The organism is Janthinobacterium sp. GW821-FHT03C08, assembly GCF_059420905.1.
Window position 1 is genome coordinate 56279 of sequence record NZ_JBWKUP010000002.1, and the last position, 395613, is coordinate 451891.

The window sequence follows — 395613 nt, forward strand, 5'->3', positions numbered from 1 at the left end:
TGAAGCTGTGCACGGGGCCGGGGTTGTAGCTGACCAGCGGATACGAGCGGGGGCCGCCGAACAGGGCGGGCGGCATGCGCACGTCCGGCAGCGACAGGCCCGGCCCGGCCGCCTCAACGTCGCCGGTGACGGTCCAGATGATGCTGCACATGGGCACGGCGGGAAAGCGGTTCAGGCGCTGCGCCGGCGGCAGCGGCGCGCACTGCGTCGTGTCGCGCACGAGGAAGGCGCGCACGCAGGAAGCGAGCGCGGTGCGCGGCGCGATCAGGCGGGTCAAGGGTGTAGGGGCGGCAGGCATGGCGACGATTGTACCGGCATTTTTTGATGCTGCGCGATGTCGTATTCGTTCAAGACGCGCGCCCGCCAGCGCGCTACAGTGATGTCATTGTCGCCATCCACCAGGAGTCCGCCATGCCCCCGCTCGACCACGCCGCCGCACCCGCCGCCACCCCGTCCCTGCGCCAGATCCGCCAGTTGCCGGGGCCGTTTGCCCTGCCCATCATCGGCAACGCGCTGCAGGTGCGGCTGCCGCGCATCCACCGCGACGTGGAAGGCTGGGTGCGCCGCTATGGCCCTTTCATGCGCGCCTGGTTCGGCCGCACCCTGGTGCTGGTGGTGGCCGACAGCGAAGCGGTGGCCGCCGTGCTGCGCGACCGCCCGGACGGCTTCCGCCGCCCCCTCAGCAGCTACATTGTCTCGGAGGAAATGGGCGGCAACCCCGGCGTCTTCCTGGCCGAAGGCAGCGAGTGGCGCAACCAGCGCCGCATGGTGATGGCCGGCATGGCGCCGGGCGCCATCAAGGCATATTTCCCCGCGCTGGTGACGGTGGCGCAGCGCCTGCAGCGGCGCTGGCGGCATGCCGCCACGCAAGGCCAGGCCATCGGCCTCGATGGCGACCTGAAGCGCTACACGGTCGACATCATCGCCGGCCTGGCCTTCGGCAGCGAAGTCAACACGCTCGAATCGGGCGAGGACGTGATCCAGCGCCACCTGGACGCCATCCTGCCGGCCGTGGCGCGGCGCAGCCTGTCGATGCTGCCCTACTGGCGCTACGTCAAGCTGCCCGTCGACCGGCGCCTGGACCGCGACGTGGCGGCGCTGGACGTGGCCATTGCCGACCTGGTGCGGCAGGCACGCGCACGCATGCAGCAAGACCCCGCGCGGCGCGTGCGGCCGCCCAACCTGCTCGAAGCCATGATCGCCGCCGCCGACGAAGCCGGCAGTGGCGTGAACGACCGCGCCGTCGCCGGCAATGTGCTGACCATGCTGCTGGCCGGCGAAGATACGACGGCCAACACGATTTCCTGGATCATCTACCTGCTGCAGCGCCATCCGCACAGCCTGGCCAAGGCGCAGGAGGAAGTGCGGCGCCTGGCGCCCGACACGGCGCACTTCACCATCGAGCAGATGGACAGCCTCGACTATCTGGGCGCCTGCGCCAGCGAGGCCATGCGCCTGAAGCCGGTGGCGCCCTACATTCCGCTCGAAGCGCTGCGCGACACGGTGGTGGGCGACGTAGCCGTGCCCGCCGGCAGCATGCTGTGGTGCGTGATGCGCCATGACAGCGTCTCCGATGCGCACTTTCCTGACGCGCAAGCGTTCCACCCCGAGCGCTGGCTGGCCGGCAGCGCAGAGGCCAACGACAAGCGCGCCGCCATGCCGTTTGGCGCCGGCCTGCGCACGTGTCCGGGCCGCTACCTGGCCTTGTTGGAAATCAAGATCGCCATGGCCATGCTGCTGGGCAGCTTCGACATCGCCGGCGTCGACACGCCCGATGGCGGCGAGGCGCAGGAACTGATGGGCTTTGTGATGTCGCCCATCGGCCTGAGCATGCGCCTGGCGCGGCCGCAGTGATACCATGGGGGAATCTCAGTCAACGTGCTTTCCCCCATGACCATCCGCCTGGAATCGCCGCAGCAAGCCGACGTGCAGACCCTGATCGCCGAACTTGATGCATATCAACAGACCCTGTATCCGGCCGAGTGCGTCTACTCGCTGGACCTGGCATCCCTGCCGCCGGACAGCCTGCTGTTTGCCGTCGCCCGCGATGCCGGTGGCCGGGCGCGGGCCTGCGGCGCCATCGTCGTCACGCCCGCATTCGGCGAGGTCAAGCGCATGTACGTGCACCCGGACAGCCGCGGCCTGGGCCTGGCAAAACGCTTGCTGGCCTTGCTGGAAGAACAGGCGCTGGCGCGCGGCTGCCGCTTGCTGACCCTGGAGACGGGCATCCACCAGCCCGAGGCCATCGCCCTGTATGCGCGCCACGGCTACCAGCGGCGGGGACCGTACGGCGACTATCCCGATGACCCGTTCAGTGTCTTCATGGAAAAAACGCTGCCGGTGGCCGCATGAACGCGCCCGCCGACAGCCTGCTCGACATCCGCGCGCGCCTGCGCGCCTTTGCCGACGAACGCGACTGGGACCAGTTCCACACGCCGAAGAACCTGGCCATGGCCCTGTCCGTGGAAGTGGCGGAGCTGGTGGAACATTACCAGTGGCTGCCCACGGGCGCGGACGCCGAACTGGACGAGGCGAAGCGCACGGGCATCCGCCACGAACTGGCCGACGTGCTGATGTACCTGGTGCGCCTGGCCGACAAGAGCGGCGTCGACCTGCATGGGGCCGTGCTGGAAAAGATGGAACTGAACGCACAGAAATATCCGGCGCAGCAGGTGCGCGGCGATGCGCGCAAATATAGCGAGTACTGATCCCCATCCGTGCGTGGCTGCCGCGCGAAAAGGCGTAGCATTCAGGCATGCGCATTCATCTCTCACTGCTGCTCGCTTGCCTGCTCCACGCCCCAGTTGCGCTGGCGCAAACCGCGCCCGTGCCGCAAGTAAAAGTGGACGCCACGCGCGACCCCGTGGATAAATCCTACCGCAAGATGCTGCAGGGCGTGGACCGTTTCGAGCGCGACCATGCGCTGGCGCCGCAGGCGACCCTGCGCTTCCGTTTGCTGCCGCGCCAGCCCGGCGTGGACATGACGGGCGTGCAGCTGCGCATCGCCGGCGATACCGTCAGCATCCCCCTGCCCCTGGCGGAGGACAACAGCTTTGCCCCCGTGCGCAATGCGCAGGCCGCGCGCGAGGACGCCGTGCTGCTCGCCAACCGCAAGGCCACGACCATGAGCTGGCGCGCGCAGGTCATCACGCCCGGCTTGCCGCCCGGCACGCGGCGCCTGGGCGACCTGCGCCTGGAATGCCGCGCCGGCATGGATTCCGGCCTGATCTCGAACGACCCGCAAATCATCGCCTGGCTGTCCAGCATGCTGTACAGCACCGACAAGGTGTGCTCGCAGCCGGACGGCAACTACCTGTTCTTCACGGAGCGGCCCCTGTTCGGCGTCACCCTCGTGCATGGCGAGCGCCGGCTGGCGCTGCCGTTTCGCATGCTGTACGCGGGCGGCGAGCAGACGCCCGCCTCGCTGCCCTACTGCGATTGCCAGGTCTTGCTCGACCGCACCTACTACGCGCCCCTGTGGGATACGAGCTGGCCCGACGATACCCTGCTGGAATTTAGCTACATGGACGAGGTGGCGCCATGAAGCGGCTGTCGCTGATCGTGCTGGTGCTGCTGGCCGGGTGCTCGGGCACGCGCGCCTTGCAAGCGAGCAAGAATGTGCCCTACGCTACCCTGGAACAGATGGTGCAGGTGGGCAACAGCACGCGCGAACAGGTGCGCGCCGCGCTGGGCGAGAGCACGTCCATCCGCTTCGACAGCGGCACGGAAGTGTGGATGTACACCTACCCCACGGCCTCGGGCGCGCAGGGCGAGTATGTCATTCTGTTTGGCGGGGATGGGGTGGTGCGCAAGGTGCGCAGCGGGGAAGTGTACCGGCTTGAAAAATAGGCTTTAGCCCAACGGCAAGGGCTGGGGGGAATGCTCCCCCATGGGTAGCATTCCCGTCACGCGGTGACTGACCCCGGACTTTCCAGGGTTTATCAGCGTGCCTTTAACAGCGCCCTAGCCGCCATGCCCGCACCCACGCTGCGGCCCACGCCCGTGGCCTTGCGCTTGGGCGAGGCCTTCAGCTTGAAGATGCCGATCGACTGGGCCACGCTGTCGGTGCGCTGTGCCAGGTTGGCGGCGGCCGCCGCCGCTTCTTCCACCAGCGCCGCATTCTGCTGCGTGATGCCATCCATGTGGATGACGGCCTGGTTGACCTGGCCGATGCCCTGGTTCTGCTCGCGCGTGGTGGAGGAAATCTCGTCCATCACTTCCGTCACCCTGGCCACGGAGGCGATCACTTCCGTCATGGTGGCGCCCGCGTTGCTGGTCAGCACGCTGCCCGCATTCACGGTGGCGATCGAATGGTCGATCAGGTTTTTCACCTCTTTCGCCGCCGTGGCCGAGCGCTGCGCCAGGCTGCGCACTTCGCCCGCCACGACGGCAAAGCCGCGGCCATGCTCGCCCGCGCGGGCCGCTTCCACGGCAGCGTTCAAGGCGAGGATATTCGTCTGGAAGGCGATGCCGTCGATGAGGCCGATGATGTCGAGGATCTTGCGCGACGAGGTGCTGATCTCATCCATCGTCGTCACCACTTCGCTGACGATGGTGCCGCCCTTGGCGGCGACTTTGGACGCCTGCGCCGCCAGGTCGTTGGCCGTGGCCACGTGGTCGGCGCTGTTCTGCACGGTGGACGTCAGTTGCTCCATGCTGGCGGCCGTCTGCTCCAGGCTGGACGCCTGCGATTCCGTGCGGCCGGACAGGTCCATATTGCCCGTGGCGATCTCCGCCGTGGTGATGCGGATATCCTCGAAGTTGGCGCGCACGTCGCCGATAATGCTGTGCAAGTTGATATTTGTCTGGCGCAAGGCCGCCATCAACTGGCCCATGTCATCATCGCGCACCTTGTCGATGACGCCCGTCAAGTCGCCGCCAGCCATCTTGCGCGCCACGGTGATGGCCTCGCCCAGGGGCGCGACGAGGGAATGGTGCAAATGGGCCCAGAAATACAGCATCAGCACGATGGACGCCGCGGCAGCGCCGCTGAGCCAGCTGCGAGTGGCCGTGCTCGTGTCGCCATCGATATTCCACACGGCGCAGCCGAGCACGGCCAGCACGACGCCAAAGACGATGCAATGCAGGGCCAGGTCCTGCGACAGGGTCAGCTTGCGCCACTCGGCCAGCTTGGCGGCCCAGCCCTGGCGCACGACGCGGCCATTGCGGATGGCCAGGTTGGCGGCATTGCCGTCCTTGAAACTTTTATACAGGGTGGCCGCTTCGTTGATCTGCTCGCGCGTGGGCTTGGTGCGCACGGACATATAGCCGATCGGGCGGCCGTTTTCGATGACGGGCGTGATATTGGCGAAGACCCAGTAGAAATCGCCATTCTTGCAGCGGTTCTTGACCATGCCCGTCCACGGCATGCCGCTCTTGATCGTCGCCCACAGGTCGGCAAACGCTTCGGCAGGCATATCGGGATGGCGCAGGATATTCTGTGGTGCACCCAGCAGTTCCATTTCTGAAAAGCCGCTGACTTCAATGAAATACTGATTGGCGTAATTGATGTTTCCCTGTAAATCCGTGGTGGAAACAATCGTCATGCCTTCATTTAATACGTATTCATTTTGCGTGATAGGCGTGTTGACCCGCATCGTCGCTCCTCTATTTTTTTCAACTAGCATAACAAAAACATAAAAACAATATACCACATCAAGCACGGGCGAGATATCGCCCCGGCGACAGTGACGCTCGTCAAACAATATAATAAAAAGCAATTGTTTTATGTTTTAGAATTTACTTTGACTCAACTTCATTGATTTAATTGAAATTTCAAATGTTAATCCGCAGCACGCGGAATAATTAATTAAATATTATTTATTGTTGTTATGCGCGATAAACACGGCACATGGGGCGGGTAAACGGCAGCGCTGTCGCCAATACCATGGCAAGCACCCGGGGATTACCATTGCATTAATAATGCAGCGATAAGCTTCGTTTCTTCAGGGAAAATAAAAACTGGCGCGAGCGCGCCAGTGGGGAATATGTCTCCAATCCGCGACACAGGCACCGGGGAGGCGCCTGCGCAGGAATGGCTTACTTGAACGTCTTGCGCGGCGACTTCGGACGCGGTGGCGCAGGCTTGCGCTCCGTCGTGCCGTCATCGAGGCTGATGCGCAGCTTCTGGCCCGAGACCACGACCGATTTCAGGTGGTCGAGGATTTCCGGCGGCATGCCTTCCGGCAGGTCCAGCACGCTGTAGTTGTCAAAGATATCGATGCGGCCGATATGCTTGGCTTCCAGGTTCGCTTCGTTGGCGATGGCGCCGACGATGTTGCTTGGCGTTACGGCGTGCTCACGGCCCACTTCGATGCGGTAGGCCGTCACGCCCGGGCGTGGACGTTCCTTCTTCGGCGCGCGCGGGGCAACTTCGCCAGCGTCCGCTGGCGCGGACTTGGCGGCGAACGGCTTGCGCGGCGCGGCTGGCGGCGCCAGGTCCGGCGCGTCGCCGTCGCGGCTGATGCGCAGCTGCTGGCCCGCCACCCACACGGTTTTCAGCTGGTCCAGCAATTCTTTCGGCATGCTGTCTGGCAAGTCCAGGACGCTGTAGTCGTCATAGATTTCGATGCGGCCGATATTTTTCGAATCGATGCCCGCTTCGTTGGCGATGGCGCCCACGATATTGCCCGGCTTCACGCCATGCTGATGACCTACCTCAATACGGAAGGTCTGCATGCCGGCGTCGGCAGGACGGGAGATGCGCTCCTTTTTCGGGAAGGCCGGGCGTTCGCTGCGTTCGAAGCGGTCGCCGCGCTCGAAACGCTCGTTGCGTTCCGGACGGTCGAAGCGCTCCTGGCGCGCCGGACGGTCATCCTGCCACGTGGCTTGCTCGCGCGCCTTGTTCTTGTCCAGCAGCAGCGGCACATTGCCACGCGCCATCTTCGCCAGGGCGGCGGCGATTTCGATGGCGGGAATGTTCTGTTCGCGCTCGAAATCCTCGATCAGCGACTGGAACTGTTCCAGTTCGCCCAGGGCCAGGGTTTCGCTGATCTGTTCCTTGAACTTGGCGATGCGCACGTCGTTGACAGCCTGGATCGTCGGCAGTTCCAGCATGCCGATCGGCTGGCGGGTCGAACGTTCGATGGCTTTGAGCAAATTCTTTTCACGCGGGGTGATGAACAGGATCGCTTCGCCGCTGCGGCCGGCGCGGCCCGTGCGGCCGATGCGGTGGGTATAGCTTTCCGGATCGTGCGGCACGTCGTAGTTGACGACGTGGCTGATGCGCTCGACATCCAGGCCGCGGGCGGCCACGTCGGTCGCCACGAGGATGTCGATCTTGCCGTCTTTCAATTGCTGGATGGTGCGCTCGCGCTGCGCCTGCTGGATGTCGCCATTGATGGCGGCCGCCGAGAAGCCGCGGGCTTGTAGCTTGCTGGCCAGCTCTTCCGTACCCAGCTTGGTGCGGGCGAAGATGATCATGCCGTCGAACGCTTCCGCTTCCAGGATGCGGGTCAGCGCGTCGAGCTTGTGCATGCCCGACACGAGCCAGTAGCGCTGGCGGATGTTGTCGGCCGTGCCCGTCTTGGCGGCGACCGTCACTTCGGCCGGATTCACCAGGTAGGTGGTGGCGATGCGCTTGATGACGGAAGGCATGGTGGCCGAGAACAGGGCCGTTTGATGGCCGTCCGGGGTTTCTTGCAAGATGCGTTCGACGTCGTCGATAAAGCCCATGCGCAGCATTTCATCGGCTTCGTCGAGCACCAGGGTCTTCAGCTTGGACAGGTCGAGCGAACCCTTGTCCAGGTGGTCGATGACGCGGCCAGGGGTGCCGACGACGACGTGCACGCCACGGCGCAGGGCCGACAGCTGCGGGCCATAGCTTTGGCCGCCGTAGATCGGCAGCACATGGAAGCCGGGAATGTGGGCGGCATACACCTGGAACGCTTCGGCGACCTGGATGGCCAGTTCGCGCGTCGGTGCCAGGACCAGGGCTTGGGGTGAGCTTTGTTTCAGATCAATGCGCGACAGGATAGGCAAGGCGAAGGCGGCGGTCTTGCCCGTGCCCGTTTGCGCCTGGCCCAGCACGTCGCGGTTCGCGAGCAATAATGGAATCGTGGCCGCCTGGATAGGCGACGGTGTTTCGTAACCGACATCCTTGAGCGCGCGAACCAGCGGCTCGCTCAGGTTAAGGTCGGAAAATAAGGAAATTGGTGTATCAGACATGAAATCACTCACAAGTTCGCTCGAATCGCCCAATGCGAAAGAGTGTAGCCGCTAGTTTACTCTTTACTGGACCTTACCGGGTGGAACGCGGCCGCAGAACGCCGTTTTTTGCGGCATATCGGCCGAAAAAATCCAGAAACATCGGCGATCCGCACGCAATGGGCGCGTGCTTTCGGCAATATTGAACGATACACAACGATGTCCGCGCTGCTCAAATTCCGAGCAGCAACGGTGATGACGGACGCGGCGGCAATGCCACGCCCGCCCTGCCCGGCGCCGGCCTCAGGTGCGTAAAAACTCCAGCAAGTCCTCGTTCAGGCGGTCCTTGTGCGTCGTCGCCAGGCCGTGCGGCGCGCCCGCGTACACGAGCAGCTTGCTGCCGATGATGAGCTCGGCCGTGCGCCGCGCCGAGGCGGCAATCGGCACGATCTGGTCATCGTCGCCGTGGATCACCAGGGTGGGCACGTCGAATTTGCCCAGGTCAGCCGTGAAATCCGTCTCGGAAAACTGCTTGATGCACAGGTAGGCGGCCGGCATGCCCGCCTGCATGCCTTGCAGCCAGAAGTGGTCGCGCACGCCCTGCGACGGCGTGGCGCCGGGCCGGTTGTAGCCATAGAAGGCCTCGCTCAAGTCGCGGAAGAAGGCGCTGCGGTCGGCCTGCACGCCGGCGCGGATGCCGTCAAACACGGCCAGCGGCAGGCCCGGCGGATTGTCCGCCGTCTGCAGCATCAGCGGCGGCACGGCGCCCACGAGCACGGCGCCGGCCAGGCGGTCCGTGCCGTGGCGGCCGATGTAGCGCGCCACTTCGCCGCCGCCCGTCGAATGGCCCACCAGGGTGGCGCCCGTCAAGTCCAGCGCCGTGATCAGCGCGGCCAGGTCGTCGGCATAGGTGTCCATGTCGTTGCCCTGGAAAGGCTGGCTGGAGCGGCCGTGGCCGCGCCGGTCGTGGGCGATGACGCGGTAGCCATGCGAGGCCAGGTAAAACATCTGGTCTTCCCAGGCGTCGGACGACAATGGCCAGCCGTGGCTGAAGACGACGGGCGGGCCGCTGCCCCAGTCCTTGTAGTAGATCAAGGTACCGTCGGCGGTACGCAGGGTATTGCTCGATTGCACGGTGTTATCGCTGCTGCTCATGGAACGCTCCTGGTCGGTGGGCCAGCAGCCATTGTGGCCGCAATCGGCTTGCCCGCGCCGCGCGCTACGCCCAGGCCTTTGCGGTAGAGTAAGATTGCCACTGCTTTGCTTTCCCGTATTCACTTTTGGAGTTGCCATGCGTTCTACCTTCGTTCTCGCCGCCAGCCTGCTCAGCACGGCCGCCCTCGCCCAGCCCACCGTCGCCGAAGCGCCGCTGCGCGCCCATTTGTCCTTCCTGGCCGACGACTTGCTCGAAGGGCGCGGCACGGGCCAGCGCGGCGGCGACCTGGCCGTGCGCTACCTGGAAACGCAGGCGGCCGTGGCCGGCCTGCAGCCATTGAAGGATGGCACCTACCGCCAGGCGCTGACCATCGTCGGCAGCAAGGCCTTGCCATCGAGCAAAGTCACCTTCAGCGCGGGCGGCAAGACCTTGTCTCCCGTCTTCGGCCAGGACATCGTCTTCGGCGCATCCAACGGCAAGGAACACGTGGCGTTCGACGCGCCCGTCGTGTTTGCCGGCTACGGCATCCGCGCGCCCGAGGAACGCTGGGACGATTTCAAGGGCATCGACTTGAAGGGCAAGCTCGTCATCATGATGGTCAACGATCCGCAGCCCACCGCCGCCGAGCCGAACCGTTTTGCCGGCAAGTCGCTCACCTACTACGGCCGCTGGGTCTACAAGTACGAGGAAGCGCTGCGCCAGGGCGCCGCCGGCGTGCTGCTGATCCACACGACGGAGTCCGCCTCGTATCCGTGGTCGGTGCCGGCCAACGGCTTCGGCCACGAGCGCTTCAGCCTGGCCGGCGCGGGCAATGCCATGGAAGGCTGGCTGCAGGAAGACACGGCGCGCGCCCTGTTCCAGGCGGGCGGGCAAGACCTGGACGCCCTGCGCGCCCAGGCGGAAACGCGCGAATTCCGCCCCGTGGCCCTGAATGCGACGGTCAAGGTACAGCTCGACAGCCAGGTGCGCAGCATCGAGCAATTCAACGTGGCCGGCATCGTGCCCGGCACGGACCCGCAGCTGAAGGACGAGGCCGTGATTTACTCTGCCCACTGGGACCACCTGGGTAAGGATGACGAAGGCAGTGCGCGCGCGGGCCAGAGCGACCATATCTACAACGGCGCCATCGACAACGCCTCGGGCGCGGCAGCCCTGCTGGCCATGGCGCAGGTGGCCGTGAAACAGCCGGCGCGCCGCACGCAGATCTTCCTGTGGCCGGCCGGCGAAGAAACGGGCATGCTGGGCAGCACCGCCTACACGCGCGCGCCCCTGTGGCCACTGGCCAAGACGGCCGCCGACCTGAACCTCGACAGCATGAATTTCGTGGGCAAGACGCACGACATCGGCGTGGCCGGCGCCGAGCGCAGCAGCCTGTACGCGAGCGCCGCCAAGGTGGCCAAGCGCATGGGCCTGCGCCTGGCGCCCACCATCCCCGACCTGTCCGGCGCCTTTTACCGGGCCGACCACTTCGCCTTTGCCAAGGCGGGCGTGCCTGCCTTCAACGTGGGCTCGGCCGTGTTCTCGGGCGACGGCTCCTTCGACTTCGTCAAGGAGCCGAAAGCGTCCAGCGAGCGCCTGGTGGCGTTCAAGAAGGATTACCACCAGGTCACCGATGAGTACCACCCGTCGTGGGACCTGTCGGGCATGGTGCAGCAGGCGCAATTCACCCTGAACCTCGGCTACGAAGTGGCAAACGACAAGAACTTGCCTGTGTGGAACAAGGGCGAGGCGTTTGGCAAGGTGAAACGCTAAAACTTTCCACACATAAAAAAACACCGGCCTCGGCCGGTGTTTTTTATGCGCGCTGGACAAAATGTTCAGGGCTAGGCGTGTTGCCGAAGACAGTACGCATGTACGGCTAGGCAACGCAACAACGCCATGGACTTTTTGGCAGGCGCGCTAAATCGCCATGATGCGTTTCAGATCGACGAATGCCGTTTCGTACAGGTGCTGGAAGGCGCCCACCATGACCTCTTCCACGCCTTCGGCCGCGTCGAACTCGCTCGACCATTCCGCCACGCATGAAGCGGCGCCCGGCTCGCCCGTGACGCGCAGGGTGGAGCGATAGTTCTTGACGGGAATCGGCCCCGAGACGATGGTGTAGCTGTAGCTCTTGTCCGCTTCGCTGTAGCTTTGCAGGCGTTCGGCAATGACGGCGCCGTCCGTGGTTTTCAGGCGGCGCACGCGGCCGCCATGTTCGGACAAGCTGGTCTTGATTGAGCTCGACCATTCAGCCAGCGACTGAAAGCCGCCGATAAAATCCCACACGCGTTCGGCGCTTGCCGCCAATGTTACAGAAACAATTACTTGGGCCATCTTTAATTCGGTTCCTTATCCAGGTTTGCCGGGCGCGGCGCCCGGCCGGCCGGAGTTGCCCGGCACAGCCGCTATTTTAGCGCCCATGCGGCTTTGCTGCTGGGCGCATACCGGCTGGCACGTGGCCGGCTGGCCCGCCTGGCGAGGACGTCCTACAGATTTTCCGCCAGGAAAATCAGCGAATTGCCGTGCGCCAGGGCGGCGGCGCGCTGCTGGTAGCTGTCGCGGTGGGTGCAGTTGAAACCGTGTTCGGCGCCCGGATACAGGTGGATTTCCACGTCCTGCCGGTCTTCGAAGCGCACGGCGATCTGTTGCACGGCTTCCGGCGGAATATGGCTGTCCTGGCCGCCGAAATGCATCAGCAGCGGCACCTTGATCTGGTCGGCCAGGTCCAGCTTGTTCTGGATGCCGCCGCCGTAGTAGGCGATGGCCACGTCGACCAGGCCGGCCGCGGCCGTCTGGAACGACAAACGGCCGCCAAAGCAGTAGCCGACCGAAGCGAGCTTGCCCGTCACTTCGGGACGCGCGCGCAGGGCAGCGATGGTGGCCTTGATATCGCTCAAGGCGTGCTCGTTGTCGGTTGCCTGCATCAGTTCCACGGCCCGCTTCCAGCCGGCCGCATCGTAGCCCAGCTCGATGTGCGCGCCGGCGCGCCAGAACAGGTCCGGCACCAGCACCACGTAGCCGTCGGCCGCGTACTGGTCGGCCACGGCGCGGATGTGCTCGTTGACGCCGAAAATTTCCTGCAACAGGATGATGGCGGGGCCCTTGCCCACGTGCGGCACGGCCAGGTAAGCCTGGAAAGTGCCGTCCGGGCCGGCAATATCGATCCACTGCGAAGTTGTGCTCATAGAAACTCCAGTCTGAGGTTGGGGGGAATGCCACAGCCAGGCATGTTACTGGTTTTTTCCCCCGCCTGCGCCGGCACGGCCACATTGACAAAGATTTAATACAGTTCGCGCAGATAAATCACGGGGCCGGACTTGAACACGCCGAACACGGCGCGTCCCACAGTGCTGGGCAGGTAAGGCAGGCTGCCCACGGAAACATCGACGCTGCCCGCCACGCCTGGCGCCAGCAGCACCAGCTGGCCGTTGGGCGATGGCAATACCCCGCCGGCAAAGATGTAGGTGCCGTTCTGCACTTTCGTCGCGCCATTGCATGTGCCCGCACCGAGTCCCTGGCGGCAATTGGCCAGGATCACGCCGGCCTGGGTAAACTGGCTGGCGCTGTCCGATACATTGCCCAGCCAGCTGCCATTCCAGTATTGCACCTGCACGGGCAGGCGGATCGGCAGGCGCTCGGAACCATAGCTGTTGGGCACCATGATGCGGCCCGTGAGCACGGTCAGGCGCGCTTCCGTGCCGGCGTCGGACGGCGCCGACGTCACGGTGGCGCCCGCATAGGGGGTGGTGGCGCGGAAGAGCACGTCGGTCGGCGGCGCCAGCGCGACCGTACCGGCCGGCACGGCATACGCGCCGGGAAAACGGTAGGCGATCTGGCTGCTGGCCACGCCCGTCGTGAAGCTGGCGGGCGCGATGCCCGTCACGGTCGTTTGCGCCGCCGTCCCGTCGCTCAGCCGGCTGCCCGACGGCGTCGCCGGCGGAAAGGCCGTCAGGCCCGTGGCGGCATCGTAGGCGCGCAAGGCCACCTGGGCCGTCAAGGCCGTGTCGCGCCCGTCGAAGTTGAGCGTCGTCCCGTTCGCGGCATTCTGCGCCGTGACGCGCAGCTTGAACGGCTGCTGCGCATAGATGAAACTGCCCGCCGCGCAGGACAATGGCGCCTTGCAAGGCATGGGTTCGCTGCCGGGCACCTCCGTGACGAAGTGGTGCGGGATGAATTGCACATTGATGCTATTACCCGTGGCAAAGGGCGGGATGACGCCGTTGACGGCTGGCGGCGCGGCCCCCAGGTAGGTGGCCATCGTCGCCGTAAACTGGATGGTGCCCGCTTCCGCCCAGCTCAGGTTGCTGGCGGTGCCGATGCCGTTGCCATTATTGAAAGCCAGGCTGCCCGCGACTGCGGGGTTGGCGGCGCCGGAAAAGGTAGGCGCGACAAATATACGATCCAGCAACACCGTCTGCGCCGTCGTTTCCCGGCCAAAATTGGGCGTCACGGCGCCGGCCACATTCACGGCCGACACGCTGATGCGGGTGGCGGGCGCCACGGGCAACGCCGCCAGGCCGGCGCGCTGCGGCGTGGCGATGGCGCTGAACACGAAGGACTTGGGACCGACGATGACGTTGCCGCTGCCCGTCATGGTCAGGCCGCTGTCGCTGCCGCTGGTCGAGGCATACGTGGCCGTCAGGCCCAGCGCGCCGGCATCGGCGTACTGCATGTTCGGCGTGGCCAGGCCGTTGGCATCGAAGGCCAGCTGCACGGCGGCACCGGCCGCGCTGCAGGCGCTGCTCGTGTTGGCGGCCAGGGGGATGTAGCTGCCATCCTTGTTCTGTATGCGCGCCGGCAAGGTGCCCGTGCCGGGATTGGCATAGGTGCAGCGCAGCTGCAAGGTCTTGTTCTGGTTGGCAAACAGGGGCACGCAGGCGCGCGGATTCGATGCCGACGCCTGCAGAGCGCTGATGGCGATGGGCCCCTCGGCCTCGGCGTAACGGGGGACGCCGCTGACCTGCAGCGCGCTGCTGACAAATGCCATCTGACAATTGGTCACGCTGCCGTCGACGCTGCTCTTGCAGACCAGCGCCCCCGTCGTCGCCGGCGTGCTGCTCAGGCCCAGGGGGACGTTGCTGGCCGGCGTGGTCTGCGCCACGCTGGACGTGGCCGTGCCCGTCGCCGGCTGGGTGGCGTTGATTTGCGCCGTCGCGCCGCCCGGCGTCAGCGTGACCTGGGCCGCGCCCGTGTAGACGGTGCTGCAGGCCGCGTCGGCGCAGGCCGTCACGGTCACGGGCGCGGGCGCGCAGCTGAGCGCCGAGGGCGGATGCGTGATCTGGAAGTGATGCGGCCCGGCCTGGGTGCTGGGGCCGCATTTCGGTCCCAGCGGATCGGTGTAGGGCCAGCCGCTGTTGTTCGTCACGCAGCTGCACGGATTCGATGGCGTGTACGCCTTGCAAGTGATGGTCTGCTGCACGCGGCCCTGCCAGCCCAGGGTGATGTGGTCGACGAGGGCGTTGCCGGTGATGTAGGCATTCGAAGAATCGAGGGTGACGTTGCCGCCCTCCACATTGCCCTTGACGCCGTTGCCGGAGGCAATCGACAAGGAATTGAGGGCCTTTACGTCGCCCGTGACGAGCAGGCCGGATGCCTTCAGGTCGATGGTGGGCGAGGTCAGGTTGCCCTTCACCTGACTGCCCGAGCCGACGGAAAGCGAGGTGCTGGCCGTGATGTCGCCCTGCACCTTGCTGTTGGACGCATCGATGCTGACGACGGGCGCCGTCGTGTTGCCCGTCAGGCTGCTGCCCGAACCGAGGCTGAAGGAATTGCTGGCCGTCACGTCACCCGTGATCGTCACGCTGGAACTGGTGGTGACGGTGGCGCCGCTGATGGGGCCGGAAATAGTCGAACTGGAACCGATGCTCACGGCGCCCGTGGCCTTGACGCTGCCGCTGATGGTGACATTGGAATTGCTGCTGATCGAGCCGCCGCTGATGGCGCCGTTCAATATCGAGCCGGAGGAAATGTCGATATTGCCCGTGGCCGTGATATTGCCCGTCACCTTCACGGCCGTGCCGCCCAGCGAGACGGACGCGGCCGTGATATCGGCCACGATGTTGTTGTTGCTCTGGCCGCCCACCTTGAAGATGCCGCCCTTGGCCGTCAGGCTGCCGCCCGTGATTCTCAGGTTCGGCGTATTGGTGTTGCTGAAATCAAGATTCTTGTTGGCCGTCAGCGCGGCCGTGCCGCTCATGCTCAAGCCCTGGTTATAGCCGATGGTCACGTCGCTGTTGACCGTGACGCCATAGCCGCTGGCAATGACGACGGCATCCGTGTCGGCCATCTGCAGGCTGGCGCAGGTGTATTGCGTGCCGGCCAGGCTGCAGCCGTTGACGGCGCCGCCATTGAAGTTGAGGGTGGCCGCCTGGGCAAGGGATGAGCCCAGCAGCAATGTCAGGGCAGCAAAAAAGTGGAGTAAGCGCACGATATCCAGGAATCCGATGGGTGGGAGGCCAGCGGGCGCGCGGATTGTTCCATGCTAATCTACGCCATCGCTGTAGTTGCATTATGGCAGTATTTATCCTCCTCGCGCATATCGCATGATCAAGCAAAACCCCACAGAATTCCCCCTGCGGACCGTCGACATCATCGTCTATCCCGGCTTCAAGGCGCTCGAAGCCATCGGCGCCATGAAGGTGTTTGACTACGCCAACACACATTTGCGCCTGCGCAAGCTGCCCGGCGGCTACGACGTGCACATCGCCTCGACGGCCGTCGGCCCCGTCGCGTCCGACACCCTGATGTCGCTGCACGCGAGCAAGGCGCTCGATGCGCACCGCCTGCCCGACCTGGCCGTCATCGTCGGCTGCCACCACGTCGAGCAAGTCTTGCAGGACATCCCCGCCCTGGCCGCCTGGGTAGCGGAGGCGGCGCCGCGCATCGACACGCTGGCGGCCCTGTGCACGGGCTGCTTCTTCCTGGCCGAGGCGGGCGTGCTCGATGGCAAGAGCGCCGCCACGCACTGGAGCGCCGTGGACAGCCTGCGCCAGCGCTATCCCTTGATCCAGGTCAATGCCGATGCGATTTTCGTACGGGAAGGGAAATTCTGGACGTCGGCGGGCGTAACGGCCGGCATCGACCTGGCGCTGGCCCTGGTGGAAGACGATTTCAGCCGCGATATCGCCCTGGAAGTGGCGCGCGACCTGGTGGTGTATCTGAAGCGGCCCGGCGGCCAGTCGCAGTTTTCCGTGCACCTGTCGAGCCAGATGACGACGCATCCCACCATCCGCCAGTTGCAGGGCTGGATCATGGAGCATCTGGCCGACGAACTCACGGTGCCCGTGCTGGCGGCCCGGCTGGCCATGAGCGAGCGCAATTTCACGCGCGTGTTCCAGCGCGAAACGGGCACCAGCCCCACGGAATTCATCGAAACGGCCCGCTTCGAAGTGGCGCGCCGCTTGCTGGAAGACAATGTGTCGTCATTGAAACAGGTGGCCGCGCAGGCGGGCTTGCACAGCGAGGAAAGGCTGCGCCGCCTGTTTCAGAAGAAACTCGCCATCACCCCGCGCGACTACCGCGAGCGCTTTTCCAGCACGGCGCGCTAGCGGCAGGGCGAGCAGGACGAATCAGCGCGACTTGTTGCTGCGCACGTGGCGCGTGGCCAGCTGCCGGCGGTGCCAGGCCAGCGGCGTAAACATCAGCGCGCACAGCAGATACGTGGCCAGCAGCGCCAGCCAGATGGCGGGCGTGGCCAGGATGGCGGCATTGCTCCACCACAAGGCCAGCAGCGAGGCCAGGGCTGCGCCGAGGAAGACGGGCAGCATGCGCCGCAGGGTCAGCAGATAGGCAGTGGCAAACATGAACGGCTCCCAAGGCAAGGCGGTATGCCTTCACACTAGCAGGGGACCCTGCCGAAGTACAGCCTGCCGCCCTGCCCCGTCCGTCAAGTGTTGCGCAATGAGTACATCCGATAAAATTAGTACAACACGACGGAGCGGATCGATTCGCCGCTCTTCATCAGGTCGAAGCCTTCGTTGATGCGTTCCAGCGGCAGGCGGTGGGTGATCAGGTCGTCGATATTGAGCTTGCCTTCCATGTACCAGTCGACGATCTTCGGCACGTCCGTGCGCCCGCGCGCGCCGCCGAAGGCCGAACCGCGCCATTCGCGTCCCGTCACCAGTTGGAATGGTCGCGTGGAAATTTCCTGCCCCGCCGCCGCCACGCCGATGATGAAGGACTTGCCCCAGCCCTTGTGCGTGCACTCGAGCGCCTGGCGCATCAAGGTCGTGTTGCCGACGCATTCAAACGAATAATCGGCGCCGCCGTCCGTCAGCTGCACGATGGCGTCGACGACATTGTCCACCTCGTTCGGGTTGATGAAATGCGTCATGCCGAACTTGCGCGCGATGGCCTGGCGCGCCGGGTTGATGTCGATGCCGATGATCTTGTCGGCGCCGACCATCTTCGCCGCCTGGATCACGTTCAGGCCGATGCCGCCCAGGCCGAACACGGCCACGTTGGCGCCCGCCTCGACCTTGGCCGAGAACAGCACGGCGCCCACGCCCGTCGTCACGCCGCAGCCGATGTAGCAGACCTTGTCGAAGGGCGCGTCTTCGCGGATCTTCGCCAGGGCGATTTCCGGCACGACGATGTAGTTCGAGAACGTGGACGTGCCCATGTAGTGGAACAGCGGCTGGCCATTCAGGGAAAAACGGCTGGTGGCGTCCGGCATCAGGCCGCGGCCCTGGGTGGAGCGGATGGCCTGGCACAGATTCGTCTTTTGCGACAGGCAGAACTTGCATTGGCGGCATTCCGGCGTGTACAGGGGGATGACGTGGTCATCCTTCTTCAGGGTCGTCACGCCCGGCCCCACGTCGACGACGACGCCGGCGCCTTCATGGCCGAGGATAGCGGGGAAGATCCCCTCCGGGTCGGCGCCCGACAGGGTGTAGTAATCCGTGTGGCAAATCCCGGTGGCTTTCAGCTCGACGAGCACTTCGCCGGCGCGCGGGCCGGCCAGGTCGACTTCTTCGATGGTCAGCGGGGCGCCCGCTTTCCAGGCAATCGCGGCTTTGGTTTTCATGTGAGGTATTCCTGCTCGGTTTCGGATGGGCCATTATCGGGCGCCCGCGGGCAAGGTGGGGCGGCAGGCGCCGCGCTTGTCTGAAAACGCGGCGCATTTGTCCGATGCCACCGCAGCGTGCAGCAGCGCAGGGAAACGCGGCCGGCGCCGGGCGTATGCTGGCGCCAGTACGATGTCCGTTTGCGCCAGCTCAATCGTCCCATTATTAACACGCGCATTCTTGACAGCAGTCCCCCTCTGTGCAGCCGTGGCCTCGTTCCCGCAGGAGACTGACATGCGCCCTTTGCGCCCTTTGCCTTTCCGCTCCCTCCCGTCCTGGACGGCCCTGCTGCTGGCATGCTGCCTGGCCCTGTTGTCCGCCTGCGGCGGCGGCCACGATCGCCCTCCGCCCGGCGCCACCGGCGGCAGCCTGACGATCGCCATCGGCGGCTTGCCGGCCGGCGTGGCGGGCGCCGTCACGGTCAGCGGCCCCGCGTCCTACAGCAAGCTGCTGACGGCGACGGCCACGCTGACGGACCTGGCGCCGGGCGCCTACACGGTCAGCGCCGCCAGCGTGATGCAAGGCACGGGCACGCTGGCGCCCACGCCCGTGACGCAGCAGGTGCAGGTGACGGCCGGCGCCACGGCCAGCGCGGCCGTCAGCTACGCGGCCACGGCGCCGCTGGCCCTGGCCCTGCAGGAAGTGGCGTCCAGCCTGGACACGCCCACCTTCCTCACGGCGCCGCCCGGCGACAGCCGTTTGTTCATCGTCGAGCGCCCCGGGCGCATCCGCGTGATGCAGAACGGCAGCCTGCTGGCCACGCCCTTCCTCGACATCAGCAGCCTGACCACCGTCACCGGCGAACGGGGCCTGCTGTCGATGGCCTTCCATCCACAATACGCCAGCAATGGCTATTTCTTCCTGTATTACACCAACCTGGCGGGCGACATCGTCATCGAGCGGCGGCAGGTGTCGGCCGGCAACGCCAACGTGGCCGATCCCCTGTCCGCGCTGACCATCCTTACCATTCCCCACCCCACGTTCAGCAACCACAATGGCGGCCTGCTCAGCTTTGGCCCGGATGGCTACCTGTATGCGGGCACGGGCGATGGCGGCAGCGGCGGCGATCCGTCCGGCAATGCGCAAAACACGAACGTGCTGCTGGGCAAGTTGCTGCGCCTGGACGTCAATGCCGCCACGGTGGCCCAGCCGTATGCCATTCCGCCGGGCAACCCGTTTGCCATGGCGGGCGGCCGGCCTGAAATCTGGGCCTATGGCTTGCGCAATCCGTGGCGCTACGCCTTCGACGTGCCGACGCAGCTGCTGTACATCGCCGACGTGGGCCAGAGCAGCCGGGAAGAAGTCGACGTGCGTCCCGCGGGCCAGGCCGGCAACAACTATGGCTGGAACATCATGGAAGGCGCGCAGTGCTACAACAGCGCCAGCTGCAACCAGGCGGGCCTGGTGCTGCCCGTCATCGACTATGGCCACGACAGCGCGGGCGGCTGTTCCATCACGGGCGGCTATGTCTACCGGGGCGCGGCCTTGCCGGAACTGACGGGGCAATACCTGTATTCCGACTATTGCAGCGGCTGGCTGAAAAGTTTCAGCTACAGCAATGGCGCGGCCTCGGCCATAACGGACTGGGGCATTGCGAACGTGGGCAATATCATTTCGTTCGGACAAGATGCACAAAACGAGCTGTACATGCTGAGCGGCGCGGGAAAGGTCTACAGGATTGTACGCAAGTAAACGTGCGCACATCAGCGTGGACGGGCAGGCCTGGCCGCGCACGGCTGATGGGGCATTTTTCGACGGGGCGCGGGGAAGCGGCTAGAATTGACTTTTTTCCGCCGCGCCCTGCGCCCCAGCCCAAGAGAACACCATGGCCCGTTTGAAACTCGAATTTCCTGAAGACCAGTACTGTTATTCCTCGCACCTGACGGTACGCACGACGGACATCAATGCCGGCAACCACCTTGGCAACGATTCCATGATTTCCATGATTTCCGAAGCCCGCGCGCGCTTCCTGTTCGAGTTCGGCGTGCGCGACATCGAAGCGGACGGCACCGGCATCATCGTCACCGACCTGGCCACCACCTACCGTGCCGAAGCCCATGCGCGCGACCAGCTGCTGTTCGAAGTGGGCGTCATGGATTTCAACAAGTATGGCGGCGACATCACCTTCCGCATCACGCGTCCGCGCGACCACACCCTGATCGCGATGGCCAAGTCCGGCTTTGTCTTCTTCAACTACAAGCGCAGCCAGGTCGTGCCCATGCCGGAAGAGTTCGGCAGCAAGTTCCCCCAGGTGAACTGGATCGATTGACGGGCCGACCAGGCCGCCATGCTGTATGCTTGCCAGGAAGACATTAAAAATGGAGCGGCATGCAATCAGCAATCACGGCAAGACTATGCCTCGCCCTGGCGCTGCTGGGCGCGTTGCCGACTGCCCTGGCGGCGCCGCAAACCGTCATCCTGTACGGCGACGACGACTACGCGCCCTACAGCTATGTGGAAAACGGCGTCTTCAAGGGCATGTACATCGATATCCTGCGCGCGGCGGCGGACAAGATGCCCGCCTATCGCCTCGTCCTGCAGCCGCGCCCCTGGAAACGGGGCCTCGATGCCTTGGAGAAAGGCCTCGTCTTCGGCCTGTTTCCCCCCGGACGCAAGGCGGAGCGCTCCTACGTGCAGCCCTATTCCGCCATGCTGTACCGCGAATCGGTGGTGCTGTTCTGCCATGATGCCGTCATGCAGACTGCGCGCGCGCATTTCCCGGACGACTTTGCCGGCCTGACCATCGGCGTCAACACGGGTTTTCTGCTGTCGGAAAAATTGATGGCGCCGGCCCGCCACGGCGTGCTGCGGCTCGAGGCGGCCAAGGGCAATGAAGCCAACCTGAAGAAACTGGCCTTGCGGCGCATCGATTGCTACGCCAGCGACCGCGGCGCGGCACGCCACACGGCGCGCCAGCTGCAAGGCGAACTGGAACGCCATGGCTTTCACTTGCGCGAAGTGCTGGAACTGTCGTCCGAAGCCACGTATATAGCCTACAGCGCGCGCAACACGCCGGCCTACAAGGCGGACTTCATCGGACAGATGAATGCCGCCCTGCTGGCGCTGCGGCACGACGGCCAGCTGGCGCGCATCGAACAGGCGTATTTGCGCTGACGGATCTGCCTGGCTTGACGGGCGCCGGCTAGCGGCGCCGGACCGGCTGCTGCAAGGTCATGACGGGCTTGCTGCGGCCCGTGGCCTTGATGCCGAAGGTATGTTCAAACCAGTCGTCGATCATCTTTTTTTCATAGCGCAGCGCGTCGCTGGTGGAATAGCGGTTGATGCGCTGCAAGTACGACATATCGGACAGGGCCGCGTTGCCGCTGGCAATCACCTTGCCATGCTGTTCCAGCTGGTAGCGCAGGCGCATGCGCGGCCAGTCCGTGCGTCCATCCATGATGCGCACGTCCATGGCGCCACGGCGCATGGGATCTTCGCGGCCGGCCAGGTCGATATCCGTGATCTCGATCTTCAAGTCCTGCCCGGGCCGCAAGCCCTTGCCCAGCAACTGGAAATGCTCCACCAGGCCCGCCAGGATCTGCTCGCGGTCGCGCGTGCTGAACGGCATGTCCGAATAATCGTCGGGGTGGCTGAAATTGACCTGCACCCCGGCCCAGGCGCCGCTGCTGGCGGCCAGCGCCAGCACCGCTACCCAGGTTTTCATTGCCTTGGAAATCAACATATGCATCCCTTTCAGAAAATTGCACCGGCAGGCAACTGCCGCAATGCCGTTCACTGCGGCGCCCGGAATGAATATAGCCTGAAGAGAAAATTTCTGGAGCGCAATACAACGCCTGCGGCTGGCCGCAGGCGTGCCGCGAGCCTGCCGGCGTCCACGGCCTCCCTGCGGCGGGGCAAGCTCGCCGTCCTTATTTGCGCGCCTGGCCTTTTGCCGGCACGCCGAAGGTCTTCGCAAACCAGTCGTCGATCATCTGTTTCTCATAGCGCAGGCGCGCGTCGCTGGCATAGCGGTTGATGCGGCTCATGTACGACATATCGGACAACTGGGCGTCGCCCTGGCTGAGCACCTTGCCGTCCTGCTCCAGCACATAGTGCAGGCTGATGCGTGGCCAGTCGGCGCGGCCGTTGAGCACGCGCAAATCATTCATCCCGCGCATGCGCGGCTCTTCGCGTCCCGCCAGGTCCACATCGGTGATGTCGATTTTCAGGGTTTGCCCGGGCTTGAGCGACTGCCCCAGTTTTTCGAAATGCGCCTTCAAGTCCTTCAGCACGTCCTCGCGCTGGCGCTGGTCCAGCGGCACATCCGTAAATTGCTCCGGTTTATCGAAACGCACCTCGGCTCCCGCCCAGGCGGCAGTGCTGGCCAGCAAGGCAAGCGCGCCGAGCAGGGCCCGCGTCGATTTCTTCTTTTGCATGATGTTCTTCCTTTCATGAACAGGACAGGCGCACGAGCCTCCCTTCTATCCATTCAATATAACGGCAAGTGGCGGCCAGGGAAGCGAAATTCATACCTTGTTACTTTCTTTCGCTGCTGGCCGCCACGGGCCGGCGCCTGCAGTTTTTTACAGATTCATTGGCAATATTAATTAAAACAAAGTATTGTCTTGAAAATATAGTTGCCTAAGCGATAAAGTATACGTGGTGACGCCTTCCGTCCATTTAAAGTGCTTTTTTACCATGCATGTTGCATGAATTGCGTCAATTATTCTTGCTTATTGTTAATACTTAGCCGTCAGTCTACAATCGACAAAATGCGCCTGAAAAACGCGCAACGCCGGTAGTGGCGCACAGGACTTCCTGGCGCGGGCGTCTCAGCATTGCGTCAGTTATGCCTTTTAGCGGAACTCGCCCCTATGTCATTTTTGTCTTCAGCGTCGCCCAAGTTACCCCCATGGAAAGTCCTGCTCGTCGATGATGAACCCGACATCCATGACATCACCAAGCTGACACTCAGCCGTTTCCGCCTGGAAGGCCGCGCCCTGAGCTTCGTGCATGCCTACAGCGGCGCGGAAGCGAAGCAGGTGCTGGCGCGCGAGGCCGGCATCGCCCTGGTCTTCCTCGACGTGGTGATGGAGCGCGAGGACAGCGGCCTGGAAGTGGCGCGCTGGATGCGCGAAGACCTGGGCAACCAGTTTACGCGCATCGTGCTGCGCACGGGCCAGCCCGGGCAGGCGCCGGAGGAACGCGTGATCGTCAACTACGACATCAACGACTACAAGGAAAAGACGGAACTCGACCGCACCAAGCTGTTCACCACCACCTTTGCCGCCCTGCGCGCCTACCGCGACATCATGAAGGTGGAAGAGGCGCGCCTGGCCCAGCTGCATTACCGCGAAGGCCTCGAGCGCGTCATCGCCGCCTCGGCCCACATCTTCAAGCAGCGCAACCTGCGCGACTTCGCCAGCGGCCTGCTGCAACAGGTGGTCGCCCTGCTGCGCCTGGAAACGAGCATGCTGCTGCGCCTGCGCGGCGCCTGCGCCATTTCCGGCGAGCAAGACTATGAAATCCTCGCGCAGATCGGCGACACGGACGACGGCATCCTCAGCCCTTCCCTGCTGTCCCAGCTGGACGATGCGAAGAGCAACAAGATTTCGCGCCTGCACGGCGATACCTACGTCGGCTACTTTCCCAACAGCAGCGGCAAGGCGTCCTTGCTGGTGCTCAAGGGCGTGGAAGAGATTTCCGACCTCGATGCGCAGCTGCTGGAAGTATTCTGCTCCGGCGTGGCCATCGCCTTCGACAACATCCTGCTGACGCAGGAAATCACCGATACCCAGGCCGAACTGATCCTGCGCCTGGGCGACGTCGTCGAATCGCGCTCGCATGAAGGCGGCAACCACGTGCGCCGCATGGCCGAAGTCTGCCAGCTGCTGGCGCAGGCGTCCGGCATGTCCGAGGAAGAAACCATGGTGCTGCGCCACGCGGCGCCCATGCACGACATCGGCAAGATTTCCACGCCCGACGCCGTGCTGCTGAAACCGGGCAAGCTCGACGCGGCCGAGTGGGAAATCATGAAGCAGCACCCGACGGTGGGCATGTCCATCCTCGACGGCTCGCAGCGCCCGCTCTTGAAGGCGGCGGCCGTGATCGCCCACCAGCACCATGAAAAATACGATGGCAGCGGCTACCCGCAAGGGCTGGTCGGCGAGAACATCCACAAATACGCGCGCATCGCCGCCGTGGCCGACGTCTTCGACGCCCTCATGCACAAGCGCTGCTACAAGGACGCCTGGCCCCTGGAGCGCGTGGTCAGCTACCTGCGCGAAGTGAGCGGCAGCCATTTGGACCCGCAGTATGTGGAGTTGCTGATTGCGAACCTCGATGAAGCGCTGGCGCTGAATCAACGGTTCCCGGATTAAAAGCTAGCCGATGTTGTCGGATTACGCGGCTGCGCCGCTAATCCGACCTACGCGATACGCACACCGGCAAACCACGCTGCGGCCCAAGACCCCAACTTGGGCGTTCCGGGCCAAGCGGGCCTGAAAAATGTCGAGGGCAAGGCGCGGCGACGCAGACAGTACGCATGTACGGCAAGGAGCCGCAACGCCGCCATCGGCATTTTCTCAGGCCCGCGTCTCCGGCCCGCCGTTTTCAAGCTTCAAATTTCAAGCACTCTTCGGTTCAAGCGGAAAGCGTATCTTGTAGTGCAGCCCCATCCCCGGCGCACTGACCACCTTCACCGTGCCACCCAGCGGCCCCGTCACCAGGTTGTACAGGATATGCGCCCCCAGGCCGCTGCCGCCGGAACCCCGCTTGGTCGTGAAGAAGGGATCGAACAGCTGGCCCAGGGTGGCACTGTCCATGCCCATGCCATCGTCGCTGTAATCGAGTTCCAGCATCTCGCCCTCCGTCCGGACGGACAGCTTGATCCTGCCCGGCTCCCCTTCGGCAAAGCCGTGCACGAGTGAATTGACCACCATGTTGGTGACGATCTGCGAGACGGCACCGGGATAGCTGCGCAGCTGCACGTCCGGCGCGCAGTCGATCTCCACCTTGATGGGCTTGCCCTTCAGCTTGGGCTGCAGGGACAGCAGGATTTCATCGAGGTATTTGCGCAGGTTAAAGCTGCGCAGCTCGTCCGACGACTGGTCCACGGCCACCTGCTTGAAGCTGCGCACCAGCGCCGCGGCGCGCTGCGTGTTCGTCGTCATGATGCGCAGGGTCTGGTCGATGATGTCGAAAAATTGCCGCAGCCCCTCCTCGTCGAGCTGGCCGCCTTCCAGGTCTTCGCGCGTCAGTTTCAGTTCCTGCACCAGGTGGCTGGTGGCCGTGACGCAAATGCCCAGCGGCGTGTTGATTTCATGCGCCACGCCCGCCACCAGGCGTCCCAGCGACGCGAGCTTTTCCTGGCGCACCAGTTCCGACTGCGCTTCCTGCAAGGCGTTCAGGGCGCTGTTCAGGGCCGCATTCTGCTCTTCCAGCGCTTCCTTGGCCTGGCGCATGGCGCTGTCGGCCTGGATGCGGGCCATGGCCACGGCCACATGGCTGGCCATGAAGGCCAGCACGTCCAGTTCCGCCTGGCCATACACGACGGATGTGTCGTAGCTTTGCACGATGATCACGCCATATTTGCGCTCACCCAGCAGCATGGGCGCGCCCATCCAGCTGGCGATGCTGGTATTGCCCAGCGGCTCTTCCATCTCGCCGCTGGCCACCAGCGCCGCATAGCTGTCCGCATCGAGCAGGCACGCCTGGCGACGCGCCAGCACGTAGGAACTCATGCCGATGCCGTAATGAAAACGTTTCACGGGCGCTTGCGCATCCTTCTCGTCGATAAAATACGGGATCGTGATGTCCTTGTTGTCCGGATGGTACAGGGCGATGAGGAAATTCTTCGCCGTCACCAGTTCGCTGATGATGGCGTGCAGGCGCGCGTACAGGGTCGTCGCGTCGGCCGCCTGCGCCGACAGGTTGGCGATTTCATACAGGGCATGCTGCAGGTTTTCCGCGCGGCGCCGCTCGGCCACCTCGTGCGCCAGCAGGGCCGTGCGCTCCTGCACCGCCTTTTCCAGCCGGTCCATGCTTTGCATGCCCTGCAGGGCGCTCGACACGTGCGTGGCGATCAGCGCGAACAGAGCCTGGTCTTCCAGACTGAAACGGTGTTCGGCGTCATAGCTCTGGATGACGATGGCGCCCAGTACCTGGTGCTGCGGGTCCAGCAGCGGACAGCCGATCCAGTGCTCGGCCGCCGTGCCGCCGCCCCAGGCGCCGCCGCCGATGGCGCGCATGGCGTCGTCGTCGGCCGTCATCACCAGCTGCTTGCGGTTGACGATGACCCAGGCCGTGGGCGACTGCGCGGCGCTGGCCAGGCGCACGCCCACGTCCGGGTCGGGCGAGGCGTCGAATTCGTCGACAAAATAGGGAAAACGCACGAGGCCGTCATCGCGGTCGCTGAGCGCGACATAAAAGTTGGCCGCATACATGATGCGCCCCAGCGCCGCGTGGACGGCTTGCAGGAAGGCACTGATATCGCTGCAGGTGCTGGCGCGCTGGCCGATTTCCAGCAACACGGTCTGGACGGCTTCCAGACGGCTGAGACGGCTTTCCATGGATAGACAAGTGCCTTCTGTAAATATGTTCTGAAAATCAATATTATCAGTTCAGTCCCGCCTTGGCACGGCATAAAATGCACAATCTTGCCTTGAGGCATGACAACCCGCGCCACGCACACATTTGCCACCTTGGCGATACAGTGGCAGACTAGGCCCCTCCCCATAGATCAGACCGTCCTCATGACCGCCACGCTCCGCGCCGCCCTTCGTCCCTACACCCTCGCCGCCCTGCTGGCCTTTGCCGCGCTGGGCATGCCGCCGCTGTGCGCCGCGCCGGCCAAGGCGCCAGCGGCGGAGACGGCCGACGGCGGGCGCTACTTCGGCCCCCTGGTCGACGGCAAGATGCAGGGCCAGGGCCGCCTCGAATACGCGAGCGGCGCGTTCTACGAAGGGGGCTTCGCGCGCGGCGTGTTTTCCGGCCAGGGCAAGCTGCGCCAGGCCTCGGGCGTCGAATACGTGGGCGCCTTCCGCCAGGGCGCCTTCGACGGCATCGGCCGCTACACCTCGCCCAAGGGCGAAATCTATGCTGGCAGCTTCGTCAAGGGCAGCTTCGAGGGCCAAGGGCGCTTCCAGGGCGCCGACGGCGCCACCTTCGAAGGCCATTTCCAGCACTGGCGCCCGCACGGCACGGGCAAGCTGACCGACACGGACGGCACCGTCTTCGAAGGCGAATTCGTCCAGGGGCAAGTGCTGGGCAAGGCAAAAGTCACCACCAGTGACGGCATCCATTACGAAGGTGCATTGAAAGACTGGAAGTTCGAGGGCGAAGGCGTGCTGCGCACGGCCGACGGCGATGAATACCGGGGCAGCTTCAAGAATGGCCAGTTCGACGGCAAGGGCGTGCTGCGCTATGCCGTGGCGCAAGCGGACGGCCGGCGCGAAGACAGCGGCAACTGGACGGAAGGCCAGCTGGACGATCCGGCTGCCGACAAGCTCACGCGCGACAACATCGAGCTGGCCCTGTACAACCAGCGCGCCCTGCTCGACGGCGCCCTGGCGCGCATCGCGCCGCGCGATGCGGCGAAAAAAATCAATCTGTACCTGCTGGGCGTGGCCGGCGATGGCGCGCAGGAAGTGTTTCACCGCGAAACGGCCTTCGTGCAGCGCCAGTTCGACCGCGACTACGGCACCGTGGGGCGCTCCTTGATGCTCGTCAATAGCCGCAACACGGTGGCGCAGCAGCCGATGGCCACGCGCACCAGCATCGCCGCCAGCCTCGACGCGCTGGGTGCGAAGATGGACAAGAGCAGCGACATCCTGTTCCTGTTCCTCACCAGCCACGGCTCGCCCGAGCACGAACTGGCACTGGCGCAAAACGGCATGGACCTGCACAGCCTGCCCGCGCAGGAACTGGCGTCCATGCTCAAGCACAGCGGCATCCGCTGGAAAGTCATCGTCATTTCGGCCTGCTATGCGGGCGGCTTCATCGATGCCTTGAAGGATGAGCACACGCTGGTCATCACGGCCGCGCGGCGCGACCGCACCTCGTTCGGCTGCGACGACCAGAACGACTTTACCTACTTCAGCGAAGCGTATTTCAAGGAAGCCTTGCCGCAGAGCGCAGGCTTTGCCGAAGCGTTCGACAAGGCCAAGGTGCTGGTGCAGGCGCGCGAGGCGGCCGATTTCCGCGAGGGCGGCATGGAAGCGGAGGAGCATTCCGAGCCGCAACTATTCCAGGGCAAGGCCATCGCGGCACAGCTGAAGGCGTGGCGCGCCCAGCCACGCTAAGCACGGCACGGCCGCCCGCCTTTCTGTACAATAGCCGTCATCATGCGCCGATTCTTCCTCATTTTGCTGCTGTTCGTGCTTCCGCTCCAGATGTCCTGGGCCGCGGCGAGCGCGTATTGCCTGCACGAGGAAGGCAAGGCGGCGCAGCACCTGGGCCACCACAATCACCAGCACAAGGCCGGGGCGGACAAGCCGCCCGCCGCGGATAAAAAAGTGGCGGACCAGCAAAAGAAAGGTCAGCCCCACAGCGACTGCAACGTCTGCCATGGCATCGGCCATGCATGGCTGCCGGCCGGCTCCAGCCTGCCCGCCGTCGACACGGCGTCCGTCAACGCGGACACGTCCCCCTTCTTTTACGCTTCCCACATCCCGGACGCGCCCAAGCGTCCCGACTGGTCGTCGGCCATCTAGGCCGACGGGACGTTTCTTTCACTGAACGCAATGAGCCAGGCGCAAGCCTGCGCGTCCCGTCGAATTCTTTTTCCATTCCCTGGAGAATTCGATGTACCGAATAATCTTGTTACTTTCCGCTGGCCTGCTGGCCGGCAACTTTGCGCATGCGCAAACACCTGAAGAACCCGCCGCACCCCTGACCCTGCCCGCCGCGCTGGCCCTGGCCGAAGGCGGCAACGCCACCCTGTCGGCCGCCCGCCACGAACTGGCGGCCCAGGGCGGCGCCCTGCAGCAGGCGCGCGCCCTGCCCAACCCGGAACTGCAAACCGTGCTGGAAGACACGCGGCGCGCCACGCGCAGCACCACCGTGCAGCTGAACCAGCTCATCGAACTGGGCGGCAAGCGTGGCGCCCGCGCCGCCGTCGCCCAGCGCGGCGAAGACCTGGCGCAGGCAGGCCTTTCCCTGCAGCAAGCCGAGACGCGCGCCGCCGTGACGTCCGCCTTCGTCGACGTGCTGGCGGCGCAGGAAGGCTTGCGCCTGGCCGACAGCGCGCAAGCGCTGGCCGCCCGCGCCAGCGACATCACGGCACGCCGCGTGACAGCCGGCAAGGCCTCGCCCGTCGAGGAAACCCGCGCCAGGGTCGCCGAAGCGAGCGTCAAGCTGGAGCTGAACCTGGCCCGCAGCGCCCTGGCCAGCGCCCGCCAGCGCCTCGCCGCCCTGTGGGGCAATGCCGCGCCACGCTTCACCGTCGCCGAGGGACGCCTGGAAACCTTGCCGGCGCTGCCGCCCGCCAGCGAACTGGCGGCGCGCCTGCCGCACGCGCCGGCCGTGCGCCAGGCGCGCAGCGCGCTGGCCCAGCGGCAAGCCATGCTGGACGTGGAACAGCGTCGCGCCACGCCCGACGTGACGGTCAGCATCGGCATGAAGCGCTCGGAAGAGCTGGGCCGCAACCAGGCCATCGTCGGCCTGGCCCTGCCGCTGCCCCTGTTCGACCGCAATGCGGGCAACAAGCTCGATGCCCTGCGCCGCAGCGACAAGGCCAGCGACGAGCTGGCCGCCGCCCGCATCGACGTGCAGACGAAGGTCGCCGCCGCCAGCGAACGCCTGGCCACGGCCCGGCTCGACGTGGAAAGCTTGCGCCAGGAGATTTTGCCCGGCGCCCAGAGCGCCTATGACGCGGCCAGCAAGGGCTTCGAGTTCGGCAAGTTCGCCTTCCTCGACGTCCTCGATGCCCAGCGCACCTTGCTGCAAGCCAAAAACCAATACTTGCGCGCGCTGACGGAGGCGCAGCACGCCGCCGCCGACATCGAGCGCCTGCTGGGCGCGCCCGCCTCCCTGTAAGGAATTCCCTGATGAATATCAAACTCGATAAGAAACAAGCCCTCGCCATCGCCGCCATCGCGGCCGCCGGCCTCGTGCTGGCAAGCCTGATCCTCGGCACGGGCAAGTCCGCCAGCGCCCCGCCGCCCGCCGCCAAGGCGGAAGCGCATGCTGAAAAGAAAGACGCACACGGCCACGAAGCGGTGGAAGGCCGGCTGGAATTGACGGCCGCGCAAAGCCGCGCGGCCGGCGTCGTCATCGCCACGGCCGCGCCCGGCCGCATCAAGACGACGGTGGCCCTGCCCGGCGAAATCCGCTTCAACGAAGACCGCACGGCCCACGTCGTGCCCCGTCTGGCCGGCGTGGTGGAAGCCGTGCAGGCCGACCTGGGCCAGCTGGTCAAAAAGGGGCAGGTGCTGGCCGTCATTGCCAGCACCGACCTGTCGGAACAGCGCAGCGAACTGCTGTCGGCGCAGCGGCGCTTGTCGCTGGCCCGCTCCACGTATGAGCGCGAAGAAAAACTGTGGCGCGAAAAAATCTCGGCCGAACAGGATTACCTGCAGGCGCAGCAGGCGTGGCGCGAGGCGGAGATCGCCGTGCAGAATGCGCAGCAAAAACTCAGCGCGCTGGGCGCCACGGGCGCGGCCAAGGGTCCCCTGAACCGCTACGAGATCCGCGCGCCCTTCGACGGCATGGTGCTGGAAAAACACATCACCTTGGGCGAGGCCGTCAAGGAAGACGCGAACATCTTCGTCATTTCCGACCTGTCGACCGTGTGGGCGGAAATCGCCGTGCCCGCAAAAGACTTGGCCACCGTGCGCATGGGAGGCAAGGCGGAAGTCAAGGCCAGCGCGTTTGATGCCAGCGCGCAAGGCACGATCACCTACGTGGGTGCGCTGCTGGGCGAGCAGACGCGCACGGCCAAGGCGCGCATCAGCCTGGCCAACCCGGACATGGCGTGGCGCCCGGGCCTGTTCGTCACGGTGGAAGTGGTGTCCGGCGAAGCGGACGCGCCCGTCACCGTGCAGAGCACGGCCCTCCAGACGGTGGAAGACAAGCCCGTCGTCTTCGTACAGGTCAAGGACGGCTACCAGGCCACGCCCGTCGTGCCGGGCCGCAGCGATGGCACGTTGACGCACATCAAACAGGGCCTGGCCGCCGGCACCCCGTACGCGGCGCAAGGCAGTTTTGTCCTGAAGTCCGAGCTGGGCAAGGATACCGCCGGCCATGAACATTGATCACGTGAAACAAAGGACACCATCATGTTTGAACGCTTGATCCGCTTTGCCATCGAACAGCGCTGGCTGGTGCTGCTGGCCGTGGCCGCGATGGCCGGCCTGGGCATCTACAGCTACCAGAAGCTGCCCATCGACGCCGTGCCCGACATCACCAATGTGCAGGTGCAAATCAATACCCAGTCCGCCGGCTATTCGCCGCTGGAAACCGAGCAAATGGTCACCTTCCCCATCGAGACGGCCATGGCCGGCTTGCCCAACCTGGAGCAGACGCGCTCGCTGTCGCGCTATGGCCTGTCGCAGGTGACGGTGATCTTCAAGGATGGCACGGACATCTATTTTGCCCGCCAGATGATCAACGAGCGCTTGCAGGAAGCCAAGGAAAGTTTGCCAGCCGGCATCACGCCGAAGATGGGACCCGTCTCGACGGGCCTCGGTGAAATCTACCTGTGGACGGTGGAAACGCGGGAGGGCGCGAAAAAGCCGGACGGCACGCCGTACACGCCGACGGACTTGCGCGAGATTCAGGACTGGATCATCAAGCCGCAGTTGCGCAATGTCACGGGCGTCACGGAAATCAATGCCATCGGCGGCTACGCCAAGCAATACCAGGTGGCGCCCTACCCGGAAAAACTGGCCGCCTACGGCATCAGCCTGCAGGACGTGGTGACGGCGCTCGAACGCAACAACAGCAACGTGGGCGCCGGCTACATCGAAAGACAGGGCGAGCAGTTGCTGATACGCGCGCCGGGCCAGGTGGCGTCCAAGAATGACATCGGCAACATCGTCGTCGCCAATGTGCAGGACGTGGCCATCCGCATCCGCGACGTGGCCGACGTGGTGCTGGGGCGCGAGCTGCGCACGGGCGCGGCCACGGAAAACGGCCGCGAAGTGGTGCTCGGCACCGTCTTCATGCTGATCGGGCAGAACAGCCGCGCCGTCTCGCAAGCCGTCGACAAGAAGATGATCGAGATCAACCGCAGCCTGCCGAAAGGCGTGCACGCCGTCACCGTGTATGACCGCACGGTCCTCGTCGACAAGGCGATCAATACGGTGAAGAAAAACCTGCTGGAAGGCGCGGTATTGGTGATCGCCATTTTGTTTTTGTTCCTCGGCAATATCCGCGCGGCCGTCATCACGGCCATGGTGATACCGCTGGCCATGCTGTTCACGTTTACGGGCATGGTGCAATACCATGTGAGCGCCAACCTGATGAGCCTGGGAGCGCTGGACTTCGGCATCATCATCGATGGCGCCGTCGTCATCGTGGAAAACTGCGTGCGCCGCCTGGCCCATGCGCAGCAAAAACTGGGACGGCCGCTGACCTTGCAGGAGCGTTTTCATGAAGTGTTTGCGGCATCGCAAGAGGCGCGCCGCCCCTTGCTGTATGGTCAGCTGATCATCATGGTCGTGTACCTGCCCATCTTTGCGCTCACCGGCGTGGAAGGCCGCATGTTTACGCCGATGGCCCTGACGGTGGTGATTGCCCTGCTGGGTGCCATGCTGCTGTCGATCACCTTCATTCCGGCCGCCGTGGCGCTGTTCATCGGCGACAAGGTGGCGGAAAAGGAAAACGCCATCATGCGCGCGGCCAAGCGCTGGTATGCGCCGCTGCTGGGCAAGGTGATGCGCAACACGCCCGTCGTGTTGACGGGTGCGGCGGTAGCCGTCGTGCTGTCGGGCTTGCTGGCCACGCGCATGGGCAGCGAATTCGTGCCCAGCCTGAACGAGGGCGACATCGCCATCCAGGCCCTGCGCATTCCCGGCACCAGCCTCACGCAATCGCTGGCCATGCAGCAGCAGTTGGAGCGCAAGCTGATGGACAGCCACAAGGAGATCGCCCGCGTGTTCGCCCGCACGGGCACGGCCGAGATCGCGTCCGACCCCATGCCGCCGAATATTTCCGACGGCTACATCATGCTGAAACCCCGCGACCAGTGGCCGGAGCCGACAAAATCGCGCGAGCAATTGCTGGCGGAAATCGAAGCGACGGCCAGCAGCTTGCCGGGCAACAACTACGAGTTCTCGCAGCCCATCCAGCTGCGCTTCAATGAACTGATTTCCGGCGTGCGCAGCGACGTGGCCGTCAAACTGTTCGGCGACGATATGAACGTGCTCGACGGCACGGCGGCGAAGATCGCGGGCGTGCTGGGCAAGATACCGGGCGCAACAGAGGTAAAAGTCGAGCAGACCACGGGGCTGCCCATGCTGACGGTGCAGATCGACCGCGAGCAGACGGCCCGCTATGGCCTCAATATTGCCGACGTGCAATCGGCGATCGCCACGGCCATCGGCGGGCAAGAGGCAGGCACCCTGTTCCAGGGCGACCGCCGTTTCGACATCGTCGTGCGCCTGCCCGACAGCCTGCGCAGCGACCTGGAGCAACTCAAACGCCTGCCCATCGCCCTGCCCCTGGGCGCGGCGGCGGAAGGCCGCGCCCGCTTCATCCCGCTCGGTGAAGTAGCCAGCCTGCAAGTGGCCCCGGGGCCGAACCAGATCAGCCGCGAAGACGGCAAGCGCCGCATCGTCATCAGCGCCAACGTGCGCGGGCGCGACATCGGCTCGTTTGTTGCCGACGCCACGCAGCAGCTGCAAGCGCAGGTGGCCATTCCGGCCGGCTACTGGACCAGCTGGGGCGGCCAGTTCGAGCAGCTGCAGTCGGCGACAAAACGCCTGGAGCTGGTGGTGCCCGTGGCGCTGGCCCTCGTGTTTGTGCTCTTGTTCGCCATGTTCGGCAACGTGAAGGATGGGCTATTGGTCTTCAGCGGCATCCCGTTCGCCTTGACGGGCGGCATCGTCGCCCTGTGGCTGCGCGACATACCCATGTCGATCTCGGCGGCGGTCGGTTTCATCGCCCTGTCCGGCGTGGCCGTGCTGAACGGCCTGGTGATGATTGCCTACATCCGCCAGTTGCGCGAACAGGGCATGTCCCTGCAGGACGCCATACGCGAAGGCGCCATCACGCGTCTGCGGCCCGTCTTGATGACGGCGCTGGTGGCCTCGCTGGGTTTCGTGCCGATGGCCATTGCCACGGGCACGGGCGCCGAAGTGCAGCGTCCGCTGGCCACCGTGGTGATCGGCGGCATTTTATCGTCGACGGCCCTGACCCTGCTGGTGCTGCCGCTGCTGTACCGGCTGGCGTACCGCAAGGAAGACGAGGTGGAAATGCACGCCGCGCCCGCAGGCGCGGCGGTACAGCTGAGTAAATAGGGAGAGGCTAGGGAGAGGCGCGCTACCGCAATCGGCTTAACCCGGCCGGCGGTAGCCGCCTTCGATCCAGTTCGCCGCCGCCGTGGCGTTGAACTTGAAGGCGGCCGAGGTGCGCACCTTGGCGATCTGTTCGCCGTCGGCGTCGTAGGCGCTCAGTTCCGCGTACGGGTGGTCTTCGTCGGGCACGATGTCGAACATCACCTTGATCTGCCCCTCGTCGGTGGCGACGAACACATTCTTGTGCAATTGCGCATGCAGCTGCTGCTCGTGGCGGCGCAGCACTTCGGACGCCGTCTTGACGAGCGTATTGAAAGCGTTGACGTCGAGCGGCTTGGGGTTTTTCTTGTCGCGGCCCATGGTCCACGGCCCCACGAGGGCCGGCTCCGGTTCGCCATCCTTGATCATGGCCACGGCCCAGCCTTCATCTTCCTCGTTCTTGATCACGCGTGCCGTCCAGCCATTGCCCACCCACAGGCGCGGCTCCTGGATGGGCGCGTCATTGTCCTGCTCGGCAGCTTCGTCGGAAAAATCGGGGAAATCGGTACTCATGGCGGTGCTCGTGATGGTAGGTCGGGGCTAGCATGATAGTCGAAAACGCCCGTCCGTGCCGCCCTGGCGCACGCGAAAGCGGCCACTGCCATAGTCGATCCGGGCAAGAAGGCAAGGACGCAAATTAGTGGCTTTATTCTAGCGATCGGGCTTTGATATTGCTCAACTACGACTATTATTATTTTGCAATCTGAATTGCATTTTTTATATTCAAAAGTTGCATTTAGTAATGCTTGGCCACAAGAAATTTTTCCCTCCGCGACGCCCCTCATCCCCGCACGCCGCCTTGCATCGCCACGCCAAGCACTTCTGCCTGTCCTGACCAACACAGCTGCGTACACCTATATATCTTTGAGGGAATAAACATGAAAATCTTGTCCACACTGGCTTGCGCGACGCTCGCTGCCGCCGCCGGCAGCGCCAGCGCCATCCCCACGTTTACGGCGGGCGGCACGGCCCTGGCCGGCGAAGGGCTGGTGACATCCGTTGCAGGCGCCACCACGATCGATTTCAACAGCGGCGTGCTGCCCGCCAACTACATCGATGGCGCGCTGTTCACCGGCACGGACGGCAACCATGCCGCGCCTCCTGGCGATACGAGCAAGTATTTGTCGGCAGGCATTTCTTCCGACCAGCACTCGCCCGTGACCGCCAATTTCAGTAGCGGCTTGAGCTATTTCGGCTTCTACATGGGTTCGCCGGACACGTACAACAGCGTGACCTACACCTTTGCCGACCACAGCTCGACCACGCTGACGGGCACGCAGCTGGCGGCGCTGGCCGGCGATGCCGCCAACGGCAATCAGTCCGTGGGCCTGTACGTGAATGCCTTCGCCGGCGCCGGCAGCAAGATCACCTCGGTTGCCTTCAGCTCCACACAGAACGCCTTCGAGACGGATAACCACGCCTTCATCGCCGCCGTGCCGGAGCCGGAAACCTATGCCATGCTGCTGGCCGGCCTGGGCCTGCTGGGTTTCATGCTGCGCCGCAAATCCTCCTGACGCGGGCAGGCACTGGCAAAAGCCCGCGTTGCGGGCTTTTTCACGGCCAGGCCAGGCAGTTGCCGTCTGCCGGTGCCGTCAACACATGGACATGGCGGGCCGGTTGGGCCAGGTCAGCGGCGGACCGGGCGGTACCCAGCGCGGGTCGATGGCGGGCAGTGGCGCATGGTAGTTGAAGGGATTGATGATGATCGGTGGAATCGCCGATGGCGCGCCGACGGGCTCGGCGCAAGACTGCGGGGCGCTACGCTGGCGCGTGGTTCGATGGTGGAAAAGGGATAGCGATTGATCCCCGGTATCTGCAAACAAAAGCATGTTGCCCTCCTTGCGAGACTGAGGTGTTCAGTATAGGTCGGCCTGCGCGTATTACAAGAAAAGAAATCTTGTTCCAGATCAGCATTCGCTGCCCGCATTGACCTTCCATACCGTGAAAATGACAGCCTGTCGCACGCCGCTGGCGACGGGCCTGGCACGCCGCTACAGTGTGACCATGCCACATCCAGTCACCCATCCACAGAGGCTTACCATGAAAAAATTACTCACCTTCGCCCTCATTCTCATGCTGGCCTGCCTGTTCCTCGACAAGATCGGCGCCACGGACATGCACATGCACTTCCATGGCGATGACGTCGACGGTCCGCTGGAGTGGCTGTTCGGCCTGGTGTTTGCCGGCGGCGGCCTGCTGATCGCCGCCATCGCCCTCGTGTGCGCTGCCGTCTTCACGAGCGTCGTGCTGGCCGGCGTGGGCGTGGTGCTGCTCGCCGTCGTGGCCTTGTGCGTGGTGCTGGCGCTGGCGCTGAGCACGCCCGTGCTGCTGCCGCTGTTGATTCCCGTCGCCATCGTCTGGTGGTTCGTCAGCCGCAACCGCAAGCAGGCGCAAGCCCGCCAGCAGAGCCTGTAATCACTGGGCCATGAACTTGCTGAGCACGCCGTCGCTGCCGCCGTCATTCTGCTCGATGCGGTTGCGCCCGCCCCGCTTGGCGCGGTACAGCGCTTCATCGGCCCGCGCCAGCACGGCGTCGCAATCGGCATCCGTGCCGGCCATGGCGGCCATGCCGATGCTCACCGTGATGGTGATCAGGATGCCGCCATCGGTGGTCAGCGCACTTTCCGCCACGCGCCGGCGCAGGCGCTCGGCAAACACGGCGGCCGCGCCCAGGTCCGTGCCTGGCAGCAAGATGGCGAATTCCTCGCCTCCCACGCGGCCCGGCACGTCGACCTTGCGCAGCGCCTGGCACATCAGCGCGCCCAGGTGGCGCAGCACGGCATCGCCCACGGCATGGCCATGGTCGTCGTTGACGCGCTTGAAGTGATCGATATCGAGCATCAGTACGCTGGCGCAGCTGGCCAGCTCGCGCTGCAGCCTTGCATGCTCGTTTTCCAGCGCCGCCATGAACTGGCGCCGGTTCGGCAGTCCCGTCAGGAAATCCGTGGTGGCCAGCTGCAGCAGTTCCGCATTCATGCGCTTGCGCTCGGTGATGTCGAACGAGGACACCATGATGAAATCCAGGCTGTCCGCATGACCGGGCATGACCAGCAGGCTCAGCTCATTTTGCCGCGCCGCGCCATCGAGGCGCACGAAGCTGCTTTCGCATTCGTACAGGTGGGCGCCGCGGGCCAGCGCCAGCAGGGCGTCGCCAAAGCGGGGCAAGGCAGGATCGTCGAAATTCTGCGCCAGGCTCAGGGCGCCACGGCGCTGGTCCTCGTCGGTGGCGCGCACCTGCGCCAGCGCCGCGCCATTCGCGTCGATGATGCGCACCTTGCCCGCCAGCGCCTTCAATTCCTCCGGATGGGCTTGCAGCCAGGCGGCCAGGTCGCCCACGTCTTTCTGCTCCAGGATATCGAGGGCGGCGCGCACGGCCGACCAGTCCTGTTCCCACAGGGCCACCGGCGCGTGGTCGTACAAGCTGCGGAAACGCGCTTCGCCGGCACGCAGCGCCAGCGCCACCTGCGCCTGCTCGATGGCCATGCCGGCCAGGTGCGCCGCCTCGCCCAGGCGCGCCAGGTGCGCCGCGCTGGGCAGCGCGGGCTGGCGGTGGTACGCCATCAGCACGCCGAGCAGCTTGCCCGAGCCGCCCCGCACGGGTTCGGCCCAGCACGACTGCAGCTGGGCCCGCCACGCCAGTTCCATCGTGCCCTGCGCCTGCGCATCGGCATGCAGGTCGGCAACGATGACGCGCTGGCCGCCGCGCAGGGCTTGCGCCGCGATACCGTGCACGCCCTGCAGGGCGTCGAGGTCGTGGCCATGGCTGGACAGGTTGAAAAACGCGGGCAGGCCCGGCGCGGCGCCCAGCACCAGGCGGTGGCGCTGTTCGTCGAGCAGCAGGATGCTGCACAGCATGGCAGGATGATCAGCCTGCACGCTGAGCACCACGCTTTCCAGCACGCGCTCGAGCGGCGCGCCCGTGGCCAGCATTTCCAGCACCTGCCGCCGCGTGTGCTCGCGCCGCTCCATCTGGCTGCGCTCGCTGATGTCGCGGAAGGTCCACAGCCGCGCCTGCTCATTGCCCAGTTGCATGCTGCGCACGTACTGCTCGATCACCCGGCCATCGCGCAGGTGCAGCACGTCGCGCCGCTCGCGGTGGCCGTGGGGCGCGTGGGCGCGGGCCACGAGGAAAGGCGCCGCCTGCTCCAGCTGGCTTGCCACGTGGCGCACGAGCGCCTCGCCGTCGGCTTGCCAGTCGAGCGCATCGGGCACCTGCCACAGGTCGCGGAAGCGCCGGTTCGACGTGAAGATGCGCCCTTCGATGTTGTCGACCAGGATGCCGTCGATGGTGGAATCGAGGATGTTGCGCAGCATGGCCTGGCTGCGCTGGGCCGCCGTGGCCATCGCCAGCACGCTGGCCTGCCCCTGCTCCAGCTGGCCCGCCAGTTCGCTCGCGCGCGCCAGCGCCGCTTGGGCGCGGGCACGGCTGGCCGCCAGCAGCCATGCCGCCAGGGCCAGCGCCAGGCTCACCAGCACGCCCGTCCAGGCCACCGCCAGCGGCCGCGCCAGCAGCTCGCCATCGAAGCCGGGCATGGCGCGCACGCGCAAGGTCCAGGCGTGGCCGGCGATGCTGATGCTCTGCTGCGACGCCAAGGTGGCCGAGGCCCCCGCCGACTGGCTGCCCGGCAAGCTGTCGTACATCAGGGCCGCCTCGGCCACCTGGGCGCCGTCGTAGATTTCCAGGTCCAGCTGGCGCGATGCCTCGCCACCCACGCCCGCCATCAGGTCGCCCATGCGAAAGGGCGCAAAGACCCAGGCGCGCAAGGCGGCGCGGCGCTGCTCCACGCTGGCATGCGGCAAGCCATTGTCATACACGGGCAGCACGACGAGGAAACCATAGGCGTCGCCGCTGCCGGCATCCTGCACCAGGCGGATCTTGCCCGTCATGGCGGCCTGGCCCGTGTCGCGCGCCCGCTCCAGCGCCGCGCGGCGCACGGCTTCGGACCAGAGGTCGTAGCCAAACGCCAGCAGGTTGCTGTCGCTCAGCGGTTCCAGGTAGGTGATGGGCGCATGCCAGGCGCGCTGGCCGGGCGGGCGGATGGCATAGCCGGGATAGCCTTGCGCGCGCACCTGCGCCTCGTGCCGCGCGCGCTCGGTGCCGGGCAGCAGCGGCAGGTAGCCGATGCCGTGGATGCCGGGGAAATGCCGGTCCACCTGCTGCACCGCCAGATAGGCATGGAATTCGCTGCGCGTGACATCGTGCGAACTGGCATACAGGCCCTGCACGCCGTGCAGCACCTGGATATACGTCTGCATGCGCCCCACGATGCTGCCCACCAGCTCGCGCACGCGGAAATCGAAATCGGCCTGCACCTGCTGCTCGCTGGCATCGTCCGCATTGCGCCAGGCGCCATACGTCAGTCCCAGGCACAGGGCCAGCACCAGCGCCGTAAACAGGCGCGGCCCCACCCAGTCCGATACGGGCCGGGAAAACCACGACGAGGACGCGCGTGTATGCATGACGGGCTCATCAAACTACTTCGGGACCGCAGGCTGGCAGCGGGCTTGCATGACTACCATCGGTAGCCGATGAGAATGATAGTACGTTACAGCGGGCAGGCATGCAATGGCGGATTTTGTGTTAAAAAGACCACATATTTCATGAATGCAATTATCTGTGCTGCGGGAAAATTCGATGCCTTGGCAACCACCGCGCATGCCCTGATAGGATCGCCGCGCGACCATCATGAAGGAGTGCCGCATGTCCGCCTTCGCACGCTGTGGTGCACGGCATGCAGTTTCCACAGAAAATAATAACGGTGGCTCAGGTAATGCACGAGGGTGATGCCGCAGCCGGCAATAAGGATGGCCAGCAGCAGCTGGCCCCAGAACGGCAGCTGCGCGGGCCAGAATGGCCCCAGCGCAAGGTGCCTGGCCGGGAGGGGACGGATGGCCAGGCCCGGCAGGTACAGCGCCGCGTTGACGAGCGCGTGCAGGACGTCGCGCGCGCCGTCGCCGTGGCCCGCGTTCCCGTCGCCGTCATACGGCAGGTAGCGCTCGGCCAGCAAGGGCGGCAAGCCCCACAGGAACAGCTGGCACGCCGCCACCAGCGTTGCTGGCGGTGCCAAGGAAGCCGGCCCGGAAGACGGGGCCGTACAGCGCGGCAAAGAGGGATGTCATGGCAAGGCTCTCCTGTGACAAAAACCACAGCATGGCCCGGCCCCCTGCCGCGCCGCTTGAAGAAACGGCGCAACCTACTGCGACTTGCTTATTTTGCGGCCTTCCTCGCCGCGTACTGCTGGTAGCCGTTGGCGCGCAGGGCGCAGGCGGGGCAGGTGCCGCAGCCATAGCCCCAGTCGTGCAGTTCGCCCCGCTCGCCCAGGTAGCACGTATGCGTGCCGCTGCGGATCAGGTCGACCAGAGGCTGGCCGCCCAGGTCTTCCGCCAGGTCCCAGCTTTGCGCCTTGTCCAGCCACATCAGCGGCGTTTCCAGCTTCAAGCGCGTGTTCATGCCCAGGTTCAGGGCCACTTGCAGGGCCTTCATCGTGTCGTCGCGGCAATCGGGGTAGCCGGAGAAATCCGTCTCGCACATGCCGCCGACGAGCACCGTCAGGCCGCGGCGGTAGGCCACGCTGGCCGCCACCGTCATGAACAGCAAGTTGCGTCCAGGAACAAACGTGTTCGGCAAGCCATTTTCCTGCATGACGATCTCGACGTTCTGCGTCATGGCCGTATCGGAAATGGCGGAAATCAGGGACAGGTCTATCATGTGGTCAGGACCGAGGCGGCTGTCCCACTCGGGCGACTGCTGGCGCATCTGCTCGAGCACGCCGGGACGCACGGTCAGCTCGATCGCATGGCGCTGGCCATAGTCGAAGCCAATCGTTTCCACGCGGCTATAGTGCTTCAGGGCCCAGGCCAGGCAGGTGGTGGAATCTTGCCCACCGCTAAAGAGCACCAGTGCGGAGTCAGTTGCTAGCATAATTTCTTTCTTTTCAATTTTATTCTGTTGTTGAGTGCGCGGGGAAACGAGATTCTGTACGCTAATAATACTTATTCGTCCGCCATCAATTTACCTATTCCGGTAACATGCAGTCAGCATTTACTCATCTGGAGCACCATGTTTTCTGCACGACCTATACGGCACACAGCCGCCGGCAAGGCGCTACGACCACGAATTTTGGCACAAGTGGTGGTAAAAGTAATGGGTCAACTGACACTGGCGGCCGCCGGCAGCGTCATCCTGGTCTTCCCCATCGCCCACGCCCATGCCCAGGAGGGCACGCAAGACGCCGCGGCCGACAGCAGCGCCGCCACGGAAGCGGCACCGGCCCCGCTGCAATACGAGGTGAAAGTCAACGCGCCGGGCGACCTCGATGAGTTACTGGAAAAAAACCTCGACCTGGAACGCTTCCGCGGCAATCCCCGCATGGACCGCGAGCAATTGCAGCGCCTCGTGCGCGATGCTCCTGAGCAAGTCAAAAACCTCGTCGCCACGGCCGGCTACTACACGCCCACCGTCACCGTGCGCCTCGATGCGACGGGCGCCAAACCCGTCGTCATCGTCGACGTCGACCCGGGCGAACCCGTGACGGTCGGCCAGGTCGAGCTGGAACTGCGCGGCTTCGACCCCACGCCGCCGCTGGCGGCAAGCGAACCGTATGACACGGAAGCGCTCAAGCGCAACTGGTCCTTGAAGACGGGCAGCGTGTTTCGCCAGGCGGAATGGGAATCCGCCAAGCGCGCCCTGCTGCGCGAAGTGGTGCAGACGCGCTATCCGCGCGCCCAGCTGGTCGACACGCAAGCCGTGGTCGACCCCGAAACGCACAAGGTTTCCCTGATGGTGGTGCTCGACAGCGGTCCCGAGCTGCGCTTTGGCGAGCTGCGCATCGAAGGCTTGCAACGCTATCCTGAAAGCATCATCCGCAATCTGGACAAGATCCGCCCCGGCGACTACTACAGCGAATCGGCGCTGCAATCGTTCCAGGCGCGCCTGCAGGACACGGGCTACTTTGCCAGCGTGGAAGTGAGCGCCGACATGAGCAGCATCCTCAGCGAACAGATCGAGGCGGGCCAGGAAACCCAGGCGGCCGAGGCCGAGGGCGCGGCCCCCGTGGCCAAGCCCGTCAACCGGGGTCCCGCGCCGCTGCTGCCGCTGGTCGTGCGCGTGACGGAAAACAAGCAGCAGAACGTCAGCGCCGGTCTCGGTTTCAGTACGAATACGGGGAATCGTGCCCAGCTCAACTATGACAACCTGAACGTGTGGGGCACGCGCTTCAAGAGCGCCATCACCATGGAAACGAAGAAACAGGCGGCACACGCCAACTTCTATTTCCCCACCACCGAGCGCGGCTACAACGACAGCGCGGGCGCCTCGTTCGAGCGCAGCGACATTTCCAACGAAATCACGGCCGTCTCCAGCGTCTCCGTGAAGCGCAACTGGGGCGGCACCAACCTGGAACGCAGCCTGACGTTCGAATTCCTCAGCGAGGACAAGACCGTCGTGGGCCTGGAACAGACGCGCAGCAAGAGCTTGCCGCTGACCTATGCCATCACCAAGCGCGACCTCGACAGCCTGCTCTTCCCCACCAGGGGCTATGTCATCAACGCCCAGGTGGGCGGCGCCCTGCTGCCCGTGCTGACGGACGAGCGCTTCGTGCGCGTGGCCGGCAAGGTCGTCTGGTATCACCCGCTGGGCGAAAAAGGCGAAGTGATCCTGCGCGGCGAAATGGGCGCGCTGGGCTCGAAAGAGAAAAAAGGCGTGCCCGCCGTCTACCTGTTCCGCGCGGGCGGCGACCAGTCGGTGCGCGGCTATGGCTACCAGGAACTGGGCGTGAAGGAAGGCGACGCCACCGTCGGCGGACGCTACATGCTCACCGGCAGCGCCGAATACCAGTACTGGTTCAAGCCGAAATGGGCGATCGCCGCCTTCTATGACGCCGGCAACTCGGCCGACACGGTGAAGGCGGCCATGACGCCGAAATCGGGCTACGGCCTGGGCGGACGCTACAAGAGCCCCGTCGGCCCCATCAACGTCGACGTGGCATATGGCCACGCCGTCCACAAATTCCGTCTGCACTTTTCCCTGGGATTCACTTTCTGATGTCCGATATTACTACCGAGTCCCCCACCGCCGCGCCGCCACCGGCGCCGCCGGCGAAACCACCGCGCCGCTGGGTGCGCTACGTGCTGATCGCCGTCGCCAGCCTGGCCGTGCTGCTGGGCGCCGCCTTCTGGTTCCTGGGCCGCGAATCGACCTTGCAGATGCTGGTGCAGAAAGTGGCCAGCGCCAGCGGCGGCGACATCGCGGTGTCGGGCGTGTCCGGCTCGCTCTACAACCGCATGCACCTGGGCCACGTCAGCTACCGCAGCAAGACGCAGCACATCACGGCCGACAACATCGACATCAACTGGTCGCCATTCCAGTTCTTCTCGGAAGGCATTGCCATCAGCGAACTGCACGTGGCCAGCCTGGCCGTGGAAAGCCTAGCGCCGTCCGAGGAACCGTCGACCATGCCCGCCAGCCTGGCTTCGCCGTTCAAGGTGGGCATCAGCGATGCGCGCCTGGACAAGGTGACGCTCGTCAGCGCGGGCGGCAACACGGTATTTGAGAAAATCCACTTCACCCTGTCCGGCGACAAGACGCAATGGCAGCTGGAAAACGCCTCCGCCCTGACGCCCTTCGGCCAGGCCACGGCCAGCGCGACGATTGCCGCCACGCAGCCGTTCAAACTGTCAGGCAAGGCGGGCTTGACGCAGATCAACCCGGCGGCCGGCGAAAAACCCGCCGCCTTGAATCTGCAGCTCGGTGGCGACCTGAAGGTGCTCAACGTCACGGCCAAGGGCAGCGCGGGCGCGGCCACGGCCGACGCCCAGCTGGCGCTGGCGCCGTTCGACCCCGTCATCATCCTGCACTCGGCCAGCATCCGCGGCCGCAACATCAATCCGGGCAAGTTCGATGCAACCCTGCCGCAGGCGGACCTGAGCCTGGAACTGGACGCCGCCATCGACACGCGGCCCAACGCGCAGACCGTGTCGGGCAAGCTGGCCATCCTCAACCGCGCCACGCCTGGCCCCATCGACCAGCAAAAGCTGCCCCTGCGCCAGTTCGAGGCGCGCCTGGGCGGCACCCTGACGGCGACGACCTTGGAATCGGCCCTTATCGATTTCGGCAATGCGGGCAAGTTCACGGGCAGCGGCAAGCTCAACCGCGACGCGGCCGACGCAGCCATCGGCAATGCGCAATTGACCTTGCACACGGACAAGATCGACCTGCAGCACATCTACAGCAGCATCAACAGCACCAAGATCGTCGGCGATATCGTGCTCGACAGCGACGGCAAGACACAGACCCTGCGCGCCAAGCTGGGCGAAGCCAAGCTGCGCCTGGACGTGGAAGCCACCCTCGCCGATTCCCTCGTGCAACTGCGCAAGGCCACCTTGCAAGCAGGCAAGAGCAACGTCAGCGCGACGGGCCAGATCAGCCTCAAGGACGCGCAGGAATTCAAGGCCGTGGCCAATGCCAGCCGCCTCAATCCCGCCGACTTCGGCGCCTTCCCCGTGGCCGACCTGAATCTCGACGTGCGCGCCAACGGCCACGTGGCGCCGGCCTGGCTGGCGAATGCGGACTTCACCGTGCGCCCCAGCAAACTGCTCGACCAGCCCTTGTCCGGCAAGGGTAAGCTGACGGCCGATGCGGCCCACTTCAGCGGCATCGACGTGCAGCTGGCGCTGGGCAAGAACAACGCTACGGCCAAGGGCAACTTTGGCGGCGCCGGCGAAAAACTCAACTGGAACGTCGATGCGCGGCAACTGTCCGCCGTACAGGCCGACCTGCTGGGCAGCGTGCTGGCCAGCGGCGTCGTGCAGGGCACGATGCAGCAGCCGCGCACGACCTTCGTTGCCGATGCGAAAGGACTAGGTTTGACCAGCGGCAAGCGTCCCGCACCGGACAGCGCCATCCACGCCAGCGGCGAAGTGGGTTTGACGGGACCGAAGAAGGAAGCGGAATTGAAACTGGCGGGTTCCTTGCAAAAGATCAACCCGGCCGCCTTCGGCGCTTCCCTGCCAAGCGGTAACGTGAATGCGGATTTCACCGGCAGCGGCCGCCTGACGAGCGACTGGCAAGTGGCCCTGAACCTGGGCTTGCGCGAATCGACCCTGCAAAACGCGCCGCTGGCCGGCTACGCCAAGCTGTCGGCCAACGCAAAACGCATCGACAGCGTGGATACGGAACTGCGCCTGGGGCCGAACAGCCTGCAAGCGAAGGGCGCGCTGGGCGGCGCCACGGACAAGCTGACGTGGAAACTCGATGCGCCGCAAATGTCGACCCTCGGTCCCAAGTTTGCCGGCGTGCTGCAGGCGTCGGGTAGCGTCAGCGGCAAGATGGACGCGCCCGCCGCACAGCTGAGCCTTGATGGCCGCGACCTGACCTTCTTTGGCGACCAGCAATTGAAGTCGATCAAGGGCAGCGCGAGCGTGGGCGCCGGCCAGGGCGCGCTCGACCCCATGGTCAGCAGCCTGGAGATCGCGGGCTACAGCACGCCCACCTTCAAGCTGGCCAGCGCCCGCCTGAGTACCTCCGGCACGCGCGGCAGCCACACGGTCAACCTGGCGGCGCGCAATGACGATTTCGATGCCAGCGTGCAAGTCAAGGGCAGCCAGAGCGGCGCCGCCTGGACGGGCAGCATCGACAGCCTGCAAAACAAGGGCCGCTATGCGCTCGTGCTGCAGGCGCCCGTGCCCGTCAAGGTGGCCGGGCCCGCCGGCAGCGGCGTGGCGGGCCTGGGCCAGCCCGAGCAGATCAGCGTGGGTAACACCGTCATCAAATTGCCAGCGGGCAGTATCACCATGCAAAGCCTCGTCAAGAACGGTCCCCGCTGGACCAGTTCCGGCCAGGCGGCCGGCGTGGCGCTGACCTACCTGGCGCAAGTGATCCCGTCGCTGCAGGCCAATGCGCGCAGCGACCTGACCCTGGGCGCGCAATGGTCGCTCGACATGCAGGTGCCGACGGCGAAACAGAAAGACCCGGCCCTGGCCGGCATGCTGCACGTCTACCGCGAAAAAGGCGACGTGACGGTGGGCGTGGAGCAGCCGCTGGCGCTGGGCTTGCGCACCCTCGATGCGCGCATCGACGTGGCCAACCAGCAATTGCGCCTGGCCGTGAAACTCGATGGCGCGCGCGCGGGCCAGAGCGATATCAACGCCACGGTGCAAATGCTGGGCGGGCGCATCAGCAATGACAGCGCCCTCTCCCTGACGGGCACGACCAACGTCGATTCGCTGGCATGGCTGGCGCCGCTGACGGGCCAGCCTGGCCTGGAGCTGGGCGGTGCCCTGAAGGTGGCCCTGTCCGGCAGCGGCACCATCGGCGCGCCGCAATTGAATGGCGACATCAACGGCAGCAAGCTGCTGGTGAACTGGGCCGACCAGGGCTTGAAATTGCGCAATGGCGTGCTGCAAGCCAAGCTGGCCGGCGACCAGCTGCAACTGCAGCGCCTGAGCTTTGACGGTGGCGACGGCAAGGTGCAGGCCGATGGCTGGGTACGCTTTGCGAATGGCGAAGCGAGCCTGGAGCTGAAGCTGATGGCCGACCGCCTGCAGGCGCTGTCGCGCCCCGACCGCACCTTGGTGCTGTCAGGCAACAGCACCCTGGTGCGCAACGACAAGCGCTTCAGCTTCGAGGGCAAATTCAAGGCCAACCGCGCCCTGATCGAACTGGCGCCGCAGGATACGCCCACGCAAAGCAACGACGTGGTGGTGCTGGGCAAGGAGGTCAAGGGCAGCAAGGAAGCGCCGTCGCTGCCCCTGAATATCGACCTGGAATTTGACCTGGGCAACGCCTTCCACCTGCGCGGCATGGGGCTCGATGCCGACCTGGCGGGCAATGTGCGCGCCAGGGTCATCAACCGCGCCGCGCCGCGCGTGACGGGCAGCATCAAAGTGAGCAACGGCCAGTATGCGGCCTACGGGCAGAAGCTGTCGATCGAACGGGGCCTGATCGCCTTCACGGGCGCCTACGACAATCCATCGCTGAACATCCTGGCCGTGCGCAAGCGTCCGGAAGGCGAAGCGCTGTCGGAAACAAACGTGGAAGCGGGCGTGGAAGTGCGCGGCACGGCGCAGGCGCCGACGGCCAAGCTGGTGTCCACGCCGAGCGTGTCGGACAGCGACAAGCTGGCCTGGCTGATCCTCGGCCATGGCGCGGAATCGGCGGCCGGCGATGAAATGGCCTTGCTCACCACGGCGGCGGGCGCCCTCTTCGGCGGCTCCGGCGGCGGCTTGCAGGGCAAGCTGGCCAATTCGCTGGGCCTGGACGAAGTGGGCCTGTCGCAGGCGCAGGGACTGGAAAGCACGGTCGTCACCGTCGGCAAGCGCCTGTCCTCGCGCGCCTACCTGACGTTCGAGCAGGGCACGAGCACGGCGACGAGCCTGGTCAAGCTGCGCTACAAGCTGAACCGCCGCATCACCCTGCAGTTCCAGACCGGCACGAACAATGCCCTGGACGTCCTTTACACCTGGGCGTTTGATTGATGCATTGATTGATGCATTGATTGATGCATTGATTGATGCATTGATTGATCAAAGCAAGCGAAAAACACAAAGGGCGCCACGGCGCCCTTTTCTTTGTCCTACCGCAAACAGCTTATTCGGCCACGTCGAGGCCCCGCTCGATCATGCCTTCGACGTAGGCGCGCAAATACTGTTCCAGCGCGGGGCCGGACAGCACGTTGGCCGTCAGCGCGCCGTGCGGCGAGCCCTTCAGCACGCCATCGTGGTACACGCGCGCGATCCAGGCGACGTCCGCGCCTTGTGTATAGTCGAGCTCATAGTCGAACGTTTCTCCGCTGACTTTGCGTGTGTAGACTTCCTTGACAATTGTCATCTAAAACAGCCTTTCTTGACGAGATTAACTGGGGTGCGGGTGCGGCACGGGATCGTCCTGCGGCACCGGGTGCACGGGTCCCGGATGGTGGCCCGGCGCCTGCTGCGGTTCCGGTGCCGGCATGGGTTCATCGACAGGCGCCGGATCGGGCGCGCGGTGGGCATCAACGGCAAACATGGTCATGGCTGGCCTCCCTGCGGACAAAGGAAGACCATACCACGAGATGCGCGCCGGCGGTCCTGGCGCCCGCCCTTATTTGGCCGCCGGCTTGACGTCCGGCGCCACTGGCGGGGCATTCTTCACGTATTTTTCCAGCCAGTTGTTGCTTTCATACAGCATCTGCATGATCGATTCGCGCGCGCGGTAGGCGTGGCTTTCGTTCGGCAGCATCACCAGGCGCGCCGTGCCGCCCAGGCCCTTGACGGCCTGGAACATGCGTTCGCTCTGGATGGGGAAGGTGCCCGAGTTGTTGTCCTGCTCGCCATGGATCATCAACAGCGCATCCTTGATCTTGTCCGCATAGTTAAACGGCGACATGGCCTGGTAGACGGCGGGCGCCTGCCAGAACGAGCGCTCTTCCGCCTGGAAGCCGAACGGCGTCAGGGTGCGGTTGTAGGCGCCGCTGCGGGCGATGCCGGCGCGGAACAGGCGCGTGTGCGCCAGCAGGTTGCCCGTCATGAAGGCGCCATACGAGTGGCCGCCGATGGCGATGCGGTTGCGGTCGGCCACGCCCCGCTTGACCACTTCGTCGACGGCCGCCTCGGCATCGGCCACCAGCTGCGGCAGGTAGGTGTCGTTCGGCTCCTGCTCGCCATTGCCGACGATGGGGAACGATGGGTTGTCGAGCACGGCGTAGCCCATGGACAGGAAGGCAGCCGGCCCCCAGTAGCTGACGGCATTGAATTTGTACGGCGAGCCCTTGGTCTGGCTGGCGGCGCTGGCCGTCTTGAATTCCTGCGGATACGCCCACATCAGGGTCGGCAGCGGACCGTCGCGTTTGACGTCATAGTTCGGCGGCAGCATCAGGGTCGCCGTCAGGTCCACGCCATCGGCGCGCTTGTAGCGGATCAGCTCTTTCTGCACGTCCTTCAGTTGCGGCAGCGGATGGGGGAAATGCGTGAGGGCCGTCAGCTGCGCCGCGCCCTGCTGTTTCAGGTTGCGCACATAGTAGTTCGGCTGCTCGGTCGGCGATTCGCGCGTGGACAGCAAACGGCTACCCTCCTCGTCCAGCACGGCGACCGCGTTTTCATAATACGGCGCGGCGCTCTGGAACAGGCGCTCCTTCTGCTTGGTGGCCAGGTTCAGGCGGTCGATGAAGGGGCGGTCGCCCTCTTTCGAGGCGCCCTGGCCGTCGAGCAGGATGGAGCCGTCCGCGGCGATCAGCAAGCGCGGCAGGCCGGCCGCGTCCGCGCGCATGACGGGCTGGCCCGGATCGTTGTAGCGGTCCTCGAACGATCCCGCGTACACGAGGTCGGCCGGTGTGGCGGGTTGATCTGGCGCAATCTTCCACTGCTTGACGGCGCGCGTCTTGTACCACGCTTCGCCCAGCAGGGCCAGGTCGCCGCGGCCCCAAGCCACGCCCGCGTAGCGCGAAGCCAGCCTGGCCAGCACGGCCGGCTTGGCCGTGAACGGTGCCGACTGCATGTAGACGATGTCGCGGATCTCCGCCGCCCTGGCCGGGTCGCCGCCATCCTGCGCTTCGGCCCATACCAGGGTCGCTGGCGCATCGACGCGCCAGCTGACGGAGCGCACGCCGGCCGACACGGCATCATTACCCGGAGGCAAGCCTTCCTCCAGCGGCAGGGTCGCCACCGTGTGTTCCACCTTGCCGCTCAGGTCGCGCACATCGATCTTGTGGCCGAAGTCGTGCGCCGGCACGATATAGGAATACGGACGCACGATGCTCGTCGTCAGCAGGTGCTTGCCATCGGGCGAGGCCGACGCGCGCGAGAACTGGCCGGGCTGGCCCACGAGGCGCTGCTTGCCCGTCACGTCCAGCAGGGCCAGCTGCACCGTGATGTAGTGTTCGAACAACTGGGCGTCCTGCGCGTTTTTCAGCAGGTCGGGATAGGTGCGCAATTGCTTGACGCCGCCGCCGGGCACGCTGTCCTGGATGGACGGGCCCGTCGGGATGCCGCTGGCCACGGGTGCCGCGCCCAGCTTGGCCGGCTTCAGCTGCACCAGCAGGGTCTTGCTATCCGGCATCCAGGAAAAGCCGCGGCCATACACGGTCGACAGGGGCGAGCTGGCCAGCTTGCGCGCCGCCTTCGTCTGCACGTCGAGCAGCCACAGTTCCACGCCCGATTCCTTCACGCCCCTGGCCGGGTCGGCAAAGGCGATGTGCGTAAAGGCCAGGTAGCGCTGGTCGGGCGACCAGGCCAGGTCGGCGATGCGGGGCGCGGCCGGCAAGCCGCTGACCTTGATTTCCTTCTGCGTATCGATGTCGAGCAAGCCCAGTCCCGTGTGGAAGCTGAAGCGGCTGGCCGAATACGTGCGCGGATTGATGCGCAGGCCCGCCAGCTTCAGTTCCGGCTGCGCCACTTCGCTGATGCTGGGCAAGGAAGGCGTCGGCAGCACGGCGGCCAGGTTACGCTTCGGGCTCAGGCTCAGGGTCGGCGCGCGCGGCGCATCGACGACGGCTTGCAGGGGCGCGGGCGGCATCTGATAGCCGCCATCTTGCGCCATGGCCAGGGACGACGACGCCAGCAAGCCGACAGTGATGGGCAACAGGGGGAAACGTGTAGACATGGCACTCCAGAAAGGTGGATGAAAAACAGTGGCGAAGCGCACCGTGCCGCTCGTGGCGGGACTTTGTGACAGGGCATAGTGCTTTCATGCCATGTAAATGTCAATAAGCAACTTTCGCCATCGCCCCCTACGCCCTCGCTCCCCATCTGGCTTACAATCGCTGTTTTCCCCGTCCCCGAATGCCTACATGGAAACCACCACCCTCGCCCTGCTGTTCCTGGTCCCGCTGCTGGTCTGGCGCATCTATTCGCGCCTGAAGAAACTGGTGGCGCGCCAGAAATCGCAGCCGTGGCGCCACTGGACGGTCGCCATCGGCTTTCCCGTGCTGCTGCTGTTCCTGGCGACGACGACGAAGTTCGAGCTGCTGCCCCTGTCCAGCCTGGGCGCGGCGGCGCTGGCGGGCGGCTGGCTGGGCGTGCTGGGCCTGAAGCTGACGCGCTTCGAGCAGGTCGGCAAGGATTTCTTCTTTACCCAGCACCGCTACCTGGGCCTGGCCATCACCATGCTGTTCATCGCCCGCCTGCTGTACCGCGGCATGGAAATCTACCTGAACACGCGCCTGGACGTGCCCGTGCCGCCGCCGCCATTCGGCCAGAGCGCGCTGACCATGGCCGCCTACGGCCTCGTCATCGGCTACTACAGCGTGTACGCCTGGGGCCTGCTACGCTGGCGACAGCGCAACAAACCCTTGCAGGCGCCCGAGTAATCCGCCTCAGTAGTACTGGCACAGGCCCGTGCACGCCGTCACGGCCAGCGCCGCCCGTATCGTCGCCAGCGCCGGCGCCAGGGCAGGATCGAGATCCTGGTCCGCGCCGGCAAGACTGGCCAGCAGGCGTTCGCGCTGGGGCGGCGCCATCAGGCCCGCATGCGCCGTGGCGTGCTGCGCCGCCGCCTCCAGCATGACTTTCTTTTGCGCCACGCTCCAGAACGGCACCTGCACGAACTGCACCACGCCGGCGTAAGCGACGCCCGTATTCTTGCTGAACGCCCGCGCGCGCAGTCGCTCGGTCCCGCTCACCGCGTCCACCGGCTGGGCGCTGAATTCCTGCTCCATCAAGCCGATCAGGTGCGCATGGCAATGCATGCTGAAAGCAAACAAGGTACTCATCTCATCGCCATAATTGGCCAGGTTCTGCATCACCTGCGCCGTGCGCGCCTGCTGCAGCTCGGCGCCGGACAGCGGCAACGGCCATTCCATGCCAAACGCATAGTATGTTTTTCCCAAACGCATGGCCTTTTCGCACACGGCCACGCTCTGGTTCACGTCCTGCAGCGCGGCGACAGGCGCCTGGAACAGGCGCGGGCCATCGGCGATGTGGGCAAACAGCGCTGCCACGCCCGGGTCGCCCAGGCGCGGCAGGCCGCCCTGCGGCGTCGCCTGGGCTTGCAGCGCTTCCAGGCGCGCACTGGCTTGCTGGAAATCGTCATAGCTGTCGGCCCAGGCGGCGGGCGCGGCAAGCAGCGCGCCCAGGAGCAGGCTACGCAGACGGCGGGGGAGAATCGGAGTGGGCATGGCGCGGTCTTTCTATTTCTTCAGCAGGAAATGGGGGCGCAACGCCGGCGCTTCGCCCGTATTCTCGCTGCCACCCTCGACATTGCCGAAATACACGTTCAGATCCTGCTGTGGGCGGAAGTTGCGCAGCTTGACTTGCAAGGTGGTGGGATTGATCTTGGTAAACGTTCCGGGGAAGCACAGGCTGATCAGCTCGTCCGGCTTGCCCTTGACCAGGTTCAAGGTAAAGTCTTCGATGCCATTCTTCCAGGTGTTGCCCGTCTTCAGAATGTACGAGACCCACTTGGCATTGACGAAGCCACCCTCGCCCTGTTGTGCCGCCAGGCGGTTCCACGTCTTGTAGAAAGCCTTGTCGCCGCAATATTTTTGTTCAAATTCCTTGCCTTCGCCCAGGTAGGAGGCGCCGGGGCCGGCGGCCACGAAGGGGGCATATTGATGGCGCACGCGCACCGTCTTACCGGCAGGGAATGCCTGCCGCCACTGGTAGACCACCGTCACGGACCAGGCCGGCACCCATTCCTCGTCGTCGGACAGCTTGGCCAGCAAGCCTTCGGCGATCATGGCTTTTTTCTGCGCGGCGTTCAAGGCCGCCACCTTTTTTTCGAACGGGCTGAACGACGGGAAATAGGCCACTTGCGCATCCGATAGACCCAGCTGCGCCAGGCGCGCCGTCACGTCACGGCCGTCGAGTTTGGCGACCAGCACGGTCTGGTAATCCTTGCGCTTGCCGTCGACCTCGATCGAGAACTGCCGCGGCTGGCCGTAGTACGTGGGCGACTGGTGGTAGCCGGCCTGGTAGGCAGGCAAGGGGAAGATGATGGTCTCTTCCACATCGTTTTTCGATTCGTTGAGAAACTCGTACTCGACCTTGATCAAGTCCGTACTGACAGTCAGCACTTCCTTCTTCATGGCCACGGCATCGGTCTTGCCGACGATAATGCCGCCGGCGCTGACGGAGCCGATGCCGTCATTGGCCATGGCCGCGCCGGCCATGGCCAGCGACAGGGCCGCGACCATCGCGCACTGGCGCCCTGTCATCACGCCGCCTTGCCCGGCACGGGTTCGATGCGCCGCTGCAGCACGAAGATCGGTTGCGCCCATTGGGTATCCTTCTTTTTCTTGCTCGTGATCAAAGTGAGCTCCGATGGATCGTAGACATCCGTGTTGTGCGTCAACGGCGTCGTCATCAGGTACTGCGCTTCCGTGTTTTTCAGGAATTCACCCACCAGCTGGATGTTGCGGATGTCGAGGTGGGCAAACGGTTCGTCGATGAAGACGAAGCCGCCGGAACCGTCTTCCGACTTCAGCAGGCCGATCAAGAGCACCAGCGACTTCATCACCTGCTGGCCGCCCGACGCTTCGCCATCGTTCATGCCGATCACGCCCTTGCCATCGAACTTGAAGCGCACGTGCAAGCCCGCCTGCGACAGCTGCACGTCGTCGTTTTCCAGGCGCACGGGGTCGGCATGCACTTCGATGCCGGCCAGCTCGCCCAGTTCCTTGATGTTCTTGCTGTAGGTCTTGATGGTGTAGCGCAAGCGCTCCATGTAGGCGCCGCGGGCATTGCCCGTCGCTTCGATGGCGCGGTTGTTCTGGTAGCGGCGCTCGTCCGTTTCCGACTGGCGGCCGTGCAATTGATCCGACAGGCGGTGGTGCTGGTCGATGACGGTGGCATCGAGTTCCCAATCGTCGCGCGCCAGGCTGTTTTGCAGGCTGGCCACGCGCAGGTCGACCTGGTGCGCATTCTGGTGTTCGGCCACGAGGGCGGCGCGGCGGCTGGGGCGCTTCCAGCTTTTCGGCAAGTGGCGCCAGGCGCGGCGCAGGGCCAGCAAGGCGCGCGCATGCTCGGCGCGCTGCTCAATCTGCTTCTTATAGCCCAGGCGCGCCCCCGCTTCCGCCTCGGACAGGGCCAGGCGCGCGTTTTGCCACACGGTATCGGCGCGCGTGCGCGCCACGGTGGCGTTCTTCGTCAGGTTTTGCAGCTCGCCCAGGCGGCCGCCCACTTCCAGGCGCTCTTCCTTGAGCGGCTTCGAATTGCGCAGCGCTTCGGCGAATTCTTCCTGGCGCGCACTGAGTTCCTTGGCCGCGTCGACGCCGGCGATGCGCGCCTTCAAGGCACCCACTTCCGCCGCCAGTTTCGAAATGGCCAGGGTCAAGGTGTCTTCCTGGCCTTCCAGGCCCGGCAGGGAACGCAGCAGCGCTTCCAGGCGGCCGCTGCGGCCAGCCTGGCCGAAGCGGTAGCGCGACGCTTCCACGAACAGCGAGCGCCCGCCGCGGCGTTCGCGGTGATACGCCTCGGGCGTGATCCACTCTTCGTGGTTGCCCAGCTTGAAACCGGCCTCGACGGAATCGACGCGGGCAATGCGCGACAATTGCTCGATCAGCCAGCTCGGGACGGGCGCGGAAAATTTCACCACCGCCAGCAAACTCTCGTCTTTCGCCACCGGCGCCGTGACCAGGTCGGGCACGATGAAGTGGCGGTAGCGCTCCTTCTCGGCCAAACGGTAGGCGGCGGCCGCATCCTTGGCCTTGTCCAGCAGCACCACCGAAGCGTAACCGCCCAGCACGCCTTCGACGGCGCCCTGCCAGCGGCTGTCCGTCACTTCGACGATATCGGACAGCATCGCGTGCGAAATGCCCGCGTCGCGCAGCACGCGGCGCATGCCGCGCACATTGTCCGGCTCCGGCATGGCCGTCTTGCCTTGCAGCGCGGCAATCGTTGCCTGTTCGCCCGCGATGCGCGCCGACAAGGCGTCGCGCTGCTGGCGCTGGCGCAGCAGTTCCGCTTCCTTCTGTTCCAGCTGGGCCGCCACTTCGGCGATATCGCTGCCCGAGTCGGCCGCCAGCTTGTGCAAGCGGTCCTTCTGTTCCAGCAGGCTGTCCAGCGGTTTCAGCTTGGCATTGATCAGGGAAAGGCGACTCTGCAGGCCAATGGACTCCTGCTCCAGCAGGGTCTCGTTCATCTGCGCATCGGACAGGGCCTTCGCCTGCGCCGCCAGCGCATTGCGTTTATCGGTCAGCTGCTGGTCGGCCTGCGCCATTGGTTTGCGCGCATCGCGCAATTGCCTGCTGGCAATGGCGGCCTTTTCGCGCGCCTCGTGATATTGCAGGCTGGGCAGCACTTCTTCCAGCAGGTTGCGGCGTTCCTTATGTAAACCTTCCCACTGGTGGTAATTGGCCACGCGCAGGCGCAAGCCTTCCAGATTGGTCTTCGACGCTTCCAGTTCCGTTTCGAAGCGCTTCAGCTCCACTTCCGTGTCGCGCTGGTGGCGCTTGGCTTCGTCATAGGCGTCCAGCACTTCCTTGTCGCCGAACACCTGGAATACCAGGTCGAGCAGCTGGCGCGGCGCGTATTCGCACAGTTTGTCCGTCTCGCCCTGCTCCAGCGCCAGCACTTTCGACATGGCCGGCGACAGGCCAGCATTGGCCAGGCGCTTGCGGTAGTTTTCCACGCCCAGCCAGTCGTTGGCATCCGTGATGTCCTCGATCTGCACATTGCCTGGACGCATCAGATACTGGCGCTTCCAGTCGCCGCCGTTCTTCTGGATCTGGCAAAACAGCGTCACTTCATCGTCGCTGAAGAAGCCGGAACTGCGGAACGGGCGGTTCGACAGCTGCTTGCCCACGTTCTTGTTGTCGACCACGGCGCGCAGCCAGGCCGTCTGCTGGCCCGAGTGGCGCGCATAATGCTTGTACGTGCGCCCCATCGAGCAATCGAGGCCGAACAGCGTGCGCAAGGCGTCGAGCAAGGTGGTCTTGCCCGAGCCGTTCTGCCCCGCGATGGTGATGATCTTCGCGTCGAGCGGGATGTTCTTGATGCGCTGCCAGTAATCCCAGTGCACCAGTTCAAGTGATTTGATATGAAACATGGGCGCTTTCAGTGAGGAAGGTCGGACGCAGGCTCGTCGCCCGCGTCAGGTACATCGGCGGACAGGTCGGCTTCCACTTCCGCGTCGAGCAGCGGGTCGCCGCCGACGACGACCAGGCGTGCCGGCGCGCGCTTGAAGACATCGGCCAGGGCGCCGTTGATGATGCGCTCCTTGAGCACGTCGGTATCCATCATCAGGTCGAGCAGCGGGCCTTCCAGCAGCACGTCGCCGCGCCGCTCGATGAAGCCCAGCTTGGCCAGGGTGCCCAGGTTCATGTCCATGCGCGTCTTCTTGCCCAGCTTGTCGCCGAAGTCCGACAGCAGCGCCTTGTAGGAAATGCCCATGGACGCGTCTTCCGCGCGCGGCAGCGGTTTTTCCGTGCCAAACATATCATTTTGATCATCATCGGCGTGCTGGTGCGTTTCCTGGCGTTCGCGCTTGGGCAGGATGATCTGCGCCCACAGCACCACCAGCAGGGCCACGCCATCGCGGGCCAGGCCGAAGTTGTTGTTTTGCCACACATCGCGCGCGCCGAAGATCTTCGGCTCGATGGTGCGCGTCAGGGCCAGGGTGACATGGTCGGCGTACACGTTGTCGAGCAGTTTCAAGCCGCAGGCCAGCAGGCGCGCATCGATCTCGGCGCGGAACAGCTCGTCGGACAGCACGCGCTTGACGAGCTTGTCGTCGCGGCGCAGGGTTTGATGCGTGAGCAGGCGCGCAATCAGGATTTGGGAATCGTCATTCATCGGCGGTGCCGCTATCTAAATCAAGTGAAACATTCAGTGAAAGCGAGGCGATCGACATGGCCGCCACATGGGGGTCGGTCAGCTGGACCATCTCGTCGGTCGGTGTAAAGGTAATCGGCAAACGGGCCAGTTCGGCCGTCGAGCCTTGCAAGCTCGCTTCGGACACGTCGCCCAGCAGCGGCAGCATGGACGCCCGGTACGAGGCCACGGCAAAGCTGGCCGGCAGCAGCGAATCCTGCACCGGCACGGATTTCGGTCCTTCTTCGCCTATGCTGGGGAAATTGCCCAGGCTGGCAAAGTTCGACAGGCGTTCGAGCAAATCGTCGAGTTCAAGCTGCATGGCGGGTCCGTCGCTGATGGTGGTGGGCGCATCCTCTCCGCTGGGCAGGCCCGTGTTGATGACGCCGGCCGCCCGTTCGGACAGCAGCTCCGTTTCCGCCACGTCGATCATCTCGGCCGGCGTGGAGAACAGGGGTACGACGGGCTGGTCGATGGCGCCTTCGGCCAGGCTGGCCAGGTCGTCGTGCAACAGGAGCCAGCGCTTGATGTCGGTGGTCGACAGACCCGACTGGCCCAGGTGCACCCGCTGGCGCTCGATCTGGTTCAGGGCGCGCGAAAACATGCCTTGCATGTTCAACAATTTACTCTGCGCGCGGCCGATCGCCTGCGCCGCCTTGTGCGTGGCGCTATCCGCGTTTTCATCGGAGGTGATGGCCACGAGGATCTCGGAGCCCTTCTCCACCCAGTCGCAAGCCATGTTCCACTTCGCCTGCGCCGTGCGCAGCCGGAATTCGGAGCCGGAGGCGATGGCGTCGGAAAACTCCTCCGTCAAGTCCACCAGGCGCCCCAGCAAATGTTGCAATTGCTCGACCGATACGCCACCGACGGCTTGCGCCCCCGCCACCTGCGACAGCAAAAAGCCCATTTCGGCCTCGTCTTCCGTCTGGCCCAGGCCCAGCAGGCTGTCGATGGCCGACAGCACGTTGCGCGCCATGGGCGTGACGCGGTACACGCCCTGCTGCGCATCCCAAGCCAGCAGCTGGTTCGATCGCAGGCGCAGCAAGACCGTTTCCAGGCTTTCCGGCAACAAATAAGCGAGCTTGGTGTTGATGTCGGCGCGCGTGTAGGCGGACGTGGCCGCATCGGACGCCAGTTCGCGCAACACCAGCAGGCGCACCAGCACGCCATCGAAACCGCCGTGGAACAGGGCCGTAAACACTTGCAGCAAGGGCTGCGCCCGCTTCAAATGGAACACCTGCTCGATCTCGTCGGCCGAAATATTCGGCTGGAAATGCGCCTGCAAGGAATCGTGATGCTCTTGCTCTGTCTGATTTGCATCCGCAGCCACGGCTGCACTTGCCATTATATCAATCATTCTATTCCGGATGAGTGTTCAGCGGGCGGCGCAGCGGCCAAAGCGGCGCTGCGGGACGGGGGCGTCAGTATATCAGTTCTGACATGCAATTTAGCGCGTGGGAGGGGGCGGTGCGGACACGGCGCAACACGACCGGCGCACGGTAGCGGACCAGGATGATGAAATGGGGGGCCAAACATGGCATGCCTGGCCCCGGACCATTAGTGAGCACTTACTTCTTGACGATCTTCTGCAAGGTTTGCTCGACGTAATCGCCACCGTCCGCATCGGCGAATGTCACCTTGACGGGATACCATTCCAGCGACGGCGCCAGCCACAAGTCCACTTGCTGGCCCTTCTTGTCCGGCGGCGGCGCCTTGACCAGGTGGATGGCGGCCACGTCGCCCAGGCCCGTCGTCACGGTCTCTTCCTTGACGACCTTGAAGGTCCACGCTTCGGCATCATGCGCGCCGGCAACAAAGAAGGCCCATTCCGAGCCGGGGACGAATTTCCCGGGCGCGGCGCGCGCCACGCTGGCCAGTTGCCAGACGGCACTGTTGCGGTCCTGTTCGCCGCCCTTCAGCGGGTACGTTTCATCGCCTTCGCCAAACACGATGGTCTTGCTGTCGCGCTGGAAGGTGGTCGTGACGGCATCCTTGCGGAAGCGCTTTTCCACGAATCGGGCGGGCGCCAGGCCGTAATCGTCGACCGTGCCTTCGCTGCGCTGCTCGAGGATCTTGCCGAACAGGGCCGCCTTGGTTTCGGCCAGCAGCGAATACTTGCCGTCGCCCACGCGCCAGTTGCTGACGGATTCGCCGGACAGGCCGATGCCGCGCTGCTTGGCCTTGATCGAGTAAACGAGGTCGGCCGATGGCGCCAGCTTGTACGGGCGCTTGATGACGGGGTGGTCGACGGGCGCGTCGGCCATGGCAGGAGTCAGGGTGGCGGCCAGCACGCCGGCGGCCAGCAAGTGTTTCAAGGTAGTCAGAGTCATCATTTATTTTCCTGTAGCGTCATTGACGGAGATCTTGGTGACGGTTTGCGTGGTCAAAGCCCCGCTCGCCTCGGTATTGCGTATTTGTACCGGATACCACTGCATGGACGGCGCCAGCCAGATATCGAGCTGCGACGAATACGTGCCCGGCTTGGGCGGCCGGCGCAGATGCCACGTCACCAGCCGGCCCATCTGCGTGTCCAGCTCTTCCTCGCCCACGAGCTGGAAGCGGAACACGGTCGCTTCCTTTTCCTCGCCGACGAGGATATCGATATTGCCCGCCAGCTGGTTGACATCGGCACGGCCGATGGCGGCCAGCTGGAACGGCACGCTGGCCTTGTCCTGCGCCCCTTCCTGCCATGGCACGGTGGCCGTCGTGGCGGAAAAGGTGATGACCTTGCCGTCGCGGTTGAAATGCGTGGCCGTTTGCGCCCGGCCCTTGCGCTTTTCCGTGGCCGTGACGGGCACGATGCCGCTCGCATCGATCACCCCTTCGCTGGTCAGCACCAGCAGGTTGATGCGCGTGATCAGCATGCTCAAGCCCACTTCCAGTTTCAGCTGGTACGTAGTGCCCTGGTTATCCCAAGCCATGGCGGCCACGCCCTGCCACTTGGTGCCGTCCGCATCGCGCCGGTCCACGTGCAGGTCGAAGCGGGCCGACGCGGGCGCGTTCGTCTTGTAATGCCGCGCCTGTTCGACGGCCGGTGGCGGTGGCGGCGCTGGCGCCGGCGGCGCCAATTCGGCGGGCGGCGGCGCCGTGATGGCGGGCGCGCCCGCCGCCGGTGCCGCGGGCGTCACCGGGCCTTCCGGCGCATCGCTGGCCGGCGCCGTCAGCACGGGCGTGTCGCTCGACGGCAATGCCGTCGGCGGCGGCGGTGGCGGCAGCCTGGGCTCGGGCACGGGCGGCGGCGGTGGCGGCGGGACCACCGGCAGCGGCTTGGGCGCGTCGGCAATCAGCGCCATGCTGACGACCTGTGTATTGTCCGGCCGCAACGGCACCATGCCCGCATGCGAAGTCAGCCATTCCAGCGCCACGTAATGCAGCACCCCGATGACCGCGACAAAGACAACGGTTCGGCGGCGCGGTGGCGAGAAAAAGGAAGCGGGCATCATGAGCGCTAGTGTAACGCTTTCACCCGCATTCCTGCTTCTTGCCCGTGCTCAACTCTTGAGGTTTTATGTAAGAAAATGTTGGCCACTTTGCGTCAGTTGCAAGCTGATATCTGCTACGCTAGGCACATCCACCTACCAGGAGATTTCGCATGGCAAACCCGCAAATGCCCCAGATGCCGGGCGCAGCAGTTGTGACCGACACCCTCGACTTCGTCAAGAACCTGTGGGGCAGCATGAGCGTGCCCGGCATGGGCGTGCCTGGCATCACGGCGCCCACCATGTCGGTGGAAGAGCTGGACAAGAAAATCAATGACCTGAAGGCCGTCGAAGCCTGGCTGAACCTCAATACCAGCATGCTGCGCGGCAGTATCCAGGCGCTGGAAGTGCAGCGCGGCACGATTGCCACCCTGAAATCGATGGGCGCATCGCTGGCGGCCGCCATCACCCAGCCCGGTGCCAGCGAGAAATCCGTGTTTGAATCCGTGCCCTACGCTTCCGCGTTTTTCCAGCAGCCGGCAGCGCCCGCCCCGGAAGCCAAGCCTGCACCCGCGCCGGAACCGGCCGCGGCGGCGCCCAGCGACGCCGGCAGCCATGCGGCGGCCCAGCTGGCCAATCCAAGTGCCTGGTGGAATTTGTTACAAGATCAGTTCAAGCAGGCCGTGTCGACGGCGATGTCACCCGATGCGGCCAGTGCGGCGGCAGCCAGCTTCGGCGCCGGCAGCCAGGCCAGGCCAGCGGCAGGCAAATCCGCCAAGCCGGCAGAAGCCGCCACGGCAGCCAAGGCCCCGCTGCGCAAGGCGCCGGCAAAGCGCGCGGCGCCCAAGGCTAAGGCGCCAGGCAAGGCCTAGCCCCACAAGTCGGCAATATGATCAGGCGATACGATGAATGCGGATCGCCTCGATCTGATTGTCGGCCTGGCGTTTAACGTCACCGATCGTGATCAGGCCTTCGTCGGCCAGCGCCTTGGCGTGCTCGTACGAAGACTGGAATGTTTCCAGCGTGTCTCCCTTGGCGGCCACCGGGCGTACCCAGGCAACGGCGCCGACTTTCATCTTTTTGTATACTTCATTGACCACATCACGCATAGTTTCTTCCTTATTGTTGTAAAGCAACTCAAGCGCAGGCGAACCCACGCTGGCCCCTAGTTTATCATCCGGGACGCTGGCGCACGACTTTTCCCCCTTTTTCCGGCGCCGGCGGGGCTTTTTCCAGCACCACGGCCACCTCCTGCGTCTCGGGCGGGGGCGTCATGTGCACCAGCTGCTCCATCAATTGGGCGAAGCGCTGCTGCCCTGGTGCAATTTTGTCTACATACAACAACACTTCCATGGCTTCGGCCGCCAAGTCCGCCTGGTAGCCGCGCTGTTCCAGGAAGGAGACGATGATTTGCGCGGAATTGAACAGGATGCGCAGGTTGTTGGGCAGTTTTTCGCGCGCCGCGCGCATCCAGGCGACCGCTTCGTTGAGCTTGTCCGTCTTCCACAGCAGCACGCCCTTGTTCATCAGGTCCGACGCTTCCTTGCGCGAGGCGATGATCAGGCTGGTGCCCTCGTCGCCCATCTTCGCCTTGTCGAAGATCTTTTGCACCTCGTCCTGCACCACCTGGTTGTCGTGGTTGTTCTTCACCACGTAGCACAGCAGGCCGGCCGGCGCATCTTTCACGCCGACGGCGAACAGCAGGGTCGCCAGTTCCATGCAGATGCTTTTCTCGGGCCGCGCCGGGTCGTCAAGCAGCATGGCTTCCAGTTCGTCGCCGCACTTGCGCGCGCGCCGGTAATCGCCCGTTTCGTGATGCACCATGCCTTCCGTGATCTTCGCCCGCAAGCCAATCTGCTCGGGCGAGAATTCGCGCTGCGCCAGCAGCAGCCACTGCAGCGCTTCCTTGGCATCCTTTTTGAGGCCGCACACGCGCGCCAGGCCCAGGTAGGCGTCCGGCGTCTTCATGACGGAAAATTCGCCGATGGAGATACATTTGCGGAAAGCCTTTTCCGCCATGCTGACATTGCCTATTTTTAAGGCAGCCTGGCCCAGGTTGCGCTGGCGCGGCACGGAATTGGGCGACAGGCGCGCCGCCTTTTCCAGCACGCCGCACGCTTCCTCGTGCTGACCCATCAGCTGGTAGGCGACGGCCATCTGGTCGTAGGCATCGATGTAATACTTGTTTTCGACGATGACGCCCTGGAAGATCTGCCGCGCCGCCTCATGCTCGCCGTTATTCATGCGGATCTTGCCCAGCCCCGCCCTGGCCCAGCTGTAATCGCGCTCGGCCAGCACTTTTTCGTACACGGCGCGGGCCTTTTCCGGCTCGCCGCTCTTCAGCAGCAAACTGGCCTTCATGCGCAGCAATTCCAGCTCGTGCAGCTTGTTGACTTCGATCTGCGCATCGCACAATTTGGCCGCGCGCAGATAATCCTTTTCCATGCAGGCCTGGTCGATTTCGCGGAACACCTGCTTCTTGTGCCACACGCGGTTCAGGCGCGTCAGCAGCACGCCTTCCGTGATGGGCTTGATCAGGTAGGCGTCGGGCTGGTGCTCGGCCGCGCCCATCACGGATTCCACGCTTTTCTCGGCCGACACCATCAGCCATACGCTGGACGGCGCCGTCAGGTTGCGCACGCGCGTCTCTTCCAGCACCTGCTGGCCGTTCTTGCCTTCGCCCAGGTTGTAGTCGCACAGCACCACGTCGTAGCGCGTCTTGGCCAGCAGCTTCATGGCTTCGCCGCCGCTGGCCGCCTGGTCGATATGGCGCGCGCCCAGGTTGCGCAAGGATTCGCGCAGCAGGATGCGGATGCCGATGAAGTCGTCGACCAGCAGGTAATGCTTGTCGGCCCAGTCGGTGCTGCCCGCTTCGGCGGCGGTGGCGTGGCTGTCGGTTGCCATGGTGTCCTCGTTCAGGGCAGGCGCAGGATGAAACAGCCGCCGCCCAGGGCGCCGCCATTTTCCAGCGCGATGCTGCCGCCCTGCCCCCGGTGCTTGTGCATCTTCGCCACTTCGCTGGAAAAATACAGGCCCAGGCCCGTGCTGTTGGTGGAAAAATTCACGCCGGCGGCCATGCCGTCCATGGCCGCGCTGCCCGCGTCGAGCAAGGCTTGCGTATAGCCTTCGCCATTGTCTTCCACGCGCAGCTCCAGCAGGCCGCTGGCCTCGCGCACGGACAGGCGGATCGTGTCGCGCGTATAGCGGATGGCGTTGTTGATGGCATGCGCCAGCACGCCGATGACGAGGTCTTCGTCCAGGGTCCAGATCAGCTCCGGCGGGCAGGCCGTCTCCAGACGGATGCCTTTCGAGGCCAGCAGGATCTTTTCCTGGTCCACCACCTGGTCGATCACCTGGCCCACCAGCTGCGGCTGCACGTCGAAGGGGTAGCCGGGCTTGCCCACTTCCTTGTACAGGGCCAGCAGCTGGATCAGGTTATCGTTGAGGCGCTTGGTCTGGTACAGCATCTGCGCCATCTGCAGGTAGGCGGGGTCCGCCTGTGGCGCGGCCTTGGCCTGCTCGGCCGCCAGCAGCGATTCCAGCGTGCCACTGACAACGCTGATCGAATTTTTCATGTCGTGCACGGTCGACGCCAGGAACAGGAAAAGCTCGGGCGAGCTGTGTTGATCTTCCACCGGATATCTCCTCGGGCGCCGGCGGCACGGCGCCGCGGCTCAAATATTGCCAAGGATAAATTATACCGCCCGCCTGCGGGCGCCAGCCAGCCGCGCGCAAAGTCCGTGACATAACGCAACAATGCCGCCCCCGCTGGCGCAGGGGCGGCATCGGGCGGCAAAACATCCCGATCAGCGGCGCGCGCCCGCCAGGCGGCGCACCACGGCGATCATGCGGTCGATCTCCTCGTACGTGTTGTAGAAGGCGAACGAGGGCCGCACGGTCGCTTCCACGCCGAAGCGGCGCAGGATAGGCTGGGCGCAGTGGTGGCCCGAACGCACGGCGATGCCCTCCTCGTTCAGGGCCTGCCCCACTTCCGCCGGCGCGTAGCCGGCCAGCACGAAGGAAGCCACGCTCGCCTTTTCAAACGCCGTGCCGATCAGGCGCACGCCGGGTATGGCTTGCAGCTGGTGCGTGGCGTAGTCCAGCAGCGCATGCTCGTAGGCGGCGATGTTCTCCAGGCCGATGCGTGCTACGTAATCGATGGCCGCGCCCAGGCCCACGGCGTCGGCGATATTGCCCGTGCCCGCCTCGAAACGGTTCGGCACGCCCTGGTAGACGGTGCGCTCGAACGTCACGTCGGCGATCATGTTGCCGCCGCCCTGCCAGGGCGGCAGCTGCTCCAGCAAATCCGCCTTGCCGTACACGGCGCCGATGCCCGTCGGGCCGAACACTTTATGCCCCGAGAACACGTAAAAGTCCGCACCGAGCGCCTGCACGTCCACGCGCAGGTGCGACACGGCCTGCGCGCCGTCGACCAGCACGCGCACGCCGGCCGCATGCGCCAGCGCGATGATCTGCGCCACGGGCGTGACCGTGCCCAATGCATTCGACACCTGCGTCACCGATACCAGTTTCGTGCGTCCGTTGAGCAGCTTGCGGAATTCATCGAGGAGTATCTGCCCGCTGTCATCGACGGGAATCACGCGCAGAATCGCGCCCTTTTCCGCCGCCAGCTGCTGCCACGGCACGATGTTGGCGTGATGCTCCAGCTGCGAGACGATGATTTCGTCGCCGCTGGCGATGTACTTGCGGCCGAAGGTATTGGCGATCAGATTGATGCCTTCCGTGGCGCCGCGCACGAAGATGATTTCATTGGCCGAGGCGGCGCCCAGGAAGCTGGCCACCTTGGCGCGTGCGGCCTCGTACGCGTCGCTGGCGCGCGCCGCCAGCGCATGCGCGGCGCGGTGGATGTTCGAATTCTCGTGCGCGTAGAAATACGACACGCGGTCGATCACCGACTGCGGCTTGTGCGTGGTGGCCGCATTGTCGAACCAGGCCAGCGGCTTGCCGTTGACCCGTTCGGCCAGCACGGGAAAGTCACGCCGCACGGCATGCACGTCGAATGGCGCCGGTGCTTTCTGCAGGCCGGGCTGCGTCGCCGCAGGCAGCTCGGTCTGGAAATAGAACGCGGGCTGGCTGTTTGACGGCGTCACGGACAGCTGGCGCGCGGGGGCGCGTGGCGGCGTGGCAAACAGGCCCCTTAAATCATCGGGCGCGGCCTGTCCCAGCCCCTGCTGCGCCAGGCTATCGAGCTTGCCGTTCGACGCGGGATAACCATGCGCGCCACCCAGAAAATAATACGGCGATGGCGCCGCGGGCGCATTGATCGCCGACAAGCGCGGCGTCGGCACGGACGCGGGCGCCGGTGCAATGGGCGCCTCCCTTGGCGCCGTTACGGGCGGTACCTGCGCCGTCGCCACGCCGGGGGCGATGGCGGCGAGCGAAGGGCCGGGCTGCGGCGGCGGACGGTTTACATAGCGGGGCGCCGCATCGAGCACGCTGCCGGAACCACCGAGGCTGGGCGACTTGTCCAAGCCCGGCAAACGGGCAAAGAATTCACCGGCCAGGCGGTTCAGGGTCGCTTCGTCGGGTAAAAACGGAACGGTAGGCAAGCCCGCCGCGCCATCACTTGTAGGTATCTGGGTAGTCATGGTATTTACCGATCTCCACGTCTTCCAGTACGGCCAGCGCATCGTCGGTCAGCACGGCCAGCGAGCAATACAGCGAAATCAGGTAGGACGAAATCGCGTGGCGGTTGATGCCCATGAAGCGCACGGACAGGCCCGGGCTTTGCTCGCCCGCCAGGCCAGGCTGGAACAGGCCGATCACGCCCTGGCGCTGCTCGCCAGCGCGCAGCAGGATGATCTTCGTCTTGCCGTCTTCGATCGGCAGTTTGTCGGACGGCACCAGCGGCACGCCGCGCCAGGTGAGGAACTGGGAACCGAACAGGCTGACGGTCGGTGGCGGCACGCCGCGGCGCGTGCATTCGCGGCCAAAGGCGGCAATCGCCAGCGGGTGCGCGAGGAAAAAGCCCGGTTCCTTCCACACTTTCGTCAGCAGTTCGTCGAGGTCGTCCGGCGTGGGCGCGCCCGTCAGCGTAAAAATGCGCTGGTCGTCGTGCACGCTGGCCAGCAGGCCGTAATCGGGATTGTTGATCAATTCGCTTTCCTGGCGCTCCTTGATCGTCTCGATGGTCAGGCGCAGCTGCTCCTTGATCTGGTCGTGCGGGCTGCTGTACAGGTCCGACACGCGCGTGTGCACGTCGAGCACCGTGCTGACGGCATTGAGGAAATACTCGCGCGGCTGCTCCTCGTAGTCGACGAAGGTTTGCGGCAGTTCCGACTCGTCGCGCTGCGAGCAGGCCACGCGCACGTCCTTGGGATTTTTTACGCGGTTGAGGCGGTAGATGCCCGCTTCCACGGGCAGCCATTGCAGCAGGTGCACCAGCCAGCGCGGCGTGATGGTGGACAGCTGGGGAACGCTCTTGCTGGCATTGGCCAGCTGGCGCGCGGCGTTATCGCCCAGCGCAAACTGGCTATCGGGGGTTGCTTCGGCCATCGACGACTCCTAATGAGAAAAGTGAATATGCTTATCTGGAAAACAAATAAAGTATCGGGCGCCCCTCTCGTTTGCTCAACATGCTATCGCCACCAGGCCGGCATTAATCCACCAGTTCCGGTTCGCAGCGCGCCATCAGGCCCGCCAGGCCGATGCCCAGCGCGCCGGCCAGCTTTTCCACCGTCAGCAGCGACGGCGTGGCGGCGCCCCGTTCGATTTCGCCGATGAAGGAGCGGTTCAAGTCGGCCGCTTCGGCCAGCCGCTCCTGCGACCAGCCATGCCCTTCGCGCAACTGGCGCACGGCCAGTCCAAACTGTTTGATCAACATGCTGTCCTCATGGGTGGTGGGCAAAAGCGGGGTGCAATGGCGGCTGCAATTCTGGCGCCTCCTGCTGATTGTGGGCTTGCGTGATGTTGCTGCCGGGGGCCACGTTACGGGTCAGCCAGACATTGCCGCCGATGACGGAACCCTGGCCGATGGTCACCCTGCCCAGTATCGTGGCGCCCGCGTAGATGACCACGTCGTCCTGCACGATGGGGTGGCGCGCCAGTCCCTTTTTCAGCACGCCGTCGTCGCCGGCGGGAAAGCGCTTGGCGCCCAGGGTGACTGCCTGGTAGATGCGCACCCTTTCGCCGATGATGGCCGTCTCGCCTATCACCACACCCGTGCCGTGATCGATGAAGAAACTGCTGCCGATGACGGCGCCCGGGTGGATGTCGATGCCCGTCTGCGAATGGGCCACTTCGGCGATGATGCGCGCCACCAGCGGCGCGCCCAGCGCATACAGGGCGTGCGCCAGGCGGTAATGGATGATGGCCAGGATGCCCGGATAGCACAGCAGCACCTCATCGACGCTGTGCGCGGCCGGGTCGCCATGGAAGGCGGCCGCCACATCCGTGTCGAGCTGGGCGCGGATGCGCGGCAGCGCGCGGGCGAAGCGCTGCACGATGGCCAGCGCCTGCTGCTCGATGGACACCGTCTGCTGCAAGCCGTGCTGGCGCGCGTGGTAGCTGAGTTCGCGCCGCACCTGCTCGTGCAAGCTTGTCAAGGTCGTGTCGAGCGTGTGGCCGACAAAGAAATCCTCGCTCTCCTGCTGCAGGTCCAGCGGCCCCAGACGCATGGGGAACAGGGCCGCGCACAGGGCGGTGACGATGTCGCGCAGGTGCTGGCGCGAGGGGAACTCGCGCGCGCCACACTCCTGATGGCGCAATAAGCCGTCGCGCCAGCGTTCGCGCACGACGCGCAATTCATCGACGATCTGGTGTAGCTCCCATTGCGGCTGCGCGGCGAGGGAGGCGGGAGGCAAGGCACGCTGGTTCATGGTGGTCCTGAGGGGTAGATTAGTCTTGCAGCCAGGGCAGTGCGTGCCAGCGCCAGCCACCGCTGTGGCCACGCTGCTGATGTGCGTCAAGGTCGCCCTCGAAGCCCTGTGCGATATTGAAGACGCTGGAAAAACCTGCCTTGGCCGCCGCTTCGGCCGCCAGCGCCGAGCGCTTGCCGCTGCGGCACAGCAGCAGCACCACGGCCTCCTTGCCGCCCGCCTTCGCTTCCAGCTCGCGCGTGAAGCGGGGATTGCGGTTCATGGACGTGCCCGTGGCCCACGCCACGTGCAGCGAGGCAGGCACGTAGCCGACGAAGGTGCGCTCCTCGTTGGTGCGCACGTCGACCAGCACGGCTTTGCCGGCCTGCACCAGCTGCCACGCATCCTGCGCGCTGACGACGCCCGCATACGGCAAACCCTGCGCCTGCGCCTGGATGCGCGCGAGATGGAGCACTTCGTCAAACGCCGCCTCGCCGTGCGCGGCGCGGGGATCAAAAATCAGTTCTGCAGCAGCCATCTGTCCACCTCTTTATTCCGTCATCAAGAACCAGCACGCGTCCACTGTAGCGAACTTATGTTGTTCGGAAAACAAATTAAAAAGAGTTTGGAAAGCTGAAAAACGTATATGGGGATGACGCGCGCAGTGTCCGTATAGGGGGCAGACCCTCATGTGCGTTGGCGCCAAGCTTTGCGTCAGCGCTGTTGGGGGTCTGACCCCGAGGATATTGCCACGTGGAGCGTCTGAAAATGCCCAGGGCCAGGCGGAGTGCCGAACGTACGGCGAGGCAGGACAACGACGCCATGGGCTTTTTCAGGCGCTCCTGCGGCGTTCGCGCAGTAAAAAACGGGCAGGATCAAGCGCCTCGGCCAGCTGACGTTCCAGCGGCAGCGGCTCGCCCTCCAGCTGGCAGGCCAGCAGCTCGGCCGCCAGCGGCGCCCAGATCAGGCCGCGCGAGGCGTAGCCGAGCAAGCCATGCAGGCCGGGCCAGCGGGGCACGTCGCGCAGGCGCTCGCAGCGCCCCGGCACGCCGGGGTCGGGCAAGGCGCCCGCCAGTGGCAGGCGGTCCGGCGCCACGCAGCGAAAGCCCGTGCGCCCGGCCAGCGGCGCCTCGAACGGGGGCACGCCGAGGATGGCGGCGACCTTGCCGATATTGTCGTGCTGGCTCGCTACGCGCACGCTGGCATCCGCGTCCGCGTCATAGCTGGCGCCCACGCAGACGACGCCCCCGTGCGCCGGCGTCATGTAGGCTTCGCGGCAGACGACGAACGGCAGCGATGGCAGGCTGCCTTCGGCCAGGTGCGTGACCTGTCCCCGTACGGCGTCGAGCGGCAGGCCGGCCGCCTGTCCGAACTGCACGGCGCCCGTGCCGGCGGCCAGAATCACCGTGGGCGCGGCCGCAATCAGGCCGCCCTGCGCATCGCGCACCAGCCATTCGTCCTCCACGCGTTCGAGGCGCAGCGCGCTGCTGGAAAAGCACCGCGTCAGCAGGGCGCCACAGGCGTCCAGCATGGCCGCGCAAACGGAGGAGGGGCGCGCCCAGCCGCCCTGTTCGAACCACCATGCGCCGTCGGGTGCCGGCGCGCCCAGCATGGCGGACGCTTCGGGCGCCTCCAGCCAGCGGGCGAATTCAGGGGGATACATGCCGCTGGCGGAGATCTGCCGCTGCACCTGCGCATGCGCGCCATCGCGCGCCAGCTGCAGCACGCCGCACTGCGCGCCCTCGAAGGCGGCGCCGATGCCGCCCAGGTCCGCCCAGTAGCGCAGCGAATGCAGATATGCGGCGCGCACCAGGCGCGTGGCGATATTGTCGTCCTTCGACAGCTGCGGCATGAAGATGCCGGCCAGGTTGCCGGACGCCTCGCTGGCCGCCTGCGCGTGGCGTTCGATCAGGGTCACCTTCCAGCCGCGCGCGGCCAGCCGTTCGCAGGCGGCCGCGCCGGCCACGCCCGCGCCGATGACGATGGCGCGCCGCTCGGGCGCCGCCGCGGCCACGTGCTCTCCCCGCCGCGCATAGAACGTGGCGCGCAGGCGGCTCTCGTCGAAGACAAAGCCGTTTCCCTGCAGCGCCGCGCGCTGCGCCTCGTCAAGATGCACGGCCTGCAGCTGGCCGCCGTCCGTCATCAGCCGCGCCAGCACCGCCACCGCTGCTGGCACCCACGCCAGGTGCACGGCGTCGATGCGCGCCGCCAGCTGTGCCAGGCAGGCCTCGGGATCGCCGGCCAGCACATCGAGCGTCACCAGGCCGTCGCGCGAAACCATGCGGTGCTGGCCCGGCACGCAGGGCGGCCATTGCCTGCGCCATTCCTCCGGCAGATGGCTGGCATCGACGGGACGCGGCGCCAGCGCGATGTAATGCAGGCGCCGCCCGCCATGCGCGGCACAGGCAGCATGAAAGCGGGCGCCGTCGAAATCCGTGTCGAGCAGTACCAGCGCGCGGCGCATCAGCGCCCCGCGCGGCAAAAGCAGGCGGGCGCGTGGTCGTTGACCATGCCGATGCCCTGCATGTAGGCGTAGATGATGGTCGAGCCGACGAACTTGAAGCCCCGCTTGAGCAGGTCTTTCGACAATTGGTCGGACAAGGGGGTCTTCGCGGGAAACTCGCCCGCTTGCCAGCTGTTGACGATGGGCTGGCCATCGACGTAGGCCCACAGGAAGCTGTCGAGCGTCCGGCCTTCCGCCCGCAGGCGCAGATAGGCTTGCGCATTCGTGATGGCGGCCGCCACCTTCAGGCGGTTGCGCACGATGCCGGGGTCCGCCAGCAGCTGCGCCACCTTGTCGGGACCGTAGGCGGCGATCTTCTCCGCATCCCAGCCATCAAAGGCGGCGCGGTAGGTGTCGCGCTTGTTGAGGATGGTTTCCCAGCTCAGTCCCGCCTGCGCGCCTTCCAGGTTCAGCATTTCGAACAGGCGGCGCTCGTCGTGGCAGGGCACGCCCCACTCCGTATCGTGGTAATCGAGATAGCGGGGATTGGCCGGATTGGCCCAGGAGCAGCGGGTAAGGGTCGCGGTCTTCGTCATGGTCGAGGTCTTCGTGTGCGGGCAGCTGCCAGTATAGATTATCGGCCGCGCAGGATGCGCCCCAGTTCCTGCACGCCGTGCGCCAGCTCGGCCGGGGGAATGGCGGCGAAGCCCAGCAGCAGCCCCGCCGGCGTGGCACAGGCGGCGCCAGCCTCCGGGTCGGCATAGTGCCCCAGCGGGCGCAGCTCGATGCCCCGTTCCAGGCCTGCCCGCGCGACCGCCTCTTCCTCGTGAGCGCCGCGAAAATACGCGCACAGTTCCAGGCCGCTGTCGGCCGGGCCGCACGCGAGCTGGTCGTCGAGTTCGCGCGCGATGCCGCGCAACAGCAGGTCGCGCCGTTCCGCGTTGCTGTCGCGCGTGCGCCGGATATGCCGGCCAAAGTGGCCCTCGGCGATGAAGTCGGCCAGCGCCATCTGCGGCACGATGGCCGTATGGCGGTCCATCACGGCCTTGGCCTGCACCAGCGCCTCGGCCAGCGCGGGCGGCGCCACCATGTAGCCCAGGCGCAGCCCGGGAAACAGCACTTTCGACAGGGTGCCCACGTACACCACGCAGCCGGCCCGGTCCAGGCTTTGCAGGGACGCCAGCGGCGCGCCCGTGTAGCGGTATTCGCTGTCGTAGTCGTCTTCCACCAGCCACGCCTTGTGCTGCGCGGCCCAGGCCAGCAGGGCCAGGCGGCGGGGCAGACTCATGCTCACGCCCAGCGGCATTTGGTGCGAGGGCGTCACGTAGGCCAGCTTCGCCTGCGGACAGTGCGCCACGCCATACGCCACGTCCAGCCCCTGCGCATCGACGGGAACGGGAAAGACGCGCGCGCCGGCCGCGCGCAGGGGGCCGCTGGCGCCCCGGTAGCCGGGCGACTCCATCCAGGCGCAATCGCCCGGTGCCAGCAGGATGGTCGACAGCAGGAACAGCGCCTGCTGCGAGCCGGACGTGATGACGATCTGCTGCGGCGTGCAGCGGACGCCGCGCGAGGCCTTCAGGTACACGCACAGCAGCTCGCGCAGCGGCAGGAAGCCGGCCGGGTCGCTGTAGCCGAACTGGTGGTCGGGGCGGCGCCAGCGCCGCGCTTCCAGCCGGGTCCACACGTCGAAGGGAAAGTGGTCGATGCGCGGCATGCCGACGCGGAAGGCGCGCAGCGGGCCACGGTGTATCGCCACCTGGCGCATGGCCGTCACCACGCCCTGCCCGCGCGCCGACAGGGGCCGCAGCAGGCCGGGCGTGCCGGGCGCCGGCGCGGCGGACGGGGGCACGGACAACGGCACATCAGGGCTGATGAAGGTGCCGCGCCCCACGCTGCCATCGAGGTAGCCTTCGGCCGCCAGCAGCGCATACGCATTGAGCACCGTCTGGCGCGACACGGCCAGCAAGCGGCAGAACGCCCGCGTGGGCGGCAGCTGCATGCCGGGGCCCATGCGCCCGTCGAGGATGGCGGCCTTGATGGCGCCATACAGCTGGCGAAAGAGCGGCTCGGCGATGCCCCGGTCGAGAGGCAGGGTGGCGATGAGGGAGTTCACATGGGAAGTCGGCATGGCGGCAATCATGAATTGGTAGCTTCAAGATAGCACTTATTGGCTGTTTTAAATAGCCAAGATCGGCGCTAAGATGGCGATCCCCCCCCTTCAACATGGAGTACCCATGCAGCAGTTTTTCGCCACCGTGGCCTGGCAGCGCGACGCCCAGGATTTCGCCGGCCAGCGCTACAGCCGTGGCCATGAATGGCAGTTCGACGGCGGCCTGACGGTCCCCGCCTCGTCGTCGCCCCTGTCCGTGCCGCTGCCGATGTCCGTGGCGGCCAATGTCGACCCGGAAGAGGCCCTGGTGGCTGCCACGTCGAGCTGCCACATGCTGTTCTTCCTGTCGCTGGCGGCGCAGCGCGGCTACGTCATCGACGACTACCGCGACGAGGCCGTCGGCGAGCTGGGCAAGAATGCACAAGGACGCCTGGCCATGACGCGCATCGTGCTGCGTCCGCGCATCGCCTTCGCGGGAACGCCGCCCTCGCCCGAGGCGCTGGCCGCCCTGCACCACGACGCGCACGCGCGCTGCTACATCGCCAATTCGCTGACGGCCGACGTCATCGTGCAAGGAGTCGCCTAGATGTACACGCCAGCCACCTTCCGCGAAGAGCGCCTCGACGTACTGCATGGCCTGATCCGGGCGCATCCCCTGGGCGCGCTCGTGCGCCATGGCGCCGATGGCCTGTGCGCCGACCATCTGCCGTTCGAGATCGCCGCGCCCACGCCTGAAGCGCCCTTCGGCATCCTGCGCGCCCACGTGGCGCGCGCCAATCCCGTGTGGCGCGCCGACGGTGCCGGGACGCTGGTGATCTTCCAGGGACCGCAGGCCTACATCACGCCTGCCTGGTACGAGGAAAAGCAGCGCAGCGGCAAGGAAGTCCCCACCTTCAACTACGCGGTGGTGCATGCCCACGGCCCCCTGCGCGTCATCGACGATACGGCGTGGCTGCTGGCACTGGTGGAGCGGCTGACGGCGCGCCATGAGGCAGATCAAGCCGCACCGTGGAAGGTGGGCGATGCGCCGGCCGACTACATCGGCAAGATGCTGAAGGCCATCGTCGGCATCGAGATTCCCCTCGCGCGCCTGGAAGGCAAATGGAAGCTGGGCCAGAACCGCAGCGTGCAGGACCAGGCCAGCATGGCGCACGGCCTGGCGCTGGCCCATCAGCCCGGCGCGGCGCAAGCCCTGGGCGCGCTGATCGCCGCCAACGTCAAGATAAGCAGCTGACGGCCGCCGAAAACGTCAGGAACGATAGCGCCGTCGACACCAGAATGATGCGGGCGATGCGCGCCGCGCTGTGCTCACGATGCTGCGCAAGGCGCGAGGCGCGGCCTGCGACATTGAACAAGCCCCGTCACGCCAGCCAGCTGACGGCCGCCGAAAACGTCAGGAACGACAGCGCCGTCGAGACCAGAATGATGCGGGAGATGCGCGCCGCGCTGTGCTCACGATGCTGCGCAAGGCGCGAGGCGCGGCACGCGACATTGAACAAGCCCGGTCACGCCGGCCAGCTGACGGCCGCATTGAACAAGCCGTCACGCCAGCCAGCTGACGGCCGCCGAAAACGTCAGGAACGACAGCGCCGTCGACACCAGAATGATGCGGGCGATGCGCGCCGTGTTCGCGCCGAAGCGCTCCGACAGCAAGGTGACGTTGCTGGCGCTGGGCAGGCAAGCCACCAGCACCATCCAGGTCAGGGCAAACGGGTCAAGCGGCGCGCCCAGGGCGATGGCCGCATGGCCCATGCCCCACACGAGCAGCGGGTGCAGCAGCAGTTTTTTCAGCGCCACCGGCACATATTCGCCCAGCGGCGCGGGATCGCCAGTGCTCATCTGCGAGCGGGCCAGCACGGCGCCGATGGTAAACAGGGCCACTGGCGAGGCGGCATCGGCCAGCAGGCCCACCGTCTGCATCAGGGGCCTGGGCAAGGCCAGCTCCAGCCACGAGGACAAGGCGCCCAGCACGATGGCCCACGGCATCGGGTTGCCCGCCATGCCTTTGAGGGCGTTGACTACGGCCGCGCGGCCGCCCTGCGCGCCGCCGCTGCCGATGCGCGACAGGGCGATGCACAGCGAGCTGGTAATGAGCATGTCGACGACGATGGTGACGATGACGGGGCCGGAGGAACGGGGTCCCAGCAGGGTCAATAGCAGGGGCACGCCCATGAAGCCCGTGTTCGGAAAGGCCGCCACCAGCGAGCCGAAGGCCGCGTTGTTCCAGTCGATGCGGTGGCTCAGGGTCATGGCCATGGTGACGCCCACCATGATCAGGGCGCACAGCAGGTAGACGCCGAAGACGCTGCCGTCGAGCAGCTGCGCGATGGGCGTGGCCGCGCCGAAGCGGTACAGCATGCAGGGCAGCGCGAAGTACAGGACAAAACTGTTCAAGCCGCCGATGGCGGCCAGCGGCAGCAAGGCGCGGCGCACGGCCAGGTAGCCGCACAGCACCAGGGCGAAGAAGGGAAAGGTGATGGCAAGGATGGTCAGCATGGCGCGCCATTGTAGCGCGCCCCGCGCACCATCCCGCTGGCGCAAAAAAAGGCCGCTCACGCGGCCCAAGGAGGTTTCGCAGAAAACGCCGGCCGCCGGCTACGGCTTGAGCTGGGCGCGGATCTCGCCGGCCGGGTAGGCGGCGCTGTGCACGTTCACGTACAGGTTGCCCGCCTGGTAGCTCGCATACTGGGGCGGCGTGAGCATGGTGCCAGCCGGCACGGCAAACATGCCGGTGCTGGTCTGCATCAGGGGCACGATGACAGGGCCGTTGGCGCCAGGGGGCGCTTCATGGATATGCGCGACGGTGGCCACCATGCCCGTGTAGCGCACGCCACCGCTGACGCTGCGGTCGTGCCCGACGCGGATATTGCTGCTGCCGCTGGCCGTGCTGGTGTTGGCCGGCACTTCCTGCGCGCCCGTCAAGGTGACGTCATGGCCGTCCGGATGATGCGGACCATGGGAACAGGCGCCCAGCAGGGCAGCCAGCGCCAGCACCGTGGCGACACGGCGCGCGTGTTGTTGCAATGTGCTCATCGCAGTACTCCTTCAACGGACATCGGATCACGGATGGCGCCCTGCCCGTAGCGCCGGGCCTGCGCCGTGTGTCGCGCAAAAAAATCTTGCTGTCATGCGACAGTAACGCCATACCGCCGTGCCCGCTTTGCTTTGCGCCAAACCACGTGCGCGCCTGCCGTCGCGCCCTCAGGCCAGATGCCCTTCCGCCACCCAGCCCCGGTTGGCGGGCGCGGCCTTGGGCTTGGGCGCGATGCCGCTGCTTTTTTCCGCATCGAGGATGATGCTGCGCATGCTGTCGCTGGCAGCCGGCCCCGGCGCGAACGCGTAGTACTCGTCATTGATGGGCAAGCCCGTCATGGCATCGACCAGCACCGGATCGGCGGCCAGGCCCGTGTCGCGGCTGGCGATCACCAGGCTGGCGCCTTCGGGGGCAAAGTTCTCGTTGCCCCAGGCGATAAACGCCAGCAGGACGGGCTTGAAGGCGCGTCCGGACTTGGTCAGCACGTAGTCGTAGCGCGGCGGCTTGGCGCAATACAGGCGGCGCGTCATCAAGCCCCCTTCCACCAGGTCGGCGAGGCGGCGCGTCAGGATGGTGGGGGCGATCTTGAGGCTTTTTTCAAATTCGTCGAAACGCGTCTTGCCATAAAACGCTTCGCGCAGGATGAGGATGCTCCACCATTCGCCCACCTTGCCCAGGCTGCGCGCAATCGGGCAAGGCAAATTATTAAAGTTGGTATGTTTCATGACCATCTCCTCACATTAATTTAAAACAACAATCGAAAAGTATTTCAGTTGCAACACGGAAACTTAGTTACTATCACCTTGCAAGCCTCCCCCCCGCCCCGGCGAGGGATTAAAAATACGCAAAAACTCACACTTTTCTTGCTCTAGTACAATCATGCTCAGTTCAGCTTCTCCAGTCCCGATGTGCGAAACGGCGTCAGAGAATGTTGCTTTCCGCCCGTTTTTCACCCGATACGCTGAGAGGACTCCTTTGAAGCTTGCCGTACTGCCTGCCCTGCTCGCCATGTCCCTTTGCCAGACCACCACCGCCGGTACCGTCTCTTCCGCCACATTCCAGGCCACCTTCGTCGTCCACGAAGCGTGCACCGTCGTCTCGCAGCGCAGCGGCACCCAGGTGCGCTGCCAGCACAACACGCCCTATCTGCTGCTCCAGCAGACAACGCCATCGGGCGCCGGCCTCGTCACCGTCACGTTCTAAAAATAAATCGTTGCCGTCACCGTGTCCTTGTAGTCGCCAGGACGCGGCGACACCTGCGCCGGCACGCGGCCGTAGATCGTCAGCGGCACGCTGGCGCCCGTGCCCGTGCCCGTCACCATGCTCGTGCCTGCTGTCCCATCGCCCCACAGCGGGCCATCGAGCGTGGCGGACAGCAGGTAGCTGACCTTGTCCGTCGTTACAATGTTTTTCATTTGGCGATTCGCCACATTGGCCGCCACGCTGCCGCCGTTGAGGGCGATCTGGTACGCATTGTTATTCACGCAGCGCACCGACAAGGTGCTGGTGCTGCGCAAATTGCCCGTCAGAATGGAGGCATTGGCAAACGCCATCGGCGTGGCCGTGATGGTGCAATCGTTGATGGCCGTGGCATTCACCGTAAAACCGAAGCTGCCGCTGTTGACCGTGCAACCAGACAGGTTGACGAGGCCATACGTGGTGTAGGTATAGGTACCCTGGCCGGCAAAGCTCGAGGTATAGACGGTATTGGCGTTGGCGACCGTCGGCACGGTGGCCAGGGCGCTGCCGGCAGGAATCTTCGCGTACACGGTAAAGGTGGTGGAATACGTGCCGGGCGGCGCCAGCAAGCCGGCCGAGAGGATCATGCCGAAGGTCGACGGCGCGCCCGCCACGCCGGCGCCGCCCCAGATCTTCGCCGTGGCATACGAATTGTCCACGTACACGTTGTACTCCATGCGGTTGCTGCCATTGCCCAGCTTGCGCGGCAGGGCCGAGGTGGAATTCGTGCCCAGCCCCAGCGAGATGCACACTTGCGCGTTGGGCGTGAGCAGCTGCCCCAGGTTCAGCGATGAAAACAGGCAACTGAAGGTGCCCGTGGCCTGCGCCACGTAATCGCTGCCGGCAATCGGGCTGACGTTGCCGAAATCGATATTCGTCATGCTGACCGTGCAGGTATCGGCCGCCTGCGCCACGCTGCCCCAGGCGCAGCCCAGCAGCAAGGTCAGCCATGGCAGCAGGCGGCGCATCAGCGGCCTCCTCCGGTAGCGCAGCGTAGCGGGCCGATCACGGGCAAGCCGCCCGCCGCCGGGCGCGCATAGGCAAAGCGCACCGTGCACGCGCCGTCGCCCTCGCCGACCTGCAACTGATTCTGTTCGAGCAGATCGTCGACGAAAATGATGCCGTCAAATCCCACCACCGTCTGCTTGCCGCTTTGCACATGCAGCACGGGCAAGCCCGTGGCCAGCGGCTTGCCATCGGCGCCTTGCACGATGACGGTGGCGGCGCTGTAGCGTTCGACGGGAAAGGCCGCCAGCACGCCGGCCAGATATTGCGGCACGACATTGATATTGGTCACGGGCACGCGCGCATCGACGTCGAGGTCGTCCGTGGCGATGCTGATCTGGTTATTGCCATAGGGATTCAAATTCGGCACCAGCAGATAGCCGCTCCCGCCCGTCACGCCGATCTGGCGGTTTTCATGCAGCACAGGAATATTGCCCACGCCGCCAGTGGATACCAGCGCAAAACCGTTGCCCACTTGGCGCGCCGCCTCGATATGCCCATCCATCAGCACCAGCGCGCCGGCCGCGCCCAGCGAGGAAGCAGTGCCCAGGCTGCTGCTTTGCGCACGCGCGCTCACGCGGCCATAGTTGCCCAGGTATTCCAGTTGCGCCTGCCGATAGGCATTGCTGCCAGCGGTGCCGGCCTGCAAGCCCCAGCCAAAACCGCCGCCGAAGTCCGCCGCGCGCTGCGCGCTGATGTTGCGGCCGCTTTCGCCATTTTGCCGGCTGCTGCTCGTGCTGATGGCCAGATTGTTGTCAAACGCCATGCTCAGGCCAAAATAAAAGCCCCGCTTTTCGCGTTGCCGCAAATCCTGGAACAGGCTGGCGTTCAGGAACAGGCCGTGAAACAGGGTGGCCGAATAGCCCAGGGTGGCCAGCTTCGATGGCGGCGCGCCAGGCGTGCGATAACTGATATAGCTACTGCTGATGCTGCTTCCTGCCGGCAATGGCAAGCTCACGGTGAGGCGGTCTGCCGCGCGCACCGCGGGACTGCCATCGCGCGTGGCCAGGTCGCCAAAGCCGGCGCTGGCGCGCACGCTTTGCGCATCGACGCTGAAGCGCGGCCCCATGTACTGGTAGCCGGCGCCCAGCTGCGCGCCGCGGTACCGGCCGGCGCTGGCCGATAGCGAGCCGCTGAGCACGCCCGCCTGCCCCAGCCGCACCAGCGCGCCCGCGCCCGCCTGGTACAGGCCGGCAGCCAGTTCCGCATGGCCTTCGATGGTGAAGCTGTCGCTGACGCCATGGCGGCCGGACGCGCTGGCAAGCAGTTGCCGCTCGTAGCCGAACAGGCGGCGGCCATAGTCGTGCCGCACGGCGCCCGCCTCGACCGAGTAATCGCTCAAGCCGGCAGCCAGCATGCGCGTATCGACATACAGGGGCAGCACGGTCGTCACGCTGCGCCCCAGCGCATCGCGCGTGATGATGGTGGCTTGCCCGGCGCCGTTGATGCCGGCCACCTGGTTCAGCACGAATGGACCGCTGGGCACGCTGGCAGCATATTGCTGCACGCCATTAACGTACAGGCTCAGCGACGAAGGCACGAGCGCCGTGCCATCGACGGACGCGACGGGAAACGTCAGCAGGTCGGGACGCAGCTGAAAATTCTTGCGCCACTGCACCCCGCCCACGCGCACGGCGCGGCTCCAGCTGAGCGAAGAGGAAATCAGGTCGCCCACCTGCCACGTTTGTAGCGTCTCGGGGTCGGCATGGCTCCAGAAGGTATCAAAACGCATATACCTGCGCTGGTCCGTCCCCAGGTTCAAGGTACCGGTATTGCTGAACACGCCGCTGTCATTGAAATAGCGCACATCGTTGAAGACGGCGACACGCCGCGTCTGGCCCAGTTCCCCATAGGCTTCGTAATTGAGGACGGCGCCGGGCGTGACGCGCGATGGCGGCGTCTGCGGCGCCGTACGCGCACTGATGCGGTATGGCGCGCGCAAGTCGTCCGCCACCTGCAGCGACACGCTCTGGCGCGCCGCATCATAGTCATAGCTGAGTCCGGGAATCGCGTCGAGCGCCACGTCCGTCTGACCGGGTGCGACCAGGCGCGCGGGGTCCAGCCCCAGCTGCTGCAAGTTCGCCACACTGCTGCGCAAGCCTTTGCCCACCTGGGTAAAGCGCAAGATCAGCCCGGTTGATTCAGCATTCACGGTTACCTCCAGATACAGTTCATTCGGCGCCATCGGATCGCTGGGCAAGCTGGCCGGTCCCGGATCGGCGCCCATCCCGGCGGCCGGTCCATCGGCCCTGGCCACCGGTGCCATGGCCAGCAACAGCAGCAGCAAGGATGCCAGTGCGCGTCTCATGGTTTAACCCGTTTGCGCCCATGCCCACGACGCGCGGCAAGCCCGCCTGTCATGGCGGCCCGTTTCAAGGTGTCGAATTCGTGGCAACGAGCGCCTTCGCGTTCACATTGACCGCTATACTCAACGGTCCGTCCAGTTCAGCCTCCCTGGCGACGGGCAGGCGCCAAACGCGCATGCGTGCCGCCAGGACATAACCAAACAGCCCCTTGCTGATGACAAACTCCTTGCCCGCCTGGTTCGTGAACGTCATCGCCCCGATCTGCGCATGGACATTGCCACTGTTCTTGATACGCAACATCCACTCGCCCTGCTCGCGAAAGACTTGCCAGTCGAGCGCTTCCCGGCCCGGCGCACCGGCCGGCAGCACGAACACGGGCACCGAATAGCGCAGGCGGATATCGACGCCGCTGCGGCCCGAGTCATCGTCGCGGCTGACCTCATCGATGAGCACGCGATACGTCTGCTCCTGCGCGACGACGCCGGCCTGGGCACGCACGAGGCGGATGGTTTGCCGGCTGTTGGCGGCGATTTCGACGATCGGCGGACTGGCCACCAGTTCCTGCGTGGGCGCCAGGACTTCCTCGCCACCGCGCTGATCCCAAGCGAACACGCGCACTTGTCCATAGATGGGCTGGTCGCCCAGGTTTTGCAGGTTGATGCCAGCGGCACTCTGCGCGGCGCGCAGATTGAGCGTCACCGGCGAAATCTGCAGATTGGCGCCGTTCGCGCCTGCGGCACAGCAAGCCAGCAGCGCCAGCACGCTTTTCATCAGGAAAGTCAAACCGGCCTTCACGCAGCGCCTGGCTTAAAAGTAAACGGTGGCCGTGATGGTCGACTTGTAGGTATCGGGCGCCGGCGTCGCCTGCGGCGGAATATTGCCATACACCGTGATCGGCTGCGATGAGCCGTTGCCGGTGCCGCCGACGGTATTCGTGCCTTGCGTATCGCCCCATAAGGTGCTGCCGGCCGTCTGGTACAGATTGAATTGCACCGTCCCCAGGTTGCCGCCGGTACCGCTCAGGTAGCGCGTGGTGCCGGTCGAGCCAGTGCCCGTGCCCGCCGTCAAGCCCACGTTATACGGCGTGGTATTGGTGCAGGTGACACTCACGGTCGTATTGACGTTCACGGCAGTAGCCAGTACGCCCTGACTTTGGCCAAAGTCGAGATTGGCCGCCGCAATGGTGCAATTGGCGATGATTTTCAGGGTGACGTCAAAGGTCGTGGCGTTGCTGCCGTTCAGATACACGGCCGCGTCGGCGACGCCTGGCGTGAATGCCGTGCTGGCAATGGCGACACCGGCGACAGCGATCAAGCGGGGGAAAATCACTCGCAACATGATACCTCCTGATGATGGAACATCATTAATGAGCCCGTCAATATGAAGGGCATCGAGGATAGTCACGGTATTGCCGGCGTTTTCTTGGGCACGCAAACCAGGACAACAAAATATCAGCGCTAAGAGCCAGGAAGCGGTGGGCCTCAGCTTTTTTGCCGCATTTGCAAAACAGATTTTTTAACAAGCGACATTGCTTTAAATCAATGCATGAGTGGATTATTAGCGATCTGGGAAATTGCCGCTTCTTCTTGCGGAGAAAGCTCTTTTGAAACACGAGAAAAGCAGAAAAAAAATAAAAACCGAGGCATAATAAGCCACAACTTGCTTTTTGGTTAAGTCATCCATGCCATGCCATTGACCAGCGAACCCATCAGAAAAAACATCTTGATCGTGGACGATTCCGCGTTCGAGCAGCGCATGCTGATGGAGTTGCTCAGCGAGCAGCCCTACCGTTTCAGCATCGCCTTCAACGGCTACCAGGGCTACCAGTTGGCCCTGGCCACGCATCCGGACCTGATCCTGCTCGACGTGCGCATGCCCGAGATGGATGGCTATACGGCGTGCCGTTTGCTCAAGGCCAATCCCGAGACGGAACAGATTCCCGTGATCTTTCTCAGCGGCGCCGATGCGGCCAAGGAGCGCATCATGGGCTTGCAGGTGGGCGGCGTGGACTACATTTCGAAACCGTTTACACCGGAAGAACTGGCCGCGCGCATCCATATTCATCTGGGATTGATGCGTAGAAGCAACAGTACGCTGCCCGTCGTGGCCGAGGTGAGCGAGCAGCAGAAGCATCCGGACCTGGTCTTCGTCAACGCCGTCAAGCAGCTCATCCTCGACAACCTGGGCAGCCTGCCCAACCTGTCCGAAATCGCCCGCAGCGTGGGCACCTACCGCGAAAAACTGACCCTGATGTTCCGCGAGCAGACGGGCATGACGGTCTTCGCCTTCATCCGCGAAGCGCGCATCGCCCGCGGCGTGGAATTGCTGCAGCAGACGGAAATCGACGTGCAGGATGTCGCCCTGCTGATCGGCTTCCACAACGCGGGCAATTTCGCCACCGCCTTCCGCGAACGCATGGGCGTCACGCCCAGCGCCTACCGCCAGCGCCTGCATGAACAGACAGGGCTGCGGCAGGCGGCCAACGGGCATTAGAACTTGTAGTTCAGCTTGAGCGACGCGAAGCGGCCGCGCGGATCGGCTTGCGTATAGTCAAAGCCCGACGCCGAGTAATCCCACGGCGCGCGCTTGTTGGCCAGGTTCTGCACGATGAAGGTGACGTTCGCCGCCGGCGTGACTTGCCAGCTGGTGGTGACGTCGAAGGTGCTGAAGGCGGCCACCGATTCATCCAGGTGCGTGCTTTGCGCGTAGCTGCCCACGTAGTTCCACGTCAGCGTCGACGACCATTTGCCCTGTTCCCACGTGGCCGAGGTGACGCCGCGCCATTTCGGGATGGAGCCGAAATAATTCGTGCCGGCGCCGTCCGTCAGCGGTGCGCCATCCGACAGCGGTTCCGCAAAGCGCAGCACGCGGCTCAGCTGGCCGGCCAGGGTCAGCTTGCCCCAGTCCTTGTCGGCGAAGCGCTGACGCAGGTCCAGGTCGATGCCCGACACTTCGCGCTGTCCCTGGTTGCGGTACTGGCGGTATAGGGTGGTGATGCGGCCATCGGCATCGCGCGTGATCTTTTGCGGCGCCGACGCTTCATTGGCGATGGTGGTGGTGGCGCTTTCCGTGCCGATCACGCCATCCTGCTTGATGCGGTAGTAGTCGAGGCCGATGCTCGAGCTGCTGGTGGGCGACACCACCACGCCCAGGTTCAGGTTGTTCGAACGCTCGGGACGCAGCGCCGTGTTGGCGATGGTGATGGCCGTCACGCCGCGCGTCTGCGTGGGCGTGACAGGGTCCTTCGGATCGAGCACGCTGACATAGCTGACGGCCGTGCTTTGCGTGATTTCCGGCAGCGACGGCGCGCGGAAGCCCCGCGACACGGTGCCGCGCACCAGCAGCCACGGCGCCGCCTGGTAGCGGGCGCTGGCTTTCGGCGAAAACGCATTGCCGAAATCGCTGTAATGGTCGGCGCGGCCCGCCAGGTTGACGGACAGGTCTTTCACCACCGGGACGTTAAATTCGGCAAACAGGGCCGACACGTCGCGCGAGCCGTTGATGATGTTAATCGCCGGGCGCAGCTCGGTGCCCGACAGCACGGCCGTCGAGGTTTGCGAATCCATCTTTTCGCGACGCCATTGCGCGCCGGCGGCAAAACCCAGCGGACCGGCCGGCAGCTGCCACAGGTCTTTGGCGGCGGAAAAATCGACCGTGTCCAAGGTCGATTCGGCCGGACGCAGGGTCGACAGGCGCAGGCGGTTGCGCACCGCTTCGCTGTTTTGCGATGGATCAAAGAAGTTATAGCTGCCATCGGCCAGCACCTGCTGGAATGCGTAGCGGTTGACGAAGTTCTGCACGGTTTCTTCCAGCTTGCTGCTCGAGTGCCCCACGGCCGCATCCCAGTCCCAGCCCGCCAGCGTGCCTTTCAGCCCCGCCAGGGCGCGGTAGAACGTGACCTTGTCCTGCTTCAGGCGCGGCCCCAGGTCGAACAGCGTGGCCGTGAACGGCAGGGGCGTCGTGCCCGGATTGTTCGGATGGCCCACGGGCAGCACCACGGGGATGGTATCGAGCGCCTGGGTGGCATTGTTCCACACGCGCGTGGCATTGTTGACCGTCAGGGGGGCGCTGAAGGTCTGGTCGGCACGCGAATAGCTGTGCAGCAAATCGACGTACGCTTCCGTGTCCGCATTGAGCTTGAAGGTGGCACGCGCCGCCGTGTGCACGCGCTGGATGCCGGGAATCAGGGTTTTGTAGGGCGAGGGGTTGTACGCCAGCACCTGCCCCGTCTTGCCGGGCGTGATGTCGCCATAGTTGACCAGTTGCAATGGTCCGCGCACGCCGCCCAAGGTCTTCGTCGGGTCCGTGCCCGCATAGTTGGTGATGGCCCAGCCCAGGCTGCCACGCTGCTGGTTGCGGAAATCCGCATCGCGCATCCACGCCACGTCGCTCTGCTGCAGCTTGTCGCGCTGCTGCGCGTCGATCGAGAAGACCAGGCTGTAGCCGTCTTCCTCCAGCTTGCCAAAGCCCGTCTGCAGCGCCGCGCTCTTTTCATGCTGGCCCGTGCCTTCGGTCGAGCCGCCCCACTGTGCCGTGATGTCCGTGCCCGTGAATTCCTTGTACAAGATGATGTTGACCACGCCGGCCACGGCATCGGAACCGTAGACGGACGAGGCGCCATCCTTGAGCACCTCGATGCGCTGCACGGCCGCCATCGGCAGGCTGTTCAGGTCGACGAAGGTTTCCTGCAGGTTTTGCGCCGTCGCATAGCTGGCCACGCGCTTGCCATTGACGAGGATCAAGGTATTTTTCTGGCCGATGCCGCGCAGCGACAGGCCCGAGGTGCCGGCCGAGAAGCTGCCCGTATATTGTTCGTTGTAGCTGTTGCCGCTGTTGGCGGAGATGGCACGCAGCACGTCGGCCACGCTGGTCTTGCCGCTGGCTTTCAATTCCTTGGCGGTGATGACCTGCACGGCGCTGGCGCCCTCTTTTTCGCTGACGCGGATATTCGAGCCGGTGACGTTGACGCGCAGCATTTCCTCCTCGGCGTGCGCGAAGGAGGGAAAGGCGGCGGCGATGGCAAGACTGATGGCGAGTGGTTTGAACATGGTTTCCTCTTATTGGGATTGGGGGCCTTTTTCCGATAAAAAGGCCGAACGGGGGCACGCGGACCGGGCAGGCCAGCGGACACAGACAGGCTTATGAGCGAATTACGGGATGCGTGGACGGCCACGCATCGGCATCCACTGCGCCATGCATTGCATGGTCAGCTGGTGCCGGGCGGCGTAAAAACTGGCAGAAGGGATAAAGCGCAACATAAAAGACACCGGTAAGCGGGGAAAGGCCACTATATCTCGGCGTCTTTATGGCGTGAACGAATTTAAAATTGATTGTATATACGATTTGGATCTAAGGACTTGATACTTAGCAACATCAGGCGTCGGCGACTGCCGCGCCCGGAGTTACGGACTCGGCCACGGCGCGGCGCGCCTGCACGCGCCACCAGTACCACGACAGCAGCGCATTGAACCAATAGGCGGCATACAGCACGGCCGTCAGGTGCAGGCCGCGGCTGTAGTACAAGGGCACGGCCACGGTATTGACCAGCAGCCAGAACGCCCAGGTTTCGATGCGCCGGCTCATCAGCAGGAATTGCGCGATGATGCTAAATACCAACACTGCCGAATCGATGAAAGGCGCGTACGCGTTCGTCCAGCGGTGCAGCAGCAGGCCGTAGATGACGACGGCCGCTATGCCTGCCGGTACCACCCACGCCAGGCTGCGCCAGCCCGTGCGCGTGATCGGCAAGGGCTGGCCGCCCGCGCCGCGCCGCCATTGCAGCCAGCCGATGACGCAGGTGACGATGAAAAACAGCTGCAGCAGCACGTCGGCGTACAGGTTGACCTGGTAAAACAGCACGGCGAACAGCACGCAGCCGACGATGCCGGTCCACCAGGAATGAATATTGTTGCGGCCGGCCAGGATGATGGACACAGTCATCAGCACATTGGCGGCGATCTCGAGCGGGGGAGTCAAGCGGTGGTCCTTTGCGGGGCGGTGGATGGATGCACCGCGCCACTATAGCCGATTTGCTCCCCCGCATCACACGCGCCGTATCAGCCTGCCCGGCGACGGTACGCGATGCCACACAGGCCCAGGCCCGCAAGCAGCATCGCATACGTGGATGGTTCCGGTACGGCCGAGAGCGGGGAATAGGTCAGCGTCAGGACGGGTTTGATAATGCCCAGATTGGCAGTCGATGGTGTCGTCCAGGAATAGTAACCATCATCGCCTTGTCCAGGAAACCATTGCCCGCCACCTGGCGTCACCGAAGCCCAAGCATAGACCTCAAGCCAGACCTTAAACGTTTGCGGCAGCAGCTCTGTGCTATTTTTCAGGGAAAACGGCACAGTTCCATTCAGATCGTTGAAAAAGATCTTTTTTTGCGCATTATTCGACGGATCCGTGTTTTCCCCGTAGGTACCAAAATATGCCTGCGAATTGTTTGTGGCGCTGCCCCCCCAATACGAATAAGGCCAGCTGTCGGGGTAATCCGGTGCCGGTATCAATGCGCCGCTGATCACGCCGCTATACTCGACGCTGATCACGCGATAGCCATCGCGTGCGCTGACATCAAAAAAATCCAGTTTCCCGTCTCCAACCGACGAGGAATACGTCTCCGTTAACGAATAGTTGAGTCCGGCGATATTCGTCAGGTCGAACTTGGCGACATTGTTGCTATCGGAGATCAACTTGAGGCTCCCGCCCCAGTCAGCTCCAATCGTAAAACCTTGCGTTGCTATCGTGGTACCGGCAAATGCGCTCGATGAGAGGGAAAAAACCAGGACGGCAGCCAGGGCGGACAATTGATGGGCCATATATTCCTCGAAGTGGAAGCTGCCAAAATTAGCAACAAGATAATTAAACCACTGTTTTTTAATATTATCAAATATATATTTTTATGAGGAAAATGCCATCGTGCGCTGCCGATGCGTCCTGCGCGCGGCCATCGGGGACAGTCCACGGCATGGGGAAAAATGGATACCATGCTTGACTTCCGCGGCGGTTCTGGCAAATTGAATATCAAGTTGAAACTCTAGGATGCACCGTATGCGCATGCGCGATCTCCTGTTTGCGGCAATGCTCGGCGTAGCTGCCCTGCCCGCCGCCGCGTGCCGCATGACGATGGCGCTCGAGCAGTGGCCGCCGTACGTCTACCGCGATGCCCAGGGGCGCCATACGGGCCTGGATCTGGAATTGCTGCAAGCCATCTTCAAGGAAGCGCGCTGCACCCTGGTCACCTTGCCGGAACTGCCCACGGCGCGGCGCGAACTGCTGTTCCAGCAAGGGAAGCTGGACCTGATGCTGGCCGCCTCCGAGACGCCCGAACGGCTATCGTATGCCCGCTTTTCCGTCGCCTACCGCGACGAGGCCGTGGGTTTGTTCAGCAAACCGGGCAATGCCGCCGGCCTACGCCCCGCCGCCAGCTTCGCGCAGCTGGCGCGCGGCAAGGCGACCCTGCTGGCGCCGAAAGTGGGCTGGTATGGCGCGCAGTATGCGGCGGCGCGGCCGATGCTGGAACAGGGCGGCCGCCTGAATGCCTTCGGCAGCTTCCAGCAGGGCGTGCGCATGCTCGACGCGGGCCGCGCCGACCTGCTGATGGGTGACGTGCTGGCCGTGCGCCACGAAGCGCGCCTGCAGGGCGTCGCCCTGACCGCCCTGCCCTTTTTCGTCCTGCGCGCGCCCGTGCACCTGATGCTCAATGCGCGCAGCACCAGCGCCGCCGACCTGGCGCGCCTGAACACCGCCATCACCCGCCTGGAACAGCACGGCGCGCTGGCGGTAATACGCGCCCGCTACGACGCGCCTTGACGCTTCAGCCCTTGCCGGCCGCCTCGAGGATTTCCAGCTTCGTCTCGCGGCCATGCTGTTGCACGCCCTGCGCCTTGTCGTAGCTTTCGATCAGCGCGCGGTATGGCGGCACGATATGGTCCGTCATGATGGCGGCGAACTCCATCGCGTCGGCGCGGTTCCAGGTGCTCATCACCTCGGCCAGCACGGCATAGGTATCGATCGGCACGGCGCCGGCCTGCGCCACGCGCGCCATGGTGATGTCGGTGGCCATCTTCGACCAGTTGCCAGACGCATCGATGATGGCAAACACCTTGTAGCCGGCCGCCAGCGCGCTGATGGTGGGGAAGGCCATGCACACGCTGGTGAGGGTGCCGGCGATGAGCAAGGTCTTGCGGCCCGTCTTTTCGATGGCCTCGACCCAGGCCGGATTGTCCCAGGCATTGATCTGGCCCGTGCGCGGGATGTAGACGGCGTCCGGGTTGAAATGGTGGATTTCCGGGATCAGGGGGCCGTTCGGGCCGTCCGGCACGGAGGCGGTGGTAAACGTCGGCATATTGGCCAGGCGCGACAGCTTGGCCAGTGCCGTGACATGGCCGCGCAGCACGTGCTGCTCGATGTCGCGCACCAGCTGGAACAGGCCGCTCTGGTGGTCGATCAGCAGCATGACGGCGTCGTCGGGATCGATCATCGGGGGCAAACCGTTGAAATTGGCGGGGGTGCTCATGGTGGTCTCCTGAAATGGCGCCTTCCGGCGGCGCCGTAGGTATGCCCATGCCGCGGGATGCGGCATGGGTTGTTGCTTACTGCCTGCTGCACAAATTACTTCTCGATGCGGGCGAAGCGGCCGCTGTTGAAATCCTCGAACGCCTGCACGATTTCCGCTTCGGTATTCATGACGAAGGGACCATGGCCGACGATGGGTTCCTCGATCGGCTCGCCGCTCAGCAGCAGTACCACGGCGTCGTTGTTCGCCTCGATGGTGATGCTGTCGCCATCGCGCTCGAACAGCGCCATCTGCGCTTCGCGCACCACGCTCTCGCCGTTCACCAGCACCGTGCCGTGCAGGACGACCAGCGCCGTGCTCCAGCCCCTGGTCACGGGCAGCTCCGTGACCTTGCCCTGGGCCAGGCGCATGTCCCACACCTGCATCGGCGAGAAGGTGCGGGCCGGGCCATGCTGGCCGGCGAAATCGCCGGCGATGACGCGCACGGAGCCGGCGCCATCGGGCAGCGCCACCGTGGGAATGGTGTCGCCGGTGATGGCCTGGTAGCCGGGCGCCGTCATCTTGTCTTTTGCCGGCAGGTTCACCCACAGCTGCACCATTTCCAAAGTGCCGCCCGACTGCGTGAAGGCCGGCGAGTGGAACTCTTCATGCAGGATGCCGGCACCGGCCGTCATCCACTGCACGTCGCCGGGGCCGATCACGCCGCCCTGGCCCGTCGAATCGCGGTGCGCCACTTCGCCCTTGTAGACGATGGTCACCGTTTCAAAGCCCCGGTGCGGATGCGAACCGACGCCGGGCGGACGCGTGCCGGGCGCAAACTCGGCGGGGCCGGCATAGTCGAGCAGCAGGAAGGGACTCAGCTGCCTGCCATGGCCGTTATACGAAAACATCGAGCGCACGGGAAAACCGTCGCCAACCCAATGCTGGCGGGGTGCGCTGTAGATACCGGTAATTTTGTTCATCTCGATCTCCTGTTGGGGTGTGCATTACGATGGAGACAGAATACGCTTGCAACGATGAAGGCGATAGATGGTAAAATTCGCCATCAGCGTTCCAAAAATAGAACGGTCAAGGAGGCGGCATGCAGGATTTGAATGACTTGTATTACTTTGTGCAGGTAGTGGACCATGGCGGCTTCGCGCCGGCCGGGCGCGCGCTGGGCATGCCGAAATCCAGACTGAGCCGACGCATCGCCCTGCTGGAAGAGCGCCTGGGCGTGCGCCTGCTGCAGCGCACGACGCGGCACTTTTCCGTCACCGACGTGGGACAGTCGTTTTACGAGCATTGCAAGGCCATGCTGGTGGAAGCGGAGGCGGCACAGGAAGCGATCGAACTGACGCGCGCCGCGCCACGCGGCACGGTGCGCCTGTCCTGTCCCATCGCCCTGCTGCATTCCCTGGTGGCGCCCATGCTGGCCAGCTTCATGTGCGACCATCCCCAGGTGACGGTGCTGCTGGAAGCGACCAACCGCCGCGTCGACCTGGTGGCCGAAGGCATCGACGTGGCCATCCGCGTGCGTCCGCCGCCGCTACCCGACAGCGACCTGGTGCTGCGCGTGCTGGCCGAGCGCAGCCAGTGCATGGTGGGCAGCCCCCGGCTGTTCGCCGGCGCGCCCGTACCGAAGGCGCCGGCCGACCTGGCGGACTGGCCCAGCCTAGCCCTCGGTGCGCCGCAGCAGCACTACCAGTGGGACTTGTATGGCCCCGATGGCGCGCGCGCCCAGCTGCGCCACGTGCCGCGCTTCGTCACGGGCGACATGCTGGCCCTGCGCGACGCGGCCGTGGCCGGCGTGGGCGTGGTGCAGCTGCCGACCATGCTGATCGTCGAGCAGGTGGCCAACGGCAGCCTGCTGCCGCTGATGGAGCAATGGCGGCCGCAGCGCGAAATCATCCACGCCGTCTTCCCCTCGCGGCGCGGCCTGCTGCCGGCCGTGCGCCTGCTGATCGACCACCTGGCGCAGGGCTTTGCCGCGCTGCAGGAAGAGTGAGCCATTTCAGGTAGGATGACGGTCTCTCCCTGCGCCTGGACAACCGCATGCGTTTATTGATCCTGTCGGACCTGCATCACGAGTTATGGCGCGACGAGGCACCGCAAGGCGACCTTGCGCTCAGTTGTCCCGACGCCGTGATCCTGGCCGGCGACATCGACACGGGCAGCCGTGCCGTCGCCTGGGCCGCCACCGCCTTTGCGGGACTGCCCGTGCTGTACGTGCACGGCAACCACGAGGGCTACGGCCACCACCTGGACAAGGTGCGCCAGGAGCTGCGCGCGGCCTGCGCCGCCACGCCCAACGTGCATTTTCTCGATGCGAATGCGCACATCATGAAAGACCCCGGCGGCGGTAAGCTGCGCTTCCTGGGCGCCACCCTGTGGACGGATTTCCGCCTGCTGGGCGACGATACGCGGCAGGCGGCCATGCGCGACGCGGAAGCCGTCATGAACGACTACAAGCGCATCCGCCTGGCCGGCATGGGCTTTCGCAAGCTGCGCGCGGCCGACACGGCCATGTTCCACGCGCAGCAAAAAGCCTGGCTGGCGCGCGAACTGGCGCAGCCCTTCGATGGCCATACAGTCGTCATTAGCCACATGGCGCCGTCGCTGCAATCGGTCGACGATGCCTACGGCAGCGAAGGATGCGCGCCCGCCTACGCTTCGCGCCTGGACGAACTGGCCGCGCAGGCGGACCTGTGGGTGCACGGCCACATCCACGCCTCGCGCGACTACCGCATCGGATCCTGCCGCGTGGTCAGCAATCCGTGCGGCTACAGGACGCGCAGCGGCGCGCCGCAAAATCCCGACTTTGATCCGAACTTCATCGTCGAGCTACCGCCCCGCTAATCGTCAGGCTTGAGCCGTCCCGCCAGCCATTGTTGCAAGCGATGCTTGCCGGCCCGGCGCGCCGCGCGCGGCGACGCTTCCGACTGGTGAGCACCGGCGCCGCCGCGCAGCCTGGCGGCCGCCACCAGCGGGTTGCGCGGCTTGGGCGTGGCTTTCACTTTGATTTTCATGTCCTCTCCTTTCAGCCCTTGATGCAGACGACCTGGCGCAGGGTATGCACCACTTCCACCAGGTCGCCCTGGTGCGCCATGACCGCGTCGATGTTTTTATAGGCGGCAGGGATCTCGTCGACCACGCCGCCATCCTTGCGGCATTCGATGCCGGCCGTCTGCTCGGCCAGGTCGAAGCGGTTGAAGCGGCGCTTCGCCTCGCTGCGGCTCATGCTGCGCCCCGCCCCGTGCGAGCAGGAACAGAACGATTCCGGCTTGCCCTTGCCGCGCACGATGAAGCTGCGCGCGCCCATGCTGCCGGGGATGATGCCCAGCTCCCCCTGCCGTGCCGAGATGGCGCCCTTGCGCGTCACATACAAATCCTCGTTGCCGTGCGTTTCGCGCGCGATGTAGTTGTGGTGGCAGTTGATGGCTTCCCCGTCGAGCCGGAACGGCGGCGCGAACTTCGCCAGCACGTCGAGCACGCGGCGCATCATCTCGCCGCGGTTGAGCAGCGCGTAATCCTGCGCCCAGTCCACCGCCTCCACGTAGTCGTCGAACACCGCGGAGCCTTCGCTCAGATACGCCAGATCGGCATCCGGCAGCTGCAGCTGGTGGCGCCGCATGTCCTTCTGCGCGGCGGCGATGAAATAGCGGCCGATGGCGTTGCCGATGCCGCGCGAGCCCGAATGCAGCATGACCCACACGCGCTGCTCCTCGTCGAGGCAGATTTCAATGAAGTGATTGCCGCCGCCAAGGGTGCCCGCCTGGCAGATCCACGTGCGCTCGAACTGGCGCAGCATCTTGGCGATGCCGCGGTGGCGCTCGACGATGTGCGCCAGGCGCCCGGCAAGGGGCCGCGCGGCGCGCGCATGGCGCGAACCCTGCACGCGGCTCCAGTCGTGCTGCTCGAAGCCGACGGGAATCTCCGCTTCGATGGCGCTGCGCAGGCGCGCCAGGTTGTCAGGCAGCTCGCTTGCCGTCAGGGTCGTGCGCACGGCGTTCATGCCGCAGCCGATGTCGACGCCCACGGCGGCCGGGATGACGGCGCCGCGCGTGGGAATCACGCTGCCGACGGTGGCGCCGATGCCGGCATGCACGTCGGGCATGGCCGCCACGTGCGGATAAACGATGGGCAGGCTGGCGATATGGTGCAGCTGGCGCAGCGCCTGCGCGTCGATATCGTCGGTAAAAATATGCACGGGCACATGGGCGCCGCGCAATGTTTGATGAATGGGCATAACGGTATTCCTTGGTATTGTCGTTATGCCGGGGTCCTGGTAAACCAAAAAACCCCGGCGAGTTTCCTCACCGGGGTTTTGAAGGACACCGGCTCGGGATCGGCAATGCTGCCGATGGCCCCGAGCGTCATGCACGGGGCTAGTGGTAGATTAATTTGCTGCCAGCCTGCTCGAACATGGGTATCCTTTCTTTGTCTGGTTAATCTGAACTGCGGTTGCCGATTCTGCACCGTATGCTGCAGTGCGTCAACCGCTTTTCATGGCGCATGCGCCAATATTGTCATTTTTCCGCAGCCTCGCCGGCCGCAGCTTTTTCCTTGGCAATGCGCGCATCGAGCTTGGCTTCATTTTTGGCCGCATAGTCGCGGCATGCCTGCGCATCGATGAAGGGATTCGGCGTGGCGCCTTCCAGCAGGCGCCTGAGTTTTTCATCGGCGCCGGAATGGTCCGGGTGGGCCGAAATCAGAATGTCGCACGGCAGTCGGGCAAAGTCCTGCATGGTGCGGCGGAAAGCTGGCGTCATGTCACCATGTGCCCCGTCGCCGATGAAGTGAAAATGATCGGCCGCCACCGGCGTGAGGCTGGCGCCGAACACCACGTTCAGGCAATCGCTGCCCTCGGCATCCTCGCACGACATCCAGGTCCAGCTGGTGCTGCCCGGCGTGTGGCCCGGCGTGTAGCGCGCCGTCACCGTGACACCGCCCAGCTGCAGGGTTTCGCCGTCCGCAATCTCGCGCACATTGGCCACGGCCGGCATGGCATCGATTTCGCCCGCTTGCGGGTCCGTGTCGAGCACCCTGCCCGCGCGCAGCGCCTGCGCCCCCAGCGGGCTGGCGATGACTTGCGCGCCGCTGTCGCGCGCCAGCGCGGCGATGCCGCCCGAATGGTCGAAATGCGCTTCCGTATTCAGGATGAACTTGATGTCCTCCACGCGAAAACCCAGTTCGAGGATATGCTCCTCGATGGCGGCCACCGATTGCGGCAGCGCGCCGTCGATCAGGATCAGGCCATCGCGCGTGTGGATCAGCGCCACGCTCAAGCCGCCCACGCCCACGTAATACGTGTCGCCATGGATGCGCGCCGGCTGCTGCGGGCGGTTCCACTGCGCCGCGTACGGCGAGGCGATCGGCTGCGTCAGGGGGTCAAGGGCCGGCGCGGCCGCCAGCGCAAGGGATGGCAGCGATACGATGGCCAGGGCGATACTCAACAAGGTCTTGGGAAGGAAGAATGGCGGCATGCGGCTCCAGAGGTGAGTGGCGGTAAACGATGCTACAGGGTAACGTCGCCAGCCGTGCGCGGTCAAGCAGGCCAGTGCGGCGACATGCGCTACGATAGAGGTCCATCCACTGCCGCGCGCCCAGCCGCCCTATTGCCATGCGTTTGCTGATCCTGTCCGACCTGCACCTGGAAGTCTGGGGTGACGACACCCCCGCCATCGACCTTGCCGCCAGCCGCCCCGACGCGGTGATCCTGGCCGGCGACATCGACACGGGCAGCAACGCCATCGCCTGGGCCGCGCGCACTTTCGGCGCCCTGCCCGTGCTGTACGTGCACGGCAATCACGAGGGCTATGGGCACCAGCTGGAACACATGCAGGACGCCGTGCGCGACGCCTGCGCCAGCGCCAATGCCCATGGCGCCAACATCCGCCTGCTCGATGGCGACGCCGTGGTGCTCGACGGCGTACGTTTCCTCGGCCTTACGCTGTGGACGGATTTTTTGCTCTTCGGTGCCGAGCGCCAGGAAGAAGCCATGCAGGCGGCGCAAACCTACATGCCCGACTACAAGCGCATCAGCACGGGCGGCGCTGCGCCGCGCCTCCTGTGCGCGGCCGACACGGCGCAGCTGCACGCGCGGCACAAGGCCTGGCTGGAGCGGCAGCTGGCGCAGCCCTTCGATGGCAGGACGGTGGTCATCACGCACATGGCGCCGTCGATGCTGTCGGTGGAAGAGCAATACGCAACGAACCTCGGTTCGCCCGCCTTCGCCTCGCAGCTGGACGAGCTGGTAGCCCAGGCCGACCTGTGGGTGCATGGCCACATGCATGCCTCGCTCGACTATCGCATCGAGGCATGCCGCGTCGTCTGCAACCCCTGCGGCTACAGGCGGCCCGATGGCATGCCGGAGAATGAACATTACGACCCGGGCTACATCGTCGAACTGGCCACCATAGCTTGACGTTTTCCGTAACGCAGCTGCACCACGCCGCTGGGCAGCTGGCGCGTGCCTTCCAGGCGCCAGTCGCTGCGCGGCAGGCCGTCCTCGAACAGGCGCACGCCCTTGCCCAGCACCACGGGCAGCACGGACAAGGTGAGGCTGTCGATGACGCCTTCGCGCAAGCCGGCGCGGATGACGGCGCCGCCATCGAGGTAGACGTGGCGGCAGCCCTCGGCCGCCAGCTGCGCCAGCACCGCTGCCACGCTGCCTTCGCGGCGCTCTTCGCCATGGCGCGGCGCGAAGTCGCGGTGGCTCAATACCACCACGCGCTTGCCCGCATACGGCCATGGTTCGAAGTCCAGCACGGCGTCATACGTGGTGCGGCCGATCAGCAAGGTATCGACCTGCGCCATCAAGGCCGTGTAGCCGGTGGCCTCGGGCGAGTCTGGCGCCAGCTCGGCCAGCCAGGACAGGTCGCCGTCTTCTCCCGCGATGCAGCCATCGATGCTGGTGCCGAGAAAAACGCTGACGAACGGTTTTTGCATGATGTGCCTTCCAATTAATTCTACGGTGTAGAATTATGCCCATGAACTCCACAAAACTTCAAGCCATTGCAAATCCCGTGCGGCGCGCCGGGCGTCCACGCCGCGTCGCGCCCGCGCTGGACAGCGCCAGCATCCTGCAGGCGGCCCTGGCCCTGCTGGAAGAGCAAGGCGAAGCATTTTCCATGCGCGCGCTGGCGCAGCGCCTGGGCGTCGACGCCATGGCCCTGTATCACTATTACGCGGGGAAAGAGGAATTGCTGCTGGCCTTGATGGCGCAGCGTTTTGCCGCGCTCGATCCGCGGCAGCCGCCGTTTACGCGGCGCCAAACGCCGCAGCGGCGCCTGCTCGCGCTGTGCGCGCTGTACCTGGAACTGGTCAGCACGACACCGTATTTCGTGCGCCTGATGGCGCGCGGGCTGGTCACGCAGGCCGACGTGGCCGAACGGTTTACGGCGCTGTTCGGGCTGGCCGTCAATGGCCTGGCGCTGGACAGGAAAACCCGCTTGCGCGGGCGCGATGCACTCGTCGATTTCCTGCATGGCTATGCGCTGGCCGGCAGGCCGGTGGGCGAGACGCACTGGCACGCCTCGGTTTCCCTGATCCTGTCCGGCATGCAGGCCAGTATTGAAGCAAGCGCTTAATTGAACTGCTTGAAATCCGGCTTGCGCTTCTGGAAGAAGGCCGTAAACGCTTCCTTCGCCTCGGCGCCGCCCAGCATGGCGCTGAACAGCTTGTTTTCGTCGGCGATGGCCGCCTTCATCGGCTCCATGCGGCTTTGCTTCATCAGGCGCTTGGTGGCGCGGATGGAGGCGGCCGGCAGGGCTACCAGCTTGGCGGCCTGGCCTTGGGCGAACGTCATCAGGTCGTACAGGGGCACGACTTTCGACACGAGGCCCATTTCCAGCGCTTCCTGTGCGGGGAAGGACTCGCCCAGCATCAGCTTTTCCGCCGCGCGCGGGTAGCCGGCCAGTTGCGTGAGCAGCAGGCTGGAACCGAATTCCGGGCACAGGCCCAGCTGCGTGAATGGCATCGAGAAGCTGGCGTTGTCGGCCGCATACACCAGGTCGCAGTGCATGAGCAAGGTGGTGCCGATGCCGATGGCGGGGCCGGAGACGGCCGCCACCACGGGCTTGCTGCTGCCGTACAGGGCGCGCATGAACTGGAACACGGGACGGTCATGGTCGAGCGAGCCATCGGCCGGGCGCGCCGTCTTCATGAAATCATCGAGGTCGTTGCCGGCCGTGAAAATCTCGCGCTTGCCGCAGATCAGGATGGCGCGCACGGCGTCGTCCGTCTCCGCCGCCACCAGCGCATCGGCCAGGGTCTGGTACATGGCGCCCGTGATCGCATTCTTGCGTTCCAGGCGGTTGAATTCCAGGGTCAGGATGCCCTCGCTCTTGCTGCACAAAATATCCATGTCGTCTCCAAAAAGATAAAGGGCGCCGAGGTATCCCCAGCGCCCAAGTTTTGACCAATCCTATCTGACCACTGACGTCACGACGCCTGTGTCATCAGACGCGCTCGAAGATGCCTGCTGCGCCCATGCCGGCGCCCACGCACATCGTGACCATGCCGTACTTCTGCTTGGTGCGCTGCAGCGCGTGGATCACGGTCGCGGCGCGGATGGCGCCGGTGGCGCCCAGCGGGTGGCCCAGGGCGATCGCGCCGCCCATCGGGTTCACTTTTGCCGGGTCCAGGCCCAGGTCGCCGATGACAGCCAAGGCTTGCGCGGCAAACGCTTCGTTCAGCTCGATCCAGTCCAGCTGGTCTTGCGTGATGCCGGCGGCGGCGCACGCGGCCGGAATGGCGAATTTCGGACCGATGCCCATGATTTCCGGCGGCACGCCGCGCACGGCGAACGAGGAGAATTTCGCCAGCGGGGTCAGGTTGTGCTCGCGCAAAATCTTCTCGCTGACGATCAGCAGCGCACCGGCGCCGTCGGACATCTGCGAACTGTTGGCGGCCGTGACGGAACCCTTGGCGGCGAAGACGGGCTTGAGCTTGGCCAGCGACTCCATCGACGAATCGGCGCGCGCGCCTTCGTCGGTGTCGACGGTGCGGCGCGATACGTCCACCTGGCCGGTGGCCAGGTTCGGCGTACGCGTGATGATTTCCACTGGCGTCGTTTCCGCCTTGAAGAAACCGGCTTGCTGCGCGGCGATGGCGCGGCGGTGCGATTCGACCGAGAACGCGTCCTGCTGTTCGCGCGACACTTTCCATTGCTGCGCCACTTTTTCGGCCGTCAGGCCCATGCCGTAGGCCATGCCGATGTTTTCGTCGCTGAACATGTCCAGGTTCATCGATGGGTGATGGCCCATCATCGGTACCATCGACATCGATTCGATACCGCCGGCGATCATGACGTCGGCTTCGCCCACGCGGATGCGGTCGGCCGCCATGGCAATGGCCGTGATGCCAGAAGCGCAGTAGCGGTTGACGGTGACGCCACCCACGGTCTTCGGCAAGCCGGCCAGCAGCACCGAGTTACGCGCGATATTGAAGCCCTGCTCCGCTTCCGGGAACGAGCAGCCGATGATGGCGTCGGTGATCAATGCCGGGTCCAGGCCAGGGGCTTGCGCCAGTGCCGATTGCAGCACGCGCACCAGCAGGTCGTCCGGGCGGGTGTTCTTGAACATGCCGCGCGGCGCCTTGCCGATCGGGGTGCGGGTTGCAGAGACGATGTACGCGTCTTGAAGTTGTTTGCTCATTTTGTTCTTTCAAAGATGTTGAACGAGGTTCGTGTTCTGTCGAATGTCCGGGGTGGCTCAGGTAATCTCTTATCGCTTCTGCGACAGATACCAGTCCACCGTCACCTGTGCCGCCAGCGTGCCTTCGGCATCGAAAATATCGACTGCCACGGGAAACGCCACCTTGCCATCCTGCGCCAGCTGCGCCTTCAAGGCCGCCAGGTCGCCCGGTACCCTGCCTTCGGCGCGCGTCGCGCCTTTGGCCACCTTCTGGTAGGCGATGCGCGACTCCTTGGCCACCGGGCGCAAGCCCAGTATCAACTCGGCGAAGCCGCCCGCCATGGCCGCGCCGGAAGCCGTTTCGGCCAGGGTAAACAAGGCACCCGCATGCTGCGTGCCCAGGTGATTATGCAGTTTCGGATCGTCCGGCATCGACACCTTCGAGGTGCCGGCGCCGATCTCGTCGATGCTGATCCCCAGCAGCCGCACGAAGGGCAAAGTGTCCATCATCTGTTGTTTGATACGGTCATACACCATGCTTGGCCTCACGCGCAGTAATACTTTGAATACGAGGGACAGGATCGTCATCGACGCTGTGCTTAGTTGCGTACCGGCTTACCGGTCTGCATCATGCCCATGATCCGTTCCTGGGTTTTCGGATGGTTCAACAGCTCCAGGAATGCCTTGCGTTCCATATCCAGCAGCCACTGTTCGCTGACGAAACTGCCCTGGTCCACGTCACCGCCCGATACGATCTCGGCAATCATCTCGCCCAGCTTGAAATCGTGCGCCGAAATGAAGCCGCCGTCGCGCATATTGACCAGTTGCGCCTTGATGGTGCCCCAGCCGTAACGACCCGTGACCTGGATCAGCGACGGCAGTTGCGGACGGAAACCCGCGTCGAACATGGCGCGCGCTTCGACCTTGGCCACGTGCAGCAGCTCGTAGGCGTTGAACACGATGACGTCGTCTTCCTTCAGGTAGCCCATTTTCTTCGCTTCCAGCGCCGATTTCGACACGTTGGCGGTGGCCGCGTTGGTGAAGCCCGTTTTCAGGAATTGCAGGATATCGTTGCCCTTGGCTTCCTTGTAGGCGCGCTGCGCCGCTTCCTTCAAGCCGCCGCCGGCAGGAATCAGGCCGACGCCCACTTCCACCAGGCCGATGTAGGACTCGATCGAAGCCACGCGCTTCGAGGAGTGCAGCGCCAGTTCGCAACCGCCGCCCAGCGCCAGGCCCGCCACCGCAGCGATCACCGGCACGTTCGCGTATTTCAGCGACATGAAGGTCTTCTGCAGTTCGGCGATGATCGGATCGACGGCTTTCACGCCGCCTTGCATGAATGCCGGCAGGGCCGATTGCAGGTCGGCGCCGGCCGAGAAGGCACCGCCTTCGGCCGCGTCGGCGTGCCAGATCACCAGACCCTTGAAGTTTTTCTCCGCTTCAGCCAGCGCCAGTTTCAGGCCGTTGATCACGCCTTCGCCGATCACGTGCATCTTGGTCTTGAACGAGATGATCAATACATCGTCGCCCGTATGCCAGACGCGCACGGATTCGTCTTCGAAGACGGTGGTGCCGGCGGTCTTGCCGTCGATGGCGCCGCTGCCCAGCACTGGCGCGCGGAATGGCTGGCGGTCGTACACGGACAGGGTCGAACGGGGCACGAAGCTGTTCGACACGGCGGAATAGGAACCTTCCGGCGTGTGCACGCCGCCTTTTTCAGCGACCGGACCTTCGAATACCCACGCTGGCAAAGGCGCGTTGCACAGCGCATTGCCGGCGTCGATGTCTTCCTTGACCCAGTTCGCCACTTGCAGCCAGTTCGATGCTTGCCACGTTTCAAACGGACCCACGTTCCAGCCGAAGCCCCAGCGCATGGCGAAGTCAATGTCGCGCGCGTTGTCGGCCACGGTGTCGAGGTGGATGGCGATGTAGTGGAAAGCGTCGCGGAAGATCGCCCACAGGAACTGGCCTTGCGGGTTGGTCGATTCGCGCAGCGCCTTCATCTTCTTGACCGGGTCCTTTTCCTTCAGGATGCGGGCGATGATGTCGGCAGCCTTGCCGCCGCCGGTCACGTAGTCGCCGGTGGCGAAGTCCAGGCGCTGGATTTCCTTGCCGACCTTCTTGTAGAAGCCGGCGCCGCTCTTCTGGCCCAGGGTGCCTTTTTCGACCAGCGACGCCAGCACGGCCGGCGTCTTGTACACACTGAAGAACGGGTCGTCCGCCAGGTTGTCCTGCATGGTCTTGATCACATGGCCCATGGTATCCAGGCCGACGACGTCCGCCGTGCGGAAGGTGCCCGACTTGGCGCGGCCCAGCTTGGCGCCCGTCAGGTCATCGACGACGTCCACGGACAGGCCGAATTTTTCCGCTTCATGCATCGTCGCCAGCATGCCGAAGATGCCGACGCGGTTGGCGATGAAGTTCGGCGTGTCCTTGGCGCGCACGACGCCCTTGCCCAGGGTCGTCGTCAGGAAGGCTTCGAGCTGGTCGAGGATTTCCGGCTTCGTCGACGTCGTCGGGATCAGTTCCACCAGGTGCATATAGCGTGGCGGATTGAAGAAGTGCACGCCGCAGAAGTGCGCTTTCAGGGTTTCGTCGAAACCGTCGGCCAGCTTGTTGATCGACAGGCCGGAAGTGTTGGAGGCGAAGATCGCGTTCGGCGCGATATGCGGCGCAACCTTTTGATACAGGTCATGTTTCCAGTCCATGCGCTCGGCGATGGCTTCGATGATCAGGTCGCAACCGGCCAGCAGGTCCAGGTTGTCTTCGTAGTTGGCCACCTGGATCAGCGCGGCGTCATCCTTGTTGCCCAGCGGCGCAGGCGACAGCTTTTTCAGGTTCTCGATGGCGCGCAGCACGATGCCATTCTTTGGCCCTTCCTTCGCTGGCAGGTCGAACAGCACGACCGGCACTTTCGCGTTGATGCAATGGGCGGCGATCTGCGCGCCCATCACGCCGGCGCCGAGGACGGCTACTTTTTTAACGATGAAATTGGTCATATTTTCCTCAAGTCTTAGAACAGGTCTGCGTCGAGTGCCATCAGGTTGGCCGAACCGGAACGCGCCTGACGGATCAGGGTTGCCGTCTCAGGCTGCAAGCGGGCGAAGTAGAAACGTGCGGTAGCCAGTTTGGCGGTGTAGAACTTGTCGCCGCTGGACTCTTTTTCGAGGGCGATCTTGGCCATCTGCGCGAACAAATAGCTGTAGATCATGTGGCCGACGACGCGCAGGTATGGCACGCAGGCCGCGCCCACTTCGTCAGGATTCTGGAATGCCTTCATGCCGATTTCCATGGTCAGCTTGGTGACTTTGTCGCCCAAATCGCCCAGTGGGGTGACGAATTCGCTCATCGCTTCATCGGTGCCGTTGTCTTCGACGAAGGCCTTGATCTTCTCGCCGAACTTGCGCAGCTTGGCGCCGTTGTCGCCCAGGATCTTGCGGCCCAACAGGTCCAGCGACTGGATCGTGTTCGTGCCTTCGTAGATCATGTTGATGCGCGCGTCGCGCACATACTGTTCCATGCCCCATTCCGAGATGTAGCCGTGGCCGCCGAACACTTGCATCGCGTCCGAGGTGGCGATCCAGGCGTTGTCGGTGATGAAAGCCTTGATGACGGGGGTCAGCAGCGCCACTTCGTCGGCCGCTTCCTTGCGCACGTCGGCGTCCGGGTGGTGCAGTTCGCGGTCGATCTGCAGCGCCACGTACGAGGTAAAGGCGCGCGCGCCTTCGGCGTAGGCTTTGCCCGTCAACAGCATGCGGCGCACGTCAGGATGCACGATGATGCGGTCGGCCGGCAGTTCCGGGTTCTTGATGCCGGACAGCGAGCGCATTTGCGTGCGGTCCTTGGCGTAGATCAGTGCGTTCTGGTAGGCGATTTCCGTCAGGCCCAGCGACTGCATGCCCACGCCCAGACGGGCCGCGTTCATGAAGACGAACATGGCATTGAGGCCCTTGTTCGGCTGGCCGATGATCCAGCCTTTCGCGCCGTCCAGGTTCATCTGGCAGGTCGAATTGCCGTGGATACCCATTTTTTCTTCGATGGCGCCGCAGGTGATCGGGTTGCGTTCACCGACCGTGCCATCGGCGTTCGGCAGGAATTTCGGCACCAGGAACAGCGAGATGCCTTTCGAGCCTTCCGGCGCGTCCGGCACGCGGGCCAGCACCAGGTGCAGGATGTTTTCCGCCATGTCGTGCTCGCCGGCCGAAATGAAGATCTTGTTGCCGGTGATGGTCCAGGAGCCGTCCGCCTCAGGCAGCGCTTTCGAGCGCAGCAGGCCCAGGTCGGTGCCGCAATGCGGTTCGGTCAGGCACATGGTGCCCGTCCATTCGCCCGACACCAGCTTCGGCAGGTAGACTTCCTTCTGGTGGTCGGTGCCGTGTTCCTTCAGGCACTCGTAGGCGCCGTGCGACAGGCCAGGGTACATGGACCAGGCCTGGTTCGACGAGTTCAGCATTTCATAGAACGAATTGTTCAGCACGACAGGCAAGCCCTGGCCGCCGTATTGCGGATCGCAGGCCAAGGCCGCCCAGCCGCCTTCGACGTACTGCTTGTAGGCTTCCTTGAAACCTTTCGGCGTGGTCACATTTTTCGTGACGGGGTCGTGGTGGCAGCCTTCGCGGTCGCCGGAGTGGTTCAGCGGGAACAGCACTTCGGAAGTGAATTTGCCGCCCTCTTCCAGCACCTGGTTGATGATGTCGGCGTCGACGTCGGCGTACGACGGCATTTGCTTCAGTTCTTCTTCCACTTGCAGGAACTCATGCAGGACGAATTGCATATCCCGGATTGGCGCGACGTATTGACCCATAATTTTCTCCTGAAGGCGTTTAGCTAAAGTGTTTTACTTGTGAACTGCTTGTTCGTTGCTGCGGATAATTCCTGGACTGCTTATTCCTTGCTGACTGCGGCCGGATTCTGGTACGACGCCAGCAGGCGGACAAAGCCCGCTTGCGCCCGTTCGATGCTGCCCGGCACGCGCAGGAAGCGCGCATCGTGATGCAGGGCCAGGATCAGGCCATACATCTCGTACACCAGCTGCTGGGCGTCCGTGTCCGCTTTCAGGTCGCCCGTGGCGATCGATTGCTCGACACAGCGCAGCAGCGCGCCCTGCCAGGCCCGCACCATGGCCACCAGGGCCTCGCGGATGGGGCCCGGACGGTCGTCGTATTCGACGGCGCCGCTGATATAGATGCAGCCGGAAGCGATTTCCACGCTGACCCGCTTGACCCAGCGCGCAAACATCGATTGCAGGCGGGCGATGCCGCGTGGCTCCTTCATGCTGGGGAAAAAGACTTCTTGCTCAAAACGATAGTGGTAGAGCTTGAGCACTTCCATCTGCAAGTCTTCGCGCGAGCCGAAGTGGGCAAACACGCCCGACTTGCTCATGTTCATTTTGTCCGCAAGCAGCCCAATGGTCAGGCCTTCCAGGCCGTCGCGGCTGGACAGGTCCAGCGCCACGTCGAGGATGGCTGCACGGGTCAGTTCGCCCTTGCGCATGAATTTGACTGAAGTATTCAAGAGGTCCGTTCTCAAAGTGATGTTGCCGATCTGGCGGACTGAAGCGAGGGGTAAAAAAAGCACGCCTCGAAAAAATCCGAACGCTCGTACTATTATCCACTACCACGTAAAAGTCAAACGGGAACTTTAGAGCCGGCGTTCTATTGGTGCGGCGCAGCATTCTTTGGCTGCGTGTTTGTGTCGATTTCTGAAGAGCAAAGGCGTCGTGCGCCCTTGCCTTGCAGCAATAGGCGTACCTCAGTCGAGGCCGCCTGCCTTGCTCAATTGACGGCGGTCGCGCTTGGTCGGCCGCCCCTTGATGGTACTGCCAGGCTCGCGGAACAGCTTGCGTTCTTCCGCCAACTGTTCGCGGCGGGCGATGCTGGCCGGCGTTTCCGCATACAGCAAGCGCGCCACGCTTGCCGCGCCGCGCTTGTCGGACAAGCCCAGTACTGCCACTTCCCACGTCTCGGCACCATTGTCGATGGCCAGCTCGTCGCCCACGCGCACGCTGCGCGCCGGCTTGACCTTTTCACCGCCCACCTTCACTTTGCCCGTGTCGACGGCTTCGCTGGCCAGCGAACGCGTCTTGAAGAAGCGCGCCGCCCACAGCCATTTGTCCAGCCTTACCGTTGTCATCTCGCTCATGCGTACTTGCCTACTGAAAAAATGCGCATCACCAGCCGGTACACGAGGAACGCCGCTTCATAGCCGATGCGGCGGAACCGGCCGATGTGCTTGAAATCATCCTGATGGATGACGATGCCATCCGCCACGCCCTGCTCGATGTGCTGGCGCAGGCTTTGCGCAAACGCAACATCCTTGATCACCACGTTCGCTTCCTGGTTCAGGAACAGGCTCAGCGCGTCAATATTGCTCGAACCCACCGTCGCCCAGTCATCGTCGACGACGGCCACCTTGGCGTGCAGCTGCGTCTTGCGGTACTCGACGATTTTCACGCCGGCGGCCAGCAGCTTCGGATAAAACGAGTGCGCCACGGCATCCTGCATGCGGAACTCGCCCACGCCAATCAGGAGCACCACGTCAACGCCCCGCTGGGCCGCTTGGGCCAGGGCGCGGCGCAGCTTGTGCCCGGGCGCAAAATACGGATTGGCCAGCATCACGCTTTTCCTCGCCTGGCCCAGCGCCTGCAGGTAAGCGCGCTGGATGGTGCGGCGGTTGCGCAGGTTGTCGCGCACGACAAAGCCGGCCACGACCGGGTTCTTCGCCAGCTCCTTGCTGACGACGCGCATCTTGCGGTACAGCTTGATACGCCGCACCAGGTTCATCTTGCCCAGCCGCGCCCACTGCGCCTGCACTTCTTCATGGATGGCGTCCACCAGCGGGCCTTTCACCTGCACGGCGAAATCCCAGCGCGGCGCTTCCAGGCTGATGCTGTGGTCATAGTCGCAAAACATGTCATCGTTGATGTTGATGCCGCCCACGAGGGCGATCTCGCCATCGGCCACGCAAATCTTGCGGTGCGTGCGCGTGATGCCGCGCCGGAACCACGGGTTGAAGATGCGGTGATGCACGCCGGCCGCTTCCAGCTGCGCATGCATGGCATTGACGCGGCGGTTGCCCGTGCCGAACCAGTCCGTGATCATGCACACCAGCACGCCGCGCGCAGCGGCACGCTTCAGGGCATCGAGCACCAGGGTGCCCGTGGCGTCGTCGGCGAAGATATAGGTTTCGAAATAGACTTCCGTGCGCGCGCCGTCGATGGCACGGACCAGCGCTGGAAAGTAATCGGTGCCGCAATACAGCAGCTTGATGTCGTTGTGGGCGATGAAATTGACTGTGCGCATGCCGGCAGTCTACGCGAGTTTCAAGGCAGCAACTATCGGCGCATGGTCCGACAGTTTTGCCCACAAGGTGCCATGCATCACTTGCGCACCTTCCACGTGGAAACCGCGCACATAGATGCGGTCCAGGCGGAACCACGGCAAGGCGGCGGGAAAGGTGCGCGCCGGCACGGGCACGGGGGTTTTCGTCTGGCGCCGCGCCAGGGTGCGCACGAGGTCGCCCAGGGCCGAGTTCGACGCGCGCTGGTCGAATACCTCGACCACCCCGAGCGCATTGCGCAGCTTGTCGCTGAGCGTATTGCGCCAGTCGTTGAAGTCGCCCGCGATGATGACGGGCTCGCCATTTGGCGCCGATTCCATGACGGCATCGATGAGGGCCTGCGTCTGGCGCCCCCGCCCCGACTCGAACAGGCCCAGGTGCACCACGTAGCAATGCACGTCGGCCTGCGGCGTCCTGAGCACGCAATGCAGGATGCCGCGTTGCTCATACGCATGGTCGGAGACGTCGTGGTTGGTTTGCGAGGCGATGGGGAACTTGCTCAGCAGGGCATTGCCATGGTGGCCATGGTCATACACGGCATTCATGCCGTAGGCGGAATGGTGTTCGGCGCCGGCAAAGAATTCATGCTGCGACGCTTCCGGCCAATGCTTGTGGCCGTTTTTCTCGGCACCATAGCGGGCCGCATTGCGGTCATGCTTGCCCTGCACCTCTTGCAGGAAGACGACATCGGCATGGAACAGGGCGATCGCCTGCTTCAATGCGTGGACTCTGGGCAAGCCCCGCACGGAGGAGACGCCCTTGTGTATATTATAAGTTGCTACGCGGATTTTCATGCATTGATTCTACTCCCAGACGGGCCCCGCGCGGCGCCGGCGTAGGTGCGCGTGCGCACCCAAGTCCCACTTTATCTGCCTGCCATCGCCAGCAGCAAACTATCGATGGCGCTGATGCTGCCCACCACCATGCCGATCACCCACAGGCCTTTCACCAGCCTGGGGGCGCTGCTCCAGCTGAAGGCGCCCCGCCCGCCGGCAAAGCAGCGGGGGTGCAGGAGAAATCCCAGCATCAGCAAGGGCAAACCGGCCTGTGGCAGGCGGACATGCGGCTGATCGGAAAAACACACGGCGTACAAGGCGCCAAAAATCCAGGACAGGAAGATGGCGCCCAAGAGACGCTGCTGAAAAGAAAGTTGAGGCCAGTTCAGCATGCAAACCTTTCGTCATCAAGTGAAATTACTATTAAAGCAATAATACCATATGACAATAGTTTATAGAGCCTCAGGCCAGCATGCGTCCCACGCCCGCCGTCACGCTGACGAGCAAGGCCGTAATGCCGGCCGCCCAGACGATCTTGACCAGCAGGGGCGCGCCGCGCCAGGCCACCGTGCGCTTGCCCGGGGCAAAGGCGCCCGGGTGCAGCAGCCAGCCGATCGCCATCAACGGCATGCCGATGGGCGGCGTGCGGCCAGGCACGGTGGAACTAAACAGCAGGAAAATAAGGCACAGGCAGAAAACGATGCCCACGGTACCCAGCAGTTTTTGCTGCGTAGTCAAATGAATCCAGTTCAACATAAAGACTTTCTCGGTGGGTCAGGCAGGCCGCGCCAGGCCCGTCATGGCCGGCAGCTGCAAAATGGCTTCCGCATTGGAAGAGGAAAAACACCGGTCGGCCGCCGCCAGGTACGGCAGCCAGGCGTACTGCAGATGCTCGCGGGGACTCAGGGTAATGGCGACATCGCGCGGCACCTGCACGCTGAAGACGTGCTCCGTGTTGCGCGTCACGCCGGGCGCGTAGCGGTGGCGCCAGATGGGGTAGATCTCGTACTCGTTCGCCAGGTGCCAGTCGCGCAGCACGATGCGTTCGCCATCGGCAACGATACCGGTTTCCTCGCACAGCTCGCGCGCGGCCGTCTGCAACAGCGGCTCGTCGACGGCGTCGACGGAACCGGTCACCGATTGCCAGAAGCCGGGCTGGCCCGCGCGCTCGATCAGCAGGACGTCGAGTTCGGCCGTATGAATGACGACCAGCACGGAAACGGGAATTTTATGGGTCATATCAACAATGAAAAAGGCGCCTCGTCAGCGCCTCTTTTTGCATAGCATGATCAAACAGCGGCCGCCGCAGCGGCCGCCTGATGCATTACGCTACTTTTGGCTCGGCGCCGCGCAAACGGATGTGCAGTTCGCGCAGTTGCTTCTCGTCCACTTCCGACGGCGCCTGGGTCAGCAGGCACTGGGCGCGCTGGGTTTTCGGGAAGGCGATCACGTCGCGGATCGAATCGGAACCCGTCATCATGGTCACGATACGGTCCAGGCCGAATGCCAGGCCGCCATGCGGCGGCGCGCCGTATTGCAGGGCGTCGAGCAGGAAGCCGAACTTCAGCTGCGCTTCTTCCGCGTCGATCTTCAGTGCACGGAAGACCTTGCTTTGCACTTCTTCGCGGTGGATGCGGATAGAGCCGCCACCCAGTTCCCAGCCGTTCAGGACCATGTCGTAGGCCTTGGCGATGCAGGCGCCCGGATTGCTTTCCAGCATGTCTTCATGGCCGTCTTTCGGCGCCGTGAACGGATGGTGGGTTGCCGTCCAGCGGTCCGCTTCTTCGTCATGCTCGAACATCGGGAAGTCGACCACCCACAATGGCTTCCACACGTCCTCGAACAGGCCCGATTTCTTGCCGAAATCGCTGTGGCCGATCTTCACACGCAGCGCGCCGATGGCGTCGTTGACCACCTTGGCCTTGTCGGCGCCGAAGAAGATCAGGTCGCCGTCTTGCGCGTTGGTCAGTTCCACGATCTGTGCCAATGCCGCATCGTGCAGGTTCTTCACGATCGGCGATTGCAGGCCGTCGCGGCCCTTGGCTTTTTCATTGACCTTGATGTAAGCGAGGCCCTTGGCGCCGTAAATGGCGACAAATTGCGTGTAGGCATCGATTTCCGAGCGTGGCATGGCGCCGCCGCCAGGTACCAGCAAGCCGACGACGCGGCCGTTCGGCATGTTGGCCGCGCCCGAGAAGACCTTGAAGTCCACATCTTTCATGACATCGGTCAAGTCCGTGAAGGCCAACTTGACGCGCATGTCAGGCTTGTCGGAACCGTACAGGCCCATGGCCGTGGCGAAATCCATCACCGGGAACGGATTCGGCAGGTCGATGTTCAGGGTGTTCTTGAAGACGACGCGTATCATGTCCTCGAACAGGTCGCGGATTTCCTGTTCCGTCAGGAACGAAGTTTCGCAGTCGATCTGCGTGAATTCCGGCTGGCGGTCAGCGCGCAAGTCTTCGTCGCGGAAGCACTTGGTGATCTGGTAGTAGCGGTCGAAGTTGGCGACCATCAACAGTTGCTTGAACAACTGTGGCGACTGTGGCAAGGCGAAGAAGTTGCCGGCGTTCACACGCGATGGCACCAGATAATCGCGCGCGCCTTCTGGCGTGGACTTGGTCAGCATCGGCGTTTCGATGTCGATGAAACCCAGCGCATCGAGGTACTTGCGCACTTCCATCGTCACCTTGTAGCGCAGGCGCAGGTTGTTCTGCATTTGCGGGCGGCGCAGGTCCAGCACGCGGTGCGTCAGACGCGTCGTTTCCGACAGGTTGTCGTCGTCCAGTTGGAACGGCACGGGCACGGAGGCGTTCAGCACTTCCATCTCGGCGCAGACGACTTCGATCTTGCCCGAATTCAAGTTGGTGTTGATGGTGCCTTCCGTGCGCGCGGTCACGACGCCCGTCACGCGCAGGCAGAATTCGTTGCGCACGGCTTCGGCGACCTTGAACATCTCCGCCTGTTCCGGGTTGCAGACGATTTGCACCAGGCCTTCACGGTCGCGCAAGTCGATGAAAATGAGGCTGCCGTGGTCGCGGCGGCGGTGTACCCAGCCGCACAGGCTGACGGTTTGGCCCAGCATGGCTTCAGTGACGAGGCCGCAATATTGAGTACGCATAGACATAAAATTCTCAGTTCAGGTTAGTGAGTGTTCAATCCGGCCACGTCCCCGCGGGACGCCTGCCTTTATTCTTTGGCTGCCGGTCCCGGGACCGGGGCCGTTACAGCAACAACTTCCGCAGGCGCCACCACGCCCATCGAGACGATATATTTGAGCGCTGCATCGACGCTCATGTCGAGTTCGACCACATCGCTGCGCTTCATCATCAGGAAAAAGCCTGATGTCGGGTTGGGCGTCGTCGGCACGTACACGCTGACATAGTCGCCCACCAGGTGGTTTGCCGCATCGCCGCCGGGCACGCCGGTAAGGAAGGCGATGGTCCAGGAGTTCTGGTGCGGATACGGCACCAGCACTGCCTTGCGGAAAGCATTGCCCGACGAGGAAAACAAGGTATCCGACACTTGCTTGACGCTCGAATACAGGGAATTGACGATGGGTATGCGCTGCAGCAACTTTTCCCACAGCTTCACCACGTAATTGCCGACGAGGTTATTCGTCAACAAGCCCGTCAGGAACACGATGACTATCGTCAGTATCGTCCCCAGGCCAGGAATGTCAAAGCCGAACAGCGAATTCGGACGGAAACGTTCCGGCACCAGCAGCAGCGACTGGTCCAGGGTGCCGATCACCAGATTGAGTACCCAGACGGTAATGGCCAGCGGGACTAGAATCAGCAATCCGGTAATAAAGTATTTACGCATCGGTTTCTCGATAATGGAATGGGTCGGCGCACAGCGCGTTTCAGTCCGCTTTCGGCGCAGCGGCGGCAGGCGCGGGCGCCGGTGCCGCGGCGGCCGGTGCGCTGTCGGCCGGGGCGGCAGGTTTGGCACTATCGGCCGGGCCCGTCGGAATGGCCGTGGTGGGCGCCGTGCCGCCGCGGAAATCAGTCGCGTACCAGCCCGTGCCCTTCAATTGGAAACCGGCTGCCGTCAATTGTTTCTTGAAACTGGGCTTGCCGCACGACAGGCACACCGTCAGTACTGGATCGGAGATCTTTTGCAAGACATCCTTGGCAAAACCACACTCGTCACAACGGTAAGCGTAAATCGGCATCTCTACTCCGAGAAAATCATCAAAAACCCTGAATTATAAAGCTTTTCCATCATCCTTTACGGAAATTGCCCGCTCTCCGGGCCTGCCAGCTTCAGTCCGCCCTGCGACGCCAGCTCATCCAGCGTTCCCTGCCCGCGAAGACGGCAATGGAATCACTAACGGCCTCGTCGGCCAGGCAGTCGAAATGCGGCGCCAGCAATTCCTGCAGTGCCTCCCGCGAAATGCCGAACGGCGGCCCCTTGGCATTGTCGTCAAAGAAAAAGTAGCCGGCCAGCATGGCGCCCGGCGCCAGCAGCTGGGCCCAGCGGGCCGCCACCTGCGGCCACATGGCGCGCGGCATGGCGCACAGGAAGGCCCGCTCATAGATCAGGTCCAGCGGCGCCTCGGGCTGCCAGGCAAAGAAATCGGCCTCCTTCACCTGCACTGCCCGCTCGCCCAGTTGCCCGCGCGCGGCGGCCACGGCGGCCGGCGAAAAATCGATGGCCGTGGCGTCCCAGCCGTGGTCCAGCATGAACACCAGCTCATGGGCGGCGCCGCAGCCGGGAATCAGACAGCGTAGCGGCGCCGGGCTGCCAGCCACGAAGCTGCGCAGGCGCGCCGGCACGCCGCCCTGGTCCCAGGGCGTAAATTGCTTTTCGAAACGCTCGTCCCAGAAGGCGGGCGAGAGCGGATCGCGGGTCTGGAAGTCAGCCATCACTTACGTCCTCAGCGAGTTAAAACGGCAATTGGTGCCAGCGCATGAACACTTGCAAGCCCAGCGCGCCGAGCGCGAAGGCGCCCACGAAGTACACGATGAAGCTCAGCAAACGATTCGTCTGGCGTTGCTCCGCAAGCAATACCTTCATCAGTTCCACGTCGTTTTCGCGCGGTTCGCCATGCACCGTCAAGGCCTGGTGCAGCAAGCGCGGCAGTTGCGGGAAGATGTGCGCATAGCGGGGCGCCTCGGCGCGCAGGCGCTCCATGAAGCCTTGCGGACCCACCTGGTTGCTCATCCACTTTTCCAGGTAGGGCTTGGCCGTCTGCCACAGGTCCAGCTCCGGATCCAGCTGGCGGCCCAGGCCTTCGATATTGAGCAGGGTCTTTTGCAGCAGCACCAGCTGCGGCTGCACTTCCACGTTGAAGCGGCGCGAGGTCTGGAACAGCCGCAGCAGGACTTGCCCAAAAGAAATATCCTTCAGCGGGCGGTCGAAGATGGGTTCGCAGCAGGCGCGCACGGCCGCTTCCAGCTCGTCGACGCGCGTGTCCTTCGGTGCCCAGCCCGATTCGATATGCGCCTCGGCCACGCGCTTGTAGTCGCGGCGGAAGAAGGCGAGGAAGTTCTGCGACAGGTAATCCTTGTCGTAGTCGTTCAACGTTCCCACGATGCCGAAGTCGAGGGCGATGTAGCGGCCGAATGACTCGGGCGCGATGGAGACGAGAATATTCCCCGGATGCATATCCGCGTGGAAAAAGCCGTCACGGAACACTTGCGTGAAGAAAATTTCCACGCCATCGCTGGACAATTTGCGCAAATCCACGCCGGCCGCCACCAGGCGGTCGATCTGCGACACGGGAATACCATACATGCGTTCCATCACGATGACGCTGCTGGAACAGTAATCCCAGTGCATCTCGGGCACCAGCAGCAGGTCCGAATTGGCGAAGTTGCGGCGCAGCTGGCTGGCGTTGGCCGCCTCGCGCATCAGGTCCAGCTCGTCGTGCAGGTATTTGTCGAACTCGCCCACCACCTCTTTCGGCTTCAACCGCTTGCTGTCGGCCCACAGGCGGCTGATCCAGCCGGCCGCGATATGCATCAGGGCCACGTCTTCGTCGATGAGCTTTTTCATGCCTGGACGCAAGACCTTCACGGCCACTTCGCGGCCGTCTTTCAGGGTGGCGAAGTGCACCTGGGCAATCGAGGCAGACGCCACCGGCTCGCGCTCGAAACGGGCAAACAGCTGGTCCGGGTGCGCGCCCAGGGACTTGGTGATCTGTGCGATGGCCAGGTCGGAATCGAAGGGCGGCACGCGGTCTTGCAGGCGCGCCAGTTCTTCGGCGATGTCAGGTGGCATCAGGTCGCGCCGCGTCGACAGCACCTGGCCGAACTTGACGAAGATCGGCCCCAGCTCTTCGAGCGCCAGGCGCAGGCGCAAGCCCCGTGGCGACGACAGGTCGCGCCAGAAAATCAGGGTGTCGATCAGCTTGGCGGTGCGGGGAACTTGCAGACCAGAAATCGCTATCTCATCCAGACCGTACTTGATGGAAACACGGATGATCTTAAACAGGCGCAGGAATTTCAATATCATGTAGACAAATCCGGTAAGGAGGACTGCGGCTGGAGGGCGGCGGCCGCCTTTTCCAGCCGGGCGAGGCGCTTGGCCAGGCGTTCGACGTCATCGCGCACGCGCGTCACGCCGGTGGAATACTCTTGCAAGGTGGTGGGACGGATCAGCATGGGTTGTTCGTCCAGGAAATACTCGGCCACGTTTTCCGCCAGCTTTTGCTGGCCCGTGCGCACGAAGGCGACAGCGTCCTTCGTACCGGCGACGAGGCGCGTGGCAAGGATGGGACCGAGTACCTTTTCCAGGTCATGCTCCGCTTCCCAGCGCAGGCCCTTGCTCAATTGCGAAATCGCATTGGCAAATTCCGCATCGCCTTCGATCTTGACGTAGGAAAACGCCCGCTCGCGGTTTTGCAGGATCAGCGGCAGGTCGGACAATTTCACGCGGATGGTGACGTTGGCCGGCACGTCCGCCGGCGCCCCCTCCAGCATGCCGGCGCTGTCGACGCGCAGGCGCAAGGCCACGGCCCCCGTGTCGATGCAGGCCAGCTTGCCCGCGTGCACGGCCAATTGCTGGCGCGCCCACGGCTCCTGCGCCAGCAGATGGTTGATGGTCGCGATGACGGGCGTCATCAGGGTGAGATCGGAAAGTGGTGCCATCTATATACTGCGCGCCGCGCGCGCCCCCAAAAAGAAAAAACCGCCCGTATGACAACGCGGGCGGTTTCGATCTTACCAGTTCAGCAGGAAAACTCCCTCAAGCACCACGAATTGACTGCGGGCTTAAGCTGCCACTCAGGAAACTATTATCATCAACCCAACTGTTGAATACCGGCCAAGACCCAGCCGCTATTGCCGCTGACGGGTTTCGACATATTCCACACTTCGGCGAACGGTTCCGCTGCCGCGCCCGGCGCCGAACGGATCATGCCCGTAAATTTCACGCTGGCCAAGTAATCGTTGACGCTCGTCTCGATGCCCAGCAGTTCGGCGTCGATGGTGACGACGTCCGTAAAGTCCGGCTGCGCGCCCCGTTCCTGGATCTGCATGCGCAGTTCCGCATACACTTCCGGCGACGTGAATTCGCGGATGTCGTTGATGTCCGCCTTGTCCCAGGCCGCTTGCAGGCGAATGAAATTGCTTTTCGCGTGGCGCAGGAAGGCTTCCTTGTCGAAGTCGGCAGGCACGCCCCATGGCGCGGCAGCCGGTGCCGGGACCGGGACCGGCTTGTCCAGGCCGACGCCGGACGAAACGGGCTGCAGCGGCGGCAGCGGCGGGATGGCCGAACCGATGTCGGGCACGTTACCGGCAGGTGCCGGCTGGTTGCCGCCAAAACCGGCGAACGGCGCATTGCCGCTGGTATTGCTGTCGCGCTTGCCGCGCACCATGCGGTAAATGAAGAAGGCCACGCCCGCCAGCAGGGCCACCATCAGCAGGGTGCTGATCATGCTGGCCAGGGCGCCGCCCAGGCCGAAGTGCGACAGCAGGGCGCCCAGGCCCAGGCCCAGCAAGGCGCCGCCCAGCAAGCCCTTCCAGCGACTCGGTGCCTTGGCGGCCGGTGCCGGTGCGGGGGCAGGAGCCGGTTGCGCCTGGCGCGGCGCGGCAGCCGGCGCCGGGGTTGGTGCCGGTGCAGGCGCCTGGCGGCCCACGTTTTGCGACTGGCGTCCAAACGAACGGCCACCGCCCATGGGACGGGCCAGCGCCTCGCCCAGCATGGATACCGTGGTCGCGGCCAGCATCATGCCGACCAAAAATTTCTTCAATTTCATTTCATCTCCTAGATTCACCGGCAAGGCGACATTACATCTTGATGCCGGTATGCAAAGCGGCAATTCCAGCCGTCAAATTGTAGTACTGCACGCGTTCCAGGCCCGCCGTTTCCATCATGGTTTTCAAGGTTTCCTGGTCCGGATGCATGCGGATCGATTCTGCCAGGTAACGGTAGCTTTCCGCGTCGCCGGCGATTTTCTGTCCGAACCACGGCAAGACCGAGAACGAATACAGGTCGTACGGCTTTTGCAACGGCGCGGCCACCTTGGAAAACTCCAGCACCAGCAGCTTGCCACCCGGTTTCAGCACGCGGCGCATTTCCGCCAGCGCCACATCCTTGTGCGTCATGTTGCGCAGGCCAAAGGCCACGCTGACACGGTCAAAATAGTTGTCGGGGAATGGCAGTTTCTCCGCATCACACAACAAGGTGGGGGTGAGGAGGCCGCGATTCAAGAGGCGGTCGCGGCCCACGCGCAACATCGATTCATTGATATCGGTCAACCAGACTTCGCCCGTAGGACCCGCCTGCTTGGCAAACGCCTTCGACAGGTCGCCCGTGCCGCCGGCGATGTCGAGCACCTTGAAGCCGGGGCGCACGCCCGCGTTGGCAATGGTGAACGTCTTCCACAGACGGTGCAGCCCGCCCGACATCAAGTCGTTCATCACGTCGTATTTGGCAGCGACGGAATGGAACACCTTGGCGACTTCGCGCACTTTGTCGTCTTCTGCAACTGTTTTGTATCCGAAATGGGTCGTATTGGTCATGGTAGGCAGTCTGTTTGAACTTGCATGCATTATACAAGCGGCAGGCGCATTTCCCCCTGACGCCGGAGAAGGTATTGCCTTTCGACCGCATTCGGCGCCAGGGACGCGGCTTGCACGTAGGCCTTGCGCGCCGCCGTCCGGTCGCCCAGGCGGCGCAGCAGGTCGGCCCGGGCCGCATGCAGATAATGCGACCGGGCCAGGCTGGGCACGGCTTCCAGGCGATCCAGCCACGCCAGGCCGTGCCCGGCACCATGCGCCATGGCGCAGGCGATCACGGCATTGAGCAAGATCAAGGGTTCCGGCTTGTGCCGCAGCAAGGCGCCATACAGCACGTGGATCTGGCGCCAGTGCGTCTGGTCCGCCGTGACCGCCCTGGCATGCAAGGCGGCAATAGCGGCCTGCAACTGGTACGGCCCGGGCGCACGCGCGCCCAGCGCCCGTTCCAGCAGGGACAGGCCTTCAGCAATCAGGTCGCCCTGCCACAGGCGGCGGTCCTGCTCTTCCAGGGTCAGCAAGTGACCTTCCGGCGACAGCCGGGCCGCGTCGCGCGACGCCTGCAACAACAGCAAGGCCAGCAAGCCCTGCACTTCCGCCTGGCCCGGCAGCAGGCTGTCCAGCAGCCGCCCCAGGCGCAGCGCTTCCGCGCACAGGTCCGCGCGCAGCAGGCTATCACCGCCGCTGGCGCAATATCCCTCGCTGAACACCAGGTAGATGACATGCAGCACTTGCGCCAGGCGTGGCTGCAATTCTTGCTCCGCTGGCAACTCGAACGGGATGCGCGCTGCGGCGATCTTGCGTTTGGCGCGCAACAAGCGCTGCGACAGGGCCGCTTCCGGCACGCCAAAGGCGCGCGCGACCTCGCCCGTGGACAGGCCACACAGGGTGCGCAAGGCCAGCGCCACCTGCGCCTCGGGCGCCAGCGCGGGATGGCAGCAGATGAACAGCAGGCGCAAGCGGTCATCTTCGATGGCTTGCGTTTCCTCAAGCATGGCCGCCGGCAGGCGCGCCAGCACGGCATCGGCATCGCCGACGCTCCTGCCCGCCCGGCGCACGTGATCGAGGCCCGCATTGCGCGCCACGGCACTGAGCCAGGCGGCGGGATTGTCGGGAATGCCTGTGCGCGGCCAGCATTCCAGTGCCTTGCGGCACGCTTCCTGCAGCACGTCTTCCGCCAGGCCCAGGTCGCCAAAGCGCCGCATCAGGCCCGCCAGCACCCTGCCCTTTTCCTGGCGAAAGACGTGCTCGACAGCCGTAACGGCGTCGCCGGCCATGCTCAAGCCGTGACGGGCCGCACTTCGATGGTGCCCAGGGACGCCGCCGGACAACGCCCGGCCCAGGCCAGCGCCTCGTCCAGGTTCGGGCAATCGAGCAAGTAATAGCCGCCCAGCTGCTCCTTGGTTTCCGCGAACGGCCCGTCCGTGATGACGGGCTTGCCATTGCGCACGCGCACGCAGGTGGCGCTGCCCACGGGCGCCAGCTCGGCGCCGCCGCGCAGCACGCCGGCCGCCTCCAGCGCCTGCGTATAGCTGGCAAAGTCGGCCATCAGGCTGGCCATCTGTCCTTCCGGCATGGTGGCATAGCGGGATTCATCGGCGTAGATCAGGATCAGGTATTCCATGGTCTCTTCTCCAAAAGAAAAATGCCCGCAAGCGCGGGCATTCATACGACGAATGGATATGCGGCAATCCGACAAGCTTACCGCATTATTTTTTCCCCTTAGTGCTTGTGCCCGCAACTGGGGCCGTGAACATGACCGCCGGAAGATTGCCTGACCGTCATGTCGGCCTTGGCGTCGCGGCCGCTGTCGCCCGGGTAGCCGGCCGCCGCCAGCTGGTCCAGATAAGCTTGCCACAGGGTCGCTTGCTCCGCGCCCAGCTTGTACAGATAGGCCCAGGTGTACAGGCCGGAATTGTGGCCATCGCTGAAGGTGGGCTGCACGGCGTAGTTGCCGACGGGCTCGATGCCCGTGATGCCTACCAGGCGCTTTCCTAACTGCAATGTTTCCTGGCCCTTGCCATGGCCCTGCACTTCGGCCGACGGCGAATACACGCGCAGGTATTCGAACGGCAACGCAAATTCACGGCCATCATCGAAAACCACGTCGAGCACGCGCGACTGGTTGTGCACGGTCAAGCCGGTGGGTTGGGGTGTTGCTGCTTTTTCAGTCATGACAATACTTTATGCGGATAAACGTTGAATGATGGCAGTGCGCAAGGCGGGCAACAGGGCGCGGCGCGCGGCCAGCACCTCGGGCGCCGTCTCGCGCTGCACGACTGCCCAGCTGGGGTTCGGGAAATGCGCATCGTCGCGGTAGCGGGGAATCACGTGCCAGTGCACATGCGGCGTCATGTTGCCGAAACTGGCCACGTTGACCTTTTCCGGCTGCATCACTTCGCGCACGGCCAGCTCGACTTGCCATACGACTTCCATGACATAGTTGCGCTCGCCTGGCGTCAAGTCCGTCATTTCCTTCACGTGCTTGTTCCAGATCACGCGGCAAAAGCCGGGGTAGCTTGGGTCGTCGACGGCCACGACGGACAAGCGCTCGCTGCGCCACAGCAAGGTTTCCAGACCCTGCTTGTGGGCGTAGCCGTCCAGCAACTGACACAGATCGCAAGGCATGGACATTACACGAGCACCCGTTCGATGCCGCCGTCATTGGCGCGTTTCACGTAATCCGGCATCCAGTTCTCTCCCAGCAAGTGTTTGGCGATCTCCACGACGATGTAATCGGCCGTCGTGCCCGAATCGTCATTGTAGCGCGACAAGCCTTGCAGGCACGACGGGCAGCTGGTGAGGATTTTCACGTCGCCAGTAAAACCGTCGCCGCGCAGCTTGTCGGCGCCCTTGACCATCTCTTCTTCCTTACGGAAACGCACTTGCGTGGAAATGTCGGGGCGCGTGACGGCCAGCGAGCCCGATTCGCCGCAGCAACGATCATTCTTCTCGATCTTCACGTTGTCCACCGTGCTGATCAGGGAATTGATGGTCTTGCCCGATTCCTGCAGCTTCATCGGATTGTGGCATGGCTCGTGGTACATATAGCGCGTGCCGTTGACGCCTTCCAGCTTCACCTGTTTTTCCAGCAGGTATTCATGGATATCCATGATGCGGCAGCCGGGGAAAATCTTTTCAAACTGATACGTGGCCAGCTGGTCGTAGCAGGTGCCGCACGAGACGAGCACCGTCTTGATGTCCAGGTAATTGAGCGTGTTGGCCATGCGGTGGAACAGGACGCGGTTATCCGTCATCATCTTCTCGGCCTTGTCGAACTCGCCCGCGCCCCGCTGCGGATAGCCGCAGCACAGGTAGCCAGGCGGCAAGACCGTCTGCACGCCCACTTCCCACAGCATCGCCTGCGTCGCCAGGCCCACTTGCGAGAACAAACGCTCCGAACCGCAGCCGGGGAAGTAGAACACGGCTTCCGTATCGGCCGTGGTCGTCTTCGGGTTGCGGATGATCGGGATGACCTTGTCGTCTTCGATGTCGAGCAGCGCGCGCGCCGATTTCTTCGGCAGGTTGCCCGGCATCTTCTTGTTAATGAAGTGGATCACCTGCGCCTTGACGGGCGGCTTGCCCGTCGATGGCGGCGGCGCCTTGGTTTGCTTTTTCGCAAACTTCTTCAGCAAATCATGGCCCAGGCGCTGCGCCTTGTAACCCCAGCCGATCATGACCTTGCGCGTGGCGTTGATGGTCACGGGATCGGTGGCGTTGAGGAACATCATCGTCGCCTTGGTGCCGGGATTAAAGCTCTTCTTGTCCATCTTGCGCAGCAAATTGCGCATGTTCATCGACACGTCGCCGAAGTCGATGTTCACGGGGCAAGGCGTGACGCATTTGTGGCAGACCGTGCAGTGGTCGGCCACGTCCTCGAACTCTTCCCAATGCTTGATGGAAATACCGCGGCGCGTCTGTTCCTCATACAGGAAGGCTTCGATCAGGGACGAGGTCGCCAAGATCTTGTCGCGCGGCGAGTACAGCAAGTTCGCGCGCGGCACGTGGGTCGAGCACACGGGCTTGCACTTGCCGCAACGCAAGCAATCCTTGACGCTGTCGGCGATGGCGCCGATGTCGCTTTGCTGCATGATCAAGGACTCATGCCCCATCAGGCCGAACGATGGCGTGTAGGCATTGCGCAAGTCGGCGCCCATGCCCGGCAGGTTCAGCAGTTTGCCCTTGTTGAAACGGCCTTCGGGATCGATGCGCTGCTTGTAGCTGCGGAAGTCGCCAATCTCTTCTTCCGTCAGGAATTCCAGCTTGGTGATGCCGATACCGTGCTCGCCGGAAATGACGCCATTGAGCGAGCGGGCCAGTATCATGATGCGGCCCACGGCTTCGTGGGCGTCCTGCAGCATTTCGTAATTATCCGAGTTGACGGGCAAGTTGGTGTGCACGTTGCCGTCGCCCGCATGCATGTGCAGGGCGACAAACACGCGGCTGCGCAAGATGCGCGCATGAATCGCCGTCGCTTCGTCGAGGATCAGCTTGAAGGCGGCGCCATTGAAGATCTGACGCAGCTGGGCGCGGATTTCCTGCTTCCAGGTAATACGCACGGTGCGGTCCTGCACCACGTCGAACAGGGTGGCGTTCGGCTGCGTTTCCAGGCGCGCATCGAAGACGGGCAGCAAGCGTTCCATGCCCAGTTCGGCCAGTTCGTGCTTGACGTCCACCAGCGGGCGGTCCAGCTGGCCCAGCAGATAGGTCCAGCGTGCCGTCACTTGCGCCAGCAACTGCTGCGCCTGCTCGGCGCGGTCGCCCAGCATTTCAGCATCGTCCACGCGGTCATCCGACGCATCGTCGCTCTTGCCGATTGGCAAATTCCCCTTGGCAAAGAATTCGCTGAGGGCGTCGGCCAGTTGCAGCTTGTTCTTGATCGACAGCTCGATATTGATGCGTTCAATACCGTCCGTGTATTCGCCCATGCGATTGAGCGGGATCACGACGTCTTCATTGATTTTAAAGGCGTTGGTGTGCTTGGCGATCGCCGCCGTGCGGGCACGGTCGAGCCAGAATTTCTTGCGCGCTTCGGGGCTGACGGCCACAAAACCTTCACCCACACGGGTGTTAGCGATGCGCACCACTTCCGACGCCGCTTGCGCGACGGCATTTTCATCGTCGCCGACGATGTCGCCAAACAGGGCCATCTTCGGCAGCACGCCCCGCTTCGACTTGGTGGCGTAGCCGACGGCGCGCAGGTAGCGCTCGTCCAGGTGTTCCAGGCCCGCCAGGCGGATGCTCGTGTATTGCTCGCCCTTGGCCGGCAAGCCGTCGAGGTAATCCTTGATTTCCACGATCGATGGAATGGCGTCGCGCGCCTGGCCGAAGAATTCCAGGCAGACGGTGCGGGCGAATTTCGGCATCTTGTGCAAGATCCAGCGCGCCGACGTGATCAGGCCGTCGCAGCCTTCTTTCTGGATGCCCGGCAAGCCGGCGAGGAATTTGTCCGTCACGTCCTTGCCCAGGCCTTCCTTGCGGAACTTGCGGCCAGGAATTTCCAGGATTTCCGTCTTGAACGGCGCGTTCGGTTTTGTCGCGTCGCGCGTACTCGGGTGACGCCATTCCAGCTGGAAACGTGCCAGCGCGATATCGTGGATCTTGCCCAGGTTATGGTCGAGGCGCGTGACGTCGAGCCAGTCGCCATTCGGGTCCACCATGCGCCACGACGCCAGGTTGTCCAGCGCCGTGCCCCACAGCACGGCCTTCTTGCCGCCCGCATTCATGGCGACGTTGCCGCCGATGCAGGAAGCATGCGCGGACGTCGGGTCGACGGCAAAGACGAAACCGGCCTTTTCCGCCGCTTCCGACACCTTGTTCGTGATCACGCCCGCGCCCGAATGGATCGTCGCGTATTCGTGCGTGAGGCCTGGCAAGACCGTCATTTCCACGGCGCCCAGGGTAATCAGTTTTTCCGTGTTGATGACGGCCGACATCGGCGTCAATGGAATCGCGCCGCCCGTGTAACCGGTGCCGCCGCCGCGCGGGATGATGGTCAGTCCCAGCTCGATACAGCCCTTGACGAGGCCGGCCATTTCCTCTTCCGTGTCGGGCGTGAGCACGACGAACGGGTATTCCACGCGCCAGTCGGTGGCGTCCGTCACGTGCGACACGCGCGTCATGCCGTCGAAACGCACATTGTGCTTTTCCGTGTAGCGGCCCAGTACCTTGACCGTGCGCTTGCGCAAATCGTAGGTCTTGCGGAATTCGTCGCCAAAGTCAGCCACGGCCTTGCTGGCAGCTTTAAGCAGCAGTTCCACGTTATGGCTGCGCGCCTGCGCCACTTCCGGCGTTTCGCCGGCCGCCAGCGCGTCGCCGCCGGCCGCATCGATGGACAGGCGGCGCTTGTCGACTTCGGCCAGGCGGTGATGCAAGGCGTCGATCAAGCCCTGGCGGCGCTTCGGATTATCGAGCAGGTCATCCTGCAGATACGGATTGCGGCGCACGACCCAGATATCGCCCAGCACCTCGTACAGCATGCGGGCGGAACGGCCCGTCTGGCGGGCGCCGCGCAGCTCGTCGAGCAGGCGCCAGGAGTCCTCTCCCAACAGGCGTATGACGATCTCGCGATCGGAAAACGACGTGTAGTTATACGGGATTTCGCGCAGGCGGCTTGCTGCGGGACCATTCGGCGTTTCTGCCAGTAAAGCTTGGATATGTGCGGGAGCGTTCATGGAGTGTGGTGACGATGTGGACTGGACCCTAAAGGACCATTTTATCTTATTGCGCCGCACCATGCGGGAACAGCCTTATGCCGCCCAAGGTTTAAGCAGGTCCGAGGCAACCATAGCAAATATGGCCAAGCCACATTTTGCATGAATAAAAAATCAGACTATTTGTCTTTTTCGCGTAAAAATGCCAAGAATCGGACTCGGCTGCAAACTATCAGCCTGCCCAAAAATGGGGCAAATGGGCGTTGCAGGGCAGCCCATTCAGGCCAGCATCCTGCCCACCCAGTGCCAGAAACCATCGGGCACGTACAGCAGCAGGGCCGTCATGGTCAGATAGCGCGCGCACTTGCCGACGGCCATGTAGGCCACGCTGGGCCAGAACGGCAGCTTGAGCCAGCCGGCCAGGGTGCACAGGGGGTCGCCCACGACGGGCAGCCAGGCCAGCAGCATGGTCTTGGCGCCATAGCGGGCCAGCCAGCGGAACCAGCGCGTGTCGCGCTCCTTGGCGAACGCCTGCTTGGCGCGGTAGCCCATCCAGTAGTCGACCACGCCACCCAGGGTATTGCCCAGGGTGGCGACCAAGATGACGGACCAGAACAGGGCGGGATTGGCCTTGATGACGGCAAACACGGCCGGCTCCGAGCCCAGCGGCAAGAGAGTGGCGGAAATAAAGCTGATCAGAAAGACCGAGGTCAGCCCGACTTCCGGCGCGGCGATCAGCTGCAGCAGCCAGGCGATTGCGGATTCGATCATGGAACACTTCGCGGTGCGGTAAGGCTCTCCATTATAATGAAGAGCAGCCTGGGCGCCGCACACATCGCGCCGGCCGGCAAAGGCCTACCCGCCCGCAGTTCCACAGAGCACTATTGTCGCCTGGCTATCCGCCGCGGCGCAGCCGAGATCGACCGACACGCTCCAGACCCCTTCTGGCCCAGAATCACTTGCTTGCAGACTATGAACATCGACTACCTCAAGAAAATCCTGATCGCCCGCGTCTATGACGTTGCTTCCGAAACGCCGCTGGAACTGGCCCCTGCCCTGTCGCAGCGCCTGAACAACCAGATTTACTTCAAGCGCGAAGACATGCAAAGCGTGTTCAGCTTCAAGATTCGTGGCGCCTACAACAAGATGTCCAAACTCAGCGAAGCGGACCGCAAGCGCGGCGTAATTTGCGCCTCGGCCGGCAACCATGCCCAGGGCGTGGCCCTGTCGGCCGCCCGCATGGGGTGCCGCGCCGTCATCGTCATGCCGACCACCACGCCGCTGGTGAAAGTCGAGGCCGTCAAGGGACGCGGCGGCGTGAACGTGGAAGTGGTGCTGCACGGCGAGTCCTACACGGATGCCTACAACCATGCGCTGACCCTGGAAAAGGAACAGAAGCTGACCTTCGTGCACCCGTTCGACGACCCGGACGTGATCGCGGGCCAGGGCACGATCGGCATGGAAATCCTGCGCCAGCACGCCGGCCCCATCCACGCCATCTTCGCCCCCATCGGCGGCGGTGGCTTGATCGCCGGCATTGCTGCCTACGTGAAACAGATTCGTCCCGACATCAAGATCATCGGCGTGCAAAGCGTCGATTCGAACGCCATGGCCCGCTCGCTGAAGGCGGGCGAGCGCGTGACCCTGAACGACGTGGGCCTGTTTGCCGACGGCACGGCCGTGCGCCTGGCCGGCGAGGAAACCTTCCGTCTCGTGCAGGCGTATGTCGATGAAATCATCACGGTGGACACGGACGCCATCTGCGCCGCCATCAAGGATGTGTTTACGGACACGCGTTCCATCCTGGAGCCGTCCGGCGCGCTGGCCGTGGCCGGCGCCAAGGCCTACGTGGAGCGGGCCAGCCTGTCGAAGCACCCCGTCAACCATGAAACATTGATCACCATCGCCAGCGGCGCGAACATGAATTTCGACCGCTTGCGCTTTGTCGCGGAGCGGGCCGAGCTGGGCGAATTCCGCGAAGCCGTGTTCGCCGTCACCATGCGCGAACAGCGGGGCAGTTTCAAGCGTTTCTGCTCGCTCATCGGCGCGCGCAACGTGACGGAATTCAATTACCGCATCAGCGACGAGCAGGCGGCGCACGTGTTCGTCGGCATCCAGATTGCCGACCGGCATGAGTCCAGCGTGCTGGCGAAGACGTTTGAAGAACACGAATTCAAGACCCTGGACCTGACGCACGACGAACTGGCCAAGTCGCACATCCGCCACCTGGTGGGCGGCAAGAGCCGGCTGGCGCAGGACGAACTGCTGTACCGCTTCGAATTCCCCGAGCGTCCGGGCGCGCTGATGCGCTTCCTCGACAGCATGGCGCCGAACTGGAATATTTCCTTGTGTCATTACCGCAGCCAGGGCGGCGACGTGGGCCGCATCCTGATCGGCCTGCAGGTGCCGCCCGATGAAATGGGCGAATTCGCCCGCTTCCTCGATACCCTCGGTTACCGTTACTGGGATGAGAGCAGCAATCCCGTGTATAAGCTGTTCTTGGGGTAAATGGAGTACGCCTAACCAAACCTACTGCGCGTCGGTATAGGTAGCTTGCGATGCTCACCGTACTAAAGTACGGTTGCGCTTCTCGGCCACCTCTGCCTTCCGCTCGCTACGGTTTTGTTAGGTGTTGAAATTGCTCGGACCAGACTGATTCCTTTGCGCCAGTGCTTGCCGTCCTAGTAAATAGGCTACCATGCGTCCTTGACTGAATTCACGCCACACGACCATGACCACCACCAACGACCTCGCCGAACTGTCTCCCCTGGGCAAAAGCTCCGCCTACCGCAGCGATTACGCGCCGGAACTGCTGTTTCCCATTCCCCGCCAGGGCAAGCGCGACGAGCTGGAATTGCGCGGCACCCTGCCCTTCTTCGGCCTCGACATCTGGAATGCCTATGAACTGTCATGGCTGAACCAGCGCGGCAAGCCGCAGGTGGCCATCGCCAAGGTCAGCGCGCCGGCCGATTCGCCCAACATCATCGAATCGAAGTCGTTCAAGCTGTACCTGAACTCCTTCAACCAGACCAAACTGGACAGCCCGGAAGCCCTGTTGACCTTGCTCAAGCAGGATTTGTCCAACGGTTTCGGCGCGCCCGTGCAGGTGGAACTGACCTTGCAGGAAGATTTCGGCAAGCTGAAAATGGGCGAGTTCGACGGCGTGCTGCTGGACCGCCTGGACCTGGAAATCACGCAATACACGCCCTCGCCGCAGCTCCTGAAGGCGGCGCTGGACGAAGCGCCCGTGGAAGAAAAACTCGTGTCGCACCTGCTCAAGTCGAACTGCCTGGTGACGGGCCAGCCGGACTGGGGCAGCGTGCAGATCGAGTACGCGGGACCGCAGATCGACCAGGAAAGCCTGTTGCGCTACCTGATCGGTTTCCGCGAGCACAATGAATTCCACGAGCAGTGCGTGGAGCGCATCTTTGTCGATATCTTGCGCCAGTGCAAACCGCAAAAGCTGTCCGTATATGCGCGCTACACGCGCCGCGGCGGTCTCGACATCAACCCGTGGCGCAGCAACTTCAGCACGGGCACGATGCCGGGCAACCTGCGCAACGCGCGTCAGTGACATCTAGCAACAATCAAGCACCATCGCTTGCGACTGGAAAATGATGCAAACAGGAATGTTGGCTGTGTTTTAAAACAACGTTCCACAGGCAGGCGGATGGCACTCAAACACACGAAAAAGTCGGAAAATCGGCATTCAGCGACGCAAAAACCGGCCTACCCTGCGTTTTTAACGCAGAAATAGCTAAAACGCTTCGATGTTATTTTTTTGTTAAAATGAGACGTCATCATGCCGTAGCGCCCACTGCGCCCGCAGCGGGCGTATACTGTTGAGAATTGGCGTTACAGGCCGCGAAAACAGGCCTATAATTCGGCTCGCAAGCCCTCTGCGCATTGCACCATTTCATTGAGTGTCATGACTAATCTTAGCAAAATCTTATCCCTCGAAAACGTCCTCCTGGACCTGGAAGTCTCCAGCAAAAAGCGCGCTTTCGAGCAAGCCGGCCTGATCTTCGAAAACAATTACGGCATCGCCCGCTCCACCGTGTCGGACAATCTGTTTGCCCGCGAACGCCTGGGCTCGACGGGCCTGGGCCATGGCGTGGCCGTGCCGCATGGCCGCGTCAAGGGCAGCAAGACGCTGAAAGCGCCGCTGGGCGCCTTCGTGCGCCTGGCCGAGCCGATTCCATTCGAGTCGCCGGACGGCAAGCCCGTGAACCTGCTGTTTTTCCTGCTGATTCCCGATCATGTCACTCAGCAACATCTGGAAATCCTGTCGGAAATCGCCGAAATGTTTTCCGATGATGCTTTCCGCACGGCACTGGCCACGGATCCGGAGCCGAAATCCGTGCATTCGCGCATCGTCAATTGGCAACCTAGTCTTCAAGCGGCAGGTTAAACTTCAGGTATTCCTCCACTCCTGAAGAAGACTGCCATGTTGCAAACGCCGCTGACGATCCAACGCCTGTACGACGATAATCGTGAAAGTCTGCAACTGGGCTGGTTCGCCGGCTTTCCCGGCGGCGAACGCCTGATCTCCGGCGATGTCTCGTCGGCAGCCGACCAGGTGGGCCACTTGAACCTGATCCATCCGGGCCGCATCCAGGTCTTTGGCCACCAGGAAATCAATTACTACCAGCGCCTGAAGGTCAATACGCGCACCCACGTGATCGGCGAGCTGATCGCCGGCGGTCCGCCCGCCCTGATCATCGCGCAAGGGCTGGAAACGCCGCCCGACATCCTCGCCATCTGCGACGAGCAAAACATCCCCCTGTTCTCCACCCCGCTGCCGGCCGCGCAAGTGATCGACTTCCTGCGCGTCTACCTGTCGAAGAAACTGGCGCAGCGCATCATCATGCATGGCGTCTTCATGGACGTGCTGGGCGTGGGCGTGCTGATCACGGGCGACTCGGGCCTGGGCAAGAGCGAACTGGGGCTGGAGCTGATCTCGCGCAGCCACGGCCTGGTGGCCGACGACGCCGTCGAATTCTCGCGCATCGCGCCCAACATGATCGAGGGCCGCTGCCCGCCCCTGCTGCAAAACCTGCTGGAAGTGCGGGGACTGGGTTTGCTCGATATCAAGGCCATCTTTGGCGAAACGGCCGTGCGCCGCAAGATGCGCTTGAAACTGATCGTCCACCTGGTGCGCCGCAATGCGCTGGAGGAAGAGGTCGAGCGTCTGCCTTTCCTGTTCCCCACGGAAGACGTGCTGGGCTTGCCCGTGCGCAAGGTCGTCATCCCCGTCGCCGCCGGCCGCAACATCGCGGTGCTGCTGGAAGCGGCCGTGCGCAATACCATCTTGCAACTGCGCGGCATCGATACCTTGCAGGAGTTCATGGAGCGGCAACGACTCGCCATGAGTGGCGATTAATGTTGCAAGGAGTTCGCCCTTGCAAGGGCGAACCGTTGCGCAGGCACGCAGCAGTGCTGCGTGAATTCCCTGCTGCACCAACGACTCGCCATGAGTGGCGATTAATGTTGCAAGGAGTTCGCCCTTGCAAGGGCGAACCGTGACGCAGGCACGCAGCAGTGCTGCGTGAATTCCCTGCTGCACCAACGACTCGCCATGAGTGGCGATTAATGTTGCAAGGAGTGCGCCCTCCCAGCTGCGCGACGGTTTCACTTATTCAACAAGATAACCAAGACTAAGGTACGAATTGCAATAATCTGTAAAGATAATTGCTGCGGGAGCACAGGGCCGCTCTTTATTGTATGATCGGCCTATGCATATCGTCCTTATCACCGGAATCTCCGGCTCCGGCAAATCCGTCGCGCTCAATGTGCTGGAAGATACCGGTTATTATTGTGTCGACAACCTGCCGCCCGCATTGTTGCCAAGCCTGGTGCAAACCCTCCTCGATGAGGGCACGCCGAAACTGGCCGTGGCCGTCGATGCGCGCAGCGCCGAATCGCTCGTCAGCCTGCCCCACAATGTGGCGCTGCTGCGCGACCAGGGACACGATGTCAAGGTCATGTTCTTGACGGCCACCACGCATTCGCTGGTGGCGCGCTTCTCGGAAACGCGGCGCAGCCATCCCCTGTCGCACGAACTGCGCCCGAACCAGAATCCCGCCAGCCGCCGCACCCTGATCGAATGCATTTCGGAAGAGCGCGAACGCCTGTCGACCATCGAGCAGCTGGGCCATGTGATCGACACGTCGGAACTGAGCGCCAACAAGCTGCGCGCCTGGATCAAGGAAATGGTGGCGTCCGAACGCGCGCCGCTGACCCTGTTCTTCGAATCGTTCGCCTTCAAGCTGGGCGTGCCGCTGGACGCGGATTTCGTCTTCGACGTGCGCGCGCTGCCCAACCCGTATTACGACGTGGCCCTGCGCCCGCTGGACGGACGCGACGCTCCCGTGATCGCCTTCCTCGACGCGCAGCCAAGCGCGCTGGAGCTGCTGGCCGACATCCGCGCCTTCATCGAAAAATGGTTGCCGTCATTCAAGTCCGACAACCGCAGCTACCTGACCGTGGCCCTCGGCTGCACGGGCGGCCAGCACCGCTCCGTCTACATGGCGGAACGCCTGGCGCAGTACTTCGGCCCCAACGAGCGCGTCGTCCTGCGCCACCGCGAACGCAGCTAGTTAATCGAGGTGGCGCAGCGGATGCGCCAGGGCTGGCCAGACGGGCGCAAAGAAGGCTGCCACCATGGCAGCATCGACCTCGTCCAGGCTGGCAGGCTGCCAGCGCGGCGCATTGTCCTTGTCGACCACCAGCGCGCGCACGCCTTCGAGCACTTCGCCATGCGTGAAATTGTGGCGCACCACCGTGCGTTCCATGCGCAGGCAATCGGCCACGCCCAGGTGTGCGCCCCGCTGCAGCAATTCCAGGGTCACCGACATCATCAGCGGCGAGCGCAGGCGCATGGCCGCCAGCGCCTTGGCGGCAAACGCGCTGTCGTCCTGCGCCAGCGAGGCCATGATGGCCGCCACCGAAGCGGCGCCGAAGTGGCGGTCCAGCGCCGCGCGCGCCGCGGCCAGGGGAGCAGCGCCCGCCTCGGCCTGGAGTGGCGCCGCCAGCGCCTTGATGGCGACCGGCAAGGCCTCGCCCGGCGTCGACTCGAACAGGGCCAGCAATGCCCCCATCTGCGCCTCGGGCAGGTACACGTCGGCCAGGCCCGTGTACAGGGCATCGGCCGCGCCGATGGTCAACCCCGTCAAGCCCAGGTACAGTCCCAGACGGCCCGCCAGGCGGGACAGGAAATAACTGCCGCCCACGTCGGGGAACAGACCAATGTTGACTTCCGGCATGGCCATACGCGTGCGGTCTGTGACGATGCGCAACTGGTTGCCGGGGCCCGCCTGCGCCACGCCCATGCCGCCGCCCATCACCACGCCATTCATCACGGCAATATAGGGTTTCGGATAGAAATGAATGAGGTGGTTGAGGGCATATTCTTCCGTAAAGAAATCTTCCAGCAGCGCGCTGCCCCCTTGCGGCGTGGCCAGGCCCGCATCGTAAAAGAAACGGATGTCGCCCCCGGCGCACAGGGCCTTTTCACTGCTCGAACGGATCACCACGGCTTCCACCTGCGGATCGTCGCGCCAGGCCAGCAAGGTGGCGCTGAGGGCGCGCACCATCTCCAGCGACAGGGAATTCAAGGCTTTCGGACGGTCGAGCACGATGTGGCCCGTGCGGTTGCGGATAGAGGTCTGGACAAAGTCGCTCATGGCAGAATGGAAAGAAGTGAGTGTGGGAGCATTCTAGCGCCTGCGCGGCGAACCATGCGGACAACAGGTCCAGGCGCAAAAAAGGGCGCAATGTGCGCCCTTAGTTGATCACAACCGGTTGAAAGTCGCGGCCCGCTTAAGCGGCGGCGAATTCTTCTTCCGAGCTGTCTGGCAGATGCTTGATCGCCTCTTTACCGTGCCCTTGCACTTTGGTCTTGTACTTCATCACTTGCCGGTCCAGTTTGTCGATCAGGGTATCGATGGCGGCATACAGGTCTTGCGCCAGGCTTTCCACGTAGACGGTCTTGCCGCTCAGACGCAGGTTGACTTCGGCCTTTTGGCGTTTTTCTTTCTCTTTGAGGTTGTCGACGGTCAGAATCACGGCAATATCGATGACTTGATCGAAATGACGTTTTACACGTTCCAGTTTCGTTTGTACGTATTCACGGATGGCTGGTGTCACTTCGAGATGATGTCCGCTGATGGTGAGATTCATACACACTCCTAAAGATGATTCGGGTTCGTGCGGTCCATCGTATCCGGCCCGCAGAGGAACCGAAAAAAACTTACAAACACTTACGCAGGCTCACTGGCGGAATTTTCAATGCTTCCCGGTATTTGGCAACAGTACGTCGCGCAATCACCATGCCTTGTTCCCCCAGCATGTCCGCAATCTTACTGTCGGATAAAGGATTTTTAGGGTCTTCTGCTCCTGTCAGTTGCACGATCAATGCCCGTATCGCCGTCGATGACGCTTCGCCCCCCGCTTCGGTGGCGACGTGGCTACCAAAGAAATATTTCAACTCGAACATGCCGTGCGGGGTCAGCATGTACTTTTGAGTTGTTACCCGCGAGATAGTACTCTCGTGTAAACCCAGTGTATCAGCTATTTCACGGAGCACAAGGGGGCGCATGGCAACGGCCCCATGCGAGAAAAAGTTCTTTTGTCTTTCTACTATCGCCTGCGCCACGCGCAGGATGGTGTCGAAGCGCTGGCGCATGTTCTTGATGAGCCACTTGGCTTCCTGCAGCTGTGCGCCCATGGCGCCTTCGCCCTTGCCCTGCTTCAACAAATTGGCGTACATGGCGTTCACGCGCAGGCGCGGCATGACATCGTTGTTCAGGGTCACTTGCCAGCCATTGCGGGCGCGCTTGACGACGACGTCGGGCACGACGTAATCGGACACGTCCGAGGCAAACACGGCGCCCGGGTGCGGGTTGCACAGGCGGATCACCGTCTGCGCCTCGCGCAAGTCTTCGTCGTCGCAATCGAGGGCTTTTTTCAGCTTGTTGAAATCGCGCTGGGCAAACCAGGCCAGGTGCTTTTCCACGATGACGAGGGCCATGCGCCGCGTCACCAGGGCAACGTGCGGCAAGCGCTTGATCTGCAGCGCCAGGCATTCGGACGCATTGCGCGCACCTACGCCCGGCGGATCGAAACTTTGCAGCAGGGCCAAGGCCGTGCGCAGCTCGTCGGCGTCGATTTCCAGCTCTTCCGGCAAGCGCGCCAGGATGTCGTCGAGCGACTCTTCCAGGTAGCCATTGTCGTCGAGGGCGTCGATGATCAGCTCGACGAGCGCGCGGTCGCGCAATTCCAGCACCGTCACGCGCATCTGCTCCATCAGGTGCTCGCGCAGGGTGCAGTGGTGGGCCTCGAGTTGCGGACGGGAATCTTCGTCGTCGGGGGCCTTGCCGCGGCTCGCTTCGCTCCAGTCGCTGTCGGCGCCGTCCATGGCGGCCGGGCCCTCGCCCGCATCACCGTCAAACGTCTCGCCTTCCGCCGGCGCGGCGGGGGCCTCCTGGCCAGGCGGCTGGGGCGGCGCCTCGGCCGGCGCGGCCGTGGAACTCAGGGCGCCATCGGAGAGCAGGCGCAGCGAACGGTCGAGCGGATCGTCGAGGCGCTCGAGCAGGGGGTTGTCCGTCAGCAGTTGCTCGAGTTCCTGGTGCAATTCCAGGGTAGACAATTGCAACAGGCGTATCGATTGCTGCAACTGCGGCGTCAGTGCCAGGTGCTGCGAAGTGCGCAGCTGCAATGATTGTTTCATTGGCTCACATGCGGAAGTGTTCGCCCAGATAGACCCGGCGTACCGACTCGTTCGCGATGATGTCGTCGGGGCGTCCCGACGCCAGCACCGAGCCCTGGTTGATGATGTAGGCACGGTCGCAGATACCGAGCGTCTCGCGTACATTATGGTCCGTGATCAGCACGCCGATATTGCGCTCCTTCAAGAAACGCACGATGCGCTGGATCTCGATCACGGCGATCGGGTCGACGCCCGCGAACGGTTCGTCGAGCAGCACGAAGCGCGGGTCGGTGGCCAGCGCGCGGGCGATCTCCACGCGGCGGCGCTCGCCGCCGGACAGGGACAGCGCCTGGTTCTCGCGCAGCTTCTCGATCTGCAGGTCGGCCAGCAATTTGTCCAGGCGCTCCTCGATCTCGGCCTTCTTCAGGGGACGGCCTTCGACGGTCTGGATTTCCAGCACGGCGCGGATATTGTCTTCCACCGTCAGCTTGCGGAACACGGACGCCTCCTGCGGCAGGTAGGACAGGCCCATCTGCGCGCGGCGGTGGATCGGCAGGCTGGAGATATCCACGCCGCTGATGTCGATGGTGCCGCCATCGGACGGCACCAGGCCGACAATCATGTAGAACGAGGTGGTCTTGCCGGCGCCATTAGGCCCCAACAGGCCCACCACTTCGCCGCATTCGACTTGCAGCGACACATCGTGCACGACTTGCCGCTTGCCATAGGTTTTTTGCAGTCCGCGAACGATCAGGGTGCTGCCGCAACGTGTATTTTCCATTATTGCTTTCCTGGCGCTGGCGCCGCAGGCGCTTTTTCCGCCGCTGGGGCCTTGGTCTTCGGCTGGATCACCATGCGCACGCTGCCGGCACCGGGAGTGCTGGTGCCGCTGTCGGAATTTTCCATCGTAAACACTTCCTTGCGGCTGTCATACGAGATGAAGGCGCCATTGGCCACGTCCGTCGGCTTCGTACCTTCCAGGCGCGTCAGCTTGGCCTTGGAAAACAGTTTCACCACTTCCGTCTTGTTGTCGTATTCCACGCGCTCCGCCTCGCCCTCGACCCACAGGTCGCCCGCGCCGTCGCGCTTCTGGCGGAAGGTGGCCAGCTTGCCGGGATCGGCCCAGAAGGTGATGAACTGGTAGCCTTGCGGGTCTTCCGTGATCAAGGCGCGGCCCGCCTTCATGGTCAGCGTGCCCTTCACCAGCACGACGTCGCCCGTCAAAGTGCGCGTCTGCTTGACGTCATCGACCTGGCCGCGCTGGGCCGTGATGACGGCTTCCTTCTCGGAATCGGCCTTTTCGGCATGCGCCGTGCCCATCACGGCGAGTGAAAATAGGGTCAGCAGCAAGATGTTTTTCATATTATGGTTTCCTTGTTTCATTCTGTCATTTGGCCGCGGCAGCTGGCCGTGGTTTCGGCGGCAGCACGATGCGCAAGGCATTCTGCACTTCCACCACGCCGGTCGCATTGTTCGCCTTCATGCCCACGCCGTTGATGCGCGAGGAACCCGTCAGGATATCGACAGGCACGTCCGTTTCCATCCGTTCTTCATCCGGGTACACCGTCAGCGCTTCCGTCTTCAGGGTCAGGTTCTGCGCCTTCGGGCTGGCCACGCGGTCGACGACGACCTGGCGGTGCAGTTGCAGCCGGGTATTATTCTGGTCGATATGCGCCAGTTCCGCGTTCATGTTCATCGGCGGCATGCCGGGCGTGAGCTTGCGCACGAAGGGCTGGTCGATATCGGACGAATCGTCGGCCGGGTAATGCGTGAGCTTGGTGCCCGACACGATGTAGCTGGGCTTGCCCGTCAAATCCATGCGCACCAGGCTGAAATTGGTGATGAAATAATCAGGTTCGTCGAGGTGCTTGCTGGCATTGATATCCTGGGCATTCTTGTTCATCACCTCGAGCAGCCAGAAGCTGCCCAGCGCGACGACAACCGCACCCAGCACGGTAAAAATGATGCGCCAGCGATGGGCGCCTCCTGGCTTTTGCATAGTGCTTCACTCTCTCCAATGGCCCTGGCGGCAAGGCGCGGGCCTCACTCCAGGAACGGCGCCATGACGCGCGCATAGTTGTCCTGGGCGCGCAGCAGGAATTCACAGATCTCGCGCACGGCGCCACGGCCGCCGCCGGCCTGCGTCACATGGTGCGCCAGGTCCTGTACTTCCGCGCGGCCGCCCGGCACGCTGACGGCAAAGCCCACGCGGCGCAGGATGGGCGCATCGATGACATCGTCACCGATATAGCCGCATTGTTCTTCCGTCAAGCCCGTCAGCGCCAGCAGTTCACGGAACGGCGTCAGCTTGTCATGGCCACCTTGATGCACATGGGTAATGCCCAGGTCTTGCGCCCGACGCGCCGTGATGGGCGAGCGGCGCGCGCTGATGATGGCCGTCTGCACGCCCGATTCCTGCAGCAGCTTGATGCCCAGGCCATCATACACATTAAACGTTTTCATCATTTCGCCGTCCGGGCCGAAATGCAGGCTGCCGTCGGTGAGCACGCCGTCGACGTCAAAGATCATCAGTTTGACCTTGGCCGCGCGGGCCAGGTTGTCCGCTACGCTGTCCATCAGATCACCTTCGCTTGCGTCAGATCATGGATATGCAGGGCGCCCACCAGCTTGCCGTCGGCGTCCACCACCAGCATCTGGTTGATGCGGAACTGCTCCATCACGGCCACGGCATCGACGGCCAGGCGTTCGGGCGCGATGCTGCGCGGCTGCGCGTGCATGACGTCGCGGATGGCCACTTGCGTGAAATCCTGGACGCGCTCGAACATGCGGCGCAGGTCGCCATCGGTAAACACGCCCACGGGACGGTCGTCCGCATCGACGATGGCCGTCATGCCCATGCCCTTCTTCGTCATTTCTTCCAGCGCCTGCAGCAGCGACGCTTCCACGGGCACCTTCGGCACCCGCTCGCCGCTGCGCATGACGTCATGCACGTGGGTCAGCAGGCGGCGGCCCAGGGCGCCGCCCGGGTGCGAGCGGGCAAAATCTTCTTCCTTGAAGCCGCGCAAGTCGAGCAAGGCCACGGCGATGGCGTCGCCCAAGGCCAGGGTGACGGTGGTGCTGGCCGTCGGCGCCAGATTCAGCGGACAGGCTTCTTTCTCAACAGAAATATCCAGGTGCACGTCGGCCAGCTGGGCCAGGCTCGAATTCGGCTTGCCCGTCATGGAAATGAGCACGCCGCCCATGCGCTTGACGACGGGCATGATGGCCATCAGTTCCGACGATTCGCCCGAGTACGAGATGGCAATAAAGGCATCATCCGAGGTGACCATGCCCAGGTCGCCATGGGCCGCTTCGGCCGGATGCACGAACAGAGCCGGCGTGCCGGTGGACGCGAGGGTGGCGGCGATCTTGCGCGCGATATGGCCGGACTTGCCGATGCCGGAGACGACGACACGTCCCTTGCATTGCAGTAACAGCGCGACGGCGCGGCCGACGCTGTCGTCCGTGGCCAGGCGCGCGTGCAGCGCATTGATGGCGTCGGACTCGATCTGCAAGGTGGTGCGGGCCAGCGCGACGGCGCGCTCGGTGGTCGCTTGCATGTCAATTCGATCAAAAGCTTTCAGCATTGTTTTTTCATGGGTTACACTCATGCCCAAAGTATAAACGAATTAGGAAAGCAAAAAACTTGCCAGTCACAACAAACAACGATTTCCACTGACCGCACCGGGCAACCCATGTTTTCCTCGCTTGAACTGACCCTGATGTTACTCGGCAGCGCCGTGCTGGGCGTGGTCGCTTTCAGAATGTTGCACTTGCCGCCCATGCTGGGCTACCTGGCCGTCGGCATCGTCATCGGCCCCCACGCGCTGGGCCTGGCGGCGGAAAACGAGGCGAGCCACACCCTGGCCGAGTTCGGCGTCGTCTTCCTGATGTTTTCCATCGGCCTTGAATTCTCTCTTCCCAAGTTTCTCGCCATGCGGCGCATCGTCTTCGGGCTCGGCATGGCGCAGGTGGTCACCACCATCGTCGCCACCGTCGTCTTCGGCTGGTTCGTCGGGCGCTACCTGTCCGCCTATATCCACCTGAGCTGGCAGGCCGCCTTCGCCCTGGGCGGCGCGCTGGCCATGTCGTCGACGGCCATCGTCTCGAAGATGCTGACGGAGCGGCTGGAACTGGAAAGCGAGCACGGCCGCAAGATCATCGGCATCCTGCTGTTCCAGGACCTGGCCGTCGTGCCCCTGCTGATCCTCATCCCCGCCCTCACCCGCGATTCGGACAACCTGGCCGAAACCCTGGCCTGGGCCGGCGGCAAGGCCCTGGTCGTCCTCATCTTGCTGTTGTTCCTCGGCCAGAAGATGGTGCGCGGCTGGCTGACCATCGTCGCCAAGCGCCGTTCGCAGGAATTATTCATGCTCAACCTGCTCCTGATCACCCTGGGGGCGGCGTGGATCACGGAACGGGCCGGGCTGTCGCTTGCCCTGGGCGCGTTTGTTGCCGGCATGCTCATTTCCGAGACGGAATTCAAGCACCAGGTGGAAGAGGATATCAAGCCCTTCCGCGACGTGCTGCTGGGCCTGTTCTTCATCACCGTCGGCATGCTGCTCAATATCCGCGTGGTGCTCGACAACTGGTGGCTCGTCCTGCTCCTGCTGTGCGGCCCCGTGCTGCTGAAATTCGCCCTCATCGCGGGGCTGGCCCGGCTGTTCGGCTCCAGCAACGGCGTGGCCCTGCGCACGGGACTGGGACTGGCGCAGGCGGGCGAGTTCGGCTTCGTGCTGCTGAACCTGGCCGGCGGCATCAAGCTGATGGACCCCTTCGTCGTGCAGGTGGTGCTGGCGTCGATGGTGCTGTCGATGCTGGTGGCGCCCTTCCTCATCGCCAAGTCCGACGCCATCGTCATGAAACTGGCCGCCAACGACTGGATGATGCAGTCGCTGGCGCTCACGAAGATCGCCACGCGCACCATGGCCGCGCAAAAACACGTGCTGATCGCCGGCTTTGGCCGCAGCGGGCAAAGCCTGGCCACGCTGCTGGCGGAGGAAAAGATCGAATATCACGCGCTGGACCTGGACCCGGAACGGGTGCAGGAAGCGCAGCTGGCCGGTGCCCACGTGTCGTATGGCGACGCGGGCCGGCGCGAAAGCCTGGTGGCGGCCGGTATCTACCGGGCCAGCGCCGTCGTGATCACGTATGCGAACACGCCGTCGGCCCTGCGCCTGTTGCATTTGCTCAATGACATGGCACCCACCTTGCCCGTCATCGTGCGCAGCCACGACGACAGCGATCTCGACCAGTTGAAGAAGGCGGGCGCGGCCGAAGTGGTGCCGGAACTGATGGAAGGCAGCCTGATGCTGGCCTCGCACGCGCTGATCATGATGGGCGTGCCCCTGCGCCGCGTGGTGCACCGCGTGCAGGCGGCGCGCGAGGAGCGCTACGCCTCGCTGCGCGGCTATTTCCATGGCAGCAGCGACGCGGGCGACGATGCCGAACTGGAACGCCTGCATACGGTCACCGTCAGCGAAGACGCCCATTGCGTGGACCTGCCCTTGAGTGCGATCGACGTGGCCGGCTGCGGCGCGTTTGTCACGGCCATCCGCCGCGGCCGCGGCCGCCTGGAGGTCACGCCCGAGACGCAGCTGGCCAGCGGCGACGTGGTGGTGCTGCGCGGCACGGCCGACGCCGTGGCCAAGGCGGAAACCTTGCTATTGAAATAATCAGCCGGCGGGCGGCTGCCAGCTGACGACCTTGTTGCGGCCATCGGCCTTGGCCTGGTACAGGGCCTGGTCGGCGTGCGCCACCAGCTGCTGCGCCACCGTCTCGATGGGCAGCAGCGCCGCGTCCCCGTCCAGGCTGGCCACGCCGATGGACACGCTGACCCACGTCTGCGTGCTGCCCGGCAAGTCGAACATGGTGCCGGCGATGCTGGCGCGGATGCGTTCGGCCACGAAAGTGGCGCTGTCGAGGTCGGCATCGATCAGCAGCACGACGAATTCCTCGCCGCCGAAGCGGCCCAGCGCGTCCGAGCGGCGCAATTCCTGGCGGATGCGCGCGGCTACTTCGCGCAGCACTTCGTCGCCACCCTGGTGGCCATGCGTGTCATTGACCGATTTGAAATGGTCGATGTCGATATACATGCATGAAATGCAATAATTCTGGCGCCGCGCGCGCGCGATTTCTTCCAGCAGACGCCGGTCGATATAGCGGCGGTTATACACGCCCGTCAGGGAATCGGTGAGGCCGATGTATTTCAGCATTTCATTGCTGATCACGTTTTCCAGGCAGATGGCGATGATGGACGCCATGTGCTTGATGAAATCCGTGCCCAGCACGGGCGTGAAGCGCGTCACGTCGCTGCTAGCCAGGTTCAGGCTGCCGATCAGGCGCTTGTTGCGCAGCAAGGGTACCAGGGCCACGCTGCGCAGGGGCGCGTCGATTTGCGGAAACCGGGGGCCATGCACGGCGGCGTCGAACTGGCCCAGCAAGGGCAAGGGCGGCAAGGCCGCTTCGCCCTCGGCCACGGGCAGCGGCGGCGCAAAGCCCAGCTGCGCCACCTCATGCACGAACAGCAGTTGCGGAAAGGCGCTGAAATCGACGCCCAGCTTTTCCATCACGAGCACGATATCGTCGTCTTCGTCGAGCAGGCTCAGGGTGACGCCATCGAGGTCGGAAATGACGGGCAAGGTGCGGAAGATGGTGCCGATCAGCTCGGGAAACGTGGACGCGCCGACGATTTCCAGGTCGAACGCCTGGTGGCGGCACATGATGTCGTGGTTGCGCTCGACTTGTTCCAGCAAATAGGCCATGCGCGCGCGCAAGGCCTGGTTCTCGGCTTCAAGGCTGGCAATGCGCTGGGCCGGCGCGGCGGCATCGCTCCCCGGCTGGACCGGCTCTGGCGGTATTGCATGATTCATAGAAACCTTAAACCCTTCTGTGCGGGCGCCGCGCTTAAAATGCCAGTTCGAAACCGATTTCCTGTCCCACCACGATACGCTCGTCGCCGCCGGCGGTGACGATGGCATTCATGCCGAAGCAGATGGCGCCGTCGAGCTCGGGCTTGGCGCGGTAGCCTTGCATGACGTCGAGCGGGTCCGGACCCGGCACGCCCGTGGCCTGGTCCACGGATGGGATGGGGCAGCGCGAGCACGGCTTGACGGGTTTTAAGACGGTGGCGCCGAACTGCAGGAAATCGGCGTAGTCTTCCTCGAAGGCGCCGATGCCGCCGATGACCAGGTTCGGGCGGAAACGGTTCATCGGCAGCGCCTCGCGGCCGGCGGCGCGCAGCCTGTCATTGACATCGGCCAGCGAGGCATTGCCGGCGATCAGCACCGGGTAGCCATCGGCAAACATGGTCGAGGCGGCAACGCCATCCGTCCAGGTGGTGCTGGTGGCGCGCACCACGTCCGGGTGAAAGCGCGCCAGGCGGCACGGCACGCCGATGGCCTGGGAAAACCAGGTGGCCGTGACCTCGTCGCAATCGTAGGCGCGCACGGTATCGTCCCACACTTGCACGTCCAGCATCGGTGCCAGCTGCGGATGCGGCAAGCCCAGCTCGATTTCCAGGCGCAGCATGCCCGGCGCGCGCAATTCCAGGGTGGTGGCCTTGATGGACGGCACGATCAGCGCCATGCGCGGGTGTTCGCGCTGGGTCAGGAAGCGGCCCTGCGGGTCCACCACCATCCATTCGCGGTCAAACACGTGCTCGCTCATCAGGCCGGAACGCGTCAGCACCGCCTCGCGCAAGTGGATACCGGCGCAGGATTTGATGGGGTACAGAATGATGTCGGACAGGATGGCCATGGACCAAGGCAGTATCGCAGCTTCTGCCAGGAAGTTATTCAGAAGCGAAGTATGGCAGCAAAGCGGGCAAGCGTAAATCCGCCAGGCTCAGCCCGTGTGGCTGGCCCGGCGTGACGGCGATCAATAGGTATAGAAAATGCGCTGGATTTCTTGCGTGCTGTTGGTTTTGGTCAAGGCCAGCATCAGCAGGATGCGGGCTTTTTGCGGGTTCAGGGTGTCGGAGACGACACTGTCGAGTTCATCGTCATTGGCTTCGCCATTGCGCGCCACGATGCCTTGGCCGACGCGGCTCGAACGCACGATGAGCACGCCCTTCTGGCGCGCTTCCACCAGGGCCGGCTTCATTTGCGCGGCCACGCTGCCATCGCCCACGCCGGCGTGGATGATGCCCTTGGCACCGGCGGCGATGAAGGCGTCCATGCCGACGCGGTTCATGTTGGCGTAGCCATACACGATGTCCACTTGCGGCAGGGCATCGAGCTTGCTGATGTCAAATTCCGATTCCAGCGTGTGCTTGCGCGTCGACTGGCGGTAGAAAAACGCCTTGCTGCCCTGGATGTAGCCCAGCATGCCCAGTTCCGGCGACTTGAAGGTATCCGTGGTGGAGGTATTCGTCTTGGTGACTTCGCGCGCGGCGTTGATCTGGTCGTTCAAGGCCACCAGCACGCCCTTGCCCACGGCTTCCTTGCTGCCCGCCAGCATCACGGCGTTGTACAGGTTGATGGGACCGTCGGCCGAAATGGCCGTCGACGGGCGCATGGCGCCCACGACAACGACGGGTTTGTGGCTTTTCACGGTCAGGTTCAGGAAATACGCCGTCTCCTCGATGGTGTCCGTGCCGTGCGTGACGACCACGCCATCCACGTCAGGCGAAGCCAACAGCACGTTGATGCGCTTGGCCAGGGTCAGCCAGTGTTCATTGCCCATGCTTTCGCTGGCGATCTGGAAGACTTGCTCGCCTTTCACATTTGCCACTTTCTTGAGCTCCGGCACGGCCGCGATCAGGCGCTCCACGCCCACGGTGGCCGAGGTGTAGCCCACGGTGGTGGTGCTGTCGGCGCCGCTGCCGGCGATGGTGCCACCCGTGGCCAGGATCACCACATTCGGCAATTTGACGGCCGCCTGCTGTGCGCGCGCGGGCGCGGCAGCGATAAAGCCCATCAGCAAGGTGGCCAGCATCAACTGTGCACAAGAATGGAATTTGCGTGAAAACATGGTGCTCCTGTTCGGTGATGGGTCAAAGATAACAAAGTCGTGTGCAAATTATATGTCATCCATGCCCGGGAATTCCCCATTTCACCACGCCGGCGCAAACGTGCGCCCCCGTCCGTGCGCTACAGTGGCGTCATGTCCACACTGCCGCCCCCGACCATGCCGCGCCGCGCCATCCTTGCCCTGGTATTGATGGCGCTATGCGCCTGCTCCATGCAGGTGGAACTGCGCATGGCGGCACAGCAGGAGCAGTTCGGGCGCGAGGCGGCCAGCCAGGGCGACTGGGCGCAAGCCCTGCGCAGCTATGCGGCCGCGGCCAAGAATGTCGAACTGGGCCATGGCGACGCGGCGTGGCAAGCCAGGCTGCACTACCAGGCCGGACGCGCCGCCAGCGCCGCGTGCCGCGACGAGGCGGCCAAATGGCATTTCCGCAACGCCATCGCCCTGGCGAGGCAGGACGGACAATCGCCAGCCCCCGGCGAGTTGATGGACCGGTATCAAGGCCAGGGCAAGGCGTGCGGCGCCGGAGACTAGCCGCCACAAAAAGATTGCATCAAAGAAAAAGTTGTAGATAATGGCAAGCTTGGCCCGTGCGGCGCCCGCCGCGCGCCAGCACACCGATTCTATGCCTGCCAGCAAACTCCTACCCATTATCCTGCTCGCCGCGCTGTTGCCAGCCTGCCGCAGCATGCCGCCCTATGCGGGGCCGCACGGTCCCGGCACGCCCGCCGTCATCGAAAGCTTTGTAACGCCGCTGAGTTTTTGCGGCTTGCTCACGCCGGGTATTTGTCATGCCGACATCTTGTTGATCGACAAAAGCAAGCTGACGCAAGAATTGCCTGAAATCGCCCTCGACGCCGGCCCGCACCGGCTGGTGGTGCGTTGCCTGAGCAATATGACCCTGGCCACGGGCGGCAACGAGACGTCGATCCACACGTTCCGCATGGATTTCCGTCCCGGTGCCCGCTACCGCTTCGACGCCAGGGTCGTCGACAACCGCTGCCAGCTGGCCATCGCCGACAAGGCCAGCGGACTACGCAGCGAAGCGGTGGAGACGCATTAAACAGACTGATCAGGTCATGGCACCGGCAGGACACGCAAACGGGCAATAAAAAAACCCTGCAAATCCATGACTTGCAGGGTTCGTTGTCGCCCCATCTGAGGCTGGTGCCTGGAATTAGACGTTGAACAGGAAGTTCAGCACGTCGCCGTCCTTGACGACGTATTCCTTGCCTTCGGCGCGCATCTTGCCCGCTTCCTTGGCGCCCGCTTCGCCCTTGTAGGCGATGAAGTCATCATAGGCGATGGTTTGCGCGCGGATGAAGCCACGTTCGAAGTCGGTGTGGATCACGCCGGCCGCCTGCGGCGCCGTGGCGCCCACGGGGATGGTCCAGGCGCGCACTTCCTTCACGCCTGCCGTGAAGTAGGTTTGCAGGCCCAGCAGCTTGTAGCCGGCGCGGATCAGACGATCCAGGCCTGGCTCTTCCATGCCCATGTCGGCCAGGAAAGCGCCCTTGTCGGCGTCGTCCAGGTCGGCGATTTCCGCTTCCAGCGCGGCGCAGATGGCAACGATAGGGGCGTTCTGCGATTTCGCGTAGGCAGTCAGCTGGTCCAGCAGCGGGTTGTCCGTGAAGCCCGTGTCCGACACGTTGGCCACGAACATGGCCGGCTTGGCCGTGATCAGGCACAAAGGCTTGATCAGTTCCATTTCGTCGGCATCCAGGCCCATGGCGCGCACGGGTTTCGCATCGTTCAGGTACGGCATCATGCGTTCCATGATAGCCAGCAGCTTGGCCGCGTCCTTGTCGCCCGAGCGGGCTTTCTTGTTTTCGCGGTGGATGGCTTTTTCCACGGTGCCCATGTCGGCCAGCGCCAGTTCGGTCTGGATGACTTCGATATCGTCGAGCGGGTTGATCTTGCCGGCCACGTGGATGACGTTGTCATCTTCGAAGCAGCGCACGACGTTGACGATGGCGTCCGTTTCGCGGATGTGCGACAGGAACTGGTTGCCCAGGCCCTCGCCCTTCGATGCACCGGCCACCAGGCCGGCGATGTCGACGAATTCCACGATGGCGTTGACCATGCGTTCCGGCTTGACGATGGCGGCCAGCGCATCCATGCGCGGATCCGGCACTTCGACGACGCCGACGTTCGGCTCGATGGTGCAGAACGGATAGTTTTCAGCCGGAATGCCGGCTTTCGTCAGTGCATTGAACAGGGTGGACTTGCCGACGTTCGGCAAGCCGACGATACCGCATTGGAGACTCATGGAAAACCTTTAAATAATCAATATTGCCGGCAAGCGGCTGGTGCAAAACGGCCGTTGCGGGCGTTTTCTGGATAATCTTGCTGTATTAATGCTTGTAAGGGTCAATTGTACCTCTATGCACCCTACTCTTCAAAAAAACCGCCCCTGATGCGGCTAACTGCCGCCGTCGCCGTCGTCCGGCTGCGACGCATCGAATTCGAGGATGTCGCCGGGCTGGCATTCCAGCATTTCGCAAATTTTCGACAGCGTATCGAAGCGCACGCCGCGCACCTTGCCCGACTTTAAGAGGGACAGGTTCTGCTCCGTGATGCCGATGAAGGCGGCCAGTTCCTTCGATTTCACTTTTTTCCTGGCCAGTACCAGGTCGAGGCGCACGACGATACCCATCAGATGAACCCGCTGTTTTCATCGGCCAGGCGCTGGCCTTCATGGAGGATTTGCGCCAGAGCAAAGAACACTGAACACAGCAGCAAGGTCCACAGGTCGCCGCCCGTGATGTCGACCACCAGGCGCAACTGGCTCGCCCCCTGTTCCAGCAAGCCGAACAGCATGCCCCGCACGGTCGGCTCCAGCAAGGTCAAGAACGTTCCCAGCAGCAAGCCGCCCGCGAAACGGCGAAAGTGCGCCACCACCTCGGGCGTGAAGTACACCCCGTGTTCGAACTGGCGCAAGACCCGGGCCAGCTGGCGCACGGCATCGCCCAGCACCAGCAAGGCCGGCAAGGCCAGCGCCAGGCCCAGTCCCCGCTGCCACAGGGGCATGGCGGCGAGGCGCTCGAATGGCTGGCCCTGCAATTGCAGCAACAGTTCATACATGCCGGCGCCGCCGACCGCGCCCTGCACGGCCGGCGCGGGCGCCAGCCAGCCCAGCACCGTCAGCAGCAGGTACAGCAGAAAGAATCCCGAGACGCCGTAGCGCACGCGCCGGCTCAGCGCCGCCGGCCCCGTCTGATTTTTTTTCATATTTAAAAATTTAAAAGTATACGAAAGCGTCAAGTGTCGCTAGAATAAATTATCGTAAAACAATAATTAAATCATGTTTTGCGACCATTTTAACATGCCCGCCCTACCCTATCGACTGGAGACACCATGAAAACCCTGCTTGCCTCACTCGTTTGCAGCACCGCCATCTTGCTCGGCGGCACCGCCCGCGCCCATGACCTGGATGGCATGCTGCAGCAGGCGCTGGCCGACAAGAGCGTGCCGGCCATGGCCATACTCGTGATCCGCGACGGCAAGATCGAAGCGCAGGCGCAGGCGGGCGTGCGCGCCAATGACGGCCACGACGCCGTGCGCGCCGATGACGTGTGGAATATCGGTTCCGACGGCAAGGCCATGACGGTGACCCTGATCGCGCGGCTGGTGGAACGGGGCGTGCTGGCGTGGGATGCGCCGCTGTCGAGCATGCTGCCCGCGCTGGCCGGCGGCATGCGCGCCGAATACCGCGACGTCAACCTGATGGATCTGCTGTCGCACCGCGCCGGACTGCCGCCCAATCCCGATGAAGCGTGGATCAATGCCACCTACACGGATACGCGTCCCTTGCCCCTGCTGCGCCAGGAATACGCGCAGCGCGCGCTGGCCGATGCGCCCGTGGCCGCGCCGCGCGGCGAATCACACTACTCGAATAGCGGCGCCTTGATCGCCGCCGCCATCGCGGAGCGTGTCACGGGCAAGACGTATGAGGAGTTGATGCAGGCCGAAGTGTTCGGCCCGCTGGGCATGCAAGCCGCCTTCGGCCCCACCGTGCGCGGGCAAAACCTGGGCCACAAGGAAAACAAGCCCATCGCCGGCCTGATGGCCAGCAATCCGCTGATGATGGCGCCCGACGGAGAGATTCACCTGAGCATGGCCGACTGGGCCAAGTTTGCGCTCGATCAACTGCAGGGCGAACAAGGCAAGGGCAAGCTGCTGAAACGGGAAACGTATGTCTTGCTACACACGGCGCAAGGCGACACGAACGCGGCACTCGGCTGGGGCGTGATGCACTTCCCGCCCCAGGCGCCGCAGCGCGTGCTGACACACCAGGGCTCGAACGGCTACTGGCACGCGCTGATCGCGCTGGCGCCCGGCAGCGGCGACGGCTTGCTGATCGCCGCCAACGCGGGCGAAGGCAGCAGCGCCCAGGCCAGCCAGCAGCAGATGGCGAAAACCATCATGGCCGGCTTCGGCAAGGCGGGGAAGTAATCAGGCGGTGTGCAGCTTCATGGTGGCCGCCTCGAACTTGCCTTCGACGATCTGCGGCATGACCTGCAAGGATTTTTCTATCGCTTGCTCGATCAGCTCCTGGTCTTCGCGGCGCGGGCGGTGCAGCACGAAATCGGCCACCTGCTGCTGCAGGCTCAGGGTGCGCGGATGGCCGATGCCCAGGCGCAAGCGCCAGTAATCCTGCGTGCCCAGCGCCGCCGTGATGTCTTTCAAGCCATTGTGGCCGCCGGCCGAGCCGCCCTTCTTCAGGCGGGCGATGCCCGGCATCAGATCGAGTTCATCGTGCACGACCAGCACTTCGTCGGCGGCGATCTTGAAAAAGCGCGCCAGCGCGCCCACGGACTGGCCCGAGCGGTTCATGAACGTCAGCGGTTCGAGCAGCCAGACTTCGTTGCCGCCAATCGACGTTTTCGCCAGCATGGCGTTGTAGCGCGAATCGCGCTGCAGGCGCGTGCCCGGCAGGCTGTTGGCGAGGTTGTCCACCAGCCAGAAGCCGGCATTGTGGCGGGTTTGTTCGTACTCGGGTCCCGGGTTGCCGAGGCCGACGATCAGGCGTATGGGCATGGCTGTGTCTGCAAGGTAAAAGAAAGCATTATCGGTGAAAACAGGCAGAAAAAAACCCGCGCGGCGAACCTGGCGGGTTTTTCCTTGCAACTACCGCATTGCTGCGGCGGCAAAATTACTTCTTGTCAGCAACAACTTCAGCAGCAGCGGCTTCAGCAGCAACGTGGCCAGCCGGTACCGAAGCGGTAGCGATGGTCAGGTTGGCGCCGTGGGTGACAGCGGTCACGCCAGCTGGCAGGACCAGGTCGCCTACGTGCAGCGAGTGACCGACGTCGATGTTCGACAGGTCAACGTTGATGAATTCTGGCAGTTGGCCTGGCAGGCACGAAACTTCGATTTCGTTCGCTACGTGGCTGATGGTCGCGCCGTGCAGTTTGACTGCTGGGGAAACGTCAGCGTTTACGAAGTGCAGTGCCACTTTCACGTGGATAGCTTGCTTAGCGTCAACGCGTTGGAAGTCAGCGTGCAGAACCAGTTGTTTGTATGCGTGGACTTGGAAGTCGCGCAGCAGAACTTGCTGGGAAACGCCGTCGATTTCCAGATCCAGGATCGACGAGTGGAACACTTCTTTTTTCAGCGCGTGGTACAGGGCGTTGTGATCCAGCGAGATCAGCACTGGGGCTTCAGCGCCGCCGTAGACGATACCAGGGGTTTGGCCGGAAATGCGCAGGCGGCGGCTCGCTCCGGAACCTTGCAATTCGCGTTTAAATGCGATAACTTTCATGTGAAACTCCAAGAAGAACAAGGCTTGCGCCTTGTGTTATGAGGACTCCCGCGACCAGGAATCCTCGAAAATGGGCGCATGCGCGCCCCGAAAACTAAAATACTACGGCGCAACAGGCAAAAAGCCGGTCGCGCCGCAGGTGACGTCTGTTGCTGCTCTTGTCGAATTAATCGATAAAGAGGGAAATAACCGAATCGCCCTTGATGATGCGTTTGAACGTCTCGGCCAGCAGCGGCGCGCACGTCAATTGACGGATCTTGCCGCAGGCCAGGGCCGCTTCGGACAGGGGAATCGTGTCGGTCACGACCAGCTCATCGAGTGGCGAGGCCGAAATACGGTCGATCGCCGGGCCGGACAGCACCGCGTGCGTGCAATATGCCACGACTTTTTTCGCGCCGCGCTCCTTGAGCACTTCGGCAGCCTTGGTCAGGGTGCCTGCCGTGTCGACCATGTCATCCATGATCACGCAGTTGCGGCCTTCGACTTCACCGATGATGTTCATCACTTCGGACACGTTCGCTTTTGGACGGCGCTTGTCGATGATGGCCAGGTCGCAGCCCAGGCGTTTGGCCAGGGCGCGCGCACGTACCACACCGCCGACGTCCGGCGACACCACCAGCAAATCCTGGTAGTTTTTCTTTTGCAGGTCGCCCAGCAAAATTGGCGAAGCGTAGATGTTGTCGACTGGGATATCGAAGAAACCTTGAATCTGGTCGGCGTGCAAGTCCATGATCAGGACGCGCTCGACACCGGCTTCTTCCAGCATGTTCGCCACCACCTTGGCCGAAATCGCCACACGCGCGGAGCGGGGACGACGGTCTTGGCGGGCGTAGCCGAAGTAAGGAATCGCGGCGGTGATGCGGCCAGCGGAAGCACGTTTCAAGGCATCAACCATCAGCATGATTTCCATCAAGCTGTCGTTGGTTGGAGCACAGGTGGATTGCAAAACAAAAACATCCTTGCCGCGCACGTTTTCGTTGATCTCGACCATTACTTCGCCGTCGGAGAATTTCGAAACGTTTGCTTTACCGAGAGGGATGCCGAGGTTTTTTGCGACCCCCTCTGCTAACGCTGGATTCGCGTTGCCGGTAAAAACCATCAGGTTTTCGTAAGCCATGGGAGTCCCAAGAGGTGATATAGAAGTCTTGAAAAGCACTAACCGGGCATAGGCCCGGTCAGTCACTGTTTAGAATATGCCGCGTGGCGACACATCTGCTTTTTCCCGCACTGGACACCAACTTCGCATCGACAGACTACGGTGAAATGGGTGGCAGGGGAAGAAGGATTCGAACCTTCGCATGCTGGAATCAAAATCCAGTGCCTTAACCAGCTTGGCGATTCCCCTACGTTACTGACTGCTTGCCGTCATGTTGGCCAGTATTATACCGACTATTTGACGCTAAGCAAAATCTTTTTTTGCTGCTTACTTTTCATCACAACATCGTGAGCATCGGATGGCGATTCAGCGCTTTTGCCTTCCAGGCTACCCAGACAGGTGGCACATTTCTGAGCACCGCATCCGCTTCTTCTGCACTGGAAAACGCACTGAATACACAAGCACCGGAACCAGTCATCCTGGCCTCACCGTAAGCACCCAGCCATTCTACCGCATCTGCTACCGGCTTGAAAAGACTGCATGCCACTTGCTGTAAATCATTTTTACCAAACCCGCCCGCATCGTTTCCTTCTGCGAGGTACCTGGAAAAGTCCGCTATTGTGACGGGTTCAGTATTCCTCGTCAAGCCTTCCGCGCAAAAAATTGCAGCGGTGGGCACCTGCACGCCCGGCTCGATCACCACGTACCAGCAATCGGGCGTGAGGACAGGCTGCAGGGCCTCACCCACGCCCTCGGCAAAGGCATTCTCGCCAAAGATGAAAAACGGGATATCGGCGCCCAGCGGCAGGCCCAGCGCCATCAATTCATCACGCCTCAAACCGGCCTGCCACAGGCGGTTCAGCGCCATCAGGACAGTGGCCGCATCGGACGAGCCGCCCCCCAGGCCGCCGCCCATGGGCAGCACCTTGTCGATGGCGATATCGACGCCGCGCGGCAAGGCGCCCGTGCGACGCAGCACTTCGGCCTGCAGCAGTTTCGCGGCGCGGATGATCAGGTCCTGTTCTTCCGGCACGCCGGCCAGCGCCGTCACGCGGCGGATCGCCGTATCGTCGCGCAAGGCGAAATGCAGGGTGTCGCCATGATCCAGCAGCTGGAACACCGTCTGCAGCAGATGATAGCCATCGGCGCGGCGGCCGTTGACGTGCAAAAATAAGTTCAGCTTGGCGGGAGCCGGGCAATTGTTCAGGGTCGTCAGTGTCATGGTGCGGTTACAGGTGCGGAAGGCGCGGGATCGAGCACGATGCGCAGCGACACGGCATCGGCCTGCGCGCTGGTGGTGCGCTCGGCATCGATACGCCGCGGTTGCGGCAAGGCGCCCGGTGTATTCTCAGGCGCATCTTGCCACGACACATAGCGCAAGCGCCAGCCGTCCTTGGTCGTCACGCTGTCGTTGGCGGGCGAGGCGACGAAGCGCTTGCCGTCGGCGCCCATGGCATAGCCTTGCAGCCAGTCGCGCAAGCCCGACACGGGCAAGGACCAGCCCAGCATCTGCGCGCTCAGGGTATCGACGTCGGGTGCGCGGCGCGGCGCCTTGCCGCTCTGCGTCAGGACGGCTTCCTGCGGCGTGACGGCGATGGTCGCCAGGGTGCTGCCCACGGGCGTAAACAGGGTCACGTCCGTGCGCTGGGCCGTCTGCTGCCAGTTGAAGTTGACGGTGGCCGACTCGGGCTTGTCATCCTTCTGGTACACGACGTTCAGGCGGCCCGTCAGCTCTACCTGCTCGCGGTAGGGCGCGACGGTGTTGGCGGATGGCGCGGCGCCGGACGAAAAGGGGGAAGGCAGGGTCGAGCAGGCCGACAGGGCCAGGCACAGTGCAGCCAGGGGCAGGAGATGTTTAGACATGGGCAAAAGGAAAAACCAGCGCCGCGACGCTGGTTTGGATAGTGGAGTTAATCGCTGCAATCACAGGCTGACATTCAGGCGCGCCAGGGTGCTTTTCAGCGCCTCGTTTTTCGGGTCCTTGCCTTGCGCTTCGCGCCACAGCTTTTGCGCTTCGTCCCTCTCGCCCTTCTGCCACAGCACTTCGCCCAGGTGGACGGCGATTTCCGGATCGCTGCGCACGGCATAGGCGCGGCGCAGCGCCGTTTCCGCGGCGGCCAGGTTGCCCATGCGGAACTGCACCCAGCCCATGCTGTCCATGATGAACGGGTCGCCAGGCGCCATCTGCAGCGCCTTCTCGATCAGCGCATACGCTTCCGGCAGGCGGACGCCGCGCTCGGCCAGCGAGTAGCCCAGGGCGTTGTACGCATGCTGGTTGTCGGGCGCCAGCGCCATCACGCGGCGCAGACTGGCCTCCATCAGATCGAGTTTATCCAGGCGCTCGGCCAGCAAGGCATAGTCGTACAGCAGTTCCGGATTGTCGGGGAAGCGCAGCAAGGCGTTTTCCAGCACCGTGTAGGCGCTTTGCACGTAGCCGGCGTCGCGCAGGAATTGCGCGTCGACCAGCAGCACCTGCGCCTGGTTCGCCGGATCGTCCGTTTCGATTTCCGTCAGCGCCTTGCGCGCCGCATCGAGATTGCCGCCACGGGCGATCAGCTGGGCGCGGCGCAGGCGGCCATCGAAATAGCCGGCCGACTCGCGGTTGTCGATCTTGTCCAGCCAGGCGATGGCGCCGGCCGTGTCGCCGCGCGTCTCGGCGATCTGCGACAGGATCATCAGGGCCTTGAACGGATCGCGCGCATCGCCAGGCGATTTCTCGAGCACGGCCAGGAAACGCTTGAAGTACTGCTCGGCGCCCTTGGTATCTTCCAGCTGCAGCGCCACGATGCCGAGCGCATACAGGGCGCCCACGTTATCGGGCGCGCTTTTCAGCAGCAGCAGGAACTGGTCGCGCGCCGGCTCGAGCTGCTTTTGCTCGACCAGCAGGCGCGCATACGCGCCGCGCACCTCGACGGCATCGGGATTCTTGTCCAGGAAGGCGGCCAGCACCTTGCCTGCCGCCTCGGACTCGCCCGTCACCTGCGCCAGGGTCAGCACGGCCAGTTCGGAATTGGGCTTGATGGCCAGCGCCTTGTTCGCTTCGCCGATGGCGCGGTCTCGTTCGCCGATCGACAGGGCGCCCTGCGCCAGCACCAGGTGCGCCTCGAACATGTCCAGGTAGGGCTGCACCAGGCGCGTCACCATCGAGTAGGCATACAGCTTGTCATTCGCCCGCGCCAGGATCTGCTGCATCTGGAACAGGGCCACGCCGCGCGCGCCCGCCGGCGCATTGGCCAGGCGTTCGGCGAAAATCGGCTCCGCCTCCTCGATCTTGTCCGTCAGGACGACGAAGCCGAGAAAGAACTGCGTCGCCTCGTCCGATTCCGGTGCCAGCTCGCGCCACAGGCGGATGGCCGCCAGCGCCTCGCCACCCTGCTTGGCGGCCAGCGCCATTTCGGAAGCGCGACGCGCCAGACGCGGATCGCGCGTCTGCTGTGCCGCCACCATCATGGTCACGTACGGCCCCTGCCACTGGCCGCTCTTGAATTCCATTTCAGCCTTGGTCAGCTTGTACAGCAGGTCGCTGCTCAATTCGACCTTGGGCAGCTTCTCGTCCCTGGCGTCGTCACCGGACTCGGTGCCCGGCACTGGCTGCGCCGTGGCCGCAGCGGGGCTGGCCGCCCCATCGGCAGGGACGGCAGGCGTCTGCGCCATGGCATGCGTGGCCATCAGGGCGGACAAGGTTACAATGGCGAAAGCGTTTTTCAAAGGCTGATCCTGGCTAAACGGCAAAGTTTGATTCTACGCCCAACCCGCAGATTGCGTACTTCACGTATGTAACGAAATATATACACTGGCGTGACGTATGCTCTCCGGGCCAGCCGTCGGCCGGTCGCCCGCCTGTTTTTTGTCCGCTGTTCATTCGTTCGAGTCCTATGCCAGAATTGCCAGAAGTTGAAGTTACACGGCGCGGTGTCGCGCCCCATCTCGAGGGCCGCGCCGTGCGTTCCGTCGTGCTGCGCCGCGACGGCCTGCGCTGGCCCTTCCCCCCTGCCCTGGGCGAACAGCTGTCTGGACAAACCATCGGCCTGACGGGGCGGCGCGGCAAATACCTGCTGATCCACTTCCGCCACGGCACCCTGATCATCCACCTGGGCATGTCGGGCCACCTGCGCGTGCTGCCGCCGGGGACGGAAGCGCAAAAGCACGACCATTTCGACCTGATCGTGGAAGACGCGGACGGCGCCAGCCAGGTGCTGCGCATGACGGACCCGCGCCGCTTCGGCGCCGTGCTGTGGCACGACGAGGCCGACGGCCCGCTCGACAGCCACGTGCTGCTGCGCGGCCTGGGCACGGAACCGCTGGAAGGCGGCTTCACGGGCCGGCTGCTGTTCGAAAAAACGCGCAACAAGGGCGCCAGCATCAAGCAGGTGCTGATGGCGGGCGACATCGTCGTCGGCGTGGGCAATATCTATTGTTCCGAAAGCCTGTTCCGCGCGGGGATCAACCCGAAGACGCCGGCGCGGCGCATCGGCCTGGCCCGCTACGAGAAACTGGCACAGGCCATCCGCGACGTACTGGCCGAAGCCATCGTCCAGGGCGGCAGCACCCTGCGCGACTTCATCGGCGTGAACGGCCAGTCCGGCTACTTCCAGCAGACGTATTTCACGTACAACCGCACGGGCAAGCCATGCCGCGTCTGCGGCGCGCCGATCCGGCAAATCGTGCAGGGACAGCGTTCCACGTTTTACTGCGTGAATTGCCAGAAATAGCGGTCAACAGTAAGAAGTCATAGGCAAAGGGAGCCAGATGGTCAGGGACTTGGAACAATACAGCGCATGGCGCCAGGACGTGCTGGCCGCCTTGCAGGCATACCGGCAGGCCGCCAGCGCGGCGGGCCTGGTCGACGGCGCCAGTGCGCTGCGCCTGGCGCGCTGCGTCTCCCGCCTGCTCGATGACCGTCTATCGGTCGCCTTCGTGGCGGAATTCTCGCGCGGCAAATCCGAGCTGATCAACGCCATCTTCTTTGCCGGCTACGGCCAGCGCATCCTGCCCTCTGGCGCTGGGCGCACCACCATGTGTCCCACCGAACTGCTGTACGACGCCGCCTGGCAGCCGTCCATCCGCCTGCTGCCCATCGAGACGCGCGCGCAGAACCTGTCGACCAGCGACTACCGCGACCTGCCCGCCGCCTGGACCGTCCTGCCGCTGAACATCGACGCGGGCGGCGACATGCAGGAAGCCCTGCGCCAGGTCAGCCTGACCAAAAAAGTCAGCGCGGAAGAAGCCGCCCGCTATGGCCTGTACGACGCCGACGATGCCGATGCCCCGTCCATGGTCGATGAGCACGGCCAGGTGGAAATCTCCATGTGGCGCCACGCCATCATCAACTTCCCCCATCCGCTGCTGCAGCAGGGTCTCGTCATCCTCGACACGCCCGGCCTGAACGCCATCGGCACGGAACCGGAACTGACCCTGAACCTGATCCCGAATGCGCACGCGGTGCTGTTCATCCTGGCGGCCGACACGGGCGTCACGCGCAGCGACATCGAAGTCTGGCGCAACCATATCGGCGCCGGCGCGGGGCGCCTGGTGGTGCTCAACAAGATCGACAGCATGTGGGACGAATTGCGCGGCGACGCCGAGGTGGCGCAGGCCATCGAACGCCAGCAGGCCAGCGTGGCCCACTTGCTGACGCTGGACGCGGGCCAGGTGTTCCCCGTTTCGGCGCAAAAGGCCCTGGTGGGCAAGATCAACCACGACGCCGCGCTGCTGGACAAGAGCCGCCTGCAGGCGCTGGAAACGGCCCTGTTCGAAGAGCTGATCCCCGCGCGCAAGGACATCATCCGGCACCAGCTGGCATTCGACCTGGATGCGATTCAATCGGCGCAGCAGGTGCAGGCGGCGGCGCGCGCGCGCGGCATCGCCGAGCAGCTGCACGAGCTGCACAGCCTGCGCGGCAAGAACCAGAGCGTCATCGCCCACATGATGCGGCGCGTCGATATCGAGAAGAAGGAATTCGACAGCAGCCTGTTCAAGCTGCAGGCGACGCGCGCCGTATTTACGCGCCTGTCGACGGAGCTGTACACGAGCCTGGGCATGGACATCGTGCGCGACGATATCGACGGCGTGCGCACGGCCATGCAGCGCAGCCGCTTCTTCACGGGCTTGCGCGACGCCATGCGCCAGTATTTCGAGCGCATCGGCCATAACCTCGACCGTTCGGAAGGCAAGACGGCCGAGATCACGGAAATGATGAACGTGATGTACCGCAAATTCGCCGCCGAACACGGCCTGGCGCTGGCCTTGCCGATGCCGTTTTCGCTGGCACGCTACCGCCAGGAGATCGCCGACATCGAAGCCGTCTACCATAAGCAATTCGGCACGGCGACCCTGCTCACCACCAGCCGGGTCGTACTGATGGAAAAATTCTTCGACACCATCGCCTCGCGCGTGCGCCGCAGCTTCAGCAACGCCAACGACGACGCCAGCGCCTGGCTGAAGGTCATCATGGCGCCGCTCGAAGCACAGATCGTCGAATACAAGGAACAGCTGAAACTGCGCTTTGCCTCGATCCAGCGCATCCACGACGCGACGGGCAGCCTGGAACAGAAAATCGCCGGCTTTGAAGCCAGCCTGGCGGCGCTCGAACGCGACAAGGCGCAGCTGGCGCAACTGCTCGCCATCGTGCGCGCCACCAGCGCCACTTAACACACACGCCATAACACGCTACAAGATACTGGAACCCTGCATGAAACGTCTGCTGCATCCGCTCTCGCCCGTCACGGGCGCGGCACCTTTTGAAGACTATATCGACCCCACTTTTTCCGCCACCGTCATCGCTTGGCAACAGCAGCATGGCCGCCACGCGCTGCCGTGGCAAAACACGCGCGACGCTTACCTGATCTGGCTGTCCGAAATCATGCTGCAGCAAACGCAGGTGACGGCCGTGCTGGGCTACTACGCGCGCTTCCTCGAACGCTTTCCCACCCTGCGCGATTTGGCCTCAGCCCCGGTGGAAGACGTGATGGCGCAGTGGAGCGGCCTCGGTTACTACACGCGGGCGCGCAACCTGCACAAGTGCGCGCAGCGCGTGGTGGCCGAATACGACGGCGTCTTCCCCAGCGACCCGCTGCTACTGGCCGACCTGCCCGGCATCGGCCGCTCGACGGCGGCCGCCATCTCCGCATTCTCCAGCGGCACGCGCGCGGCCATCATGGACGGCAACGTCAAGCGCGTCTTCGCCCGCACCTTCGGCATCGATGCCTATCCCGGTGAAAAACGGGTCGAGGAAGCCATGTGGCGCCGCGCCGAGGCGCTGCTGCCGGCAACCGGCATCGAAGCCTACACGCAAGGCCTGATGGACTTCGGCGCCACCCTGTGCACGCGCAGCAGCCCCGATTGCGGCCGCTGCCCGCTGCAGCCCCGCTGCGTGGCCTACGCCACCGGCCGCACCAAGGATCTGCCCGTGCGCAAGCCAAAGAAAGCCAGCCCGGAAAAACATGCCGTCATGCTCGTCATCATCGACGACGGCCAGGTACTGCTGGAGCAGCGCCCCGGCTCGGGAATCTGGGGCGGTCTGCTGTCCTTGCCCGAACTCGATGGCCACGTGCTGGCCGATGAAGACGCACCGCGCGAGATAAGCCAGGAGGCCCTGGCGCGCGCCTTGGCGCCGTTCGGCACCATCGAAACGCAGGAGCAACTGCTGCCCATCGTGCACGTCTTCACGCACTACAAGCTGCACATCGTCCCCTGCCGCATCACCCTGGCGCGGCGCCTGGCGCTGGCCGGAGAGTCCACGCACGTCTGGTACGACGGCGCGAAAATCGCCGACGCACCCCTGCCGGCGCCCATCAAGAAACTGCTGCTGGACCTGTTCGGCGATGCACGCGCGGCACAGCGCAGCATGTTCTAGTGCGGCGTCTTGTACTGCTCGCGCTGGCGGCGCTGTGCCTGCACGGCGCCCACGCGGCGGACGCGCTGCCGGAGGTGAAAATTGGCGTACTCGCCTACAAGGGCGGCGACGCCGTGCAGCAGGACTGGTCGTACGTGACGCGCTCCCTGCAGGCCAGCATCCCCGGCATCCGTTTTACCTTGGCCGACTACGACCAGGCAGGACTGACGCGCGCCGTGCAGGCGCAAGCGATCGCCTTTGCCATCACCAGCAGCGGCCATTACGTGGCACTCGAACACAGCGACGGCGCGAGCCGCATCGCCACCCTGGAATCGCCATGGACGGACTCGCCGCGCCACGCCATCGGCTCGGCCATCGTCGTGCGCAGCACGGCGCCCCTGCATGACCTGGCGGACCTGGCAGGCAAGAACGTGATGGCCGTGGCGCCCGATGCGTTCGGCGGCTACCAGATCGCCGCGCGCGAACTGCGCGAAGCGGGCATCGATCCGGCCCGCGATTTTGCCAGCCTGCGCTACAGCGGTTTTCCGTCGCAGCAGATCATCGAGGCCGTGCGCGCGGGGCGCATGGATGCGGGCATCGTGCGCACCTGTTTGCTCGAACAGATGGTGGCGCGGGGAGAAGTGCAGGCCGATGAACTGCGCGTGATCACCACGCGCCCGATACCGGGTTTTCGCTGCGCCACGTCCTCGCGCCTGTATCCAGACTGGCCTTTCGTCGCCCTGCGCCAGACCTCGCCGGCACTGGCAAAAAAGGTGGCGCAAGCCTTGCTGGCCATGCCGCGCACCAGCGAAGGCTACAGCTGGACGGTGCCCAGCGACTACCAGATTGTCGATGAGCTGTTCCGCGACTTGCGCATCGGCCCCTACGCCTACCTGGATAAGCTGACGTTCGAAACGGCGCTACGCCGCTACTGGGGCTGGATGCTGCTGGTGCTGGCCCTGCTCGTCGCCTGGGCCGTGCACACGGTGCGCGTGGAATACCTGGTCAGCCGCCGCACGGAGCAGCTGCGCGCAGCCCAGCACCAGCAGCGCGCGCTGGAAGAGCAGGCGCGCCAGCGCCAGGCCACGCTCGACCACACGGCGCGCCTGGCGATCCTGGGCGAGATGGCCAGCGCCATCGCGCACGAACTGAACCAGCCGCTGGCGGCCATCGGCAATTTCGCGCGCGGCATGGCGCGCCGCATCGCGGCGGGCCGGCTGGATGCGGCACCCTTGCTCGACGGCGCGCAGGAAATCGCCACGCAAAGCGAGCGCGCGGGCGCCATCATCCGCCACATCCGCGCCATGGCGCAAAAGCGTCCCGCGCACAGCACACCCTTCGCCCTGGCCGACGCCGTGGAGCAAGCCGTGACCCTGTTCCGCGCGGCCCATCCGCAGGCCAATATCAGCTGGCGCCACGAGGCGGCCAGCGCGGCACCGCGCGTGCTGGCCGACCCGCAACAGGTGCAGCAGGTGCTGCTCAATCTGCTGAAAAATGCGCTCGATGCGCAGCTGGAAAACGGCAATCCGCAGCACCCCATCGGCGTGCTGCTGCACCGCGAAAACGGCGCCTGCACGGTGGCCGTGCGCGACGCGGGATGCGGCCTGGAAGCGGCGCAGATGGCGCGCCTGTTCGAACCGTTTTTTACCACCAAGGCCGAAGGCCTGGGCCTGGGCATGTCGCTCAGCAAAAGCATCATCGAGTCGTTCGGCGGCAGCCTGTCGGCCCATGCCAATGCGGATGCGCCAGGCTTGACGGTCTGGTTCCGCCTGCCGGAAGATACTGGCATGCAAGCAAACAAGGACACACCATGAATGAAAGCGATGCGATCATCTTTGTCGTCGACGACGACGCCGCCATGCGCCGCTCGCTGGCCTATCTGTTCGATTCGGCCGGCTGGCAAGTGCAAGCCTTCGAATCGGCGCGCGACTTCCTGCAGCGCTACGATGGCCATGTACCCGGCTGTTTGCTGCTCGACGTGCGCATGCCCCTGATGAGCGGACTGGAATTGCAGCAGGAGCTGTCGCGTCATGCGATTGCGCTACCCGTGATTTTCCTCAGCGGCCACGGCGACCTGGCCATGGCCGTGCAGACGATGAAGGCGGGTGCCTGCGATTTTTTGGAGAAGCCGTGCAAGGATCAGGTCTTGCTGGACGCCGTCAGCCGGGCCGTGGCCCGCAGCGTGGAAGAAAGCCGCAGTGCCGCCAGCGCGAATACGGCGCAATCGGCGCTGGCCCGGCTCACGGCACGCGAGCGCGAAGTGGCGCTGCTGATGGCCGAAGGCAAGGCCTCGAAAGTCATCGCCCGCGAGCTGGGCATCAGCGACAAGACGGTGCAGGTGCACCGCCATAACACGATGGAAAAACTGGGCCTTCATTCAGCAGCCGAGGTGGCCCGGCTGCTGATGGCCGGCGGCGCAATTTAAGCCCGCACGATACGCGCCGGCAGTCCTTGCCGCACCGACGTACCTGACACGGGATCGACAAACACATTCTTGTCGCCGCGGCTCGGGTCCGTCAATCCCAGGTCGTTCAGGTTGATGCCGGCGCCGATGGCCGGTTCGTCGGGCTGGCGCAGCTTGCCGATGCGGTGGGCGCGCGCGCCGTGCTCCTTGTGGCCGAAGCCGTGTTCCACGGCGATCACGCCCCGCTGCACGCCATGGCGCAGCATCACCGTGGCCCTGGCCCTGCCGCCCGGCGTTTCCAGATAAATCTCATCGCCATTTTCCAGCTTCAGGCGGGCCGCATCGTCGGGATGCACGGCGACCGGGTTATCGGGGTGGATGCCGCGCAAGCGCCGCGCACCGATGCTGTACGAGTTCTGCAGCGCCGATTTAAAGCTGATCAACTCGAACGGCCATTCGCTTACCGGATAAGCCTTGCGCACGGGCGTGCCGTCGGCAAACGCCGCCACCCGCCAAGCGGGCGTGCCGGGAAAACGCTTGCCGCTCAAGCTGTTCTTGCTCACGCCCAGGCCCTCGTTGTACAGCATCATGGGCTTCAGATAGCGGTGCGTGGACCAGTCCTGCGGATACGGTATCTCATCGACGGCCAGCACAGGTGCAGCGGGCGCCTTGGGGTTGGCGGGCGGCGGCAGGCGCAAGCCGAACATCTCGCCATAACTCTGGTAGCGCCCTCCCCGCGCCAGCATGAAGGCCACCTTGCGCCACTCTTCCGGCTTCAGGGTGCGCTCCAGTTCGGGGCGGATGCGCGCCACGCCGGACAGCACGATGTCGTCGTCGCTCGCCTCCGGCACGACCGTCTTGCCCTGCCAGGCGATGTTGGCGCCGCCGCGCAGATACCAGTCTTCCGCGCGCTGCAATGGGAAGCGCTGGCCATCCATGTCCTGCAGGGCTTCCGGGCCGAAGCCGGGCAAGGCCATCGTTTTGGCCAACGCGAGGAAGAACGATTCCATGCAGATGGTCTGGCCGTCCGGCGTCTTTTGCACGCGCGGCTCGACCACGGGCCAGCGCGCCGTGCTCATTTTGACGGGCATGCCGCCCCAGGCGCCGGCCCAGCCCCAGCTTTCATACAGCAAGGTGTCGGGCAGCAGGTAATCGGCAAACGCCGAGCTTTCATTGATGAAGGGGTCGATGGCGACGATCAGGGGAATCTTCTTCGGATCGGCCAGCTCCTTGCCGATCTGCGCGCGCAAGCCCGTGATGCCGTACACGGGATTACAGCTCCACAGGATCAGCGCCTTCAGGGTGTAGGGGTAGCCATTCATGGCGCTGGTCAGCCATTCGGTGGCCAGCGCAGGCGCGTTCGGATACCACGGTGCCTTCGCCGGATACGCCTTGCCCGCTTCCTTCTTCAGCTTGAATTCCGAGGTTTTTTCATACGGCACATTGCGCCCGATGGGCATGCCCGTCGCCTTGATCTCGCCGTCGAAACTCTCCAGGTTGTAGCGCGGACCGGGGCCCGCATCCTTGAAGCTGCCGCCGTTGACGAGGGTGCCGCCCTTGCGGTTCAAATTGCCGATCAGGGTGTTGAGCATGACCAGCGCATACGCGTTATAGAAACCGGCGCCCGACATCATGCCGCCGTGCGCATTGACGGCCGCGCGCTTGCCATGGCTGGTGAGTTCATGCGCCAGGCCTTCGATAACGTCGCGAGGGATGCCGCAGGCCGCTGAATACTCATCCATGCTGTGGCGCTGCGCTTCCTCGTTCAGCATCGTCATGGCCGTCTTCAGGTGCAGCGGCGCGCCGGCCACGTCCAGCGGGCCGTCGAAGAACAGGCGCCCTTCGCCCTTGGCCGCGCTGTGCGGCACGATGGCTTGCGTGGCAGCGTAGATCACGCAGAACGGGTCACCATCCTTGTAGCGCTCTTCTTCCCCCAGTTCCACGGCGCCGATGTCGGAGCCGCGCAGGTAGCGGCCGTCGCGCGGATGGCCCTTCTCGCTGATGATCAAATGCGTGGCGTTGCACCAGGCGGCCTCGCCCGCCGCCTCCGCCACCTTCAGGTTCGGCTGTGCGAGGAAGTGGCGGTCATAGCGTTCGTGCTCGATGATCCAGCGTATCATCGCCATGGCAAGCGCACCATCCGTGCCCGGCTTGATGGGCACCCAGCGGCTGCGGTCGCCCGCCGCCAGGCTGTCCGCATTCGTCAGCACGGGGTCGACGACGACGTAGCTGAAATCGCGCTTGCCCGAGCGCGCCTTGGCGATCAGGGTACCCTGGCGCTTGAACGGGTTGCCGGCATTGCCAGGCGCCGTGCCGACGAAAATGCAGAACTCAGTGTTTTCCAGGTCCACTTTCGCATGCGGCATTTTCTTCATGTCGCCGAACATGGCGCCCGAGCCGCTGCGGTAGGCGCCGCCGCAATACGAACCGTGGTTGACCAAGTTCAAACTGCCATACGATTGCTTGAAAAAGCGCGTGCCGAACGCCAGGCGGCCATCGTCGGTGCTGCACATCAGGCCCACCTGGTTCACTTGCGGGCCCAGTTCCGGCTGCGTCGGATCGATGGGCTTTTCCAGCTCGCGCAAGGCGCGCAAACCCTGCACGTGGCCTTCACCAAACAGGTCGCCCCCTTCCGTCACTTCCTTGACCAACTGGTCGAAATCAATAGGCTCCCACTGGCCGCCGCCGCGCGGTCCCACGCGCTTCATGGGCGCCAGCACGCGGAACGGCGACTCCATCTGTTCCAGCACGCCGTTGCCGCGGCCGCAGGCCGTGGAGCGGCCTTTCAAGCCCTGCTCCTGGAAGCGCGACAGCGAGACAAAGCTGTCGCGGATCGACGCCTGGTAAGGCAGCGCCGGGTCGGCCGACATGGGGCTGTACGGATTGCCCGCCACGCGCAGTACCTTGCCGCTTTTTTTATCCAGGCGCACGCGCACGCCGCAAAACGTGGTGCAGCCCATGCACATGGTGTAGCTGACCTGCTGCTCGGGATTGACCGTCAGCTTGCCGGTAGCCGTGTCGACGGAAAACTCGGGCGCCAGCGAATTGCCGTGCAAGCGCTGTACGGGTTTGTCCTTGCCCAGCGCGTGGTCAACCATGCGGCCGGCCGTGGTGGAAAAGCTGGCGGCAAACGCGGCCAGCCCGCCGCCGATGGCGCCGTAGCGCAGCAGCTTGCGGCGTTTTTCTTTTTCGTCTTCAGGGACGTCGTTGTGTGCGTTGTCGTGTATTTGATCGTTCATTGTTGACTCCTCAGTGCGTGGCCATGGCGGGACGGCTGCGTGCAGCGACGACGCGTCCGGCCCATGGCAGAAATTCCAGCATCAGCAACAGCAGCGCGATCCACAGGCCGGCAGTGCCGATAATCCCCATCAAGCCGTCGTTCCCCATCGGCAGGTGGTAGTCGTACAGGCCCGCGCCCGTCTTCGGGATGTTCTGGCCGCCGATGAAGATCGTCCAGCGCATCATCCAGGCGCTGTGCAGCGCGATCAGGCCATTGGCCAGGCCACTCGTGGCCGGGCGCCAGATGGCCAGGGCCATCGGCACGATGGACGACAGCACCGCCCACACTGCCGTGAACTGCCATTGCGGCATGCCGGCCACCTGGGTAAAGGCCATGCTGTGGCTGGTGCTCACGCCGGACAGGCTGACGAACAGCCAGCCGCCGCCCAGCGCCAGCACCAGCGCCAGCGACAGGGCCAGCGCGCGGTTCAAGGACACTTCCAGCGCCTGGTCGCGGCCCGGCAGGAAGCGGTTGAACAGCAGCGCCAGGCCCACCGCCCCGACAAAGGCCGTGGCGGCAAATTGCGCCGGCAGGAAGGGCGTGAACCACAGGGGACGGGCGCGCACCACCATCACTTCCATGCCCGTGTACAGGCCCACGACAAAAGCGGCGAGCAGGGTGAAGGTGGCGGCGGTGACGATGGCCTTGCGCGATGCGGCGCCGCCACGTCCCAGCAGGCGGTAGGCAAAGGCCAGGCGGTCCTGGCCCCGTCCCCGCGCGGCGAAGTCCACGCGCAGCGCCAGCCACGCGTACAGCATCAAGCAGCCCAGATACAGAGGAATGAAAAACGAGCCCCACGACATCCACGACTGCGGCTGGAAGTAAAGATAGAAGTGATAGAAGCGGCCCGGCCCGTGCAGGTCGGCCAGCAGCGCCACGGGCGCCGTCATGCCGCAGACGAGGGCAGCCAGCAGCGCGATGCGCCCCAGGCGCTCATACGCCTTGCGGCCGAAGACGAAGTACGGCAGTGTCAGCATGAAGCTGCCGTAACTGAGGCCGATGAGGAAAAAATACTGCACCGCCCACGGCAGCCATGCCGCTTCGCGCGTGACGTTGAGAATCTCGGTGATGTGGCTGTCCATGGTTTATTTTCCGTGTTTGCTCGGTTGCCAAAGTGTCGCTTCGCCCTCGACGTGGCCGGCGAAGCGCGTGTCCAGTCCCAGGTAAAACACGTGGGGCTGGGTGCCCTGCTCGGGCTTGAGCACCTTCACCTTGTTCTCGGTGAGCAGCTGGTGCACCACGCTTTCCGGGTCATTCAGGTCGCCGAAGATGCGCGCGCCGCCGACGCAAGTTTCCACGCAGGCCGGCAGCAAGCCTTCGTCGACCCTGTGCGCGCAGAACGTGCACTTGTCGGCCTTGCCCGTCTCGTGGTTGATGAAGCGCGCATCGTATGGGCAGGCTTGCACGCAGTAGGCGCAGCCCACGCAGCGGTCGCCATCGACGACGACGACGCCATCCTTGCGCTGGAAGGTGGCGCCCACGGGACAGACGGGGATACAGGGAGGATTGGCACAGTGGTTGCACAGGCGCGGCAACATGTAGGTGCCGCAGCGGTTCTCTTCCTTGACTTCATAGGTCGAGACGACGGTGCGGAAGCTGTTTTCCGGCGCGGCGTTTTCCATGATGCAGGAGACGGTGCAAGCCTGGCAACCGATGCATTTGCGCACATCGACCACCATCGCCCAGCGCTGCCCGCCCTCGCCTTGGGTGGCCGCCATGGCGGCCTTGCCCGGCAGCGGCGCAATGGCCGCCCCGATGGTAACGGCTGGCAAGGCGCGCAAGAAACTGCGGCGCGATTCAATCATGGCACTCTCCTTGACGATGGGCGGCAAGCCCTTGTTGACTTGCTGCCATGATAGAAAAGAAGGTGCGGCTAGGGTATTGGGGTGATCGGGTGGGAGGCTAGATGATCATGCCGATTGACAGAGGGGGAGAATGGGCGTAATGCGCTTACAGCTCGTCGAGCGAATACAGCCGCCGGTGCTCGCGGATCGCGTAGCGGTCCGTCATGCCGGCGATGTAGTCGGCGATCTTGCGCGCCTGCTTGGTGACATCGTCACCGCTGACCTGATAATCGGGCGGCAGCAGGGCCGGTTCGGCCATGAAGCTGTCGTACAGTTCGCGCACGATGCGGCTGGCCTTCACGCGCATGCGGTTGACCTGGTAGTGGCGGTACAGGTTCGCGCGCAGGAAGCGTTTCAAGTCCGTCGCATCCTTGCGCATGGCGTCCGAAAAGCGGATCAGCGGGGGACTGGCGCGAACTTCGCTGACGTCGCGCGGCGCGGCGTCGGCAAGCAGTGCGGTCGAGGTGACGATCAAATCGTCGGCCAGGGCCGTGATCAGGCGGCGCAGGGTTTCATAGATGGCGCGCCGGCCCGACAGGCCGGGGAAGGCCTGCTGCACGTCGCGCCACAGGCGGCCGAAGAATTCCACCTCTTCCAGCTGGGCGATTGTGATCAGGCCGGAACGCAGGCCGTCGTCGATATCGTGGCTGTTGTAGGCGATTTCATCGGCCAGGTTGGTCAGTTGCGCTTCCAGCGTCGGCTGCGTGCGGTCGATGAAGCGCTGTGCCACGGGACCCAGTTCGCGCGCGTGCGCCAGCGAGCAGTGTTTCAATATGCCTTCGCGCGTCTCGAACATCAGGTTCAAGCCGTCGAAGGCGCCGTAATGCTCTTCCAGGGTATCGACCACGCGCAGGCTTTGCAGGTTGTGCTCGAAGCCGCCGTGCTCGCGCATGCACTCATTGAGCACGTCCTGGCCCACGTGGCCGAACGGCGTGTGGCCCAGGTCATGCGCCAGCGCGATGGCTTCCACCAGGTCTTCGTTCAGGCGCAGGTTGCGCGCGATGGAGCGGCCCACCTGCGCCACTTCCAGGCTGTGCGTCAAACGCGTGCGGAACAAATCTCCCTCATGATTGAGGAACACCTGGGTCTTGTACTCGAGGCGGCGGAAGGCCGAGGAGTGGATGATGCGATCGCGGTCGCGCTGGAACTGGCTGCGCGAGGCGTGCGGCGCCTCGGCAAAGCGACGTCCCTGCCCCTGTGCCGAATGGGCCGCATAGGGGGCGAGGAAGTCTTCTGGCAGCATGTTACTGCACTCCGGCGGCCAGGGTGGCCAACACCAGTTCGTGCGGCGCGGACGTGATGTTCGGGCTGCCCAAGGGTTGCAACAGGATGAACTTGATGGCACCGCCCTCGTTCTTCTTGTCCACTTCCATCAGTTCCAGCCAGCGCTCGACACCGAGGTCCGGCGCCTTGGTCGGCAGGCCGGCGGCGGCGACGAGCGCGCGCACGCGCTCCACGGCCGCCTGGTCGATGTAGCCCATACGGCAGGACAGGTCGGCCGCCATCACCATGCCGCAACCGACGGCTTCGCCGTGCAGCCAGTGGCCGTAGCCCAGGCCCGCCTCGATGGCATGGCCAAAGGTGTGGCCGAAATTCAGGATGGCGCGCAAGCCGCCTTCACGCTCGTCCTGGCGCACCACGTCGGCCTTGATTTCGCACGAACGGGCGATGGCGTAAGCCAGCGCGCCCTTGTCGCGCGCCATCAGCTTGGCCATGTTCGCCTCGATCCAGTCGAAAAACGCCGCATCGATGATGGCGCCATGCTTGATCACTTCGGCCAGGCCGGCCGACAGCTCGCGCGCCGGCAGGGTTTCCAGGGTCGAGGTATCGGCGATCACGGCGCGCGGCTGGTAGAACGCGCCGATCATGTTCTTGCCCAGCGGGTGGTTGATGCCCGTCTTGCCGCCGACGGAGGAATCGACCTGCGCCAGCAGGGTGGTGGGCACCTGCACGAAGCCGATGCCGCGCATGTAGCTGGCCGCCGCATAGCCGGTCAGGTCGCCGATCACGCCGCCGCCCAGCGCCACCAGGGTGGTCTTGCGGTCGCATTTATTGGCCAGCAGCGCGTCGAAGATCTGCATCAGGCTGGCCCAGTTTTTGTACTCTTCGCCGTCCGGCAGGACAATGCTGATCACGTCGCGGCCATCGCTGGCCAGCGCCGCCTGCAGGCGGCCCAGATACAGGGGCGCGACGGTGGTATTGGTGACGATGGCCACCTTGTGGCCGCTGATATGGCGCAGCAACGCATCGGCGTCGGCCAGCAGGCCGGGACCGATGGCGATCGGATAACTGCGTTCGTCGAGGTCTACGCTCAACAACATTTTGGATTGCTCGTTCATCGAAGGCTCTGCATGAATGACGCAGTTGGGCGAGGCCTCGCATTCGAGGCTGGCCAGCTGCATCAGGATGGTCTGAACCATCGATTGTACGTTAGGACGGCCCGTGTCGATCACAATGTCGGCCACTTCCATGTAGTGGGGCTCGCGCTGCGCCGTCAATTCCTCGAGCTTCTTGCGCGGGTCGGCCGTCTGCAGCAGGGGGCGGTTCTTGTCATGGCTGGTGCGCGCCAGGATGTTACTGACGCTGGCGCGCAGGTAGACGACCGTGCCCCGTTCCTTCAGGTAGGCGCGGCTGTCGGCATTGAGGATGGCCCCGCCGCCCGTGGCCATGACGATACCTTCCTGGGCGCTCAGGTCGCGGATGACCTCCGCCTCGCGCCGGCGAAAGCTGGCCTCCCCCTCGATTTCAAAGATCCACGGGATGGTCGCTCCCGTGCGTGCCTCGATCTCGTGGTCGGAATCGACAAAGCGCAAGCCCAGCTTGCGGGCCAGGATGCGCCCGATCGTGGTTTTGCCTGCGCCCATGAGGCCGACAAGGAAGATATTACTGTTAGAGATTTCAGACACTTTTTATATCATTCAGAAAATAAACGGACGCCACGAGCGGCCTGCCTCCTGCGCAACACCGCCCGTCCCCCTCGCGTCAAGGACAAGAGAATGCCAGTTTAAACGGATAACTGGTGGTGTTGCCCAGCGGCGTAGTCACCGTCACATTAAACGTGCTGGCCAACGCAACCGTGCAACTGGTCGGCGTCAGGCTGTTAATTGTAACGGCATGCCAGCTTCCCTGGTTACCTTGAATGTTGCCACCCGTCCTGTCATCGACGCCGGCGCCATCATGCGGAAAGATGTTTTGCACGCTGATCGGCGATATCGTGGCGGCACCGTTGACCAGGCTGGTGATCGACACGGTACTCCCGGAAGGCATGGGGTTCTGGTGCAAATCGCTGATACGCAGCGTGAACTGGCGCACGTCCGCAGCCTTCACCGTACCCAGATCGTAGGTACTGCCATCGAGACTGACTCTCTTCGTGCCGTCGGCCAGCGTGACGTTCTCGGCACGGCTGCCGCTCAAAAAGATGCCGATCCTTGCAAACAGGGGCTTGCTGCCGTCTGTCGTGCTGGCGCACACAATGGCCAGGCCCGGCCAGTCGGCGTCGGGTGTGCCGCCATGGGCCACATCGTTGCACGGCGTAGTCGGCGGATTGGTCGCCACGCGCGGATTCTGGCTGCGGAAATCGACCGTGCAGCCGCCATTCGTGGTCGTGCACCCGCCCATGCTGGCCGAACCGACTGCCCCCAGACTGCTCTGGAATGCCACCGGCGTGCCATCGGGGACGGGATTGCCCGCCTGGTCGGCCAGCAAGACCGTGATGGTCGTCGCGGGGTTGCCGACCGCACTGTCATACGACCAGCCTTCCACATTGGGCGTGGCCACGCTGAGGGAAAATGCCGTCTGCACAGGCAGGCCCGTCGTCACGAGGATGGAGTCGGACAGGGTCGAGACGCCGGACGCCAGGCTGGCCTTGACGCGGAAAGTGGTGGGCGTCTTGCCGGAATTGACGGTGGTAATGACTTCGCCGTTGGCATCGGTGCTATCACTGGTTTTGTTAAGCGTAATGTCCGCCCCGTTCACCAGGTCAAATACCACCGGCTGGCCAGCCAGCGGCTTGTTGAAGGTATCGAAAACGCGGAAAGTGAGGGTTGCCGTTTCCGTGCGCGACAAGCCGCCCTGGCCCTGGATCACGATCGATTTGCCCACCGGACTGACTGCGGAGAACTGCACCGATGCCGCCGCTGGCCGGGCAACCGACATGGTGGCGTGCGAACCGAATCCCGTGCCATCGACGGTGGCGTTAATCATGTCGCTGTTGCCACAGCCATTGTCACGGTACACGGCTGTCGCCGTGCCGCCGCTGGTAGGCACGCTGGCAGCCAGCGTAGCCTTGCCTGCAATGATGCAGCTGGAACTGAAACTCACGTTGACCTTCTGAGCCGTATACAGATTGCCGCCGGCCAGCACATCGACGGAAACAACGGACGAACCGTAGGCAGCGATGCTGGCCGGAGCAAGCCGGAGCGTGCCCAGCGTCAGTTCGGTCGCCCCTACCGAGTAATTGACTGCGTTGCTGACGACGGCACCATTGACCGTCGCGGTCGCGCGCAAGCTGGCGGCGCCGCTGGCAGACATGCTCACGGGCCGCAAGGTGACATTGGCCACGCCGGCGGCATCCGTCAGTGCCGTGCCCGTCGATGAGGACATGACGGCCAGGCTGTTGTCCGTCGAGAACACCACGAGCGCGCCAGCGAGCGGTTTTCCGCTCAAGTCGCTGACCAGCGCCCTGGCCGTCAGCGGCGTCGCACTCGACAGCGCATTGCCGGCGCTCGATCCGTTCAGCAGGGACAGCGCCAGCTTGGCACCCGACGCTTGCACCGAGGTAACTGCATAGTTCGCCCCAGCGCTGACGGTGGCACTGCCTGCCGTCACCGTGGCGCTCAGTTTACCGGCACCGGTGACCGACGAATTGAGCGGCGACAAGGTGATGCTGGCGATACCCTTGGCGTCGGTGAGCGCCGCGCCATTGCTTGTTGAAAAGGAAACCAATGTGGTATCCGTGGAAAACGTCACCAGCGCATTACTGACAGGCGTGCCATTCTTGTCGACGACGGAGGCCCTGGCCGTCAGTGGCGTCGTACTGCTCAATGCGTTGCTGGGCTGGCCAGCCGCGTCATACAGCGTGACGCTGACCGCGGCCGGCACGCCACCCGTCGTGCCACCGCTGGTGCCGCCGTCGATGGTCGGATCACCGCCACCGCCGCCGCAGGCGGCCAGCAAGGCGCCCAGCGCCAGCAAGACCAGCCAATTCGATACCCGACTCCAACAAGTGTTGCCCAATGAAAAATTCCGCATAGTCGCCATCAGTCCGCTTTCGTCTGCATTGTTACTTAAACGTAAAGATGTGACATTAACGTGTTGCTGGCTGATCTGCCACTATTTTCGGTGTAATGAACACCATCAGTTCCGTTTTTTCTTGACTGCGGCCCGTGCTGCGAAAAAAAACGCCCAGGACCGGGATGTCGCCCAACAACGGTACCTTGCTGTCCGTGCCCCGTTCGGACTGCTGATAAATGCCGCCCAGCACGACCGTGCCGCCATCCTCCACCATCACCTGCGTGCGCACGTGCTTGGTGTCGATGGCGAAGCCGGAACGCGTCTCCTGGCCCACGCTGTCCTTGTTGACGTCCACTTCCAGCACCACGTTGCCATCCGGCGTGATCTGCGGCGTCACTTCCAGGCGCAGGTTCGCTTTGCGAAACGTGATCGAGGTGGCGCCGCTGCTGGTGGCCACCTGGTAGGGCAATTCGATGCCCTGCTCGATCAGCGCCAGCACCTTGTCGGCCGTCACCACGCGGGGACTGGAAATGATCTTGCCCCTGCCGTCCGCTTCCAGTGCGGACAGTTCCAGGTTCAGGAAACGGTTGGCGGCCGCCGAAAACAGGCTCAGGGCGAAACTGGCCGGCTGCAAGCCATTGATGCTGGCGGCCGGCAAGTTGACAAATTGCGTGTTCGGCACGAAGGCGCCGCTGCCGGCCACCGTCTGCCCCGTCGCCTCGCCCACGCCCTGGTAGCTGCCGCCGACAGCCGCGCGGCGTCCGCTGCCGCCCAGAGAAAAGCCGGGCACCTGGCCCGCCGCCAGGCGCTGGTCGGAAAACCCCAGGCGCGCGCCGAGGTTGCGGCTGAAGCTGTCGTTTGCCTCGACGATGCGCGCCTCGATCATCACCTGCCGGGTGGCAATGTCCGTCCTGGCGATCAGCAGACGGATCTGCTCCAGGCGCGCCGGCACGTCGGTGACGAACAGCTGGTTCGTGCGCGGCTCGATCAGCACGCTCCCGCGGCGCGACAGCAGCCGGCTGCGCCCCTCGCCTGCATCGAGGCCGAATACCGTGCGGAACGCTTCCGCTTTCTGGTAGTTGAGCTGGAAGATGGCCGATTGCAGCGGTTCCAGTTCCGCGATCTGCGCGCGCTGCTCCAGTTCCAGCCTTTCGCGCGCGAGGATTTCTTCGCGCGGCGCGATCCACAGCACGTTGCCATTGCGCCGCATGTCCAGGCCCTTGGCCTGCAGCAGCACGTCGAGCGCCTGGTCCCACGGCAAGTCGCGCAGGCGCAAGGTCACATTGCCCGCCACGCTGTCGCTGGCGACAATATTTTGACCGGAAGCATCGGCCAGGATGTGCAGGGCAGCGCGCACGCCCACGTTCTGGAAATCCACGGAAATTTTCTCGCCCGCATACAGGCGCGGCGCCGACACGTGCACCACGTCATCCTGGGCGATGCAGCCCGCATGCAGGAACAGGGCCCCGGCCACGAGCATGCGGCGCGCGTTCATGGCACGGCCTCGGGCGGGCTTGACGGTGCGACGGCGCCTGCCGCGCCCGCCACCTGCAGGACCAGGCTGCCGCGCCGTTCGCGCCACGGGCCATCCGCCTCGCGCAGCAGTTCACAATACTGCACGGCCTGCTCGCTGATGGCCGTTACCACGCCATGGTCCGGTCCCAGGTGCTGGCCCAGCTCCACCCGGTGCACGCGTGGCCCCGCCTGCAGCAGCGCGCTCAGGCGGCCCGCGAGACGCACGCTGCCGACCATGTGCAAGGCCGCCATGGCCACGCTTTCCAGCGGTTCGCGGGGACGGCGCAAGTCCGGTCCCTCCACGCCGGCCGATGCTGGTGGTGGTCCCGGCAGCCGCGTGCCGAACGGATCGGGCAAGCCGGCGCCTGCATACGGACGCGGCACGAAGGCGGGCGCCGCCGGCCAGGCCACTGGCGCCGGCCGGGCCGGCTGCGGCAGGCGGGCTTGCGCGGCACGCTCTTGCGTATCGGGCAAGCGATACGCGTGCAGCACGGCATCGAGGGTCAGCATGCCATCCTTGCCCGCAGTCAATGCCAACTCGTGCACGGTCACGATGCGCGGCAACCGTGCCAGGTCCGCCATCAGCTCGCCCATGGCGTGATAGCCTCCGCGCAGCTGGACGGCGATGGGCAGCGCCACATAGTGCGCCTGCGCCTGGGGCGCGCCCGGCTTGAACAGGGTAAATTGCAAACCGCGCGACTGTCCTGCCGTATTGATATCGGACAACAGTACCGCCATCTGCTGATGGTTCAGCAATTGCTGTTCCAGCTTGGCGAGTTCGGCGCTCGCCTGGCGCTGCTGTTCACGCCAGGCCGGCAAGCGTCCGGCGCCGGCATGGGCTTGCAGGTAGGCCGTGCGCAGCCGCGCTTCCTCTCCGTGCGCAGCCTGCACGGCGGCATGCAGCCCGTCGAGCCAGGCCAGGTGCAGCAGCGCGGCCACCAGGACGGCGCCCAGGGTGGCGGCGGCGAGGCGTGCCCGCAGCGGCCACAGCGACGCTTGTTTCAGGCTCAGCATGATCAGCCACCTCCCGCTTTACGGTTGCTTGGCAGGCGCTGCCGGTGCAGGCCATGCCAGCCGTATCGTCCATTCCACCGCACCGTCCGTCGCGCCGCGCACTTCCAGCAGTTCCGGCTTCGATGCCGGCACCGCCTCGGCCAGCGCCAGCATGAGCGCCGCCACCTTGTCCTGCGCAACAGCATGCCCTTGCAAGCGCAGCAGCGCCGCTTCCTGGCGCACGCCGCGCAAGGCCACGCCGGCGGGCATGGCGCGCGCCAGCACTTCCAGCATGTGCACCCAGGCATTGCGTTGTTCTTGCAGCCCGGCAATCGCCTGCCGCCGCGCCAGCAATGCCGCCGTCTCGTCCTGTACCCGCCTGCCCGTCTGCAGGACAAGCTCCGCCTGCTGCGTGGCGCGGCGCCAGTCCTCCTGACGATGCACTAGCGCATCGAGCCGCAGATGCAGCCAGCCCGCCGTGCCCAGCGCCAGCAGCAGGCCAGAGAATGCGCCGCCGGCTAGCAGCCACAACAATGCCTGGATGCGCCGCCGCCGCGCCGCTTGCCGATGCGGCAACAAATTGATGCGCGGCACTGGTGCTTGGCCCTTCATCGGGCGTACCGGCGCAAGGCCAGGCCCCAGGCCAGCTGATAGGCGCCGCCATCGGGCAAGGCTTGCCAGCCCCCTTGCGCCAGCGCCGCCTGCACGGCCAGCGCCTCGCTATCCATGACAACGGCCTGCAAGCCTGCCGCCTTCGCTGCGTCGAGGCGGCGCTGCACGCTGGCGCGCCGCGCCGCCACCAGCAGCACGTCGATTTCCGGCCCCGGCTTGCCCGCCAGCGGCGGCGCTGGACCCAGGGTGACAAAATCCAGGCTGGCATCTTCCAGCGCAAACGGCATGTACTGCGCCGCCTCCAGCTCCACGAGGATTTCCAGCTGCTCCTCCGGCAACCCTGCCGGCAGCCGGATCGCATGCGTGATCAGGGCCGTGGCCGGCATGGCCAACGCCACCCGCGTGCAGGTACTGCCACTGTCGCGGCAAGCCTGCTGCAGGGCCGCGGCCAGGGCCGGCACATCCTCGACATTGCCCTCCAGCATGATTCCAGGTGCCAGCGGGGCGGCGCCGCGATGCCGGCAAGACAATGTCCCCCGCCGGCGCACCAGTTCGACGACGCGTATGGCATCTTGCCCCACATCAACGCCGAGCAAGCCCCAGCCAGGTAGACGACGCATGGATATGTTTTTCATGAAGAAATGTCACCGCAGGATGGCCACTGTCGTCAGAAATCCTAGCCCCGGCAGTGACGGCTTGTAAACGGCTTTCCCGCCTGGACTTGCGGCACGCGGCGACTATCTGGGCGTGGTGTGATCTGGCGCAGAATAATTGTTACCAAATCCTGGTTGCCAGCGGGCCAATACGCGCTTATATAGAGTAGCGACAAGTATCGACCAGCCCGCAGGGAGGCGCCATGGCGCGCTGCCGCCCCGGCAAGCTCGCTTATAATTGAGCGGCATAAATTTACTGAAAGACATGATACGCATGACATCTTCATCCTCCGCCGGCAACGCTGGCTCGAAACCGCCCCAGAAGGGCAGCAAACCCAAACGCTTTCTGCTGATGGCCCTGGTATCGTTCCTGGGCCTGGGCATCGTCGGCGTGCTGCTGGTGGTCTTCGGCCTGGCCATGGCGTACCCGAACCTGCCGGCGCTCGATACCCTGACCGACTACAAGCCGAAGATGCCGCTGCGGATTTTCACCTCCGACAGTGTGCTCATCGGCGAGTTCGGCGAAGAGCGCCGCAACATGGTGCACATCAAGGATATTCCCGATGTGATGAAGAAAGCCGTGCTGGCCATCGAGGATGACCGCTTCTATGAACACGGCGGCGTGGATTACCTGGGCATCACCCGCGCGGCCCTGCACAACCTGACGGGCGGCGCCAAGCAAGGCGCGTCGACCATCACGCAGCAGGTGGCGCGCAACTTCTTCCTGTCCAGCGAGCAGACCTTGAAACGCAAGGCCTATGAAGTGTTATTGGCCTGGAAGATCGAGAAAAACCTCAGCAAGGACCAGATCCTGGAAGTGTATATGAACCAGATTTATCTGGGTCAGCGCGCCTACGGCTTCGCCTCGGCCGCGCAAATCTATTTCGGCAAGAATATCCAGGACCTGACCGTGGCCGAAGCGGCCATGCTGGCCGGCTTGCCGAAGGCGCCGTCGGCCTACAATCCCGTCGTCAACCCGAAACGCGCGCGCATGCGCCAGCAATACATCCTGCAGCGCATGGCGCAGCTGGGCTACATCACGCCGGCGCAGTACGAAGAAGCGAAAAATGAAGAGCTGAAAGTGAAAACCGACAGCAGCGCCTTCGGCGTGCATGCGGAATACGTGTCGGAAATGGCACGCCAGCTGGTCTACGAGCAATTCAAGGAAGACACGTACACGCGCGGCCTGAACGTCTACACCACCATCACCAAGGCCGACCAGGATGCCGCCTACATCGCCCTGCGCAAGGGCGTGATGGATTACGAGAAACGCCACGGCTACCGCGGCCCGGAAGCGTATATCGAGATTCCGAAAACCAAGGCCGAAGCCGATGACGCCATCGAAACGGAACTGGCCGACCACCCGGACAGCGACGACATCATCGCCGCCATGGTGCTGCAGGCGTCGCCCAAGTCCATCCAGGCCGTCACGTCGGCCGGTGAGGAAATCACCATCACGGGTTCCGGCCTGACGTTCGGCTCGGCCTGGCTGTCCGAAAAGGCGGCACCGAACCGCCGCATCAAGCGCGGCGCCGTGATCCGCGTCATGCAGGAAGGCGGCAACTGGGTCCTGACGCAGATGCCGGAAGTGCAATCGGCGTTCGTCTCGGCCAGCACCACGGACGGCGCCATCCGCGCGATGGTGGGCGGCTTCGATTACAACCGCAACAAGTTCAACCACGTCACGCAGGCGTGGCGCCAGCCCGGCTCCGCCTTCAAGCCCTTCATCTACTCCGCCTCGCTGGAGCGGGGCCTGTCGCCGGCCACCATCATCAACGACGCGCCCATCTCGTTCGACGCGGGCCAGACGGGCGGCCAGGCGTGGGAACCGAAGAACTACGACAGCAAGTACGACGGTCCGATGACCATGCGCAAGGGCTTGATGAAATCGAAAAACATGATTTCCATCCGCATCCTGCACAAGATCGGCGCCAAGTACGGCCAGGAATACGCCACGCGCTTCGGCTTTGACGCCGACAAGAATCCGCCCTACCTGACCCTGGCCCTGGGCGCCGGCAACGTCACGCCGCTGCAGATGGCGGGCGCCTACGCCGTCTTCGCCAACGGCGGCTACAAGATCAACCCGTATCTGATCGCCAAGGTGACGGACAGCGACGGCAATGTCCTGTCGCAAGCCAAGCCGGACCTGGCGGGCGAGGAAGCCAACCGCGTGATCGACGAGCGCAACGCCTTCCTCATGAACAGCATGCTCAACGACGTCGTGCGCTTCGGCACGGCCAACAAGGCCATGGCCCTGAAACGCCCCGACCTGGCCGGCAAGACGGGCACCACCAACGATTCCATCGATGCGTGGTTCGCCGGCTACCAGGCCAAGCTGGTGGGCATCGCCTGGATCGGCTACGACCAGCCGCGCAACCTGGGCAACCGGGAAACGGGCGGCGGCCTGGCCCTGCCGATCTGGATCAACTACATGGCGAAGGCTCTGAAGAGCATCCCCGTCGAGGAACGCGCCGTGCCGGAAGGCCTGATCCTCGTGGGCGATGAGTATTACTATGCGGAAAATCCACCGGGCACGGGCGTGGGCAGCCTGGAAGGCGCCGCGCGCGGCACGCCGGAGGAAGAGAAAGCCAAGGAAGCCGTCAAGAACGAGCTGTTTTAAGCGCGTTTGATGCAAAAAGGGCAGCCTCACGGGCTGCCCTTTTTTATTGATGCGGCGCAAGAATTACTTCAGGATCACGGGCGCACCCGCCTGCTCGCTGGCCATGGCCGACAGGGCCGCGAACAGTTCCGAGCCGTCGCGCGTGTTGATCCATTCGTCGCCCACGCGCTTGTAATGAAAACCGCCGGAACGGGCCGCTATCCACATCTCGCGCATGGGGGCCTGGCTGTTGACGATGATTTTCGTGCCGTTGTCGATGAACTCGATTTCCAGCACATTGCCGCTGCGGCTGCATTCGACGTCGAGCACGTCCGCATCGTTCAGCCGGTCCAGCGCCGCCTCGATGTCCGTCAGGGTGGCTTCGGCCAGGGCCAGGAATTCCGATTCGCTCATGCTACACTCCAAAGATCTTAATCAAACCGTGATTCTAATCGTGAAGTCATCCTCAGCGTTTTATATCGGCATTGCCATTGTGGTTTCTAGCGTTCTGGCCGGCTGCGGCCAGCCGGGGCCACTGTACCTGCCCAAGCCGCCAGCGGCCAAGGGCGCGCCGGCCAAAGGCCCCGTCGAACCGGCCCCCGTGCCACCGCCGCCCGTGATCGTGCCCGTGACCTAAGCAGAACGCACCGGGGTGGCTGCCGCGGCCGCCCTGGCGCTTTTCGCGCGCTTGCTCCAGACGAAATACACGCGTATTGCCAGCAGTAGCGCGACGATGGTGCCAAACAGGATAGGTTGCGCGAAATTGTGCTTGCCCGCCTTCATCCACCAGAAGTGCAGGATACCCAGCGGCGCGATGATGTAGATCAAGCGGTGCAGCCACTGCCAGCGCTTGCCGCCCAGGCGCTTGACCATGCCGTTCGTGCTCGTCACGGCCAGCGGAATGAGCAGCACGAAGGCGATGAAGCCCACCGTGATGAACGGCCGCTTGAGCACATCCTTCCACATTTCCTGCACATCAAAGAAGTGATCGAACCACAGGAAGGTGGTGAAGTGCAATGCCGCGTAGAAAAACGCGAACAGGCCCAGCATGCGGCGCAGCTTGATCAGCCAGTTCCACTGCGTCAACCGCCGCAAGGGCGTCACGGCCAGGCTGATGCACAGGAAATACAGGGTCCAGTCGCCCGTGCCGCGCGTGATGAATTCCAGCGGCTCCACCAGCTGCCCCGTGTAGGTCAGCCAGACCATGCGCACGAAGGGAATCAGTGCCAGCAGAAAAATCAGGCTTTTGACTAGCGACAACTGTTTCGGCGTGGGGTTGATGGCCATGCTCTTCCCTTAAAAGAATTTCTTCAGATCCATGCCCGCATACAGCGAGGCGACATCGTTATAGCCGTTGTACATCAGGGTCTTGCGCTTGCGCGTAAGAAAGCCGTCTTCGCCGATGCGCCGCTCCGTGGCCTGCGACCAGCGCGGATGGTCCACGTTCGGGTTCACATTGGAATAGAAGCCGTATTCGGATGGCGCCGCCAGGTTCCAGGCCGTACGCGGCTGTTCCTTGACGAAGCGAATCTTGACGATGGACTTGGCCGACTTGAAGCCATATTTCCACGGCAACACCATGCGCACGGGCGCGCCATTCTGGTTCGGCAGGGTTTCGCCATACATGCCCAGGGTCAGCAGCGCCAGCGGGTGGTTCGCCTCGTCGATACGCAAGCCTTCCACGTACGGCCACTGCAGCACGCGGCTGCCCACGCCCGGCATCTGCTTCTTGTCGGCCAGGGTGACGAATTCCACGTACTTGGCGTTGCCCGTCGGTTCGACCTTCTTGATAATTTCCGAGAAGGAATAACCGATCCACGGGATGACCATCGACCAGCCTTCCACGCAGCGCAGGCGGTAGACGCGCTCTTCCAGCGGCGCCAGTTTCAGCAAGGCATCCAGATCGAGGGTCATGGGTTTCTTGACCTCGCCTTCGATGCTGACCGTCCAAGGCCGCGTGCGCAAGGTGCCCGCGTTTTGCGCCGGCTCGCTCTTGTCCGTGCCGAACTCGTAGAAATTGTTATAGGTGGTGGCGTCCTTGTAGGCCGTCTGCTTTTCCAGCGCGGAATAGGCGGGATTCAATTTGGCAGCCAGCTTGGGATTCGTGCCCTGCGCGAAAGCGTCGCGGCTGGCCATTTCCAGCAAGGCCGCGCTGGACACGGAGCCCAGGGCGATTTGCTTGATGAAACTGCGACGCGACTCGAACACGGCGCGCGGCGTGATTTCGGAAGAATACGGCAATTCGATGCCGTTGGGACTGCGCTTGATCAACATGGCGGCTCCGGAAAAAGGTGATGATTTGTACCTTACACCAGTTTTCCCGGGCCGTTCATGACGCTTCTGTCATGAAAAAAACGTTATGAAAGTGTCCGAAAAAAGTTCAGGGCAAGGCGCCTTGCCGCAGGCAGTACGCACAGTACGACCAGGCAGGGCAACGCCGCCATGGGCTGTTTCTCGGGCACTTTTACAATTTACCGTAAGAATGTAATCCAGAAAGGAACATGTTGACGCCCAGGAAGGCAAACGTCGTCACCAGCAAGCCCACCAGCGCCCACCAGGCGGCAACGCGGCCGCGCAAGCCCGTCATCAATCGCATGTGCAGCCAGGCCGCGTAATTGAGCCAGACGATCAGCGCCCACGTTTCCTTCGGGTCCCACGACCAGTAGCCGCCCCACGCTTCGGCCGCCCACAGGGCGCCCAGGATGGTCGCTACCGTGAAGAAAGCGAAACCGACGGAAATGGCCTTGTACATCACGTCATCGAGCACTTCCAGCGACGGCAGGCGGTCGACCAGGTAGCCGCTCGACTTGAGCAGGTAGGCCGAGGCCACCATGGCCGACAGGGCGAACGTGCCGTAACCGATGAAGTTGGCCGGCACGTGGATCTTCATCCACCAGCTTTGCAGGGCCGGCACCAGGGGCTGGATCTCGGCCGCGTCGCGCGTGACCGTGTACCACATCAGGAACACGACGGCGGCCGAAATGACCAGCATGACGAAGGCGCCCAGCTGGCGCGTCGCGTAATGCTGCTCGTAATACAGGTAGAACATGGCCGTGATCAGCGAAAACAGGATGAACACTTCATACAGGTTCGACACGGGAATGTGGCCCACGTCGGCACCGATCAGGTAAGACTCATACCAGCGCACCAGCATGCCCGTCAGGCCCAGCACGACGCCGGCCCAGCACAGCAGGGAGCCGACGGAGGAGCCGAAATCCGAGCGGGCGACGAGGCCGATCCAGTAGAACAGGGTCGACAGCACGAACAGGGTGCCCATCCACAGGATGGCGGACTGGCTGGACAAGATGTACTTCAGGAAAAACTTCTGGTTTGCCATGTCCAAGTGGCCGCCGTACAGCTCGATGGCGAACAGCGACAGCACGGCCGCCACGGGTATCAGCCAGCGCACGGGCTTCCAATGCCAGCCCAGCCACGCAAACGTGGGCGCGGCCGCCAGCAGGATGGCTTTTTCATAGATGTCCATGAAGGCGCCGAAGCGGGCCAGACCGAACAGCGAGGCGGCCAGCAAGCCGGCGCCGTACAGCCAGTCGATCAGGCTCAGGCGCTTAAAGAATCCTGGTTCCTGCGTATATATTTGCTTGTTTGCAATTTCCATCATTTTCTCCATTCCCGGTCACGCTGCAGCGCCCCAGACACAGCGCAGCTTACGCCGATTGCGGCAGCTTTGCCTTCAAGTTCTCAAATTCTTTTTCAAAATCCAGCGTCTTGCGCTGCGTGCTCATGGCCATCAGCGCTTCGCTGCTGCCCTTGGCATCGTCGGCGCCATCCTTGATCCACACCCACAGGCGGCGCTCGCGGATATAGAACATGGAAAACACGCCGATCACGAGGAACAGGCAACCCAGGTACACCACGCTCTTGCCCGGCGAACGCGTCACCTGCAGCACGGAGGCCTTGATTTCCGTGAAGTCGTCGAGCTGCAGGTACACGGGCGCGCCATAGAAGAAGCTGTCGGACAGCGCATTCGTGGCCAGCTGCAGGAAGCGGCCATGCTTGTCATCGGCCTCGATGGCTTTCAAGCCATCCTTGGCGCGCGCCGCCTGCCACAAATCCCACAGGCTGCCGTTGAGGATTTTCATGAAGATATCGGCCGCTTTTTCTTGCTCGGCCGCAGGAATTTTCTCCAGGAAACGTGAAATGGCGAGGAAACCGCCCTCCTGCCCACTGCCGGCAAAGATGCCCAGGCTCTTCGCCGCCGATTCCTGCAGCTGGCCGCGCAAGGCTTCCGCGCCCGGCTGCGGCATGGCCCGCGCCGCATAGCGCGCGGCAGCCTGCTGGCGCAGTTCCGGATCTTGCAGGGCGGCGCGCAGGCGCATCCACTCCGTCACGCTGTAATTGTCGTCGGCAGGAATGCGCAGGTAGCTGAACGGATCGCTGGGGTTGACACGCATGCCGGCCAGGAACACCGTCGCGCCGTCGACCGTCACGGGCTGCATGTAGTTCTGGTACTCGCGCGCCTGGCCCGTCTTGTCGCGCAATTTGTACTGCACCGACGGGCCGACGTTCTTCAAGTCCTTGTTATGCGCATTCTTCGCGGCCGAGCCGAGGCGTTTATCGAGGCCGACGGCAAATTTATCGTTGAAACTTTCCGCCTTGTTGACGGCGCGCACGTCCTGGCCGGCGCTGAGGTTTTCCACGTTGAACGGACGGAAACCCGACCATTCCACCGTGTAGGAATTGCCGTCGCTGCGCTCGAGCGGCGTGCTGCCGCCCACTTCGCCGCCGATGTCGAAACGTTTCGTCGTCTTGCCCGTCATGGGGAAGCCCGTCAGCTTGAGCTTGCTGCCGCCATCCTCAAAGCTGGACTGGTACAGGGCCAGGCCCTTGTACAGCAGCGGTTCGTTGACTTTAATGGTCGCCGGGAAACTTTCTCCCGTGACATGGTCGGTGACGACCACGTCGCTGGCGAACAGCTTGGGCATGCCCGTGCTGTAGAAATCGATGTGGAACTTCTTCAACAGGATGGTGATCGGCAAGTCCTGGATCAGCACGCCGTCGGCCTGGGGAATGATGGCCGTGCTGCTCGACGAGCCTTCCGGGATCATGGTATTGCCGCGGAAAGTAGGATTCGACAGGCTCAGGCGGTGCTGGGCGGGAATGTCGGCGATCACGCCGCTGCCCGCAAACGGCGTCTTGCCGAAGAACCATTGCTGTACGCGGATCGGCATTTCCGAGTCAAGCAAGCCGCCCACGCAGATGATGACGATGGCGCCGTGGGCGAAGATATAGCCCCATTTATTCGCCGCGCCCCGCTTGGCGGCCACCAGGGTGGCATTGTCCTTCTCGACCACCTTGGCCTGGTAGCCGGCGTCCTTCAGGCGCATCACCATCTGCTGGGCCAGCACGGCGCGCGGCAGCGGCGCCTGCCATTCCGCCTTGTGGTGGAAATTGCGCAAGGATTGCTCGCGCACATTGTCGCGCCAGGAACGCATGTCCTTGAGCATCTTCGGCGCATTACGCACGATGCACAGCGACGTCGAGGTGACGAGGAAACCCATGATCACGAGGAACCACCAGGCCGAGTACACGGAATACAGGCTCAGCTTGTCAAACACGGAGAACCAGAACGGCCCGAACTGATTCACATAGTTGGGCATGGGCTCGTTCTGCTTGAGCACGGTGCCGATGATGGAGGCGACGGCGATCAGTGTCAGCAAACTGATGGCAAAGCGCATCGACGAGACCAGCTCGACGAATTCAGCCAGGCTGCGGCGTTGGGTCTTTAACTCGATTCCGGTCGTGCCTGTGCTCATACGTTGTTACTCATACGGGATATGCAATCTTCAAGAAAATGGGGCATGGAGCAAACATAATTTCTCCGCGCAAGGCGGCAGCATACTCCTGTTTGGCCTGTGCCATAAAAAAGGGCAGCCCATCGAGATGGCCGCCCTTGTTCATGTGCGCTGCAGCGCGTGGCAAAGCATTGCCACTATGAAAACTTACTTCAGGCCGGCGATGTAATCGGCAACGGCGGCGATTTCGTCATCCGACAGGCGGGCGGCGATGGTGTGCATGTCCACGCTGTTTTTGCGGGCATCGGCCTTGGTGCTGCGGAACTGGGTCAGCTGGGCCACCGTGTAATCCTGGTGCTGGCCGGCGATGCGCGGGTACTGGACGGGAATGCCATTGCCCGTCGCGCCATGACAGCTGGCGCAGGCGGCAACGTGCTTGGCCGCGATGCCGCCGCGGTAGATTTTCTTGCCCAGGTCGATAGTGTCCTTGTTTTTCGCGGCGCCCGGCTTGGACAGCTGCGCCCCCAGGTAGGCGGCGATATTCTTCTTGTCGGCGTCGCTGAGCATTTTCGCGTACGTCGTCATGACAGGCTGGTTGCGCTGCGGCGTGGTGAAATCGACCAGTTGCTTGTAGATATAGCTTTCATGCTGGCCAGCCAGTTTCGGATTGACCGAGATGGTCGAATTGCCGGCCGCGCCATGGCAGGACACGCAGGCAGGCAGGCCGCGCGCCGCATCGCCATCGGCGTACAGGGTGGCGCCCTTGGCGGCGTCCGCCTTGACGGCGACCGCTGGAGCGGCGGCTGGTTTCGGTTCTTCGACCGCGGAAGCTGTTGCCGATACGGCCAGCAAAGCGAGCAGCATGGAATGGACAAACGGTGAAAACGCACGATTCATTCAGGCACCCTGAGACAGTGAGAAATTAGTGGTGGACATTGCCGCGCCCTGGGGATTTTTGCTTTATTTTCAGGGCCGCAAGCCGCATCGCTGCTACGCCGGCAACAATAAACAACCCCTTATTGTACAATAGCTTCTTGGCGTTATCGCTCCCTTATCGCTCCCTTTTGTTGCTTTACTATTCCCATGTCAAAACTCTGGCAAGCCCGTTTCTTTACGACCGTCAACCAATTGCGTGACCTGCCCGATACCACGGTGCCGGAAATCGCTTTTGCCGGCCGCTCCAATGCCGGTAAGTCGACCGCCATCAACATCTTGTGTAATCAGAAAGGCTTGGCGTTCGCCTCCAAGACACCTGGCCGTACCCAGCACATCAATTACTTCTCCATCGGCGGCGCCCACGTGGCGCAGCACCGCAAGGATGCCACCATCGTCGAAGAGATCGAATGCCTGCTGGTCGACTTGCCGGGCTATGGCTATGCGGAAGTATCGGGTTCGGCGAAACTGCACTGGCAGCGCCTGCTGGGCGACTATGTGCAGCGCCGCGAACAGTTGGCCGGTTTGATCCTGATCATGGATTCGCGCCGCCCGTTCACCGACCTGGACATTCAAATGCTGGAATGGTTCGCCCCGACGGGCAAGCCGATCCACTGCATCCTGACGAAAGTCGATAAGCTCAACCGCAATGAGTCGGTCAACGCGCTGCGCCAGGCAAAAGCCAAGCTCGACAGCTATGTGGATGAGGACGGCATCGGCTTCCCGTTCACCGTGCAGCTGTTCTCGGCCCTGAAGCGCGTCGGCATCGAAGAAGCCAACGACAAGATCATGGAACTGGCCGGCATCAGCGAAGACGGCGCCGCCCAGATGGTCGACCTGATCGAAATGGAAGACGACGTCGAGCCGGAAGCGGATAAACCCGCCTGAGCGAGGCTAGCATGTCCCGGCTGAAACAGCCGGCGTAAAAAAAGCGGCCGCATGGCCGCTTTTTTATTGCGTGGAAGCCTTAGCGCCGTCCCGGCCCCGGCCGCTTCTCGGAAAAGAATTCCTGGCGCAGGAAGGCGCTCAGCTCGGCCGTATCTTCGACGCGGGCGCTGAGGTTGACGTTGCGTCCCAGGCGCCGCGATTCCCAGACGAAATCGCCGGGCTTTTCGGCACGGATCAGCTGGATCATCTTCTTGATGATGGCCGTTTCGATATCGGGCTCGTTGCCCAATTCCACTTTTTCCTGCTTCAGCCAATTGCGCTTGAAGTTGCCATTCCAGCCCTTGAACTTGACTTCGGCACTGAACGAGGTCTGGTTGACGATGGAAAACACGCCGCCCGAATCCTCGCGGTCGCTGCCGGAATTGCGTCCCTGGGCACCGGCGATATTCGCCTTGGCCACGCGCATGGCGCGGTCATTTTCGCTTTCCTCGGCCGGCGGCGCGGGATTTTGCGCCTCGCGCTGCTTGCGGCGCTGCTCGATCATCGAACTCATGTCTTCGGCCGGCGGCGGCGGCAACGGCACTTTCGATACCAGCGGCGGCGTAAACGTTTCCAGTTTCGGCTTGTCGCGCGGCACGTCTTTGGTGACCACACGCTTGCTCGGTGCCGGCGGCGGTTTCACTTTAGCAACTTTTGTATCTTTCGGCTTCGGCGTGGGTTTCGGCTGCGGCTTCGGTTGCGGCTTGTCCTTCAGCGGCGCGATATACACCATCGCGCTTTCCTTCTTCGGCGGCGGAATCTTTTCGATCTTGTCGCTACGCAACAGCACATAGGCGGCCAGCAGCACGTGCAGCAAGACGGACACCCCCAGCGCAACCTTGCGCATGGTGCTGGTCTTGGACCCGTAGGCCGGTGGTGGCTGGATCACTTGCCCGCAGGTGGGACAAATGTCGGAATCGGCAGCCATCAGATGGGTCGTGTCATGCAAAATGAATCATGCTTTCTGTGTAGCGAAGAAATAACATTACAGGGCAGCCATAGTGCCAGAGTCCCTTGCATTTGGGAACACTTCCTCGGCCTTTCCAACCCGAAGCGTACAGGATAGCGACATTCCTTGCAGCGCTACCAGAGTACCCGAGCCGGCCCTTGACGGTTGTTACCGTATGTATCATGGCCCATACAAAACCGGCGCCGCATTCACGATGGAACGGGGCGCCGGCGAGGAGCATGCTGCCTGTCAAGCCTTGCTGTCGAGTACCAGCAATTGCTCGTCCGTCAACGGCCCCGTGCCGCTGTACTTGTCCAGGAACAAATAGATGACGGGGGTGATGAACAGGGTAATCACTTGCGAAAAGATCAAGCCGCCCACCACGGCCAGGCCCAGCGGCTGGCGCAGCTCGGCACCCGCGCCCAGGCCCAGGGCGATGGGCAAGGCGCCCATCAGGGCTGCCGCCGACGTCATCATGATGGGACGGAAGCGCAGGATGCACGCCTGGCGGATGGCTTCCGGCGGGCTCATGCCCTCGTTGCGCTGCGCATGCAGGGCGAAGTCGATCATCATGATGGCGTTTTTCTTGACGATACCGATCAGCATCAAGATGCCGATGATGGCGATCATGGTCAGGTCCATGCCGAACAGGCGCAAGGTCAACAGCGCCCCCACGGCCGCCGACGGCAGGCCGGCCAGGATGGTCAGCGGGTGGATGTAGCTCTCGTACAGCACGCCGAGCAGCACGTAGATCACGGCCAGCGCGGCGATGATGAGGATGATCTGGCTGGACTGCGAATCCTGGAACACGGCCGCATCGCCGCCGTAGCGCGTGATGATGGAGGCCGGCAAGCTCATGTCCTTGCCCATCACGTCGATCTTGCCCGTGGCGATGCCCAGCGGCACGTCCGGCGCCAGGTTGAAGGCAATGGTGACGGCCTGCAGCTGCCCCTGGTGATTGACGGAGGTGGGACCGATCGTGCGTTCCACATAGGCAATACTCGACAATTTGACCAGCTCGCCCGACTTGCTGCGCACGGACACGCGCGTGAGCGCATCGTCATACTGGCGGTCCGGCGTGGCCGCTTCCAGGATTACGTAATAGCTGGCTGCCGAGGAATAGATGGTTGACACTTGCCGCTCGCCAAACGCGCTGTACAGGGCCGTGCGGATATCGGACATCTGCACACCGAGCAGATTGGCCTTGTCGCGGTCGATCCGGAGCGATGCCTGCAAGCCCTTGATCTGCGAATCGCTGGTGACGTCGCGGAAGGCCGGATCGGCACGCATGCCTGCAATAAACTTCTCCGCCCAGTCATTCAAGGCGTCGGGGCTGACGCTTTGCAGCGTGTACTGGTAGCGGCTCTTGCTCTGGCGGCCGCCCAGCTGCAAGTTCTGCACGGGACGGAAATACACGGCCATGCCAGGCACGGCGCTCGTCGCGCGGCGCAGATTTTCCAGCACCACGGGCATCTTCGGCCGCTCACTGCGCGGTTTCAGCACCATGAACATGCGGCCCGTATTGCCGCCGCCGACGAACGACGTCACGTCCTGCACGCTGGGGTCCGCCTTGAGCACGGCCGCCACGCGTGCCTGCAAATCTTGCAATGCCGCCGAGGAAATATCCTCCGACGCTTCCGTATTCACCTGGATCTGGCCCAGGTCTTCCTCGGGGAAGAAGCCTTTCGGGATGGTGGCGTACAGCACCACCGTCAGCGCAAAGGTGCACACGGCGATGAACAGCACCACGCTGCGGTGCGCCAGGGCCAGGTCGAGGATGCGCACGTAGCCGTTGCGCAGTTTCGTGAATGCCGCCTCGAAATGGCGGCCAATGAAGGTTTTTTCGCCGTGCGTGGGATCGCTGTCATTGTGTTCGCGCGTATCGGCCGGCAGGAAGCGGCTGGCCAGCATCGGCACGAGGGTCAGCGACACGATGGCCGAGACGAGGATGGACAGCGAGACGACGACGGCAAACTCATGGAACAGCAGGCCGATCACGCCCGGCATGAAGAAGATGGGGATGAACACGGCCACCAGCGAGACGGAAATCGAGATGATGGTGAAACCCATCTCCTTGGCGCCCACCAGGGCTGCCTGGATCGGCTTCTTGCCCATCTCGATATGGCGCACGATGTTTTCCAGCACCACGATGGCATCGTCGACCACCAGGCCCACGGCCAGGGTAATGCCCAGCAGGGATACGTTGTCGAGGCTGTAGCCGAGCCAGTACAGCAGGGCCAGCGCGCCGAGCAGGGAAATGGGCATGGTGACGGCCGGAATGAAGGTCGCCGCCGCGCGGTGCAGGAACAGGAAGATCACCAGCACCACGAGGATCACGGTCAGGGCCAGGGTCAGGTTGACGTCGTGGATGGCTTCGCGGATCGAAACGGAACGGTCGTTGACCAGGCTGATCTGGATGGAAGCGGGCAATTGCGCCTTAAATCCTGGCAAGAGTTTGCGCACGGCATCGACCACTTGCACCGTGTTCGCATCCGGTTGGCGCTGCACCAGCAAGGTGATCGAGCGTTCGCCATTGAAGCTGCCGGCCGTCTTGGTCGACTGGAAACTGTCTTCCACATCGGCCACTTCCTTCAGGCGCACGGGCTGGCCGTTGCGCGTGGCGACGATGAGTTCGGCAAAATCGGCCGCCTTCATCATCTGCGGATTGCCCTGGATGGTCAAGGTCTGGCTGGGGCCATCGAGGATGCCCAGCGGCGAATTCGTGTTCGAGGCGCGCAGGGCCACGGCCAGCTCGTCCATCGTCAGGTTGCGCGCATTCATCAGGTCGGCACGGGCACGCACGCGCACGGCGAAGCGCTTCTGGCCATTCACGCTGACCTGGGCCACGCCAGGCAAGGTCGACAGGCTGGGCGCGATCAGGTTTTCCGCATAATCATTCAGATCCGACAAGTTCAGCGATGGCGACGTCATCTGGATGAACAGCACGGGCGCGTCGGCCGGATTGACCTTGCGGTAGGACGGCAAGTCCGTCATTTCCGTCGGCAACTGGCGCTGCGCACGCAGCAGGGCCGCCTGCACGTCGACGGCCGCCTCGTTGACATTGATGCTGGCGTCAAACTCCAGGGTCAGCGAGGTATTGCCCAGCGTACTCGTGGAAGTGATCAGGCTCAAGCCCGCGATGGTGGAAAACTGCTTTTCCAGCGGCAAGGCCACGGAGGACGCCATGGTGTCGGGGCTGGCGCCGGCCAGGTCGGCGCTGACGTTGATGACGGGCGTGTTGTAGCTTGGCAAGGCGGCCACGGGGATGTGGCCATACGCCAGCACGCCGGCCAGGATGATGGAGAGGGACAGCAGCACCACCATGACGGGGCGGCGGATGCTCAGTTCGGACAGGTTCATGCTGGCTTGCCCTGCGGTGCGGCGGCGCCATCGGCGGCCTTGTGTTTGTCCGCCAGGCGTACCTTGCCGCCCGGACGCAAGTTTTGCTTGCCATCGACGATGACGTGTTCATCGCCGTTCAAGCCCGTGACGACGGCATTCGCTCCGAACGCATACACACGGGCAATCTTGCGCACCTTGGCCGTGTTATCGGGTTCCATCGAATACACGAAGATGCCCGTGGTATTGGTGATGATGGCGTTTTGCGGGATCACCAGCGCATCCTTGAGGGTGCGCACGGTCAGCTGCGTGTTCACGTACTGCCCAGGCCACAGGTCCGTGCCGCCGTTATTGAAGCGGGCCTTGACCTTGATCACACCGGTCGCCGGATCGACGGCATTGTCGATGAAACTCAGCTTGCCGTCGAGCTGCTTGCCACCCGCATCGGACAGCAAGGCCTTGACGGTCACGTCGCCCGCTTTTTGCGCCGCCAGCAGGCCCGACAGGCTGCTTTCCGGCAAGGTGAACGACACGTCGATGGGGTCGAGCTGGGTGATGCTGGTCAGCGAGGTGGTCGGCTGCACGAGGCTGCCGGCATAGACATTGATGGCGCCCACGCGCCCGCCCTGCGGCGCGCGCAGGACGGTGTAGCTGGAATCGACCTGGGCCGCGCGCAAGGCGGCTTGGTCGGCAGCCAGCAAGGCACGCGCCGCGTCGAGCTGGCTTTGCAGGGTATCGACGACGCCTTGGGCAATGAAGTTCTTGCTCAGCAAATCCTTGTTGCGCTTGAGCTGGCGTTCGAAGTCTTCCACCGAGGCACGGTCGCGCAACACCTGCGCTTGCGCCTTGTCAACATTCGCGTGCTCGGTGCGCGCGTCCAGCGTAAACATCAGCTCGCCCTGCTTGACAAACTGGCCTTCGCGGATATGTACCTTGGTAATCGTGCTCGTCGTTTGCGGGTGCAGGTCGACGCTGCTGATCGGCATCACGCTGCCGTTGGCTTGCAGCACCATCGGCACGTCCTGGCGCAGGGGCAGCACTACGCTGACCGTGGTCGCTGCTTGCGCCCCGCCCTTGCCTCCCTTGCCCCCCTGTCCATCGGCCGATGTGCCGGACTGATGATTGAAATACCAGATGCCGCCACCGATACACAGGGCCGCACCCACCAGGATTGCCAGGCTAGTCTTTTTCATTATTCTGTCACGCTGTTGCAGCGCAAGGCTGCAGGTTGAAAGTGGTTACCAGAGGGCTTAAAGCGCGATATTGTCGCACGGAAATGCTTACTTTCCTGCGTAATACTCTGGCACGATGAGGGTGACTTCCAGTCCACCATCGACGTGATTGGCGAGCAAGACCGTGGCGCCATGCTGCTCAGCAATATTGCGCGCAATGGTCAGGCCCAGGCCCGTGCCGCCCGATTCGCGCGAGCGCGAGGTTTCTATACGGTAAAACGGTTCGAACACCTTGGCCAGTTGATCTGGCGCAATACCGGGTCCGCCATCACGGATACGGATGCGCGCCGCGCCTGCGATGCGCTCGACGGTCACCTGCGCATACTGGCCATATTTGACGGCATTGTCGATCAGGTTCACCAGGCAGCGCCGCATGGCGATGGGGCGCGCCATCAGGGCCATGCCCGCATGGCCGCCGAGGGTCACTTTCTGGCCGGCATCGGCGGCGTCGGAACACACGCTGTCGAGCAGGGAATCGAGGTCGAGCGCCTGCATGGCTTCCGTGCTGTCCATCGAGCGGGCCAGGTCCAGCCCTTCCTTGACCATACTCTGCATGGCAGACAGGTCACCCACCAGGCGGTCATACAATTCCGTATCGGCCACCTTTTCCAGGCGCAGGCGCAAGCGCGTGAGCGGTGTCTGCAAGTCGTGCGTGATGGCCGCCAGCATCTGTGTGCGCTGGGAGATATGCTGGCGGATGCGCGCCTGCATGGCATTGAAGGCGGCGCTGGCCTGGCGGATTTCGCTGGCGCCCGACAGGGTCAGCGGCGGATGGTTGATGTCGTTGCCCAGGTCTTTTGCCGCCTGCGCCAGCTGTTTCAGCGGGCGCATGGTCATGCGCGTGACGAGGTAGGCGAGGATGGCGATACTGATCAGGAATGGCAGCAGGGTGACCCAGTCGCTGTGCTCGCCAAATGGCGGCTGCTGGCGCGGCGGCAAGACCATCAGGCGCAGCACATGGCCATCCTGCATGCGCACATCGAGGTTTTCGCAGGTGCCGCCCCAGGGCTTGGGGCCGAACAGGCCGCTCGACTTGCGCGGCTGCGTGCAGGCGGCCGGACGCTCGGCCAGCGCGCTGACCTTGAAGCCGTCGCCCAGCTTGGCTTGCAGGGCCGTGGAAAATTCCGTCGGCGCGCCTGGCAGGTGCTCGGCGTCGGGACGCAGTTCCAGGCGTACGCTGCCCTTGTTGGCCACTTTCAGATAGGCCGCGCGCGATGCGAGCGGCACGATGTCGGCCGCCATCACCAATTGCTCGGCCCGCTCCACGGCATGGTAGTCGCGGTATTGCTCCAGCGCGCGCTGGCGTTCGCCCACGGCCAGCCACTGCGTCAGCGCCGCCGAAGCAACGATACCGATCAGCAAGAACATGAAGACGCGGCCGGTCATCGACCCCAGGAACGCCCTCACGCGTGCGGCTCCACGTTGACCTGGCCGGCCAGCACATAGCCGCCGTTGCGCACGGTTTTGATGATCTGCGGCAAGCGGGCATCTTCACCGAGCTTTTGTCGCAGGCGGCTGATCTGGATGTCGATCGAGCGGTCGAAGGGATCGGCATCGCGGCCCTGCGTCAGGTTCAGCAGCTGGTCGCGGTTGAGCACGCGGTTCGGATGCTCGAGGAACACGCGCAGCAGGCGGAATTCAGCGCCCGACAGCATGATCACCAGGCCGTTGGGATTGAGCAGGTGGCGCGCCGTCAGGTCCAGGGTCCAGCCGGAAAAGCGGATTTGCTGTGCCTTGTCGGACGGGGCATTCGACGGCATGGCGTGACTGCGGCGCAGCACGCTGCGTATGCGCGCCAGCAACTCACGCGGTTCAAACGGCTTGGGCAGGTAATCGTCGGCCCCCATCTCCAGGCCCAGGATGCGGTCCAGCGGCTCATTGCGCGCCGTCAACATGATCACGGGGACCGTCGACTGGGCGCGCAGCTTGCGGCACAGGGTCAGGCCATCGTCGCCCGGCAGATTCAAATCGAGCACGATCAAGTCGGGCCGCGTTTCATCGAGGATTTTCCACATGGCCGTGCCGTCTGCCGCGCCGAGGGTGCGGTAGGCGTTCGTTTCCAGGTAATCCGCCAGCAGGCTGCGGATATCGCGGTCGTCGTCGACGATGAGAATTGTAGATGAGGGTTCCATATGACGAATTATCCCCACTTCGAACCGCCTTGCACAGCGCATTTGTATCGTCTTGTATATAGGAGACGCGAGGAAACATATAGATACAAACTGCCGGGCAGCGGACACTTCGGGGAAACATGGGGCGCCCACCATAGCTTCCATGTGCAGCAACATGTACATCTCTCATCACTTATAAAGGAATCAAGATGAACGCCTCAATGAAAACCTTACGCAAGAATATGATCATCGCCATGAGCGTGCTCAGCATGGGTGCGGCATCGCTGACCGTCCACGCCCAGGAAGCCGCTGCCAGCGCGCCGGCTGCCAGTACCAAGATGCAGCACGACGGCCAGCGCGGCCAGCACCGCGGTGGCAATCCCGCCGAACGCATGGCCAAATACCAGGCCCGTTTGCATGACAAACTGAAGCTGACGGTCGCACAGGAACCGGCCTGGGCCACTTTCACGGCCGCCAATGCGCCGAAACAGCCCATGGGCGACTGGAAAGCCAAGCGCGAAGCGTTTGCCAAGCTGTCGGCACCGGAGCGCATGGAACAATGGATCGCCATGTCGAAGGAACGCATTGCCAGCCAGGAAAGCCGTCTGGCCTCGCTGAAGACCTTCTACGCCCAGCTGACGCCGGAACAGAAGAAAGTGTTTGACGACAACGTGCCCGGCGGCAAGCATGGCGGTCACCGCGGCGGCCACCACGGCATGCAGCAGCATCCCAAAGCGGGCTAAGTACGCGTAGCGGGAAGCAAAAAGGCCTGCAATGCAGGCCTTTTTCTTATTTATAACGCCAGTGAACGCTTACTGGCCATCGAGCTTGCGCAAGGAAGCGAGGAAGGTGGCGGCATTCTGGAAGCCGATCACGCGCGACTGGGCAATTTCCTGCCCCTGCTGGTTGAACATGATGATGCCGGGCGGCCCGAACAGCTGAAAACGTTTCAACATGGCCTTGTCGTCCGCATCATTGGCCGTCACGTCCACCTGCAGCAGCACGGCTTGCCCCATCTTCTCGCGCACGGCAGGATCGACGAAGGTCAGCTTTTCCATTTCGATGCAGGACACGCACCAGTCCGCATAGAAGTCCAGCAAGGCCGGCTTGCCATTCAGCTGCGCCAGCGCCGCATCGAGCTGCGCCACGGTCTTGACGCGCGTAAAGGCTTGCGCATGCACCTGGCCACCGCCCAGGTGCGCCAGCGGCGCCAGCGGGTCGCGGCCACCGCTGGCCACGCCCACCAGCTGCAGCACGCCCAGCACGGCAAACACGAGGCCGAAGGCCTTGGCCACCCACGCGTTTTTCGCGCCGCTCTTGCCCACCAGCAGATACATGCCGTAACCGACGAACAATACCGTCCAGCCCAGCATCTGCACGGCGCCCGGCAGCACGGGCGACACCAGCCACCAGGCCACGCCCAGCAGCAGCACGCCAAAGAAGCGCTTGACGGCATCCATCCAGGCGCCCGCGCGCGGCAGCAAGGTGCCGGCCGACACGCCTACCAGGATCAAAGGCACGCTCATGCCAACCGCCATGGCGAACAGGGCGCTGCCGCCGATGACGACGTCGCGCGTCTGGCTGATGTACAGCAAGGCGCCGGCCAGCGGCGCGGCCACGCACGGCCCCACGATCAGGGCGGAAATGGCGCCCATGACGAATACGCCCGCCAGGCGACCCGACGATTGCTGGTTCGACACGGAGGTCAGTTTGCCTTGCAGGAATGCCGGCACCTGCAGCTCATAGAAGCCGAACATCGACAGCGACAGCGTCGCCATCAGCAGGGCAAAGAAGCCCAGTACCCATGGATTCTGCAGCTTGGCCGCCAGGCCTTCGCCGGCCAGGCCGGCCGCCACGCCCAGCGCCGTGTAGACGATGGCCATGCCCAGCGCGTACGTCAGCGACAGCAGCAAGCCACGCGAACGGCTCACCTTGGCACCATCGCCAACGATGATCGACGACAGGATCGGCACCATCGGCAGCACGCATGGCGTGAATGCCAGGCCCAGGCCCAGCAGCATGAACAGGGGCACGATGACGAGCAGCTTGCCGCCCTTCAGGGCCGATTCGATCTTGCCCATCTCGCTTTGCGCTGGCGCAGCGGACGCTGCCACGGGCGCCGCCGCGACCGGCTCGGGCGTGCTGGTGATGTCGGCCTGGGGAATGCTCATGACGGACACGCCAGGCGACGCCTGCGCCTGCGGGCCGTTGACGGCCGCCATATCGGCTGCCGGCGCGGCCGGCAAGGCGAACTTCGACGGCAGGCCGGCACCGGGCGCCACGCTCTGGCCGCCGCCGCCCACCAGCTGGGCGGTGGCGTCCTGCGGCGCGTAGCACAGGCCCTTGTCGGAACAGCCCTGTCCCGTCGCCTTCAGGGTGAAGGCGCCGGCCGCTTCCACGGGTATCGTGATCGTCAGCGTCTTGCGGAAGGTTTCCACGTTCTTCTGGAAGGTCTCGTCAAACTTGACCTTGCCAGCCGGATACACGGGCGTGCCCAGCTTGGCACCCACGGCCTCGAACTTGAAGCGCTCGTGGTACATGTAGTAGCCGTCGGCAATCACATAGGTGACGGCGATGGTGGACGGGTCCTGCATGCGCGCGGAAAACTTGAACGCCAGCTCGGGATCGAGGAATTCATCGTCGGCGCGGGCATGACTGGCGCCAAAGACGGCCATGGCCAGCAGCAAACAGGTGGCAAACCAGATCAGCAGCTGACGGAATGGGGCGGCGCGCGCGGTGGCGCTGGAGGGGAAACGGGACATGAACTACCTTTTCAACCATTCGACAGAGGACGCGCGGAGCGTGCAGTGGCTGCAGGGCCGGCGCGAAAGAAGAATAGTACACCGCAGCAAGGATAGCTGCAGCAGAAAACAAAAAAGCCAGGCTAGGCCTGGCTTTCTCAGATGCAATTACTGGGATTACTCGCCAGCAACTTCAACTGCTTCGGTCGTATCTGGACGATCCATCAGTTCAACGAACGCCATAGGAGCGTTATCGCCGACGCGGAAACCCATTTTCAGGATACGCACATAACCACCGTTACGGTTGGCGAAACGTGGACCCAGTTCAGCGAACAGCTTGACGACCATTTCACGGTCGCGCAGGCGGTTGAAGGCCAGACGCTTGTTTGCCAGGGAGTCGGTTTTGCCCAGGGTCAGAATTGGCTCGACAACGCGGCGCAGTTCTTTTGCTTTTGGCAGGGTGGTTTTGATCGCTTCGTGACGCAGCAGCGATACTGTCATGTTGCGCAGCATTGCCAGACGGTGGGACGAGGTACGATTCAGTTTACGGAGGCCGTGACCGTGACGCATGATAAATCCTTTCGGTGAGTGTTTAAATTCCAGCTCTTCGATCAATGAGGCAGAAGCTTCATCGCGGGCCGGTTTGGTACTACAAAATAAAAGCCTGGGACACCTGTCCCAGGCAGTTTGCTACAACTACGAATTACTTTTCCAGGCCGGCAGGCGGCCAGTTTTCCAGCTTCATGCCCAAGGTCAAGCCGCGCGATGCCAGCACTTCCTTGATTTCGTTCAGGGACTTGCGGCCCAGATTTGGCGTTTTCAGCAGTTCGTTTTCCGAACGTTGGATCAGGTCGCCGATGTAGTAGATGTTTTCCGCTTTCAGGCAGTTTGCCGAACGCACGGTCAACTCCAGGTCGTCGACTGGACGCAACAGGATAGGATCGACCAGCGGAGCGCGCGATGGCGCTTCGGCGGCGGCTTCCGTGCCTTCCAGGGCAGCGAACACATTCAACTGGTCCACCAGGACGCGGGCCGACTGGCGGATCGCTTCTTCCGGCGAGATCACGCCGTTGGTTTCGATGTTGATGATCAGCTTGTCCAGGTCGGTACGCTGTTCAACACGGGCCGATTCAACGAAGTACGATACACGGCGCACTGGCGAGAACGACGCATCCAGGATGATGCGGCCGATGGTCTTGTTCGTGTCTTCCGACAGGCGACGCACGTTACCAGGAACGTAGCCGCGGCCTTTTTCAACCTTGATCTGCATGTCCAGCTTGCCACCAGCGGTCAGGTGGGCGATCACGTGGTCAGGGTTGATCAGTTCGACGTCATGCGGCAGGTCGATGTCGGAGGCCAGGATCGCGCCTTCGCCTTCTTTTTTCAGGGTCAGGGTTACCGAATCGCGGTTGTGGACTTTGAAAACCACACCCTTCAAGTTCAGCAACAGGTCGACGACGTCTTCTTGCACGCCATCGAGGGAAGAATATTCGTGGACGACGCCAGCGATCGTCACTTCGGTCGGCGCGTAGCCTACCATCGACGACAGCAGAACGCGGCGCAACGCGTTACCCAATGTGTGGCCATAGCCGCGCTCGAACGGTTCCATCACGACCTTGGCGTGACCTGCACCGAGAGCTTCAACATCGATAATACGTGGCTTCAACAAACTGTTTTGCATGAAATGTCCTTTTCAATACCCTCGGCTCATTACACCGATAAGGCTGATGGCATTAGTAAAACGCCCACTCGATCGAGTGGGCGGAGGTGGTGCTAACTACTATTAACGCGAGTACAGCTCGACGATCAGCGATTCGTTGACGTCGTTAGCGATTTCGTTACGCTCTGGCAGGGACTTGAAGGTACCTTCCATTTTCTTGGCATCAACCGAAACCCAGCTAGGCATACCAACTTGTTCAGCCAGCGACAGTGCTTCAACGATACGCACTTGCTTTTTCGATTTTTCACGAACAGCGATGATGTCACCGACTTTAACTGCGTACGAAGCGATGTTCACAACGATACCGTTCACGGTGAACGCTTTGTGGCTGACCAGTTGACGCGCTTCAGCGCGGGTCGAGCCAAAGCCCATGCGGTAGCAAACGTTGTCCAGACGCGTTTCCAGCAACTTCAACAGCGTTTCGCCGGTGTTGCCTTTACGACGGTCTGCTTCAGCGAAGTAGCGGCGGAATTGACGTTCCAGCACGCCGTACATGCGCTTGACTTTTTGCTTTTCGCGCAGTTGGTTACCGTAGTCCGAGGTGCGGGCGCCGGATTTGACACCGTGCTGGCCTGGCTTGACATCCAGTTTGCACTTGCTGTCCAGCGAGCGACGTGCGCTCTTCAGGAACAGGTCTGTACCTTCACGGCGGGAAAGTTTTGCTTTAGGTCCGATATAACGTGCCACGATACTTCCTTTTTTTAAATGATAACGCCCCAGCCACATGCATGATCAAACACACTGATGCGGTTAGGCGCTAGTCTGATTTGGTTTCAATCAGACGGTGGCTGAAAACGAAAAACCCGTCAAACAGGATTTGACAGGCAAGAACAGCCGGGCAGTATAACCGTTTCCGGCTCCCTGCTCCAGCGTTTTCACACAACTGTACTGAGTTACAACAGACAGCAAAGCAGCTGGCGCCGAAGCGCCCTCTGCAACACTATCTTAGATACGACGACGTTTCGGTGGACGGCAACCGTTGTGCGGTACCGGCGTCACGTCCTGGATCTCGGTGATCTTGATGCCCAGGTTGTTCAGCGCGCGAACGGCGGATTCACGACCAGGACCTGGGCCCTTGATACGTACTTCCAGGTTCTTTACGCCACACTCAACAGCCACTTTACCAGCGGCTTCCGCGGCGACCTGCGCTGCGAATGGGGTCGATTTACGCGAACCCTTGAAGCCTGCACCGCCGGAGGTAGCCCACGACAAAGCATTGCCTTGACGATCGGTGATGGTAATGATGGTGTTATTGAACGATGCGTGGACATGTGCGATGCCTTCGGCGACGTTCTTTTTAACTTTTTTACGCACGCGTGCTGATGCGGCGTTATTTTGCGACTTAGCCATAATTATTCCCTAGCGGATTATTTTTTCAGCGATTGAGCGGCTTTACGCGGTCCCTTGCGGGTACGTGCGTTCGTACGCGTACGCTGGCCACGGCAAGGCAGACCCTTACGATGACGCATGCCGCGGTAGCAACCCAGATCCATCAAACGCTTGATGTTCATGGACAGTTCACGACGCAGATCGCCTTCGACGATGAATTTACCTACTTCATCGCGCAGCTTTTCCAGTTCGCTGTCATCCAGATCTTTGATCTTTTTGTTGGTTGCTACACCGGTCGATGCACAGATTTTCTCTGCGCGTGGACGGCCCACACCGTAGATGGCCGTCAGGCCGATAACGGTATGCTGATGATTTGGGATATTAACCCCTGCAATACGTGCCATTTGTTATTCCTCGATTAACCTTGACGCTGCTTGTGACGTGGTTCCACGCAGATAACGCGGACTACGCCTTTGCGCTTGATGATCTTGCAGTTGCGGCAGATCCGCTTGACTGATGCGAGAACTTTCATTTTTGGGCTCTTTCTTTCGCTTCTTTGGTTTGATTCAGTGTGTTACTTGGTACGGAACACAATGCGGGCTCGGCTCAGGTCGTACGGTGTCAACTCCACCGTCACCTTGTCTCCAGGGAGAATGCGAATATAATTCATCCGCATTTTACCTGAAATATGCCCGAGCACCACGTGTCCGTTCTCCAGCTTCACTCGAAATGTTGCATTTGGGAGATTCTCAAGAATCTCGCCCTGCATCTGTATGACGTCGTCTTTTGCCATTCGGTATGTTTACCGCGCTTAACGCGTCGGAATTCCGCCCTTGAAATTTGCTTTGCGCAGCAGCGAATCATATTGCTGCGACATCACGTAGTTCTGTACTTGCGCCATGAAATCCATGGTGACAACTACAATAATCAATAAAGAAGTACCGCCGAAATAGAATGGTACCTTCCACTGGGCTTGCATAAATTCCGGCAATAAACACACCAGGGTGATGTAGACTGCGCCGGCAAGTGTCAAGCGTGTCAGGATCTTGTCGATGTAACGGGCTGTCTGCTCGCCTGGACGGATCCCGGGAATGAACGCACCGCTTTTCTTCAAGTTATCCGCTGTTTCCTTGCTGTTAAACACCAGCGCTGTATAGAAGAAACAGAAAAACACGATCGCCACTGCGTACAACAGCGCATGGATAGGCTCACCAGGCCCCATCGATGCTGCCAAATCTTTCAAGAACCGCACCGCAGGGTTAGCGTTGTCGGCGCCCTTTGAAAACCAGTCCACGATAGTGGCCGGGAACAAGATGATCGAAGAAGCAAAGATCGGCGGGATCACGCCGGCCATGTTCAGCTTCAACGGCAAATGGCTGGTTTGACCGCCATAAATCTTGTTGCCTACCTGGCGCTTCGCGTAATTGACCAATATTTTGCGCTGACCACGTTCGACGAATACAACGAAGTACGTTACCAGTGCTACCAGGATCACGATGAAAATCGCGCTGAAGCTGCTGATCGAACCATTCGACACCTGAGTGAACAAGCCACCCAACGCCGACGGCAGACCGGCTGCAATCCCGGCAAAAATGATGATCGAGATGCCATTCCCCAAGCCGCGCTCGGTAATTTGCTCACCCAACCACATCAAAAACATTGTTCCGGTCAACAAAGTGACGACCGTCACGAAGCGGAATGCAAGACCAGGCTCCAACACCAGACCAGCTTGCGACTCCAGTGCGACTGCAATGCCTAACGCTTGGAACAGTGCCAGGGCCACCGTGAAATACCGGGTGTACTGGGTGATCTTGCGACGACCTGCTTCGCCTTCTTTTTTCAACGCTTCCATCTGCGGTGACACGATCGACAGCAATTGCATGATGATCGAGGCCGAGATATAAGGCATGATACCCAGCGCAAACACTGTAAAACGAGACAAGGCACCGCCCGAGAACATGTTGAACATGCCCAGGACGCCGCCTTCGTGCTCCTTGAACAGCGAGGCTAATTGTGTCGGGTCAATCCCGGGAACCGGGACGTGAGCACCGATACGATAAACCACCAATGCGCCAAGCAAAAACCAGAGCCGTCCCCAAGGGAAACCGGCCGCTGCACTTTTAGCAAGTTGTGGATTAGTCGCCAATTTTCGCTCCGATCAAGCTGTTAGCGGTCAACTCAGGCTACCGAGCCGCCGGCTGCTTCGATGGCTGCTTTCGCGCCAGCGGACACTTTCAAGCCCTTCAAATTCACCGCTTTGGTGATTTCGCCGGACAAGATCACGCGCACGTCACGGGCCAACACGCCCAGAACGCCAGCTTGCTTCAAGACCAGAATGTCGACATCGCCAACAGCCAGGTTGTTCAGATCGGACAGACGCACTTCAGCTTTGAAGGTGGCGTGCATCGATTTGAAACCGCGCTTAGGCAGACGGCGTTGCAGAGGCATCTGACCGCCTTCGAAACCGACTTTATGAAAGCCGCCCGAACGCGATTTCTGACCTTTGTGACCACGACCCGAGGTTTTACCCAGGCCGGAGCCGATACCGCGACCGACGCGACGCTTGTAGTGCTTAGCGCCTTCGGCTGGTGCAATAGTATTCAATTCCATGATTTGCTCCGTTCGTGTAAGCCCGAAGGCTTACCCGACAACTTTAACGAGATACGATACTTTATTGATCATGCCGCGTACGGATGGGGTGTCTTGCAATTCGGAAACCGAATTTACACGACGCAGACCCAGACCGCGCACGGTAGCGCGATGCGATTCGCGCGTACCGATCAAGCCCTTGACCAATTGCACTTTGACTGTGTTTGTCATTTTGTCCACCTTAAGCCAGAATGTCTTCGACCGACTTGCCGCGCTTGGCAGCGATATCGGAAGCAGTGCTCATTTTCGACAGGCCGTCCAGCGTAGCGCGTACCAGGTTGTATGGGTTGTTCGAACCGGTGGATTTCGCCACCACGTCCGTCACGCCCATCACTTCGAAGATAGCGCGCATTGCGCCACCAGCGATAACGCCAGTACCAGGCTTAGCTGGGTTCATCAGGACCTTGGAGGCGCCGTGACGACCAACAACCGTGTGATGCAAGGTGCCGTTTTTGAGCGGTACTTTGATCAGGTTGCGACGGGCTTCTTCCATTGCCTTCTGCACGCCAACTGGCACTTCTTTCGATTTGCCCTTGCCCATGCCGACGCGGCCATCGCCATCACCAACTACGGTCAGCGCGGCGAAACCCATGATACGACCACCCTTGACCACTTTGGTCACGCGGTTGATCGCGATCATTTTTTCGCGCATGCCATCATCCGGCTTGTCGCTTTGCATTTTTGCTTGCATTTTTGCCATGATTGATCCTTAGAACTTCAGACCGGCTTCGCGTGCGGCTTCTGCCAACGCTTTCACACGGCCGTGGTAACGGAAACCGGAGCGGTCGAACGCAACTTCGGTAATTCCTGCTTTCAACGCTTTTTCAGCGACGCGCTTGCCGATCAAGGCTGCAGCAGCGGCATTGCCGCCTTTGCCGGATTGGCCTGCCAGTTCAGCGCGTACTTCCGCTTCAGCCGTCGAGGCCGAAACCAGGACTTTAGCGTCCGGGCTGATCAGGTTGGCGTAAATGTGCAGGTTGGTGCGGTGCACCGACAAGCGATTTACTTTCAATTCCGCAATCTTGATGCGGGTTTGGCGTCCGCGGCGAAGCCGTGATTCTTTCTTATCCATCGTCAGCCCCTAATTACTTCTTCTTGGTTTCTTTAAGCTTAACCACTTCGTCCGCATAGCGAACGCCCTTGCCTTTATAAGGCTCAGGAGCGCGGTAAGCACGAACTTCAGCGGCTACCTGGCCAACCTGTTGACGGTCGATACCTTTAATCAGGATCTCGGTCGGGGTTGGTGTTGCGCAGGTAACGCCGGCTGGCATGTCATGCACTACAGGGTGCGAGAAACCCAGGGACAGATTCAGCTTGTCGCCTTGAGCTTGCGCCTTGTAACCCACGCCTACCAGGTTCAGCTTTTTCTCGAAACCCTTGGTGACGCCAACAACCATGTTGTTGACCAGTGCGCGCAGCGTGCCGGACATGGCATTGGCTTCGCGGCTGTCGTTCGCCACGTCGAAACTCAGGGTTCCTGCATTGTTTTCTACTTTGACCAGGCCGGTGAGGGCTTGGGAAAGCACGCCCAACGGGCCTTTTACGGTGATCGCTTGTGCGGAGATGGCGACTTCGGCGCCAGCTGGCACTACGATAGGCATTTTAGCTACTCGAGACATGTGTAACTCCTTAAGCCACGTAGCAAATAACTTCGCCGCCGACACCGGTAGCGCGTGCTTTGCGGTCAGTCATGACGCCTTGCGGAGTCGACACAATCGCCACACCCAAGCCATTCATCACAACAGGGATCTCGTCTTTACCCTTGTAGACGCGCAGACCCGGACGGGACACGCGCTCCAAGCGCTCAATAACGGGACGGCCAACATAATACTTCAAACCGATCTTCAGTTCCGCCTTGCCACCAGCTTCGGCAACAGCGAAATCTTCAATGTAACCCTCGTCCTTCAGGACGTTGGCAATCGCAATTTTGACTTTCGACGATGGCATGGCCACGGTCGTTTTTTGCACGCCTTGTGCGTTGCGAATGCGGGTCAGCATATCGGCGATAGGATCGCTCATACTCATTGCATATTCTCCTATTACCAGCTTGCTTTTGTCATACCCGGAATTTCACCACGCATGGCGAATTCACGGAGCTTGATACGACCCAGACCGAATTTACGGAATGTGCCGCGCGGACGACCGGTGATTGCGCAACGGTTACGTTGACGCGTCGGATTCGAGTTACGTGGCAGCGCTTGCAATTTCAAGCGCGCTTCGTAACGCTCTTCTTCCGATTTCGACTGGTCATCAACGATGGCCTTCAGCTCAGCGCGTTTGACGGCGAATTTCGCAGCCAGGTCTACACGCTTTTGCTCACGGTTAATCAGTGCCAATTTTGCCATGATCTCAGTTTCTGAACGGGAATTTAAAGGCGGCGAGGAGCGCTTTGGCTTCATCGTCGGTCTTAGCGGTTGTCGTGATGCTGATATTCATACCGCGCAACGCGTCAATCTTGTCGTACTCGATCTCAGGGAAGATGATCTGTTCCTTGACACCGATGTTGTAGTTACCACGACCATCAAATGCACGGCCGTTCACACCACGGAAATCGCGTACGCGCGGCAGAGCCACGGTAATGAAGCGATCCAGGAACTCGTACATGCGAGCGCCGCGCAGGGTGACCATCGTACCGATCGGATAACCTTCACGGATTTTGAAGCCTGCGATAGCTTTGCGCGACTTGGTGGTCACTGGCTTCTGGCCGGCGATCTTGGTCAAGTCAGCAACAGCGTGCTCGAGAACTTTTTTATCCGCGATGGCCTCACCAACACCCATGTTCAGGGTGATCTTGGTCAGGCGTGGAACTTCCATTACCGACTTGTAACCAAACTTGCTGGTCAGGTCGGCAACGACTTTTTCTTTATAGAATTCTTGGAGACGTGCCATGATTTCTTAAGCCTTCACTACTTCGCCGGAGGATTTAAAGACGCGGACTTTTTTGCCATCCACTTCTTTGAAACCCACGCGATCTGCCTTGCCAGTCGCTGCATTAAACAATGCAACGTTGGACACGTGAATTGGCATGGTCTTATCGACGATACCACCAGTTACGCCAGTCATCGGGTTTGGCTTAGTCGCTTTTTTAGCGATGTTAATGCCGTCAACCACGATATGTTCAGCATCGATACGCTGCTGTACCACACCACGTTTGCCCTTGTCTTTCCCGGTCAGAACGATGACTTCGTCGTTTTTACGAATCTTATCCATTACGACTCCTTACAGGACTTCCGGTGCCAGGGACACGATTTTCATGAACTTCTCAGTGCGCAGTTCGCGCGTGACAGGTCCAAAAATACGGGTACCGATCGGTTCCAGCTTGGCGTTCAACAGAACGGCGGCGTTGCCGTCGAACTTCACCAGGGAACCGTCTTGGCGGCGAACACCTTTAGCGGTGCGCACAACCACGGCGTTATAAATTTCACCTTTTTTGACACGGCCACGTGGCGCAGCAACCTTAACGGTTACCTTGATCACATCGCCAATGCCAGCATAACGGCGCTTGGAGCCGCCCAATACCTTGATGCACATTACTTCTTTGGCACCGGTATTGTCAGCCACTTCGAGCCGGCTTTCAGTTTGAATCATAGTATTCTCTTTCCCAACTTAAGCCGAAGAATCCACACAATGTAGACCCACGGTCAGTCTTGGTCCCGCCAGAGCCGCCCTGCTGGGCTTCACTGTTTGGGTGCATGACCTTCATACATCAACTGACCGCGAATGCTACTGTCTGTGGCCAGACACTTTGCGGCGTTACATGAACGAAGCCCGCAAGTATTACATACAATTTGCGGGCCTGCAAGTACTAATTAAAACCCACCGCCGAAACGGTGGTTTTTATTTAAACGGTTGGTGCGGCTTGAACCACACGTGTCACCGTCCATGCCTTCGTTTTGGAGATCGGGCGACCTTCCTGGATCTCGACCGTGTCACCGGCCTTGACTTGGTTGGTCTCGTCATGCGCGTGATACTTGTTCGAACGCATGATGATCTTGCCATACAAAGGATGTTTTACGTGGCGCTCGATCAGAACGGTAACGGTCTTGTCCATCTTGTCCGAAACCACTTTACCGATCAGCGTGCGCTTGAGCGACTGTTTCACTGGTTCGTTCATTTGGCTTCCTTCAGATTCATTACCGTCTTCACACGCGCGATATCGCGGCGTACCTTCTTGAGCTGCGAAGTGTTGCTCAGCTGTTGCGTAGCGATTTGCATACGCAGGCCGAACTGTGCCTTCAACAGGTCATTCAGCTCTTTTTGCAGAGCCGGCTGGTCCTTGCCGCGGAGTTCAGATGCTTTCATATACAACTCCAATTATTGGCCGACTTGACGTACGACAAACGTCGTAGCCAGTGGCAGTTTAGCGGCGGCAAGACGGAAAGCTTCCCGTGCCAGCGCTTCATCAACGCCATCCATTTCGTACAGTACTTTGCCTGGCTGAATTTCAGCGACGTAGTACTCAGGATTACCTTTACCGTTACCCATACGGACTTCAGCCGGTTTGTTCGAAATCGGTTTGTCCGGGAAAATACGGATCCAGATACGGCCACCGCGCTTGATGTGACGCGTCATTGCACGACGCGCCGCTTCAATTTGACGCGCAGTGATACGACCGCGCGCAACTGCCTTCAGACCGAATTCGCCAAACGACACGGCGGTGCCGCGGCTGTGCGAAATACCGGTGTTACGGCCTTTCTGCTCTTTACGATACTTTCTGCGTGCTGGTTGCAGCATGATTATTCTCCTGCTTTCTCAGCTGGTGCAGCGGCGGCCGGTTTAGCGGCGCGCACACGAGCAGCACCTGGTGCTGTGGATGGTTTCGCACCCGCTGGACGTGGGCGGCCGGCTGGCTTGCCATCGTCACGGCGTGGACCGCGGCTCTTCTTCTCGTCAGCTGGAGTATCGATGACTGGTGCATCGCCGTTAGGCGCGCGGTCACCTTTGTATACCCACACCTTGACGCCGATGATGCCGTAGGTGGTCGACGCTTCGCTGGTACCGTAGTCGATATCGGCGCGCAGGGTATGCAGAGGCACGCGGCCTTCGCGGTACCACTCTTTACGTGCGATTTCGATACCGTTCAGACGGCCGGACGACATGATCTTGATACCGAGAGCACCCAGGCGCATTGCGTTTTGCATTGCGCGCTTCATGGCGCGGCGGAACATGATCCGTTTTTCCAGCTGCTGAGCGATCGAATCGGCGATCAGTTGCGAGTCGATTTCTGGCTTGCGGATTTCTTCGATGTTCACGTGAACAGGCACGCCCATGATCTTGGTCAGCGCGGACTTCAGTACTTCGATGTCTTCGCCTTTTTTACCAATGACCACGCCTGGACGCGAGCTGTAGATCGTGAAGCGCGCGTTCTTGGCTGGGCGCTCGATAACGATGCGGCCAACGGAAGCGTTCTTCAGTTTCTTTTTCAGGTAAGCACGTGCTTTCAAGTCTTCGTTCAGCATGGCAGCGAAATTGCCGTTGCCTGCATACCAGCGCGAAGCCCAGTTACGGGTGACCGCCAGACGGAAACCGGTTGGATGAATTTTCTGACCCATCGTGGCTCCTTAGTTACCGACAGTCACGTAAACGTGACAGGATTGTTTCGAAATACGGTCGCCACGGCCTTTTGCACGCGCGGTGAAGCGCTTCAGGACGGGGCCCTTTTCGACGTAGATCGTTTTCACGAACAATTCGTCGATGTCCGCGCCATCATTGTGCTCGGCATTCGCAATAGCGGATTCCAGAACGCGCTTGATGATCGCAGCACCTTTTTTCGGGCTGAATTGCAAGATGTTGAGTGCAGCGTCAACTTTCTTGCCACGGATCAGGTCAGCAACCAGGCGGCCCTTTTGGTCCGACAGGCGCACACCTTTGAGGATAGCTTTAGTTTCCATTATTTCTTAGCCTTTTTGTCAGCTGCATGGCCCTTGAACGTACGGGTCAGTGCGAATTCGCCGAGCTTGTGACCAACCATGTTTTCGGAAACATAAACCGGCACGTGCAGCTTGCCGTTATGTACCGCGATCGTCAGGCCGATAAAGTCAGGCATGATTGTCGAACGACGCGACCAGGTTTTGATTGGCTTTTTGTCTTTGGCTGCTTGCGCGGCTTCAACTTTTTTCACCAGGTGGGCGTCACAGAACGGCCCTTTTTTCAATGAACGTGTCATGTGCTACCCCTTATTTCTTGCCGCGGCGCGAGACGATCATGGAAGTAGTACGCTTGTTGCTGCGTGTCTTCTTACCCTTAGTCTGTTGGCCCCAAGGCGAAACTGGATGACGACCAGCTGCTGTTTTACCTTCACCACCACCGTGCGGGTGATCGACCGGGTTCATGACCACACCGCGAACGGTAGGACGAACACCGCGCCAGCGCATCGCGCCAGCTTTACCGATTTTACGCAGGCTGTGCTCGGCATTGCCGACTTCACCAACCGTTGCACGGCACTCGATGTGCACGCGACGCACTTCACCCGAGCGCAGACGCACTTGAGCGTAGGTACCTTCACGTGCCATCAGCACAACGCCAGCGCCGGCGGTACGTGCCATTTGAGCACCTTTACCTGGCAGCATTTCAACGCAATGCATCACGGTACCGACTGGGATGTTACGGATTGGCAAGCAGTTACCCGATTTGATCGGTGCTTCCGAACCGTTCATCACGCTGTCGCCAACGGCCATGCCTTTGGTTGCGATGATGTAGTGACGTTCGCCGTCGGCGTAGCACAGCAGAGCGATATTCGCGGTGCGGTTTGGATCGTATTCGATACGTTCCACTTTCGCTGGAATACCATCTTTGGTGCGCTTGAAGTCGATCAGGCGGTAGTGTTGCTTGTGACCACCACCGATATGACGGGTGGTGATGTGACCGTTGTTGTTACGACCAGCGGTCTTGGATTTCTTTTCAACCAGGGCAGCGAACGGACGACCTTTGTACAGGTCGGCATTCACCACCTTCACCATGCCGCGACGGCCTGGCGAGGTTGGTTTCATCTTAACGAGTGCCATTATGCAGCCTCCTCGGAGAAGTTGATTTCCTGGCCAGGCTTCAGGCACACGAAAGCACGCTTGGTATGGTTACGACGACCGTTGAACTTGCCGGTGCGCTTTTGCTTACCTTCGCGGTTTGCAGTTTGCACGGACAGAACTTCAACCTTGAACAGCAGTTCGACCGCTGCCTTGATTTCAGGCTTGGTTGCATCCGGCAGTACGCGGAATACAATTTGCTCGTTCTTTTCCGCGACCATGGTGGCCTTTTCGGAAATCACGGGCGCCAACAGCACCTTCATCAAGCGTTCTTCGCTATGTTTCAAAATCGCGCTCATGCCAGCATCTCCTCAATCTTGGCCAATGCAGCTTTGGTGACCAGGATCTTCTTGTAGAACACCAGGGACATCGGGTCTGCGTGACGTGGCTCAACGACGAGTACGTTAGGCAGGTTGCGCGATGCCAGTTCCAGGTTTTCGTTCAGAACGTCGGTGATGATCAGAACCGAATCAAAGCCCAGGCCGTTCAATTTTTGCGACAGCAGCTTGGTTTTTGGCGCGTCGATCGTCAGATCGTCGATGACGATCAGGCGCTCTTCGCGAGCCAGCTGCGACAGGATCGAGCAGATACCTGCGCGATACATTTTTTTGTTCACTTTGTGGGTGAAGTTTTCGTCAGGCGAGTTCGGGAAAATCCGACCACCGCCGCGCCACAGTGGCGACGACGACATACCAGCACGCGCGCGGCCGGTACCTTTTTGGCGCCATGGCTTTTTCGTCGTGTGGTGAACTTCTTCACGGTCTTTTTGCTTGCGGTTACCACTACGTGCATTCGCTTGATAAGCGATGACGACTTGGTGGATCAGCGCTTCGTTGTAGTCACGGCCGAAAATCGTATCGGCTGCAGCAACGTTCGAGGCGGCTTGACCTTGCGCATTCAGAAGCTTGAGTTCCATCGTTTAAGCTCCCTTCTTGGCTTTGGTTTTGATGGCTGGCGAGACAACTACCTGGCCATTTTTCGCACCTGGAATCGCGCCTTTGACCAGCAACAGCTGACGGTCGGCATCGATACGGGCGATCACGAGGTTCTGGATCGTACGGTTAACGTCACCCAGATGACCGGTCATGCGCTTACCAGGGAAAACGCGACCTGGATCTTGTGCCATACCGATGGAACCTGGAACGTTATGCGAACGCGAGTTACCGTGCGTTTGACGGCCGGAAGCGAAGTGGTAACGTTTGATAACGCCTGCATAGCCTTTACCGATGGTAACGCCTTGCACGTCGATCTTTTGACCGACTTCGAACAGGGAAGCAGCGACAACATCGCCAGCTTTCAGTTCAGCGGCTTTAGCAGCGTCAACGCGGAACTCTTTCAACAGAGTACCGGCTTCAACACCAGCTTTAGCGTGATGACCAGCAACAGCTTTGGTCACGCGGGAAGCGCGACGTTGACCGAATGCGACCTGAACAGCGGAGTAACCATCTGTTTCAGGGGTTTTGATTTGCGCAACACGGTTGTTCGATACGTCCAGCACGGTGACAGGAATCGAATCCCCTTCATCCGTGAAAATGCGCATCATACCAACCTTGCGACCGAGAAGGCCTAGGCTCATTTTTTCTCCATTCCCACCTGCGATTGGGCGGGGCTTGTTTAACTACAAAGTAACGTAGGACTCAAAAAAGACGAATCCATACCGAAGCCGGCTAGTATATAGCACAAAAACCCTTGACGCAACAAGTTAACACGAGGTATGTCAAAGTGTTGCGCGACGCCCCTGCGGGAGTTGTCAACGCGCTTGAAAAATACTGCCGCGCAGCAACGCAATGCCTCCAAAGCACGGCTGCATGCGCCCTGGCGGCCGGCGCCGGCGCCTGCGGAAACAACAAGGGCGCGTACACCACGTACGCGCCCTTCCTGCCACGTCCATCAGGCATGGCGCCCCTGCGGGTCCCCGTCAGCTCAGACCTTGCACTGCTCGATGCAATGCTTGTAGATTATTTCGCAGATGGGACTGGAAGCGCCGCCGGGCATGCCGCCCGAGCATGTGTACGCCCGGGTAGCGCACTCCAGCGTGCAGTCATTGCCGGCCATCGCATACGATGTGCTGCAACCGATGGCAAACAGAAATACGGCGATTTTCTTGTACATGCATGTCTCCAATAGGAAGTAGGTTTTACGGCACAGGCAGCATGGGGACGGTCCCGCGCATCTGGGCAAGGCCGTCACTGCCACGCCTTATTTCTGGCAATTGGCCAGACAGTGGTCGTACAGGTCCGTACAGATGGGGCTACCGCCCAGGTGCGCCTGGCAATTGGCGACCTTTTGCGCACAGTCCATATAGCACTGCGACACGTCGCCCGCGGCGAATGCATAGGAAGCGCTCAGGCCGAGAGCAAACAGGAAAGCCGTGGTTTTCTTGATCATGGTACGTCTCCGCTTGGTTGATATACGAATACGATGGAAGAACCGGCAGGGCCACGGCGCCATCGGCGCCTCGCCCCGGCAAGCCGTGCTGCGCTCGCCATTACCAAAAAAGTAACACCAATAGAATACCGTAAACAATACCAACCAAACACCAATTTATGCAAAAATCAGATATGTTTATGCGCCCGGCATTTTTACGTCGGCGATACCCCAGACCAGCCGTGGGGCACTCCGGGCCAGTCTTCGGCAAGCCGATCATCGGGGCGGCTCGCCCTCCTCTTGCGCAGCGCCTTTACCAATCTGATACCAATCGACCTTGCGCGTCGCCACCATGATGGCCGCCAGCACCGCGAACAGCAGGATGCTGCCCATCACCAGCGCATTGTTTTCCGAACTCAGCAAACCGTACAGGGCGCCATACAGCAGCGTCAGGGCCACGCCGAAGCCGATGCCGCGCCAGGTGTCGCGCAGCGCGTGCACCAGGTAAAAACTGGTCAGCACGATACAGGCGGCGCTGGCGATCAGATAGGCGGCGAGGAAGGCGACATGCTCGGCCAGGCCCACCAGCAGCAGGAAGAAGATCGCCAGCGACAGGCCCACCAGCAGATACTGCACCGGGTGGATCGGCAGGCTCTTCAAGATTTCGAAGATGAAGAAGGCGGCGAAGGTCAGCGCCACGAACAGCAAGCCATACTTGGTGGCGCGGTCCGATTGCGAATACACGTTGATCGGTTCGATGAAGCCCACGTTGAAGCGGTCCACCTGGCCCAGTGGCGCGCTGTCGGGCACCTTGAACTCGCCCTCGATCGTGCTCAACTGCGTTTGCGCATTGGTGGCCAGCGAGGAGATGTCCCACTCGACCTGGAAACCATCGGCGTTGATTTGGCGGTATTTCGGCGACGGCAGGAAGCGCCCGCCAAACTGCGGATGGGGCCAGTTCGACTTGATGGAGATCTGGTTATTCTTTGCCACCGGCACGACATGCAGGCGTTCGATGCCATCCAGGCCCAGGGCAAAGCTGAATTTCACCTGTTGCGCTTGCGCCAGCGGCATTGCGCCCAGCGGCGCGTGCAACCCGCTGCGAAAGGCAAACAGGTCGGTGCCCTGCTCGAATTCGATCTCCCGTCCGCCCCAGTCGATTTTCGGAATATTGCGGATGCCGCGCACGTCCTCAATCGACAGGGCAACAAAAGGCTCGCCCAGGGTCACGCGCGAATCCGGCGACTTGCGCGGCAGCTGCGTGCTGGCCGGTACCGTAAAGTGGCCCTTGAATGCATGCTGGCCACTGTAGACGAGTACCTGGTGGATGCCGCGGTAGCGGCGGTCCGCCTCGATGTTGCCACTGATTAACAGGCTGTTCGGGTAGACGAGCAGACGGCGCTGCATCGTGCGGCGCAGCAGCTCCGTACGCACGGCGGCTTTCACCTCCGGTGCCTTGTCATCGCCCTTGGCCACTTCCACGCGCTCGTCGTACTGCTCCGTGTAGGGCACCACGAGTATGGGTCCGATGACGGTTTGTTCGCGCACCGAATCGGCGGCGATGCTGTTGACGGCTTCCTGGCGGAATTCCATCCGCTCCTTGATCGTTTCCTGGACCATCAGCAGCGGCAGGCCGATCAGCAGCATCAGGCCAAACACGATCAACGCTTTGACGAATAAAGTTTTTTGCATGGCGCATCCTTGAAGTAAGGATGCCAGTGTAAGAAAGGCATGTGCGCTGCATATGCGCTGCGTGTGAAATTCGCAAATAAATGCTGCGCAACTACGCCAGCGGCAGACACAGGCACGCGCAGGCGCCACCCTCCGCATGGTTGATGACCTCGACCGTGCCGCCGTGCAGGGACGCCACCTCACGCACGAAAGGCAGGCCCAGGCCCGTGCTCTTGCCGGCATCCGGGCGCGGCAGGGAATAAAAGCGCTCGAAGACGCGCTCGAGCGCATACGCGGGGATGCCTGCGCCGCGATCGCGCACGCTGATGGCCACCTGGCCGCCTTGGCGCCGCGCGGTCAGATGGATGCAGCTGCCTGGCGGCGCGAAACCGGCCGCATTGTCGAGCAGATTGCCCAAGGCCTGGCGCAGCAGCAGGGCGTCGCCGGCCACGGCCAGCTCCTCGGCATCGAGCGGCAGGCACAGGCTCACCTCGCGCGCCGCCAGAGTGGCGGCCGCATCCTGCGCCACCTGCGCCAGCAGCGGCGCCAGCGCGAGGCGTTCCGGATGGTCGAGACGCTGCTGCTTTTCCACGCGGACCAGGGCCAGCAGCTTGTCGATCAGTTGCCGCTGGCGCACGTTCTGCTCGAGGATATTGGCGAGAAACTGGTGCCGCTCGGCAGGCGGCATGTCTTCCTGCAGCAGTTCGGCCGACGCCTGGATGGCGGCGATCGGGCTTTTCAATTCATGCGCCAGCGTGTGCATCAGCTGCTCCACATATTCCTTGCCTTCGAGGCGGATGCGCATCGCTTCCAGCGCCCGCCCCAGTGTGCCGAACTCATTTTTTCCCAGCGCCGGCAAGGCCACCTTGCGCCCCGCCTCCACCTCGCCGATATAGCGCATCAGCTTGTCCAACGCATGGTGCAGCCACCAGGCAAAGGCCAGGCCGATCAGCAGGGACAGGAGCAGCAGCACGGCGCCCCGCTGCAGGATCTTGCGCTGGCTGCGCTCGACGAAGGCTTGCACGCTGGCATTGGGCTTGGCCACCGTCAGTACGCCGATGACCTCATTGCCGTCGCGAATGGGCGCGGCCACGTGCATCACGGTCGACATCTCGTCGTCGGGCCGGCTGCGCGTGCTGCGCGCGCCATATTTGCCCTGCAAGGTCAGGTACACGTCGTTCCAGCGCGAATAGTCGCGCCCCACGTCGCGCCCGCTGGAATCGAACAGCACGATGCCACGCCGGTCCGTAATATAAATGCGGTAATCGAGGGTTTGCTTGCGCACGCCGTTGATGTTGATGTCCACGCCATGGCGCGCGTAATCCTGCATGCGCGCCACCATGGGCGAAGTCGCCAGCGTGCCGGCGCGCAGGTCGGGCGCCACGAGGCTGGCCAGCAGCTGCGAGGTGTCGACCAGCGTGTCTTCCAGCGTCGAGCGCACGCCCGGCTTGACCTGCTCCATGAACACATTCAGCAGGAACCACGCGGCCAGGCCGACGATCAGGAAATAGCCGAGCAGGATGCGCAGGCCGATTCTCATGCGCGGGCCAGGCTGTAGCCGAGGCCACGGTGGGTGTGAATGGGATCGCTGTGCGCATCGACGGCACGCAACTTGGCGCGCAGCGATTTGACGTGCGCATCGACGGTGCGGTCGAGCGTATCGGGCGCCCCGCTCCACACCTGCGCCATCAGCTGCGCGCGCGACAGCACGTGGCCGGGATGCTCGAGCAAGGTTTTCAGCAGCAAATATTCGTAACGCGTCAATGCCAGGGGCTGGCCGTGGAACAGCACCCGCGCCTCCAGCGCGCGCAGCTCGAAATGCGCCGGCGCAGGCTCGGCGGCGCCAGCGGCTATCGTCATGCCAGTCTCGCGAGGGGCTTGCGCGGCACCCGCGCGGCGCAGGATGACGCGGATGCGCGCCACCAGTTCGCGCGGAGAAAACGGCTTAGTGACGTAATCGTCGGCGCCGATTTCCAGGCCCACGATGCGGTCGATTTCATCGCTGCGGGCGGTCAGGAAGATCACCGGCACGTCGGAAAACTGGCGCAGCCGGCGGCACGTTTCCAGGCCGCTCATGTCCGGCAGTCCGACGTCGAGCACCACCAGAGCGGGCAATGGCGCGGCTTCGCCAGGACCTGGACGCATTGCGGCCAGCGCCTGCTCGCCCAGCATCACGTGAAGCGGCGTGAAGCCGTCCGTGCGCAGGGCATACGCGATGCTGTCGGCAATCGCCCGTTCATCTTCCACAATCAGGATAGTCTTGGACATGGCGGCATCAGGCACGGAAGGAAAGAGCCGGAGTATCCCTGAAGCAGGCGAGCGGCGTCAATCGCGCGCGTGCGGTGAGCGCCAAGGAGGAGTCGGCAAAAGGCCGCCCGGCCTGAAAAACTGGTGGTATATTTATCTTGCATGACTCCACTGATACACCGTGTCCCACACCCGTACGAGGAGACTATGAAGCCCCTTACCATCAAATCCCATGGCATCGCCCTGCTCTGCGCGGTCAGCCTGCTGACCGCCTGCACGACACCGGCCTCGCTCATCGCCACGTCCAACGAACAGCACGATGCCTGCAATGCGGCTGAGCTCAAGGGCCAGCTGGGCGAGGCGGAACTGGCCTGTGTGCAGGCGCTGCGGGCGGCAGAACAGGCCGGCGCCAGCGCGGAAATCCTCTCGCAGCGCCAGTACAACCTGGGACGCATCAAGCGCCTGCAAGGCAAGAATGCGGAAGCGGAGACACTCTACCGGCAAGCGCTGGCCACCGAGGAGGCGGCACAGCCGCGCAGCGATGCGCGCGTCGGACGGCGCCTGGTGGAACTGGCCTCGGCACTGTCGGCGCAGGGCAAGTGGCAAGAGGGCAGCGGCTACCTGGAGCGCGCCCTGCCCCTGCTGCCGAAGCTGTCGCCTGCCGCGCGCGGCTATGCGGCGCAGGTGCTGCAGCAGTACGCCAAACAGGTGCAGGGCGGCCCGCAAGCGGCACTGGGCCAGCGCTTCGCGGCGGTGGCGGCCGGCCTGCAGTAAGCGCGACGCACGTTTCCGGCGCCCCCGGTTCGCCGCGGGGCCGCGCCGGGACCGGGCTTAAGGCTGGGCGACGTGAATGCTGGCCTTGATGTGCTTGAGATGGGCGATGATGGTGAAGGTCATCACCACCAGCAACGACCACGAACTCCATTTGCTGACATGCACCGCCGACCAGGCGCCAAGCTGGTTCGGATAGCGCCACACGCCCCAGAAGGTGCTGATGTTTTCAGCCAGCCAGATAAAGAAGCCGACCAGCACGAAACCCAGCAGCAAGGGCATGCTGCGGTCGCGGTCGAGCGGGCGGAACACCACGGTGGTGCGCGCATACAAGCCCAGCGCGCAGGCAGCCAGATACCAGCGATAGTCACCGATGTAGTGATGCGTGAAGAAGTTGGCATAAATCAGCAGCGCGATCAGCACCGCCATCCAGTACGGCGGATGGTGGCGAATCCGCATGTCGAGCAGGCGCCAGGTCTGGATGATGTAGCTGCCGACGGCCGCATACATGAAGCCGGAGAACAAGGGCACGCCGAACACCTTGGTGTAGGCAAAGTCGGGGTAGCTCCACGACTGGATGCCACCCGACACCTTGAACACTTCCAGTGCGAAGCCGACGACATGGAACAGGCAGATGGCTTTCAGCTCATCCCACGTTTCCAGTCCGCGCCAGACCATGGCGCCCTGAATCGCCAGCGCCGCCAGCAGCAGCACGTCATAGCGCGGCAGGCCGAACAGGCCGGCGCGCGGCACCAGGAAAACGGCAGCGAAAAACAGTCCCACGAACAGGCACGACCTCGCCTCCTTGATGCCGAAGTACAGGAACTCGGTCAGAAAGCGCGGCCAGCCGCGCAAGCGCTGACGTGGCGTCGCATTTAACAGGTGGGCATCGAGGGCATGGAGCATGCAGTAACTGTAGCGACCGGCCGCGGCGCTGTAAAGCACAATTACGCACGTGCGCCTGGCAGCGCCAGTCGAGGGTGGCCAGCGCACATCGGCAATATCGGCGGCGGTGCAACGCAAAGGAAAGCAGGATGGGATGGAGCAGAAAGAACGAGCGGTGCGGGCAGAATGCGCTCACCAATAGCAATGGGGCCGGGCGCGCTCACGGTCGTGAGCAGGCCCGGCCCCATCATCAGGCAGCGGGACACCCCGCCAGCCTTCTTAAAAACGATTATTGCAGTTTGATTTCAACATCAACACCAGCTGGCAGGTCCAGCTTCATCAGCGCGTCAACGGTTTTGTCCGTTGGGTCAACGATGTCCATCAGGCGTTGGTGCGTACGGATCTCGAACTGATCGCGCGAAGTTTTGTTGACGTGCGGGGAACGCAGCACATCGAAACGTTGAATACGGGTAGGCAGTGGTACTGGGCCTTTGACGACAGCGCCGGTACGCTTCGCGGTTTCAACGATTTCCAGAGCGGACTGGTCGATCAGTTTGTAATCGAAAGCCTTCAGGCGGATACGGATTTTTTGGTTTGGTGTCGACATGGTATTTCCTTAAAAGAACGAACCGCGCGGTCTGCACGGCAATGAGGTAACACGGGAATTTCTGACGCAACAACCGTCAGGGTCGACATGATAGCACCAAAATGCTTGCCAACCCCGGCAGTTGAATAAAAAGAAGGGCGCCGGGCGACGACGCGTCTTCTTTTATGCAGGCTTAAGAATTAAGCCAGGATTTTTGCAACAACACCAGCGCCGACGGTACGGCCGCCTTCGCGGATAGCGAAGCGCAGACCTTCTTCCATCGCGATCGGGTTGATCAGCTTGACGGTGATCGACACGTTATCGCCTGGCATAACCATTTCTTTGTCTGCTGGCAACTCGATCGAACCAGTTACGTCCGTCGTGCGGAAGTAGAACTGTGGACGGTAGTTGTTGAAGAATGGCGTATGACGGCCGCCTTCGTCTTTCGACAGAACATAGATCTCGCCGGTGAAGTGGGCGTGTGGCTTGATCGAGCCTGGCTTGGCCAGAACTTGACCACGTTGCACGTCTTCACGCTTGGTGCCGCGCAGCAGCAGACCAACGTTGTCGCCTGCTTGACCTTGATCCAGCAGCTTGCGGAACATTTCCACGCCGGTGCAAGTCGTTTTGACGGTATCGGTGATGCCGACGATTTCGATCTCTTCGCCGACCTTGATGATGCCGCGCTCGATACGACCGGTTACCACGGTACCGCGACCCGAGATCGAGAACACGTCTTCCACTGGCATCAGGAAGGCACCGTCAACAGCGCGCTCTGGCGTTGGGATGTAAGCATCCAGGGCATCGGCCAGACGCAGCACTGCGTCCACGCCCATTTCGCCTTCTTTGCCTTCCAGCGCCATACGTGCCGAACCTTTGATGATTGGCAGGTCGTCGCCTGGGAATTCGTACTTCGACAACAGCTCGCGCACTTCCATTTCAACCAGTTCCAGCAGCTCTGCGTCGTCGACCAGGTCGCACTTGTTCAGGAACACGATGATGTATGGAACGCCAACTTGGCGGGCCAGCAGGATGTGTTCGCGGGTCTGTGGCATTGGGCCGTCAGCTGCGGAGCACACCAGGATCGCGCCGTCCATCTGCGCGGCACCGGTAATCATGTTCTTGATGTAGTCGGCGTGGCCTGGGCAGTCAACGTGAGCGTAGTGACGGGTTTCCGTTTCGTACTCGACGTGGGCGGTGTTGATCGTGATACCGCGCGCTTTTTCTTCTGGAGCCGCATCGATCTGGTCGTATGCTTTGGCTTCGCCGCCGAATTTCTTCGACAGAACCGTTGCGATTGCAGCGGTCAGCGTGGTTTTACCGTGGTCGACGTGGCCGATGGTGCCGACGTTGACGTGCGGCTTGGTCCGTTCGAATTTACCTTTTGCCATTTTATTCTTCCTTAGAACAATGATTTAAATGTAGGGACCGGCATTCTCGTGAAAGCCGGCCCGGAACTTCTATTACTTAGCTTTCGAGCTTACGATTGCTTCAGTCACATGCTTAGGTGCTTCAGCATAGTGCTTGAATTCCATCGTGTAAGTCGCACGACCTTGGGTCGACGAACGCAACGACGTAGCGTAGCCGAACATTTCCGACAGAGGTACTTCGGCCTTGATGATCTTGCCGCCACCGCCAGCAATTTCGTCCATGCCTTGCACCATACCGCGACGCGACGACAGATCGCCCATCACGGTACCGGCGTAGTCTTCCGGCGTTTCCACTTCCACGGCCATCATCGGCTCCAGGATGACTGGCGATGCTTTGCGGCAGCCATCTTTGAATGCCATCGAAGCGGCCATGCGGAATGCATTTTCGTTCGAGTCAACATCATGGTACGAACCGAAGAACAGCGTGACTTTCACGTCAACAACTGGGTAGCCAGCCATCACGCCCGAAGTCAGCGTGTCGCGCACACCTTTTTCAACTGCAGGGATGTATTCGCGAGGAACGGTACCGCCCTTGATCGCGTCAACGAATTCGAAGCCCTTGCCCGGTTCTTGCGGTTCGATCTTCAGAACCACGTGACCGTATTGACCACGACCACCCGATTGCTTGACGAATTTGCCTTCCGACTCTTCGCACACTTTACGGATCGTTTCGCGGTAAGCCACTTGTGGCTTGCCGACGGTGGCTTCAACGTTGAATTCGCGCTTCATGCGGTCAACGATGATGTCCAGATGCAACTCGCCCATACCGGCGATGATGGTCTGGCCCGATTCTTCATCGGTACGCACGCGGAACGATGGATCTTCTGCTGCCAGACGGTTCAGCGCCAGGCCCATTTTTTCCTGGTCGGCCTTGGTTTTTGGCTCAACCGCTTGCGAAATCACTGGCTCAGGGAAGACCATGCGCTCCAGAACCACGCTTGCCTTGTCGTCGCAAAGCGTATCGCCAGTGGTGGTGTCTTTCAGACCCACAACGGCGGCGATGTCGCCAGCGCGCATTTCCTTGATTTCTTCGCGTTCGTTCGCTTGCATCTGCACGATACGGCCGATACGCTCTTTCTTCTGCTTCACGGAGTTCAACACCGAGTCGCCCGAATTCAGGGTACCCGAGTAGCAACGGATGAAGCACAGCTGACCCACGAACGGATCGGTTGCGATCTTGAATGCCAGCGCCGAGAATTTCTCGTTGTCGTCAGCTTTACGCTCGACAGGCTGCTCATCTTCATCCAAACCCGGTACTGGCGGAATGTCGATAGGCGATGGCAGGTACTCGATGACCGCGTCCAACATTGCCTGTACGCCCTTGTTTTTAAAGGCGGTACCGCACAACATTGGAACGATTTCGCTGGCGATGGTACGTTGACGCAGAGCAGCCTTGATCTCGGCTTCCGACAGGTCGCCTTCTTCCAGGTACTTGTTCATCAGGTCTTCCGACGCTTCAGCAGCGGCTTCAACCATGTTCTCGCGCCACTTGGCAGCATCGGCAGCCAGGTGTGCAGGAATGTCTTCGTATTCGAACTTCATGCCTTGCGAAGCGTCGTCCCAAATGACGGCCTTCATCTTGACCAGATCGATAACACCGGTGAAGACGTCTTCAGCGCCGATCGGCATCTGGATAGGCACCGGGTTGGCTTTCAGACGCGAACGCATCTGATCGTAGACCTTGAAGAAGTTGGCGCCGGTACGGTCCATCTTGTTCACGAAGGCCAGACGTGGCACTTTGTATTTGTTAGCCTGACGCCATACCGTTTCCGATTGTGGCTGCACGCCGCCGACTGCACAGTAAACCATGCAGGCGCCATCCAGCACGCGCATCGAGCGTTCAACTTCAATGGTGAAGTCAACGTGGCCCGGGGTGTCGATGATGTTGATGTGATGCGCTGGGAAGTTGTTAGCCATGCCTTTCCAGAAGCACGTAACAGCAGCCGAGGTAATCGTGATGCCGCGCTCTTGCTCCTGCGCCATCCAGTCGGTGGTGGCAGCGCCATCATGGACTTCGCCCAGCTTGTGGTTCACGCCGGTGTAGAACAGGACGCGCTCGGTCGTGGTCGTCTTACCTGCATCGATGTGAGCGGAGATACCGATATTGCGATAGCGCTCAATGGGGGTCTTGCGGGCCATAATTAATCCTAAATGAATGGACAAAACCGAGCAGCATTTTTTTGCAAAAATGAGCCCGGCCTCGAACAACAGATGCTTGACAGCCGCCTTGCGGTAGCTGGCTTTATATTAGAAGCGGAAATGCGAGAACGCTTTGTTCGCTTCAGCCATACGATGGACTTCGTCGCGTTTTTTCATCGCGCCGCCGCGGCTTTCAGCCGCTTCCATCAGCTCACCGCCGAGGCGTTGTGGCATCGATTTTTCGCTGCGCTTGTTAGCAGCTTCACGCAACCAACGCATGGACAGAGCCATACGACGGACTGGGCGAACTTCGACCGGCACCTGGTAGTTTGCACCACCGACGCGACGGGATTTCACCTCAACCAACGGCTTGGCGTTGTTGATTGCGGTAGCAAAAACTTCGAGCGGATCTTTGCCCGATTTTGCTGCGATGTGCTCGAAAGCACCGTAGATGATGTTTTCTGCAACCGATTTCTTACCGGACAGCATCAGCACGTTTACAAATTTAGCGACATCAGTGTTGCCGAATTTTGGATCTGGCAAAATTTCGCGCTTGGGTACTTCACGACGACGTGGCATATCAATTCCTTTCAATCTTCAGTTGAGCGCGCGTTCTTCGCACACTCGCGGACGACCATCATAGTCCTCCACTTACTCGACCAGATGCGGTCGACTACATTCACTTAGCTAGTTGCCACTGAGCGAAACTTGGGTTTGCTGCGTACAACTTATTACTTCTTGCCTGCTTTAGCGCGCTTGGTACCGTACTTCGAACGCGATTGCTTACGGTCTTTAACGCCTTGGGTATCCAGGGCACCGCGAACCATGTGGTAACGCACACCCGGCAAATCCTTGACGCGGCCGCCGCGCAACAGCACAACACTATGCTCTTGCAGGTTATGGCCTTCACCGCCAATGTACGAAATGACTTCGAAACCATTGGTCAGGCGAACTTTAGCGACTTTACGCAGAGCCGAGTTAGGCTTCTTTGGAGTCGTGGTGTAAACACGTGTGCAGACGCCACGCTTTTGCGGGCTGTTTTCCAGCGCCGGCGATTTGCTCTTCACGGTCAAGGCGACGCGTGGATTGCGAATCAATTGATTGATGGTTGGCATCGTTATAAATCCAACAAAAAAATACGATTAATAACCCGGGCAAGATGCCCGGCGACTAAAACCTCGTCCCGCTTTTATCTGCTGCGCACCGGAGGCGCCCGCAGCCACTCGATAAGGAGCGGCCAAGAAATGCCAAGTAACACGTAAACGATGTGCAGAATAAAATCGAGAACTCGCTAGTTTAGACCTTGTGTTACAGGGGGTCAATCAGTTTACGGCTTTTTGCTATAAAAAAAGGCAAAAATCACGCCAATTTGTAGCATTTTGGCTAATTTTTCCTGGCAGTGTGTGGGCGACCCACTTGTTGATTGAGCACTCTTTCCCTGCATGCAAGTCATCACCGGGGGCGCTCTTGTATGACCGCAAGATGACAAAAGGATTGATAATAGCGGACATTATTCGCCGCCTTCCTTTATGCGCCCCTTGCTTCGCCCTGACTATCTGTTCCTGCTCCTGACCTATGCCTTGCTGTCGGCCGTGCCGTTCATCCCGGCGCTGCTGGGACGCCCGCTCGAGCACCCCTGGCAAATGCTCACCTTCGAGCTGCTGGCCTGGCTGGCCGTCTGGAGCGTGTTCAAGCGTCCCGCCTATTTCCACTGGCTGCTGGTGCCCGCCTTCCTGGCCCTGCCGACGGAAATCTACCTGTTCATCTTTTATGGCCAGGGCATTTCCACGCACCACCTGGGCATCATCGTGGAGACCAGCCCCAAGGAGGCGATGGAATTCCTCGGCCAGAAGGTATGGCTGATGGGGGCCGTCATGCTGGGCGTCGTCGCCTGGTGCCTGCTCAGCTGGTATGCGGCCACGCGCACGCGCGACCTCGACTGGCGCGGCAGGACGCGCCCGGCCGCCTTCGCACTGCTGCTGTTGCTGGGCGCCTTCTGGGGCTACGGCTACGAATTCGGTTTCGACGCCAAAGTCCTGCACAGCGCCGCCGCTTCCGCCAAGGCCAGCAAGCCGGCGGCCAGCGTCAAGGCCGGCGCCTCCGGCTTCGGCAATGCCAGTTCCGCGGACGACGAGACGGACGAGGAGGACGACGAGAGCAGCAAGCCCGAGAACGCCAGCATCGCCGGTGCCGACGAAACGGGCCTGGGCTGGCCCAGCCTGCCCCACTGGGCGCGCCTGCCCTACACCTTCGACACCATCAGCAACTCCTGGCCCTTCGGCCTGATGGCGCGCGGCCTCGACTTTTACAAGGAACGCAAGTACCTGGCCGAACTGGGCCAGAAAAGCAGCAGCTTCCGTTTCGGCGCACACCAGCAGCATCCCGACACCCAGCCGGAAGTGGTGGTGATGGTGATCGGCGAATCGTCGCGCTACGACCGCTGGAGCCTGAACGGCTACGAACGCGACACCAATCCCCTGCTGAAGCAGGAAAGCAACCTGGTACCGCTGGCCGACGTCATCACGGCCGTTTCCGCCACGCGCCTGTCGGTGCCCGTCATCATCTCGCGCAAGCCGGCCACGCAAAGCCTGAAGGACGGTTTTTCGGAAAAATCCTTCCTCACGGCCTACAAGGAAGCGGGTTTCAAGACGTACTGGCTGTCGAACCAGATCTCGTTCGGCCAGTTCGACACGCCCGTTTCCGTCTTCGCCAAGGAGGCGGATGTGGTGCAGTTCCTGAACCTGGGCGGCTTTACCAACAACTCGAACTTCGACCAGATCCTGTTCGACCCGCTCAAGAATGCGCTGGCCGATCCGGCGCCGAAAAAACTCATCGTGCTGCATACCCTGGGCAGCCACTGGAACTACAGCCAGCGCTATCCGAAATCGTTCGACAAGTGGCAGCCATCGCTGTTCGGCGTCGACAAGCCCGTCTACACGGACACGGCCATCAAGCCGCAGCTGAACAACAGTTATGACAGCTCCATCCTGTACACGGACTGGTTCCTGTCGAACGTGATCGGCATCCTGAAGGACGATGGCCAGCGCATGGCCCTGCGCAGCTCGCTCGTTTACGTGGCCGACCACGGCCAGACCCTGTACGACGGCAGTTGCCGACTGGCTTTCCACGGGCATAACACGCAGTTCGAGTTCCACGTGCCCGCCTTCGTCTGGTACTCGCCGCAGTTCCAGCAGCACTATCCAGACAAGGTGACGCAACTGCAGCGCCACCGGAAGGCACGCCTGTCGACGGAAAACATGTTCCACACCCTGCTCGACCTGGGTGACATCCGCTTCGCCGGCGAACAGCCCGAATGGAGCATCGCCAGCCCCCGCTTCAAGCAGCACAAGCGCTACGTCGACAGCTACGGCTGGACCAACTACGACAACGCCATCATCCGCGGCGACTGCCGCGAAGTGATCGACAAGAGCACGCCGGAAAAACAGGACAAATAGTCAGTCGCCGGCCAGCACGCCCGCGCAATCGGCCGGCTGCGCCATATGCGTGCTGAGCCAGTCGAAGACCTGCCCCGCCTTCGCCTCGATGGCACTGCCGAAGCCGCGCTGCGCCAGCAGGGCGATGCCGTTCGTGGCCTGCAGCACGCCGGGCGCCAGCAACAGTGCCCCGTGCGCGTCGCGGCGCACGCACCAAGGCGCCAGGCAGTCTTCCAGCAACGGTCCCAGCACCAGGTTGTGCGACGAGACGATCACCAGGTGCTGCGCCGCCAGGGTATGCAGCACGGCCGCGGCTGCGGCCACCGACTCGAGGTGGTTCGTGCCGCGGAAAATCTCGTCGATCAGGAACAGCGCCGGCGCGCCGCCCTCGGCCAGCGCCAGCAGTTCGCGCGCGCGCCGCAATTCGGCGATGTACAGGCTTTCGCCGCCATCGAGCGAATCCTCATTCTGCATGCTCGAATACAGCGGCAGCAGCGGCACGCGTGCCGCATGGGCGTAGCAAAAGCCGAAGGCGCGCGCGCTGACCAGATTGAGTCCCACGCCACGCAGCAAGGTGCTTTTGCCGATGGCATTCTGGCCCGAGATGAAGGCGCCGCGGCCATCGAGCCGCAACGATAGCGGTACGGCGCCATCGAGCAGCGGATGCACCATGGCGTCGAGCGACAATTGCCGCGCGCCGGCTTCCTGCGCCCAGCAGAACTGCACGCGGCCGCGCAGATGGCGTGCCAGGGCCAGGTCCGCCTCCAGGTCGGCCAGCAGCAGGAAACTCTGGCGCAAAAAATCGCGCTCGCGCCGCACGACGCGCAGGCTGTGAAAGTAGCGGCGGATATTGCCCAGCATGAGCCAGTCGTCATACTCACTCAGCAGGGGAATCATCTTGATCCAGCGCAGCGGCGTGATCTGGCGGTTGATCACGCCCGCAGCCCGGGCGCCTTCGCGCAGCGCCGCCGTGAAAGGCGAATCGAGCGCGGCCAGGCGACCATGCACCAGCAGGATACGCTGCAAGGTAAACACGCTGCGCTCCCAGGGCTTGCAGCGCTCATGAAAGCGCATCTGCAAGGCCATCAGCGCCAGCCAGACGGGCACGACGATGGCCCATGCCAGCGGCGCGACCAGCCACGCGGCCAGCAGCGACACCAGCAGCGCCAGCGTGGGCAACAGCAGCCAGCGGCTCCACCACGGCGGTGCCGGCGGCGCTGCGCCACACAACAAGGCCGCCACTTCCATGTCGGCCGTGCGCAGCGGCCGCATGGCTTGCTCGAGCGCCGCCTGCTGTGCCGGCGCGGCCAGCAGGGCCGCGATGCGCGCGCGCGAGGCGGCATCCGCCGTACCGCTCGCCAGGCGCTGATGCAGGCGCTGCTGGCCAAGAATGCTGGCTTGCGTAGCCAGTTGCGCATGGTAGCCATCGAGCAGCATTTCATCCCACGTCTGTTCGTCGAGCTGCGCCGGGCCATCTTCGACCCGCTGCAGCATGGCGATGTCGCTGCGGGCAAACGGATAGTCGAATTCCGCCGGCTCGGGCAGGCTGGCAAACTGGCGCAGCCAGCGGCGCAGGGAGGAAAACAGGGAAGGCGTAGGCGTCATCATGCTCCACAGGAGGGGGGCGAGCATGGCGCCACGCGCCATCACTGCCAGGGCACAGATCAGGTCGATTGCCACTTTATCAAGATCCATTCCTCACATTGTCCCGAGGTGCCCCGCGCGGACACCCGCTGGACAGCGCGGACACCGCGGACACCGCGGACAGCCGGACAGCCGGACAATTTTATTTTTTTCTTTTCAATTCAACGACTTAAAACTGGCATGGAATATGCATAGAGAATTGCATTGTCCACGAAACGTCCACCATGATCCGCGATACTTCCTCCCAAGACGCCGTGCTGTCCGCCCCGGCGGGCCAGCGCCACAAGAAACGCGCCCTGCTGCTGGCGGGCGCCGCCATCGTCATCGGCGGTGCCGTCGCCGTGTTTGCCGGCTGGCGCAACAGCGAACATTCCGTCAATGCCAGCCGCCTGCGCATCGCCGAGGTCACGCGCGGTACGCTGATCCGCGATGCCGCCGTGAATGGCCGCGTGGTGGCGGCCATCAGCCCCACCCTGTACTCGACCACGGTGGCCACCGTGACCTTGAAGGCCAAGGCGGGCGACACGGTCAGAAAGGGCGACATTCTCGCCGTGCTGGAATCGCCCGACCTGTCCGACGCGCTGAAGCGCGAACAATCGAGCGTGCAGCAGCTGGAGGCGGAAGTGGCGCGCCAGCAGATCCTGGCCAAGAAGCAGAAGCTGCTGGCGCGGCGCGAAGCCGATACGGCGGAGATCGATCGCCTGTCCGCGCAGCGCACGCTGGAACGCTATGAAAGCGTGGCGCAGGTGGGCATCATCGCCAAGATCGATTACCAGAAGGCGAAGGATGCCTTGAATTCCGCCGAGATCCGCAGCAAGCACGCGTCGCAGGCGGCGGGCCTGGAAAGCGAGGACGTGACCCTGGCGCTGAAGACCAAGGTCAACGAACTGGAACGCCAGCGCCTCGTCCGCGACAATGCCCAGCGTCGCGTCGACGAGCTGACCGTGCGCGCGCCCGTCAACGGCTTCATCGGCACCCTGTCGGTGGCCAACCGCAGCGTGGTGCAAGCCAATACGGCGCTGATGACGCTGGTCGACCTGTCGCAGCTGGAAGTGGAGCTGGAAGTGCCGGAAACGTACGTGGCCGACATTGGCCTGGGCATGGGCGCGGAAATCGAGACGGGCGCCATCAAGGCAACGGGCAAACTTTCGGCCCTGTCCCCCGAAGTGGTGAAAAACCAGGTGCTGGCGCGCGTGCGCTTCAACGGTGAACAGCCGGCCGGCCTGCGGCAGAACCAGCGCGTCACGGCGCGCCTGCTGATCGATGAAAAGCCGAATGTGCTGATGCTGGCGCGCGGTCCCTTCGTCGAGGCCGAAGGCGGCCGCTTCGCCTACGTCGTGCGCGACGGCGTGGCCATCCGCACGCCCATCAGGATGGGCGCCACCAGCGTCTCGGCCGTGGAAATCCTCGGCGGCCTGAAGCAGGGTGACAAGGTCGTCGTCGCCGGCACGGAAGCCTTCGAGAACGCGGCCCGCGTCTCGCTCAATTAATCCATTCTCATCTACCCGGAGACTCGCCATGCTGCGCATGCAAAACCTGAATAAAGTCTATCGCACCCACATGATCGAAACGCACGCGCTGCGCGGTTTTGAAATCCACGTCAAGCAGGGGGAATTCGTCACCGTCACGGGGCCGTCCGGCTCCGGCAAGACGAGCTTCCTGAACATCGCCGGCCTGCTGGAGGAATTCACCGATGGCGAATACATCCTCGACGGCGTCAACGTGAAAGGCATGAACGACAATGCCCGCTCGCGCCTGCGCAATGAAAAACTGGGCTTCATCTTCCAGGGATTCAACCTGATCCCCGACCTGTCGCTGTTCGACAATGTCGACGTGCCCCTGCGCTACCGGGGCTACAACAGCGCCGAGCGGCGCGAACGCATCGAGGATGCACTGGCCAAGGTGGGTCTGGCCTCGCGCATGAAACACTATCCGGCCGAACTGTCGGGCGGCCAGCAGCAGCGCGTGGCGATCGCGCGCGCGCTGGCCGGCTCGCCCAAGCTGCTGCTGGCCGATGAACCGACGGGTAACCTCGATACGCAGATGGCGCGCGGCGTGATGGAACTGCTGGAAGACATCAACGCGCAAGGCACCACCATCCTGATGGTCACGCATGATCCCGAACTGGCGCTGCGCAGCCAGCGCAACGTGCACATCATCGACGGCCAGGTGTCGGACCTGGTGCACAAGGGACCGACGCTGGCCAGCAGCCCGGCCAAGGCCGGCAGCAACGCCGCCACTGCCTGAGGATAGACGCATGTTCCAGTACTACTTCCTGCTTGGCCTACGCAGCCTGCGCCGCAATCCCGCCCTGACGGCGCTGATGGTGCTGACCCTGGCCATTGGCGTGGCCGCCAGCATTTCCACGCTCACCATCCTGCACGTCATGTCGGGCAATCCCCTGCCGCACAAGAACGGACGCATGTTCGTGCCGCTGGTGGACAATGGCTCCCTCTCCGGCTACACCCCGGGCAACGAATCGGGCGACAAGCAGCTCAGCTACCGCGATGCCGTCAACTTCCAGAACAGCAAAATCGGCGAGCGCCGCAGCGTCATGTACGGCGTGGGCGGCGCCATCGAGCCCGCGCGCAAGGACATCGGCGCCTTCAGCTCGCAGGGACTGGCCGCCTACCGCGATTTCTTCCCCATGTTCGAGACACCGTTCCTGTATGGTCAGCCATGGAGCGCCGCCGACGATGCGGCCGGCGCCGACGTCATCGTCCTGTCGCGCAAGCTGGCGGAAAAACTGTATGGCGACAGCAACCCGGTCGGCCAGCGCATGACATTGATGGGCTTCCAGTTCCAGATCACGGGCGTGCTCGACAAATGGGATCCCGTGCCGCGCATCCACCGCATCATCGGCAGCGGCGCCTTCGGCAGCGAAGACAGCTACTTCATCCCGTTCACCAGCGCGATCCGCCACCAGACGGGACACAACGGCAGCATGAGCTGCAGCGGCAACCGCGAGCCGGGATTCCAAGGCACGCTCGACTCGGAATGCACGTGGATGCAGTTCTGGTTCGAGATGGCCAGCGATGGCCAGCGCGCCGAGCTGCAGAACTACCTCGACAGCTATGCGCAGGAACAGCGCAAGCTGGGCCGCCTGAAACGCGCCGCGCCGAACCGCCTGTTCAGCATTGATGAATGGCTGGTCCACCTGCGCGTGGTCGGCAACGACAACAAGCTGTCGGCCTGGCTGGCGTTCGGCTTCCTGGCCCTGTGCCTGGTCAATACCATCGGCCTGCTGCTGGCGAAGTTTTCCGTGCGCGCTTCCGAAGTGGGCATCCGCCGCGCGCTGGGGGCGTCGCGCAGCGACATCTTCCGCCAGTTCCTCATCGAGACGACCGTCATCGGCCTGGCCGGCGGCGTGCTCGGCCTGCTGCTGTCCTTCGGCGCCCTGGCCCTGATCGGCATGCAGTCCAAGCAGCTGACCGTCGCCGCGCACATGGATTGGGTGATGCTGGCCATGACCTTCGTCCTCTCGGTCGCCGCCGCCATCCTGGCCGGCCTGCTGCCGACCTGGCGCGCTTGCCAGGTGACGCCGGCCATCCAGCTCAAATCCCAATGACCGCCGCCACCGCACACGAATAGGACCACCATGGAAATCCGACCCATCCTGTCTGCGCTGATGCGCAGCAAAACCGGCGCCATCCTGGTCGCCGTGCAGGTAGCCTTGAGCCTGGCCATCCTGGCCAACGCCCTGCATATCGTCAACGTGCGCCAGGAAGTGGCGGCACGCCCCAGCGGCGTGGCGGCCGAGAGCGAAGTGTTCCACCTGCTGGCGCGCAACCTGCGTCCGCTGGGCCACAATGAAGAACTGGCCTTGCAAAAACGCCTGGCCGCCGCCGCGCGCGCCGTACCCGGCGTCGTCTCCGTGGCGCAGGTCAGCCAGGTTCCCCTGTCGCGCAGCGGCAGCAACAGCGGCTTCGCCGCCAGCCGCAAGCAGGAAAACAGCTCCGCCATCGCCGCCGTGTACATCACGCCCGACTCGCTGATCAAGACCTGGGGCCTGCAACTGCGGGAAGGCCGCGACTTCACGCCCGCCGAAATCAACGAAATCGACCAGAACGTGACGGAGGTATTTCCGCCGCAAGTCATCATCACGCGGGCCATGGCTGAAAAAATCCACCCGGGCGGCGGCAGCGCACTGGGCATGCCCCTGTTCCTCGGCACGGGCGAGAATGCCCAGCAATTGCAGGTGGTCGGCGTCATCGACCGGCTGCAGACCCAGGGCGCGGAAGTGGGCGAGCAGGGCGAGTATTCCGTGATCTTTCCCGTGCGCCTGACGGGCGACGGCGATACCCTGCTGACCATCCGCACGGAAGCCGGCCAGCGCGAGCGCGTGATGAAGGAAGCCGAGCAAGCCATCCGCGCAGCCACGCCGGACAAGCTGATCGTGCGCATCCGCAGCCTGGATGACGACCGCGACACGCGCTACCGCGCCGACCGCGCCCTGTCGTGGATGCTGATCACCGTCTCGGCCCTGCTGCTGCTGGTGACGGCCAGCGGCATCGTCGGCATCGCCAGCCTGTGGGTGACGCAGCGGCGCAAGCAGATCGGCGTGCGCCGCGCCCTGGGCGCACGGCGCGTCGATATCCTGCGCTACTTCCTGACGGAGAATTTCATGATCACCAGCGTGGGCGTGGCCGCCGGCGTCGTGCTGGCCCTGGCGCTGAACCACCTGCTGGTGAGCCAACTGGAAATGGCGCGCCTGCCCCTGTACTACCTGCTGGGCGGCGCGCTCGTGTTCTGGTTGCTGGGACTGGTCGCCGTATATGGCCCGGCCTGGCGTGCGGCCAGCATTTCGCCGGCCACCGCCACGCGCAGCACATGAGCATTTGTCCCTGCCCTGGCCGTCATGACAATGTTATGCTGCACGCATGCCTACCGTACTGATTATTGACGACAATGCCGCCGTGGCCATCGCGCTCGACGTGCTGTTCTCGCTCCACGAGATCGATGCGCTGCGCGCCGCCTCGCCCGAGGAGGGCCTGGCGCTGCTGGCGCGCCATCCCATCGACCTGGTGGTGCAGGACATGAACTTCACGGCCGACACCACCTCGGGCGAGGAAGGCAGCGCGCTGTTCCACGCCATCCGCGCGCGCTACCCCGACCTGCCCGTGATCCTGCTGACGGCATGGACCCAGCTCGATGCGGCCGTCGACCTGATCAAGTCCGGCGCGGCCGACTACCTGGCCAAGCCATGGGACGACCGGCGCCTGATCGCCAGCGTGCAAAACCTGCTGGAGCTGGGACAGGCCAGCCAGGCCCTGCGCCAGCGCGTGCTGGCCGAGCAGCGCCAGCGCCACGCGCTCGAACACGACTTCGACTTGCGCGGCATGGTGTGGCAGGATCCCGCCACGGAGCGCGTGGTACACCTGGCCTGCCAGGTGGCGCGTGCCGACGTTCCCGTGCTCATTTCGGGGCCGAACGGCAGTGGCAAGGAGCGCATCGCCGCCATCGTGCAAGCCAATTCCCAGGTCGCCGACGGCCCCTTCGTGGTGCTCAACTGCGGCGCCGTGCCGGTGGACCTGATCGAGGCGGAACTGTTCGGCGCCGAAGCGGGCGCCTACACGGGTTCCACGCGGGCGCGCGACGGCAAGTTCGATGCGGCCGACGGCGGCACCCTGTTTCTCGACGAGATAGGCAACCTGCCGCTGGCCGGCCAGATGAAACTGCTGCGCGTGCTGGAAACGGGCCGCTTCGAACGCCTCGGATCGAACCGCGAACGCCAGGTCAAGGTCAGGGTCATCAGCGCCAGCAATGCCGACCTGCCGGCCATGATACGCGCCGGCACCTTCCGCGAAGACCTGTTCTACCGCCTGAACGTCATCGAGCTGCGCCTGCCGCCGCTGGCCCAGCGTCCGGCCGACATCCTCGTGCTGGCGCGGCATTTCCTCGGGCCGGACAAGAGCCTCGATACGCAGGCGCAGGCCAGCCTGCTGGCGCATGGCTGGCCCGGCAATGTGCGCGAACTGAAAAACGTCATGCAGCGCGCCAGCCTGCTGGCGGCCGGCCCCCTGATCCAGGCGCAGGACCTGGGCTTGCCGCTGGCGGCCGTGCAGCGCGCCGCGCAAGATACCGCAGCCACGGAACCGGACCGCGACAGCGTCGTGGCCGCGCTGGCCCGCGCGCACGGCGTCGTGGCGCAGGCGGCGCAGGAACTGGGGCTGTCGCGCCAGGCGCTGTACCGGCGCATGGAGCGCCTGGGCATCGCGCGCGCCTGATGCCGCCCGTCGAGCACACGCCGATACGCCCGACAGGCCTGCGCCTTTCGTTGCTGACGCGCTGGACGGCGCTCATCGTTACCCTGCTGGTACTGGGCATGGGCATCGCCCTGCTGCTCGCGCACTTCCTGCCCGGCCAGCCGTGGCTGGTGCTGGGGCTGTCGCTGCTGTGCATCCTGCCGATTGCCGTCATCACCATCCGCGCGCAATTGCAGGCGATGCTGTCGCTGTTCCGCGCCTTGAGCGGCACGGTCGCCAGCTACCAGGACGGCGACTTCGCCTTCAGCCTGCGCTGGCCGCAGAACGATGAACTGGCCGACCTGGTGGCGACCCACAATGCCCTCGGCGACGTGCTGCGCAAGCAGCGCCTGGACCTGGTGCAGCGCGAGCTGCTGCTCGACACCATGGTGCAGAACACGCCGGTGGCCATGCTGCTGGTGGCCGAAGGCAGCGCCATCGTCTACGCCAACCTGGCCGCGCGCCAGTTGCTACACCAGGGACGGCGCCTGGAAGGACAGCGCCTGGCCGACATCGTGCAGCAGGCAGCACCGGCCTTGGCGGAAGCGCTGGCGCGTCCCAGCGACGGCCTGTTTACGACCGGCGACGGCGAACAGGAAGAGGTGTACCACCTGGCGCGGCGTAGCTTCAGCCTGAACGGCCGCAAGCATGAATTGCTGCTGCTGCGCCAGCTGACCCTGGAACTGCGGCGCCAGGAAGTGCAGACCTGGAAAAAAGTCATCCGCGTCATCAGCCATGAGCTGAACAACTCGCTCGCGCCGCTGGCCTCGCTGGCCCACTCCGGGGCCGAGCTGGTACGCCGCGGACAAACCGAACGCCTGCCGCAGATCCTCGCCACGATCGAAGAACGCACGCGCCACCTGGAAAGCTTCATTCTCGGTTACGCGCGCTTTGCCAAGCTGCCCGCGCCGCGCCTGGCCGCTTGCGAATGGCAGCCATTCCTCGACAGCCTGGCCTCGCAAGCGACCTTCACGCTCGACGCCCCGCCGCCGGCGCAGGCGGCCGTGTTCGATGCGGCGCAATTGCAGCAAGCGCTACTGAACCTGCTCAAGAATGCGCAGGAGTCCGGCTCCAAACTCCAGCAGATCAGCATGCACGTAAGCCTGGCGCAAGGGCAGCTGCGCATCGAGGTGCGCGACCGCGGACCCGGCATGAACGGTGCGGTGCTGGAAAACGCGCTGGTCCCGTTCTACTCCACCAAGCGCAGCGGAACGGGACTGGGCCTGGCCCTGGCGCGCGAAATTGCCGAAGCGCATGGCGGACGCATCACCCTGGCCAATCGCGAGGGCGGTGGCCTGACAGTGACCCTCATCCTTCCCTTGCCGGACAGAAATGAGATCCCGGAGTAACGATTTTTAGATCACATAATCCGCAACTATTTATTGTGCAATATCAACAATTTGTGTTTTTAATTTTGCAACTTCACGCGGCGTATGCCCGTATGTTAGAAATAAGCTATTTAAGTTTGCATAATGATATAAAAATAGCTCATTGACAATGAATTGTCTTGGCGATAATTTATCTACGCGGTACGGTTTTTTGACACATTAATCGTTTTTTCGCGGGGATAAATATGAAACTGAAATCACTCATCGCAGCAGCGGTACTGGGAGCTGCATCCATCGGCAGCGCGTATGCCGCGTCGTACACCATCAACCTGACCAATACCACGGGCGACCTGTGGACAGGCGGCTTCAACGTCACGCCCAGCCCGCTCGGAGCCTTCACGGATATTTTCCACTTCACTCCGGATGCCACCTTCGGTTCGACAGCGCAAGCCTTCCTGGCCAACCTGTCGGTGACGGGCAGCGATGCATCTGCCATCAACTTCACCAGCGCCAACCTGAACGGTATCGCCCTGACGGGCTTTGGCGGCCCCACCGTGTTCGGTTATGCCCAGGGCCAGGTGCTGGCGCAGACCAGCCTGCTGTTCAACGGCCCGCTAACCCTGACCGTCATCGGCAACAGCCATGGCGGCAGCTATGGCGGCACCTTCAACCTGAACCTGGCACCCGTCCCGGAACCGGAAACCTATGGCATGCTGCTGGCCGGCCTGGGCATCCTGGGCTTCCTGGCCCGGCGCCGCAAGCAATCTTGAGCGCTCCACCCAAAAGACGCTGCGGCGTCTTTTTTCATGCGGCTGCTACACTGGCGCCATGACGACCGATTTTACTTCCACCAGCAACACCGCCTTCAGCCATCCTGGCCATCCGCCGGCCACCATCACCGAACATCGCAGCATCCGCTACCTGCACCTGGGTACCAAGTGGGTGCAGGGTGCCATGCGCCTGGACAAGCCCGATGCCATCGAGCTCGAATACGTGCAGATGATGATGATGTGGATGCTCTTCAAGACACAACCCAAACGCATCGTGCAGCTGGGCCTGGGCAGCGCCGCGCTGACCAAGTTCAGCTACCGCCGCTTCCCCGACGCCCAGGTCACGGCCATCGAGCTCAATCCGAATGTGATCGCCATCTGCGGCGCCCAGTTTGCCCTGCCGCCAAACGACGCGCGCCTCGACGTGCGCGAAATGAATGCACTCGACTTCGTGCTCGACACGGCCAACCACGGCAAGGTCGACGTGCTGCAGGTGGACCTGTACGACGAAGAGGCGCGCGGCCCCGTGCTCGACACGCCCGAGTTCTACCAGGCCTGCTTCGACTGCCTGACGGACGACGGCATCATGTGCACAAACGTCTTCGGCGACTTTCCCAACTACGACAAGAACCTGCAGGCGATGGAGCTGGTCTTCGACGCCGTCGTCTGGGTGCCGGAAATGGAAGACGAAAACATCGTCGTGCTGGCCTTCAAAAAATCGCCATCGCTCGATTTCAGCGAGCTATACGAGCGTGCGGCCGCCATCAAGAAACAGTTCAACCTGCCCGCCAAGAACTGGGTCAACGGCTTGAAGCAGTGGATGCTGGACCAGCAATAAGCCCCCCCCCCCTCACGCCGGCAGCAGCGCGCCCAGGCGGCGCGCCAGTCCATCCATGTTCTCGGCCTTCACCTGCGCGTAGCCGAGCAAGAAACCGTTCCAGCCTGCCCGCTCGTCTGTCCCGTGGGCGGACAACGCCAGCGCCACGATGCCCTCCTGCGCGGCGCGCCGGCTCAGCGCCAGGTCATCCCGGCTGGCATCGTGAAAACGCAGCGCCAGGTGCATGCCGGCCGAGCCGCCATGGATGGACGCGCCGGCACAGGCATGGCGCTGCAATGCTTCGCCCAAGGCATCGCGGCGCTGGCGGTACAGCCGGCGCATGCGCCGCACATGGCGCGCAAACAGGCCGCTGCGCAGGAACTCGGCCAGCGCCAGCTGCTCCGCCACCCGTCCCCGCGCAGCGCCCTGCGCCTGCATCTGCGAGAAGGCCCCGGCCAGCGCTGCCGGCACGACGATGAAGGCGATGCGCAAGGCGGGAAACATGGTCTTGCTGAACGTACCCAGATACACGACGGGTGCGTCGGCCACCAGCCCCTGCATGGCTGCCAGGGGCGGGCCGCCGTGGCGAAATTCGCTGTCGTAATCGTCCTCGATGATCAGCGCACCTGCCGCGCGGGCGCGTTCCAGCAGCGCCATGCGGCGCGCGGGACTGAGCACGCTGCCCGTCGGATACTGGTGCGACGGCGTGGTGTAGATCAGGCGCGGCGGCGTCGCGCTCCAGTCCTCGTCCGTCGGGGCGATGCCATCCATATCGACGGCAATGCCGGCCACCTGCAAGCCGGCGCCACGGCCGGCCGCCAGCGCGCCGCCATAACCGGGATGCTCGATCCACAAGGTCTCGCCCTGGTCGGCAAAGGCGCGCAGGCACACATCAAGGCTGCTCTGCGTGCCATCCGTGATGAACACCTGGGCCGCATCGCACACGACGCCACGCGCGGCGCGCAGATGGTCGGCAATGGCCAAGCGCAGTTGCGGCTCGCCGGCCGGATCGCCGTAATTGAGCTGGCGCGGCGTCAGCGCGCGCCACGCCCGGTCCAGCATGCGCCGCCACAGCGCCAGGGGAAACTCGTCCAGCGCCGGCACGCCAGGCGCGAACGCCCCCATCGCGTCGGCCGGATACACCAGCGCCGCATTCACATCCTGCCCCGCCAGGCCACGCAAATGCCGGGCGCGGCGCGACAAGCCATCCTGGCCGCCGCTCGCCGGCAATGCCACGGGCGTGCCGGTGCTGCCGGCGACGACGGTGCCGCGCCGGTCCGGCAAGACAAAGCCTTCACTGGCCAGCTGCTCGTAGGCGTACAGCACCGTATTGCGCGCCAGCCCCAGTTCGGCGGCCAGCACGCGCGTGGCGGCCAGCCGCGTACCGGGCGCCAGCTGGCCGCTACGGATGGCAGCGCGCAGGCATTCATGCAGTACGCGCTGGCGCGGCCAGCCACGCCCGCGGTGCGTGTGTTCAAAAGCGTTCAGCAACAACGCGTAATCCATGCAATCCTCTCTGGCCCTAAATTATTTATCATTTCTGGATCTTTTTTCAGAACCATGGAGCGATTATAGTGCGGCCTGTTCCTTCCATCCACCGGACTCCCGCCATGCCTGCTACCGCCCTTCCCCCCAGCCCCCGTACCCGCGTGCGCCGTGTCGCCGAACTGGCCAGTTACGATCCCGCCACCGTGTACGCGATCCTCGACGACGCCTACCTGTGCCATATCGCTTTCCAGGATGACAAGGGACGCCATTGCATCCCCACCGCCTGCTGGCGCATCGGCGGCCACCTGTACATCCATGGCTCGAACGGCAGCCGCATGCTCAAGCAACTCCTGCACGACACCGACGTCTGCGTGACGGTCACCCACCTGGACGGCCTGGTGCTGGCGCGCTCCGCCTTCAATCACACCATGAACTACCGCTCGGCGATGATCTACGGACAATTTGAAAAGGTGGCCGACATCGCCCAGCAGCATGCGGCAATGGACGCGCTGATGGAAAAGCTGGCGCCGGGACGCCTGCCGCAGGTGCGCGGCGGCAGCGACAAGGAATACGCCGCCACGACCGTGCTGCGCATCGCCCTCGACGAATGCGCCGTCAAGCAGCGCAAGGGCGGCCCGCTGGACGACGCGGGTGACATGGCACACGTCGTCTGGACGGGCGAGCTGCCGTTCACGCACGCTCGCGGCGCCGCCATCGCCGATGCGTTGAACACCAGCGCGACACCCGCCTACGTCGCTGCATGGGGCGCGGAATCTGCTTGACCGTCCGGCGTGCTTGGCCGATGATCGGCATTGATGGCGATAGCCAGCACCAGACCCACTCAATAACGGAGCACATGATGATCAAGCGAGTATCCCTGGCAGCGGCCCTGACGGTCATGCTGGCCTGCGGCGGCGCGGCGCTGGCCGCCGACACGGGCGACGCGGCCCTGAAGGCGGCCATTGCCGGCAGCGCGCGCACGCCGGCCAACGCGGCGCGCGACGGCGCCCGCCACCCGTATGAAACGCTGACCTTCTTCGGTATCAAGCCGAGCATGACGGTGGTGGAACTGGCGCCCGGCGGCGGCTGGTACACGGAGATCCTGGCGCCCTACCTGCGCGACAATGGCAAACTGATCGCCGCCGGCAACGACCCGCAAGCGGCCAGCGAAGGCGCGCGCCGCGCCGCGGCCCGCTTCCAGCAGAAACTCGACGCCAACCCGGCTGCCTTCGGCAAGGTGGAAATCGGCGCCTTCGCCCCGCCCACCACCTACCGCATCGCGCCGAAAGGCACGGCCGACATGGTGCTCACCTTCCGCAATATCCATAACTGGATACCCATCGGCGAAGCAGGCATGCAGACCCTGTTCAAGGAAGTGTATGACAGCCTGAAGCCGGGCGGCGTGTTCGGCGTCGTCGAGCATCGACTACCAGCCAGCAAGGCACAGGATGCCACGGCCAGCAGCGGCTACATGCACGAAGCGTATGTGATCAAGCTGGCGGAAAACGCGGGCTTCAGGCTGGCGGGCAAATCGGAAATCAACGCCAATCCGAAAGACCATGCAGACCACCAGGGCGGCGTCTGGGCCCTGCCGCCCACCTATGCCAACAAGGATGTGGAGCGCGACAAATACACGGCCATCGGCGAGAGCGACCGCATGACCCTGAAGTTCGTCAAACCCTAGCAAGGCCTATGGCGGCGAGCCGGCCGGGCGCGCCGCCTGATGCTTGTGCGCGCAGCGCGCCTTACAGGTAAATGCCGTACACGCCGCAAGAGCGCGAAACGACCGTGCACTGGCTCATGACGCCATCGTTGCAATCAAACAGGGCCTGCATGCAGGCCTGGCGCGTTGGCTGCGCCGAGGCGCTCCCCAGGACACCGGCGAAACCGACGGCGGCACAGAAGACAAATACGGCTTTTTTTACATTGATCATTTTTATCCCATTCCCAAAGAGTCGAGTCGTTATAAAAAACCACTGGAAGACAAAGACGTCAGCCGCCAAAAACCGTCTATCGATAGACAAATTATGTGGCGCATGGAAATAGTAACACCCTAAAAAATTAGCAAATTAGCAAATACGCAAACAAGAAAACAAGATAACGTTTCTTTTTCCAGCCGTTTCAAGAAATAAAAACCGGCTTGCGTCCATCCTGCCGCGCACTTGCATGGCAAGGGGCGAAAAAAAACCGCAGACGACGCTGCGGTTTTTGTATCTGCACGTTACTTCTTCGCTTCCTTCGGCTTTACCGGCGCCAGGCTCAGATCCTGGAAGTCGTAGCTGAAATCCGTCTCGGCCGACACGGGCGCCATCTTCACGCGGTCGATGCTGCCATCCGGGTTGAGCGAGAACGTCACGTAGGCATCGGCATTGAAATTGCGCTCTTTCCAGCGCACGATGAAGGTGTCGTGCTGCCAGTGTTCCAGCTCGCCCGTCATGTCCGGCGTGCGGGTAAAGCTCAGGATGTGCTTCTTGCCCTCGGGCTTGATCACCACCTTGCCATACCAGGCATCCTCATATTCGCCGTCATACGATGCCAGCGGCAGCGAAGGCTGCGATTTCGCCGCGCGTGCGCCCGACGCCTTGCCCTGTTTTTTCACCTCTTCGGCATGCTGGTCCTGCTCCACCTTGGCTACCAGCGCCAGCCAGTCCGACGGCGCCGCCTGCAGATAGTGGTCGAGGATGCGCCACTGCAGTGCCGTCATCGAACCGCCATTTTCCGCATTGGTCAGGATCGCCACGCCCAGTTTCGCATCCGGCACCATCAGCACGCGCGAATAGAAGCCTTGCAGCGCGCCGCCGTGCATGGCCACTTTCATGCCCTTGTAGTCGCGCAGCTGGAAGCCCAGTCCATAGGCGCTGAAGTTCGGCTTGGTCGCGGCCAGCGCCGGTTTCGGTTCCGGTATCTTGATCGGCGTTTGCGCCGTCCACAGTTCGCGCGCCTGCTTTTCGCTCAGCAAACGGGCTGGCTTGCCATCCTTGTCCTTCACGCCGGCGATCTTGCCCTCGTCGAGCAGCACCATCATCCACTTGGCGATATCTTCCGCATTCGTGTTGATGCCGACGGCGCCCACGGCGTTCGGCACGGGCATCGATTTGACGGCGGCGATCTTGCCATTGATCTTGCTGTGTGCATTGGCGATGTCGGGATTGCCCGCGTTTTCCGCCAGGCTGGTGGTGGTACCCGTCATGCCCAACGGCGCGAGGATGCGCTCGTGCATGGCCTCGCCCCAGCTTTTTCCCGCCTTGTCGGCGATGATCTTGCCGGCGACGATGTACAGCAGATTATCGTAGGCGTAGCTGTTGCGGAAACTCGTGGCCGGGCGGATGTAGCGCAGCTTCTCGATGATCTCGTCGGTGGTAAAGGTGGTGGTCGGCCACCACAGCAAGTCGCCGGCGCCCAGGCCCAGGCCGCTGCGGTGCGTCAGCAAGTCGCGGATGGTCATGGCCCCCGTGACGTAGGAGTCGTGCATCTGGAAGCCCGGCAGGTGCTTGGTGACGGGATCGTCCCAGGCCAGCTTGCCCTCGTCGACCAGCATGCCCAGCGCGGCGGCCGTGAAGCCCTTCGAATTCGATGCCACTTCGAACAGCGTCTTGGCGTCGACAGGTGCCGGTTCGCCGAGTTTACGCACGCCGAAGCCCTTGGCGGTGATGACTTTACCGTCCTTGACGATGGCAATCGCAATACCCGGCACGTCGAAAATCTTCAAGGCGCTGTTGACGTCGCGGTCAAGATCGAAGGCGGGTGCCGGCACCGCCGCGACGGAAACGGCCGGTGCGGCATCGGCGGCCAGCGCCGGTACAGCGACGCTGGAAAACGCCAGCACAACGGCGGCGGCGATACGGTTCATGGTGTACATATTCATGGTTCCCAATCAGGTTCAACGCGCTTGCGCGGCCATCAGCTTGTCGACGCTTTCCTGCGTCACCGGGTGATAGCGTTCGCGCGCTTTCGCATACACGTCCTTGGCCCAGGCATGGCCCTGCGGCGTCTTCATCAGGGCGCTGTACAGGGGCACGACAAACTTCTGGCGCCCCACGCTCATGAGGAATGCCTGCAAGGGCTGCTGCACGTCGTAGCCGGCGTTGACGGACGCCAGATAGAAGCGGTAGGCCACTTCGTTGTTGCCGCTCTTGCCCACGCCGTAGACCTGGTCCAGTTCGCGCAATTGCACCGCGCTGGCCTTGTTGTTGATGTCGTTCAGGAAGTGCATCGATTCGATGGCGACCCACTTGTCCATGCCCAGGTCCTTGGTGGCCAGTTCGCCCTTCAGCCAGGCATCGCGGTGCTGGTCCAGCAGCGCCAGGCGCGGCGAGACGACGCGCTTGGCGCTGGCCGGCACGCCCGTGCCATACAGCCATTCATCGAGTTCCGCTGCCGGCATCACGTCCGGATGCTGCGCCAGCAGGTTCTTGCGCAGGTAGGCGATGAACTGGTCCGTCGTCACGCTCTGGAACGCATGCTGGTCGAACCAGCCACGCAGGAAGGGATCGAATACGGCGCGGCCCGCGCGCTGTTCCATGGTGGCCAGGAACCACGCGCCTTTCGGATAGATGATGCCGTCGTCCGTGTAGGTTTGCGCCGGATTGGCATCCGCATCGCGCGTGACCAGTGCCGTTTTCGCCGCTGGCAGTTCCTTGATCGAGGCGGCCAGTTCTTCCTGGTCGACCTGCACGCCCATCTGCGCCACGTCGCTGCCATACAGCTGCTCGACGATGCGCGTGGTGACGTAGGTGGTAAAACCTTCGTTGAGCCACATGTGCTTCCACGACGCGTTGGTGACCAGATTGCCCGACCACGAGTGGGCCAGTTCATGCGCGATCAGGTCGACCAGGCTGCGGTCGCCCGCGATCATGGTCGGCGTGAGGAAGGTCAGGCGCGGGTTTTCCATGCCGCCGTAAGGGAACGATGGCGGCAGCACGATCATGTCGTAACGTCCCCATCCATACGGGCCATACAGCGCTTCGGCGGCCTGGATCATTTTTTCCGTATCGGCCAGCTCGTATTCGGCCGCCTTGATGCGCGGCGGTTCGGCATACACGGCGGAGCGGGGTCCGAGCTTGCGCACTTCCAGTTCGCCGATGGCGATGGCCAGCAGGTAGGAAGGAATCGGCTGCGGCATCCTGAATTTCCAGCCGCCCTTGCCCGTCGCCTTTTCGTCGTTCTCGGCGCTCATCACCACGCGCATGCCCGCTGGCGCATCGATGCGCGCGCTGTAGGTGAAGCGCACGGCCGGCGTATCCTGCGACGGCACCCACGAACGGGCGTTGATGCTTTGCGACTGGCTGAACATGAAGGGCAGCTTGCCCGACATGGTCTGCTGCGGCGTAAGCCACTGCAGCGCGATGGCGTTGGGTGCCGTGTGATAGTAGACGCGTACTTTTTCAGGCTGGCCGGTGGTGGTGATGCGCAGCGCCTGCCCTTTTTCCGGGTCGACCTTGTCCAGTTCATAAGGCGCCATCTGCCATGCGCCGCGCTTGTCTTGCACCTGCACCTTGGCGATCGCCAGGTCGCGCGTGTCGAGCACCAGGGTACGCGCGGCGGGATCGATCCAGTTCAAGGACAGCTCGGCATAGCCGGACAGGGTCTTTTGCTTGAAGTCCGCCTTCAGGTCCAGCTGCAGGTCGCGCGTGCGCACCTGGTCGTAGCGCGCATAGCTCAAGGGGTCGGCGTGCGCGGCCAGGGTCACCTGGCAAAGTAGCGCACAGCCCAGCGCGCGCAGGTAGGTCATAGTTTGCATGGTCGTCTTTTGAATGATTTGCGAAGGCCCCGGTCCGTGTGCGCCGGGGCGTCGCGCAGAATAGCACTTCCGGCGCGGACCTGGCGGAAAAAGCGCCGGACGGGCCGGCGCTTTTCTGCTACTTCCCCCCTGTTACGGCCGCGCCCTTGGTCTCGGATGCCTTGAGTGGCGTATTAAAATCCTTCATCAGGTTGTTCTTGTCGCGGTCCTGCTTGAACAGTTCCAGGCGCGACGGCGTGATTTTCCGCGGCCAGGCATTGTTGCTGGTATCGATGTCGGCCGTTTCCCAATATGGGTCCTGCACCAGGCCCACCATCGGCTCGTCGGTGATGAGCACCTTGCTGATTTTTTTCGGTGAATAACGCCACACTTCGGCCGGCACGCGCTCGATGATCTTCTTGCCGCTGGCCAGTTCGATTTCCAGGATGAGCGGCATCACCAGTCCGCCGATATTCGAAAAATCGACCAGGTACAGATGCTTGCCCCGGGCACGCTGCTCGAGCATCGCCCGTTCCCACGGCTCCAGCCCTTCCAGCTCTTCCGCATAGCCGTTGCGGTCCTTGTTGGTCACCGTGAAATCGTCGTGCTGGTTGTAGAAATCCTTCAGCGCGGGGTCCAGGTCGACCTTCTTCGGCAGCGCCTTGTTGCGCTGGTCCGAAATCGAGATGGGCTGGGCCGCCTTTTGCGCCTTCTTCCACGCTTTTTCAATTTCCGGATCCTTCGTGCTCACGCCATATTCGCTGATGCCGTCGATGCTGATGTCGACCGCGTCGGTGGTATAAAACCAGCCGCGCCAGAACCAGTCCAGGTCCGTGCCGGAAGCATCTTCCATGGTGCGGAAAAAATCGGCTGGCGTAGGCCGCTTGAATTTCCAGCGCTGCGCATACTGCCTGAAGGCGAAGTCAAACAGTTCCCGGCCGAGGATGGTCTCGCGCAGGATGTTGAGCGCCGTGGCCGGCTTGTCGTAGGCATTCGGCGACAACAGCAGCACCGACTCCGGATTGGTCATGATGGGGACCTGGTTCTGGCTGCGCATGTAGTCGACGATCTTGCGCGGCTCGCCATTCCAGGACGGGAAATGCTCTTCCCACGCCTGCTCGGCCAGGTACTGCAAAAAGGAATTGAGGCCCTCGTCCATCCATGCCCACTGGCGCTCGTCCGAGTTGACGATCATGGGGAAATAATTGTGTCCCACCTCATGAATGATCACGCCGATCAGGTCATATTTGGTGGCTTTCGAATACGTCAGCGCGCCCGTCTTTTTATCCTTCACGGGACGCCCGCCGTTGAAAGAAATCATCGGATACTCCATGCCCGCCACGGCGCCGTTGACGGAAATCGCCACCGGATACGGATAGTCGAAACTATACTTGTTGTACTGTTCGATGGCGTGCGCCACGGCGCGCGTGCTGTACTGCTGCCACAGCGGGTTGCCCTCGTTCGGATAATACGACATGGCCAGCACGCGCCTGCCGCCGCTGTCGAGTCCCTGCGCATCCCATATGAACTTGCGGCTCGACGCCCATGCCACGTCGCGCACATTGGCCGCCTTGAAGTGCCAGGTTTTCGTTCCCGCCGCCTTGCCCTTTTCCGTCGCCAGCGCCTCTTCCGGCGTAATCACCAGCATTGGCGCGGCACTGCTCCTGGCTTTCGCAAGACGCTCGCGCTGCGCCGCGCTCAGAACGGCGGCAGGATTCTGCAGCTCACCCGTGGCAGCCACCACGTGATCAGCCGGCACCGTCAGGTACAGTTCGTAGTCGCCAAACTCCAGGGCAAATTCGCCCGTGCCCAGGTACTGCTTGTTCTGCCAGCCGACGGCATCGTAGTAGGCCGCCATGCGGGGGAACCACTGCGCAATCTGGAATATCGTGTTCTTGTCGTCTGCAAAATACTCGTAGCCGGAGCGTTCTACCAGCACCTTCTGGTCATTGATTTTATAGGACCAGTCGATATGAAAACTGATGCTCTGGCCCGGCGCCAGCGCCACCGGCAAATCGATGCGCAGCATGGTCTGGTTGATCACGTAATGCAGCGGCTTGCCGCCAGCCGACCTGACGCTGGCGAGATTGAAGCCGCCCTCAAAGGTGCGGCCTTCCTGGATGGCGCGCCAGTCCTCGAATTTCAATGCCTCATCCTCGCTGCCACTGAGCCAGGCCTGGCGCGACGGCGCGCTCAATACGCGGCGCTGGTCCGCATCCTTGCGGATGCCATTCTGGTCCAGCTGCAGCCACAGATACGCCAGGCTGTCGGGCGAATGATTGTGATACGTGATCTGTTCGCTGGCCGTGATTGCGCGACGTTCTTCATCGAGCGTGGCGCGGATCACGTAATCGGCGCGCTGCTGCCAGTAGGCGTGGCCCGGCGCGCCGGACGCCGTGCGGTAGGCCGTCGGCGTGGGCAGCAGCTCATCGAGCTGGCGGAACTTATCGTCGAACGGCACGCCGGCGCACAGGCCGGGCAAGGAGGAAAACAGCGTACAGCACAAGGCAAGCAAGCGGACGAAGACCGGCATGGCGCATTCCATCTGGGAGTCGTGGACAGAACTGCATTCTAAGTCGAGTCTGTTTGCAGGCTGATCATTGTTGTCGGCACCCCACACACCAGGCCAGGCAGCCGGCCGGCGCCACTGGCGCGAAAACAGGCATTGGCGTATGATGCGCCTCGAACATTGGGGAGTAGTCGTCCTGCGGTCCTGCCGCGGGAACCTGTATCAACATAATTGGCCCGCAGGCCATGGTGCAGGTGGTTGCAGAACTTGACGAGACCATTGATCCAGGGCGGCCGCATGGGCCGGAGTCGCCCGTGGATCATTGGTTAATTCGTCCGGCCCACGTACCTCTCGCACTCTCATGGAAGCATTCCTCATCTCCACCGGCATCGTCGGTCTCGCTGAAATCGGCGACAAAACCCAACTCCTGGCCTTTTTGCTGGCCGCCAAATTCCGCAAGCCCTTGCCCATCGTGCTGGCGATTTTCGTCGCCACCGTCGCCAACCACGCGTTTGCCGCCGCCGTCGGCGCCTGGATCACCAGCATGCTGGGACCCGACGTGCTGCGCTGGGTACTGGGCGTCTCCTTCCTGGCCATGGCCGCCTGGACCCTGATCCCCGACAAGCTCGATGAAGAGGACACCAAGCTGGCCAAGTATGGCGTCTTCCTGACCACCCTGATCGCCTTCTTCATGGCGGAAATGGGCGACAAGACGCAGGTGGCCACGGTGGCCCTGGCGGCGCGCTACCACGACATTTATTCCGTCGTGCTGGGCACCACCTTCGGCATGATGCTGGCCAACGTGCCGGCCGTGTACCTGGGCGACAAGATCGCCAACCGCGTGCCGCTGCGCCTGGTGCATGGCATCGCGGCACTGGTATTTGCCGTGCTGGGCGTGGCCACCCTGCTGGGTGCGGGCGCGGCCCTGGGCTTCTGACACGCCTCTAAAAATTTCTTATTTACAATGTTCATGTCGATATTTACAATACCGTCGACATGGATATTGGCGCGCCGACGCAGACTGGTCAGCGCGCTTTTTTAAGGAATGTATGCAGTTCAATGGAAAAATGGCGGCGCTGTGCCTGGCCGCTTGCGCCAGCCATCCCCCTGCCGCCACGGCGGCCCCCGCGAACCGCCATGCCTTGCCAGCCGCGCGGCAGGCCGGCCCTGAAGTCCGCACGCGTGACCTGCTGCTGTTCGGTGCGGGCCTGATCCTGCTGGCCGGTCGGCGCCGGCCCGAACACGAAACGTGGCAAGACTCCACGACAACGCTACAGCAGCAGTAGCACCGCATACTCGCGGCCTTCGTCGCGCAGGGCAATGCTGTCGCCAGCCTGCGCCACGCCATCGAGCGACAGTCCCGCCGGCCGCCCCTGCGCCTTCTCCACCGTGATGGCATAGCTGCTGGCACCGAAGCGGTAATGCAGCTTGAAGGTATGCCATTCGGCCGGCATGTTCGGCACCACGCGCAGCACGTTCGCTTCGCGCGTCAAGCCGAGCAGGGATTCGACGATCAGGCGGTACAGCCAGCCCGACGACCCCGTGTACCAGCTCCAGCCACCGCGTCCCACATGGGGCGCCACGGCGTACACGTCGGCCGTCACCACGTAAGGCTCGACCTTGTAGCGCGCCACCGCCTGCGCGTCGCCCCCGTGGCGCACGGGGTTGATCATGCGCAGCAACTCCCACGCCTTGTCACTCTCGCCCAGGCGCGCAAACGCCATCGCCGTCCAGATGGCCGCATGCGTGTACTGGCCGCCGTTCTCGCGCACGCCCGGCACGTAGCCACGGATATAGCCGGGGTTCAGGCTGGATTTGTCAAATGGCGGATCGAGCAGCTGGATCACGCCCGAATCCCGCCGCACCAGGCGGGCATCGACCTGGCGCATGGCGCCCGCGACGCGCTCCTTGTTGGCGGCGCCCGACAGCACGCCCCAGCTTTGCGAAATCGAATCGATCTGGCATTCCTCATTCGTGTGCGAACCTAGCGGCGTACCGTCGTCGAAATACGCGCGCCGGTACCACTCGCCATCCCACGCATGTTCCTCGACATTGGCCGCCAGTTTCACGGCTTCGTCGCGGCAGAACTGGGCGAAGACTGCATCGCCGCGCAGCACGGCGACTTCGGCAAAGCGCTGCAGCACTTCATACAGGAAGAAGGCCAGCCAGACGCTTTCGCCCTTGCCGTGTTCTCCGACCTTGTCCATGCCGTCGTTCCAGTCGCAGGAACCCATCAAGGGCAAGCCGTGCACGCCCAGGCGCAGGCCATGGCGGATGGCGCGCACGCAGTGCTCGTACAGGTCGGCCGATTCGCCCGAACGCACGGGCAGGTCGTAGTAGGAATCCTCTTCCGGCTTGACGGCGCGCCCCTCGATGAAGGGCGCCACCTCCGACAGCACATTGACGTCGCCCGTGGCGATCACGTAGCGGCAGGCGGCCAGCGGCAGCCACAGGTAGTCGTCGGAGCAATGCGTGCGCACGCCCCGGTCCGACGGCGGATGCCACCAGTGCTGTACGTCGCCCTCGACAAACTGGTGCGCCGCGCACAGCAGCAAGTGGCCTCGCAGCAATTGCGGCGCCGTGTGGATCATCGCCATCGCGTCCTGCAGCTGGTCGCGGAAACCGTAGGCGCCGCCCGACTGGTAATAGCCGCTGCGCGCCCACAGGCGGCAGGCGATGGTCTGGTACATCAGCCAGCCATTGGCGATCACGTCCAGCGACGGGTCGGGCGTCTCGATGCGCACGGCCCCCAAGGTGTTTTCCCAGTGCGCGCGCACCGCGTCGAGCGCACTGCGGGCCGCGTCCTTGCCCGCATGGCGCTGTACCATGGTGCTGGCGTCGGCATTGCGGCGCCCGCCCACGCCGAGCAGGAAGACGATCTCGCGTTCCTGCCCCGGCTGCAGCTCGAACGGCACCTGGATCGCGGCGCACGGGTCCAGCCCCGTGCCCGCCTTGCCGGACAGGCGCACGCGGCGCAGGGCCGCCGGCTGCGCCAGGCTGCCGTTGCGGCCGATGAATTCATTGCGGTCGCAGGTGATGGAACGGATGCTGGCATCCGTATTGAAAAAGCCGACCCGGCCGGAAAACTCCGTGTTGTAGTTATTGCGCGCAAACAGGGCGCCGCTGATCGTGTCGACCTCGGTGGCCACGTGCATGCCGGACTTGGCGCGCAGGTCGGCCAGCACCCATTCCACGTAACCCGTGACGGACAGGCGGCGCGGCACGCCGCTGTCGTTACGCACCTTGATGACGGAATATTTGACGGCCGCGTCCAGCGCCACATAGGTGCACAATTCGGTGGCGATGCCCCCTTCGCTATGCTCGAACACGCTGTAGCCGAAGCCGTGGCGCGTCACGTAATCGCCGCTGCCGCGTGCCGGCAACGAGGTGGGAGACCAGAACTGGCCGCTCTGCTCGTCGCGCACGTAGAACGCTTCGCCGGACAGGTCGGACACGGGGTCATTCTGCCATGGCGTGAGGCGGAATTCATGCGCATTCTCGCTCCAGGTATACGCCTGGCCCCCTTCGGACACCACCGTGCCGAATTGCGCATTGGCCAGCACGTTCGACCACGGCGCCGGTGTTTGCGCATCGTCGCCGGTGGTGATCACATATTCGCGGCCATCGGGCGTAAAACCGCCCAGGCCATTTTTCAGGATCAGCTCACGCGCCGGCGCACGGTGCGGCACGCCGCCATGCACGCGCGTGGGGTCCTGCAGCAACGGCGGCATGCGCAGCACGGGGCTGGGCGGGCGCTTGACCTGTTCGGCCAGGGTGCCGCGCAAGTCGCTGATGATGGCGCGCGCCACCGATTGCAGCAAGATGCGGTCTTCATTGGCAATCTGCTCGGCCAGACGCACGAAAATGCCCCCCGGGCGGTCGATCGCCTGCGCATCGATGCCCGAGGCAATCAGGCCCATGATCTGGTCATGCAGCAGCTGGCGGTAACCCGACTGCTCTTCGTACCAGATCACCAGGTCCACCACCAGTCCCTTCAGGCGCCAGTAGGCGTGCGCCTGCACCATCTGGCGCGCCAGCTCGATGTTGGCGGTATCGCGTATCTGCAGCAGCACGATGGGCAAGTCACCCGAGATGGCGTATGCCCACAGGCCGGACTGGCCGCGTTGGTTCTTGATCAGGACACTGGCTTCGGCGCGCAGCGAGGCATTCGGATAGATCACCGCATTGGCCAGGCGCGCATACAGCTGCGCATCGGCCTCGCTGGCGTTGAGCTGGCGCAGCACCACCTGGCTGTGCGTCCAGGCCAGTTCAAACACGCGGTCGGCCAGGTGGCGGTCCTGGTATTTGTCGATCAGGTGCAGTGCCGCCTCGCGCTGCTCCACCATGCCGGTGACGCTGTCGACCGTGACCGCCTGGTCGGGTGCCAGGGTGATGACATAGCGGATCGCCACGATGGGATCGAGCACGGAGCCGTGGCCGCCGCCCAGCGGCCCGTCGTCCTGCAGCGCCTGCGGCAGCTGCGCCGTGTTGCCGCGGCCGATGAAGCGCGCGCGGTCCGTCTCGAACGATACCTCGTAGCGCTCCGCGTCATGCACCGTCATCACGTGCAGCAGCCACGGCATCTGTTCATCCTTGGAGCGGGGACGGCGCGTGCACAGAATCGCATTTTCCTGGGCCAGGATTTCCGTCTGCACGAATAGTTTGCTGAAGGCCGGGTGGGCCGCGTCGGCCGCCGCCGGCGCCATTACCACTTCGGCAAAGCTGGTGATCTCGATGCGCCGCTGGCGGTTCGAATTATTGCTGATACGCGTACGGCGGATTTCGATGTCATCCTCGGGCGAGACGACGATTTCCGTGTACAGATCCAGGCCATGGTCGGCGCGGCGGAACTCCGCCCGCCCCTCGGAAAAGATCACTTCATACTTCTTCGGCTCGGCCAGGGTCGGCTGGTACATGGTGGACCAGACGGCACCGTCGTCGAGGTCGCGCAGGTAGCAGAAATTGCCCCAGTTATCGCGCGTGCTGTCCTCGCGCCAGCGCGTCACGGACAAGTCTTTCCAGCGGCTGTAGCTGCCGCCCGCATTGCTCACCATGACGTGGTAGCGGCCGTTCGACAGCAGTTGCGTTTCCGGCACGGCGCTGTTGGCCTGCGTGAGGATGCGCATCGGCATGGCCTGCTCGGGCGCGCCGCTGCGCAGCACCGCCAATTCGGCCGTGTTCGAGTAAAACGCGCCTGCCTGCGGCGTGCGTTCCTGCAGCACCAGCAAGGCCGATTGCAGCAAGGGATCGGATTCGAAACGGCGCTGCATGGGGCGGTCGTGCAGCAGGTAGCTGAGGGCGAGAAAGCCCATGCCCTGGTGATGCACCATGAAGGAACGGATGACGGCGCTGGTCTGGCCGCGCGGCAGGCGCGCCGTGGTGAAGTCAATCGCTTCGAAAAAGCCGTAGCGTCCCATGTAGCCGGCCGCCTGCATGCGCTGCAGGTTCTGGCATGACGCTTCCGGCTGCACCATCAGGCCCATCATGCTGGCGTACGGCGCTACCACCAGGTCGTCTGCCAGGCCCCGTTTCAAGCCCAGTCCGGGCACGCCAAAGGCCCGGTACTGGTAATTCAGGCTGGCATCGACCGTGTTGTAGCCGGACTCGGAAATCCCCCACGGCACGTCGCGCTGGCGGCCGTAATCAATCTGCGCCTCGATCACGGAGTGATAGGTCTGGTCAAGCAAGGTGTTCGGATAGTTCGGCATCACCAGCAGCGGCATCAGGTACTCGAACATCGAGCCGCTCCACGACAGCAGCACGGGCTGGCCCGCCACCATGCACAGCTGGCGACCCAGGGCAAACCAGTGTTCCTGCGGCAGCTGGCCCTGCGCGATGGCGATGAAGCTGGCCAGGCGCACTTCGGATGCCAGCAAATCGTAGTAGCTGGGGTCCAGGCGCCGCTCGCTGACGTTGTAGCCGATGGCCAGCAGCTTGGTCGACGGGTTGTACAGGAAAGCGTACTCGATCTGCGCAAAGTCGCGCGCCTGGCCCGCCGCGTGGGCGATGTCGCGCATGTAACGCCCCGCCTGTTCGCGGCCTTGTGCCAGCAGCGCGGCCAGTTCGGGCGACGCGCCTTCCGGCGTCTCCAGATTCGCCAGCTCACGCAGCGTCGGCATGCGCATCCATGAAGCGTCAACGCCCGCCTGCGCGGCCCATGGCGCCAGCTGCAGCAGTTCCGCCAGCGCCGCGCGGCATTGGCGCGCCAGTGCGCCGGTCCACATGGCCAGCTCGCCACCTTCGCTCTGCAAGGTCAGCGACAGCAGCGCGTCGGCCGCGCCATTCGCTGCGCCCAGGTAGGTGTGCCATTCGTCCAGGCTGGCCGGCGCCGCCGGCGCCTGCAGCAAGGCCAGGTTGTCGCGCATGGCCTTGCCCTCGCCTTCGGCGGCGATGAACTCCTGCAGCACCTGCGCCGTCGTGCGGATGCCCTGTACGGTCTGCGCGCCGACGATGGGCGCGTCATACAGTTCCACCAGCCCGGGCTGCAAGGTCAGCAGATGGCCGGCCAGGTTGCCGCTGTCGACCGTCGAAATGTACATCGGCTGCAGCGCCTTGAGCGTCTGCGTGTCATACCAGTTATAGAAGTGTCCCTGGAAGCGTTCCAGTTCGCCCATGGTGTGCAAGGTGGCGCGGCTACGTTCGATCAGCTGGCCCATGGTGACATAGCCGAAATCGTAGGCCGTCAGGTTGGCGAGCAGGGCCAGGCCGATATTCGTCGGCGAGGTGCGGTGCGCTACCACCAGCGCGGGATGCTCCTGCATGTTATCGGGCGGCAGCCAGTGGTCATCGGGACCGACGAAGGTGTCGAAGTAGGCCCAGGTCTTGCGCGCCACGCCGTGCAGGAAGCGTCCCTGCTCGGCCGACAGGCGCGCCACGGCCCGTTCGATCGGGCGGCTGATCCACCAGGCGATGGCGGGTGCGGCCAGCCATAGCAGCAGCACCACGGCGGCGGCGGGCAAGGCGTCGGGGCGCCAGGCCAGCAAGGCGCCAAAGGTGGCCAGCGCCAGCGCGGGCGAACACCACATGGCGCGCCAGCTGTCCGCCTGCGAGCCGGAGGAACTGTGCAGGTTCGAGGCGCGCCAGTCGAGCAAATGCTTGTGCGACACGCCCAGGCGCCACAGCGTGCGCGCAATGGCGTCCAGGCTGATCCAGGCCTCGTACGGCAGGAAGACGAGGGTCAGCATGGCATGCGAGAACTGCACGCCGCAGCGCCGCTCAAAGGCGGCCAGATGCTGGCGCCACAGGGTGTCGCGCGGTTTGCGCAGCAGGTCGTACAAGGCCGAGAACACGGGCGGCAGGAAGATGATGGCCAGCACTGCCGCGCTCCAGAAGGCCACGTGCGGCAAAAAGCCCCACACCAGCAGCAGGGACAGGGTGGTGGCCGGCGCCACGACGCTGCGGCGCAGGTTGTCGAACAGCTTCCAGCGCGACAGCATCGAGAGGGGATTGCGTTCGCGCTTGCCGGCGCGGCCCGGCACCCTGCCCAGCAGCCAGCCGATCAGTTGCCAGTCGCCGCGGATCCAGCGCTGGCGGCGGCTCACGTCGGCGTCATAGCGGGCCGGATATTCCTCGTACAGCTCCGAGTCGCTGAGCAGGCCGGCGCGCAGGTAGCAGCCTTCCAGCAGGTCGTGGCTGAGGATTTTATTGTCGGGCAGGCGCTGGCCCAGCACGCGCTCGAACATGTCGAGGTCATAGATGCCCTTGCCGATGAAGGACCCCTCATAAAACACGTCCTGGTACAGGTCCGAGACGGTACGCGTGTATGGGTCGATGCCCGGTTCGCCGCCGCACAGCAGCTCGTAGCGCGAAGCGTTCGCGCTGGGCAGCGCGACGGCCACGCGCGGCTGCAGGATGCCGTAGCCAGCCACCACGCGCGTGCCGGCCGCGTCCAGCACGGGACGGTTCAGCGGGTGCATCATGGTGGCGATGAATTCGCGCGCCGCGTCGCGCGGCAGCAGCGTATCGGTGTCGAGCGTGATCACGTACTTGATGGTGCGCAGGCCGCGCAACTCGCCTTCCACCAGCGAGAATTTGTCGCGCGCGCCACCGCGCAGGAAAGCGTTCAGGTCAGACAACTTGCCGCGCTTGCGCTCCTGCCCCATCCACGCATTCTGCTGCGAATTCCACAGGCGCGGACGGTGCAGCAGCAGGAACGGTCCCACATGGCCCAGCTCTTCGCGATCGGCCGGCTCGCCGTTTTCCTTGAACTCGGCGCCCTCCACGCGGTACTTGTCATTCAGGCCGCGGATGGTCTCCTGCGCCTGGCGCAGCAAGGCGTCGTCGCCGGGCAGGGTTTGCGCGTCCGCATCGACAAAATCCGTCAGCAGGCAAAAACGCAGGTTCGGATCGCGGTTGGCCAGGTAGCGCACTTCCAGCGCTTCGCACAGGGCCGCCACGTTGTCCCGGCTGTAGATCAGGGTCGGCACGACCACGATGCCGCGCGCATCCGACGGAATGCCGGCCTGGTAATCCATGCGCGGCAGCGGATGCGGCGACGTCATCAGGGTCGCCAGCCAGTTCACCACGGCCACGGCCAGCTGGCTGCTGCCCAGCAGCGCCAGCACGCCCAGCGCCACCAATGGCCAGCCCTGCACGCCATGGCGCACGGCGCGTTCGAGCAGCAGCGCGCTCGTGGCCAGGGTGAGGAACGAGATCGCGCCCAGGTAGACGGCCAGCGGCGCGGCACGTGCCGTCTGCTGCAGCGCCTCGACGAAGGGCAGCTTCGCGCCGGCCTGCTTTTCCAGCACCAGCACGCCCCGTCCCACCAGGTAAAAGCCGATGTGGCCGCGGCGTACGTCATTGCCATTGCCGTGCGTGTGCGCCAGCTGCACCACCATCTCGGCCACCTCCACTTCGCTGCGCGCGCTGCGCTTGGCGATGCGTTCGATGGCGTGGCGGTAACTGTCGCGCGTGGCGAAATCCATCAGTCCATACGTGCCGGCCGGATCGAGGCGCAGGGTCTGTTCGACCACGCTCATGGTCTCGACGAATTCCTGCCAGTCCATGGTGCCGAGAAAGCGCAGGCTGCCGATGCTGTTGGCGATCGATACCTGGTCGGCCGCCTGCTGTCCGATCTCGGACTGGATCTGCTGTTCGATGGTGAGGCCCGACTCGGCCAGTTTGTGCGTCAGCCACGACAGGGCCAAGGTGAGCGACGGGCTTTGCCCCTGCAGGCGGCGCGACAGTTCCGCCACGAAAGCGCTGGTAATGGGCGGATTCGAGCGCGCCATGTCGGCCACCAGCAGGATCAGGCCGCTGGGATTGCGTTCGGCGATCTCCGTCATCTGGTCGGCCCAGGTGTTGGCCAGGTCGCGCTGCATGCGGTCGTCGGCCACGCGCACGGCCACGCGGCGCAGGTTTTCGATCAGCGCCAGGCGCAGCATGATGGGCACGGCCCACAGTTCGCCCAAGGTGAGGGTGGCGACGTCCTGGTAGGCTTCGACGAAGTGGCACAGGTTTTCCAGGTCGACGCGGCCATCGCCATGCGAGATGATTTCCAGCGCAATTTTATACACGCGGGGGCAGCCTGCATCGGGACCCGACGTCAGGCGCGGCAGCTCCTTGCTGTAGTTCTTCGGCAGGTGGCGCCGCGTGGTGCGGATCTGCTCTTCGATCAGGTAGAAATTATCCAGCAGCCACTCCGAGGCGGGCGTGACCTGGCGCCCGCTCTTGACGGTGGCCGTCAACTCATTGACGGTGGCCGTGATCAGGGCCGCATTGTCGGCCAGGCGCGCCAGCAGGCGGTCGCGGCCATGATGCCGTCCCACCACATGGCCGGCCGCCACGTGCTTGCCATGGGCAGCCATCTGCATGGCACTGAATAATTCCGAACGCAGGGGCAAGGCGTCGTCGCGCGCGGCGTCGAAGGTATCCTGTGCCAGGGTGGTGTCGCGGAAGATTTCCTTGACTCTGGAAAGCTGTTCCTTGATCTGTTGCGTGACGACTGCTGTGTACTCTTTCAACTTGGGCCTCGCTAGGTGCACGCAGGCAGCCGGCGGCCACTGTCACGCGGGCCCAGTCAGGAGAAACAAGATCGGACACTGGCGAGGACGGAAAGCGAAGCGCCGGAGCGTTGCGACGAATCTCAGGGTAGAGGGAGATTTTCTGAACTTCATCGTAGGGGTGCACTGCGCGCAAGACCGTGCGCTAGCGTACATACCCGGCGTTTTAGGGGCGTGCCGGCAAAGAAATCAGCACGCTGAACGGGAGAAAGATGCTGATAGGAAATGAACAGAGACAGGCAAAGGGCGGCACCGCGCGTGCCAGGACGCGGCGCCAGATTTCAAAAGGACAACTTCAGGCCGCGATGGCCAGCGGATGGTGCGTGGCTTCCGCCATCGCCATGCCGCCGTTGAGCTGCCAGGCGGCGGCATGGCCCAGACGGCGCAGGCAGGCAGCGGCGCGCGCGCTGCGGTTGCCGCTGCGACAGAAAAAGACCAGCGGGCGCTGTGGCTGCCGCAGCCATGCGTCGACCTGCCCTGCCAGGCGGCTCAGCGGCACGCTGCGCACTTCGCAGCCCTCGAACACCTGTCCCGTGCAGGCCGCGTGTTCATACGCCTCGCGCACGTCGACGAGGATGGCCTCCGGATGCTGGCGCAGGAAAGCCGGCAGGCTGGCTGCGTCCAGCTGCAGTTCGGCGCCGGCAAGCACCTCCCCCTGCAACGCGCGCACGGTGCTGCAGATGCTGCTGTCGTCGCCTGACGCGCACAGCACCGTGTCTGCCGTCACGAGTCCGGCAACCCGCAAGGATGCGATGGCCTGCGGCGTCAAGGCACCGATGAAGGCAAAGCGCTGCTCCAGCAGATACACATGCGTGTCCTGGCTGTCGCCGCACTCGATCCGGCGCAGGCGCTGGTGGCCCAGGGCCAGCTCGCCGTCGATATCAAGGTGGCCCACTTGTTCCATATCCAGCGCCTGCAGCAGCGCCAGGCGCGCCACGCCGTGATCAACAGGCGGCGCCGTGTGCACGATGGCGCGCAAGGCCAGCTGCTGGCAACGGATGAAAGCGGCCAGGCGCGGCACCAGTGCGGCGGCGGGATCGATGACGACGCAACTGGCGCTGGCAGCGTCGCTGAGCAGCCAGGTGCACTGGCCATCGACGCTCAGCTGAATTATGCCGTCCTGCGCGCCGTCCTGCGGCGACGGCGCCAGCGCCGACGGCAACAGGCAACTGCTGCGCAGCGCTGCGCCACAGCGCTCGATGCGCGCGCAGGCGGCGGCGACGGTCGCCGCGTCGATCAGGGGGCCGAACGACAGGCGGATGGCGGAACTGGCGCGCCACTGCGGCACGTGCATGGCTTCGAGCACATAGCTGGGCAGGGCCTTGGCGGCGGAGCAGGCGCTGCCCGAGCTGACGCGCACGCGCGCCGCGTCGAACAGGTCCAGCAGCTCTTTCGAAGACAGGCCCGGCACGGAAAAATTGAGCGTCGTCGGCAGCGACAAGTCGCCCGGCATGTTGAAGACGATGCCGGGGAACGCCTGTTCCAGGCTGGCCATCAGGCGCTCGCGGAAAACGCTCAGCTCGGCGTGGCTGCGAAAGGTCGTCCCGTCTTCCAGCGCGGCCAGCACGGCGCCCAGGGCCGCGATGCCTGCCATGTTTTCCGTCCCCGAGCGCAACCCCGCTTCCTGGCCGCCGCCCATCATCAAGGGCGTGAATGGCGCGCCGGCGCGCACGTACAGCATGCCGATACCTTTCGGGGCATACAGCTTGTGACCAGAAAACGGCGCGTAGTCGATGCGCGTGGCGGCCAGGTTCAGTTTCAGCTTGCCCAGCGCCTGCACGCAATCGACCATCCAGTAGGCGTCCGCGCCCCGTTCCTGCAGCAGTTGCGCGATGGCGGACAAATCGCTGACGACGCCCGTTTCATTATTCGCCGCCATCGTGCACAGCATGGCGGCGTCGCCGATCAGCGCAGCGAGCGCCTGCAAGTCATGGCGCCCCTGCGCATCGACGGGCAGCTTGCGCACTTCCAGGTTCAGGCCCAGCAGACGGTTCCAGTGCGCCAGGCTCTCCGGCACGGCCTTGTGTTCGGTCGCGCCGTACAGCAGCAGGCTGCCGATGCGCTGGCCCGCATCGCGCCGTTCGCGCAGCGCGCACAGGGCCGACAAGACGGCCGTCTGGATGCCTTCGGTGGCGCCGCTGTTGAACATCAGCCTTCCCTCGCCCGCTCCCAGCAGGCGGCGTGCCCGCTGGCGCACGCCATCCATCATGGCCTTGGCCTGCAAGCCCGTCGCATGGGTGCTGCTGGGGTTGCCGAAGCCCTGCTCCATCGCCTGCCGGGCGGCGGCAACGGCGGCGGGCAGCACGCAGGTGGTGGCATTGCTGTCGAGGTAGATTTCTTTCATGATGGCAGTCTGGAGATTCTATAAAAGGGGCAGCGATAACGGCTGGAACGTATGGACAGTCTACCGGCACGCCCCCGTGAAGATATGCCAAAAGACACTGCAAAACAGGTAATATGCAGCATATTCATGCTACCCAATTGATAATCATAAAATGAATTCACCTACCGTGACACTCGACAAGTTCGATTGCGCCATCCTGGCCGCCCTGCAGCAGGACGGCACCTTGTCGATCGCCGCCCTGAGCGAAAAAATCGGCTTGTCCAGCACGCCCTGCTGGAAGCGGGTCAAGCGGCTGGAGGAAGAGGGCTATATCGAGAGCCGCGTGGCCATCGTCAACCGGCAAAAGGTGGGCTTGCCCGTGACCGTGTTCGTCAGCGTGCGCACCGGGCAACACGACGAGAAATGGCTGCGCCGCTTTGCCGCCGCCGTCATCGTCCTGCCCGAAGTGCAGGAATTTCACCGCATGAGCGGCGACATCGACTACCTGCTGAAAGTCGTCACCACCGACATCAAGGGCTACGACACCTTCTATAAAAAACTCATCAAGGCGGTGCAGCTGACGGGCGTCTCATCCGCCTTTTCCATGGAACAAATCAAGTGCAGCACGGAATTGCCGCTGGAATTGATCGCCCACGGCTTGCCTGTCTGACGCATTTTCAGGCATCGCCATTCATGCATGAAAAATTCACATGCTTGCCCGTTTTTTACGTTGCTGCAATGCAACATAAATTAACGAAAGGTATCGACGCAAGGGCATGGCAGGAAGCACTGCCGGTATACTGGCGCCTTGTCTGCCCGCCGCGCAGACCTTAGTCCAAGGTTCTCCATGTCATTGCTCCGCCGCCTCTCCATCCAGAAAAAACTGCTGTTCAGCATGGGCCTGTGCCTGCTGCTCTTCATGGCGATTTCCTCGTTCCTCAGCGTGCGCATGAGCAGCGATTACGTGCGCGAGCGCGTCGTCGGCCAGGAATTGCCGGCGCAGGTGGGCGAGATCCGCAACGACGTGCTGCGCCAGATCAGCCAGCCCCTGTCCGTGGTGCAAACCATGGCCAACGATGTCTACCTGCAAGACTGGGAAGACGCGGGCCTGCCCGACAGCGGCATCGCCACCTTCCAGCGCTACGCCACCGTCGTCAAGGACAAGAACAAGGCGGCCTCGATCAACTGGGCTTCCGCCAGCACGGGCAAGTATTTCACCGCCGATGGCTTGCTGCGCACCTTGGACAAGAACCAGGCGGCTGACCAATGGTTTTATCGCTTGCTGGCCAGCGACAAGGCGTACACGCTCGACATCGACAAGGCAGAAAACTCAAGCGACCTCATGCTGTATCTGAATGCGCGCGGCCAGACGGCGGGCGGCAGGCAGATCGCCGCCGGCCTGGGCCTGTCCATCAATGCACTGGCCGACACCATCCGCAGCTACAAGATCGGCCAGACGGGCCATGTCTACCTCGTACGCGCCAACGGCGTCGTGCTGGTGCACCGCGACACGGCCCTGGCCGATGGCAAGCATGCACTGAAGGATCTGCCAGGCTTTAGCGATAGCCTGAGCAAGAGCCTGCTGACGGGCAACAAATATGCGTACGCCATCTACGACGCACCGGCGGGACGCCAGTTCGTCGCCGCCTCCTTCGTGCCGGAACTGAATCTGTATGTGATGGCGGAAGTGCCGGAGACGGAAGTGCTGGGTAATGTCACGCGCTCGGCCCTGATCGCCGCATTGATCGCCGGCCTCGTTGGCGGCGGCATCGCCCTGTGCGTCATTTACGTCATCAGCCGCGCCATCGCCGCGCCCGTCGCGCGGGCGGCCGATATGCTCGGCGAGATCGCCAGCGGCAACGGCGACCTGAGCCGCCGCATGCCCGTCGAGTCGGAAGACGAGGTCGGTGCGCTGGCCGCCGCCTTCAACCGCTTCGTCGCCTCGCTGAACGTGACGATACGCGAAGTTCGCGACAGTACCGGGGCCATTGCGAGTGCATCGAGCCAGATCGCCTCGGGCAACCTGGACCTGTCGGCACGCACGGAAGCCCAGGCATCGAGCCTGGAAGAAACGGCTGCCGCCATGGAAGAGCTGACATCGACCGTGAAACAGAATGCGGATAACGCACGCCAGGCGAATCAGCTGGTGGTATCGGCCTCGAGCCACGCCGTCAAGGGCGGCGAGGTGGTAGGCCAGGTGGTGCAGACGATGGGGGCGATTACGGAAAGTTCGCGCAAGATCGCCGACATTATCGGCGTGATCGACGGCATTGCCTTTCAAACCAATATCCTCGCCCTGAACGCGGCGGTCGAGGCAGCCCGTGCGGGCGAACAGGGCCGCGGTTTTGCCGTGGTGGCCACGGAAGTGCGCAACCTGGCGCAACGCTCAGCGGCGGCAGCCAGGGAAATCAAGGACTTGATCGTCGACTCGGGCAGCAAGGTGGAAGCGGGCAGCAAGCTGGTCGACTCGGCCGGCGCCACCATGCAAGACATCGTCGTCTCCGTGCAGAGGGTGGCCGACCTGATGGGAGAGATCGCTTCGGCCAGCCAGGAGCAAAGCCAGGGCATCGCGCAAGTCAATGCGACCGTCACGCAGATGGATGACGCCACCCAGCAAAACGCGGCCCTCGTGGAAGAAGCGGCGGCGGCAGCCCAGTCCCTGCAGGATCAGGCGGGCCGGCTGGCGCAGGTGGTCAGCGTCTTCAAGCTGGAAGAAACGGGACATGTGGCGCCGCAGCAGCCTCGGCAGCCAGCACACAAGCCCATGCTGCCCACGCCAGCGCGCCCGAAAGCGCCGGCCAGCGATGCGTGGGAAGAGTTTTAAGGAAGTTTGAAAACGCTTAAATCGCCGGCGCTTTCACGCTGGCCGCCTGCTTGAAGAAATCATAGATGCCGCTCTCGCTCATGCGGCGGGCATTCGCCAGTTCGCCGCCCTTGGTGGCGTACAGCACCTGGTTGTTGTCGCTCGAGACCAGCACGGCAGCCGGAATGCCTTTCTTGAGCGGATTGCCATAGGCTTGCGCTACGTCCAGATTATGGTCGAAGTTACCCACGTCGACCTTGACGACCTTGAACTGCTGTTGCATCAGCTCGGCATTCTTGCCTTCCTTCAAGGCCTTGTCGAGCGCGCGGCAATCCTCGCACCAGTTGGCGCCAAAGATCAGCAAGACAGGCACGTGCGCCACCTTGGCCTCGGCCAGCGCGCGGGCCACGTCGGCCTTGGCGTCAGCCGCCGCGTTGTACGGCAGATGCGGCGTGGCGACCGGGTTGGCCGGTGTGGGGGCGGCGGCAATAGCGGTACCGGCAAGCAGCAAGCTGGCAAAGAAAGAGGAGACGAAACGGGAAAGGCGCATGCGGGGCTCCTGAGAGAAATCGTGAAGCCAGCTGAACAGTTGCCAGCGGGCGTGATTGTCTAGAATATGCCTGCTTGTAGGAAATATCCACCATTTAATTGCACTGTGCTTATGCGGAAAACATATAAGCACGTATCAGAGCGCCACCCAGGAGAAGCCGCTTGAGCATGCCAGATACCCTGCCCCCAACGCTGTCCGGCGCCGCGCGCATGTTGCGCAGCGCCTATCCCGGCGGCATGTCCGATACGGCGTATTGCGCCGCGCTGGCCCTGCTATATGAACACTTTTCCGACCGCAACCTGGCCGAGCTGATGGCCGCCGTCACGGGCAAAGATGCGGCGATAGTCCTCAATGACATCTATGCCTGCACCAGCAGCGAGCCGGCGCCGTCCTCCATCGCGGCCGCCAGGGCGCTGCTGGGGCGGCATGGCTTGCAAGCGGTGTGCGCCGAGGATTAATGCCCACAGGCAGCGAAATGGAACGCATGGGATAATATCGGGCTCACACTGACACTGAGCAACGCGACCCGAACGCGCCCTCCCCATGACGACTTCTTTCCTGGCACGCTGGCTGCCACAACCGAACAACGGCAGCCGCCGCGAACAATTGCGCGCCTGCGCGGGCGCCATCTGCGGCCTGCTGCTGACGGGCCTGATCTGCCATTTCCTGCTGGCCCCGGACAGCGCCAGCGTCTACCTGATCGCGCCCATGGGCGCCTCGGCCGTGCTGCTGTTCTGCCTGCCGGCCAGCCCGCTGGCGCAACCGTGGTCCGTGGTGGGCGGCAACGTCGTCTCCGGCCTGGTCGGCATGGCCTGCGTCAAATGGTTCGGATCTGGCGTGGGCGTGGCGGCACTGGCCGCCTGCCTGGCCATCGGCGCCATGTTTGCCCTGCGCTGTTTGCATCCGCCGGGCGGGGCCGTCGCGCTCACCACCGTCGTCGGCGGCGCCAGCGTGCATGCGGCCGGCTTTGAATTCGTCTTCATCACTGTGCTGTTCAATTCGGCCGTGCTGGTCGCCTGCGCCGTGCTGTACAACAACCTGACGGGACGCCGCTACCCGCATACCCAGCAACTGGCCACGCCCCATCCGCACGCCACCAGGGACGCGACTCCTAGCACGCGCCTGGGCTTTTCGCCGGATGACCTCGACGCCGTGCTGCGCCAGCACGGCGAAGTGCTCGACATCAGCCGCGATGATCTGCAAGCCATCTTCCTGCAAACGGAAATGCGCGCTTACCAGCGCCGCTTCGGCGTCATTACCTGCGCCGACATCATGTCGAAAGACGTGCTCAGCATGGAATTCGGCACGCCATTGGATATTGCCTGGCGTACCATGCGCGAGCACGACGTGGGCGCCCTGCCCGTCGTCAACCGGGCGAACAGGGTCATCGGCATCATCACGCAGACGGATTTTTTGCGCCATGGCGGCCTCGACGATTACGAGGGCATGCGCCAGCGCCTGCGCAGCCTGCTGCAGCGCAGCGGCCTGTCCCACAGCGACAAGCCGGAAGTGGTGGGCCAGCTGATGACGCCATCGCCGCACACGGCCCGCCTGGGCACGCCCATCATCGACCTGCTGCCCCTGATGGCCGATGCCGGCTACCACCATATTCCCATCCTTGACGATGACGAACGGCTGGCCGGCATCATCAGCCAGTCCGACCTGATGGCCGCGTTATATGAAAGCCGCTTTGCCGAGGCGGCCGCATGACACCGTTCCCGGCGCTGCTGTCCGGCGCCGATGGCGGGCCGTCCGGCACGCCCGTCAGCGCACACTTCTTCGGCGCCCAGCTGCTCATTGATACGCCCCGTTTCTCCGTCGATGTGGCGCAGCTGGTCGTCAGCGTGGGCGGCGTCGACGGACCGGAACTGTTTCTGAACTGGCTCGACGGGCAAGGCCGGCAAGCGTCACTCAAGCCGCTGGGGATGGACGCCATCGCCATCGTCCTGCGCGAAGCACCGCCCGCGCTGCAACCGCAACTGCAGCGCCTGTGGGGCGAACGCCGGCGCAACCGGCGGCAGGTGTCGGCCTGGCTGGCCGGTTTGACGGGCGCGGCCGTCGCAGCTGCCGCCTTGCTGTGGTGGCAGGGCGGCAACGCCGTCGGCGCGCTGGCGCACCTGATTCCCCTGTCGACGGAACAGCAGCTGGGCGAACTGGCCCTGTCGCAAGTACGCGCGCAGGGCGGCCTCAGCGACAGCGGCGCGGCACAGCAGGCGGTGCAGGACATCGGCCAGAAACTGACGGCCCGTTCGCGCTACACCTACCGCTGGCTGGTCAAGAACGATGACAGCGTCAACGCCTTTGCCATGCCCGGTGGCATCATCGTCGTGCATACGGGCTTGCTGCGCCAGGCGGCCGACCCGGGAGAATTGGCCGGCGTCCTGGCGCATGAAGTCCAGCACGTGGAACAGCGTCATTCGCTACGGCAAATGATCAGCAGCCTGGGCTGGGGCGCGCTGGTGGGCGTGACCATCGGCGACATCAGTGCCGTGGCCGCCATGCTGGCGCACCAGGCGGGCACCCTGTATTTCAGCCGCGACATGGAGGAAGAGGCAGACCGGCTGGGTTTGCTCGCCTTGCAGCGCGCGCGCATCCGTCCCGACGGCATGCTGACTTTCTTCCAGAAACTCGGTGACGAGGACAAGGCCAGCATGCCGGGCTGGATCTCGTCGCACCCGCAAACGGCAGAGCGCGCCCTGCAGATTCGCACGCGGATCGCCGCCACGCCCTGCACCGCCTGCGTCCCGTTGGCCAGCCAGCACTGGCAGGCGATGAAGGCGGCCCTGCCGCCTACGGCAAAATAGCAACATTCCTCTCTCACAATTTATCCAAACGCGCTGGGCAATGGCGTATGCTTACGCCCCGGCTGCTCCTTCGCGACCGGCCATCCCGACCCGCTACGCCTCCGTTCATTCTCCTCCTTACAAAGGACATCGCGCATGAAGCATCGTTTTGCCGCCGGCACCCTCGGCACCCTGGCCGTTTCCCTGTTACTTGCCCATGCACCCATGGCGCAAGCAGTCCAGCCCGCTGCCAAGGCAGCCGTCGCGCCTGCGGTCAGCGCCCCCAAGGCCAAGCAGCAGCTGCAAGTGCTGGCCGACCAGTATTACGATGCATCGGCCCGCTTCGATCCGATCAGTGCCACGGAGAGCGGCGACAACCGTTTTGACGACCAGCTCGGCTCGACCATCGTCCCCGCCGCGCGCGCGAAGCAATTTGCCCTGTACCGTCAGTACCAGAAAACCCTGCGCGCCATCCCGCGCGCGCAGCTGGCCCAGCAAGACCAGATCAATTACGACATCCTCGACTATGAACTGGCCACGGCGCTGAGCTTCGAACGCTTCCCCGAATACCTGCTGCCCCTGAACCAGATGGATAGCATGCCCGTCACCCTGGCCAATTATGCGGGCGGTGAGGCATCGCAGCCGCTGACCACGGTCAAGGAGTATGACGCTTACCTGAGCCGTATCGGCCAGTTGCCGGACTGGATAGATCAAGCCATCGCCAACATGAAGGTCGGCATGCAAAAAGGCATCGTGCTGCCGAAGGCGCTGACGGAATCGGCACTGCCGCAATTCAAGAAGCTCGTCAGTGCCACGCCGCAGGAAAGTGTCTACTACACCCCCATCAAGAACTTGCCGGCCGGCTTTTCGGATACGGACAAGGCCCGCCTGACGCAAACGTACACCGTCATCATCCAGGCCAAGCTGATGCCGGCCCTGCAGCGCCTGGCCACCTTCATGGAGCAGGATTACCTGCCGGCGGGCCGCAGCAGCAGCGGCTGGAGCGCCCTGCCCGATGGTGCCGCCTGGTACCAGGCGCGCGTGGCCAGCAGCACCACGACGGACATGCGGCCGGAACAGATCCACGCCATCGGCTTGCGCGAAGTGGCGCGCATCCAGGAGCAATACGCCATCGTCGGGCCGAAGATGGGCTACAACGGCCCCGCCGCCGGCTTGCCCGTGTGGGTCTCGGAGCAGGCGAAATACCGCCCGTTCAAGACGGAACAGGAAGTGCTGGACGTGTATCGCAAGCTGAACGTGCTGCTCGACAGCAAGTTGCCGGCCCTGTTCACCCTCGTGCCGAAAGCGCCGCTGGACTTGCGCCTGGAACCTGAACTGAGCCGCGACACGGCCGCCGACCACTACACGGCCCCGGCCGCCGACGGTTCGCGTCCGGGCGTGTTCTGGTCCGTCGTCACCGATCCGAAACTGTACGGCGACACGGGCATGACCACCCTGTTCCTGCACGAAGGCAAGCCGGGCCACCATTTCCACCTGGCGCTGGTGCAGGAAATGGACTTGCCGAATTTCCGCCGCTTCGGCGGCAACAATGCCTTCACGGAAGGCTGGGCCCTGTATGCAGAAACGCTGGGCAAGGAAATGGGCCTGTTCGACGATCCGGCCCAGTATTTCGGCCACTTGAACGACGAGATGTTGCGCGCCGTGCGCCTGGTGGTCGACACCGGCCTGCATACCAAGGGCTGGACGCGCGAACAGACGATCAAATACATGCGCGACACCCTCGGCTACGACGCCGTGGCAAAAAGCGAAACGGAGCGCTACATGGCCTGGCCAGGCCAGGCGCTGGGCTACAAGATCGGCGCGCTGAAGATCGTTGAACTGCGCCAGCGGGCGCAACAAGCCTTGGGCGACAAGTTCAGCCTGCCGAAGTTCCACGAAGTGGTACTCAGCGACGGTACCCTGCCCCTGAAACTGCTGGAAGCCAAGGTCGACCGATGGATCGCGCAGCAGAAGTAAAACGCATCGCCTGACGGCAAAACGGCAGCACCTTGACGGGGCTGCCGTTTTTTTTTCGCCTGTCGCCGGCAGCTACACCAGCAGCGCGGCGCTCATCGAGCGCACTTCCTCGGCCGATTCGGCCAAGATGCTTTGCAGGGTTTCGTTGTCGATAATGAAATCGATGACGGAGTCGGAGGGCGTGAGCATTTCCACGAAGGTGGCCTGCAGCGGCGAGGGCACGGGAGAAAGTTGCTTGGCCAATAATAAGGTATCGAGCAGGGAGTCAGGCGGGATCGACAGCAGTCCATCGCGCAAGCCTTCGATGGCGTCGCTGACGGCCAACGGGATCAGCAGCTTCTTCATGACTTCGCGGGAAATGATTTCTTCCGCCGATTCCATCCAGTGATCCGTATCGTCATCGAGCAAGCCGGGAAACTCGTCGGCCCGCGACAGCAGGTAAAAGCCGCCCACCTCATGCACGATGCCGGCAAATAGCGCCGTATCGGGATCGACATGGGTGACGCGGCGCGCAATCACGTGCGCCAGCGCCGCCACGTGCGCCGTGTGCTCCCACAGCTGGGTCGCTTTCTGGCGCAAGGCAGGGTCGATGATCTTGCTGCCGAACTGCCGCACCACCATGGCCGCCACCAGCGCATACAGGTTGCGGTAGCCCATGCGCATAACGGCGGCGCGCACGCTGGTGACGGGCGCCGCTTCGCCGCGGCTGTAGACGGCCGAATTGGCCAACGCCACCGTCCGCGCTGCCAGCAGCGGTTCGGCCAGGACCAGCTTGATGGCATGGTCGATATGACAATCCGACTCAGCCAGGGCCAATTGCAATTGCAAAGCGGAATTCACGCTGGTGGGGAACGTCAATTCTCCCCGCACGGCCTGGGAAACAATCAAACCAAACGCCTGTAATTTATTCATCATACGATCAGTCCGTCTCAGGAATTATTCTGTAAATCAATACTCTGTTTATAGCAGAAATTCATTGCCAGCCCCGGCCTTTATCAAACAGATGGCATGCCATCGGACTGAACCAGATTATCCGGCATTGCCAGCGCCTGCAGCGTCCATTCATCGCCGATGACAAACAGCTTGGGCTGCTGTAATACCTGCAGCAGAAATGGCTGGCCTTCGCGCAGCCGCCGCCGATAATCCGCCAGCGTATATAAGTTGGGATTGATTTTACGCCGCAAGGTTCGTTCAGCCGGGGCAAGTTCCGTCAACAAATCGCCATAATTGGCCTCTGCGGCCACCAGCAGCAGGTCGATGGGGCTGCCCGGCACATCCTGGCCCTTTGCCGTGGCGCCATACACGAATGCCAGCTGCCATTGCGCGCGCAGAGGAGCCAGGGTGCTGCTGAGCACGCCGACAAGACCGAAGGTCTTTTGCACCAGGCCACTCAACTCCGGATAGACCAGGCTCTCCTTGTTGGGCCAGAAACGCCGCACATTGCCGATGCGTTCGGATGTGATCAGCCCGGACTCATGCAGCCGGCGCAGTTCCCGCTGCGCCGAAGCGCTGCCCAGGCCCGTCAGGCGCATGATTTCATTCAAATGAAAGCCTTCATTCACGCGGACAAAGAGCAATCCCAGCAATTTTTGCTGGGCAGGGGTGAACAGGGCTTGGGCAATCATGCGCCAAATCTTAGCATGAATAAACTGGAAACTGGCACAGCATGGACAATAGCGGCGCAGGGTGCAACATCAAGAAATAGTCATCAGCTGTCCATGACGAACAGGCCTCCGCAGGCCGATGGGCATGTCCGGCACCGGGCAGCATGGCGGCAAGCGTCTGCCTCCACGCTCGCCGCACCGGTCGTCCTTCACCACACTGGTGCTGAAGCTGCATGCTGCATTCGCTCTCCTTATTTCAAGCATCCCGATCCGGCAAAAAAATGTTTTCTTTATTGCTTATTCAAATATTTTATTGGCGTCTAGAAAATCAAAAAAGAAAGCCATATAAACCAATAACTCATCCACAATTCCAGCGCTCTGTTCAAACAATGGCATTACGCATCTGGCAGCCCCTTTTATTGGCTGCTCCAAGGGATAAATATAATGTCTTCATTAAAAAGGCGGGCATAAAAAAACGGCACCCGAAGGTGCCGTTCTTGTCAGCTAGCAGCGTAAATTACGCTTCGTCGCCGTGGTGTTGCTGGATCTCGATATCCTGCAGGGCTTCGGCAGCTTCGCCAGCCAGCGAGGCTTTCTCGGCCAGCAGCAGTGCTTGACGCTCTTCCACTTCCCACGCTTCCTTCTCTTTGCGTGCGCGGTGGAAGGCCAGGCCCGTACCGCCAGGAATCAGGCGGCCGACGATGACGTTCTCTTTCAGGCCGCGCAGACCATCGCGCTTGCCCATGATCGCCGCTTCGGTCAGCACGCGGGTGGTTTCCTGGAACGATGCCGCCGAGATGAACGAATCGGTCGACAGCGATGCCTTGGTAATACCCAACAAGACGTTCTCGTAGGTCGCAGGAATCTTGTTCTCCGACGTGACGCGATCGTTCTCGTCCAGCAGTTCCGAACGCTCTACCTGCTCGCCAACGATGTAGTTGGTGTCGCCGGCATTGACGATCTGTACGCGGCGCAGCATCTGACGCACGATCACTTCGATGTGCTTGTCATTGATCTTCACGCCTTGCAGACGGTACACGTCCTGCACTTCGTCGACGATGTAACGTGCCAGCGCTTCGATACCCAGCAGGCGCAGGATGTCTTGCGGATCGGCCGGGCCGTCCACGATCATCTCGCCCTTGTTCACGACCTGGCCGTCATGCACCAGCACTTGTTTGTCCTTGGTAATCAGGAACTCATGCTTGTTGCCGTCCATGTCCGTGATTTCCAGACGCTGCTTGCCCTTGGTTTCTTTACCAAACGCAACCGTACCCGTGACTTCCGCCAGCATACCGGCATCTTTCGGCGAGCGCGCTTCGAACAGTTCCGCAACGCGTGGCAGACCACCGGTAATATCGCGCGTTTTTTGCGATTCGGTCGGGATACGTGCCAGCACTTCACCCACCGATACCTGTTGACCGTCCTTGACCATGATCAGCGCGCCGACCTGGAAGCCGATCGCCACCGAGTGTTCGGTGCCGGCGATCTTGACTTCTTCGTTCGCGTCGTTGATCAGCTTGACTTGCGGACGCAACGTTTTGGTCAAGGAACCACGACGTTTCGCATCGATTGCCACCAGGGTGGACAGACCGGTCACTTCGTCGACCTGACGGGCCACGGTGACGCCTTCTTCGACGTTCTCGAAACGCACTTGACCGGCGTATTCGGTAATGATCGGACGGGTCAGCGGATCCCACGTTGCCAGGGCCGTACCGGCCTTGATGACCATGCCGTCCTTGACGATCAGGGTCGCACCGTACGGTACTTTATGACGCTCACGCTCACGGCCATGGTCGTCGGTGATCAGCACTTCGCCGGAACGGGAAATGACGATTTGCGCGCCCTTGCCGTTCGTCACGTAACGCATGGTTGCCGTGAAGCGGATGGTACCGTTCGACTTGGCTTCCACCGACGATGCCACTGCCGCACGCGATGCCGCACCACCAATGTGGAAGGTACGCATGGTCAGCTGGGTACCAGGTTCACCAATCGACTGCGCTGCCACCACACCGACGGCTTCGCCGGCGTTGACCAGCATGCCGCGGCCCAGGTCGCGGCCATAGCACTTGGCGCACAGGCCGAAGCGCGTGTCGCAAGTCAGTGGCGTACGGACCTTGACTTCATCGATGGACAGACGCTCGATCTCTTCGACCATGTCTTCGTCCATCAGGGTGCCGGCGTCATACAGGGTTTCCTGGGTTTCAGGATTGACGACGTCATGCACCACCACGCGGCCGAGGATACGGTCGCGCAACGGTTCGATGACTTCACCACCTTCGACCAGGGCCTTCATGACGGTACCGTTCATGGTGCCGCAATCGTCCTCGATGACCACCAGATCTTGCGTCACGTCGACCAGACGACGCGTCAGGTAACCGGAGTTAGCCGTTTTCAGCGCCGTATCGGCCAGACCTTTACGAGCGCCGTGGGTCGAAATGAAGTACTGCAACACGTTCAGGCCTTCGCGGAAGTTCGCGGTAATCGGCGTTTCGATAATCGAACCATCCGGTTTCGCCATCAGACCACGCATACCGGCCAACTGGCGAATCTGGGCTGCGGAACCGCGCGCACCGGAGTCGGCCATCATGTAAATGGCGTTGAACGATTCTTGCGTCGACTGGGTGCCGTCGCGGCGGACCACGTCTTCGACTTTCAGCTGGTCCATCATGGCCTTGCCGACTTCATCGGAGGTCTTGCCCCAGATATCGACGACCTTGTTGTAACGCTCGCCGGCGGTCACCAGACCCGAGGCGTATTGCTGTTCGATCTGCTTGACTTCCGATTCGGCCGTCGCGATCAGGGTCACTTTTTGAGGCGGTACCAGCATGTCGTCGACGCAGATCGAGATACCGGCGCGTGTCGCCAGACGGAAACCCGATTGCATCAGTTTGTCTGCGAACACCACGGTGGCGCGCAGGCCGCACTTGCGGAACGACGTGTTGATCAGCTTGGAAATTTCTTTCTTTTTCAGCGCGCGGTTCAGCACCGAGAAAGGCAGGCCTTTCGGCAGAATTTCCGACAGAATCGCACGGCCGATCGTCGTTTCGTAGCGCGTTACCGTCTTCTCGAATTCGCCCGTTTCGGCGTTTTTCGGGTATTCGGTAATACGCACGGTCACGCGGGTCGTCAGTTCGACTTCCTTGTTGTCGTAGGCGCGGATCACTTCCGACACGTCAGGGAACATCATCCCTTCGTTCTTCGCATTGATCGCTTCGCGGGTCGCGTAGTACAGACCCAGCACGATATCCTGGGAAGGCACGATCGACGGCTCGCCGTTCGATGGGAACAGGATGTTGTTCGATGCCAGCATCAGGGTGCGTGCTTCCATCTGCGCTTCGATCGACAGAGGAACGTGGACCGCCATCTGGTCACCGTCAAAGTCGGCGTTGAATGCGGCGCAGACGAGCGGGTGCAGCTGGATGGCCTTGCCTTCGATCAGGACCGGCTCGAACGCCTGGATACCCAGACGGTGCAAGGTAGGTGCGCGGTTCAACATGATCGGATGTTCGCGGATCACGTCTTCCAGGATGTCCCACACGACCGGTTCCTGGATCTCGACCAGCTTTTTCGCCGCCTTGATCGTGGTTGCCAGGCCCATCAGTTCCAGTTTATTGAAAATGAATGGCTTGAACAGTTCCAGCGCCATCAGTTTCGGCAAGCCGCACTGATGCAGTTTCAATTGCGGGCCCACAACGATGACCGAACGACCGGAGTAATCGACGCGTTTGCCCAGCAAGTTTTGACGGAAACGGCCGCCCTTGCCCTTGATCATCTCTGCCAGCGATTTCAGCGGACGCTTGTTGGCGCCGGTCATCGCTTTGCCGCGACGGCCGTTGTCCAGCAGCGAATCGACCGCTTCTTGCAGCATGCGCTTTTCGTTGCGCGTGATGATCTCTGGAGCGCGCAGCTCCATCAGGCGTTTCAGACGGTTGTTACGGTTGATGACGCGGCGATACAGATCGTTCAGATCCGAGGTCGCGAAACGGCCGCCATCCAGCGGTACCAGCGGACGCAGTTCCGGCGGCAGCACTGGCAGCACTTCCATGATCATCCAGTCAGGCTTGATGCCCGAACGTTGGAACGCTTCCAGCACTTTCAGGCGCTTCGCGTATTTCTTGATCTTGGCTTCGGATTTCGATTCCTTCAGTTCCACGCGCAGGGTTTCGGCATCGCGGTGGATGTCGATCGAGCGCAGCAGTTCACGGATACCTTCGGCGCCCATGAAGGCGGTGAAGTCGTCGCCATACTCTTCGTACTTGGCGGCGTAGTCGTCTTCCGACATGATCTGGCACTTCTTCAGCGGGGTCATGCCTGGATCGGTCACGACGTATGCTTCAAAGTACAGCACGCGTTCGATGTCCCGCAGGGTCATGTCCAGGACCATGCCCAGACGCGACGGCAGCGACTTCAGGAACCAGATGTGCGCGGTCGGCGAGGCCAGCTCGATGTGGCCCATGCGCTCGCGGCGCACCTTGGCCAAGGTGACTTCGACGCCGCACTTTTCGCAGATCACGCCGCGGTGTTTCAGGCGCTTGTACTTGCCGCACAGGCATTCGTAATCCTTGATCGGGCCAAAGATCTTGGCGCAGAACAGGCCATCGCGCTCAGGCTTGAAGGTACGGTAGTTGATGGTTTCCGGCTTTTTGACTTCGCCGTAGGACCACGAACGGATTTTCTCAGGCGAAGCGAGACCGATCTTGATTGCATCGAAGGTCTCGTTGGTCTGTACTTGCTTGAATAGATCGAGCAGTGCTTTCATGTATCACTCCAGAGGTGATTAAATTTCTATATTCCTGAGACTACATTGCCCGGCATGGTTTCCCAGCCGGGCTTTGTGTTTCCCAAACCAAATGACAGGGTGCTGTCGTTTAGTTGCGTTCGAGGTCGATATCGATACCCAGCGAACGGATTTCCTTGACCAGCACGTTGAACGATTCCGGCATGCCGGCGTCGATCACGTGGTCGCCCTTGACGAGGTTCTCGTACACTTTGGTACGGCCATTCACGTCATCGGACTTGACGGTCAACATCTCTTGCAAGACATACGACGCGCCATACGCTTCCAGTGCCCAGACTTCCATCTCACCGAAACGCTGACCACCGAACTGGGCTTTACCGCCCAGTGGCTGTTGCGTCACCAGCGAGTAAGGACCGGTCGAACGCGCATGCATCTTGTCATCAACCAAGTGATGCAGTTTCAGCATGTGCATGACGCCGACAGTGACCTTGCGCTCGAAGGCTTCACCGGTGCGACCGTCATACATGGTCACCTGGTTCTTCGATGCGGTCATGCCCAGGTTCTTGGCGATGTCGTCCGGATACGCCAGGTCCAGCATGCGGCGGATCTCTTCTTCATTGGCGCCGTCGAACACTGGCGTGGCGAATGGAACACCTTTTTTCAGGTTTTCCGCCAGCTTCATGATCTCTTCGTCGTCGAAGTCGTTCAACTCTTCGGCACGGCCGTTGTCGTTGTAGATCGTCGTCAGGTACTTGCGCACTTGCTCGACCTTGGTTTGCGCCTTCAGCATTTCGCCGATGCGGATACCCAGACCCTTGGCAGCCCAGCCCAAGTGAGTCTCGAGAATCTGACCAACGTTCATCCGCGAAGGAACGCCCAGCGGGTTCAGCACAACGTCGGCTGGCGTGCCGTCGGCCATGTATGGCATATCTTCCACAGGAACAATACGGGAAACCACACCCTTGTTACCGTGGCGACCTGCCATCTTGTCGCCCGACTGCAGGCGGCGTTTCACGGCCAGGTACACCTTGACCATTTTTTGCACGCCTGGTTGCAGCTCATCGCCTTGCGTCAGTTTCTTGCGCTTCTCTTCGAAGGCCAGATCGAACTGGTGACGCTTCTCGTTGATCGATTCCTTGATCGCTTCCAGCGCGACCGCTGCATCGTCGTCCGCAGGGCGGATGTCGAACCAGTGGTATTTGTCCAGATCGGCCAGATATTCCTTGGTGATCTTGGCGCCTTTCGACAGCTTTTTAGGGCCACCGTTGACAACTTTGCCAATTAGCATTTTTTCCAGACGCTGGAAGGCATCGCCTTCGACGATACGCATCTGGTCGTTCAAGTCCAGACGGAAACGTTTCAGTTCGTCATCGATAATTTGCTGGGCACGCTTGTCGCGCACGATGCCTTCACGGGTGAAGACTTGCACGTCGATCACGGTACCGATCATGCCCGAAGGCACGCGCAGCGACGTATCTTTCACGTCCGAAGCTTTTTCGCCGAAAATCGCGCGCAGCAGCTTCTCTTCCGGGGTCAGCTGGGTTTCGCCTTTTGGCGTCACTTTGCCGACCAGGGTGTCGCCGGCTTGCACTTCCGCGCCGATGTAGACGATACCGGATTCATCCAGACGAGCCAGCTGGTTTTCCGCCAGGTTCGAGATGTCGCGCGTAATTTCTTCCGCGCCCAGTTTCGTGTCACGGGCGACTACCGACAACTCTTCGATGTGAATCGAGGTGTAGCGGTCGTCCTTGACGACGTTTTCCGAGATCAGGATCGAATCTTCGAAGTTCAGACCATTCCATGGCATGAACGCCACGGTCATGTTCTGGCCCAGCGCCAGTTCACCCAGGTCGGTCGATGCGCCGTCGGCGATCACGTCGCGCTTGGCAACACGGTCGCCCACTTGCACGATCGGACGCTGGTTGATGTTGGTGTTCTGGTTCGAACGGGTGTACTTGATCAGGTTGTAGATATCGACGCCCACTTCACCAGCTTGCGCTTCGTCATCGTTGACGCGAATCACCACACGGCCCGCATCGATGTAATCGACGATACCGCCACGCAGCGCTTGCACGGTGGTGCCCGAGTCGACCGCAACGGTGCGCTCGATACCGGTACCGACCAGCGCTTTTTCCGGACGCAAGCAAGGCACGGCCTGGCGTTGCATGTTGGCGCCCATCAATGCACGGTTCGCATCATCGTGTTCGAGGAACGGAATCAGCGAGGCAGCGACGGAAACGATCTGGCCCGGCGCCACGTCCATGTACTGGATGCGCTCTGGGGATACCAGGATGGTTTCGCCGGCTTCACGGGCCGAGACCAGTTCATCGGACAGCATGCCGGCGTCGTTGATGGTCGCATTCGCCTGAGCGATGATGTAGCGGCCTTCTTCGATGGCGGACAGGTAGTCGATCTGATCGGTAATCTTGGAGCCTTCGACCTTGCGGTACGGGGTTTCCAGGAAGCCGTATTCATTCAGGCGGGCATACAGAGCCAGCGAGTTGATCAGACCAATGTTCGGACCTTCCGGTGTCTCGATCGGGCAGACGCGGCCGTAGTGGGTCGGATGCACGTCGCGCACTTCAAAGCCGGCGCGTTCGCGTGTCAGACCGCCGGGTCCCAGAGCCGATACGCGGCGCTTGTGGGTAATTTCCGACAGAGGATTGGTTTGGTCCATAAACTGCGACAACTGGGACGAACCGAAGAACTCGCGAATCGCGGCCGAAATCGGCTTCGAGTTGATCAGGTCGTGCGGCATCAGGTTGTCCGCTTCGGCTTGGCCGAGGCGTTCCTTGACGGCGCGCTCAACACGCACCAGGCCGGCGCGGAATTGATTCTCGGCCAGTTCGCCCACGCAACGTACGCGACGGTTACCCAGGTGATCGATATCGTCGACTTCGCCGCGGCCATTGCGCAGTTCCACCAGGATCTTGATCACGGCCAGCACGTCTTCGTTCGACAGCGTCATGGCGCCCGTCAGTTCATCGCGGCCAATGCGGCGGTTGAACTTCATGCGGCCCACGGCCGACAGGTCGTAGCGGTCCGAGTTGTAGAACAGGCCATTGAACAGCGCTTCAACGGAATCTTCCGTTGGCGGTTCGCCTGGACGCATCATGCGGTAGATCGCCACTTTCGCGGCCATCTGGTCGGCGGTGTCATCGATACGCAGGGTTTGCGAGATGTAGGCGCCCTGGTCCAGGTCGTTGGTGTACAAGGTCTGGATTTCGGACACGTTGGCATCGCGCAGGCGGCCCAGCAGGTCTTCCGTCAGCTCATCGTTCGCGGAAGCGACGACTTCGCCGGTGTCGCCATCGACGATATTCTTCGCCAATACGCGGCCCAGCAGGTAGTCTTCCGGTACGGAAATGTGCTTGATGCCGGCAGCTTCGATATCACGCACGTGCTTGGCGTTGATACGCTTGTCTTTCAGCACCAGGGTCTTGCCCGACTTGTCGACGATGTCGAAACGCGCCACTTCGCCGCGCAGACGCTCGGCGACGAATTCCATCTCCGCGCCTTCGGAGCGCAGGTTGAAATTGTCGAAGACGAAGAAGTTCGCCAGGATTTGCTCATGCGACATGCCGATGGCTTTGAGCAGGATCGTCACTGGCATCTTGCGGCGGCGGTCGACGCGGAAGAACAGGATGTCTTTCGGGTCGAACTCGAAGTCCAGCCACGAACCGCGGTAAGGAATGATACGCGCGGAGAACAGCAGCTTGCCCGACGAGTGGGTCTTGCCGCGGTCGTGCTCGAAGAACACGCCAGGCGAACGGTGCAACTGGGAAACGATAACGCGCTCGGTGCCGTTGATCACGAACGAACCGGTGGTCGTCATGAGCGGCAATTCGCCCATGTAGACTTCCTGTTCCTTCATCTCTTTGACGACGGGCTTGGTTGGCGATTCCTTGTCCAGGATCACCAGACGCACTTTCGCCCGCAGCGGCGACGCGAACGTCAGGCCACGTTGTTGACATTCTTTGACGTCAAAGGCAGGATCGCCCAGAACGTACGACAAGAATTCGAGACGCGCAAAACCATTGTGCGAAACGATGGGGAAAATCGAGGTGAAAGCCGACTGCAGGCCATCATTCTTGCGGCCGGACGGTGCTATGTCCTCTTGCAAGAAGCTATGATAAGACTCGAGCTGGGTCGCCAGCAGGAACGGAACGTGGTGAACGTTGGCGCGCTTCGCGAATGATTTGCGAATGCGTTTCTTCTCAGTAAATGAGTAGTGCATGGACACTCCGTGAGTGACAGAAAGGATAGAAAATTCAGGTTTTGCAAGTGTTCGTTTGCACCGCTGCGTGTGACACAGACGAAACCTCAAGGCTCTGCTTTCCGGCTTGAATCGAACAAAACTGCTGCTACAAATACGATACAGACGACAAAGGAGCCAAAGTCGGATTTCCCCCCTTGCGAGGGGAAACCTCAGACTTTGACTCGGGCGCTAACTGACGCCAGTACAGATATTACTTCATCGAAGCGGTTGCGCCGGCTTCAACCAGTTTCTTAACTGCAGCTTCAGCGTCAGCTTTCGACACTGCTTCTTTCACAGTTTTTGGTGCGCCATCGACCAGGTCTTTAGCTTCTTTCAAGCCCAGGCCGGTGATTTCGCGAACTGCTTTAATGACGCCAACTTTGTTTGCGCCGAAGGTGTCCAGAACAACGTTGAACTCGGTTTGCTCTTCAGCAGCTGCTGCTGGGCCTGCTGCAGGACCGGCCGAAGCCATTGCTGCTGCGGACACGCCGAATTTTTCTTCGAATGCTTTAACCAGGTCGTTCAGGTCCATTACGGACATGGCGCTAACTGCTTCCAGGATATCGTCTTTGCTAATTGCCATTTTGAAACTCCTAAATTTATTACGTTAGTTACATCAGATTGGTACTGAGAGAAAAAAGCGCGCGCAATTAAGCGGCTGCTGGGGCTTCTTCTGCTGCTGCTTCTGCAGGAGCTTCGGCGCCTTCGCCTTTTTTCGCTGCCAGGGCAGCCAGACCACGTGCAAAGCCCGAAACCGGAGCCAGCATAACGCCCAACAACTGCGAAATGAGGACTTCACGGCTAGGAATGCTCGCCAACGCGGTGACAGCAGCTGTATCCAGCGGCTTGCCTGCGTAGTTACCTGCTTTGATGACCAGTTTGTCGTTGGTTTTAGCGAAGTCAGCGATGACTTTAGCTGCTGCAACGGCATCGGCCGAGATCGAGTAGATCAACGGGCCGGTCATGGCATCTGCCAGGCTGGCGAATGCGGTACCTTCAACGGAGCGACGAGCCAGAGTGTTTTTCAACACACGCAGGTACACGCCTTGGGCACGCGCTTTAGCACGCAGTTGCGTCAAGTGACCAACCTGGATGCCACGATATTCGGCCACGACGATCGTTTGCGCATTTGCTACTTGTGCGGAAACTTCGGCGACGACGGCCTTTTTGTCATTCAGATTGAGACTCACGGTCAACCTCCTTAAATGATGTTCGGCAATCACAACCGAGTGGTTGAGCGCCTTGCATCGGTTCGAACACGGCGTCCGAAGTCAAGAAGTACTAAACTGAGCGGATGGATTCACGCAGCATGAGGACTACAAAACTTGTTCGGGTACACCATCTGCGTTGGGCACCCCCCGTTGCCGGGAAGCCTATTAACCTTCTGCATGTGCGATCGCAGTCGGCCCAACGGTCTTTGATTGTCTGCCTGCCTGGTGCGAACACCGGGCAAACAGCCCAAAGATGCGCCCGCAGCGCCCGAAGGCGCGCGGGACTTGATTCTTTACTTAAGCTGCCAGGCTAGCCTGGTCAACACGGACGCCAGCGCCCATGGTCGACGACAGCGAAACTTTGCGCAGGTACACGCCTTTGCTCGATGCTGGCTTGGCTTTGTTCAGGGCGTCGATCAGTGCGACCAGATTCGATTTCAGATCTGCGTCAGCGAACGATTTACGGCCGATGGTAGCGTGGATGATACCGGATTTGTCGGTACGGTACTGAACTTGACCGGCTTTCGCGTTTTTCACGGCGGTAGCGACGTCAGGAGTAACAGTGCCAACTTTCGGGTTAGGCATCATGCCGCGTGGGCCCAGGATCTGACCCAGGGTACCAACGATACGCATGGTATCTGGCGAAGCGATCACGATATCGAAAGGCATGTCGCCGGCTTTGATCTGCTCAGCCAGGTCTTCCATACCAACGATGTCGGCGCCAGCTGCTTTAGCAGCTTCTGCTTTTTCGCCCGACGCGAAAACTGCCACGCGCACGGTTTTGCCGGTACCAGCTGGCAGCACGACGGAGCCGCGCACCACTTGGTCGGATTTCTTAGGATCAACACCCAGTTGTACCGATACGTCGATCGATTCATTGAACTTGGCCGTTGCGCACTCTTTGATCAGAGCGACAGCGTTGTCGAAAGCGTACACTTTGGTACGGTCGACTTTGGCTTTCAAAGCCTTGATACGTTTGGATAACTTAGCCATTATACAACACCTTCCACCGTGATACCGATCGAACGAGCGGAACCAGCGATGGTGCGTACAGCAGCATCCATGTCGGCAGCGGTCAGATCAGGGGTTTTCAATTTAGCGATTTCTTCAGCTTGTGCGCGGGTCAGCGTACCGACTTTGTCGGTATGTGGCTTCGGCGAACCTTTGGTGATCGCAGCAGCTTTTTTGATCAGGTAGGTTGCTGGAGGCGTCTTCATCACGAAGGTGAAGGACTTGTCAGCGAACGCGGTGATCACGACTGGGATCGGCATGCCTGGTTCCATACCTTGGGTCTGCGCGTTGAACGCTTTGCAGAATTCCATGATGTTCAGACCGCGTTGACCCAGAGCTGGACCGATTGGTGGGGATGGGTTTGCTTTACCAGCTGGCACTTGCAGCTTGATAAAACCAATGATTTTCTTTGCCATGATGGCTCCTATCTTGGATTGAGTAGTAGCGCCCCGCCGATCCTACCCTGGCGGGGCTCCTCTGACCGGATTTTGCTGAGACAACTGCAACGCTCCTGGTGGCGCTTGATACAGACTTAAACTTTTTCGACCTGGCCGAATTCGAGTTCCACCGGGGTGGCGCGACCGAAAATGGTGACCGAGACGCGCACTTTGGATTTCTCGTAATTGACCTCTTCGACATTGCCGTTGAAATCGGTGAACGGACCATCCTTGATGCGCACTTGCTCGCCCACTTCGTACAAGGTCTTCGGACGGGGCTTTTCAACACCTTCCTGCATCTGGCGCATGATGGCATCGATTTCGCGCGCGGAGATCGGCGTCGGCTTGTTCGATTTGCCACCGATGAAACCGGTAACCTTGCTGGTGTTCTTGACCAAGTGCCAGCTCTCGTCCGTCATTTCCATTTCCACCAGCACATAGCCAGGATAGAAACGACGTTCGGTGACGGACTTCACGCCATTCTTGACTTCGACAACTTCTTCGATCGGCACGAGGATCTGGCCGAACTGGTCTTGCATGCCCGCGCGCTCGATGCGCTCAGTCAGTGCGCGCATGACGCTTTTTTCCATGCCGGAATAAGCATGCACGACATACCAGCGCTTGCTGCTCACTGGCACGCTCAGCGCTGCACCAGTATCCGCTACCGGAGCGTCGCCCGGAACGGATTCGTCCGCCGCTTCATCATGCACATTTTCGCTCATTATTTTTTCCAACCCAGAATTACGTCATACAACAAAAACTCGAGCAATTTATCCGTACCCCACAGGAAAATCGCCATGACCAACACAAAGGCAAACACGATCGCAGTGATCTGCGTGGCTTCTTTGCGGGTAGGCCAAACGACTTTCTTGGTTTCGCGCACGGCTTCTTTGGCGAAATTGAGAAATTCACGGCCGGTCGTCGAGACATACAAGAGCGCAACAGCAATAACCAAACCAGCCACAAGCGCGCTTGCACGCACCAGAGCTGGTTGGCCTGCCAGGTAATAAAACCCGACTACTCCTGCAATCGCAGCCACTATTGCCAGCGCGACTTTTATCTTGTCACTCGACGTGCTAACGGTTTGCACGGATTGATTTGACATTTTTCTACTTTCGGTGCCCTGCACCTTGACGGTGGCAGGGACGGAGGGCATCGAACCCCCAACCTTCGGTTTTGGAGACCGACGCTCTGCCAATTGAGCTACGTCCCTACGTAAAACTTTCGAGGAGTGCTATTCTACCACCCAGGACGCCCCGGGTGGAAGCATAACATTTCCTTATGCGAGGATTTTTGCAACCACGCCGGCGCCGACGGTACGACCGCCTTCACGGATAGCGAAGCGCAGACCTTCTTCCATCGCGATCGGGTTGATCAGCTTGACGGTGATCGACACGTTATCGCCTGGCATAACCATTTCTTTGTCTGCTGGCAACTCGATCGAACCAGTTACGTCCGTCGTGCGGAAGTAGAACTGTGGACGGTAGTTGTTGAAGAATGGCGTATGACGGCCGCCTTCGTCTTTCGACAGAACATAGATCTCGCCGGTGAAGTGGGCGTGTGGCTTGATCGAGCCTGGCTTGGCCAGAACTTGACCACGTTGCACGTCTTCACGCTTGGTGCCGCGCAGCAGCAGACCAACGTTGTCGCCTGCTTGACCTTGATCCAGCAGCTTGCGGAACATTTCCACGCCGGTGCAAGTCGTTTTGACGGTATCGGTGATGCCGACGATTTCGATCTCTTCGCCGACCTTGATGATGCCGCGCTCGATACGACCGGTTACTACGGTACCGCGACCCGAGATCGAGAACACGTCTTCCACTGGCATCAGGAAGGCACCGTCAACAGCGCGCTCTGGCGTTGGGATGTAAGCATCCAGGGCATCGGCCAGACGCAGCACTGCGTCCACGCCCATTTCGCCTTCTTTGCCTTCCAGCGCCATACGTGCCGAACCTTTGATGATTGGCAGGTCGTCGCCTGGGAATTCGTACTTCGACAACAGCTCGCGCACTTCCATTTCAACCAGTTCCAGCAGCTCTGCGTCGTCGACCAGGTCGCACTTGTTCAGGAACACGATGATGTATGGAACGCCAACTTGGCGGGCCAGCAGGATGTGTTCGCGGGTCTGTGGCATTGGACCGTCAGCTGCGGAGCACACCAGGATCGCGCCGTCCATCTGCGCGGCACCGGTAATCATGTTCTTGATGTAGTCGGCGTGGCCTGGGCAGTCAACGTGAGCGTAGTGACGGGTTTCCGTTTCGTACTCGACGTGGGCGGTGTTGATCGTGATACCGCGCGCTTTTTCTTCTGGAGCCGCATCGATCTGGTCGTATGCTTTGGCTTCGCCGCCGAATTTCTTCGACAGAACCGTTGCGATTGCAGCGGTCAGCGTGGTTTTACCGTGGTCGACGTGGCCGATGGTGCCGACGTTGACGTGCGGCTTGGTCCGTTCGAATTTACCTTTTGCCATTTTGAACTCCTAATGATTTGATTAGATTGCTCAGGCACACGCCCGACGGTCTGGTTTGAATTGCTTCTGTGCTGCCTGCTGCGAATTCTGGTGCCCTTGACGTGGATCGAACACGTGGCCTCTCCCTTACCAAGGGAGTGCTCTACCACTGAGCTACAAGGGCTGTAATTTGTTGCATGCGATGCATCAAGCATCTGAACGGAAACTGGAGCGGGTGAAGGGAATCGAACCCTCGTCGTAAGCTTGGAAGGCTTCTGCTCTACCATTGAGCTACACCCGCGAGGTATCGTTCACATTATCTTCACTTACTTTTGCTACTACCCAGTTTTCCTTGCAAAAACTTGGTGGAGGGGGCTGGATTCGAACCAGCGTACTCATAGAGAACAGATTTACAGTCTGTCGCCTTTAACCACTCGGCCACCCCTCCGCGGGAACCGCAGAGTATGAAGCATCTACTCACAACTGTCAACCTTATTTACTGATGCCCGACTGCTGCATTTGCTTATAAAGAAGAAGTTGGCTGCTTCGGGGCGTGATTATAAGCTCCCGATTTGAGAATGTGCAAGGGTTGGCGCGAAAAAGTCGTCTTTTTTCGTATTTTTTTTATCGCCCCTGCTTGCAAGCCGCATTTTTCCGTCATTTGCCCCGCATTGCTCCCCTTTACCGGGCATCGGGCGGATGCATCCAGGAAGTCCCATGGGGCTTATATTTACGCAACAACTGCTGATGCAGGCCCGACAGTACTGGTAATTTGGGATTACGCGGATCCAGGCGGCGCACGCCGGCAATCAAGGTCAGCGCCTGCTGTCCCATGCGCTCGTCCCAGCCTTCGTGCTCCAGGCATTTCAGCACGGCCACGGCCGCGTTGAACACCACTTGCGGATTGTCGGGCAGGCGCGTGACGGCTTCGCCCATCAGCTCGACGGCGCCGCGGAAGTCGCCCTGCCCCGCCTTTGCGGCGCCGGCCGCCACCATGTCGACCACTTCCTGCCGGCTTTGCCGCGCCAGCGCCTTGGCCAGCTCCTCCTGCCCCGCCCGCTCAAACACGGCCATGGCACGTGTCATGGCGGCGCTGTCGGGTGCATTGCGCATGACCTCGCGCATCACCTCGGCGGCGCCGTCTTCGCGCCCATGCGCCAGGCAGTGGCGCGCCAGCTCCGTCTTGAGCATGTTCGAGCCGCCCACGCTGTGGCGGTTGGCGGCCAGGGCCGCGTCGAGCGACTGCTGCAGCCGCTCCTCGTTGCCCGTCTGCGCATGCAGCATGGCGCTGCACAGGGCGCTGCACAGCTCCGCGTTCTTCTGCCCGCCCATCGACTTGTCGAGGTCGCGGATGATGGCCCCCGCCTGCAGCGGATCGCCCTTGCGCACGAGGGTCTGCACCAGGCGCACATGGTCTTCCGGATCGCGGAATTCGGAATACTTGGCCTTGCTGACCACCAGCTTCAGGGCTTTTTCCGCCGTCTCGATATCGTCGGCCGCCAGGGCCGCCTCGCCCAGGCGGCGCAGACGGCGCACGGCGTGCGGTGACAGGGCCACCGCTTCGCTCAGGGCTGCCTGCGCCAGCGCCGGCTTGCCTTGCGCCAGATGCGTGCGGGCCAGCCAGTCATACGCGTCGAGAAAGCGCTTGTTGTTTTCCAGCAATCCTTCCAGGGTGCCTTGCGCCACGTCGTACTCGCCGAGCAGGAACTGCGTCTTGGCCTGGCCCAGGCGCGCCCAGCCGATAGCCTTGGACGCATACAAGGCCGCATAGATCGGCTCGGCATCGGCCGCCTCGCCCAGCAGCAGATGCAGCTCGGCGCGCAGGCGCAGGAAATCCGTGGCATAGCGGGGATACAGGCTGGCGCCCTCGGCGCAGGCGGCGATGGCCGCGCGCTCGTTGCCCACGTCGATCAAGGCATACACGGGCACGAAGGCGTTGCGCTTGTCCAGCGCGCGGGCTATGCGCTCGAGCATGTTGTCAGCAGTAAACGGTTTCAGGATGTAATCGGTAGGCAACAGCTCGACGGCGCTGACCACCTTGGCGAAACTGCCTTCGCCCGTCACCATGAAGAACATGGTCGACGCATGCATCAGCTTGTGGTGGCGCAAGTCTTCCAGCATCTGCTGGCCATCCTGCCCCCCTTCGAGATCGTACTCGCACAGGATCAGGTCATAGGATTTGCTGCCCAGCATGCGGATCGCCTGGCCCGAACTGGCGGCGTCGTCGATCTTCGCCAGGCCGCACAGGTTGAGCATATTGTGCAGGCTGGCGCGCATGCCCGGATGCGGCTCGATGATCAGCGCGCTGAGACCCTTGAGTTCTTTCATGTCGTGATGTCCGAAAACTCCGCGGCGCACCACACTGGTGCGTGGCGCCAGCCGGCATGAGGCTGCCGAGTATATGCCGGCGCCGCGCGCAAGGGAATGGCGCGGGGCGGAAACTGGCCCGGAAAAGCCGGAAATCAGGCGATGGCGCGCTCCGGATGCCACAGTTGCGGCTCGTGGTCGATCAGGTCAAGCAGTGCGGCCACCACTTCCGGATCGAACTGGCTGCCGCGGCGCTGCTCGATGTACTCGCGCACCTGCGGGTACGGCCACGGTTCCTTGTACGGCCGCTCGTGCAGCAGCGCGTCAAACACGTCGACCACGGCAACGATGCGCGCGGCCACGGGTATGTCGCGCCCTTTCAGGCCATGCGGATAGCCGGCACCATCGAAATGCTCATGGTGGCCGCCCGCGATCTGCGCGCCGTAGGTGAGGTAGCTGACGCCGTCGACCATGTTCGCCGCCCGCTCCAGGATGGTGCGCCCGACGCTGGCGTGCAGCTGCATCTGCGCCCGCTCCTCGTCCGTGTGCTTGCCGGGCTTGAGCAGCACAGCGTCCGGCGTGGCCACCTTGCCCACGTCGTGCAGGATGCTGGCCAGGCCGATCATGTCGAGCAGCTGCGGCGTGAGTTCATCGGCATACACGCCGCGCTGCTGCATGCGGCGGGCGATGGCGTCGGACAATTGCTGCACGCGCCGCACATGGCCGCCCGTGTCGCTGTCGCGGAATTCGGCCAGGTCGGCCAAGGCCACCACGGTCGCTTCCTGCGCCTTGCGCAGCTGGCCGAACATGTACAGATTGTCGAAGGCGGCGGCGATGCGCTGGCAAAACACTTCCAGCAGGTCGCGCTGGATCTGCGCCAGCGGCCACGGCGGCGTGACGGAGATGGCCAGCTCGCGGTTGCCTTCGGTATGGATGAACAGCACGTTGGCCGGATGCTCGAACTGGCTGCGCTTTTCCGCAAACGCCTTGTCGATGGTGGGCGTGAGGGCATGGTCGGCCGGCATGGCTTCCGATTCGGCCAGCACGGCATACGTGCCCGTGGCGGCCACCACCTCGGGCCGCCCCGCGCCGCCCTGCATCAGGCACAGCACGCCGTCGGCGCCCACGTCGAGGATGGCGCTGACCTGGTTCAGCACGCCCGAGGCGAATTCGCGCAGGGAATGGATCTGATACAGATTGGTGGCGCCGGCGAGGATCTTGCCCAGGCCGATGCGGCTGCGTTCGAGCATCATCAGGCTCTCGTAGGCGCGCAGGGCCGAAATCACGGTCGTAAACAGCTTCTGCGTCGTCAGCTCCGTCTTGGCCTTGTAATCGTTGATGTCGTACTCGATGATGACGCGCTGCTCGGGCGCCTGGCCCGGCTGGCCCGTGCGCAGCACGACGCGCACGATGGAGTTGTTCAGGTCGGCGCGGATGCGCTTGGCGAGGATCAGGCCCGCGTCATCCGTTTCCATCACCACGTCGAGCAGCACCAGGGCGATATCGGGCGTGTCGCGCAGGATCTCATACGCTTCGCGGCCGCTGTAGGCGGAAAACAGTTCCAGCTCGCGGCCCTTGAAGCTGACATTGCGCAGCGCCAGCCGCGTGACCGCATGCACATCGACGTCATCATCGACAATCAGGACGCGCCACAGGCGCTGGTCGGGTGCCGCCAGTCCCGCAGGACTCGCCACCGGCTCATCCTCGTCGAGCAGCCAGTTATCATCTGCATCGGCTTTGATGTCGGTCATGAATACTCCTAATGGATAAGGTCGATGTGGACGCTGCTTTGACGCCTGTCAAGCATAATCAGATTAGATGCTGCTTACAACTGGATTCTGCGTGCCACCCTCGCCGCTGGCCGGTGCCGATGCAGGCGCGGGCGCAGCACTCAGCGGCTTGACGCCGCAACTGTCCTGGCCCGGTCCGACGGTCTGGTAGCGCACCTCATACTTGCCCGCGCCAAGATGCTCCACCGTCAATTTGTCATTGGCCAGGATGTACAGGTAGCGCACGTTCGAGCGCCGTTCCAGGTCATACAGCTTGACGAACACGGGCGCCGCATTGGCGCTGTTGTCGAGCGTGACAGCCAGCTCTTCGCCCTTGTTACTGATCGGAAATCCATCCACATACCCCGATTGCGCCGGCCATGGCTCGCCATTCGGCGCCACCAGCGCCGCGGACTCGGCCTGGGCCGCGCCATCGCAGACGGGCCGGGTGGCTTTCAGGCTCAGCTGGGAGACGGCCAGCACGCGGATCTCGGGCGCCTTGGCCTGCGCGGGTTCGGCCGCATACGGCTTGCCCACCGCCCAGCTGTCGATGGCCACGGCCTCCCCCTTGGACGGCGGCAGCAAGGCGCCGGCGCCTGGTGCTGCCGGCTCCGGCTGCGGCTGCGGTTTGGCGCCATCGCGCGCCAGGCCGCTCCAGGCCAATGCCAGCGCGGAAGGCATCGGCCGGGACGTATCGAGCATCAGCAAGGCACCCAGCCAGCCCAGCAGCAAACAAACCACCAGGCTCAGCCACCAGCGCCAGTTGCGCCAGATGGGTGCCTGGCCGCGCCGCTGCTTGCCCGTGGGGGGCGGCACGTCCTGCGCCCAGGCCTGTTCATGCTGCGGGGCATGACCTTTCTGTCGGCCATCCTTGGGCTTGCCTTCTTCGTGATGGGTGCTTTCCAGCCATTCGATTTCCCACTCCTCGGCGGCAATCCACTCGTCATGCTCCTTGCGGCGCTGCGGATCGGACAGGGTGCCATAGGCACTGTTGAGGATAGCCATGATGCGCGCGGCCTTCTCGTCGCCGGGATTCTTGTCGGGATGGTATTTCTGGCTGAGGGCCTTGTACGCGGCACGTATGACTTCCTGCGGCGCCAGGCGCGCCACTTTCAGGTTGTCATAGTGTGTATGTATCTTTCCCATCGTTCTATCTTGAAATCGGTGCGCGGCGACGGGTTCTTGCAGGATGGAACCGTGCTGTATCGGTCATCATATACGATATGACAAGATAATAACCACCGGCCGACAGGAAATTGCAGGGCGTTCATGCCCTGCCTTGATATCAGAGCCGGTGGCTGCGGTCGCCCGACAACAGGGCTTCCGGCAGTTCCACCTGGTGGCCCACCACCAGCACCTTGAACAGCTCGCCCATCTCGGCCGGTGACAGCAGTTTCTGCACGGCGCTGGCCTGCGGCAGGTAGGTCTTGACCTCTTGCGGGTCCGTGCGCAGCAGCAAGTCGCCGATGCCGGCGCCCAGCAGGAAGGTGGCCTGGTTCATATAAGCCAGCACGTCGAGACCCGCCTCCTGCGCCACCACGGCCATGGCCGTGAAGTCGACGTGGGCCGTGATGTCCTGCAAGCCGGGCAGATAAAACGGTTCCGCATGGGCATGGTGGCGGTAATGGCACATCAGGGTGCCCGTGGCGCGCAAGTCCAGGTAATACTCGTGCGCAGGAAAACCGTAGTCGAACAGCACGGCCGCGCCGCCCTTGCCGGCCATCAGCATGCGCGCCAGCGAACGCATGAAGCCGCTGGCGACGCCGTGGATTTCCGTGACGTAGCCGACAGGCAAGGCATCGGCATCGGGGATCTGGGCGGCGATCTGCGCCGCCACGTCTGCACCGGCGGGCCGCTCGACAAAGACGAACTGGCCATCGGCGATGCTGACGTCGAGTTCGCACCAGCCGGCGGGCGTCTTGCTGATCAGATTGACGGGCATGGCATCGAGCACTTCATTGCCGAACACGGCGCCGTCGAAACTGTCAGGGAAACCGTCGAGCCACACCACTTGCGGGAAGGCGGCCAGCGCCAGCTCCTGGCGCGCGCGCAATTCGCCGGACAATTCGACGATCGCATACTGTTCGATATGGATGCCGGCATGCGCCGCTTCCGTCAGGATGTCGCAGGCCAGCTTGCCCGTGCCGGCGCCGAATTCGAGGATGCGCGGGGCCGTTTGCGCCATAATAGCGGCTGCCACGTGGGCCAGGGTGGCGCCGAACAGGGGCGAAATTTCCGGTGCGGTTGTAAAATCGCCATCTTTGCCCAGCTTGGCGGCACCGCCGCTGTAATAGCCGAGGTCAGGCGCATACAGCGCCAACTCCATGAAACGGACAAAGGGAATGGCGCCGTCGTTGCGCGCGATTTCGGCGGCAATCTGGTGCTGCAAGGCATGGGACGCGGCCAGCGCGTCGCTATCGGGTACGGGAAGAGACATACCGTATTGTAGCGAATCGGCGGCGCAGGCCGCCAGTACCGGCCACGGCAAGCCCGCTCACTCCACACCTCGACACAGTAAAGACATGACACCAGCATCGACATCGCCACACAGCACACCCCGCGTCGCCCTCGTCACGGGCGCCGCACGCCGCATCGGCCGCGCCATCGCCCTGGGCCTGGCGCGCGACGGCTGGGATATTGCCGTGCATTACCGCGCGTCGCACGATGAAGCGCTCAGCCTCGTCGCGGAAATTATCGCGCTGGGCCGGCGCGCCCACGCCTTCCCCTGCGACCTGGCCCAGGAAGTGGCCGTGCGCCAGCTGCTGCCGCAGGTGCAGGCGGAACTTGGGGCCGTGACTTGTGTCGTGAACAACGCATCGTTGTTTGCATACGACAATGCCGGCACGTTCTCCGCCGGCGCCCTGGACGCCCACATGCACGCCAACCTGGCCGCGCCCATCCTGCTGGCGCAAGCCCTGTACCATGCCACCCCGGCAGGCGGGCAAGCCGTGGTCATCAACTTGCTGGATCAAAAACTGTACAATCTCAATCCTGATTTTTTGTCGTACACCCTGTCCAAGGCGGCGCTGCTGTCGGCGACCACCATGCTGGCCCAGGCGCTGGCGCCGAAAGTGCGCGTGGTGGGCATTGCCCCCGGCATCACCATGGTCTCCGGCGAGCAGACGGCAGCGAACTTTGCCAAGGCGCATGAAAACACGCCGCTGGGCCGTTCCAGCACGCCCGAGGATGTGGCCGATTGCGTCTGTTACGTGGCCGGCGCCCGCGCGCTGACGGGCACGACCTTGCTCGTGGATGGCGGCCAGCACCTGATCGGCCTGCCCCGCGACGTCATGTTTTTGACCAAATAATCAGCAGCCAGACCAAACAACCAGCATTCCAGCATCCCCTATAAGGTAAAACTATGTCGTCCGCCCTGTTCCACCCCCGCCTGGCCGATTGCCGCCGCCTGTTCCTGCGCAATTACGAAGTGCTCATCAACATCGGTGTCTATGACTTCGAGAAAAAGGGCGAGCAGCGCGTCCTCATCAACGTCGACCTGTACATTCCCCTGGCCCTGTCGACGCCGAAGGATGACCAGCTGGAAGAAGTGGTCGACTATGACTTCATGCGCGAAACCATCGCCAAACGCATGGCGCAAGGCCACGTGCAGCTGCAGGAAAGCCTGGTTGACGACGTGCTGGCGGCCATGCTGTCGCACCCGCGCGTGCGTGCAGCCCGCGTGTCGAGCATGAAACCGGACGTGTATCCCGACTGCGAAGGCGTGGGCGTGGAAGTATTCAAGATCAAGGATGAAGTATGAGCAACATGAACAACACCGCAGTGCTGGAAACAATGACAACGGCCGTGGAGATTCCCGCCAACGTGGACGCGCAGAAACTGGCGCGCAAGAAGGCGGAAAAGATCGCCCTGGAAAACAACAAGCTGCACAAGCGCTTGTGCCGCCTCGTGGGCCAGGCCATCGGCGACTTCAATATGATCGAAGACGGCGACAAGGTGATGGTGTGCCTGTCGGGCGGCAAGGATAGCTACGCCCTGCTGGACATCCTGATGACCCTGCGCGAGCGCGCGCCCATCCACTTCGATATCGTCGCCGTCAACCTGGACCAGAAGCAGCCGAACTTCCCGCCGGAAATCCTGCCCGCCTACTTGACGGAACTGGGCGTGGCGTTCCACATCGAAAACCAGGATACCTACAGCATCGTCAAGCGCCTGATTCCGGAAGGCAAGACGACGTGCTCGCTGTGCTCGCGCCTGCGCCGCGGCATCCTGTACCGCGTGGCCGACGAGCTGGGCGCCAACAAGATCGCCCTGGGCCACCACCGCGATGACATTCTGGAAACTTTCTTCCTGAATATGTTCTTCGGCGGAAAGTTGAAAGGCATGCCCGCCAAGCTGCAATCCGATGACGGCAAGCACATCGTCATCCGCCCGATGGCCTATGTAAAGGAAGAAGACACGCAGCGCTATGCGGAAGTGAAGGGCTTCCCCATCATCCCGTGCGACCTGTGCGGTTCGCAGGAAAACCTGCAGCGCAAGCAGATCAAGGGCTTGATGCGCGAATGGGACAAGAAATTCCCTGGCCGCGTGGAAAGCATCTTCTCGGCCCTGTCGAACGTGGCCCCATCGCACCTGATGGACCCGAAACTGTTCGGCTTCAAGGACTTGAAGGCCGATGGCGTGGCCAATCCGATGGGCGACATCGCCTTCGACGAAGAGCCGTGCTCGACGCCGACCACCTTCGGCACGATCCCCCTGCAACCGTTGTAATCCACTGTTGTAAGCCCGTGTTGTTTCGCCGCCACCATCACGGTGGCGGGCAGTATCTTCCCCCTGCCTCTTTCCCCCTCCCTTCATTTGATGTACCGTAGACAACTCTGCCGGTACGCGGTGTGTCACGCGCGCATCCCTGCCCGGCGGTCAGCACGCATTCTTCCGACAACCTCACTGGAATGAACCATGACGCCATCCGCGCTCAAGCGCCCCCTGCTGTTCTCCCTGCTTGCCCTCAGCCTCGCCACCGCCTTCGCCGCACCGGCCCCCGCGCCCGCCGACAGGCAGGCCGACCGCTGGGATTTGACGGCGCTGTATGCCAGCGACGCCGCCTTCGATGCCGACGCGAAAAAGCTGTCGGCCCAGCTGCAGCAGCTGGCCACCTGCAAAGGGCAGCTGAGCGCTTCGCCGGCCCGCCTGAAAAGCTGCCTGGACCTGTACGCGGATGCGCGCAAGCGCGTCAACATGCTGTACACGTATGCGGGACAGTATTACGACCAGGACACGGGCGACAGCAAGGGCAACCAGCTGAACCAGCGTGCCGCCCTGCTGGGCAATGAATTCAACCAGGCCACCACCTTCCTGCAGCCGGAAATCCTCGCCCTGGGCGCCAGGCGCATCGATGCCATGCTGGCGAAAGACAAGGGCTTGCAGTTATATCGTTTCCAGTTGAGCAACATGCTGCGCAGCGCGCCGCACACGCTGGACGCTGCCGGCGAGCAGCTGGTGGCGCAGTTCGGCCTGGCGACAAGCTCGGCCGCCAGCGTCTACCGCACCCTGGCCAACGCGGAAATCCCGTGGCCAACCATCAAATTGTCGAATGGCACGGAGGTACGCCTCGACCAGGCGGCCTACACCAAGTACCGCGGCGACGACAACCGCGATGACCGCAAGCGGGTGTTCGATGCCTTCTTCGGCAAGTGGAAGGAGTACGAGCGCACCTTTGGCGAAACCCTGTACGGCCAGCTGAAGACGGACGCCGCCTACGCGAAGGTGCGCCACTATGCCGATTCGCAAAGCGCCGCGCTCGACGCCGACAACTTGCCGCCGGCCGTCTACCAGACCCTGATCGCGCAGACCAACGCCAACCTGCCCACCTTGCACCGCTACTTCAAGCTGCGCGCGCGCATGCTGGGCGTCAAGGACCTGGCGTATTACGACATCTATGCGCCGCTGCTGAAAAGCGAGCGCACGTTCCCGCTGGCCGAAGGCAAGCAGATGATGCTCGATTCCGTCGCGCCGCTGGGCCCCGACTATGTGAGCGCGCTGACGTCCGCCGTCAACGCGCGCTGGATGGATGTGTATCCGCGCCCGCGCAAGGTGGCGGGCGCCTACATGAATGGCGACGCGTACGACGTGCACCCGTTCGTGCTGCTGAACTACACGGACAACTACGAAGCCGTCAGCACCCTGACGCACGAATGGGGCCACGCCATGCACTCGGTGCTGGCCAACAAGGCGCAGCCGTCCATCTATGCGCCGTACAGCATCTTTGTCGCGGAAATCGCCTCGACCACCAATGAGGCCCTGCTGCTCGACGCGCGCCTGAAACAGGCCAAGGATGACGACGAGCGCCTGCTGTACCTGGGCGCGGCGCTGGAAAACCTGCGCGGCACCTTCTTCCGCCAGGCCATGTTCGCCGAATTCGAGGCAGCCGTTCACGGCAAGGTGGATAAAGGAGAATCGCTGACGGGCGAAGAGATCACGGCCATCTACGCCGGCATCCTCAAGCGCTACCATGGCGAGGCGCAGGGCGTCATGACCATCGACCCCGCCTACGCGCTGGAATGGGCCTACGTGCCGCATTTTTATCACGGCTTCTATGTGTTCCAGTACGCCACCTCGATCGCCGCCGCGCAGGATTTCGCGCAGCGCATCCTCGACAAGGAACCGGGCACCCTGGCCGCCTACCTGAAGATGCTCGGTTCCGGCGGCTCGGCCTATCCGTATGAACTGGTGAAGGCGGCCGGCGTCGACCTGGCCTCGCCGAAACCGTACCAGGCGCTCGTGGCGCGCATGAACGGCATCATGGACCAGATCGAGGCGATTGAAGCGAAGCGGGGGAAGTAAGCCGCTTGCAAGCCGACGCAACCCCAAGCGAAGGCTGGGGTCAGCCCCCCCCCCCCCCGGTAACGTTAATTCAGCGCTCTGCGTTAACGGTGTTGAGGGTCTGACCCCGGCGTTTCCGCTGCCGCAAACGCCGCCGCATCGCTCTCGAACATGTCTTCCAGCTCCTCGCGCGCCTGGCGCGTGAGCGACATGACTTTTTGCTGGTCCTGGAAGTGCGGCGCCACTTCCAGCAAGGTCTTCAGGTTATGCGCACGGAAGATGCCGGCCGCGCGCTGCGCCCGCTCCTCGCTGAAGCCCACCTGGCGCAAGGTTTGCTCACCCAGCAGCAGGGCCGCGGCGAACGTCTCGCGCTCGATGATGGTCACGCCCCGCTTCATCAGTTCATAGTAATGCGTGACGTTGCGCGCCCGCGCCAGGATCGTCAGTTGGGGCAGGCGCAGGCGCACGGCGTCGACCAGCGCCAGGCTGTCGTCCACATTGTCGATGGCAATCACCAGCGCCCTGGCCTTCTCGATGCCGGCCGCCACCAGCAGGTCCACGCGCGTGGCATCGCCATAAAACACCTTGAAGCCGAACTTGCGCAGCAACTCGATCTGGTCCGGATCGTGGTCGAGCACCGTCACGCCGATCTTGTTGGCCGCCAGCAGGCGGCCGATGATCTGCCCAAAGCGGCCAAAGCCGGCGATGACGATGGGGTTATCCTGCGCCTCGATATGGTCGTCCGGGCGGCGCTTCTTCTCGCCTTGCAGGCGCGGCGCGACAAATTTGTCGTGCGCCAGCAGCAGCAAGGGCGTGGCCACCATCGACACGGTGACGACGACGACCAGCAGGGCGCCCGTCTCCGGCGCAAAGACGTGGGCGGCCACGGCGGCGGCAAACACGACGAAGGCGAACTCGCCGCCCTGCGACAGCAGCAGCGCGAAGAACAGCTGCTGGCCGCGGGGAATGTCGAAAAACTTCGACAACACATACAGCAGGGCGATCTTCACCGCCAGCAGGCCCGCCACGAGGGCCAGGATCAGCAGCGGCTGGGCGCGCAGCACGCCGAAATCGACGGACATGCCGACGGCCATGAAAAACAGGCCCAGCAGCAGGCCCTTGAACGGTTCCAGGTCGGAAATGAGCTCATGGCGGTATTCGGAATCGGCCAGCAGCACGCCGGCGACAAACGTCCCCAGCGCCATCGACAGGCCCACCGATTCCATCAGCACGCAGATGGCGATCACCAGCAGCAGGGCAAAGGCCGTGAAGATCTCACGCAAGTCCGTCCTGGCGATGAAGCGCAGGATGGGGTTCACCAGGAAGCGCCCGCCGATCACGAGGGCGGCCAGCACGGCGGCCAGCTTGGCCACGCGCAGCCAGCCCGGTTCGCCCCCATGCGTGACCAGGCCGCCCAGCAGCGGCACCAGCGCGATCATGGGAATGGCGGCGATATCCTGGAACAGCAGGATGGAAAAGCCGGCGGAACCGGCTGGAGTGCTCATCAGCTTGCGTTCGCCCAGGGTGGCCAGCACGATGGCCGTCGACGACAGCGACAGGCCCAGTCCACCCACCAGCGCCGTGCGCCAGTCCACGCCGAATGCCATGGCCACGGCGCACAGTCCCGCGCTGACGACGGCCACCTGCGCCCCGCCCCAGCCGAAAATCGGGCGGCGCAGCAGCCACAGACGCTTCGGCTCCAGCTCCAGGCCGATCAGGAACAGCAGCAGCACGACGCCGAACTCGGAGAAGCTGAGGATCACCTCGACATTCTTGATCAGGCCCAGGCCCCACGGCCCGATGACGACGCCGGCCACCAGGTAGCCCAGCACGGCGCCCATGCCCAGGCGCTTGGCCAGCGGCACCAGGATGATGGCGGCCACCAGGTAAAACAGTATGTTGATGAGAAAGCTGTGGTGTTCCATGCGGGTTCCGGGCAGAGATGTGGATGAAACGACATCATGCCTGAAATGCCCGGCCCGGGTTTGTCCCGGGCCGGGAAGTGTCGCTTATTGGGCGGATGGCGCGGCGGCGCCGGGCGCCACGTCCGTGCGCAGCACCGGATACAGGTTCAGGCGCTCGTCCCACGAACTGTGGCGGCGGGCAAAGAATTCCAGGCGCGCCTGCGGGCTTTTCGCAAACGCCGGATCATCGGCCAGCTTCTGGTGGAACTGCGCCGCCAGCGCCGGGTCGGCCGCCAGCTGGGCGCGCGCCACGTCCTCGGCCACATAGGCCTCCATGTATTCCTTGCGCTCGAAGGCCGTGTTGAAACTGCCCCAGGCCAGCAGGGAATCGGGCGCGCGCGGCTCCAGCAGGGCCACCACTAGGCGCGCCTTGGCCTGGTTGACGGGCACGTACAGGGCGCCGGCGCCGATCACGCGCGCCTCGTCCCGCCACTCGCCCTGCACGGCCGCCGTCTGCCGGCCCTCGAACGACTGCGCGCCGAATGTCACCTGCGTGGCGCGGAAGGCCTGTACCGGCTGCCGGCCCCAGGCTGTGGCCAGCACCTGGTAAGCGACGCCATGCTGGCGCAGCTTGGCCGCCACCATGCCCGCCTGTGCGGCCGGCACCAGGTAGCCGGCCTTCGGCGCGGCCTGCTGCAGGTCGGGCACGATCTCGTCGCGCAGGGGCACGGTCCACAGCTGCGGCGTGGTCTCGTCATAGCGCGTCATCAGCGCGCCGGAAATGTCGGATGGCGTGCGCGTGTAGGCATAGCCGCGAAACGCGATCAGGTGGCTCTTCTCCGTGGTCTTGTACGTGAGCGGCAAGGTGGCGCCGGCCAGCTGCGCGGCGCGCTGGTCCGCGTCGAGCGCAAGCTGCCGCCACTGCGCGCCATGCCGGGCCACTTGCGACAGCAGCGAGACGATGGTGTTGCGCGTGATGCGCACGCGGGTCGGATAATCCTTCCACGAATGGGTCTCCACCAGCATGCCGAAGCGGTTGCGCAGCAGGAAATAGCCGTGCGAGAAGCGCGGGTTCGGCGCCGAGTCGACAAAGCCCGACTGCGGGTTGTCTTCTTCCGCGAACGAGATATAGAACGGCTTCGGGTCCGAGCCCTGCCGCGCCAGGTCGGCCAGGACGTTGTCGCGCAGGGCCGTGCCGGCCACGCGCAAGGCAGGATCGCCCGCATGCACGGGTTCGACCTGGATCGAGATGTCCGGCTCGAACTGTGCGCCATCGGTGACGTGCAGGTCGACATAGGCCAGCGGGTCCCAGGCGTTCACCAGCGCCAGCATGTGCTGCATCTCCGGGGAATCCGCCTTCACGTAGTCGCGGTTCAAGTTGTAGTTCTGCGCCGTGCTGCGCCAGCCCATTTCCACGGGACCGCGCTGGTTCGGCCGGTTCCACTGGCCGTAGCGCTCGTGGCCATCGACGTTAAACACGGGCACGAACAGCAGCACCTGCTTGTCCAGCGCGCCCGGCGCCGCCTTGCCTTCCAGGACTTCGCGCAGAGCCAGGAAACCGGCGTCCTTGCCGTCGATCTCGCCCGCGTGGATGCCGCCCTGGACCAGCAGCACGGGCAGCTTGCGGCGCGCCGCCTCGGCCGCCGTCAGGGCGCCCGTGTTGCTCACGGCCAGCGCCAGCATGGGCCGGTTTTCCGGCGTGCGGCCAAACTCCACGCAGCGCACCTGCTTCGGATAGCGGGCCTGGAACTGGCGGCACAGCGCTTCCACCTCCGCGTAGCGGCCCGTCTGCAAAAAGCCCGAGCGTTCGGCCACCGTGGTCAACGGCGAAGCGGCGCAGGCAGGCAAAGCATAGGTGGACAACAAGGCGGCGGACAGCAGGGCGTGGCGTAGCATGGGACGGGCTCCATCGAGAGAGGACAAGCGGGCAATTATAGGGCGGTGACGCGCGTAAAACCGCGGCGAAAAATAAAAAAGCCGGCACAGCGTGTGCTGTCCCGGCTTTGCTCTGGCGAGCGTGAGTTATGAACCGAAATGATAATTAAATTCGATCCATCCCTGGCGGCCTTGCGGGCTGTAATTGCCGATCGGGTAGTACGGCCAGCCGCCGCTGTTGTCGCGCTTGACCGTATCGAGGACGTTGTTGATGATCAGCGACAGGGTGGCGCGGTCGCTGATGCGGTACACGGTGCTGATGTTGGCCAGGGCCGTCGGCGTCAGGTAGGCCGTGCCGGCACTGTTCGGGATCTTGCCGTAGCGCGTCACCAGCAAGGTGTTCGACCAGTCGCCTGCGCTCCAGTTGACGCTCAGGTTCAGCTTGTCCGGCCAATCCGTGCTGCTCATGTCCTTCAGCTCGTCGATCTCTTCGTCGCCCACGAACTGCTGCGACTTCTTGCTCAGCACCTTGGCATAGTTGGCCTTGAAGGCGAAGCGGCCATAGTCCGTCGTGCGCAGCAAATACTTCAGGCTGATGTCGACGCCGCTGGTGCTCTGCTTGGCCGCATTGATCGGATTGACGGTGATGGTCTTGATCTCGCCGGCGCGGTTCAAGGCATTCGCGGCAAAGCGTTCCACGCGGTTCAGGGTATCGACGCAGGTCGGCGACGTGATGTCGGTCTTGCCGAGGCGGCAATCGGCTTCGTCGCGCAGGATCTTGTCGGCGCTCAGGTTGGTCACCAGGTCGTCGATCTTGATGTTCCAGTAGTCGACGGAGACGTCGAAGCTGGCACTCGGCGACCAGACGGCACCCACGCCAAACGACTTTCCCTTCTCCGACTGCAGGTCCTTGCTGCCGTTCTGCACATAGTCGGCGCCCGGCGATTTATTCGCGTAGTCGCAGTCCTCGATGGCCTGTCCGGCGGCGCCGCAACGGTAGTAGTCGGTGGTGCTCGAGTAGTAACCCGTGCCGCGCGCCTTGTAAATGTAGTTCATGTCCGGCGCGCGGAAGCTGGTGGCGTAGTTGGCGCGGAACAGCACTTCCTTCGTCGGACGCAGCTCCAGCCCGCCGTTATAGGTGAACTTGCCATCGCTGCGGCCGGCAAAGTTGTAGCGGTCGTAGCGGCCGGCCAGGGTGCCCGTCAGCTTGTCATGCAGCGGCAGGTTGACTTCGGCGCCCAGCGCGTAGCGCGTGCGCGTGCCGGCCGTGATGTCGGACTTGGTGGCGACGTTGAAGTAGCCCTCGTTGAGGCGCGCATCGGGCACGTTGCTGAAACCCTGCTTGCCCGCCTCGGCGATGGTGGCGATCTTCGCCACGCCGGCCGGCAGCTGGAACAGGTCGCCGTTGGTGGCCAGGCTCAGGGTATTCGTCCAGGCCTTGTCGTCGCTGTCGGCATTGCCCGTGATGCTGTCGAACTCGGCAGCGGTCAGGCGGCGCGACAAACGGGCCGGGTCCGGCGCGTAGATGGCCACGCCATTCGCATCCGTGCCCAGTTTCGGTCCCAGGAAGAAGCTGTCGATATTGGCCAGCGCGCGCGGCGTGTGGCTTTCGCTCTTGTACAGCGAAGCGTTGTAGTTGGCTTCATACTGCCACGATGCCGTGCCGGGAATGCGGCCCTTGGCGCCCAGCGAGATGGCGGTGGCCAGGTCGTCCCACTTGCGGTTGTAGCGCGATACGCCGCCCATTTCCTCGGGCGAGATGTAGCGCGTCCACGCCTCGTAATTGCCCGTGTTCTGGTTCTTGAAGTAGCTGTTGCCCGTCGACGCCGAGGTCCAGGTGGGGCCGCGCGTATTGTTTTCCGTCGCGTTCTTGCCGATCAGGAAATCGGCAAACAGCGTCGTTTCCGGCAACAACTCGTAATTGGCGCTGCCGAACACGTTCTGGCTCTGGTTCTTGGTCTGCGTGGTCCAGTAGGTCGGGCCCACTTTCGGGCTGGCGCAATAGCTGCCGTTCTTCGCCTGGTATTTCACGACGCTGCCGCCGAACAGGTCGCCGAACTGCTTGCAGGTGTCGCCCAGGTCCACGTAGGTGCCGGACGTGCCCGACTGCACCACGCGGCGCGAGGCGATGTTCGTCGGCGTGCCCGAGCGGGTGGACATGAAGTCACGCTCCAGGCTGGACAGCGGATCGCGCTGGCTCAGCTCCACGCTGAACAGGGTATGCAGCTTGTCGAAGTTGCCGCCGCCCGTCAGCTGCACGCGCTGGTTGCCGCCGCCGCCGCGCGTGGTGGTACCCGCCTTGAGGTTGATGTCAAAGCCTTCCGTCTGTTTTTTCAGGATCACGTTGATCACGCCGGCGATCGCGTCCGAACCATAGATGGCGGAGGCGCCGCCGTTGAGGATTTCGATGCGGTCGACGATGCTCGACGGGATATTCGCCAGGTTGGTGAAGTTCACCGTGCCTTCGTAGGCGACGGGGAAATCGGCCAGGCGGCGGCCGTTGAGCAGGATCAAGGTGTGATTCGGACCCAGGCCCCGCAGGCTGATGGTGTTGGCCGACGGCGTGAAAGTATTGCCGAAGTCTTCGCCTTGCGTAAAGCCGCTGTTCTGCACCTGGTTGCTCAGGGCGTCATAGACGTTTTTGTAGCCTTGCCTGGTGATTTCATCGCCGGTCAGGATGGTGACGGGCGACGGTCCTTCCAGGCTGGCGCGGGGAATCCGCGAACCGGTCACGACAACCGAGTGGGCGCCGGTGTCGGCCTGGCCCTCAGCAGCCGGCGCGGCAGATTGTGCCTGCGCCACGCTGGCGGAACCGCCCAGGATGGCCAGTACGGCAATGCTGAGCGGGGTTAACTTGAATTGTCTAGGCATCTTTACGCTTCTCAAGGAGGAAGAAAAGCCAAAAGATATCAAAATGCAAGTAATTACAGAACGAATCGATTCGTCTTTCTATATACCATATTGTTATATAGAAATATTTCACAGGAGAAAACCGCACCGTTCCCGGTGCGGCGTGCAGCAGAACATGCTCCGTTATGCCTATCTGACGGCAATTTCCTTATATTGGGGCCGCAACACGCGCCGGGCGACTTCGGCCGGGCTTTCCAGCGTGCCCAGCAGCCTCATGGCGCCCGTCGTCGGGGTGCAATTGCCATTGCTGCGGTACTGCAGCGCAGCCGCCAGCATGCCTTCGGACGTATCGCCCAGCGCATGCTGGTAATCGTCCGCCACGCTGCAGGTGGGCGGCAGGCCATCGGCATAGTCGCCAAAGCCCTTGGCGTTGACGCCCTTGAACTGGATGGCAAAATAGGTGGTGCCGCAGTTGGGCGTCGGATAGAAACCGTAGGGCTTGCCGCAGGTGGTGTCACCGATGAGGTTGACTTCCACGTCGACGCCGCGCAAGCCATTGATGATCGATTCGCTGGCCGAACAGGTACTGCCCGTGGTCAGCAGGGTGACGCGCTTGAGGCCCAGGGTCGGCAGGGCCTGGCCGGCGCCGACGGGATTGGGGGCCGCGAAACCGACGCTGCGCGACAGGAATAGCGAGGGTGTCGCCGCTTTCGTCTTGTCATTGAAGACCAGTTGCTCGAAGGTCTTGCCGGTCGTTTGCGGTCCGGCAATCATGTAGGCCAGTTCGCTGGCGATATCGAGCAAGCCGCCGCCGTTGTAGCGCACATCGAGTACCAGGTCGCTGATGCCGGCCACCTGGAATTGCCGCATCGCATCAATCAACTGGCGCTCGGCAACATTGTTATGCGTATTGAAGGTCAGGTAGCCGACCTTGCCCGTGGGCGTATCGATGATGCGCTGGTTTTGCACGGCCGTCGTATTGACGTTGACGGGCATCAAGGTCGCGCTCAGCGGCTGGCCGTCCCGGCTGAAGTCCAGCTTGTGGTTCACCTGCGTGGCAGGCGACAGGCCCCCGTTGATGACGGCGACATTGTCCGTGCCCGTGGCATTGATGAAATCGACGCCATCGACGGCCTGCAGCACGTCGCCGCGGCGCAGCCCGGCCAGGGCCGCGGGCGAACCCGGCTCGACAATCGCCACCACGGCATTGCGCGGCGGCGTGTTGCGGCCTATGCCCAGCAGCATGCCATAGCCGAACTCGACGCCTTTCAGCGACGCTTCCCATTCCGCCGTCGTATAGGTGAAATGGTATTGATCCTTGGCCTTGCCCGAAGGCGTGATGACAGGCGTCTTGAGCACGTTGAAATACGCGATCGGGGTAGCGAAATTCTGCGGCAGATAGGTCGTCGGCACTTCCTGGTACCACAGATACGTTTCATCGATCCAGCTGCGCACCCACGTCTGTTCGTTGAGCAAGGTGCCTTGCCGGTCCGTCGCATTGCCGCTGCGGGGCTTTTCGCACAGGTTCTGCACGCTGGACGAGGCCACGATCAGGGGCGTGCCGCTGCCGTCCGAGCCGGCAGGCGTGCTGCTTTCGCCACCGCCTCCACCACCGCCGCAGGCGCTTAACAGCATGAACAGGGGCGCCAGCACTACGGGCAAACAGGCAGCGGAATAACGGGTTGTCATCACAATCTTTTCCATAAAGAAACTATCAGGAAATTATAGTACCTTTTGGAAAAATAGTTGCCCATTACGGTATTGAAAAGAACATGAAAAAATGGCGCCCGCAGGCGCCATTTCATTGCTTCATGCAAATGCGGACATTTGCGCCTGCAGCATCAGGCCAGCGTGACCGCCACCGGGGCGGCGGCCGTCGCCGACGGCAGCGGCGGGGGGGCATTGAAGGCGATCAGCAAACTGGCTTCCTTCTCCTTCGCCGCCTTCAGATGACGCTCCTTCACGTGGCCATAGCCGCGGATATCTTCCGGGATGCTGGCAATGGCCACGGCTTGCGCCAGCTTGGCCGTCGTCAGCTTCGGCAGCAAGCCGCCCACCGTCGCGCGGTATTCCGCGATCAGCGCGCGCTCCATCTTGCGCTCGGCCGTATGGCCGAACACGTCGAAGGCCGTGCCGCGCAAGCCCTTGAACTTGGCCAGCACGCCGAAGGCCTTCATCATCCACGGGCCGAATTCCTTTTTGACCAGGTGGCCCTGGGCGTCGGTCTTCGCCATGATGGGCGGCGCCAGGTGGAACTTGAGCTTGATGTCGCCTTCGAACATGGACGCGATCTTCGCCTGGAAGGCGCCGTCCGTGTACAGGCGCGCCACCTCGTACTCGTCCTTGTAGGCCATCAGCTTGTAGAAGTAGCGGGCCACGGCTTCCGTCAGGCGCAGGTGCGGGCCATTCAGGGCGCTTTCGGCGGCGCGTACCTGGCCGACGAAGTCCAGGTACTGCTGCGCATAGGCGCGGTCCTGGTAAGCCGTCAGCAGGGCGACGCGCTTTTCGATCAGGTCGTCGAGCGTTTCGATGCGCTTGAATTCCACCACCTTGGCGGGCGTCGTCATGCGCACCAGGCTGGCCGTATCGTGCGCGCCGGCGCGGCCCCAGTTGAAGGCCGCCTTGTTGAACGCCACGGAGACGTTGTTCAAGTCGATGGCCTTCATGATGGATGCCTCCGACAGCGGCACCTTGCCCTTTTGCCAGGCGTAGCCCAGCATGAACATGTTCGTGGCGATGGAGTCGCCCATCAGCGCCGTGGCGATCTGCCCCGCGTCGATGAAGTCCACGTGGTCCGCGCCGCAGGCCTTTTCGATTTCCATGCGCGCCGAAGCGCCGGGGAACTGCCAGTCCGGGTTCTTCACGAAGGCAGCCGTCGACGAGCTGGTCGAGTTGATCATGGCCCAGCTGCGGCCTTCTCCCATGCGCGACAGGGCGTCGCGGCTGGCCGTGACGATCAGGTCGCAGCCGATCACGAGGTCCGCCGCACCCGTGCCGACGCGCGTCGAATGGATGTCTTCCTGGCGGTCCGCCAGGCGCACGTGGGACATGACCGGGCCGCCCTTCTGCGCCAGGCCGCTCATGTCCAGCACGGAACAGCCCTTGCCTTCCACGTGGGCCGCCATGGCCAGGATCTGGCCGACGGTGACGACGCCCGTGCCGCCGATGCCGGTCACCAGGATGCCGAACGGTTCGGCCGTCGAGGGAATCGCTGGCGTCGGCAAGGCCGGCACGGCTGGCGCATCCTTGTCGGCGGCAGCCGCCTTCTTCGGCTTTTTCAGGCCGCCGCCTTCCACCGTCACGAAGCTGGGGCAGAAACCCGTCGTGCACGAGAAATCCTTGTTGCAGGACGACTGGTTGATCTGGCGCTTGCGCCCCAGTTCCGTTTCCAGCGGTTCCACCGACAGGCAGTTCGACTGCACGGAGCAGTCGCCGCAGCCTTCGCAGACGGCTTCGTTGATGACGGCGCGCTTGGCCGGGTCCGGATACTCATTGCGTTTCCGGCGGCGGCGTTTTTCCGAGGCGCAGGTCTGGTCGTAGATCATGGCCGACACGCCCGGCATGTCGCGCAGTTCGCGCTGCACGTCCATCAGTTCCGAACGGTGGCGCACGGTGACGCCTTCCGCCCAGGCGTAGTCGGACGGGTATTTTTCCGGCTCGTCCGTGACGACGATGATGGGGCCGACGCCTTCGGCGGCGATCTGGCGCGAAATGATGGCCGGAGATAATGGCCCGTCGAATTCCTGGCCGCCCGTCATGGCCACCGCATCGTTGAACAGAATCTTGTAGGTGATGTTGACCTTGGCCGAGACGGCGGCGCGGATGGCCAGGATGCCCGAGTGGAAATACGTGCCGTCACCGAGATTGGTAAACACGTGCTTTTCATTCGTGAACGGCGCCTGCCCCACCCAGGTGACGCCTTCGGCGCCCATGTGGGTAAAGGTCGACGTTTCGCGGTCCATCCACAGCACCATGTAGTGGCAGCCGATGCCGGCCAGCGCGCGCGAGCCTTCCGGCACCTTGGTCGAGGTATTGTGCGGGCAACCGGAGCAGAAGAACGGCGTGCGGTCCTTCTGCGGATCGGGTTTCACGCTGATGGCCTTGAGGACGTTTTCCTTCGCTTCCAGGTAGGCGATGCGTTCCTTCACGCGCTGCTCGACGGGGTGGCCCGCGTAGTAGCGCGAAATGCGGCTGGCGATCGCGCGGGCGATCATGGCCGGGTTCAGCTCATACGTGGCCGGCAGCAGCCAGTCGCCGTGGCCCGTGCCCTTCTGGTTGCTCCACTCGCCCGTGTCGTCGAACTTGCCGACCACGCGCGGACGTTCGCCGTCCTTGAGGTTGTACAACTCTTCCTTCAGCGCGTATTCGAGGATCTGGCGCTTTTCTTCCACCACGAGGATTTCATCGAGGCCCTTGGCGAATTCGTGCACGCCGTCCGCTTCCAGCGGCCAGGTCATGCCGATCTTGTACAGGCGGATGCCGATGTCGGACGCCGTCTGCTCGTCGATGCCCAGATCCGCCAGCGCCTGGCGCGTGTCCAGGTAGGATTTGCCGGCCGTGATGATGCCGATGCGCGCCTTCGGGCTGTCCCAGATGATCTTGTTGAGCTTGTTGGCACGCGCATACGCCAGTGCCGCATACCATTTGTAGCTGTTCATGCGCACTTCTTGTTCCAGCACCGTGTCGGGCCAGCGGATGTTCAGGCCACCGGCCGGCATCTCGAAGTCCGTCGGCAGGGTGATCTGCACGCGGTCCGGGTCGAAATCGACGGCGGCGCCCGACTCGATGATGTCGGTCACGCATTTCATCGACACCCATAGCCCCGTGTAGCGGCTCATGGCCCAGGCGTGCAAGCCGTAGTCGATGTATTCCTGCACCGACGAGGGGTACAGCACGGGGATGCCGCAGGCGTTCAGGATATGGTCGGACTGGTGTGCCGTGGACGAGGATTTCGCCGCATGGTCGTCGCCGGCCAGTACCAGCACGCCGCCATGCTTGGCGGAACCGGCGTTGTTGGCGTGCTTGAAGACGTCGCCGCAGCGGTCGACGCCGGGCCCCTTGCCGTACCACATGCCGAACACGCCGTCGTATTTCGCGTCTTCGAACAGATTCGTTTGCTGCGTGCCCCAGACGGCCGTGGCGGCCAGGTCTTCGTTCAGGCCCGGGTGGAACTTGACGTGGTGTTCATCGAGATATTTCTTGGCCTTGATCGCCGTCATGTCGACGGACGTCACAGGCGAACCGCGGTAGCCGGTGATGTAGCCGGCCGTATTCAGGCCAGCCTTGAGGTCGCGCTCGCGCTGCAGCATGGGCAGGCGGATCAGCGCCTGCGTGCCCGTCATGAAGGCGCGGCCGCGCTCCAGCGTGTATTTGTCGTTCAGGGAAATTTCGGACGCGTGCGCGCCCGGCTCAAGACTCGAGCCCTTGATTGGTGCATTCATTACTTGTCTCCATTATTCTCTGTGCTACGCGTGCAAAGTCGGTTGAACTCACACGTACCGGCTGTGCCTTGTGGACCATGCCGGTGCGGAAAAATGACTTGTTTGTCGTAGACTACCACAGGAAGGCGCGCAGTTCTTTGCTGCGCTGCACTCCCGCGTTAATGCCTTTTTACCACTATTTTTACAGGACAATACTTATGCCGCGTTCGTATCTTTCAGCACGCCGCGCTTGATCTGGTCCAGCTCGATCGACTCGAACAGGGCGCGGAAATTGCCTTCGCCGAAGCCCTGGTCGCCCTTGCGCTGGATGATCTCGAAGAAGATCGGGCCGATCACCGTCTGCGTGAAGATCTGCAGCAGCAATTCGCGTTCGTTTTCCGTGCTGTGGCCGTCGATCAGGATGCGCAGGCGGCGCAGTTCTTCCAGCTGCTCGCCGTGGTTCGGCAGGCGGCGGTTGAGCAGCTCATAGTACGTTTCAATCGTATCCTGGAAATCGATACCCGTATCGCGCATGCCTTGCACGGAGGCGTAGATATTGTCCGTGCCCAGGGCGATATGCTGGATGCCTTCGCCATGGTACTGGTCCAGGTATTCGGCGATCTGCGACTTGTCGTCCGACGATTCGTTGATCGGAATGCGGATCTTGCCGCATGGCGAGGTCATGGCCTTCGATTTCAGGCCCGTCAGCTTGCCTTCGATGTCGAAGTAGCGCACTTCGCGGAAATTGAACAGGCTTTCATAGAAGCTCGCCCATTCCTTCATGCGGCCACGGTGCACATTGTGCGTCAGGTGGTCGATATACGTCAGGCCATGGCCGACGGGGTTGGCGACGGCGCCGGGAATGGCGACGAAATCGACGTCATAGATGCTGATGTCGCCGATGCCGCCCGGCGCAGCGGCGCCTTCCTTGTCGGCGCCCTTGCCGCGCCAGCGGTCGACGAAGTACAGCAGGGAATCGCCCACGCCCTTGATGGCGGGGATATTCAGCTCCATCGGACCCGTCTTATTGTCGAAACCCCAGGCGCCCAGTTCCAGCGCGCGGCGGTACACGAAGGCCGCGTCGTCGACGCGGATGGCGATGGCGCACACGGACGGGCCGTGATGGCGGGCAAAACGCTGCGCGAACGAATCCTGTTCGGCATTGATGATGAAATTGATGTCGCCCTGGCGGTACAGGGTCACATCCTTGTGGCGGTGGCGCGCGATGGCCGTGAAGCCCATGTTCTCGAACAGCTTGCCCAATGCTTTTGGGTCTGGTGCTGCATACTCGACGAACTCGAAACCATCGGTACCCATCGGGTTATCCCAAGGCTGAAATTGCATGATGTCTCCTCCAAGAAGTAGCGCACAGTATAGGCGCGGGTCACGGGCATTAAATGCCAAAGATCTCCCGAACAATCATGATTTGCGCAATAATATTGCGTGAAACAAGAACCACCGGAGGAAGCATGAGCAAAATTACGCTGGATAAAACGGACCGCAAGATCCTGGCCGTCCTGCAGGCCGATGGCCGCCTGTCGAACCAGGATGTGGCCGAGCAGGTCAGCCTGTCACCGTCGCCATGCTTGCGCCGCGTCAAACGGCTGGAAGAAGCGGGCGTGATCCGCCAGTACGTGGCCCTGCTGGACCCGGAAAAGATCGGCCTGGGCTTGCTGGCCTACGTCAATGTGCGCCTGGAAAAGCACAGCGACGCCACCGCCCACAGCACGGCGCGCGTGCTGGCGCCCAATCTGGTGACGAATACCTCGCCGCGCGCTGACTTCGCCGTGGCCGTGGCGCAATGGCCGGAAGTGGTGGCCTGCTATGCGATGACGGGCGAAATGGATTATCTGCTGCGCGTGCACGTGGAAGACATGGAGCACTTTTCGCGCTTCATGATGGCGACCCTGCTGCGCCACCCGGCCGTGCTGGACGTGAAATCGAGCTTCGCCTTGCAGCGCATCAAGGATACGACGGCCCTGCCCTTATTGTGATGGCGGCCCGGGCTTCTTCTTGCGCCCCGGCAAACGATCCCACAGCTTGAACGCGGCGCGCGCATTGGCCTTGAACGTATAGTCGAACATGGCGAACTGTTCCTGTACGGCTTCCTGCAGCATGCTGGTCGGGTTCGGTGGCAACAGTTTCAAATAAGCATCAGCTTCGCCATAGTCGCGCTGGATTTCCATGCCCGCTTTCTTGGCGATATGCATCATCGTCTTGTTAGACGACAAACAATGCATGTACAGGGTATCGACGTCGTTGTTGCGGCAGTGAATCGCCGCCCGCTCGAACAGTTTCGAACCCACGCCCATGCCGCGCATGGATTTCGACACGGACACGCCAAACTCGGCCACCTGCTCCTTGTCCGTCACCACGCTTTTCGCCGGCGACTGGTCCTTCGGCGCAAAAGCCAGGTGGCCCACGCCCACCAGTTTGAACAGGCTGTTGTAGACGCCATAAATCATATCGCGCGAGAAATCCATCTTTTGCACGTACTGCGCGACGAGCTCATCGGGCAAGGCGCTGCCGAAGCGCAGCAGGCGGTCGCTTTTTTCCAGCGACAGGAAATGCTTCATCATGCGGCGCCGGTCGCGCTCATGCAATTGCTTGACGAGCACGGTCGGACGCCCGCCGCCGCTACGGCCAAGCCAGCGGCGAAACGGGTTTTGAAACAGCTTGGGTAAGGTCACGACGACTCCTGGGGGCGGTACGGCGGCACGTCAGGCCGACATTGTGCAGTGCAGCATTGTGGCGCCATTGTAGCCTATTCCCGCCATTCAAGCCTGGGCCAGGAAGGCCGCCACGGCGGCCACCCGCGCCGCATGGATGACGTCGGGGATGCGTTTCGGCTCCGTACAGCCCTGCGCCAGCGCGCCCGCATTCACGCCGCGCGCCGCGTCCAGTCCGCCCTGCAGCCGCGCCGCCTGGGGAAAGTCGCCGGCGACCAGCCCGTCGCAGGCCACGGCCTGCAGCAGTTGCGCGAAACGCTGCGGCTTGCGCAAGCCGTCGCAGCGTTCGCACAGGGCAACGATGGCCTCGGCGTCCAGCGCCAGCGCGCCATTGATAGTGTCCCGTTCGCGGGCCGCCATGACGGCCAGTTCGCGGCACTCGTTGGGTACGCGCAGGCGGACGCTCAATTGCTCGATGGACTCTTTACTCATATGCAACATCAGGGCGGCGAAGCGCACGGGCAAGTCATGGCCTTGCGCAGCGGCATGGTCGATGACCTGCAGCAAGCGCTCGCTGACGGTGATTTCCCCCATGATGCGTTCCAGGGCGCCGCACTCGTGCAGCACCGTCAGCATGCGCGACGGCCGCCCTTCCATCAGCCCCTTGGCCACTTCCTGCCACACGCGCTCGGCCACGAGGGCATCGACTTCGCCATCCAGCACCATCCGGCGCATCAGGGCCAGGGTGGCGGGCGCCACCGTAAAAGTGTCGAAGCGGGCGGCAAAGCGGGCCAGGCGCAGGATGCGCACGGGATCTTCGCCAAACGCGTCGGAGACGTGGCGGAACACTTTATTCTGAATATCCGCAATGCCGCCGAACGGGTCGGTCAAGGTCCCGTCCTCGGCTTGCGCGATGGCGTTGATGGTGAGGTCGCGCCGCACCAGGTCGTCTTCCAGGGTAACGTCGGGCGCCGCGTGGAAGACGAAGCCCCGGTAGCCGGGGGCCGTCTTGCGCTCCGTGCGGGCCAAGGCGTATTCTTCCTGCGTCTTCGGGTGCAAAAACACGGGGAAATCCTTGCCGACCGGGCGGAAACCCTGGCGCAGCATGTCTTCCGGCGTGGCGCCGACGACGACGTGGTCGTGGTCTTTCACGGGCAAGCCCAGCAGTTGGTCGCGCACCGCGCCACCGACCGTGTAAATCTTCATGTTGCTCTTTTCTTAATCAGGGAGTTCCGCATCGTGCTTGGCAGCGACTTCCGTCTCCGCCAGCGCTTCCGTGATCCAGCGGGCCACGGCCGGGTGCGCCTGCACGCGCTCGCAATACGCATTCAGCGCCGGCGCCAGCGACACGCCATACGTGCGGAAGCGCATGACGACGGGGGCGAAATACGCGTCGGCGATGGAAAACTCGCCAAACAGGAACTGGTGGTGGCCAAAGCGGGATAAACACTCTTCCCAGATTTCGCTGATGCGGCCGATGTCGGCCTGCGCGGCGGCCGTGCGGCCCCGGCCCGGCAACTTCGCCTTGATATTCATCGACATATCCGTGCGCAAGCCGGCGAAACCGGAATGCATTTCCGCGCAGACACAACGCGCCATGGCGCGCGCGGCCACGTCCTGCGGCCACAGGTGCTTGTCAGGAAACTGCTCGGCCAGGTATTCGCAGATGGCCAGGCTGTCCCAGATCGTCATTTCGCCCGCCAGCAGCACGGGTACCCGGCCGCAGGCGGAATAGGCGGCGATTTTCGTCGCCGTGTCGCTCTGGTCGAGCAGCACGCGCACTTCCTGGAACGGGATGCCGAAGGCCGTCATGGCCACCCACGGGCGCATCGACCACGACGAGTAATTCTTGTTGCCGATGATAAGGGTCAGGCCCGGCTCGCGCGCAGCGGCCAGAGTTTGCGTCAGGCTGGGGTCAAGGATGGTCGTTTGCATGGTCGGCTAGCTTTAGTTGGATGATGGCAAATCGGCAGAAACGGCGCTATTCTTCGGCCCCACGGTGCCCAGGCGCGCTTTCAGAGACTGCGGGCTCTTCTCGAACAGGGCCGCGTAAAACGTGGCATTGGCCATCACGTTCTTCACGTAGCCGCGCGTTTCCGTGTACGGGATGGTCTCGGCAAAGACGGCGCCTTCCAGCGGACGCGTCATGGTGGCGCGCCAGATGCGCAAGCGTCCCGGCCCCGCATTGTAGGCGGCGCTGGCCAGCACTTGCGAACCGTCCAGGCCGCCGAGCACCATGTTCAGGTAATTCGTGCCCAGCAAGACATTCGTGCGCACATCGCTCAGGGTTTCCGTGACGAAATCGGTGAGGCCGATCTTCTTGGCCACGTAACGGGCCGTCGACGGCATGACCTGCATCAAACCGGACGCGCCCACATGCGACTGCGCATCCATGATGAAGCGCGATTCCTGGCGGATCAAGCCATATACCCAGGCCTTGTCCAGACCCAGGGTTTGCGTGGCCGGATGCATGACGTCGTCGTGCGGCGTCGGGTAGCGCTGCGTGTAGTCCACTTCCAGACGCGTGCGGTCGGACGTGTTGACCATGCGGTCGAGCACATTGTTCTGGCGCGCAAATTCCGCGGCCGCCAGATGTTGGCGATCCGTCATGGAACGCAATTCCCAGTTCCACTCGCGCGTGCCTTCGAAGCGCAAGCGCATGTTGAAAAACTTCAAGGCGCGCTGCAAGCCCGGATTGGCGGCCATGGCGGCGATTTCCGCCGGCGTGACGGGCTGGCCCGGCGGCGGCAAGACCAGGTGATTGCCCAGCTCTTCATTGGCCAGCAGGCCATAGAAATTCGATTGATCGCTGATCGTGCGGTACAGGGCATCGGCCTGCGCATTCGGGCGGCCCGGCGTTTCCGCCTGCTGCGCCCGTGCCAGCCAGTACACCCAGGTGGGGTCGGCGCGCAAGGAGGCCGGCATGGCCTGGATCGATGACTTGACCACCGGCCAGTTGCCTTCGCGCAAGGCGATACGCGCCTTCCATTGCATCTGCTCCTGGGTCAGCGGCGCACCATTACTTTTTTGCCAATACTCAAACGCTTCCGGCGCCAGCGAATACGATGCCTGCAAAGCCAGGTTGGACCAGCCGATGGCCTGCTCCTGCGGCGTCAGGGACGGACTGGCCTTTTGCAGGGCCACCACGCCCAGTTTCAAGGTGCTTTTCGCCATGCGGCCGATGGCCACCAGGTACATTTCATGGTCGGCGCGGCTGGGGCCCGGCCCCTTGGCCAGCATCAGTGCGGGCAAGTCGATCGCTTGCGCCATCTTCGCGTCGGACGCGCCCAGCAGCAGCGCGATGCGGCGCGCCGGGCCGGTGGCATTCGTCTGGCCCGCCAGGCGGATCTGCGCCCACAGGTCGTTCGCGTCGAACTGGCCATTTTGCGCCAATACCGCGATCAGGCTGCCGCACGCTTCGCCATAGCCGGGCGGCGAGACGAGCAGGTTGCGCGCCTCGGGCGCCACGTTCTGTCCCTTGGCGGCGCGCGACATCAGCGCGTAGCACTTGAGCTGGGTATCGTCGTCGAGGGCGAATTGCGGATATTGCTCATCGAACACAACCCAGTCGCGCTTGCGGCCCAGTTCCAGCAGCCAGTCGTTGCGGAAACGGTCGGCGATGGCGCTGCCCTTGTAGCGGTTCAGGTAATCGCGAAATTGTGCTTCGCTCAACTGCTTGATGCGCGGTTTCAGCCGATAATAGTCAACATACGATGGAATCTGGTAATTCGTCAGGCGGGCCGCATAGAAGTCCGCCTTGTCGGCGTCATCCTTGCGCGCGGCGTCGCGCAGCAGCAGGAAGGCATCGTCCTCGCTGCGCGTATCGGACGCCAGCGCTGCGGCAGGCGAGACGGTGGCGATCACCTGGGCCAGGGCGGCCAGGGGGGACAGGACCGATGCGGCACACAGCATCGAGCCGGCAATCCATTTCAGTGGGGAAATCAATGTACGACTCTCAATCTTGATGGTGATATGAATAGCGACCCTAGAATAACATGCGATCCGGCTACACGGCCACCCATTGCGCCACAGGAAAAAGCCGGCTTGCGCAAAGCCCTGCTGGCGACCCGGCGCGCCCTGCCCGAGGCCACGCGAGTAAGGTGGGATGCGGCCATCGCGCAGCGCCTGCTGGACTGGTGCGCGCAGGAAAATGTCGGGGAATTGGGCGTGTACTGGCCCCTGCATGGCGAGCCGGACTTGCACGACGCCTATGCGCAGCTGGCCGCGCGCGGCGTGCAGTTAAGCTTGCCGGTGGTGCTGGAAAAACACGCGCCGCTGGCGTTTTCCGCCTGGACGCCAGGCGACCCCATGGTCAAGGATGGCATGGGCGTGGCCGTGCCGGCCCAGTTGCGCCTGCGCCCGGCACCGGCCGCCCTGCTCGTGCCCTGCCTGGGATTTAATGAAGAACGTTACCGGCTCGGCTATGGCGGCGGCTATTACGACCGCACCCTGGCGGCCACGCCCCGCCCGCGCACAGTAGGCATCGCCTATGCCTGCCTGGCGGCACCCTTTCCCAAGGGCGAATACGACATCGCCCTCGATCACATCATGACCGAGGGCGATCTGCTCTAACGCATCAGAACGGTTTATTTCACCAGGCGCTGCCACAGTGCCGTCGTGGGCGCCGCCTGGTTCATGCTATAAAAATGCAAGCCTGGCGCGCCGCCTTCCAGCAGGCGTTCGCACAAGCCCGTCACCACGTCCAGGCCGAAGGCCTTGATGGACGCGCTGTCGTCGCCGAAGCTGGCCAGCTTCAGACGCACCCAGCGTGGAATTTCCGCGCCGCACATGTCCGAAAAACGCATCAGCTGCGTGTAGTTCGTGATCGGCATGATGCCGGCCACGATGGGCACGTTGATACCCACCTTCTGCGCCTGCTCGACGAACTGGAAATACGCGTCGGCATTGTAGAAGTACTGGGTGATGGCGGCATCGGCGCCGGCCTGCACCTTGCGCGCGAACGCCTGCAGGTCGTCCTGCGGCGAACGGGCTTGCGGATGCACTTCCGGATAGGCGGCCACTTCAATATGGAAATGGTCGCCCGTCTCGGCGCGGATGAATTCCACCAGCTCGTTGGCGTAGCGGAACTCGCCCGAGGCGCCATAGCCGCTGGGCAAGTCGCCGCGCAAGGCAACGATGCGGTTCACGCCCGCCGCCTTGAAGTCGGCCAGCACGGCACGGATCGATGCACGCGAACCGCCCACGCAAGACAGATGGGGCGCGGCCTCTTCGCCGGCCGCCAGGATCTCGCGCACGGTGTCGAGCGTACCCTGCTGCGTCGTGCCACCCGCACCGAACGTCACCGAAAAATACTTCGGATGCAATTCAGACAACTTGGCACGCGTGGCGCGCAGCTTTTCCGCCCCTTCCGGGGTTTTCGGCGGGAAAAACTCGATACTGAAATTATGCTTTTCCATCGTCGTTACTCAAAAGTAAGGTCGACAAGGCCCAGGAAATGATGCTGTACAGAATGGCACCACCCACGGCCGACCAGAAACTGGCGACATGGAAACCAGCGATCATCTGCGCCACCAGCCAGAACATGAAGCCGTTGATGATCAAAATGAACAGGCCCAGCGACAAGAACGTCACGGGCAGGGTCAAGAGGATCAGCAGGGGACGGATCAGCGCATTGACCAGTCCCAGCACGGCAGCGGCCAGCAGCGCGGTCCAGCCGCTGCTCATCGTCACCGAATGCATCAAATAAGGGACGGCAAACAGGGCTGCCGCATTGATAAACCAAATCAGTAGCAAGCGCATTTCTCTAGCCTGTCAAAAAAGAGGGGCAAGCCGGCATAGCCGGCCTTTTCAAAGTACACCGATCAGTCTTGTTGCCTCAGGAACCGTAGCGAGCGGATGCGCGGCGTGGCCGAGAAGCGCAGCTGTACTTTATGTACAGCGAGCATCGCCGGCTGCGCCCCGCGCCGCGCAGTAGGTTCATGAGGCAACCATCTTAGTAACGGTAGTGCTCTGGCTTGTATGGACCTTCCGTGCGCACGCCGATGTAGTCGGCTTGCTCTTGCGTCAGTTCCGTCAGCTGCGCATTCAACTTTTTGAGTTGCAGGCGGGCGACTTTTTCATCCAGGTGTTTCGGCAGGGTGTACACGCCGACCGGGTAGTTGGCCGTGTTCGCGTACAGTTCGATCTGCGCGATCGTCTGGTTGGCAAACGACGAGCTCATCACGTACGACGGGTGGCCCGTGCCGCAACCGAGGTTGACCAGACGGCCTTCGGCCAGCAGGATGATGCGGCGGCCCGACGGGAAGATGATGTGGTCGACTTGCGGCTTGATGTTTTCCCACTCGTATTGCTTCAGCGAAGCGACGTCGATTTCATTGTCGAAGTGACCAATGTTGCAAACGATGGCCTGGTCTTTCATGCGCGTCAGGTGATCGTGCGTGAGGATATGGTAGTTGCCCGTGCAGGTAACAAAAATGTCGCCGTGTTCGCAGGCGTAATCCATGGTCACGACGCGGTAGCCTTCCATCGCCGCCTGCAGCGCGCAGATCGGGTCGACTTCCGTCACCCATACTTGCGCCGACAGGGCGCGCATGGCTTGGGCCGAACCCTTGCCGACGTCACCGTAACCGGCGATGACGGCCACTTTACCGGCGATCATCACGTCGGTGGCGCGCTTGATGCCATCGACCAGCGACTCGCGGCAGCCATACAGGTTGTCGAACTTCGATTTCGTGACAGAATCGTTCACGTTGATGGCCGGGAAGGCCAGCTTGCCTTCCTTGTGCATCTGGTACAGGCGGTGCACGCCGGTCGTCGTTTCTTCCGTCACGCCGAGGATTTCCGGCAAGCGCTTCGAGTACCAGGTCGGGTCGGCCAGCAAGTGCTTCTTGATCGAGTTGAACAGGCAGATTTCTTCGTCCGAGCCAGGGTTGGCCAGCACGGACAGATCGGTTTCCGCGCGCACGCCCAGGTGCAGCAGCAGGGTCGCGTCGCCGCCATCGTCGAGGATCATGTTCGAGTAGACAGCCTTGCCATCCACGTTCGGCCATTCGAAGATGCGGTGCGTGTATTCCCAGTAGTCATCCAGCGACTCGCCCTTGACGGCGAACACAGGAGTGCCGGCGGCGGCGATGGCGGCGGCGGCGTGATCTTGCGTGGAGTAAATGTTGCACGATGCCCAACGCACTTGCGCGCCCAGTGCTTCCAGGGTCTGGATCAGCACGGCGGTCTGGATGGTCATGTGGATGGAACCGGTGATGCGCGCGCCCTTCAAAGGCTGCGCTGCCGCGAATTCTTCGCGGATGGCCATCAGGCCAGGCATTTCCGTTTCAGCAATCTTGATTTCTTTGTCGCCCCATGCGGCCAGAGTGATATCGGCGATGGTGTAGTCGTGTTGCGATTTGAGTACGGCGTTCATCACGCCCTCCTTTCAGTGGTTGAAAAAGGTACGTGAGCGCGGTTGCAGGATATTCCGAGCCTGGCGAATTTCTTCGTCGCAACGCTCCTCGGACACGGGATTTTAACATTGTCAAGCCGCGCGCGCCAGCCTGTTCGGCATGCATGGCCCCGCAACAACACATAAAAAAAAGCGCCCGCGGCCTGGCGGCCGGGGCGCTCATCAGCAAACGGACTGGATTACTTCAGGCCGGCGGCGTCGCGCAGCAGGGCAACCTTGTCCGTGCGCTCCCACGTGAATTCCGGCTCTTCGCGGCCGAAGTGGCCGTAGGCGGCGCTCTTCTGGTAGATCGGGCGCAGCAGGTCCAGCATTTGCACGATGCCTTTCGGGCGCAGGTCGAAGTGCGCCAGCACCAGCTTGGCGATTTCCGTGTCGGGAATCACGCCCGTGCCTTCCGTGTAGACGGTGATGTTGATCGGCTTGGCCACGCCGATGGCGTAGCTGACCTGCACCTGGCATTGACGCGCCAGGCCGGCGGCGACGATGTTTTTCGCCACGTAGCGGGCCGCATACGCTGCCGAACGGTCGACTTTCGACGGGTCCTTGCCCGAGAACGCGCCGCCGCCGTGCGGCGCTGCGCCGCCGTAGGTATCGACGATAATCTTGCGCCCGGTCAAGCCGCAATCGCCTTGCGGACCGCCGATGACGAAACGGCCCGTCGGGTTGACGAGGAATTTGGTCTCCGTCAGCCATTCGCGCGGCAGGATGGGCTTGATGATTTCCTCGATGACGGCTTCTTCGATCTGCGAGTGCGAGATTTCCGGCGCATGCTGGGTCGACAGCACGACCGTGTGCACGCCGACGGGGCGGCCATCGACGTAGCGCAGGGTCACTTGCGATTTGGCGTCCGGACGCAGCCATGGCAGGCGGCCATCCTTGCGCAGCTGCGACTGGCGCTCGACCAGGCGGTGCGCGTAGTGGATGGCGGCGGGCATCAGCTCGGCCGTTTCATCGCAGGCGTAGCCGAACATCAGGCCCTGATCGCCAGCGCCTTGATCCAGATCAATACCCGCACCTTCGTCGACGCCTTGCGCGATGTCCGGCGACTGCTTGTCGTAGGCCACCAGCACGGCGCAACCCTTGTAGTCGATGCCGTATTCCGTGTTGTCATAACCGATGCGTTTGATGGTTTCGCGCGCAACTTGAATATAATCCACATTGGCGTGGGTGGTAATCTCGCCAGCCAGCACCACCAGGCCCGTGTTGCACAAGGTTTCGGCAGCCACGCGGGCGGTCGGATCCTGGGTCAGGATGGCGTCAAGGATGGCGTCGGAAATTTGATCGGCAACCTTGTCGGGATGGCCTTCCGAGACGGATTCGGAAGTGAAGAGATAGTCGTTTGACATTGCAAGCTCCTGATTACTATGTGAATGTTCTGTCGCAGTAAAGAGGATTTTGCCTGCGACGCTTTAGCGATATTTATATTCCGCTTCGCAAGTTGTCTATTAACTCAGCGGTTACTGCATACGTGGTATTTTACGCTTCTTAAAAAATTTTGGCACGGCAACACGCCATTCCTGGAAACAGCTCATTCATGTTAGTCCCCATTTTTCGCTTCTTATCGATCTTTCCCTTGCCCGTCCTGCATGGCCTTGGCGCTGTGCTGGGGTGGGTGATTTACGCCATTTCCCCGTCCTACCGCCGCCGCATGCGCGAGAACATGCAGGGTGCGGGTTTTTCGCAACACTTGCACACGGCCGTGGCCGAAGCGGGCAAGAGCGTGCTGGAACTGCCCTTCATCTGGTGCGCGCCGGCAGAGCGCGTGGCACGCCATGCGACGGTGGAAAACTGGGAACTGGTGGAACAAGCCCTGCAGCACGGCCGCGGCATCGTCTTCCTCACGCCGCACCTGGGCTGCTTTGAAATCGTCGCCCAGCAGATCGCCCTGCGCACGCCGCTCACCGTCATGTACCGCCCGCCCAAGCGCGCCGCACTGAAGCCGCTGATCGAAGGGGCGCGCGCGCGCGAAAACCTGATGTTGGCGCCGGCCAATATGTCGGGCGTGCGCATCTTTGCCAAATGCCTGAAAAAGGGACAACCCATCGGCCTGCTGCCCGACCAGGTGCCGCAGGAAGGCGAAGGCGTATGGGCCGATTTCTTCGGCCGCCCCGCCTACACCATGACCCTGCCGGCCAAGCTGGCGCAGATGGGCGGCGCCGAAGTCATCATCACCTACGCGGAGCGCCTGCCGGGCGGACGCGGCTACGTCGTGCACTTCGTGCCCTTCACCGAGTCGCTCGACAGCACCTCGGCGGAGCAGGCGCGCACCATCAATGCCGCCATGGAGCAATTGATCGCGCGCAGCCCGGCGCAATACCTGTGGAGCTACAACCGCTACAAGGTGCCGCGCGGCGCGCCGCCGCCCACGCCCGCCACGCCCGATGCCGCCAAGGAGCCGGCATGAGACTGCTGATCGCCTTCATGTGGCTGCTGCACTGGCTGCCCCTGCCCATCCTCGGCCGCTTCGGCGTGGCCGTCGGCAGCCTGCTGTTCATCGCCATGCCCACGCGGCGCAAGATTGCCCTGACGAATCTGCGCCTGTGCATGCCGGAACTGACGGAACAGCAACGCGTGGCCCTGGCGCGCCAGCATTTCCAGGCCTATTCGCGCAGCGTGTGGGAGCGCAGCATCCTGTGGTGGGCGCCGGAAGAACGCCTGAACCGCCTGATCAAAAAAGTGCCCGCCTTCCCGGGCCAGCAGATCGCCGCCAAGCCCACCATCCTGCTGTGCCCGCACTTCGTCTGCCTCGACGTGGCCGGCGCCGCCACGGCCATGGAAATTTCCGCTTCCTCGATGTACGTGCAGCAAAAGAACGCCGCCTTCGACCAGGCCTTGCGCGCCGGCCGTTCGCGCTTCAAGCCGCCCAAGCTGTTTACGCGCCAGGACGGCATCAAGACGATACTGCGCGCCCTGCGCGACGGCTTGCCCTACTTCATGCTGCCGGACATGGATTTCGGCGAGAAGGATGCGGAATTCGTGCCCTTCTTCGGCGTGCCCGCCGCCACCCTGACGGCCACGGCGCGCCTGGCGCTGGCCGCCAAGGCGCAGGTGATTCCCGTCATCGCCACCTTCCTGCCCAACTACGAAGGCTGGCAAGTGACGTACTACCCGGCCTGGGACGATTATCCGGGCGACGACATCACGGCCGCCACGCGCCGCATGAACGCCTTCATCGAAGAGCGCGTGCGCGAGGCGCCGGCCGAATATTTCTGGACGCATAAGCGCTTCAAGACGCGCCCCGAAGGCGAAGCGTCGTTCTATAACCAGCACAAGTGATACGGCAGAACATGAAACTCCACTTTACCAAGATGCATGGCGCCGGCAATGACTTCATCGTCATCGACGCCATCAGCCAGGACATCGATTTCACGCCGGCCCAGTGGCAACGCCTGGCCGACCGCCGCTTCGGCATCGGTGCCGACCAGATCCTCGTGGTGGAAAAGCCGCGCCTGCCAGGCTGCGACTTCCGCTACCGCATCTATAACAACGACGGCGGCGAAGTGGAACAGTGCGGCAATGGCGCGCGCGCCTTCGTCAAGTTCGTCAGCGAAAAAGGTTTGTCCGACAAAGACAGCATCCGCGTGGAAACCATGGCCGGCATCATCGCGCCGCGCCTGGAAGCCGACGGCAGCATCACGGTCGACATGGGCGCGCCCGTGCTGGACCCCGCGCTGGTGCCGTTCGATGCGGCCGGCCTCGCCGGTGTAGCGCAAGGCAACGACACCTTGTGGCCGCTGGAGCTGGACTTGCCAGGCGACAACGCCCCCGTGCTGGTGTCCGTCGTCTCGATGGGCAATCCGCATGCCGTGCAGGTGGTCGACGACGTCGACGCGCAAGACCTGGAAGCGTCGGGCCCGCGCATCGAGCACCATCCGCGCTTTCCGCGCCGCGTCAATGCGGGCTACATGCAGGTCATCGACCGCCACCACGTGAAACTGCGCGTGTACGAGCGGGGCGCGGGCGAAACCCTGGCCTGTGGCACGGGCGCCTGCGCCGCCGCCGTGGCCGGCATCTTGCGCGGCTTGCTGGACTCGCCCGTGCGCATCAGCGCGCGCGGCGGCGAACTGTCGATCGCCTGGCAAGGCCCCGGCCAGCCCGTGCTGATGACGGGTCCGGCCGTGACCGTCTTCGAAGGCACGATCGAACTGTAACCCCTGCCTCAAGCCGCCAGGAACTGCCGCTCCTGCGGCGCAGGTTCCTGCGGTATCTGTTCCTGCGACAACTCCAGTTCCGTCAGGTAGCACTTCAGGCGGTACAGCCGCTGCCGGTAATTGCCTTCCGGGCCAGTCACGCCACAGTCGACGCGCTCGAACAGGCGCGCCACCTGGTCGAGCACCTGGCGTTCCTGCGCCGTGCGGACCAGCACCAGGCGCCGCTTGCCCCGTCCATGCGTGGCGCTGATATCGACCAGCAGGCAGTGGCCCTGGTCGGCCGCATGCACGTCGAGCAGCAGGGCTTCGGCGCGCGACAGGTGAAACCAGCGCGCCAGTTCCAGCCGCGCCGCCAGCAAGGGGTGATTCTGCCCCAGTTGGCGCAGGTCCGCGCCCGCATGCACGGCGCCGCACTGGCCCCAGTCGCCCGGCTCGCCGCGCGGCGCAATGCGCGCCAGCGCCGCCTCCGCTTCGCGGCTGCCTTGCGCCTGCGCCTGCAGCAGCCAGTAAGCGGCCCGCACGTCGCTGTTGACGCCTTCGCGCCGGTTGCGCCAGGCATGCATGCCACATTCGAGCTGGGCCGGGGCATGGCCCAGGTCGGCAGCACGTTCCAGGCAGCAATGGGCTTCGACCACATTGCGCTGGGAAAATTCCGGTTTCGTATAGATGCGCGACAGCACGAACCAGGCTTCGGCCAGGCCCTGTTCGCCGGCCTGCGTCAGCCAGCGCACGGCCCGCTTGAAGTTGGCGGCGCCATGGCGCGTGGCCAGGCGCTGGCCCCGCGCATCCATGCGCGCATAGCCGAGTCCCAGTTCCAGCTGCGCCGTGCGGTCGCCGCCATGCGCGGCCAGTTCGCAGCACTGCCAGCCTTCGGCATCGCCAGCGGGGGCCAGCGCCTGGGCGCAGCGCGACAGCAGCAGCACCTGCTGCGCGTCGAGCGCGAGGGTGCGCGCACCGGCCGCCGCCTGGCGCTGCAACAGCTCGCGCGCCAGCGGCAAGCCCTGCGCCAGGAAGCCGGCATGGTCACCGCTGCTCCACGCCTGCTCCAGGGCCGCGTACAGGGTGACGTCGATGTTGCTGGCAGGCTCGGCCGCATGCCGGGCCAGCGGCGCAGCCGCGCCGTCCTGCAGGGACAACAGCCAGCGGGCATCGGGCAAACCGGCCGCCGCCGCCGCTTCCAGTCCCCGGCGCGCCGTGGCCCGCAAGGTGTCGCAGCTGCCCGGATGGCCCAGCACCAGTTGCGCCAGCACCAGCCCGGCCTGCGCCAGCCCCGCATCGAAGGCTTGCGCATAATACGGAATCAGGGCCTGGGCCGCCGGCCGCGCCACCTCGAAAGGCACGTGCGTGCCGATCAGCATGCACGCTTCCTGGCTGCCTTCCTGGGCGGCCCGCGCCAGCCAGTGCAAGGCCGTGGGCAGGCTCTGCGGCACGCCCTGCCCGAACAGATACACCCTTCCCAATGCCAGCTGGCAGGCCACATCGCCCGCCCGCGCCCCCTTGATCAATCCTAATGTTTCGCGATTTGCCATCGATTCTCGATATTGAGTCAATGATTCTAATAATGTGTAAGCCGTCTCCAGGCCCGTCAATGCAGGCCGTCCCCTAGTGTACCGTCCTTGTGTGGGAAATCCGCCAAAGCCGGCGCAAGAACTTGATCCAACGCAACAATGCCTACCCATCAACAAGTCAATATGGCGACGTGCCGCTACCGTGGCAATGGGAAAACGCTTGCCTCAAGCATACGGTCGGCAGAAATCGCGCGTTACAAAAATACAACAGGGTCATGGATTTATGACGCTTTCCACCAACCTTTTCACGCATATTTGACCAATCCCGCACGTCTTGCGTGCCAACGAATTAAGGTTCATTCATCGAAACGCGATCGTTAATGCCTTTCAATCTGCTCGGATCTCGGACGGAACTCACTTTTAATAGGGAATAAGACATGAAAAAATCACTCGTTGCCCTCGCACTCTTCGGCGCTTTCGCCGCAACCGCACAAGCGCAGTCGTCCGTTCAAATCTACGGCACGATCGATGCAGGCGTGGCCAAGGCGACTGGTAATTCCGCCATCGTGACCAAACGCGACAACAACAAACTGGGCTTCAAGGGCACGGAAGATCTGGGCAATGGCTTGAAAGCTATTTTCCAACTGGAAATTCGCTATGAATCCGATACCGGCACCATCGAAAACACCTCGGGCACCAATTCGCGTCCCCTGTTCCAGGGCCAGAGCCGCGTCGGCCTGCAAGGCGACTTCGGTACCGTGCGCCTGGGCCGTGGCCTGACCGCCTTCCAGGAAACGAGCACCGCGTTTGAACCGTGGTCGGGCATGCCGACGCCAGCCGGTTTCCAGACCGACCTGACCGTGGCCGGCTACACCAGCGATCCGCTGAGCGCCCCGGGCAACTCGAAAAACCGCTTCTCGAACGCCGCGTTCTACAACTCGCCAGTCATCGCCGGCTTCCAGTTCAACGCCACCGTGGCCGCCAAGGAAGCGAACAACAACGCCGCCGTCGCCGCGACCGTGCCTAACCTGACGACGAATGCCAGCGGCAACTACGCGCTGCCAGCCAACGTGGCACCGGCGTCGAGCCCGTACTCGGTCTCGCTGACCTACAACTACGCGCAATTTGCCGCCATGGCCGCCTACGAGCGCAATGGCGTGCAAGCCAAGCTGTGGTCGATCGGCGCCTCGTTCAATCCCGTCACGGAATTGAAACTGATGGCAACGTACCAGCACCAGGATGACGGCGACTTCAAGATCATCAACACCGACACCAAATCGTGGGTGCTGGGCATGAACTACGATGTGGGCCCAGGCAAGGTACGCGCTGGCTACGGTCAAAAAACGCCGGATGGCGTCGCCAAGACCAAACAGGCATCGCTGGGCTACGATTACAACCTGTCGAAGCGTACCTACCTGTACGCAGATATTTCGAACAAGAAATCGGCTAGCGTCACCAACTACAACAACACCACGTCGGTCAACTACATCGGCGTAGGCGTGCATCACAACTTCTAATGGCGCTGCGGCCCACCCCTTGCGGGTGGGCTGACGACCATGGAACAGCGGGCGGCATGGGCACCATGCCGCCTTTTTCATGGGCGCGTGGAAAATACATCGGTGCCGCGCCCTTTGCGCCTATGGCGCGGCACTCTCGGTTAGAATGAAGCGTTCAACTTTCACTGACAGACATTCTCAATGACCGCCACTCTCGATTCCAGCACCGTCGCCCAGTATCTGAGCGAGCATCCGAATTTCTTCGAAGAGCATACCGCCCTGCTCGGTGAGGTCAGGCTGAGCAGCCCGCTGACGGGACGCACCATCTCGCTGCAGGAGCGGCAGATGGAAGTGATGCGCGACAAGTACAAGGCGCTGGAACTGCGCATGTCCAAGCTGAGCCGCCTGGCCGAGGAAAATGGCGACATCGCCAGCAAGTTCCACGGCTGGAACCAGGCCATGCTGCAGGTGCGCAGCGATGCCAACATGCCGCGCGTGCTCGTCGATGCGCTGCAAAGCAGTTTCGGCGTGCCCCACGTCAGCCTGCGCCTGTGGCAAGTGCTGCCGGAACACGCCAGCGGCTGGTTCACGGAAGACGTCACGGCCGACGTGCGCATGTTCGCCAACAGCCTGCAGGCGCCGTACTGCGGCAGCAACCGCGATTTCGAAGCCGTGCACTGGCTGCAGGCGGACAAGATCGAATCGACCGTCATGATCGCCCTGCGCGCGCCCGGCACCACCGGCACCTTCGGCCTGCTGGTGCTCGGTTCGCCCGACAGCGAACGGTTTACCTCCAGCATGGGCACGGACTTCCTCGTGCACATCGGTGCCACGGCCAGCGCCGCCCTGGCGCACCTGCGCGCCGGCTCGCCGGCCTGAGCACGCCATGCATGCGGCGCGCGGCAAGACCGACTGGCTGGATGCCTACCTGGCCCAGCTGGCCACGCAGCGCAAGCTGTCGCCGCACACGCTGGACGCCTACGGGCGCGACCTGCGCGCCTTGCTGGCCCTGAGCGGCGATGCGCCCTGGACGGCCCTCGCCCACAACGATGTGCGCCGCTACGCGGCCAAGCTGCACGCTGGCGGCCTCGACCCACGCTCGATCGCCCGCAAGCTGTCGTCCTGGCGGGGATTTTTCAACTGGCTCAGCGGTGAAACGGCACTCGACGCCAACCCCGTCGACGGCATCCGCGCGCCCAAGCGGGCCCGTACCTTGCCGAAAGCCCTGTCGGTGGACGATGCCGTGCGCCTCGTGGCGCCCGCGCCGCACCAGCAGGGTGGCGCCGAGCCGGAACAGCTGTGCAACCGCGCCATGTTCGAGCTGCTGTATTCGAGCGGCTTGCGCGTCTCCGAGCTGACCAGCCTGGACACCCATTACTGCAAGGCCGAAAACGGCCAGCCCGCCTCGCAGGGCTGGCTCGACATGGCCAGCTTCGAGGTCATCGTCACGGGCAAGGGCAGCAAGATGCGCAAGGTGCCTGTCGGCAAGGCCGCCCTCGTGGCCCTGAGCACCTGGCTGGCCGTGCGCCAGCCGGCGGCCGACGGCAGCGCCGCCCTGTTCCTCAGCACGCGCGGCACGCGCATCTCGCCCCGCGTGCTGCAACTGCGCCTGAAGGCGCACGCGCTGGCGACGGAGATTCCCGCCAATGTGCACCCGCACGTGCTGCGCCACTCGTTTGCCTCGCACGTACTGCAATCGTCGGGCGACCTGCGCGCCGTGCAGGAAATGCTGGGCCATTCCAGCATCACCTCGACCCAGGTCTACACGGCCCTCGATTTCCAGCACCTGGCCCACGTCTACGACCAGGCCCACCCCCGCGCCAAGGCCAAGTAGACACCCTGCCCGCCGTCCGGCCTGATGCATATCAAGCGAACCGGCCCCCATTTGCAAGCTTTTGCAAAATTCCGGCATAATCGTCCGCATTCGACCGCTTGCGCGGCGGCACCCCTGATTCCAGCATAGGCATTCTCATGGCAATGATTCCCACCACCATACTCACCGGCTTCCTCGGCGCCGGCAAAACCACCTTGCTCAACCGCATACTGCAGGAAGAGCATGGCATGCGCATCGCCGTGATCGAAAACGAGTTTGGCCAGGAAAACATCGACAACGAGATCCTGGTGCAGGATAGCAACGAGCACATCATCGAGATGAACAACGGCTGCATCTGCTGCACCGTGCGCGGCGACCTGATCGTGGGCCTGACGGAACTGGCGCGCAAGCGCGACGCCGGCCTGCTGGCGTTCGACCGCGTCGTCATCGAAACGACGGGCCTGGCCAATCCCGGCCCCGTGGCGCAGACCTTCTTCGTCGACGAGGAAGTGGGCAGCCACTACATGCTCGACGCCATCCTCACGGTGGTCGATGCGCGCCATGCCATGAAGCAACTCGACGAATACGAGGAAGCCCAGCGGCAAGTGGGCTTCGCCGACAAGCTGCTGCTGTCGAAAACCGACCTCGTCAGTGAGGAGGACGTGGCCGTCCTGACGCGCCGCCTGAAGCGCATCAACCCGCGCGCGCCCATCGCCAAGGTCGATTTCGGCCGCGCCCCGCTGGCCGAGGTGCTCGACATCCGCGGCTTCAACCTGAACGAAAAGCTGGAACTGGACCCGGATTTCCTGGCCACGGAAACAGCGCATGTCCACGACCATGACCATGCGCACGAGCATGGCCAGGAGCACGCCCATGCGCACCAGCATGAACACAGCGACGCCTGCGCCACCGACTGCGGCCATGCCGACCACCACCATGCCCAGCACAGCGACGACATCGCCGCCTTCGTTTTCAAGAGCACGCAACCGTTCGACAGCGCCAAGCTCGACGAGTTCCTGGGCGGCCTGGTGCAGGTGTATGGCCCGCGCATGCTGCGCTACAAGGGCGTGCTGCTGATGCAGGGCGCCGAGCGCAAGGTGGTCTTCCAGGGCGTGCACCAGCTGATGGGCAGCGACCTGGGCGCCAAATGGGGCGAAAACGAAGTACGCGGCAGCAAAATGGTCTTTATTGGCAAAAATCTACCAAAAGACATTTTTATTCGCGGACTCGAACAATGTTTGGTATAAACTAGCCGGGTTTTGCAAAGTATCCGTTGCAAAGCAGAAACAAAAGGGAAAGTTAAGCACGCTTTCCCGCTGTCCGACACCAATCTTGCTGGCATAAACCAACAAGTCGCCGTTCCTGATCGGCTAGGCAACAAATCGGGATGGCAATATAAAGCAAAGCGTGCCAAAATCAGCGACGAAAACGGCCCTTGTCGTTCGCCTGTCATGAAATGCTGGCAAACTGCCGCTGGCCGCATGCCAGGCATGCAACCGATCCACCCAACACGCCTGTAACGCGCGCGCAGCGCGACTGGCATAGAGCGGTAAAAAGTTATCAACATGGCAAATATAGCCGGCCGGTAGTCCTGGCCGCCGCCGGCAAGCCAAGGTCGCAAGCAGTACATCCGGACAGCAATGCCCAGCGGAACCTGTACAGTTGCTCGGCATCGCCGCATCAACTGATCAATTTGAAAACTCTGTCGTATCGAAGGTAAGCGAAGTCATGACCAAAACTAATAAATCGACCCCGGCCGCCAACCAAGACATCCCTCTCATCAGCGAAGAGCAAATTCGCGCCATGAGCGACGATGACTACATGAATCCGGCACAACTGGCATTCTTCAAGGCACGTTTGCAACAGCTTGAAAAAGATCTGCTGAAAAACGCCGGCGAAACCACGGAACACTTGCGTGAAACCGTGCTCGTACCGGACCCTGCCGACCGCGCCACCATCGAGGAAGAGCATGCGCTGGAACTGCGCACGCGCGACCGCGAGCGCAAATTGCTGAAGAAAGTACAACAATCGATCGCCAGCATTGACGCCGGCGACTATGGCTGGTGCGAAGAAACGGGCGAGCCTATCGGCATCCCGCGCCTGATCGCCCGTCCGACCGCCACCCTGTCGCTGGAAGCCCAGCAACGGCGCGAGCTGAAGCAGAAACTCTACGGCGACTGATCGCCGCCCCCCCGCGCAAGCCGCCCCGGCGGCCGCGCGACGTCGCATGAAAAAGCACGCACTCTCCGGATGCGTGCTTTTTTTTCGCCCCGCGCCAGCTACACTGAAGCAGGCACGGCAGCGGCAAGCGGCGCTTGCAATTGCCTTTTCCATCCCCACTTTTGAGCCATGGGCGCGCAAGCGCATGACGCTGCACGCATCGGCATGAAACTTTTGAGGTCAATATGGAACAATTTCACGGCACCACCATCCTCTGCGTCCGGCGCGGCAAGCAAGTGGCCCTGGGCGGCGATGGACAAGTTACCTTGGGCAACATCGTCATGAAGGGCACGGCCCGCAAGGTGCGCAAGTTGTACCAGGGCAAGGTTTTGGTCGGCTTCGCCGGCGGCACGGCCGACGCCTTCACCCTGCTCGACCGCTTCGAAGGCAAGCTGGAAAAACACCAGGGCAACCTGCTGCGCGCCTCCGTCGAACTGGCCAAGGACTGGCGCACGGACCGCGTGCTGCGCCGCCTGGAAGCCATGCTGCTGGTAGCCGACAGCGAATCGACCCTGGTCATCACGGGCAATGGCGACGTGCTGGAACCGGAAGACGGCATCGGCGCCATCGGCTCGGGCGGTACCTACGCCCAGTCCGCCGCCAAGGCGTTGCAGGAAAACACGGACTTGTCGCCGGCCGACGTGGTCAAGAAATCGCTGACCATCGCCGCGGAACTCTGTATCTACACCAACATGTCCCACATCATCGAGACCCTGGACTGAGTCCAGGCGCGTCCCAGCACAGAATAGAAAGCCAACCATGATCATGAACATGACCCCGGCGGAAATCGTCACCGAACTCGACAAGCACGTGGTGGGCCAGGCCAAGGCCAAGCGCGCCGTCGCCATCGCCCTGCGCAACCGCTGGCGCCGCCAGCAGGTGGCCGAGCCCCTGCGCCATGAAATCACGCCCAAGAACATCCTGATGATCGGCCCCACGGGCGTCGGCAAGACGGAAATCGCGCGCCGCCTGGCCAAGCTGGCCGAGGCGCCCTTCATCAAGATCGAAGCGACCAAGTTCACCGAAGTCGGTTATGTAGGCCGCGACGTCGACACCATCATCCGCGACCTGATCGACATCGGCATCAAGCAGACGCGCGCGCTGGAAATGAAGAAAGTGCGCGCCCGCGCCGAAGACGCGGCGGAAGACCGCATCATCGACATCCTCGTGCCGCCGGCGCGCGACTTCGGCTTCACGCCGAATACGGCGGCGGCCGTGGACAACGGCAGCGGCGACAGCACGCGCCAGACCTTCCGCAAGCGCTTGCGCCAGGGCGAGCTCGATGACAAGGAAATCGAGATCGAGCTGGCCGAAACGGGCCCGCAGATGGAAATCATGGCGCCGCCGGGCATGGAAGAGATGACGGAGCAGATCAAGTCCATGTTCTCCGGCGTGGGCGGGCAGCGCAAGAAGGCGCGCAAGGTCAAGATCCGCGAAGCCTTGAAGCTGCTGGTCGAGGAAGAAGCGGCCAAGCTGGTCAACGAGGACGAGCTGAAACAGAAGGCCATCCAGAACGTCGAACAGAACGGCATCGTCTTCCTCGATGAAATCGACAAGATCGCCTCGCGCTCGGAATCCGGCGGCGCCGACGTCTCGCGCGCCGGCGTGCAGCGCGACCTGCTGCCGCTGGTCGAGGGCACGACCGTCAACACCAAGTACGGCATGATACGCACGGACCACATCCTGTTCATCGCCTCGGGCGCCTTCCACCTGTCGAAACCGTCCGACCTGATTCCCGAGCTGCAGGGGCGCTTCCCCATCCGCGTGGAACTGGAATCGCTGTCGATTGCGGACTTCGAACGCATCCTGACGAGCACCGACGCCTGCCTGACGATGCAGTACGAAGCCTTGCTGGCGACGGAAAACCTGAAGCTGCAATTTGCGCCGGAAGGCATCACGCGCCTGGCGGAAATCGCCTACTCGGTCAACGAGCGCACGGAAAACATCGGCGCGCGCCGCCTGCACACGGTGATGGAAAAACTGCTGGAAGAAGTGTCGTTTACGGCCAGCGAAGGCAGCAGCAGCACGGAAAACCTGCTGGTGATCGATGCCGCCTACGTCAACGAACGCCTGGAAGCGTTGTCGGTCAACGAAGACCTGTCGCGCTACGTGCTGTAGTCAAGGAGGGGACCGATGGCAAACAAGGCATTGGCGACGCGGCAGAAGATGCAGTTCCGCGTCGAACCCTCGCAAAAACCGCGCAACCCCGTGGCCAGCGCCGCCCTGCAGCGCAGCGCCGGGGCGCATGTGAAAACCGTCTCGGGCCAGCGCCAGCAGGAAAAACGCCTGCTGGCGAAACTGCTGCTGAAGGTAGAAACGGACAAATAGGCCGCCCGCGGACACCCCGCTCCCGGGGCGTCCGCCATCAGGCCATCCTTGCCAGCCGCCTGCCGTCAGAAACGGTAGGACGCGCCCAGCGAAAACATGTCGACCTTGGTCGTTTGCTTGTCGTTGTACTTGACGGGCACGCGGTCCCAGTCGAGGTGCAGCGACCAGTTCTGGTTCAGCGCATACGCCGTGCCGATGCCGTAGATCAGGCCAGCCTTGTTCTTCTTGTCGGAACCGCCGCCCAGATAATCGACCTTGCCCTGCGTGTAGGCCACGCCGGCGCGCCCGCTCAGCGTAAACGCGTCGAACTGGTAGCCGAGCACGCCCTGCACGCCGGCGCCCGTGAACTTGCCGCGCCCTGCCGCCTTGCCGGCGCCCGTGTCAAAACCGGATGTGACCTCGCCGCCCGTGTACCCCACCAGTTCAATCGCAGGCAGGGCCACGCCGCCCTGAAACGGCAACGCGTTGAAACTGTAGCCCACGTAGGCCTTGCCATTGCGCTTGCTGCTTTTGTCGCAATCGGCTTGTCCTGGCACGCAATCAAGGCCGGTATTGGCGCGAAAGCCGTAGCTGGCGCCCGCGTAGACGGGGCCCGGCGCAGGATCGGCTGCGGCAGCCGAGGCATGCAGGGGAGCGATGGCGGCCAGCGCCAGTAATGCTGCGGGAAAACGGAAAGTTGGGAACATGGATAACCTCTACAAGTGGGTGGATTGCCTGGTTGTAGCGCACTGCGTGAACCACGCTTCGGCGCCACCAACGGGAGTGTCATCGCTTTTGCGCCAAAGTACTATCACCTTGTGCAAAGTGCCATTACGGGCTACATTCGGTACCGGCATCCGCTACCAAACTTGTAAAAAGGATATATCGTGAGTTCGCCTGAACTGGTTTTACGCGTGCTGCGCACCCAATTGCGCGCCGCCGGCATCACTTATAAGGTTCTGGCCGAGCGCATCGGCATGAGCGAGTCGAGCGTCAAGCGCATGTTCGGCCAGCACGACATGTCGCTGTCGCGCCTGGCCCTGATCTGCAAGGCCTCCGGCATCGCCATGGAAGACGTGCTGCGCGGCGCGGCCGACATCACGCCGCACGCCGACACGCTCACCCTGGTGCAGGAAAAGTCGCTGGTGGCGCATCCGCGCCTGCTGCTCGTGGCGATCTGCTGCCTGGGCCACTGGAGCCTGGAACAGGTGGTGGAAACATATGCGTTGACGCAGGCCGAATGCATCGGCTGCCTGGCCGAACTGGACCGCCTGGGCTTGATCGAGCTCAAGCCGCTGAACCGCTACAGCCTGCGCGTCTCGAACGCCTTCCACTGGCTGGCCGACGGACCCGTGCAGCAGTACTTCCGCGAATATGTGGTGGCCGATTACTTCAGCGGGCATTTCGACGGCGCCGGCGAAACCCTGATGTGCATCCCCGCCCGCCTGTCGCTGTCGAGCGCGCAGGAGCTGGTGCAAAAGATCCGCCAGCTGGCCGAGGAACTGGCGCGCCTGCACCAGAACGACCGGCGCCTGGCACCGCAAGAGCGCGACGGCTTCACCCTGCTGCTGGGCTTCCGCTCATGGGAATTTGCCGCCTTCACGGCCCTGCGGCGCAACCCGGCCAGCGCCCTGCCCGCCACGCCGGGCGCCAGTTACCAGACGGGGCCCAGGAACAGATAGAAGGTGCTCTCGCCGCCCTTCGAGGCGCCCGAAGCCATGTACACGGGACCGAAGCGGGTATCGACGGAGATGAAGGCGCTGCTGGCCTGCGTGAACTTGCTGGCTTTCCAGCGCTCGCTCTGGTCGAAGCCGCCGCCCATTTCCAGCGAAAAGCCGGCCCGCACGGCGCCGCCCAGGGTACTCGGCAGGGAGCCGATGCGGCGCGCCATCACCACGCGGGCCAGGGCGATGCTGCGCCCGCTCACGGATTCAAATTCCGTGCCGGACAGGCGCAGGAAGCCGCCCAGGCTGAGCGGCGCTTCGCCGCGCTGGGCCCGCGCCCACTCGCCATACACGTGACCGGCCCAGTTGCCGTAGCCGAAAGCCTTCAGCGCCGTGACCGAGGAGCGGCCCAGGGCCGCTTCGCCCGAGCCCGTGGTCGAGGCGCGCGTCCAGGTGGCGTCGAACAGCACGCCGCGCGTGGGAAAGCCGGGCGAATCGAGCGTATCGGCGCGGAACTGCACGAACTGCGTCGTGCCCAGCGCGCGCGACTCCGGCAGCGTGGGGTCGGCCGGAATCGCCAGCTTGCCCTTGACCTCGCTGCGCGTGACGCCGAACTGCAGGTCGCCCCAGTTGCCGAACTCGCGTCCCAGGATCAGCGCCCCCGCCTGGCCGTTGTACGCCAGGCGCGCGCTGCGCCGCCCCTGGTCGAACAGGTCCATCGCCGACGAGGTGTACTGCAGCTGCGGCGCGATATACCACGGGTTGCCGGCGCCCAGCGGCTGCCAGTACTGCACGCCGAAGCCGCGCGCGTTGCCGATCTGCGCCGTGCTGCGCAGCTCGCCGCCCCAGCTGTTCAGGTTCGAGCGCACATGCAGCAGCTTCAGGGCGAAGCTGTTGCTGTCCCTGAAGTCGCTGGACAGCTCCAGGCCCACGCGCAGGCGGTTGCTGGCCCACGGCGCCTCGACGGCCTTGATGTTGACCGTGCGCTGGTCGCCCGCGTCGACCACTTCCGTTTCCACGCGCGCCACGTCGCCGCGGCCATACAGCCTGGCGGCCGCCTTGAGCACGTCTTCCTGGCTGACCGCCTGCCCTTCCACCAGACCCGATTGCGCCTGCAGGATGCGCGGGTTGATGTCGCCCTCGCTTTCCACGGCCAGGCGCGTGAGCGGCAAGGCCACGTCCAGCAGGGCCGGCGCGGCCAGGCGCAGCTGCTCGCGCGCAGCATACTGCTCCGGCGGCAGGGCCAGCGGCGCCAGGCGGGCGGCCAGCGCCTGCGCCGCCTGCTCGCCGGCGCGCATGGCGCGCGCATAGTTCTCGAAATCGAGGAAGCTCACGCCCGTCAGGTCCGGCGCCACCAGGATATCCTGCGGCCGCAATTCCTTCAGCGAGCGCTGCACGTTCTGCTCCGTGAGGATCTGCAGCATCTGCTGCGCCACGCCGATGGCGCTGCCCAGGTCCTTTTCCGGCGCCAGCGGCGTGCCCACGTTGACGGCAATGACGATATCGGCGCCCATGGCGCGCGCCATGTCGACGGGCAGGTTGCGCACCAGCCCCCCATCGACCACCAGGCGGTTATTCACGCGCACGGGAGAAAACACGCCCGGCACGGCCAGCGAGGCACGCATCGAGAGGAACAGCGGCGTGTCGACCAGCTCCACCAGTTCGCCGCTGACCAGGTCCGACGCCACGGAACGGAAGGGCAAGGGCAACTGGCTGGCCGGGCGGTCGCGCATGCCGGCGGGCAGCAGGCGGTTCAAGGCCATTTCCAGCGCCGCATTGCTGGCCGCGGCCGGCGGCGTGGAAATACCGTTGCGGCTGAGGCCAAATTCGATGCGCGAAGGCAGCAGCAAATCTTCCTCGCGGCGGCGGAAGGCCAGTTCGTCGCGCGGCGGACGGTCGGCCACCACGCGCGCCCAGTTGGTTTCGCGCGCCATCTTTTCCAGGTCCGCGACGGAGGCGCCGGCCGCATAGGCGCCGCCCACCACGCCGCCCATGCTCGTGCCGACCACCATGTCGACCGGCACATGCAGCTCCTGCAGCACTTTCAAGACGCCGATATGCGCCAGGCCGCGCGCGCCGCCACCCGACAGCACCAGGGCGATACGCGGGCGCGCGGGCGCGGGCGCGGGCGCGGGCGCGGCCTGCGCGGATACGGGAACAGGCACGGCGGCGGGAATATCGGCGGCGGCGCCAGCTTGCGGCAGGGCGCACAGCGCCGCCACGCAGCCTGCTGCCAGGACGGCACGGATCGAGAACATGAAGACTCCTGTGGTGACGGCGGCATGGCGCCGTCAGCAAAATACAATAAGAACGGCCTTAATTCGACGGCGGTGGCGGAACGGCCGTCACTTGCGGCGGCGCCGGCATCTGCACGGCCGGGCGCTGCGCTTCCGTCGGCAAGGGCGGCGGCACCAGGTTCGCCGCCGGCGCGGGCGCCGGGGCGGCCGCGACCTGCGCCGGCAAGGCCAGCGCCTTGTCATCGGCCACCAGGTCGATGCGCTTGCTCACGCCGCCATCGCGCAGCAGCACGTGGCGCGCATGCACTTCCTGCACCGTCACGCCGGGCACCACCTCGGCGCCTTCCGGCACGGCCACGGAGGGCTTGCCGTCCGTCGAGATGATGGCCACGCTGCGGCGTCCGTTCTCCGCCGCCACCACGCCCTTGAGCTGGTAGTTGCTGGCCGTGGCCACGCTGACCTGGCCGCCGAACAGCGAGGCGCCCGCCTCCACGCTGGCATCCTGCACCACCGGCACGGCAGGTGGATTGATGGGGCGTTGCGGTGCCTTGAACAGCTGCATGGCCCAGTAGGCCAGCGATACGGACAGCGCCACGACGGCGAGCAAACTTGTAAATTGGGGCAAACGCTTCATGGCTTCCTTGATATTTCTCTTAACGCACCAATTGATTAATCTCGATAATCGGCATCAATACGGCCAGCACGATCAGCAGCACCACCACGCCCATGGCCAGGATCAGGGCCGGCTCCAGCAGGCCGGCGATGGTCAGCGTGCGGCGCTCCAGGTCCTGCTCCTGCGCGCTGGCGGCGCGCTCGAGCATGGCCGGCAGCTCGCCCGTGATTTCGCCAGCGCGTATCATGTGGATCAGCATGGGCGGGAAATGCTTTTGCGCCGACAGCGCGCGCGCCAGGCTCACGCCCTCGCGCACGGCGCCGCTGGCATCCGCCACCAGCTCCTGCATCGCCACGTTCGTCAAGGTATCGCGGCTGGTGTCGAGCGCGCGCAGGATCGGCACGCCGGAACCCGTGGTGATGGCCAGGGTGCTGGCGAAGCGCGCCGTGTTCAGGCTGCGCTCGAACTTGCCGTACAAGGGCGCCGTCAGCAGCCACGTATGCCAGCGCCGCTTCAGGGCCGGCTGCTGCAGGGCGCGGCGCCAGGCGAACCAGGCGCCGGCCAGGGCCACGGCCACGATGATGCCGTAATGGCGCACGAAGTCCGACAGCGCCAGCATGATCACCGTCAGCATGGGCAGCTTCTGCTTGGTGTTGGCGAACACGGAAACGATCTGCGGCACCACGTAGGTGAGCAGGAAAATCACGATGGAAAACGCCACCACCGTGACGATGGCCGGATAGGTGAAGGCCAGCTTGACCTTCTGCACGAGCGCATTGCGCCGCTCGATGTAGTCGGCCAGGCGCGACAGCACGCGCGACAGATGGCCGATCTGCTCGCCCGACGCCACGAGAGCGCGGTAGATTTCCGCGAAATCGCGCGGATGGCGCGCCAGCACGTCGGAAAACGCGGCGCCGCCGATCACTTCGGAGCGGATCGACGCGATCAGGTCGCGCAGATACGGCCGCTCGGCCTGTTCCAGCAGCGCGGAAAACGCCTGCTCCAGCGGCAGGCCCGCTTCCAGCAGGCTGGCCAGCTGGCGCGTGAACAGGGCCAGTTCGGTGCTGGACAGGCGCTCGCCGAAGCCGCGCCGGCGGGTCACGCCGGCGGCGTCGACCTGCGCGGCGATCTGCTCGACGGCCAGCGGCACCAGGCCTTGCACGCGCAGCTCGGCGCGCGCGGAACGGGGACTGTCGGCATTGAGCACGCCCTTGCGGGTGGCGCCCAGGGCGTCGACGGCTTCATAACGGAATGCGGGCATGGTGGCGGGCCTAGTCTTTGGTCACGCGCAGCAATTCTGCCTGCGTGGTGGTGCCGTCGCGCAGCCAGCGTTCGCCATCCTCGCGCATGCCCGTCATGCCGTCCTGCAGGGCGACGGCGCGCACGTCCGCTTCCGAGGCCCGGTTGTGGATCTGCGCGCGGATCTGCTCCGTCGTGCGCAGCAGCTCGTACACGCCGACCCGGCCCTGGTAGCCCGTCTGGCCGCAATGCTCGCAGCCGACCGCCTGCCAGTACTGTCCGTCGAAGGTCTTGCAGGAGCCGCACAGCTTGCGCACCAGGCGCTGCGCCAGCACGCCCAAGAGCGACGACGACAGCAGGAAAGGCTCGATGCCCATGTCCAGCAGGCGCGTGACGGCCGCCGATGCATCGTTGGTATGCAAGGTCGCCAGCACCAGGTGGCCCGTCAGCGAGGCCTGCACGGCGATCTGCGCCGTTTCCAGGTCGCGGATCTCGCCGATCATGATCACGTCCGGGTCCTGCCGCAGGATCGCGCGCAAGGCCTTGGCGAAGGTCATGTCGATGCGCGGATTGACTTGCGTCTGGCCCACGCCGGCCAGGTCGTACTCGATCGGGTCTTCCACCGTCAGGATGTTGGTGGTGGTGGCGTTGAGCATCGACAGCGCCGCGTACAGGGTGGTCGTCTTGCCCGAGCCGGTGGGGCCCGTGACGAGCACGATGCCGTGCGGCTGCGTGATCAGGCCATCGAACTGCGCCAGCATGGGCGCGCTCATGCCCAGGTGCTGCAGGTCGAGGCGGCCCGCTTCCTTGTCCAGCAAGCGCAGCACGGCCCGTTCGCCATGGCCCGTGGGCAGGGTCGAGACGCGCACGTCGACGGGTTTGCCGCCCACGCGCAGGGTGATGCGGCCGTCCTGCGGCAGGCGTTTTTCCGCGATGTCGAGCTGCGCCATGATCTTGATGCGCGAAATCAGCGAGCCGTGGATGGCTTTGCGCGGGCGCACGACGTCGCGCAGGCTGCCGTCGATGCGGAAGCGCACGACGGAGGTTTGCTCGAACGGCTCGATGTGGATGTCGGACGCGCCTTCGCGCAGCGCCTGCGTCAGCAAGGCGTTGATCATGCGGATGACGGGCGCGTCGTCGGACGACTCGAGCAAGTCCTCGATGGCCGGCACGTCCTGCAGCAGCTTGGTCAGATCGAGGTCGGCGTCGAATTCATCGGCCATCTGCGAGGCGTCGCCGCCGCCGCCCGCGTAGGCGCCGGCAATCTCCGCATCGAGGTCGGCGCGCGGCAGCACCGTCAATTGAATCTGGCCGAAACGGCGCGACACCTCGGCAATGGCCGCCGGCGCCGTCGATGCCGCCACCAGCACTTCGACAGGGGCGCCGTCGACGGCGCCGGGCCGGGCCAGCAGGCCGAAATCGCGCGCGTAGGCGTAGGGAAGCAGATTGCTCATCACCGTCCCATCACTTCTGCGGCTGTTGCTGATACTGCTGCAGCAGCGACGGCGGCGTGGCCGCGTTGGCCGGCGCGCCTGGCGGCGGCGTCGGCGCCGGCGGCACGGGGCGCGTCACCATGTTGCCGCCCACGGGCTGGCCATCCTGCAGGGCCGGCAGCACGGGCGTGCCCAGGTCCTTCAGCATCAGGTTGCCCGTGGCCGGCACGGCGGCCGTCTCGGCCGAACGCATGTAGTCGTAGCGGTCGGCCGCCAGGCTGCCGCTCTGCTCCTTGTTGCGCACGATGACGGGGCGCAGGAAGATCATCAGGTTGGTTTTCGTGCGCTCGCGCGTCTGGTACTTGAACAGGTTGCCGATCAGGGGAATGTCACCCAGGCCGCGCACCTTTTCCGCGTTGTCGCCCGTGGTGTCCTCGATCAGGCCGCCCAAGACGATGATCTGGCCATCGTCGGCCAGCACATTGTTTTCGATTACGCGGTTGTTGATGGTGATGCCGCTGACGGCCGACGCCGTGGATTTGTCCACGCTCGACGTCTCGTGATAGATGCCCAGCTTGATGGTGCCGCCTTCGGAAATCTGCGGGCGCACCTTCAGGGTCAGGCCCACTTCCTTGCGGTCGATGGTCTGGAACGGATTCGTGTTGGTGCCGGCCGTGCTGGTGTACTGGCCCGTCAGGATAGGCACGTTCTGGCCCACCTTGATGGTCGCCAGCTCGTTGTCCAGGGTGATCAGGTTCGGCGTCGACAGGATGTTGGCGTTGCCGTCCGATTCCAGCGCATGCGCCACGGCGCCCAGGCCCAGCGCGCCGTTGATCTGCTTGAAGATGCCGACCGTCAGGCCGCCGGTCGGCAAGACCTTGCCGCCGCCCGTGGCGATGGCGCCGATATTGTTGGTGGTGCCCGCGGCGAACGACTGCAGCGCGCCCACGCGGTAATTGCTGGTGCTGTCGCCGGAAAGCCCCAGCCACTGCACGCCGAATTCGGACGCCTTGGACGACGTCACTTCCACGATCAGCGCTTCGATGTAGACCTGGGCACGGCGCACGTCGAGCTGGTCGATCACGGCGCGCAGGTTGCGGTAGACGGCCTCGTTGCACGTCAGGATCAGGGTATTCGTCGAGGCATCGGCCTGGATGAAGCCGGCCGCGCCGCCCGAAGACAGCTGCTGCGGGCCGTTGCTCAGCGAAGCGCCGCCCGAGGTGCCGCTTTGCGTATTGCCGCCCAGGCCAGTGCTGTTCATGCCGCTGTTGTTCTGGCTGAGCTGGTTGTTCGTGGCGAGGTTGCTCGTGCCCTGCTGCGCCGTGGCGGCCGTGCCGTCCGACGTGACGACCGAGCGCAGGGTCTGCGCCAGCTTGGTGGCGTCCGCATTTTTGAGGTACACGACGTGCACGTTGCCCAGCTGGGTGGTGGGCTGGTCCAGCTTGGAGATCAGCGACTTGGCCAGGTTGGCGCGCGCCGCCGACGGCGCGCGCAGCACCAGCGAATTGGTACGCGGATCGGCCAGCACGGAAACCTTGCCCGCGTCGCCCGCCGCGCCAGCGCCACCGCCGCCGCCTTCCATCAGCTTGTTGACCATCGAGGCCAGGTCGGAGGCGATGGCATAGCGCACGGGGATCACGTCCAGGTCCGTCGAGGCGGGCACGTCGAGCGCGGCGATGATCTTCGCCAGGCGCTTGAGGTTATCCGCGTAGTCGGTGATCACCAGCGAGTTGTTGCCCGGGTTGGCATTGATCGTGTTATTCGGCGAAATCAGGGGCCGCAGCACGGCCAGCAGGTTGGCCGACGATTCGTAGTTCAGGTAAAACACCTGGGTGGCGATCTGGTCGCCCTTCACCTGGCTGCTGCCGTTGCCGACCTGGGTCGGCACGGACTGCAGCTTGGCGTCCGCTTCCGGCACCACTTTCGCGTAGCCGTCGCCGGAGACCACCGCATAGCCCTGCAGGCGCAAGGCGGAAGCCAGCAGCCCGAAGGCCTGCGTCTTGCTGATGGATTTTTCCGACACCAGGGTAATCGTGCCCTTGACGCGGGGATCGATGACGAAGTTGATGTTGGTGTAATGGCCCACCGCCTTGATCACCGACTCGATGTCGGCGCCGACGAAGTTGAGCGCCGCCTCGTCGCCGGGCGCGGACCAGGCGGGCGCCGGCATGCCGGCCACGGAACAGCACAGCAGGGCGGCGGCCGACAGGCGGCGCAGCGAGAAGGAGAAGGTATTTGGGCTCACGGATGGTTTTTTCATTGTCTAAACTCTAAGGCGATGATGTTTTTTTCGCTATTGCTACGGCGCTGTCCCAGCAAATTCAACAAACTCGCCAAGGTCTCTTCATATCCTGCTGCGGCCTGGGCCTGGCCGGAAAACTGCATGCGCCCCTGATTCAGGCTGCCGCTGCCGTCCAGCAGCAGCGGTCCCTTGAGGGAGCGCAAGGTCAATGCCGCCTGCTGCCCCTGCCAATCGAAATCGAGTTCATAACTGCCCAGCGGACGCAGGGACGACAGGCGCGACGCCATGTCCGTCATCTGCAGGGTGGTGCGGCCGATGGCGGAAAACTGCCGCTGCTCCAGGGCCAGCTCCAGGGTGCTCCACGACAGGCGCATGCTGCCCGTCGGCGCCACGGTATTTAACGGTGCACCGAGGCCGCCCAGGCCATCGGCCGGCAGCAGCAGGGCCGCCGGACTGACCTGCCAGTGCGACCAGGAACCGCGCAGGTTGACGGGCTGCGACAGCGCCTGCGGGTTCTGCAGCTCCACGTCCGCCACGCCCCACAGTACCGACGGCGAGATGCGCCAGCTGAAGCGTCCCGGCAGCAGCGGCGTCACGGCGCCATTCGTGCTGGCCGCCCCGCCAATAAAGGCCGAGCCGCGCCACAGGGTACCCTGCGCGTCGCCCAAGGTCAAACGCCCGCCCGTCTGCTTTTCCACGATGCCCGCCACCCAGCCGGCCGGGAAAAACACCAGCAGGGTGATGCAGACGCTGGCGACGATGGCCAGCAGCCATCCGAGCACGCGCATCATCGCGTCGCGCCCGGGCTCTGGTGCAGGCTGAAGGTGGCGTTCACCTGGCCCGCCACCGCCTTGTCCTGCACCGTCTGCGCCGTGATGGTGGCTTCCTGCACGGCGATGCGCCCTTCGCGGCGCAAGCCGTCCAGCCACAGCATGACGCTGGCAAACGGCACGCCATTCAACTGCACGCGCGCATATTCACCCGTCAGCGACAGCGATTGCGGCGTCAAGCCACGCGCCTTGAGCGACGCGTCCAGGCTGGCGCGGCTCATGGGGGCCACCTGCACGGGCGCCTGGCGCGCCAGCTCGCCCGCTTCGCGCGCCAGCGCCTGCAATTGCGCCGCGTTCTGGCGCAGCTCGGGCAAGCTCTTCTGCAATTCCGCGCGGCCCGTCCAGGCCGGCTCGAAAAACACGGCATAGACGAGGGCCAGGCCCGCCACCACGCCACCGATGGTCAAGAGCTTGCGCTCCTGCGGCGTGCGTTCGGCCCAGAAAGCCTGCACGGCCTGTTGCTGCCCCGCCAGCGCGGCGCGGATCTTGTTGACGGCTGTACTCATGCTTTTGCTCCCGTGGCCAGGCTGATCTTCCACACGCCCGGCGCCGTTTCATTCAAGGCCAGCTTGCGCGCGGCCAGGCCGTCGCGCACCTGCGCCTGGGCGCTGGCATCGACCATGTCCGGCTTGAGCTTGACGATCAGGCTGCGGTCGCGGTACTCCAGCGACGCCACCACGCCGCGCCCGGCCAGGCCGCCCAGCGCCTCGCCCAGGGCCGCGCTCATGCTGGTGAAGTCATCCATGCTGGCCTGGCCGCCCTGCAGCTTGGCCGCTGCGATATTGCGCCGCATCTGCTCCGCTTCCAGGCCAAACACGGGCGCCTCGTTCGGATACGCGGCCTTGAAGGTTTGCTGCATCGAGGTGCGCACGGTGGCCACCTCGCGCTTCAGGCGCATCCATTCGATATTCATGCCGGCCAGGTTGACGACCAGCGTCAGCAGGGCCAGGCGGATGGGCCAGCGCCAGCGGCGCCAGTCGGCGGCCGATCCCGTGGCCGTGCCCAGCGCGGCAGCCAGGTCCAGCGCCGCGCCCCTGGCGCCGGCGATCCAGTGCGCCCAGTGATCGGGCTCGATCGTCACCCCGTCCATGCCGGCGGCCAGCTGTTGATATTGCGCAAGCTCGGCTGGCGCCACGTAGACCGTCAGGGGCACGTCGCCGGCAAAGGCACGCGTTGCCAGCAGCGCCTGCTGCGGCTGGGCCGGCAGCACCAGGCCCAGGCCCTCCTGCGGCGCCTGGCGCAGGGCCAGTTCCAGGCCGGTACCGGCCGGCTGCAGGGATGCCGTCACGCCGCCCGGCTGCAAAGGCAGGCACAGCTGCGATGGCAGCAGCGCCACCTTGCGCGCGCCCTGCGCCAGCAAGGCCTTGACCAGCACCTCGGCCCAGGCGCGCTGCGCCACGGCCACCGTGCGCATGCCGGCGGCGTCGGGCGCACCGGCGGCCAGCAGGCAATCCTGGGCATCGCCCAGGATGTGTTCTTCCACCAGGCCCGGCAAGGCCGCGCGCAGGCGGGCGCCGGCCAGCGGCGGGGTTTTCAGGCGCAGCAGGGTCACGTCGGCCGCCGCCAGCAGCAGCACCACCTGCTTCGCGCCGGCGATCAGCTGGCCCAGGCTACCCAGCGGGGCGCTGCCCTGCTGCAGCAAGGCGCCGCCGTCGCCAGCCAGCACGAAGGAGCAGGCAGGCGCGCTGTCGGTGGATGCCTTGGCCGGGTGACGGATATACAAAGTTGTCAAAATGACTCGCTTTCAGGGGTTAATTTTCCCGCAGCCAGACCAGGCTGGTGGTGCGCTGCGGATCCGTTTTTCGATTGACAAGGGCCACGGCGTCGAGGGCGGCGCGGTCCAGGCGCACGCGGATGACGGTGAGGAAGTAGCGGCTCTTCACGTCCAGCTCCACGCCTTCAATCAATGCGGCATTAATATTATTCTGGAAATTTAACTTATCGACAAACTTTTTACGCGGATTGCTCAGGGTCAGGGCGCTGGCCTCGGACAGCGACATCATCGTCACGGCCGCCAGCACCTCGGCCGGTGCCGTATTCACGTTCACGGGCGTGATTTCCGGCAGCACGATGATGAAATCGCGCAGCTTTTCTATGATCTGTGGCGTATAGCCGGGCACGGCCAGCAAATCCTCGACTTGCGTGAAGGCCAGCGGCTCGCTGCCGCCGCCCGTTGCGGCAGGGATGGCGGGCGTCTTGCCATCGGTGCCGCTGTCGGGGGCGCGCGGTCTCGGCCGCGCGCGCAGCACGGCATCGGCCGTGGCCTGCGCCAGGGAACTATCGAGCTGCAAGTTCGACAGCAATCGCTGGTAGGCCTGCACGTAGGCCTGGCTGACGATGCCCGTGGCGGTGGCCAGATTGGTGATATTGAAACGCGCCTGCGCATCGAGCGCGCGGCCCGAGACGGTGGCGTCGAATTTTTCCGTGTCGACCTTTTCCCGGTCCACGTAATCGTCGAGCCGGGCTTCCTCGATGGGCGTGGCCCACACGCCGTCGAGGGCCGTCAGCGAGGGATTGTCCTGGCGCAGCCAGAAGCGGGCGAAGTCGACCATGCCGCGCATGGCCCACTGCGTCTGCAGGCGCAGGCGCTGGTTTTCCATCGAGCGCACCTGCACCTGTTGCTGCCAGAACAGGCTGGCGACGACGGTGATGGCCAGCGCCGTCAGCAGCAAGGCCGTGATGACGGCCACGCCGCGCTGGCGCGCGGGGAGCGAAAAGCGCTTCATCCCGGCCCCAGTAAAAAGACCTTGGACAGGCCCGCGTCCTGGCCCGGCATCTGCAGGGTCACTTCCAGGCCCGGCACCTGCGTGGAAATGGTGGCGCCCGCCGTCAGCACGGTCCAGGCGCCATTGCTCCAGCCGCGCATGACCATGCTGTCGACGCCGCGCATCAGGGCCACGTCGGCGCTGGAAGTATCCGTATCGTCGCGCGCCGCCTGCCACAGGGTGTCGAGCACGGCCAGGTCGCGCGTGCCGTTCGACTCGCGCCGCGTCAGCACGCCGCCGCGCAGGCGGTAAGTGACCACTTGCAACTGTTGCGGCTCCTGTTCCGAGGCGGCCAGGCGCACCAGGGTCAGGCGGTCATTCTCGGCCGTCAGGTTGGTGCGGCCATTGAGCAGACTGTTGTTCTGCCCGGCGCCGGCCAGGTGGTCGCAGTCGCTTTGCATCTGGGCAAAGGCCAGCTGCATGCCGCGCGCCTGCTCCAGCTGGCCCGTCAGCACTTCGCGCGAGCGCACGATGCTGTCCAGGCCGCGCCAGCCCAGCACGGCGACCATGGCCAGGATGCCGATCGCCACGAGCAGCTCGATCAGCGTGAAACCGGCGGAGAGCGGGCGGCGCGCCATCAGTCGTTAAAGGAAAGCAAGACCAGGCGCACGATGCGCCGCGCGGGATATTGCGCGTCATACACGTTCACGCGCACTTGCCGGATGCGGGGATTCGGCGTGGCCACCACTTCTTCCTCGCAAATCAGTTTCAGGTCGCCCTGCGGGCAGTCGACCGTGCGCTTGCCCGTCTGCGGGAAGGTTTTCGCCAGGCGCAGGCGCACGAGGTGGTTTTCCGCCGACCAGGTGGCCATCATGGCGCTGCGCAAGCCATCGCTGTTCTGCGTCAGGCTGCCCACGGCGCGCAGAGACGCGCCCAGGGCCGTGCCGACGATGACGAGGGCCACCAGGACTTCCAGCAAAGTGAAGCCGCGCTGGCGAGGTTGTCGGGTAAAGGCCATCATTGCTCGACCGTGAAGTGGCCGATGCCGTCGGCGCGGATGGCCACGCTGCGCTCGCCGCTGGCCAGGGTCAGGACAAAGGGCTTGTCGACCGGTTCGCGGCCGAAGACGATGCGCAGCGGCTGGGCCACGCTGTTCGAGGGCTGCACGCTGAGCAGCATGGGCGTGTTGGCAAACGCCCGCTCGCGCAGCAGATCGTCCTGCGTCACGGGCTGCCACAGCTTTTCATTGAGCACCAGGAAGCGGTATTGATTTTCATCCGCCTCGAACGCCACCTGCCGGCTGCGCACGATGGCTTCATCGCGCGCCAGCTGCAGCAGCAGGGCGATGCGCTCGGCTTCCTTCTGCAGCGCCTGCTGCCCGTTCGGCATGGCGTTCAGCGACACGAGGCCCAGGGTGACGCCGATAATGACCATCACCACCAGCAGTTCGATCAGCGTAAAGCCGCTGGCGCGTCGCCGGGGCACTGCGCGGCCGGTGGTCATGGCAGGCATGCAATGGAAAACTTACAGTTCCCACGAGCCGATATCGGCATCGTCGCCGCTACCGCCGGGCTGGCCATCGGCACCCAGCGAAATGATGTCGACTTCGCCTTTGATGCCCGGCGACAGGTACTGGTACGGGTTGCCCCATGGATCTTTCGGCATCTTTTCCAGGTAGCCGCCCGCCTTCCAGCCGTTCGCGGCCGGTCCCGTCGTCGGTTTTTCGATCAGCGCCTGCAAGCCCTGCTCGGTGGTCGGATAGCGCTGGTTGTCCAGGCGGTACAGTTTCAGGGCCTGCATCACGGTGGCGATGTCGACTTTCGCGGCGGCCACTTTGGACTCGCCCGTGCGGGCGATCAGCTTGGGCACCACCAGCGAGGCGAGGATGCCCATGATCACCACCACGACCATGATTTCGATCAAGGTGAAGCCACGCGCGCGGCGCTGGCGTGTCGGATGGTTTGCTGCGTTTTGCATAAGAAAGAGAGAAGAAGGTGAGTAATGAAGGCAGAGTATAAAGCGGAAATATGACAAAGCCTGTCATATGGGGAAAAAATTCTGCGCCGGGTTTTCAGGGCGACAAGACCACTTCGCCGCAGACGGCGCAGCCGGGGTCGCGCGCCACGCGCATGCTGCTCCATTCCATGTGCAGGCCGTCGAGCAGCAGCAGGCGCCCCGCCAGCGATTCCCCCACGCCCATCACCAGTTTCAGCGCCTCGGCCGCCTGCATGGCGCCCACCACGCCCACCAGCGGCGCGAACACGCCCATGGTCGAACACGCCTCATCCGTGAACTGCTGGTCCTCTGGAAACAGGCAGCAATAGCAGGGCTGGGTGCCCGTGCGCGGGTCGAACACGCTCACTTGCCCGTCGAAGCGGATCACGGCGCCCGATACCAGCGGCACCCCGGCCGCCACGCAGGCGCGGTTGACGGCATGGCGCGTGGCGAAGTTGTCCGTGCAGTCGAGCACTACCGTGCTGGAGCAGACCAGTTCGGCCAGGCGCGCCCCGTCGAGGCGCTCCTGCAAGGCCACGATGTCGATTTCGGGGTTGATGCCGGTCAAGGTTTCGCGCGCCGAAGCCACTTTCGGCTGGCCCACGCGCTGCGTGGTGTGGGCGATCTGGCGCTGCAGATTGGTCAGATCGACCGTGTCGTCATCGACCAGGGTCAGCTTGCCCACGCCGCCGGCGGCCAGGTACATGGCGGCCGGCGAACCGAGGCCGCCCGCGCCGATCACCAGCACATGCGCGTCCAGCAGGGCTTGCTGGCCTTCGATGCCGATCTCGTCTAACAGGATATGGCGCGAATAGCGCAGCAGCTGATGGTCGTTCATGGCGGCGACTACGGTTTTTGCACGGGAATCTTCTTGTCGTCCGCCTTGATGTCGGAAGCAATTTCCGGCTTGGCGCCGATCTTCTCCACCTTGGCATCGGCCTTGGCCAGCTGCACCGGCAAGCCCTGGAAGTGATTCAAGGCCTGCTGCAGCTGGAAATCATCCTTGGCGCCGTATTCGAGCGGCTTGCGCTTCTTCGCCGTGGCGATCAGCCGCTGCTCTGCTTCCAGCTGCTCGTGCATGCCTTCCATGGTCGGCTTGGCCGCTTCCGGCTTGCCGTCGTCGCTGCTCAGGTGTTTTTCCAGGTCCGCCTCGCGCACGCGCAGGCTGTTCCAGCCGTCGCCCTCGGCCGTTTCATCGACCAGCAGGTCGGGCACGATGCCGCGCGCCTGGATGGCCCGGCCTTTCGGCGTGTAGTAGCGGGCCGTCGTCAGCTTGACGGCCGTGTCGGCCGTGATCTGGCGCAAGGTTTGCACGGAACCCTTGCCGAAGGTCTGCGTGCCGATGACGGTGGCGCGCTGGTAATCCTGCAGGGCGCCGGCGACGATTTCCGAGGCGGAGGCGGAACCGGCATTGACCAGCACCACCAGCGGCACGGTTTTCAGCGCGGCCGGCAGCTTGGCCAGCGGATCGGCCTTGGCGCCCGGCGGCGCATAGAATTCGCGGCGGCCATAGAACACCTGTTTCGATTCCGGCAACTGGCCCTTGGTCGAGACGATGACGGAGTTGCCTGGTAGAAATGCTGTCGCCACGCCGATGGCGCCCGGCACGACGCCTCCGGGGTCATTGCGCAAGTCCAGCACCAGGCCCTTGAGCTTGGGGTCTTGCGCGTACAGGGCATTGATCTTCTTGACCATGTCATCGACGGTCGGTTCCTGGAACTGGGCGATGCGCAGCCAGGCATAGCCGGGCGCGACCATCCTGGCCTTGACGCTCTGCACGCGGATTTCCTCGCGCACGATGGGGAAGACGAGCGGCTTGCTCTCGCCCTTGCGCGACATGGTCAGCACCAGCTTGCTGCCGGGCTGGCCCCGCATCTTCTTGATGACCTCTTCCAGCTGCATGCCCTTGAGCGGCAGATTGTCGAGGCGGGTGATGAAATCGCCCGCCTGGATGCCGGCCTTGGCGGCGGGGCTGTCCTCGATGGGCGAGACGACCTTCACGTAGCCGTCTTCCATGCTCACTTCGATGCCGATGCCGACGAACTTGCCCTGCACGCTTTCGCGCATTTCCTTGAAGGCATTTTTATCCAGGTACACGGAATGCGGGTCCAGCGAAGACACCATGCCGGAAATGGCTTCCGTCAGGAGTTTCTTGTCGTCCACTTTCTCGACGTAATCGGACTTGATCAGGCCGAACACGTCGGACAGCTGGCGCAGCTCGTCGAGCGGCAGCGGGGCATTCGTGATTTTCTGCGCCACGGCGGGGAATTGCAGCGACATGCCGATGCCGGCCAGCACGCCCAGACCGATGAGGCCGATACTTTTGACTTTGATGCCCATATGTTCTTCGCAATCTACAATTCGATGCTGCAGCAATGGTGGGGAACTTAAAACTTCACCCAGCTGGCTGGATCGAAGGCGCGGCCCTGATGACGCAGCTCAAAGTATAGCCCTGATTCCTCGTTGCCGCCGCTGTTGCCGGCGCTGGCGATGGTCTCGCCGCCCTTGACGGCGTCGCCCACGCGTTTCAGCAGGGACTGGTTATTGCCATAAATACTCATGTACTGGCCGCCATGGTCGACGATGATCAGGTTCCCGAAACCGCGCAGCCAGTCGGAAAACACGACCCTGCCGGCGGCGATGGCGTGGATCTCGCTGCCCTCGCCCGTGCGGATGAACACGCCCTTCCAGCTGGGGCCGTCACCGCGCTTGCTGCCGAAGCGGGCGGCGATCTTGCCCGCCACGGGCGCGCGCAGCTGCCCTTTCAGGCTGGCAAAGGCGCCGGCCGGTGTGGCCGGGCCCAGGCTCGGGCGTTCCGGCTCCGGTTCCGGCTTCGGTTCCGGTTTCGGCGTGACCTTGGCCACCGGCGGCGGTTCATCGTCGTCGATGGGGTCGAGTTTCACGGGCGGTGGCGGCGTCTGCGGCTTGATCTTGCCCGATTTATTCTGTTGCTCTTTAGCAATGCGTTCGCGTTCGGCCTGCGCCTGGGCGGCCTTGGCGCGCGCGGCCAGCTGGCGTTCGCGTTTTTCCGCCGCGATCCTGGCGTCGGCGGCCGCTTTCGCAGCGGCGCGCTGCTCGGCGAGCAATTGCTGGCGTTTCTTTTCGGCCGCGGCGGCGGCGGCCTGTTCCTCGATCAATTTCGCCAGCTTGTCGACCAGGTTGCCCATGCGCTGTTCGTCGCGCTCGACATTGCCCGCTTCCTTGCGCTGCGCCACCAGGCGCTGCGACAAGCTCGCCAGCAGGGCGGCGCGGCGCGCCTTTTCCTGCACCAGCAGGGCTTTCTGGTCACGCTCTTCCTGCGCGATCTCTTCCAGCTCATCCTTGGCGTTCTGCACGTCCGCCTGGTTTTTCTCCACGGCCAGCAAGTTGGCGCGCAAGGCTTCCAGCAGGCGCGCCTGCGCCTGCGACACGTAGGCCATGAATTGCAGGTCGCGGTTGATGCGGTTGGGGTTGTCGCCGGACAAGAGCAGCTTGATGCGGTCTTCATTGCCGGCAACATATTGTTCGCGCAGCAACTTGGACAGCTGCGCCTTCTGTTTCTCGACGGTGGCCGTCAGCTGCTGGTGCTCCTGCCCCAGCGCCGCCAGCTTCACGCCCGTCGCGCTTTGCTCCTGCGCCAGGTCGCGCAAGGCGCGGTTGGCGTTGGAAATGGCCTCTTCCGACTCGGCCAGGGTATCGGCCGCGTCATCCTTGGCGCTTTCCGTGCGGCTGATGTCGCGCTTGAGCGCCGTCAGCTTTTGTTGCAATCCGGCACGTTGTGCTTCCGCGGCCGCCTTCTGCTTGCTGCGCTCGGTGGGTTTGGCACCGTGCGCGACGCCGCTGGACACCAGCAGCGCCGCGCACAGCAAGGCAGCGGCGCGCCACGCCGGCAAGGGTGTTTCAGCAGAGGGGGCGATTGCTGTGCCGCGGAAGAAAGACAACAAGTTACTTGGCCTTCCCTTGGTTCGCCACGGCCGCTTGCGCTGCCGCAATCGCTGCCGGGTCGCCCAGGTAGTAGTGGCGGATCGGCTTCAGGTCGGCGTCCAGTTCATACACGAGCGGCTGGCCGTTCGGGATGTTCAGGCCGACGATGTCGCTGTCGCTGATGCCATCGAGCATCTTGATCAGGGCGCGCAGGCTGTTGCCGTGGGCCGAAATGATAATTTTCTTGCCGGCGCGGATGGCCGGGGCGATTTCCTCGTCCCAGGCCGGCATCACGCGCGCCACGGTATCCTTCAGGCATTCGGTCAGCGGAATCGACGCTTTCGGCAAGCCGGCATAGCGCGGGTCGTTGAACGAGGCGCGGTCGTCATCCTCGGCCAGCGGCGGCGGCGGCGTGTCGTAGCTGCGGCGCCAAACCAGCACTTGCTCGTCGCCATACTTGGCGGCCGTTTCGCCCTTGTCCAGGCCTTGCAGGGCGCCGTAGTGGCGCTCGTTCAAGCGCCAGTCGTTCTTGATCGGCAGATACATCATGTCCATCTCGTCGAGGGCCAGCCACAGGGTGCGGATGGCGCGCTTCAGGACGGAAGTGTAGGCCACGTCGAACGTAAAACCTTCCTGCTTGAGGATCTGGCCGGCGGCCTTGGCTTCGTTGACGCCCTTTTCCGTCAGATCGACGTCGGTCCAGCCGGTGAAGCGGTTATCGAGGTTCCAAGTGGACTCGCCGTGACGCATGAAAACGATTTTGTACATAGTTCTATCTTCTCAAGGGGTTCAAATCAAAAAAGCAAAACGTAAAAAGACCTCGTCCAGCTTCTATTTTATAATGCGCGGATTGACTTAAACCATTGGACCCTACGTGAAATTCATTATCGACCACATTTTTCTGTTTGCCATCGTCATTATTTCCGGCGGCGCCCTCCTCTGGCCACTGCTGTCGATGCGCGGCAAGCGCGCGACCGTGCTGGAAGTCACGCAACTGATCAACCGTGGCAAGACCATCATCGTCGACGTGCGCAGCGCGGAAGAATTCGCCACGGGCCATTTGCCTGACGCAAAAAATATTCCGCTGCCGGAACTGGCAAAACGCCTGGGCGAGCTGGAAAAATTCAAAACGCGCCCCATTGTAGTGGTTTGCCAGAAAGGTTCGCGTTCGGCAACGGCCGTGGGCCTGCTGGGCAAAGCCGGTTTCGCTGAGGCAACGAGCCTGGAAGGCGGCCTCGACGAGTGGAAAAAGCAGGGTTTGCCATTGAAAACCCTGTCGCTGGCGAAGTAAGCCGGCATTTAACTAGAAGGAATCATCATGACCGTCCCCGTAATTGTGTATAGCACCGCCGTGTGCCCGTATTGCGTGCGCGCCGAGCGCCTGTTGGAAGCCAAGGGCGTGACCGTGCAAAAGATCCGCGTCGACCTCGACCCGGAAGAGCGCATCAAGATGATGGAACGCACGGGCCGCCGCACGGTGCCGCAAATCTATGTGGGCGATACCCACGTGGGCGGATTCGACGATTTGTATGCGCTCGATCAAGCCGGCAAGCTGGACCCCTTGTTAAATGGCACGGCAGCCTGATATAAAGCGGGTTCGAGAAATTGCTTGGTTTTTTGTCGTATTGTTTTGATACAATTGCCCTCGCACCTGATCTGGCCGCGCCTATCCGGCGCGGATTGAATACCGCAAGCACCATATTTGAACGGTGTGCCGTTCTTGTCCTTTACAACGAAAGCGTTCCATGTCTGACGAAAATCTGCAACCAGTCTTCCAAATCCAACGCGTCTACCTGAAAGACATGTCGCTGGAACAACCAAATTCCCCAGCTATTTTCCTGGAACAAGAAGCGCCGGCCATCGAAGTGGCACTGGACGTGGGCGCCGCGCCTCTGGCCGACGGCATCTTCGAAGCCACCGTGACCATCACCGTGACGGCCAAGGTTGGCGAGAAAGTCGCTTTCCTGGTTGAAGGCAAGCAAGCTGGTATCTTCGAAGCACGCAACATTCCTGCCGATCAACTCGATCCGCTGCTGGGAATCGGCTGCCCGAACATCATCTACCCTTACCTGCGCGCCAACATCGCCGACGTGATCACCCGTGCCGGCTTCCCGCCCGTGCACCTGGCCGAGATCAACTTCGAAGTGTTCTACCAACAACGTCTGCAAGCCATCGCCGACGCTGCCGCCGCTGCTCCAGCAGGCGACGCGACGACGCACTAAGCTGCAGGCAAGACCCCGCCGGCCCCTTGGGGCTGGCCTGACACGGCGGCCTGGCCGCCGTGTTTCGTTAAGGTTCAAAAAATATCATGTTGAAAAGTGCGCTCTTGAGCAAGTTCCGCTGGATGGCCGGCGCCGTGCTGCTGCTGGCCACCGCTGCCAGCCACGCCGTCGATTTCAAGACGGTGGGCGCAGCTCCCGTCATCCTGTATGACGCGCCGTCCGCCAAGGGCGGCAAGCTGTACGTGGCACCCCGCGGCATGCCGCTGGAAGTCGTGCTCAGCTACGGCGAATGGGTCAAGGTCCGCGATGCCAGCGGCGAAATGGCCTGGACGGAAGCCAAGGGCCTGTCCGCCAAGCGCAACGTCGTGGCGCGCGCCGCGAACCTCAAGGTTCGCGCCAGCCCCGACGACAACGCCTCCCCCCTCATCCTCGTCGACAAGGGCGTGCTGCTGGAAATGAGCGAACAACCCAGCTCCGGCTGGGTCAAGGTGCGCCACAAGGATGGCCAGAGCGGCTACGTCAAGACCAGCGAAGTGTGGGGCCTGTAACGCTGTCCCGCGCCGCCCACCTTCCCCTTTGAGGTTGCATGCAAGTTTCTCCAGATACATCTCCCGTCGCCAGGACCGCGCCCTGCAAGATCACCGTGCTGGGCGCCGGCGCCTGGGGCACGGCTGTGGCCATGGCCCTGGCCGGCCGCCACGACGTGCTGCTGTGGGGCCGCAACGGCGACTCCATGGCCGCCATGGCCGCCAGCGGCGAAAACACCTACCTGCCCGGTTTCCCCTTGCCGCCGCAACTGCGCATCGGCGCCGATTTCGACGCCGCCGTGGCGCACGCCAGCGGTGATCAGGGCCTGTTGATCGCCGCCTGCCCCGTGGCAGGCTTGCGGCCCATGCTGCAGCAGTTGAAAGACCAGGCCATCCCCAACCTCGTGTGGCTGTGCAAGGGCTTTGAAGGCGGCACGGGCCTGCTGCCGCACCAGGTGGTGCAGGAAGTACTGGGCGACAATATCCCCGGCGGCGCCCTGTCCGGCCCCTCGTTCGCGCAGGAAGTGGCGCGCGGCCTGCCGTGCGCGCTGACCATCGCCTCGCGCAGCGCGGCCTTGCGCGCCAAGGTCGTCGCGGCCCTGCACGGCGGCACCATCCGCGTGTATGCCAGCGAAGACCTGGTGGGCGTGGAAGTGGGCGGCGCCGTCAAGAACGTGCTGGCGATTGCCACCGGCGTGGCCGACGGCCTGGGCCTGGGCTTGAATGCCCGTGCCGCGCTGATCACGCGTGGCCTGGCGGAAATCACGCGCCTGGGAACGGCCCTGGGTGGCCAGACGGAAACGTTCATGGGCTTGACGGGCATGGGCGACCTGATTCTCACCTGCACGGGCGACCTGTCGCGCAACCGCCGCGTCGGCCTGGGCCTGGCGCAAGGCAAGGCCCTCGACACCATCGTGGCGGAACTGGGCCACGTGGCCGAAGGCGTGCCCTGCGCCAAGGCCGTGCGCGAACTGGCGCGCCGCATGGGCGTCGACATGCCGATCACGAATGCCGTGGCCGGCGTGCTGTTCGACGCCGATTTGCCGCAGGTGATGGTGCAGCAGCTGCTGTCGCGCGATCCGCGCGCCGAGGCAGCCTGATAGATGGCTGGGCCGGGCCTAGCGTCCCGCCCTGGCCATCAAGATCGTCAGCAGCACCAGACTGTCCTCGCGCGCTTCCAGGGCATGGGCCTGGCCGCCGAGCAGGTACAGCATCTGCCCCGGCCCCAGCAGGTGCTCGCCGCCATGCGCCGTGACCGCCACCTGCCCTTGCAGGCACTGCAAGGTGATTTCTCCCAGCACATGATGCTCGGGCATGGTCTTGCCCTTAGGCATGCACATGCGGATCAATTCCAGTTCGTCCGTCTTGGCCAGCGCGATGGCGGAAAACTGCGACAGGTCGTCGCCGTCCCTGCGCAGCACGTCGATCACCTGTCCTGAACTTGCGTGCTCCAGTGCCATCATGTGCTCCTTCAGTAATTACTCGGTGCCTTCCTCCGGCTCTTTCGCGCCGCGCATCCACTCGACCAGCGGCCACGCATCCTTCAAGCCTTCCGCCAGCGCCGGCAGCAGCTGTTCCGGCGCATTCACCGGCAAGGGAATCTCGGTCCACACGAAAAAGCTCTTCAGCTTGATGAATTCGATATGCTCGGCATCGGCCTCGAAACCCTTGGGCGGGCGCTGCAGCTTGCCCTCGTTCTGGATGGTGCCGTAACGGGCCTTCAAGCGCTTATTCTTCAGCACTTTGGAAAAGCCTGGCGCATCGTTGACCATGTGTTCGCGCAGCGCCTTCAGGCGTCCCGGCGGCGGCATGTATTCGCCCGCGCCGAACAGCAGATTACCCTGGCCATCGATCTGCAGATAATACGTGGGGCCGCCCGCCTTGCTGGGACGGCGCATGTCGTTCGGCGCGATGGCGGCGGAAAAGCGCGTCTTGTACGGGCTCTTGTCGTGCGCAAAACGCACGTCGCGGTTGATGCGGAACAAGGCCTTTTTCGGATTGCAGTATTTCACGGCCGGGTCGAACTTGCCGAGTTCAGCAATGAGTGAAGTCACCAAGGCGAGGAATTCCTCGCGCAGGATGTCGTAACGGGGCTTGTTCATGACAAACCAGGGACGGTTGTTGTTATCGCTCAGTTCACGTAAAAATTGGGTCAAGTCACGCACATGCATGTGTCAGCTTCCGATCAGCAACTATTTGGAAAGCTCTTTCGGGATGGGGCGCTTGCCCACCACCACGTCGAGCGCCGCTTCGCGATTCTTGCGCAGCACCGTCATTTTAGCTTTTCCGCCGGGCGCCAGTTGGGCGATCAGGTTGAGCATTTCCGTCGTGTCGCCCACGGGCTTGCCATCGACGGCCAGCAGGATGTCGCCGGGCACGATGCCCGCCTTGTCGGCCGGGCCGTTGCGCACCACGCCGGCGATGATGGCGCCGCTGGAACGCTGCAGGCCGAAGCTTTGCGCCAGCTCGGGCGTGATGTCCTGCGTTTCCACGCCGATCCAGCCGCGCACCACGTGGCCATCCTTGATGATGGCTTCCATCACGGTTTTCGCCGTGGAGACGGGAATGGCGAAGCCGATGCCGACGGAGCCGCCGCTTTGCGAATAAATGGCCGTATTGATGCCGATCAAATTGCCGCGCGTATCGACGAGGGCGCCGCCCGAGTTGCCGAAGTTGATGGCCGCATCCGTCTGGATGAAGTTTTCAAAGCTGTTGATGTGCAGGTTGTTGCGTCCCAGCGCAGAAATGATGCCCATGGTCACCGTCTGGCCCACGCCGAAGGGGTTGCCGATGGCCAGCACCACATCGCCCACGCGCGCCAGTTCCGACTGGCCCAGGACGATGACGGGCAGCTTGTCGAGGTCGATCTTGATGACAGCCAGGTCCGTCTCCGGGTCCAGGCCGACGATCTTCGCGGGCGCCTTGCGGCCATCCGTCAGCACCACTTCGATTTCATCGGCGCCTTCGACCACGTGGTTGTTCGTCAGGACGTAGCCTTCATGGCTGACGATGACGCCGGAACCGAGGCTGTTGCGCAGGTCGTCGTCGTCGTCGAGGCCGGGATCGCGGTCGCCGAAGAAACGCTTGAAGAAGGGATCGCGGGCCAGCGGATGGGCGCCGCGCTTGGGCACTTGCAGAGTGAGGATGTTGACGACGGCGGGCATGGCGCGCGCCGCCGCGTCGCGGTAGGAGCCGGGCGCCAGGCTGCTGGACGCCGTTTCCACCACGGGCACCGGCTTGGCCGGCGAGCCCAGCTGCTGCACCCGGCTGGCGGGGCGCAGCGCGCCGTAGACAAAGTACAGCGCCAACGCGATGGTCACGGTTTGCGCAAACAACAACCAGAATCGTCGCATAGGGCTCTCTGTCCAGGTCAGCCGGCCCGGTGCCGGTCCGGCTTATTTTGCCAGATCGTTGCTTTTCTGTCCGTTCTGCTGCAGCGAGTCGCGGATTTCGCGCAGCAGCACGATGTCTTCCGGCGTGGCCGGCGCCGGTGCCGGTGCGGCCGGCTCGCTGCGGCGGGCCTTGTTCATCAGGCGCACCATCTGGAAGATGATGAAGGCGAGGATGACGAAGTTGAGCAAAATGGTAATGAAATTACCGTAGGCCAGCACGGCGCCCGCTTTTTTCGCTTCCACCAGGGTCATGGTGGTGGCCTGGCCGTTCAGGGGCAGGTAGTAATTGGCGAAATCGAGACCGCCGAAAATGCGCCCGATGGGCGGCATGATGACGTCTTGCACCAGGGAATCGACGATCTTGCCGAAGGCACCACCGATAATGACACCGACCGCCAGATCGACGACGTTGCCCTTCATTGCAAATTCTTTGAATTCTTGCATCATTGCCATGAATTTCTCCTTCGGGTATGTATAAAAAACATGCCGATCATACTATTGATTCCCATCGCCACCAACTTGCGGTTGCGTGCGAGGCCCATTCTGGCACAGCCGCGCGCATCTAGTTCGAAAGAACTAGCCACCTCCTGCAAAAGTATATAAATTATGGTACAAGCAACGTTTTTGTTTTATTCGTTGTTTGCTTCACTTATAATTTGCGGTTGCCAGAAGTGACTTTTTCGCTTCCGGATAATCAACAAGAAACTGGCACGGGCTGCGCCATTGGCCGAAGTTCCGCAGGGATGTTGCCACTTTACCGTACAAAGATGCGGGTTGCGGCAAACAGTGGGAAAGAGCTTCGGCGACGGTTTTTCGCGGCTGCCACTCATAATAAAGATTCGCATTTTGACTGATTGGGGTTTGCATGAGTAACGAAAAGCAGGTCGATTCAGGCCGTCGCGGCTTGCTCGTCGCCACGTGCGCGGCGGGCAGTGTAGTTGGATTGGCAACCGCGGGAGCCTTGGTAAGCACCTTCCAGCCGTCGGAGCGCGCGAAAGCGGCTGGCGCGCCGGTCGAAGTAGACATCACCACCTTGCAACCCGGCGAAATGCGCACCGTCGAATGGCGCGGCAAGCCGGTCTGGATCCTGAAGCGCACCCCGGAGATGGTCGCCTCGCTGAAAAAAACGGACGACAAAGTCGCCGACGCCGATTCCCAACGCAACCCCGCCGAATTCACGCCGCCGTACTGCATGAACGAATGGCGCTCCATCAAGCCTGAAATTCTCGTCGCCGTCGGCATCTGCACCCACCTGGGCTGCTCCCCTTCCTCGAAATTTACCCCCGGTCCGCAACCGTCGCTGCCCGATGACTGGCAAGGCGGCTTCCTGTGCCCTTGCCACGGCTCCACCTTCGACATGGCAGGCCGCGTGTTCAAGAACAAGCCGGCGCCGGACAACCTGCAAGTGCCGCGCCATATGTACCTGAGCGACACCAAACTGCTGATAGGTAAAGACGAGAAAGGCGAGGCTTGATCATGGCTGCTTTCAAAGAAACGAAATTTCCCGCCGATGCGCCCGTCGCCGAAAAAGCCCTGGGCTGGGTGGATGACCGCTTTCCCCTGACCAAGCTGTGGAATGACCAGTGGGGCAAGTACTACGCACCGAAAAACTTCAATTTCTGGTACATCTTCGGCTCGCTGGCCATGCTGGTGCTGGTGCTGCAGATCGTCACCGGCATCTTCCTGACCATGCACTACAAGCCGGATGCGGCCCTGGCCTTCAATTCCGTCGAATACATCATGCGCGAAGTGCCGTGGGGCTGGCTGGTGCGCTACATGCACTCGACGGGCGCCTCGGCCTTCTTCATCATCGTCTACCTGCACATGACGCGCGGCCTGCTGTACGGCTCCTACCGCAAGCCACGCGAGCTGATCTGGCTGTTCGGTTTCGCCATCTTCCTGTGCCTGATGGCCGAAGCGTTCTTCGGCTACCTGCTGCCATGGGGCCAGATGTCGTACTGGGGCGCGCAAGTGATCGTCAACCTGTTCGGTGCCATCCCCTTCATCGGCCCTGACCTGTCGCTGTGGATCCGCGGCGACTACGTCGTCTCCGACGCCACCCTGAACCGCTTCTTCGCCTTCCACGTGATCGCCATCCCGCTGGTCCTGCTGGGCCTGGTTGCAGCGCACTTGATCGCCCTGCATGAAGTCGGCTCGAGCAATCCGGACGGCATCGAAGTGAAGGAAAACCTGGGCGCCGACGGCCACCCCGTCGATTCCATCCCGTCGCACCCGTACTACACCGTGCACGACCTGTTCGGCGTATCGATCTTCCTCGTCATCTTCAGCGCCGTCGTCTTCTTCGCGCCGGAAATGGGTGGATATTTCCTGGAATACAACAATTTCCTGCCAGGCGATTCCCTGAAGACGCCGCTGCACATCGCGCCAACGTGGTACTTCACGCCGTTCTACTCGGTGCTGCGCGCCACCACGGCCGACTTCATGTACGTGCTGATGGCTGCCGTGGCCGCCTATGTCGTGTTCATCTGGCTCAAGTCGCGCCTGTCGACCAAGGTCAAGGCCGCCATCGCCGTCATCGCCCTGGTCGCCATCGTCGGCATGCTGCCGCAGGTGCTGGACGCGAAATTCTGGGGCGTCGTATTCTTTGGCGGTTCCGTCGTGATCCTGGCCTTCCTGCCATGGCTCGACCATTCGCCCGTGAAATCGATCCGTTACCGTCCGACCTGGCATAAATACATCTATGCCATCTTCGGCCTGTCGTTCCTGGTGCTGGGCTACCTCGGCACCCAGGCGCCGACGGATACGAAGACCATCGTGTCGCAAGTGTGCACCCTGATTTACTTCAGCTTTTTCCTGCTGATGCCATGGTGGAGTGCAATGGGCAAGTTCAAGACCGTGCCGTCGCGTGTGACGTTTCACCCGCACTAAGCCGATCCCACGCCACGCTCAAAGGACATACATCATATGAAGATTGCAAAAAAACTGCTCGCCATCCTGGCACTCGTGCCCGTCATGGCCCTCGCCAGCGAAGGCGGCTTTCCGCTCGACAAGGCGCCCGACCGCCAGACCAACATGGCAGCGCTGCAGCATGGCGCCAAACTGTTCGTCAACTATTGCCTCAATTGCCACTCTGCCGTGTCGATGCGCTACAACCGCCTGCGCGACCTGGGCTTGACGGAAGACCAGATCAAGCAGAATCTGCTGTTCACCAGCGATAAAGTGGGCGACCTGATGACGACGGCCCTGGCGCCGCAGGATGCCAAGGCCTTCTTTGGCGTCGTACCGCCCGATTTGTCGGTAATTTCGCGCGCAAAATCATCTTCCGCTGGCACTGGCGGCGACTACCTGTATACTTACCTGCGTACGTTCTATAAAGACGACACTCGTCCGACCGGCTGGAACAATATGGTCGTGCCGAATGTTGCCATGCCGCATGTGTTATGGGAATTGCAAGGTATCCAGACTGCCAAGTTCGTGGAAGAGAATGATCCGCACGAAGCGGGCAAGAAAATCCACAAATTTGTCGGCTTCGAACAAGTCAAGCCAGGCACGTTGAACAAGATCGAGTATGACACTGCGGTAGCCGACCTGGTCGGCTACATGGAGTGGATGGCCGAACCGGCACAGCAGACACGCAAGCGCCTGGGCGTGTGGGTGCTGCTGTTCCTGTCGGCTTTTGCTCTGCTGGCATGGCGCCTTAACGCGTCGTTCTGGAAAGAAGTCAAATAAGTGAGGCGCCGGCCGAAGGCCGGTTGGTGCCTGTTTCTGCGTTGTCCGCACGAGTGGACAAGCGACCTGGGGTGAGCCGTTCGCGGCTTCACCCCCTTTGTTTCTAAGGAACTATAAAAAATGATGGTTCTCTATTCGGGTACAACCTGCCCATTTTCGCAACGCTGCCGCCTGGTCCTGTTTGAAAAAGGCATGGACTTCGAAGTGCGCGACGTCGACCTGTTCAACAAGCCGGAAGACATTTCGACCATGAACCCGTACGGCCAGGTACCTATCCTGGTCGAACGCGAACTGATCCTGTATGAATCGAACATCATCAACGAGTACATCGATGAGCGCTTCCCGCATCCGCAACTGATGCCGGCCGATCCGCTGATGCGTGCCCGCGCGCGCCTGATGCTGTTCAATTTCGAAAAAGAACTGTTCGTGCACGTGCACGTGCTGGAAAGCGAACGCGCCAAGAGCAACGACAAGGCCCACGACAAGGCGCGCGCGGAAATCCGCGACCGCCTGACGACGCTGGCACCGCTGTTCCTGAAAAACAAGTACATGCTGGGCGACGAATTCTCGATGCTCGACGTGGCTGTCGCGCCGCTGCTGTGGCGCCTGGACCACTACGGCATCGAACTGTCGAAGACGGCTGCACCGCTGATGAAATACGCCGAACGCATCTTCTCGCGTCCTGCCTACATCGAAGCGCTGACGCCATCCGAAAAAGTGATGCGCCGCTAAAAGATATCCCCATAAAGCTGCTGCGCAGCCCGCTCTCGACTTGGCGTTACTCGCCGTACTCAAGTACGGCTGCGTTACTCAAGCCGATATCGGGCTTGCTCGCGACGCTTTCTGGGGCATCTCGGGCCATGTGTTAAAGTTGTTTTTGCGCTGTCCCAGTCTTTTGAACTACCGGTGCGCCCGCCTCATGCTGACGGGGGCGCTCCCGCCTCACCGTGCCTACCATGTCTGAAATCTCAACCAAACCTTATATGCTGCGCGCCATCTACGAGTGGTGCACCGACAGCGGCTACACGCCTTATCTCGCGGTCAAAGTCGATTCGCGCACCACGGTACCGATGGAATACGTGAAAAAGGGCGAAATCGTGCTCAACATCAGCTTCGGCGCCACCAGCGGCCTGAAGATGGACAACGACGCCATCCGCTTCCACGCCCGCTTCGGCGGCGTCTCGCGCGAAATCTACGTACCGGTCGACAACGTGATGGCCATCTACGCCAACGAAAACGGCCAGGGCATGGCTTTCGAGCCCGTGCTGGGCAACGATGACCCGGACGCGCAACCGACGGACAGCCCCGCCTCCGCCGACGTGCCGCCGCCCGTGCTCGCCCCCGCCGCCAGCGCCCCGACCCTGTCGTCCGTGCCGACCAGTTCCCCCGAACAACGCGACAACGCCACGCCCGGCGACGACGAGCCACCAAAAAAAGGCGGCCGCCCGACACTGACACGCATTAAATAGCGTATAATTCGCAACGCGCAGTTTTTGCCGACTTAGCTCATTTGGTAGAGCAGTTGATTTGTAATCATCAGGTGGCCAGTTCGAAACCGGCAGTCGGCACCAGAATTCAGCAGTAAATCAAAGGGTTACCCGCTTCGGCTGGTAGCCCTTTTTTGTTTTCCCCTGCCGGCAGGACGCTCCCTTCAATGCTGAAGCGCATCGCCATCGGGACAAACCGCCGCATGATGGCCCATTGCTGCACCGCGCCATGACGGCCAGCGCGTTTAGGCGCAGTATGGACTTGCTTGCGAAGAACAAGCTTTCGATGTCTGGCGTTCCTACCTGGGGAAACATCATGTCCGCACATACTTACAAGCTCATCGAACTGGTCGGCACGTCGACCGAGAGCAGCGATCAGGCGATATGCGATGCCATTGCCAAGGCGGCGCTCACGGTCAAGCACATGGACTGGTATGAAGTGACCGATTCGCGCGGGCATATCGTCGACGGCAAGGTGGCCCACTTCCAGGTCACGCTGAAGGTCGGCTTCCGGCTCGAATAGGGCCAGGCGGCATGGGCGGCACCGGCGTGCGCCCTCTCACCGCCGCCCGGCCGCTCCCCGGCTCTCCAGCCACTCCCGCCCGCCGGCCTCCAGCGCGGCCTGAATGACCTGGTCCGGCAGGCTGTAGACGGTCGCCCAGCTGGCGCGACCGTCCTGCATGTTGGCGGGGAAGCTGTGCGTCTCGATGGGCCAGTGGTATTTGCGCTTCAGCGCCTTGACGATGGCGGCCAGCGAGACGCGGCCTTGCAGGGGTTCCGCGCCGGACTGGTCGTGGTTTGACAGCAGCACGGCCAGGACCTGGCCGCGGCCCGTGCGGGCGCCGGGGAAAGTGGGGGTTTTGTTTGCCATCGCCTATTCTAACGGGCTTGCGCGCCGATGCCGCCACCTGGCGCACCTTTGAGGCAGCGCAAGCGTCGCTCAGGCATGGCGGCCAGGATAGGGGTTTCGCCAGGCGTGCCGGCGCCCCTCCGGCAGCCTGGGCTCGCTACCAGGGGCACAGGAGAACATCATGCACAGCCTGAACATCCAAGCCATGCAATGGCAGCCCGTCGCCGACATTTCCGCCGTCCAATCCCTGCAAACCGATGACCTGGCCTGCTTTCGCGAGCTGCGCGACGTGCTGCAGCGCTACGGCGCGCTCGAGCGCTTCGGCATCTCGCTGATCCACCGCCATTTCGACATCGCCGACGATGAGGAAATGATGGAATACACGGATGCGCAGCAGCGCATCCTGACGATAAAACCTGTCAAGAAAAGCGACATCGACTGGGAGAATACGACGATTACCAACTGGAAACTGACGGAAGGCGACGAGGTGGCGCGCATCGGCTGCGGCTGTGCGCGCAATTCGGGCGGCCACCTGGGCTATCACCGGGGCACCTGAGGCCGGCCGCTGCCGCGGCGTCGGCCTTTCTTACACTTGGCCCCTTCCAGTCCAGCCCGCTTTGCGCAAGTGGTTGATTCGCCATGTTTTTTTCGTGTGGCACGCAAGCTGCTTATCACGGTCTACGAGATGAATTCAGGCAAGCAGTCCTGGATCGCTCCCCCGGATTTCCCCTCCGACTATGACTACGATAATGAGGCTGCGATGAACGTCGATCACACACGAAGCAAGGCCCTGGGCTGGCTGGGCATCCTGGCCGCCGCCGGCTGGCTGGCCAGCGGCCAGGCGCAGGCGGGCGCGTACGGCCTGGCGGTCAATGAACTGAACAATTTCCGCATCACCACCAGTGCCGGCTCCCTGTCGCTGACGGGCGCCAACCGCAATGCCAGCGACAGCGCCTTCTTCGAGGGAGGCGTGGCCGTCAATCCGCGCGCCGTCAATACGGGCCCGGCAGCCGATGCCGACGTGCCGCAAGTGTGCTCCGGCAGCGGCTGCGCAGGCTTGCCGCAAAACCGCTACGCGCCCACGCCCAGCTCCGTGCTGGAATTTGCCCGCGGCGATGCGCATTCCTTCGGCAACTTGCTCACTAGCACGGGTGCCACCGTGCAATCCGTATCGGAAGCCCGGCGCGACACGGTGGGCGCCGCCACCGCCACGGCCGGCGACACGCTCACCGGCTCGATCAACCTGACCCTGTCGAGCGCCGGCTTCATCACTTTCAGCTTCATGGGACGGCGTGACCTGCGCACCAGCGTGACAACGATGGGCGACAAGTCGAACGTGTCGATCATGGATATCTTCAATATTTCCTGCAATGCCGCCAGCCCCGCCGGCTGCCTGTCGCATGCGAATGCCGATGGCGTGATCTTCCAGTTCGCCCCCGATGGCGACCCGAATAACGGCAGCGACATCAATGGCAACCATGCGGTCGGCAGCCTGGACCCGTTCAGCCTCAACATGACGGCCGGCACCAACGATCCCGCCACCTCGCGCGCCTTCACGAACGGCTTTGCGATGTTTTCACTGACGTCGAATTTCGCCCTGCCCGCCGGCAGCTATACCCTGAATTTTTCCAAGTCCACGCGCACCGACATCGTCGTCCTGGACCCTCCTGCGGTGCCCGTGCCGGCCACCCTGCTGCTGCTGGGCACGGGCCTGGCGGCCCTGGCCTTCACGCGCCGCCGCCTGCCGCAATAAGCTGCGGCACGGCAAACGACACGCGGCGCCTCCTCAGGCGTCGCGTGTCGTCGTGCCAGCTGCGGCGTTTAACCGAGCCGCGCCAGCGCCTGGCGCGCCAGGTGCAGCTGCTGCAGATAATAACGGTGCAGCACGGCCGGATCGCCCAGGTCGCGCCCGAGTATCAAGCGCAGCTCGCTGCCCGGACAATCGGCGGCCAGCACCTGCACCTGGCTGCCCAGCCGGCGTGCCAGCTGGCGCGCCGCCTGTTCCTGCGCGGGCCGGTATTCGACGCGCGTGCGCGCCACCTGGAACGATGCGTCATTGCCCAAGCGCACCACCTGCACGGCAGCGCCGGACAGACTGCGCGCCAGCGCGGCGGCCATGCCGGGCACGCCGTTGCCGTTCAGGATTTCCAGGCGCGGACGCGCCACGCCGGCCGCAGGCGTCGCGGCTACCCCGGGCGCCAGCGCGGCAACGGGCGCGCCGGGCGCCGCCGCCGGCACGCGCCGCAGGCGAGCCATGCCGTCGCTCTGGATGATGTCGATGCGCGCCATGGCCGGGGCTTCCTGCACCGGCGCCAGCGCTTGCACCGACGCGGACGCGGGCGCCAGCTCCTCGCCGCGCAACAGGGCCGCATCGCGCCGCAAGTCGTGCTCCTGCAGACTCTGCGCCTGGCGCCGCATGACGGCGGCGCGCTCGTGCTGCCCCAGGCGCTCGAGCACCTGCGCCAGGTGCTGCCAGGCCAGTGCATTCAAGGGATCGAGCAGGCAGGCCTGTTCCAGCGCCGGCAGGGCCAGCGCGTCGCGGCCGCTCAGGGCATACGCATGACCCAGGTTGCTGAACAAATAAGCCTGCTGCGGGCGCGGCGTGCCCGCCTCCTGCGTCAGGGCCAGCCAGTGGGCGATCGCCGCCGCATGCTCGCCCCGCTGCGCGTGCAGCACGGCCAGGCCGTTGCGCGCATGCACGTGGCGCGGCGCACTGCGCAAGGCCAGTTCATAGGCCGCTTGCGCGGCGGGCAGATCGCCCGCGTCGAAATGCCGGCGCCCCGCCACGTAGGCGGCATCGGCGTCGGACGGCGGCGCCAGCAGCGGCGCGTGCGCCACGTGGCTGGCACAGGCGCCCAGCGCCAGGCAGGCACTGGCGGCGGCCAGGCGGGAAATCGTCAAGCGCATGGTGGCTCCTTTCAGCGGTTGGCCATGGCCGGCACGAGCACGCGATAGACTTCGATCACGGCCGGTCCCATGAGCACCAGCATGAGGGTGGGAAAGACGCAAAAAATCAGGGGGAACAGCAGTTTCAGGGCGATCTTCGCCGCCGCTTCCTCGGCCAGCAGGCTGCGCTTGCCGCGCAGGTTTTCCGAATGCACGCGCAGCGAGTCGCCCATGCTGGTGCCGAAGCGCTCCGACTGGATCAGCATGGCGACGAGGGTGTCGACGTCTTCCACGCCGCTGCGCAGGGCCAGGTTGCGCAGCGCCTTTTCCTTGGAAAAGCCGGCGCGCATTTCCATCAGCACCAGCTGCAATTCCTGCGCCAGCACCATGCTCTTGATGTGGATCTCGCCCGACACCTTCACCAGCGCGCGCTCCAGGCTCAGGCCCGCCTCCACGCACACCGTCAGCAGGTCCAGCGCGTCGGGGATGTTTTCAAAGATGTCGCGCTGGCGCCGCCTGGCCGTGCTGGCCAGGACCAGGTTCGGCAGGTAATAGCCGACGGTGGCGCTGACGCACAGCAGCAACAGCAGCACGCTGCGCAGCTGCGCCGCCATGGCGCTGGCCGCGTACAGCCCCAGCGCGGTGGGAAACAGCAGGGCCAGCACGGTTTTCGCCGCGAAGTACAGGGCCGGCGCGCTGGCCTGGCGCCAGCCGGCGTTCATGAAGCGCGTGCGCAGCGGCGAGCGCTCCCAGCCCTCTTCCGGCAGCGACAATTTGCTGAACGGCTGCGCCACGCGGGCCACGCGCTCGACCCAGCCATTTTCCACCACCACGTCGCTGGCGGCAGGCGCCGTGGCGCCGAACAGGCGCTGGCGCAGGGCACTGGGGAAGAAGATCAGCCACGCCAGCAGGGCCAGCGCCACCACCACGGCGAAGACGATCAGCAGGAACAGCAGTTGCGAACCGGTCATGATGTGTTTCCTCTCTCATCGGGGGCGCCCTCAGATGCGGATGCGGATCACCTTGCGCATCCAGACGACGCCCAGCGCCACCATGCCGGCCGCGTACCACAGCAATTTGATGCCGCTGGGGTCCGTCCACAGCAGGCGGATGTATTGCGGATTGACGACCGTCATGACGCCGATCATCACCACCGGCATCAGGCCCAGCACCCAGGCCGACATGCGCCCCTCGGCCGACAGCACGCGCACCTGTCCCAGCAGTTTCAGGCGGGCGCGGATGATGCGGGCGATGCTGACCAGCACCTCGGCCAGGTTGCCCCCCGATTCGCGCTGCACCAGCACGGCGATGACGAGGTAGCGCAAGTCCGTCAGCGGAATGCGCGCGGCCAGGTTCTGCAGCGCCTCGTTCATCGGCACGCCGTAATTGATCTCTTCGTGCGCCATCTTGAATTCGCCGCTGATCGGTTCGTTGAGTTCATCCCCCACCATCTGCAGCACGTTGGAAAACGAGTGCCCGGCCCGCAGCGCGCGGGCGAGGAAATCGGCCGCCTCCGGCAGCTGCGCCTCGATCTTCTGCAGCCGCGCCGCGCGCGCCCGCAGCACGAGCAGGAGCGGCCCGCCGCCCGCCACGCCCAGCAGCAGCAAGGCGCCCGGCACCGGCATGGGCCAGGCGGCCAGCAGCAGCAGGGCCGCCAGCAGCAGGCCGCCGGCGCCGCAGAGGAACTGCGCCACCGACCAGGACAGGCCCGATTGCAGCAGCAGGCGGTCCAGCTGCGCCGCCTGCGGCACGCGCCGCAGCAGCCGCTCCAGGCCAGGCGCCTGCGCATAGCGGCGCTGCTTGAGGATGGAGACGCGCTCGCCGCCCGCCTCGCCGCGCGCCGCCATCAGGCGCAAGCGCCGGTTGATGCGCCGCGCCGCGCTGCCATGCGTGCCCGACCACCACAGCCACGCCCCTTCCACCAGCAGGATGCAGGCGGCAAACAGCAGCACGGCAAAACCGTAGAACACGAGGTCCATGACACCTCCATCAAACACATAGTCAAACTGCCGCGGGCGGACGTGATGTGCGGCCGGGAAGCGCAGCGGTGCTTTGCCACAGCGGGCATCCAAGGCCGCAAGGCGCGCCGCGCAGCCGGTGTTTCATTCGTAGATGCGGTCCGGGTCGAACACCGTGTCCGGCACGGGCGCGCCGAACATGCGCAGGCGTTCCGTAAAGCGGGGCCGCACGCCGGTGGCGCAGAAGTGGCCCAGCACCTTGCCCGCGGCATCGACGCCCGTCTGCTCGAAGCGGAAGATTTCATGCATGGCGATGATGTCGCCTTCCATGCCCGTCACTTCCTGCAGGCTGACCAGCTTGCGCGCGCCATCCGTCAAGCGCGACACCTGCATCACCACCGTCACGGCGGAACAGATCTGCTGGCGCGTGGCGCGCGGCGTCAGGTTCACATTGGCCATGCCGACCATGTTTTCCAGCCGCGCCAGTGCGTCGCGCGCCGTGTTCGAGTGGATCGTCGCCAGCGATCCCTCGTGGCCCGTGTTCATCGCCTGCAGCATGTCGAGCGCCTCGGCGCCGCGCACCTCGCCCAGGATGATGCGGTCGGGGCGCATGCGCAGGGCGTTGCGCACCAGCGCGCGCTGGCTCACCTCGCCCTTGCCCTCGATGTTGGGCGGGCGCGTTTCCAGGCGCACCACGTGCGGCTGGCGCAGCGCCAGTTCGGCCGCATCCTCGATGGTGACGATGCGCTCGCTGCCGGGGATGAAGGCCGACAGCACGTTGAGCAAGGTCGTCTTGCCGCTGCCCGTGCCGCCCGAGATCAGGATGTTGACCTTGGCTTGCCCCAGCGCCTGCAGCACCTGCACCATGGGCGGCGTCAGGCTCTTGTAGTCAAGCAGGTTGGCGATGCTCAAAGGCTGCACGGCGAAGCGGCGGATGGACAAAATCGGTCCATCGACGGCCAGCGGCGGGATGATGGCATTCACGCGCGAGCCGTCCGGCAGGCGCGCGTCGACCATCGGACTCGATTCATCGACGCGCCTGCCCACGCGCGAGACGATCTTTTCGATGATCTTCATCAGGTGCGCATTGTCGTGAAAGGTCACGTCCGTCAGCTGCAGCCGCCCGCCCCGCTCCACATACACCTTGTCGCAGGTATTGACGAGGATATCGGACACGCTGGCGTCGGCCAGCAGGGGTTCCAGCGGGCCGAAGCCCAGCATCTCGTGCTGGATGTCGAGCACCAGGCTATGCCGCTCGTGCTGGTTCAGCACGATGCGCTCTTCCTCGATCACGCGCTGCACCAGCAGCGCCAGCTCGTGCTTGAACTGTTCCGCCGTCAGGCGCTTCAGCCGTTCCAGGTCGATACGGTCGAGTATCGTCTGGTGCATGGTCTTTTTCAGTTCCTGGTAGGCGTGCAGCGCCAGCGCCCCCTGCCCGTTGCTGGCGGGGCGTGCCGTTTCATTTGCCGCCAGGCGTTCGCGTAAAGTCATCTCGGCTCCCATGATGGCTCCCGGCGGGAGCCTTGTGCAGTACCTGCGCCTGCCGTGCCTAGGCTTCGCTACGGCTGAACAGGCGGTCGAACAGGCCGCGGCTTTCCGTCACGCGGCGCGCCGTCACCAGTTCCACCAGCTCGGCCAGGCTGCGCGCCACGGCGCTGGTGCGCGACAGCTGCAGCAGCGGAATGCCCTGGTTGACGGAATCGGTGGCGGCCAGGTAATCGTTGGGCACCGTGTGCACCACTTCCGCGCCCAGCGCCTGTTCCAGGTCGGCCAGGCGCAGGCGCCCGCCCTTTTCATAGCGGTTGACGATCAGGCGCAGGCGCTCGCCCGGATAGCCGAGCGAACGGAAGATGTCGAGCAGGCGGCGCCCGTCGCGGATGTCGGGCAGGGCCAGCTGCAGCACCGGATAGATGGCGTCGGCGTTGTCGAGCGCGCGCAGCGACAGGGCATCGATCTGGCGCCCCACGTCGAGCACGATGTAATCGTAGTGCTGGCGCGCCACGGCGAGGATGCGGTCCATGTGCTCGGGCTGCATGTCGACCTTGTGCGCCGGATCGTCGGCCGCCGCCAGCACGCCGAAATTGGGCGTCACGTGCACCAGGCACGAGGCGAGGAAGGCGCCGTCCATGCGCGCGATCTGCGCGCAGATGTCGGACAGGGTCATGGCCGGCTTCTGGTCCGAGACGTACAAGGTGGCGTCGCCGAACTGGCCGTGCAGGTCGATCAGCAGCACCTTGCAGCCGGCCAGGCTGGCCAGCGCGTAGGAAAAATTCGTCGACAAAAACGTGGCGCCGCTGCCGCCCTTGCACGAGATGAAGGCGAGGACTTTACCGTCGCGCATCTGCGTCACGCCGGCCTGGATATCGACCCGGTCCATCGCCTCGTGGAAGGCCTTGTGCACCAGCGGCAGCTGCAGCACTTCGCGCATGCCGGCGCGCATGGCGCGGATCAGCACATCCTGCTGCTGGCCGCGCGTGAGCAGCATCAGCACGGCCAGCGGATACTGGCGCGCCAGCCGTTCCAGCAGGTCGGCCTCGTCGGCTTCGATGCCGCTGGCGTCGACGATCACCAGCTCCGGCGCCTCGGGCAGCATGCGCTCGACGGCGTCGCGCAGGCCGCCGCGCCGCTCCAGCAGGCGCAGCACGGGCATGCGCGCCGCGCCCTGCGCGGCGATTTCATCGTGCAGGCTGGCGTCGCGGCTAATCATCAAGGCTTTCATCGCACTTCCTCGCTTCCTTCAGGTCAACACGTTCGGCTGCGCCCGGCCAGCGGCGCCCATTCAGGGACAGAAATCCGGATTGTCCGGATAGCCCAGCGACTCGGCCACCGCCATGGTGGCGCCGCTGGGCAAGCGCACGGCGCCCGCGCCGGAGGGAAACATCACCCCCAGCAAGGGCAGCATGGGCCGGTACGGCACGCTGTCGCAGCGCCCGCCGTCGCCGGGCAGGCACAGGCGCGCGCGCACGAAGCGGATGCAGCTGGCGCCATGCGGATCGTTCAGGCAATTGATGCGGTTGCGCTGCGGGCAGCCCGGCATCACCGTCACCGGCAGCGCGGCCAGGGCGGCGCCGCTGGCGCCCTGCGACAGGTAGTCGATGCGCACGTGGGCGTCGCTGATGCCGCCGCCCAGCGGCAAGGTGCCGGGCGTGGCGCGCAGCACGGCGCGCGTGCGCACGGCTTGCAGGGCGGCGACGTTGCTGAAGTCGGTGACGGCGGCATCGTGCGCCGCGCGCCGGGTGATCTCGTGCACCATGTGCCACACGTACACGGCGCGCGCCAGTTCCAGCATGGCGAATACGAAGAAAAAGAACAGCAGCGCCAGCATGGCGAACTCGACGGCGAAGACGCCGCCCTGGCGCTGCCGGCGCGGGAGCAGGTTAATTAACATAGCGCAAGGTCGCGTTGGCACGCACGGGGATGGGCGCCAGCTGCGGCAGCCACTTGCGCGTCAGCTCGGGCAGGAAATCAACGGGCATGTCCACGGCCACCTTGATGCGCACCTGCAGCGGCGGCGTTGCATAGGTCCCGCAACCGTAGGAATCATCGGCATACACGCATTCCACGACGACCCTGGCAGCCTCCATTTGCGGCCAGCTTTCCGCCATGGCATCGGCCACCATCTGCCGGGCAAACGCGACACCCTGGCTGGCCGTGCCGATGCTGGCCATCTGCGGCAGCGGCATGGTGGCCAGGTAGCGCGCCGCATCGTGGGTACTTTTCTGCAGGGCCGTGTACACCAGCAGCGCGCGGCCGAACAGCAGCACGAAGGGCAGCAGCCCCATGAAAAACAGCAGGATCAGGGCCAGCTCGATGGCGGCGACACCGCCCTGGCGGCATGGCGCGCGGCTGCGGGGCATCATGGCAGCAGCTCCGCGGGACCGAGCAGCGCGCCCTCGGCCACCAGGCCCGCAAATTCGGCGCTCAGCACGCCATTCGTGGCCGGCGCCGTCATGAAGAAGCGGCCGATGCCGCGCACCTGCGCCAGCACGTCGCTGCCGGCCGGCACGGGACAGGCCAGCAGCGCGATGTGCAGCAGGCGCCGCTGCGCCATGCCCGTGTTGCCCGTCGGCGCCGTCTGGTAGGCCAGCGTCAGGTAGGGCGACTTATCGGTGGGATAGCTGGACTTGGCGGCCGGCGCGGCAGGCAGGGCCGGATACAGCTTGGCCCAGTCGCTGGTGGCAAACGGCAGGTAGCCGCCGGCGGGCTTGACGCTGCTGTACTTGGCCGCCCTGGCGAACGACCACAGCGGTCCATAGCTGCCGACGCCGGGCGGGGTCGCGTTCGATTCCGGATCGGCCACGGACAGCAGCGGATTGCCCGTGCTCAGGGCGCTGGGCGCGTCGGGCGCATTCGTCATCCACCAGTTGCTGGCCGTATTCGGGTAGGCGCGGATATTCGTGTCGGGCGGCGCCGTGACGGGATGGCAGCCGCTGCCCGCATGCTGGTTGAAACGCGCATTGAAAGCTGGCCACAGCGCGGCGGGAAAGGGCCGGTGCACGTGCACGGCGGCGCTGCCGATGCGCGGGTACAGCACCGTGCCGCTGCAGACAAACGGCAGCACGCTGGCATCGCCCACCTCCATCGCGGGGCCCAGCACGCCCGGCTGGCCCAGCGGATTGAGGATGAAATGTTCGGGCGCCGGGCCGTGCGGATTGAGCTTCAACAAGTTATACGCCACGCCGCGGCGAAAGCCGTACTCCAGCAGCTCGACGGCCGGCAGCAGCGCCGCATTCGTGCGCGGGCTGGCCGGGCTGGCCGACAAGGCGCAGATGGCCAGCGGCGTCAGGTGCAGGCTGGTACGGCCCGCCACGGCGCGCGCGCCCGTGTCGAGCGTGCGCAGGGCCGGCGACCAGGCGCCCAGGAACGCCGTCGCCACCCGCCCCAGCGACGGTGCATTGGCCTGCGTATCGATGCGCACGAACAGCGCCGTGGCGGCATCGGGCACGCTGCCCGCCGCATGCCACGCGCTGGCGGGCGCGTCCGGTGCGCTGGCGAAACGGATACTGGCGTCCGACAGGGTGGCGCCCTCCATGCGGCGGCGCCACGCGCTCTTGTCGGCCGCACTGTGCTTGGCCTTGTCCACGGCAGCGAGCAAGCCTTCGGGCGTGCCCACCAGTTCGGCGGCTGCCGCCAGCGCCGCGTTGTCGGCCAGGTTCTGCAATTCCGTCTTGCGGCCGATGACTTGCCCCACGTCGAGCGCCAGGCCGATAAAGCCCAGCACCAGGATGAGCAGGATGGAAAAGGCGATCAGCATCGCCCCGCGCTGGCGGCGTCTATTTTCCATTGCCGCTCCCCAGCATGAACTGCACCGGCGGCAGGGCTTGCCCGTTCGGCTCGGCAAACGAGGCGCGGTAGCGCTGCATGACGGCCTGCGCGCTGGGGCCGTCGAGGCCGTCTGCCGGCGCGCGGCGCGCGGCGCTGGCCGGATAGCGCACCTGCTGCGCCATGGCCAGACGCACGGCGTCGCCAAAACGCTGGTCCAGCTGGGGCGTGCTGCTGTGCGCGCAGGCGGCCAGCTGCAGCGCGGCCAGCAGCGCGGCCAGGCGCCGCAGCGAGGTCACAAGCGATGTCGGCATGGCGTGTCTCCCGGTCTCATGGCAAGGCGATCATTTCAACTCGAAGCCGCCGTCCACGCGCGGCGCGGGCACGGCGGGCGCGGCCAGCGGCAGCGTCCCTTCCATCTTGCCGCCCAACAGCAGCTGCGTGCGCGACGGCGGCGCCAGCTGCGCCGTCGGCAGCACGGCCTCGGCGGGCAAGGGTTTCACCAGGTGGGCGGTGATGACGAACAGCAGCTCCGTGCGGTCGTGCTGGAAATCCGTGCTGCGAAACAAGGCGCCGAGGATGGGCACTTCGCTGAGCCACGGCACGCCCGTGATGTTGCTCACCTGGTTGTTCTTGATCAAGCCGCCGATGGCGTAGCTCTGGCCGTCATACAGCTGTACCGTGGTCGAGGCGCGCCGCGTGGTAATCACGGGCAGGATCGAGCGGCCGCTGACGCCGGCGGCGGAAATGCCCACGCCTTCGCGCGACAGTTCCGACACTTCCGGCGCCACCTTCAGATTGATGCGCCCGCCCGACAGCACGGTGGGCGTGAAGCGCAGGCCGACGCCATATTCGCGCTCTTCCAGCGTGATCTTGTTGTTGTCCTGGCCGACGGGAATGAAGATCTTGCCGCCGGCCAAAAAGCTGCCTTCCTGCCCGCTGATCGCCATCACCGTCGGCTCGGCCAAGATGCGCACCAGACCATCCTGCTTCTGCGCCTCGATGGTCAGCTGCTGGCCATTCGACTTGCGCACGTCGAGCAAGCCGTTGGCCGTGCCGCTCAAGAAATTCGACAGCAGGGTGGTGGCCCAGCTGCCCGAGGCGAAGCGCAAGGTGGCGCCCACTTCCAGCCGCTCCAGCAGGGACTTCGACACTTCGGCGATCTGCACGGCCAGCATCACCTGCTGCGGCGCGCTGACGTCGAGCATATTGATGATGCGGCTGCCCGCGCCGCCCGCGCCGCCGGGGGCAGCGGCCGCGACCGGCAAGGCGGCGCCGTCGGCGGGCTTGGGCAGCGCCAGCGGCACCGTGGCGCGGCGCACGTAGGCGTGCGCCAGTTCGGTGGCGCGCAGCACCGCGCCCGCATCCTGCACCGTGCCCGACAGCACCAGGGTATCGGCCACGGCCGTGACGCGGATGGCTTTTTCTTCCGGCATCAGGGCCGCCAGGGTCATTTGCAGGCCGGCCGGGTCCATGCTGACGCTGACGTTGACGACGCTGCAGGCGCCACTCTTGCCCTGGATAATCATGTTCGTGCTACCCACGTCGACGCCCACCACGTACAAGGTGTCGGGCGCCACCAGCATGGCTTGCAGCACGGCCGGATTGCCGACGCTGCGGGCCAGCACGGCCTCGGGCAGGCGCAGCATGCTCGACTTGCCCACGTGCAGCTGCAAGTTGCCGGGCGTGGCCGCTTCGCCGCCGCAACGGGGGCCGGGTTCGGCCGCGGCGCCGGCGAGCGGCAGCAGGCAGCATAAAGTCAGCAGGGCGCGGTTCATGAGCGTGTCCATGGTTGATCCGGGGCGGAAAGCTAGAAACATTCGCGCGACTGGCGCGTCCCATCGATGACGCCGCTGCACTGGCGCGGCGGCTCCGGCGGCGCCTTCGCCACGCGCACGGGACGCGGCGCCACGGGCACGGCGGCCGCAGGTGGCGCGGCCGGTGCCGGGTCGGCGTCGTGCGGCCCGCCCAGCAGGGTCAGCTTGGTGGCGCCCGCCGTCACGCCCGGCTGCGGGTCGACCTGGTTGCGCAGCACCAGCGACAGGCTGCCCACGCTGCGCGCCAGGTCCAGGTTTTCCGCCTGTTCCGGCGTCACTTCCAGGGTCACCGCATTGACGACGCGCGGCTTGGTCTCGTCGCGCCCCACTTCCTGCGCCACGGCCAGCACGAGGATGCGTTCGAGGACGATCTTGGAAATGTTGCGGCTCTGGGGAAAGGCGCGGTCGCCGGCATCCTGCTGCGTGCTGACGATGATGTCGACATAGTTGCCCGGCAGGGCGAAGCCGGCCACGCCGATCACGTCGTTGACGCGCACGGTGATGGCGCGCCGCCCTTCCGTGATCAGGGCCGACAGGCCGCCCAGGGTGCCGGCCGGCGCCAGCTTGGCTTCGCTCAGCGGCTCGCCGCGCAGCACGCTCGTCTTCAGCACCCGTCCCGCCAGCGGTGCCGGGTCTGGCAGCGCGCCCTGCGGCAGGCTTTCCGCCGGCCATTCGGCCAGGCGCAGCATCTCGGGCGTCAGGCGCTGTCCCAGGTTGACATCGCTGGCGGCGACGACGATCTTGCCCTTGCCGGCAGGCGTCTGGCGCAGCAGCCAGTGCGAGGCCAGCAGCACGGCCAGCAGGCCCAGCACGATTGCCATGGCCATCATCAGCAGGGCGCGGCGGTCTTTCATGCGATACGCTCGCACAGGCTGGCAGCCGGCATGTCGCAGCTGGCAAACAGGCTGTTCCACGCCTGCTCCAGCGTGGCCACCGTCAGGCACGCCTCGCTGCCGGCAAAGCCGGCGAAATCGGCGATGCGCGCCAGCAGTTCGCGGGGATAACTGGCCAGCAGGGGCCGCCCCTGCGCGCCATGCAGCTGCATCAAATGATTGAGGACCAGTTCGTCAAAGGCGATCTCCGCCAGCCGGCACTGCTGGCGGAACAGGGCGCGATAGGCGCCGTCGCCCAGCGGCCCCACCTGCACCTTGTAGCCGATGCGGCGCAGCAGGGAGGCGTCCAACAGCTCGCCCGGCGCCATGCTGGTCGCCAGCACGAGAGCGCTGTCGAACGGCATGCTGATCTGCATGCCGCCTGGCAAGCCCAACTGGTCGACGCCGCGCGCCAGCGGCTGCATCAGCCGCGTCAGCAGTTCCGGCGCGCCGAGGCGCTGGCGGCCCAGGTCATCGATGATCAGCATGCCGTTATTCGCCCGCACATGGGATGGCGCCTGGTAGCAGCCGCCGCTGGCGTCCTGGCGCAGTTCCAGCATGCCCGCGTCGAGCTCGGCGCCCACGTGGATCACGGGACGCTGGCACAGCACCCAGCGGATGTCCGTGCTGCGCCGCTCCAGCGCCTGGCGCGCATGGCTGACGTGCTGCGGCGCCGGCGGCAGGTGCTGCGCCGCATCGTACAGCTGGATGATGTCCTGGCCGACGACGATGGCGTAGGGCACGGCGACCAGGCCGTGCAGCAATTGTCCCAGTTGCAGCGCCAGGGTCGACTTGCCGCTGCCGGGCGGGCCGTACAGCAGCAGCGAACGCCCCGAATGCAGGGCCGCGCCCACCAGGTCGAGCATGCCCGGCCCCGCGTGGGCGCCACCGAGCACGGCCGCCAGGTCGTCGCTGGCGACGCGCTGCGCCTGTGCCTGCCACGACTGGCGCGCCACCATGGCGCGGTAGGCGTCCAGGGTGACGGGCGCGGCGCCGATGTAGGCGCAGCGCTCGATGAAGGCACTGGCGCGCTGCTTGCCCGCGCCCGTCAGCTGGTATTGCACGTCGATCTCGGACTCGCCGCGCCAAGCCACTTCCGCCATCTGTTCCGTGACCATAAAATCGATGACTTCGCGCAAGACATTGATCGACAGGCGCAAGCGCGTGGTCAGCACGGACAGGTGCGTCTTGCCGCTCACAAACATGAGCTTGGCGATCAGCTCGACCACCAGCTGGCGCTCCAGGCCCGTCTCGCGCAGGCTCTTCGGCTGCGGCGGGAGGGGCGGCATCAGGTTCGCGTCGGCGGGGCGCGGCATACTTTCGGTGGTGAAATAGTCGACCTCGGTCATGCTTTGTCTCCAAGCCGGTTAAGACTGCATTGCACAGATTTCATTCTAGCGAGCGGGGACCGGCGCCCATTGATCAAGAGCAATGAATACTACTCAGAAATACTGGCGTCCCTGCACGGCCAGGCTGCCCAGCGCGATGGCCAGTCCGTAGGGCATGTTGCCCACGCTGGCATGGCTGGCCAGCGCGGCGGGCGCCAGGGGAATGCCGGCCGTGCGCGCAATCATCGGCCACAGCAGCTGGCGCAGATTGCGCAGGCAGGCGCGCCACTTGCCCTGATACGTGATCATCAGCACGGCCATCAGGCCGCCCAGCACAAAGGTGGCAAAACAGATCTGCAGCACGGGCCAGGGGCCGGCGAACGCTCCCACCATGGCGATCAGCTTGACGTCGCCGGCGGCCATGCCGCGCAACACGTACAAGGGCAGGAAGAGGAAAAATCCCGTGGCCATGCCGCCCAGCCACAGCGGCAGCACTTGTTGCGGCCACAGCCACAGATGCAGGGCCAGCGCGGCAAGGATGCCGGACAGCACCAGGGCATTCGGGATCTTGCGGCGGATCAAATCACTGACGGCAGCGGCCGTCACGAAGCACAGCAACAGCAGGTCGCACAAGGCAGTTGCAGGCATGGCATCCTCCCGAAAAAAACCCGCTGCCGGCCGGCCGGCAACGGGCACCCGCTTAGGGCGTCAACACCAGGTTCGACGAAATGTCGGTGAGGACGGCCAGCAGATTGGTCTTGATCAGCAAGAAACCGGCAGTGATGGCGGTGGCCATCAATGCCGCAATCAAGCCGTATTCGATTGCCGTAATGCCATCCTCATCCTTGACAAACTGCTGTACTGCCGACAGGAAGGTATGCATGACAAGCTCCCAAAAGTGAATCACAAGTCCCTGGCGCAATCGGGTGTGAAACATTGCCCTTTCCTGCTAATATGTTTCCTGCCGTAAATTTCTGCGCCATTACAGTGACTATAAAGCGCCTGCGTTTTGGCAAATTGACGCGTCACAAGTTTCCATATGGAAATTATCAAACCTTGTTGAAATGACGGATACCGCCAACAGATGTTGCGGTGAAGATTGAAAGCCTTCGTCAGGGCAAGTTTTTTGCAACGCCATGCAGCAATCTCATGTATTTACATGAAATATTGCATACGTTAATTGCCTATTAGGCAAAAAGACATTATCCTGCTTAGCTCTTCTTTGGAATGGCCTCTCGCCCAGCGGTACAGTGCGTCATGCCACCAAATAAATCTTGGCTTCTTGTAGACGGACGCGAACATGCTCTTGCTTGATGCAATGCTGGTATGACGACACTTGTGTGACTACTTTCCAGAGAACGACAATGGATTCCCTACTGAAACACATGGTGGACATGACGGGGCACCGCGATCACACGATGCTCGACATTTCCGTGATCTCGGCGGTGCAGGAACTCGCTTCCGCATCGCAGACCCGTGTGCTGGCCCTGAACACCGTGCGTGGCCAGGTGTTCGTGCGGTCGCGGGCCATCATTGTGGCGGGCAGCGTTGCCCGCATGGAAGACACCAGCGACGCCACCATGCCGGGCGAGCCACTGTCGGACTACCCGGCGCTGGCCGCCTGCATCGCGCGCCACGAGGCGAGCGCCGATACCCTGTGCGCCGACGGCCGCCACCTGCTTTGGCTGCCCATCTGGATCGGCGACCAGGTCACCACCTGCCTGGAAATCACCAACCCCACGCCCTACACGGGCGCCACCATCCAGGTCATCGGCGGCATCGTCAGCGTCTACCGCAATTTCCAGAACCTGCTCGACTACAGCGAGCGCGATTCGCTCACCGGCTTGTTGAACCGCAAGACCTTCGACGACCAGCTGGCAAAGATCCTGCAAAGCCGCGGCGAGCCGGAAGCGGACAAGCCGCGCCCTGCCGAGGAAGAGCGGCGCCACCATTCCGATACGGAACGCCAGTGGCTGGCCGTGATCGACGTCGACCATTTCAAGCTCGTCAACGACAAGTTCGGCCATCTGTACGGCGATGAAGTGCTGATCCTGATCGCCAACCAGCTGCAATCGTCGTTCCGCTCGCAGGACCGCATCTTCCGCTTCGGCGGCGAGGAATTCGTCGTGCTGCTGCGCTCGATCACCCTGGAAAATGCGCAAAAGATCATCGACCGCTTCCGCACCAACGTGGAAGCGCACGACTTCCCGCAAGTGGGCAGAGTCACCGTCAGCGTGGGCTACGTCAGCATCAACGCCTACGAGGCGCCCGTCATCATCCTGGGCCGCGCCGACCAGGCGCTGTACTACGCGAAAAGCCATGGCCGCAACCTGGCCTGCCACTACGATGAACTGGTGGCAAAGGGCATGCTCACCACCATCGCCTCGAACGATACGGCAGAGTTTTTCTAGGCATCCGCCAGCGAGAGAAAGCGCATGGGATCGACCTGCCACTTGGCCGCCGACTCATGGCCGACGATCTTGTCGGCGCCGCCAAAGCCGAAGCCGCGCGACAGGTCGACCGTTTCCGGCTTGATGTAGGTCTTGCTCTTCGTACTGAAGAACACGTTCACTTTCGGCGCCAGCAGATTGCTTTCGTGCGCCTCGACGACGACGGCCAGGCGGCCCGATTCCAGCATCACCATGGTGCCGACCGGATAGATACCCACGCAGCGCATGAAGTCCTGGGCAAACACGGGATTGAAGTGGAATTTGCTCCATTCATAGATCTTGCGCAAGGCTTCGGCGGCGGGAATGCCCTTGTGGTAGCTGCGGTCCGACGTCAGCGCGTCATACACGTCGACGATGGCGGCCATCTGCGCCAGCTCGCCGATGGCGTCGCCGGCCAGCTGGTCCGGATAGCCGCTGCCGTCGCGCCGTTCGTGGTGGTGCAGGGTGATGTCGAGCGGAATCGGCCCCACCTCGGGCGACTGGCGCAGGATCTCGTAGCCGTCGCGCGGATGGCGCTTGATCTGGGCAAACTCTTCCGCACTCAAGGGGCCAGGTTTGTTCAGCACGCTATCGGGCACCAGCGCCTTGCCCGTGTCGTGCAGCAAGCCGCCCAGGCCCGCCTGGTGCGTGGCAGCCGCCTCCAGTCCCCGCGAGCGGCAAAACGCCACCAGCAGCGCGCACACGCTGACGGAATGCAGGAAAGTGTAATCATCCTTGTTCTTGATGCGCAGCAAACCGACGAGGGCGCCGGGATTGCGCAGGATCGATTCGGTGATATCTTGCACGGTGTGCTGCACGCGGTCGAGTTCGACGGCCTTGCCCAGGCGCACGTCGGCCATCACTGAACGCACCAGGCTGGCCGCCTGCCGCCGCACCTGGGTGGCGCGCGCCAGCTCCATGCCCAGCGAGACGCGCGTGACCACTTGCGGCGCGCTGGCGATCTGCACCAGCTCGCGTTCCGTCTCCGCCTTGGCCTGCGCCACGGTGGGCGCATCCTGCACGTCGAGACCCTTGCCGCTGTCGATCACCACGTCGTGGATGCCGGACTGGATGATCTTGCGAATTTCATCCTCGCTGCGCAACAGGAAACGGTTGCGCACGAAGGGATGCGTCATCCAGTCACAGCTGAGGTCATGGATGTACATGCCCACTTTTAATTGCGAGGAATCAACTTTCTTGAGCATGCTGTCATCCCACAAATACGCGGCTGGAGCACCGGAGGCGCTAGAATGAGTATAACAAAATTGTTATTCTGCTGGCCGCGTTCGGCGCTGCGGCGCAACAGCCTGTTTTTTCCATTCACCGCTCCGTTGCCGGCGCACTTGCCGGGCCGCGGCGCACACCGCTACTGGAACCCATGGAACTGCGCCAATTACGCTACTTTGTTGCCATCGTCGACCACGGCTCGCTGTCGCGCGCGGCCCTGACCTTGCACGTGGCGCAGCCGGCCCTGACGCAGCAGCTGCGCCAGCTGGAAGAGGAACTGGGCGTGCAGCTGCTGCACCGCTCGGCCCAGGGCGTGCTCAGCACGGACGCGGGCAAGGTATTCTACGAACACGCGCAAGCCATCCTGAAACAGGTGGCCGACGCCCGCTCGGCCGTCACGCAAAGCGCCACGCGGCCGTCTGGCAATGTCACCCTGGGCTTGCCCCACAGCATCTCCGGCGCCCTGGCCCTGCCTTTGCTGCTGGCCGCGCGCGAACGCTACCCCGAAATCACGCTGCAGCTGACGGAAGAAATCACGGGCAACCTGAACGAACAGCTCAAATCGGGCCGCATCAACCTGGCCGTGCTGTTCGACGATGGCCAGCTCGCGCCCTTTGCCTGCAGCCCCCTGGTGGAAGAAGAGATGCGCTTCATTTGCCGCAGCGATTCGCCGTTCGCCCCCGCCGGCAAGGACATCGCGTTCCAGCAAGCCTTGGCCGCCACCCTGATCCTGCCGGGCCTGCAGCATGGCGTGCGTCCCCGCATCGACAGCCGCGCCCGCGCACTGGGCCTGGCGGCGGCCAACGTGATCGAGATCAACTCGATCGCCATTTTGAAATCGGCCTTGCTGGCCGGCATGGGCGCCACCATCCTGCCCGCCGCGCCCCTGCTGGCGGAACTGGAGAATGGCAGCATGCGCAGCTACGCCATCCACAGCCCTGCCCTGTCGCGCACGGTAGCGCTGTGCGCCTCGAAAAACATTCCTCTTACAAATGCAGGCAACGCCGTGAAAAATCTCGTGCTGCAGGTGGCCGCCGAGCTGTGCCACAGCGGCCAGTGGGTGGGCGCCCACATGCTTCCCGCTACGTCATAAGTATTTCTTATACCACCATCGTCAAAGCGTATTTGCCCCTTCTTCTTCCCCGTTCTACACTGACCACGTTAACTATTTTAAATTTAAAATAGTTATGTGCCGCCCACATGCGGCCATCCCGTCTGCACAGTGCGCGCCTTACCGGGCGCGTCCCTGGTACAGCCGCTATCTGAAACACCCTTTTGGAGACAGCCATGTCCGTGACCACGGAAAACGGCTCCGCAGCGTTCGCTAGAAACGCCGGTGCCGCGCCATCTACGCCCCCCGACACATCCCGCTTGACCACCGTCAGCCTCGACGACAAATACACGGCCACTTCCGGCGCCATCTTCCTGTCCGGCATCCAGGCCCTCGTGCGCCTGCCCATGATGCAGCGCCTGCGCGACCAGGCCGCCGGCCTGAACACGGCCGGCTTCATTTCCGGCTACCGCGGTTCGCCCCTGGGCGGCCTCGATGAAAACCTGTGGAAAGCCAAGAAGCAGCTGGAAGCGCACCACGTGCAGTTCGTGCCCGGCGTCAACGAAGACTTGGCGGCCACGGCCGTCTGGGGTTCGCAGCAGGTCGACCTGATCGGCCCGGCCAAGTACGACGGCGTCTTCGCCATGTGGTACGGCAAGGGCCCGGGCGTGGACCGCTGCGGCGATGTCTTCAAGCACATGAACCATGCGGGCACATCCAAACTGGGCGGCGTGCTGCTGGTGGCCGGCGACGACCATGGCGCATACTCATCGACCCTGCCGCACCAGTCCGACCACCTGTTCTCCGCCTCGATGATCCCCGTCCTGTATCCCTGCAATGTGCAGGAATACCTGGACCTGGGCATCCACGGCTGGGCCATGTCGCGCTTTTCCGGCTGCACGGTGGCCTTCAAGGCCCTGGCCGACACGGTCGAATCGTCGGCCTCCATCGATGCCGACCCGTTCCGCGTGGAAGTCAAAATCCCGCAGGATTTCGTCATGCCCGAAGGCGGCCTGAACGCGCGCCTGTCGAGCATCCCGCTGGGCCAGCAGGCGCGCAACCAGGAAGCGCTGATGCAGGACTACAAGATCTATGCGGCCCTGGCCTACGCGCGCGAAAACAAGCTCAACCACACCACCATCGATAGCCCGAACGCCAAGCTGGGCATCATTGCGTCCGGCAAGTCCTACCTGGATGTGCTCGAAGCGCTGGAAGAGCTGGGCATCGACGAACAGATGGCGGCCGACGTGGGCATGCGCCTGTTCAAAGTCGCCATGCCGTGGCCGCTGGAACCGGACAGCGTGCGCGAGTTTGCGCAAGGTCTCGATGAAATTCTCGTGGTAGAAGAGAAGCGGCAAATCGTCGAATACCAGTTGAAAGAACAACTCTACAACTGGCGCGACGACGTGCGTCCCCGCGTCATCGGCAAGTTCGACGAAAAAGGCGAATGGGTGGCGCCGCGCGGCGAATGGCTGCTCACGTCGAAGGCGGACTTTTCGGTCTCGCAAGTGGCGCGTGTCATCGCCAGCCGCATCGCGCGCCTGATTTCCGACCCCGTCACCTGCGACCTGATCAAGGCGAGACTCAGTTTCCTCGACGCCAAGGATGCGGTCCTGAAGAAGGCCGTGAATACGCCGTTCCGCCCCGCCTTCTACTGCTCCGGCTGCCCGCACAACACCTCGACCAAGGTGCCCGACGGCAGCCTGGCGCTGGCCGGCATCGGCTGCCACGTGATGGCCACGTCGATCTATCCGGAAATGAACAAGCTGACCACGCACATGGGCGGGGAAGGCGCGCCGTGGATAGGCCAGGCCGCGTTTTCCGAACTGCCGCACGTGTTCCAGAACCTGGGCGACGGCACCTATTTTCATTCCGGCTACCTGGCCATCCGCGCCGCGCAGGCGGCCAAGGTGAATATTACCTACAAGATTCTCTACAACGACGCCGTCGCCATGACGGGCGGCCAGCCCGTGGACGGCTTGATTACCGTACCGATGATGGCGCAGCAGGTGGCCGCCGAAGGCATCGCCCGCATCGCCCTGGTGACAGAAGACTTGAGCCGCTATGCCGACCGCTCCAACCTGCCCGCCCACCTGACCTTGCACGACCGCAAGGACATGGATGCCGTGCAGCGCGAATTGCGCGAAGTACCGGGCGTGTCCGTGCTGATCTACGACCAGACCTGTGCCGCCGAAAAACGCCGGAGAAGGAAAAAAGGCGAATATCCGGACATTGCCAAACGCATGGTCATCAACGACGCCGTCTGCGAAGGTTGCGGCGATTGCGGCGTGCAGTCGAACTGCGTGTCGATCTTGCCGAAAGAGACGGAATTTGGCCGCAAGCGCACCATCGACCAATCCTCGTGCAACAAGGATTATTCGTGCGCCAAGGGTTTCTGCCCCAGCTTCGTCACCGTCGAAGGCGGCAGCCTGAAGAAAACCAAGACGGGCGCCAGTAAAGCGGGCGAGACGGACAACTTCGGCCCGCTGCCGGAACCGGTACTACCCGATTGCGACGCGCCCTACAATATCCTCATCAACGGCATCGGCGGCACGGGCGTCATCACCGTGGGTGCGCTGATGGGCATGGCGGCCCACCTGGAAGGCAAAGGCGCCTCCGTGCTGGACATGACGGGCATGTCGCAAAAGAACGGTTCCGTCACTTCGCACGTGAAAATCGCCAAATCTCCCGCGCACATCCGCGCCCAGCGCATCGCCACGGGCGAAGCGGACCTGATCCTGGGCTGCGACATGCTGACGGCCGGCGCGCAGGATGCCGTGTCGAAAATGCGTCCGGGCCGCAGCCTGGCCGTCGTCAACCTGCACGAACAGCCGCCGGGCACGTTCGCGCAGAATGCAGACTGGCAATATCCAACGGCGGAAGTGCGCCAGCTGATCGAGGAATCCGTGGGCGGCGCGAACGCGGCCGACTTCATCGACGCCACCAAACTGGCCACGGCGCTGATGGGCGACTCGATTGCCGCCAACCTGTTCATGCTCGGCTACGCCTGGCAAAAAGGCCGCATCCCGTTGACGGAAGCGGCCCTGCTGCGCGCCATCGAACTGAACGGTGTGGGCATCGAGTCGAACAAGAAAAGCTTCCTGTGGGGCCGCCGCGCCGCCGTCGACGTGCGCAAGGTGACGCAGATCGCCACGCCCACGCAAGCCATCATCGTGCAAATGCCGCAAAGCCTCGACAGCGTCATCAAGAAGCGCGTGGAATTTCTCACCGCGTATCAAAATGCCGCATATGCGGATGGTTACTTGACCCTGGTCAAACAGGTGCGCGACCGCGAGAATACCCTGGGACTGGGCCAGAAGCTGTCGATGGCCGTGGCGAAGAACTACTTCAAGTTGCTGGCCTACAAGGACGAGTACGAAGTGGCGCGGCTGTACACGGACGGGCGTTTCGTGGAACAGTTGCAGCAGCAGTTCGAGGGCAACTTCTCCGTGAAATTCAACCTGGCGCCGCCGCTGTTCGCCAAGAAGGATGCGAAAGGCCACCTCGTGAAAGCGGAGTTCGGCTCCTGGATGTGGCGCGCCTTCCAGCTGCTGGCCAAAGCCAAGGGCTTGCGCGGCGGCACCTTCGACGTCTTCGGTTATACGGCCGAGCGCAAGATGGAGCGCGCCCTGATCGTCGAATACCGCGAATTGCTGGCGGGCATGCTGGTCAACCTGACGGCGGAAAATCTGACCACCTGCGTGGAACTGGCATCCCTGCCAGAGAAAATCCGCGGCTTCGGCCACGTCAAGGAAGCGGCCGTCGCCACGTATCGCCAGGACAAGGCGAGATTGCTGGCGGTGCTGGCGCAAGGCAGCAAGAGCGCGGCGTAAGTTAGCCAGCTGGACTTGAAATAAAAACGCAGAGCCTCGGCTCTGCGTTTTTTTTATCACTCCGGGCAGCGCCCCACGGTGGCACCCGGCAGCAGCACGGGCTGCCAGATTTCCTGCAGCTTTTCCGGCGGCGTGCCGGCCAGCAGGGATTGCAGCATTTCGACCATCTTGGCGCCGGCGCGGCGCAGGTCGGGCTGGTCGATGGTGGTGACGTTGATGCCGATCAAGGTGTCTTCCACATTGCCCCAGACGATGACGGAGATGTCCTTGCCGATTTCGATGCCCGCGTCCATCAGGGCGCGCACGGCACCCACGCCGGACAGGTGGTTGTCGACGATGACGGCCGTGGGACGGGGCGAGCAGGCCAGCAATTGCTGCATGGCCTGGTAGCCGCTGCGGCGGTCGAGGGAATTGTCGAGCAGGTAGCGGGGATCGGCCTGCAAGCCCGCCTGCGCCATGCAGCGGATAAAGCTTTCCTGGCGTTCCAGCGCGAAATGCAGGTCCAGCGGCGCACTGAGCAGGGCGATGCGCTGGTGGCCGTGCGCCGCCAGGAAGGACACGGCCAGGTCTATGCCCGTGTCGTTGTCGTAGTCAAAATACGCATACGGCGCCTCGATGCGCGTGCGGCCATTCGCGACAAAGGGAAAACCCACCTTCGTCAAATACGCGATGCGCTCGTCGATCACCTTGGTGCGGCCCACCACGAGGCCGTCGACCTGGCGCCCGCGCACCATGTTTTCATACGACGGCTGTTCGTTCTGCGGCGACACGGGGGCGATGATCAGGCTCATCTTCGATGCTTCCACGGCATCGGACATGCCATTCACCACGGAAAGGAAGACGCTGTCGCCCAGGTCGCTGGGCAGCAGCGGGTAGATCATGCCCAGGACATTGGTGCGGCCGACGGCCAGGCTGCGCGCCAGCGGGTTGGGCCGGTAGCCGACTTTCTTGGCGGCGGCCAGGACGATTTCACGGGTGCGGGAATTGACTTCCGGATAGCCGTTCAACGCCCTGCTGACTGTCGTTTTCGACATGCCGAGGGCAATTGCGAGGCTCTTGAGATTCATGTGTTAACTACCTGTCTGTATGGCAAAAGAAACCAACTCTGACCGTCAATTATAGCCCAGAGCGCCAAACAAGCCCCGCAATACCGCGCATCAACATGGTAGAAAAACAACAATACATTTGCTGCATAAAACACAAGATGTGCCGGCAACCCAGGCCGGTGGCGCTCCGCCAGGGCTGGCCACGCATATCAGACTGGCGATGCTCTCCGTGGAAGCGTGCACTTACTTGCATGCAGCGCTGCGGCCACCGCCACGCTGGCGGCAGCACGCGTGGCCCGCACGATAAGATTATCAAGAAAACATAATTTACTGGAACTGTGCGAGAATTTGTCCTACTCTTGATTCAGGTAAAGATTACCTGCTGGCATGTCGCGTAGGGCATCGGCCCCGGCAGCAGCACACCGGCCTGCGTTCCTCCCGTCTGCGCACGCTTGGACCTACTTCCAAAGGTGAACAATGTGGTTACGCTAACGTCCGTCAATCAGTTGCAGGCATCGCTAGCCTCGGCGCAGCGCAGGGTCGAACAGGGCCAGAACCAGGTGCAGCGCGACAGCGAACAGCTGGCGCAAAGCCGCCAGCTGCTGGCGCGGGAGCAGGAAACCCTGAGCCAGACCCAGCGCAGCAGCCAGCAAGCCCAGGCCGAGGCACCCGCCGCCGTCAAGGCACCGCAGTTGGACCAGGCCATCAAGGTGGCCGTGCCGCAGCAAGCCGCGCCTGCCGCGCCGAAGAGCGCGCCCCAGCTGAACAGCTATGGCCAGACCCTGGGCCGCCTGATCGACGTGACGGCATAAATTACCGGAGCATTTCCTCTTCCAGCATCGCCAGCCACCATTTTTCGCCCTTCTTCGGCTGCGCCAGATCGACCGCCTCGCCCATCTGCGGCGTGGCCAGGTTGACGCCCTGTTTCGCCGCCAGGCCAGTGATGCGGTCGAACGGTTCATGCCAGGCGTGCAAGCCCAGGTCGAAAGTGCCGTTATGCACGGGCATGAGCCACTTGCCGCGCAAGTCCAGGTGGGCTTGCAGGGTTTCTTCCGGCTGCATGTGTACGTCCGGCCACAGCTTGTCGTAGGCGCCCGTCTCGATCATGGTCACGTCAAAGGGACCGTACTTGTCGCCGATCTGCTTGAAGCCGCCGAAATAGCCGGAGTCGCCGCTGAAAAACACGCGCACGTCCGGCGCATCGATGACCCACGACGCCCACAGGGTTTGATTGCCGTCAAACAGGCCCCGTCCCGAGAAGTGCTGCGAAGGCGTGGCCACCAATTTCACGCCGGCAATCCTTGTGCCCTGCCACCAGTCGAACTGCTGCACCTTGGCGGCCGGCACGCCCCATGCCACCAGGGTATCGCCTACGCCCAGCGGCGTCACGAAATGTTCCGTCTTGGCCGCCAGCTGCAGCACGGCGGCATGGTCGAGGTGATCGTAATGGTCGTGCGACAGGATGATCGCCTTGATCGGCGGCAAGTCCTCGATGCCGATGGGCGGCTGGTGAAACCGCTTCGGCCCCGCCCACTGCACGGGCGAAGCGCGCTCGGAAAAGACGGGGTCCGTCAGGAAGAATTCGTTGTTCAGCTTCAGCAGCAGGGTCGAATGGCCGAGGCGGAACAGGCTGTTGTCGGGGGCGTCCAGCAGCTGCGCCCGGGTCAGGGCTTGCACGGGCACGGCCGCGCCAGGCACGGTGCTGTCGGGCTTGTCAAAGAAAAACGTCCACATCAGCTTGAGCGTTGCTGCCGTGCCCAGCTTGTGCATCTGCACGGGATTGCGGAACTTGCCTTCGTGGCGTTGTAAAGATTCAACAGGCGCCGCAGGCTCGGCGCGCAAGGTGCAAGAACTCATGATGATCAGGACTCCCAGGGATAAGAGACGACGTACGACTCGATGCAAGTGCATATGCGGCCCGGTCAATAAAACACAAGGATTAAATTACACTACACAGTGTAGTTCCAATTTTAAGCAAAGTAAACCAACAGGTGTAAAATATTGTTTTCAAAGGAGATTTTCAGCCATGGCCGCACCGCAACGCCTCACCGACCGCAAGCGCGTCGCCATCGTCGATGCCGCCATCGCCGAGTTTCGCGAGCACGGTTTCGATGCGACCAGCATGGACAAGATCGCCGCCACGGCGGCCGTTTCCAAGCGCACGGTGTACAACCACTTCCCCAGCAAGGACGAGCTGTTCGCGGAAATCCTGCAGCGCATGTGGGAAAGCAGCATGGCCCAGCCTGCCGTGCCCTATGTTGCCGACCAGCCCCTGCGCCCGCAAGTGCTGGCCCTCGTCGAGCAAAAGATGGACTTGCTGTGCGATCCGGCCTTCATCGACCTGGCGCGCGTGATCTTCGGCGAAACCATCCACTCGCCCGCGCGCGCGCAAGCGATGGTGACGCGCCTGAATGAAAAGGAAACGGGCCTGAATATCTGGATCCGCGCGGCGCAGCAGGATGGCCGCATCAAGGCGGGCGAAACCCTGGAAGTGGCGCACCTCTTGATGTCGCCCTTGAAAACCTTTGCCTTCTGGCCGCAGATCACCCTGGGCGAGCCACTGCTGGGCCCGGCACGCCGGCAGGAAGTGGCGGCGCTGGCCGTCGATATCTTCCTGTGCTACTACGGCGTGGCAAAACAGACGGCATAAACAGGCGGCAAATGGGCGGACAGCGTCTGCCAGTGCTCGCCGCCATCGCCGGAATACCAGGCGCCACCCGTCGTCGACGCCATCAGCAGGCTGCGCCCGTCGCCGGCCAGCGCCAGCCCGTGGCGGTACACGAGGTCATAGCAATGCTGCTGCGGCAGACCGTCGCGCAAGACCTCGAAGGTTTTGCCGCCGTCGCGCGTGCGCGTCACGGCCAGCGCCCCATCGCGCGGGATGCGCAGCGCGTCCGCCTGCGCCGGCACGAACCAGGCCGTGTCGCCATCGCGCGGATGCACGGCCACGGCAAAGCCGAAATGCGACAGCGGCGCCGTCGTCACTTCCTGCCAGTGCCAGCCGGCGTCCTGCGAGCGCCAGATGCCGTTATGGTGCTGGCACCACAGCGCGTCCGGCGCGCCGGCGCTGCGCACGATGCGGTGCGGGTCTTGCACGGCCTCGTTTTCATCGAGCTCGGGCGGCATGTAGTCGGCGCGCATGCCCGTCGCGCTCAAGGCCCAGCTGGCGCCGCCGTCCAGCGTTTGCCACACGCCGCCGCAGGACACGCCCACCAGCACGGTATTGCTGTCGCGCGGATCGACGCAGATGCTGTGGATGCCGGGCACGTCGTAGCCGCCGCCAAACCACTGTGCCCGCTGCGGCACGTTCCACAGCGATTCCACCAGCTGCCAGCTGTCGCCCCGGTCGCCGGAGCGGAACAGGCCGCCAGGCAGGGTGCCCGCCCACAGGACGCCGGGCTGGTCCGTGCCGCCGGCCGCCAGCGACCACACTTGCCGCACCGTCCAGTCGATCGTGTCGCCGCTGTCCGCCGGCTTCGCGGGATAGGCGGGCACGGCGATCTCTTGCCATTGCCCGCCAGCATCGCGGCGGTGCAGCTTGGCGCCGAAGTGGCCCAGGTTCAGGGCCGCGTACAGGGTGCCGTCGCGGCTGTCGTGCAGCAGCATGGACACGGGGTCGCCCGCAAACTGCACCAGCGCCAGCTGCCAGGCGCCGTCATCGGCCAAGTCGACTTGAAACAGGCCCTTGCGGGTGCCCAGATACGCGCGTTGCGCCATGCCTGCTCCCATGCTTAACCTCCTGAAAGTGCTTGCAAGACATAGACTTGACTGTCGGGCCGCAGGGCATCGTCCAGCACGCGGCGCTCGCGGCAGCGGGCGCCATCGATGAAGATCACCACGTTGGCGCGCAGGGCGCCCTGCTCGTCGAGCACATAGCCGCGCAGCCGCGGATGCCGGGCAAACGCGGCATCGAGGGCGGCGCGCAGGCAGGGCGCCGCCACGTCCACCGTGGGGACGTCGAGGAAGCGTGCCAGTTGCCGGGTGAAATGCAGGTGCGCCATGATCCCTTCGACGTCATCGGCCTGCACTCATTCTAGTCCGCTTTGCGGACGATGCAACGGCGATAAGGCTAAAATAAGGGCAAGCACACAAGGAGGCCAGGCATGACGATTACCCCGGAAGAACTAGCGGTGCTGATGCAGGAAGTGGAAGTGGCCGATCCCATCGACTTTGCCGACCTGCCCTTCAACGAACAGGAATTGCGCGGCCTGATCGCCAACCACCTGTGCGAGATGGCCGACGCCATGGAAAGCTTCAGCCCGGAAGACCGCAACCTGGCCCTGCTGGCCGTGGCGGCCAAGCTGGTGCTGGAAAACCTCGTGCTGCACGTGCAGCTGCTGCGCCGCCACGGCTTGCCCGTGGGCGACAGCGTGGAGGCGCTGCTGCAGCGCCTGCGGGGCGGTGGCCAGCCCTAACGGGCCACCGCGCCACCTTTACTGCAGGTTGATGGCCGTCACATAGCCGATATTGCTGCCATAGGCACCTTGCGCCGAGCGGATATACAGCACGCCATTGCGCGACAGCGACAGGGTGCCGCTCAGGCGATAGCTCCATGCTGCCTGGCGGCTGGCCAGGTCGAGCGCATGGGTGTTCCTGCCACCCGCCACAAACAGCAGGTTATTGGTCACGATCAAGTCGCCATTGAGCACCTCTTCGCCCACGCTGGCCAGCGGCCAGGTCCACAACACGGCGCCATCGCTGACGTTGCGCGCCTCGATTACCTTGCCGCTGTCGTTGCCGACATAAATCACGCCGCGCGCCACTACCGGCTGCGTGGTGAAGCGTCCGTTGACCGTCCAGCGCACGCTGCGGCTGCCCGCATCGACCAGGCTCAGGCTGTTGTCGACCGACTTGCCTGGATATGGCCGCTGGTTCAGCAGCAGCACGGTGTTGTCATTGACCAGCACGGGCGCCTGGCGCAAGGAACTCTTGCCGGTGCCGCCGAGCACCTGGCCCGGCACGGCCACGCTGAAGCGCTTGCTGCCATCGGCAATATTGAAGGCCGTCAAGGTGCCTGCCGCATTGCTGTACACGGTGCTCGCATTCACGGCCGGCGTCCACTCATCCACATTGCCCAGCTTGGGCAAGTCCAGGCTGGTGGACCAGCGGTTCTGGCCCGTTGTCGCGTCCAGGCTGATCACGTCATTATTGCCGCCGAGATAGGCATTCCCGCCGAACAAGGTCGGCGCCGTCATCGGCGAGGCGGCCACCAGCAGGCCGTTGGTATTGGGCTGCCTGGCCACGGCCAGCCGGGCACCGGACAGCGCATCGAAGGCATAGGCATCGTTCACCCCTGCCATGACCAGCCGGTTGCCGGCCACGCCAGGCGCGCCCAGCACGTCGCCCAGCTTCAGCTCTGTTTGCCACGCCGCGGCGCCGTCCGTTTCCAACAGGGCCGACAAACGGTAGGTGTAGATGTATTTGAATCGCTCGGCGGTGTCGTCTATCGCCACTTCTTCATTGAAATACACGAAGCCATTCGCCGCGACCAGCGGACTGATGCTGGTGCTGACGCCGCTGGCGTTGACAGTGCCCTTCCGTGACCAGCGGCGCGTGAATTTGCTGGCGTCGAGCGTGACGGGCACATAAGCCGTGTGCGCCGCATTGCCGTTGTAGCCTTCCCAGTCGGCGGCACCGGACAGCGGGCGCAGGGGCGACAGCGTGCCCTTCATGCCTGCCACCGTGATGCTGTAGCTGGCCGTGCGGGGCTGGAAATTGGGCGTGCCGGGGAAAGGGCTGACGGCAACGGCAAAGTCCACCGTCCCCGTGTACGTGCCTTCGGCCAGGCCCGGCTTGACGCTGAAATCCATCAGCCAGGAACCATCGGCCTGCTTGATGCGGTTCACCGTATCGAAGACCTTGGTGCCGCCGGCCGGCTTTTCGTCCCACAGCGGACGCTGGTCCGTCACCTTGGCGTACAGCATCACGGTCGCCTGGACCTTGTTGCAGCTTTCACCGGGCTGCTGCACGCAATTGAGACTGACCTGCGACAAATCCATCGCCTGTTCCGGCGATTCGCCGCCGCCGCAGCCGGTAAGGGAGAGTGCGCCCAGCATCGTCAAAGGCCAGGCAGCGGCCCGCAGCCGCTCTTGCAAGAAAGTCGTCATTCCATGTCCATGTTGAGTTTCATTTCCTCCACGATAGAGGTGAGCTTGAAACTTTGGTCATCTTTATAACATGGGAATTATTCTGAAAATCTAACAGATTCTCACCAGGGGACTCACTTGCGCACGGCCCGCGCCTGCAAGGTCAGGTCGCTTTCCGCCACCGCCACGCAAGGCAGGATGTCGCCATCGAGGCGTTCATCGGGGCTGATGCCGGGCCAGTCCACGGTGTAGCGGATCTTGCCCTCTGCCATGTGGCACAGGCAGGTGCGGCAAGTGCCGTTGCGGCAGGAACTGAGCAGGCGGATGCCGGCCAGCTCGGCGGCGGCCAGGATGGTGGTGCCCGCCTCGGCCGGGAATTGCCAGCCTTGCGGGACGATGGTGACGGTAAAGGTGGGGATGGTCAGGGGCGCGCTCATGCGCCCAGTTTAGCAGTCCGCCAGGGTGGTCCAGGTAGCGCCCTGCGCATGGCTGCGCAGCACGGCCTCCGCGAAGGCCAGGCCCGCCACGCCATCATGGACGGTGGGCAGCCAGCGCGCCGCTTCCGGTATCGGCGTCCCCGCCTGCAGGGCGCGGATGGCCAGCGCCGCATCCAGGTACAGCTGGGCGAACGCTTCCAGATACCCTTCCGGGTGGCCGGCCGGCACGCGCGTGGCGTGGCGCGCGGCGGCGCTGTCGACCCGCCCCGGGCGCAGCAGCTGGCGGTTGCCGCCCTGCGGCGTCACCCACAGTGCATTCGGTTGTTCCTGGTCAAAGTCGAGCTGCGCCTTGCTGCCGAACAGGCGCAAACGCACCGTGTTTTCGCAACCCGTCGCCACCTGGCTGGCCCACAGGGTGCCCCTGGCGCCGTTGGCGTAGCGCAGCATCACCTGCACGTGGTCGTCCAGGGTGCGGTGCGGAACGAAGGTGGACAATTCCGCCAGCACCTGCTGCGGCGTCAAGCCGCTGACGAACTGCACCAGGTGGTAGGCGTGCAAGCCCACGTCGAGCAGGGTGCCGCCCGGCCCGGCCTTCTGCGGGTCGTTATGCCAGTTGCCTTCGTTCATGCCGCCAGCCGCGATGGCGTCGGCCAGCCAGTCCTGCGAATACTCCACCTGCACGAGGCGCAATTCGCCGATCTCGCCCGCCTCGACCATGGCTTTCGCATGGCGCAGCAATGGGTAGCCGCTGTAGGTATGCGTGAGGGCCAGCAGCAGCTTTTTCTGCTGGGCCAACGCCGCCAGCGCCTGGCCTTCCGCCAGCGAGATGCCCAGCGGCTTGTCGCAGATCACATGGATGCCCGCTTCCAGGAACGCCGTGGCGACGGGCGCGTGCAAATGATTCGGCGTGACGATGGCCACCGCTTCGATGCCGTCCGGGCGCTGGCTTTCCGCCTGCGCCATGGCGCGGTAATCGCTGTAGCAGCGCTCCGGCGCCAGGTGCAGCGCGGCACCGCTGTCGCGCGCGCGCTGCGGGTCGGACGACAGGGCGCCCGCCACCAGTTCATACTGGTCGTCGATGCGCGCCGCGATGCGGTGCACGGCGCCGATGAACGCGCCCTGCCCGCCCCCTACCATGCCCAGCCTTAAGCGTCGCTGCATATCGTTTCCTTATTTCAAGCCAAGCAAGTGATGGATTTGATCCTGGTCAACCGCGCTGCCCGCGAAATCGTCGAACGCGTGTTCGGCCACGTGGATGATGTGATCGCGGATGAAACGCGCGCCTTCGGCCGCCCCGTCCTCCGGGTGTTTCAGACAGCATTCCCACTCCAGCACGGCCCAGCCCGGAAAATCGTACTGCGCCATCTTGGAAAAGATGGCCTTGAAATCGATCTGCCCGTCACCGAGCGAGCGGAAGCGCCCGGCCCGGTCCTGCCAGTCGCCGTAGCCGCCATACACGCCCTGGCGTCCGCTGGGCCTGAATTCCGCGTCCTTGACGTGGAAAGCCTTGATGCGCGCATGGTAGATGTCGATGAAGGCCAGGTAGTCGAGCTGCTGCAGCACGAAGTGGCTGGGGTCGTACAGGATGGACGCGCGCGGGTGCCCGTCGACGGCGGCCAGGAAACGCTCAAACGTCACGCCGTCATGCAAGTCCTCGCCCGGATGCAATTCATAGCAAAGGTCCACGCCGGCAGCATCAAACGCATCGAGGATGGGCCGCCAGCGTTTCGCCAGCTCGGCGAACGCCGTCTCCACGAGGCCCGCGGGGCGCTGCGGCCACGGATACAGATACGGCCAGGCCAGCGCGCCGGAAAACGTCACGTGCGCCGTCAATCCCAGGCGCTGCGAGGCGGTGGCCGCCCACAGCAACTGCTGCGTGGCCCAGGCCGTGCGGGCGGCCGGATCACCGCGGACCTGTTCTGGCGCAAAGCCGTCGAACAGCGCGTCATACGCGGGATGCACGGCGATCAGCTGGCCCTGCAGATGCGTCGACAACTCCGTCACCTGCAAGCCGTGGCGCGCCAGCAGGGCTTTTACCTCGTCGCAATACTGCTGGCTGTTGGCCGCCTGTTCCAGATCAAACAGGCGCGGTGCCGTGGGCAGCTGCAAGCCCTTGTAGCCCAGGCCGGCCGCCCATTGCGCCAGGTGCTCGAGCGAATCGAACGGCGGCGCGTCGCCGAGAAACTGGGCCAGGAAGATGGCCGGGCCCTGGATGGTTTTCATGGGTATCCTTTAACCCCCAGGACACTGGCCCTGGAGGAGGTTCGGTTAAAAAGGCGAGTTCGGAAAGTAGAACTGCCTGGCGTTCTCGCGCGTGATCAGCACCGAGGGGATGATGGTGTTGGCCGGCAATTTATCACCTTTCAGGCGCGCTTCCGTCGTCAGCTTGATAGCGTCGTACATGAACTTCGGCGAGTAGGACACGTCGGCCACGATCAGCGGGTCGGAACCGTCCATGATCTTTTTCACGGCGCCCTTCGCGCCCGCGCCACCGAACACTTGCTTGATGTCCGTGCGCTTGGCTTGCGCGATGGCCTTTTGCACGCCGATGGCCATGTCGTCATCGGCGGCCCAGACGGCGTCGATGTGCTTGAAGCGGGTCAGGTAATCCTGCATGACCTTGAAGGCATCGTCACGGTTCCAGTTGCCATACTTGGCATCCAGTACCTTGATGTCGGGATGGCCCTTCATGACGGCGGAAAACGCGTCAAAGCGCTCGTTGTCCAGGGTGGTCGGCATGCCGCGCAGCACGACGATATTGCCCTTGCCGTTTAAACTTTTCGCCAGGTATTCGGCCGGCAGCTTGCCGAAGGCCGTGTTGTCGCCCGCAATATACGCATCCTGCGACTGCGTGTTCGTCAAGCCGCGGTCCACCACCGTCACGTAGACGCCTTTGCTTTTTACTTGCGCCACGGGCTGGGTCAAGGACGCCGATTCGATGGGGAAGATGACCAGGGTGTTGATCTTGTTCACCGTCAACATATCCTGCAACTGGTTCGCCTGCTCGGGCGCCGTGGCGGCCGTCTTGACGATGATTTTCACGCCAGGATGGGCTTTTTCCAGCTCCGCCTTGGCCTGGTTTGCCCACCAGACGATGCCCGAAGTGAAACTGTGCGTAGCCGTGGGGATGGCGACGCCGACGACCAGCTTGTCAGCGGCCTGCGCCGGCCCCATCGGCAACGCCCACGCCTGCATCACCAGCACTGCCATCCCTGCTACCCGTATAAAGCTCTTCATGCTGCTCTCCTCCAAGGTTGTGGGCGCCCGGTGGCCGCCCTTTCAGAACGCCGCTCTGGTTTTATTTGCGGCCTCGCTGCAGGAAGGCGACGGCGATGATCACCACGCCTTGTACTGCGGCATTCAGGTAGACGCTGATGATGCTGGTCAAATTCAGGATATTGCTGATCACGGACAGCAGGATGGCGCCGATGACGGTGCCGACGATGCGTCCCTCGCCGCCCTTCAGTGCCGTGCCGCCCACGACGACGGCGGCGATGGCTTCCAGCTCCCACAGCAAGCCCGTCGTGGGCGTGGCCGAGCCCAGGCGCGGCACGTACAGCACGGTGGCGATGCCCACGCACACGCCCAGCAGCATGTAGGTGGCGATCTTCACCCGGTCGACGTTGATGGCCGCATAGCGTGCCACTTGCTCGTTGGAACCAATCGCCTGCACGTGGCGGCCAAAGGTGGTGCGGTTCAATATGACGGCGCCGGCCGCCGCGACGAAGAGGAAAATCCAGATGGGGATGGGCGCGCCCAGCACGCTCGTGTAGTAGACGGGGCTGTACAGCTCGGACAGGGTGGCATCCAGGGTCAGCGCGCCGCCGTCGGCCAAATACGTCAGCACGGCACGGAAGATGCCGAGGGTGCCCAGGGTCACGATGAACGGTTCGATATTGCCCTTGCTGATCAACAAGCCATGCATCAAGCCGAAACCGGCACCGAGGATCAAGGCCATGGCGATGCCCAGCACCAGCATGGTGATCGGCGCCAGGTTGCCCCCCGCCCCTTGCGCCAGCGCATTCATGAAATAGATCATGCAGCCCGCAATCAGGGCCGCCATGGACCCGACCGACAGGTCGATGCCGCCCGAGATGATGACGAAGGTCATGCCGACGGCGATGATGCCGATAAAAGCCGTGCGCGTGAGCACGTTCATCAGGTTGTCCACGGTGGCGAAGTCGCCGTTGAGCAAGGTGCCCGCGATGCACAGGGCCAGCAAGCCCAGCACGGGGCCAAAGCCCTTGATGCGCGCGCCGAAGCTGGCAACGGTAGAGGCAAGCGGGGATACGGTGGTGTCAGTGCGTGCCGGTTGCATGGGCAATCAACTCCTCTTCGGTCAGGTGGTCAGCAGACAGGGTGGCTTGCAAGGTGCCGGCGCGCATCACGGCGACTCTATGGCACAGGCCGATCAATTCGATCAGTTCGGAGGAAATCACGATCACGGCACGCCCTTCGGCGGCCAGGCGGTGGATCAAAAAGTAAATGTCGCGCTTGGCGCCTACGTCCACGCCACGGCTCGGCTCGTCGAGCACGACGACGCGCGGGTCCGAATGCAGGCATTTCGCCAGCGCCAGCTTTTGCTGGTTGCCGCCCGACAACATGCGCGCGCGGCTGTCCAGGTCGCCCGTGCGGATATTGAAGTCCAGCACGGCCTTGGCCAGCGCGGCTTTCTCGCCAGCCACATCGAGCCACGGCCGCGCATAGCGCTCCATCGTCATCATCGTGAGGTTTTCGCGCAAGCCCAGGTTCACATGCAAACCTTTTCCCTTGCGGTCTTCGCTCAAATACGTCATACCGTGCTGCATGGCTTGCTTGGGGCTACGGATATCCACGGCTTGGCCATTGAGATGGATCAACCCCGCGCTGCGCGGACGCAAGCCCAGCAAGGCCTCGAACGATTCCGTGCGCCCCGCGCCCACGAGGCCCGCAAAGCCCAGCACTTCGCCCGCGCGCACCTCGAAGGACAAGTCCCTGGACCAACCCGGCACCGTCAGCCCCTCGACTTTCAGCAACACAGGAGCTTCTTTCGCCAGCGCCACCTTGGCGGGGAACATGTCGGACAATTCGCGCCCCACCATCAAGTTGGCCATCTGCTGGCGCGTGAGGCTGGCCGTCGGCTCGCGCGTGACGAAGCGCCCGTCGCGCATGACGATGACCTCGTCCGTGTTGCGTTCCACTTCGTCGAGCTTGTGGGAAATGTAGAGGATGGTGACGCCATCGCTTTTCAGCTGCGCCATGACGGCAAACAGCCGCTGGGTTTCCGACGACGTCAGGGTGGCCGTCGGCTCGTCCATGATCAGGAAGCGGGCGCGGCGCGACAGGGCCTTGGCGATTTCCACCAGTTGTTTCTCGGCGACGATCAGGTCGCGGATCTTCGTGTCGGGCGACACGTCCAGCCCCACCTGCTTCAGGTAACGCGACGCTTCCTCGCGCATGGCGGCCTCGTCCAACAACCAGCCCCGCGTCTTTTCGTGGCCTAAAAACATGTTTTGCGCCACCGTCAGGTGCTCGGCCAGGTTGAATTCCTGATGGATCAGCACGATGCCGGCGGCCTCCGCCGCGCGCGAACTGGCGAAGCGCCGGGGCTGGCCATCGATCAGCAGCTGGCCTTCGCTCACGCCCTCGTAGCCGGCGAGGATTTTCATCAGGGTCGACTTGCCGGCGCCGTTTTCGCCCAGCAAGCCATACACGCGCCCCGGCGACAGGGCAAAACTGACGCCATGCAGGACGCGCACGGGGCCGAAATCCTTGCACACCCCCTCGAAACCGACGGCAACGCTCACTATGCACTCCCTCGCAAGACCAAGTTATGTTCCAGCAACACGCCCGGCACGCTGGCCGCCGGGTCCGCCAAGCGCTGCAGCAGCAGGCGCGCCGCCGTCTCGCCCAGCTCGCGCATGGGCTGCGCGATGGTCGTCAAACCGGGATCGATCTGCGCGGCGATGGCGATATCGTCGAAGCCGATCACGGCCACGTCCTCGGGTACGCGCTTGTTCAGCTGGCGCAGCGCGCTCAAGACGCCGATGGCCAGGGTGTCGGAGACGGCAAAGATGGCCGTCGGCGCGTCCGGCCCCGCCATCATGTCCAGCGCCGCCTGCGTGCCGGCTCCGTAGTCGAGGCTTTGCACCGTGCGCACCCATTGCGGCTGTACGGGCAGGCCGGCGGCCGCCAGGGTGTCCAGATAGCCTTGCTGGCGTTGCCGCGCGTACAGATAGCGTTCATCGGAATTGATCAGGCCGATGCGCGTGTGGCCGCGCGCCAGCAGATGCGCGACGGCGTCGGAGGCGGCGCGGTGGTTGTCGATGCCGACATAGGGCACGGCCACGCCGGGATCGAATTCGCAGCAGGCCACCCACGGCAGGCTGGCGGACTCATGCGACAAGGCATGCTGCACCGTATCCGGGTCCAGGCAGATGGCGCCATCGGCGCGGTGCATGCGCAGCAAGTCGAAATACGAGCGCTCGCGGCCCGCGTCGGCGCCCGTGTCGCACAGGAGGACGAAGTAGCCGTGTTCGCGCGCCACCGTGTCGATGCCGCGCACGATCTGCGCATAAAAGGGGTTGCCCATGTCCGGCACCATGGTCAGCAGCATGCGGCTCTCGGCCGTGCGCAGGCTGCGCGCCAAATGGTTCATGCGGTAGCCCAGCGCGGCCACGGACGCGAGCACCTTGTCGCGCGTGGGCGCCCGCACCCCGCTCTGCTCGTTCATCACGCGCGAAACGGTGGCCACCGACACGCCCGCATGCGCGGCGACGGCGCTGATGGAGACAGTTTCTATCGGTAAAGAGGATGGAACGGCTGCTGGCATGGGGCTTCTGCATAAAATGTAATCGATTACATTTATAGGCCAGCCAGCCGCCCGATGCAAACATTATCGATGCTGCAATGCGCAAAAATGAGGCAAAAACGGTGCCGTAGCGAGCGTCAAAAACAGGCGGTTCCAGGCGGGAGAGCAGCCGTCTGCTGCGCGGCAAAACGGCCACGCAGCAGAGAAGAAAAAAACTACTGCATCATCGCGCAAAACGTCTCGGGATTGCCATCAAGGATGACGCCGCTGGGCCAGCGGTGGCTGCGCTGCCGGGCGCGCCGCAGGGAGGCGGCCAGGGCCGAGTCGCCATCGACGGCGTAGACGAAGACGGGCATGTTCAAGGTGGCCGCATCCATCAGCAAATTCGGATTGGCATCCAGGCTGCGCGCATCGACGTGCACGCCGACGGGCATGCCGATCTGCTGCTGCACGCGCTGCAGCCAGGCCTTATCCAGCCTGGGCGGGCGGGCATTCTTCGCGATAAAGCGGCTGACCTTGTTGGCGCCCGCCGCCTGCGCATTGCGCGCATCGAACACGAGCAAGCCCAGGTAGCCTTGCGGGTCGGCGCGGCGCGCGCAGGCGAGGTTGTTCGGCACGCCCGAGGTCAGGAACCAGTTGCCATGCTTGATGCCGCCGCGCAATTGCGCTACCAGCGTGCCGATCAGGGCGCACGAGGGCACGACGTCCTTGATTTCCGCATTCAGGGTCTTGTTCGGGAAAGCCGTCGCCAGGTCGGCCACATCGCTGACGAACGGCGGCGTTTCCGGCGTGGCCACGCCGCGGTTCTTCATGCTGGCGGCACGCCAGTCGTCGGCCGTCAATTGCTTGACGGTACGCGGCGCGCCCGTGTCGACGACCCTGCCCGTCAACAAGTCGTGGTGCACCACCCAGCTGCCGTCGCCCAGCAGTTGCAAATCCGTCTCGACCCCGTCCCAGGTGCCGAAATACGTGTTGCGCAGGGCGCTCAGCGAGTTTTCCGGCGCATTGCCGGCGCCCCGGTGGGCGTGCACCTGCATGCCCAGGCAGTCGGCCTGGGCCGCCGTGCTGAACATGCTCAATAGCAAGACCAGTGCGGCCGCCTTATTTTTTTTCCGGGTGATAACCATATTCGAGTCCCTGCAAAACATTGATGCGGATCGCTTCGTTGACGGGGTAGCTGTAGCCTTGTCCCACGGCCACGACGTGCGTGATATTGGCCAGCGCGGCCTTGCCGGCGATGTTCCAGCGCGTGCTGTCCGGCTCGCTCTGGCGCGTCCAGTCCAGCATTTGGCGGAACAGCTCGCTGCGCGTGACGTTGTTGTCGAGCAGCGACAGCATGCCCCAGATGCCCAGGAAGGCCGTCGCCAGCACGCCCGTGGCGATCCAGGCGGAGCGGCGGCTCAGTTGTCCATCGGCGCCGGCCTGCTCGCCCCGGCGTGCCGCCAGCAGCAATAATACGACGGTGGCAACCAGGTACAGCAGTTTCGAAAAGTGGCCGATGGCGCCCAGCAGCGAGAAGAACAGGGCCACGGGCGGCACGATGGCGGCGCGCGCCGCTTCCTTGCCCTCTGTAAAGTATTTGCCACCGCCCTCGAAGTCGCTGCGGCTGGCGCGGTATTCCACCAGCCGTTCCGCCGTCTGGCGCGCGGCGAACTGGTCGAACAAACGGCTGAATTCGGCCGGACTGGCATATGCAACTTGCACCACGGCACCTTTGGGCAAGCGCAAACCCTTGGCCGCTTCGCTGCCATCGCCGCCGTCCGGCCCGTCGCGCAGCACGGCCTGGATGCCCGGGCGCGCGACGAAGGCGGGGAAGGACAGGCCGGGCGGAATGCGGTCGCCCTTGATGTTCAAGCCCTTGCTGGCCGCTTCCGACGCATAGCGGCGCTTGACGGCCAGGCGGAACGAGAACTGGTCGGCCGGGTGCCAGTTGGCCCCGACGGGCACCTTCTTGCGGACGTTATTGACCACGGCCGCGCGCCGGCGCGCCGGCACCGTTTCCGGCTGCCAGCCGTGGCGCGACAGGCTTTGCCGGTAATCGCTCCAGGCCGCTTCCTGCTGCTGGCGCAAGCCCGCATCGTTGTCGGGAATAATGCCCGAATACAACTTCCACTTTCCGTGCACTTCCTCGATCGCCTGCTGGTACTTGGCATAGTAGCCGGCCGGACCGCCGGCGAGCTTGCGGACATTGAAATTGATCAACTGCTCCTTGGCCGGCTCCATGCGCTCGTCGAGATGGCGCACGGACACGGCCAGGAAGGGGAACAGGGCCAGGAAGGACTTGCCTTCCGGCTTGGCGAACAGGGTGGGATCATCGACCAGGCCCTGCAGCTGCAGGCTGCCGCCTACCAGCGAGCGCTGCAGCAAGGTGGTGTGAAGGCCAGGCGGCGAAATTCCGCGTCGCGCGTGTTGACCAGCACGTTCACCGTGGTCTTCAGCACGCCGAAGACGACGGTGGCCGTCACCAGGCAGCAGACGATGATTTTCTTCCAGCCGGGACCGCTGCCATCCCTGCCGCCGTTCTTCAGGCGGCGGCGCCACATCAGCTGCAGCACCACCAGCGCGGCGGCGATGCCGGACAGGCTGCGGCCATAGAATTCCACCCCTTCCACGTCTTCCGGCTGGACGTTGCCGCCCACCACGTCGAGCAGGCGGGCATTGAAACCCAGCTCGAAGCACAGATACGCGATGGTGAGGACGATGAGGATCAAGGTCTGCCGGATTTGCAGACTGCGCAGACTCGCGGCCATCTTATTTCCTCAGGTCGATGACGACGGGCTTGATCTCTTCCGTCTGGAACGTCATGGCGGCCGGCGCGCGCGCGGCGGGGGCGGCGGGCGCGCCCGGCACCGTGCGGACCGGCGCAGGCGCAGGCGCTTCCTGCGCCACCTGGCGGCGGCTCTTGCCCGCCGCGCGCGGGGCGGGCT

The 395613-nt window shown here is 63.4% G+C and carries 360 protein-coding genes, 6 tRNA genes, 1 pseudogene and 2 riboswitches (1 of these 369 running past the window's edge); of the genes and pseudogenes, 108 read left to right on the top strand and 259 right to left on the bottom strand.

Going from position 1 to position 395613, the window contains the following annotated elements; genetic code table 11:
• Positions 1-298, bottom strand: partial view of a helix-turn-helix domain-containing protein gene (locus AC07VL_RS02645; protein ID WP_494804501.1) — the 5' end (the start) only. 560 nt of this gene lie to the left of the window's left edge; 298 of the gene's 858 nt are visible here — the first part of the coding sequence; the start codon lies at positions 296-298; the stop codon falls past the left edge of the window.
• A gap of 113 nt (positions 299-411) precedes the next feature.
• Between AC07VL_RS02645 and AC07VL_RS02650 the strand changes: the two genes are divergently transcribed.
• From AC07VL_RS02650 to bamE, 5 genes are read left to right on the top strand one after another with little or no spacing between them, the layout of a single operon-like run.
• Positions 412-1854 (top strand): cytochrome P450, encoded by a 1443-nt coding sequence (locus AC07VL_RS02650; RefSeq protein ID WP_494804502.1) that lies wholly within the window; start codon positions 412-414, stop codon positions 1852-1854.
• Positions 1855-1878: 24 nt separating this feature from the next.
• Entirely contained in the window at positions 1879-2352 is a 474-nt protein-coding gene (locus AC07VL_RS02655; RefSeq protein WP_494804503.1) for a GNAT family N-acetyltransferase, read from the top strand.
• Positions 2349-2708, top strand: coding sequence for a nucleotide pyrophosphohydrolase (locus AC07VL_RS02660; protein ID WP_494804504.1), 360 nt, complete (start codon positions 2349-2351; stop codon positions 2706-2708). The genes AC07VL_RS02655 and AC07VL_RS02660 overlap by 4 nt, the downstream gene beginning before the upstream one ends.
• A 47-nt stretch (positions 2709-2755) precedes the next feature.
• Positions 2756-3544: a hypothetical protein gene (locus AC07VL_RS02665; RefSeq protein WP_494804505.1), complete on the top strand. Its 789-nt coding sequence runs from the start codon at positions 2756-2758 to the stop codon at positions 3542-3544.
• Positions 3541-3849 (top strand): outer membrane protein assembly factor BamE domain-containing protein, encoded by a 309-nt coding sequence (gene bamE / locus AC07VL_RS02670; RefSeq protein WP_494804506.1) that lies wholly within the window; start codon positions 3541-3543, stop codon positions 3847-3849. Before AC07VL_RS02665 ends, bamE begins: the two co-directional genes overlap by 4 nt.
• A 92-nt stretch (positions 3850-3941) precedes the next feature.
• Here the strand turns inward: bamE and AC07VL_RS02675 are convergent, their stop codons facing one another.
• The 3 genes from AC07VL_RS02675 to AC07VL_RS02685 form a co-directional block, all read right to left on the bottom strand.
• Positions 3942-5597 carry a methyl-accepting chemotaxis protein gene (locus tag AC07VL_RS02675; protein WP_494804507.1) on the bottom strand — a complete coding sequence of 552 codons (1656 nt, stop codon included), beginning with the start codon at positions 5595-5597 and terminating at the stop codon, positions 3942-3944.
• 442 nt (positions 5598-6039) lie between these two features.
• Positions 6040-8166: a DEAD/DEAH box helicase gene (locus AC07VL_RS02680; protein WP_494804508.1), complete on the bottom strand. Its 2127-nt coding sequence runs from the start codon at positions 8164-8166 to the stop codon at positions 6040-6042.
• 282 nt (positions 8167-8448) lie between these two features.
• Complete coding sequence (locus tag AC07VL_RS02685) at positions 8449-9300, bottom strand: alpha/beta fold hydrolase (protein ID WP_494804509.1); 852 nt, start codon at positions 9298-9300, stop codon at positions 8449-8451.
• A 136-nt stretch (positions 9301-9436) separates the two neighbouring features.
• On the opposite strand from AC07VL_RS02685, the gene AC07VL_RS02690 reads away from it, so the two are divergent.
• Positions 9437-11053: a M28 family peptidase gene (locus tag AC07VL_RS02690; RefSeq protein ID WP_494804510.1), complete on the top strand. Its 1617-nt coding sequence runs from the start codon at positions 9437-9439 to the stop codon at positions 11051-11053.
• 147 nt (positions 11054-11200) lie between these two features.
• On the opposite strand, the gene AC07VL_RS02695 is transcribed toward AC07VL_RS02690, so the two are convergent.
• From AC07VL_RS02695 to AC07VL_RS02705, 3 genes are all read right to left on the bottom strand, one after another.
• Positions 11201-11617, bottom strand: coding sequence for an SRPBCC family protein (locus tag AC07VL_RS02695; RefSeq protein ID WP_494804511.1), 417 nt, complete (start codon positions 11615-11617; stop codon positions 11201-11203).
• A gap of 152 nt (positions 11618-11769) precedes the next feature.
• The gene (locus AC07VL_RS02700) at positions 11770-12468 is read right to left on the bottom strand and encodes a dienelactone hydrolase family protein (RefSeq protein WP_494804512.1); all 699 of its coding nucleotides are present in this window, start codon (positions 12466-12468) and stop codon (positions 11770-11772) included.
• Positions 12469-12563: 95 nt separating this feature from the next.
• Positions 12564-15710, bottom strand: a complete 3147-nt coding sequence (locus tag AC07VL_RS02705; RefSeq protein ID WP_494804513.1) for a DUF6701 domain-containing protein — start codon at positions 15708-15710, stop codon at positions 12564-12566.
• A 115-nt stretch (positions 15711-15825) separates the two neighbouring features.
• Here AC07VL_RS02705 and AC07VL_RS02710 point away from each other — a divergent pair, with 115 nt between their 5' ends.
• Complete coding sequence (locus AC07VL_RS02710) at positions 15826-16830, top strand: GlxA family transcriptional regulator (protein WP_494804514.1); 1005 nt, start codon at positions 15826-15828, stop codon at positions 16828-16830.
• A gap of 21 nt (positions 16831-16851) precedes the next feature.
• Here the strand turns inward: AC07VL_RS02710 and AC07VL_RS02715 are convergent, their stop codons facing one another.
• Positions 16852-17085: a hypothetical protein gene (locus tag AC07VL_RS02715; RefSeq protein WP_494804515.1), complete on the bottom strand. Its 234-nt coding sequence runs from the start codon at positions 17083-17085 to the stop codon at positions 16852-16854.
• Positions 17086-17201: 116 nt separating this feature from the next.
• Positions 17202-18308, bottom strand: coding sequence for an S-(hydroxymethyl)glutathione dehydrogenase/class III alcohol dehydrogenase (locus AC07VL_RS02720; protein ID WP_099409206.1), 1107 nt, complete (start codon positions 18306-18308; stop codon positions 17202-17204).
• Between the two features lie 274 nt (positions 18309-18582).
• Between AC07VL_RS02720 and AC07VL_RS02725 the strand changes: the two genes are divergently transcribed.
• The 3 genes from AC07VL_RS02725 to AC07VL_RS02735 all read left to right on the top strand — a co-directional run bounded on the left by AC07VL_RS02725 (position 18583) and on the right by AC07VL_RS02735 (position 21462).
• Positions 18583-20040, top strand: coding sequence for a PQQ-dependent sugar dehydrogenase (locus tag AC07VL_RS02725; protein WP_494804516.1), 1458 nt, complete (start codon positions 18583-18585; stop codon positions 20038-20040).
• A 133-nt stretch (positions 20041-20173) separates the two neighbouring features.
• Entirely contained in the window at positions 20174-20617 is a 444-nt protein-coding gene (locus AC07VL_RS02730; RefSeq protein WP_494804517.1) for a thioesterase family protein, read from the top strand.
• Positions 20618-20676: 59 nt separating this feature from the next.
• A complete protein-coding gene (locus tag AC07VL_RS02735) occupies positions 20677-21462 on the top strand; it encodes a substrate-binding periplasmic protein (RefSeq protein WP_494804518.1) in 786 nt (261 codons plus the stop codon).
• Positions 21463-21490: 28 nt separating this feature from the next.
• On the opposite strand, the gene AC07VL_RS02740 is transcribed toward AC07VL_RS02735, so the two are convergent.
• Both AC07VL_RS02740 and AC07VL_RS02745 read right to left on the bottom strand, forming a co-directional pair.
• On the bottom strand, positions 21491-22012 hold the full coding sequence (locus AC07VL_RS02740) for a DUF3016 domain-containing protein (RefSeq protein WP_494804519.1): 522 nt from the start codon (positions 22010-22012) through the stop codon (positions 21491-21493).
• Between the two features lie 205 nt (positions 22013-22217).
• Positions 22218-22724, bottom strand: a complete 507-nt coding sequence (locus tag AC07VL_RS02745; RefSeq protein ID WP_494804520.1) for a DUF3016 domain-containing protein — start codon at positions 22722-22724, stop codon at positions 22218-22220.
• Between the two features lie 438 nt (positions 22725-23162).
• On the opposite strand from AC07VL_RS02745, the gene AC07VL_RS02750 reads away from it, so the two are divergent.
• Positions 23163-24668 carry a DUF3369 domain-containing protein gene (locus tag AC07VL_RS02750; protein ID WP_494804521.1) on the top strand — a complete coding sequence of 502 codons (1506 nt, stop codon included), beginning with the start codon at positions 23163-23165 and terminating at the stop codon, positions 24666-24668.
• 246 nt (positions 24669-24914) lie between these two features.
• Here the strand turns inward: AC07VL_RS02750 and AC07VL_RS02755 are convergent, their stop codons facing one another.
• Positions 24915-26858: a GAF domain-containing sensor histidine kinase gene (locus AC07VL_RS02755; protein WP_494804522.1), complete on the bottom strand. Its 1944-nt coding sequence runs from the start codon at positions 26856-26858 to the stop codon at positions 24915-24917.
• A 183-nt stretch (positions 26859-27041) separates the two neighbouring features.
• Between AC07VL_RS02755 and AC07VL_RS02760 the strand changes: the two genes are divergently transcribed.
• From AC07VL_RS02760 to AC07VL_RS02780, 5 genes are all read left to right on the top strand, one after another.
• Complete coding sequence (locus AC07VL_RS02760; protein WP_494804523.1) at positions 27042-28589, top strand: C13 family peptidase; 1548 nt, start codon at positions 27042-27044, stop codon at positions 28587-28589.
• A 42-nt stretch (positions 28590-28631) separates the two neighbouring features.
• Positions 28632-29000, top strand: coding sequence for a cation efflux protein, CzcI family (gene czcI, locus AC07VL_RS02765; protein ID WP_494804524.1), 369 nt, complete (start codon positions 28632-28634; stop codon positions 28998-29000).
• 91 nt (positions 29001-29091) lie between these two features.
• A complete protein-coding gene (locus AC07VL_RS02770) occupies positions 29092-30324 on the top strand; it encodes a TolC family protein (RefSeq protein WP_494804525.1) in 1233 nt (410 codons plus the stop codon).
• A gap of 11 nt (positions 30325-30335) precedes the next feature.
• Positions 30336-31541 carry an efflux RND transporter periplasmic adaptor subunit gene (locus AC07VL_RS02775; protein ID WP_494804526.1) on the top strand — a complete coding sequence of 402 codons (1206 nt, stop codon included), beginning with the start codon at positions 30336-30338 and terminating at the stop codon, positions 31539-31541.
• 24 nt (positions 31542-31565) lie between these two features.
• Positions 31566-34748 carry an efflux RND transporter permease subunit gene (locus tag AC07VL_RS02780; protein ID WP_494804527.1) on the top strand — a complete coding sequence of 1061 codons (3183 nt, stop codon included), beginning with the start codon at positions 31566-31568 and terminating at the stop codon, positions 34746-34748.
• Between the two features lie 36 nt (positions 34749-34784).
• Here AC07VL_RS02780 and AC07VL_RS02785 read toward each other — a convergent pair whose 3' ends face one another.
• The gene (locus AC07VL_RS02785; protein ID WP_494804528.1) at positions 34785-35297 is read right to left on the bottom strand and encodes a hypothetical protein; all 513 of its coding nucleotides are present in this window, start codon (positions 35295-35297) and stop codon (positions 34785-34787) included.
• A 365-nt stretch (positions 35298-35662) separates the two neighbouring features.
• Between AC07VL_RS02785 and AC07VL_RS02790 the strand changes: the two genes are divergently transcribed.
• Positions 35663-36298, top strand: a complete 636-nt coding sequence (locus AC07VL_RS02790) for an Npun_F0296 family exosortase-dependent surface protein (protein WP_494804529.1) — start codon at positions 35663-35665, stop codon at positions 36296-36298.
• Between the two features lie 78 nt (positions 36299-36376).
• Here AC07VL_RS02790 and AC07VL_RS02795 read toward each other — a convergent pair whose 3' ends face one another.
• Complete coding sequence (locus AC07VL_RS02795; RefSeq protein ID WP_290603073.1) at positions 36377-36613, bottom strand: hypothetical protein; 237 nt, start codon at positions 36611-36613, stop codon at positions 36377-36379.
• Between the two features lie 211 nt (positions 36614-36824).
• On the opposite strand from AC07VL_RS02795, the gene AC07VL_RS02800 reads away from it, so the two are divergent.
• Positions 36825-37199 (top strand): hypothetical protein, encoded by a 375-nt coding sequence (locus AC07VL_RS02800; protein ID WP_494804530.1) that lies wholly within the window; start codon positions 36825-36827, stop codon positions 37197-37199.
• Here the strand turns inward: AC07VL_RS02800 and AC07VL_RS02805 are convergent, their stop codons facing one another.
• The 3 genes from AC07VL_RS02805 to queC form a co-directional block, all read right to left on the bottom strand.
• Positions 37200-40244: a sensor domain-containing diguanylate cyclase gene (locus tag AC07VL_RS02805; protein ID WP_494804531.1), complete on the bottom strand. Its 3045-nt coding sequence runs from the start codon at positions 40242-40244 to the stop codon at positions 37200-37202. It lies immediately after the preceding gene.
• Between the two features lie 224 nt (positions 40245-40468).
• On the bottom strand, positions 40469-40852 hold the full coding sequence (locus AC07VL_RS02810) for a sterol desaturase family protein (protein WP_494804532.1): 384 nt from the start codon (positions 40850-40852) through the stop codon (positions 40469-40471).
• A 140-nt stretch (positions 40853-40992) separates the two neighbouring features.
• The gene (gene queC, locus AC07VL_RS02815; RefSeq protein ID WP_494804533.1) at positions 40993-41706 is read right to left on the bottom strand and encodes a 7-cyano-7-deazaguanine synthase QueC; all 714 of its coding nucleotides are present in this window, start codon (positions 41704-41706) and stop codon (positions 40993-40995) included.
• A gap of 222 nt (positions 41707-41928) precedes the next feature.
• On the opposite strand from queC, the gene AC07VL_RS02820 reads away from it, so the two are divergent.
• Both AC07VL_RS02820 and AC07VL_RS02825 read left to right on the top strand, forming a co-directional pair.
• Positions 41929-43827, top strand: coding sequence for an autotransporter assembly complex protein TamA (locus AC07VL_RS02820; protein ID WP_494804534.1), 1899 nt, complete (start codon positions 41929-41931; stop codon positions 43825-43827).
• Positions 43827-48257: a translocation/assembly module TamB domain-containing protein gene (locus AC07VL_RS02825; RefSeq protein WP_494804535.1), complete on the top strand. Its 4431-nt coding sequence runs from the start codon at positions 43827-43829 to the stop codon at positions 48255-48257. Before AC07VL_RS02820 ends, AC07VL_RS02825 begins: the two co-directional genes overlap by 1 nt.
• Positions 48258-48369: 112 nt before the next feature.
• Here the strand turns inward: AC07VL_RS02825 and AC07VL_RS02830 are convergent, their stop codons facing one another.
• From AC07VL_RS02830 to AC07VL_RS02840, 3 genes are all read right to left on the bottom strand, one after another.
• Positions 48370-48609, bottom strand: coding sequence for a hypothetical protein (locus tag AC07VL_RS02830; RefSeq protein WP_086145529.1), 240 nt, complete (start codon positions 48607-48609; stop codon positions 48370-48372).
• A gap of 24 nt (positions 48610-48633) precedes the next feature.
• Positions 48634-48792, bottom strand: coding sequence for a hypothetical protein (locus tag AC07VL_RS02835; protein WP_494804536.1), 159 nt, complete (start codon positions 48790-48792; stop codon positions 48634-48636).
• 69 nt (positions 48793-48861) lie between these two features.
• A complete protein-coding gene (locus AC07VL_RS02840; RefSeq protein WP_494804537.1) occupies positions 48862-51357 on the bottom strand; it encodes an alpha/beta hydrolase family protein in 2496 nt (831 codons plus the stop codon).
• A gap of 187 nt (positions 51358-51544) precedes the next feature.
• On the opposite strand from AC07VL_RS02840, the gene AC07VL_RS02845 reads away from it, so the two are divergent.
• On the top strand, positions 51545-52063 hold the full coding sequence (locus AC07VL_RS02845) for a CcdC protein domain-containing protein (protein ID WP_290603063.1): 519 nt from the start codon (positions 51545-51547) through the stop codon (positions 52061-52063).
• Between the two features lie 6 nt (positions 52064-52069).
• Here AC07VL_RS02845 and AC07VL_RS02850 read toward each other — a convergent pair whose 3' ends face one another.
• The 7 genes from AC07VL_RS02850 to AC07VL_RS02880 all read right to left on the bottom strand — a co-directional run bounded on the left by AC07VL_RS02850 (position 52070) and on the right by AC07VL_RS02880 (position 60946).
• A complete protein-coding gene (locus AC07VL_RS02850; protein WP_494804538.1) occupies positions 52070-52870 on the bottom strand; it encodes a hypothetical protein in 801 nt (266 codons plus the stop codon).
• A 12-nt stretch (positions 52871-52882) separates the two neighbouring features.
• Complete coding sequence (locus tag AC07VL_RS02855) at positions 52883-53908, bottom strand: DUF4424 family protein (protein WP_494804539.1); 1026 nt, start codon at positions 53906-53908, stop codon at positions 52883-52885.
• On the bottom strand, positions 53908-56739 hold the full coding sequence (locus AC07VL_RS02860; RefSeq protein WP_494804540.1) for an ATP-binding protein: 2832 nt from the start codon (positions 56737-56739) through the stop codon (positions 53908-53910). The genes AC07VL_RS02855 and AC07VL_RS02860 overlap by 1 nt, the downstream gene beginning before the upstream one ends.
• An 8-nt stretch (positions 56740-56747) precedes the next feature.
• The gene (locus AC07VL_RS02865; RefSeq protein WP_076565445.1) at positions 56748-57485 is read right to left on the bottom strand and encodes a hypothetical protein; all 738 of its coding nucleotides are present in this window, start codon (positions 57483-57485) and stop codon (positions 56748-56750) included.
• Positions 57478-58848, bottom strand: coding sequence for a hypothetical protein (locus AC07VL_RS02870; protein WP_139335410.1), 1371 nt, complete (start codon positions 58846-58848; stop codon positions 57478-57480). Before AC07VL_RS02870 ends, AC07VL_RS02865 begins: the two co-directional genes overlap by 8 nt.
• 223 nt (positions 58849-59071) lie before the next feature.
• Positions 59072-59836 (bottom strand): DUF3108 domain-containing protein, encoded by a 765-nt coding sequence (locus AC07VL_RS02875; RefSeq protein ID WP_494804541.1) that lies wholly within the window; start codon positions 59834-59836, stop codon positions 59072-59074.
• Positions 59837-60946, bottom strand: coding sequence for a DUF3108 domain-containing protein (locus tag AC07VL_RS02880; RefSeq protein WP_494804542.1), 1110 nt, complete (start codon positions 60944-60946; stop codon positions 59837-59839).
• 149 nt (positions 60947-61095) lie between these two features.
• Here AC07VL_RS02880 and AC07VL_RS02885 point away from each other — a divergent pair, with 149 nt between their 5' ends.
• Positions 61096-61794, top strand: coding sequence for a PhaM family polyhydroxyalkanoate granule multifunctional regulatory protein (locus AC07VL_RS02885; protein ID WP_494804543.1), 699 nt, complete (start codon positions 61096-61098; stop codon positions 61792-61794).
• A gap of 21 nt (positions 61795-61815) precedes the next feature.
• Here AC07VL_RS02885 and AC07VL_RS02890 read toward each other — a convergent pair whose 3' ends face one another.
• From AC07VL_RS02890 to pdxR (AC07VL_RS02940), 11 genes are all read right to left on the bottom strand, one after another.
• Positions 61816-62031: a hypothetical protein gene (locus tag AC07VL_RS02890; RefSeq protein ID WP_034753454.1), complete on the bottom strand. Its 216-nt coding sequence runs from the start codon at positions 62029-62031 to the stop codon at positions 61816-61818.
• Between the two features lie 64 nt (positions 62032-62095).
• Positions 62096-63826 (bottom strand): response regulator, encoded by a 1731-nt coding sequence (locus tag AC07VL_RS02895; protein WP_494804544.1) that lies wholly within the window; start codon positions 63824-63826, stop codon positions 62096-62098.
• 11 nt (positions 63827-63837) lie between these two features.
• Entirely contained in the window at positions 63838-64557 is a 720-nt protein-coding gene (locus AC07VL_RS02900; protein WP_494804545.1) for a sensor histidine kinase, read from the bottom strand.
• Positions 64558-64728: 171 nt separating this feature from the next.
• Entirely contained in the window at positions 64729-66531 is a 1803-nt protein-coding gene (locus AC07VL_RS02905; RefSeq protein ID WP_494804546.1) for a family 2A encapsulin nanocompartment cargo protein cysteine desulfurase, read from the bottom strand.
• Positions 66506-67438, bottom strand: a complete 933-nt coding sequence (locus AC07VL_RS02910; protein WP_494804547.1) for a family 2A encapsulin nanocompartment shell protein — start codon at positions 67436-67438, stop codon at positions 66506-66508. The genes AC07VL_RS02905 and AC07VL_RS02910 overlap by 26 nt, the downstream gene beginning before the upstream one ends.
• A gap of 103 nt (positions 67439-67541) precedes the next feature.
• A complete protein-coding gene (locus AC07VL_RS02915) occupies positions 67542-67766 on the bottom strand; it encodes a helix-turn-helix domain-containing protein (RefSeq protein ID WP_034784364.1) in 225 nt (74 codons plus the stop codon).
• Between the two features lie 7 nt (positions 67767-67773).
• Positions 67774-68760 carry a serine O-acetyltransferase EpsC gene (gene epsC / locus AC07VL_RS02920; RefSeq protein WP_494804548.1) on the bottom strand — a complete coding sequence of 329 codons (987 nt, stop codon included), beginning with the start codon at positions 68758-68760 and terminating at the stop codon, positions 67774-67776.
• 19 nt (positions 68761-68779) lie between these two features.
• Positions 68780-69277: a rhodanese-like domain-containing protein gene (locus AC07VL_RS02925; protein ID WP_494804549.1), complete on the bottom strand. Its 498-nt coding sequence runs from the start codon at positions 69275-69277 to the stop codon at positions 68780-68782.
• Positions 69278-69571: 294 nt separating this feature from the next.
• Positions 69572-71203, bottom strand: coding sequence for an FAD-dependent 5-carboxymethylaminomethyl-2-thiouridine(34) oxidoreductase MnmC1 (gene mnmC1, locus AC07VL_RS02930; protein WP_494804550.1), 1632 nt, complete (start codon positions 71201-71203; stop codon positions 69572-69574).
• On the bottom strand, positions 71203-71778 hold the full coding sequence (locus AC07VL_RS02935) for a DNA-3-methyladenine glycosylase I (RefSeq protein WP_494804551.1): 576 nt from the start codon (positions 71776-71778) through the stop codon (positions 71203-71205). The genes mnmC1 and AC07VL_RS02935 overlap by 1 nt, the downstream gene beginning before the upstream one ends.
• 38 nt (positions 71779-71816) lie before the next feature.
• A complete protein-coding gene (gene pdxR / locus AC07VL_RS02940; protein ID WP_494804552.1) occupies positions 71817-73310 on the bottom strand; it encodes a MocR-like pyridoxine biosynthesis transcription factor PdxR in 1494 nt (497 codons plus the stop codon).
• Between the two features lie 106 nt (positions 73311-73416).
• Here pdxR (AC07VL_RS02940) and AC07VL_RS02945 point away from each other — a divergent pair, with 106 nt between their 5' ends.
• Together AC07VL_RS02945 and AC07VL_RS02950 are read left to right on the top strand one after the other, a co-directional pair.
• Positions 73417-73878, top strand: coding sequence for an OsmC family protein (locus AC07VL_RS02945; protein ID WP_494804553.1), 462 nt, complete (start codon positions 73417-73419; stop codon positions 73876-73878).
• Positions 73879-74526, top strand: a complete 648-nt coding sequence (locus AC07VL_RS02950) for an FMN-binding negative transcriptional regulator (RefSeq protein ID WP_494804554.1) — start codon at positions 73879-73881, stop codon at positions 74524-74526. It begins immediately after the preceding gene.
• A gap of 127 nt (positions 74527-74653) precedes the next feature.
• Here AC07VL_RS02950 and AC07VL_RS02955 read toward each other — a convergent pair whose 3' ends face one another.
• From AC07VL_RS02955 to AC07VL_RS02970, 4 genes are all read right to left on the bottom strand, one after another.
• The gene (locus AC07VL_RS02955) at positions 74654-74791 is read right to left on the bottom strand and encodes a hypothetical protein (protein WP_494804555.1); all 138 of its coding nucleotides are present in this window, start codon (positions 74789-74791) and stop codon (positions 74654-74656) included.
• A gap of 43 nt (positions 74792-74834) precedes the next feature.
• Complete coding sequence (locus AC07VL_RS02960; RefSeq protein WP_494804556.1) at positions 74835-75788, bottom strand: AEC family transporter; 954 nt, start codon at positions 75786-75788, stop codon at positions 74835-74837.
• 99 nt (positions 75789-75887) lie between these two features.
• On the bottom strand, positions 75888-76325 hold the full coding sequence (locus tag AC07VL_RS02965) for a CHRD domain-containing protein (RefSeq protein ID WP_494804557.1): 438 nt from the start codon (positions 76323-76325) through the stop codon (positions 75888-75890).
• Positions 76326-76493: 168 nt separating this feature from the next.
• Complete coding sequence (locus AC07VL_RS02970; protein ID WP_010394680.1) at positions 76494-77051, bottom strand: winged helix-turn-helix transcriptional regulator; 558 nt, start codon at positions 77049-77051, stop codon at positions 76494-76496.
• Between the two features lie 250 nt (positions 77052-77301).
• Between AC07VL_RS02970 and AC07VL_RS02975 the strand changes: the two genes are divergently transcribed.
• On the top strand, positions 77302-77529 hold the full coding sequence (locus AC07VL_RS02975) for a hypothetical protein (RefSeq protein WP_494804558.1): 228 nt from the start codon (positions 77302-77304) through the stop codon (positions 77527-77529).
• On the opposite strand, the gene AC07VL_RS02980 is transcribed toward AC07VL_RS02975, so the two are convergent.
• The 4 genes from AC07VL_RS02980 to AC07VL_RS02995 all read right to left on the bottom strand — a co-directional run bounded on the left by AC07VL_RS02980 (position 77526) and on the right by AC07VL_RS02995 (position 82214).
• Positions 77526-78533 carry a Csu type fimbrial protein gene (locus tag AC07VL_RS02980; RefSeq protein WP_494804559.1) on the bottom strand — a complete coding sequence of 336 codons (1008 nt, stop codon included), beginning with the start codon at positions 78531-78533 and terminating at the stop codon, positions 77526-77528. The two genes, AC07VL_RS02975 and AC07VL_RS02980, sit on opposite strands and share 4 nt — an antisense overlap.
• Positions 78533-80878, bottom strand: coding sequence for a fimbria/pilus outer membrane usher protein (locus AC07VL_RS02985; RefSeq protein WP_494804560.1), 2346 nt, complete (start codon positions 80876-80878; stop codon positions 78533-78535). The genes AC07VL_RS02980 and AC07VL_RS02985 overlap by 1 nt, the downstream gene beginning before the upstream one ends.
• Before the next feature lie 64 nt (positions 80879-80942).
• On the bottom strand, positions 80943-81671 hold the full coding sequence (locus tag AC07VL_RS02990) for a fimbrial biogenesis chaperone (RefSeq protein ID WP_494804561.1): 729 nt from the start codon (positions 81669-81671) through the stop codon (positions 80943-80945).
• A 12-nt stretch (positions 81672-81683) separates the two neighbouring features.
• A complete protein-coding gene (locus AC07VL_RS02995; protein ID WP_494804562.1) occupies positions 81684-82214 on the bottom strand; it encodes a Csu type fimbrial protein in 531 nt (176 codons plus the stop codon).
• Between the two features lie 348 nt (positions 82215-82562).
• Here AC07VL_RS02995 and AC07VL_RS03000 point away from each other — a divergent pair, with 348 nt between their 5' ends.
• Positions 82563-83369, top strand: a complete 807-nt coding sequence (locus AC07VL_RS03000; protein WP_494804563.1) for a response regulator transcription factor — start codon at positions 82563-82565, stop codon at positions 83367-83369.
• Here the strand turns inward: AC07VL_RS03000 and AC07VL_RS03005 are convergent.
• From AC07VL_RS03005 to AC07VL_RS03015, 3 genes are all read right to left on the bottom strand, one after another.
• Positions 83366-85924, bottom strand: coding sequence for a TonB-dependent receptor (locus AC07VL_RS03005; RefSeq protein WP_494804564.1), 2559 nt, complete (start codon positions 85922-85924; stop codon positions 83366-83368). The two genes, AC07VL_RS03000 and AC07VL_RS03005, sit on opposite strands and share 4 nt — an antisense overlap.
• Before the next feature lie 325 nt (positions 85925-86249).
• Entirely contained in the window at positions 86250-86852 is a 603-nt protein-coding gene (gene pnuC, locus AC07VL_RS03010; protein WP_494804565.1) for a nicotinamide riboside transporter PnuC, read from the bottom strand.
• Positions 86853-86932: 80 nt separating this feature from the next.
• Entirely contained in the window at positions 86933-87694 is a 762-nt protein-coding gene (locus tag AC07VL_RS03015; RefSeq protein WP_494804566.1) for a PEP-CTERM sorting domain-containing protein, read from the bottom strand.
• Between the two features lie 238 nt (positions 87695-87932).
• Here AC07VL_RS03015 and AC07VL_RS03020 point away from each other — a divergent pair, with 238 nt between their 5' ends.
• A complete protein-coding gene (locus AC07VL_RS03020) occupies positions 87933-88688 on the top strand; it encodes a substrate-binding periplasmic protein (protein ID WP_494804567.1) in 756 nt (251 codons plus the stop codon).
• Positions 88689-88692: 4 nt separating this feature from the next.
• On the opposite strand, the gene AC07VL_RS03025 is transcribed toward AC07VL_RS03020, so the two are convergent.
• Both AC07VL_RS03025 and AC07VL_RS03030 read right to left on the bottom strand, forming a co-directional pair.
• The gene (locus tag AC07VL_RS03025) at positions 88693-89394 is read right to left on the bottom strand and encodes an isochorismatase family protein (protein ID WP_494804568.1); all 702 of its coding nucleotides are present in this window, start codon (positions 89392-89394) and stop codon (positions 88693-88695) included.
• A 95-nt stretch (positions 89395-89489) separates the two neighbouring features.
• Positions 89490-90356 (bottom strand): pirin family protein, encoded by an 867-nt coding sequence (locus AC07VL_RS03030; protein WP_494804569.1) that lies wholly within the window; start codon positions 90354-90356, stop codon positions 89490-89492.
• A gap of 119 nt (positions 90357-90475) precedes the next feature.
• Here AC07VL_RS03030 and AC07VL_RS03035 point away from each other — a divergent pair, with 119 nt between their 5' ends.
• On the top strand, positions 90476-91381 hold the full coding sequence (locus tag AC07VL_RS03035; protein WP_494804570.1) for a LysR family transcriptional regulator: 906 nt from the start codon (positions 90476-90478) through the stop codon (positions 91379-91381).
• A 47-nt stretch (positions 91382-91428) separates the two neighbouring features.
• Positions 91429-92232: a metallophosphoesterase family protein gene (locus tag AC07VL_RS03040; protein ID WP_494804571.1), complete on the top strand. Its 804-nt coding sequence runs from the start codon at positions 91429-91431 to the stop codon at positions 92230-92232.
• On the opposite strand, the gene AC07VL_RS03045 is transcribed toward AC07VL_RS03040, so the two are convergent.
• The 3 genes from AC07VL_RS03045 to bla all read right to left on the bottom strand — a co-directional run bounded on the left by AC07VL_RS03045 (position 92229) and on the right by bla (position 94859).
• Positions 92229-92402: a hypothetical protein gene (locus AC07VL_RS03045; RefSeq protein WP_436553578.1), complete on the bottom strand. Its 174-nt coding sequence runs from the start codon at positions 92400-92402 to the stop codon at positions 92229-92231. The genes AC07VL_RS03040 and AC07VL_RS03045 overlap by 4 nt on opposite strands.
• An 11-nt stretch (positions 92403-92413) precedes the next feature.
• The gene (locus AC07VL_RS03050; protein ID WP_494804572.1) at positions 92414-93622 is read right to left on the bottom strand and encodes an RtcB family protein; all 1209 of its coding nucleotides are present in this window, start codon (positions 93620-93622) and stop codon (positions 92414-92416) included.
• 280 nt (positions 93623-93902) lie between these two features.
• The gene (gene bla / locus AC07VL_RS03055; protein ID WP_494804573.1) at positions 93903-94859 is read right to left on the bottom strand and encodes a subclass B3 metallo-beta-lactamase; all 957 of its coding nucleotides are present in this window, start codon (positions 94857-94859) and stop codon (positions 93903-93905) included.
• Positions 94860-94996: 137 nt separating this feature from the next.
• Between bla and AC07VL_RS03060 the strand changes: the two genes are divergently transcribed.
• Positions 94997-95800, top strand: a complete 804-nt coding sequence (locus tag AC07VL_RS03060; RefSeq protein WP_494804574.1) for a metallophosphoesterase family protein — start codon at positions 94997-94999, stop codon at positions 95798-95800.
• On the opposite strand, the gene AC07VL_RS03065 is transcribed toward AC07VL_RS03060, so the two are convergent.
• Positions 95770-96324 (bottom strand): dihydrofolate reductase family protein, encoded by a 555-nt coding sequence (locus AC07VL_RS03065; protein WP_494804575.1) that lies wholly within the window; start codon positions 96322-96324, stop codon positions 95770-95772. The genes AC07VL_RS03060 and AC07VL_RS03065 overlap by 31 nt on opposite strands.
• A gap of 41 nt (positions 96325-96365) precedes the next feature.
• Here AC07VL_RS03065 and AC07VL_RS03070 point away from each other — a divergent pair, with 41 nt between their 5' ends.
• On the top strand, positions 96366-96965 hold the full coding sequence (locus AC07VL_RS03070; RefSeq protein ID WP_494804576.1) for a TetR/AcrR family transcriptional regulator: 600 nt from the start codon (positions 96366-96368) through the stop codon (positions 96963-96965).
• Here AC07VL_RS03070 and AC07VL_RS03075 read toward each other — a convergent pair.
• The 26 genes from AC07VL_RS03075 to AC07VL_RS03200 all read right to left on the bottom strand — a co-directional run bounded on the left by AC07VL_RS03075 (position 96962) and on the right by AC07VL_RS03200 (position 123515).
• Complete coding sequence (locus tag AC07VL_RS03075; protein ID WP_494804577.1) at positions 96962-97741, bottom strand: enoyl-CoA hydratase; 780 nt, start codon at positions 97739-97741, stop codon at positions 96962-96964. The two genes, AC07VL_RS03070 and AC07VL_RS03075, sit on opposite strands and share 4 nt — an antisense overlap.
• 94 nt (positions 97742-97835) lie before the next feature.
• Positions 97836-99032 (bottom strand): acetyl-CoA C-acyltransferase, encoded by a 1197-nt coding sequence (locus AC07VL_RS03080; protein WP_034778434.1) that lies wholly within the window; start codon positions 99030-99032, stop codon positions 97836-97838.
• Positions 99033-99101: 69 nt separating this feature from the next.
• Positions 99102-99599, bottom strand: coding sequence for a PaaI family thioesterase (locus tag AC07VL_RS03085; RefSeq protein ID WP_494804578.1), 498 nt, complete (start codon positions 99597-99599; stop codon positions 99102-99104).
• A gap of 11 nt (positions 99600-99610) precedes the next feature.
• Positions 99611-102010: a 3-hydroxyacyl-CoA dehydrogenase/enoyl-CoA hydratase family protein gene (locus AC07VL_RS03090; protein ID WP_290602904.1), complete on the bottom strand. Its 2400-nt coding sequence runs from the start codon at positions 102008-102010 to the stop codon at positions 99611-99613.
• Between the two features lie 14 nt (positions 102011-102024).
• Positions 102025-103815: an acyl-CoA dehydrogenase C-terminal domain-containing protein gene (locus AC07VL_RS03095; RefSeq protein WP_494804579.1), complete on the bottom strand. Its 1791-nt coding sequence runs from the start codon at positions 103813-103815 to the stop codon at positions 102025-102027.
• Positions 103816-103895: 80 nt separating this feature from the next.
• Positions 103896-104504, bottom strand: coding sequence for a TetR/AcrR family transcriptional regulator (locus AC07VL_RS03100; protein WP_092801857.1), 609 nt, complete (start codon positions 104502-104504; stop codon positions 103896-103898).
• A gap of 258 nt (positions 104505-104762) precedes the next feature.
• Complete coding sequence (locus AC07VL_RS03105; RefSeq protein WP_494804580.1) at positions 104763-105152, bottom strand: RNA-binding S4 domain-containing protein; 390 nt, start codon at positions 105150-105152, stop codon at positions 104763-104765.
• Positions 105149-106312: a cardiolipin synthase ClsB gene (gene clsB / locus AC07VL_RS03110; protein WP_494804581.1), complete on the bottom strand. Its 1164-nt coding sequence runs from the start codon at positions 106310-106312 to the stop codon at positions 105149-105151. The genes AC07VL_RS03105 and clsB overlap by 4 nt, the downstream gene beginning before the upstream one ends.
• A gap of 9 nt (positions 106313-106321) precedes the next feature.
• A complete protein-coding gene (locus tag AC07VL_RS03115) occupies positions 106322-107143 on the bottom strand; it encodes an endonuclease/exonuclease/phosphatase family protein (RefSeq protein ID WP_494804582.1) in 822 nt (273 codons plus the stop codon).
• A 71-nt stretch (positions 107144-107214) separates the two neighbouring features.
• A complete protein-coding gene (locus AC07VL_RS03120) occupies positions 107215-107478 on the bottom strand; it encodes a hypothetical protein (RefSeq protein WP_494804583.1) in 264 nt (87 codons plus the stop codon).
• Between the two features lie 109 nt (positions 107479-107587).
• Entirely contained in the window at positions 107588-107863 is a 276-nt protein-coding gene (locus tag AC07VL_RS03125) for a hypothetical protein (protein ID WP_494804584.1), read from the bottom strand.
• A gap of 36 nt (positions 107864-107899) precedes the next feature.
• Positions 107900-108364 (bottom strand): dihydroneopterin triphosphate diphosphatase, encoded by a 465-nt coding sequence (nudB, locus tag AC07VL_RS03130; RefSeq protein ID WP_494804585.1) that lies wholly within the window; start codon positions 108362-108364, stop codon positions 107900-107902.
• A gap of 85 nt (positions 108365-108449) precedes the next feature.
• Positions 108450-110252, bottom strand: a complete 1803-nt coding sequence (aspS, locus tag AC07VL_RS03135; protein WP_494804586.1) for an aspartate--tRNA ligase — start codon at positions 110250-110252, stop codon at positions 108450-108452.
• Positions 110253-110314: 62 nt separating this feature from the next.
• Positions 110315-110950, bottom strand: a complete 636-nt coding sequence (locus AC07VL_RS03140) for a DUF502 domain-containing protein (RefSeq protein ID WP_494804587.1) — start codon at positions 110948-110950, stop codon at positions 110315-110317.
• 40 nt (positions 110951-110990) lie between these two features.
• A complete protein-coding gene (locus AC07VL_RS03145; protein ID WP_290602880.1) occupies positions 110991-111302 on the bottom strand; it encodes an FmdB family zinc ribbon protein in 312 nt (103 codons plus the stop codon).
• A 91-nt stretch (positions 111303-111393) separates the two neighbouring features.
• Positions 111394-111996: a methyltransferase gene (locus tag AC07VL_RS03150; protein ID WP_494804588.1), complete on the bottom strand. Its 603-nt coding sequence runs from the start codon at positions 111994-111996 to the stop codon at positions 111394-111396.
• A gap of 19 nt (positions 111997-112015) precedes the next feature.
• Positions 112016-113587 (bottom strand): ubiquinone biosynthesis regulatory protein kinase UbiB, encoded by a 1572-nt coding sequence (gene ubiB, locus AC07VL_RS03155; RefSeq protein ID WP_494804589.1) that lies wholly within the window; start codon positions 113585-113587, stop codon positions 112016-112018.
• A complete protein-coding gene (locus tag AC07VL_RS03160) occupies positions 113584-114222 on the bottom strand; it encodes a ubiquinone biosynthesis accessory factor UbiJ (protein ID WP_494804590.1) in 639 nt (212 codons plus the stop codon). The genes ubiB and AC07VL_RS03160 overlap by 4 nt, the downstream gene beginning before the upstream one ends.
• A gap of 152 nt (positions 114223-114374) precedes the next feature.
• Positions 114375-115331, bottom strand: a complete 957-nt coding sequence (locus tag AC07VL_RS03165; RefSeq protein ID WP_494804591.1) for a Tim44 domain-containing protein — start codon at positions 115329-115331, stop codon at positions 114375-114377.
• A gap of 31 nt (positions 115332-115362) precedes the next feature.
• Positions 115363-116097, bottom strand: coding sequence for a bifunctional demethylmenaquinone methyltransferase/2-methoxy-6-polyprenyl-1,4-benzoquinol methylase UbiE (ubiE, locus tag AC07VL_RS03170; RefSeq protein WP_034753359.1), 735 nt, complete (start codon positions 116095-116097; stop codon positions 115363-115365).
• A 29-nt stretch (positions 116098-116126) separates the two neighbouring features.
• Positions 116127-117368: an RNA polymerase sigma factor gene (locus AC07VL_RS03175; RefSeq protein ID WP_494804592.1), complete on the bottom strand. Its 1242-nt coding sequence runs from the start codon at positions 117366-117368 to the stop codon at positions 116127-116129.
• Positions 117369-117370: 2 nt separating this feature from the next.
• Positions 117371-117715: a YciI family protein gene (locus AC07VL_RS03180; protein WP_494804593.1), complete on the bottom strand. Its 345-nt coding sequence runs from the start codon at positions 117713-117715 to the stop codon at positions 117371-117373.
• A 98-nt stretch (positions 117716-117813) separates the two neighbouring features.
• A complete protein-coding gene (locus AC07VL_RS03185; protein WP_494804594.1) occupies positions 117814-118266 on the bottom strand; it encodes a gamma-butyrobetaine hydroxylase family protein in 453 nt (150 codons plus the stop codon).
• A gap of 9 nt (positions 118267-118275) precedes the next feature.
• Complete coding sequence (locus AC07VL_RS03190; RefSeq protein ID WP_494804595.1) at positions 118276-118719, bottom strand: HIT family protein; 444 nt, start codon at positions 118717-118719, stop codon at positions 118276-118278.
• Between the two features lie 5 nt (positions 118720-118724).
• The gene (locus AC07VL_RS03195; protein WP_494804596.1) at positions 118725-122765 is read right to left on the bottom strand and encodes a DUF3683 domain-containing protein; all 4041 of its coding nucleotides are present in this window, start codon (positions 122763-122765) and stop codon (positions 118725-118727) included.
• Positions 122766-123023: 258 nt separating this feature from the next.
• Positions 123024-123515: a YqaA family protein gene (locus AC07VL_RS03200; protein WP_494804597.1), complete on the bottom strand. Its 492-nt coding sequence runs from the start codon at positions 123513-123515 to the stop codon at positions 123024-123026.
• Positions 123516-123716: 201 nt separating this feature from the next.
• On the opposite strand from AC07VL_RS03200, the gene ilvA reads away from it, so the two are divergent.
• From ilvA to rapZ, 5 genes are all read left to right on the top strand, one after another.
• On the top strand, positions 123717-125252 hold the full coding sequence (gene ilvA, locus AC07VL_RS03205) for a threonine ammonia-lyase, biosynthetic (RefSeq protein ID WP_494804598.1): 1536 nt from the start codon (positions 123717-123719) through the stop codon (positions 125250-125252).
• 223 nt (positions 125253-125475) lie between these two features.
• Positions 125476-126318, top strand: a complete 843-nt coding sequence (gene queF, locus AC07VL_RS03210; RefSeq protein ID WP_494804599.1) for an NADPH-dependent 7-cyano-7-deazaguanine reductase QueF — start codon at positions 125476-125478, stop codon at positions 126316-126318.
• A gap of 354 nt (positions 126319-126672) precedes the next feature.
• Positions 126673-127155, top strand: a complete 483-nt coding sequence (locus tag AC07VL_RS03215; protein WP_071079718.1) for a PTS sugar transporter subunit IIA — start codon at positions 126673-126675, stop codon at positions 127153-127155.
• A gap of 36 nt (positions 127156-127191) precedes the next feature.
• The gene (gene hprK / locus AC07VL_RS03220) at positions 127192-128127 is read left to right on the top strand and encodes an HPr(Ser) kinase/phosphatase (RefSeq protein WP_034753337.1); all 936 of its coding nucleotides are present in this window, start codon (positions 127192-127194) and stop codon (positions 128125-128127) included.
• Between the two features lie 352 nt (positions 128128-128479).
• The gene (gene rapZ, locus AC07VL_RS03225; protein ID WP_290603793.1) at positions 128480-129343 is read left to right on the top strand and encodes an RNase adapter RapZ; all 864 of its coding nucleotides are present in this window, start codon (positions 128480-128482) and stop codon (positions 129341-129343) included.
• Here the strand turns inward: rapZ and AC07VL_RS03230 are convergent, their stop codons facing one another.
• The 8 genes from AC07VL_RS03230 to AC07VL_RS03265 form a co-directional block, all read right to left on the bottom strand.
• A complete protein-coding gene (locus AC07VL_RS03230; protein WP_494804600.1) occupies positions 129344-130429 on the bottom strand; it encodes a 3-hydroxyisobutyryl-CoA hydrolase in 1086 nt (361 codons plus the stop codon).
• A gap of 136 nt (positions 130430-130565) precedes the next feature.
• Positions 130566-130925: a ribosome hibernation-promoting factor, HPF/YfiA family gene (hpf, locus tag AC07VL_RS03235; protein WP_152256799.1), complete on the bottom strand. Its 360-nt coding sequence runs from the start codon at positions 130923-130925 to the stop codon at positions 130566-130568.
• Between the two features lie 70 nt (positions 130926-130995).
• Complete coding sequence (locus AC07VL_RS03240) at positions 130996-132474, bottom strand: RNA polymerase factor sigma-54 (RefSeq protein WP_494804601.1); 1479 nt, start codon at positions 132472-132474, stop codon at positions 130996-130998.
• A 4-nt stretch (positions 132475-132478) separates the two neighbouring features.
• The gene (lptB, locus tag AC07VL_RS03245; protein ID WP_131375700.1) at positions 132479-133234 is read right to left on the bottom strand and encodes an LPS export ABC transporter ATP-binding protein; all 756 of its coding nucleotides are present in this window, start codon (positions 133232-133234) and stop codon (positions 132479-132481) included.
• Entirely contained in the window at positions 133234-133815 is a 582-nt protein-coding gene (gene lptA / locus AC07VL_RS03250; protein WP_494804602.1) for a lipopolysaccharide transport periplasmic protein LptA, read from the bottom strand. Before lptA ends, lptB begins: the two co-directional genes overlap by 1 nt.
• A 25-nt stretch (positions 133816-133840) precedes the next feature.
• Positions 133841-134452, bottom strand: coding sequence for an LPS export ABC transporter periplasmic protein LptC (gene lptC / locus AC07VL_RS03255; protein ID WP_494804603.1), 612 nt, complete (start codon positions 134450-134452; stop codon positions 133841-133843).
• A gap of 44 nt (positions 134453-134496) precedes the next feature.
• The gene (locus AC07VL_RS03260) at positions 134497-135030 is read right to left on the bottom strand and encodes a KdsC family phosphatase (RefSeq protein WP_494804604.1); all 534 of its coding nucleotides are present in this window, start codon (positions 135028-135030) and stop codon (positions 134497-134499) included.
• Positions 135030-136064, bottom strand: coding sequence for a KpsF/GutQ family sugar-phosphate isomerase (locus AC07VL_RS03265; protein ID WP_494804605.1), 1035 nt, complete (start codon positions 136062-136064; stop codon positions 135030-135032). Before AC07VL_RS03265 ends, AC07VL_RS03260 begins: the two co-directional genes overlap by 1 nt.
• 84 nt (positions 136065-136148) lie before the next feature.
• Between AC07VL_RS03265 and AC07VL_RS03270 the strand changes: the two genes are divergently transcribed.
• Positions 136149-138128 (top strand): cation:proton antiporter domain-containing protein, encoded by a 1980-nt coding sequence (locus tag AC07VL_RS03270; RefSeq protein WP_494804606.1) that lies wholly within the window; start codon positions 136149-136151, stop codon positions 138126-138128.
• On the opposite strand, the gene AC07VL_RS03275 is transcribed toward AC07VL_RS03270, so the two are convergent.
• The 3 genes from AC07VL_RS03275 to AC07VL_RS03285 form a co-directional block, all read right to left on the bottom strand.
• Positions 138129-139325, bottom strand: coding sequence for a GGDEF domain-containing protein (locus AC07VL_RS03275; protein WP_494804607.1), 1197 nt, complete (start codon positions 139323-139325; stop codon positions 138129-138131).
• Positions 139326-139359: 34 nt separating this feature from the next.
• Positions 139360-140211 (bottom strand): MOSC domain-containing protein, encoded by an 852-nt coding sequence (locus AC07VL_RS03280; RefSeq protein ID WP_494804608.1) that lies wholly within the window; start codon positions 140209-140211, stop codon positions 139360-139362.
• Positions 140212-140331: 120 nt separating this feature from the next.
• Positions 140332-141372 (bottom strand): type II asparaginase, encoded by a 1041-nt coding sequence (locus tag AC07VL_RS03285; protein WP_290603800.1) that lies wholly within the window; start codon positions 141370-141372, stop codon positions 140332-140334.
• Between the two features lie 186 nt (positions 141373-141558).
• On the opposite strand from AC07VL_RS03285, the gene AC07VL_RS03290 reads away from it, so the two are divergent.
• Positions 141559-141957 (top strand): hypothetical protein, encoded by a 399-nt coding sequence (locus AC07VL_RS03290; RefSeq protein WP_494804609.1) that lies wholly within the window; start codon positions 141559-141561, stop codon positions 141955-141957.
• A gap of 91 nt (positions 141958-142048) precedes the next feature.
• Positions 142049-142486: a hypothetical protein gene (locus AC07VL_RS03295; RefSeq protein WP_494804610.1), complete on the top strand. Its 438-nt coding sequence runs from the start codon at positions 142049-142051 to the stop codon at positions 142484-142486.
• Between the two features lie 114 nt (positions 142487-142600).
• On the opposite strand, the gene ychF is transcribed toward AC07VL_RS03295, so the two are convergent.
• The 3 genes from ychF to AC07VL_RS03310 all read right to left on the bottom strand — a co-directional run bounded on the left by ychF (position 142601) and on the right by AC07VL_RS03310 (position 144654).
• Entirely contained in the window at positions 142601-143692 is a 1092-nt protein-coding gene (gene ychF / locus AC07VL_RS03300; RefSeq protein ID WP_152256820.1) for a redox-regulated ATPase YchF, read from the bottom strand.
• 153 nt (positions 143693-143845) lie between these two features.
• A complete protein-coding gene (locus AC07VL_RS03305) occupies positions 143846-144079 on the bottom strand; it encodes a helix-turn-helix domain-containing protein (protein WP_034753279.1) in 234 nt (77 codons plus the stop codon).
• Entirely contained in the window at positions 144079-144654 is a 576-nt protein-coding gene (locus AC07VL_RS03310; RefSeq protein WP_494804611.1) for a hypothetical protein, read from the bottom strand. Before AC07VL_RS03310 ends, AC07VL_RS03305 begins: the two co-directional genes overlap by 1 nt.
• Before the next feature lie 126 nt (positions 144655-144780).
• Here AC07VL_RS03310 and AC07VL_RS03315 point away from each other — a divergent pair, with 126 nt between their 5' ends.
• Positions 144781-145878, top strand: coding sequence for a serine hydrolase domain-containing protein (locus AC07VL_RS03315; protein ID WP_494804612.1), 1098 nt, complete (start codon positions 144781-144783; stop codon positions 145876-145878).
• On the opposite strand, the gene pth is transcribed toward AC07VL_RS03315, so the two are convergent.
• The 7 genes from pth to AC07VL_RS03350 form a co-directional block, all read right to left on the bottom strand.
• The gene (gene pth, locus AC07VL_RS03320) at positions 145879-146463 is read right to left on the bottom strand and encodes an aminoacyl-tRNA hydrolase (protein WP_086145733.1); all 585 of its coding nucleotides are present in this window, start codon (positions 146461-146463) and stop codon (positions 145879-145881) included. It lies immediately after the preceding gene.
• A gap of 115 nt (positions 146464-146578) precedes the next feature.
• The gene (locus tag AC07VL_RS03325) at positions 146579-147187 is read right to left on the bottom strand and encodes a 50S ribosomal protein L25/general stress protein Ctc (RefSeq protein WP_128141099.1); all 609 of its coding nucleotides are present in this window, start codon (positions 147185-147187) and stop codon (positions 146579-146581) included.
• 166 nt (positions 147188-147353) lie between these two features.
• Positions 147354-148304: a ribose-phosphate pyrophosphokinase gene (locus AC07VL_RS03330; protein WP_034753270.1), complete on the bottom strand. Its 951-nt coding sequence runs from the start codon at positions 148302-148304 to the stop codon at positions 147354-147356.
• A 151-nt stretch (positions 148305-148455) separates the two neighbouring features.
• Positions 148456-148532, bottom strand: a tRNA-Gln gene (locus AC07VL_RS03335).
• Positions 148533-148620: 88 nt separating this feature from the next.
• Positions 148621-149505: a 4-(cytidine 5'-diphospho)-2-C-methyl-D-erythritol kinase gene (gene ispE / locus AC07VL_RS03340; RefSeq protein WP_494804613.1), complete on the bottom strand. Its 885-nt coding sequence runs from the start codon at positions 149503-149505 to the stop codon at positions 148621-148623.
• Positions 149502-150146 (bottom strand): outer membrane lipoprotein LolB, encoded by a 645-nt coding sequence (locus AC07VL_RS03345; RefSeq protein ID WP_494804614.1) that lies wholly within the window; start codon positions 150144-150146, stop codon positions 149502-149504. Before AC07VL_RS03345 ends, ispE begins: the two co-directional genes overlap by 4 nt.
• Before the next feature lie 60 nt (positions 150147-150206).
• Positions 150207-151991, bottom strand: a complete 1785-nt coding sequence (locus AC07VL_RS03350) for a tetratricopeptide repeat protein (protein WP_494804615.1) — start codon at positions 151989-151991, stop codon at positions 150207-150209.
• A 167-nt stretch (positions 151992-152158) separates the two neighbouring features.
• Here AC07VL_RS03350 and mutM point away from each other — a divergent pair, with 167 nt between their 5' ends.
• The 5 genes from mutM to AC07VL_RS03375 are packed head-to-tail and all read left to right on the top strand — an operon-like array spanning position 152159 to position 158542.
• Complete coding sequence (gene mutM, locus AC07VL_RS03355) at positions 152159-152995, top strand: bifunctional DNA-formamidopyrimidine glycosylase/DNA-(apurinic or apyrimidinic site) lyase (protein ID WP_494804616.1); 837 nt, start codon at positions 152159-152161, stop codon at positions 152993-152995.
• Between the two features lie 37 nt (positions 152996-153032).
• The gene (locus AC07VL_RS03360; protein ID WP_494804617.1) at positions 153033-154934 is read left to right on the top strand and encodes a dynamin family protein; all 1902 of its coding nucleotides are present in this window, start codon (positions 153033-153035) and stop codon (positions 154932-154934) included.
• A 40-nt stretch (positions 154935-154974) separates the two neighbouring features.
• Positions 154975-156138 (top strand): A/G-specific adenine glycosylase, encoded by a 1164-nt coding sequence (mutY, locus tag AC07VL_RS03365; protein ID WP_494804618.1) that lies wholly within the window; start codon positions 154975-154977, stop codon positions 156136-156138.
• Positions 156138-157931 (top strand): sensor histidine kinase, encoded by a 1794-nt coding sequence (locus AC07VL_RS03370; protein WP_494804619.1) that lies wholly within the window; start codon positions 156138-156140, stop codon positions 157929-157931. The genes mutY and AC07VL_RS03370 overlap by 1 nt, the downstream gene beginning before the upstream one ends.
• Positions 157928-158542: a response regulator transcription factor gene (locus tag AC07VL_RS03375; RefSeq protein ID WP_494804620.1), complete on the top strand. Its 615-nt coding sequence runs from the start codon at positions 157928-157930 to the stop codon at positions 158540-158542. Before AC07VL_RS03370 ends, AC07VL_RS03375 begins: the two co-directional genes overlap by 4 nt.
• On the opposite strand, the gene AC07VL_RS03380 is transcribed toward AC07VL_RS03375, so the two are convergent.
• From AC07VL_RS03380 to pilM, 10 genes and pseudogenes are all read right to left on the bottom strand, one after another.
• A complete protein-coding gene (locus AC07VL_RS03380; RefSeq protein WP_494804621.1) occupies positions 158539-161760 on the bottom strand; it encodes a molybdopterin dinucleotide binding domain-containing protein in 3222 nt (1073 codons plus the stop codon). The two genes, AC07VL_RS03375 and AC07VL_RS03380, sit on opposite strands and share 4 nt — an antisense overlap.
• Positions 161761-161770: 10 nt before the next feature.
• A complete protein-coding gene (gene nrfD, locus AC07VL_RS03385; RefSeq protein WP_494804622.1) occupies positions 161771-162883 on the bottom strand; it encodes an NrfD/PsrC family molybdoenzyme membrane anchor subunit in 1113 nt (370 codons plus the stop codon).
• Positions 162884-162886: 3 nt separating this feature from the next.
• Positions 162887-163606 carry a sulfate reduction electron transfer complex DsrMKJOP subunit DsrO gene (gene dsrO / locus AC07VL_RS03390; RefSeq protein ID WP_494804623.1) on the bottom strand — a complete coding sequence of 240 codons (720 nt, stop codon included), beginning with the start codon at positions 163604-163606 and terminating at the stop codon, positions 162887-162889.
• A 145-nt stretch (positions 163607-163751) separates the two neighbouring features.
• Positions 163752-164888, bottom strand: a complete 1137-nt coding sequence (locus AC07VL_RS03395; protein WP_494804624.1) for a deoxyguanosinetriphosphate triphosphohydrolase — start codon at positions 164886-164888, stop codon at positions 163752-163754.
• Between the two features lies 1 nt (position 164889).
• A complete protein-coding gene (gene aroKB, locus AC07VL_RS03400) occupies positions 164890-166509 on the bottom strand; it encodes a bifunctional shikimate kinase/3-dehydroquinate synthase AroKB (protein WP_494804763.1) in 1620 nt (539 codons plus the stop codon).
• A 118-nt stretch (positions 166510-166627) separates the two neighbouring features.
• Positions 166628-168880, bottom strand: a complete 2253-nt coding sequence (locus AC07VL_RS03405) for an Ig-like domain-containing protein (RefSeq protein ID WP_494804625.1) — start codon at positions 168878-168880, stop codon at positions 166628-166630.
• 70 nt (positions 168881-168950) lie between these two features.
• A pseudogene (locus AC07VL_RS03410) lies at positions 168951-170276 on the bottom strand (type IV pilus secretin PilQ); the annotation flags it as partial.
• 92 nt (positions 170277-170368) lie between these two features.
• Entirely contained in the window at positions 170369-171406 is a 1038-nt protein-coding gene (locus AC07VL_RS03415; protein ID WP_494804626.1) for a pilus assembly protein PilP, read from the bottom strand.
• An 18-nt stretch (positions 171407-171424) separates the two neighbouring features.
• Positions 171425-171997 (bottom strand): PilN domain-containing protein, encoded by a 573-nt coding sequence (locus tag AC07VL_RS03420; protein WP_494804627.1) that lies wholly within the window; start codon positions 171995-171997, stop codon positions 171425-171427.
• Positions 171994-172617, bottom strand: coding sequence for a pilus assembly protein PilM (gene pilM, locus AC07VL_RS03425; protein WP_494804628.1), 624 nt, complete (start codon positions 172615-172617; stop codon positions 171994-171996). The genes AC07VL_RS03420 and pilM overlap by 4 nt, the downstream gene beginning before the upstream one ends.
• A gap of 307 nt (positions 172618-172924) precedes the next feature.
• Here pilM and AC07VL_RS03430 point away from each other — a divergent pair, with 307 nt between their 5' ends.
• Positions 172925-175270, top strand: coding sequence for a penicillin-binding protein 1A (locus AC07VL_RS03430; RefSeq protein WP_494804629.1), 2346 nt, complete (start codon positions 172925-172927; stop codon positions 175268-175270).
• 63 nt (positions 175271-175333) lie between these two features.
• On the opposite strand, the gene cyaY is transcribed toward AC07VL_RS03430, so the two are convergent.
• The gene (gene cyaY, locus AC07VL_RS03435; protein WP_494804630.1) at positions 175334-175663 is read right to left on the bottom strand and encodes an iron donor protein CyaY; all 330 of its coding nucleotides are present in this window, start codon (positions 175661-175663) and stop codon (positions 175334-175336) included.
• Between cyaY and lptM the strand changes: the two genes are divergently transcribed.
• A complete protein-coding gene (gene lptM / locus AC07VL_RS03440) occupies positions 175662-175886 on the top strand; it encodes an LPS translocon maturation chaperone LptM (protein ID WP_494804631.1) in 225 nt (74 codons plus the stop codon). The genes cyaY and lptM overlap by 2 nt on opposite strands.
• Here lptM and msrQ read toward each other — a convergent pair.
• From msrQ to AC07VL_RS03465, 5 genes are all read right to left on the bottom strand, one after another.
• Positions 175883-176536: a protein-methionine-sulfoxide reductase heme-binding subunit MsrQ gene (gene msrQ / locus AC07VL_RS03445; protein ID WP_494804632.1), complete on the bottom strand. Its 654-nt coding sequence runs from the start codon at positions 176534-176536 to the stop codon at positions 175883-175885. The genes lptM and msrQ overlap by 4 nt on opposite strands.
• A gap of 9 nt (positions 176537-176545) precedes the next feature.
• The gene (gene msrP, locus AC07VL_RS03450; protein ID WP_494804633.1) at positions 176546-177523 is read right to left on the bottom strand and encodes a protein-methionine-sulfoxide reductase catalytic subunit MsrP; all 978 of its coding nucleotides are present in this window, start codon (positions 177521-177523) and stop codon (positions 176546-176548) included.
• Between the two features lie 190 nt (positions 177524-177713).
• Positions 177714-178865, bottom strand: coding sequence for a c-type cytochrome biogenesis protein CcsB (ccsB, locus tag AC07VL_RS03455; RefSeq protein ID WP_290603795.1), 1152 nt, complete (start codon positions 178863-178865; stop codon positions 177714-177716).
• A gap of 49 nt (positions 178866-178914) precedes the next feature.
• Positions 178915-181023, bottom strand: a complete 2109-nt coding sequence (locus AC07VL_RS03460) for a cytochrome c biogenesis protein ResB (RefSeq protein ID WP_494804634.1) — start codon at positions 181021-181023, stop codon at positions 178915-178917.
• A 186-nt stretch (positions 181024-181209) separates the two neighbouring features.
• The gene (locus AC07VL_RS03465) at positions 181210-181899 is read right to left on the bottom strand and encodes a c-type cytochrome (protein ID WP_494804635.1); all 690 of its coding nucleotides are present in this window, start codon (positions 181897-181899) and stop codon (positions 181210-181212) included.
• Positions 181900-182085: 186 nt separating this feature from the next.
• Between AC07VL_RS03465 and yihA the strand changes: the two genes are divergently transcribed.
• Complete coding sequence (yihA, locus tag AC07VL_RS03470) at positions 182086-182823, top strand: ribosome biogenesis GTP-binding protein YihA/YsxC (protein WP_290603710.1); 738 nt, start codon at positions 182086-182088, stop codon at positions 182821-182823.
• Between the two features lie 79 nt (positions 182824-182902).
• On the opposite strand, the gene AC07VL_RS03475 is transcribed toward yihA, so the two are convergent.
• From AC07VL_RS03475 to AC07VL_RS03495, 5 genes are all read right to left on the bottom strand, one after another.
• Positions 182903-183811, bottom strand: coding sequence for a hypothetical protein (locus AC07VL_RS03475; protein WP_494804636.1), 909 nt, complete (start codon positions 183809-183811; stop codon positions 182903-182905).
• Between the two features lie 249 nt (positions 183812-184060).
• Positions 184061-187171 (bottom strand): efflux RND transporter permease subunit, encoded by a 3111-nt coding sequence (locus tag AC07VL_RS03480; RefSeq protein WP_494804637.1) that lies wholly within the window; start codon positions 187169-187171, stop codon positions 184061-184063.
• Positions 187168-188343, bottom strand: a complete 1176-nt coding sequence (locus AC07VL_RS03485; RefSeq protein WP_494804638.1) for an efflux RND transporter periplasmic adaptor subunit — start codon at positions 188341-188343, stop codon at positions 187168-187170. Before AC07VL_RS03485 ends, AC07VL_RS03480 begins: the two co-directional genes overlap by 4 nt.
• 87 nt (positions 188344-188430) lie before the next feature.
• A complete protein-coding gene (locus AC07VL_RS03490; RefSeq protein ID WP_494804639.1) occupies positions 188431-189789 on the bottom strand; it encodes an ATP-binding protein in 1359 nt (452 codons plus the stop codon).
• Entirely contained in the window at positions 189786-190514 is a 729-nt protein-coding gene (locus tag AC07VL_RS03495; RefSeq protein WP_290603700.1) for a response regulator, read from the bottom strand. Before AC07VL_RS03495 ends, AC07VL_RS03490 begins: the two co-directional genes overlap by 4 nt.
• A gap of 200 nt (positions 190515-190714) precedes the next feature.
• Between AC07VL_RS03495 and AC07VL_RS03500 the strand changes: the two genes are divergently transcribed.
• Complete coding sequence (locus AC07VL_RS03500; protein WP_494804640.1) at positions 190715-191236, top strand: Spy/CpxP family protein refolding chaperone; 522 nt, start codon at positions 190715-190717, stop codon at positions 191234-191236.
• A 69-nt stretch (positions 191237-191305) separates the two neighbouring features.
• On the opposite strand, the gene dsbD is transcribed toward AC07VL_RS03500, so the two are convergent.
• From dsbD to creB, 34 genes are all read right to left on the bottom strand, one after another.
• A complete protein-coding gene (gene dsbD / locus AC07VL_RS03505; protein WP_494804641.1) occupies positions 191306-193255 on the bottom strand; it encodes a protein-disulfide reductase DsbD in 1950 nt (649 codons plus the stop codon).
• 156 nt (positions 193256-193411) lie between these two features.
• Entirely contained in the window at positions 193412-193804 is a 393-nt protein-coding gene (gene rplQ, locus AC07VL_RS03510) for a 50S ribosomal protein L17 (RefSeq protein WP_034753219.1), read from the bottom strand.
• Between the two features lie 133 nt (positions 193805-193937).
• Complete coding sequence (locus tag AC07VL_RS03515) at positions 193938-194915, bottom strand: DNA-directed RNA polymerase subunit alpha (RefSeq protein WP_008444343.1); 978 nt, start codon at positions 194913-194915, stop codon at positions 193938-193940.
• A 102-nt stretch (positions 194916-195017) separates the two neighbouring features.
• Positions 195018-195641 (bottom strand): 30S ribosomal protein S4, encoded by a 624-nt coding sequence (gene rpsD, locus AC07VL_RS03520; RefSeq protein ID WP_071325659.1) that lies wholly within the window; start codon positions 195639-195641, stop codon positions 195018-195020.
• A 258-nt stretch (positions 195642-195899) separates the two neighbouring features.
• Positions 195900-196304, bottom strand: a complete 405-nt coding sequence (gene rpsK, locus AC07VL_RS03525; RefSeq protein ID WP_010394475.1) for a 30S ribosomal protein S11 — start codon at positions 196302-196304, stop codon at positions 195900-195902.
• Between the two features lie 17 nt (positions 196305-196321).
• Positions 196322-196687, bottom strand: coding sequence for a 30S ribosomal protein S13 (gene rpsM / locus AC07VL_RS03530; protein ID WP_046681666.1), 366 nt, complete (start codon positions 196685-196687; stop codon positions 196322-196324).
• 14 nt (positions 196688-196701) lie between these two features.
• Entirely contained in the window at positions 196702-196815 is a 114-nt protein-coding gene (gene rpmJ / locus AC07VL_RS03535; protein ID WP_010394471.1) for a 50S ribosomal protein L36, read from the bottom strand.
• 42 nt (positions 196816-196857) lie between these two features.
• Positions 196858-197076, bottom strand: coding sequence for a translation initiation factor IF-1 (gene infA / locus AC07VL_RS03540; protein ID WP_005663428.1), 219 nt, complete (start codon positions 197074-197076; stop codon positions 196858-196860).
• Between the two features lie 18 nt (positions 197077-197094).
• Positions 197095-198429 carry a preprotein translocase subunit SecY gene (secY, locus tag AC07VL_RS03545; protein WP_071325660.1) on the bottom strand — a complete coding sequence of 445 codons (1335 nt, stop codon included), beginning with the start codon at positions 198427-198429 and terminating at the stop codon, positions 197095-197097.
• A gap of 32 nt (positions 198430-198461) precedes the next feature.
• Positions 198462-198893 carry a 50S ribosomal protein L15 gene (rplO, locus tag AC07VL_RS03550; RefSeq protein WP_034753211.1) on the bottom strand — a complete coding sequence of 144 codons (432 nt, stop codon included), beginning with the start codon at positions 198891-198893 and terminating at the stop codon, positions 198462-198464.
• A 30-nt stretch (positions 198894-198923) separates the two neighbouring features.
• Positions 198924-199103: a 50S ribosomal protein L30 gene (gene rpmD, locus AC07VL_RS03555; protein ID WP_010394435.1), complete on the bottom strand. Its 180-nt coding sequence runs from the start codon at positions 199101-199103 to the stop codon at positions 198924-198926.
• 10 nt (positions 199104-199113) lie between these two features.
• Positions 199114-199632, bottom strand: a complete 519-nt coding sequence (rpsE, locus tag AC07VL_RS03560; RefSeq protein WP_010394433.1) for a 30S ribosomal protein S5 — start codon at positions 199630-199632, stop codon at positions 199114-199116.
• Between the two features lie 9 nt (positions 199633-199641).
• Positions 199642-200004, bottom strand: coding sequence for a 50S ribosomal protein L18 (gene rplR / locus AC07VL_RS03565; RefSeq protein ID WP_010394431.1), 363 nt, complete (start codon positions 200002-200004; stop codon positions 199642-199644).
• Positions 200005-200017: 13 nt separating this feature from the next.
• Positions 200018-200551 carry a 50S ribosomal protein L6 gene (gene rplF / locus AC07VL_RS03570; protein WP_071325661.1) on the bottom strand — a complete coding sequence of 178 codons (534 nt, stop codon included), beginning with the start codon at positions 200549-200551 and terminating at the stop codon, positions 200018-200020.
• A gap of 10 nt (positions 200552-200561) precedes the next feature.
• Positions 200562-200957, bottom strand: coding sequence for a 30S ribosomal protein S8 (gene rpsH, locus AC07VL_RS03575; RefSeq protein ID WP_071325662.1), 396 nt, complete (start codon positions 200955-200957; stop codon positions 200562-200564).
• A gap of 14 nt (positions 200958-200971) precedes the next feature.
• Entirely contained in the window at positions 200972-201277 is a 306-nt protein-coding gene (gene rpsN, locus AC07VL_RS03580) for a 30S ribosomal protein S14 (RefSeq protein ID WP_131375588.1), read from the bottom strand.
• 4 nt (positions 201278-201281) lie between these two features.
• On the bottom strand, positions 201282-201821 hold the full coding sequence (gene rplE / locus AC07VL_RS03585) for a 50S ribosomal protein L5 (protein WP_010394421.1): 540 nt from the start codon (positions 201819-201821) through the stop codon (positions 201282-201284).
• 6 nt (positions 201822-201827) lie between these two features.
• Positions 201828-202142, bottom strand: a complete 315-nt coding sequence (rplX, locus tag AC07VL_RS03590; protein WP_010394419.1) for a 50S ribosomal protein L24 — start codon at positions 202140-202142, stop codon at positions 201828-201830.
• A gap of 9 nt (positions 202143-202151) precedes the next feature.
• Complete coding sequence (rplN, locus tag AC07VL_RS03595; RefSeq protein WP_008444317.1) at positions 202152-202520, bottom strand: 50S ribosomal protein L14; 369 nt, start codon at positions 202518-202520, stop codon at positions 202152-202154.
• 253 nt (positions 202521-202773) lie between these two features.
• Positions 202774-203046, bottom strand: coding sequence for a 30S ribosomal protein S17 (gene rpsQ, locus AC07VL_RS03600; RefSeq protein WP_010394415.1), 273 nt, complete (start codon positions 203044-203046; stop codon positions 202774-202776).
• Complete coding sequence (gene rpmC, locus AC07VL_RS03605) at positions 203043-203234, bottom strand: 50S ribosomal protein L29 (protein WP_010394412.1); 192 nt, start codon at positions 203232-203234, stop codon at positions 203043-203045. Before rpmC ends, rpsQ begins: the two co-directional genes overlap by 4 nt.
• Positions 203235-203246: 12 nt before the next feature.
• Entirely contained in the window at positions 203247-203666 is a 420-nt protein-coding gene (gene rplP / locus AC07VL_RS03610; protein ID WP_038497037.1) for a 50S ribosomal protein L16, read from the bottom strand.
• A gap of 2 nt (positions 203667-203668) precedes the next feature.
• A complete protein-coding gene (gene rpsC, locus AC07VL_RS03615; protein WP_071325663.1) occupies positions 203669-204484 on the bottom strand; it encodes a 30S ribosomal protein S3 in 816 nt (271 codons plus the stop codon).
• Between the two features lie 9 nt (positions 204485-204493).
• Positions 204494-204826: a 50S ribosomal protein L22 gene (gene rplV / locus AC07VL_RS03620; protein ID WP_170840583.1), complete on the bottom strand. Its 333-nt coding sequence runs from the start codon at positions 204824-204826 to the stop codon at positions 204494-204496.
• The gene (gene rpsS / locus AC07VL_RS03625) at positions 204823-205098 is read right to left on the bottom strand and encodes a 30S ribosomal protein S19 (RefSeq protein WP_008444295.1); all 276 of its coding nucleotides are present in this window, start codon (positions 205096-205098) and stop codon (positions 204823-204825) included. Before rpsS ends, rplV begins: the two co-directional genes overlap by 4 nt.
• 10 nt (positions 205099-205108) lie before the next feature.
• Positions 205109-205936: a 50S ribosomal protein L2 gene (gene rplB / locus AC07VL_RS03630; protein WP_034753198.1), complete on the bottom strand. Its 828-nt coding sequence runs from the start codon at positions 205934-205936 to the stop codon at positions 205109-205111.
• A complete protein-coding gene (gene rplW, locus AC07VL_RS03635; protein ID WP_010394398.1) occupies positions 205936-206253 on the bottom strand; it encodes a 50S ribosomal protein L23 in 318 nt (105 codons plus the stop codon). The genes rplB and rplW overlap by 1 nt, the downstream gene beginning before the upstream one ends.
• The gene (rplD, locus tag AC07VL_RS03640; RefSeq protein ID WP_034753197.1) at positions 206250-206870 is read right to left on the bottom strand and encodes a 50S ribosomal protein L4; all 621 of its coding nucleotides are present in this window, start codon (positions 206868-206870) and stop codon (positions 206250-206252) included. Before rplD ends, rplW begins: the two co-directional genes overlap by 4 nt.
• Positions 206871-206873: 3 nt before the next feature.
• Positions 206874-207530, bottom strand: a complete 657-nt coding sequence (rplC, locus tag AC07VL_RS03645; RefSeq protein ID WP_076565200.1) for a 50S ribosomal protein L3 — start codon at positions 207528-207530, stop codon at positions 206874-206876.
• A gap of 347 nt (positions 207531-207877) precedes the next feature.
• Positions 207878-208066 carry a hypothetical protein gene (locus AC07VL_RS03650; RefSeq protein ID WP_494804642.1) on the bottom strand — a complete coding sequence of 63 codons (189 nt, stop codon included), beginning with the start codon at positions 208064-208066 and terminating at the stop codon, positions 207878-207880.
• Between the two features lie 87 nt (positions 208067-208153).
• Positions 208154-208342, bottom strand: coding sequence for a hypothetical protein (locus AC07VL_RS03655; RefSeq protein ID WP_290607858.1), 189 nt, complete (start codon positions 208340-208342; stop codon positions 208154-208156).
• Between the two features lie 255 nt (positions 208343-208597).
• Positions 208598-210013, bottom strand: coding sequence for a cell envelope integrity protein CreD (creD, locus tag AC07VL_RS03660; RefSeq protein WP_494804643.1), 1416 nt, complete (start codon positions 210011-210013; stop codon positions 208598-208600).
• A 91-nt stretch (positions 210014-210104) separates the two neighbouring features.
• On the bottom strand, positions 210105-211532 hold the full coding sequence (creC, locus tag AC07VL_RS03665; RefSeq protein WP_494804644.1) for a two-component system sensor histidine kinase CreC: 1428 nt from the start codon (positions 211530-211532) through the stop codon (positions 210105-210107).
• Positions 211529-212260, bottom strand: coding sequence for a two-component system response regulator CreB (gene creB / locus AC07VL_RS03670; RefSeq protein WP_494804645.1), 732 nt, complete (start codon positions 212258-212260; stop codon positions 211529-211531). The genes creC and creB overlap by 4 nt, the downstream gene beginning before the upstream one ends.
• A 186-nt stretch (positions 212261-212446) precedes the next feature.
• On the opposite strand from creB, the gene AC07VL_RS03675 reads away from it, so the two are divergent.
• Positions 212447-213013 (top strand): hypothetical protein, encoded by a 567-nt coding sequence (locus AC07VL_RS03675; protein ID WP_494804646.1) that lies wholly within the window; start codon positions 212447-212449, stop codon positions 213011-213013.
• A 57-nt stretch (positions 213014-213070) separates the two neighbouring features.
• Here AC07VL_RS03675 and AC07VL_RS03680 read toward each other — a convergent pair whose 3' ends face one another.
• The 6 genes from AC07VL_RS03680 to rpsL form a co-directional block, all read right to left on the bottom strand.
• The gene (locus tag AC07VL_RS03680) at positions 213071-213916 is read right to left on the bottom strand and encodes a DUF817 domain-containing protein (protein WP_494804647.1); all 846 of its coding nucleotides are present in this window, start codon (positions 213914-213916) and stop codon (positions 213071-213073) included.
• 268 nt (positions 213917-214184) lie between these two features.
• Entirely contained in the window at positions 214185-214502 is a 318-nt protein-coding gene (gene rpsJ, locus AC07VL_RS03685; protein WP_038497056.1) for a 30S ribosomal protein S10, read from the bottom strand.
• A gap of 179 nt (positions 214503-214681) precedes the next feature.
• Positions 214682-215872 (bottom strand): elongation factor Tu, encoded by a 1191-nt coding sequence (gene tuf, locus AC07VL_RS03690; protein WP_100428800.1) that lies wholly within the window; start codon positions 215870-215872, stop codon positions 214682-214684.
• A 72-nt stretch (positions 215873-215944) separates the two neighbouring features.
• Positions 215945-218050: an elongation factor G gene (gene fusA, locus AC07VL_RS03695; protein WP_131378985.1), complete on the bottom strand. Its 2106-nt coding sequence runs from the start codon at positions 218048-218050 to the stop codon at positions 215945-215947.
• A 108-nt stretch (positions 218051-218158) separates the two neighbouring features.
• Positions 218159-218629, bottom strand: coding sequence for a 30S ribosomal protein S7 (gene rpsG / locus AC07VL_RS03700; protein ID WP_010394377.1), 471 nt, complete (start codon positions 218627-218629; stop codon positions 218159-218161).
• A 152-nt stretch (positions 218630-218781) separates the two neighbouring features.
• Positions 218782-219165, bottom strand: a complete 384-nt coding sequence (gene rpsL / locus AC07VL_RS03705) for a 30S ribosomal protein S12 (RefSeq protein WP_010394376.1) — start codon at positions 219163-219165, stop codon at positions 218782-218784.
• A gap of 414 nt (positions 219166-219579) precedes the next feature.
• Between rpsL and AC07VL_RS03710 the strand changes: the two genes are divergently transcribed.
• Complete coding sequence (locus AC07VL_RS03710; protein ID WP_494804648.1) at positions 219580-221505, top strand: phosphoethanolamine transferase; 1926 nt, start codon at positions 219580-219582, stop codon at positions 221503-221505.
• Here AC07VL_RS03710 and AC07VL_RS03715 read toward each other — a convergent pair whose 3' ends face one another.
• On the bottom strand, positions 221506-223179 hold the full coding sequence (locus tag AC07VL_RS03715) for a MutS-related protein (RefSeq protein WP_494804649.1): 1674 nt from the start codon (positions 223177-223179) through the stop codon (positions 221506-221508).
• A 173-nt stretch (positions 223180-223352) separates the two neighbouring features.
• On the opposite strand from AC07VL_RS03715, the gene AC07VL_RS03720 reads away from it, so the two are divergent.
• The 8 genes from AC07VL_RS03720 to AC07VL_RS03755 all read left to right on the top strand — a co-directional run bounded on the left by AC07VL_RS03720 (position 223353) and on the right by AC07VL_RS03755 (position 232309).
• A complete protein-coding gene (locus AC07VL_RS03720) occupies positions 223353-224618 on the top strand; it encodes an efflux RND transporter periplasmic adaptor subunit (protein ID WP_494804650.1) in 1266 nt (421 codons plus the stop codon).
• A gap of 28 nt (positions 224619-224646) precedes the next feature.
• Positions 224647-225375 (top strand): ABC transporter ATP-binding protein, encoded by a 729-nt coding sequence (locus AC07VL_RS03725; protein WP_290608004.1) that lies wholly within the window; start codon positions 224647-224649, stop codon positions 225373-225375.
• Between the two features lie 10 nt (positions 225376-225385).
• Positions 225386-226696 (top strand): ABC transporter permease, encoded by a 1311-nt coding sequence (locus AC07VL_RS03730; protein ID WP_290608003.1) that lies wholly within the window; start codon positions 225386-225388, stop codon positions 226694-226696.
• Positions 226697-226726: 30 nt separating this feature from the next.
• Positions 226727-227962, top strand: coding sequence for an ABC transporter permease (locus tag AC07VL_RS03735; RefSeq protein ID WP_494804651.1), 1236 nt, complete (start codon positions 226727-226729; stop codon positions 227960-227962).
• Positions 227963-228008: 46 nt separating this feature from the next.
• Entirely contained in the window at positions 228009-229355 is a 1347-nt protein-coding gene (locus tag AC07VL_RS03740) for a sigma-54-dependent transcriptional regulator (RefSeq protein ID WP_494804652.1), read from the top strand.
• On the top strand, positions 229355-230722 hold the full coding sequence (locus AC07VL_RS03745) for a sensor histidine kinase (protein ID WP_494804653.1): 1368 nt from the start codon (positions 229355-229357) through the stop codon (positions 230720-230722). The genes AC07VL_RS03740 and AC07VL_RS03745 overlap by 1 nt, the downstream gene beginning before the upstream one ends.
• Positions 230723-230946: 224 nt before the next feature.
• Entirely contained in the window at positions 230947-231471 is a 525-nt protein-coding gene (locus tag AC07VL_RS03750; protein WP_494804654.1) for an FxDxF family PEP-CTERM protein, read from the top strand.
• Positions 231472-231529: 58 nt separating this feature from the next.
• On the top strand, positions 231530-232309 hold the full coding sequence (locus tag AC07VL_RS03755; protein ID WP_494804655.1) for a spermine/spermidine synthase domain-containing protein: 780 nt from the start codon (positions 231530-231532) through the stop codon (positions 232307-232309).
• Between the two features lie 12 nt (positions 232310-232321).
• Here the strand turns inward: AC07VL_RS03755 and pdxR (AC07VL_RS03760) are convergent, their stop codons facing one another.
• The gene (gene pdxR, locus AC07VL_RS03760) at positions 232322-233794 is read right to left on the bottom strand and encodes a MocR-like pyridoxine biosynthesis transcription factor PdxR (RefSeq protein ID WP_494804656.1); all 1473 of its coding nucleotides are present in this window, start codon (positions 233792-233794) and stop codon (positions 232322-232324) included.
• Positions 233795-233898: 104 nt separating this feature from the next.
• Between pdxR (AC07VL_RS03760) and AC07VL_RS03765 the strand changes: the two genes are divergently transcribed.
• Together AC07VL_RS03765 and AC07VL_RS03770 are read left to right on the top strand one after the other, a co-directional pair.
• The gene (locus AC07VL_RS03765) at positions 233899-234558 is read left to right on the top strand and encodes a pyridoxamine 5'-phosphate oxidase family protein (protein ID WP_494804657.1); all 660 of its coding nucleotides are present in this window, start codon (positions 233899-233901) and stop codon (positions 234556-234558) included.
• A gap of 77 nt (positions 234559-234635) precedes the next feature.
• Positions 234636-235460: a class I SAM-dependent methyltransferase gene (locus AC07VL_RS03770; protein ID WP_494804764.1), complete on the top strand. Its 825-nt coding sequence runs from the start codon at positions 234636-234638 to the stop codon at positions 235458-235460.
• A 61-nt stretch (positions 235461-235521) separates the two neighbouring features.
• Here AC07VL_RS03770 and AC07VL_RS03775 read toward each other — a convergent pair whose 3' ends face one another.
• The 4 genes from AC07VL_RS03775 to AC07VL_RS03790 all read right to left on the bottom strand — a co-directional run bounded on the left by AC07VL_RS03775 (position 235522) and on the right by AC07VL_RS03790 (position 242028).
• On the bottom strand, positions 235522-235710 hold the full coding sequence (locus AC07VL_RS03775; RefSeq protein WP_494804658.1) for a hypothetical protein: 189 nt from the start codon (positions 235708-235710) through the stop codon (positions 235522-235524).
• Between the two features lie 287 nt (positions 235711-235997).
• On the bottom strand, positions 235998-237635 hold the full coding sequence (locus tag AC07VL_RS03780; protein ID WP_494804765.1) for a serine hydrolase: 1638 nt from the start codon (positions 237633-237635) through the stop codon (positions 235998-236000).
• A gap of 21 nt (positions 237636-237656) precedes the next feature.
• Positions 237657-239516, bottom strand: a complete 1860-nt coding sequence (locus AC07VL_RS03785) for a M1 family metallopeptidase (protein ID WP_494804659.1) — start codon at positions 239514-239516, stop codon at positions 237657-237659.
• Positions 239517-239634: 118 nt separating this feature from the next.
• Positions 239635-242028, bottom strand: coding sequence for a M1 family metallopeptidase (locus AC07VL_RS03790; protein WP_494804660.1), 2394 nt, complete (start codon positions 242026-242028; stop codon positions 239635-239637).
• A gap of 146 nt (positions 242029-242174) precedes the next feature.
• A riboswitch (yybP-ykoY riboswitch) is annotated at positions 242175-242344 on the top strand.
• Positions 242345-242365: 21 nt separating this feature from the next.
• On the opposite strand from AC07VL_RS03790, the gene AC07VL_RS03795 reads away from it, so the two are divergent.
• Both AC07VL_RS03795 and AC07VL_RS03800 read left to right on the top strand, forming a co-directional pair.
• Positions 242366-242941 (top strand): TMEM165/GDT1 family protein, encoded by a 576-nt coding sequence (locus tag AC07VL_RS03795; protein ID WP_494804661.1) that lies wholly within the window; start codon positions 242366-242368, stop codon positions 242939-242941.
• Between the two features lie 112 nt (positions 242942-243053).
• Complete coding sequence (locus tag AC07VL_RS03800) at positions 243054-243290, top strand: hypothetical protein (protein WP_494804662.1); 237 nt, start codon at positions 243054-243056, stop codon at positions 243288-243290.
• Here the strand turns inward: AC07VL_RS03800 and AC07VL_RS03805 are convergent.
• Together AC07VL_RS03805 and AC07VL_RS03810 are read right to left on the bottom strand one after the other, a co-directional pair.
• On the bottom strand, positions 243276-251903 hold the full coding sequence (locus AC07VL_RS03805; protein ID WP_494804766.1) for a glycoside hydrolase family 94 protein: 8628 nt from the start codon (positions 251901-251903) through the stop codon (positions 243276-243278). The two genes, AC07VL_RS03800 and AC07VL_RS03805, sit on opposite strands and share 15 nt — an antisense overlap.
• A gap of 397 nt (positions 251904-252300) precedes the next feature.
• Entirely contained in the window at positions 252301-254349 is a 2049-nt protein-coding gene (locus tag AC07VL_RS03810) for an aminotransferase class V-fold PLP-dependent enzyme (protein ID WP_494804663.1), read from the bottom strand.
• A gap of 151 nt (positions 254350-254500) precedes the next feature.
• On the opposite strand from AC07VL_RS03810, the gene AC07VL_RS03815 reads away from it, so the two are divergent.
• Both AC07VL_RS03815 and AC07VL_RS03820 read left to right on the top strand, forming a co-directional pair.
• The gene (locus tag AC07VL_RS03815; RefSeq protein ID WP_494804664.1) at positions 254501-254998 is read left to right on the top strand and encodes an Lrp/AsnC family transcriptional regulator; all 498 of its coding nucleotides are present in this window, start codon (positions 254501-254503) and stop codon (positions 254996-254998) included.
• A 177-nt stretch (positions 254999-255175) separates the two neighbouring features.
• On the top strand, positions 255176-257152 hold the full coding sequence (locus AC07VL_RS03820) for a methyl-accepting chemotaxis protein (RefSeq protein WP_494804665.1): 1977 nt from the start codon (positions 255176-255178) through the stop codon (positions 257150-257152).
• 16 nt (positions 257153-257168) lie between these two features.
• Here AC07VL_RS03820 and AC07VL_RS03825 read toward each other — a convergent pair whose 3' ends face one another.
• Positions 257169-257681: a thioredoxin family protein gene (locus tag AC07VL_RS03825; protein ID WP_494804666.1), complete on the bottom strand. Its 513-nt coding sequence runs from the start codon at positions 257679-257681 to the stop codon at positions 257169-257171.
• Positions 257682-257842: 161 nt separating this feature from the next.
• Here AC07VL_RS03825 and AC07VL_RS03830 point away from each other — a divergent pair, with 161 nt between their 5' ends.
• The 4 genes from AC07VL_RS03830 (at position 257843) to AC07VL_RS03845 (ending at position 262441) form a co-directional block, all read left to right on the top strand.
• Positions 257843-258139: a hypothetical protein gene (locus AC07VL_RS03830; RefSeq protein WP_494804667.1), complete on the top strand. Its 297-nt coding sequence runs from the start codon at positions 257843-257845 to the stop codon at positions 258137-258139.
• Positions 258140-258224: 85 nt separating this feature from the next.
• Complete coding sequence (locus AC07VL_RS03835) at positions 258225-259391, top strand: HPP family protein (RefSeq protein ID WP_494804668.1); 1167 nt, start codon at positions 258225-258227, stop codon at positions 259389-259391.
• Entirely contained in the window at positions 259388-260485 is a 1098-nt protein-coding gene (locus tag AC07VL_RS03840; RefSeq protein WP_494804669.1) for a M48 family metallopeptidase, read from the top strand. Before AC07VL_RS03835 ends, AC07VL_RS03840 begins: the two co-directional genes overlap by 4 nt.
• A 135-nt stretch (positions 260486-260620) precedes the next feature.
• On the top strand, positions 260621-262441 hold the full coding sequence (locus tag AC07VL_RS03845) for a DUF885 domain-containing protein (protein ID WP_494804670.1): 1821 nt from the start codon (positions 260621-260623) through the stop codon (positions 262439-262441).
• A 72-nt stretch (positions 262442-262513) separates the two neighbouring features.
• Here AC07VL_RS03845 and AC07VL_RS03850 read toward each other — a convergent pair whose 3' ends face one another.
• Positions 262514-263353 (bottom strand): HDOD domain-containing protein, encoded by an 840-nt coding sequence (locus AC07VL_RS03850; protein ID WP_494804767.1) that lies wholly within the window; start codon positions 263351-263353, stop codon positions 262514-262516.
• 83 nt (positions 263354-263436) lie between these two features.
• Positions 263437-264066: an ArsR family transcriptional regulator gene (locus AC07VL_RS03855; protein WP_494804671.1), complete on the bottom strand. Its 630-nt coding sequence runs from the start codon at positions 264064-264066 to the stop codon at positions 263437-263439.
• A 124-nt stretch (positions 264067-264190) separates the two neighbouring features.
• Here AC07VL_RS03855 and AC07VL_RS03860 point away from each other — a divergent pair, with 124 nt between their 5' ends.
• The gene (locus tag AC07VL_RS03860) at positions 264191-264394 is read left to right on the top strand and encodes a hypothetical protein (protein ID WP_494804672.1); all 204 of its coding nucleotides are present in this window, start codon (positions 264191-264193) and stop codon (positions 264392-264394) included.
• Between the two features lie 168 nt (positions 264395-264562).
• Here AC07VL_RS03860 and rpoC read toward each other — a convergent pair whose 3' ends face one another.
• From rpoC to AC07VL_RS03945, 17 genes are all read right to left on the bottom strand, one after another.
• Positions 264563-268804 (bottom strand): DNA-directed RNA polymerase subunit beta', encoded by a 4242-nt coding sequence (rpoC, locus tag AC07VL_RS03865; protein WP_076565140.1) that lies wholly within the window; start codon positions 268802-268804, stop codon positions 264563-264565.
• Positions 268805-268913: 109 nt separating this feature from the next.
• On the bottom strand, positions 268914-273020 hold the full coding sequence (gene rpoB, locus AC07VL_RS03870) for a DNA-directed RNA polymerase subunit beta (RefSeq protein WP_494804673.1): 4107 nt from the start codon (positions 273018-273020) through the stop codon (positions 268914-268916).
• Between the two features lie 232 nt (positions 273021-273252).
• Entirely contained in the window at positions 273253-273624 is a 372-nt protein-coding gene (rplL, locus tag AC07VL_RS03875; RefSeq protein ID WP_070223390.1) for a 50S ribosomal protein L7/L12, read from the bottom strand.
• Between the two features lie 67 nt (positions 273625-273691).
• Positions 273692-274231, bottom strand: coding sequence for a 50S ribosomal protein L10 (gene rplJ, locus AC07VL_RS03880; RefSeq protein WP_034753621.1), 540 nt, complete (start codon positions 274229-274231; stop codon positions 273692-273694).
• Positions 274232-274549: 318 nt separating this feature from the next.
• Complete coding sequence (gene rplA / locus AC07VL_RS03885) at positions 274550-275245, bottom strand: 50S ribosomal protein L1 (protein ID WP_034753134.1); 696 nt, start codon at positions 275243-275245, stop codon at positions 274550-274552.
• The gene (rplK, locus tag AC07VL_RS03890) at positions 275245-275679 is read right to left on the bottom strand and encodes a 50S ribosomal protein L11 (RefSeq protein ID WP_034783246.1); all 435 of its coding nucleotides are present in this window, start codon (positions 275677-275679) and stop codon (positions 275245-275247) included. The genes rplA and rplK overlap by 1 nt, the downstream gene beginning before the upstream one ends.
• A 116-nt stretch (positions 275680-275795) precedes the next feature.
• Positions 275796-276422: a transcription termination/antitermination protein NusG gene (gene nusG / locus AC07VL_RS03895; RefSeq protein ID WP_076565135.1), complete on the bottom strand. Its 627-nt coding sequence runs from the start codon at positions 276420-276422 to the stop codon at positions 275796-275798.
• Positions 276422-276805 (bottom strand): preprotein translocase subunit SecE, encoded by a 384-nt coding sequence (gene secE, locus AC07VL_RS03900; protein ID WP_010394308.1) that lies wholly within the window; start codon positions 276803-276805, stop codon positions 276422-276424. Before secE ends, nusG begins: the two co-directional genes overlap by 1 nt.
• A gap of 32 nt (positions 276806-276837) precedes the next feature.
• Positions 276838-276913, bottom strand: a tRNA-Trp gene (locus AC07VL_RS03905).
• 66 nt (positions 276914-276979) lie between these two features.
• A complete protein-coding gene (gene tuf / locus AC07VL_RS03910) occupies positions 276980-278170 on the bottom strand; it encodes an elongation factor Tu (protein WP_100428800.1) in 1191 nt (396 codons plus the stop codon).
• An 88-nt stretch (positions 278171-278258) separates the two neighbouring features.
• Positions 278259-278333: transfer RNA gene (locus AC07VL_RS03915), tRNA-Thr, on the bottom strand.
• A gap of 43 nt (positions 278334-278376) precedes the next feature.
• Positions 278377-278450: transfer RNA gene (locus AC07VL_RS03920), tRNA-Gly, on the bottom strand.
• Positions 278451-278512: 62 nt separating this feature from the next.
• A tRNA-Tyr gene (locus AC07VL_RS03925) sits at positions 278513-278597 on the bottom strand.
• Between the two features lie 233 nt (positions 278598-278830).
• Positions 278831-280477: a response regulator gene (locus tag AC07VL_RS03930; protein WP_494804674.1), complete on the bottom strand. Its 1647-nt coding sequence runs from the start codon at positions 280475-280477 to the stop codon at positions 278831-278833.
• 134 nt (positions 280478-280611) lie between these two features.
• On the bottom strand, positions 280612-282207 hold the full coding sequence (locus AC07VL_RS03935; protein WP_290603174.1) for a DUF3369 domain-containing protein: 1596 nt from the start codon (positions 282205-282207) through the stop codon (positions 280612-280614).
• A 63-nt stretch (positions 282208-282270) separates the two neighbouring features.
• On the bottom strand, positions 282271-283371 hold the full coding sequence (locus tag AC07VL_RS03940) for a J domain-containing protein (protein WP_494804675.1): 1101 nt from the start codon (positions 283369-283371) through the stop codon (positions 282271-282273).
• A 139-nt stretch (positions 283372-283510) separates the two neighbouring features.
• Complete coding sequence (locus tag AC07VL_RS03945) at positions 283511-284662, bottom strand: class I SAM-dependent methyltransferase (protein ID WP_494804676.1); 1152 nt, start codon at positions 284660-284662, stop codon at positions 283511-283513.
• An 85-nt stretch (positions 284663-284747) separates the two neighbouring features.
• Between AC07VL_RS03945 and AC07VL_RS03950 the strand changes: the two genes are divergently transcribed.
• The 4 genes from AC07VL_RS03950 to pepF all read left to right on the top strand — a co-directional run bounded on the left by AC07VL_RS03950 (position 284748) and on the right by pepF (position 289026).
• Entirely contained in the window at positions 284748-285533 is a 786-nt protein-coding gene (locus AC07VL_RS03950; RefSeq protein WP_494804677.1) for an SDR family oxidoreductase, read from the top strand.
• 53 nt (positions 285534-285586) lie between these two features.
• Positions 285587-285985 (top strand): dihydroneopterin aldolase, encoded by a 399-nt coding sequence (locus AC07VL_RS03955; protein WP_092798596.1) that lies wholly within the window; start codon positions 285587-285589, stop codon positions 285983-285985.
• Positions 285986-286017: 32 nt separating this feature from the next.
• On the top strand, positions 286018-286953 hold the full coding sequence (ttcA, locus tag AC07VL_RS03960) for a tRNA 2-thiocytidine(32) synthetase TtcA (protein WP_290603241.1): 936 nt from the start codon (positions 286018-286020) through the stop codon (positions 286951-286953).
• Positions 286954-287142: 189 nt separating this feature from the next.
• A complete protein-coding gene (gene pepF, locus AC07VL_RS03965) occupies positions 287143-289026 on the top strand; it encodes an oligoendopeptidase F (protein WP_494804678.1) in 1884 nt (627 codons plus the stop codon).
• Between the two features lie 83 nt (positions 289027-289109).
• Here the strand turns inward: pepF and kefC are convergent, their stop codons facing one another.
• From kefC to hppD, 6 genes are all read right to left on the bottom strand, one after another.
• On the bottom strand, positions 289110-290930 hold the full coding sequence (gene kefC / locus AC07VL_RS03970; protein ID WP_494804679.1) for a glutathione-regulated potassium-efflux system protein KefC: 1821 nt from the start codon (positions 290928-290930) through the stop codon (positions 289110-289112).
• 84 nt (positions 290931-291014) lie between these two features.
• A complete protein-coding gene (locus AC07VL_RS03975) occupies positions 291015-292805 on the bottom strand; it encodes a M14 family metallopeptidase (RefSeq protein WP_494804680.1) in 1791 nt (596 codons plus the stop codon).
• 126 nt (positions 292806-292931) lie between these two features.
• Positions 292932-295655: a TonB-dependent receptor plug domain-containing protein gene (locus tag AC07VL_RS03980; RefSeq protein WP_494804681.1), complete on the bottom strand. Its 2724-nt coding sequence runs from the start codon at positions 295653-295655 to the stop codon at positions 292932-292934.
• 168 nt (positions 295656-295823) lie between these two features.
• Complete coding sequence (locus AC07VL_RS03985) at positions 295824-297323, bottom strand: S41 family peptidase (RefSeq protein WP_494804682.1); 1500 nt, start codon at positions 297321-297323, stop codon at positions 295824-295826.
• A gap of 152 nt (positions 297324-297475) precedes the next feature.
• Positions 297476-301075 (bottom strand): indolepyruvate ferredoxin oxidoreductase family protein, encoded by a 3600-nt coding sequence (locus tag AC07VL_RS03990; RefSeq protein WP_494804683.1) that lies wholly within the window; start codon positions 301073-301075, stop codon positions 297476-297478.
• Between the two features lie 195 nt (positions 301076-301270).
• Positions 301271-302398, bottom strand: coding sequence for a 4-hydroxyphenylpyruvate dioxygenase (gene hppD, locus AC07VL_RS03995; RefSeq protein ID WP_494804684.1), 1128 nt, complete (start codon positions 302396-302398; stop codon positions 301271-301273).
• A 125-nt stretch (positions 302399-302523) separates the two neighbouring features.
• Here hppD and AC07VL_RS04000 point away from each other — a divergent pair, with 125 nt between their 5' ends.
• Positions 302524-303048 (top strand): Lrp/AsnC family transcriptional regulator, encoded by a 525-nt coding sequence (locus AC07VL_RS04000; protein WP_034753092.1) that lies wholly within the window; start codon positions 302524-302526, stop codon positions 303046-303048.
• Here the strand turns inward: AC07VL_RS04000 and AC07VL_RS04005 are convergent.
• The 4 genes from AC07VL_RS04005 to AC07VL_RS04020 all read right to left on the bottom strand — a co-directional run bounded on the left by AC07VL_RS04005 (position 303040) and on the right by AC07VL_RS04020 (position 307668).
• On the bottom strand, positions 303040-303744 hold the full coding sequence (locus AC07VL_RS04005; protein ID WP_494804685.1) for a GNAT family N-acetyltransferase: 705 nt from the start codon (positions 303742-303744) through the stop codon (positions 303040-303042). The genes AC07VL_RS04000 and AC07VL_RS04005 overlap by 9 nt on opposite strands.
• Before the next feature lie 87 nt (positions 303745-303831).
• A complete protein-coding gene (locus AC07VL_RS04010) occupies positions 303832-304929 on the bottom strand; it encodes a tRNA nucleotidyltransferase/poly(A) polymerase-related protein (protein ID WP_494804686.1) in 1098 nt (365 codons plus the stop codon).
• Between the two features lie 12 nt (positions 304930-304941).
• The gene (locus tag AC07VL_RS04015) at positions 304942-305658 is read right to left on the bottom strand and encodes a glutathione S-transferase family protein (RefSeq protein WP_494804687.1); all 717 of its coding nucleotides are present in this window, start codon (positions 305656-305658) and stop codon (positions 304942-304944) included.
• 12 nt (positions 305659-305670) lie between these two features.
• Positions 305671-307668, bottom strand: a complete 1998-nt coding sequence (locus tag AC07VL_RS04020; RefSeq protein WP_494804688.1) for a lytic transglycosylase domain-containing protein — start codon at positions 307666-307668, stop codon at positions 305671-305673.
• A gap of 27 nt (positions 307669-307695) precedes the next feature.
• Between AC07VL_RS04020 and AC07VL_RS04025 the strand changes: the two genes are divergently transcribed.
• Positions 307696-308295, top strand: coding sequence for a 5-formyltetrahydrofolate cyclo-ligase (locus tag AC07VL_RS04025; protein WP_494804689.1), 600 nt, complete (start codon positions 307696-307698; stop codon positions 308293-308295).
• Between the two features lie 14 nt (positions 308296-308309).
• On the opposite strand, the gene metF is transcribed toward AC07VL_RS04025, so the two are convergent.
• From metF to metK, 4 genes are all read right to left on the bottom strand, one after another.
• Positions 308310-309140, bottom strand: a complete 831-nt coding sequence (gene metF / locus AC07VL_RS04030; RefSeq protein ID WP_494804690.1) for a methylenetetrahydrofolate reductase [NAD(P)H] — start codon at positions 309138-309140, stop codon at positions 308310-308312.
• Positions 309127-309483 carry a phage holin family protein gene (locus AC07VL_RS04035; RefSeq protein ID WP_099665786.1) on the bottom strand — a complete coding sequence of 119 codons (357 nt, stop codon included), beginning with the start codon at positions 309481-309483 and terminating at the stop codon, positions 309127-309129. The genes metF and AC07VL_RS04035 overlap by 14 nt, the downstream gene beginning before the upstream one ends.
• A gap of 193 nt (positions 309484-309676) precedes the next feature.
• A complete protein-coding gene (gene ahcY, locus AC07VL_RS04040; RefSeq protein WP_092713571.1) occupies positions 309677-311101 on the bottom strand; it encodes an adenosylhomocysteinase in 1425 nt (474 codons plus the stop codon).
• Positions 311102-311128: 27 nt separating this feature from the next.
• Positions 311129-311197, bottom strand: a riboswitch (S-adenosyl-L-homocysteine riboswitch).
• A 122-nt stretch (positions 311198-311319) separates the two neighbouring features.
• The gene (gene metK, locus AC07VL_RS04045; protein WP_494804691.1) at positions 311320-312486 is read right to left on the bottom strand and encodes a methionine adenosyltransferase; all 1167 of its coding nucleotides are present in this window, start codon (positions 312484-312486) and stop codon (positions 311320-311322) included.
• A 188-nt stretch (positions 312487-312674) separates the two neighbouring features.
• On the opposite strand from metK, the gene AC07VL_RS04050 reads away from it, so the two are divergent.
• The 3 genes from AC07VL_RS04050 to dapF are packed head-to-tail and all read left to right on the top strand — an operon-like array spanning position 312675 to position 315291.
• Positions 312675-313544, top strand: coding sequence for a lysophospholipid acyltransferase family protein (locus AC07VL_RS04050; RefSeq protein WP_494804692.1), 870 nt, complete (start codon positions 312675-312677; stop codon positions 313542-313544).
• Positions 313541-314416, top strand: a complete 876-nt coding sequence (locus AC07VL_RS04055; protein ID WP_494804693.1) for an LpxL/LpxP family acyltransferase — start codon at positions 313541-313543, stop codon at positions 314414-314416. The genes AC07VL_RS04050 and AC07VL_RS04055 overlap by 4 nt, the downstream gene beginning before the upstream one ends.
• A gap of 11 nt (positions 314417-314427) precedes the next feature.
• On the top strand, positions 314428-315291 hold the full coding sequence (dapF, locus tag AC07VL_RS04060; protein ID WP_494804694.1) for a diaminopimelate epimerase: 864 nt from the start codon (positions 314428-314430) through the stop codon (positions 315289-315291).
• 8 nt (positions 315292-315299) lie between these two features.
• On the opposite strand, the gene AC07VL_RS04065 is transcribed toward dapF, so the two are convergent.
• Positions 315300-316820: a tetratricopeptide repeat protein gene (locus AC07VL_RS04065; protein WP_494804695.1), complete on the bottom strand. Its 1521-nt coding sequence runs from the start codon at positions 316818-316820 to the stop codon at positions 315300-315302.
• A gap of 416 nt (positions 316821-317236) precedes the next feature.
• Here AC07VL_RS04065 and AC07VL_RS04070 point away from each other — a divergent pair, with 416 nt between their 5' ends.
• The 8 genes from AC07VL_RS04070 to AC07VL_RS04105 all read left to right on the top strand — a co-directional run bounded on the left by AC07VL_RS04070 (position 317237) and on the right by AC07VL_RS04105 (position 324656).
• Positions 317237-318316 carry a porin gene (locus AC07VL_RS04070; RefSeq protein ID WP_494804696.1) on the top strand — a complete coding sequence of 360 codons (1080 nt, stop codon included), beginning with the start codon at positions 317237-317239 and terminating at the stop codon, positions 318314-318316.
• A 180-nt stretch (positions 318317-318496) separates the two neighbouring features.
• Positions 318497-319174 (top strand): DUF484 family protein, encoded by a 678-nt coding sequence (locus AC07VL_RS04075; protein WP_494804697.1) that lies wholly within the window; start codon positions 318497-318499, stop codon positions 319172-319174.
• Between the two features lie 7 nt (positions 319175-319181).
• Positions 319182-320129, top strand: coding sequence for a tyrosine recombinase XerC (locus AC07VL_RS04080; protein ID WP_494804698.1), 948 nt, complete (start codon positions 319182-319184; stop codon positions 320127-320129).
• A gap of 137 nt (positions 320130-320266) precedes the next feature.
• Entirely contained in the window at positions 320267-321355 is a 1089-nt protein-coding gene (locus tag AC07VL_RS04085; protein ID WP_494804699.1) for a CobW family GTP-binding protein, read from the top strand.
• Positions 321356-321836: 481 nt separating this feature from the next.
• Entirely contained in the window at positions 321837-322289 is a 453-nt protein-coding gene (gene dksA / locus AC07VL_RS04090; RefSeq protein ID WP_494804700.1) for an RNA polymerase-binding protein DksA, read from the top strand.
• Between the two features lie 224 nt (positions 322290-322513).
• On the top strand, positions 322514-323050 hold the full coding sequence (hslV, locus tag AC07VL_RS04095; protein ID WP_034753065.1) for an ATP-dependent protease subunit HslV: 537 nt from the start codon (positions 322514-322516) through the stop codon (positions 323048-323050).
• A gap of 43 nt (positions 323051-323093) precedes the next feature.
• The gene (hslU, locus tag AC07VL_RS04100) at positions 323094-324446 is read left to right on the top strand and encodes an ATP-dependent protease ATPase subunit HslU (protein WP_494804768.1); all 1353 of its coding nucleotides are present in this window, start codon (positions 323094-323096) and stop codon (positions 324444-324446) included.
• A 15-nt stretch (positions 324447-324461) separates the two neighbouring features.
• Positions 324462-324656 carry a hypothetical protein gene (locus AC07VL_RS04105; RefSeq protein ID WP_494804701.1) on the top strand — a complete coding sequence of 65 codons (195 nt, stop codon included), beginning with the start codon at positions 324462-324464 and terminating at the stop codon, positions 324654-324656.
• Between the two features lie 65 nt (positions 324657-324721).
• On the opposite strand, the gene AC07VL_RS04110 is transcribed toward AC07VL_RS04105, so the two are convergent.
• Positions 324722-325342 carry an outer membrane protein gene (locus AC07VL_RS04110; RefSeq protein ID WP_494804702.1) on the bottom strand — a complete coding sequence of 207 codons (621 nt, stop codon included), beginning with the start codon at positions 325340-325342 and terminating at the stop codon, positions 324722-324724.
• A gap of 180 nt (positions 325343-325522) precedes the next feature.
• Between AC07VL_RS04110 and AC07VL_RS04115 the strand changes: the two genes are divergently transcribed.
• Positions 325523-326317, top strand: coding sequence for a helix-turn-helix domain-containing protein (locus AC07VL_RS04115; RefSeq protein WP_290603201.1), 795 nt, complete (start codon positions 325523-325525; stop codon positions 326315-326317).
• Here the strand turns inward: AC07VL_RS04115 and AC07VL_RS04120 are convergent.
• The 17 genes from AC07VL_RS04120 to gpmA form a co-directional block, all read right to left on the bottom strand.
• Entirely contained in the window at positions 326290-328557 is a 2268-nt protein-coding gene (locus AC07VL_RS04120) for a patatin-like phospholipase family protein (RefSeq protein WP_494804703.1), read from the bottom strand. The genes AC07VL_RS04115 and AC07VL_RS04120 overlap by 28 nt on opposite strands.
• Before the next feature lie 58 nt (positions 328558-328615).
• Positions 328616-329170: a type II secretion system protein N gene (locus AC07VL_RS04125; protein ID WP_494804704.1), complete on the bottom strand. Its 555-nt coding sequence runs from the start codon at positions 329168-329170 to the stop codon at positions 328616-328618.
• A gap of 19 nt (positions 329171-329189) precedes the next feature.
• Positions 329190-330410: a type II secretion system inner membrane protein GspF gene (gene gspF / locus AC07VL_RS04130; protein WP_494804705.1), complete on the bottom strand. Its 1221-nt coding sequence runs from the start codon at positions 330408-330410 to the stop codon at positions 329190-329192.
• 10 nt (positions 330411-330420) lie between these two features.
• Positions 330421-331842 carry a type II secretion system ATPase GspE gene (gene gspE, locus AC07VL_RS04135; protein WP_494804706.1) on the bottom strand — a complete coding sequence of 474 codons (1422 nt, stop codon included), beginning with the start codon at positions 331840-331842 and terminating at the stop codon, positions 330421-330423.
• A gap of 10 nt (positions 331843-331852) precedes the next feature.
• Entirely contained in the window at positions 331853-334081 is a 2229-nt protein-coding gene (gene gspD, locus AC07VL_RS04140; protein ID WP_494804707.1) for a type II secretion system secretin GspD, read from the bottom strand.
• Complete coding sequence (locus tag AC07VL_RS04145; RefSeq protein WP_494804708.1) at positions 334078-334854, bottom strand: type II secretion system protein N; 777 nt, start codon at positions 334852-334854, stop codon at positions 334078-334080. The genes gspD and AC07VL_RS04145 overlap by 4 nt, the downstream gene beginning before the upstream one ends.
• Positions 334851-335399 carry a type II secretion system protein M gene (locus AC07VL_RS04150; protein WP_494804709.1) on the bottom strand — a complete coding sequence of 183 codons (549 nt, stop codon included), beginning with the start codon at positions 335397-335399 and terminating at the stop codon, positions 334851-334853. Before AC07VL_RS04150 ends, AC07VL_RS04145 begins: the two co-directional genes overlap by 4 nt.
• Complete coding sequence (gspL, locus tag AC07VL_RS04155; RefSeq protein WP_494804710.1) at positions 335396-336625, bottom strand: type II secretion system protein GspL; 1230 nt, start codon at positions 336623-336625, stop codon at positions 335396-335398. Before gspL ends, AC07VL_RS04150 begins: the two co-directional genes overlap by 4 nt.
• Before the next feature lie 19 nt (positions 336626-336644).
• Positions 336645-337619: a type II secretion system minor pseudopilin GspK gene (gene gspK / locus AC07VL_RS04160; RefSeq protein WP_494804711.1), complete on the bottom strand. Its 975-nt coding sequence runs from the start codon at positions 337617-337619 to the stop codon at positions 336645-336647.
• The gene (locus AC07VL_RS04165; protein ID WP_494804712.1) at positions 337616-338236 is read right to left on the bottom strand and encodes a PulJ/GspJ family protein; all 621 of its coding nucleotides are present in this window, start codon (positions 338234-338236) and stop codon (positions 337616-337618) included. Before AC07VL_RS04165 ends, gspK begins: the two co-directional genes overlap by 4 nt.
• Entirely contained in the window at positions 338236-338616 is a 381-nt protein-coding gene (gene gspI / locus AC07VL_RS04170) for a type II secretion system minor pseudopilin GspI (RefSeq protein WP_494804769.1), read from the bottom strand. The genes AC07VL_RS04165 and gspI overlap by 1 nt, the downstream gene beginning before the upstream one ends.
• On the bottom strand, positions 338616-339110 hold the full coding sequence (locus AC07VL_RS04175; RefSeq protein ID WP_494804713.1) for a GspH/FimT family pseudopilin: 495 nt from the start codon (positions 339108-339110) through the stop codon (positions 338616-338618). Before AC07VL_RS04175 ends, gspI begins: the two co-directional genes overlap by 1 nt.
• A 12-nt stretch (positions 339111-339122) precedes the next feature.
• Positions 339123-339575: a type II secretion system major pseudopilin GspG gene (gspG, locus tag AC07VL_RS04180; RefSeq protein ID WP_494804714.1), complete on the bottom strand. Its 453-nt coding sequence runs from the start codon at positions 339573-339575 to the stop codon at positions 339123-339125.
• Positions 339576-339669: 94 nt separating this feature from the next.
• Positions 339670-340431, bottom strand: coding sequence for a HesA/MoeB/ThiF family protein (locus tag AC07VL_RS04185; RefSeq protein WP_494804715.1), 762 nt, complete (start codon positions 340429-340431; stop codon positions 339670-339672).
• An 8-nt stretch (positions 340432-340439) separates the two neighbouring features.
• Positions 340440-341933: a S41 family peptidase gene (locus tag AC07VL_RS04190; protein WP_494804716.1), complete on the bottom strand. Its 1494-nt coding sequence runs from the start codon at positions 341931-341933 to the stop codon at positions 340440-340442.
• 47 nt (positions 341934-341980) lie between these two features.
• Complete coding sequence (locus AC07VL_RS04195) at positions 341981-343441, bottom strand: murein hydrolase activator EnvC family protein (protein WP_494804770.1); 1461 nt, start codon at positions 343439-343441, stop codon at positions 341981-341983.
• Positions 343442-343517: 76 nt separating this feature from the next.
• On the bottom strand, positions 343518-344264 hold the full coding sequence (gene gpmA, locus AC07VL_RS04200; protein WP_034753030.1) for a 2,3-diphosphoglycerate-dependent phosphoglycerate mutase: 747 nt from the start codon (positions 344262-344264) through the stop codon (positions 343518-343520).
• Positions 344265-344370: 106 nt separating this feature from the next.
• Here gpmA and AC07VL_RS04205 point away from each other — a divergent pair, with 106 nt between their 5' ends.
• From AC07VL_RS04205 to AC07VL_RS04225, 5 genes are all read left to right on the top strand, one after another.
• Positions 344371-344787 carry a rhodanese-like domain-containing protein gene (locus AC07VL_RS04205; RefSeq protein ID WP_046681994.1) on the top strand — a complete coding sequence of 139 codons (417 nt, stop codon included), beginning with the start codon at positions 344371-344373 and terminating at the stop codon, positions 344785-344787.
• 27 nt (positions 344788-344814) lie between these two features.
• Positions 344815-345081: a glutaredoxin 3 gene (gene grxC / locus AC07VL_RS04210; RefSeq protein ID WP_034783579.1), complete on the top strand. Its 267-nt coding sequence runs from the start codon at positions 344815-344817 to the stop codon at positions 345079-345081.
• 160 nt (positions 345082-345241) lie between these two features.
• The gene (gene secB / locus AC07VL_RS04215) at positions 345242-345718 is read left to right on the top strand and encodes a protein-export chaperone SecB (protein ID WP_076565035.1); all 477 of its coding nucleotides are present in this window, start codon (positions 345242-345244) and stop codon (positions 345716-345718) included.
• Positions 345719-345804: 86 nt separating this feature from the next.
• Complete coding sequence (locus tag AC07VL_RS04220; RefSeq protein ID WP_494804717.1) at positions 345805-346266, top strand: SH3 domain-containing protein; 462 nt, start codon at positions 345805-345807, stop codon at positions 346264-346266.
• A 38-nt stretch (positions 346267-346304) separates the two neighbouring features.
• On the top strand, positions 346305-347345 hold the full coding sequence (locus AC07VL_RS04225; RefSeq protein WP_494804718.1) for an NAD(P)H-dependent glycerol-3-phosphate dehydrogenase: 1041 nt from the start codon (positions 346305-346307) through the stop codon (positions 347343-347345).
• An 18-nt stretch (positions 347346-347363) separates the two neighbouring features.
• Here the strand turns inward: AC07VL_RS04225 and AC07VL_RS04230 are convergent, their stop codons facing one another.
• From AC07VL_RS04230 to mscL, 4 genes are read right to left on the bottom strand one after another with little or no spacing between them, the layout of a single operon-like run.
• Positions 347364-347708, bottom strand: a complete 345-nt coding sequence (locus AC07VL_RS04230; protein WP_494804719.1) for a cupin domain-containing protein — start codon at positions 347706-347708, stop codon at positions 347364-347366.
• A 15-nt stretch (positions 347709-347723) separates the two neighbouring features.
• Positions 347724-348416, bottom strand: coding sequence for a DUF2461 domain-containing protein (locus AC07VL_RS04235; protein ID WP_494804720.1), 693 nt, complete (start codon positions 348414-348416; stop codon positions 347724-347726).
• 21 nt (positions 348417-348437) lie between these two features.
• The gene (locus tag AC07VL_RS04240) at positions 348438-349598 is read right to left on the bottom strand and encodes a Do family serine endopeptidase (protein WP_494804721.1); all 1161 of its coding nucleotides are present in this window, start codon (positions 349596-349598) and stop codon (positions 348438-348440) included.
• Positions 349599-349640: 42 nt separating this feature from the next.
• Positions 349641-350090 carry a large conductance mechanosensitive channel protein MscL gene (gene mscL, locus AC07VL_RS04245; protein WP_494804722.1) on the bottom strand — a complete coding sequence of 150 codons (450 nt, stop codon included), beginning with the start codon at positions 350088-350090 and terminating at the stop codon, positions 349641-349643.
• Between the two features lie 412 nt (positions 350091-350502).
• Between mscL and petA the strand changes: the two genes are divergently transcribed.
• The 7 genes from petA (at position 350503) to AC07VL_RS04280 (ending at position 355337) form a co-directional block, all read left to right on the top strand.
• Complete coding sequence (gene petA / locus AC07VL_RS04250) at positions 350503-351111, top strand: ubiquinol-cytochrome c reductase iron-sulfur subunit (protein WP_290603221.1); 609 nt, start codon at positions 350503-350505, stop codon at positions 351109-351111.
• A 2-nt stretch (positions 351112-351113) separates the two neighbouring features.
• A complete protein-coding gene (locus AC07VL_RS04255) occupies positions 351114-352526 on the top strand; it encodes a cytochrome b (protein WP_494804723.1) in 1413 nt (470 codons plus the stop codon).
• 36 nt (positions 352527-352562) lie between these two features.
• On the top strand, positions 352563-353327 hold the full coding sequence (locus AC07VL_RS04260; protein ID WP_494804724.1) for a cytochrome c1: 765 nt from the start codon (positions 352563-352565) through the stop codon (positions 353325-353327).
• A 120-nt stretch (positions 353328-353447) separates the two neighbouring features.
• Positions 353448-354059, top strand: coding sequence for a glutathione S-transferase N-terminal domain-containing protein (locus AC07VL_RS04265; RefSeq protein WP_010394154.1), 612 nt, complete (start codon positions 353448-353450; stop codon positions 354057-354059).
• Between the two features lie 224 nt (positions 354060-354283).
• Positions 354284-354796 carry a ClpXP protease specificity-enhancing factor gene (locus tag AC07VL_RS04270; RefSeq protein ID WP_494804725.1) on the top strand — a complete coding sequence of 171 codons (513 nt, stop codon included), beginning with the start codon at positions 354284-354286 and terminating at the stop codon, positions 354794-354796.
• A 26-nt stretch (positions 354797-354822) separates the two neighbouring features.
• Positions 354823-354898, top strand: a tRNA-Thr gene (locus AC07VL_RS04275).
• A 232-nt stretch (positions 354899-355130) separates the two neighbouring features.
• The gene (locus AC07VL_RS04280) at positions 355131-355337 is read left to right on the top strand and encodes a dodecin (RefSeq protein WP_494804726.1); all 207 of its coding nucleotides are present in this window, start codon (positions 355131-355133) and stop codon (positions 355335-355337) included.
• A gap of 36 nt (positions 355338-355373) precedes the next feature.
• Here AC07VL_RS04280 and AC07VL_RS04285 read toward each other — a convergent pair whose 3' ends face one another.
• Positions 355374-355685, bottom strand: coding sequence for a hypothetical protein (locus AC07VL_RS04285; RefSeq protein ID WP_494804727.1), 312 nt, complete (start codon positions 355683-355685; stop codon positions 355374-355376).
• Between the two features lie 160 nt (positions 355686-355845).
• Here AC07VL_RS04285 and AC07VL_RS04290 point away from each other — a divergent pair, with 160 nt between their 5' ends.
• Positions 355846-356220, top strand: a complete 375-nt coding sequence (locus tag AC07VL_RS04290; protein ID WP_290603226.1) for a hypothetical protein — start codon at positions 355846-355848, stop codon at positions 356218-356220.
• Positions 356221-356424: 204 nt separating this feature from the next.
• Positions 356425-357417, top strand: coding sequence for an EDSAP-1 family PEP-CTERM protein (locus AC07VL_RS04295; protein ID WP_494804728.1), 993 nt, complete (start codon positions 356425-356427; stop codon positions 357415-357417).
• A 68-nt stretch (positions 357418-357485) separates the two neighbouring features.
• Here AC07VL_RS04295 and AC07VL_RS04300 read toward each other — a convergent pair whose 3' ends face one another.
• The 14 genes from AC07VL_RS04300 to AC07VL_RS04365 all read right to left on the bottom strand — a co-directional run bounded on the left by AC07VL_RS04300 (position 357486) and on the right by AC07VL_RS04365 (position 370670).
• Entirely contained in the window at positions 357486-358571 is a 1086-nt protein-coding gene (locus AC07VL_RS04300) for a LytR C-terminal domain-containing protein (RefSeq protein WP_494804729.1), read from the bottom strand.
• An 11-nt stretch (positions 358572-358582) separates the two neighbouring features.
• Positions 358583-359521, bottom strand: coding sequence for a type II secretion system F family protein (locus tag AC07VL_RS04305; RefSeq protein ID WP_494804730.1), 939 nt, complete (start codon positions 359519-359521; stop codon positions 358583-358585).
• 30 nt (positions 359522-359551) lie between these two features.
• Positions 359552-360529 (bottom strand): type II secretion system F family protein, encoded by a 978-nt coding sequence (locus AC07VL_RS04310; protein WP_494804731.1) that lies wholly within the window; start codon positions 360527-360529, stop codon positions 359552-359554.
• Positions 360530-360652: 123 nt separating this feature from the next.
• Positions 360653-361999, bottom strand: a complete 1347-nt coding sequence (locus AC07VL_RS04315; RefSeq protein WP_290603231.1) for a TadA family conjugal transfer-associated ATPase — start codon at positions 361997-361999, stop codon at positions 360653-360655.
• Between the two features lie 58 nt (positions 362000-362057).
• Positions 362058-363227 (bottom strand): CpaE/TadZ family protein, encoded by a 1170-nt coding sequence (locus tag AC07VL_RS04320; RefSeq protein WP_494804732.1) that lies wholly within the window; start codon positions 363225-363227, stop codon positions 362058-362060.
• A gap of 60 nt (positions 363228-363287) precedes the next feature.
• Entirely contained in the window at positions 363288-363896 is a 609-nt protein-coding gene (locus AC07VL_RS04325) for a TadE/TadG family type IV pilus assembly protein (RefSeq protein ID WP_494804733.1), read from the bottom strand.
• Complete coding sequence (locus AC07VL_RS04330; RefSeq protein ID WP_494804734.1) at positions 363886-364368, bottom strand: TadE/TadG family type IV pilus assembly protein; 483 nt, start codon at positions 364366-364368, stop codon at positions 363886-363888. The genes AC07VL_RS04325 and AC07VL_RS04330 overlap by 11 nt, the downstream gene beginning before the upstream one ends.
• Positions 364365-365792 (bottom strand): pilus assembly protein TadG-related protein, encoded by a 1428-nt coding sequence (locus AC07VL_RS04335; RefSeq protein ID WP_494804735.1) that lies wholly within the window; start codon positions 365790-365792, stop codon positions 364365-364367. Before AC07VL_RS04335 ends, AC07VL_RS04330 begins: the two co-directional genes overlap by 4 nt.
• Entirely contained in the window at positions 365782-366084 is a 303-nt protein-coding gene (locus AC07VL_RS04340; RefSeq protein WP_494804736.1) for a hypothetical protein, read from the bottom strand. The genes AC07VL_RS04335 and AC07VL_RS04340 overlap by 11 nt, the downstream gene beginning before the upstream one ends.
• 30 nt (positions 366085-366114) lie before the next feature.
• Positions 366115-367560, bottom strand: a complete 1446-nt coding sequence (locus tag AC07VL_RS04345) for a type II and III secretion system protein family protein (protein WP_494804737.1) — start codon at positions 367558-367560, stop codon at positions 366115-366117.
• 20 nt (positions 367561-367580) lie between these two features.
• Positions 367581-368441: a Flp pilus assembly protein CpaB gene (gene cpaB / locus AC07VL_RS04350; RefSeq protein ID WP_494804738.1), complete on the bottom strand. Its 861-nt coding sequence runs from the start codon at positions 368439-368441 to the stop codon at positions 367581-367583.
• The gene (locus AC07VL_RS04355; protein WP_494804739.1) at positions 368438-369808 is read right to left on the bottom strand and encodes a DUF8689 domain-containing protein; all 1371 of its coding nucleotides are present in this window, start codon (positions 369806-369808) and stop codon (positions 368438-368440) included. Before AC07VL_RS04355 ends, cpaB begins: the two co-directional genes overlap by 4 nt.
• Positions 369809-369901: 93 nt before the next feature.
• On the bottom strand, positions 369902-370435 hold the full coding sequence (locus tag AC07VL_RS04360; RefSeq protein ID WP_494804740.1) for an A24 family peptidase: 534 nt from the start codon (positions 370433-370435) through the stop codon (positions 369902-369904).
• Between the two features lie 52 nt (positions 370436-370487).
• The gene (locus AC07VL_RS04365) at positions 370488-370670 is read right to left on the bottom strand and encodes a Flp family type IVb pilin (RefSeq protein WP_034752975.1); all 183 of its coding nucleotides are present in this window, start codon (positions 370668-370670) and stop codon (positions 370488-370490) included.
• A gap of 481 nt (positions 370671-371151) precedes the next feature.
• Here AC07VL_RS04365 and AC07VL_RS04370 point away from each other — a divergent pair, with 481 nt between their 5' ends.
• Positions 371152-372198 (top strand): GGDEF domain-containing protein, encoded by a 1047-nt coding sequence (locus tag AC07VL_RS04370; RefSeq protein WP_494804741.1) that lies wholly within the window; start codon positions 371152-371154, stop codon positions 372196-372198.
• Here AC07VL_RS04370 and AC07VL_RS04375 read toward each other — a convergent pair.
• Entirely contained in the window at positions 372195-373421 is a 1227-nt protein-coding gene (locus AC07VL_RS04375) for an HD-GYP domain-containing protein (RefSeq protein WP_494804742.1), read from the bottom strand. The two genes, AC07VL_RS04370 and AC07VL_RS04375, sit on opposite strands and share 4 nt — an antisense overlap.
• 173 nt (positions 373422-373594) lie before the next feature.
• Between AC07VL_RS04375 and AC07VL_RS04380 the strand changes: the two genes are divergently transcribed.
• Together AC07VL_RS04380 and AC07VL_RS04385 are read left to right on the top strand one after the other, a co-directional pair.
• Complete coding sequence (locus tag AC07VL_RS04380) at positions 373595-374536, top strand: LysR substrate-binding domain-containing protein (RefSeq protein WP_494804743.1); 942 nt, start codon at positions 373595-373597, stop codon at positions 374534-374536.
• Positions 374537-374730: 194 nt separating this feature from the next.
• Entirely contained in the window at positions 374731-378327 is a 3597-nt protein-coding gene (locus AC07VL_RS04385) for an indolepyruvate ferredoxin oxidoreductase family protein (protein WP_494804744.1), read from the top strand.
• A 56-nt stretch (positions 378328-378383) separates the two neighbouring features.
• On the opposite strand, the gene AC07VL_RS04390 is transcribed toward AC07VL_RS04385, so the two are convergent.
• Positions 378384-379394: a substrate-binding domain-containing protein gene (locus tag AC07VL_RS04390; RefSeq protein ID WP_494804745.1), complete on the bottom strand. Its 1011-nt coding sequence runs from the start codon at positions 379392-379394 to the stop codon at positions 378384-378386.
• A 458-nt stretch (positions 379395-379852) separates the two neighbouring features.
• On the opposite strand from AC07VL_RS04390, the gene AC07VL_RS04395 reads away from it, so the two are divergent.
• A complete protein-coding gene (locus AC07VL_RS04395; protein ID WP_494804746.1) occupies positions 379853-380185 on the top strand; it encodes a hypothetical protein in 333 nt (110 codons plus the stop codon).
• Position 380186: 1 nt separating this feature from the next.
• Here AC07VL_RS04395 and AC07VL_RS04400 read toward each other — a convergent pair whose 3' ends face one another.
• On the bottom strand, positions 380187-381230 hold the full coding sequence (locus AC07VL_RS04400; RefSeq protein WP_494804747.1) for an MBL fold metallo-hydrolase: 1044 nt from the start codon (positions 381228-381230) through the stop codon (positions 380187-380189).
• Positions 381231-381399: 169 nt separating this feature from the next.
• Between AC07VL_RS04400 and AC07VL_RS04405 the strand changes: the two genes are divergently transcribed.
• Positions 381400-382023, top strand: a complete 624-nt coding sequence (locus tag AC07VL_RS04405) for a TetR/AcrR family transcriptional regulator (RefSeq protein WP_494804748.1) — start codon at positions 381400-381402, stop codon at positions 382021-382023.
• Here AC07VL_RS04405 and AC07VL_RS04410 read toward each other — a convergent pair.
• The gene (locus tag AC07VL_RS04410) at positions 381996-383090 is read right to left on the bottom strand and encodes a WD40/YVTN/BNR-like repeat-containing protein (RefSeq protein ID WP_494804749.1); all 1095 of its coding nucleotides are present in this window, start codon (positions 383088-383090) and stop codon (positions 381996-381998) included. The genes AC07VL_RS04405 and AC07VL_RS04410 overlap by 28 nt on opposite strands.
• A 14-nt stretch (positions 383091-383104) precedes the next feature.
• Positions 383105-383374, bottom strand: coding sequence for a ubiquitin family protein (locus tag AC07VL_RS04415; protein WP_494804750.1), 270 nt, complete (start codon positions 383372-383374; stop codon positions 383105-383107).
• Positions 383375-383476: 102 nt separating this feature from the next.
• Here AC07VL_RS04415 and AC07VL_RS04420 point away from each other — a divergent pair, with 102 nt between their 5' ends.
• The gene (locus AC07VL_RS04420; protein ID WP_494804751.1) at positions 383477-383788 is read left to right on the top strand and encodes a hypothetical protein; all 312 of its coding nucleotides are present in this window, start codon (positions 383477-383479) and stop codon (positions 383786-383788) included.
• 18 nt (positions 383789-383806) lie between these two features.
• On the opposite strand, the gene AC07VL_RS04425 is transcribed toward AC07VL_RS04420, so the two are convergent.
• From AC07VL_RS04425 to AC07VL_RS04475, 11 genes are all read right to left on the bottom strand, one after another.
• A complete protein-coding gene (locus tag AC07VL_RS04425) occupies positions 383807-385480 on the bottom strand; it encodes an outer membrane protein assembly factor BamB family protein (protein ID WP_494804752.1) in 1674 nt (557 codons plus the stop codon).
• A 113-nt stretch (positions 385481-385593) separates the two neighbouring features.
• Entirely contained in the window at positions 385594-385896 is a 303-nt protein-coding gene (locus AC07VL_RS04430) for a 2Fe-2S iron-sulfur cluster-binding protein (protein WP_494804753.1), read from the bottom strand.
• A gap of 9 nt (positions 385897-385905) precedes the next feature.
• Positions 385906-387057, bottom strand: a complete 1152-nt coding sequence (locus AC07VL_RS04435; protein ID WP_494804754.1) for a Gfo/Idh/MocA family protein — start codon at positions 387055-387057, stop codon at positions 385906-385908.
• Positions 387058-387066: 9 nt separating this feature from the next.
• On the bottom strand, positions 387067-388119 hold the full coding sequence (locus AC07VL_RS04440; protein ID WP_494804755.1) for a sugar phosphate isomerase/epimerase family protein: 1053 nt from the start codon (positions 388117-388119) through the stop codon (positions 387067-387069).
• 45 nt (positions 388120-388164) lie between these two features.
• Positions 388165-389133: a substrate-binding domain-containing protein gene (locus AC07VL_RS04445; RefSeq protein ID WP_494804756.1), complete on the bottom strand. Its 969-nt coding sequence runs from the start codon at positions 389131-389133 to the stop codon at positions 388165-388167.
• Positions 389134-389194: 61 nt separating this feature from the next.
• Positions 389195-390214: an ABC transporter permease gene (locus AC07VL_RS04450; RefSeq protein ID WP_494804757.1), complete on the bottom strand. Its 1020-nt coding sequence runs from the start codon at positions 390212-390214 to the stop codon at positions 389195-389197.
• Positions 390195-391682 (bottom strand): sugar ABC transporter ATP-binding protein, encoded by a 1488-nt coding sequence (locus AC07VL_RS04455; RefSeq protein WP_494804758.1) that lies wholly within the window; start codon positions 391680-391682, stop codon positions 390195-390197. Before AC07VL_RS04455 ends, AC07VL_RS04450 begins: the two co-directional genes overlap by 20 nt.
• On the bottom strand, positions 391682-392707 hold the full coding sequence (locus AC07VL_RS04460) for a LacI family DNA-binding transcriptional regulator (RefSeq protein WP_494804759.1): 1026 nt from the start codon (positions 392705-392707) through the stop codon (positions 391682-391684). The genes AC07VL_RS04455 and AC07VL_RS04460 overlap by 1 nt, the downstream gene beginning before the upstream one ends.
• A gap of 194 nt (positions 392708-392901) precedes the next feature.
• The gene (locus AC07VL_RS04465; protein ID WP_494804760.1) at positions 392902-393813 is read right to left on the bottom strand and encodes a glycerophosphodiester phosphodiesterase; all 912 of its coding nucleotides are present in this window, start codon (positions 393811-393813) and stop codon (positions 392902-392904) included.
• A complete protein-coding gene (locus AC07VL_RS04470; RefSeq protein WP_494804761.1) occupies positions 393788-395053 on the bottom strand; it encodes a hypothetical protein in 1266 nt (421 codons plus the stop codon). Before AC07VL_RS04470 ends, AC07VL_RS04465 begins: the two co-directional genes overlap by 26 nt.
• On the bottom strand, positions 395032-395436 hold the full coding sequence (locus tag AC07VL_RS04475) for a hypothetical protein (protein ID WP_494804762.1): 405 nt from the start codon (positions 395434-395436) through the stop codon (positions 395032-395034). The genes AC07VL_RS04470 and AC07VL_RS04475 overlap by 22 nt, the downstream gene beginning before the upstream one ends.
• Between the last annotated feature and the right edge of the window lie 177 nt (positions 395437-395613).

Bases quoted from the DNA above. Each gene is read 5' to 3' on its own strand.
- AC07VL_RS02650 (WP_494804502.1), top strand. From the start codon at position 412: ATGCCCCCGCTCGACCACGCCGCCGCACCCGCCGCCACCCCGTCCCTG.
- AC07VL_RS02660 (WP_494804504.1), top strand. From the start codon at position 2,349: ATGAACGCGCCCGCCGACAGCCTGCTCGACATCCGCGCGCGCCTGCGC.
- AC07VL_RS02665 (WP_494804505.1), top strand. From the start codon at position 2,756: ATGCGCATTCATCTCTCACTGCTGCTCGCTTGCCTGCTCCACGCCCCA.
- bamE (WP_494804506.1), top strand. From the start codon at position 3,541: ATGAAGCGGCTGTCGCTGATCGTGCTGGTGCTGCTGGCCGGGTGCTCG.
- AC07VL_RS02675 (WP_494804507.1), bottom strand. From the start codon at position 5,597: ATGCGGGTCAACACGCCTATCACGCAAAATGAATACGTATTAAATGAA.
- AC07VL_RS02680 (WP_494804508.1), bottom strand. From the start codon at position 8,166: ATGTCTGATACACCAATTTCCTTATTTTCCGACCTTAACCTGAGCGAG.
- AC07VL_RS02685 (WP_494804509.1), bottom strand. From the start codon at position 9,300: ATGAGCAGCAGCGATAACACCGTGCAATCGAGCAATACCCTGCGTACC.
- AC07VL_RS02690 (WP_494804510.1), top strand. From the start codon at position 9,437: ATGCGTTCTACCTTCGTTCTCGCCGCCAGCCTGCTCAGCACGGCCGCC.
- AC07VL_RS02695 (WP_494804511.1), bottom strand. From the start codon at position 11,617: ATGGCCCAAGTAATTGTTTCTGTAACATTGGCGGCAAGCGCCGAACGC.
- AC07VL_RS02700 (WP_494804512.1), bottom strand. From the start codon at position 12,468: ATGAGCACAACTTCGCAGTGGATCGATATTGCCGGCCCGGACGGCACT.
- AC07VL_RS02710 (WP_494804514.1), top strand. From the start codon at position 15,826: ATGATCAAGCAAAACCCCACAGAATTCCCCCTGCGGACCGTCGACATC.
- AC07VL_RS02715 (WP_494804515.1), bottom strand. From the start codon at position 17,085: ATGTTTGCCACTGCCTATCTGCTGACCCTGCGGCGCATGCTGCCCGTC.
- AC07VL_RS02720 (WP_099409206.1), bottom strand. From the start codon at position 18,308: ATGAAAACCAAAGCCGCGATTGCCTGGAAAGCGGGCGCCCCGCTGACC.
- AC07VL_RS02725 (WP_494804516.1), top strand. From the start codon at position 18,583: ATGCGCCCTTTGCGCCCTTTGCCTTTCCGCTCCCTCCCGTCCTGGACG.
- AC07VL_RS02730 (WP_494804517.1), top strand. From the start codon at position 20,174: ATGGCCCGTTTGAAACTCGAATTTCCTGAAGACCAGTACTGTTATTCC.
- AC07VL_RS02735 (WP_494804518.1), top strand. From the start codon at position 20,677: ATGCAATCAGCAATCACGGCAAGACTATGCCTCGCCCTGGCGCTGCTG.
- AC07VL_RS02740 (WP_494804519.1), bottom strand. From the start codon at position 22,012: ATGAAAACCTGGGTAGCGGTGCTGGCGCTGGCCGCCAGCAGCGGCGCC.
- AC07VL_RS02745 (WP_494804520.1), bottom strand. From the start codon at position 22,724: ATGCAAAAGAAGAAATCGACGCGGGCCCTGCTCGGCGCGCTTGCCTTG.
- AC07VL_RS02750 (WP_494804521.1), top strand. From the start codon at position 23,163: ATGTCATTTTTGTCTTCAGCGTCGCCCAAGTTACCCCCATGGAAAGTC.
- AC07VL_RS02755 (WP_494804522.1), bottom strand. From the start codon at position 26,858: ATGGAAAGCCGTCTCAGCCGTCTGGAAGCCGTCCAGACCGTGTTGCTG.
- AC07VL_RS02760 (WP_494804523.1), top strand. From the start codon at position 27,042: ATGACCGCCACGCTCCGCGCCGCCCTTCGTCCCTACACCCTCGCCGCC.
- czcI (WP_494804524.1), top strand. From the start codon at position 28,632: ATGCGCCGATTCTTCCTCATTTTGCTGCTGTTCGTGCTTCCGCTCCAG.
- AC07VL_RS02770 (WP_494804525.1), top strand. From the start codon at position 29,092: ATGTACCGAATAATCTTGTTACTTTCCGCTGGCCTGCTGGCCGGCAAC.
- AC07VL_RS02775 (WP_494804526.1), top strand. From the start codon at position 30,336: ATGAATATCAAACTCGATAAGAAACAAGCCCTCGCCATCGCCGCCATC.
- AC07VL_RS02780 (WP_494804527.1), top strand. From the start codon at position 31,566: ATGTTTGAACGCTTGATCCGCTTTGCCATCGAACAGCGCTGGCTGGTG.
- AC07VL_RS02785 (WP_494804528.1), bottom strand. From the start codon at position 35,297: ATGAGTACCGATTTCCCCGATTTTTCCGACGAAGCTGCCGAGCAGGAC.
- AC07VL_RS02790 (WP_494804529.1), top strand. From the start codon at position 35,663: ATGAAAATCTTGTCCACACTGGCTTGCGCGACGCTCGCTGCCGCCGCC.
- AC07VL_RS02795 (WP_290603073.1), bottom strand. From the start codon at position 36,613: ATGCTTTTGTTTGCAGATACCGGGGATCAATCGCTATCCCTTTTCCAC.
- AC07VL_RS02800 (WP_494804530.1), top strand. From the start codon at position 36,825: ATGAAAAAATTACTCACCTTCGCCCTCATTCTCATGCTGGCCTGCCTG.
- AC07VL_RS02805 (WP_494804531.1), bottom strand. From the start codon at position 40,244: ATGCATACACGCGCGTCCTCGTCGTGGTTTTCCCGGCCCGTATCGGAC.
- queC (WP_494804533.1), bottom strand. From the start codon at position 41,706: ATGCTAGCAACTGACTCCGCACTGGTGCTCTTTAGCGGTGGGCAAGAT.
- AC07VL_RS02820 (WP_494804534.1), top strand. From the start codon at position 41,929: ATGGGTCAACTGACACTGGCGGCCGCCGGCAGCGTCATCCTGGTCTTC.
- AC07VL_RS02825 (WP_494804535.1), top strand. From the start codon at position 43,827: ATGTCCGATATTACTACCGAGTCCCCCACCGCCGCGCCGCCACCGGCG.
- AC07VL_RS02830 (WP_086145529.1), bottom strand. From the start codon at position 48,609: ATGACAATTGTCAAGGAAGTCTACACACGCAAAGTCAGCGGAGAAACG.
- AC07VL_RS02835 (WP_494804536.1), bottom strand. From the start codon at position 48,792: ATGACCATGTTTGCCGTTGATGCCCACCGCGCGCCCGATCCGGCGCCT.
- AC07VL_RS02840 (WP_494804537.1), bottom strand. From the start codon at position 51,357: ATGTCTACACGTTTCCCCCTGTTGCCCATCACTGTCGGCTTGCTGGCG.
- AC07VL_RS02845 (WP_290603063.1), top strand. From the start codon at position 51,545: ATGGAAACCACCACCCTCGCCCTGCTGTTCCTGGTCCCGCTGCTGGTC.
- AC07VL_RS02850 (WP_494804538.1), bottom strand. From the start codon at position 52,870: ATGCCCACTCCGATTCTCCCCCGCCGTCTGCGTAGCCTGCTCCTGGGC.
- AC07VL_RS02855 (WP_494804539.1), bottom strand. From the start codon at position 53,908: ATGACAGGGCGCCAGTGCGCGATGGTCGCGGCCCTGTCGCTGGCCATG.
- AC07VL_RS02860 (WP_494804540.1), bottom strand. From the start codon at position 56,739: ATGTTTCATATCAAATCACTTGAACTGGTGCACTGGGATTACTGGCAG.
- AC07VL_RS02865 (WP_076565445.1), bottom strand. From the start codon at position 57,485: ATGAATGACGATTCCCAAATCCTGATTGCGCGCCTGCTCACGCATCAA.
- AC07VL_RS02870 (WP_139335410.1), bottom strand. From the start codon at position 58,848: ATGGCAAGTGCAGCCGTGGCTGCGGATGCAAATCAGACAGAGCAAGAG.
- AC07VL_RS02875 (WP_494804541.1), bottom strand. From the start codon at position 59,836: ATGATGACTCTGACTACCTTGAAACACTTGCTGGCCGCCGGCGTGCTG.
- AC07VL_RS02880 (WP_494804542.1), bottom strand. From the start codon at position 60,946: ATGATGCCCGCTTCCTTTTTCTCGCCACCGCGCCGCCGAACCGTTGTC.
- AC07VL_RS02885 (WP_494804543.1), top strand. From the start codon at position 61,096: ATGGCAAACCCGCAAATGCCCCAGATGCCGGGCGCAGCAGTTGTGACC.
- AC07VL_RS02890 (WP_034753454.1), bottom strand. From the start codon at position 62,031: ATGCGTGATGTGGTCAATGAAGTATACAAAAAGATGAAAGTCGGCGCC.
- AC07VL_RS02895 (WP_494804544.1), bottom strand. From the start codon at position 63,826: ATGGCAACCGACAGCCACGCCACCGCCGCCGAAGCGGGCAGCACCGAC.
- AC07VL_RS02905 (WP_494804546.1), bottom strand. From the start codon at position 66,531: ATGACTACCCAGATACCTACAAGTGATGGCGCGGCGGGCTTGCCTACC.
- AC07VL_RS02910 (WP_494804547.1), bottom strand. From the start codon at position 67,438: ATGGCCGAAGCAACCCCCGATAGCCAGTTTGCGCTGGGCGATAACGCC.
- AC07VL_RS02915 (WP_034784364.1), bottom strand. From the start codon at position 67,766: ATGTTGATCAAACAGTTTGGACTGGCCGTGCGCCAGTTGCGCGAAGGG.
- epsC (WP_494804548.1), bottom strand. From the start codon at position 68,760: ATGAACCAGCGTGCCTTGCCTCCCGCCTCCCTCGCCGCGCAGCCGCAA.
- AC07VL_RS02925 (WP_494804549.1), bottom strand. From the start codon at position 69,277: ATGGCTGCTGCAGAACTGATTTTTGATCCCCGCGCCGCGCACGGCGAG.
- mnmC1 (WP_494804550.1), bottom strand. From the start codon at position 71,203: ATGCGCCGCGCGCTGGTACTGCTCGACACGGATTTCGACGGCGCCCGC.
- AC07VL_RS02935 (WP_494804551.1), bottom strand. From the start codon at position 71,778: ATGACGAAGACCGCGACCCTTACCCGCTGCTCCTGGGCCAATCCGGCC.
- pdxR (WP_494804552.1), bottom strand. From the start codon at position 73,310: ATGCCGACTTCCCATGTGAACTCCCTCATCGCCACCCTGCCTCTCGAC.
- AC07VL_RS02945 (WP_494804553.1), top strand. From the start codon at position 73,417: ATGCAGCAGTTTTTCGCCACCGTGGCCTGGCAGCGCGACGCCCAGGAT.
- AC07VL_RS02950 (WP_494804554.1), top strand. From the start codon at position 73,879: ATGTACACGCCAGCCACCTTCCGCGAAGAGCGCCTCGACGTACTGCAT.
- AC07VL_RS02960 (WP_494804556.1), bottom strand. From the start codon at position 75,788: ATGCTGACCATCCTTGCCATCACCTTTCCCTTCTTCGCCCTGGTGCTG.
- AC07VL_RS02965 (WP_494804557.1), bottom strand. From the start codon at position 76,325: ATGAGCACATTGCAACAACACGCGCGCCGTGTCGCCACGGTGCTGGCG.
- AC07VL_RS02970 (WP_010394680.1), bottom strand. From the start codon at position 77,051: ATGAAACATACCAACTTTAATAATTTGCCTTGCCCGATTGCGCGCAGC.
- AC07VL_RS02980 (WP_494804559.1), bottom strand. From the start codon at position 78,533: ATGCGCCGCCTGCTGCCATGGCTGACCTTGCTGCTGGGCTGCGCCTGG.
- AC07VL_RS02985 (WP_494804560.1), bottom strand. From the start codon at position 80,878: ATGAGACGCGCACTGGCATCCTTGCTGCTGCTGTTGCTGGCCATGGCA.
- AC07VL_RS02995 (WP_494804562.1), bottom strand. From the start codon at position 82,214: ATGTTGCGAGTGATTTTCCCCCGCTTGATCGCTGTCGCCGGTGTCGCC.
- AC07VL_RS03000 (WP_494804563.1), top strand. From the start codon at position 82,563: ATGCCATTGACCAGCGAACCCATCAGAAAAAACATCTTGATCGTGGAC.
- AC07VL_RS03005 (WP_494804564.1), bottom strand. From the start codon at position 85,924: ATGTTCAAACCACTCGCCATCAGTCTTGCCATCGCCGCCGCCTTTCCC.
- AC07VL_RS03015 (WP_494804566.1), bottom strand. From the start codon at position 87,694: ATGGCCCATCAATTGTCCGCCCTGGCTGCCGTCCTGGTTTTTTCCCTC.
- AC07VL_RS03020 (WP_494804567.1), top strand. From the start codon at position 87,933: ATGCGCGATCTCCTGTTTGCGGCAATGCTCGGCGTAGCTGCCCTGCCC.
- AC07VL_RS03025 (WP_494804568.1), bottom strand. From the start codon at position 89,394: ATGAGCACCCCCGCCAATTTCAACGGTTTGCCCCCGATGATCGATCCC.
- AC07VL_RS03030 (WP_494804569.1), bottom strand. From the start codon at position 90,356: ATGAACAAAATTACCGGTATCTACAGCGCACCCCGCCAGCATTGGGTT.
- AC07VL_RS03035 (WP_494804570.1), top strand. From the start codon at position 90,476: ATGCAGGATTTGAATGACTTGTATTACTTTGTGCAGGTAGTGGACCAT.
- AC07VL_RS03040 (WP_494804571.1), top strand. From the start codon at position 91,429: ATGCGTTTATTGATCCTGTCGGACCTGCATCACGAGTTATGGCGCGAC.
- AC07VL_RS03045 (WP_436553578.1), bottom strand. From the start codon at position 92,402: ATGAAAATCAAAGTGAAAGCCACGCCCAAGCCGCGCAACCCGCTGGTG.
- AC07VL_RS03050 (WP_494804572.1), bottom strand. From the start codon at position 93,622: ATGCCCATTCATCAAACATTGCGCGGCGCCCATGTGCCCGTGCATATT.
- bla (WP_494804573.1), bottom strand. From the start codon at position 94,859: ATGCCGCCATTCTTCCTTCCCAAGACCTTGTTGAGTATCGCCCTGGCC.
- AC07VL_RS03060 (WP_494804574.1), top strand. From the start codon at position 94,997: ATGCGTTTGCTGATCCTGTCCGACCTGCACCTGGAAGTCTGGGGTGAC.
- AC07VL_RS03065 (WP_494804575.1), bottom strand. From the start codon at position 96,324: ATGCAAAAACCGTTCGTCAGCGTTTTTCTCGGCACCAGCATCGATGGC.
- AC07VL_RS03070 (WP_494804576.1), top strand. From the start codon at position 96,366: ATGAACTCCACAAAACTTCAAGCCATTGCAAATCCCGTGCGGCGCGCC.
- AC07VL_RS03075 (WP_494804577.1), bottom strand. From the start codon at position 97,741: ATGGATATTTTGTGCAGCAAGAGCGAGGGCATCCTGACCCTGGAATTC.
- AC07VL_RS03080 (WP_034778434.1), bottom strand. From the start codon at position 99,032: ATGAGCAAACAACTTCAAGACGCGTACATCGTCTCTGCAACCCGCACC.
- AC07VL_RS03085 (WP_494804578.1), bottom strand. From the start codon at position 99,599: ATGACGATCCTGTCCCTCGTATTCAAAGTATTACTGCGCGTGAGGCCA.
- AC07VL_RS03090 (WP_290602904.1), bottom strand. From the start codon at position 102,010: ATGACCAATTTCATCGTTAAAAAAGTAGCCGTCCTCGGCGCCGGCGTG.
- AC07VL_RS03095 (WP_494804579.1), bottom strand. From the start codon at position 103,815: ATGGGTCAATACGTCGCGCCAATCCGGGATATGCAATTCGTCCTGCAT.
- AC07VL_RS03100 (WP_092801857.1), bottom strand. From the start codon at position 104,504: ATGCGCAAGGGCGAACTGACCCGTGCAGCCATCCTCGACGTGGCGCTG.
- AC07VL_RS03105 (WP_494804580.1), bottom strand. From the start codon at position 105,152: ATGAGCGAGATGACAACGGTAAGGCTGGACAAATGGCTGTGGGCGGCG.
- clsB (WP_494804581.1), bottom strand. From the start codon at position 106,312: ATGCGCACAGTCAATTTCATCGCCCACAACGACATCAAGCTGCTGTAT.
- AC07VL_RS03115 (WP_494804582.1), bottom strand. From the start codon at position 107,143: ATGAAAATCCGCGTAGCAACTTATAATATACACAAGGGCGTCTCCTCC.
- nudB (WP_494804585.1), bottom strand. From the start codon at position 108,364: ATGACCCATAAAATTCCCGTTTCCGTGCTGGTCGTCATTCATACGGCC.
- aspS (WP_494804586.1), bottom strand. From the start codon at position 110,252: ATGTCTATGCGTACTCAATATTGCGGCCTCGTCACTGAAGCCATGCTG.
- AC07VL_RS03140 (WP_494804587.1), bottom strand. From the start codon at position 110,950: ATGCGTAAATACTTTATTACCGGATTGCTGATTCTAGTCCCGCTGGCC.
- AC07VL_RS03145 (WP_290602880.1), bottom strand. From the start codon at position 111,302: ATGCCGATTTACGCTTACCGTTGTGACGAGTGTGGTTTTGCCAAGGAT.
- AC07VL_RS03150 (WP_494804588.1), bottom strand. From the start codon at position 111,996: ATGGCTGACTTCCAGACCCGCGATCCGCTCTCGCCCGCCTTCTGGGAC.
- ubiB (WP_494804589.1), bottom strand. From the start codon at position 113,587: ATGATATTGAAATTCCTGCGCCTGTTTAAGATCATCCGTGTTTCCATC.
- AC07VL_RS03160 (WP_494804590.1), bottom strand. From the start codon at position 114,222: ATGGCACCACTTTCCGATCTCACCCTGATGACGCCCGTCATCGCGACC.
- AC07VL_RS03165 (WP_494804591.1), bottom strand. From the start codon at position 115,331: ATGAAATTGAAGAAATTTTTGGTCGGCATGATGCTGGCCGCGACCACG.
- ubiE (WP_034753359.1), bottom strand. From the start codon at position 116,097: ATGACCAATACGACCCATTTCGGATACAAAACAGTTGCAGAAGACGAC.
- AC07VL_RS03175 (WP_494804592.1), bottom strand. From the start codon at position 117,368: ATGGCCGGCGACGCCGTTACGGCTGTCGAGCACGTCTTTCGCCAGGAA.
- AC07VL_RS03180 (WP_494804593.1), bottom strand. From the start codon at position 117,715: ATGGAATACCTGATCCTGATCTACGCCGATGAATCCCGCTATGCCACC.
- AC07VL_RS03185 (WP_494804594.1), bottom strand. From the start codon at position 118,266: ATGACTGAAAAAGCAGCAACACCCCAACCCACCGGCTTGACCGTGCAC.
- AC07VL_RS03190 (WP_494804595.1), bottom strand. From the start codon at position 118,719: ATGCCTTGCGATCTGTGTCAGTTGCTGGACGGCTACGCCCACAAGCAG.
- AC07VL_RS03195 (WP_494804596.1), bottom strand. From the start codon at position 122,765: ATGAACGCTCCCGCACATATCCAAGCTTTACTGGCAGAAACGCCGAAT.
- AC07VL_RS03200 (WP_494804597.1), bottom strand. From the start codon at position 123,515: ATGATCGAATCCGCAATCGCCTGGCTGCTGCAGCTGATCGCCGCGCCG.
- ilvA (WP_494804598.1), top strand. From the start codon at position 123,717: ATGAACATCGACTACCTCAAGAAAATCCTGATCGCCCGCGTCTATGAC.
- queF (WP_494804599.1), top strand. From the start codon at position 125,476: ATGACCACCACCAACGACCTCGCCGAACTGTCTCCCCTGGGCAAAAGC.
- AC07VL_RS03215 (WP_071079718.1), top strand. From the start codon at position 126,673: ATGACTAATCTTAGCAAAATCTTATCCCTCGAAAACGTCCTCCTGGAC.
- hprK (WP_034753337.1), top strand. From the start codon at position 127,192: ATGTTGCAAACGCCGCTGACGATCCAACGCCTGTACGACGATAATCGT.
- rapZ (WP_290603793.1), top strand. From the start codon at position 128,480: ATGCATATCGTCCTTATCACCGGAATCTCCGGCTCCGGCAAATCCGTC.
- AC07VL_RS03230 (WP_494804600.1), bottom strand. From the start codon at position 130,429: ATGAGCGACTTTGTCCAGACCTCTATCCGCAACCGCACGGGCCACATC.
- hpf (WP_152256799.1), bottom strand. From the start codon at position 130,925: ATGAATCTCACCATCAGCGGACATCATCTCGAAGTGACACCAGCCATC.
- AC07VL_RS03240 (WP_494804601.1), bottom strand. From the start codon at position 132,474: ATGAAACAATCATTGCAGCTGCGCACTTCGCAGCACCTGGCACTGACG.
- lptB (WP_131375700.1), bottom strand. From the start codon at position 133,234: ATGGAAAATACACGTTGCGGCAGCACCCTGATCGTTCGCGGACTGCAA.
- lptA (WP_494804602.1), bottom strand. From the start codon at position 133,815: ATGAAAAACATCTTGCTGCTGACCCTATTTTCACTCGCCGTGATGGGC.
- lptC (WP_494804603.1), bottom strand. From the start codon at position 134,452: ATGCAAAAGCCAGGAGGCGCCCATCGCTGGCGCATCATTTTTACCGTG.
- AC07VL_RS03260 (WP_494804604.1), bottom strand. From the start codon at position 135,030: ATGGACAGCGTAGCGGACAACCTGGCCCGCGCGGCCAAGGTCAAACTG.
- AC07VL_RS03265 (WP_494804605.1), bottom strand. From the start codon at position 136,064: ATGAGTGTAACCCATGAAAAAACAATGCTGAAAGCTTTTGATCGAATT.
- AC07VL_RS03270 (WP_494804606.1), top strand. From the start codon at position 136,149: ATGTTTTCCTCGCTTGAACTGACCCTGATGTTACTCGGCAGCGCCGTG.
- AC07VL_RS03275 (WP_494804607.1), bottom strand. From the start codon at position 139,325: ATGAATCATGCAATACCGCCAGAGCCGGTCCAGCCGGGGAGCGATGCC.
- AC07VL_RS03280 (WP_494804608.1), bottom strand. From the start codon at position 140,211: ATGGCCATCCTGTCCGACATCATTCTGTACCCCATCAAATCCTGCGCC.
- AC07VL_RS03285 (WP_290603800.1), bottom strand. From the start codon at position 141,372: ATGGGCTTTATCGCTGCCGCGCCCGCGCGCGCACAGCAGGCGGCCGTC.
- AC07VL_RS03290 (WP_494804609.1), top strand. From the start codon at position 141,559: ATGTCCACACTGCCGCCCCCGACCATGCCGCGCCGCGCCATCCTTGCC.
- AC07VL_RS03295 (WP_494804610.1), top strand. From the start codon at position 142,049: ATGCCTGCCAGCAAACTCCTACCCATTATCCTGCTCGCCGCGCTGTTG.
- ychF (WP_152256820.1), bottom strand. From the start codon at position 143,692: ATGAGTCTCCAATGCGGTATCGTCGGCTTGCCGAACGTCGGCAAGTCC.
- AC07VL_RS03305 (WP_034753279.1), bottom strand. From the start codon at position 144,079: ATGGGTATCGTCGTGCGCCTCGACCTGGTACTGGCCAGGAAAAAAGTG.
- AC07VL_RS03310 (WP_494804611.1), bottom strand. From the start codon at position 144,654: ATGAAAAAAAATCAGACGGGGCCGGCGGCGCTGAGCCGGCGCGTGCGC.
- AC07VL_RS03315 (WP_494804612.1), top strand. From the start codon at position 144,781: ATGAAAACCCTGCTTGCCTCACTCGTTTGCAGCACCGCCATCTTGCTC.
- pth (WP_086145733.1), bottom strand. From the start codon at position 146,463: ATGCCCATACGCCTGATCGTCGGCCTCGGCAACCCGGGACCCGAGTAC.
- AC07VL_RS03325 (WP_128141099.1), bottom strand. From the start codon at position 147,187: ATGAAAGTTATCGCATTTAAACGCGAATTGCAAGGTTCCGGAGCGAGC.
- AC07VL_RS03330 (WP_034753270.1), bottom strand. From the start codon at position 148,304: ATGGCTTACGAAAACCTGATGGTTTTTACCGGCAACGCGAATCCAGCG.
- ispE (WP_494804613.1), bottom strand. From the start codon at position 149,505: ATGACACTGACGACCCTGAACAATTGCCCGGCTCCCGCCAAGCTGAAC.
- AC07VL_RS03345 (WP_494804614.1), bottom strand. From the start codon at position 150,146: ATGTCTAAACATCTCCTGCCCCTGGCTGCACTGTGCCTGGCCCTGTCG.
- mutM (WP_494804616.1), top strand. From the start codon at position 152,159: ATGCCAGAATTGCCAGAAGTTGAAGTTACACGGCGCGGTGTCGCGCCC.
- AC07VL_RS03360 (WP_494804617.1), top strand. From the start codon at position 153,033: ATGGTCAGGGACTTGGAACAATACAGCGCATGGCGCCAGGACGTGCTG.
- mutY (WP_494804618.1), top strand. From the start codon at position 154,975: ATGAAACGTCTGCTGCATCCGCTCTCGCCCGTCACGGGCGCGGCACCT.
- AC07VL_RS03375 (WP_494804620.1), top strand. From the start codon at position 157,928: ATGAATGAAAGCGATGCGATCATCTTTGTCGTCGACGACGACGCCGCC.
- AC07VL_RS03380 (WP_494804621.1), bottom strand. From the start codon at position 161,760: ATGAACGATCAAATACACGACAACGCACACAACGACGTCCCTGAAGAC.
- nrfD (WP_494804622.1), bottom strand. From the start codon at position 162,883: ATGGACAGCCACATCACCGAGATTCTCAACGTCACGCGCGAAGCGGCA.
- dsrO (WP_494804623.1), bottom strand. From the start codon at position 163,606: ATGATTGAATCGCGCCGCAGTTTCTTGCGCGCCTTGCCAGCCGTTACC.
- AC07VL_RS03395 (WP_494804624.1), bottom strand. From the start codon at position 164,888: ATGCTGCCAGAAGACTTCCTCGCCCCCTATGCGGCCCATTCGGCACAG.
- aroKB (WP_494804763.1), bottom strand. From the start codon at position 166,509: ATGGGCGCAGGCAAAACCACGATCGGGCGCATCCTGGCCCGCAAGCTG.
- AC07VL_RS03415 (WP_494804626.1), bottom strand. From the start codon at position 171,406: ATGCTGAGCCTGAAACAAGCGTCGCTGTGGCCGCTGCGGGCACGCCTC.
- AC07VL_RS03420 (WP_494804627.1), bottom strand. From the start codon at position 171,997: ATGAAGGGCCAAGCACCAGTGCCGCGCATCAATTTGTTGCCGCATCGG.
- pilM (WP_494804628.1), bottom strand. From the start codon at position 172,617: ATGCGTCGTCTACCTGGCTGGGGCTTGCTCGGCGTTGATGTGGGGCAA.
- AC07VL_RS03430 (WP_494804629.1), top strand. From the start codon at position 172,925: ATGACATCTTCATCCTCCGCCGGCAACGCTGGCTCGAAACCGCCCCAG.
- lptM (WP_494804631.1), top strand. From the start codon at position 175,662: ATGCTACACTCCAAAGATCTTAATCAAACCGTGATTCTAATCGTGAAG.
- cyaY (WP_494804630.1), bottom strand. From the start codon at position 175,663: ATGAGCGAATCGGAATTCCTGGCCCTGGCCGAAGCCACCCTGACGGAC.
- msrQ (WP_494804632.1), bottom strand. From the start codon at position 176,536: ATGGCCATCAACCCCACGCCGAAACAGTTGTCGCTAGTCAAAAGCCTG.
- msrP (WP_494804633.1), bottom strand. From the start codon at position 177,523: ATGTTGATCAAGCGCAGTCCCAACGGCATCGAATTGCCGTATTCTTCC.
- ccsB (WP_290603795.1), bottom strand. From the start codon at position 178,865: ATGGAAATTGCAAACAAGCAAATATATACGCAGGAACCAGGATTCTTT.
- AC07VL_RS03460 (WP_494804634.1), bottom strand. From the start codon at position 181,023: ATGAGCACAGGCACGACCGGAATCGAGTTAAAGACCCAACGCCGCAGC.
- AC07VL_RS03465 (WP_494804635.1), bottom strand. From the start codon at position 181,899: ATGAATCGTGCGTTTTCACCGTTTGTCCATTCCATGCTGCTCGCTTTG.
- yihA (WP_290603710.1), top strand. From the start codon at position 182,086: ATGTCAAAACTCTGGCAAGCCCGTTTCTTTACGACCGTCAACCAATTG.
- AC07VL_RS03480 (WP_494804637.1), bottom strand. From the start codon at position 187,171: ATGAACCTGTCCGAACTGAGCATCCGCCGCCCCGTCATGGTGGTGCTG.
- AC07VL_RS03485 (WP_494804638.1), bottom strand. From the start codon at position 188,343: ATGAAAAAGACTAGCCTGGCAATCCTGGTGGGTGCGGCCCTGTGTATC.
- AC07VL_RS03495 (WP_290603700.1), bottom strand. From the start codon at position 190,514: ATGGAACCCTCATCTACAATTCTCATCGTCGACGACGACCGCGATATC.
- AC07VL_RS03500 (WP_494804640.1), top strand. From the start codon at position 190,715: ATGAAAACCTTACGCAAGAATATGATCATCGCCATGAGCGTGCTCAGC.
- dsbD (WP_494804641.1), bottom strand. From the start codon at position 193,255: ATGTCCCGTTTCCCCTCCAGCGCCACCGCGCGCGCCGCCCCATTCCGT.
- rplQ (WP_034753219.1), bottom strand. From the start codon at position 193,804: ATGCGTCACGGTCACGGCCTCCGTAAACTGAATCGTACCTCGTCCCAC.
- AC07VL_RS03515 (WP_008444343.1), bottom strand. From the start codon at position 194,915: ATGCAAAACAGTTTGTTGAAGCCACGTATTATCGATGTTGAAGCTCTC.
- rpsK (WP_010394475.1), bottom strand. From the start codon at position 196,304: ATGGCTAAGTCGCAAAATAACGCCGCATCAGCACGCGTGCGTAAAAAA.
- rpsM (WP_046681666.1), bottom strand. From the start codon at position 196,687: ATGGCACGTATTGCAGGGGTTAATATCCCAAATCATCAGCATACCGTT.
- rpmJ (WP_010394471.1), bottom strand. From the start codon at position 196,815: ATGAAAGTTCTCGCATCAGTCAAGCGGATCTGCCGCAACTGCAAGATC.
- infA (WP_005663428.1), bottom strand. From the start codon at position 197,076: ATGGCAAAAGACGACGTCATACAGATGCAGGGCGAGATTCTTGAGAAT.
- rplO (WP_034753211.1), bottom strand. From the start codon at position 198,893: ATGGAATTGAATACTATTGCACCAGCCGAAGGCGCTAAGCACTACAAG.
- rpmD (WP_010394435.1), bottom strand. From the start codon at position 199,103: ATGACAAACACAGTCAAAGTGCAATTGGTCAAGGGCTTGATCGGTACG.
- rpsE (WP_010394433.1), bottom strand. From the start codon at position 199,632: ATGGCAAAAATGCAAGCAAAAATGCAAAGCGACAAGCCGGATGATGGC.
- rplR (WP_010394431.1), bottom strand. From the start codon at position 200,004: ATGGATAAGAAAGAATCACGGCTTCGCCGCGGACGCCAAACCCGCATC.
- rplF (WP_071325661.1), bottom strand. From the start codon at position 200,551: ATGTCTCGAGTAGCTAAAATGCCTATCGTAGTGCCAGCTGGCGCCGAA.
- rpsH (WP_071325662.1), bottom strand. From the start codon at position 200,957: ATGAGTATGAGCGATCCTATCGCCGATATGCTGACCCGCATTCGCAAC.
- rpsN (WP_131375588.1), bottom strand. From the start codon at position 201,277: ATGGCAAAATTGGCACTGATTAACCGTGAGCAAAAGCGTGTAGACCTG.
- rplE (WP_010394421.1), bottom strand. From the start codon at position 201,821: ATGGCACGTCTCCAAGAATTCTATAAAGAAAAAGTCGTTGCCGACCTG.
- rplX (WP_010394419.1), bottom strand. From the start codon at position 202,142: ATGGATAAGATTCGTAAAAACGACGAAGTCATCGTTCTGACCGGGAAA.
- rplN (WP_008444317.1), bottom strand. From the start codon at position 202,520: ATGATTCAAACTGAAAGCCGGCTCGAAGTGGCTGACAATACCGGTGCC.
- rpsQ (WP_010394415.1), bottom strand. From the start codon at position 203,046: ATGAACGAACCAGTGAAACAGTCGCTCAAGCGCACGCTGATCGGTAAA.
- rpmC (WP_010394412.1), bottom strand. From the start codon at position 203,234: ATGAAAGCATCTGAACTCCGCGGCAAGGACCAGCCGGCTCTGCAAAAA.
- rplP (WP_038497037.1), bottom strand. From the start codon at position 203,666: ATGCTGCAACCAGCACGCAGAAAGTATCGTAAAGAGCAGAAAGGCCGT.
- rpsC (WP_071325663.1), bottom strand. From the start codon at position 204,484: ATGGGTCAGAAAATTCATCCAACCGGTTTCCGTCTGGCGGTCACCCGT.
- rpsS (WP_008444295.1), bottom strand. From the start codon at position 205,098: ATGACACGTTCATTGAAAAAAGGGCCGTTCTGTGACGCCCACCTGGTG.
- rplB (WP_034753198.1), bottom strand. From the start codon at position 205,936: ATGGCACTCGTTAAGATGAAACCAACCTCGCCAGGCCGTCGCGGCATG.
- rplW (WP_010394398.1), bottom strand. From the start codon at position 206,253: ATGAGCGCGATTTTGAAACATAGCGAAGAACGCTTGATGAAGGTGCTG.
- rplD (WP_034753197.1), bottom strand. From the start codon at position 206,870: ATGGAACTCAAGCTTCTGAATGCGCAAGGTCAAGCCGCCTCGAACGTT.
- rplC (WP_076565200.1), bottom strand. From the start codon at position 207,530: ATGAGCCTAGGCCTTCTCGGTCGCAAGGTTGGTATGATGCGCATTTTC.
- AC07VL_RS03650 (WP_494804642.1), bottom strand. From the start codon at position 208,066: ATGTACAAGAAAATCGCCGTATTTCTGTTTGCCATCGGTTGCAGCACA.
- AC07VL_RS03655 (WP_290607858.1), bottom strand. From the start codon at position 208,342: ATGATCAAGAAAACCACGGCTTTCCTGTTTGCTCTCGGCCTGAGCGCT.
- creD (WP_494804643.1), bottom strand. From the start codon at position 210,013: ATGCAAAAAACTTTATTCGTCAAAGCGTTGATCGTGTTTGGCCTGATG.
- creC (WP_494804644.1), bottom strand. From the start codon at position 211,532: ATGAGAATCGGCCTGCGCATCCTGCTCGGCTATTTCCTGATCGTCGGC.
- creB (WP_494804645.1), bottom strand. From the start codon at position 212,260: ATGTCCAAGACTATCCTGATTGTGGAAGATGAACGGGCGATTGCCGAC.
- AC07VL_RS03675 (WP_494804646.1), top strand. From the start codon at position 212,447: ATGAAGCCCCTTACCATCAAATCCCATGGCATCGCCCTGCTCTGCGCG.
- AC07VL_RS03680 (WP_494804647.1), bottom strand. From the start codon at position 213,916: ATGCTCCATGCCCTCGATGCCCACCTGTTAAATGCGACGCCACGTCAG.
- rpsJ (WP_038497056.1), bottom strand. From the start codon at position 214,502: ATGTCGACACCAAACCAAAAAATCCGTATCCGCCTGAAGGCTTTCGAT.
- tuf (WP_100428800.1), bottom strand. From the start codon at position 215,872: ATGGCAAAAGGTAAATTCGAACGGACCAAGCCGCACGTCAACGTCGGC.
- fusA (WP_131378985.1), bottom strand. From the start codon at position 218,050: ATGGCCCGCAAGACCCCCATTGAGCGCTATCGCAATATCGGTATCTCC.
- rpsG (WP_010394377.1), bottom strand. From the start codon at position 218,629: ATGCCACGTCGTCGTGAAGTACCCAAGCGCGAAATTTTGCCAGATCCA.
- rpsL (WP_010394376.1), bottom strand. From the start codon at position 219,165: ATGCCAACCATCAATCAATTGATTCGCAATCCACGCGTCGCCTTGACC.
- AC07VL_RS03710 (WP_494804648.1), top strand. From the start codon at position 219,580: ATGCGCCCCTTGCTTCGCCCTGACTATCTGTTCCTGCTCCTGACCTAT.
- AC07VL_RS03715 (WP_494804649.1), bottom strand. From the start codon at position 223,179: ATGGATCTTGATAAAGTGGCAATCGACCTGATCTGTGCCCTGGCAGTG.
- AC07VL_RS03720 (WP_494804650.1), top strand. From the start codon at position 223,353: ATGATCCGCGATACTTCCTCCCAAGACGCCGTGCTGTCCGCCCCGGCG.
- AC07VL_RS03725 (WP_290608004.1), top strand. From the start codon at position 224,647: ATGCTGCGCATGCAAAACCTGAATAAAGTCTATCGCACCCACATGATC.
- AC07VL_RS03730 (WP_290608003.1), top strand. From the start codon at position 225,386: ATGTTCCAGTACTACTTCCTGCTTGGCCTACGCAGCCTGCGCCGCAAT.
- AC07VL_RS03735 (WP_494804651.1), top strand. From the start codon at position 226,727: ATGGAAATCCGACCCATCCTGTCTGCGCTGATGCGCAGCAAAACCGGC.
- AC07VL_RS03740 (WP_494804652.1), top strand. From the start codon at position 228,009: ATGCCTACCGTACTGATTATTGACGACAATGCCGCCGTGGCCATCGCG.
- AC07VL_RS03745 (WP_494804653.1), top strand. From the start codon at position 229,355: ATGCCGCCCGTCGAGCACACGCCGATACGCCCGACAGGCCTGCGCCTT.
- AC07VL_RS03750 (WP_494804654.1), top strand. From the start codon at position 230,947: ATGAAACTGAAATCACTCATCGCAGCAGCGGTACTGGGAGCTGCATCC.
- AC07VL_RS03755 (WP_494804655.1), top strand. From the start codon at position 231,530: ATGACGACCGATTTTACTTCCACCAGCAACACCGCCTTCAGCCATCCT.
- pdxR (WP_494804656.1), bottom strand. From the start codon at position 233,794: ATGGATTACGCGTTGTTGCTGAACGCTTTTGAACACACGCACCGCGGG.
- AC07VL_RS03765 (WP_494804657.1), top strand. From the start codon at position 233,899: ATGCCTGCTACCGCCCTTCCCCCCAGCCCCCGTACCCGCGTGCGCCGT.
- AC07VL_RS03770 (WP_494804764.1), top strand. From the start codon at position 234,636: ATGATCAAGCGAGTATCCCTGGCAGCGGCCCTGACGGTCATGCTGGCC.
- AC07VL_RS03775 (WP_494804658.1), bottom strand. From the start codon at position 235,710: ATGATCAATGTAAAAAAAGCCGTATTTGTCTTCTGTGCCGCCGTCGGT.
- AC07VL_RS03780 (WP_494804765.1), bottom strand. From the start codon at position 237,635: ATGTACACCATGAACCGTATCGCCGCCGCCGTTGTGCTGGCGTTTTCC.
- AC07VL_RS03785 (WP_494804659.1), bottom strand. From the start codon at position 239,516: ATGCAAACTATGACCTACCTGCGCGCGCTGGGCTGTGCGCTACTTTGC.
- AC07VL_RS03790 (WP_494804660.1), bottom strand. From the start codon at position 242,028: ATGCCGGTCTTCGTCCGCTTGCTTGCCTTGTGCTGTACGCTGTTTTCC.
- AC07VL_RS03795 (WP_494804661.1), top strand. From the start codon at position 242,366: ATGGAAGCATTCCTCATCTCCACCGGCATCGTCGGTCTCGCTGAAATC.
- AC07VL_RS03800 (WP_494804662.1), top strand. From the start codon at position 243,054: ATGCAGTTCAATGGAAAAATGGCGGCGCTGTGCCTGGCCGCTTGCGCC.
- AC07VL_RS03810 (WP_494804663.1), bottom strand. From the start codon at position 254,349: ATGAAAGAAATCTACCTCGACAGCAATGCCACCACCTGCGTGCTGCCC.
- AC07VL_RS03815 (WP_494804664.1), top strand. From the start codon at position 254,501: ATGAATTCACCTACCGTGACACTCGACAAGTTCGATTGCGCCATCCTG.
- AC07VL_RS03820 (WP_494804665.1), top strand. From the start codon at position 255,176: ATGTCATTGCTCCGCCGCCTCTCCATCCAGAAAAAACTGCTGTTCAGC.
- AC07VL_RS03825 (WP_494804666.1), bottom strand. From the start codon at position 257,681: ATGCGCCTTTCCCGTTTCGTCTCCTCTTTCTTTGCCAGCTTGCTGCTT.
- AC07VL_RS03835 (WP_494804668.1), top strand. From the start codon at position 258,225: ATGACGACTTCTTTCCTGGCACGCTGGCTGCCACAACCGAACAACGGC.
- AC07VL_RS03840 (WP_494804669.1), top strand. From the start codon at position 259,388: ATGACACCGTTCCCGGCGCTGCTGTCCGGCGCCGATGGCGGGCCGTCC.
- AC07VL_RS03845 (WP_494804670.1), top strand. From the start codon at position 260,621: ATGAAGCATCGTTTTGCCGCCGGCACCCTCGGCACCCTGGCCGTTTCC.
- AC07VL_RS03850 (WP_494804767.1), bottom strand. From the start codon at position 263,353: ATGAATAAATTACAGGCGTTTGGTTTGATTGTTTCCCAGGCCGTGCGG.
- AC07VL_RS03855 (WP_494804671.1), bottom strand. From the start codon at position 264,066: ATGATTGCCCAAGCCCTGTTCACCCCTGCCCAGCAAAAATTGCTGGGA.
- AC07VL_RS03860 (WP_494804672.1), top strand. From the start codon at position 264,191: ATGTCCGGCACCGGGCAGCATGGCGGCAAGCGTCTGCCTCCACGCTCG.
- rpoC (WP_076565140.1), bottom strand. From the start codon at position 268,804: ATGAAAGCACTGCTCGATCTATTCAAGCAAGTACAGACCAACGAGACC.
- rpoB (WP_494804673.1), bottom strand. From the start codon at position 273,020: ATGCACTACTCATTTACTGAGAAGAAACGCATTCGCAAATCATTCGCG.
- rplL (WP_070223390.1), bottom strand. From the start codon at position 273,624: ATGGCAATTAGCAAAGACGATATCCTGGAAGCAGTTAGCGCCATGTCC.
- rplA (WP_034753134.1), bottom strand. From the start codon at position 275,245: ATGGCTAAGTTATCCAAACGTATCAAGGCTTTGAAAGCCAAAGTCGAC.
- rplK (WP_034783246.1), bottom strand. From the start codon at position 275,679: ATGGCAAAGAAAATCATTGGTTTTATCAAGCTGCAAGTGCCAGCTGGT.
- nusG (WP_076565135.1), bottom strand. From the start codon at position 276,422: ATGAGCGAAAATGTGCATGATGAAGCGGCGGACGAATCCGTTCCGGGC.
- secE (WP_010394308.1), bottom strand. From the start codon at position 276,805: ATGTCAAATCAATCCGTGCAAACCGTTAGCACGTCGAGTGACAAGATA.
- tuf (WP_100428800.1), bottom strand. From the start codon at position 278,170: ATGGCAAAAGGTAAATTCGAACGGACCAAGCCGCACGTCAACGTCGGC.
- AC07VL_RS03930 (WP_494804674.1), bottom strand. From the start codon at position 280,477: ATGAAAGAACTCAAGGGTCTCAGCGCGCTGATCATCGAGCCGCATCCG.
- AC07VL_RS03935 (WP_290603174.1), bottom strand. From the start codon at position 282,207: ATGACCGACATCAAAGCCGATGCAGATGATAACTGGCTGCTCGACGAG.
- AC07VL_RS03940 (WP_494804675.1), bottom strand. From the start codon at position 283,371: ATGGGAAAGATACATACACACTATGACAACCTGAAAGTGGCGCGCCTG.
- AC07VL_RS03945 (WP_494804676.1), bottom strand. From the start codon at position 284,662: ATGTCTCTTCCCGTACCCGATAGCGACGCGCTGGCCGCGTCCCATGCC.
- AC07VL_RS03950 (WP_494804677.1), top strand. From the start codon at position 284,748: ATGACACCAGCATCGACATCGCCACACAGCACACCCCGCGTCGCCCTC.
- AC07VL_RS03955 (WP_092798596.1), top strand. From the start codon at position 285,587: ATGTCGTCCGCCCTGTTCCACCCCCGCCTGGCCGATTGCCGCCGCCTG.
- ttcA (WP_290603241.1), top strand. From the start codon at position 286,018: ATGACAACGGCCGTGGAGATTCCCGCCAACGTGGACGCGCAGAAACTG.
- pepF (WP_494804678.1), top strand. From the start codon at position 287,143: ATGACGCCATCCGCGCTCAAGCGCCCCCTGCTGTTCTCCCTGCTTGCC.
- kefC (WP_494804679.1), bottom strand. From the start codon at position 290,930: ATGGAACACCACAGCTTTCTCATCAACATACTGTTTTACCTGGTGGCC.
- AC07VL_RS03975 (WP_494804680.1), bottom strand. From the start codon at position 292,805: ATGCTACGCCACGCCCTGCTGTCCGCCGCCTTGTTGTCCACCTATGCT.
- AC07VL_RS03980 (WP_494804681.1), bottom strand. From the start codon at position 295,655: ATGCCTAGACAATTCAAGTTAACCCCGCTCAGCATTGCCGTACTGGCC.
- AC07VL_RS03985 (WP_494804682.1), bottom strand. From the start codon at position 297,323: ATGACAACCCGTTATTCCGCTGCCTGTTTGCCCGTAGTGCTGGCGCCC.
- AC07VL_RS03990 (WP_494804683.1), bottom strand. From the start codon at position 301,075: ATGAATGCACCAATCAAGGGCTCGAGTCTTGAGCCGGGCGCGCACGCG.
- hppD (WP_494804684.1), bottom strand. From the start codon at position 302,398: ATGCAATTTCAGCCTTGGGATAACCCGATGGGTACCGATGGTTTCGAG.
- AC07VL_RS04000 (WP_034753092.1), top strand. From the start codon at position 302,524: ATGAGCAAAATTACGCTGGATAAAACGGACCGCAAGATCCTGGCCGTC.
- AC07VL_RS04010 (WP_494804686.1), bottom strand. From the start codon at position 304,929: ATGAAGATTTACACGGTCGGTGGCGCGGTGCGCGACCAACTGCTGGGC.
- AC07VL_RS04015 (WP_494804687.1), bottom strand. From the start codon at position 305,658: ATGCAAACGACCATCCTTGACCCCAGCCTGACGCAAACTCTGGCCGCT.
- AC07VL_RS04025 (WP_494804689.1), top strand. From the start codon at position 307,696: ATGAATAGCGACCCTAGAATAACATGCGATCCGGCTACACGGCCACCC.
- metF (WP_494804690.1), bottom strand. From the start codon at position 309,140: ATGGAAAAGCATAATTTCAGTATCGAGTTTTTCCCGCCGAAAACCCCG.
- AC07VL_RS04035 (WP_099665786.1), bottom strand. From the start codon at position 309,483: ATGCGCTTGCTACTGATTTGGTTTATCAATGCGGCAGCCCTGTTTGCC.
- ahcY (WP_092713571.1), bottom strand. From the start codon at position 311,101: ATGAACGCCGTACTCAAATCGCAACACGACTACACCATCGCCGATATC.
- metK (WP_494804691.1), bottom strand. From the start codon at position 312,486: ATGTCAAACGACTATCTCTTCACTTCCGAATCCGTCTCGGAAGGCCAT.
- AC07VL_RS04050 (WP_494804692.1), top strand. From the start codon at position 312,675: ATGTTAGTCCCCATTTTTCGCTTCTTATCGATCTTTCCCTTGCCCGTC.
- AC07VL_RS04055 (WP_494804693.1), top strand. From the start codon at position 313,541: ATGAGACTGCTGATCGCCTTCATGTGGCTGCTGCACTGGCTGCCCCTG.
- dapF (WP_494804694.1), top strand. From the start codon at position 314,428: ATGAAACTCCACTTTACCAAGATGCATGGCGCCGGCAATGACTTCATC.
- AC07VL_RS04065 (WP_494804695.1), bottom strand. From the start codon at position 316,820: ATGGCAAATCGCGAAACATTAGGATTGATCAAGGGGGCGCGGGCGGGC.
- AC07VL_RS04070 (WP_494804696.1), top strand. From the start codon at position 317,237: ATGAAAAAATCACTCGTTGCCCTCGCACTCTTCGGCGCTTTCGCCGCA.
- AC07VL_RS04075 (WP_494804697.1), top strand. From the start codon at position 318,497: ATGACCGCCACTCTCGATTCCAGCACCGTCGCCCAGTATCTGAGCGAG.
- AC07VL_RS04080 (WP_494804698.1), top strand. From the start codon at position 319,182: ATGCATGCGGCGCGCGGCAAGACCGACTGGCTGGATGCCTACCTGGCC.
- AC07VL_RS04085 (WP_494804699.1), top strand. From the start codon at position 320,267: ATGGCAATGATTCCCACCACCATACTCACCGGCTTCCTCGGCGCCGGC.
- dksA (WP_494804700.1), top strand. From the start codon at position 321,837: ATGACCAAAACTAATAAATCGACCCCGGCCGCCAACCAAGACATCCCT.
- hslV (WP_034753065.1), top strand. From the start codon at position 322,514: ATGGAACAATTTCACGGCACCACCATCCTCTGCGTCCGGCGCGGCAAG.
- hslU (WP_494804768.1), top strand. From the start codon at position 323,094: ATGAACATGACCCCGGCGGAAATCGTCACCGAACTCGACAAGCACGTG.
- AC07VL_RS04105 (WP_494804701.1), top strand. From the start codon at position 324,462: ATGGCAAACAAGGCATTGGCGACGCGGCAGAAGATGCAGTTCCGCGTC.
- AC07VL_RS04110 (WP_494804702.1), bottom strand. From the start codon at position 325,342: ATGTTCCCAACTTTCCGTTTTCCCGCAGCATTACTGGCGCTGGCCGCC.
- AC07VL_RS04120 (WP_494804703.1), bottom strand. From the start codon at position 328,557: ATGTTCTCGATCCGTGCCGTCCTGGCAGCAGGCTGCGTGGCGGCGCTG.
- AC07VL_RS04125 (WP_494804704.1), bottom strand. From the start codon at position 329,170: ATGAAGCGTTTGCCCCAATTTACAAGTTTGCTCGCCGTCGTGGCGCTG.
- gspF (WP_494804705.1), bottom strand. From the start codon at position 330,410: ATGCCCGCATTCCGTTATGAAGCCGTCGACGCCCTGGGCGCCACCCGC.
- gspE (WP_494804706.1), bottom strand. From the start codon at position 331,842: ATGAGCAATCTGCTTCCCTACGCCTACGCGCGCGATTTCGGCCTGCTG.
- gspD (WP_494804707.1), bottom strand. From the start codon at position 334,081: ATGAAAAAACCATCCGTGAGCCCAAATACCTTCTCCTTCTCGCTGCGC.
- AC07VL_RS04145 (WP_494804708.1), bottom strand. From the start codon at position 334,854: ATGATGCGCGTGCTCGGATGGCTGCTGGCCATCGTCGCCAGCGTCTGC.
- AC07VL_RS04150 (WP_494804709.1), bottom strand. From the start codon at position 335,399: ATGAGTACAGCCGTCAACAAGATCCGCGCCGCGCTGGCGGGGCAGCAA.
- gspK (WP_494804711.1), bottom strand. From the start codon at position 337,619: ATGAAGCGCTTTTCGCTCCCCGCGCGCCAGCGCGGCGTGGCCGTCATC.
- AC07VL_RS04165 (WP_494804712.1), bottom strand. From the start codon at position 338,236: ATGGCGCGCCGCCCGCTCTCCGCCGGTTTCACGCTGATCGAGCTGCTC.
- gspI (WP_494804769.1), bottom strand. From the start codon at position 338,616: ATGGCCTTTACCCGACAACCTCGCCAGCGCGGCTTCACTTTGCTGGAA.
- AC07VL_RS04175 (WP_494804713.1), bottom strand. From the start codon at position 339,110: ATGCCTGCCATGACCACCGGCCGCGCAGTGCCCCGGCGACGCGCCAGC.
- gspG (WP_494804714.1), bottom strand. From the start codon at position 339,575: ATGCAAAACGCAGCAAACCATCCGACACGCCAGCGCCGCGCGCGTGGC.
- AC07VL_RS04185 (WP_494804715.1), bottom strand. From the start codon at position 340,431: ATGAACGACCATCAGCTGCTGCGCTATTCGCGCCATATCCTGTTAGAC.
- AC07VL_RS04190 (WP_494804716.1), bottom strand. From the start codon at position 341,933: ATGGGCATCAAAGTCAAAAGTATCGGCCTCATCGGTCTGGGCGTGCTG.
- gpmA (WP_034753030.1), bottom strand. From the start codon at position 344,264: ATGTACAAAATCGTTTTCATGCGTCACGGCGAGTCCACTTGGAACCTC.
- grxC (WP_034783579.1), top strand. From the start codon at position 344,815: ATGACCGTCCCCGTAATTGTGTATAGCACCGCCGTGTGCCCGTATTGC.
- secB (WP_076565035.1), top strand. From the start codon at position 345,242: ATGTCTGACGAAAATCTGCAACCAGTCTTCCAAATCCAACGCGTCTAC.
- AC07VL_RS04220 (WP_494804717.1), top strand. From the start codon at position 345,805: ATGTTGAAAAGTGCGCTCTTGAGCAAGTTCCGCTGGATGGCCGGCGCC.
- AC07VL_RS04225 (WP_494804718.1), top strand. From the start codon at position 346,305: ATGCAAGTTTCTCCAGATACATCTCCCGTCGCCAGGACCGCGCCCTGC.
- AC07VL_RS04230 (WP_494804719.1), bottom strand. From the start codon at position 347,708: ATGATGGCACTGGAGCACGCAAGTTCAGGACAGGTGATCGACGTGCTG.
- AC07VL_RS04235 (WP_494804720.1), bottom strand. From the start codon at position 348,416: ATGCATGTGCGTGACTTGACCCAATTTTTACGTGAACTGAGCGATAAC.
- AC07VL_RS04240 (WP_494804721.1), bottom strand. From the start codon at position 349,598: ATGCGACGATTCTGGTTGTTGTTTGCGCAAACCGTGACCATCGCGTTG.
- mscL (WP_494804722.1), bottom strand. From the start codon at position 350,090: ATGGCAATGATGCAAGAATTCAAAGAATTTGCAATGAAGGGCAACGTC.
- petA (WP_290603221.1), top strand. From the start codon at position 350,503: ATGAGTAACGAAAAGCAGGTCGATTCAGGCCGTCGCGGCTTGCTCGTC.
- AC07VL_RS04255 (WP_494804723.1), top strand. From the start codon at position 351,114: ATGGCTGCTTTCAAAGAAACGAAATTTCCCGCCGATGCGCCCGTCGCC.
- AC07VL_RS04260 (WP_494804724.1), top strand. From the start codon at position 352,563: ATGAAGATTGCAAAAAAACTGCTCGCCATCCTGGCACTCGTGCCCGTC.
- AC07VL_RS04265 (WP_010394154.1), top strand. From the start codon at position 353,448: ATGATGGTTCTCTATTCGGGTACAACCTGCCCATTTTCGCAACGCTGC.
- AC07VL_RS04270 (WP_494804725.1), top strand. From the start codon at position 354,284: ATGTCTGAAATCTCAACCAAACCTTATATGCTGCGCGCCATCTACGAG.
- AC07VL_RS04280 (WP_494804726.1), top strand. From the start codon at position 355,131: ATGTCCGCACATACTTACAAGCTCATCGAACTGGTCGGCACGTCGACC.
- AC07VL_RS04285 (WP_494804727.1), bottom strand. From the start codon at position 355,685: ATGGCAAACAAAACCCCCACTTTCCCCGGCGCCCGCACGGGCCGCGGC.
- AC07VL_RS04290 (WP_290603226.1), top strand. From the start codon at position 355,846: ATGCACAGCCTGAACATCCAAGCCATGCAATGGCAGCCCGTCGCCGAC.
- AC07VL_RS04295 (WP_494804728.1), top strand. From the start codon at position 356,425: ATGAACGTCGATCACACACGAAGCAAGGCCCTGGGCTGGCTGGGCATC.
- AC07VL_RS04300 (WP_494804729.1), bottom strand. From the start codon at position 358,571: ATGCGCTTGACGATTTCCCGCCTGGCCGCCGCCAGTGCCTGCCTGGCG.
- AC07VL_RS04305 (WP_494804730.1), bottom strand. From the start codon at position 359,521: ATGACCGGTTCGCAACTGCTGTTCCTGCTGATCGTCTTCGCCGTGGTG.
- AC07VL_RS04310 (WP_494804731.1), bottom strand. From the start codon at position 360,529: ATGGACCTCGTGTTCTACGGTTTTGCCGTGCTGCTGTTTGCCGCCTGC.
- AC07VL_RS04315 (WP_290603231.1), bottom strand. From the start codon at position 361,999: ATGACTTTACGCGAACGCCTGGCGGCAAATGAAACGGCACGCCCCGCC.
- AC07VL_RS04320 (WP_494804732.1), bottom strand. From the start codon at position 363,227: ATGAAAGCCTTGATGATTAGCCGCGACGCCAGCCTGCACGATGAAATC.
- AC07VL_RS04325 (WP_494804733.1), bottom strand. From the start codon at position 363,896: ATGTTAATTAACCTGCTCCCGCGCCGGCAGCGCCAGGGCGGCGTCTTC.
- AC07VL_RS04330 (WP_494804734.1), bottom strand. From the start codon at position 364,368: ATGATGCCCCGCAGCCGCGCGCCATGCCGCCAGGGCGGTGTCGCCGCC.
- AC07VL_RS04335 (WP_494804735.1), bottom strand. From the start codon at position 365,792: ATGGAAAATAGACGCCGCCAGCGCGGGGCGATGCTGATCGCCTTTTCC.
- AC07VL_RS04340 (WP_494804736.1), bottom strand. From the start codon at position 366,084: ATGCCGACATCGCTTGTGACCTCGCTGCGGCGCCTGGCCGCGCTGCTG.
- AC07VL_RS04345 (WP_494804737.1), bottom strand. From the start codon at position 367,560: ATGGACACGCTCATGAACCGCGCCCTGCTGACTTTATGCTGCCTGCTG.
- cpaB (WP_494804738.1), bottom strand. From the start codon at position 368,441: ATGAAAGACCGCCGCGCCCTGCTGATGATGGCCATGGCAATCGTGCTG.
- AC07VL_RS04355 (WP_494804739.1), bottom strand. From the start codon at position 369,808: ATGACCGAGGTCGACTATTTCACCACCGAAAGTATGCCGCGCCCCGCC.
- AC07VL_RS04360 (WP_494804740.1), bottom strand. From the start codon at position 370,435: ATGCCTGCAACTGCCTTGTGCGACCTGCTGTTGCTGTGCTTCGTGACG.
- AC07VL_RS04365 (WP_034752975.1), bottom strand. From the start codon at position 370,670: ATGCATACCTTCCTGTCGGCAGTACAGCAGTTTGTCAAGGATGAGGAT.
- AC07VL_RS04370 (WP_494804741.1), top strand. From the start codon at position 371,152: ATGGATTCCCTACTGAAACACATGGTGGACATGACGGGGCACCGCGAT.
- AC07VL_RS04375 (WP_494804742.1), bottom strand. From the start codon at position 373,421: ATGCTCAAGAAAGTTGATTCCTCGCAATTAAAAGTGGGCATGTACATC.
- AC07VL_RS04380 (WP_494804743.1), top strand. From the start codon at position 373,595: ATGGAACTGCGCCAATTACGCTACTTTGTTGCCATCGTCGACCACGGC.
- AC07VL_RS04385 (WP_494804744.1), top strand. From the start codon at position 374,731: ATGTCCGTGACCACGGAAAACGGCTCCGCAGCGTTCGCTAGAAACGCC.
- AC07VL_RS04390 (WP_494804745.1), bottom strand. From the start codon at position 379,394: ATGAATCTCAAGAGCCTCGCAATTGCCCTCGGCATGTCGAAAACGACA.
- AC07VL_RS04400 (WP_494804747.1), bottom strand. From the start codon at position 381,230: ATGAGTTCTTGCACCTTGCGCGCCGAGCCTGCGGCGCCTGTTGAATCT.
- AC07VL_RS04405 (WP_494804748.1), top strand. From the start codon at position 381,400: ATGGCCGCACCGCAACGCCTCACCGACCGCAAGCGCGTCGCCATCGTC.
- AC07VL_RS04410 (WP_494804749.1), bottom strand. From the start codon at position 383,090: ATGGCGCAACGCGCGTATCTGGGCACCCGCAAGGGCCTGTTTCAAGTC.
- AC07VL_RS04415 (WP_494804750.1), bottom strand. From the start codon at position 383,374: ATGGCGCACCTGCATTTCACCCGGCAACTGGCACGCTTCCTCGACGTC.
- AC07VL_RS04420 (WP_494804751.1), top strand. From the start codon at position 383,477: ATGACGATTACCCCGGAAGAACTAGCGGTGCTGATGCAGGAAGTGGAA.
- AC07VL_RS04425 (WP_494804752.1), bottom strand. From the start codon at position 385,480: ATGACGACTTTCTTGCAAGAGCGGCTGCGGGCCGCTGCCTGGCCTTTG.
- AC07VL_RS04430 (WP_494804753.1), bottom strand. From the start codon at position 385,896: ATGAGCGCGCCCCTGACCATCCCCACCTTTACCGTCACCATCGTCCCG.
- AC07VL_RS04435 (WP_494804754.1), bottom strand. From the start codon at position 387,057: ATGCAGCGACGCTTAAGGCTGGGCATGGTAGGGGGCGGGCAGGGCGCG.
- AC07VL_RS04440 (WP_494804755.1), bottom strand. From the start codon at position 388,119: ATGAAAACCATCCAGGGCCCGGCCATCTTCCTGGCCCAGTTTCTCGGC.
- AC07VL_RS04445 (WP_494804756.1), bottom strand. From the start codon at position 389,133: ATGAAGAGCTTTATACGGGTAGCAGGGATGGCAGTGCTGGTGATGCAG.
- AC07VL_RS04450 (WP_494804757.1), bottom strand. From the start codon at position 390,214: ATGCAACCGGCACGCACTGACACCACCGTATCCCCGCTTGCCTCTACC.
- AC07VL_RS04460 (WP_494804759.1), bottom strand. From the start codon at position 392,707: ATGCCAGCAGCCGTTCCATCCTCTTTACCGATAGAAACTGTCTCCATC.
- AC07VL_RS04465 (WP_494804760.1), bottom strand. From the start codon at position 393,813: ATGGTTATCACCCGGAAAAAAAATAAGGCGGCCGCACTGGTCTTGCTA.
- AC07VL_RS04475 (WP_494804762.1), bottom strand. From the start codon at position 395,436: ATGGCCGCGAGTCTGCGCAGTCTGCAAATCCGGCAGACCTTGATCCTC.